The sequence below is a fragment of the Streptomyces herbicida genome (assembly GCF_032656585.1).
GTDB classification, from domain to species: Bacteria; Actinomycetota; Actinomycetes; order Streptomycetales; family Streptomycetaceae; genus Streptomyces; species Streptomyces herbicida.
Genome location: NZ_JAUYWJ010000003.1, coordinates 226,123 through 574,023 on the forward strand (window position 1 = coordinate 226,123; position 347,901 = coordinate 574,023).

A 347,901-nucleotide genomic window follows, 5' to 3' on the forward strand; every position below is an offset into this window, starting at 1 on the left:
ACACCGTCTCCGTGCGCCGCCGCAGCCCGAGCTCGATGGCCGTGGCGACCTCCTCCGGCGTGGTGGACATCGGCGCCTCCTCGAGACCGGCCGTCATCCTGGAGCGTACGAAGCCGGGGCGTACGACCATGACGTGGACCCCGGTGCCGTGCAGCGCGTCGCCGAGGCCCTGGGTGAAGGCGTCGAGGCCGGCCTTGCTGGAGCCGTAGATGAAGTTCGAGCGGCGGGCGCGCTCACCGGCGACCGAGGACAGCACCACCAGGGAGCCGTGCCCTTGGGACTGGAGGGCCCGCGCGCACACCAGACCCGCCGACACCGCGCCCGTGTAGTTGGTCTGGGCGACGCGCACGGCGCTCATCGGTTCCCGCTCGTCGCGCGCCTGGTCGCCGAGGATCCCGAAGGCGAGCAGCACCATGTCGATGTCGCCCTCGGCGAAGACCTTGCCGAGCACGGTCTCGTGGGACTCGGGGTCGAGCGCGTCGAAGGCGACGGCGCGGACGTTCGCCCCCTGGGAGCGCAGGCCCTCGGCGGCCTCCTCCAGGGCGGTCGAGGGGCGGCCCGCGAGCCACACCGTGCGGGTGCGGCGGGCGACGAGCCGGCGCACGGTGGCCAGGGCGATCTCGGACGTGCCGCCGAGGACGAGCACGGACTGGGGGATGCCGAAGGCGTCCTTCACGACAGCTCCTTGGGGGATCGGAACGGCTGGAGTGGGGCTCAGAGGCCGAGACGCCGGGCGAGGTCCGAGACGAAGAGACCGCCCGGGTCCAGTTCCGCGCGCAGGGCCCGGAAGTCGGCGAGCCGGGGATACATCGCGGCGAGCAGGTCCGGGCGCAGCCGGGAGTCCTTGGCGAGGTAGACGCGTCCGCCGGCCGCGGCGACCTCCTCGTCGAGCTCGTCGAGGAACGCGCCGAGGCCGGGCAGGGCGGCCGGGATGTCCAGGGCGAGAGTCCAACCGGGCACCGGAAAGGAGAGCCAGCCGGGGTCGGCGTCCCCGAAGCGCTTGAGGACGGCCAGGAAGGAGGGGCAGCGGCGCCCGGAGATACGGCGGACGATCCGGCGCAGGGCCTCCTCCTGGCCGTGTCCGACGACGAACTGGTACTGGACGAGGCCGCCGCGGCCGTAGATCCGGTTCCAGTGCGGCACTCCGTCCAGGGGGTGGAAGAAGGCGGAGATCCGCTGGAGTTCACCGCTGCGCGCGCGGGGCGCCTTCCGGTACCAGAGCTCGTTGAACAGTCCCACGGAGGTACGGCCGAGCAGCCCGTCCGGGACGAGGGCGGGGGCGGCCGGGAGCTGCCGGGGGCGGAAGGACAGCGGGCGGCGCCACGCGCGTGTGCCCTTGCGCAGGGCCTGCCGGGGCGCGTGGTCGCCGCGGGTGAGCACCGCGCGCCCGGTCGCCGCGCCGCGGGCCAGCAGGTCGATCCAGGCGACCGAGTAGCGGTAGCGGTGGTCGGTGGCCGTCAGACGGGTCATCAGGTCGTCGAGGTCGGTGGTGCGTTCGGTGTCGACCGCCATGTACGACGTCTCGACCGGCAGCAGCCGCATGGTGGCCGTGAGGATCACCCCGGTCAGGCCCATGCCGCCCGCGGTCGCGTCGAACAGAGGTGTGCCGCGGCCGACCGCGTGGATCTCGCCGTCGGCCGTGAGGAGTTCGAACGACAGCACGTGGCGGGAGAAGGAGCCGGAGACATGGTGGTTCTTGCCGTGGATGTCGGCGCCGATCGCCCCGCCGACCGTGACCTGACGGGTGCCCGGCGTCACCGGCACGAACCAGCCGAGCGGCAGCAGCACCTCCATCAGCCGGTGCAGGGAGACGCCCGCGTCGCACAGCACGGTGCCGCCGTCGGCGTCGATGGCGTGGATGCGGTCGAGACCCGTCATGTCGATGACGGACCCGCCGGCGTTCTGCGCGGCGTCCCCGTACGCCCGCCCCAGTCCCCGCGCGATGCCTCCCCGGGCCCCGCACTCCCGGACGGCGGCCACGGCCTCCTCGTAGCTCCGCGGGCGGATCAGCCGGGCGGCGGTGGGGGCGGTACGGCCCCAACCGGTGACGGACACCGTGTCTTCGGACATGGCGGTGACCGTATCGCCCTTATATGGGCGATTGGTTATGGAACATTACCCCCATCCCCGAAATGGGTGATTAATGGTATGTCGCACAATATGATCGTAGTGATGACGACGGTCGACGTGAACAGTGAGTCCACATGGACGACTTCGACGACCTGGACCACAGAATCCTTTCCGCACTGCATGCCTGCGGCACCCATCCGCGCGTCGCGTCCGCCGCACGCGGCCTGTCCCTCGCCGGCGAGCACGGCGCGCTGTGGCTCGGGACGGGACTCGTCGGAGCCGCCGTGGACGGCAACCGGCGCGGCTCCTGGTTGCGCGGCACGGCGCTCGTCGCGGGCGCGCACCTTGCCAGCATGGGCCTGAAGCGGCTCGTGCGCCGTGCGCGCCCCTCGCACGTCGAGCCCCTGGTGCGCACCGCGGGCCGGCACTCCTTCCCGAGCTCCCACGCCTCCTCCTCCGCTGCCGCCGCCGTCGCCTTCGGGGCGCTGGGGACCTACGGGATCGCGCCGCTCGCCGCCGCCATGTGTCTCTCCCGTCTGGTCGTCGGCGTCCACTACCCGACGGACGTGGCCGCCGGCGCGGCGCTGGGCACGCTCACGGCCCGGCTCGGAGCGCGCTGGATGAGGGGGCGCGCCCATGACTGAGACGGCGCCCCTCACGAACGGTGTGCCCGCCTCCCAGCCCGGGCCCGCCCCGGGTCCCGCGCACACCGGGCAATCCGCGCTCCTGGAGGAGCGCGCCCACCACGAGCCACCCGCACGCGTGCGCACGGTCACCCTCCTCACCGGCCTGCTGAAGACCACCCGCCCCAAGCAGTGGGTGAAGAACACCCTCGTGGTCGCCGCCCCGGCCGCCGCCGGGCAGCTCTTCTCCCGGCATGCCCTCGTCCAGGTCGGCCTGGTCTTCGTCCTGTTCACCGGCTGCGCCGCCGCCGTCTATCTGATCAACGACGCCCGCGACGCCGCGGCCGACCGCGCCCACCCCTCCAAGTGCCGCCGCCCGGTCGCCGCCGGACAGGTCCCGGTGCCCGTCGCGTACGCCGCCGGAGGCGCCCTGGCCGTCCTCGCGCCGGCCGCCGCGGCCTGGCTGACCTCACCCGTCGTCGCGGCCCTCCTGACGGCCTACATCGGCGTACAACTGGCGTACTGCGTCAGCCTCAAGCACGTCCTGGTGGTCGACCTCGTCGTCGTCACCACCGGCTTCCTGATGCGGGCGATGATCGGCGGGGTCGCGCTCGGCATCCCGCTGTCCCGCTGGTTCCTGATCACCACGGGCTTCGGGGCGCTGTTCATGGTGTCGGCCAAGCGCTACTCCGAAGCCCTGCAGATGGCCGGAAAAGCGGGCGCCACGCGTGCGTTGCTCACCGAGTACACCACCGGCTACCTCCGCTTCGTCTGGCAGCTCGCGGCCGGTGTCGCGGTCCTCGCCTACTGCATGTGGGCCCTGGAAGAGGGCGGTGTGCCGCACGCGAGCGTGCTGCCCTGGCGGCAGCTGTCGATGGTCGCCTTCATCCTCGCGATCCTCAGGTACGCCGTCTTCGCCGACCGCGGCACCGCGGGCGAGCCCGAGGACGTGGTCCTGCACGACCGGGCCCTGGCTCTGATCGGGTTGGCCTGGCTGGCGATGTACGGCCTGGCGGTGGCGAATTGGTGACCCGGGCGCAGCGGGCCGAGATGCTGGGTTTCGCCACCGTGGGGCTCCTCGCCTACGTCACCGACCTCGCCCTCTTCACCGGTCTGCGCGGCCCGGTCGCCCTGGACCCGCTCACCGCCAAGTCCCTGTCCTTCGTCGCGGGCTGCACGGTCGCGTACACCGGCAACGCGCTCGGCACGTACCGGCACACACAGCCGCAGGGCGTGCGCCCGTACGCCGTCTTCGTCGCCGTGAACATCGCGGGCGCCCTGGTCCAGCTCCTGTGCCTCGCCATCAGCCACTACGGCCTCGGCCTCACCTCGCAGCGCGCCGACACCGTCTCCGGGGCGGGAATCGGCATGGCGCTCGCCACTGTCCTGCGGTTCTGGGGTACTCGGACATTGGTGTTCCGCAACGAGGGCAGAGTCGGATCATGGACTGGCTGAAGAAACTTCCCGTAATCGGGCCGCTCGTCACGCGCCTGACGGCCACGCACGCGTGGCGGTCGTACGAGCGCCTGGACCGGGTGAAGTGGACCCGGCTGGCCGCCGCGATGACCTTCATCAGCTTCATCGCGCTGTTCCCGCTGCTGACCGTGGCCGCCACGATCGCCGCCGCCACCCTGAGCGAGTCGCAGCAGCGGGATCTCCAGAACAAGATCGCCGATCAGGTGCCGGGCATCTCCGACCAGCTCGACATCCACGCCCTGGTCCAGAACGCCGGCACGGTCGGACTCATCGCCGGCGCCTTTCTGCTGCTGACCGGCATCGGCTGGGTCGGCCAGATGCGCGACTGCCTGCGCGCGGTGTGGGAACTGCCGGACAGCGAGGAGAACCCCTTGCTGCGCAAGGCCAAGGACGCGGGGGTCCTGGTCGGCTTCGGCGGCGCGGTGCTGACCACCCTCGCCGTCTCCACCGTCGCCTCCGCCATGGTGGGCTGGATCAGCGACCAGCTCGGCATCGACCGCGCGAGCTGGGGCAGCGTCCTGCTGCGGACCGCCGCGTTCGCCGTCGCCGTCCTCGCCGACTTCCTGCTGCTGCTCTACGTCCTGACCCTGCTGCCCGGCGTCGAGCCGCCGCGCCGCCGCCTGCTCGTCGCGGCGCTGATCGGCGCGGTCGGCTTCGAGCTCCTGAAACTGCTGCTCAGCGGCTATATCCAGGGCGTCGCCACGAAGAGCATGTACGGCGCTTTCGGTGTCCCCGTGGCCCTGCTGCTGTGGATCAACTTCACCTCGAAGCTGGTCCTGTTCTCCGCCGCCTGGACGGCGACGGAGAGCGAGGAGACGGAGCTCACGGACGAGACGACCGGCGGCGCACCAGATCCGGCAGCGGCCACCGGCGGTTGACCAGGAACACCCCGCCCGCCAGCAGCGCCAGCAGGCCGGCGGTGATCGCCAGCGCGACGCCGACGCCGCTCCCGGAGGAGGCGCTCGCCACCGACTTCGAGGACGAACCGCCGCTCCCGGCACCGCCCGTCTCACCGGAGGAGGCCGTGGCGCCCGGCTTGGCGCTGGACTGCACGGCGCTCTTCGGGGCCACCAGCGCGCCCACCGGCGTGACCTTGCCGGCCGCTTTGAAGCCCCAGTCGAAGAGCTTGGCGGTCTCCTTGTAGACCTCGTTGTGCTCGTTCTTCTCCGGCTTCATGACGGTGACCAGCAGCACCCGGCCGTTGCGCTCGGCGACTCCGGTGAAGGTCGCGCCCGCGTTGGTGGTGTTGCCGTTCTTCACACCGGCGATGCCCTGGTAGACCGGGATGTCACTGTCTCCGCTGAGCAGCCGGTTGGTGTTCTGGATCTCGAAGGACTCGCGGACGGACTTGCCCTTCTTCTTGGTCGTCCCGCCCGGGAACGCCGCCCGCACGGTCGAGCAGTACTCGCGGAAGTCCTTCTTCTGCAGCCCCGAACGGGCGAACAGCGTCAGGTCGTACGCCGACGAGACCTGTCCCTTCGCGTCGTAGCCGTCGGGGCTGATCACGTGCGTGTCGAGCGCCTGCAGTTCCTCGGCGTGCGCCTGCATGTCCTGCACGGTCTGCTCGACGCCGCCGTTCATCGCGGACAGCACGTGCACGGCGTCGTTGCCGGAGCGCAGGAAGACGCCGAGCCACAGGTCGTGGACCGTGTAGGTCTCGTTCTCCTTTATCCCGACCATGCTGGAACCGGCGCCGATGCCCGCCATGTCGGACGGCACCACCTTGTGCTTCGTCGACTTGGGGAACCTCGGCAGGACCGTGTCGGCGAACAGCATCTTCAGGGTGCTCGCCGGGGGCAGTTGCCAGTGCGCGTTGTGCGCGGCGAGCACCTCGCCGGACTCGGCGTCGGCGACGATCCAGGAGCGCGCGGTGAGGTCCTTGGGCAGCACGGGGACGCCGTCGGCCAGGTTGACCTGGGTACCGGCCCGGCCGAGGCGGGCACCGCCGACCGACGACATGTGCGCCGGGGGAGTGGCGGACGGGCTCGTCGACGGGCTCGGGGCCGCGAGGGCGGCGGGCACGGTGAGCGAAAGGGACAGCAAGGTGGCGGAAGCGACCAGCAAGGATCGCTTGCCGGTCTTCTTGGGTGCGGGCACGGTCGAGAACGTACCTGCAGCGAGTCGCGAAGTCCCGCGCGCCCTCCCACCCCGGGCGCGGATCCGGACGGCCGGCGGCGATACTGGTGGCATGAAGCTCAGCCGCCCGGTCTCCTGGTTCCTGCTCGCCTTCGGGGTGTGGAGCTGGGTCATCTGGGTCACTTTCGTCAAGAATCTGATCAAGGACAGCAGCGGACTCGCGTTCGACGACGGCCACCCGACGGCCTACTTCTGGGTGCACCTGCTGCTGGCTGTCGTTTCCTTTGTATTGGGGACGGTCATCGGGGTCATCGGGTTGCGCGGACTGCGCGCACTGCGCCGGACGTCATAGCGGGGGATACGGCAGCTTGGTCATCGTCTTCGTCCTGGTCGCCCTGGCCGTCCTGGCCGTCGTGGCCGGGCTGCACCGGTACCTCTGGCGCCGTCTGGTCCGCGACACGACCCGCGGCGCGGGGCCGGCCCGCCGCGTGGGCACGGGTGTCTTCGTCGCCGGTCCGACGCTGATGATCACAGCGCTGGTGGCCGAGCGCTCCGGCGCCCCCTTCTGGCTCCAGCGCACCCTGGCCTGGCCCGGCTTCCTGTGGATGGCGCTGTGGCTCTACCTGATGCTGGCGGTGGTGGCCGGAGAGGCCGTACGGCCACTGCTGCGACGGCTCATGGAGAAGCGAGCACCCGCACGGGCACCCGCGGCCGAAGCACCGGAGCCCGAGACCGCGAGCGTCGCCGCGTCGGCCGAGGGCACGGCCCTCGGCGAGACGAACGCCCCTTCGGCGACCCCGCCCCAGGCCGCCGGGCCCGCCGCCGGGACCACTCCCGGGAGCTCCGCCCCCGAACCCTCCGACTTCACCCGCCGCCTCTTCGTCTCGCGCGTCGTGGGCGGAGCCGCCGCGACCGCCGCCGTCGCGACCGTCGGATACGGGACGTACGGCGTGCTGCGCGGCCCGAGCGTGAAGCACGTCACGGTCCCGCTGGCCAAACTCCCGCGGTCCGCGCACGGATTCAGGATCGCCGTCGTCAGCGACATCCACCTGGGCCCCGTCCTCGGCCGGGGCTTCGCGCAGAAGGTCGTCGACACGATCAACGCGACCCAGCCCGACCTGATCGCGGTCGTCGGCGATCTCGTCGACGGAAGCGTGAAGGACCTCGGCCCGGCGGCCGCCGAGCTGGCCCGGCTGAGCGCGCGGCACGGGGCGTACTTCGTCACCGGGAACCACGAGTACTTCTCCGGCGCCGAGCAGTGGGTCGAGGAGGTGCGGCGGCTCGGGCTGCACCCGCTGGAGAACGCCCGCACCGAACTGCCCGCCTTCGACCTGGCCGGCGTCAACGACCTGGCGGGGGAGAGCGAGGGCCGGGGCCCCGACTTCGCCAGGGCGCTCGGAGACCGCGACACCTCACGCGCCGTCGTCCTGCTGGCCCATCAGCCGGTCCAGATCCACGAGGCCGTGAAGCACCACGTGGACCTCCAGCTCTCCGGCCACACCCACGGCGGGCAGCTCTGGCCCGGCAACTTCGTCGCGGCCGCCGCCAACCCGACCGTCGCGGGCCTGGACCGCTACGGCGACACGCAGTTGTACGTGTCCCGGGGAGCGGGCGCCTGGGGGCCACCGACCCGGGTCGGCGCGCCGTCGGACATCACTGTGATCGAACTGGCGTCGAGGCAGGCATGACCCGCATGCGCGCGACGTGACTGTGAAGACGCTGTGAAATTCGCAGGAAACAAGCGCCCGGTAAGTTCTTTCTCATCTCGTCAGATTGTTCTTCCCCCGGTTGAAACACGTGTGATTAGGTGAGCCGCGCCACTAAGGGGAGTGGCATTTTGTGCTGGCCTTGGGTAGGGCCGGGCTGGGTCCTGGGGAGGGCACCACCATGCGATCTGTTCGCATGCGGATTCTCGCGACGCTTCTCGTGCTTGCGGCCGTGGGACTGGGCGGCTGGCAGCTGTTGCCGTCGCAGGGGAACGCCGGCAGAACCATCACGGTAGGCACCACGGACGCCGTCACATCGCTCGACCCGGCCGGTGCCTACGACGCCGGTTCCTGGGCCTTGTTCAGCAACGTCTTCCAGTCGTTGCTGACCTTCGAACCGGGCGGCGTCGAGCCGGTGCCCGACGCGGCGCAGAGCTGCGCATTCGTGGGGACCGGACTCCAGACGTATCAGTGCAGGCTGCGCGAGGGGCTCACGTTCCCGAGCGGGCGCGCGGTGACCGGCGAGGACGTGAAGTACTCCTTCGACCGGGTGAAGAAGATCAATTCCGATGTCGGCCCGGCGTCCCTGCTGTCCACGCTCGACTCGGTGAGCGCCGAAGGCAACACGGTCACCTTCCATCTGTCGTCGGCGGACGCCACCTTCCCGTTCAAGGTGGCCACCGGCGCCGGCTCGATCGTCGACCGGACCAGATACCCGGCCGACGCCCTGCGCAGGGGCGCCGAGGCGGACGGCACCGGCCCCTACACGCTGACCGGGTACACCAAGGACCGGCAGGCCGACCTCACGCCGAACACCCACTACAAGGGCGACATCGGCGGCACCGGCCGCCCCGTCCGGCTGCGCTACTACGCCGACTCGGCCAAGCTGAACAGCGCCTGGAAGGCCAAGGAGGTCAATGTCGCCACGCGGACGCTGCCGCCGGAGGTCCTGTCCCGGCTCTCGGCGAGCGACCCCGACCAGCGTGTCACGGAGTCCGACAGCTCCGAGACCCGCAACCTCTACCTCAACACCCGCGCGGGCTCCCCGCTGCACGAGGTGGCCGTCCGCCGGGCCATGGCCTGGCTGATCGACCGCGAGCAGCTGGCCGCCAAGGTGTACGACGGCACGGTAGACCCCCTGTACTCGCTGATCCCGACCGGCATCACCGGCCACACCACCTCGTTCTTCGACGACTACCCGAAGCAGAGCACCGCGAAGGCCAAGGCCCTGCTCATCGAGGCCGGCGTCAAGCTCCCGGTCCGTTTCACCTTCGGCTACGGCAAGGGACGCGGCGCGGGCGCGGAGGAGGCCGCGGAGCTGAAGCAGCAGCTGGAGGCCGGCGGCCTGTTCAAAGTGGACGTCCAGGGTTACGAGTGGACCGGCTTCCAGAAGCGCTGGGCGGCCGGCAAGCTCGACGCGTACGCGGTCGGCTGGGTCGCCGACTACCCGGACCCGGACACCTTCGCAGCCCCGCTGGTCGGCACCGGCTCCACCATGCACACCGGCTACAGCAACAAGCTGGTCGACAACCTCATCGTGAACAGCCAGACGTACGCCGATCGCAGCCTCGTCTCGCAGGACTTCCGCAACCTGCAGGCGGACGTGGCCGCCGACGTGCCGCTGATACCGCTGTGGCAGCGCAAGGAGTACGTCGTCAGCAGCGAGGACGTCGGCGGCGGCCAGTACCTCTCCGACGGCACCGGTGTGTTCCGGCTGTGGCGGCTGACCTGGATCTGACGCGATCCGGTCGCGTGCGCAGCAACATACGGCCGAACGGCGCGGAGCAGACACCTGAGGCGGCACCCTGTGACGGAGGTGCGCATGGGGTGAGGAGCAGATGTGCTGAGACGCAACTCCTTCCGGCTGCCCCGGCATCCGGCTTCCGTCGGACTCGCCCGGCACCGGGTCCGGGACCATCTGGCCGACTGGGGTCACGGTCCCGGTGACCCGGCGGTGCAGGACGCGGTGCTGCTGGTGTCCGAGCTGGCCACCAACGTCGTACGCCACGGCCCTCCCCCAAGCTCTTCGAGCCGGGGGGACCCCCACCTCGAGCGGGAGTTCGAGGTCGCGGTGACGGCGCTCGCGGACGGCTCCTGCCTGATAGAGGTCTCCGACGAGGGCCGCCTCGAGCCCCGGCTGCGGGTGGTGGGCGACCGGGCCGAGACGGGCCGCGGACTGCACCTCGTGGAGAGCATCGCGGCAGCCTGGGGGGTGTGGAGCCGGGGCAGACACGGCAAGACGGTGTGGGCGCTGGTGGTGGCCGACACCTGAAGCCGTGGACCCGGGCCGGGACCTACGGCCTCACGGTTCCCCGGTCACCCGGGTCGGCAGGGTCACCGTCACCGCCAGACCCTGCCCGGGAGCCGTCAGCACCGCGACCTCGCCACCGTGCGCCTGTACGACGCCCTGCACGATCGCCAGGCCCAGCCCGCTGCCCGCGCCGCCGCCCGCACGGAAGAAGCGGTCGAAGACCCGCGCCGCGTCCTCCTCGGCCAGCCCCGGACCCTCGTCCGCGACGCACACCCGGACGACCCCGTCCTCCCGCTCCACGCCCAGCCGCACCGGCACGTCGGCGGGCGTGTGGATGCGCACGTTGGCCACCAGATTGCCCAGCACCTGCCGCAGCCCCGACTCGTCCGCCCGCACCAGCAGGGAACCGTCGGCGGCCACGGTGACCGGACGGTCCGGCTGCTGCACCCGCAGGTCCTCGGCCGCGTCCCGCACCAGGCGGCTCAGGTCCACGTTCCGCAGGCGCAGTTCGGGCCGCTGGTCGAGGCGGGCGAGGGTGAGCAGCTCGTCGACCAGCCGCCCCATGCGGTCCGCCTCGGCGTTCACCCGGTCCCAGGCACGTCTGCGCTCGTCCGGCTCGGTCAGCATGCCCTTGTCGTAGAGCTGGAGGTAGCCGCGTATCGCCGACAGCGGGGTGCGCAGCTCGTGCGAGGCGTCGGCGACGAACCGGCGCAGCTGGGCCGCACTGCGCTCGCGCGTCCGGTACGCCGACTCCACCTGGTGCAGCATGGAGTTGAGCGCGACCCGCAGCTGCTCGACCTCCTGGGTCGGATGGTGGCTGGAGGGCACCCGCCGGGTGAGGTCGCCCTCGGCTATGGCCGACGAAGTTTCCACCATGTCCTCCAGGGGCCGCAGCCGCCGCCGGACGCTGAACATCGTCAGACAGCCCAGCAGCGCGAGCAGCAGGGTGCCGACGGCGAAGTCGAGCTTCAGGGCCTTGGCTATGCCCTTGTGCAGGGCGTCGGTGGAGGTGGCGAGCAGGATGTAGTGACCGTCCGCGAGCCGGATCGCCGTCACACGGTACGCGGCGCCGTGCACCGTGACATCGTGCGGGTCGGGGTCCGCTGCGAGGGCCCGCGGATCGTCCACCGCCTCCGCGAGGCCGCGCTGGGCGAGGGTGGGTTTGATGTCGAAGAGCGTCATGGCCTCGCCCCGGCCGTCGACCGCGGTGAAGATCGAGTCCGGGGCCGGCTGCTCGTCCGACCCGGTGGGCGCGATCCGGTCGCGGACCACGCCGAGCACGCTCAGCGAGTCGATCTGGCGCAGGGTGAGCCGCGAACCGCCCAGCGAGTCACGCATCTTGACCATCTCGGAGTCCACCTGGCCGACCAGATAGTGGCGCATCCCCATCAGGCTGACCGCGGTCGCCGCGATGATGCCGACGGCGAGCAGCGCGACGTTCGCCAGGGTCATCTTGCCGCGCAGGGAGTGGACCCCGTGGGGCCGTTGGAACCGGGGGAGCCTCATGCCAGCCCGTATCCGACACCCCGCCGGGTGGTGATCACCGGGGGCCCCAGGGTGTCCAGCTTGCGCCGCAGATAGCTGATGTAGGTCTCGACGACGGTCGACTCGGCCGGGGTGTGCTCGTACTGCCAGACGTGGCGCAGGAGTTGCTCCTTGGGCACGATCCGGCCGCCGTTGCGCACCAGGAACCGCAGCAGCGCGTACTCGGTGGGGGTCAGCTCGACCGTGCGGCCCGCGCGGTGCACCGAGTACGTCGTCTCGTCCAGCTCCAGGTCGCCGTAGCGCAGCGGCGGCTGCTGCGGGATGACGTCGGCCATGGGGGTGCCCCCTGCCCGGGCGGGGTCGAGAGCTCGGGGGAGGGTGCGGCGCAGCACGGCGGCGATCCGGGCGACGACCACGTCGATGTCGAACGGCTTGGTGATGTAGTCGTCGCCGAAGGCGAGGGCGCCGACTATCTCGGCGGGCGAGTCGCGCGCGGTGAGGAAGACGAGAGCCAGCTCGGGCTGCCGGGCGCGCAGCTCGCGCCCCAGGGCGCGGCCGTCCCCGTCCGGCAGCATGACGTCGAGCAGCGCGGCGTCGGGCCGGGTGCGCTCGGCGAGCGCGAGGGCCTCGCGGACGGTGCCCGCCGTCATCACCTCGAAGCGGTGGTAGCGCAGGGCGATGGCGAGGACGTCCGAGATGCTCGGCTCGTCCTCCACGACCAGCACGGTTCCTGGAGCCGTCATGCCCCAAGTATCCGTACGCCCACCGACAACGGGGGCCGGTCACAGCTTTGGAGTTCCTTGAGAGTCGAGCCGGTCCCATGTCCACACGCGAGTGGCGCCCCCGATCCTGTTGCCCAGGACCTGGGGGACCGACCGAACGAACCGGACGATCAAGGAGCTTTGAACGTGGAGGCATGGGCACGGTGGTGCTATCGGCACCGGCTGGCGGTCCTGTTGGTGTGGGTGGGGGCGCTGTTCGGCCTGGGATACTCGGCGTCGACGGCGGGGACGGACTACGCGAACGTCTTCTCTCTTCCCGACACGGACTCCAAGCGCGCGTACGACCTGATGGAGAAGGCGTTCCCGGACAGCTCGGGCGACACCGACACGGTGGTGTGGAAGGTCGACTCGGGCTCGGTGAAGGACCAGGACGTACGGTCCCGGATCCAGCCGGCGCTGGAGAAGATCGCGGGGATGAAGGGCGTCGGCGACGTCACCGGCCCCTACTCCGGCCCCCGCGGCGCGGCGCAGGTCAGCCGTGACGGACGGATCGCGTACGCACAGATCACGTTCACGGACCGGGCGAACGCCGTACCCAAGGACCTGGTCCAGGACGTCGTCGACACCGCACAGGCCGCCGAACGCGGCGGTCTCCAGGTGGAGCTCGGCGGCCAGGCGATCCAGCGGGTGCAGGAGCCGCCGACGGGCCTGGCGGAGATGGTCGGCATCGTGGCCGCCGCCGTAGTGCTGTTCCTGGCCTTCGGCTCGCTCTTCGCGATGCTGCTGCCGATCGGCGTGGCCGTCTTCGGCGTGGGCACGGGCCTTTTCTCCACCCAACTGCTCAGCCACGCCACCGACATCCCCGATCTGGCCCCGCTGCTCGCCACCCTGATCGGCCTCGGCGTCGGCATCGACTACGCGCTGTTCATCGTCACCCGGCACCGGCGCGGCATCCTGCGCGGCGTGGACCCCGAGCAGTCGGCGGTCACCGCCCTCAACACCTCCGGCCGCGCGGTGCTGTTCGCGGGCGGCACGGTGTGCATAGCGCTCGCCGGAATGCTGGTGACGAATCTGCGCTTCCTGGACGGCGTGGTGATAGGCACCTCCCTCACGGTGGTGCTGAGCGTCCTGGCGGCGACCACGCTCCTGCCGGCCCTGCTCGGCTTCCTCGGGCCCCGGGTGCTCAGCCGCCGTCAGCGCCGCCGGCTCGCCGCACAGGGCCCCGAGCAGGAGCGGGCGAGCGGACTCGCGGCGCGCTGGTCGGCGGGCGTCCAGAAGCGCCCGCGTACGATCGCCGCGCTCGCCGTGGTCCTCATGGCCGCGCTCGCCCTCCCGGTGCTGGCGCTGCGGCTCGGCGCGACGGACCAGGGCAACGACGACGCGTCGACGACCACGAGGAAGGCGTACGACCTGCTCGCGGAGGGCTTCGGCCCCGGCTTCAACGGCCCGCTGCAGGTGGTGACGTCCGGCGGCGACACGACGACCCTGGTGAAGGACCTCGAGGCGACGTCCGGGGTGGCCCGGGTGGCGCCGCTGCCGCCCGCGAAGGGCGTCACGGTCATCCAGGTGGTCCCGACGACCTCGCCCCAGTCGAAGCAGACGGACGAGCTGATCGACGTCCTGCGCGACCAGGTGATCCCGAAGGCGGGCGTGCAGGCGCACGTGGGCGGTGTGACGGCGGTGTCGAAGGACTTCGCGACGGTCACCGGCGACCGCCTCCCGCTCTTCATCGCGACCATCGTCGGCCTGGGCTTCCTGCTCCTCCTGATCGCCTTCCGCTCCCTGGTGGTGCCGCTGACCGCCGCGGTGATGAACCTGATCGCGGCGGCGGCCTCCTTCGGCGTCCTCGTCGCGATCTTCCAGTGGGGCTGGGGCCTGGATCTGCTCGGCCTCGGCAAGGAGGGCCCGATCAACGCCTTCCTGCCGGTCATCATGCTGTCCCTGCTCTTCGGCCTGTCGATGGACTACCAGGTGTTCCTGGTGAGCCGGATGCACGAGGAGTGGGTCCACACGAAGGACAACGCGCGCGCGGTGCGTGTCGGTCTGGCCGAGACCAGCCGCGTCATCAACTCCGCGGCACTGATCATGGTCTGCGTCTTCCTGGCGTTCGTCCTCAGCGGAGACTCGGGCGCGGCGACGGCGGGCGTGGGCCTTGCGGTCGCGGTGGCCCTGGACGCGTTCATCCTGCGTACGGCGCTGGTGCCGGCGGCGATGCATCTGCTGGGCGGCGCGAACTGGTGGCTGCCCGGGTGGCTGGAGAAGCGGCTGCCGCATCTGGCGGTGGAGCCGAAGGAGGAGGTCGGGGAACCGGCTGAACAGGAGAGCGGCCCCGCCTCGGTGGTCCACGGCTTCGTCCGCACGGCGGACGGCGGCCCCGTCGAGAACGCCGTGGTGACCCTGCTCTCGAAGGGCGGCCGCCAACTGGACCGGGTGACGTCCCTGGCCGACGGCTCGTACATCGTGTCGGTACCGGCGCCGGGATCCTATGTGCTGGCGGTGACGGCGGGCTCGCACGGCTCCCGGGCCAGGCATGTGGCGGTGGCGGACGGGCCGGTGGTGTTCGACGTGGAATTGGCGGAGGGGGAGGTGGACGCGGTCAATTAGCCTTCAGCTGACCGGCCTTGAGGATCCGGTCCACGTCGAGGGTGACCTTGGCGCCGACGGAGTCCGGAAGGGTGACGAGCTCGCCGGGGGCGTGTACGCGATGATGGGCGTACTCGTCCCCGGAAGGGCCGGTGCGGACGTGGAAGCACTGATGCTCGCGGTCGACGATGACGTAGGCGGGGATCTTTGCCTCCGCGTATACAGAGTCCTTGATGTGGAGGTCGGTCATCCAGTAGGCGGATGTGACTTCGAGGACGAGTGGCAGTAAGCGGCGTGGCATCGGCGGGCACGAGAAGAACCTTGCAGGTTGGGCCAGTGCCAGGGGTTCCAAACGAGCCGCTTCACCCGAAAGCGATCACTCCGCCCCGCCCCGCCGCCCCTTGCCCGCAGGGTCCGGCAGCGCCCGCGTCATCCCCGGCAGGAAGTCCGTGAACAGCTCGTGCACCTCGTGCACCAGCGGCCGCAGCACCCGGAACCGGGCCAGTGACACCCCTCGCGCGGTGAGCCGTGCCCCCCGCGCCGCCAGGCGGTAGCTGCGCTCGCGGCCCTCCGTGCGGTCGAAGATCCAGTACAGGACGAGCCCCATCTGGGAGAGCCACATCAGCTCGGGCAGGACCTCCCGCAGTTCCTCCGGCACCTTGGTCTTCGCCCCGCGCAGCACCTCCTTGTGGACGCTGATCGCCTCCACGCGCGCGTGCTCGCTCTCCGTGGAGAAGGGGCTGAGCGGGCTGTCCGGATCGGCGGCGTTCTTGAAGAACTGCACCGCGAACTCGTGGTACGGCCGCGCGACGTCCAGCCACGCCTTCAGCACGCCCGCGAGCCGCGCCTCCAGGTCGGTCTCCCGGGCCAGGACCTCCCGGACCGCCACCCGGTGCTCGGCGGCGATCCGGTCGTAGAAGCCCTGGATCAGGTGCTCCTTGCCCTCGAAGTAGTAGTACGCGTTGCCGACGGAGACCCCGGCCTCCTTGGCGATGGCCCGCATCGTCGTCTTGTCGTAGCCGCGCTCCTGGAACAGCCGCATCGCGGTCTCCAGGATCAGCGCGCGGGTCTGCTCGGACTTGCTGGGGGCGTCGGCCTCACCGGGCCGGCCGGACTCGTTCATCGCGGGCACACTCAGAGCCTAACGACTGGCGCAGGCACCGCCGTCGCACCCGGGAGGAGCGTACGTCCACCCCTGGCGGGGGTCGTACGACCAGCCGTCCTCCCGCCGGTAGACCTTCCCGCCCCACTGCGCGCTCCGCCACTTGGCCGCGGCCAGCACCGCGCCCTTGGCGAGACCGGTGCCGACCGTGGTGCTGAGCCGGTGGGCGAGCGGGCGGTACTCGCGCAGGGCCCACAGGACGACGATCCAGGCGGCGGCGCCCCGGTAGACCTGCCCGGCGTCCCCGACGACGGTGACCTCGTCGAGGGTGGCGCGGTGGTCGAGCCCGGGAAAGCGGCGCCGGGCCTCCTGCGACCCCGCGGGGACCAGCTCCAGCGGCACCAACTGCCGCTGCTTCACGAGCCAGTCGCGCACATGGGCGCACAGGGAGCAGTCGGCGTCGTACAGCACGGTGAGCCCGTGGACCGGGACGCGCGCGGCGCCCCGGTCTGCGGTGGCCGTCACGGCGCTCACACCCCGGTGCCCGGGGCGGCCCAGCCCTGCGGCGCGACGGGCGGCACCTGCTCCCGGTCCAGTACTCCGCGCCGCCGGATCCGGCTCAGCACGTACACATTGCCCAGGTGCATCACACCGAGCACGAGCAGCACCACGCCGAGCTTGGTCGACAGGGCCTCGAAGATGCCGCGGGTGTCCTCGATCGTCTCGTCACCGCTCAGGTACAGCGCCACGAACCCGAGGTTGACCAGGTAGAAGCCGACCACCAGGAGGTGGTTGACCGCGTCGGCGAGCTGCTCGTTCCCGTGCAGTACATCGGAGAGGAAGATCCGTCCGTTGCGGCTGAGCGTGCGGGCCACCCAGACGGTCAGCGCGATGCTGACGGCCAGGTAGATGACGTAGGCGATGACGGTGCGGTCCATGCCCCACCCCTTCTTGAACGCGTTCAAAACGCTGACAGGGATGACTGTAGACCTGTTTTTGAACGTGTTCAACTCAATGGCGGCGAGCCCCGCTTCAGGGGCGTCTGCCGAGCTCCGGGCGCTTGGAGTAGTCCGCGAACCCGAGGACGTTGCCCCAGGGGTCGGCGATCTCGACCGTCCATCCGGTCGCCACGGGGAAGGGTTCGTCGAGCAGGGCGACGCCGCGCTCGGTGAGCTTGCGTGCCGCGACACGCGCGTCCGGCACCTCCAGCCAGACACGCGGCGAGGGCCATGTGGGCTGCCGGTACCCCAGCTCCTCCTCGGCCCGCAGCAGAATCCCGGGTGTCTCGCCCCCGACCTTCAGCAGTGCGATCCCGCCCTCGTCGAACCGGAACGCGACACCGAACCCGGCGCGCTCGTAGAAGCCGACGGCCTCCCCGAGGTCCCCGACGGGGAGCAGTACGTTGTCGAACCCGAGCAGCTCGTACGACTCGTCATCTGACATGCCATCAGATTAGGTACGGCGCACCGGGCCCCCACGCGGACAGACCGCGGAGGTCACCCGCCCGGCGGTGTCGGAGAGGGGCGAGCTCGGTCCGGCCGGTGAAGCGACCGCCCACCTGCGCGGCGAGCCGACGCACCCGGTCCAGGGTGCGTTCTCCGCGCAGATGCGCGAGGACGCTGTGGTCGGGGGAGCGCTCGCACTGGTACCGGTCCCGGGAGCTCACCGACAGCGTGAGATACGCGTGCTTCTGGTAGATCTCCCCGAGACCCGCTTCCGGGCCCTCGGGCCAGGCGTTCAGGTCCCACCCACGGCCGCCGCGTCCTCGGCGCGCAGGGCTCGGACGTGTACGCCGTCCAACTGAGGCATCCGTCCCCTTGAAGTCCGAACCCGGGCTCGGCCCGGGAACGCGAGCGGGCCCCGTCCCGGTGTGAAACCGGAGACGGGGCCCACCTCGCCGTAGGGGAGCGGAGCTCAGAAGCGGCGCGTGATGAGCGCCTTCTTCACCTCGGCGATCGCCTTCGTGACCTCGATGCCGCGCGGGCAGGCGTCCGTGCAGTTGAAGGTCGTGCGGCAGCGCCACACGCCGTCACGGTCGTTGAGGATCTCCAGGCGCTGCTCGCCGGCCTCGTCACGCGAGTCGAAGATGAAGCGGTGCGCGTTGACGATGGCCGCCGGGCCGAAGTACTGGCCGTCGTTCCAGAAGACCGGGCAGGAGGACGTGCAGGCGGCGCAGAGGATGCACTTCGTCGTGTCGTCGAAGCGCTCGCGGTCCTCCGCCGACTGCAGCCGCTCGCGCGTCGGCTCGTTCGTGTCCTTCGTGATGAGGAAGGGCATCACGTCCCGGTACGCCTGGAAGAACGGCTCCATGTCCACGACCAGGTCCTTGAGGACCGTGAGGCCCTTGATGGGCTCGATCGTGATCGGCTTCTCGGGGTTGATGTCCTTGATCAGCGTCTTGCAGGCAAGACGGTTCTTGCCATTGATCCGCATCGCGTCCGAGCCGCAGATGCCGTGGGCGCAGGAACGACGGAAGGTCAGGGTGCCGTCGACGTCCCACTTGATCTTGTGCAGACCGTCGAGGACACGCTCCTTCGGGTCGATTTCCAGCTGGAAGTCTTCCCAGGCCGCCTCGGCCGAGACCTCCGGGTTGAACCGGCGGACCCGGAACGTGACCGTGATGTAGGGAGAGACCGGGGCCTCCGCCTCCACCTTGTCCAGAACAGGAGTTGCCATCAGTACTTACGCTCCATCGGCTGGTAGCGGGTCTGGACGACCGGCTTGTAGTCGAGACGGACGGACTCGGTGCCGTCGTCGCCCACCTCGCGGTACGCCATGGTGTGGCGCATGAAGTTGACGTCGTCGCGGTTCGGGTAGTCCTCGCGGTAGTGACCGCCGCGGGACTCCTTGCGGGCCAGGGCCGACACCGCCATGACCTCGGCCAGCTCGAGCAGGTTGCCCAGCTCGATCGCCTCCAGGAGGTCCGTGTTGAACCGCTTGCCCTTGTCCTGGATCGCCACGTTCTTGTAGCGCTCACGCAGCTCGGCGATCTTCTCGACCGCGGTCTTGATCGTCTGCTCGGTGCGGAACACCATGACGTTGGCGTCCATGGTCTCCTGCAGCTCGCGACGGATCTGGGCGACCCGCTCGTTGCCGGTGGAGTTGCGCAGCTGCTCGATCTGCTCGACGACGAAGGCCTCCGGGTTCTCCGGCAGCTCGACGTAGTCCGCCTTCTGGGAGTACTCGGCGGCGGCGATGCCCGCGCGGCGGCCGAACACGTTGATGTCCAGCAGGGAGTTCGTGCCGAGACGGTTGGCGCCGTGCACCGACACACAGGCGACCTCGCCGGCCGCGTACAGGCCCGGGACGACCGTGGTGTTGTCCGACAGGACCTCACCCTCGACGTTCGTCGGGATGCCGCCCATCGCGTAGTGCGCGGTCGGCTGGATCGGGATCGGGTCCGTGTACGGCTCGATGCCGAGGTAGGTGCGCGCGAACTCGGTGATGTCCGGGAGCTTGGCGTCCAGCTGCTCCGGCGGGAGGTGGGTGAGGTCGAGGTAGACGTGGTCGCCCTCGGGACCGCAGCCGCGGCCCTCGCGGATCTCCGTGTAGATGGAGCGGGACACGACGTCACGCGACGCCAGGTCCTTCATCACCGGCGCGTACTTCTCCATGAAGCGCTCACCGTCCTTGTTGCGGAGGATGCCGCCCTCACCACGGGCGCCCTCCGTCAGCAGGATGCCCATGCGCCAGATGCCGGTCGGGTGGAACTGGAAGAACTCCATGTCCTCCAGCGGCAGACCGCGGCGGTAGACGGCGGCCTGGCCGTCACCGGTCAGCGTGTGGGCGTTCGACGTCACCTTGAAGAACTTGCCCGTGCCGCCGGAGGCGTAGATGACCGCCTTCGCCTGGAAGACGTGGATCTCACCGGTGGCGAGCTCGTAGGCCACCACGCCGGCCGACTTCTTGACGCCGTCGACCTCGGTGATCAGCTGGTCCAGGACGTAGAACTCGTTGAAGAACTCCACGCCCTCCTTGACGCAGTTCTGGTACAGCGTCTGGAGGATCATGTGGCCGGTGCGGTCCGCGGCGTAGCAGGACCGGCGGACCGGCGCCTCGCCGTGGTTGCGGGAGTGTCCGCCGAAGCGGCGCTGGTCGATGGTGCCGTTCGGGGTGCGGTTGAACGGCAGGCCCATCTTCTCCAGGTCGAGGACGGCGTCGATGGCCTCCTTCGCCAGGATCTCGGCGGCGTCCTGGTCGACCAGGTAGTCACCGCCCTTGACCGTGTCGAAGGTGTGCCACTCCCAGTTGTCCTCCTCCACGTTGGCCAGCGCGGCGGCCATACCGCCCTGCGCGGCGCCCGTGTGGGAGCGGGTGGGGTAGAGCTTGGTCAGGACCGCGGTGCGGCTGCGCTTCGTCGACTCGATGGCCGCGCGCATGCCGGCGCCGCCGGCGCCGACGATGACGGTGTCGTACTTGTGGATCTTCATGATTCTCGCAGCCCCGTGCCTAGCGGATGTTCGGGTCGAAGGTGAAGATCACCAGCGTGCCCAGCAGGATGGTGAACACCGTGGCGGTGTAGAGCAGGCCCTTGAGCCACAGCCGGGTGTTCGCGCGCTCCGCGTAGTCGTTGATGACCGTGCGCAGGCCGTTGGCACCGTGCAGCATCGCGAGCCAGAGCATCAGGAGGTCCCAGACCTGCCAGAACGGGGACGCCCAGCGGCCGGCCACGAAGGCGAAGCCGATCTTGGAGACACCGCCGTCCAGTACGAGCTGGATCAGCAGGTGGCCGAGGACGAGGACGACCAGCACGATGCCGGACAGACGCATGAACAGCCAGGCGGCCATCTCGAAGTTGCCGCGGGTGGACCGCGGGGTCTTCTTGGTGCGCTTGCGCGGAGCCTCGATGAGCGGGGCCGGGTTGTCGACGTCGTACAGGGCGTCGCCCTCGACGGGGCCGATCCCGGACGCGGTGGTTTCAGTGGTGGACATCGGCGTCAGCTCCCGAACAGAACACGAGCGGCGTGGCCGAGGACCGGGTAGATCGCGCCGGCCATCAGGACGACCCAGACGACGACCACGGACCACAGCATCTGCTTCTGGTAGCGCGGACCCTTCGACCAGAAGTCGACGGCGATGACGCGCAGGCCGTTGAGCGCGTGGAAGAGAATGGCGGCCACCAGGCCGTACTCCAGCAGCGCGACGATCGGCGTCTTGTACGTGGCTACGACCTTGTCGTAGTCCTCGGGGGAGACACGGACGAGAGCGGTGTCCAGCACATGAACGAACAGGAAGAAGAAGATGAGGACGCCGGTGACTCGGTGAGCCACCCAGGACCACATTCCTTCCCGGCCGCGGTACAGCGTTCCAGCCGGCACGGAAGAACCCTCCGGGAGCGGGGACTAGGGCCGCGCCGGCTTCGGTTGTCGGTCGGGCCCGGCCGGGTACGGTCCACCGGCCCCCAGCATCGTAGCCACGTGCCGCCGCTCGTCTGACAGGGGGCCTACCTCGTGTGATCAAACTGGCACCGGACGGGCTATTGGCGGGGCGGCATCTGGGGTGGGGTGTCCTGTTATCTGCCGTGTGCCGAGCCGTCGTGGCTGGTCGTTCCCCCACGTTCTCGGCTTCGCTCGAACAAGGGGGACCCCCATCGTGGCGGAGCCGCAGGTCGATTCGGCGCCGCGCCCCTGAGGTGATGGACCAGACGTCCCCTTCCCAGGCGCCGGAGTTCGTCCGCCGCCACGACCCGCTCCTCCTCCCGATCGTTTGTCAATCGTGATCGGATTCCTTCGAGGATGCGGTCGAGGGTTTCCTCGGGCGGAGTGTCACCCAGATAGATGACGAACGCATGTCCGAATCGCGCCTCGTATGCGGCATGTGCGGCACTCAGTGCCGTATGTGCGGCGGAGTACGTGTCCTCGGGAAGGTCCGGCAACGACTCCCCGGCCAGCGCTTCCGAGAGGTCCGCGGGAGCGAGGTCGTACGCCGCCTCGTCCGCCGCGGCCAGGAGGGAGTCCAGGTCGGGGTAGGGGCGGTGGTCGGCGACCCGCCGTGCCCAGCGCAGGCTGTGCAGGCAGGCGAGGAGGACGGCGTGGGCCTCTTCGACGGGCGCGGTGTTGAAGCCCTCCAGGAGGTCGGCGCAGGTGGGGGTGCGGGTCTGCTCCGGGAGGTACGGGAGACGGTGCGCAGGCAGCGTGGGTCCTCGCGTCACATGTGTTTTGGCAGGGGATGCTGGGAAAGATGTGTCGCCACGTTACCGAGAGCGGTCAGGGTGTGTCCGAAGGATGCCCGAATTTCACTCGGACGGGAGAGTTTCGGAACATGCGGTGGACGCATCGCCATCCGGGGAGTCGTAGGTTGGCAAGGTGAGCCAGCACAGGCGCCGGGCGTCGGCGCAGCAGGTGAGACGGAGGCGGGCGTTGGCCGCCGCCGCCTTCGTCGGCACGGTGGCCCTCGGTACGGGGCTCGGGGTCTGGGCCTCCACGGGCGGGGGCGACGGCGGCGAACCCGCGGGGGCGGCGCGGAAGTCCTCGGGCACCACGGCGACGACCTCGGGCAAGGCCCCGGCCCCGGCCAGCCCGACGCCCACCCGCTCCTATCCCCTGTCCCAGCCGCCCCGCACGATCCCCGCCGTCCGCTCCCACACCCCCGCACACGGCCCCGGCTGGCGACCGGCGCGCGGTGAGCGTGTGGTGGTGGGTGATCCGGCGCTCGCCGACGAGGGGCGGCTCATAGCGGGCGAGCTGGGCCTCTCGTACGCGGGCGAGAAGAACGACGTACGCCCGGGGGACGTACGGCTGGCGCTCGGCGGCGACAAGGGCGGGAACCCGGAGTCGTACACCATGACCGTGCGCGGCGGGGGCGTGAACATAACCGGCCCCGCCGACGCGGGCGTCTTTTACGGCACCCGCACCCTCAAGCAGGAGGTCCACGGCGGCGGTACGGCCCCGGAGGGCGTCGTGCGCGACCAGCCGGCCAAGCCGCAGCGCGGGTTCATGCTGGACATCGCCCGCAAGCCGTACAGCGCGTCCTGGATCGAGGACCGGGTGCGTGAGCTCGGTGACCTGAAGTACAACCAGCTGGGACTGCACTTCTCCGACGACCAGGGGTTCCGGATCGAGTCCACGACCCACCCCGAGATCGTCTCCGCGGACCATCTGACCAAGGCCCAGGTCAAGCGGATAGTCGACCTCGCCGCCGGCCGGCACATCACCGTCGTGCCCGAGATCGACTCGCCGGGGCACCTCGGCGCCGTTCTCGCCGCCCATCCCGATCTGCAACTGCGCAACGCGCAGGGCGTCCCGACGCGCGGGGCGATCGACATATCCAAGGACGCGTCCGCGGCGATCGTCGACGACCTCCTCAAGGAGTACGCCGACGTGTTCCCCGGCGCCTACTGGCACCTCGGCGGCGACGAGTACCAGGCGCTCGTGGTCGCCGACCCGCAGGCCTCCTACCCGCAACTGGCCGCGGCCGCGCGCAAGGCGTACGGCTCCGGCGGGACCGTCGCCGACCTCACCACCGGCTGGCTGGGCGACCGCGCCGACACGGTCCGCGCCCACCGGCGGACGATCCGGGTCTGGAACGACGGCTTCTTCCGGGGCACGTCCGTCCAGCCCGCCAAGGACCTCCAGGTCGCCTACTGGACCGGCAAGGAGATCGGCGCCCGGCAGCCGGTCGAGTACCTGAGCGCGGGACGGCAGGTCCTCAACTACAACGACGAGTTCCTGTACTACGTCCTCGGGGAGCCGCAGACCTTCGTCTATCCCACGGGACAGCGGATCTACGAGCAGTGGAACCCGCGCGTGCTGCGCGGCACCACCGCCGTGCCCGCCCGGTACGACGGGCAGATACTCGGCGGGTCCTTCGCCGTGTGGAGCGACCGCGCGTACGCCCAGACGCAGGACCAGGTGGCCGCCGGCATCCGGATGCCGCTGCGGGCCACCGCCCAGAAGCTGTGGGACCCGGGCACACCCGCCCTGTCCTGGCCGGAGTTCAAGAAGCTGGCGGACCGGCTGGGCTGACGCCCAATCGAGTGGACGTACGAGTCTTTCGAACCGTATCTTCCGCATACCGCGCATGTGCCTCACGGGGAGAGCCGTGCCCGGATTCGCGACCACACCTCGGGGGACCAATGATCTGTTCGCGCTGCCGTCATTTCGCCGCCGTGCCCGGCGGAACCCTCTGCGCCCGGTGCGCGGGCGAGCCGCCCGCGCCGATGCCGCCGTACGCCGGAGCGCCCGGTGCCTGGCTGCGCTCGCCGGTGGTGCTCGGCCGGGCCGCCGCCGTGGCGCTGGGGCTCGTCATCGCCGCCGATCTGTTCGCGATCTGGGCGGACTTCCTGCAGCTCGACGTCGCGAGTGACCTCGTGGGCGGCGCGAGCGGCTCCGACGTGGTCCGGCGGGCCGACCGCGCCGACTCCCTCTACGGCGCGTCGGGCATCGTCCAGGGGGCCGCGCTGATCGGCAGCATCGTCGTCTTCCTGTGCTGGTTCTACCGGGTGCGGGTCAACGCCGAGGTGTTCGACGCGTCCGGGCACACCAAGTCGCGCGGCTGGGCCATCGGCGGCTGGTTCACCCCCGTGGTGAACCTGTGGTACCCGCGCCGGATCACCCTCGACATCTGGGATGCCAGCAGCCCGTGGGGCAAGCCCGCCTCGCATGCGCTGGTCAATGCCTGGTGGACGCTGTGGATCATCTCGCTCTTCGCCGACCGGGCCGCGTTGACCGGGTACCGCAGGGCCGAGGGCGCGGCGGAGCTGCGCGACGCCACCCGCACGATGCTGTTCTCCGACGCGATCGACATGACGGCGGCCGTGCTCGCCATCCTGGTCGTGCTGCGGCTGACCCGGATGCAGCACCACAAGGGGCTCGCGGGACCGGTGCCCGCCGCGGTCTGACATCCCCCGGCGCGCATTACCGCATACGGCTGCGAACCCTTGTACGGCTGTGGTGTATTCGGCGCGAGCCGAACCGTGCAGCGGTGGGGGGACGAGCAATGGGTCACTGGGGTTACTTCGTCGTCGGCCGCGCCGAGCGGCCGCTCGGCGAACTGGACGCGCTGTCCGGAGCCGAGGGCATGACCCGGCGGGCGTCCGCGCCCGGCGGCTGGCAGGTGTGGGAGTACGCGGGGGACGGCGGCGACATCGGGAACATGAACGCGCTGGCCGAAGAGACCTGCGCGCCCGCGCTCTTCGGGTACGTCATGGACAGCGCCTGTGCGGTCGTCGAGGCGGCCGCGCCGGAGAGCGGCGGCTGGACGACCTGTCTGGCACGGGCGGCGATGGCCGGGTACCTGGGCGCCGAGCGCGAGGGCCTCACCCTGGACGACTACTTCCTCGAACCCGCCGACGCCGCCGGACGCGCGGTCGCCTGGGCCGCCGAGGCCGGGCACACGGTCACCCCCGAGGCGCTGATCGAGGTGCTGACGGCCGACCCCGACCCCTTGGCCGAAAACCTTTTCTTCCGCCTTCTAGACCTGCTCGGCGTGGTGCCCCTGTGACACTACCGGCCCGTCGCACGCAGTAAGGGGAAGTGCGGGCTCCGTAAAGGTCGGCGCCCTGGCGAGGGAGGCGTGGATGAGCCTGGTGGAACTGATCGCACAGGCCGACGAACGCGGACTGGCTGCCAGCGGGTTGGCTTGTTTGGATCGGTGCGTCCCCCTGCTGGGCGGCGACGACGAGGTCCTTCGGCCGGTGTGGGCAAGCCTGACGGACGGCGGCGGCGACTGGGGCGAGTGCCTGGACAAGGCACGCGCCGCACTCGACTCGGCCGGCCCGGACGAGCCCGGCGAGGACGAGGCCGCGCTCCTCGCCCGCCGGATGCTGGCCGCCGCCCCGGCCGTGCGCGACGCCGCAGAGATACGGGTCTGGGCCGACGCCTGCTCGGTCGCCTCGCTCCAGATCCACCGCCTCCTCGACCCTGCCGAGGACGGTGCAGGCTCCGTCGACCAGCGCCGCGAGGGCCGTACGGACGGCATGTCGCCGCTGGTCGCCGCCGAACTGCGGCGCCAGGTCACCGTCCTGGAGCTGCTCGCCGAGCACGGCGCGGGCGGGCTGCGCCGGGCGCTGGAGGTGTCGGTCGAGGGACGGCGGGTGCTGCGCGCGGTCGTGTCACGGCGGGCGCGCGGCCGGGCCTGAGGCTCACCGCACCGCCCGCCTCACCGCACCACTCGCCTCACCGGACGAGCCACTTCACCACCGCTTCGCCGTAGTGCGCCGTCTGGGCGTAGAACGCCGTCAGATCCCGGTGCGCCGACTCGAAGGCGGCCCGGATCTGTGACTCCGTGTCGGCATCGGCATCGCGCGGCACGAGATCGTGCCGGGCCAGACGCCACAGCGACTCGAAGTCGATCGAGTCGAGGAATGCGGCGACCCGGTCCGCCTCCGCCGCGGTGAGCAGCAGGAACGGCGGCTGGGCGGGGTCGGGGTGACAGACGCGGTGGCCGCCGAGCACCACGTCGGTCTCCGGACCCTCCATGTCATGGCGCAGTGACGCGCCGACGTAGAGGAGGTCGTGGTCGAGATAGCGCTTGTCCAGCATCTCTTCACGGTGCCGGTCGAGCCGCACCCGCACCGTGTTCCAGTCGTCCTCGAACAGCCTGCGCAGCCAGTTGGCGCTGTTGCGCAGCGCCGGGGCCGGTATCGCGCGGAGATGGAAGTACGTGCTCATCACTGAATGGAGCGCACGGGAGGCCGCAAGCATCACTCCCAGGCAAACCCGAATTCTGAGCGAATCCTGTAGGCGTTGTGCGGGCGTGCTGCGCCGGTCCTGCACCGGTTGCGGAAACGGCCCGGATCCGGGTGACGAAAACACCGCTGACCTCGCTCTACCGAATGTGACTGTCGAGGATGTGAGAACACAGCAGGAGACCAGGCCGCATGCGGCGGCGAAGCCGGCGCGGTGGGCGGCCGACGCGGTGGCGACCATGCGTGAGGGCGCGCGGGTGCGGCTCGACTACTCGGCGCAGAGCCTGTGGCGCGTCGACCGGCTGATCGAGGACATCCGGCGCGAGGACGTGCCCTACGCCGCCGTGGAGAACGTGCTGCGCGGTCTGGGCGCGTACGCCGGTGAGGTGATCGTCCGGCAGACCGGCGCCGAGTGGTGGGCGACCGGCGGCGACCACTGGGTCCGTACGCCCGACGGCCGGCTCTGGGACCCCATCGCCGAGGCCCGCCGCTGCTTCGACGGGCACGGGTCGCTGCGACTGCTGTGCCGGGACGCGACGGCCGCGTCCGCACGGCTTTGAAGAACCGCATCCGCACGGCTCTCGTAAACAGACGGCCGGGGCCCCGCTGAGCGCGGGACCCCGGCCGATCGGTGAACAGCCTTACGGCGTCAGCGTCTGGCCCAGCCGGGCCCCCGCCGGGGTGCCCAGCACCGACCTGCTGAGGACGAGCGTCTGGGTGTAGCCGAGGCCCGTGCTGTTGCTCGGCAGGTACATCAGGATGCCGTCACCGGCGTCCTCGCCCTCCACACCGAACGTCAGATCGGCGCGGCCGTACCCGGACAGGTCCGTCAGGGACACCGACGAGCCGAACCGGTCGTCGGTCTCGGTGCTGCCGGGGACCCCCGAAGTGTCCTGCGAGACGAGGACCGCGCCGGAGCCGGTGAGACCGGAGGCGCTGCCCTTGACCAGGAACGCGGCTCCCGCGTTGGAGCGCTGCACGCCCGCGCGGGTGAGGTCCTCGCCGGGGGCGCCCGCGAGGACGTCCTGGTAGCCGTCGCCGTCGATGTCGCCGACCGAGACGGCGGTACCGAAGGCGTCACCGGACTCGTCCGTCTCCGGGACGCCCGTCGTGTCCTGGTGGACCACGGTCATGCCGGTGGTCGTGAAGCCCGTCGACGTGCCCGGGACCATCGTGACCTGGCCGCCCGCCTTGCCGCCGGACTCGCCCGCGACCGGCTGGCCGATGACGATGTCGTCGTAGCCGTTGCCGTTGACGTCTCCGGCCGCGATCGACCGGCCGCCCTTGACGGAGATGACCCCCGCCTTGGTCAGACCCGTCGCCGAGCCGGCGAACCGGACCACGCGCCCGATGCCGCCCGCGTCACGGTAGTTGAGGGCCACGTCGGCATAGCCGTCCCGGTTGAAGTCACCGGTCGCGGCGTCCAGGTAGGCCACCGAACCCGTGGCGGTGGTCACGGAGCCGGAGGTGGTGGCGCCACCGGTCAGCCGGACGTTCCAGTTGCCGCCCTTGCCGGTGCCGGCCGAGAACACGTCCGCCTTGCCGTCGCCGTTGAAGTCGCCGACCGTGACCGTGGAGCCGAGCTTGGCGCCCGCCGCCGTGACACCCGACGTGGTGTATGTGAAACCGGAGTTGAGACCGGGCCCGTACAGCACCGTCACCGCGCCCCGGTCCGCGTTGCCGCTGGTGTCGTCCTCGCCGGGCGCGCCGATCGCGAGGTCGGCGTAGCCGTCGCCGTTGACGTCGCCCCAGGAGGTCGAGGTGCCGAAGGCGTCGCCGGTCTCGGAGGAGCCGGGGACACCCGGGCTGTTCTGGGTGAGCGTCACCTTCGACGCCTTGACCGGCCCGTCCACGCCGCCCGGTACTACGGTCACCGAGTTCGCCTTGGGAGTGCCGGCGACCAGGTCGGTGATGCCGTCCCGGTTGTAGTCCGAGGTGCGCAGGGCGTGCGAGACACCCGGCGTCTTGGCCAGTGCGGCGATCAGGGGGAGCTTCTTGTAGAGGTTGTCGCCGGGGCAGGCCGTGGAGTTGGTGTCCCGGTGGCCGAAGACGCGGGGCAGGGTGATGGACGTGCCCTTCGCGACCTTGTTGCCGTCGACGCCCGCGGCGCTGCCGGAGGTCAGCGTCACCTTGCCGGTCGGGTCGACCCCGTACATCCCGAACTTCCAGGCCACGATGCGTGCGATCGAGTCGAGCGCGGCTCGGGACGGCTGCGCGCTCATGTAGTTGCCGATGTACGAGATGCCGACCGTGTTCGTGTTGAACCCGATGTCGTGCGCGCCGATCACCGGCAGATCGGCGCCGCCGCTGCGGCCCTCGAAGATCTGGCCGCAGCGGTCCACGACGAAGTTGTAGCCGACGTCGAAGTAGCCGCGGGCGAAGTGCTCCTGCTGGATGGTCCGCATACGGGCGCGGGACTCGGCGCAGGACAGCTTGTTGTCGCTGTCGACGCCCGTGTGGTGGATCACGGCGGCCTTGATCTCGGTGCCGTACTCGGGTGTGCCGTTGTAGTCGGTGGAGGCGCCCCACTCCTCCTGCGTGATGATCGGCGGCTTCGCGACCGTGGAGGGGCGCGGGGCCGGGACCGTGCTGGACGGGGACGGCGAGGCGGACGAAGAGCCGGACGCGGAGGCGGAGTCGGACACGGAGGCCGACGGCGAGTCGGAAGGCGAGCCGGACGGAGAGTCCGTCGGGACCGGCGGGTCGCTCGGCGTGACCGTCTCGGCCGGGGAGTCCGTCGGCAGCGGAGAGTCCGTCGGCGCCGGGGTGTCAGTCGGTGCCGCGGAGTCCGTCGCCGGTGCGGTGGTCTCCTCCGCGAACGCCGCGGGCTCCGTGGCGCCCTTCGGGTCGGTGCCCGGGTCGAGCAGCCTGACGTCCATGCCGGCCGGCTGGCCGCCCGCCTCGGTGCCGTCGGCGTTCACCAGGCGCACCTGGACGCCGTCGGAGTCACCGGTCCACAGCGAGGCCGTACCGCCGCGCACTGCACCGGCGGCCCGCTGTGCCTCCACTCCGTCGGCCTGGAACGGATCGTCCGCCAGCCGCTGCCAGCTGGACCACTTGCCGGTCTCCACGTCCCGGGTGCGCACCTCGGGCCTGCCCTTGGCGTTCGCGTGGGCGTCGTCCCAGGTCAGCAGCAGCGCGCTGAACCGGTCGGTGCCCTGTCGGCCCAGGCCCTTGCGGCCCGCGCCGCGGCTCTCCAGCTTGACCGTGTGCACGGACGCCCTGCGGCCCGCGCCCTTGCCGTCGCTCTGCGCGCCGGGATCCGCGATCGCATAGGTCACGGCTCCCGCGCCGCCCAGGGCCACGGCTCCGAGTGTCAGCCACGCCCTCCGCTTGAGACTGAGCGGTCTGTACGCACGCGTCCTGCGAGGACTCAACTACCCCACCCCTAGAAATGACCACGATGACACCACCTGTCACACAGGCGGTACTTGTAAAGCGCAAAGAAAGGTCCGGACGTCACCCGAGGGGCCGGCCCACGGCGGCGGCCGCCTGTTGCGGCCTCGGTGAGCCGACCTCGGCCTGGCAGGTGGCGCGCCCGAACTTCCCGTAGGCGGAGGCGGTCTGGACGTGCTTGCCGCGTACGGCGAGCGAGCAGCTGGCCCGCCCGCCCTTCTCGCCGAGCGTGATCGAGACCAGCGGCGACCGCCCGAGCGGCACCTCCACGGTCTTCTTCCACGGCAGCGCGACGGCACGGTCGACGGTGGCCGACCCGGCCTCGCTGCGGCCCTGGTAGGCGATGTCGGCAGTGCCGTCGCCGGTCACCTCGTACGTCACGGCGGCGGTCGGGACATGCGGCTCGGCCGGCTTGTCCGCCGTGTCGAGCACGCCGTACAGCACGAGCCCGCCGCAGGCGGCGATCAGGATCCCGGCGACGGTGAGAGAGCGCCAGTCCCTGGTCGATTCCGTATCGGTTGATGCCATGGGCGCGGTTTATAGCTCATGCGGCGAACCGCTTTCCAGTGGGCGGAAGAATCGGGCGAATCGCCGGAGGGAAATCCCGGGATCCGCCCCAACGTGGGGTCAAGTATCCGTTTTGCCTTGGCAATTGACAGCTCGTCATCCGAGTGATTAAAACTCCGCTCGCCACACAGGAAGAGCACAGAGAGGAGTGGTCGAGGGCGCCTGACCGGCGCACTTCCGCGTGGCACGGCTCGACACAGTCTCCGGCCGGAATTCTCCGGACCGGAAGTTCGGCGTGCCCGCATTCGCCCCGCGCATGCGCGCACAAGGGCGTCGGTGAAAACGCGGGTGCGCCACCAAAGAAAGGGCACTGGACGTGAAAGTCCGATATGGGAGATTGCTCTCCTGCCTTGTCGTGTCGGCGGTGGCGACTACCGCGCTGCCGCAGATCGCCTATGCCGTAACCGAGTCCGATTCCGGATCGGGCGGCCACGACAAGGGCATCGTCGACACCGTCAAGGGCTGGTTCGCAGACGACGACCACCACCTCGACAAGCCGCCGTCACACGACGAGCTGGGCATAGCCGACCGGCAGAAGCTGCCGAAGGGCAAGAGGGCCCCGAAGGCCAGGCGGGTCAAGGAGCTGAAGGGCAAGCGGACTTCGACGGCGCGGTTCTGGCAGCTCTCCGACGGCCGCGTCCAGGCGGAACTGTCGGCCGTGCCGACGTCGTACCGCTCCGGCGACGGCAAGAAGGCGGCCTGGAAGCCGATCGACACGGCGGTCCACGCGACGGACGCCAAGGGTTTCGCGTTCGCCAACACGACCAACGAGGGCCGCAGCTGGTTCGGTTCGGACACGGACAAGCTGGTGCGCTTCCGGTCGCCGGACGGCCGTACGGTCACCCTGGGCCTCGAGGGCGCGGGCGGCAGGCTGAAGCCCGTGGCCAAGGGCTCGACGGTCACGTACAAGGACACCGCGCACGGCGCGGACCTGGAGTACGGCGTCGGTCCCGGCCGGGTGAAGGAAAACATCACCCTGGCCGAACGCCCCGCCGGTCCGGTGAAGTTCACGTTCACGCTGAACACCGACGGGCTTGTCCCGCGCGCCCGCAAGGACGGCTCGATCGCGCTGTACGGCGCACTGCCGAACACCCCGGCGATGGTCATCCCGGCGCCGTACATGACGGACGCCAGGAAGGCGGACAAGTCCGTCTTCGGCAAGACGTACAGCACGAGGGTCACGCAGAAGCTCACGAAGGACGGCAAGTCCTGGAAGCTGACCGTGACACCGGACGCGAAGTGGCTGGCGGCGAAGGACCGCCAGTACCCGGTGGTGATCGACCCGACGATCACGATCGCGCCGTCGCCGACCGACTCGCAGGACACGATGGTCCTGCAGGAGGCGCCGACGACGAACTACAACACCTCGTGGAAGCTGTCCGTCGGCCGCACGGCCACCGGCACGGCCCGCTCCCTGATCAAGTTCCCGTTGAGCGAGATCCCCTCGGGCACGAAGCTCGACTCGGCGCGTCTGGAGATGTACTTCGACAACGCGCACGACGGCGGCGGCACGAAGGTGCCGGTCGAGGTGCACCGGGCGACCGGAGCCTGGGACGAGACGACGGCGAACTGGAACAACACCAGTTCGTACGTCGGTGAGCTGTCCGGCACCAGCTACACGGTGGACGACGGCGACCCGGGCACCACGGCGGCCACCGGCTCCTGGCCCACGTCCGGGTCGACGCTGACGCAGTACGCGATCGGCAACGACTACCGGTACAACAAGGACACGGTGGCCGGGGACACCTACACCTGGCAGCCGAACATCAAGGACGCGGGCACCTACCAGGTCGACGTGCACTACGTCGCGGCCGCCGACCGGGCCACCAACGCCCCGTATTCGGTGACGTCCAAGACCGGTACCACCACCTACACGGTGAACCAGCAGTCCGGCACCAACGGTGTCTGGGCCCCGCTGGCGGGTGGCGCGCAGATCGACTTCGCGTCCGGTACGGCGGGCAAGGTCGTCCTGGGCGACGGCCCGGCCTCCGCGACCACGGCCGTGCTCGCGGACGCGGTCCGCTTCACCAACCCGGCGGTGATCAACAAGGACATCGGCGAGTACAGCCAGTGGCACAAGTTCCCGGTGACCGACACGGTCCAGCAGTGGCTGGACGGCACCTCGGTCAACAACGGGTTCATCCTCAAGGCCGCCGACGAGTCGGCGACCGGCCCGATGGGCGGCCCGCGCTACGAGGCCGGCGACGGCGACTACGGCGGCGAGACCTCCACGATCCCGCGGCTGACGGTGACCTACGGAAAGGTCGGCACCACCCTCAACTCGCCGACGGTCGTCCACTCCACGGGCCCCGAGCTGAGCTGGAAGGCCTACTCGAACACCACCGGCGACCCGAACCTGGACATCGCCGAGTACCAGCTGCACCGCTCCACGCAGCAGGCGTTCACCCCGTCCGCGGCCACGCTCGTCGCCCCGATCGACAAGTCGGCGACGGCATACACGGACACCACCGCGACTCCGACCCCGGACTCCTCCTCGGTGGAGATCGGAAGGTCGTACTACTACCAGCTCGCGGTGAAGACGAAGGACGGCCAGCTCCTCGGCTCACCCACGCGCATCGTCGGTGTCCCCAAGGCGGGCCGCACGATGCGGCTGGTCCAGGGCACCGCGGGTGGCGTCACGGACACCACCCTGTCCTCCGCGACGCCGACCACCAACCTGGACACCATCAGCCGGGACGGCGTGGGCCAGAAGTGGCTGAGCGTGGGCAACAACACGCCCACGAACACCACCGAGAAGACCCGCGCGGTCATGAAGTTCCCGACCAGCGCGATCCCCACCACCGCCACGGTGCTGGAGTCCCGCATGTTCCTGTGGGGCGCGGAGACCACCACCAAGACCAACGGTGCGATCTACGAACTCCACGGCCTGAACAAGGACTTCACCGAAACGCAGGCCACCTGGAACAACGCGAACTCGACCACGGCGTGGACGACGGCGGGCGGCGACTACTCGGGGACCGTCTCCGACACGGTCGGCACCGTCTCGGACGTCGGCCGCCACTGGTGGGACGCGACCTCCCTCACCCAGGGCTGGACCCGCACCCCGTCCTCCAACCACGGTGCCCTGATCAAGCTGAAGGACGAGACCTCCACGGGCCCGCAGGAACAGACGATGTTCCTGGCCTCGGAGGCCGCCGACCCGCAGATCGGCCCGCTGCTGCGCGTCATCTACGTCGACTCCACCACGGACGACACGTACTACGCGCCGCAGACCCCGGCCCGCATGACCCCCAACTCCACCTACACGGTGGCCTTCACGGTCACCAACACCACGTCGAGCGCGTGGGCGAGCGGCGAGCGGGTGCTGTCGTACACCTGGCAGCTCCCCGACGGCACGGACGCGACGACGGGCGGCAACCAGCTGTCCACCGCGATCCCGCCGCTGTCCCCGGGTCAGTCGACGACGATCCAGGCGCAGGTCAAGACGCCGATCAACTCGGACTCGGGCAGCAAGCGGACCAAGTACGTACTCGGCTGGGACGTCAAGAAGGTCTCCGACGGCAGCTGGCTGTCGGCCGGCACGGGCGGCATTCCGCCGCTGAAGCAGAACGTGGCGGTGGAGGACCCCACCTCCGACGCGCTGGGCCTGGAGAAGTTCTACAGCTACACCGGCAAGAACACGGGCGCCGGTTCCACGGTGATGAACAACCTCGCCTCCGGCAACACCGTGTGGTCGTACAACGCGTTCAGCAACCCGGGCCGTGGCCTGACCACGTTCGCGCGGTTCGCGTACAACTCGCTGGACACCGACAACACGACAGGTGGCGCGGGCGCGGGCTGGTCGGCCCAGGTCGGCGGGCCCATCCGGCTCGGCGCGGCACTGGACTTCCACCCGAACCCGGTGCAGAACGCGACGGAGATCCGCCTCCCCGACGGTGACGGCACCACACACGTCTTCACCAAGCAGGCCGACGGCAGCTGGAAGGCCCCCGCGGGCGTCCACTACCGCATCACGGCCAAGGCGGGCCTGGACTGCACCCCGGACAAGGACCCGGTGCCGGACGCCTGGACGCTGCTGCGCCCGGACGGCACGCGGTTCTACTTCGGCTGCGACGGCTATCTGACGTCTGTCGTCGACAAGAACGGCAACACCCAGACGTACACCTACGAGCAGCACAAGACCCAGGGCAAGGCGGCGAAGTTCCTCGCCTACATCACCGACCCGGCGGGCCGGCAGTCCCTGACGCTCGACTACTACAAGAGGGGCGACGCGTCGTACGACTACATCGACGGCACGGGCGCCAAGGTCACCGGCACCAGCCTGACCGACCCGGACATCTACGACCACGTGAAGTCCATCACGGACATCTCGGGCCGCAAGGTCTCCTTCTACTACACGGTCGAGGGCCTGCTCGGCCGGTTCACCGACGGCGACGGCTCGTCCCAGCCCAAGGTGTTCAAGTTCACCTACGACGCCCTCCAGGGCAACAAGAACGTCAAGCTGGTGACGGCCACGGACCCGCGCGGCCACGACACCAAGCTGGCGTACTACGAGCCGAAGGCGGGTGACGACCCGAAATACCACTGGTGGACGAAGACGATCACCGACCGCCTGAACGGTGACACCGGATTCGCCTACGCGGCCGACACCGTGAACACCAACTTCACGGACACCACGGTCACGGACGCCGAGACGCACGCCACGAAGTACGTGACGGACGACTTCGGCCGGCCGGTCCAGACGACCAACGCCAAGTCCCAGACATCGAAGATGAGCTGGGACGCCGACAACAACGTCACGTACGTGGAGGAGGACAACGGCGCCAAGACCGCGTACTGCTACGACCAGAAGACGGGCTACCCGCTCTGGCAGCGCGACGCGGAGAACAACAAGGCGGGTGTGCCCGACCAGACGGCCACCTGTGTCGCGGACACCACCAAGTGGCCTGCGAACGCCTCGAAGTACGAGTACCAGACCCGTGCCGACGGCTTCTCGGCGGACCTGTTCCGCAAGACGTCACCTGAAGGCCGCGCCTGGCAGTTCGGGTACGACAGCTTCGGAAACGTAAAGACGGTCACGGACCCCAAGGGTGTCGCGACCACGACGGTTCCGGACGACTACACCACCAAGTACGACTACGACGCCTACGGTGAGCTGACCAAGGCGACGGACGCCAACGGCAACCCGACGACGTACAGCGGCTTCGGGCCGACCGGTTACCCGAACACGATCACGGACGCGAAGTCCTTCGCGACGACGTTCGTCTACGACGAGCGGGGCCAGGTAACCCAGGTCACCGACGCCAACAGCAAGGTGACCACGCAGACGTACGACACGTTCGGGCGTCCGCTGGTCAAGACCGTGCCCAAGGACACGGGCGTGGTGATCACGACGCCGGCCCCGGTGTACGACGAGAACGACAACGTCACCAAGTCAACGGCGCCGAGCGGCGCAGTGTCGACGGCGGTGTACGACAACGCGGACCAGGTCTCCTCGGCCACGGTGCCGGCGAACAACCTGATTGACCCGCGCACCACGACGTACACCTACGACAAGGTCGGCAACCTGAAGACGACGACCGAGCCCAAGGGCACGGCGACGACGACGGATTCGACCGACTACGTCACGACGAACAACTACGACGAGATCTACCAGCTCACGTCCGTGGTCAACGCGAACAGTGACAAGGTCTCGTACGAGTACGACAACGTCGGCAACGTCACCAAGGTCATCGATCCCAAAAAGAACGCGACGGCCGACCCGACCGACTACACCACCAGGTCCGAGTACGACCTGGACCACCGGGTAACGGTCGTCACGGACACGGCCGGCAAGACCAAGAAGAAGGGCTACGACAAGGACGGCCTGGTCACCTCGGCCACGGACGCCGAGAACAACACGACCACGATCACCTACGACGAGCGCGGCAAGCAGACCGAGGTCAAGGTCCCGCACGACGGCACGTCGACCATCACGTACCGCACGACGAAGTACGAGTACGACCAGGTCGGCAACACCACCAAGGTGCTCACGCCGCGGGCGACGGCGGCCGGTTCCACCGACGCCCTCACTGTCCGCACGTCGTACGACGAGCTGAACCGCCCGGTCAAGCAGTACCAGCCGTACGACCCGGCGGACTCCCGCTACAACGACCCGAACGTCTACACGGAGACGACGTACGACAAGGTGGGCCAGGTCGCCAAGACCTCCCTGCCGCCGTCGGACGGCGAGACGGTCCGCAACGACACCACCTACAGCTACTTCGACAACGGCTGGGTGAGGTCGTCCACGGACCCGTGGGACATCACGACGGCCTACGAGTACAACGACCTGGGTCAGCAGACCAAGCGGACCCTGACGTCGGCGGGCGGTTCCTCGAACCGCACGATGACGTGGTCGTTCTACCCCGACGGCTCGTTGAAGTCCCGCTCGGACGACGGTGTCCCGGCGGGCAAGTCGGTCGTCCTGGCGGACAACTCCGACACCCAGAACACCTCAAAGACCGGCACCTGGACCAAGGGAGACATCACCGGTCAGCAGGGCTACAACCACGAGACCCACGCAGCCGGCACCGGCACGGACGCCTACACGTGGACGCTCAACATCCCCAAGGACGGCACGTACGCCGCGTACGTGAAGTTCCCGAAGGTGACGGGCGCCGCGACGACGGCGAAGTACACGGTGACCTACGACGGCGGGACGGCCGACAAGACGATCGACCAGAACGCCACCGCCAACCAGGGCACCTGGGTCTCACTGGGCTCCTTCGCCTTCAAGCAGGGCAACGCGGCAAAGCTGCAGCTGTTCCAGAACAGCGGCGGTACGGTCGTGGCGGACGCCGTCAAGCTCGTCCGTGACACCACCGGCGACCCGGCCGACACGGAGAAGGACAACTTCGCCTACTCCTACGACCTCAACGGCAACCTCACCCAGATCGACGACAGCTCGTCGACGGCGAAGATCGACTCGTACGCGATCACCTACACGGGCCTCAACCAGCTCCAGAGGGTGAGCGAGTCGCTGGCCGGCGTGGAGAAGAAGGCCACGTCGTACACATACGACGCGAACGGCCTGACGGACACGATCACGCACCCGGACCAGTTCTCCAAGTACACGTACGACCTGCGTGACTTGGTGAAGACGGTCTCGGTCGGCAAGTCCGCCACGGACGCCTCGCCGAAGGTGACGTCGTACACGTACACCGACCGTGGCCAGAAGCTCCAGGAGACCAAGGCCAACGGCAACACGGTCGACTACACGTACTACCTGGACGCCGCGCTGAAGACGTCGACGGAGAAGAAGCCCAACGGCACCCTCGTCGACTCGCACACCTACGCCTACGACCCCAACGGCAACAAGTCGCAGGACGTGGCGAAGAAGATGAACGCCGACAACCACTCGGCGTACCTCGACTCCACCACGGACTACACCTACGACCCCGCCGACCGGCTGAAGCAGGCGGTGAAGACCGGCAACGGCGCAGGTACGGACACGTACGTCCACGACAACAACGCCAATGTCATCAGCCAGACGGTCAAGGGCACGACGACCACGTACGACTACGACCGGAACCGCTTGCTGAGCGCCACGGTCGGTAGTGCCACCGCCAAGTACAACTACGACCCGTTCGGCCGCCAGGATTCGGTGACGTCAGCGGCGGACGGAAAGATCATCTCCCGCAGCGTGTACGACGGCTTCGACCACGTCGTGGAGTCCCAGAAGATGGACGACACGGGTGCGATGAAGTCGACCACATACACCTTCGACCCGATGGACCGCACCACCTCGGAGACCGCCAACGGCAAGACAACGGACTTCGAGTACCTGGGTCTGTCGAACGAGGTCCTGGACGAGAAGGTCGCCGGCACGCTGACAAAGTCGTACCAGTACAGCCCATGGGGCCAACGCCTGTCGCAGGTCAAGCACAACAGCGACGGCACGACCGAGGACGGCTACTACGGCTACAACGGTCACAGCGATGTCGAGACGCTGACTGACGACAACGGCGACACGAAGGCGACGTACGGCTACACGGCTTACGGCTCCGACGACACGTCCGAGTTCACCGGCATCGACAAGCCCGATGCCGCGGACCCGACCAAGGAGGCGTACAACCCCTACCGGTTCAATGCCAAGCGCTGGGACGCCCAGTCCGGCACGTACGACATGGGCTTCCGTAACTACAGCCCAGGCCTGAACAGGTTCACCTCCCGGGACATGTACAACGGGGCGCTGGCCGACATGCATCTCGGCACCGACCCCTACACCAGCAATCGGTACGCGTTCGGCGGCGGCAATCCGACGAGCTTCATCGAACTCGACGGGCACATGCCCGCCCCAGACCCCGGTGGGACCTGTGCCTCCTGCGGTCAGGACGCTTCGAAGCTCTTCAACCCGAACGACTTCTGTGGGTCGTGCCACTTCGATCAATACGATGGTGGACACGACACCGCGATCATGTTCGTTGCGATGTACCTGGCCGAGTTCCAGCCGATGGGTGGAGGCGAGGTAAGCATGGACCTGAGCGCCTCCGGTGGTCCCCGGGACGACCTGAACACGATCGCCGGAGGTTCGGCCAAAAAGCCGGGCAAGGGAGTCGGTTATGCCGATCTCCTGTACTGGACCGACGACGCGGTCTACGTCTGGGATGCCAAGCATGCCGGCGGAGACGCGGAGCGGCGGGGTAAGAAGGATGTCGAAAACAAGGTCAAGTATCTGCAGGAACAGCTCAAGGCATCCGGTGACAAGCGTGTAGCGAAGGTCGGATTCGACTTCCCGCCGGGAGTAGTTCCGAACTATGCGAAGCCGAATGAAATGGTCAAGGTCTGGCCGTCGCAGATCTCTCCGGGCGTAATTGCCTACGAGACTGATGAAGACGAGCGCAAGCGTACTGGGGACGAGAGCGCAGGGCATTCCTTCGTCGACATCCTGTCAGGCGTGGGCCTTGGCCTCACGGCCACCGCGCTTTCGGTCGGGACCGTGGCGGAGGACGTGGGCACCGGCGGTCTAGGCGTTGCGGACGACGTGCCGAGCTTCGCAGCCGCGGGAGCGATGTTCAAAGAGGCGTATGCCTTGATTGCCTGATCACGGCCGGTCGGCCGGACGTGCCGGGTCCGTCCGTCCGACCGGCCTCCGCAAGGAGTGCGCGGAGGGCCGCACGGTGAAAGGAATTCCATGCTGTGCATGGCTGCCGTGCGGCCCTGCCGTACCCTGGTTTCCTAAGTCGTCAATTCGTGGGCATATGCGGCCAGGCCGTCGAGGATCTCGTCAGCGGTCTTGGTGCACACGAAGGATCTGTTGCGAAATTTCCGTACGGATGGCTACCTGTCCGCATCGGTCGATCTCGACGACACACGGCACGCCGGTGTCGGAGGGGGTCCTGGCAGCGCCGGGCATCCCGCGTTAAGAGACGGGCCGTCTCGTCGTCAGTGCCATCCAGTAAATTCTGTCCGTTCGGCCCGACAGGCGGGCCGTCGAAATGGAGGTCTCGTCGCGGTGAGCATCCACCTACACCTTCGCGCTGTTGCGGAGTCCGAGATCCGGGACGATCACACCTGGCTTGCGGCGTTCATGTCCGAGGCTTGGGACAACCACCCCGACGAGTACGCGGCAGGTATCGCCGACTCGATCGAGAAGGTCTTCAACTCCGTCAATGACCTCTATGCCGCAGCCGATGTCCTCCATGCAGACGTCGACAAGCCCTGGGCGCTGCCGATTTACGGCGGCCGCCCCGTGGCACACAGCGCTGACGCCGACCCCTCCAACCCGCCCCTGATGATTCTGGAGCCGCCTGGGGTGTCGCAGGCCGCAGATTTTCTCGCGACTGTTTCTTTCGACGAGCTTTGGGGCATTGCCGGTGCCAAGTTCGGCGGCTGGATCGGGGAAGAGGCTCAGGTCAGGCAGGAGTTCCTGGACATTCACCGGGACCTCCAAGGGTTCTATGGGCGGGCGGCTTCAGCAGGCCACGCCGTAGTCAAAGCGGTGTGGGCTTGAGACGTGGTCACGTGTCGGTTACAGCCATTCGCTGGTTCGCTGTACATGTGCAGCGAACCAGCGGACGAACTGGATCGCGGGATGGCCGTTCTTGAGGACGGATTTACTGCGAAACTATGGTGAGGTATTCGACCGCAAGATCGAGTCCGGGACGCTCCTCAGCCGCGCCGAGGAATGGCGTCCGTTGAATGTGCTGCAGGAGTGCGCGGCGATGGTCGCCGCCGACTCCGACCTGGAGATGGTTCAGGTGGCCCGGGTTTCTCCGCGAAGCCCGGACGCGGTGCTGGAGTACCGGCATGCCTGGTCAGTTGCGCAGGGCCGGGGTGACGGCGACCGACAGCCAGATCACGCTCAAGAGCTTCACCGAGAAGTGGGAGTTGGACCGAGCGCACGGGTATCGGTTCACGTCACACCGGTACGCATTCACGTTTCGTGTGCCCTTTCGGGGTAGGGACATCACGGTGAGTCAGGAGGTGCGGGCCGACAACCGTGGGGTGTTCGGCGGGAGTGTGGCTTTGCCGTCCGGCGTGAAGTGAAGTGCCTCTCCGCGGCGGCACTGACAGTGGGACCGACTGTCGTACCGGGTGAGCGGTTCGCGTGGAGAGTCCGGTTCGTCTTCTCGGTCGCCTCCGCGATCACCGCTGCTGTATAACCAGCCCTCGTTCCGGCCGGCCGCCGTTTCTCGGCCCGTGCCTTTCCTGCCCGCTGCCCATCGAAGGGTTTCTTCGTGCTGCCCTCTTCGCGTTCCCGTGCCCGTACCTGCTTCGTCGCCGCGCCGGCCGTCGCCGGTGTTCTGCTGATGGCGTCGGCCTGTGGAGGCTCGGGTGGGGAGGGGGGAGACGCGAAGGGCGGCGCCGGGTCCGACAGCGTCGCGGTCGGGGCGTCGGACGGGACGGGGGCGCCGGGCCCCTCCTCGTCGGCATCGGCATCGGCATCGGCATCGGCATCGTCCTCGCCGTCGACGTCCGCGTCGGCTTCCGCGAAGGCCAAGGACAGGGGAAAGGGCAAGGACGACGCCTCGGCCTCGCCGAGTGCAGCCCCGGGTACGGCCTCCACCCCCGGGGCCACCACCCCCCGGGCCACCACCGCGCCGCCCGCCGCCCACGCCGCCCCGAACTTCCCCGTCCCCGCCTCCCCGGGCGACGCCACCCAGCTCATCACGGTGAAGGCGAGCGGCTCCTACGCCACCGTCACCGCCTGGGCCAAGGGGGCCTCGGGCTGGAAGGAGCAGTTCAGCACGAGTGCCGGCCGGGTCGGCTCCAACGGCGTCACCGACGGAGCGACGCGGCGGCAGGGGACGTACACCACGCCCTCCGGGACGTACGCCATCACCGAGGGCTTCGGTGTCGAGGCGGGCGGGACGAGCATGCCGTACCACGTCGTCAACAGCTCCGACTGGTGGGTGGAGGACCCCCAGTCCAAGTTCTACAACTCGATGCACAGTGCGGCGGGCGCCGACTTTCCGCTCACCGAGTCCGGTGACAGGGGCAGCGAGCATCTGATCAACTACCCCACCCAGTACGCCAAGGCGCTCGTCATCAACTACAACCGGTGGCCCGCCACGCCCGGCCGCGGCGCCGGGATCTTCCTGCACGTCAACGGGAGGGGCGCGACGGCCGGCTGTGTGTCCGTGCCGCGCACCACGATGGACCGGATCATGGCCTGGATCCGGCCCGGCGCCCACCCGCGCATCGCCATCGGCTGACCACGGCGCGGCACACCGCGTTCGCGGCCGCGTCACGGCGCCGGGATCCGGCGGCCCGCCCGCGGGTTCGAGCAGCGGCGTGTCTCATTCGACACCCTCCGGGAGCCGAGCCCCGACGGTGGCGAATGCGTTCCGTTCACGGCTTGCGGCGGTGAACGATGAAGCGAAAGGTTGTACTCCCGCTGCGACTTCCTTGTGTGGTGATCGACACGTCCACTGCGCGTGATGTTCCTGACGCTGCTTCCGCTATGTGAAGCGGGGGAATCGGTTCCGTGTTCTCCCTCATCGAGCGAACGGGGAACGGTCTCATGGGCGAAGTGGACATGCGCGTGCCGTGCGCGGACGAATTGCGGGCGTACACGGCGGCCTTCGTCTCGCGCGTGACCGCCCGCAACCGGCTGCCGCTGGACTACTCCGAGCGCAGCCTGCGGGTCGTCGACTTCCTGATCGACGGGCTGCGGAAGGGCGGGGCCGACCGGGAGCAGGCGCAGGAGACGCTCTTCGGGCTCGGGGCGTACGTCGGTGAGGTGCTCGTTCGCCGGGCGGGGGCGGTGTGGGTGGACTTCGACGAGGGCCAGCACGCCTACTTCGGGCAGCCCGTCGGCGTGCGCATGCCGGACGGGCGGGTCTGGAACCCCCTCGGAAAGGTCCTCAACCGCTTCGAGGCGGGCGCTCCCGAGGAGTCCCTCCAGCTCTTCTATCTGAAGCTGCATGGGAGGGCACGGAGAGCGGCGACGGCCTGACAACCTTGTCCCTACGGTTGTGAACGTGCTCGTGGACGCCGTGGTGGTCGTGTCGGTCGCGCTGGGCCTCGTACTCGCTCCGTGTGTCGTGGCCCGGCACGACCGAGCCGACGGCGCGAGGGCCGGCCGATCCGTGTCGCCGTTCGTCGCGTGGACGGTGGTGACCGGAGTCGTCTACGTCAACCAGGTGCTGTTCACCGTGTACGTGCTGCGCGTCCACGGCGGCGACCCGTCCTTCATCTCCCGGTACCTGCCGGCCGGGTGGTTCGACCTGGCCTCCGCGAATCCGGTGCTTCGGCGGCTGGCGTTCGGCTTCCCCGCCCCGTCGCTGCTCGCGCCGTCCGTCCTGCGCGTCCAGGCCTTCCTCGAACTTCCCTTTGTTCTACTGGCGTTCGCGACGGTCGTGCGGTGGCTCGACGCCGATCTGTGGCGGCGGATCGCCCGGTCCGCGCTGCTGCCGCTGGCGTCGGTGTCGTACACCGTCGTGTTCTGCCTGGTGGAGTGGGATCTGCGGAATCCGTACACGGTGGACGACATCGTGGTGCGGGGTGTCTCGGCGATCGTCACGCCGTACGTCCTCGCCCGTCTCGCGGCACGCGACACGGGTGCCTCACGCACCCCGGCCTCCGTGCCCGGACTGCTGGTGTTCATCGGCTCGTTGGGGACACTCGGGGTGCTCGTCCTCGTCGTGTACGACACCGCGCTGCTCTACAACCTGGGGCGGCTGGGCGATCGCTTGACGGTGACGGTGGCGGCGGTCGGCGTGCTGATCGTGCTCCGCCGGGTCGCAGCCCGGCTCGCCGAGCCGTCGGCACCCGGGCCCACGCTGACCTTCGTACGTCATACCCTCGGCCACTGGCTCGCGCTGTTCTTCCTCCCCGCGCTGACGGTGCGTTACGGCGTCATGTTCGGGACACCGCAACTGGCCGCGGCAACTGCTCTGTTGCCGGTCGTGACCGCCGTCGTCCTCGCCCGGCGGGACGCGGCGGTCGAGGCGTGGCGGCTCGGAGCCGCCGTCCTCGGAGCCGCCGCCGGGGCCTGCGCGGCCGCGTGGGCGACCCCCGAGTCGTACTACGAAGCCACCCTCCTGTCGGCGACAGCCGCGTTCCTGGTGACGGGCGTCGTGGTCGGCGGCTTGGTCGACGACAGGACCTAGTCCGCCGTAACTCCCCAGTAGCCGATCTGTGCCGGCTGTCCGTCGACGTAGAGCACCGTGCATCTGCCGTGCACCCGGTCGGGGAAGTCGAGCCGGTCGGAGTCCAGGGCATCCGTCCAATCCTCGTGGGTGGGGCGGCCGTCGGGGGCCCAGGCCCGGACCTCCTCATCCGTCAGCGGGCGCATGAAGGGGCCGTCCTCGGGGTCCTCGGGGTCTATGAGCAGGGGGAAGTCCAGGACCGAGTACGTGCCACCGGTGAAGATGTACTCGTGCCAGGCCGGGTCCCGCCACAGCTCCTCGATCGTCCGGCCGGGGAAGCCGTGGTCGTCCTGCGCCAGTTCCGCGTCCTGGGCCTGCCGGAACGCCGCCGCCAGGTCACGCTGATACGGGCCCGTGTCCCGCCAGCAGTCGCCGCCCATGCCGATGCCTCCCGCTCCAAGATCTTCCGTCAGTGGGGCAGCAGCGTAGGAGACACCACTGACACCGGCCGGGACCAGGGAGACGGCCGGTACCTGTGACAGATCTGTGAGCGTCGGCGCTGAGAAACGTGGGACGTGGGACACGCCTGTCGTGTCCCACGGCACGGATTCGCTGCTGGCGCGAACACGAGCGCGAGCTCGGTACGGACGAGGACGGTTCTTGGGCCAGGGAGGGGAACCCCGCCGCGGTCAGGCGTACGACGGGGAGCTGGGCGCGGCCGTCGCGCGGGCCCAGGAGGGCGACGAGACAGCCTTCACGGTCGTGTACCGGCGGGTGCAGCCCGGTCTGCTCGGCTATCTGCGCGGTCTGGTCGGCGACGACGCCGAGGACGTGGCATCGGACGCCTGGCTGGAGATCGCCCGGGACCTGGGCAGGTTCAAGGGCGACGGGGCCGGCTTCCGCGGCTGGAGCGCGACGATCGCCCGGCACCGGGCGCTCGACCATCTGCGCCGCCAGCGGGTACGGCCCCGGGCGACGGCGCTGGAACAGGACGTACTGGAGCTGCCCGGCCGGCACAGCACTCATGAGCAGGCGCTGGAGGCCATCTCGACCGAGGGCGCGCTGAGCCTGCTGCGCGAACTGCCGCGCGACCAGGCCGAGGCCGTCCTGCTGCGTGTGGTCGTCGGCCTCGACGGCCCGGCGGCGGCACGGGTCCTGGGCAAGCGCCCGGGTGCCGTGCGCACCGCCGCGTACCGGGGGCTGAAGCGGCTGGCCCGGCGGCTCGGCGCCGGGGACGAGGTGGAAGGTGTGACGGAAGACGGCTCTCGAACGCTGGGGGAGTCGACATGAACGGAAGCGGCGGCGGACCGCCGGACAGGGATGGATGCGGACATGGGTGAACGGCAGAACGGCGGCGGGCTCTCCGGCCGTCGGCGCGTGCACCCGGACGGCGCCGCCCCTCGTGGGACGTTCGATTCCGAGAGCCTGGAGGTGCTCCTCGGTGCCGCCCTGCGGGCGGGCGCCGTCGACCCCGAGGCCGAGCAGCGTGCCACGGCCGCCTTCCGGGCCGCCCGCGACGCCGGGGCGCACCGGGCGGAGGCCCGGCGCCGGGACGACTGGCGGCCCCGTGAGCGCGGGCGCGGACGGCGCTCGGTGAAGACCACGGTGGCGATGGCGCTGGCGAGCCTCACCCTGGGCGGTGTCGCGGTCGCGGCCATCGGCACGGTCACCTCCTCCCACCGGGGGAACGTCGACGGGCACCACCCCGCACCGGCGACCGGCACCACGGACGGGCCCGCCGTCCGGCCGTCCCGCACCTCGCCCGCGCCCTCCGGCCCGGCGACGCACGACCGTCCGGACACCGCCAAGGACACCCTTGCCCACTGCCGTGCCTATGAGCAGGTCACGGGGCATGGCAAGGCGCTGGATTCGACGGCCTGGCAGCGGCTCGTGCAGGCCGCGGGCGGCGAGAAGAACGTCGCGGCGTACTGCGCCGGGCAGTTGGCGCGGGCGGACGACAAGAAGGCGAACCAGCCCGACAAGTCCGGCAAGGCCGACAAGAGCGACAAGGGTGACGAGTCGGGCGGTGCCGCGAAAAGCAGCCCGAACCCGAACTCCACCAAGAAGAAGTGATTCCCGTCAGGGAGAAGTGATTCGGCTCACCCCGGATTTGACCGTGAGTGGCCGGATTTGTGCTGCCGAGGCAACGACCGGGGCCGCCACCCCCCACAGGAGAGGCCCCGGCCGTCGCGCGGCACGAGCCGCGCGGCGGCCCGTACTTCCTACAGCGCCATGAGTGCGTTTTCTGTCACACCTCGGTGCGTCACGAGTTAGTTGCATCTTGTACGGACGTGGACGAGGAGCGGTTTCAGGTCGTAACGTGCCTTTCGCGTCGAGCGCAGATGCATGACCAATGCAACGATCGGCGGACTCGAAGCCGCGACCATCTACTGAGGAACCACGGGTGCTGGGGGACGACGCGGAGCTGACCGCCGCGGTGCGTGCGGCACAGGACGGGGACGAGACCGCTTTCCGGACTGTGTACCGCGCGGTGCATCCGCGGCTGCTCGGTTACGTACGGACGCTGGTCGGCGATCCGGACGCCGAGGACGTGACGTCCGAGGCCTGGCTGCAGATAGCCCGTGACCTGGAGCGGTTCAGCGGGGACGCGGACCGGTTCCGCGGCTGGGCGGCCCGTATCGCCCGCAACCGCGCGCTGGACCACATACGGATGCGCGGCCGCCGCCCCGCGATCGGCGGCGACGAGACCGAACTCACCGGCCGGGCAGCGGAGTCCGACACCGCGGGCGAGGCCATCGAGGCCCTGGCCACCGGCAGCACCCTCTCCCTCATCGCGCGGCTCCCGCAGGACCAGGCCGAAGCGGTCGTCCTGCGTGTGGTCGTGGGGCTTGACGCCAAGACCGCGGCCGAGACGCTCGGCAAGCGCGCGGGCGCCGTACGCACGGCCGCACACCGCGGGTTGAAGCGGCTCGCGGAGCTCCTCGGGGAGGATCCGGAATCGGCCGGAGTGCTCGACGCACTGCCCGCCCAGCGAGAACCGCGCCGCCGTGCGGTGACGTCCGCCACTGTGACGCATACGCGAGCGCGGACGCAGAAGGACATGTGATGGCCGACGAGCAGTACAAGTGGCTGAACCGGGAAACGGCGGAACATCTGCTGCGCGGTGAGTCGCTCGAAGCCGTCGACGCCGCCGCCCGCGAGCAGGCCGAAAGACTCGCCAAGGCCCTCGGCGCACTCTCCCCCGACACCACCCCGGCCGACGCCGAACTCCCAGGTGAGGAAGCCGCGTTGGCCGCCTTCCGCAAGGCGCGCGAGGCCACGGCCGCCGAGGAGCTCGCCGTCGGCCACGGCGATGAGTCCGCCGTGCGGCGCACCGGCCGCTCCTCGGACGTCGGACTGGTCCGCATCGGCAGCCCGTCCCGCGCCGCCCGCCGCCCGCGCTGGGCCCGCCCCGCACGCCTGGGGCTCGCCGCCGTGCTGGCCGTGGGCATGGTCGGCGGGGTCGCCGTGGCCGCCGGAACCGGAGCCCTGCCGACGCCCTTCGGTGACGAGAAGCCCGGGCCCGGAGCCTCGGTCTCGGCCGCCGTGACCCCCGACCGCCCGGCCGGCTCCCCCTCGCGGGACAACGTGCAGGGCGGTACGTCGGGTACGCCGACGCCCAGCGACACGGCGGGCGGGTACCCGAGCGCCGGCTCCTCGCGCGACGCGGCGGGCAAGGACGGCGGGGACGGCAGGAGCACGGACGAGCGCGGCACCCCCGGCACCGCCGACGGGACCGGCACCTGGGGGCGCAGTGTGGCCGAGGCCTGCCGCGACATCCGGGACGGCAAGACCCTGGGCTCGGACCGCAGGCGCGCCCTGGAGGGGGCGGCGGGCGGCTCCGCGCGCGTGTGGAAGTACTGCAGGGCCGTCCTGGAGGCCGCCGCCGACGCCGCCGGCCAGGACGACGAGGGCAAGGGCGACGACGGCGACGGCCGTGGCGACCGCGGGGACCAGGGCGACCGGGACGGACGCGACGGGCGCGGCCGCCATCACCACGGCGGCGGCAACGACCACCACCAGGACGGCGGAGTCGGCCTGCCCGCCCCGACGGCCTTCGCCCCGCAGCGGCCCACCGGGCCCGACCGGACACCCCTCCCGTCGCCGAGCCCTACCTACAGCGCCCTCTGACCTTTCCCTGCGTACAGCGCTCCTGACCTCTCCCTGCATCTATGACCTGCGCTTTTATAACTCGCAGAAGTTTTTCCGCGCGGGGTGTGACGTTTTCGGCAACTCGCACGCAGTACTGAGTGAGCCGACTGGTCATCGGCCGTCGCACAGAGCCGGGGTTCCCCCCGTACTCACGGCTCGTGCACCTGGCGCGGGCGGGACACGTTCCCCCGGTCCCGCCCGCGCCCCAAAGCCCCTGGTCTCACCAGTAGACGACGACCTTGTCGCCGGTCCGCACCTGCCCGAAGAGACTTGCGATCGCCGCCTCGTCCCGCACATTGACGCAGCCGTGCGAGCCGCCCGCGTAACCGCGCGCCGCGAAGTCGTACGAGAAGTGCACCGCCTGGCCGCCGCTGAAGAACATCGCGTAGGGCATGGGGGAGTGATAGAGCGTCGACACATGGTGGCGCGACTTCCAGTAGATGTGGAACACGCCCTCGCGGGTCGGGGTGTACTGCGCGCCGAAGCGCACCGACATGGTCGACACCGTCCGGCCGTCCACCATCCAGCGCAATGTGCGGCTCGTCTTGCTGATGCAGAGCACCCGTCCGGTCAGGCAGCGCGGGTCGGGCGCGGCGGCCGGCTGACCGCCCATCAGATACAGCTCCCAGGTGCCCGGCTCGTGCGTCATCCCCATCAGCCGCTGCCAGGTGACGATGTCCGTCCTCCCGGTCTGCGGCAGCCCGCGCTTGCCCTGGAAGCCCCTGACCGCCTTCTCCGTCAGATCGTCGTAGGTCCCCGTCGGCCCGTCGAAGAGCCAGGCGACCTGGCGGAGGCGGGCCTGCAGCTCGCGCACGGCCGTGCCGCTGTCGCCGCGGGACCACAGCACACGGGCGGGCTGCGGGGCGGGCCGGTTCCCGGCCGGAGTGGTGGTCGGACTGGGACTGGAGCGGGGGGTGGGGTCGGCCGGCAGCCGGATGTGCACCGGCGACCGCTGCTTGCCGTCCGCGTCCGGGACCTGCACGGTGCAGCCGCACAGTGCGGCGAGCGCGGCGGCCGAGGTGAGTGCGGCGGTTGTTCTTCCGAGGCTCCCCATGCCGGAAATGCTTCCCAGCGTGACCGCCGACGAACTACGGGGCATCGTAAGGAGTGACGAACGTAATGCGGAGGCACACACCATGGCGCGTGAGTCGGAGTCCGGACTGCCCATCGAACCCGTCTACGGTCCGCGGGACCTCGCGGGCCGGGACCCCGCGGAGACCCTGGGCGAGCCGGGTGCTTACCCCTTCACCCGCGGCGTGTACCCGACGATGTACACGGGCCGCCCCTGGACGATGCGCCAGTACGCCGGTTTCGGCACGGCGACAGAGTCCAACGCCCGCTACAAGCAGCTGATCGCGCACGGCACGACCGGCCTGTCCGTCGCCTTCGACCTGCCCACCCAGATGGGCCACGACTCGGACGCGCCGCTCGCCCACGGCGAGGTCGGCAAGGTCGGTGTGGCCATCGACTCCGTCGACGACATGCGGGTGCTGTTCGGCGGAATCCCGCTGGACAAGGTGTCGACGTCGATGACGATCAACGCCCCGGCCGCTCTGCTGCTGCTCCTGTACCAGCTGGTGGCGGAGGAGCAGGGCGTGCCGGCTGACCGGCTCACGGGCACGATCCAGAACGACGTCCTGAAGGAGTACATCGCGCGCGGGACGTACATCTTCCCGCCCAAGCCGTCCCTGCGGCTGATCGCGGACATCTTCAAGTACTGCCGGGCCGAGATCCCGAAGTGGAACACCATCTCGATCTCCGGCTACCACATGGCGGAGGCGGGCGCGTCCCCCGCGCAGGAGATCGCCTTCACGCTCGCCGACGGCATCGAATACGTCCGTACGGCGGTATCGGCGGGCATGGACGTCGACGACTTCGCCCCCCGGCTGTCGTTCTTCTTCGTCGCCCGGACCACGATCCTGGAGGAGGTCGCCAAGTTCCGCGCGGCCCGCCGGATCTGGGCGCGGGTGATGCGGGAGGAGTTCGGCGCGAAGGACCCGAAGTCCTGGATGCTGCGCTTCCACACCCAGACGGCGGGCGTCCAGCTCACGGCGCAGCAGCCCGAGGTGAACCTGGTGCGGGTGGCGGTCCAGGCCCTGGCCGCGGTGCTCGGCGGCACCCAGTCCCTGCACACCAACTCCTTCGACGAGGCGATCGCGCTGCCCACGGACAAGAGCGCGCGTCTCGCCCTGCGCACCCAGCAGGTCCTGGCCCACGAGACCGACGTGACCGCGACGGTGGACCCGTTCGCCGGTTCGTACGCCGTCGAGCGGATGACGGACGACGTGGAGGCGGCGGCGCTGGACCTGATGCGCAGGGTCGAGGACCTCGGCGGCGCGGTCGCGGCGATCGAGCACGGCTTCCAGAAGGAGGAGATCGAGCGCAACGCGTACCGCATCGCCCAGGAGACCGACGCGGGCGAACGGGTCGTGGTCGGCGTCAACCGCTTCCAGCTGGACGAGGAGGAGCCCTACGAACCCCTCCGCGTGGACCCGGCCATCGAGGCCCAGCAGGCGGAGCGGCTGGCGAGGCTGCGCGCCGAACGGGACCAGGGGGCGGTGGACTCGGCGCTGGTGGCGCTGAAGAAGGCGGCCGAGGGGGAGGACAACGTCCTGTACCCGATGAGGGCGGCGCTGCGGGCGCGGGCCACGGTGGGCGAGGTGTGCAACGCGCTGCGGGAGGTCTGGGGGACTTACGTGCCGTCGGATGCGTTCTGAGCTGGGCGATTACTCCGTATGAGTGATCATGGGCGGAGGTGGCACGTCCCCGGTTACGCTCGTGAAGAGTGGGCCCCGAAAAGGAGGACGCCATGGCCGTACTGCAGCAGGAGCTGACCCTGGGCGAGGCTGCCGACCAGCTTGCCCGTGCACTGCCTGGCCACCGCGTGGAGATTCTCCAGGGGAGGCTCACCGTGACACCGCCGCCGGATGGTTCGCACGCCCTGTCGCTGACGAAACTGGGCAGGGCTTTCGACCGGGCGGGGCTCGTTGAGGCGGGGTACGAGTACGTCCAGGGCGTCGGCCTCTGGTTGCCTACGTTGCCCGAAGACTTCGCGGTCCCTGACTTCTCCGTCGTCGACCCGGACTTCCGCGACGCCCATGTCACGAGGAACTACTACGCACCGAACGTCTTCCGCATGGTCGTGGAAGTGACGTCCTCGAACTGGTCCGACGACCTCGGTCCCAAGGTCGAGTGCTATGCGCAGGCCGGCCTTCCGGTCTACCTCATCGCCGACCGCAAACACGACGAGGTCCTGCTGTACACGGACCCGGCCGACGGCAAGTACCCCGACCCCACCCGCTACAAGCGAGGCCAGACCGTCCCCGTCCCGGAGCCCGTCGGCATCACCCTCGACCTCTCCGTGGACACCCTCCTCGACGGCGACGACTGACGTCCCGCCCCCCGAACCCCGGAATCGGAGTGTCGTACCCCCGTGCGACACTCCTTGCCATGTTCGGCGTCATCCACCTCCCCACCTACCTGGCAGGACTCGTCCTCATCGTGCTCCTCCCCGGGCCCAACTCCCTGTACGTCCTCTCCGTCGCCGCCCGGCGCGGCATCCGGGCGGGCTACACCGCGGCGGCCGGGGTCTGGTGCGGGGACACCGTGCTGATGACGCTGTCGGCCGCCGGGGTCGCCTCGTTGCTCCAGGCGAACGCCGTGCTGTTCGGGATCGTGAAGTACGCGGGGGCCGGCTATCTGACCTGGCTGGCGATCGGCATGCTGCGGGCCGCCCGGCGGATGTGGCGGACCCGGTGGGAGAAGGCCGTGCAGGACAAGGCGCCCTCCGCGGTCACCGATGAGCGGCCCTTCCGGCGTGCGTTCGTCGTCAGCCTCTTCAACCCCAAGGCGATCCTGTTCTTCGTCGCCTTCTTCGTGCAGTTCGTCGATCCGGGCTACGCCTATCCGGCCCTGTCCTTCGTCGTCCTCGGCGCCTTCGCCCAGCTGGCCAGCTTCCTCTATCTCAGCGCGCTGATATTCAGCGGCACGAAGCTGGCGGACGCCTTCCGGCGCCGCAAGCGGCTGTCCGCGACGGCCACGTCGGCGGCGGGGGCGCTGTTCCTCGGGTTCGCGGTGAAGCTGTCGCTGGCGAGCTCATAGGCCGCGGCCTAGAGGGTCGTGCCGTACCGCGCCAGGTATTCCTCCAGCCCCGTCGCCGAGTTGCCCGCCCAGCCGACGTAACCGTCCGGGCGGATGAGGAACAGGCCGGTTCCGTACGGTTCGGGGGCCGGGCCCCGAACCGTACGCACACCGTGGCCCAGCTCGGGTGCGTCCGGGCCGAGCAGTGTCCAGTGGGGTCCGCGGAAGGCGTCGAAAAGCCGTACGGCACCCACCGTTCCGTCCGGGGCGCGGTCACCGGCCCGTACGCCGGTCGCGGCCGCCCGCGTCTCCACCGTCAGTGAAGACGCGCGGTAGCCCAGCCCCAGCTGCCGTGTCGCCTTCCCACGCCGGGCCTCGTCGTGGTGGATGGCGGTCGAAAGGCCGAGTACGTGCGCGGCGATCGGACGGCGCTCCTCCTCGTAGGCGTCGAGGAGGGACTCCGGGGCGCCGCTCCCCAGCACCGCGCCCAGCTTCCAGCCCAGGTTGTAGGCGTCCTGGACGCTGGTGTTCAGGCCCTGGCCGCCGGCCGGGGAGTGGACGTGTGCCGCGTCCCCGGCCAGGAACACCCGGCCCGCGCGGAAGCGGTCCGCGAGTGCCGCCCGGGGGCGGAAGTCCGAGGACCAGCGCACTTCCGTCACGTCCTCGGGGGCGAGGTGGGTGCGCTCGGCGACCACCTTCCGGATGCCCTCCAGGGAGAGGTCCAGATCGGTGCCGTCGGGGAACTGGGCGACCAGCTGGAAGTCCTCCGTACCGGCGAGCGGACAGATCGCCACGAAGCCCGAGCCTTCCGAGCGGGGCGGGAAGACGTGCCAGTGGTCCCTGCTCAGGCCGGTGATCCGTACGTCCGCCACCAGGATCGGATCCGGGTCCACCGTCTCGCCCGTCATGCCGATGCCGAGCGCCCGGCGCACGTCCGAGCGGCCGCCGTCGGCGGCGACGGCGTACCGGGCGCGGACGGCGGGACCGGTCGCGAAGTGCGCGGTCACCCCGGTCCCGTCCTGCTCCAGTGCGACGACCTCCCGGCCGAAGGCCACCGCCCCGCCGAGCTCCGTCAGCCGTGCGAACAGGATCTCCTGGGTGCGCCACTGCGGCACCATCCACGGCGCGGTGAACCGCGAGCCCTCCTCGCCGTCCTCCGCCGGGTCGAACATCCGGTGCTCGCCCCTCTGCGTCCCGTCCTGCCAGATCATCCCGACCGGGTACGCGCCACCCACCGCCAGGAACTCGTCCAGGACGCCGAGGTCCTCGAAGATCTCCAGCGTGCGGGGCTGCAGCCCCTTGCCGCGCGAGCCGGGGGCGAGCCCCTCGCCCCGCTCCACCACCAGGGCGTCCACCCCGCGCCGGGCGAGGTCGATGCCGAGCGCGAGGCCGGTCGGGCCGGCGCCGACGATCAGCACATCCGTCCTGTGCACAGCCGTGCCCATGCGCATGCCCATGTCCACCCATCTCCTTAACGATGTTAAGTGCCGGGACGAGAGTGCCCTTAACACTGTTAAGCTGTCAACCGTGAACACCGAACGCCGGGCCCCCCTCGACCGCAAGCGGGTCGCCGACACCGCCCTGAGGCTGCTGAACGAGGTCGGTCTGGAGGGGCTGACCCTGCGCGCCATCGCCAAGGAGCTGGACGTCAAGGCGCCCGCCCTGTACTGGCACTTCAAGGACAAACAGGCGCTGCTCGACGAGATGGCGACCGAGATGTACCGGCGCATGGTCGAGGACGCGCCGCCCATCGAGGGCAGCACCTGGCAGGAGCGCCTGCGGACGTCCGGCCACGGCCTGCGCACCGCGCTGCTGGGCTACCGGGACGGCGCCAAGGTCTTCAGCGGGTCACGCTTCACCGGCACGCTGCACGCCGTTGAGATGGAGGCGACCCTGCGCCTGTTCACCGAGGCCGGGTTCACCCTCGCCCAGGCGGTCCGCGCGACCGCCACCACGTACATGTACACGCTGGGCTTCGTCACCGAGGAGCAGGGCGTCAAGCCGCTCCCGGACGAGCGGCGCGAGGGCTACGACGTGAACGACCGCGCCCGCCTGCTGGCCGACTTCCCCCTGTCGGCCGCGGCGGGCGCGGAGATCTTCGAGGACCATGACCGGCACTTCGAAGAGGGGCTGGAACTGGTGATCGCGGGCATCGGGTCCCGCTATGGAATCCGGTGAGTCACGGCCGCCCGGCCGGGATCAGAAGACCTCCATCCCGTACCAGGCCAGCGCCTCGTTGACCGGCTGGTAGTAGCTGTAGCAGGCGCTGTCGTTGGACCCGGACAGCAGACCCAGGGCGGCGTCGCCGTCGAACAGCGGTCCGCCGCTGTCACCGTGGTTGCGGCAGATCCCCGCCACGTCCATACCGGTGACCGTCATGCCGTCGCTGTAGTTGATCGTCTGGTTCTTCATGCCCACCAGGTTGCAGTCGAACTTGCTCCGGTATCCGGAGGCGCAGACGCTCTCGTAGAGCCTGCTGTCGCGCGAGTAGGAGATGTCCTGGGCCGCGCCGTCCTTGGCCTCGACGTTCCCGTAGTACGTCACGCTGCCGTTGTACGCCCGAATCAGGCCGAAGTCGTTTCCGTCTGCGACGTTGTGCCCCGTGGTGTACCCGATGTAGGTGCCGTCCGCCTTCCTCCAGTCGGTCCCCGAGGTGTTGGTGCAGTGTCCGGCGGTGAGGATCGCCTTGTAGTTCGGGTCCGACTTCTTCCGCACGGTGAAGCCGTACGAGCACGAGACGACACCGTTCTCGATGTAGTCGCCGCCGTTGATCGCGCCCGCGGTGCGCTCGGTCCTGCCGCTGATGCGGATCACCTCCGCGGCCTTGCCGAAGGGTGCGAGGTACCGCTTCAGCGCCGCGACGTCCCGTCGGCTGACCGTGCTGTCGGCGCGGACCACCACCCGGTTGGAGGGGACGTCGACGCCCCACATCGTTCCCGGCGTTCTGAAGTGGGTGTCGAGGCGGTTCTTGATCGACTCCAGGTGGGCGGTGCCGTAGGTCACCCGTCTCGGTATGGCGCCGGCGTCCTTGACCGCGGCCGCGGACTTCGCGTCGGTCACGGTGACGACGAACCGTCGCTGGACGCGGTCCAGATAGACACCGGCGGTGTGGGACCGGCCCAGGCGGTCGGCGAGCTGCTGCGCCGCCCCGCCGCTCGGACCGCCGGCCACGGCCACGTCGTGCACCGGACGGGCGCTCTGCGCCGGGGAGGGCTCCGGCTGGGCGGCCGCGTTCGGTGCCACGGCCAGTGCGCTGCCGACGAGTGAGACGGTGATCAAGGTCTTCGTGCTGAGCGGGAATTTCCTGAACACGGCTTTCAGGTCCTCCGGTCAGATGTGCGTCGATTTTTTGTTCGACACAGCGGAGGACCGAGTGCATCAGCCGGATACGGCTTTCAGGTGGCGGAACGCTTAATTCACTTTCCGTCTGCAATGTCATGCCGTGTTCACCTGGAAGTCGTCGTGCTGTCGTGTCCGGGCGAAGGAGCCGTCCCAGGATCGCGGAGATATTTCCGAAGCGAGCACGGGTGTGCACACGTGGCCAACGAACCGACCCTGTCCGTCATCGTCCCCTGCTACAACATCGAGACCTATGTCGCCGACACGGTGACCAGCCTCGTCAACAACGCAAGGGACGACTTCGAGTTCCTCTTCGTCGAGGACCGGTCCACCAAGGACCGGACCTATGAGGCACTGCTGGCACTGACGAAGAAACTGAAGAACAGCAGGGTGATACGGCACGAACAAAACGGTGGACTGGCCACCGCGCGCAACACCGGAATCGACGCGGCCGAGGGCCGCTACCTCACCTTCCTCGACGGCGACGACTGGCTCGCCCCGGGCTATCTGGCCGACCTGGTCGACTGCATCGAACGCTTCGACGTCGACTTCGTCCGCACCGACCACGTCCAGGTCACCGGCGTCGAGCGAGCCGTCCACCGGGCCCCGGAGGGGCGCCGGCACACCCGGCTCGACCCGCGGTCCTCGATCCTGCCCGTCGACGACACGACGATGGTCGACTACCCGTACGCCTGGGCCGGCATCTACCACCGTCGGCTGCTCGACCGCGGCATGCTGCGCTTCCACGACGGGCTGCGCACCGCCGAGGACCGCCCCTGGATCTGGGAGCTGCACCGCAGGGCGGACTCCTATGTCGCCGCCAGCCTGCGCGGCGTCTTCTACCGCCGGGGCGTGTCGAGCTCGCTGACCCAGATCGGCGACGTCCGCCAGCTGGACTTCTTCCGCTCCTTCGACCTCGTGCTCAGCGAGCTCGCCGACGACCCCGAGGCGGACCGGCTGCGCAAGAAGGCGCTGCGCAACTACTGCGTGGTCATCGCCCACCAGCTCCTCGACCGGGGCAGGTTCGAGCGCAGTGTCGCCGCCAAGCTGCGGCAGCTGGCCGCAGAGGCCCTGGGCCGGATGACCGAGGAGGAGCTCAACGAGGCCCTCGTCGGCATGGGCGAGGAACGAGTGCACATACTGCGGCGCATCCGCGGCGGCATGAAGGGAGTCGCGGCATGAGCGGCACGCAACTGAGCACGAGCACGACGAAGACCACCGGCGGCACGACCCAGATCTTCTTCTCGGCCACGCAGTACGCGGCCGCCACCGTCACCGCCGCCATCCGCGCCGGGCTCTTCGGCCCCCGCGCCGCCCACCGGCGCATCCTCGTCGTCAGCAACACCGCCGCCGTACCCGAGGTCGGCACGCCGCTGGACCGGATGGCCGGCTTCGAGAAGCTGCGCCCCGAGTTCGACGAGGTGCGCTCGTGGAACGAGTTCATCTCCCCGCACCACCCGGCCGGCTGGTCCCCGCGCGCCCAGGACGCCCTCCTGTGGGAGAAGGCCGTACGCCTCGCCTGGGACCTAGGCGACGAGCCCGTCGAGATCGCCTGCGAGTCCATCCAGGCCAACCCCTCCCGCGCGGTCGCCGAGATCTTCGCCGACAGCCCGATCCACGTCTACGCGGACGGCCTGATGAGCTACGGCCCCACCCGCAACCGGATCCCGCACGGCATGAGCAGCCGCATCGCCCGCGTCCTCCACCTGGACCTGATACCCGGGCTGCGTCCCATGCTCCTGGCCGAGTACGGCGTCGAACCCCAGCCCGTGCCGGGCGAGGCCATCGTCGACGTCCTCGCCCAGATCGGCGAGGAGGGCGCCCAGATCCTCGCCGACCGCATCCCGGACGAGGGGCGCCCCACCGCCGTGCTCCTCGGCCAGTACCTCTCCGCCATCGACCTCATCACGCAGGACGAGGAGGAGGAGCTCCACGTCCGCATGCTGCGTGCCGCCGCGCGGGCGGGGCACCAGAGCGTGCTGTTCAAGCCCCACCCCAGCGCGCCCGCCGTGTACGGCAGGTCGCTGGAGGAGGCGGCCGAGCAGCTCGGGGTACGGCTCAGCGTCCTGAGCGAACCCGTGCTCGCCGAGACCGTCTTCGCGCATCTGAAGCCGGAGCTGGTCATCGGCTGCTTCTCCACCGCGCTGATGACCGCCGCCGCCTTCTACGGCATCCCCGTCGCCCGCGTCGGCACGGAGCTGCTCCTCGAACGCATCACGCCGTACGAGAACAGCAACCGCGTCCCCCTCACCATCATCGACGCGGCCCTCCCCGACGCCGAGCGCGCCACCCTCGGCGCCCCGCTCGAACTCGCGTCCCTGAGCGCCGAGCTGGGCCCGCTGGTGCGCACCGTGGGCTACTGCATGCAGTCCCGCAAGCACCCGGGCCTGCACGAGGAGGCGGCCGCCTGGCTGACCGCCCACCTCGCCGAGCACCCGCAGTACTTCAAGAAGCGCCGCCTGACCCGCCTCCGCCTGCCCGGTGGCAGCCCCATCAGGGCCGAGTCCCTGCGCCGCCACCCGGCGGTGCGGCGGGCCGTACGGCAGATACGGGCACGCCAGAGCTGACGCATGCGGGACCCGGAGGCCGGTGGACATCAACTTCCCACCGGCCTTCGGCCGTTCACCGCACCGCGAGGACCCGCGGCCCGTGCGTCGCCAGCGCCCGCTTCAGCCGGGGCCCGAACGGCCGCTCCACCCAGCGGTGGATCAGCCAGGCCAGGCCCAGCAGTACGGCCAGCGTGACCGCGAGCGTGGGCCACGGACCCAGCCCCAGACCCCGGTGCAGGACGCGGATGACGAACCAGCCCAGGTGCTCGTGGATCAGGTAGAAGGGGTACGTCAGGGCCCCGGCCACCGTCAGCCAGCGCCAGTTCGCCCAGTGCGTCCAGCCCAGTGCCACCGCGGCCACGGCGGCGAAGGCGAGCGTGACGACGAGCAGGATGACGTACGGATCGCGGTGGAAGGCGCCGCCCTGCGCGCCGGGGTGCCACAGCCCGGTCGTCGAGTAGCGCTGGCCCAGCAGCCAGGAGGCGGTGACTATGCCCCACAGGAGCAGATCGCTGCCGTAGCGGTGGATGAGATACAGGGCGAGGCCGCCGATGAAGAAGGGGGCGTGGTCGCGCATCACCAGCTCGTCGGTGAGCGGGTTGTGGGCGACCCGCGCGAACACTCCGGCCAGGGTCCACAGGCAGCAGAAGAGCACCACCCGGCGATAGGTGACCCCGCGCCAGATCACGAACAGGGCGAACAGCGCGTAGAAGCGCACCTCGACCCAGAGCGTCCAGCACACGCCCAGGACCCGCGGCACGCCCATCGGCTGCTGGAGCATGGTCAGATTGACCAGGAACTCGTCGAGCCGCAGGGGGTGGACGACCACCGGCAGCAGCAGGGACGCGCCGGTGATCAGGAACAGCGCGGCCCAGTAGGCCGGGTACAGCCGTGCGACCCGGGAGCGGAAGAACTGCCCCAGGGTGCGGCCCCAGCTGCTCATGCAGATCACGAATCCGCTGATGACGAAGAAGAACTGGACGCCGAGACAGCCGTAGGTGGCCGCCTGGGAGAGCGCGGGGAACAGGCGCGCGGGGGACTCGTGCCAGGAACCGGCGACCGGACCGCCCTTCCCGGCGAAGTGGTAGAGGCAGACCATCAGCGCGGCCATCAGCCGCAGGCCGTCGAGGGAGCGCAGCCGGTTGCCGGGTCTGCGCGGGGTGCGAGGGACAGGGGTCGGGCGGGTCGGGGCCAGGGTGGGGTTGGGCGCGTTCATCCGGGGCTTTCTTACGGGGAGGTGGGGATGTGTCGCGATGTGGGGTCGCGAGGCGTCGGACGTCTACCCGGAGGTGCGCACTTCACGCAGACGCCCCCGGCCCGATGAGAGGCACGGGGGCGGGGCGGCGGTGGGCCGGTTCAGCGCTTGGCACTCTGCCGCAGCGCCCTGGCCCGGCGGGCCAGACGGCGCACGGTCGCGTTGCGCGGGATGAAGGACAGCTGGGCGGGTACGGCGCCCGGCAGGGCCAGCGAGGTGAGCCGGCGGCGCTTGAAGTACCGCCAGGTATGCGGGTTGAGGTGCCGGGACAGATAGCGCTCGGCGTCCTCGCGCAGCCGCGGGTAGATCTTGGGCTGCATGGCGAACCCGACCGCCTTGAGCAGCGCGGCCAGCTCGTCCACCCGCTCCGGCGACGGCATCGACCAGTCGGTCACCGCCTTGCGGTCGCCCAGCTCGGGCAGCAGCGCGTCGACGATGGTGACCGGCACGCGGTTGCTGTTCTGGTACGGCGCCAGACGGGTCAGGACGGCCTCGGTGCCGATGCGGGCGACGGGCAGGCCGTACAGCCCGGCCGCGGTGAACAGGGCGGTGGAGAAGCAGCCGACGACCAGGGCGGGACGCATCAGCTGGAACGCCACCTCGGCGAGCACCGGCCGGTCCAGCACGGTGAGCTCGGCGCCGAGCCGGGCCGCCTCGTCCTCCAGGAGCCGGGTCCAGCGGGCGGGTGCGACGGGATGCGGCTTGAAGACCAGCCTGCGATGACCGAGCGCCACGGCGCCGCGCACCATCTTCAGATGCAGTTCCTCCTCCTCGGCGTCGCCGAGGATCTCCAGCGCCGAGAGGTACTGGCCGAGCAGCAGGGCGGGCCGCGGGTCGCCGGTGCCGGGCAGGGCCGCCTCCCCGTCGGCGAGCTCCTCGAGCACCTTGAGGAACGCCTCCGCCGGCACCAGCTCCGGCCGCACGTCGAACTCGGTGAGCAGCAGCGGGGTCAGCCCGGGGACGAGGTCGAGGTGCAGCAGGCGGCCGATACGGGTGCCGACCAGCGGATCGATCTTGTCGCGGGTGGGGCCATAGCTTATGAGGCCGTCCGCGTAGACATCGACGGGAGCGCCGGTGAACAGCTGGCACAGCGCGAGCGACGGGTTGACCTGCACGGACTCCACGGTCAGCCGGATCTCGTCGTCGCCGAGACCCCACAGCAGCCGTACGTACCGCTCCCACATGGGGATGTCGTCGGCGCGCGGGCTCCAGCCGCTCGGGTGGAACGGGGCGATGGTGTCGTTCCAGGACAGCACCGCGTCGAAGCGCTCACGCACCCGGGCGAAGCCCGGCATCGCGTCGACCGGGGGCGTGGTCTCCGGGTTGGAAGCGTTGTTGGTGACGAGCAGCAGCCGCCGGTCGGCCGGCTCGAACAGTCCGGCGTCCAGGGCCGCGGCCAGGGTCGCGGCTCCGTACAGCGTCGACGCGCAGAAAATGTGGGTGGTACGGCGCATCAGGCGGCCACCGTCCGGGCGGTCGACGGCCGTCGGCGCAGCCGCCGCAGCCTGCTCGCCCGCTGCGGGTCCATCGAGTCCATTACCTCCGCCAGCACGTCCTGCGGCAGTCGTTTCAGGGCTGCTGAGCTGAGAGAACGCAATTTTCGAGCCACGGCGGGTTCGAACCTCTCGATCGATCCGAGATGATGGGCCATGATTGCGCAATAGGTGCGCACTGCTTTCGGCAGCAGCTTATCGGCCTCGGGATCGAGCGAGGTTTCCTCGATTACCTGGTCGAACGCGCGAATGAAATCGAGCTGTCGCACGTCACCGATTTGAGTGAGCGAGGAGGCGACACCGCGACGGTAGTACACGCCGAGCAGGCCCACCGCGGCGAAGGATTCCGCCTCCCGGTGCAGCTTCCAGATCCAGGGCCGGTCCTCCGCCGTGCGCAGCCCGTGGGTGAAGTGCAGCAGTCCGCGGTCGATCAGCCGGCGGTGGTAGATGCCCGCCCAGGCGTACGCGTAGTCGACGGAGGTGGACCGGTCGGCGGGCAGGATCGCCCTGCGCGGGTCCATCACGACACCCCGGCGGCCGTGCGGCACACGGTGGATCGCGCGGGCCCTGGCCGTGCACTGCACATGGTCGGTGCGCACGAAATCGCAGCCCAGCCCCTCGATGGCGGCGACCAGCTGCGGATAGTAGCCCGGGGCGAGCCAGTCGTCGCCGTCCAGGAACGTCAGGTACTCGCCGCGCGCCCGGTCGATCCCGGTGTTGCGCGCGGTGGCCAGCCCTCCGTTCTGCTCATGTCTGACCAGCACGGCGCCGGGCAGCTCCCGCTCCGCGCGTTCGAGGATGTCCGGCGTCCCGTCGCGCGAGCAGTCGTCGACGAGAATGAATTCGAAGTCCTCACGCACGTTCGCACGCAGGCTCTTCAGCGTGTCCGGCGCGTATTGCTGGACGTTGTAGAACGGCACGATGACCGAGAGCTTCACCACCCGGTTGACGTTAGAGGGCGGCCCGTCATTCGTTCTGGCCGTCTCCTTGATGTCAGGTGAACTGCTGGTGGCGAAGCTGTGAACCGGGCTGTTTTGCTGTGCCTTCCTGGCCCGATTCGCCATTCGTCGATGTGCTGTTAACCGTTTGTTGCATTCGGGTTGGGCGGGACCTAGGAATGGCTTCCTAGCGTCTTCGGCGTGCCAGCAAGTGCAACGAACTCCCTGAGGGTCGCCGTTCTCGCGGATTCCGACACCCGGTGGAAATGGGGCGCGCTCACCGCGCAACGCTCCATTCCCGGTGAATCGGACATCCGGCTCGACGGCTATCTCCTGCGGGGCCGTGCCACCCCGACCGCACGCCAGCTGAAGGAAGTAGGCGTCCATGCGGACTCGCTCAGCGAGGTGACCGCCGTGGAATTCCTGCGCGCGATGCGTGAGGAGTCGTACGACGTCCTCGTCCTCGCCCTCGTCGGCGGCGCCGTACAGGCGATGCTGCACGGTCTGCGGCGGGTCTGGGACGGTGCCGCGAAGCGTCCCCTCGTCGTCACCGGCTATGTCGGTGTCGTCTACGAGAAGCTCGCGGACGGGCTGCTCCTGCGCCACGGCGCGGACCTCGTCCTCGCCAACTCCCGCCAGGACGCGGACCGGTTCCGGGCCGTGTACGAGGGAGTGGGCGCCGACGCCTCCTCGGTGACCGAGGTCGCCCTGCCGTTCCTCGGCGGGGAGCCCTACACCGGTGAACACGACCCGTACACCGTCGTGTTCGCGGCCCAGCCCTCGGTCCCCGAGAACCGCAAGGACCGTACGTACCTGCTGAACCGGCTGATCGAGCACGCCCGCAAGCACCCCGAGCGCGAGGTGCTGCTGAAGCTGCGCTCCAAGCCGGGCGAGCACACCACGCACATCGAGGAGCTTCCCTACCAGAAGCTGGCGCAGGGCCAGGACCTGCCCGCCAACTTCCGCCTGGTGTACGGGCACATGGGCGAGGTCCTCGACCGCACCGACCTGCTCGTCACGGTCAGCTCGACGGCCGCGCTGGAGGCCCTGCACCGCCGCATCCCCACCGTGGTCCTCACCGACCTCGGCGTCCGCGAGGTGCTCGGCAACCACCACTTCGTCGGCTCCGGCTGCCTCGCCTCCTGGGACCAGCTCGACGCCGGCCACCGGCCGGCGCCCGACGAGGAGTGGGTCGCCCGGCAGGGCGTCGCCGCAGACGGCTCGTACGGCACCGCCTTCGACCCGGCGCGCGAGCGCATCGCCGGGCTGCTCGGCCGGCCCGGCGGCCTGCCGCCCCTGAACCCCTACTACACGACCGAGACCGCGCCCGGCTATCTGCCGGGGATTCTCGCCCGCCACCACCTCGGCCCCGACGGCTCCCCGCTGCCCGGGGCGCCCGCCGCCGACAAGGCGCCGGGACCGGTCCGCCAGATCGTGCGCCGTGCGGCGCGCGGTGCCTACCGCCACGGCGTCCAGCGGGTGGCACCCGTGATCCGACGAATGGGAGAGCTGTGAGCGACCGGATCCCGCGTCAAGGAGAAGAGCACATGTCCAACCCCGAAGCGGGGCACGGCGCAGACGTATGCCGGGTCCTCGCGGTGATCCCCGCGCGTGGCGGCTCCAAGGGCGTGCCCGCGAAGAACCTCGCCCCCGTCGGCGGCGTCCCGCTGGTCGCCCGCGCCGTGCGCGAGTGCCGGGCCTCCCGCCTGGTGACGGATGTCGTCGTCTCCACCGACGACCAGGCCATCGCCGCCGCGGCCCGCCAGGCCGGTGCCGAGGTCGTGCTGCGCCCCGCCGCCATCGCCGGCGACACCGCCACCTCCGAGGCCGCCGTGCTGCACGCCATGGACGCCCACGAGGCGCTGCACGGCTCGCCGGTGGACGTGGTCCTCCTCGTCCAGTGCACCAGCCCCTTCCTGATCCGCGAGGACGTGGACGGGGTCGCGGCGGCCGTCGTCGAGAACGGTGCGGACACCGCGGTCACCGTGGCGCCCTTCCACGGCTTCATCTGGCGGGACGCGGGCGACGACCCCAAGGTCGTCGAGCCCGACCGCGCCGACGAGCTGGGCGGCGCCACCAAGGTCGCCAACTCCACGGCCACCGACGGCGGCTACGGGGTCAACCACGACAAGTCCTTCCGCCCGCGCCGCCAGGACCGCCCCCAGGACCTGCTGGAGACCGGCGCCGCCTACGCCATGGAGGCCCAGGGCTTCCGTGAGCACAATCACCGCTTCTTCGGCCGCACGGAGCTGGTCCGCACGGACCCGGCCCGGGTGCTGGAGATCGACGACCCGCACGACCTCGCGCGGGCCCGGGCCCTGGCCCCCCTCTTCGACGCGGACCTCCCCGGTTCGCTGCCGACCGCCGACGACATCGACGCGGTCGTACTCGACTTCGACGGCACCCAGACCGACGACAGGGTGCTGATCGACTCCGACGGACGGGAGTTCGTCTCCGTGCACCGCGGGGACGGACTCGGCATCGCGGCGCTGCGCAAGAGCGGCCTGAAGATGCTGATCCTGTCCACGGAACAGAACCCGGTCGTCGCCGCCCGGGCCCGGAAGCTGCAGATCCCGGTGCTCCACGGCATCGACCGGAAGGACCTCGCACTCAAGCAGTGGTGCGAGGAGCAGGGCATCGCGCCCGAGCGCGTGCTCTACGTCGGCAACGACGTCAATGACCTCCCGTGCTTCGCCCTCGTGGGCTGGCCCGTGGCGGTCGCGAGCGCCCACGACGTCGTGCGCGGCGCCGCACGCGCGGTCACCACCGTCCCCGGTGGCGACGGCGCCATCCGAGAGATCGCCAGCTGGATCCTCGGCCCCTCTCTCGATTCCCTCACCAAGTAAGGACACCCCCTGTCATGAGCAACTCCCGCATCCGCCAGTTCGGTTCCCGCACCGCCGGCCCCGGCCACCCCGTCTACGTCTGCGGTGAGATCGGCATCAACCACAACGGTGAGCTGGAGAACGCCTTCAAGCTGATCGACGTGGCCGCCGAGGCCGGCTGCGACGCCGTCAAGTTCCAGAAGCGCACCCCGGAGATCTGCACCCCGCGCGACCAGTGGGACATCGAGCGCGACACCCCCTGGGGCCGGATGACCTACATCGACTACCGCCACCGCGTGGAGTTCGGTGAGGACGAGTACCGTCAGATCGACGAGTACTGCAAGGAGAAGGGCATCGACTGGTTCGCGTCCCCGTGGGACACCGAGGCGGTCGCCTTCCTGGAGAAGTTCGACGTCCCGGCGCACAAGGTGGCCTCCGCCTCCCTGACCGACGACGAGCTGCTGCGCGCCCTGCGCGCCACCGGCCGCACGGTCATCCTCTCCACCGGCATGTCGACCCCGAAGCAGATCCGCCACGCGGTCGAGGTCCTGGGCAGCGAAAACATCCTGCTCTGCCACGCCACCTCCACCTACCCGGCGAAGGCCGAGGAGCTCAACCTCCGCGTGATCAACACGCTGGAGAAGGAGTACCCGAACGTGCCGATCGGCTACTCCGGCCACGAGACCGGCCTGCAGACCACGCTGGCCGCCGTCGCCCTCGGCGCCACCTTCGTCGAGCGCCACATCACCCTTGACCGCGCCATGTGGGGCTCCGACCAGGCCGCCTCCGTGGAGCCGCAGGGCCTCACGCGCCTCGTCCGCGACATCCGCACCATCGAGGCCTCCCTCGGTGACGGCGTCAAGAAGGTCTACGACTCCGAGCTCGGCCCGATGAAGAAGCTGCGCCGTGTCGCCGGCGTCGTCGCCGAGGCGGAGATCGCGGCCGCGGCGGGCGAGCCGGTCGCGGTCTGAGCAACCCGAACACCGACAACGCCATACAACGCCTTACGACGGGACGGTCGTACGTCGATGAGCCCCCGCGCCGGGAACACCGGCACCCCCCATACTCTCGCTTTCGTGGAGAGCCCCGTTCAGCTGCTGAACGTGCTGGAGTGGGCGCACGTCCACGCCCTGCGAGGGGAGGGAGAGTCCGGCGCGGGGTCGCTGCCGTCCGTGCCGTCCCAGGTGAGGCGGTCCGCCGACGGCAGGCCGACGTCGGCGGGCGCGGAGCTCACCGTCGTCGTCCTGTCCCCGACCGACCCCATGACCCGGGGCCAGCTGCGCCGCATGGCCGATCTGGCCCGGGACGAGGGTTACCAGGTCCGCTGGGAGGAGGCGCGGGGCGGTACGACCGCGCCCTTCCACACGATCGGCGGGCTCGCCGGGGCACTGCGCCGGGCGGACCGCATCGTGATGGGAGACCCGTTCTCCCGCTATGTACAGCTGCTGCTGACGATCACCCGGGCCAAGGACCTGGTGGTGGTCGACGACGGCACGGCGACGATGGAGTTCGTCGCCCAGCTCGCCCGTGGCGAGCGTCTGGTCCGCTGGCACCGCAAGGGCGGCCGCCCCGGCCCGCGGGACCTCCTCTTCGCCCCCGTGTCGTCCTCGGCCCGGCGCCGGCTGACCCCCAGCGGCAAGCGCCGGGTGGAGGTCTTCTCCTCCATGCCGATGGAGGAGACCCCCGAGGGGGTCACGGTCACCGCGAACGACTTCGGCTGGACCCGGGCCCGCTTCGGCCCGCCGCGCATCACCAAGGGCGCGGACATGGTCGGCACGTCCCTGGTCGAGACCGGGGTCGTGGACGGGGACCGTTATCTGGAGGCGGTGCGGAGCCTGGCCAAGGCCCACGGGGCCCTGCGGTACTTCGCCCACCGCCGCGAGAGCGCGGAGAAGCTGCACCGGCTCGCCGCCGTTACGGGGCTGGAGATCGTCCGCCCCGACCTCCCGCTGGAGCTGATCGCCCGGCGCGGGCCGATCGGGCGGACGATCCTCAGCTTCCCGTCCACGGTCGTCCACACCCTGCCCCTCGCGCTCGTCGGTACGGGCGTGCGGGTCGCCGTGTGCGACATCGACCCGGCGTGGCTGACGGAGAACGCCTCGCCCCGGGCCCAGGGGTTCCTGTCGGGCGTGACGGGGACGGCCCGGGACGTACATCGACTGGCCGCGGTGAGCGCGGTCTAGCCCCGGTCCAGCTCCTGTCAGGCCCCGGTCCGGCTCCCGTCAGGCCCCAGTCCGGCCCCGGTCAGGCCCGGGGCGGGCCCTGGCGTCCGAGCCGGTCGGCCGGGGCCTTGCGGGCCAGGACGAAGCCGCGGGGGAGTTTCTCCTCGTCCAGCGGTTCGCGCACGGTCCGGGCGATCGGGTGGAGGCCGGCCTCGGCCAGCAGGTCGGCGACCGTGTCCGGAGTGCGCCAGTGGTAGTCGAGGCTGATCTCGTGGCCGAAGCGCTCCGTGAGGCGCAGGCCGTCGCCGTCGCCGTACTGGAAGGCCAGCAGGACGTGGCCGCCGGGGACGAGGGTGCGGTGGAACTCCGCGAAGGTCGCCGGCAGGTGCTCGTCGGGTACATGGATGATCGAGTAGAGGGCGGCGATTCCGCCGAGCGTCCCGTCCGGGAGGTCCAGGGACGTCAGCGAGCCCACGTGGAAACGCAGATGCGGGTGCGCCTCGCGGGCCAGGGCGGTCATCCGGGGGGAGATGTCGACCCCGAAGGTCTGCACCCCGAGGTCGTGCAGACGGGCGGTGACGTGGCCCGGGCCGCTGCCGAGGTCGGCGACGGGCGCGGGGGCGGCGGTCGTGGCCAGCTCGGCGAAGGCGGTGAGCACGGCCCGGTCCACGGGTCGGTCCGCGAGGTGGTCCGGGTAGCGGTCCGAGTACTCCTTGGCGATGGCGTCGTAGGAGGAGCGGGTGGCCTGGATGAAGTCCGGTTCCGTCACGTCGGCGCACGTTACCGGGGCGGCCGCGGGGCCGTCCTGCGCTTCTCCCGGTCCGGTGGGTGGACAGCTCCAGCCGTGCTCGGGCGGGGCGTGGTATCCGTGGAGGAAAGGGACGGGAAGGGTGCCGGGGTGCGGCCGGGGTCGCGCGCCGCGGATTTTCGTGATCGACTTGGCTTGAAGTCGGACGAGTTTACCCATCTCCGTCGATAGCTATGCGTCCGGTGGTCAGATTTTCTTCCCCTAACGGGTTGAACTTTTGTTGATCGAGGGTCAGTTGACCGTCCGGGCGTCCTACCCTTCAGAGGGTGAACCAATTGATGTCCCGAGAGTCCGAGGCCGATCTGCCCGGTGATGTGCTGCCCGGCGTGCTGAGCGAAGCGCTGTACGCCGAACTCGTGGCGTTCCGGCGCGACTTGCACATGCACCCCGAGCTGGGCAACCAGGAGTTCCGCACCACCGCCGCGATCAAGGAGCGGCTGGAGAAGGCCGGGCTCGCGCCCCGCGTCTTCGCCGTCGGAACCGGGCTCGTCTGTGACATCGGCGTGGCGGAGGCGGACGGCGACGACGGAGGCATCTTCGCCCTGCGGGCCGACATCGACGGTCTGCCCATCCCGGACACGAAGAGCGACTGCCCGTACCGCTCCACCGTGCCCGACCGGGCCCACGCCTGCGGACACGACGTGCACACGACCGTGGTGCTGGGGGCCGGGCTCGTCCTCGCCGAACTGCACCGGCAGGGCCGGCTGCCCCGGCCAGTGCGGCTGATCTTCCAGCCCGCCGAGGAGGTGCTGCCCGGCGGTGCCGCCGACATCATCGAGTGCGGGGTGCTGGACGGGGTGCGGCGCATCGTCGCCGTGCACTGCGATCCCCGGGTGGACGTGGGGAAGGTCGGCTTGCGGCACGGCGCCATCACCAGTGCCTGCGACCGGCTGGAGGTCGCGCTGGACGGGCCCGGCGGGCACACCGCCCGGCCGCATCTGAGCACCGACCTGGTCACCGCCGCCGCCCGTGTCGCCATCGACGTGCCCGCGCTCGTGGCCCGGCGCGTGGACAGCAGGAGCGGGCTCGCCGTGACCTGGGGCCGGATCGAGTCGGGGCACGCTCCGAACGTGATCCCGCAGCACGCGGAGCTCTCGGGCACCGTGCGCTGTCTGGACCTCGAGGCCTGGCGGCAGGCGCCCGACATCGTGCACGCGGCGATCGACGAGGTCGCGACCATGCACCGGGCGAAGTCGGAGATCAACTATGTGCGGGGTGTCCCGCCGGTGGTCAATGACCCCGTCGTGACCGAACTGCTGCGGGACGCGATGGTCGCGCGGCGCGGCCCGCAGTCGGTCGAGGGGACCGAGCAGAGCCTCGGCGGGGAGGACTTCTCCTGGTATCTGGAGCATGTGCCCGGAGCCCTGGCGCGGCTCGGTGTGCGCACCCCCGGCGAGCGCGCGGTGCGTGACCTGCACCAGGGCGACTTCGACGCCGACGAGTACGCCATCGTGGTCGGCGTGGAGCTGTTCACGGCCGCCGCCCTGCTCGACGCCGCACAGTAGGGGCCGGAGAGAGAAGGGGTGCCCTATTGGTACCTCTTCGCCCTCTTGTGTCACCCTGTTGTAACTGCCGGATCCCAGCTGTAACCCGGAGTCGGCACGAATCGATAACGGCCCGGAGAAACCCCGTTCCCCTCGCCTTCTACGCGCGTTACTGTGCGCCGAAATCGCCACCAGAGGCGGCACATGGGGAAGCGGGCCGGTGACGGTGCCGTGGGGATGAAGGGTGCTTGCTGTGCGTCTGAACTCTCGGAGGACCAGGTTCTCCCAAGCTGCGGTGACCGTCGCGGTCGTCGCCCTCGCGGCCGCCGGGTGCGGCAAGTCCAGCAGTGATTCCTCGAGCACGGCCGAGAACGGCAAGTACTCGGGCAAGGGCATAGGTCTCGCCTACGACATCGGCGGCAAGGGCGACCAGTCCTTCAACGACGCCGCCTACTCGGGCTTCCAGAAGGCCGAGACCGAGTTCAAGGTCGGCGGCCGGGACGTCGAGCCCAGCGACAACGAGACCGACGCGGACAAGGTGCAGCGCCTGGAGCAGCTGGCCAAGTCGGGCTACAACCCGATCATCGGTGTCGGCTTCGTCTACGCGCCGGCCGTCAAGGAGGTCGCGGCCAAGTACCCGAAGATCACCTTCGGCATCATCGACGACAACAGCAACACGTCGAAGAACGTCGCCGACATGGTGTTCCACGAGGAGCAGTCCTCCTACCTCGCGGGCGTCGCGGCCGCCAAGGCCACCAAGAAGAACCACATCGGCTTCATCGGTGGCGTGGACATCCCGCTGATCCACAAGTTCGAGGCGGGCTTCATCCAGGGTGCGCAGTCGGTCAACCCGAAGATCAAGATCGAGAAGCAGTACCTGACCCAGACGCCGCAGGAGGGTGGCTTCTCCAGCCCCGACAAGGGCGAGAACGCCGCGAACGGCCAGATCGACTCGGGCGCCGACGTGATCTACGCCGCCGCCGGTCTGTCCGGCCAGGGTGTCATCAAGGCCGCCGCCGAGCACAAGATCTGGGCCATCGGCGTGGACTCCGACCAGTACAAGCAGGACGCGCTGGCCAAGTACAAGGACTACATCCTCGGCTCCGCCCTCAAGAACGTCGGCGGTGCGGTGTACGACCTGGTCAAGTCCGTCGTCAACGGCAAGCCCCTGTCGGGCGAGGTCCGTGGCGACCTCAAGTCGGGCGGCGTGGGCTTCGCCGACTCCAACCCGAAGTACCAGGCGATGAAGGACGTCGTCGCCGCCGTGGACAAGGCGAAGCAGGACATCGTCGACGGCAAGGTCACCGTCAAGACGCAGTGAGCGTGACGCCGGTCTCCGACCGCTGATGAGGAAGCCCCGGGCCGTACGGCCCGGGGCTTCCTCATGACGTCCGTGAGCGCGCCGGACAGCGGGTGCTGCCCCACTTGCCGTAGACGCTGAACGTGCTGCCCGGACCGCGCGGTTAGCGGAGGCCCCTACGGGCGTCGCCACGCCCGCCACGGTGGCCGACGGGACGCCGCCGATGCCCGCCGTGGCCGCCGCAGGCTTGTTGAGTCTCATGACCCCCGGACGGCGTCCTCGATGCGGGCGGTCTCGGTTTCGTGGCCGAGGCGGCGCAGCAGGTGGCCGACGGAGGGGACCGTGGCGGAGGGTCGGCGTTGCCCTGGCCGGCGTTGTCCGGGGCCGAGCCGTGAACCGGCTCGAACATGGACGGGAACTCGCCGCCCGGGCCGATGTTGCCGGAGCCTGCGACGCCGCCGGAGACGGCCGCGGCGAGGTCGGCGCCCGCGGCACCTGCGAGAGCGGCGATGTCCTCTCCGGGCGATGCCCTCTCCGTACGAGGAGCACCATGGGAGAGATGCCTCGATGCCGTCGAAAAGATCATGCCTGGAAGGGATCTTGACCGCCGGACAGCGCGGGTACGTGACACCGGCGAAGTTGGCCGGAAAGTTCAAAACGGTCGGATAACACTCTGGCAAGGTGGGGTTCTCTCGCTGGTCTACGCGCGTTACGCTGCGGCGGAACCAGCGCCTGGTATGGGCGCTTGCACAAAGGAGTCACGTTCCATGCGCCGGGTGTCCCGTATCGCGATCGCAGGCGCCGCAACCGCGGCCCTCGCCGTCACCATGTCCGCTTGTGGCAGCAGCTCGACCAGCTCCTCTTCCGCCGAAGGCGCCAAGAGCAAGGGCATCGGTCTGGCCTACGACATCGGCGGCAAGGGCGACCAGTCCTTCAACGACGCCGCCTACGCCGGTTTCGAGAAGGCGCAGACGGAGTTCAAGATCGGCGGCCGGGACGTCGAGCCCAGCGACAACGAGACCGACGCGGACAAGGTGCAGCGCCTGGAGCAGCTGGCCAAGTCGGGCTACAACCCGATCGTCGGTGTCGGCTACGTGTACGCGCCGGCCGTCAAGGAGGTCGCGGCCAAGTATCCGAAGATCACCTTCGGCATCATCGACGACAACAGCATCACGTCGAAGAACGTCGCCGACATGGTGTTCCACGAGGAGCAGTCCTCCTACCTGGCCGGTGTCGCGGCCGCCAAGGCCACCAAGAAGAACCACATCGGCTTCATCGGTGGCGTGGACATCCCGCTGATCCACAAGTTCGAGGCGGGCTTCATCCAGGGTGCGCAGTCGGTCAACCCGAAGATCAAGATCGAGAAGCAGTACCTGACCCAGACGCCGCAGGAGGGTGGCTTCTCCAGCCCCGACAAGGGTGAGAACGCCGCCAAGGGCCAGATCGACTCGGGCGCCGACGTGATCTACGCCGCCGCGGGCCTGTCCGGCCAGGGTGTCATCAAGGCCGCCGCCGAGCACAAGATCTGGGCCATCGGCGTGGACTCCGACCAGTACAAGCAGGACGCGCTGGCGAAGTACAAGAACTACATCCTGACCTCGGCCCTCAAGAACGTCGAGGGTGCGGTGTACGACCTCACCAAGTCCGTCGTCGACAAGAAGCCCCTGTCGGGCGAGGTCCGTGGCGACCTCAAGTCGGGCGGCGTGGGCATCGCCGAGTCCAACCCGGCCTTCAAGAACAACGCGGGCATCCAGGCCGCGATCAAGAAGGCCGAAGCGGGCATCAAGAACGGCACCATCGTGGTGAAGACCTCCTGACGGGAGTGTCGTAGGCCTGTCGTAGGCATGGCCAAAAGAGCGCTGTAATGGCAGCGTTACGGCCACGGAACGGGGCACGGGAAGGATCGGTTCTGGCGTCACCCGCCAAGGCCGCCCGCGCCCCGTTCGCGCGGCAGAATGCTCGGAACGGATCGAGTCGGGTACGAAACGAGATCGGTCAGGTCCGGGCACTATTTAAAGCAGGGGCGCTACGCGCGTAGAGCGGCCCCTTTCCCGAGGAGAGTGCGCCATCGACGCGTCCAGCAGCCCTCCGCTCACCGCAGAGTCGACAGTCGCGGTCGAGCTGGCGGGGATCACCAAGCGATTCCCGGGTGTCGTTGCCAACCACGACATCCACCTGACTGTCCGAAAGGGCACCGTCCACGCCCTCGTCGGCGAGAACGGCGCCGGCAAGTCGACCCTGATGAAGATCCTCTACGGCATGCAGAAGCCGGACGAGGGCACCATCGCGGTCGCCGGCGAGCAGGTCACCTTCTCGTCGCCCGCCGACGCCATCGTCCGTGGCATCGGCATGGTCCACCAGCACTTCATGCTGGCCGACAACCTGACCGTCCTGGAGAACGTCGTGCTGGGCAGCGAGAAGCTGTACGGCATCGGCGGCGGCGCCCGCAAGAAGATCAAGGAGATCTCCGACCGCTACGGCCTCGGTGTCCGCCCCGACGTCCTCGTCGAGGACCTCGGCGTCGCCGACCGCCAGCGCGTCGAGATCCTCAAGGTCCTCTACCGCGGTGCCACGACCCTGATCCTCGACGAGCCGACCGCCGTGCTCGTCCCGCAGGAGGTCGACGCGCTCTTCGACAACCTGCGCGAGCTCAAGGCCGAGGGCCTCTCCGTCATCTTCATCTCGCACAAGCTGGGCGAGGTGCTCTCCGTGGCCGACGACATCACCGTCATCCGCCGCGGTACGACGGTCGGCACGGCGATCCCCTCCGAGACCACCTCGCGCCAGCTCGCCGAGATGATGGTCGGCAGCGAGCTGCCCACGCCGGAGACCGCCGAGTCGACGGTGACCGACCGGGCCGTCATCGAGGTCAGGGGACTCACCGTGTACGCCCGCGGCGGCGCCTCCCTCGGGGAGGCCGGCGCGCAGCCCGAGACCGCTACGGCCGGCTCGGCCGGCGCATCGGCGGGCGCCGACGTCCTCACCGAGGCCACCACCCCCGGCCAGGCCAAGCGCGTCCTCGACGACGTCACCTTCACCATCCACGCCGGTGAGGTCATGGGCATCGCCGGTGTCGAGGGCAACGGCCAGACCGAGCTCATCGACGCGCTGATCGGCCTGAAGCACGCCGACTCCGGCTCCATCCACTTCCTCGGCGAGGACATCACCCCCTGGCCCACCCGCAAGCGCCGTGAGTCGGGCGTCGGCTACATCCCCGAGGACCGCCACCGCCAGGGCCTGCTCCTCGAGGCCCCGCTGTGGGAGAACCGCATCCTCGGCCACGTCACCGAGCGGCCCAACGCCAAGGGCTTCTGGCTGGACCCCAAGGGCGCCCAGGCCGACACCCGCCGGATCGTCGAGGAGTTCGACGTCCGTACCCCCGGCATCGACGTCACCGCGGCCTCCCTCTCCGGCGGCAACCAGCAGAAGCTGATCGTCGGCCGCGAGATGAGCCACGACCCCAAGTTCCTGATCGCCGCCCACCCCACCCGCGGTGTGGACGTCGGCGCCCAGGCGCAGATCTGGGACCGCATCCGGGAGGCCCGCCGCGAGGGCCTGGCCGTGCTGCTGATCTCCGCCGACCTGGACGAGCTGATCGGCCTGTCGGACACCCTGCGCGTGATCTACGACGGCAGGCTGGTCGCGGATGCCGACCCCGCCACCATCACGCCGGAGGAGCTGGGCTCGGCCATGACGGGTGCCGCGTCCGGTCACCTGGAACACGTAGACACCGCCACAGAAGACGAGGCAGACGCCGGTCCGGAGGACGAGGCCCGATGAAGAAGTTCGACAAGGAGCGGATGCTCCTCGCGGTGGCCGGCCCGGTCATCGCGCTCGTCCTGGCGATCGTGCTGACCTCGGTCGTCCTGATCGCCTCGGGCAAGAACCCGGTCGAGCCGTACACGCTGATGCTGGAGCAGCTGCCGTACTCGGACGTCCAGGTTCTGATCATCAACCAGGCGTCGCTGTACTACATCGCAGCCATCGGTGTCGCCCTCGGCTTCCGGATGAACCTGTTCAACATCGGCGTCGACGGCCAGTACCGCCTCGCCGCGGTGATGACCGCCATCGTCGGCGCGCACCTCGCCCTGCCGGGCTTCCTGCAGGTCCCGGTGCTTCTGCTGGTCGCCATGTGCACCGGCGCCTTCTGGGCCGGCATCGCGGGCGTCCTGAAGGTCACCCGGGGTGTCAGCGAGGTCGTCGCGACGATCATGCTGAACGCGATCGCCACCAGTGTGATCGGCTACGTCACCCTCACCAGCGTGTGGGGCGTGCAGGTCGGCAACAACGCGACGACCGGCATCATGCACAAGTCCGGCTGGGTCCCCGGCATCAATCTGGGCTCCGACGTCGGTGAGATCTACGGCCTGGTCTTCCTCGCGGTCCTGCTGGGCGTCCTGTACTGGCTGGTCCTCAACCGCACCCGCTTCGGCTTCGACCTGCGCGCCACCGGCGCCTCCGAGACCGCCGCCGCGGCCTCCGGCGTCAGCGCCAAGCGCATGGTGCTGGTCTCCATGCTGATCTCCGGCGCGGTCGCGGGCCTGGCCGGTCTGCCGCTGCTGCTCGGCGAGAGCCACACCTACAGCCTGAGCTTCCCGACGGGCCTCGGCTTCACCGCCATCGGCATCGCCCTGCTAGGCCGCAACAACCCGGGCGGCATCGCGTTCGCCGCCCTCCTGTGGGCCTTCCTCGACAAGGCCTCGCCCGCCCTCGACTACGCGACTCCGGAGGCGTACCCGAAGGAGATCGCCACGATCATGCAGGGCCTGATCGTCTTCGCGGTCGTCATCTCGTACGAGTTCGTCCGCCAGTGGGGTCTGCGCCGTCAGCAGAGCCGGGTCGGCGCCGAGCTGGCCGCCGCCGCCCAGAACACCAAGAAGGAGGTGGCGGCCTGATGAGCACCGCGACCATCGCCAAGCCGCAGGCGAAGCAGCCCGCCCCGGGAAGCCGCCGTATCTCGCTCCCGGTACTCCTGCTGATCATCGCGGGTGTGCTGGTCCTGACCTCCGCCGTCCGTCTCATCACCGGCGCCGACGGCATCACCTCGACCGGCCAGATGTCCACCGCGCTGCGCCTCGCCGTGCCGATCGGCCTCGCCGGTCTCGGCGGCCTGTGGTCGGAGCGCTCGGGCGTCGTCAACATCGGCCTCGAGGGCATGATGATCCTCGGCACCTGGTTCGGCGCCTGGGCCGGCTACCAGTGGGGCCCGTGGGCCGGTGTCGTCCTCGGTATCGTCGGCGGTGCCCTCGGTGCCGTCCTGCACGCCATCGCCACGGTGACCTTCAACGTCAACCACATCGTCTCCGGTGTGGCCCTGAACATCCTGGCCCTCGGCACCACCCGCTATCTGTCGAAGTTCACCTTCGAGAACGCCCCGCAGGGCTCCTCCAAGCAGTCCCCGCCGATCGACTCGCTGGGCTCCTTCGACATCCCGGGCCTGTCCGACTGGCTGAACACGCTCAACGAGAAGCACTGGTTCGTGATCTCGGACATCGCCGGCCTGGTCGGCGGTCTGGTCACCGACCTGTCGCCGCTCACCGTCATCGCGGTCGCCCTCGTCCCGGTCACCTGGTGGGTGCTCTGGCGCACCGCCTTCGGTCTGCGGCTGCGCTCCTGCGGCGAGAACCCGGTGGCGGCCGAGTCCCTCGGCGTCAACGTCTACAAGTACAAGTACATCGCCGTGATCATCTCGGGCGCCTTCGCCGGCCTCGGCGGTGCGTTCCTGTCCATCGTGGCCTCGAACGTGTACCTGGACGGCCAGACGGCCGGCCGCGGCTACATCGGTCTCGCCGCGATGATCTTCGGTAACTGGATGCCGGGCGGCCTCGCCCTGGGCGCGGGGCTGTTCGGCTACACCGACAGCCTCAACCTGCGCGGCGGTACGGTGAACGTGCACGCACTGATCCTGCTGCTCGCGATCCTGCTGGTGTTCGGCGCGGCGTACCTGGCCTGGAAGAAGAGGTTCGTCCCAGCCGTCATCACCGTCGTGATCTCGGCGCTGATGTTCGTCTGGTACGCCACCACGAACGAGGTGCCGCGTCAGCTCGTCACGGCGACCCCGTACATCGTCACCCTGCTCGTGCTCTCGCTTTCCGCGCAGAGCCTGCGGATGCCGAAGGCGGACGGCCTGCCGTACCGGAAGGGGCAGGGCAAGTGACCACGGCCGCCGACTTCGACTGGGAGGCGCTGCGTGGGGAGGCCCGCGAGGCCATGTCCCACGCGTACGCCCCGTACTCCGGCTTCCCGGTCGGCGTCGCGGCCCTGGTCGACGACGGGCGCATCGTCACCGGCTGCAACGTCGAGAACGCCTCGTACGGCATCGGCCTGTGCGCCGAGTGCGGGCTGGTGTCCCAGCTCATGCGCACGGGCGGCGGCCGCCTGACGCACTTCACCTGCGTGGACGGTACGGGTGTGCTGCTCGTCCCGTGCGGCCGCTGCCGCCAGCTGCTCTACGAGTTCGGCGGGGCCGACCTGCTGGTGGACACCCCGGAGGGCGTCCTGCCGCTCTCCGCGATGCTCCCGCAGGCCTTCGGCCCGGACCATCTCAGCAAGTAACTCCACCGCGGCCCCTCCGAGCAGATCCGATCGGAGGGGCCGCGTGTTTCGCACCTCCCGGAAGGAACGCACGCCATGGCCATGGACGCCATCTCCGTCATCCGCACCAAGCGGGACCGCGGTGAGCTCAGCGACGAGCAGATCGACTGGGTCATCGACGCGTACACGCGCGGCGAGGTCGCCGACGAGCAGATGTCGTCGCTCGCGATGGCCATCCTGCTCAACGGCATGAACCGCCGTGAGATCGCCCGCTGGACGGCGGCCATGATCGCCTCCGGCGAGCGCATGGACTTCTCGTCCCTGTCCCGTCCGACCGCGGACAAGCACTCCACGGGCGGCGTCGGCGACAAGATCACGCTCCCGCTGGCCCCCCTCGTGGCCGCCTGTGGCGCGGCGGTCCCGCAGCTGTCGGGCCGGGGCCTCGGCCACACCGGCGGCACGCTGGACAAGCTGGAGTCGATCCCGGGCTGGCGGGCCCTGCTCTCCAACGAGGAGATGCTGCACGTCCTCGACACCACGGGCGCGGTCATCTGCGCGGCCGGCGATGGCCTCGCGCCCGCCGACAAGAAGCTGTACGCCCTGCGGGACGTCACCGGCACGGTCGAGGCGATCCCGCTGATCGCCTCCTCGATCATGTCGAAGAAGATCGCCGAGGGCACCGGCTCGCTGGTCCTGGACGTGAAGGTCGGCACGGGCGCCTTCATGCGGACGCTCGATGATGCCCGCGAACTGGCGTCCACGATGGTCGGCCTGGGCACCGACCACGGCGTGAAGACGGTCGCGCTCCTCACGGACATGTCCACCCCGCTCGGCCTCACGGCGGGCAACGCCCTGGAGGTCCGCGAGTCGGTCGAGGTCCTGGCGGGCGGCGGCCCGGCGGACGTGGTCGAGCTGACGATCGCGCTCGCCCGCGAGATGCTCGACGCCGCCGGCGTGAAGGACGCGGACCCGGCGAAGGCCCTGGCCGACGGCTCGGCGATGGACGTCTGGCGCCGCATGATCGCGGCCCAGGGCGGCGACCCCGACGCCACGCTGCCCACGTCGAAGGAACAGCACGTGGTCAAGGCCCCGTCCTCGGGCGTTCTCACCCGCCTCGACGCCTACGACATCGGCATCGCCGCCTGGCGCCTGGGCGCGGGCCGCGCCCGCAAGGAGGACCCGGTGCAGGCGGGCGCGGGCGTCGAGATGCACGCCAAGCCCGGCGACACGGTGACGGAGGGCCAGTCCCTCCTGACCCTGCACACCGACACCCCCGAGCGCTTCGACTACGCCCTGCAGGCGGTGGCGGGCTCGTACGACATCGCGGCGCCCGGCACGGAGTTCTCGGCGACCCCGGTGGTGCTGGAACGAATCGCCTGAACAGGGGATTTCCGTTTCGGGTGAACGGGACCGGCGGACCCTCGCCGGTCCCGTTCCACGCGTCCGGGTTCGGCGCCGCCGTCGACCTGCCCGAGCCCTTCGGTCTCACCTTGGACACCGGCGAGTTCCCAGCCAAGTAACCACGGCGGCCGATGAGTCAGCCCCGCCCGCCCGGTCTACAGCACGTGGACGCCAAGACACCCGCCGTACTCGAGCTGCCCGGACCCGTCGCACAGGACGAGGTGAGCGGGCTCTGTGACGACGTGCGGGCACTGCTGGAGGTCACCGGAGGCGGTGTCGTCGTATGTGATGTGGGCGGGCTCGGGCCACCCGGGCTCGGGGCCGTCGATCTGCTCGCCCGGCTGGAGCTGGCCGCGCGGCGGGCCGGGGGGCGGATACGGCTTCGGGATCCCGACCCGGCGCTACACGCCCTCCTCGATCTCGTCGGTCTCCGCTTCGAGGTGGAGGGGCAGGCCGAACAGCGGGAACCACCGCTTCGTGTCGAGGAAGAAGTGGAACCCGGTCAGTCGGCCGTCTGATATTTCCAGGACCTGGATGGACCAGGGGGTGAATCCCCCTGCCTCCGGGTCCGGCTTGTACTGGGCGAAGCCGGGCAGGCCGTTGACCTCGACCGGCAGCAGGCGGGAGCCGACGCAGGCGGAGCCCAGGGTCGTCATGAAGCCCGTGATGTCGTCGTGGCCGGTCAGCCACAGGTCGAACGGCGGCATCGTCATGACGGCGTCCTCGTGCAGCAGCGCCGTCAGCGCCGTCATGTCGTACCCCTCGAACGCCTTCACATAGCGCTCCAGGAGCTTCTGCTGCTCCTCGTCCAGCGGGTCGGACACCGCCGCCCCGGCACCCTTGTCCTCCCGCTCCGCGAGCGTCGCCCGCGCCCGCTGCAGCGCGCTGTTGACCGAGGCCACCGTGGTGCCCAGCAGCTCGGCGACCTCGCTCGCCCTCCAGGCCAGCACCTCGCGCAGGATCAGCACCGCCCGCTGCTTGGGCGGAAGGTGCTGCAGGGCCGCCATGAAGGCGAGCCGGATCGACTCCTTGGCGACGGCGGCCTCCGCCGGGTCGCCGACCGTGGGCAGCACACGCGCGTCCGGCACCGGCTCCAGCCAGGTGTTGTCCGGACGGGGGGAGAGGGCGGCCTGGGCCAGGGGCGTCGAGTCCGACAGATCCACCGGCCGCGCGCGCTTGTTGCCCGCCGTCAGCATGTCCAGGCAGACGTTCGTCGCGATCCGGTACAGCCAGGAGCGGAGGCTGGAGCGGCCCTCGAACTTGTCGTAGCTCCGCCAGGCCCGGACCAGGGTGTCCTGCACCGCGTCCTCGGCCTCGAAGGCGGAGCCGAGCATGCGGTAGCAGTAGCCGGTCAGCTCGGTGCGGTGCTTCTCCAGTGCGACGTCGAGGTCCGTCGTCGCCGTGCCGTTGCCCATCGTCCACCCACCCCTGTGGCCGTTCCTGTGACGCGCCTTTGCGCTCCCAGCACTTCGGAAGCTACCGCAGCCCACTGACAATGGCCCCCGGAGCGAAGGAAGCAGGTGCCCGAGGGCGCGTCGTCCGATCGCCACCGGCCGCAGCGTCGTGGTGAGTGATCCAGTGGGGCGGGGTGGTGAGGGGCTGACCAGTGCTGGGCGCGCCCCACTTCGGGGTGCAGGCCGGTTCGGCCACGACGACGGTGATGTCCTGTTGCGCGGCCATCACCGTCAGCCGGAACGCGGAGCGGACGGTTCAGTGCGCGGCGACGACTTCCCTGCGCGCCGCAACCCGCGCCGCCCGTGAGCCGAGCACCGTGATCGTCACGACGCCGAGCACCGCAAGGACACCGACGCCGACCGTCCCCGCCCAGCCGCTCGCGTGGAAGGCGATCGCGCCCACCGTGCTGCCGGTGCTGGAGCCGATGTAGTACGCGGACTGGTAGAGGGCGGCGGCCTGGGCGCGGCCGCGGGTGGCCGTCCTGCTGACCGCCGAGGACGCCACCGCGTGGCCCGCGAAGAAGCCCGCCGTGATCAGGACCAGGCCCAGCAGGACCAGCGGGAGCGAGTCGGCCAGGGACAGCAGCAGTCCCGTGGCCGTCGTGCCGGCGGCCAGATAGAGCGCGCCCCGGCGGCCCAGGCGGCCGACCAGTCGCCCCGCCGTCGACGCCGAGACCGTGCCGACCAGATACACCAGGAAGACAGAGCCGACGATGCCCTGCGGCAGCCCGAACGGCTCCTCCGTCAGGCGGTAGCCGATCACCGTGTACACACCGCCGAACACCGTCATGAACAGCGCGCCGATCGCATACAGCCGACGCAGCAGCGGGTCGGACAGATGGTCGCGGACCGTGCGGGCGAGGACGCGCGGGCGCAGCGAGCCCGCCTTGAAGTGCCGCGGAGCCGGCAGCAGCAGACGGAAGGCCACCGCGCAGCCGACCGCGATCGCGCCGATCACCGAGACGGCCACCCGCCAGCCCCACTCCTGCGCCACCCAGCCGGTGATGACCCGGCCGCTCATCCCGCCGACGCTGTTGCCCGCGACGAACAGCCCGATCGCCGTGATCAGGGCATTCGGCCGGACCTCCTCGGCCAGGTACGCCGTCGCCGACGCCGGCAGCCCGGCCAGCGCCGCGCCCTGGACCGCCCGCAGCACCACCAGCGCGCCGATCGAGGGCGCGAAGGGGACCAGCAGGCCGACGGACACCGCGACCGCCAGCGAGGCCGTCATGACCGTACGGCGGCCGAAGCGCTCCGACAGCGCGCTCATCGGCAGGACGAACAGCGCCAGACCGCCCGTCGCGGCGGCCACCGTCCAGCTCGCCTCGCTCGCCGCCACCCCGAACTCGCCGGAGATCAGCGGCAGCAGCGCCTGCGTGGAGTAGAGGAGCGCGAAGGTCGCGACACCGGCGAGGAAGAGGGCGAGGCTCATCCGGCGGTAGCCGGGGCCGCCCGGGGCCATACGGGAGTCGGGAGCGGAGACGGACGGGACGGCGCCCACGGCGGTGGACGCCCCGGTACTGGCGGGAGACATGCCTCGAAGCTACGTACGCCCCGACTCATCCGTCCAATGCATGGACTCGTCATAATCGTTCCCATGGTGCATCAGCAGAGGTCACAGCCCCGCCTGTCACCGTCCAGTGACACAGAAGACACGGCCGACATGGCGCGGCTGCTCGCCCCGCGCCTCGCCTACTTCGCCGCGGTCGCCCGCACCGAGCACGTCACCCGGGCCGCGCAGGAGACCCAGGTCCCGCAGTCGACCCTGTCCCGGGCCATGGTCCGCCTGGAGCGCGACCTCGGCGTCGACCTGTTCGCCCGCCGCGGCCGCACGGTCTCCCTCACCCCGGCCGGCCGCACCTTCCTCACCTCCGTCGAACGCGCCCTCGCGGAGATCGAGCGCGCGGCCGACGAGGTGCGCGCCGACGCGGACCCGGCCACCGGCAAGGTCGCCTTCGGCTTTCTGCACACCATGGGCGCCGAGACGGTCCCCGGCCTTCTCCACGCCTTCCGCGCCGACCATCCGCGCGTCCGTTTCAGCCTCGTCCAGAACTACGGCGAGGCGATGCTCGAAGGCCTGCGGGCGGGCGAACTCGACCTCTGTCTGACCTCCCCGGTCCCGGACGCCCCCGACCTGGTGGCCCGCCGCCTCGACGAGCAGAAGCTCCGTCTGGTCGTCCCCGCCGACCACCCCCTGTCCGGCCGCAGACGCATCCGCCTCGCCGAGGCCGCCGACGAAACCTTCGTCACCCTGGAGCCCGGCTACGGTCTGCGCCGCATCACCGACGACCTGTGCCGGGAGGCCGGCTTCAAGCCGAAGGTCGCCTTCGAGGGCGAGGAGGCGGAGACCCTGCGCGGTCTGGTCGCGGCAGGGCTCGGCGTCGCCCTGCTGCCCCCGCCGCCCTTCCCCCGCCCGGGGGTCGTGGAGCTCACGGTCACGGCGCCGCGGGCGGTACGGGAGATCGGCGTGGCATGGCTCGACGGCCATCCGGATACACCGCCGGTCGCCGCGTTCAAGAAGTTCCTGCTATCGAAGCGGGGGAATCTGCTCGCCTGAACGTCACGCCCGGTGCAGCGAACGCCCGAACCCCACCGCCAGCGGCATCCGCAGCCCCAGGGGCGGCGGAGCGGCCAGCGCGTCCTCCACCGGGCGGGAGAGCGGATGCCCGAACAGCGCACCCATCACGAAGTCCGAGGCGAGCGCGTGGACCTCGTCGCGGTACTGGTGCAACGCGTGTCCGTCCGCATGCACCTCGAACCGGCACACCTCCCGGTTCGCCTTCTTCGCCCGCGCCGCCAGCCGGAAGGACAGCTCGGGATCGGTCCGCTCGTCATTGGTGCCGTGCACGATCAGCACCCGGCGTCCCACGAGCTGCTTCACCGGCTCCGGCGCGGCCGCGACATCGTCCTCCGGCAGCCAGGGGGCGATCGCCACCACGGAGTTCACCGCCTCGTGCCCGCTCGCGCGCAGCGCCGCCCGGCCGCCCATCCCCACGCCCACCAGGCACACGGGGACGTCGCCGTAACGCCGCAGGACCTCGTCCACGGCCCAGGCCGCGTCCGCCGCCAGGTGCGCCTCGCTGCCGTTCCAGCCGCGATAGCGGTAGTGGACGACATGGGTGGCCAGCCCCTCGCCGCGCCCCGCGCGCGCGAGTGTCCTGCCCAGGGAGCGGACGGAGGCCGTCGCCCATACGGAGGACGGCCTTCTGGCCGAGACCTCCTCACCGCCGGGGAGCAGCAGCACCACCCCGCTGACCGCCGTCGGCTCCTGGCCGACTGCCTTTCCCAGCCTGGCCGTTCGCACCGGCGCCGATTGCTGTGCCATGACAGAACAGTGTCAGAAGCACGGGTGTACGCGACCCGTCCGTGGGGTCACCGTTACGTATCGACGAATTCGTACACCGAGCCGTCTACGCGCGTAGGCGTTAGAGTGCGGAAATGACGAGCCAGACTGCCCAGACTGGGACCATCCCGACGCCGGACCAGATCCGCCGGGCGCCCAAGGTTGTGCTGCACGATCATCTCGACGGCGGTCTCCGTCCCGGGACCATCGTCGAACTGGCCCGGGAAACGGGCTACTCCCAGCTCCCCGAGACCGATCCCGACAAGCTCGGCGTCTGGTTCCGAGACGCGGCCGACTCCGGCTCCCTGGAGCGGTACCTGGAGACCTTCTCGCACACCGTCGGTGTGATGCAGACCCGCGACGCGCTGATCCGGGTCGCCCGCGAGTGCGCCGAGGACCTCGCCGAGGACGGGGTCGTCTACGCCGAGGTGCGCTACGCGCCCGAACAGCACCTGGAGGGCGGGCTCGGCCTCGAAGAGGTCGTCGAGGCCGTCAACGAGGGCTTCCGGCAGGGCGAGCGGCTCGCCCGGGAGAGCGGCCACCGCATCCGGGTCGGCGCCCTGCTCACCGCCATGCGGCACGCGGCCCGCGCCCTGGAGATCGCGGAACTCGCCAACCGCTACCGCGACCTGGGCGTCGTCGGCTTCGACATCGCGGGAGCCGAGGCCGGCTACCCGCCCACCCGGCACCTCGACGCGTTCGAGTACCTCAAGCGCGAGAACAACCACTTCACCATCCACGCCGGTGAGGCCTTCGGACTGCCGTCCATCTGGCAGGCCCTCCAGTGGTGCGGCGCCGACCGGCTGGGGCACGGGGTGCGCATCATCGACGACATCCAGGTCCACGAGGACGGCTCGGTGAAGCTCGGGCGGCTCGCCTCGTACGTACGGGACAAGCGCATCCCGCTGGAGATGTGCCCGAGCTCCAACCTGCAGACCGGGGCCGCGGCCTCGTACGCCGAACACCCGATCGGGCTGCTGCGCCGGCTGCACTTCCGGGCCACCGTGAACACGGACAACCGTCTGATGTCCCACACCAGCATGAGCCGGGAATTCGAGCACCTCGTCGAAGCATTCGGTTACACGCTCGACGACATGCAGTGGTTCTCCGTCAATGCGATGAAATCAGCGTTCATTCCTTTCGATGAACGGCTGGCCATGATCAATGACGTCATCAAGCCCGGATATGCCGAGCTGAAATCCGAATGGCTGTTCCGGCAGACCGCTTCCACCAGCGGTTCTGTCGATTCCGAGGGCTGATCGAAGGCGGACGGGGTGCACGGAATGCGGACGGGCTTCACAATCCGTCCGCATTTCGGTGTTTGCGGCGGGCGGCCCGGCCTGTTTACGGTCGTGGACCGCTCAGAACGTTATTGATTCCCCGTCATCGCATTCAAGGACGCATTCACCATGAAGCAGTCTGCTGCCAAGACCCTCGGTGTCGCCGCCCTCGGTGCCGCCTTCGCTGCCGTAGGCGCCGGCGCGGCCAACGCGGCCCCGGCCGTCCCGGACGCCACCCAGGCCCTGGACGGCGTCACCAAGACGCTGCCGGCCGAGAACGTCGGCAAGGCACTGCCCGGTGCCGGTGAGGCGCTCACCCAGGGGCAGGCCGTGGTCGGCACGGGCCTGGCCGCCGCCCAGCCGGCCGCCGAGAAGGTGCTCGCCCAGGGCCCCACCGCGCCGGTCAAGGGTCTCCTCGGCGGTCTGCCGCTGCAGGGACTGCCCACGCACGGCCTGCCGGTGAACGGGATCCCGCTCGGCTGACCCGAATCCCCACACGCCGTTGGGGCGCCCCGGAGCTCCGGGGCGCCCCAACGGCGTGTGCGGGGCAGAAGGGGGCTCACCAGGCCGTCCGTGCCTTCTCCTCCGACGGGAACAGGATCCACAGCGCTATGTAGAGCAGGAACTGCGGGCCCGGCAGCAGGCAGGACACCAGGAAGATCACCCGCATCGTCGTCGCGGAGGTACCGAAGCGCCGTGCCAGCGCGGCGCAGACTCCGCCGATCATGCGGCCTTGGGTGGGGCGGGCGAGTGCAGACATGTCGCGCTCCTTTGATGGCTCGGTCGCCTGCGGGCGCCTTGTGCCGGTGTCGAGAGCCCGGTCGTGCTCGGCCCTTCGGGCCTCCGCGCTCCCCCAAGCTCTCAACTTCGTTCGAGCAGGGGGGACGCCCACGCCCTCTCGACACCGGCGCACCCCTTCGGTTCCCTCGCGGCCGGCGCGTTGGGAAAGGGGGCGTTGGTGGGCCCTGGCTGTTGGTCGGTGTGGGCCGGTTGGCTGCCCATCTGTCTGCAACGTTACGGAGCCCGAGCGGAATCGGCGTCGCTCTAGGGTGCGATGCCGACCCTGGGAATCGTCGGGGTGCGACCCTGAGGTGCCTCCTCCTGGGGGGCTGCCGTGTGGCTCGTCCGCTTGTCCCTGCGGCGGAGCCAGGAGCGGCCCGCCGGGACGACGGCGAGGTGGGCCAGTGCCACGCCCGCCGTGTTCAGCAGGAGCGAGTCGACGTCCACGACCCGGCCCGGCACGCCGGTCTGCAGCAGGGCGATGCCCAGGGAGATCAGGGCGCCCGCGGCCGCCGTACGGATCAGGGAGGCGAGCGGGGAGACGGTGAGCCTGCCGTGGGCCATCGGCAGCAGCACGCCCAGCGGCGCCAGCAGCCCCAGGCCCTCGCCGATCCGTCTGGCCGCCTCCGGCCAGCCCAGCGCCAGGTCGGCCCGGATGCCGGCGAGCGGGCGCAGATTGGCGGGCATCACCCAGGGGACGTCCAGCGGCCGCAACATGAGCCAGGCGACGAATGCGAGGTGTGCGACGAGGAGGACACCTCCCGTCGTACGGATGCGGATCGCGGCACTGCCGCCGATGGAGCCTTGACGCTGCACGCCCCCCAAGACGCGCCCGTGTGCACGATCGGTTCCGGATCCGTCACGCGTGCGTGCATGAGGCCTCCCACACACCAGGGGTTCGGCCGGCCGTCAGCCCGCCGTCACCTCGCTGGAGGGCGGCTCCGTGCTGCCCGGCCGGGACCGGACGTCGTCGGTGCACTCGTACCGTCGCAGCGGCTCGTTGCCCGGCCCGCCCAGGATCACCGAGCCGTCGCCCTCGGCCGCCGCCGAGTCCGAGAACGTGCAGACGATCTGGGCGAGGGCGTACGAAGTGAGCTCCTGCGGTGCCGTGCTCAGCCGCAGCGTGTCCTCGGGGTCCCTGGGGCGCGGGCCGCTCACGCTCATCCCGCCGTGGACGTACGTCGTGTACCCCGCGTCCCGCTCACTGGGCGAGGGCGACTCGGCGAGCTGGTCCAGCAGGCCCTGTGCCACGATCACCCGCCGCTTGGCGTCGGGCGTACCGTCCGGGACGCGCACCGACCGGTCCACGGTCACCAGCGACGCCCGGCACAGCAGGAAGACCTGCACGGGCACGCCCCGGGAGGACTGGGCCGACAGATCCGGCTCGGCCAGCGAGCACGGCACCCGCGAGGGCGCCGCGCCGAAGTCGGTCGGCACCTCGGTGGCCCGGATGCCGCACCCGGTGAGCACGGCGGCGAGGAGCGGGAGCGCCAGCAGGCGTCGAGCGTTCATGACGCCCCTTCCTTGGAACCGTCGGACGGGCCGCCCTTGTCGTCGTTCTCCTCGGTGAGCCGCGAGGCGTCCCTGGGCAGCCGCAGCGTGAACACCGCGCCGCCCTCGGGCGAGTTGGCGGCGGTGATCTCGCCGCCGTGGATATGGGCGTTCTCCAGGGCGATGGACAGGCCGAGGCCGCTGCCCTCGGAGCGCGGACGGGAGGCACTCGCCTTGTAGAAGCGGTCGAAGACGTGCGGCAGGACGTCCTCGGGGATGCCGGGGCCGTGGTCCCGTACGGCGATGACCAGCTCGTCGTCGGCGATGCGCACCGACACCCGCACGGGCGACCCGCCGTGCTTGAGCGCGTTGCCGATCAGGTTGGCGAGGATGACGTCCAGGCGCCGTGGGTCGAGGCGGGCGTGGATGCCGCGCTCGGCGTCCAGTTCCACCGCGTCCAGCCAGGCACGGGCGTCGATGCAGGCGGTGATCTGGTCGGCGATGTCGACGTCGTCCAGGACCAGCCGGGCGGTGCCCGCGTCGAAGCGGGTGACCTCCATCAGGTTCTCGACGAGGTCGTTCAGCCGCCGGGTCTCGCTCACCACCAGCCGTACGGCGGGCTCGATCATCGGGTCCATGCTCCCGGCCTCCGAGTCCAGCTCCTCCTCCAGCACCTCCGTGACGGCGGTGATGGCGGTGAGCGGCGTACGGAGTTCGTGGCTCATGTCGGCGACGAAGCGCCGGGACGCCTCGTCCCGAGCGGCCATGTCGTCGACCCGCTTCTCCAGCGCCTCGGCCGCGTTGTTGAACGTCCGCGACAGATCCGCGAGTTCGTCGGTGCCCGACACCCTGAGCCGGGTGTCGAGCTTGCCCTCGCCGAGCCGCCGGGCGGCCACCCCGAGCCGGTGGACCGGCTTGAGCACGGTCGTCGCGGCGGCCTGCGCGAGCAGCGCCGAGCCGATCAGCGCGAGCCCGGTGGCGATACCGAGCGACCAGGCGAGGGAGTTGAGGTCCTTCGCCTCCGGCTCCAGGGACTTCACCATGTAGCCGGTGGGACCGCCGCCGATCACCTTCGTGCCGGCCACCAGATACGGGGTGCCGCGCTCGACGATCCGCTGCCAGTACAGGTGGTACGGCGACTTGTTGCTGCCGGTCACCTCCTGCTGCTTGTTCACCGCGGCGCGCAGCGACTTGGGCACCTCCTCCAGCGCGAACCCGTTCAGGCCGCCGGAGTTGCCGTACACCGTGTTGCCGTTCGCGTCCTCGCCGACCAGCAGCACGCTGAAGCGCTGGCTGCTGTTGGCCATCTGGCCCGCGGTGCGCTGCAGTTCGTCCTGGGTGGGGTGCACGGGCAGCGCGCCCGCGCGGTTCTGCATCTCCTGCTGGAAGTCGCGCAGCACCGCGTCCTGGGTGCGGGTGAGCACGGCCTCCCGGTTGAGCCAGTAGGCGATGCCCGACGCCGACACGGCGGCCGTCAGCGCCACCAGCCCGAAGACCACGACCAGACGCAGCCGCAGACTGGTGAAGCGCAGCCGTGACACGGTTCCCTTGCGACCCGCGGCCCAGCCGCGGATACCCCCTTGCGCGTCCGTCACTGAGGAGTGTCCAGGCGGTAGCCGACACCACGCACGGTACGGATCAGCGTCGGGGACGACGGCACGTCCTCCACCTTGGCGCGCAGCCGCTGCACGCACGCGTCCACCAGCCGGGAGTCACCCAGGTAGTCGTGCTCCCACACCAGCCGCAGCAACTGCTGCCGGGACAGCGCCTGTCCGGGCCGCCGGCTCAGCTCCAGGAGCAGCCGCAGCTCGGTCGGTGTGAGCTGCAGGTCCTCGCCGTTCTTGGTCACGGTCATCGCCGAGCGGTCGATGACGAGGCTGCCGAAGGTCGCCGAGTCGCTCGACTCCCGTTCCCCGCGCCGCAGCACGGCCCGGATGCGGGCGTCCAGCACACGGCCCTGCACGGGCTTGACGACATAGTCGTCGGCGCCGGACTCCAGCCCGACCACCACGTCGATGTCGTCGCTGCGCGCGGTCAGCAGAATGATCGGCAGCTGGTCCGTGCGCCGGATACGCCGGCACACCTCGAACCCGTCGATGCCGGGCAGCATCACGTCCAGCACGATCAGATCCGGTCGCTGCTCACGCAGCAGTTTCAGTCCGTCCTCACCGGTGGCAGCGGTGGCCACACGGTGTCCCTGGCGCGTCAGTGAGAGCTCCAGGGCCGTGCGGATGGCGTCGTCGTCCTCGATCAGCAACAGGGAAGGCACGGGGCTCATTCTGGCCCATGGAGGGGCTTTCGTACGAGCTGTGGGGCCGGGAGCTGCCCGGAATCGCGCTACCGCCACCACCTGTGCACATTCCGTGATTCCCCTGTGGCCGACCCCTGTGACAGGTCTGTGACAGTCGGCGGACACGGCCATGAAGGTCCCCGGGCAAGCTTTTCGGCACAGGCAAGGAAGCAAGCCGAAGCAAGACCGAACACCGGAAGTCCACGACGGGGGGCGCGAGATGAACACGCTGCACAGCATGAGCACCAGCGCAGTGATCACGCGGCTGCACGACGTGAACCGGGGTTCCGAGAAGTCCGGTGCCGTGAGCGGGCGGGGGTGCGCTCGCGGCACCGGGCGTCAGCACACCACGTACATGTCGGTGGTTGACGCTCGCACGGGGGGAAGCAACACGGGGGTCACGGGGGCCCACGGGGGAACCGCGTACAGGGAGGACACGGGGGAGCGCCGCTCGCTGACGGAGGCGGAGTTCACCGCCTACGTCCAGGAGCGCCGCGCCTCCCTGTACGCGACCGCCTACCACCTGACCGGTGACCGCTTCGAGGCCGAGGACCTGCTGCAGAGCGCGCTGTTCTCGACCTACAAGGCGTGGGACCGGATCAGTGACAAGGCGGCGGTCGGCGGATACCTCCGCCGCACCATGACGAACCTGCACATCAGCGCCTGGCGGCGCCGCAAGCTCAACGAGTACCCGACCGAGGAACTGCCGGAGACGCCCGGTGACACGGACGCGATGCGCGGCACGGAACTGCGCGCGGTCCTGTGGCAGGCGCTGGCCCGGCTGCCCGAACTCCAGCGCACCATGCTGGTCCTCCGTTACTACGAGGGCCGCACGGACCCGGAGATCGCGGAGATCCTCGACATCAGTGTCGGCACGGTGAAGTCCAGCATCTGGCGGTCGCTCCGCCGGCTGCGCGAGGACGAGGTCCTCAGCTTCGGCCGCGACGAGGAGAACGCCTTCGGCGAGCTGGTCGCCTGAAGGTCGGAGCCCGCGGCCGGAGGCCGCTCATGGGCTCGACGGGGGAAACGGGGGTCCGGGGGGACTCACGGGGGAAGTACGGGGGAGCTCCACCACGGGGGACGCGGGGGAGCGCAGGAAAGCGGGACTGGAGGGCCGGGGGGTCCGTCCAGTCCCGTTTCCGTGTGTACGGCTCCTGCGCTCGGCTAGGCCGCCGTCTGCGCCGCCCGTACCTGACGGCCCGCCGCCGCGGCCGCCAGCCTGCCCAGTGCCTCGTCACGGTCGCAGGAGTGGGCGCCCAGCGACACCTGGCGGGCGACGATCGACCGCTCCGCGCGCATCAGCCGCCAGCCACGGCGCAGCAGGAACGGCACCGACTTGCGGCCCTCCTTCAGGTCCCGCAGGAAGCGGCGCCGGAAGGTGGTGAACGGCCCGCGGTTCAGACACAGGGCGTCGGCCAGGATGCCCAGCTCACCACAGCGCGCCACGATCTCGGCGGCGAAGATGCCCTCCGCGATGAACAGCGGGGTGCGGTCGATGCACAGCGACTCCTCGCCGGTCCGCGCGCTCAGCGAGATGTCGTACACCGGTACGGTCGTCGACCCCGTCGCGCACAGCCGGGCGATGGCCTCGACCGCGACGTCCGCGTCCCATGACAGCGGGTGGTCCCAGTCGATGTCCGAACTCCCCTCCACCAGCGGCAGCGTCGGGTCGTCGCCCTCCTTGTAGAAGTCGTCGAGGCGCAGCACGGGGAGCCCGGAACGGGCGGCGACGAGTGACTTGCCCGAGCCCGAGGGGCCGCACAGCAGCACGACACGGGCGGGAGACGGGGGATGAATGCTCACGGAACACCAGTTTGACGTATGGCGAGCCTCCTGCCGACCCCACGGGTCGGCTTTGGCGCGTGCGTCACACAACACTTCCCCTCGTGCCCGTGAGATCACCGTGCGCAGGGGGCGGATTCGGCAGCCGCGGTCGTGGCGCGTACGGCTCTGCTGCGGGTCGGCTTCGGGGAGTTCGTTGCGCCTCAATTGCTGCCGGTGTGGCGTGAATCGGCATGGGTCGGCTTTTGAGTGTGCCTCGCACCTCAACTACCCTTTGTGTCGACTCGATTACCTTGTGCACCGGAAGGCGGCACCAGAAATGGCCCGACACGCGTCCACCCACAACCCGACCGCGCGGCGCGCCCTGATCGCGCTCGCGACCGCCGGAGCGGCCCTGGGGGCGGGCGCGGCGACGGCGTCCGCCGCCGGCCCGCTCGTCGACATGCCGTCGCGGTCCACCTCGCTCGGCAGCGTCGACCCGGCGGCGGGCACGCAGAGCCTGACCGGCACGCTGGGCTACGCCCTCGGTCCGGTCGCCGGCCTCAAGCCGAACCCCCTCGCGGGCACCGGAGCCGACCCGCTCGACAACGGAGTCGGCACCCAGCTCGCCGACTTCAGGCCCATCACCTCCAAGGCCCTGACCGGGCCGGTGGCGCAGGCGCAGTCCCTCGGTGCGGTGCCCGTGGTGGGGCAGGCGGCGAAGCTGCTGGGCGGACTGGGCTGACGCCCGCCGTCACGAGGAGAGCCGCGCCGCCCCCGGACGGAGGGGCGGCGCGGCTCTCGGTCTGTGTCCGGGCTCAGTACGACGAGCCCGAGGCGCCCAGCGACCCGGTCGGGTGCCAGACGGTCTTCGTCTCCAGGAACGCCGTCATACGGTCGATGCCCGGCGTCGCCGAATAATCCACAGGCTGTGGACGAAGAACGCGCTTCAGGTTGTCGGCCGCCGCGATCTCCAGCTCCTTCGCCAGCACCTCGTCGGCGCCCGCGAGGTCGATCGCGTTGACGTCCTGGTGCGCGGCGAGGGGCGCCGCGATCTCCGCCGTACGGCCGGAGAGCACGTTGACGACACCGCCGGGCAGGTCGGAGGTGGCCAGCACCTCGCCCAGGGACAGCGCCGGAAGCGGGGACTTCTCGCTCGCGATCACGACCGCCGTGTTGCCGGTCGCGATCACCGGGGCGGTCACCGAGACCAGACCGAGGAAGGACGACTCCTGCGGCGCAAGTACGGCGACCACACCCGTCGGCTCGGGAGAGGAGAGGTTGAAGAACGGGCCCGCGACCGGGTTGCCGCCGCCCACGACCTGGGCGATCTTGTCGGTCCAGCCCGCGTACCAGACCCAGCGGTCGATCGCGGCGTCCACCTGGGCCGCGGCCTTGGACTTGGACAGACCCTCGCCGTCGGCGACCTCCCGGACGAACTGCTCCTTGCGGCCCTCCAGCATCTCCGCGACGCGGTAGAGGATCTGACCCCGGTTGTACGCCGTCGCGCCCGACCACGCCCCGAACGCCTTGCGCGCGGTGACCACCGCGTCACGGGCGTCCTTGCGCGACGCAAGCGGCGCGTTCGCCAGCCAGTTGCCCTTCGAGTCCGTCACCTCGTACACCCGGCCGCTCTCGGAACGCGGGAACTTCCCGCCGACGTACAGCTTGTAGGTCTTGAAGACGGAGAGTCGCTCAGTCTTTTCGGTCTTGTCAGACATCGAGGTACGCCTCCAGGCCGTGGCGGCCGCCCTCGCGGCCGAAGCCCGACTCCTTGTAGCCGCCGAAGGGCGAGGTCGGGTCGAACTTGTTGAACGTGTTGGACCAGACGACGCCCGCACGGAGCTTGCCGGCCACGGCGAGGATCCGCGAACCCTTCTCCGTCCAGATGCCCGCCGACAGGCCGTACTGCGTGTTGTTGGCCTTGGCCACGGCCTCGTCGGGCGTACGGAAGGTGAGGACCGACAGCACCGGGCCGAAGATCTCGTCGCGGGCGATGGTGTGCGCCTGGGTGACGTTCGTGAACAGCGTCGGGGCGAACCAGTAGCCGGAGGTCGGCAGTTCACAGGCTGGGGACCAGCGCTCGGCGCCCTCCGCCTCGCCCTGCTCGGCGAGCGAGGTGATGCGGGAGAGCTGCTCGGCGGAGTTGATCGCGCCGATGTCGGTGTTCTTGTCCAGCGGGTCGCCGAGGCGCAGCGTGGACAGGCGGCGCTTCAGGGACTCCAGCAGCTCGTCGTGGACCGACTCCTGGACGAGGAGACGGCTGCCCGCGCAGCACACCTGGCCCTGGTTGAAGAAGATGCCGGTCACGATGCCCTCGACGGCCTGGTCGATCGGGGCGTCGTCGAAGACGATGTTGGCGCCCTTGCCGCCCAGTTCGAGGGTGAGCTTCTTGCGGGTGCCGGCGACCGTGCGGGCGATCTCCTTGCCGACGGCCGTGGAGCCGGTGAAGGCGACCTTGTTGACGTCCGGGTGCGCGACGAGCGCGGCACCCGCGTCGCCGTAGCCCGGAAGGATGTTGACGACGCCCTTGGGCAGGCCCGCCTGGCGGCAGATGTCCGCGAAGAACAGCGCCGAGAGGGGGGTGGTCTCGGCCGGCTTGAGGACGACCGTGTTGCCGGTCGCCAGCGCCGGGGCGATCTTCCACGCCAGCATCAGGAGCGGGAAGTTCCAGGGGATGACCTGGCCGGCCACGCCCAGCGGCCGCGGGTTCGCCCCGCTGTGCCCATTTGTCGTCCTCCGGCCGAACCCGGCGTAGTCGAGCTTGTCCGCCCAGCCCGCGTAGTAGAAGAAGTGCGCGGCGACCAGGGGGAGGTCGGCGTCGCGGGTCTCCTTGATCGGCTTGCCGTTGTCCAGCGTCTCCAGGACGGCCAGCTCGCGGCTGCGCTCCTGGATGATCCGCGCGATGCGGAACAGGTACTTGGCGCGCTCGGAGCCGGGCAGCGCGGACCACTTCTCGAACGCCTTGCGGGCGGCCCTGACCGCGCGGTCGACGTCGGCCTCGCCGGCCTGGGCGACCTCGGAGAGAACCTCCTCGGTCGACGGGCTGACCGTCTTGAAGACCTTGCCGTCGGCGGCCTCGGTGAACTCGCCGTCGATGAACAGGCCGTACGAGGGCGCGATGTCGACGACCGAGCGGGACTCGGGTGCGGGTGCGTAATCGAAAGCCATGGGGGATCAGTCCACCGTCACGTAGTCGGGGCCGGAGTAGCGGCCGGTGGCCAGCTTCTGGCGCTGCATCAGCAGGTCGTTCAGCAGCGAGGAGGCGCCGAACCGGAACCAGTGGTTGTCCAGCCAGTCCTCGCCCGCGGTCTCGTTGACCAGGACCAGGAACTTGATGGCGTCCTTGGACGTGCGGATGCCGCCGGCGGGCTTCACGCCGACCTGGATGCCGGTCTGGGCGCGGAAGTCGCGGACGGCCTCCAGCATGAGGAGGGTGTTCGCGGGGGTCGCGTTGACGCCGACCTTGCCGGTCGAGGTCTTGATGAAGTCGGCCCCGGCCAGCATCCCGAGCCAGCTCGCCCGCCGGATGTTGTCGTACGTGGACAGCTCGCCGGTCTCGAAGATGACCTTCAGACGGGCGGACGTCCCGCAGGTCTCCTTCACGGCGACGATCTCGTCGTACACCTTCATGTAGTGGCCCGCGAGGAACGCCCCGCGGTCGATGACCATGTCGATCTCGTCGGCGCCCGCGGCGACGGCGTCTCGCACGTCGGCCAGCTTCACGTCCAGGGCGGCGCGGCCGGCCGGGAAGGCGGTGGCGACCGAGGCGACCTTGACGCCGGAACCGGCGACGGCCTCCTTGGCGACTGCCACCATGTCGGGGTAGACGCACACGGCCGCCGTCGTCGGGGTCGTACGGTCCGTCGGGTCGGGGTGGACCGCCTTGGCGCCGAGCGCCCGGACCTTGCCCGGGGTGTCCGCGCCTTCCAGCGTCGTCAGGTCGACCATCGAGATGGCGAGGTCGATGGCGTACGCCTTCGCGGTGGTTTTGATGGAGCGGGTGCCGAGGGAGGCGGCGCGCGCCTCCAGGCCCACCGCGTCGACGCCGGGCAGCCCATGGAGGAAGCGGCGCAGCGTGCTGTCGGACGCGGTGACGTCAGCGAGGGCAGCGGGTGCAGTAATGGGCATGGTCACCAGACGAGCATATCTACGCGCGTAGCGGCTGTATACCCCCGGATGCTCATCGCGTGCTCCGCGACCACGTATGAGCACCGTCGGCGGCGTCGGGCAGAATCGGGACCATGACGACCCCGGACCACCAGTCACCCGCGCCACAGCCTCCGGTGCCCGCCGCGAGGGACCGGATCTACCGCTCCCCCACGGGGATCGCGGGCGGTGTGATGCTGCTCGCCATCGTCCTGTGGCTCGGCATCGACGCGCTGACCAGGGGGCACGGCCACGCGCCCTGGCTGGCGCTGGCCACCCTGATCCTGCTGGTCCCGCTGGTGGTCGCCTTCACCCTGCGCCCGGCCGTGTTCGCCAACGAGGACCGGCTGCGCATCCGCAACCCCTTCCGCGTGATCACCCTGCCCTGGGGCGAGGTCGCCTCCCTGCGCTCCGGTTACTCCAACGAGGTCGTCGCCAAGTCCGGCACCAAGTACCAGCTCTGGGCCATCCCCGTCTCCCTCCGGGCCCGCAAGAAGGCCACGCGGCGCCAGGACCGGGCCGCCGCGGAGACACGTGGCGGCGGCAGACCGGGGGCGTCGGCGCGCGGCGGCCTCGGCTTCGGCGGGGCGCGGGACACCGCCGCACCGGGCGGGCAGACCCGCGCGCAGACCGACCAGGTCATGGACGACCTCCGTCAGCTCCTGGAGAGCCACGAGCAGGCGGAGACGGCACAGGGCGAGGTCACGGTCCGCTGGGCCTACGAGATCGCCGCGCCCGCGGTGGCCGGGGCGGTGCTGCTGGCGATCCTGCTGGCGGTGTGGTGAGCCGACCACCGGCTTGACGGTCTGGGACGGGGTACGGGACGGCCGCCGCCCGCTGTCGCCGCCGGGTGTCCTCTTCACGGTCGTCCGGACGGCCGCGCTCGTCCCGCTGCCGTATTCGGGAGGTGCCTGCCGTGAGCGCGGGTCCGGATCAGGGCGCGCTCGGCCACACCAGCAGCATGTATGCGCCGCAGTACGCCGAGACCGCCACCGCCGCCGTCAGCACCAGCGCACGGTGCCGCCGGGAGGCGCGGGACAGGTGCAGGGCGAGCGGCAGCAGCAGCGGGAAGGCGGGGAGCAGAAAGCGGGCGCGCGGGAAGTAGACACCGCCGCTGCCCAGGGCGATCGTCAGCAGGACACCGGTGAACACCAGCAGCGGCAACGGCTGCCGGTCCCACACCGACAGCGCGAACAACACGGCGGACACGAGCAGGGTCACGGTCACCATGATCAGGAACAGCTCGGGTGTGGAGTCCCGGCCGAACAGCTCCCGCAGCCGGCGCAGGGTCTCCCGGCCGCCGTCCAGCTCGTTGTGCCACAGCCGCTGTACGGCGAAATAACCGCCCCAGCGGCCCAGGCGCAGGCCCACCCAGCCGACGTACGCGCACCAGCCGAGCGGGGCGAGGAGGGCGCCCGCCAGCGCCCGGGCCGAGAAGCCGCGGCGCAGGGCGAGCAGCGCGGCGACGGCGACCGCGGCCGCCACCGCGATACCGGTCGGCCGGGTCAGTCCGGCCAGACAGGCACCCGCACCGGCCCACAGCCAGCGCCGGCCGAGCACCGCGTACAGCGTCCAGGCCGCGAACGCCGTGAACGGCGACTCGGTGTACCCCATCCACTGCACCAGTCCGACCGGAAACGCGGCCCACAGCGTGGTGAGCAGGATCCCTGCGTGGCGGCCGTGCAACCGCTCGCCCACCGCGAACACGCCCCAGGCCGCGAGGAAGGAGGCGGCGACGGCGATGCCCAGCCCGGTGCCGGCCCGGCTGCCGGGCGTGACGGCGGCGACGGCCTTCACCAGCAGCGGGTAGAGCGGGAAGAACGCGAGGTTGTTCGAGTCGTACGTGGTGCCCAGCACCCGTGTATACCCGTGGTCCGCGATCCCGAGGTACCAGCGGGCGTCCCACTGCGTCGCCAGCATGGGCCAGATGCCGTGGTGCCGGCGGTGCGCCCACAGGGCGAGGAACAGCATCCCCGTGAGCCGTACGGCGAGAAAGGCGCCGAGGGCGGGAGCCGCGAGCCGGAGACTGCGCACCACCCGCGGCGGGCCGGCGGTCGGGGTGGGGGGGCGCCGGCTGCCCGGGATGTGCCCGCGGGGGGCGGTGTCGGGGGCGGTGGAGGACACGGCGGCGGCTCCGGTGCTCGGCGGGCGGTACCGGTTCACCGTCCCCCGGGGGCGCGGCCGGGCGCGGAGCGCGCGTCAGCTGTCGCCGCTAAATCACCCGATGGGGTGCCCCCGGGCAGGGGCCCCTCATCGGGTGGAACGGGCGTGGCGTCAACGACCGCGGCTCAGATGCCGGCGGCCGCGGACAGGTCCCGCTTGATGGCGTCGAGCAGATCGGTCGCCCGGGCACGGGCGGCCGGCAGGTCCGCGGGCGCGGCGACCGGCACGACGACCTCCAGGTAGCACTTCAGCTTGGGCTCGGTGCCGCTGGGCCGGACGATGACGCGGGCGCCGTCGAGGGTGTAGCGCAGCCCGTCGGTGGGCGGCAGCGTCTCCGTGCCCTTGGTGAGGTCCTCGGCCCTGGTGATGACCAGACCGGCGAGCTCGGTCGGCGGCCGCTCACGGAGCCGGCGCATCGCGTCGGCGATGACCGACAGGTCCTGCACCCGGACCGAGAGCTGGTCGGTGGCGTGCAGGCCGTGCTCCACGGCGAGGTCGTCGAGCAGGTCGAGGAGCGTACGGCCCTCTTCCTTCAGCTCGGAGGCCAGTTCGGTGATCAGGAGCGCCGCGGTGATGCCGTCCTTGTCGCGGACGCCGTCCGGGTCGACGCAGTAGCCGAGGGCCTCCTCGTACCCGTAGCGCAGGCCCTCCGCCCGGGCGATCCACTTGAACCCGGTGAGCGTCTCCTCGTACGGCAGCCCGGCCTTCTCGGCGATCCGCCCGAGCAGCGAGGAGGAGACGATCGACTCGGCGAAGGTGCCGCGGGCGCCGCGCCGGACGAGGTGGGCACCGAGGAGGGAGCCGACCTCGTCGCCACGGAGCATGCGCCACTCGCCCGCGTCCCGGACGGCGACGGCGCAGCGGTCGGCGTCGGGGTCGTTGGCGATGACGAGGTCGGGCCCGGCCTCGCGGGCCCTGGCGAAGGAGAGGTCCATCGCCCCCGGCTCCTCCGGGTTGGGGAAGGCGACGGTCGGGAAGTCCGGGTCCGGCTCGGCCTGTTCGGCGACGAGGACGGGCGCGGGGAATCCGGCGCGGGCGAAGGCGGCGAGGAGCACGTCCTTGCCGACGCCGTGCATCGCCGTGTAGACGGTGCGGGCGGTGCGCGGGGAGCCCTCGGCGAGTACGGCGTCGGTGCGGGCGAGATAGGCCTCGAGGACCGAGTCGTCGAGGGTCTCCCAGCCGGCGTCCGGACGGGGGACGTCGTCCAGCGAGACGATCGCGTCGATCTCGGCGGCGATCCCGGCGTCGGCGGGCGGGACGATCTGCGATCCGTCGCCGAGGTAGACCTTGTAGCCGTTGTCGCGGGGCGGGTTGTGGCTGGCGGTGACCTCCACGCCGGCGACCGCGCCGAGGTGCCTTGTCGCGAAGGCGAGGACGGGTGTGGGGAGCGGGCGGGGGAGTACGGCGGCGCGCAGCCCGGCGCCCGTCATGACGGCGGCGGTGTCGCGGGCGAAGTCGGCGGACTTGTGCCGGGCGTCGTAGCCGATGACGACGAGGCCGTCGCCCTGGCCCTGCTTCTTCAGGTACGCGGCGAGACCCGCGGCCGCCCTGATGACGACGGACCGGTTCATCCGCATGGGCCCGGCGCCCAGTTCGCCTCTCAGGCCCGCGGTACCGAACTGGAGGGTGCCGCTGAAGCGCGCGGCGAGCTCGGTGACGTTCCCACCGCCGATCAGCTCGGCGAGTTCGTCACGGGTCTCCGCGTCGGGGTCCTCGGCAAGCCACGCCTTGGCCCGGGCGATGAGATCGTCGTGCACGTCGGGTCAACCTCTCATGTGTGTCGATGTCACGCCTGGGGCTCCGCCCCGAGACTCCCTTTGCCTGATCAACCGTCCGACCGGGTGGGCCGGGAGGCGAGGCGCAGGGGTGCAGGGACGGAGTCCCCGGCGGGGCCCAGGGCGGTGCTCCGGGGGAGGGGCACCTCTTGGCCTGCCGAGTCGGGTGGGTGGGCCAAGCCGGGGCTACAGCCGCCCGAGCACCTGTGCCAGCAGCGAGCCCATCCGCGCGGCGCTGTCCCGCCCGGCCTGCAGAACCTCCTCGTGGTTCAGCGGCTCGCCGGTCATCCCGGCCGCGAGGTTGGTGACCAGGGAGATGCCCAGGACCTCGGCCCCGGCCTCACGCGCCGCGATGGCCTCCAGCACGGTGGACATGCCCACCAGGTCCGCGCCGATCACCCGGGCCATTCGGATCTCGGCCGGCGTCTCGTAGTGCGGCCCGGGGAACTGCGCGTAGACGCCCTCCTCCAGGGTGGGGTCCACCTCCTTGCACAGCGCCCGCAGCCGCGGCGAGTACAGGTCCGTCAGGTCGACGAAGTTCGCCCCGACGATCGGCGAGGTCGCCGTGAGGTTGATGTGGTCGCTGATCAGCACGGGCTGACCGGGCCGCATGCCCTCGCGCAGACCGCCGCACCCGTTGGTCAGCACCACGGTCTTGCAGCCGGCGGCCACGGCCGTGCGCACGCCGTGCGCCACGGCGGCCACGCCCCGGCCCTCGTAGTAGTGCGTGCGGCCGAGGAAGACCAGCGCGCGCTTGTCACCGATGGAGTACGAGCGGACCTTGCCCCCGTGTCCCTCCACCGCCGGCGGCGGGAAGCCGGGCAGCTCGGTGACCTGGAACTCGGCGTCGGGAGCGCCCAGGGCGTCGACGGCCGGAGCCCAGCCGGAGCCCATCACGAGGGCGACGTCGTGGGTCTCGGCGCCCGTGAGCTCGCGCAGGCGCGCGGCGGCCGCGTCGGCGGCGGCATAGGGGTCGCCCTGGATGTCGTCCGGAAGAAGAGATGCGTTCACGCGGACGAGGGTAGCCGGTTCCGGCCTACGCGCGTAGATGACAGAGCTCACGGGATGGCGATCGTTGTCTTGTCGTTTCCAACAAAGGTTGGGACAAATGAGGCCCAAGGGGTGCTGGAGCCCCGACAGTCCCTAACAGGGGCGCTTGCGAAGCTCCATCACATAGTCGTGCGGCGCGCCGGCCGACTCCGCCGCGTCGGCGATCTCACCGAGGTAGCGGGCGGACGGCAGACCGCCCTCGTACCCGTTCAGGGCATACGCCCACGCCGACTCCTCCCCGTCCAGCGTGTGAACGCGCACCCGCACGCGACGGTAGATGCCGAGGCCCACGCCCTCCCAGCGGTCCAGGGACTCCTCGTCCATCTCGGCGATGTCGTACAGCCCGACGAAGACCTGGGACCCGGGCTCCTCGACGATCGTCGCGAGCGCGCCCTCCCAGCCGAGCTGCTCGCCCCCGAAGGTCAGCCGCCATCCGTTCAGCCAACCGGTGGCGCGCAGCGGTGAGTGCGGGGCGCGGCGGGTCATCAGCCGCGCGTCGAGATTGCCGGCGTACGCGGCGTAGAGCGACATGGATCGAGGGTACGGCAGCGGAAACTCCAGCCTCCCTTGCCCCGGACGTAACAGAACGCGCACCACTCACGCCCCCGGGGCAGTAGCACCTTGAAGCGTGCGGGACAATGGGGTACGTGACTCGGATCGTGATCATCGGTGGCGGACCCGGCGGATACGAAGCGGCGCTGGTGGCCGCGCAGCTCGGCGCGGAGGTGACCGTCGTCGACTGCGACGGTCTGGGCGGAGCGTCGGTACTGACCGACTGCGTGCCGTCGAAGACCCTTATCGCTACGGCCGAGGTGATGACCACCTTCGACTCGTCGTACGAGGAACTCGGCATCATCGTCGCCGACGACACCCCGCCGCTGGAGCAGGCGGCCCGGGTGGTCGGCGTGGACCTCGGCAAGGTCAACCGCCGTGTGAAGCGGCTCGCCCTCGCCCAGTCCCACGACATCACCGCCTCCGTCACCCGGGCCGGCGCCCGGGTGATGCGCGGCCGCGGCCGTCTGGAGGGCATGCAGGCCCTCGACGGCTCCCGCAAGGTCGTCGTCACCGCCGCCGACGGCACCGAGGAGACCCTCACCGCCGACGCCGTGCTCATCGCCACCGGCGGTCACCCGCGCGAGCTGCCCGACGCCCAGCCCGACGGCGAGCGCATCCTCAACTGGACCCAGGTCTACGACCTCACCGAGCTCCCCGAGGAGCTCATCGTGGTCGGCTCCGGTGTCACCGGCGCCGAGTTCGCGGGCGCCTACCAGGCACTCGGCTCCAAGGTCACCCTGGTCTCCTCCCGCGACCGCGTGCTGCCCGGCGAGGACCCGGACGCCGCCGCCGTCCTGGAGGACGTCTTCCGCCGCCGCGGCATGAACGTCATGGCTCGCTCCCGTGCCCAGTCCGCCAAGCGTGTCGGCGACAAGGTGGAGGTCACCCTCGCCGACGGCCGCGTGATCACCGGCTCGCACTGCCTCATGGCCGTCGGCGCCATCCCCAACAGCGCCGGGCTGGGACTGGAGGAGGCGGGCGTCAAGCTCCGCGACTCCGGCCACATCTGGACCGACAAGGTCTCCCGCACCACCGCCCCCGGCGTGTACGCGGCCGGTGACGTGACGGGCGTCTTCGCCCTCGCCTCCGTCGCCGCCATGCAGGGACGTATCGCCATGTACCACTTCCTGGGCGACGCGGTGACCCCGCTCAACCTCAAGACCGTCTCCTCCAACGTCTTCACCGACCCGGAGATCGCCACCGTCGGTTACACCCAGGCCGACGTCGACGGAGGCAAGATCGACGCGCGTGTCGTGAAACTTCCGCTGCTGCGCAACCCGCGCGCCAAGATGCAGGGCATCCGCGACGGCTTCGTGAAGATCTTCTGCCGTCCTGGCACCGGCATCGTGGTCGGCGGTGTCGTGGTCTCCCCGCGCGCCTCGGAACTGATCCACCCGATCTCGATCGCCGTCGACAACAATCTGACGGTCGAACAGATCGCGAACGCCTTCACCGTGTACCCCTCCCTTTCGGGGTCGATCGCCGAGGTGGCCCGCCAGCTCCACACCCGGAAGGCGACGGGCGAGGCCTGACGGCCGGAACCGACTCCCCGCTGTTCACGTGGAGTTGTCGAGCATGCGTACGGCATAGTCGGGGTGGGTAGGCCCTATACCACTTCCTACCCTGCCTTGCGAACAACTTCTGTTATTCGGCGCAAACTGCTGAAAGCAGACGGTCGTTGGGGTTACTGTCAGTTTCGTGTTCGCTGCAGAACGTCGCCAATTGATCCTCGAAATGGTGCGAGCGAATGGGGCCGTGTCGCTCCGTGAGCTCGCCCGCGTCGTCCAGACCTCCGAAGTGACCGTACGGCGGGACGTGCGCGCACTGGAGGCAGAAGGACTCCTCGACCGCCGGCACGGCGGTGCGGTATTGCCGGGCGGGTTCACGCGGGAGTCCGGCTTTCCGCAGAAGTCTCATCTCGCGACCGCCGAGAAGACGGCCATCGCCGATCTCGCCGCGGGTCTCGTCGAAGAGGGCGAGGCCATCGTGGTCGGGGCGGGGACCACCACCCAGGAACTGGCCCGCCGGCTCGCCCGGGTGCCCGGTCTGACCGTCGTCACCAACTCCCTGCTGGTGGCCCAGGCGCTGGCGCACGCCAACCGCGTGGAGGTCGTGATGACCGGCGGCACCCTGCGCGGCTCCAACTACGCCCTCGTCGGCTCCGGTGCCGAGCAGTCCCTCCAGGGACTCAGGGTCTCCAAGGCCTTCCTCTCCGGGAGCGGTCTGACCGCCGAGCGCGGGCTGTCCACGTCCAACATGCTGTCGGCGTCCGTCGACCGTGCGCTCGTCCAGGCCGCGGCGGAGGTCGTGGTCCTCGCCGACCACACCAAGCTCGGCACGGACACCATGTTCCAGACGGTGCCCACGGATGTGATCACCCGGCTGGTGACCGACGAGCCGCCCACCCATGACGACCGCGCGGCCACCGAACTCCAGGCCCTTGCCGACCAGGGGGTGCAGATCGCCGTGGCCGGGGCGTCGGGGAGCCCGGGGGGTGATCAGGTCCCGGCGCGTCACCAGCGTCGGGACGTGGCCCTGCCGGGGCCTCGGCGGGCCGCTGCGCTGCGTTCGGCCGCGGTGTTGGGGGAGCAGGCGGCGGGGGCCGAGCGTGCCCGTGTTGCGGATCTGCGGCGGCGTTGAGGGGCGCCTCTTCGCCGTGGGGTGCCTCTTGTTGCGCGGGTGCGGGTTGTCTGGGGCTGGTCGCGCCCACGCGGCGGAGCCGCACAATGTCACAGCCCCGCGCCCCTTGGGTCGGCTGCCCTTGCGGTGTTGAAAAGGGCGGCTGTATCCCTTCAGGCCCCGAGGCCCCGTAGCGTCAGCCTCAGCAAGCGGTCTGCCAAGTTCGGGTCTCCCGGCGACTCCTCCGCCGCCAGCGCTATGGCGTGGGTCAGTTGGAGGAGGTCGCCGATCGAGACGTCGGGGCGTACGGTGCCCGACTGCTGGGCGCGCGCCAGCAGTGCGCCACCTGCCTCGTGGATCGGGGTGCTGCAACGGGCCAGCGCGGAACCGGAGTCGGTGGACACCGACAGCAGGGCCCGTGCCAGGCCGCGGTACTCACCCGCGTGCGTGACCATCTCGCGCAGCCAGGTCACCAGCGCCGAGCACGGCTCGGGGGCGCTGAGCAGTTCGCGTGAGCGGGCGAGGAGCTCGCTCACCGCGTCCTCGAAGACCGCGCTCATCAACGCCTGCCGGTTCGGGAAGTGCCGGTACAGCGTGCCGATTCCCACGCCCGCCCGGCGGGCCACGTCCTCCAGCGACGCGTCCGTGCCGTGCTCGGCGAACGCGTCACGGGCCTCGGTGAGCAGCCGCTCGTAGTTGCGGCGGGCGTCGGCGCGCATGGCGCGCGGGGCCACGGGCGGCACCGCCGTGTCCCGGGCCCCTGCGGCCTCCCCCGCGGTCGTGCCCCCCATGCCTTCCACCTGCTTCCCTCGCGCCCCCCGACTGCTTCCAGAATGCCATCGAGGACATGCGAGCAGCCTCCCGCAAAGGTGTCGAAGCCGTACCTTCTTCACAAGGCGAGAGCGGCGCCGGGGCGTGTGATGGAGATCAGCGGTACGGACGCGCGGCGCGTGCTGACACTCGTACGAGACCTGGAAGAAGCAGGCTCCCTTGCGGAGTTGCAGGAGCGGGCGCTGCCCGGACTGCTTGAGCTGATCCCGGCGGACGCCGTCCGGTGATGGCGGGTCAGCGATGTCGCCGGGGAACGGCAGTGGCAGCGGACCCACTGCTGCAACCTGGACTTCCGCCCTTCCGGCATGCGGCGCCATCTGGTGGCCTCGGCGGGATGGGACCTGGCCGCGGTCGAGGTATCCATGCCGCTCAACGCCGTCGGCTACGCGGGCAGCCTGATGCCGATCACCGTCGGGTCGTTCCTGCTGATGGCCGTGGCCTTCGGCGGGCCGGGCCGGTGATCGTCCGGCACGGCACCGGCTAGACCCGAACGGGGTGGACCACCGTCTCGGGGGACGGGGAAAGCGAGACGCCCGGCGGACCGACCGCTTCGGTCCGCCGGGCGCCTCGACGCACGTACCCGGAGATCAGTCCTTGATCTCGCAGATCGCCGCGCCCGAGGTGATGGACGCGCCGACCTCGGCGCTCAGGCCCTTGATGGTGCCGGCCTTGTGCGCGTTCAGCGGCTGCTCCATCTTCATGGCCTCGAGGACGACGACCAGGTCGCCCTCCTTGACCTCCTGGCCCTCCTCGACCGCGATCTTGACGATCGTGCCCTGCATCGGGGAGGCGAGGGTGTCGCCGGAGGCGACCGGGCCCGACTTCTTGGCCGCGCGGCGCTTCGGCTTGGCGCCCGCCGCCAGACCCGTGCGGGCCAGGGTCATGCCGAGCGACGCGGGCAGCGAGACCTCGAGACGCTTGCCGCCGACCTCGACGACGACCGTCTCACGGCCGGTGTCCTCGTCCCCCTCGGTGTCGGCGGGGGCCGCGAACGGCTTGATCTCGTTGACGAACTCGGTCTCGATCCAGCGCGTGTGGACCTTGAACGGCTCCTGCGAGCCCTCCAGCTCCGGCGCGAACGCCGGGTCCCTGACCACCGCACGGTGGAACGGGATCGCCGTGGCCATGCCCTCGACCTGGAACTCCTCCAGCGCACGGGCGGCCCGCTCCAGAGCCTCCCCGCGGGTACGGCCGGTGACGATCAGCTTGGCGAGCAGCGAGTCCCAGGCCGGGCCGATCACCGCGCCGGACTCCACGCCCGCGTCCAGCCGCACCCCCGGACCCGACGGCGCGTCGAACCGGGTCACCGTGCCGGGCGCCGGCAGGAAGTTGCGCCCCGGGTCCTCGCCGTTGATCCGGAACTCGAACGAGTGCCCGCGCAGCTGCGGGTCGTCGTAGCCCAGCGCCTCACCGTCGGCGATGCGGAACATCTCGCGCACCAGGTCGATGCCGGCGACCTCCTCGGTCACCGGGTGCTCGACCTGCAGACGGGTGTTGACCTCCAGGAAGGAGATCGTGCCGTCGTTGCCGACCAGGAACTCCACCGTGCCGGCACCGACGTAGCCGGCCTCCTTCAGGATGGCCTTCGAGGACGAGTACAGCTCGGCGACCTGGGCCTCGGACAGGAACGGCGCCGGGGCCTCCTCGACCAGCTTCTGGTGGCGGCGCTGGAGCGAGCAGTCACGCGTCGACACGACGACCACGTTGCCGTGCTGGTCGGCCAGGCACTGGGTCTCCACGTGCCGCGGCTTGTCCAGGTAGCGCTCCACGAAGCACTCGCCGCGACCGAAGGCGGCGACCGCCTCGCGCACCGCGGACTCGTACAGCTCCGGCACCTCTTCGAGGGTCCGGGCGACCTTCAGACCACGGCCACCGCCACCGAAGGCGGCCTTGATGGCGATCGGCAGCCCGTGCTCCTCGGCGAAGGCGACGACCTCGTCGGCGCCGCTCACCGGGTCGGGCGTACCGGCGACCAGCGGGGCGCCGGCGCGCTGCGCGATGTGACGGGCCGCCACCTTGTCACCCAGATCGCGGATGGCCTGCGGCGGCGGGCCGATCCAGATCAGACCCGCGTCCAGGACCGCCTGCGCGAACTCCGCGTTCTCGGAGAGGAAGCCGTATCCGGGATGGATGGCGTCCGCGCCGGACTCACGGGCGGCGTTCAGGACCTTCGCGATGTCCAGGTAGCTGGTGGCCGGAGTGTCACCGCCCAGGGCGAACGCCTCATCCGCGGCGCGGACATGCAGAGCGTCCCGGTCCGGGTCGGCGTAGACGGCCACGCTCGCGATCCCGGCGTCCCGGCAGGCCCGGGCCACGCGGACAGCGATTTCGCCACGGTTGGCGATGAGCACCTTGCGCACGATTGAGGCTCCCTCCTTGAAACAAGCCGAGTTTAGGGACTGCCGACACGGCACTTCGACCCGTCCCCAATGGTGAGCTTGCCCACACGGAGCGTGATTCGAGGCTCGCTCGACCCGCGAAAGCCCTTGTCGCACCTCGGTACGCAGGACCCTTCCGGGAAACCCTAGCCCCGCCGTGTGGTCAAGGTCTCTGTGAGAGCGTGCCGCGGCCCACTCGGTTTCTTTGTCGAGTCCCTACGAATGGCCCAATGATTCTTTGCCCGTGACAGAACCCTTGTCCCCGGGTTTACCCGTTAGTAGCGTTCGCGATGTCTCGAACGTACTTCAGGTAACAGCAGCCGGACTCGGGCTGCGGTCGAAAGTGGGTGGGACCGGTGGTGCGCAGACCGGTGGCGTGGGTCGTGGCGGTCGTCCTCTTCGCCGAAGGGCTCGGCATCGCGGCACTCAACTGGTTCCTGGGGGTGGTCGTCGACCGGCAGGAGATGTCGCTGGCCGGCCTCGACCCGGACATGATGGCGAGTTCCTCGAAGATCGGCGGGGTGGTCTTCGGCCTCTACTTCGCGCTGTGCGCCCTGGTCGCCCTGCTCGTGGCGATACGCAACCGCGCCCCGGCCGGCTTCGGCCGCGTGCTGCTCATCAGCATCGCCGTGGTGCACGGGCTGCTGGGCGCGTTCACCTGGGGGCTGGTGGGCTGGAGCGCGTTCGTGTTCATGATGGTCGTCCTGGGGCTGATCGTGCTGCTCCTGATGACGTACGACCGTCAGGACGGCGCGGCGGAGACGGCGCCCGGCGGCGCTCCCCGGGGCGGCGACACGCCGGAGGCCAAGGGGGCCCCGGAGGGCGTGGAAGGCCCGCAGGAGCCGAAGGGCGAGCTCGAGGGGCCGAAGGGCGGGGGCGAGGCGGAGGAGCCGCAGGACGACGTCCCGGCCCTGGCCGCCCCCGGCACCCCCGCCGCTGAGGTCACTCCGCCGGCGCCCACAACTCCGTGATGCCGATGCCCAGTTCGGCCAGCAGCTGCCGGACGAGGGGCAGGCTGATCCCGATCACGTTGCCGTGGTCGCCGTCGATGCCCCTGATGAACGGGGCCGAGCGGCCGTCCAGGGTGAACGCCCCGGCGACGTAGAGCGGCTCTCCGGAGGCGACGTAGGCGGCGATCTCCGCGTCCGTCGGCTCGCCGAAGTGCACGACGGTGGACGCGGTCCCGGACGCGTACCGCTTGTTCGCCGTGTCCCAGATGCAGTGCCCCGTCTGGAGCGTCCCCGCGCGCCCCCGCATCGCCTTCCAGCGGGCGGTGGCCTCCTCGGCGTCCGCGGGCTTGCCCAGCGCCTGGCCGTCCAGCTCCAGCACCGAGTCGCAGCCGATCACCAGGGCGCCCAGCACCTCCGGCTTCGCCGCGACCACGGAGGCCTTCGCCTCGGCGAGGGCGAGCGCCAGCTCGGCGGGCGTGGGCGCGGTGATCGCGTCCTCGTCGACCCCACTGACGATCACCTCGGGTTCGAGCCCGGCCTGCCTGAGCAGTCCGAGCCGGGCGGGCGACTGAGAGGCGAGCACGACTCGCCTGCGCGGGTTGGCAGTCATGCGGTCAGGTTAGCGGGGTCGCTGCGCTAGGTCCTTTCCGGCGGATCATGCCGCAGACGCGGGGTCTGGCACGCCCTCCCCCAAGCTCTGCGAGCAGGGGGGACCCCCAGGCGTTGTCGTCAGTCGCCGACGCCCCCAAGCTCTCGGCTTCGCTCGAGCAGGGGGACCCCCATCGCGTCGACTCCTTCCTCCGCCTTGCAGCTGGACGCGCCAGACCCCACTCACCTGCGCCGATCGGATGCCGCTTCCTTGCTGCGACCTGATCCGCCGGACAGGCCCTAGCTCAGACCGATCACGATCATCCCGAGCAGCATGGCCAGGGCGAGGAGAAGGCCGAGCCGCCGCAGCATTTCCTGCATGTCGCGCAGTTCTTTGGGCGGCTCGTTCTCCGGATCTGACCACAGCATGCCACCAGCGTGGGGCTTGGCGGGGTCGGTCGGCCTGAGTACGGGTACTCAAATCGCCACCCCGCATTGCACCGACGTGCGCGGGGGCCGCGCCTACCCCGGCCAGTAGGTGCGGGTCCAGGACGCCGGGCCCGGCCGCGGGACGCGGTGGGCCGCGATGCGGGCGGGGTCCGACCAGGAGTCCCTCGGGCCGGGCGCGCCGGGCGGCGTTGCTGCTGCCGCCGCGGCGCGGGCGCGGACCACCGCCAGGGCGGCGGCCAGCTCCTCCGGGGTGGGGTTGCCTCGTACGACCTTGATGTTCATGACCGCTCCAAAGGTCAGCGGGGCCTAGAGGGGGATGTTGCCGTGCTTCTTCGGAGGCAGGGATTCCCGCTTGGTGCGCAGCTGACGCAGGCCGCGTACGACGTGGCGGCGGGTGTCCGACGGCATGATCACCGAGTCGACGTAGCCGCGCTCGGCCGCGATGTAGGGGTTGAGGAGGGTGTCCTCGTACTCCTGGATCAGCTGGGCACGGGTCGCCTCGCCGTTTCCGGAGGTCTCCGCCTCGGCGATGGTCCGCCGGTGCAGGATGTTGACCGCGCCCTGCGCGCCCATGACGGCGATCTGCGCGGTCGGCCAGGCCAGATTGATGTCGGCACCCAGGTGCTTGGAGCCCATGACGTCGTAGGCGCCGCCGAAGGCCTTGCGGGTGATGACCGTGATCAGCGGGACGGTCGCCTCCGCGTACGCGTAGATCAGCTTGGCGCCGCGCCGGATGATGCCGTCGTGCTCCTGGTCGACGCCGGGCAGGAAGCCGGGCACGTCCACGAACGTGAGGACCGGGATGTTGAAGGCGTCGCAGGTCCGCACGAAGCGGGCCGCCTTCTCGCTCGCCTGGATGTCCAGGCAGCCGGCGAACTGCATCGGCTGGTTGGCGACGATGCCGACGGGGTGCCCCTCCACCCGGCCGAAGCCGGTGAGGATGTTCGGTGCGAACAGCGGCTGCGTCTCGAAGAACTCGGCGTCGTCCAGGATGTGCTCGATCACCGTGTGCATGTCGTACGGCTGGTTCGCGCTGTCCGGGACGATGGTGTCCAGCTCACGGTCCTCGTCGGTGACGGCGAGGTCCGCCTCCTCCGGGAACACCGGGGGCTCGCTGAGGTTGTTGGACGGCAGGTACGACAGCAGCTGCTTGACGTACTCGATGGCGTCCTTCTCGTCGCCCGCCATGTGATGCGCCACGCCGGAGACCGAGTTGTGGGTGCGGGCGCCGCCCAGCTCCTCGAAGCCGACGTCCTCGCCGGTGACCGTCTTGATGACGTCCGGGCCGGTGATGAACATGTGCGAGGTCTGGTCGACCATGACCGTGAAGTCGGTGATGGCGGGGGAGTAGACCGCGCCGCCCGCGCAGGGGCCCACGACGAGGCTGATCTGCGGGATGACGCCCGAGGCGTGGGTGTTGCGGCGGAAGATCTCGCCGTAGGCGCCGAGTGAAGCCACGCCCTCCTGGATCCGGGCGCCGCCGGAGTCGTTGATGCCGATGACCGGGCAGCCGGTCTTCAGCGCGAAGTCCATGACCTTGACGATCTTCTGGCCGTACACCTCGCCGAGCGCGCCGCCGAAGACGGTGAAGTCCTGCGAGAAGACGGCGACGGGACGGCCGTCGACGGTCCCGTACCCGGTGACGACACCGTCGCCGTACGGGCGGTTCTTCTCCAGGCCGAAGTTGGTGGACCGGTGGCGCGCGAACTCGTCGAGCTCGACGAATGACCCTTCGTCAAGCAGCAGGTCGATCCGCTCACGGGCCGTCAACTTGCCCTTGGCGTGCTGCTTCTCGACGGCGCGTTCCGAGCCGGCGTGCGTCGCTTCCTGGATACGGCGCTGGAGGTCCGCCAGCTTGCCCGCGGTCGTGTGAATGTCGATCTCTTCCGGCTCGGACATCGGGATGCGGCTCCCTGCCTGCTCAAAAGGGGGGACGGTTACTCATCCGTAGCGTAGTGGGGTGCCTATCAATCGGCAGTGCGGCGTTTACCACACCTAGGGTGGCTTGCATGACGCCGCAAGATGCTTCAGACGCGAACGACAACCGGTGGTCCGACCTGGACCGCCCGCCCCTCAACACGGCCGCGCTGCTGCGAGGTCTGGTGCGGGAGGGCGGACTGTGGACCGGCGTGGAGGTGGTGCAGCGCATCGGCTCCACCAACAGCGAGCTGGTCGCCCGCGCGGAGGCCGGGAAGGCCACCGAGGGCGCGGTGCTCGTCGCCGAGGAGCAGACGGCGGGCCGGGGCCGCCTGGACCGCCAGTGGACGGCACCGCCCCGCTCCGGCCTGTTCTTCTCGGTGCTGCTCAACCCCGCCGAGGTGCCGGTGGCCCGCTGGGGCTGGCTGCCGCTGCTCACCGGCGTGGCCGTGGCGACGGGGCTTGCCCAGTCGGCGGGGGTGGACACCTCACTCAAATGGCCCAATGACCTCCTGGTGACCGTGGGTGACGAGGAGCGCAAGACCGGCGGGATCCTGGCGGAGCGGGCCGGGGACGCCGGCGTGGTCGTCGGCGTCGGCATCAACGTCTCGCTCCGCGCCGAGGAGCTCCCGGTGCCGCAGGCCGGTTCGCTGGCGCTGGCAGGGGCCGTGAGCACGGACCGGGATCCGCTGCTGCGGGCCGTGCTGCGGTCCCTGGAGGACTGGTACGGCCGCTGGCGCGAGGCGGGGGGTGACCCGGTCTCCAGCGGTCTCCAGGAGACGTACGCGGCGGGCTGCGCGACGCTGGGAAGGGTCGTGCGGGCCGAGCTCCCGGGCGACCGGTCGATCGTCGGCGAGGCCGTGGCGATCGACGGCGACGGCAGGCTGATCCTGGCCACGGAGAACGGCGTCCAGGAGCCGGTCGGGGCAGGAGACATCGTGCACCTGCGACCTGCGTGAGCACGGTGCGGCCCCCAGGGCGGCCCGGCACGGACGCCGGGTGGCACACCTGCGCCGGACACCTCACCGTCGGCCCCACCTGACGGAGTGAGCTGGCGCACACCTGCCGTAGAGTTGAGGCCGGTCGATACGTGACCGCGGCAGATCGGAAGGGCAGCAGGCGTGACCGTCGACGATTCGGGCTCCGGCGCGGGCGCGGACGGCCGGGTGGACCCTCCCCCGCACTCGACACCGCTCGAGCGGGAGGAACCCCACGCCGCCGACGCCGGCGAAGACCCGCTCGCCCTGCGCCTCGAAACGCTCATCCTGGGCGCGGAGCGCCGTTACACACCGTTCCAGGCGGCCCGCAGCGCCGGTGTCTCCATGGAGCTGGCCTCCCGCTTCTGGCGGGCCATGGGCTTCGCCGACATCGGGCAGGCCAAGGCCCTGACCGAGGCCGACGTGCTCGCCCTGCGCCGCCTCGCCGGTCTCGTCGAGGCGGGGCTGCTCAGCGAGGCGATGGCGGTGCAGGTGGCCCGGTCCACCGGGCAGACCACCGCCCGGCTGGCCGAGTGGCAGATCGACTCCTTCCTGGAGGGGCTGACCGAGCCGCCCGAGCCGGGCATGACGCGCACCGAGGTGACGTACCCGATCGTCGAGCTGCTGCTGCCCGAGCTGGAGGAGTTCCTGGTCTACGTCTGGCGCCGCCAGCTCGCCGCCTCGGCCGGCCGGGTCGTACAGGGGGCCGACGACGAGGAGATGGTCGACCGGCGGCTCGCCGTCGGCTTCGCCGACCTCGTCGGGTTCACACGGCTGACCCGCCGCATGGAGGAGGAGGAACTCGGCGAGCTCGTCGAGGCCTTCGAGACCACCGCCGCCGACCTGGTGGCCGCGCGCGGCGGCCGGCTCATCAAGACGCTGGGCGACGAAGTCCTCTACGCCGCCGACGACGCGGGCACCGCCGCCGACATCGCCCTGCGCCTGGTGGAGACCATGGCCAACGACGAGACGATGCCCGAGCTGCGCGTCGGCATGGCGTTCGGCACGGTGACGACCCGGATGGGCGATGTCTTCGGTACGACGGTGAACCTCGCCTCGCGGCTGACGTCGATAGCGCCACGCGACGCGGTCCTCGTCGACAGCGCCTTCGCCGAGGAGATCATCCGCACCGGCGAGGCCCCCGCCTCGGAGGCGGAGGCGGCCGAGGCCGCCGCCGCGGCGGAGAAGGAGGGCGAAGAGCCCCCCACCTACCGCTTCGCCCTCCAGCCGATGTGGCAACGCCCGGTCCGCGGCCTGGGCGTGGTCGAGCCGTGGCTGCTCACCCGTCGGGACGTTCCGCCGGCATCCGCGTGACCGCGGCGGGGCGCTCCGCGACCGCCCCCGCCCTCATCGCTCGTTCCGCGCCTCCTCGACGGGCCCCGGGTCGTGGCGCAGCAGCTCGGGCGAGACGTCGAAGGGGGCGCTCCACCAGTCGGGGACACAGCCGTCGGGACAGTGCTCGAACGTCCGGCATGTCGAGCACCACTCCCACAGCCGTCCGCGGCCCCTGAAGGACACCCCGCGGAAGACCTTCGCGCCGGTGTCCTCCAGCAAGTACGAGCGGTGCAGCGCACGGACACCACACACCGGACACGGGGTGTTGAGGTCCGGGCCGGTCCAGTCCTCGTTGAAGACGACCCGCCAGGCCCGGTGCTCCTCGGAGTCCGTCTCCCCGCCAGTCGCCCGGCTCGCTCATCTGCTGTGCAAGGCCGCTTCGATGTCCTCGAAGACGGCGACGTAATCATCCGCGACCTCTCGCACATCGGGCGATGAGTGTGTCGACGCCCGTCGCACCAGCGCCGCCAGCACGGCCCATGCCCGCATCGCCTCGAGCGCTTCGGCGAGCCGGCGGGAGGTGTCGTAGGCATCCTCGTCCGCGTCGTCGGCGTCGAGCAGGTCACGGACGAGGTCCGCGAGATGCTCGACGACGACTTCCTTCGGAGCCTGCATCGCCACGTCGCGGCCTGACCGCACCAGCGGTGGGACAGGCTCAGCGCCATGACCTCGCGCAGGATCGCGCCGTCGATGTAGTACGGGTCGCCGCGGAGAATCTCCAGCGCCTCCGCCCAGTGGTCACTGGTGCGGCCCAGTCCTTCCAGCAACAGCTGCTGCGGCGAGGCCGCGCCGGCGAGCAGGTCGACCTGCTCGCGGCGGAGCGCGGAAGCAGCTTCGCGGACTCGCTCCCAGCCGGCTGTCGTAGTACGTCCACTGCTGAGTGGTGGTAACACCCGGCACGCACCGGTGTCGATCCCGGCGGCCGGCGCCGCCCGGAAGGCCCAGCAGCAGGCCGCGGCACTGCGCGCCGCCCACCACCTGCCCAACCGGCCACCACTCCACCGACGTCAGACCGGCAGGGGGCATGGCCGGCCGGCGAAGAGATCATGAACGGATTGCGTGGTGGTTGCGTGCGGGCGGGGTCTGGTGCGCGCTGGGCTCCAGGCCGTCCACGCACAGCCCGATGACCGGCACGCACAGACCTCCGCCGTGACTCGGCTGCGGGGCCGGGGCGGTCGTGGGGTGGCTGGGTTCCGGTGTCGGTGTGGGGTCGGGACGCGGGGCGGCCGGGGGTGTCGTGGCCGGTGCCGGGGTGGTGTGCGCAGGCGTCGGGCCGTGCGTAGGGCCGTGCGTCGTCCGTGTGACGGCGGTCGGGATCGTCGTGGGGACGTCCGTCGGAAGGGGTGAGGCGGTGGGCGTGGCGCTCACCCCGCCCATGACGGAGGTCGCCGAGGGCGGAGCCGTCGGTGCGGTCCCCGCGGAGGCGGCCGGGTCCGCCGGCGACCGGTCGGTGCCGCCGCCCGGATCCAGCCGGGGTTCCGCCTCGGCGGTGCCCGGGCCGCCGACCCCGGAATCCGGAGATATGCGTACGAGGCTGATGACACCGGCGGCCAGGACGAGCCCTCCGGCAGCGAGCAGGGCCTTGCGCGGGCGGGGCCGGCGGTGGCGGCCGCGGCGGGGGACGGACACGGCGGTGGTCGCATCCGCGTCCCTGAACGTTTCCGCACACGCTCCCGCCGCTTCGGTGCGCTGTGTTCCCGTGCCGGTTGTTCCCGTGTCGGCTGTTCCTGTGCCGGTTGTTGCCATACCCGTTGTCCCTGTGTCCGCCATCGCGATCCCTCCCCGCTGCGCGCCCCCCGATGCGCCGTGGCGGAGCGCACGCTATGCGCTCCCGCGGGCGGTACGGCGGTAGTCGGCCGGGAAGTCACTCGAACGGGGACAACCGGGCCGGCTCTTTTCCCGGCCGGGGCCGGCTGCGATGATCGGGGCACAGGAAGTTAACCCGCGTTAACACGTCGACCGGAGGGTGTCATGAGCGAGGAGCGGTTCGGGGAGTTCGTGCTGGTGCGGCGACACGGGCAGGTCGCGGAGCTCGTGCTGGACCGGCCCAAGGCGATGAACGCCGTCTCCACCGAGATGGCCCGGTCCATCGGGAGCGCGTGCGCGGCGCTCGCCGCCGACAAGGACGCGCGGGTGGTCGTCCTGACGTCGACGCACGAGCGGGCGTTCTGCGTCGGGGCCGACCTGAAGGAGCGGAACTCCTTCACCGATGCGGACCTGGTGCGGCAGCGGCCGCTGACGCGGGGCGCGTACACCGGAGTGCTGGAGCTGCCGATGCCGGCGATCGCCGCGGTGCACGGCTTCGCGCTGGGCGGCGGCTTCGAGCTGGCGCTGTCCTGTGACCTGATCGTGGCCGACCGTACCGCCGTGGTGGGGCTGCCCGAGGTGTCCGTCGGGGTGATTCCGGGCGGCGGCGGTACGCAGCTGCTGCCGCGGCGGGTCGGGGCCGCGCGGGCGGCCGAGCTGATCTTCTCGGCGCGGCGTGTGGAGGCGGCCGAGGCGCACGAGCTCGGGCTGGTGGACCAGTTGGTCGACGAGGGCCGCGACCGGGAGGAGGCGCTGGCCCTGGCCGACCGGATCGCCGGCAACTCCCCGGTCGGTCTGCGCGCGGCAAAGCGGGCGCTGCGCCTCGGGCACGGGCTGGATCTGCGCACCGGCCTGGAGGTCGAGGACGCGGCCTGGCGTGCGGTGGCGTTCTCGGGCGACCGGGCGGAGGGCGTGGCGGCGTTCAACGAGAAGCGGAAGCCGCAGTGGCCGGGGGAGTGACCCTGCCCAGGCAGGGCTCGGGCGAGGTCAGGTCCTCCACCTGATCGCCTCACCGATGTCCCTGTTCGTCCAGAAAATCCCTAACCTGGAGTGATGGGTGAGGACGAGCGGCTCACGGCGGTCGTGGCGCTGGCGCAGGGGATGGCGGCGGCGCACACCCCGCGCGAGTCATGGCGCGCAGCGGCGCTCGGCGCGTGCCGTGCGCTCGACGGGAGCTTTGCCGCGTTGTCGGTGTGGGAGCGTGATCTCGGACGGCTGAAGGTCCTCGTGAACGTGGGGGAGCGGGCCTCGGACGAGGAGGAGTTCCCGGAGGCCGAGTCCTACCCGGTGCACCAGTTCCCCGAGATCACCGAGTTTCTGCACGAGCGGTGGGCGGGCGGCGGCGGGCCGAACGCCTGGGTGGAGACGGCCGAGGGTCCCGCCGCCGGGCGCCCCGGCTACTTCCACCAGCGCGTCGCCGCCCTGCGCCGCCGCGGCCGGGGCTGCTGTGTGGTCGCCCCGGTCGTGCTGCACGGCCGCGCCTGGGGCGAGCTGTATGTGGCCCGCCAGGTCGGTGTCCCCGTCTTCGGCCGGGGCGACGCCGACTTCGCCACCGTGCTGGCGGCCGTGGTCGCGGCCGGCATCGCACAGACCGAGCGGCTGGAGGAGGCCCGGCGGCTGGCGTACACGGATTCGCTCACCGGTCTCGCCAACCGGCGCGCCGTCGACGTACGCCTCGACGAGGCCATCGAACTGCACCGCAGGGAGGGGGTCGTGGTGAGCCTCGTCGTCTGCGATCTGAACGGGCTCAAACGTGTCAACGACACGCAGGGGCACGCGGTCGGGGACCGCCTCCTGGAGCGCTTCGGCTCGGTGCTGTCGCTGTGCGGCGCGATGCTGCCCGGGACTCTCGCGGCGCGCCTGGGCGGCGACGAGTTCTGTCTCCTCGCGATCGGCCCGCCCGCGGACGACGTGGTCAAGGCGGCGGACGAACTGTGCCGTCGCGCCGCGGAGTTGGAACTGGGCGAGGGGGTCGCGTGCGGGGTCGCCTCGACGGACGAGCCCATCGGGCCGGTCCGCTCCGCGCGCCGTCTCTTCCGGCTCGCGGACGCGGCCCAGTACCGGGCCAAGGCGGTCCGTGCCGAGAAGCCGGTCGTGGCCGGCCGCGAGGGCCCGGACGACCCGGTCGTACGGCTCGCGGACACCCCGCCCCCGGAGCGGGCCGAGCGGCGCGCCTTCCGTGGGCGCCGGCCGTGACGTGAACCGGGTAAGGGGCAACCCCGTTCCCCACTAGTGACATCGTCGCATTCAATGCGTACGCTCCTGAATATGGATATGCACACTGTGGTGGTGGGGACGTCCGGTCTCACGGCGTCCGACGTTCTCGCCGTGGCGCGCGGCGGCGCCCGGGTCGAGCTCTCCCCGGAGGCGGTGGCGGCCCTCGCGGCGGCCCGGGAGATCGTGGACGCGCTGGCGGCCAAGCCGGAACCGGTCTACGGCGTAAGCACCGGCTTCGGCGCCCTGGCGACCCGGCACATCAGCCAGGAACTGCGCGCCCAGCTGCAGCGCAACATCGTCCGCTCGCACGCCGCCGGCATGGGTCCGCGCGTCGAGCGGGAGGTCGTCCGAGCCCTGATGTTCCTGCGGCTCAAGACCGTCTGCTCGGGACACACGGGCGTGCGGCCCGAGGTCGCCCAGACCATGGCCGACGTGCTGAACGCGGGCATCACCCCGGTCGTGCACGAGTACGGCTCCCTCGGCTGCTCCGGCGACCTGGCCCCCCTCTCCCACTGCGCCCTCACGCTCATGGGCGAGGGCGACGCCGAGGGACCCGACGGGACCGTCCGCCCCGCCGGTGAACTCCTGGCCGAGCACGGCATCGCCCCCGTCGAGCTGCGCGAGAAGGAGGGCCTCGCCCTCCTCAACGGCACCGACGGCATGCTCGGCATGCTGTTCATGGCCCTCGACGACCTCGAGATGCTCTACAAGTCCGCCGACATCACCGCCGCCCTCAGCCTGGAGGCGCTGCTCGGCACGGACAAGGTGCTCGCCCCCGAGCTGCACGCCATCCGCCCGCACCCGGGCCAGGGCGCCTCCGCCGCCAACATGCTGGCCGTGCTCAAGGGTTCACAGCTCACCGGCCACCACCAGGACGACGCGCCCCGCGTCCAGGACGCGTACTCCGTGCGCTGCGCCCCGCAGGTCGCCGGCGCCGGCCGTGACACCCTCGCGCACGCCCGGCTGGTCGCCGAGCGCGAGCTGGCCTCCGCCGTCGACAACCCGGTCGTGCTGCCCGACGGCCGCGTCGAGTCCAACGGCAACTTCCACGGCGCCCCGGTCGCCTACGTCCTGGACTTCCTCGCCATCGCCGCCGCCGACCTCGGCTCCATCGCCGAGCGCCGCACCGACCGGCTGCTCGACAAGAACCGCAGCCACGGCCTGCCGCCGTTCCTCGCGGACGACGCGGGCGTCGACTCCGGGCTCATGATCGCCCAGTACACCCAGGCCGCCCTGGTCAGCGAGATGAAGCGGCTCGCCGTACCGGCCTCCGCGGACTCGATCCCGTCCTCCGCCATGCAGGAGGACCACGTCTCCATGGGCTGGTCGGCCGCGCGCAAGCTGCGCACCGCCGTCGACAACCTGACCCGGATCATCGCCGTCGAGCTCTACGCCGCCACCCGCGCCATCGAGCTGCGCGAGGGCCTCGCCCCGGCCCCGGCGTCGCAGTCCGTCATCGAGGCCGTACGGGCGGCCGGTGTCGAGGGCCCCGGTCCGGACCGGTTCCTGGCGCCCGACCTCGCGGCCGCCGACGCGTTCGTGCGGGGCGGCGGGCTCGTCGCCGCCGCGGAGAAGGTCACCGGACCGCTCCTGTAGGCACGGAACGAAGAGGGGCCCTGTCTTCGGACGGGCCCCTCTTGCGTCTCCTACGTCACTTGAGCTTGGCCGCCTGGGCCTTGATGACCACGGGCGGCACCGCGTAGGCCTTCTTGGACATCATCGCGCCGATGTTCATCGTGTAGTAGGTCACGAGGGTGTTCTTGTGGCGCACGACCTCGACGTGGACCGGAGCGGCGTCCCCGTCCTCCATGTCGGCGGTCGCGGCGAACGCCACCGACTCGTCGCCCGTGCCCGAGGACTTCTCCTCGGCGATCTTGGTGTACTTCTGCTTGTCGCTGCCCACGGTCGCGGTGAAGCCGCCCGAGCAGCCCTTGACCGCGTCGGAGACCGACTTCAGCGCCTTCTCGGCCCCGTCCCCGTCGTACGAGGCCAGGCCGAGGATGGTGACGTCCCGGTCCAGGGACTTGTTGATCGCGTCCTCGAACTTGCCGTCGGCCAGGTCGCCCATGGACGTCGCGTCGTCCGTGGGGTCCTTCTTGTCCTCCATGACCGTGCGGCCGGTCTGCGTCACCGCGCCGCCCGGCCCGCGGCCGCTCAGGGAGTCGAGAAGCGGCTCGCACTGGGCGGCGTCGGCCTTGGCCGTCTTCCTGACCGAGTCCGTCTTCGCGGGGGTGACCTTGTACCCGTCCACCTCGCCCTGAGCGAGGATCAGCTTCTTCAACTCCGCGGCGCTCAGCGCCTTCGTGGCCGGTTCCGACCCCTTGGCGTCCCCGGAGCCTCCGGAGTCCTTGGAACCCCCGTCGGAACAGCCCGTGACAAGGGCGAGCGACAGCACGCTCACTGCGGCGGTGGCGCACAGCCGCACGCCCGATGATCTCTTCATGATCGGACTATGAGACTTGAGTCAAAGAATCGTCAAGTAATTTAAAAACCCAAGCGTTCCCGGCGCACCGAATACACCACAAAACCCGCACCCACGGCGAGGAAGAGCGTTCCGCCGACGACATAGGGCGTGGTGTCCGGGCTTCCCGTGTCGGCCAGTTGGGTGCCGTCCGCCGCGTCCGCCGCGGTCTCCGTGGTCGCCTCCGACATCGCCCTGGCCTGCTGGGTGACCTGCGTCGCCGAAGTCTCCGCTCTCGCCGGGGCGTCCTGCGACGCATTGGCGGACGGGACGAACCACAGGGCGCCCAGCAGGGTCCCCGCGGCGGTGGCGGTCAGCAACGAGCGGCGAGCGGATGACACGGAATATCGATCCCCCTTGTGACGCTGGCGAATTGGCCGTGTGGGGCGATGTTAGTGAAAATCGCGGGTCACGGGAAAGTCACGGGAGGTTTCGGTCGTACGCTCCGGGCATGAGCACTCCAGAGACATCACGTTTTGTACGCCTTCGGGTGGAGCTGGTCCTCGAGATCGAGGACGCGGACGCCGTGACGAAGCGGGCGCTGCAGCGCCTCGCCGGTGACACCGAGATGCCGGACGAGGAGCGGACGCACGCCGAAGGGGCTGTGACGGAAGACACCGCCGAGGCCATCGCGTATCTCGTGGATCCGTTCGACCTGGTCAGTGAGGTGCCCGGGGTCGAGCTCCAGCAGGCCTCCTGGTCCAGCGAGCGGATCGAGTACGACCCCGACTCGCCGGACTGGGACCTCGACGACGATGATGTCGAGGAGGACGAGGAAGAGGGCATCGGCTGAGCGTTCTGGGGAATTCGTGACCCCGGGCGGCAACCGCCGTCCGGGGTTTCGTCGTCTCAGGGGGCGCACGAGCGGACTCCGCACCACCCCCGCCCCGGCGGACGTGGTGTGGCCCACACATCCGGTGTATGTGGAACGGGGCGAGTCGGCCGTAGCGTTGAAGGTTCTTGAGCCGGGGGCTCGGTGTTTCGCGGATTCGGCAACGATGGAGAAGCGTGTGATGACGGACAGTAAGCGGCGCAAGGGCCTGATGGCCGCGTCCGCACTGCTCGGCGGTGTTCTGGTGCTCACGGCCTGTTCCGGCGGCGACGACAAGGCCTCCGGCACCGGCGGCGACACCTCGCAGGCGAAGGCGGACGAGGCGGCAGCCAAGAAGTCCTCCGAGGCCCAGATCACGATCACGCCCAAGGACGGCTCGAACAACGCCTCCATCAACAACTCCGCCGCCGTCACGGTCAGCAAGGGCACGCTGACCAGCGTCAGCATGACCACCACCGACGGCAAGACCGTCGCCGGCGCGCTGTCCGCCGACAAGAAGAGCTGGAAGCCGACCGGTCAGCTGGAGCGTTCCACCAGCTACAAGGTCGCCGCCGAGGCCAAGGACGCCGCGGGCCTCGTCGCCCACGAGAACGCCTCGTTCACCACGGTCTCCCCGGCCAACAGCTTCATAGGCAACTTCACGCCGGAGGACGGCTCCACCGTCGGCGTGGGCATGCCCGTGTCGATCAACTTCGACAAGGCGATCACCAACAAGGCCGCGGTCCAGAAGGGCATCACGGTCACCTCCAGCAGCGGCCAGGAGGTCGTCGGCCACTGGTTCAACGCCAACCGCATCGACTTCCGCCCCGAGACGTACTGGAAGGAGAACTCCACCGTCACGCTGAAGCTCGCGCTCGACGGCGTCCAGGGTGCGAACGGCGTCTACGGCGTGCAGCAGAAGACGGTCACCTTCCACATCGGCCGCAACCAGGTCTCCTACGTCGACGCGCAGACCAAGCAGATGAAGGTCACGCAGGACGGCAAGACCATCAAGACCATCCCGATCTCCGCCGGTTCGCCCGAGAACAAGACGTATCAGGGCATCATGGTCATGTCGGAGAAGTTCAAGGAGACGCGCATGAACGGCGCGACCGTGGGCTTCACCGACGACGACGGCAAGGGCGAGTACGACATCAAGGACGTGCCGCACGCCATCCGCCTGACCAGCTCCGGCACCTTCCTGCACGGCAACTACTGGGGTGCGAAGTCCATCTTCGGCAGCGTCAACACCAGCCACGGCTGTGTGGGTCTGTCGGACACCAAGGGCGCGAACGACCCGAACACGCCCGCCGCGTGGATGTACAACAACTCGATCCTCGGTGACGTGGTCGTCGTCAAGAACACCGGCGACAAGACCGTGGCGCCGGACAACGGCTTCAACGGCTGGAACATGGACTGGGCGCAGTGGAAGGCCGGTTCGGCCGCCTGAGCACAGCCATCCCGCAGCTTGACCGATGCCGCCCCCGCCGAGGGGCGGCATCGGCGTTTCCGGGCCCTTCCTGGGCCTTTCCGGGCCCCTTCTGGGGTCGGCCACAGCCTTCTCATCGTTCTCTTATTGCGGCCTTATCGAGTCATCACGGTGCGTCCCTAGCTTGCGGGCCATGTTCTTCACCTACCTGAGGCGCGAACTGCGCCGCCGCAGAAAGGCGGCCCTCGTCGTCGCCTCCGGTCTCGCGCTGGGCATAGCGCTGGTCATCGTGGTCAACTCCGTGTCCAACGGCATGGGGAAGGCACAGGACAAGGTCCTCCAGTCGCTCTACGGCCTCGGTACGGACATGACCGTCACCAAGGCGGCGTCGGTGTCCACCGGGAACGCGCAGCGGCCGCGTTTCCAGTTCGACGCGCAGAACAACGGCGACTCCAAGTCGCAGAGCAGCGACCGGGTCATGGTGCAGGGCTTCACCACGCTCGCCTCCTCGACCGTCACCGAGGTCGCGGACCAGAAGGGCGTCTCCACCGCCGTCGGCGGACTGAGCCTCAACGTGGTGAAGGTCAGCGGACAGTTCACCCGCGGCCAGTTCCGGCAGAACCCGAACGCGGGCGGCAACCGGCAGGGCGGACCCGGCGGGGGCAACGGCCAGCCGCAGGGTGAGGTCCGGGGCGGCGGCGCCGACTTCGACATCAACCAGTACACGGTCTACGGCACCGACGTCACCAAGACGGTGCTCGGCCCGCTCACCTCGTCGAAGATCACCAGCGGCCGCACCTTCAGGACGACCGAGACGAACGCCAAGGTCGTCGTCGCCGACTCGGCCTACGCCAGGACGAAGAAGTACAAGGTCGGCTCCACGGTCACCATCAAGGGCGTCAAGTACAAGGTGATCGGCATCGCCACCGCCGACAGCGGTGACTCGGCGGCCAACCTCTACATCCCGCTCAAGCAGGCGCAGGCGCTGGCCGGCGAGAAGAACAAGATCACCACGGTCTACGTCAAGGCGACCGACTCGCAGCAGATCGACACCGTCAAGAGCGCCATCCAGAAGAACGTCTCCGGCACGACGGTCACCACCTCCGCCGACCTCGCCAAGACCGTATCCGGCTCGCTGTCCACCGCCTCCAGCCTGGCCGCCAACGTCGGCAAGTGGCTGTCCATCGCGGTGCTGGTCGCGGCCTTCCTGGTCGCCGGTCTGCTCACCTCCTCCGCGGTCTCCCGGCGCGTCCGTGAGTTCGGCACACTGAAGGCGCTGGGCTGGAAGTCGGGCCGGGTGACCCGGCAGGTGGTCGGCGAGGCCGTCGTCAACGGTCTGGCCGGCGGCGCCCTCGGCATCGCGCTCGGCCTGGCGGGCGCGTATGTCGTCACCGCGATCAGCCCCAGCCTGCAGGCCCAACTCGGTGGCGGCACGGGCGGCGGCTTCGGCGGCCCCGGCGGTGGCGGTCCCGGCGGCGGCTTCGCGGGCCCCGGCCGCCAGGCGGCAAAGACCCTGGAGGTCGCGCTCACGGCACCGGTCAGCGTGACGACGATCCTCCTCGCGGTGGGCCTGGCGGTGGCCGGCGGCCTGATCGCGGGAGCGTTCGGGGGCTGGCGGGCGTCGAGGCTGCGCCCGGCAGATGCATTGCGGCGCGTGGAGTAGCGGCCACTTGAAGGCACGGCTGAGCGATCCCACTCACGGGCGCGGGGCCGTATCGACATGCGGCTTCACCGCGCGGGCGCGAACGACCCCCACTCAGCCGCACCGAACGATGACGCGCACCACCCCAGGACCCTCCCAGGAGCCACCATGTACGACCTCAGAAACGTCAGCAAGCGCTACACCCGGGGCAAAGACACCATCCACGCCCTGGACGGCATAGACCTCACGATCGGCGACGGAGACAGACTCGTCATCCAGGGCCCCACCGGCGGCGGCAAGTCCACTCTCCTCCAGATGCTCGGCGGTCTCGACCGCCCCACTTCCGGCGAAGTCGTCCTCGACGGCACCGACCTGGCCAAGCTCCCCGAGGCCCGGCTGACCAAGGTCCGCAGCGAGAGCATCGGCTTCGTCTTCCAGTCCTTCAACCTGATCCCGACCCTCACCGCCCAGGAGAACGTCGAGACCGCCCTCGTACCGCTCGGCGTGAAGGTGAAGGACCGCCGCGAACAAGCAGCGGAGGCGCTGAAGTCGGTCGGACTCGGCGAACGCCTTGGCCACCTGCCCTCGGAGATGTCCGGAGGGCAGCAGCAACGCGTCGCCATCGCCCGCGCCCTGGTGAAGCAGCCCAAGGTGCTGCTCGCCGACGAACCGACCGGCAACCTCGACGAAGGCATGCGTGACGAGATCATGGAGGTTCTCGAGCGCATGTGGAAGGAGCTCGGGCTGACCTTCATCATGGTCACCCACGACTCCGCGATCGCGAAGAGGGCCCCGCGCCTGGCGACCATCCGCAAGGGGAAGATCACCGTGAAGGAGAACGCGGGCGCGTAGTCGACCGGACACGAGGCGTATAACACCGATCGCACGCGCTCAACTTCCCGATTTTGTAACGGTGTTCCACCCGGCGCGTAACAGTTCCGGGTAGCGCTTTCTCACCCTCCCCTCATCTATTGAGCCGTCAGATCACCCCCCGGCATACTGCGTTGTCCGGGGGGTTGACGTGCATGCGTACGGGACTGCCCCCGGCCGGGTGAACGGGGACTTCGCCAGCCCGGTACTCCATCTCCAGGGGGAGTTTTGCGCAGACAAGTGAAAAGAGCGGCTGCCGCAGGCGTGGCCACCGCAGCAGCCGTCGCCCTCGCCGCAGGCATGACCAGCCCGGCGTCGGCGAAGCCCGAGCAGCGCGCATCGGCCGCTGCCTCGTCGCTCACGTCCAAGCACCGCATCACCCTGATCACCGGCGACCGGGTCGCCGTCGACAGCAAGGGCCGGGTCGTCGGCCTGGAGAAGGCCAAGGGACGCGAACACATACCCTTCCAGCTCCGCAAGGTCGACGGACACACCCTCGTCATCCCCGCCGACGCGGCCAATCTGGTCGCCTCCGGCAAGCTGGACCAGCGGCTGTTCGACGTCACCGAACTGAACAAGGCCGCCACCCGCAAGTCCCTCAAGCACGGTCTGAAGGTCATCGTCGGCTACCGTGGCGCCGCCACCGCCGCCAAGGCCGATGTCCGTGACGCGGGCACGCTGCGTCGCAGCCTGAAGACCCTGAACGCGGACGCGGTGCAGACGCCGGCCAAGGAGACGCCCGAGCTCTGGGACGCGGTCACCAACGGCAGCAAGACCGCCTCCGGCATCGCGCACGTCTGGCTCGACGGGGTCCGCAAGGCCAGCCTCGACAAGTCCGTGCCGCAGATCGGCGCCCCCAAGGCATGGGCGGCCGGCTACACCGGCAAGGGCGTCAAGATCGCCGTCCTGGACACGGGTGTCGACACGACCCACCCGGACCTCAAGGACCAGGTGATCGAGTCCAAGAACTTCTCGGCCGCCGCGGACGCCACCGACCACTTCGGCCACGGCACGCACGTCGCGTCCATCGCGGCGGGCACCGGCGCCAAGTCGGGCGGCAAGTACAAGGGTGTCGCGCCCGACGCGAAGATCCTCAACGGCAAGGTCCTGGACGACACCGGCTCCGGTGACGACTCCGGCATCCTCGCCGGCATGGAGTGGGCGGCCCAGCAGGGCGCCTCCGTCATCAACCTCAGCCTGGGCGGCTATGACACGCCCGAGATCGACCCGCTCGAGGCCGAGGTCAACAAGCTCTCCACCGAGAAGGGTGTCCTGTTCGCGATCGCCGCGGGCAACGAGGGCCCCGAGTCGATCGGTTCGCCGGGCAGCGCGGACGCCGCGCTCACCGTCGGTGCCGTCGACAAGAGCGACAAGCTGGCCGACTTCTCCTCGACCGGCCCGCGCACCGGCGACGGCGCCATCAAGCCGGACGTGACCGCGCCCGGTGTCGACATCACCGCCGCCGCGGCCAAGGGCAGCGTCATCGACCAGGAGGTCGGTGAGAAGCCCGAGGGCTACCTGACCATCTCCGGTACGTCGATGGCCACCCCGCATGTCGCGGGCGCCGCCGCGATCCTGAAGCAGGAGCACCCCGACTGGGGCTACGCCGAGCTGAAGGGCGCCCTGACCGGCTCCGCCAAGGGCGGCAAGTACACGCCGTTCCAGCAGGGTTCGGGCCGCATCGCGGTCGACAAGGCGATCAAGCAGTCCGTGGTCGCCGACCCGGTCTCGGTGAGCTTCGGTGTGCAGCAGTGGCCGCACACCGACGACAAGCCGGTCACCAAGCAGCTGACGTACCGCAACCTGAGCACCAAGGACGTCACGCTCGACCTGGCCGCCACCGCCACCAACCCCAAGGGCCAGGCGGCTCCCGCGGGCTTCTTCAAGCTCGCCAAGACCAAGGTGACCGTCCCGGCGGGCGGCAAGGCCTCGGTCGACCTCACCGTCAACACCAAGCTGGGCGGCACCCTCGACGGCGCCTACTCCGCGTATGTGACCGCGACCGGCGGCGGCCAGACCGTCCGCACGGCCGCCGCGGTGCAGCGCGAGGTGGAGTCGTACGACGTCACGCTGAAGTTCATCGGGCGCGACGGCAACCCGGCCAAGTACTACGACGTCGACCTGGCGGGTGTCGCGGGCCTGGCAGGCGGCCGCGACCTCACGCCGTACGACCCCTCCGGCACGGTGAAGGTGCGCGCGCCCAAGGGCACGTACATCCTGAACTCGGCGCTGTTCGTGGACCCGGAGGACGGCACCAAGGGCATCGACTGGATCGCGCAGCCGAAGCTGACCGTCGGCAAGAGCCAGACGATCACCATCGACGCGCGCAAGGCCAAGCCGGTGGACATCACCGTCCCCGACGCGGCCGCCAAGTCGGCGTTCGCCTCCCCGGAGTTCGACGTCACGGTGGGCGACGGCTCGTACGGCTACGGCTGGTTCCTCGACACGTACGAGAACTTCCGCACCGCGGGTCTCGGCCCGCAGATCACCGACGGTTCCCTGTACCAGCAGTGGGACGGGCACTGGATCAAGGGTGACAACGAGCAGTACGACACCGTCGCCGGTACCCACGTCAAGCAGCTCGCCACCGGTTACACCAAGCACTACAAGGCGGGCGACCTGGCCACGGTGAAGGCCAACCTCGGTGCCGCCGCCAGCGGCAAGAAGGGCTCGGTCAACGCGGTCGGCTGGCTGCCGGAGAGCTCCGGTGGCTCCTCCATCGGCGTCCCGCAGGCGATCCCCAGCACCCGTACGCTGCACCTGTCCACTCAGAGCGGTGTGAAGTGGGGCATGGACTTCGAGCAGACCGCCGGGGTCGACTCGGACGGCTTCCCGATCACCGACGCGTACTACACGCTGGGTGCGGCGCAGACCTTCGCGGCCGGCAAGACCTACGAGAAGACCTTCAACACGGCGGTCTTCGGCCCGCACCTCAACGCGGACTACGGTCTGTTCCGGGACGGCAACGACATCTACGGCATGCTGCCGCTGTTCGCCGACGGCAACAAGCACGCCGGTTCGTCGGACTTCACCTCGGTGACCACCACCCTGTACCGCAACGGCACCAAGGTGGGCTCCACCAAGGACCCGATGTTCGGCGAGGAGCCCTTCAAGGTTCCCTCCGGCGACGCCGAGTACAAGCTGACCACCTCGGTCAAGCGCACGGTCAAGGTCGCGGCCGCCTCCACGCGGATCGACGCGAGCTGGACCTTCCACTCCAAGAAGCCGACCGGCAGCAGCATCGCCAAGCTCCCGGCCTCCACCCTCCGCTTCAACGCCAAGACCGGTCTGGACAGCCGCGTCGAGGCCGACAAGACGGTCACCTTCCCGGTCACCGTGGAGGGCGCGGCCGCGGGCAGCAACCTGAAGTCGCTGTCGGTGTACGTGTCGTACGACTACGGCCAGACCTGGAAGAAGGTCGAGGTCCGAGGCGGCAAGATCACCGTCAAGAACCCGGCCAAGGGCAAGGCCATCTCGTTCCACGCGAAGATCGCCGACAAGAAGGGCAACAAGTCGACGATCTCGATCTACAACGCCTACTACGGCAAGTGAGCCGTAATGGCTGAGTAGGCCGTGAGCGAACGGCCCGCCGGAAGTGCAGCTTCCGGTGGGCCGTCCGTGTTTGTGTGCACCCATGACGGCTCACACGGTCGAATACATCCGGTACCGCATTCCCGAGCAGCAGTCGGCGGAGTTCCTGGCCGCCTACACCCGCGCCGCGACGCACCTCGCGGCGGCACCGCAGTGCGTGGACTACGAGCTCACCCGCTGCGAGGAGGACCTGGAGCACTACGTCCTCCGGATCACCTGGAAGTCCACCGAGGACCATCTGGAGGGCTTCCGCAAGTCGGCCTCGTTCCCGCCGTTCTTCGCGGAGATCCGCCCGTACGTGGAGAACATCGAGGAGATGCGCCACTACGGGCCCACGCCGGTGCGGGGCACGGGCGCGGCGACCCCGACCCTCTACGACTGGGCGGGCGGCGAGGAGGCATTCTCCCGCCTGACCGAGGCCTTCTACGACAAGGTCCTCAAGGACGACCTCCTGGCACCGCTCTTCGCGGACCTGCCGGCCGAGCACGCCGCCCACGTCGCCCTCTGGCTCGGCGAGGTCTTCGGCGGGCCCGCCCGCTACTCCCAGACCCAGGGCGGCCACGGCCACATGGTCGCCAAACACTTCGGCCGCGACATCACCGAGGCCCAGCGCCGCCGCTGGGTCAACCTCATCCAGGACGCGGCGGACGAGGCGGGCCTGCCCACGGACGCGGAGTTCCGCTCGGCCTTCCTGGCCTACGTGGAGTGGGGCACACGACTGGCCCTCTACTTCTCCGGCCCCGACGCGAAGCCGCCGGCGGAGCAGCCGGTACCGAAGTGGAACTGGGGGGCCGCACCGCCGTACCAGGGGTGAGGGGATCCGTCAGGGGTTCAGACCGACGGTACGACCCTCGCCGCGTCCGTGCCCCAGCTGGCGAGCAGCCGCAGGGCCTCCGCCGACGGTGAGCCCGGGTCCGCGTGGTAGGTGATCAGGGACTGGTCACTGCCGTCCGTCATGCGGAACGACTCGAAGTTCAGCGACAGCTCGCCGACCAGTGGATGGTGCAGCCGCTTGACGCCATGGCTCTTCTCCTTGACGTCATGCGTCGCCCACAGGCGCCGGAAGTCCGGGCTCTTCACGGACAGCTCGCCGACCAGCGCCGACAGCCGGGGGTCGTCGGGATAGCAGCCGGCGTCCATCCGCAGCGCGCAGACGATGTCGATCGCCTTCTGCTCCCAGTCGACGAACAGCTCGTGGTACTCCGGCTTCAGGAACACCAGCCGAGCCCAGTTCCGCTCCGCCGCGGGCAGCTCTCCCCAGTCGCCGAAGAGGGCGGCGGCCATCCGGTTCCACGCCAGGATCTCCGAGCGCCTCCCGACGACATACGCCGGCACTCCGTCCAGCGCGTCCAGCAGCTGCCGCAGCGGCACCCGCACCTGCTGGGCGCGTGCCGACGCCTTCTTCTTGTGCTGCTTGCCCTTGGCGAGGTGGGTCAGATGCGCATGCTCGGCGTCGGACAGGCGCAGCGCCCGGGCGATCGAGTCCAACACCTCCACCGACACATTCCGCCCGTTGCCCTGCTCCAGCCGCGTGTAGTACGCCACGGACACCCCGGCCAGCTGCGCCAGCTCCTCGCGGCGCAGCCCGGGCACCCGGCGGTGCCGCCCGAAGTCCGGCAGCCCCACGTCCTCCGGCTTCAGCCGGGCCCGCCGGGTGCGCAGAAACTCGCTGAGCTCGGCGCGCCGGTCCAGGGAGTGGCCGGGGGCGGCAGTCTCGGGCTGTTGGTCCATACAGCCAGTATCGGACGCATTCCGTGGTCGTACGCCCAGGAACCTGACCCCGCCAGTGGTAGGCACGGCAGACGTACGCAAAGGTGTGGTCTGGGTGACCGCCGGGACGTGAGGCAGGCTGGAGCAGTGCCCGGCGGGAAGGCAGCCGGGCGCGTCACCCCTGCTAGGAGAACCACGCCATGACCACTGTTGCTGCGTACGCCGCGCCCGCCGCGAAGGCCCCGCTGGAGCGGACCACGATCGAGCGGCGCCCGGTCGGCGAGTTCGACGTCCTGATCGACATCAAGTTCGCCGGCATCTGTCACTCCGACATCCACCAGGCCCGTGAGGGCTGGGGCACGGCGATCTTCCCGATGGTGCCCGGCCACGAGATCGCCGGTGTCGTCTCCGAGGTCGGTTCCGGTGTCACGAAGTACCAGGTCGGCGACCGTGTGGGTGTCGGCTGCATGGTCGACTCCTGCCGCGAGTGCGACAACTGCAGGGCCGGTCTGCAGCAGTACTGCTCCAAGGGCGGCCCCGTCTGGACGTACAACGCCGTCGGCAAGGACGGCGAGCCCACCTACGGCGGCTACGCCGAGAAGATCGTCGTCGACGAGAGCTTTGTCGTCCGCATCCCCGACGGTCTCTCCCTGGACGTGGCCGCGCCGCTGCTCTGCGCCGGCATCACCACGTACTCCCCGCTGAGGCACTGGAACGCCGGCCCCGGCAAGAAGGTCGCCGTCGTGGGCCTCGGCGGCCTCGGCCACATGGGCGTCAAGATCGCGCACGCGCTCGGTGCGGAGGTCACCGTCCTGTCGCAGTCCCTGCGCAAGAAGGACGACGGCCTGAAGCTGGGCGCCGACCACTACTACGCCACCAGCGACCCGAAGACCTTCGAGGAGCTGAAGGGCACCTTCGACATCATCCTGAACACGGTCTCGGCGCCGCTCGACTTCGACGCCTACCTCTCGCTGCTGCGCACGGACGGCGCGATGGTGAACGTCGGCATCCCTGAGGAGCCGGTCCAGATCCTGCTGTCCTCGGTGTTCGGCAACCGCCGCAGCCTGAGCAGCTCCGGCATCGGCGGCATCCCGGAGACCCAGGAGATGCTCGACTTCTGCGCCGAGCACCACCTGGGCGCCGAGATCGAACTGATCGGCGCCGACAAGATCAATGAGGCGTACGAGCGGGTGGTGGCGAGCGACGTCCGCTACCGGTTCGTGATCGACACCGCGACGATCTGACGCGCCCTGCCCGGCCGCCGCCAGGGCCGGCCCCGACAGCGGGGCGGGCCCTGGCGCCGGCGTCGGCCGCCGCAGTCCCGTACGCCGTGGGTCACTAAGGTAAGGCTTGCCTTGGTTTGTTGCGGAGTATGTTGGCAGGAGGAGGTGGACACGATGACTGTGCAGCTGAACCACACCATCGTCGCCGCGCACGACAGCCACGCCTCGGCCGAGTTCCTCGCCGGCCTTCTGGGGCTCGAAGTGGGCCCGGACTACGGCCCGTTCGTGCCCGTCGGGATACCCAACGGCGTGACGCTGGACTACATGGACACCGCCGGCGCCATCACCCCGCAGCACTACGCCTTCCTGGTCTCCGAGGGCGACTTCGACGCGATCTTCGCCCGCATCGGGGAGGCGGGCCTCACCTACTGGGCGGACCCGTTCCACAGCCGTGCCGGCGAGATCAACACCAACGACGGCGGCCGCGGGGTGTACTTCGACGACCCCTCCGGCCACCGCATGGAGATCCTCACCCGGCCCTACGGAAGCGGGAGTTGAGTCAGCGCACGGGGAACGCCCCGCCGTCGCCGTAGGACCGTACGAGCACGTCCTCGCCGCCGCTGCCGTCCGCCGGCCGCACCACGTGGGCGCGCCCGAGCCCCGAGACCCGGGCGGCCCCGTCGTCGCCCACCTCGACGAGCGTGTTCTCGTCGATGGCGACTCCGTACGGGACGTACCCGCGGGCGACCGCCGCGACGAGCCTCGGCAGCGTCCCCCACTGCGCGGCGTGCACGTCCACCCCGAACGGCACGAGCCCGAGCCCCGGCCGTACACCGATCTCCTCCAGGTCCTCCGCGGAGTCCTCCGGACACACCGGAACCCCGTCCAGGAGCCACCCGCCGACCACGGTGTGCCGCGCGGCGACGGCGGCGCCCGCCGAGAACCCGGCGTACGGGACACCGCGCTCGGCGAGCGCGCGCGGCAGCGCTTCGAGACACCCCGCGAACGCCTCCTGATACGCGGGCGTCAGCCCGCCGCACACCAGCACCCCGTCGAGATCCGCCACTGCCTCCGGCCCGAACCGCCCGCCCAGAGGCACGAGCAGCGGTACGGGCGTGCAGTCCCCGGCCTTGCGCAACGCCCCCTCGTAACGGGCGAACTGCGCGTTGCCGTCGCCCTCGTCCAGGATCACGCACCCGATGCGCGGGGCGTCCCCGGCCGCCCCCAGGAACGGCTCGTAGACCTCCACGGTGTCCCATCCGCCGCCCATCAGAAACGTACGGCTGCCCATCCCTGTCCCTCCCGTGTGGTGAGGGCGAATGTACGAGGAGGGAGCGGCGGCCGTCGACCGGATAAAAGGGCGAGTCGTCAGCGGGGGAGCGCCTGTTCGGCCCAGATGGTCTTGCCCCGTTCGTTGTAGCGGGTTCCCCAGCCCTGCGTCAGCTGGGTGATCAGGTAGAGGCCGCGTCCGCCCTCGTCCGTCTCCTGGGCCCGCCTGACATGGGGAGAGGTGCTGCTGCCGTCCGACACCTCGCAGATCAGGTTGCGGTCGCGGATGAGCCGCAGGGTGATCGGCCCGCCGCCGTAGCGGATCGCGTTCGTCACCAGCTCACTGACGATCAGTTCGGTGGTGAACGCCTCCTCCTCCAGCCCCCACCGCGCCATCTGCCGCGCCGCCAGCTCCCTCGCCCGGCCGACCTGCTCGCCCCGCGCCTCTATCTCCCAGGCGACATGACGGTCCGCGGACAGCCCGACCGTCCGGGCCGCGAGGACGGCCACGTCGTCCTGATGGCGCGTCGGCAGCAGCTCGCGGATCAGCGTGTCGCAGACCTCCTGCGGGGTTGCCGACGACGGCGTACGGGAGAGGACGTCGCGCATGCGGCGCAGCCCGGTGTCGAGATCCCGCACCCGCGATTCCAGCAGGCCGTCGGTGTAGAGCACCAGCAGGTCACCGTCGCCCAGGGTGATCTCGCGCTGCTCGAACACGACACCGCCCAGCCCCAGCGACGGGCCGCCGGGCAGCTCGACGAAGTCGACGGCGCCCTCCGCCGACACCACCGCGGGCGGCGGATGACCCGCGCGGGCCAGCAGACAGCGGCGCGACACGGGGTCGTACACCACGTACAGGCAGGTCGCTCCCGCCGCCTGGGCCGCCTCGTCGCCGCGCTCGTCCAGGAAGCGGTTCATCTGGTCGTCCAGATGGGTGAGGAGCTCGGCGGGGGACAGATCGAGATCCGCGAGCGTGCGTACGGCGCTGCGCAGTCGTCCCATGGTCACGGCGGACTGCAGATCGTGTCCGACCACGTCGCCCACCACGAGCGCCACCCGGGCGCCGGACAGGGGGATCACGTCGAACCAGTCGCCACCCAGTCCCGTGTGCCCGCTCGCCGGCAGATAGCGGGACGCCGTCCGCAGGGAAGTCGGCGAGGGCAGCCGCTGGGGGAGCAGGCTGCGCTGGAGGGTCAGCGCCGTCGTCCGTTCCCGGTGGTACCGGCTGGCGTTGTCGGCGCACACCGCCGTGCGGGTCACGATCTCCTCGGCCAGCAGCACGTCGTCCGGTTCGAACGAGAGGGGGCTGCGGGAGCGCATGAAGACGGCGGCGCCCAGGGCGACACCGCGGGCGAACATGGGGACGAGCAGCCAGCAGTGGATCCCCGGCCCGCCGTCCGGCGACCGGCCGGGGCCGACGGCGGAGGGAACGGTGTGCAGCTGCTCCTGCGTCAGGAGGACGGATTCGCCTTTCGCCAGGGCGTCCAGGAACGGCGAGCCGGGGTCCGTCGCCCGCACGTCGGGGTCACCCACCTGCACCGTCCCGGCACCGTCCGGGCCCATGTCCTCGGCCGCGCCGATGCACGCGGCCCGGCGGAGCAACGGGGGATACGGCTGCCGGCCGCCGGCCGGCTCCCTGCCCGGGAAGAGTGAGTCCAGCAGGTCGACGTAGCAGATGTCGGCGAAGTCCGGCACCGCGACATCGGCCAGCTCCCGGGCGGTGCGCCACAGGTCCATGGTGGTGCCGATCCGGGTGGCGGCCTCGTTCGCCAGCACCAGCCGCTCGCGCGCTCTGACTCGCTGGGTCACGTCGGACACCACATGCGCCAGCGCGATCACCGTCCCCGACGCGTCCCTGAGGGGCAGGATCGACTCGGACCACACGTACTCGCCCGGCGAATTGGGCACGGGGCGGCCGATCACCTCGGTGTCGAGGAGCGCCTTGCCCGTCTTCAGCACCTGGCGCTGGCGGGCCTCCAGGGCGTCGAAGTCGATCAGACCGGGCGGAGCCATCTCCCGCATGGTGTGCCCGGCGTACTCGGTCCGCCGGAACACTCCGGCGCGTTGCTCCGTGAGGTTCTGGGCGACGAAACGCAGCTGTGTGTCGAAGACGTCAATGTGGAACGGGGAGTCGGTGAACAGCCCCTTCAGCAGGGCGCGCCCGAACTCGTAGGTGCGCAGCGCCTCCGGGCCGGCCGCCTGCACGAGCCACTGGCGTTCACCGTTCGCGGAGGTGAGGGGGCGGGCCCAGACCTCGGCCTCCACCGGCGTTCCGTCGCGCCGTCGCAGCACCAGGGTCCGCCGACGGTCGCCCATGTCCCAGTGCAGCATGATGTCCGCGACGTCGGCGGGGTCGTGGAGGAGCTCGTCCGCGCGACGGCCCAGCACCTCCTCCGCCGCGTGTCCCAGTATCGCGCGGGCTCCCGGCCCCCAGGCCGTCACCCGGCCGCGGGCGTCCAGCAGGGCGTCCGCCTCGCCTCCGGGCTCCGGGAACTCCCCGCCTCCGCGGAAGGTGATGTCACGCATCCCGCACCTCGTCGAGCACATCCGTGCCGGTGTGCCGGAAGAACGGATGTGAGTGTTTTGTGGATGTAAGCGTTTTACGGCACTTGCCCACATAGGTATTCCCGACGCCACGCGCGGCAACCGCCCCGATCGCTCGGCGTCGTGGGCCGATTCCGCTGCGCGACTGCGCGACTGTGCGGTGAGGACCTCAAAGGCGGCTGTACGTCTCGATGTCCTCGGTGAACTCCTCGATCGCCCGTGCGGTGAGCGTCGGCCGGGTGTCCGCGATGGCGGTCATGTAGTCCTCGGTGGTGGCCGGAGCGCCCCGGCGATGCGTGACCTCGCGTTCGAATGCCGTCTGCGCGCCCTTGCGGGCGGCGTATTCGATGTCGGCCGGGGTGAACAACTCGCTGGCCTCGACCAGCCGGGTGAGATCCACGGAGTCGGCGGCGGTCCGGAGATAGCGGGCCCAGATCGCGGCCCGGGCGGTGGGGTCCGGAGGGCCGATGGGGATGACGTAGTCGAACCGGCCCGGCCGCAGAAAAGCCGCGTCGAGGGACCGTACCGAGTTGGTGGCGCACGTCAGCATGCGTGTGTCGTGCTCACGGAAGACGGGGATCAGTTTGAGCAGCTCATTGGTCACCCCGTGGCCCGGATCGACGGCCTTGCCGGACCGGGCGCCGGCGATCTCCTCGACCTCGTCGATGAAGAGCAGCACCGAGTCCAGTTCCGCCAGGTCCGCGAACGCCTGGCGCAACGCCACGGCCAGTCCCTCGCTCGTGTCGGCGGCGAGCCGGGACGGGAAGAGTTCCACGAACGGCCAGCCGAGCCGGGAGGCCACCGCTTTGGCGAAGCTGGTCTTCCCCGTGCCGGGCGGACCGAACAGGATGACCGCCTTCGGCGGGGCGACGCCGAAGCGGTCGGCCAGCGCCGGCTCCGTCAGCGGAAGCACCACACGGCGTTCGACGACCTGCTTCTCCCGCTCCATGCCGGCCATGGCGTCCCAGAGCCCGTCGGGCAGCATCCGGCCGCCCAGCGCGGCCAGGACCTCGGCGTTGGCGGTGTCATCCGGCTCGATCTTCTCGTAGTAGGTCAGGTCGTCGCGGAACCGGTACCCGGAGTTCTCCAGCGCCTTCGTCCCGGCGGCCCCGGCGGGCAGCAGGGCGCTGATCCGCCGTACGCCGAGTGCCCGCAGGCGTCGTTCCAGCTCGGCGAGGAGGGCACTGCCGATGCCGCGCTCGCGCCAGCGGGAGGCGAGCGCCACCAGCAGGACCCAGCCTCGCGTACCGCCCGTCTGCGCCACGGCCATGCCGACCAGCTCGTCGCCGACCACCGCGACCACGGCCGTCTGACCGCTCTGTGCCGCGGCCATCACCTCGGAGACCGGAAACACGGGGTCCTCGTCGGCCGGCCGGCTCTGTTCCCAGATCCGGATCGCCTGGTCGAGATCGCTGTCGTGATAGTCACGCAGATGCCATGCGGGCATGGCCGTCACCTCACCCGGCCCGGGAGTGCCATTGTCTCCCTGAGGGCGTCACGCGACGAGCGGAGCGGGCGGCTCGTTCTCGGCGGTCCTCAGACGAGGTAGAGGTACTGCCGACCTGCGCGATGGAACCGTCGCGCGACCTGGATACCACCCGGGCCCACGCGAGCCCAGTTCGCCGGATGGCATTGCTGCAGTCCCACAGGTCGTACGGGCCGGCGGGGGATTTTGATTCGCATTGACGATGACGATGAATTGCCCCGCAGCGCCGTCCCAGTTGCAGTTCCAGCTCATGACGTTGGCATTGCGTGGGTCGGTGCCGGGCGCGACGAGACGGACGGCTGTGTCGTAGTAGTCCGGATCATGGAGATCCTGCACCTGCTGGGCCCTGATGTAGTTCGGGTTGCCGGCGTCACGCATGCGGTCTCTCCTTACCCCGGAATCAGCTCCGCGGTCCGCTCCCCGTTTCCGGAGATTCTGAGCACTTCCTGATGGAATTTCGAGTAGACCTGCGCCGCGCGGTCGAGGGCTCGCTCGATGTCCGTCGGCTCCATGTGCATGGCGTTCAACTGCCCCCGGTACAGGTACAGGAAGGTGTTGCACCCGATCTTCCCGAGGTCGACGCCGATTGGGCAGGGCACCCCTGTTCCGCCAAGAGCGGGGCGGAGCCGGACTCGGGGTTCTTTTCTGCGTCCATTGAGGCGATCACTCGACCGGTCTGCCGTCCTGATTCTCCAGTCTGCCTGTATAAGGGAGCGGTTCCCGCTGCAGTACACAGGAGATCCTGATGGTAGCCACCGCGCCGCTGCCCCCACCACGCGCAGAGATGCAGAGTGCGGAGGCGGTCGCGCCAGGAAGACACCGGATGCAGCCGCTGCTGTGGCCATTCGTTCTCACCTTCGGCGTGACCAGCTACGGTCTGACGGCTCCCGTGCTGGGGCGCGACGAACTGATCACCTGGGACGTGGTGACCCGCGACGCAGGACACATCCTTGTCACGCTGCACAATGTCGACGTCGTGCACGGCGCGTATTACCTGCTGATGCACCTGTGGGTGAGTCTCTTCGGTGACTCCGTCGTTTCCATGCGGCTTCCCTCGGTTTTGACCGCGTCCGGAGCCGCGTCCGTCCTGAGCCTGATCGGGAACCGGCTCTTCGGGTTGCGAGCCGGAATTCTCGCGGGAACTCTCTTCGCGCTCGTTCCGGCCGTGAGTCGCTACGCTCAGGAGGCACGCAGCTATGCCCTGGTGATCCTCCTCGCAGCACTCGCGACCCTCCTGCTGCTCAAGGTGCTCGACCACCCTCGCAGCCCCGGGCACTGGATCGCATACGCACTCACGCTGGTCGGCCTCGGACTGCTCCACGTGATCGCGTTGTCCCTCGTAGCAGCCCACGCCTGCCTGCTCGGGGCCCATGCGCGGCGTGACCGCTCCTTGTGGTGGAAGTCTGCCCTCGTCCTCCTGGCTGTCGTCGCCTTGCTCGCCCCGGTCGTCCTGCTCAGCCGGTCCCAGGCCGACATCCAGCTGGGCTGGATTCCGGTGCCCGACGGGTGGGCGCTCCTCTCCATCTGGCAGGACATCTTCGCCTCCGGGGCATGCGCCGGAGTGGTGATCGCGCTGGCCCTACTGGCTCGCTCGCCGCGCACGGCTGCGCTGCTCATGTGCGCCGTCTGGGGCGTCCTGCCCCCCGTGCTCGTGTGGCTCGCCTCCCAGGGCGACGTCTCCTACTTCCGCCCCGTGTACTTGCTGTTCACCGTCCCTGCCTGGGTCCTTCTCGCCGGCGCCGGCCTCAGCACCGCCTGTCGCTCCTGGAATGCAGCAGCGGCTCTCCTCGCGGTGCTGGCCGTCCTGAGCCTGTTCGACCAGAGACAAGTGCGACAGCCGTTCGACCACGACGGCCCCATCTTCCAGCTCCCCCTCGACTACAGGTCCGCGGCGGACCTGATCAGGAAGAACTACCGGCCCGGGGACGCCGTCGTCTACGACCGTGAGCACGCGTGGAAGGTCGACACCGGAGTCCAGTACTACCTGCCCCGCGGCCTCGAGATGCGCGACGTGTTCCTGCGGAGTGCTCCGCGGCAGATCAACCAGCTCTACGCGATCGACTGCTTCGTGCCGGACAGGTGCCTGAGGGGCGAGCAGCGCATCTGGCTCCTGGCCCACGGTGCCGACCAGAACCCGTTCAACGCCATCAACCAGGGCCAGGCCTCCGCGCTGCGGAACTGGTACGAGCCGTCCTGGAGCCGATCGTTGCCGGGGATGACCGTCACCCTGCTCGTACGCAACGACAAGCACTGGCCTTCTCCCCGGACCCGTGAAGGGGGCTGACCAGCCCACAGCGCGGCGCATCACGGGTGCCGCCAGGTACGCCACGGTCGGGTGATGGTCTCGCGGAAGGTGTCGGCTCCGCATCCGGCTCACGGTCCGGCGTCAGCGTCCGCGTCGCGTGACGGATCACGGATCGCACCGTCACAGACCCCGCACCGCCCGCAAGTTGGCCTGGTACTCCCCGACCCTGCGCCTTACCGGGTCGTGGACCGGCTCTCCGTACCGGGCACTCCAGGTGTCGGTGTTCGGCTCGACCGTGAGCAGCTCCTCGCGGCCCACGACCTGTACCGGCAGAAGGCGCTGTCAGACCGCGACGACAGCCTGGCCATGCAGTACCTCGTCAAGGACTGGACCTTCGACGGCAGACGCCGCTGCCTGGTACGGCCGTGGACCGGCCTCGGTCCGAGCGGCGGCGCCCCTTGGCCCGTCCGGGTGGACAACGGCGGGCGGGCGGACCGGGATCGAACGGATGATGCCCCCTCCAGCCGATCATGAGAGCCGGCGGGGCGAACAAGTCTCGGCCCTCTCATATCGCTTTCCGGGGTTGGTATATGAACCGCACGCGCAGACCGGTGACTCGCCTCCGGCTGACGGGCCGTCGGCTGCCGGGGTTCCTGACCGCATTGCTGACGGCCTGTCTGTTGCCCGTGGTGTCAGGAGCGTTGCCGCTGCTGTCGGCCTCGCCGGCCCACGCCGACGTGACGACCGTCTCGACCGACACGTTCCGTACCGGCTGGGACTCCAACGAGCCCGGTCTGTCGCCCTCCCAGGTGTCCAGCTCCGACTTCGGCCGGCAGTTCTCCACCGCCGTGGACGGCCAGGTCTACGCCCAGCCCCTGGTGGCCGGAAAGACCGTCGTCGCCGCCACCGAGAACGACAAGGCATACGGACTGGACTCGGCGACCGGAAAGATCAACTGGACGCGGGACTTCGGTGCGCCATGGCCGGCTTCGGCCATCGGCTGTGGTGACCTGACGCCCAACATCGGGGTGACCTCGACCCCCGTGTACGACCCGGCCACCAAGACCGTCTACCTCACCGCGAAGGTCAATGACGGTCCCGACACCAAGCATCCCAACTGGTACGTCCACGCCCTCGACGCGGCCACCGGCGCCGAGCGCAGCGGCTGGCCGGTGAAGGTGCAGGGCGCTCCGGTGAACGACCCCGGCCACCCGTTCAACGCGTACAGCGCCGCCCAGCGCCCCGGCCTGCTCCTGATGAACGGATCGGTCTACGCGGCCTTCGCCTCGTACTGCGACCTCGGCACCTACGTCGGCTATGTGCTGGGCGTCAACACCACGACCCGCGCGACCACGCTGTGGGCCACCGAGGACTCCGCCGCCAACGGCCAGGCCGGCATCTGGATGAGCGGCGGCGGCCTGGTCTCCGACGGGCCCGGCCGGATCCTCTTCACCACCGGCAACGGAGTCTCCCCGGCGCCCGGCCCCGGCTCCAAGCCTCCGGGCCAGCTCGCCGAGTCGGTGGTGCGGCTGGGCGTCAACAGCGACGGCACGATGTCCGCCCAGGACTTCTTCAGCCCCACCAACGCTCCGCAGCTCGACCAGAACGACACCGACCTCGGCTCGGGAGGCCCGGTCGCGCTGCCCGGCTCGCCCTTCGGCACCAGCCAGCATCCCCACCTCCTGGTGCAGATCGGCAAGGACGGCCGGCTCTTCCTGCTCGACCGGGACAGCCTCGGCGGCCGCAGCCAGGGGCCCGGCGGTACCGACGCGGTGCTCGGCAACTTCGGTCCGTACGAGGGCGTCTGGGGGCACCCGGCCGCGTACGGGGGCGAGGGCGGCTATGTGTACACGATCGGCAGCCACGGCCCGCTGCGGGCCTTCGCCTACGGGGTCACGGGCTCGGGACTGCCCGCGCTGTCCAGTGCGGGCGCGAGTACCGGCACCTTCGACTACACCACGGGCTCGCCGGTGGTCACCTCCACCGGCACCACACCCGGTTCCGCCCTCGTCTGGGCCGTCTACCCGGACGGCGGCAACAGCCAGCTGCGCGCCTATGATGCCGTGCCGGTGAACGGAACGATGAAGCTGCGCTGGTCCGGCCCGATCGGCGTCGCGTCCAAGTTCACCGTGCCCGCCACCGACGGCGGACGGGTCTACGTCGGCACGAAGGACGGCCATGTGCTCGCCTTCGGCCGCCCGTCGAACACCGCGCTGACCGGCAACCCGGTCGACTTCGGGAAGGTACAGGTGGGCAGTACCGGCAAGGCCACGGCCACCGTCACCGCGACGCGTGACGTGACCGTCACAGCGGTGTCCACGCCGTCGGGCAGCAGGTTCTCCGCCGCACCCACCGGCCTTCCGGCAACGCTGCACACCGGCGACACGTACTCGGTGCCGGTCTCGTTCTCACCGGCGACGTCCGGGGCGGACAGTTCGGTACTGAACTTCACCACCGATACCGGCACGACCGGACTCGGCCTGACCGGATACGGCGTCCAACCCGGCCTCAAGGCCGTCCCGGCCACGCTGGCCTTCGGCACGGTGGCCACCGGCACGTCCAAGACACTGGGTGTGAGCTTCACCAACACCGGTACCCAGGCCGAGACGATCTCGGCCACCAGTGCCCCGAGCGCCCCCTTCAGCGTCACCGGTCTGCCCGCGGCCGGCACCGTCGTCCAGCCCCAGCAGTCCGTCACCGTCCAGGTGAAGTACACCCCGACGGCCGCCGGGGACAACGCCGGGACACTTTCGGTCACCGGGCAGAACGGCACGGCGACCGTGAGCCTGACCGGCACGGCGGTGACCGGCCAGGCGCGGCTGACGGTCACGCCCACCTCCACCGACTTCGGGCAGGTACCGGTCGGGCAGTCGGTCACCAAGACCTTCGACATCAGCAACACGGGCAACATCCCGCTCACCATCACCAAGGCGGCACCGCCCACGGCTCCGTTCCAGGTCAGCAATCCGATCAGCGAGGGTCAGGTCATCGGCCCGGAGGACGTGGTGCACCAGTCCGTCACCTTCTCCCCGACGTCCGCCGGTGCCGTCACCGGCACCTACCTGCTCACCTCGGACGACGGCCGGGGCCCGCAGAACGAGACGCTCACCGGCACGGGAACCGTGGCCGGCACCGGGGTCACCGTCCCGGCGCCCGCGGCCGGCGGCTGGAAACTCAACGGATCCGCGCAGCTCTCCGGCAACGACCTCCAGCTCACCCAGGCCGCAAGCGACCAGGCGGGCTCCGCGGTCTTCCCCGTCCCGGTGGTGACCGACGGCCTCAAGGCGAAGTTCACGACCGTCATCGGCGGCGGGGGCGGCGCCGACGGCCTGACCTTCAGCCTCTTCGACCCGGCCAGGACCACCCCGAGCGCGCTCGGCGGCAAGGGCGGGGGCCTCGGCTGGTCGGGACAACCGGGCGTGGCGGTCACCTTCGACACGTACCGCAACGGGTCCGACCCGTCGTCGAACTTCGTCGGCATCGCCACCGCGGCGAGCGGCGACGACCTCACCTACGCGGCGACCACGTCCGCCGTGCCCAACCTGCGCTCGGGCACCCACGCCGTTTCCGTCTCCGTCACAGGAACCACCCTCACGGTCACCATGGACGGCACCCAACTGCTCCGGACCGCGGTGCCCTCGCTCGGCCCCACGGCGCTGCTGGGCTTCACCGGCGGCACCGGCGGGCTCACCGACATCCACACGGTGCGGGACGTGGGCATCACCGCCCCCTCGTACGCGGTGCCGCCGCCCGGCCCCAACGGCTGGACCTTCAATGGCTCGGCCGGGCTGTCCGGCACCGACCTGGTGCTCACCAAGACGGCCATGAACACCAAGGGGTCCGCCATCCAGGCCACCGCCGTACCGTCGGCGCGACTGCAGGCGCACTTCACCGCTTCGATCGGCGGCGGGAGCGGTGCCGACGGCCTGGCCTTCCTCCTGCTCGACGCCGCCAAGGCGCCCCCCACGGCGCTGGGCGCGGGTGGCGGCGGCCTCGGCTATGCGGGACTGCCGGGCATCGCCGTCGCCCTGGACACCTATCGCAACGGCAACGACCCTTCGGGCAACTTCGTCGGAGTGGCCGTCGGCGGAACCGGCGACAGCCTGCAGTACGCGGCCACCTCGACCGCGATTCCCGCCCTGCGGTCCGGTACCCACGCGGTCGACGTGAGCGTGACGGCCGCCGGGCACCTGCTGGTCAGCCTGGACGGCAAGCAGATCATCGACACCGCGGTGACCCTGCCCCAGAACGTACGGGTCGGGTTCAGCGGGGCCACCGGTGGATACACGGACAATCACACGGTCCTCAGCGGCGTCAAGATCGCCTACTGAGGCTCCGGTGGGCTGAGGAGAACACCATGCAGAGACCGATGACTCCCTTTCTGGCCGCCCTGGCCGTCGCGTCCTGCATGGCCGCGGCCCCGCAGCGGCACCCCGCGGCAGCGCCCACGCCCCCGCCGTTGACCGTCATGGTCGAGTACACGGGCACCCTGGGCCGCGTCCTCACGGCCCCGGACGGACGCACGCTCTACCGCTACGACCGTGAGGACGGCGGGACCGTCGCCTGTGTCGCGACCTGCACGGACACCCGTAGGCCATTTCTCACCCGACCCGGCACCGAACTCCGGCTGCCGCCCGGCATCGCCGGCAGGCTCGGCACGGTCTCCCGCCCCGACGGCGGCGATCAGGTCACGTACGACGGTTCGCCTCTCTACACCTACACCGCGGACGAGCAGCCGGTCGACACCAACGGAGAGACCCTCCACTGGCATGTGATCCAGCCGCGCAATGCCCGGGCGGCCTAGGTGTGTTGACCTTCGGGGGAGGGCGCGGCCCTCCCCCCGGCGGGACGTCACCGGTGAGCGAGCAGATTGCTGTTGATTTGCTCGAGGCTACCGGAGAGCAGTGATAGCAGGTCGCAGAAAATCTGTAGCCGGATTCGAGCGCATGAGTGCCCTGCCTGCTTCTGCCCTGTTCCGCCGCTCATCATCACGCTGGATGTAATGGCGGCAGGTATCGGCGATCTTGGCGTAGTCAGTGAAGGCCAGACCTGAGGCGAGCCGCGCTTCCTCTTCGGTGTCACAGCCGTGCTCGGACACCACGAACCTGCCGTTGGCCAACAAGTAGGAAACTCTTACGATCTCGAAGACCTTGGCCTCGTAGAAGTGAATGTTCAACACGATCTTCGCTCTGGCCAGCAGAGCATCGCGGGCTTCGCCATACACGCCAAACCGGGCAACGGCGTTGAACCCCTCCGAGGCGAGCTGCCGGATCGGAGCGAGGCGACGTTCGTTCAGCGAGCCGATGAACAGCACATCAATGTCCTCCTCGGCCATTGGTCGCATCCGCTCCAACTCGGCAACATGGCCAATGGGTACATGGCTGACGCCGTCCACACCCATGCGCTCGAGTTCGGCGACGTTACGCGCGCTGTAGTCCCAGATTGTGTGTTTTCGGAACAAGTCCAGCATCCCTTGTGTGATCCAAGGGGAACGATCGGAGACCTGCTCCAAGTTATATAGGATGGAATTCTCTGGCAGGATATCGGTTGGATTCGGGTGACGCCCTAGAAGGTTGGATCCAAAAATGATGTGCCTGCGACCGGGCAGTCGAAGATCGTGGGTCAGTACACTGTCATGGCCGAGCTGCAGCAATGCCAAATGAACGGTCGTGGCGACCTCTTTGAACGCTTCCCAATGCTGATACCCCGGTGGGCGAAGGACAGTTACCGCGAACCGCACAAACCTCTCCTTCAATCTTTGGCGTTGAGCAGGCATTGTCAACTCGGGTGAGCGCTGAAGATCCATTGATAGGCGGCCAGGCCCATCAGTTCGGCCTGATTCAGGTCTTCGAAGGTGAGCCTCCCGAGCTTGATTCTTTTGTTGGCCGGATTGGTGAAATCGACCATCGGTGCGTGCTGGGAGAGCATAGTGAATCCGCAACTGGCAATTGTGAAGTCGGCACGGATGAGGGCTTCTTCGATTGTCGACCGGGTGAAGAAGCGCAAGTGGGTGCGGTCCAGAATGCCCGCGTCGAGGTAATCCCACCGGCCATTGACCAGAGCCTGAACAATGTCCACGTTCTGAATGTTGGGTACGCTGACCACAATGGTGCCGCCAGGCTGGATGATGCGCCTGAGCTCCCGCAGCATCCGCCAGGGATCGGCGAGGTGCTCGAGGACGTCGGCGCAGACGATGCAGTCCACCGACTGGTCAGGCAAGGGGAGCGGGCCGGTTTCGACGTCCCCGACCAGCACAGCGTCCAACGAGCGGGCGGCCACGGCTGCCGCGTCGGAGTTCATCTCGATGCCGATGTAGTTGCAGTTCTGGCGTTGTTTGATGGCTGATCCCATGGCGCCGGCGGCGCAGCCGAGCTCGAGCACGTTGCGGGCGCTCTCCGGGACGACTTGGACGATCTCAGGGCGAGGGTGGGAGAAGTACTGCGAAGTGTCGGTACTGTCAACGGGAAGCGGTTCCGCCGGCCGCCACCGTTCCTCCGACGGTCCCAGTCGTGTAAGTAGCTCCGTTGTGGTCGGCATGGGCCGGTTTCACCTCGAGACGACGGTCAGTTGCATCGTCCGGTCCAGCTCGAGTTCCAAGGGAACTGGTGTCTTGTGATCCGGGCGGCCTGACTACAGTAATTGGAGCCCCACACTCGACCGTGAACCGTGCACGCGGTGTGTCGCCGCCCCAGGAGGCGAGAAAGTACTAAATAACCGCCGCATGCCTCTTCATTCTGCGATGAAATTATCATCGCAGACGCTGGCAGTAGCGACGGCACGCAGGGAATCGCCGCAGCGGTCGGCGCAAAGGTCATTCATGTGCCATGGGGAGATGGATTTTGCCGCTGCGCGTCATGCGAGCCTTGAAGCGTGTAAGGGCGTCAGCTGAGCAGTGTTGCCGGGCTGCCCCCGTTCGCCTCGTAGCCCGCCACCGCCAGGGCGCGGTAGACGGCGAACTCCGCGGCCGGGTCGGGGGAGAGGGACCAGGGGAGGGCGCCCACATGGCCGTCGACGTGTATCAGCTGGTTCATGGCCTCTGCCCAGCGCTCGGCGCGGACCAGGAAGAAGACCAGCAGATGGCGGACGTGCGCCGTCATCGGGTCGTCGGGGCGGGCGGCGTGCACCGCGTGGAGCGCGCCGTGGATGGCCTTGGTCACGACCTCGCTCTGGTAGAAGCTGCTGACCAGGTTCACCTCGGGGAGGTGCTCGAAGACCGCGAAGAGCGGCATCGCGGCGAGCAGGGAGCCCTGGGGTGCGCGCGCCGCGGCCGCCTCCGCGAAGGAGTACGCCAGCTCGCGCGAGCCGTGCCACTTCTCGCACCAGTAGTGCAGGGCCGCGAGATGGGCGCCCATGTGGGCCGGGTCCCGGTCCAGGATCTTCAGCCACAGCTTCTCGAACTCCGGCTGTGGGTACGCCAGTCCGCGTGCCACCGCCAGTTCGACGATGTGCGGAACCGGGTCGCCGGGAGCCAGCAGCGCGGCCTGTCCGCACGCGTCCCTGGCCTCCTCCATGATGATCCGGAATTCGTCCGTGCCCGGGGTCGAGGTGCGCCACGCCTGCTGTACCAGGAACTCCGCGTGCACGGCCGCGCCGCCCGCGTCCTTGGGCTGCTCGGCCCGCCACACCCGCAGCCACTGCCCGCCCGGAGTCTCATGGACCCCGCCGGGCCGCTGCTGCAGCTCCAGCGCCGCCGCGCCCGCGAAGGCCTGCACCCGCTGCCAGCGCAGCTCGCCCTCCGTCTCGGTGCCGGCCAGCAGCTGCGCGGCGGCCCGGTAGTCCTGGGTGCGTTGCACCAGGTCCAGGACGTCGAGCAGGTCCTGGTCGGGGCCGGGCATCCGGATGTCCAGCTCCTCCTCGCGTGCGAAGCCGTAGGTCGCCGGGTCCGCGGCGTCCGGGTGGTCCGGGTGGACACGCTCGATCATCCCGCGCCTGCGCCGCAGGACCGGGAGCAGTGCGAAGCTCAGCATGAGCAGCGCCATCAGGACCCAGAGAATCTCCATGGCTCAAGCGAACCAGACGCCGCCGACAATTGGCCAACCCGTCCGGCTCCGCCTGTGGAAAACCGTCCGGCCGGGCCGCCGCATGCACCGTCGCGTATGGGGAAAACCCTTGCTTCCAGCCGTGTGCGACCCGCTGTCCGGCAGCAGTGCCGCGGGCGCACTACCCTCGGTGCACATGAGCGACAGGCACATCAGTCAGCACTTCGAGACCCTCGCGATCCACGCGGGCAACACCGCCGATCCCCTCACCGGCGCGGTCGTCCCGCCGATCTACCAGGTCTCGACCTACAAGCAGGACGGCGTCGGCGGCCTGCGCGGTGGCTACGAGTACAGCCGTAGCGCCAACCCGACCAGGACCGCCCTGGAAGAGAACCTCGCCGCGCTGGAGGGCGGCCGTCGCGGCCTCGCGTTCGCGTCCGGTCTGGCGGCCGAGGACACCCTGTTGCGTACGCTGCTCAGCCCCGGCGACCACGTGGTCATCCCGAACGACGCGTACGGGGGAACGTTCCGCCTCTTCGCGAAGGTCGTGTCCCGGTGGGGCGTGGAATGGTCCGTCGCCGACACCAGCGATCCGGCAGCCGTACGGGCCGCCATCACCCCGAAGACCAAGGCCGTGTGGGTGGAGACGCCCTCCAACCCGCTGCTCGGCATCACCGACATCGCTGCCGTCGCTCAGATCGCCCATGACGCGGGGGCGAAGCTCGTCGTCGACAACACCTTCGCCACGCCCTACCTCCAGCAGCCGCTCTCGCTCGGCGCGGACGTCGTCGTGCACTCGCTCACCAAGTACATGGGCGGCCACTCGGACGTGGTCGGCGGTGCGCTGATCGTGTCCGACCAGGCGCTGGGCGAGGAACTGGCGTACCACCAGAACGCGATGGGCGCGGTCGCCGGGCCCTTCGACTCCTGGCTGGTGCTGCGCGGCACGAAGACGCTCGCGGTGCGCATGGACCGGCACAGCCAGAACGCCACGAAGATCGCCGACATGCTGAGCCGGCACGCGCGCGTGACGCGGGTCCTGTACCCCGGCATGCCGGAGCACCCCGGTCACGAGATCGCCGCCAAGCAGATGAAGGCGTTCGGCGGCATGGTCTCCTTCCAGGTCGAGGGTGGCGAGCAGGCGGCCGTCGAGGTGTGCAACCGCGCCAAGGTCTTCACCCTCGGGGAGTCCCTCGGCGGCGTCGAGTCCCTCATCGAGCACCCCGGCCGCATGACGCACGCGTCCGTGGCCGGTTCGGCCCTGGAGGTCCCGGCCGACCTCGTCCGCCTCTCCGTGGGCATCGAGAACGTCGACGACCTGCTCGAGGACCTGCAGCGGGCGCTGGGCTAGGGCCTGTCCCAGCAGCGGCGCCGGTTCACCAGCCGGTGATCGGTGGAGTCGTCTGGGAGGGCGGCTCCACCCAGGGCCGGGCCGTCACGGCCCACACGGTGAAGGCCACGGCCGCGGCGAACAGCATCAGCCACATGAGACGCCGGGCCACGGTCCTGCGGCGCAGCATGCGGCTCCCGCGCCGCACGACCTCCGCGTACAGCTCCGGCGGCACCGGGGGCGGCACCTGCTCCATGATCCGCCGCGCGGCGGCTTCGCGCTCTGGCCGGTTCACCTGTGCCTCCCGTCGTCCCGCCGCCTCACGACGGTGCCACCTTCGCGCCCATCACGGCCGGTGGCTGCCCCCGGCGCGGATGCAGCAGAGTGGCCGTCGCCCGGTCGCAGATCGCATGGACCCGTTCCGGCGGGAGTCCGAGCAGCGCCGCCACCTGCTCCTCGGCAACCCCCTCGTACAGCCGCAGGACGAGGATCAGGCGTTCCTGGGGGCTGAGGACGGCCAGTGCGCTTCTGGGATGCGGGCGGCCGCGGCCGAGCCCGCCGTACTGGTGCCAGGCCCCGCGTGCGAAGCGCGTGGCGAGGTACTGGCGGGCGCGGTCGTACGGGTCCTCGCCGCGCAGCCGGTCCCAGCACGCGTACGTGTGCGCGAGGGCCAGGGTGAGCAGCCGCCGCGCGCGCGGGTTGCCGTCCGGCGCCTCCGCGGTCAGCAGCGTGGCGGCATGCAGCAGCCGCCCTGCCGCGCCCGCGACGAATGCTTCGAACTCCCGGGCCCGGCGGGCGCTTTGGGACGCCTGCCGTTCTCGCACCGCGCCTCCCGCCTGAGGGGGCCCTGCCGGTACGGAATGCGGAACCGTGTACGACCAGGACCCGGTCTCATATGAGGCCAGCGGCGGCCCGGGGTCAAGAGCCCGGCGCTCAGGAGGCCGGCGGAGTCTCCGGTGCGGGCACGCCCGGGACGGCCATCCGCGTGGAGAGGGCGGTGTTGAAGCGCGTGAGGAGCGTGCAGAACGCCTCGCGCTCCTCCGGCGCCCAGTCGTGTGTCAGCTCGGCCATCAACTGACGCCTGGACGAACGAACTTCCTCCAGCCGGGACAGCCCGCGCGGGGACAGCTGGAGCACCACCGCCCGCCCGTCCTCGGGGTGCGAGGTGCGCTTGACGAGCCCGGTGTCGACCAGGGGGGCCACCTGCCGGGTGACGGTCGACGAGTCGATCCCCATGCTCGCGGCGAGCGCCTTGACGCCCATCGGTCCTTCCTTGTCGAGGCGGTTCAGCAGCAGGTACGCGGCGCGGTCCATGGAGTTGCGCACCTGTCCGACGCCACCGAGCCGGGTCTGTTCGGCACGGCGGGCGAAGACCGCCACCTCGTGCTGCAGCGTGTCGAGGAGACCGGTGTCACCGACGGTCGTCATGTCCATCGACATTTCAGGTGTTGTGGGCATGGCCGGGGGCTCGCTTCATGAAGAGTGCTGGGTTGGGGGACAGGGTACGCGGCCGGGGGGCGGGCCGTACCAGGGCTGCGCAATCCGGTCTCGGAGCTTGGTCACACCAGCTGTGCGCGACTGTGAACTGCGAGACTTGTGTCATGAGCTACAGCACGGCTGACTCCTTGCGGCCCGTCACCCTCGACGACGTGCGCGGCGCCCAGAAGATGCTCACGGGTGTGGCGCGGGTGACCGCGATGGAGGGCAGCAGGCATCTGTCGCAGCTGGTGGGCGCGCCGGTCCACCTCAAGTGCGAGAACCTCCAGCGGACGGGGTCCTTCAAGTTGAGGGGCGCCTACGTCCGTATCGCCGGCCTGCTGCCCGAGGAGCGCGCCGCCGGTGTTGTCGCCGCGAGCGCCGGGAACCATGCGCAGGGCGTGGCGCTGGCCTCCGCGCTGCTCGGCGTGCACGCCACCGTGTTCATGCCGCGGAGCGCCCCGCTGCCGAAGATCAGCGCGACCGGGGACTACGGCGCCGAGGTGCGGCTGCACGGTCAGGTGGTCGACGAGACGCTGGCCGCGGCACGGGAGTACGCGGAGGAGACGGGCGCCGTCTTCATCCATCCCTTCGACCATCCCGACATCATCGCGGGGCAGGGCACGGTCGGCCTGGAGATCCTGGAGCAGTGCCCGGAGGTGGGCACGATCGTCGTCGGTATCGGTGGCGGCGGGCTCGCGGCCGGTATCGCGGTCGCGGTGAAGACGCTGCGGCCGGACGTGCGGATCGTCGGCGTGCAGGCGGCGGGCGCGGCCGCGTACCCGCCCTCGCTCGCGGCGGGGCGGCCGGTGGTGATCGAGAACCCGGCGACGATGGCCGACGGCATCAAGGTGGGGTGTCCGGGCGACGTGCCGTTCGGGATCATCGCCGACCTGGTGGACGAGGTCCGCACGGTCACCGAGGACCAGCTGTCGGCCGCGCTGCTGCTGTGCCTGGAGCGGGCCAAGCTGGTCGTCGAACCGGCCGGCGCGAGTCCGGTCGCGGCGCTGCTGGCCGAACCCGGAGGCTTCCCCGGGCCCGTGGTCGCGGTGCTCTCCGGCGGGAACGTCGATCCGGTGCTGCTCCAGCGGGTGCTTCGCCACGGCATGGCCGCGCAGGGCCGCTACCTGGCCGTCCGGCTGCGGCTGACGGACCGGCCGGGCGCCCTCGCCACGCTTCTCGGGGTGTTGTCAGTGGTGGACGCTAACGTCCTCGACGTGAGCCATGTACGGACCGATCCACGGCTCGGGCTCACCGAGGCGGAGGTGGAGCTGCACCTGGAGACAAAGGGCCCGGCGCACTGCGCCGAGGTCGGCCAGGCCCTGCGCGAGGCGGGATACACGGTCATCGATTGAGGTCGGAGACCTCGCCGACACTTTTCCGTCACCTTGCTCGGGCAACGTCGAGCCCGTCACTCGTTCGGGCCATGACGAGAAAATTCCATTGAGTGACGCGATACATCGCGTTATGGTCTGTTGCGCAGCCACCCCCAGCCTTTTCGCCCCATCCCCAAAGACGTGGAGATTCATATGCCAGGCGCCATCTACGCCGAAGGCCTGGTGAAAACCTTCGGCGACGTAAGGGCACTGGACGGCGTCGACCTCGATGTCCCCGAGGGCACGGTCCTCGGCCTGCTCGGGCCGAACGGCGCCGGCAAGACGACGACCGTCCGATGCCTGACGACCCTGCTCCGCCCCGACAGCGGCAAGGCCGTGGTCGCGGGCGTGGACGTCCTCAAGCACCCCGACACCGTCCGCCGCTCCATAGGCCTGTCCGGTCAGTTCGCGGCGGTCGACGAATACCTCACCGGCCGCGAGAACCTGCAGATGGTCGGCCGGCTCTACCAGATGGGCGCGAAGGCGGCGAAGGCCCGCGCGGTGGAGCTGCTGGAGCAGTTCAACCTCACGGACGCCGCCGACCGCCCCACCAAGACCTACTCCGGAGGCATGCGCCGCCGGCTCGACCTCGCGGCCGCACTCGTGGTGTCGCCGCCCGTGATGTTCATGGACGAGCCGACGACGGGCCTCGACCCGCGCAACCGCCAGCAACTGTGGGACGTCATCAAGCAGCTGGTCTCCGGCGGTACGACCCTGCTGCTCACCACGCAGTACCTGGAAGAGGCCGACCACCTGGCCCACGACATTGCCGTCGTCGACCACGGCCGTGTCATCGCCCAGGGCACCTCCGACCAGCTCAAGGCCCGCACCGGCGGCGAGCGCGTCGAGGTCGTCGTGCACGACCGCGAGGACATCCCGACCGCCGCCGAGGTGCTGAGCGGCTTCGGCAAGGGCGACACCACGGTCGAGGAGCACACGCGCAAGCTGACCGTCCCCGTCACCGGCGGTGCCAAGCTGCTCGCCGAGGTCATCCGGGAACTGGACACGCGCGGCATCGAGATAGACGACATCGGACTGCGCCGCCCCACCCTCGACGACGTCTTCCTGTCCCTGACGGGACATGTGGCGGAGGAGAACGACGAGGGCAACGGTGCCTCGAAGAAGACCGGTGACCGGAAGAAGAACAAGGAGACCGCGAAGTGAGTGCCGTAACCGACGCGACGCCGGTCGCGGCCCCCCGCAACCCGTTCAGCCGGTCCCTCCGCGACTCGCTGATCGTCGCCCAGCGCAATCTGATCCGTATGTCCAGGATCCCGGAGATGGTCATCTTCGGGCTCATACAGCCGATCATGTTCGTGGTGCTGTTCACCTATGTGTTCGGCGGATCCATGAAGATCGGCACCAGCACCAACGCGGTCGACTACAAGAACTTCCTGATGGCGGGCATCTTCGCGCAGACCGTCACGTTCGCCACCGCCAGCTCCGGTGCCGGCATCGCCGACGACATGCACAAGGGCCTCATCGACCGTTTCCGCTCCCTGCCCATGGCACGCGGCGCGGTGCTGACCGGGCGCACGCTCGCCGACCTGGTCCAGACGGCGCTGACCCTGCTCGTCCTCGCCGTCGTCGCCCTGCTGGTCGGCTGGCGCACGAGCACGTTCGGGGACACCAATGCCGCGAGGATCTTCGGTGCCTTCGGCCTGCTGCTCCTGCTCGGATACGCGTTCACCTGGATCGGCGCACTGATCGGTCTGACCGTCCGCACCCCGGAGGCGGCCACCTCCGGCGGGCTGATCTGGCTCTTCCCGGTGACCTTCATATCCAACGCGTTCGTGGACACCAGCAATATGACCCCGTGGCTGCGCCACGTCGCGGAGTGGAACCCGTTCAGCGCCACGGTCCAGGCGTGCCGTGTGCTGTTCGCCAACCCCGGCCAGTCCCACTCGGACGCCTGGCCCATGCAGCACCCGGTCTGGGCCTCGCTGATCTACTCGATCCTGATCGTCGTCGTCTTCCGCACGCTGGCAGTCCGGAAGTACCGCTCGGCCACCGCATGACGAGGCCCCCGGCGTCTCGCGGACGCCGGGGGCTCGCCGGGAAACCGGCAGCCGGGATCAGCCCGAGTAGGGCTCGGCCTTGAGGATCCGCACCGAGGCCTTCTTGCCGTTCGGCAGTTCGTACTCCGCGTCCTCGCCGACCTTGTGGCCGATCACGCCGGAACCCAGCGGGGACTGCGGCGAGTACGTCTCGACATCGGCGCTCGCGTACTCGCGCGACGCGAGCAGGAACGTCATCGTGTCGTCCTCGTCGCCGTCGAAGGCGATCGTCACGACCATGCCGGGCGCCACGGCACCGTCCGCGGAGGTCGGAGCCTCGCCGACCTTGGCGTTCTCCAGAAGCTGGGTCAGCTGGCGCACACGGAGCTCCTGCTTGCCCTGCTCCTCCTTGGCCGCGTGGTACCCGCCGTTCTCGCGCAGGTCGCCCTCCTCGCGCGCGGCCGCGATCTTGGCGGCGATCTCCGTGCGCGCAGGACCAGACAGGTACTCCAGCTCGGCCTTGAGCTGGCTGTACGCCTCCTGGGTCAGCCAGGTGACGTTCTCGCTGGTCTGGGTCACAGGTGCTCCTCGTAGGTACTGGGAATACAAAGCATCGCCCTACCCAGAAGAATGTTCCTTCACGGATGGGCGAAACCACGAGCCTAACAATTCAACGGCTGAAGGGGGAGGACATAAGCCATCAGAATTACATCAACGCAGGTCAGCGCGGACGCGCCGGGGCGATGTCAGCCGGCGTGGCAGCCGAGCAGCTCGGCCGTCGTGCCCCGGGCCGTTGTACGGAGCGTCACGACCTTGTCGATGCGTGTGGCCGAACCGGTGAAGCGGAAGTCCGCCCGGCCGACCTCCGTGCCGTCCGCGCTCTGGGAGCGCAGTGTGCAGTAGCCGTCGACGCCGGCGTCCTTGTGGACCTCCAGATGCACCTCGACCGCACTGTCCGAAGCCTTGAAGGCGATCACCTGCGCGCTGATCTCGTTCTTTGCGACGTAGTGGTAGGCGAAATAGCCGACCAGTGCCAGCAGGACCGCGCCGAGCGCGATCCCGGTGATCTTGAGTCGGCGGTCGGAGCGCTCGTCCGAGGAACGGCCGTAGCGGCCCTCGGGCAGCCGCGTGCTCGCCGTACTCATGATCGTCCTCTCGGCAGGTCGGGACATACGCCCCGAAAAGGGACTCCGAGGCCGGACCCCGGAATTATTCGCCCCCCGATTCGGTCACTATAGAAGCGCCGATCGCACCCGAAGACACCCGGGCGCCGACTTACTGAGGATTGAGTCTTGACTGATCAGTTGCGACTGATGGCCGTTCATGCGCACCCCGACGACGAGTCGAGCAAGGGCGCGGCCACCATGGCGAAGTACGTGTCCGAGGGGGTGGACGTGCTGGTGGTGACCTGCACGGGCGGGGAGCGCGGCTCCATCCTCAATCCCAAGCTGCAGGGCGACAAGTACATCGAGGAGCACATCCACGAGGTACGCAAGAAGGAGATGGACGAGGCCCGCGAGATCCTCGGCGTCGGGCAGGAGTGGCTCGGCTTCGTGGACTCCGGCCTGCCCGAGGGAGACCCGCTGCCCCCGCTGCCCGAGGGCTGCTTCGCCCTGGAGGACGTCGACAAGGCGGCCGGCGAGCTGGTCAAGCAGATCCGCTCGTTCCGTCCCCAGGTGGTCACCACCTACGACGAGAACGGCGGCTACCCGCACCCCGACCACATCATGACCCACAAGATCTCCATGGTGGCGTTCGAGGGCGCGGCGGACACCGAGAAGTACCCGGAGTCCGAGTACGGCCCCGCCTACCAGCCGCTCAAGCTCTACTACAACCAGGGCTTCAACCGCCCCCGCACCGAGGCGCTGCACAAGGCGATGCTCGACCACGGCCTGGAGTCGCCCTACGGGGAGTGGCTCAAGCGCTGGAAGGAGTTCGAGCGCAAGGAGCGCACGCTCACCACGCACGTGCCCTGCGCCGACTTCTTCGAGATCCGCGACAAGGCGCTGATCGCCCACGCCACGCAGATCGACCCCGACGGCGGCTGGTTCCGGGTTCCGCTGGAGCTCCAGAAGGAGGTCTGGCCGACCGAGGAGTACGAGCTCGCGAAGTCTCTCGTCGATACCTCCCTCCCCGAGGCCGACCTCTTTGCGGGCATCCGCGACAATGCCTGACATGAGCGCGAGCCTGGCACTGACGCACCTCGTCCCCCTGGCCAAGGAGGTCGACGAGAACAAGGTCACCCCCGGCGTCCTCGGCTTCATCGTCTTCGCGGTGATGGCCCTGGCCGTGTGGGGCCTGATGAAGTCCATGAACAAGCACATGGGGAAGGTCGACTTCAAGGAGGCCCCGGACCCGAAGGCGGAGTCCGGGACCTCCGTGGCCGACCCGAAGGCGCAGCGGGGCTGACCCAGGGCGCGGGGCCGACCCAAGGCGCAGGGCCGACCGGTGTCACTGCCTGGCCGGCACCGGGACCCCCATGACCTCCCGGGCGTGCCGGTCCGGCACCATGCCGAGCCGCCACGCCTGCCAGCCCGCCTCGAGGTTCACGCCGCGCTCCAGCAGCAGCGCGTACGCCGCGGTGTACTCGTCCAGCTTCCTGTCGCGGGCCCGGTGCGCGGTGCGGGAGAGCTGGGCCAGCTCCTCCTGGGCGACGGCCGTGCCGACCTCCACGCCGCCGGGCGCGGCGTAGGGGAGCATGGTGCAGCGCAGGAAGCGGGCCCAGTCCTCGCCGCGGCGGTCGCCGTACCCGGTGAACAGGCCGATCGCCTCGTCGCACAGGGCGAGGGCCTGCTGGGTGCGGGCGTTGCCCGCGTCCACGACCGCCAGCTCCAGGCAGGTCCAGGCCTCGCCGTGGGCCACGCCGATGCGCTGGAAGTCGGCGCGGGCGTCGACGAGCAGCTGCCTGGCGAAACCCGAGTTCCGCAGCGAGCCCGTCTGCGCGGCGCGCTGGTCCCGGGTCACCCGGGCCGAGTGGTGGCGGGCGCAGGCCAGGCCGTAGACGTCGCGCATACGGGAGAACATCGTGCGGGAACGTTCCAGCTCGCGGACCGACAGATCCAGGTCGCCCGTCTCCTCCAGCGCCTGGCCCAGGTAGTAGACCGTCCAGGCCTCGCCGCGCACGTCCTCGTTGTCGCGGTGCCGGGCGGCCGCCCCACGCAGTCCGTCCACCGCCGGGGACGGGTCGCCGGCCACCAGCCGGGCACGGGCCAGCTGGGTCAGCGCCCAGGCCTCGCCGCGGGCGTCGCGGGTACGGCCGTAGCGTTCCAGGGCTGCCCGCAGCTCTTCCTCCGCACGCGGCACGTCCCCCGTCCGCAGCCCCAGCTGGCCCAGCTGGAAGTGGGCCCACGCCTCGCCGTGCACGGATCCGCCCTCGCGGTGCAGGACCAGGGACCTGCCGAGCAGGTCCAGCGCCTCCGGCAGCCGGCCGCGGTCGCGCTGGACCGCGGCCAGCGCGTGCATCGTCCAGGCGCGGTCCGTCGCCAGTTCGGGCGCCGCCTGCAGATCCAGGGCCTCCTGCAGCTTCGCCGCCGCCTCCGTGAGATTGCCCTGGTGGTGCAGCGTGATGCCGAGCGAGCACAGGGCACGGGCGGCGCCCGCGTCGTGATGCGCCTCCATGTAGAGATCGACGACGGAGGTCAGGGTGGTACGGGCCTTGTCCAGCTCGCCCAGCTGGCGGGCCGCGATGCCGGTGCGCCACTGCACCGAGCGCACCAGCAGGCCCTGGTCGACGGCCTGTGCCAGTTCGCTGATCTCGCCGAGGCGGTAGAGGTCGCCGCGCAGCAGGCAGTAGTCGCACAGCGCGCCGAGCAGGTTCAGTACGGCCGCCTGGTTCACGCCCTCCGCGTGGCGCAGGGCCGCCGTGATGAAGCTCGACTCGTCGTCCAGCCAGCGCAGCGCCTCGTCGAGGGAGGTGAAGCCGTGCGGGCTGAAGCGGTCCGAGCGGGTGGACACATTGCCGTCGACCAGACGCAGCACGGAGTCGGCGAGTTCCGCGTAGTTCACGATCAGGCGCTCCTGCGCGGCCGTACGCTCGGCAGGCTCCTCCTCGTCCAGGAGACGGGCCTGGGCGAAGGCGCGGACCAGATCGTGCAACCGGTAGCGGCTGCCGCGGACATGGTCGATCAGCCCCGCCTGCGCGAGCGCCACCAGATGGCGGGTCGCCTCCGCCTCGTCCGTGGCGAGCAGGGCGGCGGCCGCCGCCGCGCCGAGCGAGGCGCGGCCGGCGATGGCGAGTCTTCTCAGCAGCCGGCGCCCGGACTCGGACTGGTCGCTGTAGCGCAGCCACAGCGCGCGCTCGACCGGTTCCACCGGTCCGTACGCCGCCAGGTCCGTGGCCAGCCGGCGCGGTGAGCGCGGGCCCAGGGCCGAGCCGGCGATGCGCAGCGCCAGCGGCAGCCCGCCGCACAACTCCCTGATCCGGTCGGCCGATTCGGCGTCGTAGGGCCCGGACATCTCCTGCGCGGCCGCACCCAGCAGTTCCTCGGAGCCGGCCGCGTCCAGCGACTCGACCGGGAGGTGGTGCACCCAGGCCGAAAGGTCCGCGGGCAGGTCGAGAGCTTCCCGGGCGGTGACCAGGACCAGGCTGTCGGAGCGCTCGGGGACGAGCGTGCACACCTGCTCGGGGTCCGAGGCGTCGTCCAGCACGATCGTCACCGGAAGGCCCGTCAGATGCTGGTGGTACAGCTCGCTCAGTCGCTTGACCTGCTGGTCCGGGGAGGAGCGCTCGCGGAACAGGAGCTGTTCGCGGGGCGCGCCGAACCGGTTGAGCAGATGCAGCAGGGCGTCGCGGGTGGGCAGCGGCGGTTCGTCCCGGCTGTCACCGCGCAGATCGACGACGACGGCGCCGCGGAAGTGGTCCTTGAGGTCGTGTGTGGCGCGGACGGCGAGCGTGGTGCGGCCGGAGCCGGGCGTCCCGTGCAGTACGACCACGGTCGGCCGGGTCTCCGTGGCCGCCCTGGCCGCCTGCACCCACTGCCGGATCCGGGCCAGCTCCTGCCGCCGCCCCGCGAACGGCCCTTGCGGCTCCGGAAGTTGGCCGAACGACTGCTCCAGCACCGTACGCCTGCGAGCCGCCGCGCTCTTGTCCGAGCCGCGCAGCCGAGGGCCGGTCTTCTTCGGGCCGGTGGAGGCGCTGAGCACCCGCTGCTGGTCGAGGAACGGGCGGATGCCGCGCACCTCCAGTGCCGTCAGCCACTGCAGGCGCAACTGCTCGGGGCCGCCCGGCTGTCCGACGGCTCCGGCGCGGTGGTGGGCGGCGGGCAGATGGGAGCCCGCCACCTTCACGACGGTGGCGGCCGCGCCCACGACGCCCACGGCCACGCCCGCGCCCACCGCAGTGCCCGCGCCGGTGCCGAGGGAGAGGTCGGCCACGGTGGCGGCGACCGCGGCAACGGCCGCTATCAGCAGGGGAGTTCCGGCACCTTCGCGTGCGTAGCGCTGTCCGAAGGTCTGCCGTCCCGCATCGGCCTCGTCCAGGCGGCGTGTATAGGCCTCGTACTCCTCCGCCGCGGTCTGGGCCATGGCGTCCAGTGCGCCGCGCGCCCGTGACAGCAGTACCTGTCCGTCCACGCGCCCGCCCGAGCGCCGTACCTCCTCCTCCACGGCCCGGACCACCAGCCGCTCGGCCTCCGCCCGATGGCTGTCCCGCATGTCACGTCCCCCTCCGGCGGCAACTCCTTTGACTACGAGTGTCCTTCGGGGGAGGCGGGAGCGCGAGGGGGCGACGATCACTGACTCCACTTCCGTGACCCTGAGTCCACTCGATCGTTCTTGTTGGAGTCGCTCTGGTTGTCGAACGGGGGTCTTGTGGACGATCTTGTGGCGCACTGTGGGCCTGGGCTGAATCGCGTGACGTCCTATGCCCGTACGTCGGAGGATTTCCGCCAGCGGGACGGGCACGGGGTCCGTCATCAGTTGCGGATCAATGAACGAATCGCTCATGAGCACGGCTGTCAGGTGGTCGCCGTGTACACCGACAACGGATGCACCGCATCGAAGCCGGGAGTGGCGAGACCTGGGTTCGACCGTCTCCTCGGCGACCTGAAGCGTGGCGATGTGGCGGACGGGCGGGCGCTCGACGGGGTCGTCTGCGTCGCGACGACCGCCTGTATCGGCGCCCTGAGGATCTCGCCCGATTCTTCGCCGCGCTGACCAGTCGGCCTGGCCGTGTCTACGTCGATCAGCGAGGCGTCCGGGATCCCTACTCGCAGGACCGCGCCCGTTCGGCTGGCTCGGGGACAGGATCACGCTGCATCCCGAAGAGTCCACGCTGGTCGAGCAGACGATCAATGAACGCATCGGTGGAAAGGCTGCCCGCGCCATCGCTGGGACTACTCGCGGGTAGAGCCCCTGTGGCGTCTCCCGGATCACAGCCCATCGACCGCGGCGGTCGGCTGATGGGCGGCCTTTCTTGCGACGGTCTGGACCATGTGGGGCAGGATGGGGGTATGCCGAACCGATTGGCTCATGAGACGTCCCCGTACCTGCTCCAGCACGCTGACAATCCGGTCGACTGGTGGCCTTGGTCGGAAGAGGCATTCGAGGAAGCACGGCGGCGCGAGGTACCAGTGCTGCTCAGTGTCGGCTATTCGAGTTGTCACTGGTGCCATGTCCTCGCCAGTGAAAGCTTCGAGGACGATGTCACCGCCGCCTTCATGAATGAGCACTTCGTCAGCGTCAAGGTCGACCGCGAGGAACGCCCCGACGTCGACGCCGTCTACATGGAGGCCGTCCAGGCCGCGACCGGGCAGGGCGGCTGGCCCATGACCGTGTTTCTCACGCCGGACGCCGAACCCTTCTACTTCGGCACCTACTTCCCGCCCGCCCCCCGCCACGGCATGCCCTCCTTCCGGCAGGTGCTGGAAGGGGTCCGGCAGGCCTGGAGTGAGCGGCGCGACGAGGTCACCGAGGTCGCCGGGAAGATCGTGCGGGACCTGGCCGGACGCGAGATCGACTACCAGACCGCGCAGGTCCCCGGCGAGGAGGAGCTCGCCCGGGCACTCCTCGGGCTCACCCGCGAGTACGACCCGCAGCGCGGCGGATTCGGCGGCGCGCCGAAGTTCCCACCGTCCATGGTCGTCGAGTTCCTGCTGCGCCACCACGCGCGGACCGGCTCCGAGGGCGCGTTGCAGATGGCGCGGGACACCTGTGAGCGCATGGCGCGCGGCGGCATCTACGACCAGCTCGGCGGCGGCTTCGCCCGGTACTCCGTCGACCGCGACTGGGTCGTGCCGCACTTCGAGAAGATGCTCTACGACAACGCGCTCCTGTGCCGCGTGTACGCCCATCTGTGGCGGTCCACCGGCTCCGACCTCGCCCGCCGTGTCGCCCTGGAGACCGCCGACTTCATGGTCCGTGAACTCCGCACGAGCGAGGGCGGTTTCGCCTCGGCGCTCGACGCCGACAGCGACGACGGCACGGGCAGGCACGTCGAGGGCGCGTACTACGCCTGGACGCCCGACCAGCTCCGCGAGGCCCTCGGGGACGACGCCGAACTCGCCGCCCACTACTTCGGGGTGACGGAGGAGGGCACCTTCGAGGACGGGCAGTCGGTGCTGCAACTCCGGCAGGACGAGGGAGTGTTCGACGCCGCGAGGATCGCGTCCATCAGGGGGCGGCTGCTCGCCACGCGTGCCGAGCGTCCGGCCCCCGGCCGTGACGACAAGATCGTGGCGGCCTGGAACGGGCTGGCCGTCGCGGCGCTCGCCGAGACCGGCGCCTATTTCGACCGCCCCGACCTGGTCGAGGCCGCGGTCGGCGCCGCCGATCTCCTCGTACGGCTGCACCTGGACGACCACGCACACCTGGCCCGCACCAGCAAGGACGGCCGGATCGGTGCCAACTCCGGTGTGCTGGAGGACTACGCCGACGTCGCCGAGGGCTTCCTCGCGCTGGCATCCGTGACCGGGGAAGGCGTGTGGCTGGAGTTCGCCGGACTGCTCCTCGACCATGTGCTCACCCGCTTCACCGACCCGGACAGCGGCGCCCTGTTCGACACCGCCGCCGACGCCGAACGGCTCATCCGCCGGCCGCAGGACCCCACCGACAACGCCACCCCCTCCGGCTGGACCGCCGCCGCGGGAGCCCTGCTGAGCTACGCCGCCCAGACGGGTTCCGAGCCGCATCGCGCCGCGGCCGAAAGGGCGTTGGGCGCGGTGAAGGCGCTCGGGCCGCGCGTGCCGCGGTTCATCGGCTGGGGGCTCGCCGTCGCCGAGGCACTGCTCGACGGCCCGCGTGAGATCGCGGTCGTGGGTCCCGCGCTCGACGACCGGGCGACAAGGGCCCTGCACCGTACCGCACTCCTGGGTACCGCGCCCGGTGCGGTGGTCGCGTTCGGTTCACCGGAAAGCGACGAGTTCCCCCTCCTCGCCGACCGTCCGCTGATTGGCGGCGAGCCGGCCGCTTATGTCTGCCGTAACTTCGCCTGCGACGCCCCGACGACCGATCCGGAACGGCTGCGCACGGCGCTGAACAGCTGAAACGACATAGGCCCAACTGTCGTAAACGTGACTAGCGTTCGAATTGCTCACCGAGGGCGTGATTGTGAGGAAACACGCTCTTCACTGAAAAGGCCTGCGCGCTTCACAGAACACTCATAATCTCTCCATCGTGACGCGACGGGCGGGATGCCACGTCGCGCCGGGGGGATATGGGGATCTGGGGGGATCTTTTTGCTCACGTCTGTCTTCATTGCTGCCGTCTCGCTTGCGTTGTTCTGGATGGCGGCCTTCACCTTGTGGTGGCAGATGCACGCGTGGCGCACGCCCGAAGTGCTCGCCTCCACCCGGTTCAGCAGACCGGACGGGGACGAACATCTGTCGTTCTCGCTGTTGCTGCCGGCGCGGCACGAACAGGCCGTGCTCGACCACACCATCCAGCGGCTGCTGGAATCCACGCACACCGACTTCGAGATCATCGTGATCGTGGGGCACGACGACCCCGAGACCACGGCGGTGGCCAACGCGGCCGCCGAGCGCGACCCGCGTGTCCGTGTCGTCGTCGACACGCACGAGAAGAAGAACAAGCCCAAGGCCATGAACACGGCGCTGCCGCACTGCCGCGGCGACGTCGTCGGGGTCTTCGACGCCGAGGACCAGGTCCACCCGGAACTCCTGGCCCACGTCGACCACGCCTTCCGGACGACGGGGGCCGACGTGGTCCAGGGCGGCGTCCAGCTCATCAACTTCCACTCCAGCTGGTACAGCCTGCGCAACTGCCTGGAGTACTTCTTCTGGTTCCGCTCCCGGCTGCACCTGCACGCGCAGAAGGGGTTCATCCCGCTCGGCGGCAACACCGTCTTCGTCCGCACGGACGTGCTCAGGGAAGCCGACGGCTGGGACCCCAACTGCCTCGCCGAGGACTGCGACCTGGGCGTTCGCCTGTCCAGCGTCGGCAAGAAGGTCGTCGTCGCCTACGACTCCGACATGGTCACCCGCGAGGAGACGCCCGGCTCGCTGATGTCGCTGCTGAAGCAGCGCACCCGCTGGAACCAGGGCTTCCTGCAGGTCTACCGGAAGAAGGACTGGAAGCAGCTCCCGGGATTCGGGCAGCGGCTGCTCGCCCGGTACACGCTGATGACGCCGTTCCTGCAGGCCTTCTCCGGAGTCGTCATACCGCTCAACGCCGCCGTGGCGCTCTTCCTGGACGTCCCCGTCGGGGTCGCCTTCCTGACCTTCCTGCCCCTGGTCACCGCCGCCGTCACCTTCGTCTTCGAGGTGGTCGGGCTGCACGACTTCGGCAAGCAGTACGGCCTCCGTGTCCGCCTCGTCCACTACGTGAAGCTGATCGTGGGCGGCCCTTTCTACCAGGTCCTCCTCGCAGGGGCCGCGATCCGCGCCGTATGGCGTGAGCAGCGCGGCCGTAACGACTGGGAGTTGACCACCCACGTCGGCGCGCACCTCACCGCGGCCGAGACGACCCGAGAGGACGTTCCTGCGTGACCTCCACCCTTCCCGTGGTGACCGCTCCGAAGGTCCCCGCGCAGCGCCGACCTGTACCCAAGGAGCGTTCGACCGGTCGAACAACGCCGCCGAGCCGACTCCGCTCCTCCCGTTCCGACCTGCTCCTGTGCGGAGTGCTCCTCGTGGCGATCCTCGTCGTCCAGGGCTGGAACATCGCCGACTACCCGACCCTCAGCGACGACGAGGGCACCTATCTCGCCCAGGCCTGGGCCGTGCAGCAGGGCAAGGGCCTGGCCCACTACACCTACTGGTACGACCACCCGCCGCTGGGCTGGATCCAGATAGCACTGCTCACCTGGATCCCGTCCGCGGTCAGCCCGGGTTCGATGACCGTCGGCAGCATGCGCATCGCGATGCTGGTGATCAGCGCCGTCAGCGCGGTCCTCGTCTATGTCCTCGGGCGTCGCCTGTCGCTGCCCCGCTGGGCGGCCGGGCTCGGCATGGTGCTCTTCGGGCTGTCGCCGCTCGCCGTCGTGCTCCAGCGCGAGATCTTCCTCGACAACATCGCCGTGATGTGGCTGCTGCTGGCGTTCTGTCTCGCCGCCTCGCCCAGCCGGCACCTGTGGCACCACTTCGGTGCGGGACTCGCGGCCGCCGCGGGTGTGCTCACCAAGGAAACGATGCTCGTCGTCCTGCCCGCCCTGCTGCTCACCATGTGGCGCCACAGCCACCGCGACACCCGTAAGTTCGCCCTCACCGGAGCGATCACCGCCTGTGTCCTGGCCGGCTTCTCCTACCCCCTCTTCGCCCTCCTGAAGGGCGAGCTGCTGCCGGGCAGCGGCCACGTGTCACTCTGGGACGGCATCAAGTACCAGATGTCCAGGCCGGGTTCGGGCTTCATCCTCGACACGTCGTCCGGCTCGTACGGAGTGCTCCACTCCTGGCTGTACTACGACCGTGTGCTGCCCCTCGGCGGCCTGGCCGGGGCGCTGCTGCTCCTCGTCACCTGGCGCTGGTCGGTCACCGCCCGCGCCCTCGCCGGACCGGCGCTGACCGTGGCGATCCTGGCCCTGGTGGCGATGCGGCCCAACGGCTACCTGCCCGCCATGTACGTCATCGGTGCCCTGCCCTTCCTCGCGCTGGTGCTCGCCGGGGGCACCGCCTCCGTGGCCCACGCCGTGCTGCGCAGACGGCGGTCCGCGAACGAGAACCGGTATGTCACCGCGGGCCGGTACGCGCTCGCCGCCGTCCTCGCCGTCGCCGCCGGCGTCTATGTCGTACCGCACTGGTACGACGGCGACCGCACCGCCGTCACCGCCGACGCCAACGCCTCCTACCGGCAGGCCTCGAAGTGGCTCGGCAGCAAGGTGGGCGACCCGGGGCACACCCGGGTCCTCGTCGACGACGCGCTGTGGCTGGACCTGGTCCATCACGGCTACCAGCCCGGCCTTGGCGCCATCTGGTTCTACAAGGCCGACCTCGACCCGGCCGTGACGAAGACCATGCCGCACGGCTGGAAGGACATCGACTACGTGGTCGCCTCGCCGACGGTCCGGCGGGACGCCCGCGACCTGCCCAACGTCAAGGCCGCCATCCAGCACTCCACCCCGGTCGCCACCTTCGGAAGAGGACCCGACCGCATCGAGATCCGGAAGATCCAGACGGCAGCCGCGGGAGGCGAGCGATGAGCAGCCACGAGTACACGGTCCCCGGTGAGCTGGGCGATCCGGCCGTCCAGGGCGCCGAGGTGGCCGAGCCCGGTGCCGTCACCATCGTCGTACCGACCTTCAACGAGTCCGCGAACATCCGGCAGTTGCTGCACCAGATCACCGAGTCGGTGCCCGCCCGGCTGCCCTGCGAGGTCGTCTTCGTGGACGACTCCACCGACGACACGCCCGAGGTCATCCGGCAGGCCGCGCAGGACTGCCCGTTCCCGGTGACCGTGCTGCACCGCGAGGAGGCGGTCGGCGGACTCGGCGGGGCGGTGGTCGAGGGCCTGAAGGCGGCCGCCTCGGAGTGGATCGTCGTGATGGACGGCGACTGCCAGCATCCGCCGTCCCTGGTACCGGAGCTGATCGCCACCGGCGAGCGATCGAACGCCGGGCTCGTCGTCGCCTCCCGGTACATCAAGGGCGGCAGCCGGGCCGGGCTCGCCGGCAGCTACCGGGTGGCCGTCTCGCGCGGGGCGACCTGGCTGACCAAGTCCCTCTTCCCGCGCAAGCTGCACGGCATCAGCGACCCGATGAGCGGCTTCTTCGCCATCCGGCGCAGCGCGGTCACGGCGGAGGTACTCAAGCCCCTCGGCTACAAGATCCTGCTGGAGCTCGCCGTGCGGAGCCGGCCGCGTGCGGTCGCCGAGGTGCCGTTCGTCTTCCAGGACCGGTTCGCCGGCGAGTCCAAGTCGACCGCCCAGGAGGGCTTCCGCTTCCTGCGTCATCTGGTCGGCCTGCGCACCGCCTCACCGGTCGCCCGCATGGTCGCCTTCGGCCTGATCGGCGCCACCGGCTTCGTGCCCAACCTGGCCGGCCTGTGGGCACTGACCGTGCTGGGCATGCACTACGTCCCCGCCGAGATCCTCGCCAATCAGTTCGGCGTCGCCTGGAACTTCCTGCTCATCGAGCACCTCCTGTTCCGCGACCGGCGCGCGCACCGCCGCTGGTGGGACCGCGTCGGCCGGTTCGCGCTGCTCGCCAACGCCGACCTGGTGCTGCGTATCCCGTTGATCGCGCTGCTCGTCGACCGGTTCGGGATGGGCGCGCTGCCCGCCACCGCGCTCGCGCTGGTGACGACCTTCGTCCTGCGCTTCGTCGGTACCGAAGCGCTGGTCTACCTCCCGCGTCGCGGGAGGGCCCGCACCGCAGCAAGGAGAGCCGTGTGAACCTGCACCGAAGAAGGACGGCACTGGTCGGGGTCGGGGCCCTGACCGCCGGTCTTCTCCTCACCTCACCGCAGTCCGCCGAGGCCGCCAACCTCGTCAAGAACCCGGGCTTCGAGTCCGCCGGTACGGACGACATGCCGTACTGCTGGGAGAAGTCCGGCTGGGGCAACAACGACTTCAGCTTCGCCACCGTCTCCGACGCCCACTCCGGTTCCAAGGCCATGAAGGTCACGCTCACCCGGCGGGTGGACGGGGACCGCAAGGCGCTGATCACCGAGTCGACCCAGTGCGCGCCGGTGGTGACGGCCGGCAAGCAGTACGACCTGTCCCTCTGGTACAAGTCGACGACACCCGACACCGCCATCACGCTTTTCCGGCACGACACGACGGCGGGCTGGCAGTACTGGACCGACCTGAAGACCCTCGACATGGCGTCGGGCTACACCCAGGCCACCGTCCGCACCCCCGAGGTCCCGGCGGGCACCGACCGCATCACCTGGGGTGTGTCGGTGTACGGCACCGGCTCGGTGACCACCGACGACTACACCATGGAGCAGGTCCCCGACACGCTCCCGCCTCCGCAGTGCACGGGCACGAGCGACCAGTGCGCCAACGGAAGCTGGTCGGTGCTCCCGACGCAGAACCCGGTCCGCTCGATGCACTCCGTCGTCCTGAACAACGGCAAGGTGCTGCTCATCGCCGGCTCGGGCAACAACGAGGAGAACTTCAACGCGGGCTCGTTCACCAGCGCGGTGTACGACCCCGCGAACGGCACCTACAAGGTCATCCCCACGCCGAAGGACATGTTCTGCGCGGGGCACATCCAGCTCCAGGACGGGCGCGTGCTCGTCATGAGCGGCAACAAGGCGTACCCGGTCGCGGGCGGGCACGGCTACGAGGGCTTCAAGGACTCGTACATCTTCGACCCGAAGACCGAGACCTACAGCAAGACCAACGACCTCAACGACGGCCACTGGTACCCCTCGGCGACCGAGCTGGGCAATGGTGACGTCATCTCCTTCGGCGGTCTGCGCGAGGACTCGTCCGGTTCGGTGACCGCCGAGTACTGGTCGGACAAGGACCAGGCGTGGCAGCCGTTGTGGAAGGTCAACCAGACCTGGTCGTTCTGGGGCCTGTACCCGTCGATGGTCCTGATGCAGGACGGCCGCCTCTTCTACTCGGGCAGCCATGTCTTCGGCAACAACATCCCGGGCACCGGGTCGGCGATCTACGACTACAACGCCAACACGGTCACGCAGATCCCGGGCCTGCAGAAGAAGGACGAGCGCGACCAGTCGGCGAGCGTGCTGCTGCCCCCGGCGCAGGACCAGCGGGTGCTGACCATCGGCGGCGGCAACATCGACACCAACCCGGACGGCAACCGGCTCACCGACCTCATCGACCTCAAGCAGGCCAACCCGTCGTACGTCGCCGGGCCGCCGCTCCCGCAGGGCACGGTCGACCTCGGCAACGGCAAGGTCCCCGAGACCGGCGCCCAGGGCAAGATGTACGTCTCCGCGGTCCTGCTGCCCGACGGCAAGGTCCTGGAGACGGGCGGCGCCCTGCACAACCGGGCCAATCCGGTGTACGAGTCGTCGATCTACGACCCGGACGCCAACACCTTCGACCCGGTGGCCGCCGACCCCGAGGCCCGTGGCTACCACTCGTCGGCGTTCCTGCTGCCCGACGGCCGGGTGATGGCCACCGGTGACAACCCGGGCAACGGCAGCTGGAACCACAACGTGTCGATCTACACCCCGCCCTACCTCTACAAGGGCACCCGGCCCACGATCACCTCGGTGATCAACCAGGAGTGGAAGTACGGCGACACCCAGCGGATCACGGTGGACAGGCCCATCGCCAAGGCGGAGCTGATCCGCCCGGCCGCGGTCACCCACTCCTCCGACCCGAACCAGCGGTTCGTCGACCTGCCCCTCTCGGTGGACGGCAACAACGTCGACCTGAACGTGACGAGCAACCCCAACCTGGCACCGCCCGGCTGGTACATGCTGTTCGCGGTGGACGCCAACGGAGTGCCGTCGGTGGCCAAGTGGGTGCATCTGCAGGGCCCGGCCGCGCTCAGCGCCACCGCCGCCTCGGCGCACGTCCACTCCTTCGCCGACTCCCTCGAGGGCAAGGTCGCAGGGCCCGGCAAGAAGCGGTCGTCGCAGAAGGTCAGCACCACGATCTCCGGCTGCGACCGGCACTACGGGTCGGTCAACGTCTGTGTGCCGACCGTCTTCCCGCCGACGGTGAAGAGGACGACGGCCGCGCGCTGCAACTGGCTGAAGCAGAACCACTACGGCCGGCTCAAGGTCAACGGCAGGGACGATCCGCTCGGTCTCGACCGCAACCGGGACGGGGTCGCCTGCGGAAAGGCGGACGTCAGCGGCCGTAGCTGAGGATCACCAGGGCCAGCAGCGACTGGGCGCTCCACTGGAGCACCACGGCCGCGGCGCGTCCCTTGGTCCCGCGGCGTCGCGGCCACGCCAGGGCGAGCAGGCCCGCCGCGACGGCCGTGAGGAAAGTGCCGTACACGAGTGCCCCCGGGACCTGGGGGCACTCGTTGTACGTGATGCAGCGGGTGCCTCGCTCGGTGGCGGCCACGCCGATCGCGGAGAGGAAGACGGTGGGGATGAGCAGAGCCAGTCCCCACACCGACCACCGGGTGGTTAACCGGCCGGGAGCCGGTGCCTGCGGGCGCTTCGCTGTCGTCATGACCTCAGCCAACCGGTCCGGGCGGTCCCGGGTGATCGGCTCGCGTACTCAGCCCCGCTGGGTACGCATGCTCAGCGCCTGCTCCACGACTGCCTCCAGCTGGTCGTGGTGCGCGCCCTTCCAGTACGCGCGCCCGCATTCCCGGCACTGCGCGAAGACGTCGTACGACCGCTGCGTCCCGCCCTTCAACTGGTGCGCCACCTCGTCCTTGGTGGCCTCCTTCAGCAGCCCGTTGCACGCCGTGCAGCGCGTCCAGGGACGCAGTTCGGGCGCGAACCGGTCGAGGACGTCACGGAGTTGGTCTTCGGGGCGGGTGCTGTAGACATAGGCGCCCGCCCACAGTTCGCGGCGGCGCAGCAGGCCGCGGTCGCGGCTGAGCATGACCCGCTTCTCGGCGGCGGAGCGGGTGGCCAGCGCCGGGTCGCCGATGTCCGTGGACTCGTACGCCGTGTCCACGCCGAGCAGGCGCAGCCGGCGGGCGAGGGTGCCGAGGTGGACGTCGAGGAGGAAGCGCAGGGGAGCGCCGGGGACTCGCTGGGGCCGCTCGACCGCCCGTACGCTCACGGACTCGCCGGCCGTCGGAATGTGCGACACCGGCACCGGCCGGCCGTCCACGACCAGCGCGCCGACCTCGGTGAGCGGGACCCCGAGGGACTCGATGACATGGCCGAGGGTCGAGACGCCGTCGGTGGCGAGGGCGGTGCTGCCATGGCGGCGGCTGTTCGGGACGAACAGCCGGAGCTCGGGAGCTACTTCGACGTGGATCTCGGGTCCGTTCACCCCGTCAGGATGTCATGGGCGAGCGGCGTGGGCTCAGGGGTTTTCCCTGGGCAGGCCGTGCTCCAGGACGTCCAGGGTGCGGTCGACGAGGGCCGCGAAATCGTCCCGGTGACCGTTCGCGGCCCAGTACAGGGAGGTCTCCATCAGGCCGCCGACCAGGGACATCGCGTAGACCCGCACCTCCAGGCTCTCCGGGTCCCGGCCGGTGCGCTCGCCGATGGCCTGGCAGAGCATCCGGCCGGTGACCGACATGCTCTCCATCATCCGCGAGCGCACCGCGGGGACCTCGACCATCAGCCGGGTCCGCAGCCGGGTCACCCGGGCATCCTCCTCGACGCCGAGCTGGACGGCCCGGCGCATCACATACCGGACGGACTCCGTCCAGGGTTCCTCCGCGGGCCGCGCCCTCAGTTCGTCCAGGACGATCGGGTCGTACTCGTCCGTGAGGACGATGTCCTCCTTGGTCGGGAAGTACCGGAAGACGGTCGACGGCGACACCTCGGCGCGCTCGGCGATCTGATCGATCGTGGTGGCGTCGTACCCCTGCTCCTCGATCAGTTCATAGGTCGCGGTGCGGATCGCCTCGCGGGTCTTGATCTTCTTCCGCTCGCGGAGTCCCAGTCGGGAGCGGTCGGTGGGAGGAGAGGTACGTGCGGCCGTCATGGTGGTCATTCTCCGGCATCCGTGCCGGAGGCGGCCATGGCCCGGGCCTCCTCCCGCGGTGTGGCGCGCCTGCCCGGCGCGCTCGGCAGGAACGCGGCCGCCAGCAGTGCGGAGACCAGCGAGGCGATACCGCACACCAGCAGGACCAGGGTCATGCCGTGCACATATGCGGCGTTGGCGGAGGCGGCGAGATGGGCCGCGCTGTCGGGGCCCGCCTTCTCGGCGATCAGGTGCGCGGCGACCACGGAGTCGCCGGCGGTGTCGGCGGCCCGCGCGGGCAGCCCGGTGACGTCGAGCCGGTCGCGGAAGGCGCCCGCGAGCAGGCTGCCGAGCAGGGCGATGCCGATCGCGGAGCCGACCTGGCGCAGCGTCATCAGCAGGCCGGAGCCGCTGCCGGCGCGGTCGGCGGGCAGCGCGGCCAGGGCGCCGTCCATCGCCGGGACCACCGAGAAGCCGAAGCCGACACCCGCGACGGAAAGCCACAGCGCGGTGAAGCCGTAGCCCGAGTCGACCGTCGTACGGCTGCCGAGGAGCGCGGCGAAGGCGAGGACGACCAGGCCCGCGCTCACCACGGCGCGCGCGCCGAACCGCTCGACGACCGGCTGCGCGGCCTTCGCGGCGACCATCAGACCGCCCATCATCGGCAGCAGACGCACACCCGTGCCCAGGGCGTCATGGCCGAGGACGGCCTGGAGGTACGGCGGCAGGACGAACATCAGGCCGGAGAGCACGAACATCACCAGGGTCGCTGCGACCGTGTTGAGCAGAAAGCCGCGCTGGGCGAGCAGGGACATGTCGAGCATGGGTCGCACGGCCCGGCGCTCGCGCAGGACGAGTCCGGTGAGCAGCAGGACGGCTGCTGCGAAGAGACAGAGGACCAGTGTCCGGCCCCAGCCGCGGTCGGGAGCCTCGATGATCGCGTAGATGAGGGCGGCGAGCCCGGACGCGGTGAGCGCGGTGGAGACGGCGTCGACCTTGGGCGAGGCAGGGTCGCTGGTCTCGGGCAGCAGGAGGACGCAGGCCGCGACGCCGATGGCGACCATCGGGACGTTGACCAGGAACACCGAGCCCCACCAGAAGTGGTTCAGCAGGAAGCCGCCGATGATCGGGCCGAGGGGCAGACCGAGCGCCGAGGCGGCCGAGATGATCCCGACGGCCTTGGTGCGCTCGTCCGGCCCGAAGAGCGAGGGCAGCACGGACAGGGCGAGCGGCATGACCAGCGCCCCGCCGACGCCCATCACCGCGCGGGCGGTGACGACCCAGTTCACATCGCCGGCCAGGGTGCCGACGAGCGAGCCGGCCAGGAACACCAGGAGCCCGGCGATCAGCATCCGCCGCCGCCCGAACCGGTCGCCGAGCAGCCCCGCCGGGAGCATCAGCGCCGCGAAGACGACGACGTACGAGTCCGCCATCCACTGTTGTTCACCGGTGGTGGCGCCGAGCTGTTCCGCCATGGTCGGCAGCGCGACATTGAGGATCGTCATGTCGAAGCCGAGCACCAGCATGCTCGCGACCAGGGCCCCGAGGGCCCACCAGCGGCGGGGGTCGCGCCGCGCTTCCTCTGTGTGGATGACAGTAGCCATGAAATGAGAGTAGCTTTCAAAAATTAGTCACTGTCAATGGGGTGTCGGTGTCAGGCAATAGAAAATGGCCACGGCTCGCAAGCCGTGGCCACTGGAGAGGGGGTGCGGGGGTCTATGCGTGCTGGTACGCCACCAGGGAGATGCCGACGTAGTGGACGACGAAGGCGGCCAGCGTGAAGGAGTGGAACACCTCGTGGAAGCCGAACCAGCGCGGTGACGGGTTGGGGCGCTTGATCCCGTAGATCACGCCGCCCGCGCTGTACAGGAGGCCGCCCACGATCACCAGGACCAGGACGGCGATGCCGCCGGTGCGCATGAAGTCCGGCAGGAAGAAGACCGCCGCCCAGCCCATGGCGAGATAGCAGGGGGTGTAGAGCCAGCGCGGGGCGCCGACCCAGAAGACACGGAAGAAGATCCCGGCCGCGGCGGCCGCCCAGATGCCCCACAGCAGCCACTGCCCCTTGGCGCCCGGCAGCAGCAGCATCGTCAGCGGGGTGTAGGTGCCCGCGATGATCAGGAAGATATTGGCGTGATCGAGCCTGCGCAGGATGCCGTCCATCCGCGGGCTCCAGTTGCCCCGGTGGTACAGCGCGCTCACGCCGAACAGCAGACATGCCGTCAGGGCATAGATGCCGCAGGCCACGCGGCCGCGGGGGGAGTCGGCGAGGGCGGTGAGCACCAGCCCCGCGACGAGTACGGCAGGGAACATGCCGAGATGGAGCCAGCCCCGGAGCTTGGGCTTGACCGGGTGCGGCAGGGAGAGCGCGACGGGACCGCGGCCGGCGGCGGGCGGGTCCGTGGGCGCGTCGGGGGCGGACGCAGTCATGACCGGAATCGTACCTACGGAACCGTAAGTTACGGCCCACTCCGGCTCGATGGCGGGTCGATAGTGGCCATCCTCTCACGGGGTCGCGCCCTCGCGCCGCTGTCGCGTCCGGCCGCGACCGGCAAACCCGCGGTAACGCAAAAAGACCTTCAGGCGAACCCATCGTGCACGCAAAGAAACGCGGTAACCGTGGCCTTCCTCACGTCGCTCACCTGTGATGCGCTCTGGACATATGCGCACTACCATCGGATGATCAAATGAGTGCGGTCGGCACCGGATGAGCGGCTACGAAGCGTCCGGGCCGCGGCCCCCACGGGGCAGACAAGGACAAAATCCCTCATTTAGGAGCAATCGTGGCGCGCGACATCGCGGCTCCCCCCGTCATCCCCACCAACCACCAGGAACTGATCTCGTGGGTCAACGAGATCGCTGAACTGACCCAGCCGGACAACGTGGTCTGGTGTGACGGATCCGAGGCCGAGTACGAGCGACTCTGCGACGAGCTCGTCACCAGGGGCACCTTCAAGAAGCTGGACCCGGTCAAGCGCCCCCACTCCTACTACGCGGCCTCCGACCCGACCGACGTCGCACGCGTCGAGGACCGCACCTTCATCTGCTCCGAGAAGGAGGAGGACGCCGGCCCCACCAACCACTGGAAGGCGCCCGCGGAGATGCGGGAGATCTTCCAGGGGGAAAATGGCCTGTTCCGTGGCTCCATGCGGGGCCGCACGATGTACGTGGTCCCGTTCTGCATGGGCCCGCTGGGCTCGCCGCTCTCCGCGCTCGGCGTGGAGATCACGGACTCGGCGTACGTCGCCGTGTCGATGCGGACGATGACCCGCATGGGACAGCCGGTCCTGGAGGAACTCGGCGACGAGGGCTTCTTCGTCAAGGCCGTGCACACCCTCGGTGCCCCGCTGGAGCCGGGCCAGGAGGACGTCCCCTGGCCGTGCAACCAGACCAAGTACATCTCGCACTTCCCCGAGAGCCGCGAGATCTGGTCCTACGGCTCCGGCTACGGCGGCAACGCCCTGCTCGGCAAGAAGTGCTACGCGCTGCGCATCGCCTCCGTCATGGCCCGTGACGAGGGCTGGCTCGCCGAGCACATGCTGATCCTCAAGCTCACCCCGCCGCAGGGCGAGTCGAAGTACGTCGCCGCGGCCTTCCCGAGCGCCTGCGGCAAGACGAACCTCGCCATGCTGGAGCCGACGATCTCCGGCTGGACGGTCGAGACCATCGGCGACGACATCGCCTGGATGCGCTTCGGCCAGGACGGCCGCCTGTACGCGATCAACCCCGAGGCCGGTTTCTTCGGCGTCGCGCCCGGCACCGGTGAGCACACCAACGCCAACGCGATGAAGACCCTCTGGGGCAACGCCGTCTTCACCAACGTCGCCCTCACCGACGACAACGACATCTGGTGGGAGGGTATGACGGAGGAACTCCCGGCCCACCTGACCGACTGGAAGGGCAACGCCTGGACGCCGGCGTCCGAGACCCCGGCCGCCCACCCCAACGCCCGCTTCACGGTCCCCGCCTCCCAGTGCCCGATCATCGCGCCGGAGTGGGAGGACCCGAAGGGCGTGCCGATCTCGGCGATCCTGTTCGGCGGCCGCCGGGCCAGCGCGGTGCCGCTGGTGACGGAGTCCTTCGACTGGAACCACGGCGTGTTCCTGGGCGCCAACGTCGCCTCCGAGAAGACCGCCGCCGCCGAGGGCAAGGTCGGCGAGCTGCGCCGCGACCCCTTCGCGATGCTGCCCTTCTGCGGCTACAACATGGGCGACTACATGGCCCACTGGATCGACGTGGCCAAGGACAAGGACCAGTCCAAGCTGCCGAAGATCTACTACGTCAACTGGTTCCGCAAGAACGACGCGGGCAAGTTCGTCTGGCCGGGCTTCGGTGAGAACAGCCGCGTCCTGAAGTGGATCGTGGAGCGCCTCGACGGCAAGGCCGAGGGCGTGGAGAGCCCCATCGGCATCCTGCCGACCAAGGCGGCCCTCGACACCAACGGGCTCGAACTGGCCGACTCCGACCTGGACTTCCTCCTCACCGTGGACAAGGAGGTCTGGCGCGAGGAGGCGGCGCTGGTCCCCGAGCACCTCAACACCTTCGGCGACCACACCCCGAAGGAGCTGTGGGACGAGTACCGGGCGCTGGTGGAGCGCCTGGGCTGAGGCCCGCGCGAAAAGACTCCGCGGCCGGTCCTCGGATGCCCTGACCAGCGATCGTCACGGCCGGCCGCGGTGACAGCACCATGAAGAAGGGCCCCGGGGCCCGCACCGTACAACGGCGTACGGCGCGGGCCCCGGACCCGTTTTCGGGAGTCGGGGTCCTCTGGAGGCAGGGCGAGTCAGGGTCCTCTGAAGACCCACAGCCGCAGCAGCACGAAGCGGAGCGCCGTCGCTGCGGCATTGGCCACGATCAGTGCGCCGACCTCCACCTGCGTCTCGTCGGGCAGGGTCCGGTGCACCACGGCGAGGGCCCCGCTGCTCAGCGCGAGCCCGGCGAAGAAGGCCACCAGCCCCTGGAGTTGATGCCGGGCGGCGCCGTCCGTGCCGCGTACCCGGAAGGTGAACCGGCGGTTGGCGGCGGTGTTCGCCACGGCCGTGACCAGCAGCGCGACCAGGTTGGCGGACTGGGCGTCGAGCACCGGCCGCAGCGCCGTGTACAGGCCCAGATACGCGGCGGTGGACAGCACGCCGATGATCGCGAAAACCGGCAACTGCCGGGCGATCCCGGCCTCGGTCACATCGGCGGCGGTCTCGGTGGAGTTCGGCATCGATTACGGCACCCGGGGTTCGAGAACGTGTGTCTGACGCGCTGAAACAACCCCAGACAGTACCGTATGCGAGCAAATCGGGCGCATTTTTGCGCCGACCCGCTCGAGGATGGGCTGGCATCTCCGAATGATTGATGTGCTCCACGACCCCGCTGACCGGCTCGAGTCGGCCGTCGAGTTGTCGGTCGTGATTCCGATGTTCAACGAGGAAGAGGCATTGCCGGCGCTGGCGGGGCGGCTGCGGCCGGTGCTGGACGCCACGGGCGAGCTGTACGAGGTCGTCGCGGTGGACGACGGCTCCACGGACCGGACGGTGGAACTGCTGGAGGAGCTGCGGGCCGGCTGGCCGCAGCTGCGGATGGTACGGCTGCGCCGCAACAGTGGACACCAGGCCGCGCTCACCGCCGGCCTGCACCACGCCCGCGGCCGCTACGCCGCGAGCCTCGACGCCGATCTCCAGGACCCCCCGGAGAAGATCCCGGAGATGCTGGACCTGGCCCGCGCCCGGCACTTGGACATCGTCTACGGAGTACGCGCCAACCGCTCCACCGACACCGGTTTCAAGCGCAACACGGCCGGGGCGTACTACTGGCTCATGCGCCGCATGGTCGGCAACCACGTCCCCGCCCAGGCTGGCGACTTCCGCCTGCTGTCGCGCAACGTCCTCGACGCCCTGAAGGCCCTGCCCGACCAGCCGCAGGTGTACCGGCTCCTGGTGCCCTGGTTCGGCTTCCCCAGCGGAGAGGTCACCTACCACCGCGACGAACGCGTCGCCGGGCACACCAAGTACCCGCTTCGCAAGATGATCCTGCTGGCGGTCGACAGCATCATCAGCTTCTCCGTCGCCCCGCTGCGCCTGGCCACCTGGCTCGGCGCCCTCGCCTTCTTCGTCTGCCTGGGCACGCTCGTGTACACGCTGGCGGTGTACTCGGCGGGCAACACCGCCCCCGGCTGGGCCTCCCTGATCATCGCCGTGCTCTTCATCGGCGCCGTCCAGCTCATCTGCCTGGGCGTGCTCGGCGAGTACATCGGCCGTGTGTACTCCGCCGTCCAGCGGCGCCCGACCTACTTCGTCGCCGACGACACCGGTGCGGCGATCGCCTCCGCGCAGGGCATCTCCTGGCCGGGCCCGCGACGCGGCCACGGGACCCGACAGGACTTCCTCGGCGGCTAGGGCCTGCGGGAAAACCGTCCATAAGACTCGGTCCCCCCAAGGCGAGGGCCCGGCACGCTGACGAAGCGTGCCGGGCCCTCGCCTTGGAGGGACCTTCGAGTCCGCTATGTCCGGGCCGGCTCGGCCGTGGTGCTGTCGGCGACCGGCTGGCTGGGCACGGCCGGCGCTTCGGGCGCGCGGCGGAACTCCTGGACCGTCGTCCGGAGCACGATCACCAAGGCCAGCAGCATCAGCGCGCCGTGCGCGGGCATCGACAGATACGGAGCCACCTCCGGGGACATGATCGTCAGGTAGCTGCCGTACGAGGCGAGCTGCACCAGCACCGGTAGACACCAAAGCTGCCGGGGCAGTCGGAACGCGGCCATCACGGTGAGCACGTCCGCGGCGTAGAAATACCGCTCGTGCATCGAGGGCAGCAGGAACGGCACCACGATCGCGGAGCAGGTGGCCAGCAACATGATCCGGGTGTCCGTGAGTTCCGGCACGCGAAGGCCGGAGTCCGGCATGCCGTGCCGGCGGCGCCGCAGGGACCAGACCGCCAGCCCCATCAGGAGCGACACAAGCACCCCCGCGACCACAACGCCTGCGCTGCGCACGGGGTCGGTGTCACCGGGCACCGACACGAACTGGTACACGGACGGCGCGTTGACGGTCAGGAAGTGGTACCTGTCCGTCTGCTGGGCGTAGACCGTCAGCAGCCGCCCCGGGTCGGCGCCGATCATGAGGGCCGGGACGTCGAGTGCGAGGTACGCCGCGGGGACGGCGAGCAGGCACCGCCACGGCACCCGCCCCACCAGCACCAGTACGAGCAGGAAGGGGAAGAGGAAAACCGCCTGGAACTTGAACGCCAACGCGATCCCGAAGAACGTGTATGCCCACCACGGCCGGTGGCGCAGCGTGTGGTAGAGCCCACCGACCAGAAAGGCCGTGTAGACGGCGTCGCACTGCCCCCACCATGCGCTGTTGATGACGACGGTGGGCAGGAAGAGTACGATCGCGCCCGCGCCGAGGGCCGCCCAGCGGTGCGTGGGCCGGAACAGGCACACAATCCGGAAGGTGTAGTACGCCAGCGCCAGGTCGAACAGCATCGAGATCCACTTGATGCCCACCAGTGACGACAGCGGCAGGTACGTCAGCGCGGCCATCAGATAGAGGTAGGGGACGTTGTAGTCCGAGAAGCTGGGGTCGGCGAGGGCGTGGAACCCTCCGTGGCTCACGATGTGCCAGTACCAGGGTGCGAGAAAGGTGACGTAGTCGCCCGACTCGCGGGGCAACAGAAGCATACGGACCAAGAGGGCTACCGCCACCGTGGTGTATGCAGCCAGCGCCAGCATCGTCGAATCAGCGGTGTGCCGGCGGGGGGTCTCGGCGGCTGTGTCGAGCATTCCGGACTCCGTTCAGGTCGCGCTCGATCGCGCCGTGCGGACGGCATCCGGGCGCGACGGCGATCAGTATGTCCGAAACATTCCTTGTTGACGCGTAACAAACCGGCATTTATGGGCAATTCGCATAGGGTGCTGCCATGCGCGGAATTCTCCTGGCCGGGGGTACCGGCTCGCGACTGTGGCCACTGACCCGCTCGGTGTCGAAGCAACTGCTGCCGGTTTTCGACAAGCCGATGGTCTATTACCCGCTTTCCACACTGGTGATGGCCGGTGTGCGCGAGATCCTGATCATCACCACCCCCGAAGACCAGTACCAGTTCCGCCGCTTGCTCGGCGACGGCCGTCAACTCGGCCTGCGGCTGGAGTACATGGCGCAGGAGCGCCCGGAGGGAATCGCCCAGGCATTCCTCCTCGGGGCGGACTTCATCGGCGACGAGTCGGTGGCCCTGATCCTGGGCGACAACATCTTCTACGGGAGTGGCCTCGGCACGCGGCTGGCCCGCCACGACGACCTCAAGGGCGGGAGGGTATTCGCCTACCAGGTCGCCAACCCCTCGGCCTACGGCGTGGTGGAGTTCGACGAGTCGGGCCGGGCGCTGTCCATCGAGGAGAAACCGGCAAGGCCGAAGTCCCGTTACGCCGTGCCCGGTCTCTACTTCTACGACCATCACGTCGTGGAGATCGCCCGCGGTCTGCGGCCCAGCGCCCGGGGCGAGTTGGAGATCTCCGACCTCAACCGGGTCTATCTGGAGGCCGGGACGCTGCAGGTCACCCGGCTGGACCGCGGCACCGCGTGGCTGGACACCGGGACCTTCACTTCGATGATGCAGGCGTCGGAATTCGTCCGGGTGATCGAGGAGCGCCAGGGCTTCAAGGTCGGGTGCGTGGAGGAAGCGGTGTGGCGGGCCGGCCTGATCGACGACGACCGGCTCCGGGAACTGGCCCGGCCCCTGCTCAAGAGCGGATACGGCCACTACCTGCTGGGGCTGCTGGAGGACTACCGGCATGTCGTCGTGCCGCAAAGAGGCGGCGGAGCGCGCCACGAAGAACCGATGGGCCGTCCCTGAACGGAATGCGCGACGGAAAGGAGCATTCACTTGGAGCCACTGGGTATCGAAGGGGCCTGGGTGGACACGCCCAAGGTGTTCACGGACATCAGGGGCAGATTCCATGAGTGGTTCAAGGGGAAACAGTTCCGTGATTCCACGGGCCAAGCACTCCGACTCGAGCAGGCCAACTGCTCCCGTTCCGTTCTCGGCACTCTGCGCGGTGTCCACTACGCATCGGTCCCACCGGGCCAGGCCAAGTTCGTCACCTGTGTCAGCGGCGCCGTCCTCGATGTGGTGGTCGACATTCGCACCGGCTCTCCGAGCTTCGGGAAGTGGGAAGCGGTCAGGCTCGACGACACGACACACAGCTGCGTCTACATCTCGGAGGGGCTGGGCCACGCCTTCATGGCGCTGGAGGACAATTCCACCGTCGTCTACCTCTGTTCCGAGGGTTATGCACCGCAGCGCGAGTACGGGATCAACCCGCTCGACCCCGAGTTGGCCATCGCCTGGCCCGGGGAACTCGCCCCCCGCCTTTCCGGCAAGGACGCCGCCGCGCCGACGTTGGAGGAAGCCGGGCGACAAGGTCTGCTGCCTTCCTTCGAGGACTGCACCGGGTATCGCAGAGGGCTCGCCAAGGCAATCCGAGAGGAATGAACGCAGAAAGCAGGTCCATTGAGGCCGCACGGGTGATCCTCGCGCAAGTCGCGGGCGTGACCCGTGACCTTTCAATTGCCGCGAGTTTAAGAATGGATTTGTCCGTAGCCAGAGGCGACGTGACGCGCATGCGAAAAATGCGCACCGGGTGCGCGCGCTTGCGGTCTGACTCTCTCCCAGTTACTGAGGAAGGTTCTCTTGAACCGTAGAACGATCCGAAGTTCACGCCTGAGGTCCGCCACGCTGGTGTCCGCGGGCGCTCTCGCGGTGGCGCTCAACGTTGTGCCGAGCACGGTGGCCATCGCCGACGCCATCCAGAGGTCGGGCGTCGACACGACCGTCTCCCATGCGGTGCCCGCCGGCGGCAAGGGCCACAGCAGGGGTGACCGGGGCCCCCAGGGCCCCCAGGGCAAGCCCGGCAAGCCCGGCAAGCCGGGTCATGACGGCAAGCCCGGCAAGCGGGGTCCGCAGGGTGCGCAGGGTGCGCAGGGCGCTCAGGGTGCGCAGGGCGCGCAGGGTGCTCGGGGTCCGCAGGGTCCGCAGGGTCCGCAGGGTCCGCAGGGTGCGCAGGGTGCTCGGGGTGCCCAAGGTGCCCAGGGCGCGCAGGGTGCTCAGGGCGCGCAGGGTGCTCAGGGCGCGCAGGGCGCTCAGGGCGCGCAGGGCGCTCGGGGTCCGCAGGGACCGCAGGGACCGCAGGGTGCGCAGGGTGCGCAGGGTGCGCAGGGTGCGCAGGGCGCTCGGGGTCCGCAGGGACCGCAGGGACCGCAGGGTCCGCAGGGACCGCAGGGTCCGCAGGGCGCTCAGGGAGCCCAGGGTGCCCAGGGAGCGCAGGGTGCCCAGGGTGCTCGCGGTGCACAGGGCGCGCAGGGTGCTCAGGGTGCTCAGGGAGCCCAGGGAGCTCAGGGTGCTCAGGGTGCCCAGGGTGCTCGCGGTGCACAGGGCGCGCAGGGTGCTCAGGGAGCCCAGGGCGCTCAGGGTGCTCAGGGAGCCCAGGGTGCTCAGGGTGCCCAGGGTGCTCGGGGTCCGCAGGGTCCGCAGGGTGCTCAGGGTGCTCAGGGCGCGCAGGGTGCCCAGGGTGCCCAGGGTGCCCAGGGTGCTCAGGGCGCACAGGGTGCTCAGGGCGCACAGGGTGCTCAGGGTCCCGCGGGTATCAAGACGTACGTCCGGAGCAACTCCTTCAATCCCCCGGACCAGTCGGCGATTGCCACGTGCGACACCGGCGACATCGCCACCGGCGGCGGATACTTCTCGGAGGCCGGCGCCAACGTCTCGCTCAACAGGCCCATTCCCTTCACTTCAGGGAGCACCCCCATCGGATGGCAGGCCGGCAGCGCGCCTACCCCACCCGGTGCGCCGGAGCCCGCCCCGCCGAACGACACCTTCGTCTACGTGGTCTGCGCCGACATCACCCCGTAACTCCCACGCGAACGGCGGCAGTGCGCCAACAGCCGTCCGCTTCACCTGGGAACGAACGACGGTGCCCCGAGGCTTCGGCCTCGCGGGCACCGTCCGCGTTGTGTCCGCGCCCGCGACCGGCGTCTGAAGCCTTGGTGCCGGACCCCGGACAGCAAGAAAGACTCGGAGAACTATGCACATCCTTGTGACCGGCGGCGCTGGATTCATTGGCTCGGAATACGTCCGCCGGCATCTGAATTCGGACCCGACGGCGCGGATTACCGTCCTCGACAAACTCACCTATTCGGGGGTCGAGGCCAATCTGGCACCGGTGGCGGAACACTCGGGCTACACCTTCGTCCGGGGCGACATCTGCGACCCGGACGTGGTCGACCAGGTGATGGCGGGCCAGGACGCGGTGGTCCATTTCGCCGCCGAGTCGCACGTGGACCGCTCGATCGACGGGGCCGGTCCGTTCGTCCGCACCAACGTGATGGGCACGCAGGTGCTCCTGGACGCGGCCCACCGGCACGGTGTCGGCCGCTTCGTCCACGTCTCCACCGATGAGGTCTACGGCTCGATCAGCGAAGGCGCATGGACCGAGCGGTGGCCCCTGGCGCCGAACTCCCCGTACTCCGCGTCGAAAGCCGGCTCCGACCTGCTGGCTCTCGCCTACCACCGCACCCACGGCCTGGACGTCGTGATCACCCGGTGCTCCAACAACTACGGGCCGTACCAGTTCCCCGAGAAGGTCATCCCGCTCTTCATCACCAACCTCATCGACGGGAGGACGGTCCCCCTCTACGGAGACGGCCGCAACATCCGCGACTGGGTGCACGTCTTTGACCACTGCCGGGGCATCGACCTGGTCCTGCACGGCGGCAGGGCCGGGGAGGTCTACAACATCGGCGGCGGGACCGAGCTGAGCAACCACAAGCTCACCGGCCTGCTGCTGGACGCGGTCGGCGCGGGCTGGGACCGCGTCGAGTACGTGGCCGACCGCAAGGGCCACGACCTGCGCTACTCGCTGGACGACAGCAAGATCCGAGAACACCTCGGCTATGCCCCGCAGGTGTCCTTCACGGAGGGCCTGGCCACCACGGTCGCCTGGTACCGCGCACACCGCTCCTGGTGGGAGCCGCTCAAGGAGAGGGCCGCGCTGCGATGACCACGAGCTGGCTGGTGACCGGCGCACACGGGCTCCTCGGCCAGGACATGCTGGCCGAGCTCGCCGCCGATCCGGCCGCCACGGTGACGGGACTGGGCCGGGACAGGCTCGACATCACGGACCTGGCAGCCGTCCGCGCCGCCGTCGCCGGTCACCGAGTGGTCGTCAACTGCGCCGCGTGGACGGATGTCGACGGCGCCGAGCGGTCCGAGGCGGCGGCCACGGCCGTGAACGGCACGGGCGTCCGCCACCTCGCACGCGCCTGCGCGGACAGCGGCGCGCGCCTGCTCCACATTTCCACCGACTACGTGTTCCCGGGCGACGCCCGTCATCCGTACCCCGAAGACGCTCCGACGGGGCCCGTCAACGCGTACGGGCGAAGCAAACTGGCGGGGGAGCGGGCAGTCGTCGAACTGCTGCCCCGCGCCGGCTACGTCGTGCGCACCGCCTGGCTCTACGGCGCGCACGGCCCGAACTTCGTGGCCACCATGCTCGAACTCGCGGCCCGGCACGACACTTTGGACGTGGTGGCCGACCAGCACGGCCAGCCGACCTGGTCCCGGGCGCTCGCCCGCCGACTGGCCGCCCTCGGCCGTGCCGCGCTGACCGGACAGGCACCGGCCGGCATCTACCACGGCACGGCGGCCGACCGCACCACATGGTGCGGTCTGGCGCGTGAGACCTTCCGGCTCAGCGGCCTCGATCCCGAGCGGATCCGCCCGGTCGGGTCGGACAAGTTTCCGCGTCCGGCCGCCCGCCCGGTCTTCGGCGTGCTCGGCCACGGCAACTGGCTGCGGGCCGGCCTCGCCCCCCTCCCCCCGTGGGACGAGCAGTTGACGGCCGCCCTGAAGGAACCCGCGTTCGCCGACCTGGCCGCGGCGGCGCGCGCGAGCGTCCGCCACACGTAGAAGGCGCCCTGCGGAACCGGACGGTCCGCAGGGCGCCTTCCGGGGCGCCGGTCACTCACCGACCCACGGACCCCCGGAACCATTGCGGCACTTGGGAAAGAACCCCGGGATCGACCGCCACCGCATGACGGAACGCATCCTCGGCCTCGCCGTTGCGCTTCTGCTCCGCCAGGAGATAACCCAGTTGCAGATAGAGCGACGTGGCCTTCGGATCGGCGTTCGCGCCACGCTTCAAGATCTCGATGGCCCGGTCGGGATCGCTCGACTTCAGCAGATTCGCCTCGCTGGAGAGAGCGGACATGAATGACGGATCGGTCTCCAGAGCCTTCTCATAGGCTGCGAGGGCATCCGCCTTCCTGCCGCGCTGCTGCCCGAGGAGGCCGAGGCCGTACCAGGCGAACTTGTTTGTGGGGTCAATTTCCAGTACCTGCCGGTAGTCCCGGGCAGCCCCCACGGAATCCCGTTTGGTCATGCGCTCAAGTGCCGACCGCAACAGTGCGCCCGCCTGCGGGCTGTTCCGGGCCACGGACGCGGCCTTGGATTCCGACAGCACGGTCGACGGGGAGGGAAGCGCCCAGACGGTCACCCCGGTGGCGACCGTCGCCGTCACGGCGAGCCCTGCCCACAATCTCGTACGGTTCACGTGGTCACTTTTCGTGGAAGGTGGCGGACGGATGGAGTTGGCGTGTCTCAGGTCGTCGGCACCGACGTTACGAGGCGCCCCCGACGGTGCCGTCGTACGGCAGGCGCAGGGGGCATTCAGACCACTCGAATGCACGAGTCCTGAGAATGGTTGCGGCCCCGCCTCTTTGCTTGGCTTTCACCGGCTGGATTGGATGGGACCCGTGAAGTCAACGGTCTGTCTCAACATGATCGTCAAGGACGAGGCTCCGGTGATCCGGCGTTGTCTCGAATCCGTACGGCCCCTGATCGACACCTGGGTCATCGTGGACACCGGCTCGACCGACGGCACGCAGGACGTCATCCGCGACGTCTACAGCGACCTGCCCGGCGAACTGTACGAACGGCCCTGGAAAGGGTTCGACGGCAGCCGTACCGAGGCGATCGAACTCGCCCGTGCCCGCGCGGATTACCTGCTCTTCATGGACGCCGACGACATGATGGAGGCGGCGCCCGGCTCTCGCATGCCCGAGCTGACTCTCGACGCCTACCGGCTCAGCATCAGAAGCGGGCGCTACATGCACCGGCGCCGCGCCCTGGTCTCGACCCGGCTGCCGTGGCGGTACGTAGGTGTCCTGCACGAGTACCTCGACTGCGGTTCGCGGTACAGCCTCGGGAACCTGGAGGGCGCCACCATCGTCGTCATGGGCGGCGGGGGACGCAGCAGGGGGAAAAGCCTGCGGGAGAAGTACCTGGGCGATGTCGAGATCCTCCAGCAGGGTCTGATCAAGGAGCCCGGCAACGAGCGCTATGTGTTCTACCTGGCCCAGAGCTGGAGCAACGTGGGTGAGATCGAGAAGGCGATCGAAGCCTACGACCGCCGGGCGGGCATGGGCGGCTGGGACGAGGAGGTCTTCTGGGCCCGCCTGTTCGCCGCACAGTTGGCCGAGAAGCTGGAGCGGCCGCCGGCCGAGGTGATGGACCGCTACCTCGGTGCGCACGAGAGCCGTCCCACCCGCGCCGAAGCACTCGGTGAGCTCGCGCGCTGGTGCCGCCTCAACGGGCAGCGGTGGCCGCTCGCCCACCTGTTCGCGCGGCAGGCGGCACGCCTCCCGTATCCGAGGAACGACCACCTGTTCGTGGAGTCCGACTGGTACCACTGGCGCGCACTCGACGAACTGGGTGTGTCCGCCTACTGGGTGGGGGAGTACGAGGAATCGGAGGACTGCTGTGAACGCCTGCTGACAGGCGGCAAGTTGCCCGCCGAACATCGTGACCGCGTGCTCCAGAATCTGGAGCTCTCACGACGCCACCTGCGCTCGAAGCAACTCGCCGGGGCGAAGCAACGCGTCGGAGTCTGAAACGGTGTGAGTCCGGCCCACACGCGTCAAAGGCGCCCGGTGGACCCCCACGGTCCACCGGGCGCCTGCCGTTTCGCGCGACCTAGACCAGCAGCTTCCCGCCGCACCGCGCGGCGCCTTCCTTCATCGCGATGAGGTTGGCGACCACGTACGAGATGTCGTTCTTGGAGTGCCAGTCGCTCGGGAAGTAGGTGACCAGCCGTGAAGACTGGAACCTGGCCTCGAGGTCCGGCACGAAGGTGCGGTACTGGTTGTCGGTGTAGTACCAGAACGAGTTCTCGTTGTAGTAGGCGACGTGCGTCGGGTCCTGGTACGCGCCGCGGCCGTCGGAGCTGGGCGTCATGGTGAGGAGCATGCCGCCGGGCGCGAGCAGCCGGTACAGCTCGTTGATCAGCGGCACCTTGTTGGGCACGTACTCGAGGAAGTCCACTGCCCGCACCACCCCGACGGAGTCGTCGGGCAGGTCCAGCTTCTCGGGCAGGGTCGCGACGATGTCGACGCCATCGGCATTCCGCCGGTCCACGCCGACGTAGCCCGGCGGCTTCCGGTGGGCCGCGCCGAGGTCCAGCGCGAGCAGTCCGCGCCGGTAGGTCCACGCAAGGGCGTTGGCCTCGATGTATTTGTCGTACAGGGCCACCGTCTCGCGCTGGATGTGCGCGTTGATCTCCGGGTCGCTCTGGGTGTTCCCGGGGTGAACCCGCTGGAGGTAGAGGCAGCTGTTGATGTGATGGAAGTCGCCGAGGTGGAAGAGGCGGCACATCAGGTCCTGGTCGTCCAGAACCGTACGCTCGGCGTCGTACCCGCCGACCTTCTCGTAGCTCTTCCTGCGGAACGCGCGCACGTGGTTGGGCGCGTACCAGATGTAGGCGACGTTGTGCGGCGTCGGCGCCAGGGAGACGACCTGCAGCACCTTGCGGCCGTCGACGTCCACCTCCTCGTACTGCCAGCCGAACGTCTCGTCGAAGCGGCTGTCGTCCCGCTTCCCGTCCTCCGTGATCTGCGCGGTGTTGCTGTAGACGAAGACGGCCTCGGGGTTTTCGTCGAACACCTTGCCGAGCTCCGCCAGGCACGCCTTCGCCAGCAGGTCGTCGTGGTCGAGTTCCACGAGGATCTCGCCGCGCGCCAGTTCACAGGCCCTGCGCTTGGCGGCCCCCACCCCGTTGACGTCGTCCGCGATTTCGACGCGGACCCGGTCGTCGGGTCGTTCCGGCCGCCAGCGGGCGCCGTTGTTGAGCAGGACGATCCACTCCCAGTCCGGACAGGTCTGCGCCTGCAGGGACGCCAGGCACTCATCGAGGAAACGGGGCCGGTGGCTGGGGGTGAAGACGGAGAACCTCGGTGTCGCGGTCGACGTCATCTGTTGCTCCCTGCTTGGCTCGATCTCGGTGAGGGGGTTGAGGAATCAGGAATCACCGGAATTCCTCCGGTACTTCGGAACGCAGTGTGGGATCACTTGCGACCGCACGACGGAACTCGTCCGCTGCGTCTTTGTCACGTTTCTTCTGCGCCCAGATGCGACCGAGGTGCAGATGTGCCGTGGCTGCCTTGGGATTGCCGGCAATGACACGCTTCAGTAGTTTGCCGGCCTGGTCGGGATCGCTCGGCTCCAGCAGCAGCGCCTCGTTGAAGAGAGCCGACTCGAAGGCCGGATCGATCTTCAGGGCCTTGTCGTAGTCCGCACGGGCATCGGCCACCCTGTCGGCCTCATGCGCCATGACTCCCAGGTTGTACCAGGCGAACTTGTTCTGCGGGTCGAGCTCCAGGACGCGCCGGTAGGTACGGTCGGCCCTCTCGAGGTCGTGGTTCTCCTGCTGCGCAATGCCGGCCTGCAAGAGCATATCGGCGTCCTGGAGGTTCTGGTCCGCTGATGACGGCGCCTTGGAATCCGGCGGCGCCGCTGCCGAGTAGGAATGAATCGCCCACGACGTCACTCCGGTGGCAACTGCAGCCACACCGAAGAGCCCTGCCAACAATTGCCTATGTTTCACTTTGTCACATCTCGTGGAATAGTGAGGGACGATGGGGTCTCGGAATCCGAACCACCGTCATTTCCACCGACGTTACGAGGCAATGGTGTTGCGGCCGCCGTTTGGCGGGCACTTGGGGTGTGCAGTCCACCCGAATGTACGCGTCGCGCGCACAAAAAATGGCGCCCGGTCCGCGCGTCGCTGCGGGTGCACGCGGACCGGGGCCGTCGAGGGAACCCCGGGGGAGGGGTCAGTGGGCCGCGCTGAGTTCCTTCGGGTCGGCCAGTGCGGCGGTGTGCGCGTCCATGCGTTCAGCGGACAGGATCGCCGCCGCCGTATCGGCGCGGGAGGCCGCGACGACGAGGGCGCGACCGGCGAGGGTGTGGGCCCGCTCGTGCAGGGCCGTCGGCCGGGGGCCGGGCGCGGTGCCGGTTGCGCGAACCGGTGTACGCCCGCTCCGCAGCCGGGCCACCTGCTCGGCGAGCCGTTCGGCGGCCGTGTCCAAGTCGGCGGAGGGCGCGAGCGCCCGCAGTTCGTCCGTGACGGCGAGCAGGGCCGCGAGGTGTCCCGCGAGCTGGATGTCCAGCTCCTCCTCGCGCGACCGGTGGGGGAAGTCCGAGGTGGTGCCGGCCATCGTGCTGTGCACGGACCTGCGGGAAGGCCCGGTGCGGATCGGTTCGTACATGGGATGGCCTCCTGTGCTCTGACAGGAAGCCATCCTAGCTTAGATTTCGTCTAAAGTTGAGTCCGGTCACGGATTGCGGTCCAGCGGCTACGGCCGGCTGTATCCGTCTACGGCTGGCTGTATCCGTCCAGGAAGTTGCCGATCCGGGTCACCGCGTCGCGCAGGTCCCCGGTCGACGGCAGTGTCACCACGCGGAAGTGGTCCGGCTCCGGCCAGTTGAACCCGGTGCCCTGGACGACCATGATCTTCTCCCGGCGGAGGAGGTCGAGGACCATCCGGCGGTCGTCCTTGATCTTGAAGACCTGGGGGTCCAGGCGCGGGAAGAGGTACAGCGCGCCCTTCGGCCGTACGCACGTCACGCCCGGGATCTGGGTGAGCAGTTCGTAGGCGGTGTCCACCTGCTCCTTCAGTCGCCCGCCCGGCAGCACCAGGTCGTTGATCGACTGGCGGCCGCTCAGCGCGGCCACGACCCCGTGCTGACCCGGCATGTTCGCGCACAGACGCATGTTCGCCAGGATCGTCAGGCCCTCGATGTAGGAGTCGGCGTGCGCGCGCGGGCCGGAGATCGACATCCAGCCGACCCGGTAGCCGGCCACCCGGTACGCCTTCGACATGCCGTTGAAGGTCAGCGTCAGCAGGTCGGGGGCCACGGCCGCGGTCGGGGTGTGCGTCGCGCCGTCGTAGAGGATCTTGTCGTAGATCTCGTCCGAGCAGACCAGCAGGTTGTGGCGGCGGGCGATGTCCGTCAGGCCCTTGAGTACCGACTCGTCGTACACCGCGCCCGTCGGGTTGTTCGGGTTGATGATGACGATCGCCTTGGTGCGGTCGGTGACCTTGCGCTCGATGTCGGCGAGGTCGGGCATCCAGTCGGACTGCTCGTCGCAGCGGTAGTGGACCGCCGTACCGCCGGAGAGGGAGACGGCCGCCGTCCACAGGGGGTAGTCCGGGGCCGGTACGAGGACCTCGTCGCCGTCGTCCAGCAGGCCCTGCATCGCCATCACGATCAGCTCGGAGACGCCGTTGCCGATGAAGACGTGCTCGACGTCCGTCTCGATGCCGAGGGTCTGGTTGTGCATGACGACCGCGCGGCGGGCGGCCAGCAGGCCCTTCGCGTCGCCGTAGCCGTGTGCCGTGGAGACGTTGCGGAGGATGTCCTCCAGGATCTCGGGCGGGCACTCGAAGCCGAAGGCGGCGGGGTTGCCGGTGTTGAGCTTCAGGATGCGGTGACCGGCTGCCTCGAGGCGCATCGCCTCCTCGAGAACCGGCCCCCGGATCTCGTAACAGACGTTGGCGAGCTTCGTCGACTGGATCACCTGCATGTCCGTGAGCTTACGGCCCGGTAACGCCCCATGGGCCGTGTTTTCCACCACGTGAGACAGAGCGTTTTGGACTGTTATCGCCGGTAGCTGTCCCAGCTGCCCCTCGGGTACCTAGAATTCCCGGCCATGTCCAGCCATCCCCAGCACGGAAACGGGGCCGAGGGCGTGAACGACGCGAACGACGCGAACGGCACGCCCGAGGTGCACGGCGCCCACCCGGCGGGTCCCGCGGGCGGGGGGCCCGCAGTGGCGCCGAACGTCTACCACCCGCAGGCCGCGGCGGCGCCCGCGTACGACGCGTACGCCGATCCGGCGACCGCGCACGGCTGGCAGAACGCGTACGACGAGACACGCGAGCTGCCCCGGCTGACGGACGAGACGGCGCTCCTGCCGGCTCCCGTGCCGGCCGCCCCGGCGGTCGTGCCGACGGGCGCGCCGGAGGGCGTGCCGACGGGGCAGGGCCGTGCCGCTGCGCGGCGTGCGCGGAGCAGGCGGGGCGCCGCGTCGCGGCGCCGGATCGCGATGGCCGCCGGTGCCGTGGGTGCCGTCTCCCTCGCCGTGATCGCGGGGATGGCCGCCTTCTCGGGGTCCTCGTCGGGCGGGCCGCAGGGCCAGGGCGAGCGCAGCGGTTCGAGCACCAAGGAGGACTCCGGGACGCCCGCCGACCCGAAGTCGTCCGTCGCACCGTCCGCCACGGGCCCCTCGGACGGCGCGGCGCAGGCGCCCGCCGCCTCCGCGAGCGCGACCCCGAAGGTCTCGGCGAGCGACTCCGCGACCGGGGCGGCGAGCGGCGGCCCCTCGCCCGCGTCGTCCGCCTCCGCCCCGGTCACCGGCCGTCCGTCGGCGACCGCCTCTTCGGGTGGCGGCCAGGATGACCAGGGCGGCCAGGGTGACCGTCCCGGGCGCGGCCGGGGCCGAACCAAGTACCCCAAGTAGACGTCTTTTGAGGTGAGTTGAGTATGTGGTCCGCTCCCTGCGGACCGCATACAACTTCTTGCCGCCGTGTCGAGCGCCCCTCACAATGCACATGACAAGACGATAGGTGGCCGGAAGATCTCCGGTCGCTCACGTCTGCAGAGGGGACCCCCACATGAACAAGCCTCTCCTTGCCACGCTCGCCACCCTGGTGATCACCGGGGCGGGCATGGCCCCCGCGGCGGCCGCCACGGCGACGCAGAAGACGGCCACGGAGACGAAGAGCGCGGCACCCACGCTCAAGGCCGTCAACTTCGCCGGCACCGTCTCGCTCAGCAACTGCTCCGGCTCCGTCATCCGCTTCCCGGCCTCCGCGGACAGCGACCCGGCGCTGGTGATGACCAACGGCCACTGCCTGGAGACCGGCTTCCCGGAGCCCGGCGAGGTCATCGTCGACCAGGCCTCCAGCCGCAGCTTCGGTCTGCTCAACGCGTCGGCCACACGGGTCGGGACACTGCGCGCCAGCAAGGTCGCGTACTCGACGATGACCGACACGGACGTCACGATCTACCAGCTGACCCGGACGTACGCGCAGATCAAGAGCTCGTACGGGATCAACGCGCTGACGGTGCAGGACACGCACCCGACCGCCGGTACCGCCATCACCGTCGTCTCCGGCTACTGGAAGCGGACCTACGCCTGCAACGTCGACGGGTTCGTCTACCGCCTCAAGGAGGGCAGCTGGACCTGGAAGGACTCGGTCCGCTACACCTCCGCATGCAAGACCATCGGCGGCACCTCGGGGTCCCCGGTCATCGACAACGCCACCGGCAAGGTCGTCGCCGTCAACAACACCGGCAACGAGGACGGCGAGCGCTGCACCGACAACAACCCGTGCGAGGTCGACGCCGGCGGCAACGTGACCGTCCACTACGGCATCAACTACGCCCAGGAGACCTACAACATCCCGGCCTGCTTCACCACCGGCAACAAGCTGGACCTGAACGCCGGCGGCTGCACCCTGCCCAAGCCGTAGCGGGGAGCGGGGCGCGGGCGGTCACACCGGAGCCCGGCGGACCGCCCGCCCCGCCAGTACGTCCGTCCGGCGCCCGTCCTCGATCACGAACCGGCCGTCGACCAGGACGTGGAGGATGCCGGAGGGCAGCGCGCGCGGCTGCTCGAAGGTGGACCCCGCCGCGACCGTCTCCGGGTCGAACAGGACCAGGTCGGCGCGGTATCCCTCGCGGACCAGCCCGCGGTCCGGCAGGCGCAGCCGGGCCGCGGGCCGTGCGGTGAGACGGGCGACGCACTCCTCAAGGGACAGCACGCCCAGCTCCCGCACATACCGGCCGAGGTAGTGCGGGAAGGTGCCGTAGGCCCGGGGATGCGGCTTGGCCCCCTGGAGGATGCCGTCCGAGCCGCCGGTGTGCGTGCGGTGCCGCATGATCGCCCGGACGTTCTCCTCGTGGCCGACGTGGTGCAGGATCGTCGGACCCAGCCGGTCCTGGACCAGCAGCCGGCGCGCGGTCGTCCAGGGGGCCTCGCCGCGCAGCTGCGCCGACTCCTCGACCGTACGGCCGACGTACTCCCCGAGCGCCGGGTCGGCCACGCCCGAGATCTCGATCGTGTCCCAGTCCACGGGCACGCCGTGGCAGCCGTCCGCGCCGACGACCTCCAGGTGGTGCCGGATCCGCTCGGCGGCCGCCTCGTCGGTGAGCCGCCCGAGGACCGCCTCCGGGCCGCCCTCGCCCGCCCAGCTCGGCAGCAGCGCGGCGAGCGTCGTGCAGCCGGGGGTGTAGGGGTAGGTGTCGAGGCTGATGTCCGCCCCGGCCGCCAGGGCGTCGTCGAGCAGCGCGAGGAGCTCGGGCGCCCGGCCCTCGTTGACGCCGAAGTTCATGGTGGCGTGGGCCAGATGCAGCGGGCAGCCCGCCTGCCGGGCCAGCTCCACCATCTCCGCGTACGCCTCCAGGGCGCCCGCACCGTACGAGCGGTGGTGCGGGCAGTAGTAGCCGCCGTACGACGCCACCACCCGGCACAGCTCGGTCAGTTCGGTGTCCTTGGCGTACATGCCCGGCGTGTAGGTGAGCCCGGACGACATGCCGACCGCGCCCTGTTCCATGCCCTCCGCGACCAGCTGCCGCATCCGGTCGAGCTCCTCGGGCGTTGCCTCCCGGTCCTCCCAGCCGACAGCGAGCGCGCGGACCGTGCCCTGGGGGATGAGATAGGCCGCGTTCACGGCGATTCCGCGGTCGAGCCGGTCCAGGTACCCGCCCACCGACCGCCAGTCGAAGTCGACGTCCTCGCCGTACCCGTTCCAGCCGGTCACCGCCCGGCGTACCTCGTCGAGCGTACGGTCGTCGACCGGCGCGTACGACAGCCCGTCCTGACCGAGGACCTCCAGCGTCACGCCCTGCGCCGCCTTGGCGCTGTGGTCGGGATCGCGCAGCAGGGCGAGGTCGCTGTGGGCGTGCATGTCGATGAAGCCGGGGGAGAGGACCAGGCCCTCGGCTTCCAGCTCCCGCACCGCCCGGGGACGCTGACAGCCTGCGGCCGCCGCCTCCTTGACGATCGAGACGATACGGCCGCCGTCGATCACCACGTCGGCGCGGTACGAGGGCTCCCCGCTGCCGTCCACCACGTCCGCGTCCCGGACGACGAGCTGCTCCACGGGCAGTGACCTCCTAGAAGAACGTACGGATGTAGTCGACGACCGTCCCGTCCGCCTCGGCCACCGGGATCAGCTGCCACTTGTCGAAGGACGTGCAGGGGTGGGACAGGCCGATGCCCAGCCAGTCGCCGACCTCGACGTCCGCCTCCGGACCGGTGCGCAGCCACAGGTGCTGGTCGGACAGGGCGGTCACCTCGATCCCGGCCGCCGGGCGCTCGACGCCTTCCCTGCGTACCACCTGGGCGACGGGCAGGTCGAGGTCGTGGGCGGCATCCCGCTTGCCCGCGTTGACGAACGCCTCGGCCGCCGACGGGCGGGACACCACCTGCGCCCACAGCCGGAACGCCGGCTCCAGGGCACCCTCCTCGGGTACCCGGTTGAACGGGGTCTGCTTGCGGTAGTGCACGTCGTCGTGCGAAACATAGGCGCCCGAGCGCAGCAACTTCAGTACCGGCAGGGAGAGTTCGGGGATCCCGGCGAACACCTCGGCCACCGCGTCGAACCACTCGCTGCCGCCCGCGCTCACCACGATCTCGTCCGCCTCCGCGAACCGCCCCGCCCCGTCGAACTCCACGGCGATGCCGGTCAGCCGGCGCAGCCAGGCCCCCACCGACTCAACGGAGGCGCCGGGGACCTGGGCCTCGTATCCCGCCACGCCCACCAGGCGCAGCGCCCGCGCGTCCGCCACCGCGTCCGCGACCGCCGCGCACTCCGCGTCCGTGCGCACGCCGGTGCGGGCCCCCTCGCCCGCGCCCAGTTCGACGACGACGTCCACCGGGCGGGCGGCGTCGCGCAGCGCCGCGTCCATCAGTTCCACCCCGCGCACGGAGTCGACGTAGCAGATGAAGCGGAAGGACGGGTCGGCGTCGAGCTCGGCCGAGATCCAGCGCAGCGCCGCCGCGTCCACCAGCTCGTTGGCGAGGAACACCCGCTCGACGCCGAACGCCCGCGCTACCCGCACCTGGTGCGGCAGCGCGAGGGTGATGCCCCAGGCGCCGTGCTCGATCTGGCGCCGGAAGAGCTGCGGGGCCATGGAGGTCTTGCCGTGCGGGGCGAAGGCGAGACGGTGGCGGGCCGCGTACGTCTCCATGAGCCCCAGGTTGTGTTCCAGGCGCTCGGCGGACAGCGCGAGGACGGGCGTGGTGAAACCGTCGGTGAAGAGGTTGCGCCGCTCGGCCGCCAGCTCGCCGACGGTCAGGCCGTCCGCGTCCGGGGGAAGGCCTTTGAAGCGGTGGTCGACGCGTTCCTCGGCCAGGCGGGCGAGCGCTTCGGCGCTCATGGAGCCTCCCTCTCAGGATAGTTGCAACATATGCAACGTTCATTGCGTATGTCGCTCATCGGTGTCTAGCATCTCGCCGACAACCGGGTCAACGGAACCGCCGTCGCCCGTCCATCGACAGGAGTCGGGAGTCAGGAGTCATCATCCTGGACGCTACTGACGAGTCGGCCGTCGCCCCCGCCGTCGTGGACGTCGTCGCGCTCGGCGAGTCCATGGTCACGTTCCTGCCCACCCGCCCCGGCCGCCTCGCCGACGTCCCCGCCTTCGACCGCGCCATTGGCGGCGCCGAGTCCAACGTGGCCTGCGTCCTGGCCGCCGCCGGACATCCGGCGCGCTGGGTGAGCCGGGTCGGGGCGGACGGCTTCGGCGACCATCTCGTCGAGACGATCGCGGCCTACGGCGTCGATGTCGCGTCCGTACGGCGCGACCCAAAGCGGCCCACCGGCATCTACTTCCGCACGGCCGGCGACCGGGCGGCCGGCGACCACGAGGTGGCGTACTACCGCGCCGGATCGGCGGCCTCGGCGATGGCTCCGGGGAACGTGGACCTGGCGGCGGTGCGCGCGGCCCGCGTGCTGCACCTGACCGGCATCACGGCCGCCCTCTCCGCGGACTGCCTGGACCTGGTGCGGGCGCTGACCGCCCCCGCGGCCGGGCGGCCGCTGGTCTCCTTCGACGTCAACCACCGGCCGGGACTGTGGCGGGACGGTTCCGGGGCGCGGGTCCTCCTCGAACTGGCGCGCGAGGCCGACATCGTGTTCGTCGGCGAGGACGAGGCGGCTCAGCTGTGGGGCCTCCACGGCCCCGACGCCATCCGCACGGCCTTCCCCGACCCCACGGTGCTGGTCGTCAAACAGGGCGGTGCCGGAGCGACCGTCCACGACAAGGACACCGTTGCCTTCGTCCCCGCCCCCGGCGTCGACGTCGTGGCCGCCGTCGGCGCCGGCGACGCCTTCGCCGGGGGCTTCCTGTCCGCCACCCTGCGCGGCCTCCCCGTACGCGACCGCCTCCGGCACGGCCACCTCATGGCCGCCGCCGCGCTCACCGTCCCCGGCGACCTCGCCGTGCCCCCCTCCCGCGACCACGCCGACCGGCTCGCCGCCCTGGACGAGGGGTCGTGGGGGAGACTTCGACTCGGCCCCGGCTGGACGCAGGCCGATCGGGCCCCGGAGGAGGCAACAACCCCATGAGTCAGACCGTCGACCGCGCACTGAGCATCCTGCCGCTGCTCGCCGAGGGCCCCGCCGACCTCGGTCAGGTCGCCGACCGGCTCGGCGTGCACAAGTCCACCGCGCTGCGCCTGCTGCGCACCCTGCACGAGCACGGCCTCGTCTACCGCCAGTCCGACCAGCGCTACCGGCTCGGCGCCCGTCTCTTCGCCCTCGCCCAGGAGGCGATGGAGAACCTCGACATCCGCGAGATCGCCCACCCCCACCTCGTCCGCCTCAACGAGCAGTGCGGACACACCGTCCATCTCGCGGTGTACGAGGAGAACGAGGTGCTCTACATCGACAAGGTGGAGAGCCGCTACCCCGTGCGCATGTACTCGCGGATCGGCAAGACCGTCGCCGTCACCGTCGCGGCCGTGGCCAAGCTGCTGCTCGCCGATCTGCCCGAACCCGAGCGCCGCGCCGTCGCGGAGAGGCTCGAATACCCCCTCTACACGGCCCGTTCGACACCCAACGCCCCGGCCTACCTGCGGGAGTTGGAGAAGGTACGCGAACAGGGCTGGGCCACCGACCTCGGTGGCCACGAGGAGTCCGTCAACTGTGTCGCGGCCCCCGTCCGGGGCGCCGACGGCCGGGTGGTCGCCGCGATGTCGGTCTCCGCGCCGAACGTCGTCGTCACCGCCGACGAACTCCTCACGCTGCTCCCGCTGGTGCGCCGTACCGCGGACGCGATCAGCGGCGAGTACTCCGGTCGAACTCCGGCAAAGGGCCCCGTTTGACATCGTCCCCCGCCTGAAGCTGATGGCGGGGGGTTCCAGCGGTCGCCCGCCGGGTTCCTGTTTCACCGACGACCGCCCCGTCCGGGAGGACTCCCGTTGAGGTCCCACGCCGTTTCCACAGGCAGACGCCGCCGGCCAGGCGGCCAGGATGTTGCGTGCCGCGTTCACATCACGGTCAGGCACCGTGCCGCACTCGCACGTCCACACCGGTGCGCCCCGGCGGCGAACGGGCCTTCCCTGCCCTGCTCCGCCGGAGCTTCGTTTCCTCCCCGGCCCGAAGGCCGGGGTGCCCACGAAGGAGAGTCCCGATGACGGACAAGATCGCACTCACCCCGAAGACGCACAGCACCCCTCCGGCCAAGTTCTCGTTCGGTGTGCGCAAGGGCAACATCCTCCAGGTGGCCGGCCAGGTCGGTTTCCTCCCGGCCGAGGAGGGCAGGCCCCCGACGCCCGCCGGTCCCACCCTGCGCGAGCAGACCCTCCAGACCTTCGCCAACGTCAAGGCGGTCCTTCAGGAGGGCGGCGCGAGCTGGGACGACGTGATGATGATCCGCGTCTATCTGACGGACACGGCGCACTTCGCGGAGATGAACGAGATCTACAACTCCTATTTCGAGGAGCAGGGGCTCACGCAGGCTCCGGCTGCTCGTACGACGGTGTACGTCGGTCTCCCCGAGGGCCTGCTGATCGAGATCGACGCCCTGGCCGTACTGGGCTGATCGACCGGGACGCGAACCCGACGGCAGGGGCGGCCGGCGTCTTCGTACAGGCGTGGTCCGGGCAGTATGGGCCCTGTGACCGACGACCTCCTCGAAGAGCTGGCCGCCGAGCGAGATCAAGTGCTCGACGCGCTGTCCCAGTTGTCCTCGGACGACCCGGACGCGCCCGCCCTGTGCGGGTACGCGGGCGAGTTGAGCCACCGGCTGTACCTGCTGCGCGCCCGGGGCGACGACGGCGAGGAATTCGCCCTGGCCGTCGAGGCGTTCGAGCACGCCTTCCGCAAGCCCGGCACGGAGCCGGAGTGGTCGGCCTGGCGGATCCGGTTCGGGCATCTGCGGGCCGTGCAGTACGAGGAGCAGGGGGAGCGCCGGCTCCTCGACGAGGCCTGGGAGTCGCTGCGCGACGGGGTCGACGGGCTGCCGTCCGGCGACCCCGACTTCGGCAACGAGCGTGTGTGGGGCCGGTATCTGCTCGCCGTCTGCGCCAAGACGCGCTACCTCGCCGCCCCGGACCCGGACGCCCTCGACGAAGCCCTGCGCCGCCACGCCGACGCACTGGACGACGCGGAACCGGGCGGCGAGGAGGAGGCCGACCTGCGGGCCGCACTGGGCTTCCTCCATCTGCAACGAGCCCGGCGGTACGGCGACTTGGAGGCCGCCGCCGAGTCGGCCGCACACTACCGCGCCGTACTCGGCAGGGCCGCGCCCGCCGACCTCCCGCACATCCGCTACAGCATGGGCCTCGCCACGATGCTGCACGGCCGGGCCACCGTGGACCAGGAGGAATTGGAGACGGCCCGGGACGCCTTCGACACGGCCCTCACCGAGGCCCGCAGGGCGGGCGGCCCGGAGCCCGACTGGGCCTTCGAGGCCGAGGTCAACGCCATCTTCGTACGAGCCATGATCTGGTCCACCTGGAAGGACGTCGGGCACGCCCTCGCCGCCGAGGTCGAACTGCGCCGGTTGCTAGGCCGTCCTGGCGCCGAGGCCGAGTTGCTGCCCCAGTACCTCGACGCGTTCGGGCGGCTGCTGTACGAACGGGCCGCCGAGCGCGACGACGCCGAGGGCCGGGACCGCGGGATCGCGCTGGTACGGCGGGCCGTGACCGAGTGGGACCAGGACCGCGACGGTGAGATCGCGCCGGCCGCCATGTTCCTCGCTCTCTTCCAGCAGGCCCGCTACCAGGACGACCCGGACCCGCGCCGGGCCCAGGACGTCCTGGAGGCGGCCGGACGGCTCCTGAACGGACAGCACGGCAACCATGAACTGACGCAGTCGGCCCGCATGCTGGACGGCTGGGCCCGCTTCACCCTCGCCGAGCACGGTCTCCTCGGCCAGACCGGCGACGGCCTCCCGGAGGGCCTCGACGCCGACGCGTTCCGCGGGACCATCGACACGATGTTCGACGACCTGCGCGAGGGACGTGCCTTCCTCGACTTCGGCGAGGAGGAGTTCCTGCGCGGCATGGAACGGGACGTGACCGGCCGCAAACGCCGTATCGAGGGCTTCGAGAAGGCCCTCGCCCATCTGCGCGCCGCCGAGCCGGGCAGCGCGGGCAGGGCCCAGCTCGCCGCGATGATGCTGTGCAACCTCACCGTCGTCGACCCGGAGGGCACCTACATCACCGCCGAACACCGGCGGGAGCTGACCGAGGCGGTGCTCGAGCGCGCCGAACGGGACCCGGCCTGGCGCGGCCAGGCACACGTCGTCGCGGGCATGGCCCGGCTGCACGAGGAGACGACCGTCGGCTCCGGCGCGGGCCTCGACGAGGTGCTGGCCCACTTCGACCGGGCCCAGGAGGCCGGCGTCCCGGAGGCGGACGGCCACGGCGGCTACGGCCTCGCCATGGCCCGGCTCATGGCACAGACCCAGCGCGGCCAGACCGGCGGCGCCGCCGACGACATGGAGGCGGGCGCGCGGACCTGGCGCCGCCTGCGCGACAATCCCGCCCTGCCCGCGCACCTGCGCCGCATGATGGACCTGCAGCAGGCCGGCTTCGACGCGCACACCGCCGTCCAGCGCGGCGACCTGGCCGCCGCAGACCGGCACATCGCCGCGCTCACCGAGGGCCAGGCCGCCATGAGCGACGAGGACCCCTCCCGCATCGAGATCTACACCGCCCTGGAGAACGCCCGCGCCGCCCGCGACAACCTCGCCCGCACCCTCGGCGCCCCGCCCCTGCCGCCCCTCCCCGGCCGCCCCGGCGCGGCCGAACTGCGCCGCCAGGCCCGCCGGCTGCCCCGCGACCACCGCGCCTGGGTACTCGGCGACGCCGGCATCACCCGCTTCACCCGGGCCGGGGCCGCCCAGGACGGGCCCGGCATCGTGGAGGCGATCGGCCTGCTCAAGGAGGCCCACGAGCTGTCCGAGCCGGGCAGCGACAGCCGGCTGCGGTACGGCCACTGTCTCGGCATCGCCCACTGCGCCCTGTCCGGCCTGGAGTTCGACCGCGTCCGCCGCCGCGAACGGCTGGCCCGGGGCATCGAGTTCCTGGAGCACGGGTTCGCCGAGGCGGGCGGGCCCGAACACCGCCTGTACGCCGAGATCGGCCTCGCGCTCGCCCGTGCCCACCGCACCCGCGACGACCTCCACCGCCGCGACCGCGCCGGCGCCCGCACCCTCGGCCTGAAGTCGCTGCGCGGCCACGCCTGGGCCGCTCTGCTCCAGTCCGGCACCGACCACGCCGCCCTCGCGGCCGCGCACGCCACCCGCTCGGCGCTGGAGGTGGCCGGCTGGTGCCTCAAGGACGACCGCCCCGAGGAGGCGCTCCAGGCCCTCGACGCCTGCCGCGGCCTGGTCCTGCACGCCGCGCTGACCTCCACCGGCGTGCCCGGCCTCCTCACCACGGCGGGCCGGGCCGACCTCGCCGAGGAATGGCGGGCCACGGGCGCGGACGCCGCCGACCGGGCGACCGACCCGCTGACGGCCGTACGCGCACCCCTCGCCGTCCCCAGCACGCTGCGCCGCCGCGTCCTCACCGCGCTCACCGACACCGGGGCGGACGCCCCCCTGGCGGCCCGGCTCCTCGACCCGCCCGCCCCCGACGAGATCGCCGAGGCCCTGCGCGCCCTCGCCAAGGACGCTCTGGTCTACCTGGTCCCGTCTTCCGACGACGCGCCCGGCACCGCCCTGGTCGTCACCTCGAACGGCACCGTGCATGCCCTACCCCTGCCGACGCTCTCGGAGAACGCGGCGCCGCTGAAGGAGTACGCCCCCGCGGGCGCCCTCACCCGCGACCTGGGCCCGGTCCCCGGCTCCGCGTTCGCCGCGGCCCCGCCCTCCCTGCGGGTGCAGCTCGACCGCCTGTGCGGCTGGGCCTGGTACGCCGCCATGCGCCCGCTGCTGGAGGCCTTCGAGATGCCGCAGGGCCGGCTGCCCCGGCTCGTCCTCGTCCCCATGGGGACGCTCGGCCTGGTCCCCTGGCACGCCGCGTGGGAGGCGGGCGGGCCGCGCGGGCGCCAGTACGCCCTCCAGGCCGCGGAGATCTCGTACGCCGCCTCCGCCCGGCTCCTGTGCCAGGTCGCCGCCCGCCCCGCCACCGATCGCACCGGCGGGGCGCTGGTCGTCGGCAACCCCACCGGCGACCTCCACTACGCGGGCGAGGAGGCCGACGCCGTCCAGCGCGTCTTCTATCCCCGGGGCCGCTTCCTCGGGCGCCGCGGGACCGGCCCGGCGGACGGCACGGGCACCCCGGGCGAGGTGCTGGACTGGCTGCGCGAGGGCGCCGACGGGGGAGTGCTGCACCTCGCCTGCCACGCCTCCGTGGCCGCGAACGCCCGCCGCAGCTCGTATCTTTCCCTCAGCGACGGCCGGCTGGCGGCCGAGGAGATCACCGGCGCGGGTGCCGGGGACGGCGGCGGCCCGGCCCTCGTCCTCCTGGCGGCCTGCCGCAGTCATGTCTCCGGCCGGGGTCACAACGAGGCCTACAGCCTCGCCACCGCCTTCCTCGTCGCAGGCGCCCGCTCGGTCGTCGGCTCGCTGTGGCCGGTCCCCGACGAGGCGACCTCGGTGCTGATGTTCCTCACCCACCACTTCCTGCGCACCCACGCGGAACCCCCGGCGAAGGCGCTGCGCCGGGCCCAGCTGTGGATGCTCAACCCCGACCGCGAACTGCCCGCCGAACTCCCTGCGGTCCTGGCCGACCGCGCCCGCCGGATCGACCCGCACGACCTGAGTGCGTGGGCGGGGTTCACTCACCTGGGCCGCTGACCGGCCACGGCACCACTGTGCGCAGCGGGAGGGTGACGGCGGTCCAGCGGCCGGGTCCGCCCCCGGGGACCGGTCCCAGGTCGCGGACGCCGGAGGGGGTCCAGGGATCCCAGGCGGGCAGTTGGAACGGCAGCGTGTTCAACTCCCCTTCCGCGACGATCAGCTTGAGCCAGTCCCGTCCCTCGGCCCCGGGCACGGCCGGACGGCCGCGCGGCAGCGACAGCTGCACGGGCTCGCCGTCCAGCGCGTACCCCGTACGTCCGGGGCCTATGAAGTGCCCGGGATAGAGAAGGGAATGGCAGGCGTAGCTGTCGGTCAGGTCCAGGAGCAGACACCACAGCGTGCGGTCGGGGGAGCTGTTGTGCAGCCGGATCGAGACCCAGGGCGCCTGCCCGCCCGCGTAGGGACAGGTGATCTCCCCGGCGGCGTCCCGTGACAGTGGCTCAGGGGAGCCCCAGGGCGTGATCTCCACCCGCACCAGCCCGTCGAGCAGCGAGGGCCGCGGAGTCAGGTCGCGCAGCAGGTGCCAGCGGGTGAGGTGCGTCAGACAGTCCACGACCCGCCTCGCGTCCGCACCGCCGCCGTACGGCAGAGGCTCGCTGAACGCCGTGCCGTCGCGGCGCAGCACCCCGGCCGCACCGTCCCGTACCCGCACCCGGAAGTGCAGATCACCGGCAGCTTCCGGCCCGTCCACCAACCGCACCAAAGGCGCACCCGAGAGGGCCTCGGCCACCTCCCGTACGGCCGCGGCGGACCCGTCGACCGCCACCGTCCCCGGTGGCGACGCGACCGCCGCGAGCTCCACCGCATAGACCCGCTCCTGCTCCGGGACCCACCCGACGGGCGTGACGAGCGTCCGGGCCGCCCCCACCTCCCAGGCCCGCACGAGGGATCGGCCCGGCTCCTCGCCCACCAGCGCGAACTCAGTCCCCAGTGCCCCCGCACCGTGCACGCTGCCGCAGTCCACCTCCCAGCCGTCCGGCCCGTGGCTCAGCAGATGCGGACTCGGTGCCCTGCCCGCCCCGCCTGCCAGGAACGGCCGGTCCGCCGTGCCGCCCGGCAGATCCGGGTACAGCACCGGCCGCTGCCCGCTCCCGAGACGCTGCACACCCACCGCGGCCGTCGCCAGCAGTTCCCGGCAGGTGGCGTCGTCCCCGGCCGCGCGGGCCGCGCCGACCAGCGCACGCGTGAACGCACCCTGCCGCACCCCGTCGAACCAGCCCTCGAACGACTGCTGGTCGAGCCGGCACGCGGCCAGCAGCAGATGCCGGGGAGGCGTGCGGGAACCCTGCGTGTCACGCGCCCCCAAGTCCCAGGCGGGCAACGGCGGTGCATACCGCGCCGTCAGCTCCGCGTCCCGAGTGGCGCCCCCGGAATGGCAGCAGTCCAGCACCGCCACCACGTGCGCGCCCCCGGCCGCAACCATGTCGAGCAGCGCGCCCAGCCGCTTGTCCAGCAGCGGGCCGTCCACGCACACCAGGGCCTGATTGAGCCCCGTCGCCTCGATCAGCAGGTCGTGGCCGGTGGCCTCCTGCTGGGTGCCGTGCCCGGAGAACCACAGCAGCGCGGTGTCCCCGTCGCCCGCCGCGCCCAGGTGCCGTACGACCGCATCCGTCACCGCATCGACCGTCGCCTCGGCGTCCAACAGGACCATGACGTCGGCCCGTTCGTCCACGATGTCGGTCAACAGCCGGTGTGCCGCGGCAACGTCGTTGGCACAGCCGCCCAGCGGTGTCGCCACGGATTCCGGATAGTCGTCGACCCCGACCAGGAGCGCCTTGATCCTTCCCATGGGGCCGAGTGTGTCAATTACGCTTCGAACTCGCACTATTGACGTGACGTCACTAAACTTTGCTCCTGGTAACACCACCCATGACATCGGGGGACACATGGGGTACACCGAACGTCCGCGACGTATCGTGCGGCCCGCACTGGGCACGGAACAGTCGCACACGCCCGCCGCTCCGGCGCCCGGGATCACGCGCCGCGAGCTCTACCGGTCGCGCTCCGCACCACTGCTCGAGGCCGTGCGCCGGCTCGACGCGGGGCTCGACGAGCAGGCGAGCCGCTCGCTCACGGACTGGGTCCGGGAGCAGTACACGACGTCGTACGGCTCGGTGCCGCTCGGCTTCGTCGCCCGCTGCTATCTGGGCCCGCCGTACGTCGACCACCAGCTCGATCTGTTCCATGTCATCGTGCGGCACTTCGCCCCGGCCGAGCAGATGCCGGAGCCGTTCTCGGCGGCCCGGATGCTCGCCCGCTCGGGCGGCTACGCCTACGTCGAGGTGTACGCCGACGGCCTGATCCTGCCCGTACTGGACGACGGCACGGTCGTACGGCCCTGAGCCACCGCCGCCCGCACGGTCCACACCCCCAGACGCAGCACGCGAACGGAGTTCCCGCATGTCCGAGGTCGACCTCACCCTGCACCGCAAGGTGCAGGAAGTCAGCAACCTCGTCATCAGGCTCAGCGAACAGGTCGGTTCGGTGTCCGGCCAGGTCTCCACGGTCGAGTCCAACCAGCAGCAGACGCGTACCGAGCTCCAGCAGCTGCGGGACGAGTTCCTGGCCTTCGTGAGACAGGCCGAGTCCACGGCGAACGTGCAGCGCGCCGAGACCCGGATCGGGGTCATCGAGGACAAGATCGACCACGAGTTCGGCCATCACAAGACGGTCCGGCGCACCGCGGTCGGCATGCTCCAGGCCTTCGACGTCGGACTGGTCTCCGAGGAGAACGTCCGGATGGTCAGCGACCAACTGATGATCCAGACGCCCCGCTACTGGCTTGCGCCCGCCCTGGTCGCGCTCGCCTCCTGGTCGGCCGACGACCGGCAGCTGTGCGAGCGCGCCGTCGACGAGGCGTTCCGCCGCTCGCCCGACCGCACCTCGCTGTTCTTCGCGCTCGTCCTGCGCCGGCAGGGCCGGTCCCAGTCGGCGGTGCGCTGGCTGCGGCACTATCTGCTCGCCCAGGACCCGGCCGCCCTCGGGCGTGAGTTCGCCGTCATCCTGGAGGCCATTGCGCAGGGCGCCTTCGGACTCGTCGGCCGTGACCTGCTCGACCGCACCCTCGGCGAGTGGCGCGCCCAGCTGATGGACAGCGCGGACGCGCAGGCCCGGCAGATCAAGCGGTGGCGCGACGAGATCGACACGCTGCGCGCGCCGTCCGGCCCGGGCGAGTTCCCGCGGCTGGCAGCCGTCTCACCGCAGTGGGTCACGCTCGACGGCGTGCTGTCCGCCGCGCGCGGGCAGACGGCCCTCCTGGACAAGTACAAGGCCATCCTCGAGCGGGAGTTCGAGCCGTCCGAGCGCATCGAGGACGCCGTCGACGACATCCTCGACCGGCTGGTCTCCGAGTACGACAACGAGGAGCTGCCGCTCCGCCGCGACCTCGCCTTCAACCAGGCGGTCGTGGACCACGACGGCGACCTCGGCGCCGCCCGGAAGACGGCCGACGCGGACGCCGCCTCGTACGAGGAGACCCTCGACTACCTCACCGTGCAGACCACCGCGGCCCTCAACCCGCAGGCCATCGGCACCTCCCCGGCCACCCAGCGGCTCGCCGTGGCCGCCTGCCACGAGTGGTTCCAACAGGCGCACGCCGGTCACACCCGCGACTACCGGGCGGCCGTGCCGCAGGATGTGCAGGCCCAGTTCGGCACCGCGCACAGCATCGGCGCGCAGACCTTCCAGCTGCCGCCGTGGATCGGCTCGTTCACCCAGCCACTGGCCACCCTCGAGAAGGCGCTGAGCGACCACTGGGACCATTACACGGGCCCGTTCGTCGACGCGCTCGCCTACCCCTGGCTCAAGAAGGCCGCGCCGTTGATCGCGGTGGTCGCGGGCATCCTGCTGGTCTTCGCCGGTAAATTCCCCGGCTTCGCGTTCGGCGCCGCCGCGATCGTCGGCATCGTATGGGGCCTGGTCCTCCACAACGGCTCCCGGACCGCCAAGCGCAACCAGGACGCGGCTCGTGAGCTGCTGGCCCGCGCCAAGACCGAGTCGCTGCACCACCTGCGGGCCGCGTCCGCCGAGCTGACGGACTGGTACGAGAAGTTCCGGGCCGCCGACCAGGTCGAGTCCCGGGTCCGCGAGCTGATCGCCACACTGCCGACGGCGGGCGGCGGCGCCTCGCCGTTCGAGGGCCGCACCGTACGCAAGGAGTCCGACGCCAAGGAGTCCGTGGAGCCCGAGGAGGACACCGTCCGATGAGCAAGCCGCCCACCGCCCAGCCCGACCCCACCCCCCCGCCGCCGCAGGGACCGCCGGCCGACGCGCCGTGGGCGGCGACCGCCCCGCAGGGGGCGGCTCCGCCCTCACCGTGGGGTGCGGCCGCCGGGCAACCCGGCCGGACCCCCGCGGCCTCCCCGTGGGCCGCCTCCGCCGACGCCGCACGCGCCCAGAGCTCTCCCTGGGCCGCCCAGCGCCGTCCGCAGCAGGAGCGGGTCACCAGCAGGCTCCGGCGGGTCGTCGAGGAACTGCCCGACTGGGAGCCGCTGCCGCCCGGCGAGACCGTCGTGCGCCGGCCGGGCAGCACGTCGTGAGCGGCCTGTGGGGCGACGGCGGCGCCTACCAGGCCTGGGTCGGCTTCCTGCGCCGCTGGGCGGCCCTGGAACCCGCCGATCCGGCCGCCCTGCCCGCGCTCGTCCAGGAGCAGTACGACGCCGACACCTGGGTACGCCTCACCGAGCACCTCACGACCGCCCTGGACACCCGGCTCGTCAGCTGGGCCGAGTCCCTCGTCCGGGCCCTGGACCAGGCTCGGGACGAGTTCTCGTACGGCCGTGAACTCGCCCAGGCCCGCACCGGTCTGCACACGATCCGCGCCCTGGCGGCCCACCCGGGCCTGCCCGAGTCCCTGCGCACCCGGCTCACCGAGCTCGTCGACCGCCAGATCCCGCAGGTCCAGGCCCAGTTGGAGCAGAACCTGGACAACGAGACCCGGCGTGGAGCGGACCCCAGGACCGTCGAGCGCCGCCGCCGCACCCTGCGGGACAACGCGCTGACCGGAGCCCTCACCGTGCGGACGACCCAGGACGGCTGGGCGTACGACCCGGCGGCACCGCCCCGGCGGCGCATCGTCCCCGGGTGAGCGGCTCCGCCCTGCAGCCGCCCGCAATCCACCCTTCGAGAAGGCCCGAATGTCGAACTACGCCGAGAGCCTCAGCCACCTCGACAGCTATATCTCCGCCCGCGTCCCGGTCATCGCGATGCGCACCATCGAGCAGCAGCGCGCCCTGAGGCTGCTGCGGGAGGCGGCGACCCAGTCCCGGCGCAGCAGCATGCCGTTCTGGATCTACACCCGGGCCACCGGCCTGCGCGACCTGCGCACCAACGCGCCCGTGCAGGACGACCGTTCGCTCACCGGCGCCATGGACTTCGCCGCGGCCCAGTTCGGCAGCCGCGCCAATGCCACCGTCGTCTTCGTCGACCCCGACGAGCTGGAGTCGGACACCCCGGTCACCCGGCACTTCGCCGAGCTGGCGAGGCTCGCCGACAGCAACATGGGCAGCATCGTGCTGATCACGGACACGCCGATCTGGAGCGGCCTGCAGCGCCTCGGCATGAGCCTGCGTCTCGACCTGCCCGACTCCGAGGAGATGTACGGCATCCTCAGCGGCTTCCTCGGCGACCACCATGGCCACATCCCCATCGAGTGGACCGAGGAGGACGCCCGCCGTGCCGCGGAGTTCCTGAGCGGCGTCACCGAGGCGGAGTGCGTCAACCTGATGGCCACCATCGCCGCCAAGGGCTCCATCCGGCGCGACGACGTCCTCGGCCTCGCCCAGGCAAAGGACCGCATCTTCAGCGACCTCACCGGCCTGGAGCGGGTGCAGCTCAAGCAGAGCGACTACGCCATCGGCGGCCTGAGCGGTCTGCGCACCTGGCTGGAGCGCAAGCACGACATGATCTCCCGGGACCTCAGACACACCGCCCTGCGCCCGCCGCGCGGAGTGCTGCTGGTCGGCGTCCCGGGCTGCGGCAAGTCCCTGTCCGCCAAGGCCATCGCCCACGACTGGAAACTCCCCCTGTACCGGCTCGACATGGCCAGCATCCACGGCAAGTACCTCGGTGAGTCCGAGGGCCGCTTCCGGGAGGCGCTCGCCATGGCCGACCGGGTCGCGCCCTGTGTCCTGTGGATCGACGAGATCGAGAAGGGCCTGGCGGGCCGCGACGACATGTCCGGGGTGCCGCAGCGCATCATCGGCCAGTTCCTGTACTGGCTCCAGGAGTCCCAGTCCCGCGCCTTCGTCGTGGCCACCGCCAACGACATCCGCAGCCTGCCGCCCGAACTGCTGCGCAAGGGCCGCTTCGACGAGCTGTTCTTCGTCGACCTGCCCGACGCCCAGGACCGCAAGGAGATCATCCGCATCTACCACCAGCGCTATCTCCAGGCCGACCTCGACGACGACCGGCTGGACCGGCTCGTCGACCTCTCCGAGGGCTTCGCCGGCTCCGACATCGAGGCCGCGCTGCACGACGTGGGCGAGGAGGCGGTGCGCCGAGGGGGAGTGGGCCGGCTGAAGGACTCCTATGTGATGGACACCTTCGCCCAGGTGCGCCCGCTCAGCGTCAGCAATCCCGAGCAGATCGAGGAGATCCGTGCCTGGGGCCGCGAGCGTGCGGTGCCGGCCGGCCGGGCCGCGGTGACACCGGTGCCCGGCGACGGGGGACGGACGCGGCGGATCGTGTTCATGGACGAGTAGGGCCGAGGACGAGCAATCGGGGTGAACCCGGGTGAAGGGTGGGCTGGCTGGTTCCGGCACAGGTATGTCGTCCATACTGCCGCCGTGGAGCAGCGCATAGGATCGAGCAGCAAGCCCCTGGAGGGCGCCGGATTCGACCCGGCCTTCATTCCCGGGCTCACCTCACCCGAGTCAGCGGATCCGGAGGACGCCCCGCCGGAGACGTACGAGGCGAAAGCGGCCGGGGCGGCGGCGTCGGACGAGGACGTGGCACCGGCGGAGGCCGCCGCCGAGGAGGCCGCGGGCGCCGAGGCAGCGGACGACGCCGAGGCATCGGAGGAGTCCGAGGAGTCCGAGGAATCGGAGACCTCGGAGCGTCCCGTCTTCGAGGCCGCCGACCGTCGCGCCAAGATAGTGGCCGACCACAAGGGCGTCCGCCTCAGCCTCGACGAGGAGTCCTGCGAGTTCCGCTGGGACGAGATCGGCGCGGTCGAGACGGAGGCCCCCCGCTTCGGCAAGCGGTTCACCGTCACGGTGCACACTCCTGACCGCCGCTGGTACCCGATCGAGATCGAGGCGACGGCCAGGAGCCGCTTCAAGGAGTGGGAAGAGCAGTTGGACGCGGTGCTGGACGCCTACTTCGAGGACTGACCGGCTAACTGCAGTACTGGGCTTCCTTCCCGATCGACCGGTACATGCAGTCCGCGTTCTCCAGCAGCTGGAACACCGCGTCCCGGTTCCGGGAGGTCTCCCGCTCGATCACCTCGTCGGGCGGGTAGAACCCCCCGTTCCAGGCGGACGTCGGATACATCTCGAAGGTGTAGTCGAAGATCTTGTGCACACCCCAGAGGTAGTCGTCGATCGACCCGTCGGTGATGTACAGGTCGCTCGCCTGCTCCGGCGTGTACCCGTTGCTGGCGGCCATCTTCTGTCCCACGGCCTTGAACGCGGCGGCGTCGTCCGCGGTCATCCCGGTGTCCGTGTCGGAGTAGGTGTAGCCGTACGGCCACAGCACCAGCTCGCTGTACGTGTGGAAGTCGATGCCCGCCTTGATCTGCTGCTTCCCGCCGACGACCCGGCTGCGCACGAAGTCGGAGACGACCTTCACCTCGGGCGCCGACTCCGCCGCCGAGCCCCGGTAGGTCTCGGAGGACTTGGAGCCCGAGGACCCGCCGCAGCAGCCCCACTTGTAGTTCCAGTTGCGGTTGAGGTCGGTGCCGACGTACGACGAACCGCTGTTGGGCTGCCGGTTCTTGCGCCACGACCGGTAGGACCCGGTGGCGATGTCGTACTCGCCGCCGTCCGGGTTCAGGTCCGGCACGATCCAGATCTCGCGGCTGTTGACGATGTTGGTGACCCGTGAGTCGGTCCCGTACCCGGCTCCCAGTTCGCGCAGCAGGTACAGGGCCATCTCGACGGTCAGGTGCTCGCGGGCGTGCTGGTGGAAGGTGAAGAGCACCTCGGGTTCGTTCTCGTCCGTGGCCACGTTGTCGCTGACCTTGACGGCGACGATGTCCCGGCCCTGGTGCGACTTGCCGATCACCCGCTTGCTCATGATGCCGGGGTAGGCGGCGAGCCGCTGGTCGATCTCCGTGTTCATCTCGGCGTAGTTGTGGTACTTCGAGTCGGCCGAGGGGAAGTCGAACAGCCGCAGCTCGTCGGCGGGGCTCGACCGGTCGGGCGCGGCCCCCAACGGCGTGACGTCGTAGCCGAGTTGCGTCAGCTTGCGGATCTGGGCGGCGCGTCCGGAGACGACCACGGTCTCCTCGTCGGCCTCGTCCACGGTGACGCCGGTCTGCTGGATGGCCGTGCGGGTCACGGGGGTGGTGCCCTGGTGGATCTCGTACTGCCGGACGTCGTCGGCGGAGGGCGCCGCTTTGCGGGCGCTGTCGGCGACGGCGTGCGTGGCCGTCGCCGACACGGGCGCCGCGAGTGCGAGGGCCAGCAGGGCGCCGAGGGCGGCTGTCCTTCTGCTGCCGCGGGCGCCTGAGCCGCGTGTGCGAAGTCGCATGAATTCTCCTTGGATCTCCAGGAATTCCGGGGTCGCCGGATGTGGGGTGGAGCGGAGCGGGGGGTGCTTCAGTGCGACGTGCAAGGTGCGGATGCTGTGCGTGGGCTGTGCGGGTGGCGCTCATGGTGAAGCGTTGGCATGGCCAGGTCAAGGGCAGTTCAAGCGGAATCGGCCCAAAACCGGCCGGGCAGTGTACGCGCGCGAGGATTCCGCGGAGTGTCCCCGGCCAAAGAGCACTCGTTGGCGTGATGAGGGCGTGCGGACCCGTGCACCCCCGGGGAAGAGTGGGGAGTCCGGCCAAGAGGAGGGCTGGCTGATCATGGGCGGATCAGCGCCACGACGGGACTCTCGTCTGCCGGTCGAGACGACCAGCTTCGTCGACCGGCGGGACGAGCAGGCGCAGGGCCGTGAACTGCTGGCCAGGGCACGCCTGGTCACGCTCACCGGTCCCGGCGGCGTCGGCAAGACCCGCCTCGCCGGACGTATGGCGGCCCGCGTCGAACGCGCCTTCCCGGACGGTGTGCGCTACGTCCAGCTCTCCGGCCTGCACGACCCGGCGCTCGTCCCGCTCGCCGCCGCCGACGCGCTCGATCTGCACGACCACTCCCGCCGGCCCCCGCTGGACGCCCTGGTGGAACAGCTCCGCGACCGCCGGCTGCTCCTGGTCGTCGACAACTGCGAACACCTGTCGGCCGCCTGCGCCGAACTCGCCGCCGCCCTCCTGCACGGCACCACCGGCATCCGCATCCTCGCCACCAGCCGCCACCGCCTCGGCCTCACCGAGGAACACCTCATGGAGGTTCGGCCCCTGCCGGTCCCCGACCCCGACGGCGACCTGTCCGCCGCCGAGGCCCACCCGGCCCTGGCCCTGTTCGCCGACCGCGCCGCCGCCGTCGTCCCCGGCTTCCGCCTCACCCCCGGCAACCGCGCCGCCGTCGCCCGCCTCTGCGCCCGCCTCGACGGCCTCCCGCTCGCCATCGAACTCGCCGCCGTCCGTATGCGCGTCCTCGGCATCGAACAGCTCCTGGCCCGGCTCGACGACCGCTACCGCCTGCTCTCCGCCGGCAGCCCCGCCGTCCCGCCCCGCCACCAGACCCTGCGTGCCGCGGTCGACTGGAGCCACGAACTGTGCGACGCGCTCGAGCAGTTGGTGTGGGCGCGGCTGTCGGTGCTGGCCGGGAGCTTCGACCTGGAGACGGCGGAGGCGGTCTGTGCGGACGGCGAGCGGATCGTGTCGTACGACGTCCTCGAAGCCGTCGCCGGGCTCGTCGACAAGTCCGTGCTGGGCCGGGAGAGCGGGCCCGGCGGGGTGCGCTACCGGCTGCTGGACACCCTGCGCCACTACGGCCTCGACCAGCTGCGCGAGCACCCCGGCGAGGAGGCGGCCGCCCGGTGCCGCCAGCGGGACTGGATGCAGGAGCGGGCCGGCGGATACGAGCGACGCTGGTTCGGACCCGGCCAGCGGGAGATCGTGGCCCGGCTCCGCGCCGACCAGGACAATCTGCGCGCTGCCCTCGACTTCAGCCTCACCACACCGGGCGAGGAGCTCGCCGGGCTGCGCCTCGCGGGCACCCTGTGGTTCTACTGGCACGCCTGCGGAGCACCCCGCGAGGGCCGCTACTGGCTCGACCGCGCCCTCGACGCCGACCCCGGGCCGAGCCGGGAACGCGCCCGGGGCCTGTGGATCTCCGGTCTGCTGGCGGGCTGCCCCGAGGACCTCACCCGCGGACTGCGCCGCGCCGAGGAGGCCCGCGCCCTGGCCCAGGACCTCGGCGACCCGGCCGAGGTGGCCCACGCCGACTACGTCATCGGCGTCGTCCAGCTCTTCGCCGACGATCTGCACACCGCCCTGAGCCACTACGAGTCCACCGTCGCCCGCGGCCCGGTCCCCGGCCAGCACCTCAGCCTGCACGGCCTCGACCAGGTCGAACTCGCCTGTGCCCTGGCCCTGCTGGGGGAGGCGGACCGCGCAGTCGCCGTCTGCGAGGACGCCCTGCGACTGTGCGAGCGGCACGACGAGGAGTGGGTGCGCTCGTACGTGCTGCGCATCCTCGCCCTGGCGCACGCCGTGCGGAAGGACTGGCGGCGCGCCGAGCCGTACGCCTGCCAGGCCCTGCGCCTCAAGCTCGATGTGCACGACGTCATCGGCATCGGACTCACCCTCGACCTGCTGGCGCTTCTCGCGGCCGGGTCCGGGGCCGCCGAGCGCGCCGCCGTGCTGCTCGGCGGCGCCGACCGGGTCTGGTCCGACATCGACCGCGACCGCTGGGGCTCCGAGGCCCTCAATTCCGCCCGGCGCGACTGTGAGACACGGGTGCGCGCGGCGGTGGGGCAGCGGACGTACGAGCGGGCGTACGGCAGGGGCGCCGCGCTCGGCCTCGGCGAGATCGTGGCCTACGCGCTCCACGACCCCCAGGACGCCGGCGCGGGGCGGGAGCCGGCTCCGGCCCCGCGGCTGACCCGCCGGGAGGCCGAGGTCGCCCGGCTGGTCGCCGAGGGGCTGGCCAACCAGCAGATCGCCGACCGCCTGGTCATCGCCCGCCGCACGGCCGAGGGCCATGTGGAGCGCATCCTCAGCAAGCTCGGCTTCAGCAACCGCAGCCAGATCGCCGCCTGGGTGACGGCCCAGCGCTGATGACTCCCACCGTGAGGGACGTACAACAGATGGGGAACCCATGAGTGCAGATACGCATGCGCAAACCGGTCCGGGCCAGGGGGACTTCGACCACCGCATGGCCGTGTTCGGCTCGGACGACGAGTTCGTGGCGGCGGCGCTGCCCTTCCTCGCCGAGGGCCTGGCCGCCCCCGGCGAACCACCGCCCGTGGCCATCGTCGCCCCCGCCGGACTGGACCTCCTGCGGGACGCCCTGGGGTCCGACGCCGGGAAGGTCGGCTTCATCCCGCACACCGACTGGTACACCGGCTCCGCCGCCAATGCCGTGGCCCGGAGCGCCGGCTACCTCGCGGCGCACGCCGGGCCCGGCGGCCGCATCCACCTCCTGATGGAGCCGGACTGGGCGGGCCGCGCGGGCAGTTCGCCCCGGGAGACCGCCGAGTGGATCCGCTACGAGTCCCTGGCGAACCTCCTCTTCGCCCCCTTCTCCACGACGGCGATGTGCGCCTACGACACCCGTACCGCCGGCCTCGCCCTCGTCGAAGCGGCCCGCCGGGCCCACCCCGCCACCGGTGTCTACGAGGCCCCGCCCGCCCTGGTGCGTGAACTGGACGCCGTACCCCTGGCACCGCCCCCCGACGACGCGACCCCGCTGCCCGCCCCGACCGCCGAGGCCGTACGCGCGTGGTCGGCGAGGCGCGGACTCCCGGCCCCCGACGCCGAGTTGTTCGGCGCGGCGGTGACCGAGGCGGCGGCCGCGCTCGGCCCCGTCACCGGCACCGTGCTGTGGGGCCGCGCCCCGTCCTGCGTCTGCGAGCTGCGCCTGCCCCACCGCGTCGCCGACCCGCTCGCCGGCTTCGTACCGCCGCCCACCGGAGAGCTGGAGCCGGGGCAGGGCCTGTGGTTCACCCGCCAGGTCTGCGCCTACGTGGATGTGCGCGACCACGCCGAGGGCTCGACCGTCCGCATCCAGTACGCGTAGCGGTGGCGGATCCGGATACGCACGCATGTCCGCAACCATGCATACGCGGGTGCCGAGCGAACCGACGCAGGTACGGATTCGGGTATTCCTCCCCGTGTGAGCGGGTATGCGGGGAGGGCACCCTGGGAGCATGCTGCAACCTTCCGGAAGGAGCCTTCCGGACCCCGGCCCTCAGTACGCCGCGTATCCGCAGCCGCCCATACGGGCCGGCCATCTGAGCGTCGAGTACGACCCCGTGCCCTCGGCGGCCCGCGAGGCGCGCGCGGTGGTGCGCAGGCAGCTGGAGGAATGGGGGCTCGCGGAGCGGGACGAGGTCGGCGACGTGGCCGAGCTCCTGGTCAGCGAGCTGGCCACCAACGCCCTGCGGCACGCGGCGAGCCGTTTCCGGCTGACCCTCCTGGCCTCCCACGGCGTCCTGCGCTGCGAGGTCGCCGACACCGACCGCCGCGCGCCCGAGGTGCTCGACGCGGGCATCACGGAGAGCGGCCGGGGCATGACCCTGGTGGACGCCCTCGCCCGCCGCTGGGGCTGCCACCTCGACGGCGCGGGCAAAACGGTCTGGTTCGAACTCGGCACCTGCGACTGCGAAGGCTGCGACCGGCGACTGCCTTAGCCCCGGAAGAGCCCGGAGCCCCGGAGAGCCCGGAGCCCCGGCGGCTCGAGTGGCCGCCGGGGGTCCTTGTCCCACCGTCTTCGGGTCGCTGCTACGGAAGTGCGTGCACGTGCGGGGCCACCGAGTTCGACCACGCGTTGCCCGCGGACGCGTCCCAGTTCGTCGACCAGGTCATTGCGCCCCGCAGGTCGGGGTAGGTCTTCGACGGCTTGAAGCCGCCGCAGGCGGTGGCCTTGGTCAGGCAGTCCAGGGCGTTGTTCACCACGGTGGGGGAGACGTAGCCGCTGCCCGCCGCGCTCGTCGAAGCCGGGAGGCCGAGGCCGACCTGGGACGGGGACAGGCCGCCCTCCAGCTGGATGCAGGCCAGGGCGGTGAGGAAGTCCACGGAGCCCTGGGAGTAGACCTTGCCGTCGCAGCCGAGCATCGAACCGCTGTTGTAGTACTGCATGTTGACGACCGTGAGGATGTCCTTGAGGTTCAGGGCCGTCTGGAAGTAGGAGTTCGAGGTCGACTGCATGTCGATCGTCTGCGGGGCCATCGTCAGGATCAGGGACGAGCCCGCCTTCCCCGACAGCGCGCGCAGGGCCTGCGTCATGTACGTCGCGTTGAGGCCGTTCTCCAGGTCGATGTCGACGCCGTCGAAGCCGTACGTCTGCATCAGCGAATACACGGAGTTCGCGAAGTTCGCCGCCGACGTCGGGTCGTTCACCGACACCGTGCCGTTCTGGCCGCCGACCGAGACGATGACCTTCTTCCCGGCGGCCTGCTTCGCCCTGATGTCGGCCTTGAACTGGTCGACGGTGTAGCCGCCCAGCCCGGCCGAGTCCAGGTTGAAGGTCACGGCGCCCGGCGTCGACGTGGCGTCCGCGAAGGCAACCGCGATGATGTCGTACGACGAGGGCACGTCGGAGATCTTCTGGACCCTCGCTCCGTTGTTGAAGTTCTGCCAGTAGCCGGTCACCGCGTGCTTGGGCAGGGCGCCGCCGCCTCCGCCCCCGGTCGCCGCCGTCGTCCCCGTCACCGCCGCCGACTTCGGCGACTCACCCGCCGAGTTGGTCGCGGTGACCTGGAAGGAGTACGCCGTCGAGGCGGCCAGGCCCGTCACCGTCGCCGACGTGCCGGTCACCGCGGTCACCTTCGTACCGTCGCGGTAGACGTTGTAGCCCGTCGCGCCCGACACCGCGTTCCAGGACAGCGACACCGACGAGGAGGTCGTACCGGACACGGCCAGGCCGGCCGGTGCGCCCGGCACCGTCGGGGCCGGGTCGCCGCCTCCGCCGCCGTCGGGGCCGTACACCGACACGTCGTCGGCGTAGTACGCGGGCTGGCCGTACCAGCCGTGCGTGTACACCGTGACCGAGGTCGTCGACGCGCCCGTCGTGAACGAGGTCGACAGCTGTTTCCACGAGGTGGAGTCGGGGGTCCACGTCGACACGTCCGTCGTACCCGTACCGGTCACGCCCAGGTACGCATAGCCGCCCTGCAGCCAGGCGCTCAGCGTGTACGACGAGTTCGGCTTCACCGCCACCGTCTGGGAGCACTGGGCGTAGTCCTGCCCGGCCGGTGTCGCCTTCAGCGCGGCCGTGCCGGAGCGGACGGGGGAGGAGACCGTCGTACCGCTGCTCGCGGAGCAGGTCCAGTTGCTCAGGGCCGACTCGAAGCCGGCGTTCTTGACGTTGTTCACATCCGCTGCGGATGCCGGACCGCCGGACATCCCCGCCAGTGCCACGGCCGTGGCGAATGCTGCGACGGCCGACCAGGTTCGTGTGCGTCGTCTCTGTCTGGGCATGACAATAAGTTGGTCCAGACCAATCCAGCTGTCAATAGGTCCAGACCAAATGAGGCAACTGTCGAATGCTCAACCTGTCCTGGTTTGACGGGACTTGCGCACACACAGATCCCGGCCAGCTACCCAAACGCTGTTCTCCGGTCACGGAGGCGTGGATACAGTGCTGAGGTAGTCACGCAATGAAGTCGTCCCGGCGCATTGGAGTAACACCGGTGGGCCGACGGGTGTGAAGAGCGGGGAGCTGCGCGTGCCAACTGCCATTGCCGTGACCAGCGCCGACATGGCGCTGCCGCCGCAGGACGAACGGACCGTGCCCGCCGTCGTGCTGCGGGATCTCGACAAGCGGCCGCTGGAGCATGCGCTCGCCGAACTCCAGGGGCTCGTCGAGCAGCACGGGCATCTGATCGTCCTGTGCTCGCGGGCCGTACCGGCCACCGTGACACAGCGGCTGCACACCCTGCGGTCCCTGATGGAGAGCGACCGCATAGCCCTGTTCCGGCCCGAGCTGCCACCGCTCGGGATCGCCGTTCTGGCCCGTCAGTTGAGACAGCTCGCCTCCTGCGACCTCAGCCCCGGAGTCCTCGCCTCCGCGGGACGGCTGCTCACCCACTACCTCCACTCCGGCGCGGTCCTCGGCTCCGTGGCCAGGCTGGACCACGTTCCCGTGAGCCTGAAGGCGCACGCCAAGTCCTGGGTGCCCGGCAGCCAGTTCGCCGTCCTCGCCCATCCCGAGCCGCAGCTCGTCCGGATCGGACCCGGCGCCACCCTGGCCGGTCCCGAGTTCGCCACCTGGATGCTGGTCGCCAAGGGCCAGTTGCAGTCCGAGTGGACCGGCACCCTCGCCAAGGCCTGGAGCGCGCACGGGCTGCGCGAGACCCCGCTGCCCGCCGAGTCCGCCCACTGGTGGGGCACGGGCCGGGTCATCGAGTTCTGCAGCTACCTCGCCGACCTCTCCGTCCTCTACCAACTGGTCACCTCGGTGCGGCAGAACACCTGCCACTGGTGCGGCATCGACGTCATCGGGGACCGCTGTGTCTTCTGCTCGGCCACCCCGCCAGGCCATGAACCACCCGCTCCACGGGCCCTGGAGCAAAGAACGCCCGCCTGACCGGTCCGGCCCGCTCAGTCCCCTTCGATCCCGCTCGACCGATTCCCCCAATGAGGTTGCACGGTTCATGAACTCCCGTCAGCGCCGCGGCGTGATACTCCTGATCCTGTCGGTGCTCTGCGCGCTCGGCGCGTTCGCCGGCGTGCTCTCCGTCATCGACGACGTGAAGTCCAAGGTCGGCCCCGAGGTCACCGCGTACCGGCTGAGGTCCGACGTGGCGCCGTACACGACGCTGGACACGGGCCAGTTCGAGAAGATCAAGATGCCCAAGCGGTGGCTGTCGGCCAACGCGGTCACGAGCCTGCGCGAGATCGAGGGCAAGATCGCCGTGACCACCCTGCGCAAGGGCTCCCTGCTCCAGACGGACATGATCGTCGAACAGCCCGCGCTGCAGGCGGGCCAGCAGGAGGTCGCCATCATGATCGACGCGGCCACCGGAGTCGCCGGCAAGATCACCCCGGGCTCCCGGGTCAACGTCTACGCCACCTTCGAGGGCAAGAAGCAGGGCGACCCCGACCAGTCCAAGATCATCGTGACGAACGCCCGGGTACTCGACGTCGGCAAGCTCACCTCCCTGGAGCCCGACAACAAGAACCAGCAGCCCACCGACGCCGTCCCGATCACTTTCGCGCTGTCCACCATCGACGCCCAGCGCATCACCTACGCCGAGTCCTTCGCCCAGCGGGTCAGGCTCGCGCTGGTGGCACCCGGCAGCGAGACCACCGTCCCGGACAAGGACCGCACGTACGAACTCGCGACGGACAAGTGAGAGGCGGCCCGCATGCCCATCAGGATCCTCCCGGCCGTCTCGGACCCGGACGCGGTCCGCTCGCTCACCACCCTGCTCAGCCAGCTGCCCGACGCCGAACCGATCGCCCCGGTGGTGGACTCCACCCAGCTGATCGACACCCTCGCCCGCCTCGCCGCCGAGTCCGTCGACGAACTGCCCGAGGTCGTCGTGGTGCACGAGCGCATCGGCCCGGTCCCCGCACTGGAGCTGATCCGCGAAGTCGCCCTGCGCTTCCCGGCCGTCGGCGTCATCCTCGTCACCACGGACGTCAGTTCCGGGCTCTTCTCCGCGGCCATGGACTCCGGCGCCCGCGGCCTGGTCGGCCTCCCGCTCAGCTACGAGGAGCTGGCCAGCCGCGTCCAGGCCGTCGCCCAGTGGTCCAACGGCGTACGACGCCATCTCGGACACGGCGCCGACGTGTTCTCCGGCGTCGGCGGTACGGTCGTCACGGTCAGCGGGGCCAAGGGCGGCGTCGGTGCCACCCTCACGGCCATCCAGCTGGCCCTGGCCGCCCAGGCGTCCGGCCGGGCCACCGCCCTGATCGACATGGACCTCCAGGCCGGCGACGTCGCCTCCTTCCTCGACGTCCAGTTCCGCCGCTCGGTCGTCGACCTCGCAGCCATCACCGACATCTCGCCGCGCGTCCTCGCCGACGCCGTCTTCCGCCACGACACGGGCCTCGCCCTGCTGCTCGCCCCCGGCGACGGCGAACGAGGCGAGGAGGTCACCGACCGCGCCGCCCGCCAGATCGTCAGCGCCGTGCGCTCCCGCTACGAGGTCGTCGTCGTCGACTGCGGCGCCCAGCTCAGCGGGGCCAGCGCGGCCGCCGTCGAGATGGCCGACACGGCGCTTTTGGTGACCACCCCGGACGTGGTCGCGGTACGGGCCGCCAAGCGCACCGTGCGCATGTGGGACCGGCTGCAGATCCGCAAGGCCGAGGAGACCACGGTCGTCGTCAACCGCCACACCCGCGGTACGGAGATCCAGCCGCCGCTGGTGCAGCGCATCACCGGCACCGCGCTGGCCGGCACGGCCGTTCCCGCCAACTTCAAGGAACTCCAGAGCGCCGTGGACGCCGGACGCATCCACGAGCTCGACAGCAGGAGCACGGTGAAACAGGCCCTGTGGAGGCTCGCCGGGGAGCTGGGACTCGCGCGCGTGCCCGAAGGCTCCCACCGGGGCGGCCGGATGCGCGGGGACCGGGGGTCGGTGAGTCTGCGGCGCCGGAAGGAGTGAGGGGATGAGACGGCCACGCGGGGACGAGGGGCAGGTCAGCATCGAGTTCCTCGGCATGACGCCGCTGATCGTGCTGACATTGGTGCTGGTGTGGCAGTGCGTGTTGGTGGGGTACACCTTCACGCTCGCCGGGAATGCTGCGGACGAGGCGGTGCGGGCGGGGACGGCGGCGCCGCGGGGCGAACGCGCCGGCGCCTGCCGGGCCGCGGGGATGAAGCACCTGTCGGCGGCATGGAAGGGGGATGCCACGGTGAACTGCGGCGGGGTCGGCTATGTGACCGCCGACGTGTACCTCAAGGTCCCTGTCCTCTTCCCGGGCGCGATCGGTTTCCCGGTCACGGTGCACGGCCACGCCGGTGCCGTGGAGGAGGTGAAGGACTGAGATGCCGTACCTCCCCAGGCGGCGCGACAGCGGGCAGGTCGCCATCGAGTACCTCGGCTTCGTCCCGGTCCTGCTGATCGTCGGCCTGGCCGGCATCCAGATCGGGGCCGTCGCCTACGCGGCCGAGCAGGCGGGAACGGCGGCCCATGCGGGGGCGCGTGCCGCCTCCTTGCGGCAGGGCGTCGCGCAGGCCTGTGCGGACGCGGTCAGCGGTGGCCTCGACGTGCAGTGCGCCTCTTCGGAGGGGGGCGACACCGTCACCGTCACCGCCACGGTCCGCATCCCCAGGATCGTCTGGGACTTCGGCTCCGCCAGCAGGACCGCCACGATGCCGCTCGACCACTGACCCAGGAACGAGGAGCACCCCACCCATGAGCCTGCGGGCACGCATCAACTCCCCCGAGGAGCACGGCAGCCGGGGCGAGGACGGCCATCTGGTCGCCTCCTACCGGGCCAAGCTCCTGGAGGAGATCGACCTCGCGGAGATGAGCTCGCTGGCCGCCGCCGAGCGCCGGGCCAGGCTGGAGCGGGTGCTCGGGCACATCATCAGCCGCGAGGGCCCGGTCCTGTCGACGGTGGAGCGCGCGCAGCTGATCCGGCGGGTGGTCGACGAGGCGCTGGGCCTCGGCATCCTGGAACCGCTGCTCGAGGACGCGTCCATCACGGAGATCATGGTGAACGGCCCCGACGCGATCTTCGTCGAGCGCGGCGGCCGGGTCGAGCAGCTGCCGCTGCGCTTTGCTTCCCAGGACCAGCTGATGCAGACGATCGAGCGCATCGTCTCCACGGTCAACCGCCGCGTGGACGAGTCGAACCCGATGGTCGACGCCCGCCTCCCTTCGGGCGAGCGCGTCAACGTCATCATCCCGCCGCTGTCGCTCACCGGACCCACCCTCACCATCCGGCGCTTCCCGCGCTCCTACACCCTCCCGGAGCTGATCGAGTTCGGCTCCCTGGACGAGCACATGCTGTTCCTGCTCGCGGGCCTGGTGCAGGCGAAGTTCAACATCATCGTGTCCGGAGCCACCGGCACCGGGAAGACGACCCTGCTCAACGCCCTCTCCGGACTCATCCCGGCACACGAACGCATCATCACGATCGAGGACTCGGCCGAACTCCAGCTCCAGCAGTCGCACGTCGTCCGCCTGGAGTCACGGCCCCCGAACGTGGAGGGCAAGGGCCAGGTCACCATCCGCGACCTGGTCCGCAACTCCCTGCGCATGCGCCCCGACCGCATCGTCGTCGGCGAGGTCCGCGGTGGCGAGTCCCTGGACATGCTGCAGGCGATGTCGACCGGTCACGACGGCTCCCTCGCCACCGTGCACGCCAACAGCGCCGAGGACGCGCTGACCCGGCTGCAGACCCTGGCGTCCATGTCCGACGTCGAGGTCCCCTTCGTGGCGCTGCACGACCAGATCAACAGCGCCGTCGACGTCATCGTCCAGCTCACCCGCTTCGCCGACGGCGCCCGCCGCATCACCGAGATCGCACTGCTCGACAGCCACGGCGGCGAGCCCTACCGGCTGGCGACGGTGGCCCACTTCAACGCACAGCCCATGACCCCCGACGGCCGTGTCCACGGCGTCTTCCAGTACTTCCCCCTTCCGCGCCGCACCGCCGACCGCCTCTACATGGCGAGCCAGCCCATACCCCAGGCCTTCGGCGTCGCCCGGCACGCGGACCAGCTCGCCACCCGAGAAGCCAGGTAGGCAGGCCCTCATGGATCTCCACGACCTCGTCACCCTCACCACCGGTGTCACTCTGCTGACCTGCGTCCTGGCCGTGGTCGGCGTCCACACCTACGCCTCGGGCCGGGCACAGCGCGCCGCGCTCATCGACCGCCTCTCCTACACCGGCCGCGCCCCGGAGACCGGCCGCAGGCGCCGCTTCCGCAACCTCGACCGCCGGCTGCGGCGCACCGGGCCCGGCCGGAAGCTGGAACTGCGGCTGGCGGCCACCGGCCTGGACGTCACCCCGGGCGAGTTCTTCGCCTACATGCTCGCGACGGTCGCCGCCCTCTGGCTCATCGGCCAGGCCGCCCTGGCCCCCTTCTTCGGCCCGCTCGCCGGTCTGCTCGGCATCGGGGCGGCGTTCCAGTTCCTCAACTGGCAGCGGCAGAAGCGCATCGAGCGCTTCATCAACCAGCTCCCCGAACTGGCCCGCATCCTGGCCAACGCCACCCAGGCGGGCCTCGCCCTGCGCACCGCGATCGGCATGGCGGCGGAGGAGCTGGAGGCACCGGCGGGCGAGGAACTTGCCAAGGTCGCCAACCAGTTGTCGATCGGCCACTCCATGGACGACGCGCTCGGCGAACTCGCGGACCGCCTCCCGTCCCGCGAACTGGTGGTCCTGGTCACCACCCTCGTCCTGTCCAACAAGGCGGGCGGCCAGGTGGTCTCCGCCCTCCGCAACCTCACCGAGACGCTGGAGGAGCGCAAGGAGACCCGGCGCGAGATCCGCACCCAGCTCTCCCAGGTGACCATGACCTCCTACGCCGTACCCGTCCTCGGCATCGGCGCCCTGTTCCTCATGGACGGCGTCAAGGACGGCGCCCTGGAGCGCATGACCGGCTCACCGGTCGGCCAGGCCTGCGTGATCATCGCGTTCGGGCTGTACGCGATCGGCTTCGTCCTCATCCGCCGTATGAGCCGGATCGACGTCTGAGGGGGCTGACGGCATGGGAATCGGACTCCTTCTCGCACTGGCCATGGGCCTCAGCGTCTGGGGCGTCTTCGCCGGGATCCGCATGTACCGCGCGGACACCAAACTGCCCGGGGACCTGGCGGTGGCCCTGGAGGTGGGTGCCACCCGCACCGGCGCGGTGGACTCCCTCATCGACCGCATGGGCATGCGCTACGCGCCCACGGTCCTGCGCCTGATGGGCCCCAAACAGGTGGCCAAGTACCGCCGCAGGATCGACCTCGCGGGCAACCCCGGCGGCCTGACCATCGACCGCTACGCGGCCCGCAGGGCGGTGTACGGCGCACTCGGCGGCGTCGGCTTCCTGGTGATGCTGATGCGCGGCAACTACCTCGTCGCCCTGATCCTGCTCGCCTTCGGAGCGTTCTGGACGGAGGTCGGCATCTGGTCGGCGATCCGCATCCGCAGGGACGTGATCGAGCGGACGCTGCCCGACTTCCTGGACGTGCTCGCGGTGGTCGTCAGCGCGGGTCTCGGCTTCCGCCAGGCGCTGGACCGCGTGGCATCCCGGTACGAGGGCCCCTGGGCGGACGAACTCCGCATCACGCTGCGCCAGATGGACCTGGGCATGAGCCGCCGCCAGGCCTTCGCCGAACTGCGCCGCCGCAACGACTCCGAGCAGGTCGCGATGTTCGTGACGGCGTTGCAGCAGGGCGAGGAACTGGGCGCGCCGATCGTCGACACCCTCGTCGCCCTGGCCAAGGACATGCGCCGCACGGACGCCCAGAACGCCCGCCGCAAGGCCGCCCGGGCGGTCCCCAGGGCCACGCTGATGATCACCACGTTCATGGTCCCGGCCACCATGCTCCTCCTCGGCGCGGGCCTGCTGCTGGGCTCCGGCGTGGACTTCGGCTCGATCACCGGAAAGTAGGCGGGGCGGGTGACCGGCACGGCGATGGCGAGGGTGAGGGCGAGGGAACGCACGCGGCTGCGGTGGCGCCGCGCACGGCCGCCTGCGACCGTGATCGACGCTTCGTCCGCCGTGCGGCAGGCGCCGCTGGAGGTGTCGCTGGGGGCGCCGCTGGGGGCGTCACCGGAGGCGCAGGCCACGGCCGACGGGGCGCGCGGTCCTCTCCCCGACCCCGAGAAGATCCAGATCCGCGCACTCCAGGCGATGTGCCGTCAGGTCTTCGGCTTCCGCCTGGCGATGATCGCCCTGGCCGCCCCCGCCGCCCTCGTCAACGCCGCGCCCGGCCTGGGCGTCCGCCTGGTGGGTGCGGCCGTGGTCGTCACCTTCATGGTCTCGTACGTCCTGTTCCGCGACTGGGAGCGCTTCGGCCCGCTCCTCCTGCGCCACCCCTCGCTCCTCGCGGCGGACACCCTCTTCGGCTCCCTGCTCCTCGTCTCGGCGGGCCCGGACACCACCCTCGCCTACGTCAGCGTCTGCACCCCCCTGCTCGCCGGACTGGTCTACAGCTGGCGGGGCGCGGCCTGCTTCGCCTCGCTCCAGTCGCTGATCCTGCTGCTGGTCCACGCGACGCTGAAGGAGGCCCACCGGGCGGACGTCGCCGAGTCCCTCCTCCTGCCCGGCCTCTGCGTCATCGCGGGCGCGGTGGGCTCGACCCTGCGCGGTCTGATGCTCCGCTTCGGCGCCGCGACCCAGGCCCTGACCACGGTCCAGGCCCGGCTGGCGGTGGCGGAGGCGGTGAGCGCGGAACGGGCCCGCCTGGCCCGGGAGATGCACGACTCGGTGGCGAAGACCCTGTACGGCGTGGCACTGGCCGCCGACGGCCTGGCGGGCTCCGCGGCCGCGGGTGCGCGTATGGACCCGGCCCTGATCAGACAGCAGGCGGAACTGGTGTCCCGCTCGGCCCGCAGGGCGGCGGCCGAGGCCCGTGAACTCCTCACCGACCTGCGCCGCGAACACGACCCCGCGCACGGCGTGGACGTCCTCGCGGAACTGGCCGCCCGCACCGAGGACTTCGCGGCCCGCACGGGCCTGCCGGCCGCGTACCGCCGGACGGGCGACCACCCGCTGCCTCCGGTCCCGCCCGCGGTGGCCCGCCAGCTCCTGGCCATCGCCTCGGAAGCACTGGAGAACGCGAGTCGTCACGCTTCGCCTACGCGGGTGGAGGTGGAAGCGGGAGTCCACGAGGACGTGTTGCGCATGAGCATCCACGACGACGGCCGGGGCCTCCCAACCGGCACCACCCTCGAACAGCTCCGCCGCTCCGGCCACTTCGGCCTGACCGGCATGACCGAACGAGCGGCGTCCGTGGGCGCCCGCGTCCGGATAGGCACGGGCAAGGACGCCCGGGGCACGGAGGTCCTTCTGGAACTCCCCCTGGCCGCGCTGACGTTCCCGCCCCCCACCCCCCGACAGTCCCAAGACGCATGAGAGGAGGCACCCGATGCCAGGCAACTCCTTCGAGCACCTCCCACCGGCCACCCCGGCCGCACCGCTTCGGCTCGTGGTCGCCGACGACAACCCCGTGGTCCGCGCGGGCCTCACGGCCCTCCTCTCCGGCCGGGAGGACATCACCGTGGTCGCGGAGGCGGCGAACGGCCGGGAGGCGTGCGAGGCGGCCCTGCAACACCGCCCCGACGTCATCCTCCTGGACGTCCGGATGCCCGACGTGGACGGCATCTCGGCGCTTCCGTACCTCGTGCGGCTGGCGCCGGTCATGATGCTCACGTACAGCCACGAGCCGGAGATCGTCCAGGAGGCCGTACGCCTGGGAGCCGGGGGCTATTTGGTCCACGGCGAGTTCGGCGTGGAGCAACTGGTCAGGGCGGTGCGGGACATCGGCGAGGGCAGGCCGCACTTCACTCCGACGGCTGCCGGGGCGTTACTGGAGCAGCTTGGAGTGCGTGCAACTGCACATGCGGTGCGTGAAGTTCCGGACTTTCCAAGGGCTATTTCTTCCCGAAACCTTTCGCAACTGCAACCCGATATGGGACAGTCATTGAGGTCGCGGTTCCGGCTGAGTTCCAGGGAGGCGGAGATCATGGACCTCATCGCGTCCGGCATGAACAACCAGCAGATCGCCGCGACCTGCTTCATCAGCGAGAAGACGGTCAAGAACCACATCAACCGAATCTTCGCCAAGCTCCACAGCACCAGCCGCTCGCAGGCGGCGGCGAAGTGGTTGGGGGTGGCGTGAAGTGGGGATTTCTGATTGGGCCCGGGATTGGGTCCTGGGACCCTCCGGGGGGCGGGGGGACAGGGCGTACGGTGCCCGCGTCGGAAGCGAATCCGGAGGGGAACACCATGAGCAACTGGTTCAACACCACCGTCGCATACCTGCAGGCCCGCGCCGCCCGCAGCGACAGGGGCCAGACCGCGGTGGAGTACCTCGGCATCATCGCGGTGGTTGTGGCGATTGTGTTGGCGATCACGGGTACGAGCATCGGGCAGACGATCTACAACGCCATCACCGACAAGATCAGCGAGGTCACCGGCGGCTGACGCGTTCGCGCATAAACTGCGACGCAGGGCAGGCCTTCCCCATCTACATCACGGTGGTGGCGGGTCTGCTCTTTCTCGCGTTCGCCTACCTCGCGGTCGGCCAGGCCGCCGCGAATCGGAACGGCGCCCAGACGGCTGCGGACGCCTCCGCCTTGGCGGCGGCCCAGAACACGCGTGACCAACTCGCCGACCAGTGGAAGCTGAACGTGCTCGACCCGACCAAGTGGCAGGACATCTTCGAAGGCGTTGTGAACGTCGATCCCTCCTGCTGGCGGGCCTATCGACTGGCCGCCCAGAACGACGCCACGGTTGAGGACTGCACTCCCACGGGGCCACTGGGCTACAGCGTCCACGTCAAGACCTCCAAGGCCGTCGGCGACTCCGTGGTCCCCGGCACGGAGAACGTGCACTCGACTGCAACCGCCAAGGCCGTGATTGAACCGCTGTGCACGTTCCAACTGCCCGGAGAGAACGCGGGGGGCGACGCGCTGCCACAGCTCACCTGCAAGCACCGGAACTGGGACCTGAACCCGGACGACCTCACAGACCTCCCAGGACCGGAAGACCTCTTCGATGTCCACCTGGCCGACTGACAAGCGAACGACGAGTCAAGAAGGAATCAGTCATGAGCATTCGGTTCACTGCGAAGGCCCGCGGGGGGCTGGTCGCGCTGACGGTGGCGACCGGTCTGGCCCTCGGCGTGGCCGGATGCGGCGGCGGTGGCGGCGATGACAAGAAGCCGGAGCGTTCGGCGTCGGCCTCGAAAGCGGGAAGCTCCCGGCCGAGTGCTCAGGAAGGGCAATCGGACAAACCCCTGGCCGAGCTGAACGGACCGAAGGGCCTGATGCTCGACATTACATCGGCGGTTCGGGACGCCGGTGGCTTTGTCACGGTAAGCGGCAATCTGAAGAACGACAGCGCCAAGGCGCTCAACATCCCGGCACAGTTGAGCGGCAATGAGACTGAGATCATCAGGAATGGCCCCTCATTCGGTGGTGCCACGCTCGTGGACACGAAGGGGAAGAAGCGCTACTACGTCCTTCGCGACACCGACGGCCGCCCTCTCACCACAACAGGGGTTTCCAGCATCAAGTCCGGTGAGACCGTGCCGGTGTTCATGCAGTTCCCGGCGCCGCCCGCCGATACAGGGCAGGTGTCCTTTCAGCTGCCTATGTTCTCTCCTGCCGACATCACGATCTCTGGGTGAGGCCCCGTGACCACAAAACGCAGCCTCGTCCTCACCACCCTCGTCCTCGCCGCCAACCTCTGCGGGACCGCAACGGCCCACGCCGACGACACCACCCCCAGCGTCCCCCCAGGCACCGAGGCCTCCGCCTCCGCCCCCGTGAAAATCGACCCCACCGACCCCGATCTGAAGCTCCCCGAGGGCGCCACCCTCGCCGAGCCCAAGGTGCTGGACATCAAGTCGGTCGTCGAGGACCAGAGCGGGGACGAGCGCCGCGAAGACACCAACGCGGACGTGAAATTCGCGCTCCAGGCAGAGGTGCTGTTCAGCAAGGACAGCGCCAGGCTGAGCGGGGAGTCCAAGGCCCGCATCGACGCGATCGCCGAGGAGATCAAGAAGCAGAACGCGACCCAGGTCAGGGTGTTCGGCTTCACGGACAACCTCGGTTCCTCCGCCCACGGCGACGTACTGTCCCGGCAGCGCGCCAACGCCGTCCAAGCGGTCCTGGACGCCGACCTGAACGACTCGAACATCACCTTCGAGGTACGGGGTTACGGCGAGCAGTACCCCATCGCGGACAACTCCACGGAGGCCGGCCGGAAGAAGAACCGACGAGTGGAGGTCTCCTTCCCGCGCTCGGCGAGCTGACCCACTGGACCTACTTGACCCACTCGGCCTCCACGGCCACCCGCACTCCGACCCGCAACCCCCACCCGGCCATGACCCCCGCCTCCGCCTCCAGCACATGCCGCGACCGCAGGCGGGGCAGGCCGAGCCGGCCCGGCGGCATCGTGCGTACGGCGATCACCGTGAGGTGGCGGTCGAGATGGGCGACGTCGATGGGGATGCGCATCCGGAAGGTGTGCACGCCGTTGGCGGGGGACAGCAGCATCGCCCCGTCGACGGAGTCCCGGCCCAGCAATCCCTTCGTACGGGCGCGATACGACGTGGCGATCTCCAGCGGTACCGACACCTCCGCCGTGCCCTCGCCGTGCACGACCAGCCTTCCGTGCCCGTCCCGCCAGCGCGCCATGCCCGGACCACCCTCCGTCAACCCAACCGCACTGTAAACAAGTTGTCCCACCCGCAACGGCAGGTTAGGAAGGCTCCATGACCGGACTCGGCGCCGTTTTCCGCCCTCAACTGCCCCCCGAGAGGCTCAGGGCGGTGGCCCGGGTCGCGGACGAGGCGGGGCTCGAAGAGCTGTGGCTGTGGGAGGACTGCTTCCGGGAGGGCGGGCTCTCAACCGCGGCCGCCGCCCTCGCCTGGACCGAGCGGGTGCGGGTAGGCGTCGGTCTGCTGCCCGTGCCGCTGCGCAACGTCGCCGTCGCCGCGATGGAGGCCGCCGCGCTGCACCGGATGTTCCCGGGGCGCGCGATCCTCGGCGTCGGGCACGGCGTGCAGGACTGGATGGGGCAGGTCGGCGCGCGGGCCGCGTCCCCGCTGACCCTGCTCAGGGAGCATCTCGACGCGCTACGGGCCCTGTTGCGGGGCGAGCGGCTCACCGTGGACGGGCGGTACGTCAAGCTGGAGGACGTCGGGCTCGACTGGCCGCCGGAGGGCCCCGTCGCGGTGTTCGCCGGTGCCACCGGGCCACGCACGCTGCGCCTCGCCGGGGAGGCGGCCGACGGCACGATCCTCACCGCCGCCACCTCGCCGGACGGCGTACGGCGGGCGCGGCGGCTCATCGACGAGGGGCGCGGGTCCGCCGGCCGTACCGGCCGGCACGAGGTCGTCGTGCACCTCCTCACCGCCACCGGCGTCGGCGCCGCCGACCGCCTCCGTGCCGAACTGGTCGCCGAGGGGGTGGAGTCGGTCCCGGAACTGGGGGTCGCCGGAGACGCGGGAACCGTGGCCGAGGCCGTGCGGCGGCTCGCGGAGGCGGGAGCCGACACGGTGATCCTCCAGCCGACGGGAGACGAGCCGGACCCCGAGGGATTCGTACGGTTCACGGCCGGGGAGGTCCGGCCCCTCGTGCCGTGACGGAGCCGTGGAGGGGCCGTTGTCAGTGCCCCCTGCCAGACTCGGTCGGCATGAAGGAGACGGAGAAGACCGAGAAGACCGAGGCGGCCGAGAAGCCCCAGGTGCTCCTGCGTGAGGTGACGGAGGACGACCTCGAGGTGTTCCTCGCCCACGAGCACGATCCGGAGGCCGTCCGGCGGTCGAGATTCACGCCCCGGCCGCGGGCCGCCTTCCTGAAGCACTGGAGGGAGAGGGTCCTCGGCGATCCCACCGGCCTCGTGCGGACGGTTACCGTGGACGGGGAGGTCGCGGGGAACATCGTCGCCTGGTGGGAGGGCGAGGACCGCTACGTCGGCTACTGGCTCGGCCGCCCGTACTGGGCTCGCGGCATCGGCACCGAGGCCCTGGCCGCCTTCCTCCGGGAGGAGCGCACCCGGCCGCTGTACGCCGACCCGTTCTCCGGCAACACCGCCTCCGTCCGCCTCCTGGAGAAACACGGCTTCGAACACACCGGCACGATCCGGCACGGAGACGACGAACACCACCTGCTCGTGCTGCGGACGGCGGAGCAGACAAAGGGGACTGCTTCGGCGAACTCCTCATGAACCGCCGGGCAGACCTGGTCAGGCCGTACCCGTGACCCGTGGACGGTCTCCGGTGGTCCCGTCGATCAGCTCCCGCAGGATGTCCATGTGGCCCGCGTGCCGCGCCGTCTCCTCGATCATGTGGACGAGGACCCAGCGCAGGGACACCGAGTGGTCCCGCCATGCGGGCCGGCCGAGGTCGTCCAGGGACAGTTCGGCGACGACACGGTCGGCGGCGGCGCGGGCACGGCCGTAGAAGTCGGTGATCCGATCCGTCGTCTCGCCGGGGCCCACGGTCATGTCCTCGTCGGCGTACGGGTCGAACCACAGCGGTTCGACCTCGCCGCCGAACGTCTCCACGAACCAGCCGTACTCCACCGACGCCAGATGCTTCACCAGGCCGAGCAGATTGGTCCCGGACGGGGTCATCGGCCGACGCAGCTGTTCGTCGTCGAGTCCGTCGAGCTTCCACAGGACGGCGTCCCGGTGCCGTTGGAGACTCGCGTGCAGGGTGTCCTTCTCGCCGCCCGAGTAGGGCATGCCCGGAGTGTCTTTCTCAGGTGTCGTCATGCCGCGGGAAGCTAGCAGCGGGCGCTGACAACGCCCCGCGGACGGAGCGGTTGCAGAAATGGCCGGGAAACACCGTTCGAGACTTAGAGCAAATGGGGTGATCTGCGCATAAGTGAACGTGTTGATCTTGCTGCTCCCCGGAATGTCCACGGGGTTTCCACATTGTTATCGCGAGCAGGTCGCATCTACCTGACTCCTCACGTAAGTTCAGACCAAGGTAATTCGCGTGAGCAAAGCTGCGCGGGCGGCACCGCGCAGTGGAGGGGGCTGCGCGGTGCCGAAATGCACCCGCGGACACGTCAAGCGGTCGTTCGCGACCGGGGTAGCCCTTCGGGGGGACCGTGGACGACATGCCGAACAGCCCCTCAAGAGGCCTCAAGCCCTTTTGATCTCTGTGTACGTGCCCCGTTCGCCTGAGAATCCGCCGTGAATCGGCCAAGCGCGACCCCCGAACAACGGCTTCCATGCCCACCTGGGCGTCGCTGTGCGACTCCGGAGAGTAGTTGTGGCACGCCGATGCACGCATTAGCCCTTACAAAGGGTTATGGTGGAGACCCCCCCTCGGGCCGGTCCGTCTCCCCCCCACGGACCGGCCCGTTTTTCGTTCGGCTGCCGTGCGCCGCTCCAGGGACGGCAACTGTCCCGCCCGCCCGGGAAACCGCCCCCGTCCACAACCCTCGCCTACGGCCAAAGCCCCGCAGGGGTAGGCTTCGCCGGCAAGGGGACCGCACCAATGGAGGGGCTGACAATCACGTGAACCTGCGCGACAAACTGCGCGGCCTTCTGGTCAGGCTCTACGCACGCCGGGTGGAAGGCCACCTGGACCACGCTCAGGTGCCCAAGCACATCGGCGTCATCATGGACGGCAACCGCCGCTGGGCGAAGGCTGCGGGCTCCACCACGGTCCACGGTCACCGGGCCGGTGCCGAGAAGATCGAGGAGTTCCTCGGCTGGTGCAGCGAGACGGATGTCGAGGTCGTCACCCTGTGGCTGCTGTCCACGGACAACTTCGACCGCGCCAAGGAAGAACTCGTCCCGCTGCTGGGCATCATCGAAGACGTCGTCCGCACCCTCGCCGCCGATGGCCGCTGGCGTGTGCACCACGTGGGTACCCCGGACCTGCTGCCCTCGCAGATGCAGACCGCGCTGAAGGAGGCCGAGGAGGCCACCGCCAACGTCGACGGGATACTGGTCAACGTCGCCATCGGCTACGGCGGCCGCCAGGAGATCGCCGACGCCGTGCGCTCGATGATCACGGACGCCGCCGACAAGGGCACCTCCATGGAGGAGCTCGCCGAGTCCGTCGACGTCGACATGATCGGCCGCCACCTCTACACCGGCGACCAGCCGGACCCCGACCTGGTGATCCGTACCAGCGGTGAGCAGAGACTGTCCGGATTCATGCTGTGGCAGACGGCCCACTCCGAGTACTACTTCTGCGAGGTCTTCTGGCCGGCCTTCCGCAAGGTCGACTTCCTGCGCGCCCTGCGTGACTACGCGGCACGCCACCGCCGCTACGGCGGCTGACGTACACCACCCGGACGGTACACGTCCGGAGAGTCGCCCCCTGTACACCTGTTGGGGCGGAAGTTACGAGGAGTTCACCGGTGCGCTGTCCTATGCATTTGCATGGCAGTGCATGTTCGAGGGCATAAGCCAAGCAGGTCGACACCCGAACCACGGGTGTCGGATCTCAGCGGGCGGCGCGGAGCCGTCCGCCCGGGAGGCCCTTTGCACCAGCCCGACCGTGCGGTCTCAGCACGGAAGCAGCCACGGAGGGCCGGTTCTCGGCCCGCCGTGCGCGGGGGCCGTCGACCGGTCCAGCTCCATCTCGTCGCTCCCCGACCTCATCCGAGGGGGTACGTCCTTCCGTGGTGACCAGCACAAAGCGCCACAAGTCAGACCGGCGCACGTATGTTCTCGACACCAGCGTCCTGCTGGCCGACCCCAACGCCCTGACCCGTTTCGACGAGCACGAGGTCGTGCTCCCCATCGTCGTGGTCACGGAGCTGGAGGCCAAGCGGCACCATCCCGAACTCGGCTACTTCGCCCGGCAGGCCCTGCGCCTGCTCGACGACTACCGGGTGCGGTACGGCCGACTGGATGCCCCCATCCCGATCGGGGACCTCGGCGGAACGGTCCGTGTCGAGCTCAACCACTCGGACCCCAGCGTGCTGCCCACCGGCTACCGCCTGGGGGACAACGACTCCCGCATCCTCGCGGTGGCCCGCAATCTGCAGGCCGAGGGGTACGACGTCACCGTGGTGTCGAAGGACCTGCCGCTCAGGATCAAGGCGTCGTCCGTGGGGCTCCTCGCGGAGGAGTACCGCGCCGAACTCGCCATCACGGACTCCTCCGGCTGGACCGGAATGTCCGAACTGACCCTGTCCGGCGAGCAGGTGGACATCCTCTTCGAGGAAGGACACGTATATGTATCGGAGGCATCCGGTCTCCCGGTGCACACGGGTCTGACCATCCAGTCCGAGCGCGGTAAGGCGCTGGGCCGGGTGACGTCGGAGGGCAACGTCCGGCTGGTGCGCGGTGACCGGGAGGCGTTCGGTATCAAGGGCCGCAGCGCCGAGCAGCGGATCGCCCTCGATCTGCTCCTCGATCCGGACGTCGGCATCGTGTCGATGGGCGGCCGGGCCGGCACCGGAAAGTCGGCGCTGGCGCTGTGCGCGGGTCTGGAGGCGGTCCTGGAGCGCCGTCAGCACCAGAAGGTGATGGTCTTCCGTCCGCTGTACGCGGTCGGCGGGCAGGAGCTCGGCTATCTGCCGGGCTCCGAGGCCGAGAAGATGAGCCCCTGGGCGCAGGCGGTCTTCGACACCCTTTCGGCGGTCACCAGCCGCGAGGTCATCGAGGAGGTCACCGCACGCGGGATGCTGGAGGTCCTGCCGCTGACCCACATCCGTGGCCGCTCGCTGCACGACGCGTTTGTGATCGTGGACGAGGCGCAGTCGCTCGAACGGAATGTCCTTCTGACCGTTCTGTCCCGAATCGGCGCGAATTCACGAGTGGTTCTGACCCATGACGTGGCGCAGCGGGACAATCTGCGGGTCGGCCGATATGACGGTGTGGTCGCCGTCGTGGAGAAACTGAAGGGGCATCCGCTCTTCGCCCACGTCACTCTGACACGGTCCGAGAGGTCCCAGATCGCCGCACTTGTGACCGAAATGCTGGAGGACGGTCACATCTGACCCGACTGTCCAACTTGGACGGTTTACTCGGCAGTTGGCGCCGCCCGGCAAAGGCCCTGAGCCTAGCCGGGCGGCGCCGTCGTATGTGGCGGTTTCTTAAAATCCCCTGGGTCAAACGGGATGTGAGCTTTCACACGCACCTCGGAATTGCCACCCGGCGTTGTGTTACGGCAGAGTCTCACTCCTGTCAGGCCCCGCATACGACACATCTGTACCCCCAGCGGTACGGCACCACAGAAGCACCACAGCTAACTCCACAGCGACGTCGTATGCCGCCCGAGCACCACGCGGCGCTCCCGTGCAGGGAGTTCCCACCGGGCCCGCGCCTCCCGTGACCCCGCAGTTGGGAGGCCAGCGCCAGGGGCACGATTGCGTCCGCCAGGGTCACCGAAGCGGGCGATGCTGGAAGGAAACCGTGTGAGCCGGATTTCGGTCCGGGGATTCGCAGTGGCCTCCGCCACCGCGGTCACCGCAGTCGGAAGCGTCGTCGGAGTTGCCTCGGGCAGCGTCGCGCAGAACAGCAACGACGCCGAGCCGACGGCTGCCGACGCCACGCTCCTCGCGGACATACCCGCGGGTCAGCAGGCCCAGGTGCAGACCGCGTCCCTGACGCAGCAGGCCGACGCCCAGGCCATCCAGGCGGACGCGAGCGCCAAGAAGGACGCCGAGGAGGCGGCCCGCAAGGCAGCCGCCGAGACCGCCGTCGCCAAGAAGGTCGCCGCCGAGAAGGCCGAGAAGGAAGCCAAGGCCCGCGCGGAGGCGAAGAAGGCGGCCACCCGGTCGACCCGCGACTCCTCCAGCTTCCCCGTGCAGAGCTCGTACACCGTCGCGCAGATCCAGGCGATGGCGCGCCAGATGGTGGCGAGCGGCCAGTTCCAGTGCTTCAGCAACATCGTGGACCACGAGTCCAGCTGGAACTACCGTGCCGTCAACGCGTCCTCCGGTGCGTACGGCCTCTTCCAGGCACTGCCCGGCTCCAAGATGTCGTCCGTCGGCGCCGACTGGCAGACCAACCCGGCCACCCAGATCAAGTGGGGCCTCAACTACATGAACAGCCGGTACGGCAGCCCCTGTGAGGCGTGGTCGTTCTGGCAGGCGAACCACTGGTACTGAGCCGGTCGGTTCCCTCTCAACCTTGCGCAGCCCCTCCCCGTCCTAGGGGGAGGGGCTTTTGCCCTGTACGGTCGGACGCGAACGACTCCAGGGGGGAGTGGTGGCGAGCACCCGGGGACGCGGGGGAAAAGGACGGATCATGTCGCGAGTACCAGGGTGGCTCGGCCGACTCGGTGCCGGACTGACCGAAATGGGCGAGCGGTTGGACGAGCGGCGGGCCGAGGTGGAGAAGGAGAGCGCCGAGCCCGACCCGGTCGTCGCCGACACCGTGGTCGAACCGGCGCAGTCCGCCCCTCACCCGCCGGTGCCGGCCGGTCCCCGTCCCGACCCGGCCCAGGCCGTGCCGTGGGGCGTCAGGGTGGCCGCCGAGGCGGGCTGGCGGCTGCTCGTGCTCGCGGGCACGGTGTGGGTGCTGATGCGGGTCATCAGCGCCGTACAACTGGTCGTCTTCGCCTTCGTCATCGCGCTGCTGATCACCGCGCTGCTGCAGCCGACGGTGGCCCGGCTGCGGCGCCACGGGGTGCCGCGGGGTCCGGCCACCGCGCTCACCGCGATCCTCGGCTTCGTCGTGATGGGCCTGATCGGGTGGTTCGTGACCTGGCAGGTCATGGAGAACATCGACACCCTCTCCAACCAGATCCAGAACGGCATCGACGATCTGCGCAACTGGCTGCTGAAGAGCCCCTTCCACGTCACGGACAAGCAGATCAACCAGATCGCCAAGAACCTCCGTGAGGCGATCGGCGCCAACGCCGACCAGATAACGTCCGCGGGTCTGGAGGGCGTACAGGTCATCGTCGAGGCCCTGACCGGCATCCTGCTGGTGTTCTTCTCGACGCTGTTCCTGCTCTACGACGGCGAGCGGATCTGGGAGTGGACGCTGAAGCTGGTGCCCGCGGCGGCCCGCCCGGGCGTGGCCGGCGCCGGACCGCGCGCCTGGCGCACGCTGACCGCCTACGTCCGCGGCACGGTGCTGGTGGCCCTGATAGACGCCATCTTCATCGGCCTCGGCATCTACTTCCTGGACGTGCCCATGGCCGTCCCGCTGGCCGTGTTCATCTTCCTGTTCTCGTTCATCCCGCTGGTGGGCGCGGTGGCGTCCGGCGCGCTGGCGGTCGTCGTCGCGCTGGTGACGCAGGGCGTCTTCACGGCGGTCATGACCCTGCTGGTGGTCCTGGCGGTCCAGCAGATCGAGGGCCATGTCCTGCAGCCGTTCATCCTGGGCCGCGCGGTGCGGGTGCATCCGCTGGCGGTGGTGCTGTCGGTCGCGGCCGGCGGCATGGTCGCGGGCATCGGCGGCGCGGTGGTGGCCGTACCGCTGGTGGCGGTGACGAACACGGTGGTGGGCTATCTGCGGGCCTACGCACAGGAACAGGCACTTCTCGGCGCGGGTCAAGAGGATCCGGCGCGTCCGGAGGTCCAGGACGAGGCCGTCCGGGCCGGGGCGGGGTCTGCGGTCGCGGCCCCCAGGGACGCGCAGGAAAACACCGGGGGCCTCGCCCACCAGGAGTGAGCGAGGCCCCGGCGCGGCACGGCCGAATTACTCGGAGAGCACCGCTTCCGCCTCCAGAGTCACCCCGACCGCCTGGACGACCGAGGCGATCTTGAAGGACTCCTGGATGACCTCACGGTCGACGCCCGCCTTGCGCAGCACCTGCTCGTGCGAGTCGAGGCACAGGCCGCAGCCGTTGATCGCGGAGACCGCGAACGACCACAGCTCGAAGTCGACCTTGTCGACACCGGGATTGCCGATGACGTTCATCCGCAGACCCGCGCGCAGGCTGCCGTACTCGTGGTCGGACAGCAGGTGGCGGGTGCGGTAGAAGACGTTGTTCATCGCCATGACGGCGGCCGCTGCCTTCGCCGCGGTGTACGCCTCCGGCGACAGGTTCGCCTTTGCCTCGGGCTCCAGCTCGCGCAGGACGATGGGGGAGCGGGAGGCGATGGCGGTCGCCAGCACCGTGCCCCACAGCTGCTGTGCCGGCAGGTCCGAGTTGCCGATGACCGAGCCCAGGTTGAGCTTCAGGTCCTTGGCGTAGTCCGGTATGCGGGACTTGAGCGAGTCGAGGGACAACTCACTCACCGGCCAGCAGCGCGACCGGGTCCAGCGTCTCGTCGCCCTTGCTCCAGTTGCACGGGCAGAGCTCGTCCGTCTGGAGAGCGTCCAGGACCCGCAGGACCTCCTTGGGGTTACGGCCGACGGAACCGGCGGTCACCATGGAGAACTGGATCTCGTTGTTCTGGTCGACGATGAAGACGGCGCGCTTGGCGAAGCCGTCCTCGCCCTCGATGCCGAGGTCGCGCATGAGCTCGTGCTTCGAGTCCGCCATCATCGGGAACGGCAGGTCGCGCAGGTCGTCGTGGTCCTTGCGCCAGGCGTGGTGCACGAACTCGGAGTCACCGGAGAAGCCGAGCACCTGGGCGTCACGGTCGGCGAACTCGTCGTTCAGCTTGCCGAAGGCGGCGATCTCGGTCGGGCACACGAAGGTGAAGTCCTTGGGCCAGGCGAAGACGATCTTCCACTTGCCCTCGTAGGTCTTGTGGTTGATCGTCTCGAACTCCTGGCCCTTCTCCAGCGAGACGCAGGCGGTCAGTTCGAACTCGGGGAACTTGTCACCGACAGTGAGCACACGCTCTCCTTGCAGCGAGGAAACCCCCGGATCGCGGGTGTTTCCCATGGGTTGGACGTTGTCGATGTTGACACAGGGGTGATTGATACGGGAAATAGCTACACTCGGTCGTGTTGATCGGAGGTATCTATCAGTGACCGTGAGTAGCGGGAGGCGGCGCCAGCCCAGCCTGTCCCAGCTGCGGGCCTTTGCCGCCGTGGCCGAGCATCTGCACTTCCGGGACGCGGCCGCCGCCATCGGGATGAGCCAGCCCGCCCTGTCGGGCGCCGTCTCGGCCCTGGAGGAGACCCTCGGGGTCACCCTGCTCGAGCGTACGACCCGGAAGGTGCTGCTCTCGCCCGCCGGCGAGCGTCTCGCGGTACGGGCGAAGGCGGTGCTGGAGGAGGTCGGAGCGCTGCTGGAGGAGGCCGAGGCGGTCCGTGCGCCCTTCACGGGGGCGCTGCGGCTCGGGGTCATTCCGACCGTCGCCCCCTATCTGCTGCCGACCGTCCTGCGGCTCGTGCACGACCGGTACCCGGATCTCGATCTCCAGGTGCACGAGGAGCAGACCGCCAGCCTGCTCGACGGGCTGGCCGGCGGGCGCCTCGACCTGCTGCTGCTCGCCGTGCCCCTCGGCATGCCCGGCGTCGTCGAACTTCCGCTCTTCGACGAGGACTTCGTGCTCGTCACGCCGCTGGACCACTGGCTCGGCGGCCGTGAGGGGATCCCGCGCGAGGCCCTCAAGGAGCTCAATCTGCTGCTCCTGGACGAGGGGCACTGCCTGCGTGACCAGGCCCTCGACATCTGCCGCGAGGCGGGGCGGGAGGACGCTCCGGTCACCACCACCGCCGCGGGCCTGTCGACCCTCGTCCAGCTCGTCGCCGGCGGGCTCGGCTGCACCCTGCTCCCCCGTACCGCCCTCAAGGTCGAGACCACCCGCAGCAATCAGCTCCTGACCGGATACTTCGCCGAACCCGCCCCGAGCCGCCGTATCGCCCTCGTCATGCGCACCGGATCGGCCCGCGGCGCCGAGTACAAGGAGCTGACGGCAGCACTGCGCGAGGCCCTGCGGCCGCTGCCCGTACGGGTGCTCGACAACATCAACTGAGTTCGCTTCGCATTCGATCAAATGAGTGTCGAACAAGGCGTTTTGAGCAGCCGGACATGCCAACTTCCGTCAGCTGTAGACAGGTAGGAAATCCCCGGCAGAAATATGCCGCTGAACTGATACACATACTCCCTCGGTGCGACGCGTCAAGCGTCAGTGCGAAATGCCGATACGCCAAGGGGAGTGATGTCGGACGTTCGGGATTCCCTTGACCGGGCCGGCTACGGACGGCTCGCGCACGCCCTCACCGTGTGCGGGCGCGAGGGATTCACGGGAGAGCTGCGGGTACCGGGCAGCCCGGGTGGCGCGTTCCATCTGAGGGACGGACTCGTGGTCGCGGCCGAGAGCCCCGGCGCCCCCGCCCCCGAGGCGCTCCTGCTGCGCTCCGACCGCATCGACGGCGCGCAGTGGGCGGAACTGGTGCGCGAGTCCGGCGGGGCCCGCTGGCCGGCCGCCGGGCTGATCGCACACGGCTACGCGGGAGCCGCCCAGCTCAGGGTGGTCTGTGTCATGGCCCTGCACGACGCGGCCTTCGCCATCGTCGCCGGGCAGGTGGACGGCTGCGAGACCGCCACCGACACCGAGCCGCACGCCCCGGTCGCCGTCGGCGAGACACCCGCCCGGCTGCTCCAGGAGGCGGTGCGCAAACTGGCCGCCGTGGCCGCGCTGCCGTACCCCGTGCGGCCCGACCGGGAACGACCCCTGGCCGTGGCCCCGGCGGACCGCGCCCGCACCCCGCTGCAACAGGAGCTGCTCGTCCACGCCGACGGCCGCCGCACCGCCCGCGACCTGGCCTTCCGTACCGGTCGCGGGGTCTACACCGTCACGGTGGAGGTGGCGCGCATGCTCGGCGAAGGGCTGCTGGAGTGCGCCGCCCCGGCCGACCGGACACCCGTCCGGATGCCGATGGAGGCTCCGGTCGTACGACACCGGGAGCCGCCCCCACGCGCCCCGGACCCGGAGCCGCCCCCCGCCCCCATCGAACTGCCGCGCCGCGAGCCGGGCGCCAGCGGCATCACCGAAGCCCTCGCCCCGACCAAGAGCGGGACGAGCTGGAAAGGGTTCTTCCGGCTGCGGCACGGAACCGCCAAATGAAAAGGGCGTGTTGATGGCAGCAATGGTCGAATCCAGTCAGGAACGAGGGAGTTGAGCACATGAATCACGAAGCCCTGGCGCGGGAAATGCGCGGGCTGCGCGAAAGGGTCACCGGAATCACCGACACAGCACTGGCCGCCGCCGACGGAATGCTCATCGCGGCTGACACGGCGGACTCGATCGACCCGGAGGGCCTCGCCGCACTCGCGGCCGCCGGCCTCGGCCTGGCGCGCCGCACGGCCGAGGCCACCTCACGCGGAGTGCTGCGGCAGACGGTGACGTACGGCAGTCACGGCTGCGTCGCCTTCTACGCCGTGGGCGACACGGCCCTGATGGTCGTGCTGGGCGACGAGGGGATGGATGTGGACCGCCTGCACCGGGCGACCCACCCGGCCCTCGACCGGATCGGTTCGATCCTCATGGACAAGACACCAGAAGGAGTGTGAAGGGATGGCGACGAAGCGTATGACTCCGGGTTTCTCCGACCAGGTGATGAGTCTGGTCAAATCGCTCCGCAGTGATTCACCGGACTGCGTCGCGGCAGGTGTGGTCGACATGTCGACCGGGATGCTGCTCTCCTACGAGACGGTCGACAATCACCCGCCCGAGGTCCTGGACCTCCTGGCGGGCGCGACGCTCGACCTGTTCCAGGGACGGACGGTCGTGATGATCGAGGACATCTTCAAGGAGCGCCGCGGCCTCACCAATGACAGCCACTTCTTCCAGGAGATCCTGGTCAACAGCGAGAACCTCACCCACCTGTTCATCCGCATGAACGAGCAGCAGGACGTCGTGGCCGTGATCGTCTGCCGCAAGTCGGTCAACGTCGGCATGCTGTTCGCCCAGGCCCGGAGGGTGGTGCGGGAGCACAGCCTGTGACCGCACGGGGCGTGGGCCCCTCCCACCGGGAAGGGGCCCACGCGAAGAGGTGCGGCTACTCCGTGCGCAGCCCGTCCGGCCGCATCAGCCGCAGCAGCGGCGGCAGGCTGAGCAGCGTCACGGCGATGACGACGCCGGCACCCACGCCGGTCATCGACAGGACGCTCATCCAGTCCACGCGGACCGTGGTGCTCGTCATCTTCAGCAGGACCGCGCCCAGCGTCAGACCCACCGTGGACGCCAGCAGCAGGCCCAGCGCGATCGGGATCGCCGTCTGCCACAGCACCGACAGACCCAGGGTGCGGCGCCGGGTGCCGAAGGCGATCAGCGACGACAGCAGCTTCTTGCGCTCGCGCAGCTGCTCCAGCTGGGAGACCAGCAGGCTCGCGCCGATCAGCACCAGGACGCAGCTGGCTCCGACGAACAGGCCGGTACGGATGGACCGGAACTGCAACGACTGCTCACTGGACGCCAGGCTGAACACGTTCGCCAGCGGATCCAGCCGTGCGGCCGTGTTGCGCGCGTTCTCACGCGCGTCCGGCACCGACGGGTCCAGCATCACGAACACCTTCTGGTACAGACTGGGCGCCGCACCCTTGGGCAGCGCGCCCGAGGTGATCAGCAGGCCGCCGCGCGCGTAGCCGGTCGGATCCTCGCGCTGCTCCGCCGCCTTGATGCCGGAGGGCACCTTCCAGGCCATCGGGTGGCCCGGCGCGCCCTCGTACGACGGGTCGAAGTACACGGTGCTGCCCGTCTCGGCGAGCTTCTTCGTCTTGCTGTCGTAGTCGCTGCCGAGGATCCGGAAGATGTCGCCGTTCCGGCAGGACGCCAGCCGGGCCACCTCGCGCAGCTCCGCGCAGCTGCCGACGGCGACCTCCAGCTCGGCCTCGGGCTCCTTGGCCCGGTCCCCGACCGAGGTCAGCGAGATGGCCGACGCGCGGCGCACGCCCTTGGTCTGCGCCAGCTGCCGGCCGGCCTCGGCAGGCGAGGCGACGTGGCTCGTGGAGACCTCCATCTGAGCCCGGGTCAGGTCGTTGGCGGTCTGCTTGGTGTAGTCGCCCTCGACCCCGGAGAACAGCATCTGCAGCGCGATCGCCCCGGCCACCGCGACGGCGATGCCGTTGACCATGCGGGCGGCCGTACCGCTGCTCAACTGAAGCCTGCGGATGGCCAGTTGCCAGGAGACCGAGCCGGAGTTCAGCCGGGCCACCACGGCCTCGACGACCCACGGCAGCAGGGCGGTGATACCGACGAGGAGCAGTACCGTGCCGCCGATCACCAGCCACTCGTTGAAGTTCCCGTTGTCGTTGCCCTGGCCGATCATCGGGTAGAGCATCGCCAGACCGCCCAGCGGCAGCAGCAGCCGCCACCACAGCCGGCGCCGCGGCGGCTGCGCCGTACGGACCACGCCGAGCGGTTCGATGACCACCCCGCGCAGGGCGAACAGCGTCACCAGGACGGCCGCCGCGGGCACGGCGACGGCGACGAGCGCGACGAGCCCGGGCGACGGGTTGAGGTCGCTCGGGAACACGCTGATGTCCCGCACCCTCATCAGGGCCGCCAGCTGACGCCCGGCCAGGAAGAAGCCGGTGCCGAGGACGAGCCCGAGCAGTGCCCCGGCGAGCGCCTCGCCGGCGGCGATCCGGCGCGCCATCCGGCCGTCCGCGCCGACCAGCCTGAGCGCCGCGAGCCGGCGGTCCCGGCGCTCGCCGCCGAAGCGCACGGCCGCCGCGATGAACACGCCGACCGGCAGCAGCAGCACGGTGAAGACGATCAGGATGAGCAGCAGCAGGACCGGGTCCAGGGGCTCCTGAGTGTTCCCGGGGGAGGGCCCGAAGCGGTCGATGCGTTCGGCGTTGCCGCCGGACAGGTGGTTCTCGAGCCCCTGGGCGCCCGCGTAGTAGGCGAGTTCGCCGGGTCCGATCAGGCCGGACTGCCCGATGGTGCCGGTGATGCGGTAGGGGATGCGTTCGCGCAGCAGCTTGCCGGAGCCGGACTCGAGCAGTTTCTTCAGCGCGGGCGAGACGACCATCTCGCCCTTCGCCGGGAACTTCGCGAGGCCCGGCGGCAGCGGGGCCCGTGCGCCCTCGGGCTCCAGGAGCCTGCCGCGCACGTCGTCGCTGCGGAACGTCGTGTCGGTGCGGCCGACGACGAGCGTGTCGTCCGCCTTCGGTATCACCTTCCCGCTGTAGGTGAAGTCGTCCCGGGCGCTGCCGCGCCGGTCACGCTCGTTCAGCGCGTTCGGCACCGCCGTCGTGAGCAGCAGCAGCGCCACCCCGAGTCCGACGCCGACCGCGGTCAGCAGCGCCCGGACCCAGCCCTCACGTCCGCCGGTGAAGGCGAACCGGGCCCCCATGGCCAGATCCCTGGACCTCCCCCAGGCTCTCGGCTCCGCTCGAGCGGTCAGGTGCCCCCTCCGCGCACTCATATGGCGCGCTCCATGTCCCGGGACTTGCCGTCCCGCACCACGATCTCGCGGTCGGAGTAGGCGGCCACCCGCGCCTCGTGCGTGACCAGGACGACGGCGGCGTTGGTGGAGCGGGCCGCGTCCGTGAGCAGTTCCATCACGCGCTCGCCGTTGAGGGAGTCGAGCGCGCCGGTCGGCTCGTCGGCGAACAGCACCCGCGGCCCGGTCACCAGCGCCCGCGCCACCGCGACGCGCTGGCCCTGACCGCCGGACACCTCGCCGGGCCGCTTGCCCTTCAGGTCGTCGACCTCGAGCCGCTCCATCCAGCTCAGTGCCGCCCGCTCGGCCTCCTTGCGGGAGGTGCCGTTCAGCCGCAGTGGCAGGGCCACGTTCTCCACACAGGTCAACTCCGGTACGAGCTGTCCGAACTGGAACACGAACCCGAACTCGGACCGCCGAAGTGCGCTGCGCCGGGCGTCGTTCATCGTCGCGAGCTCCTGCCCGTTGTACGTGATCGAGCCCGAGTCCGGCGGCACGATCCCCGCGAGACAGTGCAGCAGCGTCGACTTGCCGGACCCGGAGGGGCCCATCACGGCGACGACCTCACCGGGGTGGATGGAGAACTCGGCGCCGTCGAGCGCGACGGTCGGCCCGTACGCCTTGCGCAGGTCCTGGGCGGTGAGCAGGGAACCGGGAGGAGGAGTCACTTGGCCACCGCCGCACGGAGCTTGTCGAGGCGCGCCGCGGTCAGTTCCAGCCAGCGCAGGTCCGCCTCCAGGTGGAACAGCGCGTGGTCGCAGATCAGCTGGTCCGCGAGGTCGCCCTTGCGCTTGCGGTCGGTCAGGATCCGCATGCTGCGCAGGTGCTCGGAGCGCTGGGTGTCGAGGATGCCGGCCGCGTTCCGGTGCGTGAGCAGCGCGAGGACGACCTTGGTGTAGAGGGTCGACTGGAGGTACTCCTCCGGCTTCTCCGGCGTCGCCAGCCACCGCTCGACGTCGGTGACCCCGGCGTCCGTGATCGCGTAGCGCTTGCGCTCGGGGCCTCCGCCCGCCTCGATCCCGTCGACTTCGACGAGTCCGTTCTTCAGCAGGCGGGACATCGTCGAGTAGACCTGGCCGTAGTGCAGCGGCCGGTCGTGACCGAACTTCTCGTCGAAGGCCCGCTTCAAGTCGTAGCCGTGGCGCGGGCCGGACTCCAGGAGCCCCAGAAGGGTGTGACCGATGGACATGGCAGCACTCTACATAGGGTGTATACGCAGTATGTATACGCGGAGTGTGTAGATCATGGCGGGGGGTACGGCCCCGCAGGTGGGGGCCGATTGTCACAGTTCTGCTACACGGCGGTCAGTCCGGCCCGGGGGGCCGTCCACGGCGGGGAATCGGGCCCGCGCCCTTCGGCAGCCGCCCGGCGTCCGCCAGGGCCTTGCGCAGCAGGAACTCGATCTGTGCGTTGGCCGACCGCAGCTCGTCCCCGGCCCACCGCGCCAGCGCCTCGTACACCGACGGGTCCAGCCGCAGCAGCACCTGCTTGCGCTGCTGCGGCCGACGCTGGGGGGCCGAACCCCCGGAGGGATCCGTCACTGGTAGAGGGTCCCCGTGTTCAGGACGGGCTGCGGCGCCCGGTCCCCGCACAGCACCACCATCAGATTGGAAACCATCGCCGCCTTACGCTCCTCGTCCAGCTCCACGATGTCCCGCTCGGCGATCCGGGCGAGCGCCGCCTCCACCATCCCGACCGCTCCGTCGACGATCTGCCGCCGGGCCGCGACCACCGCACCCGCCTGCTGCCGCTGGAGCATCGCGGAGGCGATCTCGGGAGCGTACGCGAGATGCGTGAAGCGCGACTCGATGATCCGCACGCCGGCCGCCTCCACGCGCGCGTGCAGCTCGGCCGCGAGCTTCTCGGTGATTTCCTCGGCGTTGCCGCGCAGTGAGAGCCCGTCCTCGTCGTGGGCGTCGTACGGGTACTCAATGGCTATGTGCCGCACCGCCGTCTCCGTTTGCGTGGCGACGAACTCGGTGTAGTCGTCCACCTCGAAGACGGCCTGGGCGGTGTCCTGGACCTTCCAGACCACGACCGCGGCGAGCTCGATCGGGTTGCCGTAGGCGTCGTTCACCTTGAGGACGGCGGTCTCGTGGTTGCGCACCCGGGTGGAGATCCGGGTCCGCGAGGTGAAGGGGTTCACCCAGCGCAGGCCGTCCTGCCGGATCGTCCCCCGGTACCGCCCGAAGAGCTGGACCACCCGCGCCTCGCCTGGCGCCACCGTGTTCAGTCCGCGCATCGCGATGACGGAGGCGAGGAAGACGAGCACGCCCGCTACGAGCAGTCCGGCCTTGGCGCCGGCCGCGGTGACCGTCGAGGAGGCGGTGATGAGGCCGAAGGTGACCAGCAGCCCGGTCAGCCCGAGCAGCAGCGCGAGCCCGCCGCCGATGCTGTGCGCGGTGAACTCCCGCACACGGGGGGCAGGCATCTCGGGTGCGTCGCGCAGGTCGTGCGTGTCGTGCGTGTCGTGTGTGGACATGGGTGGGTCCCCCGTTCGCGTGGCGCTGCCGTTCGTCTAGCACCGCTCTATCCAAGTGATATCACTTTATCGCGTCCTGGCAACCTCGAGCCCCGTTCGTACGTCGGTTCCCTTGGGATGGGGTGCTGATTGTCACGTCCGTAAAAGAGCGGATCGGGCGCCCTTTGTCATATAGAGCGGTGTTAGTTTTCTGAGCTGACCTGAGCCAAACACCTGTGTGACAGCCGAGACGGGGAGCAGACGTACTCATGGGACGAGCGGAAGAACGAAGAGCGCGTCAGCGCGGTGGCGGTGGCCACCGAGCGGCGCCCAAGCGCCGCTCGTCGGGTCACGCGGCCGGGTCCACCGGGCCGGGCAAGCCCGCCAAGGGCCGCATACGCAGATTGTTCACCTGGAAGAAGATCCTCGGCACGGTCTTCGGTTTCTGCCTCCTCGGCATCACCGGCTTCATCGTCCTGTACCTGATGGTGGACGTCCCCAGCGGCAATCCGCTCGCGCAGCAGCAGAGCAATGTCTACAAGTACAGCGACGGCACGATCCTGGCCCGGGACGGCAAGGTCAACCGTGAGATCGTCGATCTGACCAAGGTGCCCCGGAAGGTCCAGCTGACCTTCGTGGCCGCCGAGAACAAGAACTTCTACAACGACCCCGGCGTCGACCTGAAGGGCACCGCCCGCGGTCTGATCAACACCCTCTCCGGCAAGGGGAAGCAGGGTGGTTCGACGATCACTCAGCAGTATGTCAAGAACTACTACCTCAACCAGGACCAGACCGTCACGCGCAAGCTGAAGGAACTGGTCATCTCGTTGAAGGTGGAACGCCAGAAGACCAAGGACGACATCCTCGCGGGCTACATCAACACCAGCTACTACGGCCGTGGCGCCTACGGCATCCAGGCCGCCGCGCAGGCCTACTACCGGGTCGACGCCGAGAAGCTGAAGGTCGAGCAGGGCGCATATCTCGCCGCGCTGCTGCAGGCGCCGAGCCAGTACGACTGGGCGGCCGCGTCCGACACCGGCAAGCGGCTGGTGAAGGAGCGCTGGAACTACGTCCTGAACAACATGGTCGAGGAGGGCTGGCTGGACTCGGCCGAGCGCCAGTCCCTGAAGTTCCCCGTACCCAAGGACCCGAAGGGCACCCCGGGCCGGGAGGGCCAGAAGGGCTATCTGATCGACCTCGCCAACAAGCAGCTGGAACAGCAGCTGATGGAGGAAGAGGGCCTCACCCCGTCCCAGGCGGAGGCGAAGGTCGAGAACCAGGGCTGGACCATCACCCTGAACATCGACAAGAAGAAGCAGCAGGCGCTGGAGGATGCGGTCAAGACCCAGCTGACCGGCAAGCTCGACAAGAAGAAGCGCAAGGTGGACGGGAACGTCCAGGCGGGTGCCGTCTCGGTCGACCCCAGGACGGGCAAGATCGTCGCGTTGTACGGCGGTCAGGACTACTTCAAGCACTACTTCAGCAACGCGACCCGCCGGGACTACCAGCCCGCGTCGACGTTCAAGCCGGTGATCCTCGCCGCCGCGCTGGAGGACAAGGCCAAGACGCAGGACGGCAACGAGATCGCCGCGAACACGAAGTACGACGGCACCAGCCGCCGCCCGGTCGTGGACAACGGCGCCAAGGTCGGCTTCGCGCCGCCCAACGAGGACGACCAGAACTACGGCCCCATCACGGTCCAGAAGGCCATGAACCAGTCCGTCAACTCGGTCTTCGCGCAGATGGGCGTCGACGTGGGCATGGACAACGTGATGAGCACAGCCAAGGAGCTGGGCATGGACACCAAGGGCATGCAGGCGGTGCCCGCGCAGACGCTGGGCTCCATGGGCGCCAGCCCGCTGGAAATGGCCGGTATCTACGCCACCCTCGACAACCACGGCCAGAAGGTGACGCCGTCGATCGTCAAGTCGGCGGAGAAGAAGAACCGTTCAGTGAAGATGCCGAACCCGATCGGCAGCTCGGTGATCAGCCGCACCGCCGCCGACACGGTGACCTCGGTGCTGACCGGCGTGGTCGACGACGGTACGGCCAGCAAGTCGGTGGCGCGCAACTCGCTGCGCAACGGCCAGCAGGTGGCGGGCAAGACGGGTACCTCCGACGAGAACCGTTCCGCGTGGTTCACCGGCTACACCCCCGACCTGGTCACCTCGGTGGGCCTGTTCGGCGAGGACAAGAAGACCGGGAACCATGTCTCGCTGAGGGGCGCGACCGGGCTCCCGGTCCCTGGCCTCCGGGTCAACGGCGGCGGCTACCCGGCCCAGATCTGGGCCACATACACCTTCGGCGTCACGGAAAAGTCCAAGTTCGACCTGAACGCCACCCAGGGCGCCGCCGTCGAGCCGACCGACACGCCGACCTGGTCGTCGTCGCCGACCCAGACCCCGTCCCAGTCGCCGACCTCCCAGTCGCCGAGCCCGTCCGGCACGCCGACGCAGTCACCGACCCAGACCCCGACCACCCAGGCGCCGACCCAGACCCCGACGACCAGGCCGCCGACGACGACTCCGCCGGCCACACCGACGGGTGACGTCACGGACGACCCGCTCAACCCGGCCGACCAGCAGTGACGCCAGAGGGCGCCCGGACAGTCCGGGCGCCCTCTGCGCCGTGATGGCCTGAGGAGCTCGGTGACGGCCGCGAACCGGGCCTAACTCCGGTTCAGTTCGAACCAGACGACCTTTCCGGTGCTCAGCCGGGTCGCGCCCCACCGCCTGGCCAGTTTGTTGACCAGGTACAGTCCGCGCCCGCCCTCGTCCGTCGCCCGTGCCTGCCGCAGCCGCGGCAGCTGCGGCACGTCGTCGCCGACCTCGCAGCGCAGCACGTCGGTGCGCAGCAGCCGGAGGGTGACCGGACGGGACGCGTAGCGCACGGCGTTGGTGACGACCTCGCTGACCAGGAGTTCCACCGAGTCGCTGAGGTCCTCCAGACCCCAGCGGGCGAGCGCGCGCCGGGCCAGCCGGCGGGCCCGGCCGGGGGCCGCGTCCTCCGGCTCCAGGAACCAGTACGCCACGTCGCTCGGCGCGATCCCGTCGAAGCGGGCGGCGAGCAGCGCGATGTCGTCGTCCCGGTCGCCCGGACCGAGCATGTCGAGCACCTCGTCGCACAGGGCCTCGAGGGGCGGAGGGTGGTCGGGACCGGTCAGCTGGGCGGTCGCCGCCAGCTTCTCGCGCAGTTGCTCTATGCCGGTCCACACGTCCCGCAGCCGGGACTCGACGAGGCCGTCGGTGTACAGGAGCAGCGTGGCCCCGGCGGGCGCGTCCAGCTCCACGGCCTCGAAGTCGACCCCGCCCACGCCGATCGGCGCGCCCGGCGGCACCCGCAGCACCTCGGCCCTTCCGCCCAGGTGCAGCAGCACCGGCGGAGGATGGCCGGCGTTGGCGATGGTGATCCGGTGCGAGACCGGGTCGTACACCGCGTACAGGCAGGTCGCCATCCGGTCGCTGCCCAGGCGCTGGGCCTGTTCGTCGAGGTGGTGCAGCACCTCCTGCGGCGGCAGGTCGAGCCCGGCCAGGGTCTGCGCGGTGGTGCGCAGCTGGCCCATGATCGCGGCGGAGGTCATGGAGTGGCCCATGACGTCCCCGACGACCAGCGCGACCCGGCTGCCGGGCAGCGGGATGGCGTCGTACCAGTCGCCGCCGACCCGGGCGGTCTCGGCCGCGGGGAGGTAGCGGGAGGCCAGCCGGACGCCCGTCGGGCGCGGCAGGGTCTCCGGGAGCATGGTGCGCTGGAGCTCGTCGGCGATGTAGGCCTCACGGCCGTACAGCACCGCCTTGTCGATGCCCAGGGCGCTGTGCGTGGCCAGCTGGGCGGCGACCAGCAGGTCGTCGGCCTCGAAGGCCAGGCGCTCCGGGCGGCGCAGGAAGAGCGCGGCACCGATGACCCGGCGGCGGCCGCGCAGCGGGGCGAGGATCGCGTGCTGTCCGTCGGGGACGACCGACTCGCCGCTCTCGCCCAGGAGTTCGGGCAGCGCGGCGCGCGCGGCCGGCGCGTCCGCGAACACGGGACGTACCCCGCGCAGCACCTCGTTCAGCGCGCCGCCGGGCCGCACCTCGCACAGCTCGGCGGTCAGCGAGGACAGCTCCGACAGTCCTGTCGGCTCCGCCGGCTCGGGCTCCGGGGCCTGCACGGGCAGGAAGCCGCCCTCGGTGTCACGTTCCTCCGGAATCCGGTCCGTGCGGCGCAGCCGCAGCACGACCGGCCCGGTGGGCCGTTCGTCGCCCACCGGCAGCGGGTCGCGCAGATAGACGAGGATGGCGTCCGAGAAGGTCGGTACGGTCGCCCGGCACAGGCCCATCACGATCTCGTCGAGGTCGATGCCACGGGCGATCCGCCGGGTCGCGGCGCCCACGAACCGCAGCCGGTCCCCGTCCCGCCGCATCGGCATCGGCCGCCCGGGCGGCAGCCCCCGCCCGCTACGGCGGTCCTGGCCACCGGTGGCCCGCTCCTGCTCGGCGCCGGGCTGGGGCGGAATGCCCTCCGGCGTGGGACGCGGGCGGTGCGTGTCGGTCTCGGCGGCGGCCGGCTGCGAGTGCTCGGGACGATTGACTGGGGGCTCCTTCCCCTTGCCGCAGGGCGCGGTCGTACCGGGCGAAGAGGGCGTCTCGCCGGTGCGGGCCTGTGCGGGTAAGGCGGTGGCGCCGAGCGGCTTCGGGGAACGCAGGAGCGCCCCGCGGGGCTCCGCGGGGTCGACGCCCGGCTGGGGGCGGTCGTAGGAGGAGGTGGGGTGCTCCGTCACGCGTGTCGAATCCATCCGTCCGGGGCTGCGCGCCGCGCGCGCAGTTCGTCCCGCAGAAATCCCGATACCCGGAATACGTGCCCCGGGAACGGAATTCCCGCGTGGTCAGAGGTTGTTCCTGTGCAACCGGCGAACCTTCTGCGGCCCGTGCCGGTGTTGCCCTCGTACCCCTCGCTCACGTCCTGCCGCCCCTCGGTGACGTTCGGTCAAGCCCGGTGCATGTTCCGGGAGTTGCTGCTGCGCACCCTTGCGGAGGACGATCCTACGGTTGTGGACCGGGGGCGCATCAAGGGTCTCATGAGGACACATGCGCTGGCGTACGGTCCCAGTCCTCCGGAAGTGAAGGTACAGCCCAGGACGGATCCGGGCGCCAGTGCTGCCAGCCTTCCGAGAACGGCGGCCCCCAGGCGCGGATCACCTCCACCACGGTCCGCCCCGCCTCCCGCACCTGCCCGGCCAGCCGGGCGTCCATCAGTCCGTCCCGCTGGGCCTGCGCGAACTCGTCCTCGTCGCGCCAGTGCCAACTGCGGTCCGGGTGAACGGAGATGTCCAGAAAATGGTCCTCGGAGTCCACTCCGCCGTCCCAACGGGCCAGCGGCTGCTCAAGATTGACGTACCAGTTCTTGAAACGCCAGCCCGGCTCCCAGAACAGCCACACCGACCAGGGCTCACCGGGCCGGGCCAGCTTCAGCACCCCGGTGCCGAACCAGCGGCCGACCTCCACCGTGCGCGGCTTGGTGTACCGGGACTCCAGCGGCTCCACGTGCACCGGCGTACCGTCGGCGAGCACCGGCTTCATGCACTCGGTGCCTGGCGCCATCCACACGGCGAGCAGGTCCGCGTCGTCCCGGACGACGGTGACGGGGCGTGCGATGTGGAAGCGCCGGCCGGCATTCTCCCGGTACCGCCACAGGATGTGACTTCCGGGCGCCCAGTAGCCCGCCGAACCGCCCGCTTCCTCGCGCTCCATGCGTCTCACCGCTCCGCCGTCTGCCATGCACAGATATTAGGTGCCGTAGGCATACGACGCTGCGGTGCGCGTCACGGTTCTGGCCCGGCGGGGCGAATGGTCCGCCGGCGGTTACGCACGCGTCATACGCAGGACATCCAGCGCCTCGTCGAGCTGCTCCAGGGTGAGGTCGCCGCGCTCCACGTACCCGCCCTCCAGCACCACTTGGCGGATCGTCTTCCGGTCCGCCAGGGCCTTCTTGGCGACCTTCGCGGCTTCCTCGTACCCGATGTACTTGTTGAGCGGGGTGACCACGGAGAGTGACGACTCGGCGTACTCGCGGGCCCGTTCCCGGTTGGCGGTGATCCCGTCGACGGTCCGGTCGGCAAGCAGCCGCGAGACGTTGGCGAGCAGCCGGATCGACTCCAGCACGTTCTTCGCGATGACCGGAAGCATCACATTGAGCTCGAAGTTCCCGGAGGCGCCGGCCGTGGCGATGGTCACGTCGTTGCCGACGACCTGCGCGCAGACCATGAGCACGGCCTCCGGGATGACCGGGTTGACCTTGCCGGGCATGATCGAGGAGCCCGGCTGGAGGTCCGGGAGCTGGATCTCGGCGAGCCCGGTCCGCGGCCCCGACGCCATCCACCGCAGATCATTGGCGATCTTCGTGAGCCCGACGGCGATGGTCCGCAGCTGCCCGCTGGTCTCCACGATCCCGTCGCGTGCACCCTGCGCCTCGAAATGGTCGCGTGCCTCGGTGAGGGGCAGCCCGGTGGTGCGGGCCACCTCCTCGATCACGGCGGCGGAGAACCCGGGCGGGGTGTTGATCCCGGTCCCCACGGCCGTGCCGCCCAGCGGCAGCTCGGCCAGCCGCGGCAGGGAGGCGTTCAGCCGCTCGATCCCGTACCGCACCTGGGCGGCGTACCCGCCGAACTCCTGGCCCAGTGTCACGGGCGTCGCGTCCATCAGATGGGTCCGCCCCGACTTCACCACGTCACCGAACTCCTCGGCCTTGCGCTCCAGGGAGCCGGCGAGGTGCTCCAGGGCCGGGATCAGATCGCGGGTGACGGCGGCGGTGGCGGCGATGTGCAGGGAGGAGGGGAAGACGTCGTTGGACGACTGCGAGGCGTTGACGTGGTCGTTCGGATGCACGTCCCGGCCGAGCCGCTCGCTCGCCAGCGTGGCGATCACCTCGTTGGTGTTCATGTTGGACGAGGTGCCGGACCCCGTCTGGAACACGTCCACCGGGAAGTGCTCGTCCCACTTCCCCTCGGCCACCTCCGCGGCCGCGTCCTGGATCGCCTCGGCGACGTCCTTGTCGAGCACCCCGAGCCCGGCGTTCACCTTCGCCGCGGCCCCCTTGATCCGGGCGAGCGCCTCGATGTGGGCGCGCTCGATGCGGTGACCGGAGACGGGAAAGTTCTCGACGGCACGCTGGGTCTGCGCCCGCCACTTGGCGTCGAGGGGGACGCGGACCTCGCCCATGGAATCGTGCTCGATGCGGTATTCGCTCATGCCGCTTATAGCGACCGGGACGGCGCGGATGTTCCGACCTCTGGGCCACCCGGGTGGGCCAACTTCGACGGCTTCGGGGCCGGTCGGTACGCGAACTGCGGCAACTGCCCGTGCGGAGGCGCACGGTCGTTCAACTTGTTCGGCCTGCGGCACCGCTCGGCCCGTCGGGCGTTTGAGGACGAGGTCCGTCGGATCGCTGGGGCCGGGGCCCCGGAAGGGTTGAAGGGGTGGAGCCCCTGGGGATGGGTCGGGTAGGGGCGGCGGGGGCGAGAAGTGCCCCCGCCGCGCCCGGGGAACTACGCCAGCCCGGGGCCCCGCACCGGGATCGAAGTGAACGTCGGCGCCGGGGCGGGGTCCTGGAAGAAGTCGTTGCCCTTGTCGTCGACGACGATGAACGCCGGGAAGTCCTCGACCTCGATCTTCCAGACGGCCTCCATGCCGAGCTCCTCGTACTCGACGACCTCGACCTTCTTGATGCAGTCCTGGGCGAGCCGCGCGGCCGGGCCGCCGATCGAGCCGAGGTAGAAGCCGCCGTGCGTGCCGCACGCGTCCGTGACCTGCCTGCTGCGGTTGCCCTTGGCGAGCATCACCTTGGAGCCCCCCGCCGCCTGGAACTGCGCGACGTAGGAGTCCATGCGCCCGGCCGTGGTCGGACCGAAGGAGCCGGAGGCGTAGCCCTCGGGGGTCTTCGCCGGGCCGGCGTAGTACACCGGGTGGTCCTTCAGGTACTGCGGCATCTCCTCACCCGCGTCCAGCCGCTCCTTGATCTTGGCGTGCGCGATGTCACGCGCTACGACCAGCGGGCCGCTGAGGGACAGCCGGGTCTTGACCGGGTACTTGGTCAGCTCGGCCAGAATGTCGTCCATCGGCTGGTTGAGGTCGATGCGGACGACGTCACCGTCGGACTCGAGGTGCTCGTCCGTCGTCTCCGGCAGGAATCGCGCCGGGTCCGTTTCCAGCTGCTCCAGGAAGACACCCTCGGCGGTGATCTTCGCGATGGCCTGGCGGTCCGCCGAGCAGGACACGGCGATCGCCACCGGGCAGGACGCCCCGTGGCGGGGGAGACGCACCACACGGACGTCGTGGCAGAAGTACTTGCCGCCGAACTGCGCGCCGATACCGATCTTCTGCGTCAGCTCGAAGACCTTCTCCTCCAGCTCCTTGTCCCGGAAACCGTGGCCGAGCGGCGAACCCTCGGCCGGGATCTCGTCCAGGTAGTGCGCGGAGGCGTACTTCGCGGTCTTCAGGGCGTACTCGGCGGACGTACCGCCGACGACGATCGCCAGGTGGTACGGCGGACAGGCGGCCGTACCGAGCGAACGGATCTTCTCCTCCAGGAACTTCATCATGGAGGCCTCGTTCAGGACGGCCTTCGTCTCCTGGTACAGGAACGACTTGTTGGCGGAGCCGCCGCCCTTCGCCATGAACAGGAACTTGTACGCGCCGCCGTCGGTCGCGTACAGCTCGATCTGCGCCGGGAGGTTGGAGCCGGTGTTCTTCTCCTCCCACATGGTGAGCGGAGCCATCTGCGAGTAGCGCAGGTTCAGCTTGGTGTAGGCGTCGTAGATGCCGTGGGACAGTGCCTTCTCGTCCTCACCTTCGGTGAGGACGTTCTGGCCGCGCTTGCCCATGACGATCGCCGTGCCGGTGTCCTGGCACATGGGCAGCACACCGGCCGCCGCGATGTTCGCGTTCTTCAGCAGGTCCAGCGCGACGAACTTGTCGTTCGCCGACGCCTCAGGGTCGTCGATGATGCGGCGCAGCTGCGCGAGGTGGGCCGGGCGCAGATAGTGCTGGATGTCGTGGATGGCCTCCTCGGCCAGCTTGCGCAGCGCCTCCGGCTCCACCTTGAGGAACGTCCGCCCGTCGGCCTCGAAGGTGGAGACACCTTCGGAGGTCACCAGCCGGTACGGGGTGGCGTCCTCTCCCATGGGGAGCAGATCGGTGTACGCGAACTCAGGCATCTTCGCCCATTCCTCACTCGACAGGCAGCTTTTCCAGGCGGCTCGTCTCCGGGGCGCGCCTGTGGCCCGTCGGCGTCGACGGGCCTCACCAGCGTAGAACCTGCGGCAGACACGGAACCTGTGAGGTAAGGCTCAGTTCGCGACGCGCGGGGTTGTCCACACCCCTAGTCGCGATCTATCGCGTTTCGGTACGCTGCTGCCGTGGACCTTCAGAAGCACCCTCAGCAGGAGCGCACGGCGCCTCCCGTCGCCGAGCTGCGCGCCTCGGACGCCGACCGTGACCGCATCGCCGACATCCTGCGCGACGCCCTCGCCGAGGGGCGCCTGACCGCCGACGAGCACGCAGAGCGCGTGGAGGGGGTGCTGAACGCCAAGACGGTGGGCGAGCTGGAGGTCTTCATCCGGGACCTGCCCGCCGCCCACGAGCGTCCGGCGGCCCCGGCCTACACGCCCGTGCCGCCCCGCCCCGCGCCGGGCGCGATACCGGCCGAGGCGGACGCCAACGTTGTCGCCGTGTTCAGCAGTGCCATGCGCCGGGGGCGTTGGCGTGCCGGGCGCCGCTTGCACGCGTACGCGATCTTCGGCACCGTCGAGATCGACCTCAGCGAGGCGATCTTCGAGTACCAGCACGTCGTGATCAAGGCGGTCTCGGTCTTCGGCGACGTCCAGATCCGCGTGCCGGAGAATGTGTCGCTGCGTGGCACCGGCGGCGGCGTCCTCGGCAACTTCGAGGTCTCCCCGCTGGATTCGGTCGAGTCCGAGGCGCCTGTCGTCTACGTGGACGGGTGGGCCGTACTGGGCAATGTCGAGGCGCGGCCGAAGCGCGGCAAGCTCGTCGCGGACATCCTCGACCGTGTTCAGGACAAGGCCGACAGGACTTTGCGCAAACACCTCGATCGTTGACGGTTGTGAATCGGGCCGGAAACGGAACGAATCGGTCCTCCCGCGGACGGCGCACAGGGTCGTGAACAAGCCGCCGCGCGCCTGCGGTTCGGAACGCAGTGCATAGGCTCGCGTACAGCGGGTAGGGCTTGCAGCATCGTCTCTCGCTCGCGAAGCCGTCGTCAGGAGTAGACCGTGCTGCAACCGCCGCATTCGTCCCTGCAGGTAGCTGCCGTTCCGGCCCAGCGGGGGCCGGCGCAGGACAGGGACCAAGACGCACCCTGGCACACCGAGGCGGTGTGCCGGCGCGACGAGGCCGGCTTGTTCTTCGCACCTTCCAAGGAGCCCACGGCGGCGAGGCTGTCGCGAGAGGAGGCGGCCAAGCGGGTCTGCGCGCGCTGTCCGGTGATGGTCGAATGCCGTGAGCACGCACTGCTGCAGCCCGAGCCGTACGGCGTCTGGGGCGGCCTCACCGCGGCCGAACGCCGGGTGGTTCTGGCCCGGCGGCGCCGCCGCGACATGGAACTGAAGAAGGCCTCGCGGACGACGACCCGCATAGCGCAGGCGGGCTGAAACATGCAGAGGCGCCCCCTCCGCACCAGGGGGCGCCCCGTGTAAGCCTCGAGCGCGGTCTACTTCGCCCTGTCGAAGTTGATCGCGCTGTACGCACGCAGCTTGCTCAGCCGGTGCTCCGAGTCGATCCGGCGGACCGTGCCGGACTTCGACCGCATCACGATCGAGTCGGTCGTCGCGGTCTCCGACCGGTACCGCACACCCCGCAGCAGCTCACCGTCGGTGATGCCGGTGGCGACGAAGAAGACGTTGTCGCCGGAGACCAGGTCGTTCGTGGTGAGCACCCGGTCGAGGTCGTGTCCGGCGTCGATGGCCCGCTGCCGCTCCTCGTCGTCCTTCGGCCACAGCTTGCCCTGGATGGTGCCGCCGAGGCACTTCACGGCGCAGGCCGAGATGATGCCCTCGGGGGTGCCACCGATGCCCAGCAGCAGGTCCACGCCGGTGCCCTCGCGCAGCGCGTAGATCGAGCCGGCGACGTCGCCGTCCGAGATCAGCTTGATGCGCGCGCCGGCCTCCCGGACCTCCTTGATGATGCCCTCGTGCCGCGGCCGGTCGAGGATGACGACGGTGACGTCCTCGGGCGTGGACCGTTTGGCCTTGGCGATCCGGCGGATGTTGACGGACACGGGCGCGTCGATGTCGACGAAGTCGGCGGCCTCGGGCCCGGTGACGAGCTTGTCCATGTAGAAGACGGCGGACGGGTCGAACATCGTGCCGCGGTCGGCGGCGGCCAGCACCGCGATGGCGTTCGGCATGCCCTTGGCGGTCAGCGTGGTGCCGTCGATCGGGTCGACGGCGATGTCGCACTCGGGGCCGGTCCCGTCGCCGACGCGCTCTCCGTTGAAGAGCATCGGCGCTTCGTCCTTCTCGCCCTCGCCGATGACGACGACGCCGTTCATCGAGACGGTGGAGACGAGGGTCCGCATGGCGCGCACCGCAGCACCGTCGGCGCCGTTCTTGTCACCGCGCCCGACCCAGCGGCCGGCGGCCATGGCGGCGGCTTCGGTCACCCGGACGAGTTCCAGGGCGAGGTTGCGGTCGGGGGCCTCGGAGGGTACTTCCAGCTCGGAGGGCAGATGATGATTCTCGGTCATCGGAGCGCACCTTTCTGATACGACGACGGCCGGATGAGGGTTGCCCCACGACTCTATCGTTAGGCAGACAAAATGAGCAGGGCCCCCCACGGATGAGCGCGCCGGACACCTGCGACGATAGGGGGCGTGGCAGGTTCGAACGGCAAGCAGAAGACGGTCCGGGACATGATTCTCTCCCTGGGCCTCATCGGGATCGCGGCGGGCGTGATCTATCTCTTCATCCCGCACGACGACCACGCTCCCGACCTCAAGCGGGTGGACTACAGCGTGGAGCTCCTGACGGCGCGCCGCGCCGCGACCTACCCGGTGGCCGCGCCCGAGGGTCTGCCGGACGCCTGGAAGGCGACTTCCGTGCGCTTCCAGGGGGAGAACTTCGACCGCTGGCACCTCGGCTTCCAGAACCCCGACGGTGAGTACGTGCAGGTCGAGCAGTCGACTCAGAAGCGAGCCGACTTCATCGACGCGGCCAGCCAGGGGGCGAGCGCGACCAAGGTCACCGAGCGGATCGGCGACCGCACCTGGACGCGCTACACCGGCGGCCGCTACGACGCCCTCGTACTGGAGGGCACGCACGGCTCCACGACGGTGGTGGCGGGTACGGCGTCGTTTGCGCAGCTGACGAAGATGGCGCAGGCGCTGAAGATGGCGTGAGCGCCCGCGCGCACGACAGGGGCCCCGGTACCGCCGGGGGCCCCTGTCGTGCGCGGGATGCTCAGACCGTCGTGATGACGTCGTCGTACGCCAGTCGCGGCGAGCGCGGGAACCAGGCGTCCTCGCCCGGCCTGCCGATGTTGACGACCATCAGCGGAGTGTGGTCGGCGTCCAGGAACTCCTTCTGGACGCTGGCGAAGTCGAGACCGGTCATCGGGCCGGCGGCCAGGCCCGCGGCGCGGATGCCGATGATGAAGTACGCGGCCTGCAGGGCGGCGTTCATCGCGGCGGAACCCTCACGGGCCGGGCGCTCGCCGAAGAACACGTCCTTGGCCTGCGGGAAGTGCGGGAAGAGGGCCGGCAGCTCCTCGTGGAACTCGTTGTCCGCGGAGAGGATCGCGACCAGCGGGGCGGTGGCCGTCTTGGCCTGGTTGCCCTCGGCCATGTGCTGGACCAGGCGCTCGCGGGCCTCGGGGGAGCGGACCAGGGTGATGCGCAGCGGGCTCTGGTTGAAGGCGGTCGGGCCGAACTTCACGAGGTCGTAGATCGCCTGGACCTGCTCCTCGGTCACCGGCTCGTCGGTGAAGGTGTTCGCGGTGCGGGCCTCGCGGAACAGCAGGTCCTGGGCGGCGGGGTCAAGAACGAGAGACATGCGTGAACTTCCTCGAATGCGTGTCCGGTCCCGGAATGCCGGACCGGCTTACGCATCCGAACGTACGCCAATGAAGTTCAAGCTTCAACCAAAACCGGGGTGTGGTGATCCGCTTCACAGCTGACCAGCACAAACGGCTACTCGTCGGCCTCTTCCGCCGCGGCCGCCTCCTCCTCGGCAAGCGCCGCGTCCAGCCGCGCCCGCGCCCCCTCCAGCCAGCGCCGGCATACCTTGGCCAGCTCCTCGCCGCGCTCCCACAGGGCCAGGGACTCCTCCAGGGTCGTCCCTCCGGCCTCCAGTCGCCGTACGACCTCGATCAGCTCGTCGCGCGCCTGCTCGTAGCCGAGCGCCTCATCCACCTTGCCGGTCATCCACTCACCCTAAGAATCGACTCGTACGGAGAACTCACCCTCGGCGACCCGCGCCCGCAGCGCCTCGCCCCCGGCCACCTCGTCCGGGTCCCGCACCACATGACCGTCGGACTTCTGCAGCACCGCGTAACCGCGCTTCAGCGTCGCCGCGGGGGAGAGGGCCACCACGCGCGCGTGCGTGTGCGTCAGCTCGGAGTCGGCGCGGTCCAGGAGGTGCCCGAGGCAGCGCCGGGAGCGCTCGGTCAGCGACGCGATCTGGTCCGCCCGCTCGTCGACCATGCGGTGCGGATCCTCCATCGAGGGCCGGGCCAGCGCATGGGCCAGCCCGCGCTCCTCCCGCTCGATGAACGCCCCCACACACCGCCGCGCCCGGTCCCGCAGCAGGCGCACGCGCTCGAACTCCTCGCCCACGTCCGGCACGACCTTCTTGGCGGCGTCCGTCGGGGTCGAGGCGCGCAGGTCGGCGACATGGTCGAGCAGCGGGTTGTCCGGCTCGTGCCCGATGGCGGACACCACCGGCGTACGGCAGGCGGCCACCGCGCGGACGAGCTGCTCGTCGGAGAAGGGCAGCAGATCCTCGACGCTGCCGCCGCCGCGCGCGACGATGATCACGTCGACGTCCTCGAGCTCGTCGAGCTCCTTCACCGCCTGCACGACCTGCGGCACCGCGTGCACGCCCTGCACGGGAACGTTGCGCACCTCGAATCGCACGGCGGGCCAGCGGTGCCGGGCGTTCTCCAGCACGTCCCGCTCCGCGGCCGAGGCACGGCCGCAGACCAGGCCGATGAGCTGGGGGAGGAAGGGCAACGGCTTCTTGCGCTCGGGCGCGAAGAGCCCCTCCGCCGCGAGCGTCTTCTTCAGCTGCTCCAGCCGGGCCAGCAGCTCCCCGACCCCGACCGGTCTTATCTCGGCGGCCCGCAGCGACAGCTGCCCGCGCGGCGCGTACCACTCGGGCTTCGCGTGCACGACGACCCGGGCGCCCTCGCCCACGACGTCGGCGACGGCGTCGAACACCTGCCGATAGCAGGTGACGCTCACCGAGATGTCGTACGACGGATCGCGCAGCGTCAGGAACACCACGCCGGCACCCGGCCGCCGCGACAGCTGCGTGATCTGCCCCTCGACCCACACCGCCCCGAGCCGGTCGATCCAGCTCCCGATGAGCCGCGACACCTCACCGACGGGCAGCGGTGCGTCCGCGGACGTGTTGACAGCCATGCGCCCGAGGTTAACGGCCGCCACCGACATCCCGGCCCGATCTTCGGCCTCCGCATGCGGCCTTACGATGGTTCCCATGACTGCTTCGCCTGGCCGCCGTGTCCTGCTCGCCGCCCCACGTGGCTACTGCGCGGGTGTGGACCGCGCCGTGATCGCCGTCGAGAAGGCCCTGGAGCAGTACGGGGCCCCGATCTATGTCCGGCACGAGATCGTCCACAACAAGTACGTCGTGCAGACCCTCGAGAAGAAGGGCGCGATCTTCGTCGAGCAGACGGAGGAGGTCCCGCCCGGGAACATCGTCATGTTCTCCGCGCACGGGGTCGCCCCCGTGGTGCACGAGGAGGCCGAGCGCGGCCGCCTCGCCACCATCGACGCCACCTGCCCCCTGGTCACCAAGGTCCACAAGGAAGCCGTCCGCTTCGCCGACGAGGACTACGACATCCTCCTGATCGGGCACGAGGGCCACGAGGAGGTCATCGGCACCTCCGGCGAGGCCCCCGACCACATCCAGCTCGTCGACGGCCCCGGGGACGTCGCCAAGGTGGAGGTCCGCGACCCCTCCAAGGTCGTCTGGCTGTCGCAGACCACGCTCTCCGTCGACGAGACCATGGAGACCGTCGACGCCCTGAAGGACAAGTTCCCGCAGCTCATCTCCCCGCCGAGCGACGACATCTGCTACGCCACGCAGAACCGCCAGCTCGCCGTGAAGCAGATGGGCGCCGAGGCGGAGCTCGTGATCGTGGTCGGCTCCCGCAACTCCTCCAACTCCAAGAGGCTCGTGGAGGTCGCCAAGCTCGCCGGCGCCCGCGAGGCCTATCTGGTGGACTTCGCCGACGAGATCGACGAGGCCTGGCTGGAGGGCGTGACCACGGTCGGCGTCACCTCCGGCGCCTCCGTCCCGGAGGTCCTGGTGGAGCAGGTCCTGGAGTGGCTCGCCGAGCGCGGCTACGGGGACGTCGAGCTCGTCAGGGCGGCCGAGGAGTCCATCACCTTCTCGCTGCCCAAGGAACTCCGCCGCGACCTGCGCGAGGAGGCGGCGGCCCTGGTCGCCGAGCGCGGCGGATCGGGTACGTCGGACGTGTGACCGGCGGTCCGCCCGGGGCGTGACTGTCAGTCGTACGACGTAACGTAGAGCCATGCAGATCTTCGGCGTGGACATCGGCGGATCCGGGATCAAGGGCGCCCCTGTGGACCTGGAGCGGGGCGACCTCGCGGAGGAGCGCTTCAAGGTGCTCACTCCGCACCCGGCGACGCCCGACGGGGTGGCCGACGGAGTGAAGGAGGTCGTCGAGCACTTCGGCTGGACGGGCCCGGTCGGGCTCACCTTCCCGGGCGTGGTCACCGGCGGCGCCATGATCCGTACGGCCGCCAATGTGGACAGGAGCTGGATCGACACGGACGCGCGCGCCCTGTTCAGCGACCGCCTGGGCGGCCATGACGTCACGGTCGTCAACGACGCGGACGCGGCGGGCATCGCGGAGATGAACTTCGGCGCCGGCCGCGACCGCCGGGGCACGGTCATCCTGCTGACCTTCGGCACCGGCATCGGAAGCGCCGTGTTCGTCGACGGCGCCCTCGTCCCGAACACCGAACTGGGCCATCTCGAGCTGAACGGCCACGACGCGGAGAAGCGGGCCTCCAGCAAGGTCAAGGAGGACCACGACATGACGTGGGAGCACTGGGCCCGCCGGGTCCAGAAGTACCTCGCCCACGTCGAGATGCTGTTCTCCCCCGAGCTGTTCATCATCGGCGGCGGCGTCAGCCGCAAGTCCGACAAGTTCCTGCACCTCATCGAGGGCATCAAGGCGGAGATGGTCCCGGCGCAGCTGCAGAACAACGCGGGGATCGTGGGGGCGGCGATGCGGGCGGTCAAGCAGGGCTAGCGGGGGTTGCGCTCACGCCCGTCGCCGACGCCTGACCAGCCGGATCCTCCGTACGATCACGATGACACCGGCGACGAGCGTCCCCCCGTACAGCCACCCGGCCTGCGTGGCCAGTGCGGTCACCACGCCCATCAGTTCCCCGGCCGTCCCCCCGCTGCTGTTCGCGACGGGCAGCAGCCCCGCGGCGAAGGCGATCGGCACGACGACGGGCGCGATCATCAGATCGCTCCCGCGCACCCACAGCGCGGTCAGTACGCACACCGGCAGGAACAGCACGCCGTACACCGTCAGGGACGCCCCGAACAGCAGCTGGTCGAGGTAGCCCAGCAGGAACATCACCGCCCCGCAGAACAGCCCGCCCCCCAGCCCGGTGAGCCGGGGGTTCGACATTCGCCGCGAGGGCCGGGCCGGTCGTGCCGGACCGGGAGAGGGCCGTCGTACGCCCTCCGGACGGCGTCTCGCCTGGGGCGGCAATGGCGCTCGCGGGGTGCCGCGTCGCGGTCCGTGCTGCGGGGGTCGCGTCCTGTGTTGCTCCACTGGACCAACTTAGGTCTGTTTATGTGTCGAATCGCCCCTCAGACACGCCGATGGGCAGACCTTGGCCAACCGTTCGACGCGGCCGCCGGGGCCCCGCCGGGTACGCCGTAGACTGGTGGATCGGCCGGACTCCTGGCCCCCTGGCCCTCTCCACATACGGGAAGTCGCAACGTGTCGCTCACGATCGGAATCGTCGGTCTGCCGAATGTCGGCAAGTCGACCCTGTTCAACGCCCTGACCAAGAACGACGTGCTCGCGGCCAACTACCCGTTCGCCACGATCGAGCCCAACGTGGGTGTGGTCGGCGTCCCCGATGCGCGCCTCACCAAGTTGGCCGAGATCTTCGGCTCGCAGCGGATCCTCCCGGCCACCGTCGACTTCGTCGACATCGCCGGCATCGTGCGCGGCGCCTCGGAGGGCGAGGGCCTGGGCAACAAGTTCCTCGCGAACATCCGTGAGTCCGACGCGATCTGCCAGGTCATCCGCGCCTTCAAGGACGAGAACGTCGTCCACGTCGACGGCAAGGTCTCGCCGAAGGACGACATCGAGACGATCAACACCGAGCTGATCCTCGCGGACCTCCAGACGATCGAGAAGGTCCTGCCGCGCCTCCAGAAGGAGTCGCGCATCAAGAAGGACGTCGCGCCCAAGGTCAAGGCCGTCGAGGAGGCCAAGGAGATCCTGGAGAAGGGCGACACGCTCTTCGCCCACGGCATCGTCCAGGGCACCGAGCGCAATGAGCTCCTGCACGACCTGCACCTGCTGACCACCAAGCCGTTCCTGTACGTCTTCAACGTCGACGAGGACGAGCTGGTCGACGAGGACTTCAAGAACGAGCAGCGCGCCCTGGTCGCCCCCGCCGAGGCGATCTTCCTCAACGCCAAGCTGGAGGCGGACCTCGCCGAGCTCGACGAGGAGGACGCGCTGGAACTCCTGGAGTCGGTCGGCGCCGAGGAGCCCGGCCTCGCCACCCTCGCCCGCGTCGGCTTCAACACCCTCGGCCTGCAGACCTACCTCACGGCCGGCCCGAAGGAATCCCGCGCCTGGACCATCAAGAGGGGCGCCACCGCCCCCGAGGCCGCCGGTGTCATCCACACCGACTTCCAGAAGGGCTTCATCAAGGCCGAGGTCATCTCCTTCGCCGACCTGGTCGAAACCGGTTCGGTCGCCGAGGCCCGCGCCAAGGGCAGGGCGCGGATGGAGGGCAAGGAGTACGTGATGCAGGACGGGGATGTGGTGGAGTTCCGCTTCAACGTCTAGTCGATCCGGCAAAGGGCCGTCCGACCTGCGGTGGAGCGGGTCGGGCGGCCTTTGTGCGGCCGGCCGCCAGGAGAGAGGGGCAGGTCCGTCGAGGCGGTAGGGGCGGCCGCGGCCGGTCGATCAATGAACCGCCCAAGCCGTCGTACACCGCCAGCCTCCGCCCCCGTACCTGCTCGTCGGCCACGGGCGTGAAGTACTTCTTCAGCACGGCGGTCTTGATCCTGTCCCGATCGGCCGTCACCGGTTTCGCCGCCCGAGCCGCGTCCGTCACCAACAGGATCCGTTGCTGGGCAAGCATCGCAGCACGTATGTGCTCCGGGCTTGCCTCCACACCCTTCAGCGTCCCGGACTTCTCCCCGGCTCTGGGTGAGCCCCGTCGCATGACCGGGTGAGCCCGCGCCCGCCGAATGGCCCACCCCGCGTGGCTTCGCGCGGACGTGGGCCGCTCTTGCCGCTTACCGTCACCCGGGGAGCAACTCCCGATCTTGTTGCCGGGCGCCAAGGAGGCGGCAATGGTGTCGCGAGAGTCGTGGGCTCGCCGGTCAGGGCGAGGGTGCCGTCGCGCCGTCGGGGCCTGGGCGCTCGCGGTGGGGTGCGTCGCGGCAAGCTGCGTGCCCGCGGCGGCCGTGGCGGGTCCGGAAGGGGACGCGGCCCGGCAGTGCGCCACGACTCCCTTCCCTCCGTCGGAACCCACACCTCCGCCGATCCTGTCGGGCAGCGACGTGTGGAGCTTCGTCTCCGAGCCCGGTCTTCACCCGATGCGGGTCAGTGTCACCGCGCACCGGCCGGGGACGGCTCCCGGCGGGATCTTCGTCGGCCCGTTCAGCGCGGATCAGATGGTCGGCCAGACCGGGGCGCTCATCAACGACAACTCCGGTGATCCGGTCTGGTTCCGTCCGCTGCCCTCCACGAATCTGCAGAACGCCGACTTCAGGGTGCAGACCTATTACGACGGCCGCGGGGGCCGGGGGCGGCCGGTGTTGACCTGGTGGCAGGGCACCCTCGCGCTTCCCCCGGCGTATACGAACCTGCCGGCCGGTGCGCCGGAACCGGGCGGGTGCTACTACATCTACGACACCCACTACCGCCTGCTCAGGACGGTCCTCGCCCATCACGGCTACTACCCGGACGAGCACGAATTCACCCTGACCCGCAGGGGCACCGCACTGTTCATCGCCTCCAAGCCGGTGCCCATGGATCTCACGCCCTATGGCGGTCCGGAGAACGGGGCCATCGAGAACAGCGAGATCCAGGAGGTCGACCTCGCCACCGGCAGACTCCTCTACTCGTGGAACGCACTGGACCACCTCGACCCCGCCGATTCCGAGGAGGCGGCCTCGACCGCGTCGTCGTCCGGCGGAGTGTGGGACGCCTTCCACATCAACTCGGTCGACGAGGGTCCCGACGGCCGGCTGCTGATCTCGGCCCGGAACATGTGGGCGGTCTACGACGTCGCCAAGAAGTCCGGGAAGGTCCGCTATCAGATCGGGGGCAAGAAGAGCGACTTCACCTTCGGCCCCGACGCCGACTTCTACTGGCAGCACGACGCCCGGTTCCGGCCGGGAAACCGGATCAGCATGTTCGACGACGGCTGCTGCGATCTGCCCGACGGCTCCCCCGAGCAGCGGTCGCACGGCCTGATCCTCAACCTGGACTTCCGCGGCCGGACGGCGACCGTGGACCGGGCCTACTACCACCAGCCGCCGCTGGAGTCACCGACCCAGGGGAACACCCAGGCCCTCGCCAACGGCAACGAGTTCATCGGGTGGGGCCAGAGCCCGTACTACTCGGAGTACGCGGGCGCGGGGAACACCGAGGGCAGCGCCGCACGGAACCTGCTGTACGACGCGAAGCTGCCCGGCTCCGACATCTCCTACCGGGCGTTCCGGAACGAGTGGATCGGCACGCCGTACTACCCGCCGAGCGCCGCGGCACGCACCGACGGCGGGCACGGCGTCGTCTACGCCTCCTGGAACGGCTCGACCGAGACCAGGGCCTGGCAGGTGCTGGCCGGGCCTGCCGCCGACCGGTTGTCGGTCGTCGCCGGACATGTTCCTCGAGCCGGGTTCGAGACCGCCGTCAGCACGAACAGCCCCGGGCCGTACTTCCAGGTGAAGGCGCTGAACGCGCAGGGCAAGGTCCTTCGCGCCTCCCGCGTCGTGACTCTCTCGGGCGGGTGAGATGAGCAGGGTGTGGCTGATCACCGGCGCCAGCAGCGGGTTCGGGCGCGCCATCGCCGACGCGGCGCTCGCCGCGGGCGACACCGTGGTCGGTGCCGCCCGCAGGACGGAGGCGCTGGACGAGCCGGCCGCCGCGCACCCCGGCCGGCTGGAGCCGCTGCGCCTGGATGTGACCGACATCGCCGCGATCGGACCGGCCGTGCGGGACCTGGTGTCCCGGCACGGCCGGATCGACGTCCTCGTGAACAACGCGGGCCGCACCCATGTCGGCGCCCTCGAGGAGACCACCGACGCCGAGCTCCGTGCCCTCTTCGACCTGCATGTCTTCGGCCCGGCCGCGCTGGTGCGGGCGGTCCTGCCGCACATACGCGAGCGGCGGTCGGGCGCGATCGTGCAGATGAGCAGCATGGGCGGGCAGATGTCCTTCGCCGGCTTCTCGGCGTACAGCGGGACGAAGTTCGCCCTGGAGGGCATGTCCGAGGCGCTCGCGGACGAGGTGCGGGAGTTCGGCATCAAGGTGCTGATCGTGGAGCCGGGCGTCTTCCGGACCTCGATCTTCGGCAGGGGCAGGGCCGGCGCCAGCGCCGACAGCGGTGTCTACGCCAAGGTGACCGAGGCCCGTCGCTTCATCGAGGGCGGCGACGACACCCGGCCCGGCGACCCCGCCAAGGCCGCGGCGCTGATCATCGCCGCGCTCGATGCGGACGAGACCCCCCTGCATCTGCCCCTGGGCGCCGACTCGGTGACCGCCGTGCTCGGTCAGCTCGACACGGTACGCAGCGACATCGCCGCCTGGGAGCAGCGCACCCGGGCCACCGCCTTCGACGACTGACCGTCAGATTCCCCGCACGGACGCCACGGTGAACGGCGACTCGGGCACCCCGGGTCCCATCGGCCCGCCCTTGTCGAACTGCGAGCGCACGACCAGCAGCCGTCCCCGGTCGCGGACCAGTGTGGTCGGGATCTGCAGCGCGGGGTCGGTGAACCGCCGCTCCAGACGGGCCGAGGAGCCGTCCGGAGACAGCCGCCACCTGGTGATCGTGTCGACGGCGTTGTGCGCGGCCCACAGCGTGCCGTGCGCCAGCTCCAGACCGTCGCCGTGCGTCAGATCGCCGCCGTGCAGGGCGACTTGGCGTACGGCCCCGGTGGCGACGTCCACCCGGTAGAGCCCGCCGCCGGTCATGTCGACGGCGAACAGCCGGCGCCCGGCCGGGTCGGCCACGATGCCGTTGAGAGTGAAGGCGTCCGGGGAACCCGGGTCCTTGACGTAGCTCAGGTCGTAGGCCGGGGTCAGCGTCCCGCGCGGGCCGCGGGCCAGGTCGGCGGGGCTGACGCGGTAGATCACCGCACGGGTGCTGTCGGTGAGGTAGACCGTGCCGTCCGCGGTGACGGCCAGGTCGTTGACGAAGCGGGGCGCGTCGCCGGGCACCTCGAAGCGGGCGATCAGGGACCGGTCGCGCAGGTCGTAGACGTCGACCCCGGCGGTCGAGTCGGTGACCCACAGCCGTCCGGCCCGGTCGGCCTTGAGTCCGTTGGCGGTGGCGCGGCCGTCGGCGCCCGCGGGCAGGAACACCTCTGCGGTGCGCTCACCGCGAGCGGCGCGGTAGACGGCGCCGGTCGTGTACGAGCCGACGTATATGTCCCCGGTGCGAGGGTCGAGGGCGATCCCCTCGGGGTAGACGCGGTCGCCGGGCAGCGCGAAGGCGGCCGAGACACGGGGCGTGGTGGCCGCGTGTGCCGTGGGGGCGGCCGCGGCGACGGCCAGGGCGGCGGCGGTGGTGGTGAGGAATGTGCGGCGGTGCATCGAACGGGACACAGCGGTGCCTCTCGGTTCGGCTTCTCATAGAACAACGAACATGAACGTAGATTAGAACCCTAATTATCGTCAATGCATTAACGTCCCGCAGAGGGTGAATCGATGCATGGGGCGACTAGCATGCGCAGATGACGTCCATGCCCGCCTCCGAGCGCCTCGGCTCCCACCTCAAGCGGGCCGAACAGGCCCTCGCCGCGACCAAGGCCGCGGTCCTGAAACCGGCGGGCCTGACCGTCGCTCAGTACTCGGCGCTGCTCCACCTCGCCGGCAATCCCGGCATCAGCGCGGCGGCCCTCGCCCGGCTGTGCGGGGTCACCCCGCCGACCATGAACACGGTCCTGAAGAACCTCCAGGACCGTGCGCTGATCGAACGCACGCCGCACGAGTGGCACAGGAACGTGCTGGAGACGAGGCTCACGGACGAGGGCCGCGCCGTCATGAACGACGCGGACGCACGGGCCGTACGGGTGGAGCGGGCGCTGGCCGCGGAGTTCACCGACGAGGAGCGGACGGCGCTGACCGCTCTCCTCGCCCGTTGTGTCAGCGTCCTGGAGCGGGAACGCCCCTGATGCCCGGGGTGTTGAACGGCGCCGGATCCGTGACCCAGCCGGCCGCGAGCACGAGACGCGTCTCCCGGTGCACGGCGAGGAAGCCGAAGGGCCGGTCGAACGCCACCCGGACGACGGTGGTCTCGTAGCGGTACCGGGGAGGGCCGCTGCCCGCCACGGGCATCACGGCCGTCACCGCGGCGGCGCGGAACCCGAGGGCACCGAACTGGGCGACCGCCGACTGCCGGGCCGCCCCGACGGCCAGCGGAGAGCCGCTGATCCCCGGGAAGTGCCCCTGCCGGGTGTCCCGCGCCGCCGTGAGCCCGAACAGGCGGTGCAGGGCCAGCAGATCGTGGTCCGCCCGCACCTCGTACGCCACCGTCCTGATGTCCAGTGTCGTCGGCTCCGGGGTGAGGGAGGGCTGCCGCTCGACGCGGAGGCCCGGTCCCGCGTCCCCGTACGGGAGTCGGCCGCCCCCGACGGCCGGCAGCGCGCGCTCCAGGATGCCGACGCCCGCCCTCAGCACCTGCCCGGGGGCCATCCGCTCCTCGCCGAGCAGCAGATGGACGTCGATGCCGTTGTCGCCGGGCACCTTCAGGGAGGTGACGAAGCCTTCGGGTGTGCTCGTCAGGCCGACCCGGTCGGGCCGCACACTCCTGCGGTAGAGCCCGAGCAGCGTGCGGCCCTGCCACGGCCCGGCGCCCGGTCGCAGCGGCAGTTCCCTGAACGGGTGCGGCCAGTCCGTGCGCAGGGCGAGCGCGCCGGCGAGCACCATCCTGGCGTCCTGCGACAGCTCGACCGGCATCCGCTCGATCAGCCCGCCCGTCCGCTTGGCCGCCCAGGCGTCCAGCGCCTCCTGGGAGGCGGCGAGGTCGTGCGTGAGCACGCCGTGCGTCTGTGCGGGCAGCCCCGCACGCCATTCCTCCCGCAGCTCCAGCGTGCGGTCCGTCCACAGGCCGAGCGCGGAGTCCAGGCCGGGCATGGCGTCCATCGCGGCCAGCAACTCCCTTGCGGCGTAGGCCGCCTGCTCCGCCGGCATCCCGAGCGCCGCCGCGAGCTCGGACCGCGCCGGACCCGCCGCGCCGTCGGCGAGAAAGGCCAGCAGCGGCCACACCCCGGCGGCCGAGAACACCGTGCCCTTGTCCGAGGCCCCCGCCCACCGTGCGGTCAGTCCGTTCACCGCCCGCACGGTCGCATCCGTGACCCGCATTCCACCCCCGTCGGCAGCGCGCTTACCATGCGCCCAGTCGTACGTCAGTTCAGCGTCGCCGCTGCCCGACCCAGGAGCACGGTACCCGTGTCCATACCCCCGCCTCCCGGCCCCCACCAGCCCGAAGGGCAGTACCCGTCGTATCCGCAGGAGCCTTACGCGCGGGACCCGTACGCGCAGGGCCCGTACGCCCAGGGCCCGTACGGCGGACTGCCGTACCAGCCCTGGTCCCAGGGCTACAGCCCCTTCAACCAGCCGGCGCCCGTCAACGGGCTCGCCATCGCCGCCCTCGTGCTCGGCATCCTCTGTTTCCTGCCGGGCGTGGGACTGGTCCTCGGGATCGTCGCGCTGGTCCAGATCAGGAAGCGGGGCGAGCGCGGCAAGGGGCTGGCCATCGGTGGCTCCGTGCTGTCCGGGATCGGGCTCGCGCTGTGGGTGCTGGCGCTCGCCACCGGCGGGGCCTTTGACTTCTGGGAGGGCTTCAAGGAGGGCGCGCGGGGCGGCGCGAGCCTGTCGCTGGCCAAGGGCGAGTGCTTCAACGCGCCCGGCGGCTCGCTGTCCGGCGAGACGGAGGACGTCGACAAGGTGTCCTGCGACCGCGAGCACGACGGCGAGGTGTTCGCCTCCTTCAAGCTGAAGGGCCGCTCCTACCCGGGCGACGGCCCGGTCACCAAGGCCGCCGACGAGCGCTGCTACGGACTCCAGGACAGCTACGCGATGGACGGCTGGGCGGTCCCCTCCGACGTCGACGTCTACTACCTCACGCCCACCCGGGACAGCTGGAGCCTGGGCGACCGCGAGGTCACCTGTGTGTTCGGCAACACCACCGAGGGCAAGCACCTGACCGGCTCGCTGCGCAACGACGAGACCGTCCTCGACCCGGACCAGGTCGCCTATCTGAAGGCGGCTCACGTGCTCAACGCCGCGATGGAGAGCGCACCCGAAGCGGAGTACGTCGAGGACGACCTGCCCGGGCACAGGGCGTGGGCGGGCCGGGTCGAGGTCGCACTCGCCGCGCAGGCCGGGATGCTGCGCGGTCACCAGTGGCCGGCGGGCGCGAAGAAGCCGGTCGCCACGTTGGTCGTGGAGCTCGACAAGTCCCGCGCCGAGTGGGCGAAGGCCGCCGTGGCCGACGACGCCGACTCCTTCTACGCGCACTACGACAAGGGCTTCAAGCTGCTCGACCGGAACAGGACGGTCACCGCCCGCAAGGCTCTGGGCCTGGCCACGACCCCGCCGTCCTACGAAGACGACAGCGGCGGCTCCGACAGCGGGGGAGACGGCACGGGCATGGAGGTGTGATCGCGGCTATAGCGGGGAGAAAGTGCCTGCGTAAAGCCCTCCCGGGCCACAAGTCATCACATCGAGTGATTCTCTGGCCTTTGCTTGCATGGCACAACCCACGGTTGCCACGCTGTTGCTGTCTGTACAATCTGATGGGAGCGGCCAGTGACTTTCGGTGAGCAGCCGGCGTATCTGCGTGTCGCGGGTGATCTCCGCAAGAAGATCGTCGACGGTTCGCTGCCGCCCCACACCCGGCTCCCCTCCCAGGCGAGGATCCGCGAGGAGTACGGCGTCTCGGACACGGTCGCCCTCGAGGCCCGCAAGGTGCTGATGGCCGAGGGGCTGGTCGAGGGCCGTTCCGGCTCGGGGACGTATGTGCGCGAGCGGCCCGTGCCCCGGCGGGTGGCCCGCTCGGGGTTCCGCCCGGCCGGCGGCGCCACGCCGTTCCGGCAGGAGCAGTCCGACGCCGCCGCGCGCGGCACCTGGGAGTCCAGCAGCGAGCAGACCGAGGCGAGCGGCGCCATCGCAGACCGGCTCGGCATCCGGCCCGGCGACCGCGTGATGTGCACCAAGTACCTCTTCCGCGACGGTGGAGAGCCGATGATGCTCTCCACCTCCTGGGAGCCCCTCGCCGTCACCGGGCGCACGCCCGTGATGCTGCCCGAGGAGGGCCCGCTCGGCGGCATGGGCGTCGTGGAGCGGATGCGGGCCATCGACGTCGTCGTCGACAACGTCACCGAGGAGGTCGGCGCCCGTCCTGGCCTCGCCGAGGAACTGCACATCCTGGGCGGCGTGCCCGGTCATGTCGTCCTCGTCATCCAGCGCACGTACTACGCCTCCGGCCGCCCGGTGGAGACGGCGGACGTGGTCATCCCCGCCGACCGCTACCGGGCCGCGTACCACCTACCGGTGAAGTAGCGCACACCCTCGGGGCAGTTGCCCCCGTCACCCCATCGATCCGCGGGCTGTGCCGGGCCGTTGGAATCCGGCCGTTTTCGCAGGTGACCCCCGCTGTCCCCGGTATGCCGCCGACCGGACGCACCGGGGCGCCCGGACGGCGCATTCGTCATCGTGCGCCCCCGGGGTTCTGGCTGGTTGCGTACCTCTTTGTGAAAAGCCGTGTTCGCTGCGTAAAGGTTAGGCGTACGCTCGGGCATATGCGGATTGCGGTTTCCTTAGAGCGCGGGTCCATGGGGAGCGGAGGGGTGGGGCGCCATGAGTGAAGGGACGGTCGCTCTTCCCTGGCTCGTGATACGGCAGGACGACAACGGCAATCGCTACCGCGTGGGCAGGTACGCGACGCGGGCCGAGGCGCAGAAGATCGCCGACAGCCTCGACGACCGCGGACACAAGCAGCTCTACTGGGTCGAGCGCATCGCCCACAACGGAGACGGCGGCACGCGCAACTGACCCCGTCCGCGCTCCCGTAGGCTCCCGGCCATGACGGAACGGATCGTGGTGGTGGGAGCCGCCCTGTTCGACGACGCCCGCCTGCTCGCCGCGCGCCGCAGCGCACCCCCCGAGCTGGCCGGCCGCTGGGAGCTGCCCGGCGGCAAGGTCGAACCCGGCGAGAGTCCCGAGGCCGCCCTGGTGCGCGAGCTGCGCGAGGAACTCGGCGTCGAGGCCGAGGCCGTCGAGCGCGTCCCGGGGGAGTGGCCCCTGAAACCCCCGTACGTGCTGCAGGTGTGGACCGCCCGCCTGCGCCCCGGCTCCGCCGACCCCAAGCCCCTCGAGGGCCACGACGAACTGCGCTGGCTCGCCCCCGGTGAGATCTGGGCCGTGGACTGGCTCGACCAGGACGTCGCCGCCGTCCGGCAGCTCGAGAACCGCCTGGAACCGGGAGCGGGCTGAGAATCCCTACGCCGTTCGTGCCACACTGCGCCCCTCCGGGCGGTACTGCCCCCTGGATATCGGGTATGTGCCCATTAACCCCACGAAACCGGACATGGGTGGGCTCGCTTGCCTGGGAAGTGATCGGGCGTGATCGACACCGAAGGCGACTGTGCCGAATGGACCTTCCCCGCGGATCCCGGTGCCGTGCGCACCGCCCGCACGGCGGTCCGGGCCCAGTTGCTCGGCTGGGGGCTGGAAGCCCTTGCGGACATGACGGCGCTGCTGGTCAGCGAGTTGGTGACAAACTCGCTCCGGCACGCCACCGGCCCCATCGGCGTACGCCTCGTGCGCCCCTGCGGCCTCGGAGACACCCTCCTGGTGGAGGTCTCGGACCCGCTGCCGGATCCGCCGCACGAACGGGTCGCCCATCTCGAGGACGAGAGCGGCCGTGGCATCCAACTGGTCGCCAGTTCCTCGCGCCGCTGGGGAACACGGCCCGGCGACAACGGCAAGACGGTCTGGTTCGAGCTCGCGGTTCCGGGATGAACCGCGCGCCGCAGGCGTGGTGAACCGCGCGGCGCAGGCGTGGTGAACCGCGAGCCGCGGACGTGGTGAACCGGGCGCCAGGGGGGGCGAACCGGGCGCCCCGGGGGTGGTGAACCGGGCGCCCGGGGTGTACAGCTTCCCCTTCCGCCGTCCATGGAACGGCACAGGCCGGTGACCATTGCCGGAGTCTGTGATTCGAGGGTGTGTTCCCTGGTTAGAAGACTGGGAGTGTTGTCGCGGTCCGGTCCGAAAACCGCTTGGACCGACCTGTGATCGTGAACACCGTGTCGTGCGGCGCCGTAGTGCTGGATACTGCGGGCAGCCGCCTCCGGTGACCGGTGCCGGACGCGGTGAGCTGGAGGGGACGGTTCGCGTGAGCGAGATACCAGCGAAGGCCACGGAGTCCGAGGACCCGTCGGACGGCGCAAGGGCGGGGGGCGTGGATTCTGCCGCGGCTCCCGGGGACGCCATGTGGCAGGTCAGTCCGCCCGGCTCCATGTACGACTACATCAAGGTCGCGTCCTTCTCCATCGGACCCGGCGGGCTCGTCGACCAGTGGAGCCTGCGAGCCGAGCAGCTCTTCGGCATCACCGCCGAGCGTGCCGTCGGCATGGACCCCATCGAGGCCTTCATCGACCCCGATCTGCGCGCGCGGGGCCAGCGCAAGATGGCCGAGATCCTCGACGGGCGGGAGTGGACCGGGGTGGTCCCTTTCCGGCTGCCCGACACGGTGGACGGCGAGCGCGGGGAGGAAGGCCTCGCCGAGGTCTATGTCATGCCGACCCGGACCGCCGAGGGCGACCGGGCCGCCGTGTGCATCGTGGTCGACGTCCGCACTCTGCGCAGCATCGAAACCGACCTCGCCGCCTCGCAGGCCATTTTCGGTCAATCTCCCTTTGGCTTCCTGCTGATCGACACCGACCTGCGGGTCCGCCGCGCCAACATGCGGTTCGCCTCGATCTTCGGCGGTACGCCGGACGACCACCGGGGCAAGGGAGTTCACGACTACCTGCCGCGGGGCGAGGCCGAGCGGGTCGCCGCCACCCTGCGCCGGGTCCTGGAGAGCGGGAACTCCATCACGGACATGCACGTCACGGGCTTCGTGCCCGGTTCCGAGGAGCGCCGGCACTGGTCCATCAACCTCTATCGCGTGCACAGCGGCAGCGGCCGGCCCATCGGCATCGCCTGGCTGGGCACCGACATCACGGCTCGTCGTGCGGCGGCCCGCGAGGCGGCGGCCGCACGGCGAAATCTCGCCCTTCTCAACGAGGCGGGCGCCCGCATAGGCAACTCGCTGGACCTGGAGACGACGGCCCGCGAACTCCTCGACGTCGTCGTGCCCGGCTTCTGCGACCTCGCCACCGTCGACCTCTATCAGGGTCTCCTGGCCGGCGACGAGACCCCGCCAGGCCTGGCCGACGGCAGCGCGGAACTGCGCCGGGTCGCCTTCGCCAGCGCGGTCTCGGACGCGCCGTTCGTCGGCGGCGGCTCACCGGTCGCGGTCGGCGCGGTCCACCACTTCCCCTTCAACTCGCCCTGCGCGGACGCCCTGCGCACCGCCCGCCCACAGAACGTCCCCGCCGAGGAGGGCGGGCTCGTCCAGTCCACGCTGGCCGTCCCGATGGTCGCCCACGACACGGTCGTGGGGCTCGCCCAGTTCTCCCGGACGAAGGGCAGCGAGCCGTTCGGCGACCGTGACCGGGACCTCGCCGTGGAACTGGCCGCGCGGGCCGCCGTCTGTATCGACAACGCCCGCCTGTACCGCCGCGAGCACGAACGCGCGCTGATACTGCAACGGTCCCTGCTGCCCCCGGGCGACCCCGAGGCGTCCGGCCTGGAGATCGCCTGCCGCTACCTGCCCGGCAATGCGGCGACCGAGGTCGGCGGCGACTGGTTCGACGTGATCGAACTCCCCGGTCATCGCACCGCGTTGGTGGTGGGCGACGTCATGGGCCGCGGACTGCGCGCGGCGGTGGCGATGGGCGAACTCCGCACGGCCGTCCGCACGCTGGCGCTGCTCGACCTGGAACCTGCAGAGGTCCTCTCGGCGTTGGACGAGATCGCCCGCGGCCTCGGCACCCCCGGCGGCGTCCAGCAGGCGACCCGCGCGGCCCGCCAGCCCCGGGACGCGGACCTCTCCGAGGTCTATCTGGCGACCTGCGTGTACGCGGTGTACGACTCGGTGACCAGACGCTGCACGTTCGCCAACGCGGGCCATCTGCCGCCGGTGCTCGTGGAGCCGGGCGAGGCGGCGCTGATGCTGGACGTGCCGCCGGGCATGCCGCTCGGCGTGGGCGGCGAGCCGTTCGAGGAAGTGGAGGTCGAACTCCCCGAGGGCGCGCTGCTCGCCCTCTACACCGACGGACTGGTCGAATCCCGGGACCACCCCCTCGACGAGGGCCTCCAGGCCTTCGTGGGCGCGCTCACGGACCCGACCAGCCCGCTGGAGGACGTCTGCGACCACGTCCTCAACACCCTCGACACCCACCACGGCGAGGACGACATCGCCCTGCTGATGGCCCGCGTCCAGGGGCTGCCGGCCGACTCGGTCGGCGACTGGGCACTGCCGCGCGAGCCGCGCAGCGTGGGCCGCGCCCGTGAGTACGCCCGCGGCCAGCTCGTCAGCTGGGATCTGGGGCCCCTGGTCGACACCACGGAGCTGCTGGTCAGCGAGCTGGTGACCAACGCGCTGCGGTACGGCGAGGGCGAGATCAGACTCAGGCTCCTGCTGGACCGCACCCTGGTCTGCGAGGTCTGGGACTCCGGCCTGGTCCAGCCCCGCCGCCGACGTGCCCGCGACACCGACGAGGGCGGCCGCGGCCTCCAGCTCGTCGGTCTGCTGAGCGCCGCCTGGGGGTCCCGGCGCACACCTCGTGGCAAGACGGTCTGGTTCGAACTCCCGCTGCCCGACGGCGAGAACACCCTGACGGACCCCGCGGAGGCGTTGCTGAGCCTGTTCTGAGGACGGGCGGCGGCCGGGGCCCGCGAAAGTCCCAACCGGCAGTCCCAACAGGCCCTACTCCCGCGGGAGCCTGCGCCGGTCACGCGTGTCCGGGCCGCCGAAGCTCGCCGGCGGCCCTCCGTCGGGTTCCTCGCCGAGCAGGATGCCGCCGAGGACCGCCCCGGCCAGCCCGCTCGCTCGGTCGGCGGCGCCGTCGTACGGGTTGCCGTGTGCCCGTACGTCCCGCTCCGCCAGCTCACGGGCCTCCCGGGCGAGGCCGTCGGCGACGGCGTACTCGCCGGCCTCCGCGGCGAGCAGCCGCTCCGCCTCCGCCAGGCGCGTGCGGGCCTCGGCGCCCACCGCGGCGCGGTGCGTGGCGATGAAGTCCCCCGCGGCGGACGTGGCACTGCGGGCGGCCAGCAGGCCGGCCACGGGCACGACACCGGCGCGTCCCACCCCGAGCAGTCCGACGGCCCGCGTGATCCGCCGCAGGGCGTCCAGCGGGTCGTACGGGCCGCGGATCAGCTCCTCCCGTACGGCGGCCAGGGCCGCGTCGGCGTGGGCCAGGCGGGCCCGGAGCTCACCCTCGGGAAGGAGCGGGGGCCGCCTGCGCGCCTCGGCGACCTCCGCCTCCCCGCCGGTCAGCACGGCCGGCACCAGCCCCGCCGCCTCCGCCAGCTCCGCGGCCAGCCGCTCCACTCCGGACACGAGGATCTCCGCCTGGGCCACGGCCCCCTCGGCCGCGCGCAGTTCACGGGCGGCGCGCTCGCCCTCCCCGGAATCGGCCAGCTGACGGGCCCGGTTGAGGTGGGTCGTGGCGAACACGAGGCGGTCCTTGGCCTGTTCGACGTACCCGGTGACGGGCGCGGCGGCCGAGGGCGCATATCGCTCGCCCAGCTCGGCCGGCACGGCACCGGCGCCCTTCGTCCGTCCGGCCAGTGCCCGGAACCGACCCTCCGCGACCCCCAGCGCCTCATCCATCCCCCCTTCCAGTGACCGCAGTTGATCGAACCCGGCCGCCTCCGTGTCCAGCCGCCGTCCGGCCTCCGCGCACCGCCCCACGATCCCGACCAGCGCCTGCCGCCGGGCGGTCTGGTCCTCCGGAACCCCCTGCTCGTACCGCCGCCGTATCGCGAACGCGGCCGCCAGCTCGGTCTCCGCCGCCCGCAGGGCCGCCGCGAAGGGCTCCACCGCATCCACCGCCTCCGGCCCGAACCGCGCCTCGGCAAAGCCCAGTTCCTCCCGGCTCGTGCGCACGCTGTCGTCCGCCGCGACCAGCGAGGCCCGTGCCTGCCGCTCGAAGTCGCGGGTCGACGGCTCGGGCGGGTGCGCGGACACCAGGCCGGGCGTCGTACGGCTGCGGGCCCGCCGGGTGCGGCGCAGGTACCCGTACGCCGCCAGCACCACCGCCGCGGCCACGACGACGAGCGGCAGGACCAGGTCGGCGGGAGAGGTGCCGCCCTGCTCCGCGGCGGCGGTCACCCCGGCCACGGGAACCGGCTCTTCGGCTCTGATCGTCATCCCCGGCAACACCAGCCACACGACCCCGACCACACACCCCAGCAGGGCGTGCGCCACCCGCACGGCTATGTGCGACTTGGCATGCCTGGGCCGGCCACGGATCGAGGATGACGTCACATTTCGGAGCGTATGGGCAGGTAAGCGCCTCCGCGACCGCTGTGGATGCGCGTGGGGGACGACGGACAGGGGGTACGGGATGGACACGGCACCGATACGGCCCGCGGAAGGCGAGGTGCCGACGGCGGAAGGCCAGGACGCCGGTACGGGGGCCGGTCCCCGCGTCCGGCGTCGGGGGTGGGTCACGTGGGCACGGCGAGCCGTGCTCGGGGTGGTCCTCGCCGTCCTCGTGCCCCTTCTCGCCGTCGAGACCGCCCTGCGCGTGAACTACGCCGGTGACCCGGCCGACGGCACGTACACCAGGAACAAGGACGCCATCTGGCTGGGCCACGCCTGGGTCGACGGGCGCAAGGGCGACGCCGACGTCGAGGCCCTCGCCCGCCGGCTGCGCGACACCGGCATCCGGGATCTGTACGTCCACTCGGGTCCCCTGGAGCACGACGGGACCCTTCCCGAGTCCGACCATCCGAAGGCCCGTTGGCTGATCGCCGCCGTGCACCGGGAGCTTCCCGGCGTACGCGTCCAGGCCTGGCTCGGCGACAAGCTGGCCAGTGAGTCCCCGGACGGCCTGCGCCTGGAGCGAGCCGGCACCCGCGCGGCCGTCGTCCGCTCCACCCGGCAGATCCTCGCCACCGGCTTCGAGGGCGCCCACTTCGACCTGGAGCCCCTCCACTCCGGCGACCGCGACTACCTGTCCCTCCTGGACGACCTGCGCCGCGTCACCCGCGACAACAACGCCCTGCTCTCGGTCGCCGCCCACCAGATCGACCCGCTGCCCGCCTTCCACTCCTTCTGGGGCACGACCACCGGCCACCCCAAGTGGTGGTCGCAGGCGTACTTCGGCCAGGTGGCCCGCCGCGTCGACCAGATCGCCGTCATGTCGTACGACACCATGCAGCCGCTGCAGAGCCTGTACGGCGGCTATGTCGCCGAGCAGACCAGTCTCGCCCTCGAGGTCACCCCGGCCTCCACCGACCTCCTTATGGGCCTGCCCTTCTACCACGAGAACCGCTTCGGCCACTGGGCGCACGCCGAGACGGTCCCGGCCGCCGTACGCGGCGTACGTCTGGGCCTGTCCCGTACGGACGCGGACCGCTCGCGCTTCGGCGTCGCCCTGTACGTGGACTTCGCGGCCACGGAGGCCGACTGGAGCGCCTACAAGGAAGACTGGGTGCGGTGACCCGCGCACGACAGCAACCGACCGTTACCGCACTCGCCCCGCTCGCCCGGGCCGCCGTAGGCCCGGACCGTACCCTCGTGGCCGTCACCCGGCTGCGCGGCGGCTCCAGGAAGGGTGCTTACCGTCTCGCCTTCGACGACGCCACGACGGTGGTCGCCTACGTCTGGTCCCCGGACGAGGACTACTGGGACCAGCCGGACGGCGACCCCCGCGACCCGTTCTCGCACGCCTCCGCCCTCGACCTGTTCACCGCGTCGCACGCCCGTCTGTCAGCCCTCGGCGTCCGTACTCCCCGCCTGCTGCACACCGACCCGGAGGCGGACGCGGCCGTCGTCGAGGACATCCGGGGCGGCAGCCTGGAGGAGGCGCTCCGGCGCGACCCGGAGGCGGCCCGCCCGGTCCTGGAGCGGCTGGCCGGGGCGCTGGCGGCCATGGGCGACTGCACGGCGGCCGGCTTCGGCAAGGTGAACCTCGTCGACAACGGCGGCTCCTCGCACGGCGGTTCCTGCGAGCGGCTCGTCACCGACCGCGCGCTGGGCGACATCGCCGAGGCCGCCGTACGCGACCCGCGGATCGCCGCCGCCCGCCAGGCGCTGGAGGACTCCGTGCGCTCCCTGGCCGCCGAGGTCCGCCCGCGCGCCCGTCACTGCCTGATCCACGGCGAACTCGGCCCGGACCACGTCCTGGTGGACGCCGGCGGGAACCCGGTGCTCATCGACATCGAGGGCCTGATGTACTTCGACGCCGAGTGGGAGCACGTGTTCCTGCGGCTCCGCTTCGGCCCCGCGTACGACGTCCTCCGCGCCCCCGGTCTCGACGAGGCCCGCCTGCGCCTTTACCGGCTGGCCATGCACCTGAACCTCGTCGCGGGCCCGCTGCGCCTGCTCGACGGGGACTTCCCCGATACGGAATCCATACGCGGTATCGCGGAGTACAACGTGGTCCAGGCGCTGGCTCTGGTGGCACCATGACCGTCATGCACATGTACTTGGTCGTCGCGGCAGCGCTGGTCGTGACGCTGATGGCGGTGTTCGGCATCGCAGGCATCACGACCGGCTGGGTGGTGCCGTTCGGTCGGCGCCGCATCCTGCGGCCGAAGCTGTGGGGGTACAGCCAGCTGCTCGGGGCGGTCGGGATGTCCCTGTGGATGTTCCTGGGCGTGTTCCCCGAGAAAATGGATGTGATCCCGCTCATCGGCTGGTTCATGTTCATGGGGAGCCTGGGCATTCAGGTACTGGCCCAGCGCCCCGGCCGTACACCGCGACTGCCCCCTACGAAGTCCGCCTCCTGATCTTCGACCCCAGCCACACCAGCGGGTCGTACTTCCGGTCGACGGCCCGTTCCTTCAAGGGGATCAGCGCATTGTCCGTGATCTTGATCCCCTCGGGACACACCTCCGTGCAGCACTTGGTGATGTTGCAGTAGCCGAGGCCGTGTTCGTCCTGGGCCGTGCTCTTGCGGTCCAGGCCGGTCTCGGCCGCCGCGTCCAGCGGGTGCATGTCCAGTTCGGCCACCCGCATCAGGAAGCGCGGCCCGGCGAACGCCTTCTTGTTCTCCTCGTGGTCGCGCACCACATGGCAGGTGTTCTGGCACAGGAAGCACTCGATGCACTTGCGGAACTCCTGTGACCGGTCCACGTCCTCCTGCATCATCCGGTACTCGCCCGGACCGACGCCGGCCGGCGGCACGAACGACGGAACCTCCCTGGCCTTCTCGTAGTTGAAGCCGACGTCCGTCACCAGGTCGCGGATCACCGGGAAGGCGCGCAGGGGAGCGACCGTGATCGTCTCCTCGCGGGTGAAGACCGACATGCGCGTCATGCACATCAGCCGCGGCCGCCCGTTGATCTCCGCGGAGCACGAACCGCACTTGCCCGCCTTGCAGTTCCAGCGCACGGCCAGGTCCGGCGCCTGGGTGGCCTGGAGGCGGTGGATGATGTCGAGCACCACCTCGCCGTCGTTGACCTCGACCTCGAAGTCCTCCAGGCCGCCGCCCTCGACGTCGCCCCGCCACACCTTGAAGCGGGCCTCGTAGCTGCTCACTCGTAGAGCTCCTCTTCGGCGAGGTACTTGACCAGCTCCTCCTTCTCGAAGAGGGCGAGCAGGTCCGGGCGGATGGGTTCGGTGGTCTCGCGGGTGAGCTCGATCTGGCCCTGGACCGGGTCGGTCGCGGCCAGGCCGCCGGTCGGGTCTGCGAGCCCGCACAGCAGGTTGATACGGCGCCACCTGCGGTCCATCGTCGGGTGGTCCTCGCGGGTGTGCCCGCCGCGCGACTCCGTGCGCTCCAGGGCGGCCCGCGCCACGCACTCGCTGACCAGCAGCATGTTGCGCAGATCGAGGGAGAGGTGCCAGCCCGGGTTGAACTGGCGGTGACCCTCGACACCGGCCCGGCGGGCCCGTACCCGCAGGTCCGCGAGTTTCTCCAGGGCCTGGGCCATCTCGCCCTCGCGGCGGATGATGCCGACGAGGTCGTTCATGGTCTGCTGGAGTTCCTGGTGGAGGGTGTACGGGTTCTCCGGCGGGCGGCCCCGTTCGGGCTCCTCGCCCGGTACCGGTCCCTCCGCCGAGAACGGGCGCAGCGCCTCCGCGGCCGCCGCGTCGACCTGGACGTCGTCCACCGGGGGCCGTCCGTCCGCGAGCCCCGCCACGTACTCGGCCGCGTGCCAGCCCGCCCGGCGCCCGAACACCAGCAGGTCGGACAGCGAGTTGCCGCCGAGCCGGTTGGAGCCGTGCATACCGCCCGCGACCTCGCCGGCCGCGAACAGACCGGGCACCCCGCGCGCCGCCGCCGTGTCGGACTCGACCGCGATGCCGCCCATCACGTAGTGGCAGGTCGGCCCGACCTCCATCGCCTCCGCCGTGATGTCGACGTCGGCCAGCTCCTTGAACTGGTGGTACATCGACGGCAGCCGGCGCCGGATGACCTCGGCGGGCATACGCGTCGACACGTCGAGGAAGACCCCGCCGTGCGGGGAGCCGCGGCCCGCCTTCACCTCGGAGTTGATGGCACGGGCCACCTCGTCGCGGGGGAGCAGCTCAGGGGGACGCCGGTTGTTGTCCGGGTCGTCGTACCAGCGGTCGCCCTCCTCCTCGGACTCCGCGTACTTCTCCTTGAAGACGTCCGGGATGTAGTCGAACATGAACCGCTTGCCCTCGGAGTTCCTGAGCACCCCGCCGTCGCCGCGCACGGACTCCGTGACGAGGATGCCCTTCACCGACGGGGGCCAGACCATGCCCGTCGGGTGGAACTGCACGAACTCCATGTTCAGCAGCGGCGCCCCGGCGAGCAGCGCGAGGGCGTGCCCGTCGCCCGTGTACTCCCACGAGTTCGACGTGACCTTGAAGGACTTGCCGATGCCGCCCGTCGCGATCACCACGGCGGGCGCTTCGAGGACGAAGAAACGGCCGGATTCCCGCTCGTACGCGAAGACCCCGGACACGCGCCCGGCGGCGGAGCCGCTGATGGATGCGTCGTCCTTGAGGACCCGGGTGACCGTGCACTCCTGGAAGACCTTCAGCCGCGACTCGTAGTCGCCCGTCTCGCGATGGTCCTCCTGCTGGAGGGAGACGATCTTCTGCTGGAGGGTGCGGATCAGCTCCAGGCCCGTGCGGTCGCCGACGTGCGCGAGGCGCGGGTACTCGTGGCCGCCGAAGTTGCGCTGGGAGATCTTCCCGTCCTTCGTGCGGTCGAACAGCGCGCCCCAGGTCTCCAGCTCCCACACCCGGTCCGGGGCCTCCTGCGCATGCAGCTCGGCCATCCGCCACTGGTTGAGGAACTTTCCGCCGCGCATGGTGTCGCGGAAGTGGACCTGCCAGTTGTCGTGCACGTTGACGTTGGCCATCGCCGCGGCGATGCCGCCCTCGGCCATCACTGTGTGCGCCTTGCCGAACAGCGACTTGCAGATCACCGCCGTACGGGCGCCCCGCTCCCGGGCCTCGATCGCGGCGCGCAGCCCGGCACCGCCGGCACCGACCACGACGACGTCCCACTCCTGCCGGTCGACCACGGACATCAGAAGGCCCCACCCAATCTAGAAGAAGCGCGGATCGTCGAAGACACCGGACGCGATCAGATAGACGTAGAAGTCGGCGAGCGCCACGCTCACCAGCGACGCCCAGGCCAGCAGCATGTGGCGGGCGTTCAGCCGCCCGACGAACTGCCACGCCTTGTAGCGCACGGGATGCTTCGAGAAGTGCTTGAGCTTCCCGCCGACGATGTGCCGACAGGAGTGGCAGGAGATGGTGTACGCCCAGATCAGGGCGATGTTGACCAGGAAGACCAGGGTGCCCAGGCCCATGTGGCCCCAGCGGTAGTGCTCGTCGCGGAAGGACAGCACCGTGTCGTAGGTGAGCACTCCGGCGACCAGGAGGGCGGCGTAGAAGAAGTACCGGTGGATGTTCTGCAGGATCAGCGGGAAGCGGGTCTCACCGGTGTACTTCTTGTGCGGCTCGGCCACCGCGCAGGCCGGCGGGGAGGCCCAGAAGCTGCGGTAGTAGGCCTTGCGGTAGTAGTAGCAGGTCAGGCGGAAGCCCAGCGGAAAGATCAGGATGATGATCGCCGGGGAGATCGCCCACCAGCTGCCGAACAGATCGGCGTTCGGGCCCGCGTGCATGGTCCGGCAGTTCTCCGCCAGGCACGGCGAGTAGAAGGGTGAGACGTACGGCGCCGCGTAGTAGCGCGCATTGGCGAAGGCTCGCCAGGTCGAGTAGACGACAAAGGCGAACAGACCGGCCGCGGTGACGGCCGGGGCCAGCCACCAGCGGTCGGTCCGCAGATGCGGGGCGGCGATCGCGGCGCGCGTATCGGTGTGTACGCCGCCGCTGTTCATATGGGGTTCCGTACCAGTGGCCAACTCATGACTCCGGTCGGGTTCGGGTTGTGGGAGTGCCTGCGGGCACGCCCTGGGCGGCCTGCGGGCAGCGCTCCTAGGGGGCGTGCCGGTCGCGGGCGCCGAGACCCTCGTCGTCCGAGTCCGTCCACAGGCTGATGTCGTACGGCGTGTCGGAGATGGTCACGAGATCGGGGCGACGCGGCTGGCCGAGGCCGGGGGCGGCCTCGCGCAGCAGTGCCACGCTCTCGCGCAGGTGATCGGCGTCGGCGCGGACGCGGCGCATCTCCAGTCCGCCGCTCCCGAGCTGTTGCTCCAGGCGTCCGACGGACCGGAACAGGTCGTCGAGACAACGCTGGACTGACGTCAGGTCGTCGTGCACGGACATGACGTGACCTCACTTCCCGCGGACCTCGTGGTCCTAGGTGGCAACGTTCATGCGCCTGCGAGTGTTGCGCGTCACACCTGCAGATGTGAAGGCATGTGCAGCGATTGGCGGATTGCGCGCCTCCACCGCACGCCCGCATGCGCGCTCTGTATGCGCCGGGAGCGCGTGTTGCGCCGCACGGGTGGGCTTACGAGCCCCCGCCGCCGTGTCGCCCCCGACAGGCGAACCCTTTCCTCTTCAGTGGGGTCCGTACATCTGATCAGCACCAAAATACCGCCAAATGTGAACAGACCACACCCGTGTCACCGGGCTCCCCGGAGGTAGCAGATGTCCCACGACGGCGTCGCACTGCGCGCGGTCATGCGCTCGGTCGCCTTCCTCACCGCCGGCGCGCTCGCGGTAACCCTCCTCGTCGGCTGCAGCTCCGGGGACGACGAGGCGGGCCGTCCGCTGGCCGGGCAGGACATCGCACCCGCCGCCCGGAACCTGGTCGCCGAGGGCGGCACCCTGCGCTGGGCGGTGGACGCCGTCCCGGAGACCCTGAACACCTTCCAGGCCGACGCCGACGGGGGCACCACCCGGGTCGCGCAGGCCGTCCTGCCCTCGATGTTCCGTACCGACCAGAACGGGCGCCCGGTCCGCAACCCGGACTATCTGGAGTCCGCCAAGGTCATCGAGACCGAGCCGCGCCAGGTCGTCCTGTACAAGCTCAACCAGCAGGCCGTCTGGAGCGACGGCCGGGAGATCGGCGCGGCCGACTTCGCCGCCCAGTGGCGCGCGCTGTCCGGCAAGGACGCCGCCTACTGGACCGCCCACAACGCCGGCTACGACCGCATCGCCAAGATCGAACGCGGCGCCAACGACCTGGAGGTCCGGGTCACCTTCAGCCGCCCCTACGCCGACTGGAAGTCACTGTTCTCCCCGCTGTACCCGAAGGACGTCATGGGTACCCCGGACGCCTTCAACGACGGGGCGCGCCGCAAGCTGCAGATCAGCGCCGGGCCGTTCAAGGTCGCCAAGGTCGACACCGCCAAGAAGGACGTCGTCCTCACCCGCAGTCCGCGCTGGTGGGGTCGCCCCACCAAGCTGTCCGAGATCGTGCTGCACGCCGTGCCCCGCGACAAGCGGGCCGCCGCGCTGGCCGACGGCACCGTGGACCTGGCCGAGATCGACCCCGCCGAGGTCGAGCGCATCACCATCGCCGGCCGCGACGGGGGCACCGGCACGCCCCTGCAGGGCGCCGGGCGCATCTCCGCCAAGAAGCTGCGCTCCTGGGCTCTCGCCCACGGCCTCGACCCCGAGCAGGTCAAGGGCAGCCGGGAGAAGGTGAGCGAAGCCATCACGACGTACCGCCGCGAGCAGGACCAGCTGCGTGGCGTCGAGGTGCGCAAGTCGCTGGAACCGGCCTACACCCAGCTCGCCCTCAACGGCTCCGGGGGACCCCTTGCCGACGAGCGGGTCCGCCGTGCCGTCGCCCGCTCCCTGGACCGCACGGCGCTCGCCAAGATCGTCCTGACGCCGCTCGGCCTGCCCGCCGTCCCCGTCGGCAGCCACCTGGCCCTCGCCGGGCAGACCGACTACGCCGACAGCAGCGGCGCCCTGGGCGGCCAGGACACCAAGGAGGCGCAGGCGCTGCTCGCCAAGGCCGGATGGGTGCTCGGCGGGCCGGTCAAGGAGCAGAAGAAGTCCGAGAAGGCGGCCGGACCGAAGGGCAACCCCGCCGACCAGTCCAACGGCGGCGACGACGGCGTGTACATCGTCGGCGAGGACGACAAGGACCCCAGGGACCACAAGAACAAACACCGCGAGCCGACCGGTGACGAAGGCGGCAGACACCTCGCACAGGACGGCAGGCAGTACACGGACCGGCATCTGCAGCAGGGCGGCGCACCCGGTGCGTACGCCCCCAAGGGCACCGCAGCCCCGGCCGGAGCCGCCGCCGGGACGCTGGCCAAGGACGGCAAGGCGCTCACCCTCCGCTTCGTGATCCCCTCGGGTCCCGGCTCGGACGGCCTGCGCTCGGTCGCCGACCGGATCACGCAGATGCTGGAGAAGGTCGGCATCCGCACGGAGATCACCAGGGTCTCGGACGAGAGCTACTTCAGGGACCACATCGCCTCGGGCCAGTACGACCTGGCCCTCTACTCCTGGCCGTCCTCCGCCTACCCCGCCACCGACGCCCGCCCCGTCTACGCCAAGCCGGTCCCGGCCGCCGACGGCTCCCTGAGCGTCGAGCAGAACTACACCCGCGTCGGCACCGACCAGATCGACCAGCTCTTCGACGAGGCCGCCGCCACCCTCGACGAGGACGAGGCCAAGGACCTGATCCGCAAGGCCGACTCCCGCATCTGGGCGGCGGCCGGCTCGCTGCCCCTCTATCAGCGTCCCCAGCTCATCGGAGCCAGGAAGGGCCTGGTCAACGCGGGTGCCTTCGGTTTCCAGACACCGATCTACGAGGACATGGGCTTCCTGAAGAAGGGTGCGAAGGCATCCCCGAGCCCGTCGGCGAAGTAGGCCCTGTGCGGCCCTGCGGAAGCCGCCTCCCGCTGGGCCACGTAACATGGGGTGAGGCCGTGGCATGTCAAGCCCGGCAGGGCCCGCGTCACACGGACGTACACAGAGGGCCTTCCTCACACTCCGGGAGTACGTCGCAATATGGCCACGCGCCACGACATCCGCAACGTCGCCATCGTCGCCCACGTCGACCACGGCAAGACGACCATCGTCGACGGCATGCTGAAGCAGGCCGGTGCCTTCGCCGCCCACCAGCTCGAGCAGGTCGACGACCGAGTCATGGACTCGAACGACCTGGAGCGTGAGAAGGGCATCACGATCCTCGCCAAGAACACGGCGGTGAAGTACCACCCCAAGGACGGCGGCGAGCCGATCACCATCAACATCATCGACACCCCCGGCCACGCCGACTTCGGCGGCGAGGTCGAGCGCGGTCTGTCGATGGTCGACGGTGTCGTGCTGCTCGTCGACGCCTCCGAGGGTCCGCTGCCGCAGACCCGCTTCGTGCTGCGCAAGGCCCTCCAGCAGCGGCTGCCCGTCATCCTGTGCATCAACAAGACGGACCGCCCGGACTCCCGCATCGACGAGGTCGTCAACGAGACCTACGACCTCTTCCTCGACCTGGACGCGGACGAGGAGCAGATCGAGTTCCCGATCGTGTACGCGTGCGGCCGTGACGGCATCGCCTCGCTGACCAAGCCGGACAACGGTACGGTGCCGGCCGACTCCACCAGCCTGGAGCCGTTCTTCTCCACGATCCTGGAGCACATCCCGGCCCCGACCTACGACGAGGAAGCGCCGCTCCAGGCCCACGTCACCAACCTGGACGCCGACAACTTCCTCGGCCGTATCGCGCTGCTCCGCGTCGAGCAGGGCGAGCTGCGCAAGGGCCAGACCGTGGCCTGGATCAAGCGCGACGGCTCGATCAGCAACGTGCGCATCAGCGAGCTGATGATGACCGAGGCCCTCACCCGCAAGCCCGCCGAGAAGGCCGGCCCGGGTGACATCTGCGCCGTCGCCGGTATCCCGGACATCATGATCGGCGAGACTCTCGCGGACCCCGAGAACCCGGTCCCGCTCCCGCTGATCACGGTCGACGAGCCCGCGATCTCCATGACCATCGGCACCAACACCTCCCCGCTGGTCGGCCGCGGCGGCACCGGCAAGGGCGCCGACGCGAAGGCGGCCGTCAAGGACCGCAAGGTCACCGCCCGCCAGGTCAAGGACCGCCTCGACCGCGAGCTGATCGGTAACGTCTCCCTCCGTGTCCTGGAGACCGAGCGTCCGGACGCCTGGGAGGTCCAGGGCCGTGGTGAGCTGGCGCTCGCCATCCTGGTCGAGACCATGCGCCGGGAGGGCTACGAGCTCACCGTCGGCAAGCCCCAGGTCGTCACCAAGGACGTCGACGGCAAGGTCTATGAGCCGGTCGAGCGCATGACGATCGACGTGCCCGAGGAGCACATGGGTGCGGTCACGCAGCTCATGGGCGTCCGCAAGGGCCGTATGGACAACATGTCCAACCACGGCTCCGGCTGGGTGCGCATGGAGTTCGTGGTCCCCTCCCGCGGTCTGATCGGCTTCCGTACCGAGTTCCTGACCCAGACCCGCGGCACGGGCATCGGCCACTCCATCCACGAGGGCTTCGAGCCCTGGTTCGGCGCCCTGCAGACCCGTAACAACGGCTCCCTGGTCGCCGACCGCGCCGGTGCCGTCACCGCCTTCGCGATGACGAACCTGCAGGAGCGCGGTGTGCTCTTCGTCGAGCCGGGCACCGAGGTGTACGAGGGCATGATCGTCGGCGAGAACTCCCGTTCCGACGACATGGACGTCAACATCACCAAGGAGAAGAAGCTCACCAACATGCGGTCCTCGACGGCCGACGTGGCCGAGTCGATCGTGCCGCCGCGGAAGCTGTCGCTGGAGCAGTCGCTGGAGTTCTGCCGCGACGACGAGTGCGTCGAGGTCACCCCGGAGGCGGTCCGCATCCGCAAGGTGAACCTGGACGCCCGCGAGCGCGCACGCGCCGCGAGCCGCGCCAAGCACGGCTGACGCACAACGGACCCTCAGCCCGGCCCGGGTGTCCCCATGATGGGGACACCCGGGCTTTTTGCAACCCGTTTTCTGGTGGCTGATGTCCGTATTGCGGAGATCGCTGCCCGATACCCATGTAACACGTCCGTTTCGCGCCCTTCTTCGGTCGAACAGTTTGTCCAGATTTTGGAAGGTCTACGCGTGAGCTGTGACTGAATTGAGATTTAAGAACGGTGGTCGGTGGTCGGCCCATGGCAGATAGTTAGCCGCGTAGCGCTCGGGTCAATGGGTCTCGCGCTGTGGGGACAGCGCCGACTCACGAGCACCAGGGGGTGTCTGACCCTCCGTCAGGGGTGTCGGAGGACGAGGACGGTTACCCCCTCCCGTTGGTGAACACGTGATGTCATGAGGAGGAACCCCCATGCGTGGTCATTCCGGCCGTTCGTCCGGCGACCAGGTCTGAGAATCCCGCGACCGCTCAGTGCGGCCGCTCAACTACGCGCGTCCCACTGCGGATTCGCGTGGCTCGGAGTACCTGGACGCCTCTCACACCCACACTTGTGAAACGGACGAACAGTGACAAGTCCTATCGACATTGAGGGCGGCGGGACAACGGTGGCCGTCGGTGGCGACCCGGGGCCGCAGGCGCAGCCCGAAGCCGCCAAACTCGAAGGCCGGTCCCCCGGCCAGCTGATGTGGATCCGCTTCAAGCGCGATCGTACGGGCGTGATCTCGGCCTACGTCGTGGGTTTCTTCTTCCTGGTCGGGCTGCTCGCGCCGCTGATCGCCAAGCTGTACGGCAAGGATCCGTACACGGTGTACGCGGACGAACGCCCCGAACTCTTCGACAGCGCGGGTGTGCCCGTGCAGCCCAACGGCGGCATCAGCAGCGAGTTCTGGTTCGGCCTCGAACCCGGCAACGGCTACGACGTCTTCACCAAGCTCATCTACGGCATCCGCACCTCGCTGATGATCTCGGTCGCCGTCACGATCGCGGTCGTGCTGACCGGCATCGTGCTGGGCGTCGCGGCCGGCTATCTCGGCGGCAGGACCGACTTCTTCATCGGCCGGGTCATCGACTTCCTGCTCGCCTTCCCGGCGCAGCTGTTCTTCATCGCCAGCATGCCCGTCGTGGTCTCACTGTTCGTCAGCCCGCGCGACGAGACACCGACGTACGTGCGCGTGGTCGCGCTCATCCTCGTCCAGTGGTTCCTCGGCTGGATGAGCCTGGCCCGTATTCTGCGTGGCACCTCACTCGCCCTGCGTGAACGGGAGTTCATCGAAGCGGCCAAGGTGAGCGGGGCCTCGCCCTGGCGGATCATCCGCAAGGAGATCCTGCCTAACGTCGTCACACCGCTCCTGGTGCAGTCGACGTATCTGCTGCCCAGCTTTGTGACCGCCGAGGCCGGTCTCTCCTTCCTGGGCGTGGGCATCGTCGAACCGACGCCCGATTGGGGGCAGATGTTCTCCAAGGCGTCCACCGAACTGGTGATGCAGAACGACATCACCTACATGTTCTTCCCCGGCATCTCGATGATCATCTTCATCGTCGCGTTCAACCTGCTCGGGGATTCGGTCAGGGACGCCTTCGACCCCAAGACCGCTCGCTGACCGGGCACTTGCACATCTTCTCCACGGCAGTTCTTCCGCACTGGTGGCAGACGGGGCACCGGTGACACACAAGATGGGTGGGAAACTGAGTGATGAGTAGGGGCGGACGCCACGTCTACGGCGCACTCTCCGTGCTCGCGGCCGGAGCTCTTGTGCTCACCGGTTGCAGCAAGGGCGGCAGCGACAGCGGTGGCAACGACAAGAAGGACCAGGAGAACGCCAAGCGCCAGCAGGCGTCGATCAAGTTCGGCGGCACGGCGGACTCCACCGGCCCGGCGGCCGACGTACCCGGCGCCAAGCCCGGCGGCACCATGGAAGTACTGCAGCGCGACAGCTACGCACACCTCGACCCGGGCCAGATCTATGTGTCCGACGAGGGCTCCCTGGCCACGCTGCTCCACAGAGGCCTCACCGGCTACAAAGCGACCAGCAACGACGGCTCGAAGCACGAGGTCGTCGGTGACCTCGCCACCGACTCCGGTACCACCACGGACGGCGGCAAGACCTGGAAGTACACGCTGAAGGACGGCATCAAGTTCCAGGACGGCTCCCCGATCACCTCCAAGGACATCCGGCACACCATCGAGCGGCTCTTCGCGCCGTTCATCAACCAGGGCCCGACCTACCTCCAGCAGTGGCTCGCCGACTCCCCGGGCGCCGCCTACCGCAAGCTCCTCAAGGACGGCCCGTACAAGGGCAAGCACCTGCCCAGCAGCGTCCTCGAGACGCCGGACGACAAGACGATCGTCTTCCACTTCAAGACGCCCCACCCCGACCTGCCGTACGCGCTGGCCATGGCGGGCTACGCGGCGGTCTCCGAGAAGGGCGACACCAAGGAGAAGTACGACAAGGCACCGGTGGTCACCGGCCCGTACAAGATCCAGTCCTTCAAGTCCGGCAAGTCCATGGTCCTGGTCAAGAACACCAACTGGGACCCGAAGACGGACCCGATCCGCCACCAGTACGTGGACCAGTTCAACATCACCTTCAACCAGCAGTTCGAGACCTCCACCAAGGCGCTCCTCGCCGACAGCGGTGCCGACCAGACCGGCCTCAGCTTCAACAACCAGGTGGACGCGGGCAACCTGTCCAACGTCCTCAAGGACCCGAAGATGAAGGCCCGCACGGTCTCCGGCTACCAGCCGTACGTGGGCCAGATGAACATCAACATGAGCCACCCGGCGCTGAAGGACAAGACGATCCGCGAGGCGATCGCCTACGCCCTGCCGATCACCCCCTTCGTCCGTGCCTACGGCGGCACCGACGCCATGGAGGTCGCCGGCGGCCTGATCTCCCCGACCGTCAGCGGCTACGACGCGGCCTTCGACCCGTGGGGCAAGAAGAAGAAGCCCGCCGGTGACCCGGACAAGGCCCGCGAGCTGCTGAAGAAGGCCGGCAAGCTCAACATGAAGCTGACCTTCGGCTACATCAACACCCCCGAGGGCCAGCAGTACTCCACCGCCATGGCCGCGGGCCTGAAGAAGGCCGGCTTCAACGTCCAGCGCCAGGAGATCCCGGCCGAGACGTACTACGACCAGGTCTCCAAGCTGAACAACAACTACGACATCTTCCACACCGCGTGGGGTGCCGACTGGCCGTCCGCCTCTACCGTGCTCCCGCCGCTGTACGACGGCCGCGTGATCGCCGACGGCGCGCAGAACTACTCGCAGGTCAACGACCCCAAGGTAAACAGCGAGATCGACCGCATCAACCAGATCACCGACCCGGTGAAGTCCGCGGCCGAGTGGGAGAAGCTCGACCAGTACCTCGTCAAGGACGTCGTCAACGTCGTTCCGACGGCGTACTACAAGCAGACCCAGATCGCCGGTTCCAAGGTCGGCGGCCTTGTCTACGACGACGTGATCGGCGGCATCGACCCGCGTCGCCTCTACATCAAGTAACCGTCCCCGCCCGGTACCCGGTGCATCACCTCAGTGAGGGGGAGCACCGGGTACCGTCCGGCCCGCCGACGTCAGAGAGCTGCCCCTGTCATGCTGCGCTTCCTCGTCCGCCGGATCCTCGGTGCCATCGTCATTCTCTTCCTGCTGAGCATCGTCACGTTCTTGCTGTTCTTCGGGATGCCGCGCGACCCGGCGCTGCTGATGTGCGGCAAGACCTGTAACCCGGCCAGCCTCGCGAACATCCATCATGTGCTCGGCCTCGACAAGTCGATACCCGAGCAGTACTGGATCTTCCTGCACAACCTGGTGATGGGCAGCAACCAGTTCGCCCAGGGCCCCTGCCCCGCGCCCTGCTTCGGGTACTCGTACCACACCAACGAACCGGTGTGGGCCACGCTGATGGACCGGCTGCCCACCACCGTCTCGCTCACTCTCGGCGCGGCGTTCTGCTTCCTGCTCGTCGGTCTCGGCAGCGGCCTGCTCGCCGCCTGGCGGCGCGGCACGCTCATCGACAAGGCGGCCACGGCCGGGGCGATGGTGCTCAGTTCGATGCAGATCTACTTCCTCGGCCCGCTCGCCCTGGCGATCCTCGTCTACCAGACCCACTGGTTCGACAAACCCGCCTACAACAACTTCACCGCCGACCCGATCACCTGGTTCACGGGCCTGATCATCCCCTGGGTGGTTCTCTCCACGATCTTCGCCGCGCAGTACACCCGTATGGCGCGCTCGTCGATGATCGAACAGCTCCAGGAGGAACACGTACGCACCGCCCGCGCCAAGGGCATGTCCCGGCGGTACGTCTTCTTCCGCTACGCCTGGCGCGGCTCGCTGATCCCCATCGTCACCATCTTCGGCATCGACCTGGGATCCCTGCTCGGCGGCGCCATCATCACCGAGTACACCTTCAGCCTGCCGGGTCTCGGCCAACTGGCGGTGCTGTCCGTCTTCTTCAGTGACCTGCCGCTGCTGCTCGGCGTGATGCTGTTCTCCGCGACCATGATCCTTCTCTTCAACATCATCGTCGACGCCTGCTACGCCTACATCGACCCGCGCGTGCGGCTGGCCTAGGCCGTTTAGGAGCACTTTCGTGACCACTCTGACCAAGGAGGCCGGCGCTCCCGTCCCGGCCGGTGCGGGTCCCCTGTTGTCCGTGCGGGACCTGCACGTCAGCTTCAAGACCGAGGACGGCATCGTACGGGCCGTGGACGGACTCTCCTTCGACCTGGAACGCGGCAAGACCCTGGGCATCGTGGGGGAGTCTGGCTCGGGGAAGTCGGTGACGAACCTGACCATCCTGGGCCTGCACAACCCCATGTTCACCACCGTCGAGGGCGAAATCCTGCTGGACGGGCAGGAGTTGACCACCGCGCGGGAGTCGGAGCTGGAGAAACTGCGCGGCAACAAGGTCGCCATGATCTTCCAGGACCCGCTGACCGCGCTGTCCCCGTACTACACGGTGGGCCGCCAGATCGCCGAGCCGTTCATGAAGCACAACGGTGCCTCCAAGCGGGCCGCCTGGGACCGCGCGGTCGAGATGCTCGGCAAGGTGGGCATCCCGAATCCGAAGGAGCGGGCGAAGGACTACCCGCACCAGTTCTCCGGCGGTATGCGCCAGCGCGCGATGATCGCCATGGCGCTGGTGTGCGACCCCGACCTGCTGATCGCCGACGAGCCGACCACGGCCCTGGACGTGACGGTCCAGGCCCAGATCCTCGACCTCCTCAAGGATCTCCAGCAGGAGTTCGGCTCCGGGATCGTCTTCATCACCCACGACCTCGGCGTGATCGCCGACATGGCCGACGACATCATGGTGATGTACGCGGGCAGCGCGGTGGAGCGCGGCACCGTCGACGAGGTGCTGCGCTCGCCCCAGCACCCGTACACCTGGGGTCTGCTGAACTCGATGCCGCGACTGGACTCCGACCTGGCGGCCCCGCTGTCGCCCATCCCGGGCACCCCGCCCTCGCTGCTCACCCCGCCGTCCGGCTGCCGCTTCCACCCGCGCTGCACCTTCCAGGACCGGGTGCAGGGCGCCGGACGCTGTGTCAACGAACGCCCGCTGCTGGCGCCCGACCGGGCCTCCGCCTGTCATCTGACGGGCGAGCAGAAGCGGACCATCTTCATCGACGAGATCAAGCCCGCTCTGGGCTAGGGCCAGGAGGACACGGCATGAAAGAGGACCTCGTCCTCCCCGCTCCGCGCGAGTCGGCCGGCGGCGTGGAGGGAGAAGCGCTCCTTGAAGTCTCCGGGCTGACCAAGCACTTCCCGGTCAAGGGCGGTTTTCCGATCCGGCGTACGGTCGGCCATGTCCAGGCCGTCGACGGCATCGATCTGACCGTGCGGGTCGGCGAGAGCTTCGGCCTGGTGGGCGAGTCGGGCTGCGGCAAGTCGACGACGGGCCGGCTGATCACCCGGCTCCTGGAGCCGACGAGCGGGAGGATCGCGTACCGGGGCAAGGACATCAGCCACGCCTCGCGGGCGCAGTTGGCGCCCATCCGCTCCGAGATACAGATGATCTTCCAGGACCCCTACTCCTCGCTGAACCCGCGCCAGACGGTCGGCAGGATCATCTCCAACCCGATGGAGGTCAACGGGATCGCGCCGGAGGGCGGCCGGGAGAAGCGCGTTCGTGAGCTCCTGGAGATCGTGGGCCTCAACCCCGAGCACTACAACCGCTTCCCGCACGAGTTCTCCGGCGGTCAGCGCCAGCGCATCGGCGTGGCCCGCGCGTTGGCACTCGAACCGAAGCTGATCGTGGCGGACGAGCCGGTCTCGGCGCTGGACGTCTCCATTCAGGCGCAGGTGGTGAACCTCCTCCAGGAGGTCCAGCAGGAACTGGGCATCGCGTTCCTGTTCATCGCCCATGACCTCGCGGTGGTCCGCCACTTCTCGCAGCGTGTGGCGGTGATGTACCTCGGCAAGATCATCGAAGTGGGCGACCGCGACTCCATCTACACCCGTCCCCGTCACCCCTACACCCACGCGCTGCTGTCCGCGGTGCCCGAGGTGAACCTCACCGAAAGCGACTCGGCCGGGCGCGAGCGCATCCGACTGGCCGGCGACGTCCCGTCCCCCATCTCCCCGCCGTCCGGCTGCCGCTTCCGCACCCGCTGCTGGAAGGCCCAGGACAAGTGCGCGGCCGAGGAGCCCCCGCTGGTCCAGATCTCCGGCAACCTGACCGGCCACCTGACGGCGTGCCACTTCCCGGAGGAGCCGACCATCGAGGCCCGGGACGAGGACATCGTGCTGGACCCGGCACTGGCGGCGTTGGAGGAGGGCGACAGCTGACAGGACCGCTGGGCCCTGTCGTCATATTCCCGCCTGCCCTGCGACGCCATGCACGCTCCCCCAAGCTCTTCGAGCAGGGGGGACCCCCACTCGCCGCACCGGGCGCAGCCCCCAGTACATCCAGTACGAGGGCCTGTGCCCGGCACGCCGAGAGCACGCTCCCCCGCGCTCTCGGCTTCGCCCGAGCAGGGGGACCCCCATGACGCCGCAGGGCCGGCCCTCCGGCCGGACGACGGGGATTCGACGACAGGACCTAAGCCATCCGCTCCGCCACGGTGATGATCTCCGGGCTCGCGGGGGTCACCGGCCCCCGTTCCCAGTCGCCGTACTGTTCGACGACCTCGAGTCCGGCCTCCGCGAGGAAGCCGGAGAGGGAGCCGGGGTCCAGGAAGCGGAGTGTGGCCCGGCTGACCCGGGGCCGGGCCCAGCCGTCGCCCTCGTAGGTCTCGGTGAACGTCACCCGGCCCGCGACGGGACCGCCCTGGACCTCGTGCCACACGCGTACGGCCGTGCCGTCGGCGCCCGTGACCTCACGCACCCGGTCCGGCGTCCACGTCTCCCAGGCGCGGACGGCCGGGTTGCGGATCTCGAAGACGAACCGCCCGCCGTCCGCCAGGGCCGACCGCACGGCGCGCAGACAGAGACGCAACTCCTCGTCGTGCAGCAGCACTTGGAAGGCATGCCCGGTCATCACGACCAGTTCGAACTCGCCGTCCCACAGCCGCGTCCGCAGATCCCCGAGCACCCATTCCACGGCAGGGGCGTTCCGTCGTGCCTGTACGAGCATGGCGGCGGCCGGATCGAGGCCCATCAGCCGGCCGGGGTGGCCGTCCTCGTGTGCCCGCCTGAGCAACTGCCCTGTGCCGCAGCCGACGTCGAGCACGGACTCCGCGGCCTTCACCAGGCCGAGATAGAAGTCGTCAGCCGGCCCCCAGGGGTTGAGGTTGTCGTACAGGGCGGCAAGCGAAAGATCGGCGAACGAATGATCGACCACCGCGGCAGTTTGTCATACGTGAGTGAACCGTACGGCGGGATCCGCCGTCTTCTTGTCAGGTTCCGAACTCGGGGCAACGCCCTGTCGGCCCAGGGGAGTTGGCGGTACAGCGAAGGCCCGCGCCTGGGGAGGCACGGGCCTTCGTCCCCTGGAACAGGACGTTCATGGGCTCGGGTCAATGGGCCGGTGAAAGTCCGTTCCGCAGGCGACGGCTGACGGAAAGGGGTGTGTCAGGCCGCCGTCTCGGGGTCCTTGGAGAGGCGCTGCGCGGGAATCATGTCCGCCGTCTCCGGGTAGTGGCAGGCGGTCAGGTGGCCGGGCTTGTTGCCGTCGACCTGGACCAGCGGCGGGGCCTCCGTGGCGCACTTCTCCGTCGCCTTCCAGCAGCGGGTGCGGAAGCGGCAGCCGGAGGGCGGGTTGATCGGGGAGGGCACGTCACCGACGAGGCGGATGCGCTCGCGCGGGGTCTCGTCCACCGTGGCCTCGGGCACGGCGGAGAGCAGGGCCCGCGTGTAGGGGTGGCGCGGGTTGCCGTACAGGTCTTCGCGGTCGGCGATCTCGACGATCTTACCGAGGTACATGACCGCGACGCGATGCGAGAAGTGCCGGACGATCGCCAGGTCGTGGGCGATGAAGACGAACGCGATGCCCAGTTCCTTCTGGACCTTCTGCAGCAGGTTCACGACCTGCGCCTGGATGGAGACGTCCAGGGCCGAGACCGGCTCGTCCGCGACGATCAGCTTCGGCTCGAGGGCGAGCGCGCGGGCCACGCCGATGCGCTGGCGCTGGCCGCCCGAGAACTCGTGCGGGAAGCGGTTGTAGTGCTCGGGGTTGAGGCCGACGATGTCCAGCAGCTCACGGACGCGGTTCTCGCGGCCGCCGGCCGGGTTGATGCCGTTGATCTCCATCGGGCCGGAGATGATCTTGCCGACCGTCTGGCGCGGGTTCAGCGAGGCGTAGGGGTCCTGGAAGATCATCTGGATCTCGGAACGCACTGGCGCGAGCTGCCTGCGGTTGGCGTGCGTGATGTCCTGGCCGCGGTAGACGACCTTGCCGCCGGTCGGCTCCAGAAGCCGGGTGATGAGCCGGCCCGTGGTCGACTTGCCGCAGCCCGACTCGCCGACCAGACCCAGGCTCTCACCCTCGGCGACCTGGAAGTCGAGGCCGTCCACTGCCTGCACCGCGCCGATGGTCCGCCGGATCGGGAAGCCGCCCTTGATCGGGAAGTGCTTGGTCAGCCCGGAGACGTCCAGGAGGGGGTTTGTGTTGCTCATGGTCGTGAAGTCCCGTCTCGTGTCCGTCACTTGTGCCGGGATCCGGCGAAGTCGGCGAAGAATTCCTGGCGCTGCTCCAGCGTGAGGTGGCAGGCCGAGCCCCGGCCCTCCACCACTTCGAGTACCGGCCGCTCGCTGGAGCACCGCCCGCCCGCGACCTTCTCGGCGAAAGAGCACCGCGGGTGGAAGCGGCAGCCGGACGGCGGGTTGAGCAGCGAGGGCGGCGAGCCCGGAATCGGCGACAGCGGCACGTCCACCGGCCCGTCGAGGCTCGGCATGGAGTTGAGCAGACCGAGGGTGTAGGGGTGCTGCGGGGTGCTCAGCACCTCCTTCTTCGTACCACGCTCCACGCAGCGGCCGCCGTACATCACGAGCACGTCGTCCGCGATGTCGGCGATGACGCCCAGGTCGTGGGTGATGAAGATGATCGCGGTGCCGAACTCCTGCTGGAGGTCCTTGAGCAGGTCCATGATCTGGGCCTGCACGGTGACGTCGAGGGCGGTGGTCGGCTCGTCCGCGATCAGCAGCTCGGGGTCGCACACCAGCGCCATCGCGATCATCGCGCGCTGGCGCATACCGCCGGAGAACTGGTGCGGGTAGTCGTCGACGCGTACGTCCGGCTGGGGGATGCCGACTCGCTTCAGCATCTCGATCGCCCGAGCCCGGGCCTCCTTCTTGGAGGCGCCGGTGTGCTTGCGGTAGGTCTCGCCGATCTGCGTGCCGATGGTGTGGTACGGCGACAGCGAGGCCAGCGCGTCCTGGAAGATCATGGACATCTTGTTGCCGCGCAGCCGCTCCAGCTGCCGCTCGGGAGCGGTGAGCAGTTCCTGGCCGTCGAGCAGGATCTCGCCGTCGATCGCAGTCCGGTCGCGGTCGTGCAGACCCAGGATCGTCAGGTTGGTGACGGACTTGCCGGAGCCCGACTCGCCCACGATGCCGAGCGTCTGGCCCTTGGCAAGGTCGAAGCTGAGCCCGTCGACGGCCTTGACGATGCCGTCCTCGGTGGAGAAGTGGACCTTCAGGTCCTTGATGGAGAGGAACGGCTGCTGTTCGGTGCTCGTCACGGTGACGCTCCTGGGGGGTGATGCGGGGGGTCGGGGTGGGCGGAGGTCAGGCGAGCCGGATCCGCGGGTCGATGAGGGCGTAGACGGCGTCCACGATGATGTTGAAGAAGACGATCGCCGCCGACGCCACCAGGGTCACGCCGAGCAGCATCGGAAGGTCGTTGGCGTCCACCGCGGTGAGCGAGAGCCGGCCGATGCCCTGGAGGCTGAAGACGTACTCGGTGATGATGGCACCGCCGATCAGCGTGCCCATGTCGATGCCGAAGATCGTGACGATCGGGCCCATCGCACCACGCCAGGCGAAGCGGAAGAACACGGAGCGCCGGGACAGTCCCTTGGCCCGTGCGGTGCGCACGTAGTCCTCGCTGAGCTGCTCCACCAGCTGGGAGCGCGTCATACGGGTGTAGTTGGCGGTGAAGATGATGGACAGCACCAGCCACGGCAGCAGCAGCCCCGAGGCCCACTTGACCGGGTTGTCCGTGAACGGCGTGTACGACGGCTGGTCGAGGATGCCGAGCTGCTGCACCAGGAAGAACATGGCGATGTAGCCGACGAAGTAGATCTGCAGCGAGGAGCCGATCAGCGAGAAAGAGCTGGCGAGCTTGTCGGCCGCCTTGCCCTGCTTGACGGCGGCGATCATGCCGGTGCCGACGCCGATGATCAGGAAGAAGAACGAGGCGCCCAGCGCGAGCGAGATGGTCAGCGGCATGCGGTCCAGGATGGTGCCGAGGACCGGCTCGCGGTTGGTGAAGGAGAAGCCCAGGCAGGGCGCGTTGCAGTTGCCGAGACCGCCGTAGTCGCGGCCCAGGAAGAGGCCCTCCAGCCAGTGCCAGTACTGCACCGGCAGCGGGTCGGCCATGCCGAGGTTCTGCCGGACCTGCGCGAGCAGTTCCGGGGTGCATACCTTGCCGCACGCCATACGGGCCGGGTCACGCGGGAGCGCGTAGTAGAGCATGAAGGTGACGGCGCTGATGATCAGCAGAATGACAAGTGCGCCGATGACACGGCGGACTAGAAAACGGAACATGGCGTGACTTTCCGGACGGGGCGCCGTCGCCGGGATGTGGGGAGTGGATCGGAGGGGGAACCGGGGCGGCGGCGGTGGCCGCCGCCCCGAAGCGGGATCAGGCCTTCGCGTAGACCTTGCCCAGAGCGATGCAGGTGTTGCCGGAGTCCCAGATCACGCCGCCGACCTTGGAGCCGTAGAAGTAGTTGCGGATCGGGTTGTAGTCCGGAACCACCGCGGCGATCTGCATGATCTGCTCGTCGATGTCGCCCCACATCTTCGCGGCCTTCTTCTGGTCCGTCTCGGCCGTGGCGGCGGCGATCGCCTTGTTGATGCCCGTGTCGTTCAGCTGCGGCCAGTTGACACCGCCGTCGGCGATCTGGCTGCCGTCGAAGCAGGGCTGGATGACCGCGTAACCGGCCGGCCAGTCCGGGCCCCAGCCCGCGGCGAACAGGTCGTACTTGTTGTCCAGCTGGCCGATCTGGCTGTAGAAGGACGTCTTGTCGACCTGCTTGACGACCGGCTTGAAACCGGCCTTGGTCAGCGCGCTCTTGATCGCGACGGCCTGCTTGACGGAGTTGTCCGACTGCTGCATCGCGATGACGACGGTCTGACCCTCCTTGCCGGCCTCCTTGAGCAGGGCCTTGGCCTTGTCCGGGTCACCCATCGGCTTGGTCTTCTTGCCGTAGAGGTCGAAGTCCTTGTGGCCCGGGGTGAGCGGGCTGATGATCGTGGTCGCGGTCGCCGAGGAGAGCGAGCCACCACGGATCTGCTTCAGCTGCTGCGACGGCCACGCGTAGTTGAGCGCCTGACGGACCTTGACGTCCTTGACGCGCGTGGTGTTGATCGCGAAGTAGTAACAGGTGGTGTCGACCTGGGTCAGGACGCGCTTCTTGAGCGCCGGGTTCGTCATCACCTTCTGGAGGCGCTCGGGGGCGACCTCGTTGAGCACCGACAGCGTGAACTGGTCGTTGCCCTGGTCGGCGATGTAACGGTCCGTGGACGCCAGGTTCTGGAAGCCGAACTGGAACTCGACCTTGTCCGGGTAGGCGTTGCGGATCGGGTCCGTCTCGGCGACCCAGTGCTCGTTGCGGACCAGCGACGCCGACTTGCCGATGTCGCGGTTCGCGATCTTGTACGGGGCGCAGGAGAACGGGCGCTTGTCGTACTTCTCCTTGGTGTCGTGCTTCTTCGGCACGATGGAGAAGCCGCGCATCGCGAGCATGAAGTTGAAGTCGGCGTGGGCCTCCTTCAGCTTGAACGTGATGGTGTTGCCGTCCACCTCGATGGACTTGAGGTGCTTGCCCTCGTAGGGGCCCTTGTACTTGTCGCCGCCGAGCAGCCAGCTCTGCGGGTAACGCGGACCCTGGGTGACGAACTTGGCGAAGAGGCGCTCGAAGGTCCAGCGGACGTCCTCGATGGTGACGGCGGCGCCGTCCTCCCACTTCACGTTGTCCTTGAGCGTGAAGGACCAGGTCTTGCCGCCGTCCTTCACCGTGCCCGCGTCAGTGGCGAGGTCGCCGACGAGGGTGGTGGTGCCCTTGGAGTCGATCTTGTAGCCGGTCAGACCGCGCAGGAACAGGACCGAGCAGGCGCCCTCGTACGAGGAGTAGACCTGAGCGGGGTCCAGGTGGTCCCAGTCGATCTGCTCCAGCGTGTAGATCGTGCCGCCCTTGACCGCCCCCGGGACCTCGGGAGCCGGACCGGTGGAGTCGGCCTTGGTGCCGACATCGATGGTGGCTGCCTTGGCCTTGTCGACCGACGGAGCCTTGCTGGCACCGCTGCCGCCCGCGTTGCCGCTGCTGCACGCGCTCAGCACGGTGGTCGCGCCGGCCGCCACACCAGTGGCTATGAGGAAGTTTCTGCGGGAAAAGGACATGGCTTACCTGCCTAGGGGTGGATGGAGTGAGAGAGGAGGTGCAACCAGCCGGACGACGATGACCGGACCGGAGTGGGACTCAGCGCTTGGACTTCGGGTCGAGCGCGTCGCGGACCGAGTCGCCGAGAAGGTTGAAGGCGAGGACGAAGAGGATCATCGAAACGCCCGGGAAGATCATGAAGGTGATGTCGTCCGAGTAGAACTGCGCGCCGCGCCCGATCATCACGCCCCAGTCCGGGGTCGGATCGATCATGCCGACGCCCAGGAACGCGAGGCCCGCCTCGGCCGTGACGTAGGCCGGGAGCAGGAGGGTCGACTGGATGAGGATCGGCGTCCACAGGTTGGGCAGCAGTTCCTTGAAGATGATGCGGCGCGGCGATGCGCCGGTCACCTTGGCCGCCTCGACGAACTCCCGTTCACGCAGGCCGAGCACCTGGCCGCGCAGCAGTCGCGCGATGGAGGCCCAGCCGAAGGCGGAGAGGACGAGGATCAGGCAGGTGGCCCGCAGCCAGGCCGGGACATCCTCGTCGAAGGGGACGAACATGCCGTAGACGACCGGCATGAAGGCGATGAAGAACAGCGTGGACGGGAACGACAGCAGAATGTCGATGACCCGGCCGATGAAGTAGTCGGTCTTGCCGCCCAGGTAGCCGGCAGTGGTGCCGATCACCACGCCCAGCAGAGTGGTCAGCAGCGTGGCGGCGGTGGCGATCAGCAGCGAGGTCCGGATGCCGTAGATCAGGAACGTGAAGACGTCCCGACCGAGCTGGGGCTCGATCCCGAACCAGAAGTCGCCGGAGATGCCGCCGTTGGGCTTGACCGGGTAGGCGAAGTCGTTGAGCAGCCCAGGGGTCTCCTGACCGTACTGCTCGTACGGGTTCTTGCCGTAGAGCTTGGCGATCAGTGGCGCACCGATCGCGACGACGAAGAAGAAGATCACCACATAGGCGGATATGACGCCCGTACGGTCACGCTTGAACCGATTCCAGGCAAGCCGTCCCGGCGAGCGGCTCTCGTTGCCCTTCGGGGCCGATGAAGTGGTCGACTTCTCGACGCTCTCGTCGGTCACCTCAAGCGGGGCAGCCGCAGATGGAGTTGGGGGGGTCATGGTGCTCCTGGCCCAAGGGAGGGTCTGATGACTCCGCAGGGCGCTCCCCTACGGGCTACGCCGGACTTTTTCAACGCAATTCATTCAAGGTCAATAAATTCTCGGTCGCCTTGGTTGTCTATTTACCTTCTTTACTCGCGCTTGACCATTCCGTAGCTACGCGGGTAGCGCGCTGTAATCGTTCTGTGCTTTAGTTCGGACTAATTGGACTATTCGGGCAACGAGTTCGATATGCGGACGCCTGTGTGTCGAAATGCGTACATCGGCGGGGCGCAATCCAACGTTTCGGCATCGTTACGCAGAGATCCATTGCATTCGTCGCCCAAGATCGACGCGACCCCCCGGCGGGGCCTGCGTGCATCCGGATGACCTGTCCCCTGAAAGGCCCCCTCTCGAGTGGCGCACACATGCGATATGCAGCATTTGCGCTGATATTGACCGGTAATGGATCAGCGCTCTCGGAGGAGGCACGCCATGCGTGGAGCCAGGCACGCCGGATGGGCCGTCGGTGCGACGGCGGTGGCGCTCGTCGCGACGGCGTGCGGGGGCGGAGCCTGGAGCAGCACGGGAGGCGCGGTCCTCAGTTCCTCCTGGGGCGACCCGCAGAACCCTCTTGAACCGGCCAACACCAACGAGGTGCAGGGCGGCAAGGTCCTCGACATGATCTTCCGCGGTCTGAAGCGGTACGACCCGAAGACCGGCCAGGCCCAGAACATGCTCGCCGAGAAGATCGACACCCCGGACTCGCAGAACTTCACCGTCACGATCAAGGACGGCTGGACCTTCAGCAACGGCGAGAAGATCACCGCCAAGTCCTTCGTGGACGCCTGGAACTACGGTGCGAGCCTGAAGAACAACCAGAAGAACGCCTACTTCTTCGGCTACATCCAGGGGTACGACAAGGTCCACCCGGCCAACGGCTCACAGAGCGCCGACACGCTCTCCGGTCTGAAGGTCGTGAACGACAGGACCTTCACCGTCAAGCTGAACCAGAAGTTCTCCGGCTTCCCGGACACCCTGGGCTACGTGGCCTTCGCGCCGCTGCCCCAGTCGTTCTTCTCCGACCACGCGGCCTGGCTGGAGAAGCCGGTCGGCAACGGGCCGTACATGATCGGCTCGTACACCAGGGGCTTCCAGATGGCCCTGACGAAGTGGGACGGCTACCCCGGCGCCGACAAGGCGCAGAACGACGGTGTGACGCTCAAGGTGTACACGGACAGCGACACCGCCTACACCGATCTGCTGGCCGGAAACCTCGACCTCGTCGACGACGTCCCCGCCTCGCAGCTGAGGAACGTCAAGAAGGATCTCGGCAACCGCTACATCAACACCCCGGCCGGCATCATCCAGACCCTCGCCTTCCCGTACTACGACAAGGACTGGGACAAGGCCGGCTCAGCGAAGGTCCGCACGGGCCTGTCCATGGCGATCAACCGGAAGCAGATCACCGACACGATCTTCCAGAAGACCCGCACCCCGGCGAGCGACTGGACCTCGCCGGTCCTCGGCACGGAGGGCGGTTTCAAGGAAGGGCTGTGCGGGAGCGCCTGCGAGTACGACCCGGCCCGGGCCAAGAAGCTGATCCAGGAGGGCGGCGGACTCCCGGGCGGACAGCTCAAGATCACCTACAACGCCGACACCGGCTCGCACAGGATGTGGGTGGACGCCGTGTGCAACTCGATCAACAACGCGCTCGGCAACGACAAGGCCTGCGTGGGCAACCCGATCGGCACCTTCGCGGACTTCAGGAACCAGATCGGCCGGCACAAGATGACCGGCCCCTTCCGGGCCGGCTGGCAGATGGACTACCCGCTGATCCAGAACTTCCTGCAGCCGCTCTACTACACCAACGCATCCTCCAACGACGGCAAGTGGTCCGACGCACAGTTCGACAAGCTCGTCGACCGGGCCAACGCCGAGACCGACACCGCCAAGGCGGTCTCCACCTTCCAGCAGGCCGAAGAGGTCGTCCGGGACAACATGGCCGCCATCCCGCTCTGGTACCAGAACGGCAGCGCGGGCTACTCGGAGCGGCTGTCCAACGTCGCGCTGAACCCGTTCAGCGTCCCCGTCTACAACGAGATCAAGGTCGGCTGAGCCGCCATGGGGCGCTATGTCGTCCGGCGTCTGCTCCAGATGGTCCCGGTGTTCGTCGGGGCGACGCTGCTGATCTTCCTGATGGTGAACGTGATGGGCGACCCGATCGCGGGGCTGTGCGGCGAGCGCGCCTGTGACCCGGCGACGGCCGCCCAGCTGAAGAAGGAGTTCGGCCTCGACAAGCCCCTGTGGCAGCAATACCTGACCTACATGGGGAACATCTTCACCGGCGACTTCGGCACGGCGTTCAACGGCCAGCCCGTCACCGAGCTGATGGCGACCGCGTTCCCCGTCACGATCCGGCTGACGATCGTGGCGATCCTCTTCGAGATCGTCATCGGCATCACGCTGGGCGTCGTCACCGGACTGCACCGCGGCCGCCCCGTCGACACGGGTGTGCTCCTCGGCACCCTGGTCGTGATCTCCGTGCCGACCTTCGTCACCGGCCTACTGCTCCAGCTGCTGCTCGGCGTGCAGTGGCACTGGATCCAGCCGTCGGTCTCCCAGGAGGCCGCCTTCGGCGAGCTGATCGTGCCGGGCCTCGTCCTGGCCGCCGTCTCGCTCGCCTACGTCACCCGCCTGACCCGAACCTCCATCGCGGAGAACAAGCGGTCCGACTACGTCCGCACCGCCGTCGCCAAGGGCCTGCCCCGGCGCCGGGTCGTCACCCGGCATCTGCTGCGCAACTCGCTCATCCCCGTCGTCACCTTCATCGGTGCCGACATCGGGGCGCTGATGGGCGGCGCGATCGTCACCGAGCGGATCTTCAACATCCACGGCGTCGGCTACCAGCTGTACCAGGGCATCCTGCGGCAGAACACCCAGACGGTCGTCGGCTTCGTGACCGTCCTCGTGCTGGTCTTCCTGGTGGTCAACCTGCTCGTGGACCTGCTGTACGCCGTACTCGACCCGAGGATCCGCTATGCCTGAGCAGTTGCACGAGCCCGAACGCGCCATCGCGGGGACCGGAGCCGGCAGCGGGATGGACCTGGCGGCGAGCGAGGCCGAGACGCTGGAGAGGACTCCGGCGGGACCGCTGGGCACGGGGCCGCGCGCCAAGCCGCGCAGCCTGTGGTCCGACGCCTGGCGGGACCTGCGCCGCAACCCCGTCTTCATCGTCTCCGGGCTCGTCATCCTCTTCCTCGTCGTCATCTCCCTGTGGCCCTCGCTGATCGCCTCCGGCAGCCCCCTGCAGTGCAACCTCGCCAAGTCCCAGGAGGGCTCCCAGCCGGGCGCTCCCTTCGGGTACGACGGCCAGGGCTGCAACGTCTACACACGGACCGTCTACGGGGCCCGTACGTCCGTCACGGTCGGCGTCTGCGCCTCGCTCGGGGTCGCGCTCCTCGGGTCCGCCCTGGGCGGCCTCGCGGGATTCTTCGGCGGGGCCTGGGACTCCCTCCTGTCCCGCACGACCGACATCTTCTTCGCGATCCCCGTCGTCCTCGGCGGTCTCGTCCTCCTCTCCGTGGTGACAAGCAATACGGTCTGGCCGGTCATCGGGTTCATGGTGCTGCTCGGCTGGCCGCAGATCTCCCGTATCGCCCGCGGCTCCGTCATCACCGTCAAGCAGAACGACTACGTCCAGGCGGCCCGCGCCCTGGGCGCCTCAAACTCCCGCATCCTGCTGCGCCACATCGCGCCCAACGCGGTCGCCCCGGTGATCGTCGTGGCGACCATCGCGCTCGGCACCTACATCTCGCTGGAGGCGACCCTGTCGTATCTCGGCGTCGGCCTGAAGCCGCCCAGCGTCTCCTGGGGCATCGACATCTCCGCCGCCTCCCCCTACATCCGCAACGCCCCGCACGCGCTGCTGTGGCCCTCCGGGGCCCTGGCGATCACGGTCCTGGCCTTCATCATGCTCGGCGACGCGGTGCGCGACGCCCTCGACCCGAAGCTGAGGTGAGCCGCCGTGCTGCTCGAAGTGCGTGATCTGCACGTGGAGTTCCGGACCAGGGACGGGGTCGCCAAGGCCGTGAACGGCGTCGGCTACGGCGTGGACGCGGGTGAGACCCTCGCGGTGCTCGGTGAGTCGGGGTCGGGCAAATCGGTCTCGGCGCAGGCGATCATGGGCATTCTCGACATGCCGCCCGGCCGGATCACGGGCGGCGAGATCCTCTTCCGGGGCCAGGACCTGTTGAAGATGAAGGAGGAGGAGAGAAGAAGGATCCGCGGCACCGCAATGGCGATGATCTTCCAGGACGCCCTGTCGGCGCTGAACCCCGTGCTCTCCGTGGGCGAGCAGCTCGGCGAGATGTTCGTCGTGCACCGGGGCATGTCACGGAAGGACGCGCGGGCCAGGGCGGTCGAGCTGATGGACCGGGTGCGCATCCCGGGCGCCGCCCAGCGGGTGCGCGACTATCCCCACCAGTTCTCGGGCGGTATGCGCCAGCGCATCATGATCGCCATGGCGCTGGCCCTGGAGCCGGCGCTGATCATCGCCGACGAGCCCACCACCGCCCTCGACGTCACCGTCCAGGCCCAGGTCATGGATCTGCTCGCGGAGTTGCGGCGCGAGTACGACATGGGGCTGATCCTGATCACGCACGATCTCGGCGTGGTCGCCGACGTCGCCGACCGCATCGCCGTCATGTACGCGGGACGGATCGTAGAGTCGGCCCCGGTCCACGACATCTACAAGGCGCCCGCGCACCCGTACACGCGCGGCCTTCTCGACTCCATTCCGCGCCTGGACCAGAAGGGCCGGGAGCTCTACGCCATCAAGGGCCTGCCGCCGAACCTGATGGACATCCCGCCGGGCTGCGCCTTCCACCCGCGGTGCCCGATGGCGCGGGACGTGTGCCGCACGGACGAGCCCCCGCTGTACGAGGTCTCGGAGGAGCGCGGCAGCGCCTGCCACTTCTGGCGGGAGTGCCTCCATGACTGAGCCGATCCTGGAGGTCAGCGGCCTCGTCAAGCACTACCCGCTCACCCGGGGCATCCTCTTCAGGAAGCAGATCGGCTCGGTGAAGGCCGTGGACGGCGTCGACTTCACGCTCGGCCGGGGCGAAACCCTGGGCCTCGTGGGCGAGTCGGGCTGCGGCAAGTCGACGGTCGCCCGGATGCTGTGCAATCTGGAGCAGCCGACGGCGGGCTCGATCAGATTCAAGGGCGAGGACATCACCAGGCTCTCGGGCAAGGCCCTGAAGGCCGTGCGGCGCCACATCCAGATGGTCTTCCAGGACCCCTACACCTCGCTCAACCCCCGTATGACGGTGGGCGACATCATCGGGGAGCCGTACGAGATCCACCCCGAGGCGGCCCCGAAGGGCGAACGCCGCCGCAGGGTCCAGGAGCTGCTGGACGTGGTCGGCCTCAACCCCGAGTACATCAACCGCTATCCGCACCAGTTCTCGGGCGGCCAGCGCCAGCGCATCGGCATCGCACGCGGGCTGGCGCTGCGCCCCGACGTGATCGTCGCCGACGAGCCGGTGTCGGCGCTTGACGTCTCGATCCAGGCGCAGGTCGTCAACCTGCTGGACCGGCTCCAGACGGAGTTCGAGCTCTCCTACGTCTTCATCGCCCACGACCTCTCGATCGTGCGGCACATCTCGGACCGGGTGGGGGTGATGTACCTGGGCCGCATCGTGGAGATCGGCAGGGACGCCGAGATCTACGACCACCCCACGCACCCCTACACCCAGGCCCTGCTCTCCGCGGTCCCGGTCCCGGACCCCGAGGCCCGCGAACACCGCGAGCGCATCATCCTCACGGGCGATGTCCCGTCCCCCACGAACATCCCCTCCGGCTGCCGCTTCCGCACCCGCTGCTGGAAGGCCCAGGAGCGCTGCGCACTGGAGGTCCCGGCACTCGCCGTCCCCGCCGAGTTCCGCCGCACGACGGGCCCCGCGGCGCACGACTCGGCATGTCACTTCGCGGAGGAGAAGCAGGTGGTCCCCTTGGAGGAACACGGCAACGGGCCGGGATGACATGGTGCATCCCGGCCCGTTCACGGCACCCGCACGGCCGTACGCTGTTCAGCCTCGCGCGTCCGTATATCGGTACCGCTTCCGTGAAGTTGCCTGCGCGTTAACGCAGTTCACGGGTGTTTGCGCGGTTGTGCCAGCGAACGCTTGAGGAAGTCCACCTGGAGGAGGAGCAGATTCTCCGCGACCTGTTCCTGCGGGGTCATGTGCGTGACGCCGGACAGCGGCAGCACCTCGTGCGGGCGGCCGGCGGCCAGCAGGGCGGAGGACAGGCGCAGCGCGTGGGCCACCACCACGTTGTCGTCGGCCAGACCGTGCACGATCATCAGCGGGCGGTGCGGCTCGGCGGGGGCGGACAGGCCGTCGTCCGTGACCAGGGAGCTCTTCGCGTACGACGCCGGGTCCGTGGCCGGGTCGCCCAGATACCGCTCGGTGTAGTGGGTGTCGTACAGGCGCCAGTCGGTGACCGGAGCCCCCGCGATGCCCGCGTGGAAGACGTCCGGGCGGCGCAGCACGGCCAGGCCCGCCAGCCAGCCGCCGTAGGACCAGCCGCGGATCGCCACCCGGGACAGGTCCAGGGGATAGCGCTTCGCCAGGTCCTGGAGCGCCTCGATCTGGTCGTCCAGGGACACCGTGAAGTCACGGTGCACCGCCTTCTCCCAGGCGGGGGAGCGGCCGGGGGTGCCCCGGCCGTCGGCGACGACCACCGCGAAGCCCTGGTCGGCGAACCACTGCGAGGTCAGGTGCGCGTTGTGCGCGGCGACCACGCGCGGTCCGTGCGGACCGCCGTAGGGGTCCAGCAGAACCGGCAGGGGAGTGTCGGAGTGGTAGTCCTGCGGCATAAGCACGGCGCACGGGATTCGCCGTGCGCCCCCCTCGGTGAGCGTCACCCGCGGGGACATACCGGGATCTTCGGCGTACGACAGGACAGTCGCCGTCGGTTTTCCGTCACGCAGCACCTGGACACGGGCGCCCGGACGGTCCAGCGCGGCGGAGATCAGTACCGTCACGCCCCCGGCGCGCACCGCCGAGTGCACGCCGGGGTCCTGTGAGACGCGCTCCACGCCGAGTTCGTTCACCCGGTAGACGTGCACCTCGCCGATGCCGGGAGCCTCGGACTCCTCGCCGGCCGAGGCCGAGACCAGCACATCGTCGTCCGAGACGTCGAGCACCGCACGGATGTGCAACTGGGCTCCGGTCAGCGGGCGTTCGCCCACCGCGAGCACCCGCGCACCGCCCTCGTCGGCGATCCGCACGAGTTGTCCGGAGGGGCTCCAGCAGGGCACGCCAGGGAAAAGTTCCAGCCATGTTGGATCTTCTTCCGCATGCACCATCCGGGTCGCCCCCGACTCCGGGTCCACGGCCAGGAACAGCTGGCTGCGCTGGTCCCGCGCCTGTACCAGGACCAGCGGGGCACCCGCCTCTGACCAGTGCACATGCGCCAGATACGGATAGCGCGCCCGGTCCCAGGCAACCTCCGTGCGCGTCCCGTCGAGGCCGATCACGAACAGCCGTACGTCCGCGTTGGCGGTGCCCGCCGCCGGATACGCGACGTGTTGTGGCTCACGCTCCGGGTGGGCCGGATCCGCGATCCACCACCGCCCCACCAGCGCGTCGTCCGCGCGCGCCACGAGCAGCCGGTCCGACTCCGGGGCCCACCAGAAGCCCCGTGAACGCCCCATCTCTTCGGCCGCGATGAACTCGGCCAATCCATAGGTGACCCCGTCCGCGTCGGGCTCCGCCAGCGCCCGGTCCCCGTCGCCCTCCGCGCCCACCACTCGCAGGGCACCCCCGGCGACATACGCCACATGCCGTCCGTCGGGGGCGGGACGCGGGTCGATCACCGGCCCGGGGACCGTGAGTTCACGTGCCGTGCCGGCCCTCAGCTCCGCTGTGAAAAGCCGCCCTGACAAGGCGAAAGACGCCAATTCCAGGGCCGTGTCGGTGGCGTAGCCGACGATGCCGGCACCACCCTCGCGGCTGCGTTCGCGGCGCGCCCGCTCCTCGGGCGAGAGATGCTCCGAGGCGCCGCCCAGCAGCGCGCGCGGGTCGGCCGCCAGGCGCTCCCGGCCGTCCGTCACATCAAGAATCCACAGGGAGTTGGCCCGGTCCGTACCGGAGTGGGAACGCAGGAACGCGACACGGGAACCGTCGGGAGCCACGGTGAACGCACGCGGCGCGCCGAGCGTGAACCGCTGGGTGCGGGCGTGCCGTCGGGGGAAGGAGTCAGGCTCGGTCGTCATCCCCCGACCATATTGGCCATGCGCCCCCTTGTGCGGCCGTGCGCCGACCGATGCGCGAGTACGGATAGTTATGATCACTACCGCTGAGTGGGTATGACCCTGCTGGCTTCTGTATGGATTTGCTGTACCGATCTACAACCCCCATAGTCCGAACCCCCGCGTACCTGGGATCTTTGGAGGTGAGCCGCCGTGGCACTCTCGATTTCGGCGGTGGTGCTGCTGGCGATCATCGTCTTTCTGCTGATCAAGAAGTCAGGACTGAAGGGCGGCCACGCGGTCGTCTGCATCCTGCTCGGCTTCTACCTCGCCTCCTCGACCGTCGCTCCGACGATCAGCGAGCTGACGACGAACGTGGCGAGCATGATCGGCAGCATCAAGTTCTGACCCGGGGCGCCCGGCCCTGCGCGGCGCTGTCGGCGCCGCCTCGTAGGGTGGGGACATGACGGAACTGCCCGCCCGGCGTCTGCTGCTGGTGCACGCGCACCCGGACGACGAGTCGATCAACAACGGCGCGACCATGGCCAAGTACGCGGCCGGGGGAGCGCGGGTCACCCTGGTCACCTGCACCCTCGGGGAGCGGGGTGAGGTCATTCCGCCCGAGTTGGGGCATCTGTCCGGTGCCGCCCTGGGCGAGTACCGGCTGCGCGAGCTCCGGGGTGCCATGGGGGAGCTGGGCGTCGCCGACTTCCGGCTGCTCGGCGGCGCCGGACGGTACGCGGACTCCGGGATGATGGGGCTGCCCGACAACGACGACCCCGCCTGCTTCTGGCAGGCCGACCTCGACGAGGCCGCCGGGTACCTCGCGGAGGTGATCCTGGAGGTCCGCCCCCAGGTCCTGGTCACCTATGACGACAACGGCGGATACGGCCACCCCGACCACATCCAGGCCCACCGCGTCGCGATGAGAGCCGTGGAGCTGGCCGCCGACGCCGGCTGGCGCATCCCCAAGGTCTACTGGAACCGCGTCCCGCGCCGGGTCGCCGAGGACGCCTTCGCCCGCCTTCGGGACGATCTGCCCGGTCTCCCCTTCGCCAAGCCCGCCTCCGTCGACGACGTCCCGGGTGTGGTCGACGAGGAGCGCGTCACCACCGAGGTCGACGGCACCGCGTACGCCACCGCCAAGGCCGCCGCGATGCGCGCGCACGCCACCCAGATCGAGGTGGCCGAACCGTACTTCGCGCTCTCCAACGAACTGGCCCAGCCCGTCTTCGTCACGGAGTACTACGAGTTGGTGAGCGGAGAGCGCCCGCGGACCCGGGAGACCGACCTGTTCGCCGGGACCGGCGTCGAGGAGGCGTCATGAGCTCGGCAGGACGCGGCTCGATGCTCGCCCAGCCGCTGCAGCGCCCCTCCGCAGGGCGGATCGCCGCCCATGTGGGCCTGTTCGTGCTCGGAGCCCTGGTCGGCCTCGCCGGGGCGCTGGTGCAGGCCGGCTGGTTCCCCGGCGGGCTGCTGCTCGCCCTGGCGGGCGCGGCCGGGCTGTTCCTCGGCGGGGCGCGTGCCGCCGGCGGCCGCGCCGGGGCGGTCGCCCCCGCGGCCGGCTGGATCGTCACCGTCATCCTGCTCACCGCCGGCCGCCCCGAAGGGGACTTCCTGTTCGGTGCGGGGGGCGGCTCCTATCTGTTCCTGCTGGGCGGCATGGCCCTGGCTGTGATCTGCGCCACCCTTGGGGCGGGGCGGCAACCGGACGGCGATGCCGCCCGACTTGCCAAGTGACGTACCAATTCGCCATAGCGTGCGCGTGCGAGTCCGGTGTGGGTTTCCCCAGCGGTCACGGGATACGCGTCAGAAGTGGCCAGTATGGTGGTGCGCGCCGCCGAGCCGCCCGAGCAAGGTCGAAACGGGCGGTGGAGCCAACCGGGAGAACCTGCCTTGAGTCGTGAAACTGACAGTCCGTCCTCCGGGCCCAACGGGCGCGGCGGAGCCGCATACCCCTCGGGCACGCCGCCGTACGGGACCCCCAAGGTTTCCGGCGACGGTACGGGCGCGGACCGTTCGGCCGCGCAGCCGGAGGAGCGAAAGACCGAGACCACGCTGACGACGCGCATCCGGATCAACATCCCCGGATCGCGGCCCATTCCGCCGGTCGTCGTGCGCACGCCCGTCGCGGACACCGAGGCCCCCGACGACGACACCGGCGCGGCCGCCGAGGCGCAGCCGGCGCCCGCCCCGAAGTCCGCCGGCAGCGTCGAGCCTTCCGGTGAGCCCGCGGTGGCGGCCGAGGAGAAGACCAGTGACTGGTTCGCGCCCCGCAAGTCGGGCGCGGGCAAGGGCGGTCCGGCCGGCGGCGGCACGAACGGCGCCGGAATCCCCGGCGGTTCCGCGACCGGTGCGACCGCTTCGGGCACGGGCACGGCCGCCCCCGGCGGCGCGGGTGCGGCCAAGGGCGCGCGTCCGGGTGGCGCGGGCACCTCCGGTGCCGCGCGGCCGGGCGCCGGACGCCCCGGCGGTGTGGTCGGCTCCATGAGCGTGCCGGGCGGCTCCCGTCCCGGCGGTACGAACGGCGCGGGGCTCCCCGGCGCCACCGGCGGACCCGTGGCCCCCGGGCACGGCGGCGGCACCGGCTCCTTCGACGTGACCGAGGCGCTGGCCGCGGGCCCGCTGGGCAACGGCTCCCGTCCCGGCTCGGGCGGCGACGAGCCGCGCCGCGACGACCTGCCGTACTTCGCGGAGAGCGGCCCCGGCGGCCAGAACGGCTTCGGCGGTGCCAATGGCCAGGGCGTCGGCCCGGCCGGCCCTGACGGCTTCAGCGGTCCGAACGGCCTCGGCGTACCGCAGGGCCCCGCGGGCCCGACCGGCGGTCCGGTCACCGGTGACGGCCCGATGGTGCCGCCGGTCACCGGCGGACCCGGCGACCTCGGCATGGCGCCCGGCGAGTCCTTCACCGGCCCCGGCACCGTCGGCGGCCCCCGCCACCGGACCCCCGGCGCCGGTCCCGCCGCGAACCGTGGCCCCGGCGGCGGTCTGAGCGACGACACCGCGATCCTCACCCCGCAGAAGCCGGCCCCCGAACCGGGGATGCCCGGCTATGGCTCCCCGGCGGACAACGTCTCCGGACACACCGTGACCAGCGGCATCCCGGTCGTCCCGCCCACGGCGGCCTCGCCGTTCGGGCCGGGCGCCGCCACCGACGGGGCCGTGTCGCACACGCCCCCGAAGCTGCCCGAGCCGGTCTCGCCGAACGTCCCGCAGAGCAGGCCCAAGAAAAAGAAGGGCCGCAGCAAGCCGGCCCTGCTCGGCGGGCTCGTGGTCGTCGCCGGCATCGGTGTGTACGGCGCCGGACTGCTGATGAACCACTCCGACGTGCCCAAGGGCACCACCGTGCTCGGTGTGGACATCGGCGGCGGCACCCGCGACGACGCCGTCAAGAAGCTGGACGAGGCGTTCGGCGACCGGGTGAACAAGCCGCTGAAGCTGTCGGTGGGCGGCAAGACGGTCTCGCTCACGCCGGACAAGGCGGGGCTCCAGTTCGACACCACCGCCACCGTCAGCGCGGCCGCGACGAGCGACTACAACCCCGTCTCCGTGATCGGCTCCCTCTTCGGGCAGAAGCGGGTCGTGGAGCCGGTCATGCCGGTCGACGAGGAGAAGCTCCAGGTCGCCCTGAAGGACGCCGGTGGCGGCTCCGGCTCGGTCACCGAGGGCACGATCAAGTTCCAGTCCGGCAAGGCCGTCGCCGTCTACGGCAAGGCGGGCAAGGGCATCGACGCCGCCGGTTCGACGCAGGCGGTCGAGGAGGCCTACCGGTCGATGGTGGAAGCCGGCACGGCCACCCCGGTCACGGTGCCGACGACCACCCAGCAGCCGACGGTCTCCAACGCCGAGGTCGACCGCGAGATGAAGGCGTTCGCGGAGCCGGCGATGTCCGCCAAGGTCACCGTGCAGACGGACGCCGCGCACTCGGTCCCGATGAGCCCGCAGAACTCGCTGTGGAAGTTCCTCCGGGTGCAGGCGACACCCGACGGCAAGCTCACCGACTCCCCGGACCTGAATGCCCTGAAGCAGCTGTACGGTCAGGCGTTCGACGGGGTGCTCATCACCCGGGCCAACGGCAAGAAGACGGCCGTCACGCCCCAGGACGTGTACGGCGCCCTCCGCCAGGCACTGACGAGCAGGACCAACCGGATCGCGGTCATCGACACCACCCCGAACTAGTCCGGCCCGAAGAGGGGCGTCCGGTGTTCACCGGGCGCCCCTCCCGCATGTCACGGCGTCGGTATGACATCTGTCATCCGGCACTCAGGACCCCCGACACTGCCCGGCACCCGGCCCCCACGGCCACCATGGTCGCCATGACAACGACAGCGGTGACCACCGGCGCCCCGGTGGTCGGGTTCGACCAGGTGAGCAAGACCTACGGGAACGTGCGGGCGGTGGACGGGCTGTCGCTCACGCTGCACCCGGGGGAGACCGTCGCCCTCCTCGGTCCTAACGGCGCCGGCAAGTCCACCACCCTCGATCTGCTGCTCGGCCTCAAGCAGGCCGACGGCGGCACGGTGAGCGTCTTCGGCACGAGCCCGCGGGAGGCGATCGTCGCCGGGCGGGTCGGCGCCATGCTGCAGAGCGGCGGCCTGATGGACGAGGTCACGGTCACCGAACTGGTCAGGCTCGCCTGCGCTCTGCACCCGAGGCCGTACAAGGTCACCGATGTACTGGCCCGCGCCGGCATCTCCCAGATCGCCGACCGCAAGGTCAACAAGCTCTCCGGCGGCCAGGCCCAGCGCGTCCGCTTCGCCCTCGCCACCGCCGGCGACAGCGACCTGATCGTCCTGGACGAGCCGACCACCGGCATGGACGTCTCCGCCCGCCAGGCCTTCTGGGCCACCATGCGCGAACAGGCCGACCAGGGCCGTACGGTCCTCTTCGCCACCCACTACCTCGAAGAGGCCGACGCCATCGCGGACCGCGTCCTCGTCCTGCATCGCGGCCGGCTCCTCGCCGACGGCACCGCCGCCGAGATCAAGGCCAAGGCGGGTGCCCGCAGGGTCTCCTTCGACCTGGAGGGCGAGATCGACGAGTCGGCCCTGCGCGGGCTGCCCTTCCTGGCCTCGGTCAGCGTCTCCGGCCAGACCGTCCGCATCCAGTCCACCGACGCCGACGCCACGGTCCACGCCCTGTACGGCCTCGGTGTCTACCCCCGCAATCTCGAAGTCGCCGGGCTCGGCCTGGAGCAGGCGTTCGTCGCCATCACGGAGGCCGAGGAGGCCAAGCAGTCGTGAACTCACTCATCAAGCTGGAACTCGCCCGCGCCCTGCGCAACCGCAAGTTCCTGTTCTTCTCGGTGATCTACCCCTCCGCGCTGTTTCTGCTCATCGCGGGCAACGCCGACAGCAAGACCAAGATCGACGGCACCGGGCTCACCCTGCCGACGTACATGATGGTCTCCATGGCCTCCTTCGGCGCCCTGACCGCCGTCCTGATGGGCAACAGCGAGCGCATCGCCAAGGAGCGCGAGAGCGGCTGGGTACGGCAGCTGCGGCTGACCACCCTGCCGGGGCGCGGATACGTCCTCGCCAAGACCGCGAGCGCGGCCGTCGTCAGCCTTCCCTCCATCGTCATCGTCTTCGTCGTCGCCGCGGCCGTGAAGGACGTCCGGCTGGACGCCTGGCAGTGGCTCGCCCTCACCGGCGCCATCTGGGCCGGCAGCCTGGTCTTCGCCGCGCTCGGCGTCGCCATCGGCTACCTCGCCAGCGGGGACGCGGTCCGCCCGATCACGATGATCACCTACTTCGGCCTCTCGATGCTCGGCGGTCTGTGGATGCCCACCACGACCTTCCCGCAGTGGCTCCAGGACATCGCCAAGTGGCTGCCCACGCACGCGTACGCTGCCCTGGGGCGGTCGATCGAGCAGAGCCAGACCCCGCACGCCCAGGACATCGCCATCCTCGCCGTCTTCTTCGTCCTCTTCGCGGGAGGCGCGGCCTGGCTGTACCGGAAGGACACGCTGAAGGCGTGAGCGCCATGACGGAAGACCCGCTGACCGAGGAAGCCCGCCGGGAGCAGCTGATCCCCCTGGGACAGTCCCCCCGCAGCCGGCGCGACCTGTTCCTGCGCAAGATGCTGTGGATCGGCGTCTGGCTGGTCTTCCTCAGCGCCCCGGTCCACGACCTCGTCTCCGGGAAGCACACCACCACGGGCACCGTGGGCGGGTGGCTGGGCCTGGCGGTCTTCGTCGGGGTCTATCTGACCCTGGTCTTCCGGGACATGGGCAGCCCGGCCACCCCGGGGCGGGTCGGCGTCCTGATCGCCGTCCTCGGCGTCCTCGCGACCCTGCTGTCCTTCATGCTCGGCGCGCCCTGGCTCGCCCTGTACTGCTACGTCTCCGTCGCCTGCGGGGCGACCCTCCCCCTGCGGGCCGCCTGCTGGGCGATCCCGGGGACGGCGGGCGTGCTGCTGCTGGTCGGCCTGCACGTCGGCGAGCAGCACGCCCTGGACCTGCTGATCCTGGTGATCCTTATCGGGTTCGCCATGACCGGCGTCGTCCAACTCGTCCGTACCACCATCGAGTTGCGCAAGGCCCGCGCCACCGTCGCCCAACTGGCCGCCAACGAGGAGCGGCTGCGCCTGGCCCGGGACCTGCACGACCTGCTCGGCCACTCGCTCTCCCTCATCACGCTGAAGAGCGAACTGGCCGGGCGGATGCTCCCCGACCACCCCGACAAGGCGGCGCAGCAGGTCGCCGACATCGAACAGGTCAGCCGCCAGGCCCTGGTCGACGTGCGCGAGGCCGTCACCGGCTACCGGCGCCCCCGGCTGGCCGCCGAACTCGCCGGTGCCCAGGTCGCCCTGACCGCCGCCGGGGTCACCGCCGAGGTGCCCGCCGAGCCGGCCCTGAACGGCGTGCCCGAGGACGGCGAGTCCGCTCTCGCCTGGGCGCTGCGCGAGGCGGTCACCAACGTCGTACGGCACAGCGGCGCCGGACGCTGCACGGTGGAGCTCCTCAGACGCCAGACCCTGGACGGCCTCGTCCTCGAACTCTCCGTCGAGGACGACGGATCGGGAGGCTCGGGCAAGGGGCCCGGCAATGGCTTGACCGGTCTGACCGAGCGGCTGGAGAAGGTCGGCGGCACGCTCGAGGCGGGCCGGGTCAGGCATGGGTTCCGGCTGGTCGCCCGTGTGCCCACGGCCACCGGGGTGGACGTAGTATCCGGGGCATGAGCAGCACGATCAAGGTTCTCCTCGCCGAGGACCAGTCGATGGTCCGCGAGGCGCTGGCAGCCCTGCTCGGCCTCGAGGACGACATCGAGGTCGTCGCCCAGGTCTCGCGCGGCGACGAGGTGCTGGCGGCCGCCCGGCAGCACGGTGTGGACGTCGCCCTGCTCGACATCGAGATGCCCGGCTGCACGGGCATCGAGGCCGCGGCCCGGCTCCACAAGGAACTTCCCGCGGTCAAGCTGGTCGTGCTCACCACCTTCGGCCGCCCCGGCTATCTGCGCAGCGCCATGGAAGCGGGCGCCGACGCCTTCCTGGTCAAGGACGCCCCGGCCGCCCAACTCGCCGAGGCCGTCCGCAAGGTGCTGGCCGGCGAGCGGGTCATCGATCCCACGCTCGCCGCGGCCGCTCTGGCCGAGGGCGCCAACCCCCTCACCGACCGCGAACGCGAGGTCCTGCGCGCCGCGGCCGACGGCTCCACCAACGCCGAACTGGCGGCCGCCCTGCACCTGTCCCAGGGCACGGTCCGCAACTACCTCTCGACGGCGATCCAGAAGCTGGCTGTGCGGAACAGGGCGGAGGCGGTACGGACAGCGCGGGAGAAGGGCTGGCTGTAGCCCGCCGGGACAGGTCCTGGGGGGTGTCGTTTGGATCAGGCCGGCTATGACGGACGGTGCGGGTTCGCGGACCCGAGCGGGGTCATGGGGGCCCCTGCTCGAGCGCAGTCGAGAGCTTGGGGGAGTGCGTGCCAGACCCCGCGACGCCGGGATGATCCAAACGGCACCCCCTAGTTGAGCATGGACCGCGCCGTGTGCGCCTGACGCCGTACCCGCTGCGCGGTCGGTTCGTCCACCTCGGCCACCACCTCGGCGTACGCCTCCAGCTCCGCCGCCCCGGCGAGGAACTCGCCCCGCTGTACGAGGAGTTGCGCCCGCTCGTACCGCAACCGCGCCGGATGCGAAGGCAGCAGCAGGGACAGCTCCACCGCCCACAGCGCCACGTCCGACCGCTCCGGCCGGGCCGCGGCCCACGCCCGGATGTTGTTCAGGATCCGCAGGACGACCTCCAGCGGATCCGCGGGTACCAGCATGCCCGGATCCAGCGGAGCCCCCGTCGCCCCGACGACGAGCAGCTCGGCGTCCGTCCCCGTGAGCACCCGGCCCCCGTCGAAGGGATCGGCGAGCACCTGCTCCTCGGCCGCCCCGAACCCGACCACGAAGTGTCCCGGCAGCGCGACCCCGTACACCGGGGCGCCCGCCCGTCGCGCCACCTCCATCCACACCACCGACAGCAGGATCGGCAGCCCGCGCCGCCGCCGCAGCACCTCGTGCAGCAGCGAGGACTCCAGACGGTGGTAGTCCGCGGCCGAGCCGCGGAATTCGCAGCGGACGCCGAGCAGGTGGTGCAGCGCCGTCGCCCAGGCCAGGGGCCCGCCGGGCCGGAACGGCAGCTGTCCCGCCAGCCGGTCCAGCTCCATCTGCGCGGCGTCCATGCCCGCCTCGTCCAGCGAGCCGTCCGCCTCCGCGCCGAGCAGCAGACACAGCGCCGAGAGGTCGGGCCGCTCGGACCGGGCCTCCTCGGCGAACCGGTGCCGCAGCTCGGCCGACCGCTCCGGCGATGGGGGGTAAGGGGGACGCATAGCAGGCTCGTGCCCTTTCACGGTGATCCGTACCACCAACCGGCGGTGATCCGTATTACCGGCCGGCGCCGGAGGCACCCGGCTCGCGGTAGTGGTGATACGCGTGATGCGCCGCGAAGCCCATTTCGGCGTACAGCGCTCGAGCCGCCTCGTTGTTCTCCTCGACCTGCAGCCAGGCGGCCGAGGCACCCTCGGCCAGGGCCTGGCGGGCGAGCGCGGCCATCACGGCGCTGCCCAGGCCGCGTCTGCGCTGCTCAGGGGCCACTTCGACAGCCGCGAAGCCGGCCCACCGTCCGTCCACGACACACCGTCCGATCGCGGCCGGAGCACCCCCGCCCTCACCCGGGACGGTCGCGAACCACACCGACGGCCCACTGCCCAGCACCTTCAGGGCCACCTCGCTCACCCCCTTGCGCCGATACCGGGCCAGCCAAGTCTCGTCCGCCTGCCGGGACAGCACCACCTGGGCACCCTCTTCCCGGTCGGCCACCGGCGCCAGTGCGCCGATCCACAGTTCGGCGGTCACCTCGCGCACCCAGCCGCGCCGCTCCAGCTCCGCGCACAGCAGTTCCTGCGTGCCCTCGGCGCCGGTCGCGGTCTGGATGTACGCGGGCAGGCCGCGCTCGCCGTACCAGCGTCGTACGGCCTCCAGCGCCGCGTCGAGCGGAAGGCCGGGGTCGCCGAGCGGCAGCACGCTGTTGGCCCGCCGCGTGAAGCCCACCCGTCGCCCGGCCACCGCCCCCCACGGACGCTCCCCCAGAGCTGAACGCCTGGGGGGACCCCCATCGCGCGGAACCTCCTGCACTGCGGCCCGCAGCTCCCACTCGCCCAGCCGCTCGCTCTCCACCGGCCGCCAGGCCCGCGAGACGACATGCGCGAGCTCCTCGTAGGAGGCGGCGGGGCCCCGCCGACGCGCCGGGGCGGCCGGTACGACTTTGCCCGCGACCAGCGAGGATTCCAGAATCCGGACGGCCTCCCCGTTCTTGCGGGTGATCAGCAGCACACCCTTGTCCCATGATGTGAGAACACCCACCGTGTCGGTGAACTTCTCACCCCGTGTTCCAGGTTCGCTCAAGCGCCGTACGGAGACTCGTTTACCCACGTCAGCAGCGGTGATACGGACCTCGAGTCGCCCGGCGGCAGAGATTTCCACAGGTCGGTTCACCCCTCCTGTTCGGATCATGCCCAAGAACGGAGATACTAGGGGCGGGCATCGACGACGCCGCGCTCCCGCGCGCCAGGCGGCGGAGCCTACGGAGGCCCGCCAGCGCCCAATCGAGGAGGAACGACAGCGTGACCTACGTCATCGCGCAGCCTTGTGTCGACGTGAAGGACAAGGCGTGCATCGAAGAGTGCCCGGTCGACTGCATCTACGAGGGCCAGCGGTCCTTGTACATCCACCCGGACGAATGCGTCGACTGTGGTGCCTGTGAGCCGGTCTGCCCGGTCGAGGCGATCTTCTACGAGGACGACACTCCGGAGGAGTGGAAGGACTACTACAAGGCCAACGTCGAGTTCTTCGACGAGCTCGGCTCTCCCGGTGGCGCCAGCAAGCTGGGCCTGATCGAGCGCGACCACCCCCTCATCGCCGCGCTGCCGCCGCAGGCCGAGTAATCCGCAGGCGGCCGAGCAGCCCGCAGCGCGCCGCCTCGGTCCCGTACGGCCCGATCGCCTTGATCACCGCCGTACGGGACCGAGGCGTTTGCCGTACCGACGAAAGTGAGCCAGAACATCGTGTCCGCAGTCTCCGACCGTCTGCCCACCTTTCCCTGGGACAAGCTGGAGCCGTACAAGAAGACGGCCGCGGCCCACCCGGAGGGCATCGTCGACCTGTCCGTCGGCACCCCGGTCGACCCGGTCCCCGAGCTGATCCAGAAGGCCCTGATCGCCGCCGCCGACTCACCGGGCTACCCGACCGTCTGGGGCACGCCGGCACTGCGCGACGCGATCACGGGCTGGCTGGAGCGCCGCCTGGGCGCCCGGGAGGTCACCCACCGCCATGTCCTGCCGATCGTCGGCTCCAAGGAACTGGTGGCCTGGCTCCCCACCCAGCTGGGCCTCGGCCCCGGCGACCGGGTCGCGTACCCCCGTCTGGCCTACCCGACCTACGAGGTCGGCGCCCGCCTGGCCCGCGCCGAGTACGAGGTCTACGACGACCCGGCCGAGCTCGACCCCACGAACCTGAAGCTCCTCTGGCTGAACTCGCCGTCCAACCCCACGGGCCGGGTGCTGGGCAAGGACGAGCTCACCCGGATCGTCGCCTGGGCCCGCGAACACGGCGTCCTGCTGTTCTCCGACGAGTGCTACATCGAGCTGGGCTGGGAGGCCGACCCGGTCTCGGTCCTGCACCCGGACGTCAACGGCGGCTCTTACGAGGGCATCGTCTCGGTCCACTCGCTCTCCAAGCGGTCCAACCTGGCGGGCTACCGCGCGGCCTTCCTGGCCGGCGACCCGGCCGTCCTGGGCCCCCTCCTGGAGATCCGCAAGCACGGCGGAATGATGACCTCGGCGCCCACGCAGGCGGCGGTCGTCGCGGCCCTGTCCGACGACACCCACGTCCGCGAGCAGCGCGAACGCTACGCCGCCCGCCGCACGGCCCTGCGCGACGCCCTGCTGGCCCACGGCTTCCGCATCGAGCACAGCGAGGCCAGCCTGTACCTGTGGGCCACCCGGGACGAGTCCTGCTGGGACACGGTGGCCCGGCTGGCCGAGCGGGGCATCCTGGTCGCCCCCGGCGACTTCTACGGCACGGCGGGCGAGAAGTTCGTCCGCGTGGCCCTGACGGCGACGGACGAGCGCGTGGCGGCCGCGGTGGCGCGGCTGGCGAGCTAGCTCGGCCCGGAAAGCACGGCGCGAAGGGGCCCAGGGAAGTCTCCCTGGGCCCCTTCGCGCCGTCGACGCCGACGTGCCTAGCCGAGCGGCAGGCTGCTCACCGGCAGCGTGGACGTCGGCAGCCCGCCCTTGGTGAGGGAGTCCGTGGGCAGCCCGCCCTTGGTCGCGGTCCCGGCCGTGGCGCCGAGGACGTCCCCGGCGGATCCGGCCGCCCTTCCCGCGGCCTTCTGTGCGGCGGGCGCCACCTTCTTCACGGCCTTGCCGCCGGTCTTGCCCGCGGCCGGCACCGCCTGCTTGACCGCCTGGCCGCCCGCGTCGCCCGCGAGACCGGTGACGTGCTGCGTGGCACCGTCGGCCGTGTTGCCGACCTGCGACCCGTCCAGGGCGGTCAGGCCGCCGAGGTTCGGGGTGGCCGGCAGATCGGCGGCAGCGCTCGCGGAGCCGGCCGCACCGACCCCGGCGGCCGCTCCCGCTGCGACGAGCAGCGCGGCACGGGCGATCCGGCGGGTCAGGGGGAGGGACATGATGCTCCATTCGACGGGAGAGAACGTTGAAGTGTCCGACCGTGTCCGGCAGTTGATCTCCGGGCTCGGACGCAGTGACTACCGCTCGAAGCCCACGAAGGTTGCGGAGCCCAAAGGTAAAGAGTTGGCAACGCATCGCATTATCTGTTGTGGATAAAAACGGGCAAAAGTCACCCGCCGTACGGCTTCGCAGAATCCTTACGGCCCTTTGTTTCCAAGGGCCTTTGCGACCAGGAGAGTGACCGCACGAAAACCTGCGCACACCGCCGCGGCACCACCCGCCGGGTGACCCCCGCGAGTGAACCCCCGTACTACTGCCCGGTCACGATCCGAACGGACCCCGCCGACTTCTCCGCACCCGCGGTCCCCGTCGTACCGGCCGCGCGCCACTGGCTGTCCGTGCTCCCGGCGGACCACACCCGCCCCGCGTACGAGACCCGTGCGATGTGCAGCGCCGAGGAGTTGGCCACCGCCCAGTGGGCCAGCTGCCAGCCGCGCTCCCGCTCGGTCCGCCCGGTCCGGTCGGACTTCGAGCCGTCGGGCACCGGCACGGTCACGGTCCTGCCGTGCGCCTGGGTGGTCATGGTCGGGGACGGATCGGCCGGGGCCGCAGTGCTCACCTCGGCGCCGGCCACCTGGAGCGCGTCGCGCCCGAAGTCCCGTACCAGCGCGGCCCGTACGGCGTCCGGACCGGTCGCCGCCGCCTCGGCGGAGGTGCCCGTCGCGGGGCGTCCCTGGCAGGTCAGCGTGGCCGCCGACTGCCCGGTCAGGGCCGCGGCGAGCAGCTTGGCGTCCGGCTCGTGCTTGGCGTACGCCTCCGGGAAGCCGCTGCGCTGTACCCGCTGCGCGGCCACCGTGAGCGGGAGTTCCGTGTAGTCGGGCACCTTGGCCAGGTGCTCGTAGAAGATGCCCGCCGAGTAGGCCGGGTCCATGATCTGCTTCTCGGTGCCCCAGCCCTGCGAGGGCCGCTGCTGGAACAGGCCCAGCGAGTCCCGGTCGCCGTGCTCGATGTTGCGCAGCCCCGACTCCTGCAGCGAGGTCGCCAGCGCGATGGTCACGGCACGCTCGGGCATGCCGCGCCCGGTACCGACGGCGGCGATCGTCGCCGCGTTCACCGCCTGCTCGGGCGTGAACTCGTACGGGGTCTCGCCGCCTTCGGCCGAGATCACCTTGCAGCCCGGGGCTCCCGTGCCACCCGTGACGTACTGCACCACGAGATAGCCCGCGACGGCCAGCAGGACGACGAAGGCCGCGCCGAAGCGGAAGAGGCGGCCACGACGCTTGGGAGTAGTGGGGGACGGCTCTGGCACCCGTACAAGGTACTGGAGGCCTCCTGGGCCCGGGCGGCGGGTGGGGCGTCGGTGCGGTCCGGTCGGGCCGGGGGAGCGTTAGGGTCGTCACCATGGCCGACACGCTTGACCTCACGCTGGATGCCGCCGCGCTCACCGCGCAGCTGGTCGACTTCCCCTCGGAGAGCGGCACGGAGAAGCCCCTCGCCGACGCGATCGAGGCCGCCCTGCGTGCCCTGCCGCATCTGACCGTCGACCGGTACGGCAACAACGTCGTCGCCAGGACGCAGCTGGGCCGGGCGCAGCGGGTGATCCTGGCCGGCCACATCGACACGGTCCCGATCGCCGACAACGTCCCCTCGCGCCTCGACGCGGACGGCGTCCTGTGGGGCTGCGGCACCTGCGACATGAAGTCCGGCGTGGCCGTCCAGCTGCGCATCGCGGCCACCGTCCCCGCCCCGAACCGCGACCTGACCTTCGTCTTCTACGACAACGAGGAGGTCGCCGCCGACCTGAACGGCCTCAAGCACGTGGCCGAGGCGCACCCCGACTGGCTGGCGGGCGACTTCGCGGTGCTGCTGGAGCCCTCCGACGGCCAGGTCGAGGGCGGCTGCCAGGGCACCCTGCGGGTGCTGCTGAGGACGAAGGGCGAGCGGGCCCACTCGGCTCGCGGCTGGATGGGCTCCAACGCGATCCACGCGGCGGCCCCGATCCTGGCCCGTCTGGCGTCCTACGAACCGCGCTACCCGGTGATCGACGGCCTGGAGTACCGCGAGGGCCTGAACGCGGTGCGCGTCTCCGGCGGGGTGGCGGGCAACGTCATCCCCGACGAGTGCGTGGTGGCGGTCAACTTCCGCTATGCCCCGGACCGCTCCGAGGAGGAGGCGATCGCGCACGTGCACGAGGTCTTCGCGGACTGCGGCGTGGAGGAGTTCGTGGTGGACGACCACAGCGGCGGGGCGCTGCCCGGACTGTCCCACCCGGCCGCGGCGGCCTTCATCGAGGCGGTCGGGGGCACCCCGCAGCCGAAGTACGGCTGGACGGACGTCTCCCGTTTCTCCGCCCTGGGCATCCCGGCGGTCAACTACGGTCCCGGAAACCCTCACTTGGCGCACAAGAGGGACGAAAGGGTCGAAATCGCCAAGATCCTGGCGGGTGAAGAGCGCCTGCGAGCGTGGCTGACGAGCTGAGGCGTACGAAGGGCGTGGGCCCGGCGCTTCATTGCGGACATGCTCACGTCCCCCGTGCGTAACCCGGCTGGATCTACTCTGGCGTGGAAACACCTGCACGCGGAGGGAGCGCACATGGCTACTGGCAACCCCGAGGGCAAGAAGCAGCCACCGGAGGAGCAGCGCCTGGGGCCGGTCCTCCGGCGGCGGGGTCAGGTCACCGCGAGCACGACGGACCAGCGCCTGCTGGACGCGGGCGGCCCGTCCGACTGGGTCCACACGGACCCCTGGCGGGTCCTGCGGATCCAGTCGGAGTTCATCGAGGGCTTCGGCACCCTGGCCGAACTCCCGCCCGCGATCAGCGTGTTCGGCTCGGCGCGCACTCCGGTGGACTCGTCGGAGTACGACGCCGGTGTGCGGCTCGGCCGCGGGCTGGTGGAGGCCGGCTGGGCGGTGATCACCGGTGGCGGTCCCGGCGCGATGGAGGCGGCCAACAAGGGCGCCTGCGAGGCGGGCGGCACCTCGGTCGGCCTCGGCATCGAGCTGCCCTTCGAGCAGGGCCTCAACCCCTATGTCGACATCGGCCTCAACTTCCGGTACTTCTTCGTCCGGAAGATGATGTTCGTGAAGTACGCGCAGGGCTTCGTGGTGCTTCCCGGCGGCCTCGGCACCCTGGACGAACTCTTCGAGGCCCTCACCCTCGTGCAGACCCAGAAGGTCACGCGCTTCCCCATCGTCCTCTTCGGCAGCGAGTACTGGGGCGGACTGGTCACCTGGCTGAGAAGCACCGTGATCACCCAGGGCAAGGCCTCCGAGAAGGACCTGCTCCTCTTCCACGTCACGGACGACGTGGAGGAGGCGGTGGCACTGGTGTCGAAGGAGGCGGCGCGTTAGGTGCGGGCTCGAGGTGAAGTGTAATCTGGGTGTACAGTAGATTAATGTCTGCTACGTATCCCATCGCTGAGGCGAGGGGCAAGCTCGGCGAGCTTGCCCGCCGGGCTGCCCAGCATGAGCACATCACCTTGACAGACCGTGGCATCCCGACCGCCGTGCTCGTCTCTCCGGCGGAACTCGAAGACCTCGAGGATGCTCTGGCACTGGCCCGCCTCGAGCGTGACCGCGCTATGGGGCGCACCGAAGTCCCTGTCCCCCATGCCGAGGCTCGGCGGATACTCCTCGAAGCCGCGGGGAGGAGTACGGAGTGACCTGGGAGGTCCAGTGGGAGCCGGTGGCGCTCGACGAAGCCACCGGTTTCCTCAAGGACGACCCCCAGGGAGTGGACACCCTCCTTCAGGCGACCGACCAACTCGCCGAGGACCCCCGGCCTGAAGGTTCCAGGGCCTGGGGTACCCACCACCGCCGTCTCCACCGCGGCCCTTGGCGCATCCCGTACCGCGTCGACCCGGAGGCGCGGACCCTTCACATCGAACACATCGGGCGCGCGCTCGAGTGAGCGGCAGTGGGGCGTCAGCCCGGGCGGGGAGCGCCTACGCCAACCCCCTGCGCGCGACCGCCGGCGGGCGGTGGCCCGCGATCGACGCCACCATGTCCAGGACCTGCTTCGTCTCGGCCACCTCGTGCACCCGGTACACCTGAGCCCCGAGCCACGCGGACACCGCGGTCGTCGCCAGGGTCCCCAACACCCGCTCCTTCACGGGACGGTCCAACGTCTCCCCGACGAAGTCCTTGTTGGACAGCGACACCAGCACCGGCCACCCCGTGGCCACCATCTCGTCCAGCCGCCGGGTCGCCTCGAGACTGTGCCGCGTGTTCTTCCCGAAGTCGTGACCGGGATCGATCATCACCGACTCACGGGGCACGCCCAGCGCCACCGCACGTTCGGCCAGGCCCACGGTCACCCGGAGAATGTCGGCCACGACGTCGTCGTACGTCACCCGGTGCGGCCGGGTCCGCGGCTCCGCGCCGCCCGCATGCGTGCACACCAGCCCCACCCCGTACCGCGCCGCGACCTGAGCCAGCCCCGGATCGACCCCGCCCCAGGCGTCGTTCAGCAGGTCCGCCCCGGCCTCGCACACGGCCTCCCCGACCTCGGCCCGCCAGGTGTCCACACTGATGATCACGTCGGGGAACCGCCGCCGTACCTCGGCCACGAAGCCGACCGTCCGCCGCGCCTCCTCCTCGGCGGTCACCTCGTCCCCGGGCCCGGCTTTCACTCCGCCGATGTCGATGATCGCGGCTCCTTCGGCCACCGCCTGCTCCACGCGCGCGAGCGCCGGCTCGTCACGGAAGGTCGCCCCCTGGTCGTAGAAGGAGTCGGGGGTCCGGTTCACGATCGCCATGATCACCGGCTCGTGCGGCTCGAATTCCCGCCTGCCCAGCCTGAGCATCGCCTGTGACCTCTTCCAGTGAGTCCTGCTCGTGTCCCGCCCCGCGCCCGCCTGTGACCCTAACTGTCAGACTCGCATGGCACGATCGGAGCGAGAGACTTTCGAGACCGAGTACTACAGAGCGTGGGGACCCAGCGATGGTTATGTTCTTGTTCCTGGTCGTCGCGCTCGCCGTCGTGGTCGCCGCGGTGACACTCGCCGTGGTGGGCGGCGGCGAGGGCGCCACCGGCCCCCTGCCCGAGGTCGCGCCCGAGCGCCTCGAAGACTCGCTGCCCCCGGACCGCCCCGTCGGCCGCGCGGACGTGGAGAGCCTCCGCTTCCCGCTCGCCCCCCGCGGCTACCGCATGGCGGACGTGGACGACGCCCTCGGCCGCCTCGGCGCCGAACTCGCCGAGCGGGACGCCCGAATCGCCGACCTGGAGTCCGCGCTCGCCGGTGCCCAGGCCGCCGCGCACGTCCGGCTGGACAAGCCCGCGCAGGAGGACCAGCGGTGAGCGACGGCACCGCCGTGGCCGGCCCCGACGGCGCGCTGCGCTGCCCCTGGGCGCTGTCCACCGACGACTATGTGACGTACCACGACGAGGAGTGGGGCCGCCCCGTCCACGGCGACGACGCCCTCTACGAGCGCCTCAGTCTGGAGGCCTTCCAGTCGGGCCTGTCGTGGATCACGATCCTGCGCCGCCGCCCCGGCTTCCGGGCCGCCTTCGCCGACTTCAGGATCGAGAAGGTCGCGGTCTTCACGGACGACGACCGCGAACGCCTCCTGGTGGACCCCGGCATCATCCGCAATCGCGCCAAGGTCGACGCCACCCTCGCCAACGCGCGCGTGCTCGCGCAGTGGTCCCCGGGTGAGCTGGACAGCCTGATCTGGTCCCACGCCCCCGACCCGGCCGACCGCCCGGCTCCGAAGTCCCTCTCCGACATCCCCGCGGTCACCCCTGAGTCCACGGCCCTGTCCAAGGCCCTCAAGAAGCGGGGCCTGCGCTTCATAGGCCCGACGACGGCGTACGCGCTGATGCAGGCGTGCGGACTGGTCAACGACCACCTGGAAAGCTGCGCAAGCCGGAACAGCTCGTCCGGCGGTTGAGGGCGAGGCCGTTGCCGCTCAGGCGGAGGCGGGGGTCCGCGGACTGCGGCCCCCGGCACCCGCCCGTCTCGGCCGGCCGCCGTCCGTCACCGGCCCAGATACTTCGGCTTCTCCTTGTTCACGAACGCCTGCACCGCGATGGCGTGGTCCTCGGACCTGCCCGCACGGGTCTGCAGCTCGTCCTCCTTGTCCAGCGTCTCGTCCAGGGAGTGCGTGAGCCCGAAGGCGACCGACGCCTTGAGCGCCGCGTAGGCCACCGTCGGCCCGTCGGCCAGTTTCCGGGCGACCTCCTCGGCCTCGGTCCGCAGCTCGGCGGCCGGCACGAGCCGGTTGGCGATGCCGAGCTCGTACGCGTCCTGCGCGCTGATGTTGCGCGGGAAGAGCAGCAGGTCCGCGGCGCGCGCGGCGCCCACGACCCGCGGCAGCGTCCAGGAGATCCCGGAGTCGGCGGTCAGCGCCACCCCGGCGAACGACGTGTTGAAGGCCGCGGTGTCCGCCACCACCCGGTAGTCCGCCGCCAGCGCGAAGCCGAAGCCCGCCCCGGCCGCGACCCCGTTCACCGCCGCGACCACCGGCTTCGCGGCCCCCGCGAGGGCCCGCACGATCGGGTTGTAGTGCTCCTTCACCGTGGTCATCGTCTGCCCGGCCCCCGTCTCGCGGTCGGCCGCCAGCAGCCCGATGTGCTCCTTGAGGTCCTGGCCCACGCAGAACGCCCGGTCCCCGGCTGCGGTGAGCAGGATCGCCCGCACAGACCCGTCGCCCGCCGCCTCCTGTGCCGCGTCCCTCAGGGCGACCTTGGCCGCGATGTTCAGCGCGTTCATCGCCTCGGGGCGGTTCAGCGTGATCGTCGCGAGCCCGTCGGTCACCTCGTAGAGCACGGTGTCGGCCATGGCGCATCCCCTCTGCTGTGGCGGCTCTGACGTACCGCTCGGTACGCCGATGTCTGAAGGACAGCATGGCGGAGAACACCGTCCACCGGCCGGACCCGACGTGTGACCTGCGTCAAAGAAATCCGCCACGGTTTTCGTCGGCAGATGTCCGTGCGGTGGCGCAGTATCGCAGTCACATCGCCGAATTGAGTGGTTTTGCTCGCGCGCGTTGCCCAAGCGATGCCGACTGATGTTGGTCATCGGGTCCTGAGATGCGGGATAATGGCTTGGAAGCAATGTGTTCGATGCCGGTGTCGCGTGTCCCACACGGATGGCGCGTGCCCTCCAGGGCCGTCGGCAGACGATGAGCTGGTTTCAGGAAGGGGAACGAGCATGGCGGCCATGAAGCCGCGGACGGGCGATGGCCCGCTCGAGGTGACCAAGGAGGGGCGGGGCATCGTCATGCGCGTTCCGCTCGAAGGCGGCGGTCGGCTCGTCGTCGAGCTGACCCCTGACGAGGCCGAGGCGCTCGGCGACGCCCTCAAGAAGGTCGTCGTCTGACGCGCAAGCGACCACACCCTTTCAGCTGCCCCGGCGCCATAAGCGGTGCCGGGGCGGTTCCTTTCCCGGGCGTACGTCCCTCAACCGCACATACCGTCGGGCGCGCGGTCAGCGCTTGACGGCGCACAGCAGGCCGTCGCCCACCGGCAGCAGCGAGGGCACCAGTTCCTGGCTCTCCCGCACCGTCCGCAGCAGCTCGCGCAGCCGCAGCACCTCCGTGGGCTGCGGCCCCGAGTCCACCGTCCGGCCGTTGCCGAAGACGCCCTCGAAGACCACCACACCACCCGGCCGCAGCAGCCGCAACGATTCAGCGAGGTAGTCGAGGTACTCCAGGCGGTCGCCGTCGCAGAAGACGAGGTCGTAGCCGGCGTCCGCGAGCCGGGGCAGTACGTCCAGGGCGCGGCCCGGAATGAAGCGGGCCCGGTTGCTGGCGAAGCCGCAGGCGCGGAAGGCCTGCCGGGCGAACTGCTGGTGCTCCGGCTCGGGGTCCACGGTGGTCAGCACGCCGTCCGGCCGCATGCCGTGCAGCAGATGGATCCCCGACACCCCGCAGCCGGTGCCGATCTCCGCGACCGCCTTGGCGTCCACGGTGGCGGCGAGCAACCGCAGCGCGGCGCCCGTGCCGGGCGCCACCGAGCGCAGGCCCGCCTCCCGGGCCCGATCACGGGCCCAGCGAAGCGCGTCGTCCTCGGCGACAAAGGCGTCGGCGAACGCCCAGCTCGTCTGCCGGTTGCCGGTAATGACCCTCTCCTGTCCCCGTGGTTGCCTGGGCGTGACTGTATCCGTTGCCCCCGGGAACCCGCAGATGGGACCGGGCGTTTAAAGGGATGAGCGAGTGGTGGGGGGACCCGACGGGGGGTAAGGGATGGTTCAGGACGCCGAGCAAGTGCTGACGCAGCCGTATGAGCCGTATCAGCCCAGATCAAATTCTCGTAAAACCGCTTATCCGGAGCTAACGGGCGAGGTGGCTATGGTAGGGGCTCCACTGGACACCACCAGAGCCGACAGGGGAGGTGCGGCTGAGCCCGTGGATCGGGGAGGAGTGCTACGGCGCTTTCTCGGATCAGCAGGCAGGCCGAAATCCGTGAACGACACCGCTGCTGACCCCAGCCAAGCCGCTGGTTCCGCCGCCGGCCTTGCCCAGACCGCGACGTTCTCCACCGACGCGGACGCTCAGGCATGGACTCCGCCCACGTGGGAGGAGATCGTCAGCACGCACAGCGGCCGGGTCTACCGTCTGGCCTACCGCCTCACGGGCAACCAGCACGACGCCGAGGACCTCACCCAGGAGGTCTTCGTCCGTGTCTTCCGCTCCCTGTCGACCTACACGCCGGGCACCTTCGAGGGCTGGCTGCACCGCATCACCACGAACCTGTTCCTGGACATGGTCCGGCGCAAGCAGCGCATCCGCTTCGACTCCCTGGGCGAGGACGCGGCAGAGCGTCTGCCCAGCAAGGAGCCGACCCCGCAGCAGGTGTTCAACGACGCCCACTTCGACGCGGACGTCCAGCAGGCCCTCGACACCCTCGCGCCCGAGTTCCGCGCCGCGGTCGTCCTGTGCGACATCGAAGGACTGTCGTACGAGGAGATCGCCGCGACCCTCGGCGTGAAGCTGGGCACGGTCCGCTCCCGGATCCACCGCGGCCGCTCACAGCTGCGCAAGGCCCTCGCCCACCGCTCCCCGGAGGCCCGGGCCGCCGAGCGGCGCTCGTTCGTGGCCCGCGTGCCCGCACTGGGGGGAGGGGGCGCGCCCGCGTGAGTGGATCACGGCCCAAACCTGCCGAGGCACGCCTCGCAGAGCAGCACCTGGGAGACCGGCTCTCCGCCCTCGTGGACGGGGAACTCGGTCATGAGTCGCGCGACCGCGTCCTGGCCCACCTGGCCACTTGCGCCAAGTGCAAGGCGGAGGCGGACGCCCAGCGCCGGCTGAAGAACGTTTTCGCGGAGGCTGCCCCGCCGCCGCCGTCCGAGAGCTTCCTGGCCCGTCTCCAGGGACTCCCCGCGGGCGGCGACGATGACGACAGCGGGTCGCCGCTGGGCGGCACGGGCCTGTCCGGGCGCACCTCCGACACCGGGGTCTTCGGAGTGAGACGCCCCGACCGGTTCGAGTTCGGCTACGTCCCCGCCACCCACCCCGCACCCTCCGCCGCCGACCGCGGCTTCCGCATCCACCCCGTCGGCCGCCCCGACGCCGACCGGTCCGCCTCGCGCGGGCTGCGGTTCGCGTTCGTCGCGGCCGGGGCGGTGTCCCTGGCCGCGGTCGCGCTGGGCGGCGTGACCACGGGCATCCCGGGCGACACGGCGGCGGACGCCCGCGGTGGCTCCGGCAGCGGCAGCAATGTCACCCCGGCCCGCACCCAGGGCGGCGGACCCGCGTCGGCGCCCGACACCCAGCGCCGCCGTTCGGTCGGACCATTGCTCGCCCAGGGCACGCTGCTCGGGGAGACTCCCGTGGTACCGACCTCGATGTCCGCGCCTCTCGTGCCCGGGGTGCCGTCCCCCGCCGCCGGGCAGGGCCAGGACACCATGCACAAGCTGACCGCGCCCGTCGTGGCCGGCGCGGCCGCCATGTCCCCGTTGATACATCCACTCGGCACGACCCCGCCGGTCGCCCTGACCTCGTGGTCCTCGGCCCCCGAGGTCACCGGCCCCGGCATGCTCGCCGCACCCGTCCCCGACACCACCTCCGCTCCCACTCCCTCCTCCTCGTCCCGCACGGCCCCCTGACCGGCCTCTGCGCGCCGTCCCTCGAACCTGGTTGAATCCGGTGAGGGCCGTGCCCGCGGCGGAGTTTCCGGGCGCGGAGTCGACGTTCCGCGGCCAGCTGTGGGGAGAGCATGAACGAGGGGAAACCGACGAAGCCCGCCAAGGCGAAGTGGTGGAGTCGGCCTCGGCCGCAGGTTCCGGAGGCCGGGGACGCCACGGCCGCGGTTCCGGTGCCGGACGACAGCGAGGGCGACTTCGAACTGGCCCGCCCGGCGCCTCCCGCCGACGGCGACTTCGAGCTCGAGGCGCCCTCGTCTCGGGGTGCCGGGCCGGCCGTGCGGGACGCGGGTTCTCCCGGGCAGGGCGTAGTGGAGCGAGTCGACACACCGCCCGCGCTCGACGCCCAGCCCTCGGCCGAGCCCGCCTCGACTGCGCCCGAGCCCGGCACTCCCGCCGTACCGTCCGCCACCGACCGCCCCAGACCCCTGCACGACCCCGACCCGTACAGCACGCCGCCGTACGGCGAGCCGGGCCCCTGGGCACTCGCTCCGCCGGTCCAGCACCCGGCGACCGCACCGGTGCACGGCACGGAGATGCCCACGTCCGGCCCCGCGCCGGTGCCGCCGCACGCGGCACCGGTGCCTGCCCCGGCGGCCTCCGTGCCCCACGACGCGCCGCTCCCGTCCCCCGCGGCGCAGTCCGGCACCCCGCATCCGGACCCCTGGCACCGCTACGACCCCTGGTCCGCCCAGGCCTCCGCCCACGCCCCTCTCCAGCAGAACGGCGCCGCGGTCCCCACCGAGCAGCAGCGCCGCAAGCGGGCCAGGCGGGCCCTGGTCGGCGGGGCCCTGGTGCTCGCTCTCGTCTCCGGGGGCGTCGGCGGGGCCGTGGGGGCCTATCTGGAGCGCAACGGCGGTGTGGGGGGCATCCAGCTGCCTCAGTCGGGCGAGGTGCCGGCCGGGCGGGCGCCGGACAGCGTGGCCGGGATCGCCGCCCGTGCGCTGCCCAGCGTGGTCACTCTGCATGTGACCGGCACCAACGAGCAGGACACCGGCACGGGCTTCGTGCTCGACGCGCACGGCCACATCCTCACCAACAACCATGTCGTCGAGCCCGCCGCGTCGGGCGGCGAGATATCGGTGACCTTCAGCAGCGGGGACACCGCCAAGGCCAGGATCGTCGGCCGGGACACCGGCTACGACCTTGCCGTCGTGCAGGTGACCGGTGTGCACGGGCTCAAGCCCCTGCCGCTCGGCAACTCCGACAACGTCCGGGTCGGCGACCCCGTCGTCGCCATCGGCGCCCCCTTCGACCTCGCCAACACGGTCACCTCCGGCATCATCAGCGCCAAGGAGCGGCCCATCACGGCCGGCGGGGAGAACGAGGACGGGAGCGACGTGTCCTACGTCGACGCCCTGCAGACCGACGCGCCCATCAACCCCGGCAACTCGGGCGGACCCCTCCTCGACTCGCAGGCCCATGTCATCGGCATCAACTCCGCCATACGGTCCGCCGACAGCGGCTCGGACTCGGCAGACGGCCAGGCCGGCTCCATCGGCCTCGGCTTCGCCATCCCGGTCAACCAGGCCGGGCGGGTCGCCGAGGAACTGATCAACAAGGGGAAGGCGACCCACCCGGTCATCGGGATCACCCTCGACATGGGCTACACGGGCGACGGCGCCCGTATCGGCACCAAGGGCGCCAAGGGCTCAGCCGCGGTCACCACGGGCGGCCCCGGCGACCGGGCCGGACTCCGCTCGGGCGATGTCATCACCGAGGTGGATGGCCGGCCCGTCCACACCGGGGAGGAACTGATCGTGAAGACCCGGGCCCACCGCCCCGGCGACCGGCTGCGGCTGACCGTCGAGCGCGACGGCACGCACAGGTCGGTCTCGCTGGTGCTCGGATCGTCCGACCGCCACTGACAGAAACCTCACAGGTGAAGCCCGGCACATGGCCCCACAAGGCAAACAACGCCAAAAACCGGTGCGCTACACGCACTCGGACACCTCGGGACGGTACCGGTCGGACAGGTACGCCGGGTACCGTGGACCCGGCCCGGACCACGGAACACCAGTGACACAGACCGCCGAGGGCCGAGGACCGAGGACATCGCAAGGAGCTTCAGGTGTTCAATGACATAGGACCGCTCGAGCTGATCACGATCGTCGTGCTCGCCGTGCTCGTCTTCGGTCCGGACAAGCTCCCGAAGGTCATCCAGGACGTCATGCGTACGGTCCGGAAGATCCGAGAGTTCTCGGAGAGCGCCAAGCACGACATCCGCGCCGAGCTGGGCCCGGAGTTCAAGGACTTCGAGTTCGAGGACCTCAACCCCAAGACGTTCATCCGCAAGCAGCTGGACAACGACGAACTGGGGCTGAAGGAGATCCGCAACGGCTTCGACCTGAAGAAGGAGATGGCCGAGGTCACGGACGCGGTTCACAGCCGCGACACGGACTCCTCGTCCTCCTCGTCCTCGTCGTCCGCGTCCGGTGGCCGAATCGACATGACGAAGAAGCCCGAAGACCCCGCCAAGGACGAGCGCCCGCCCTTCGACGCGGACGCCACCTGACCGTCGTACGCCCGTGAACTGCGCGTCCCGGTGCGCCCCCGCGCCGGGACGTGACGCGTTTCATACCGCGCATGCGCCCCGTGCGGCGTGAACCGGCCGCGCGTACGACCCACGCGGCGGGCGGTTTCCCTGCTGCTCGTGGCGGTGTGGCTATGCTGCCGAGTTGTTGTGCGGACCGGACGAGTACGCCCGAAGGGGGGCGGGCCACCCCGGTCCGACGAGAGCGAGGAGGCGTCCGGGCACATGGAGACGACAAGTCGGGCAGTCGCGCAGGCTCCGGATGCGGAGGGTGGCCGGCAGGTCCCCTACGCCCGGCGTACGGTCGACGGCTACCTGCTGGCGCCCTTCCCGTGGTACGGCCTCGACGAGGCCTTCACGGGGCCGCGCTGGCTGATGCAGGTCGGTACGGCGGCCGACGGCGCCGTCGAGCACGGTTCGATCGGGCACGGGGACGAGCCCTCCGTGAAGAACGAGTACGCGGTCGGCTCCGCGACGGAGCCCCGGGAGAAGTTCGCCGTCGTGGTGACCGTCGCGGCGAACCCCTCCCGGCGCAGCGCGGACGGCACGGGCTTCCTGGAGGCCACCACGGTCTCTTCGGCGGCCTGGCTGGCCGGGGTGGGGCTCCTGTCCTTCACCTGGCCCGGCCAGATGGATCACAGCCTCCGTGACGACTGGCTGGAGCAGCAGACCGAGACGGCGTGGGTCCTCGCGGACGACCTCACCGGCCCGGACTGGTCGACCCTGTCCTTGCCGGTCGACGGCGTGCCGACTCCCTTCCACTACCGGGAGTCCGAATTCGGCTGGGTGCTCGCCGGGTCGACGCAGGAGGGGGTGCACGTGGGGGCGTACGGGAGAGGCATGAGCGCGTACGGCCTCGGCTTCGCCGTGATCAAGGACATCTCGGCGTACGCCTAGCCGACAGGGCCCAGCGAAAAGGGGCGCCGCAGCTTTGCGGCGCCCCTCGTCACAGGGCTGGAGAAGACCCTAGAACTTGTTCTTCGGGGTGATCCCCAGCGACAGCCCGGAAAGGCCGCGCTGGCGTCCGCCGAGCTTGCCCGCGATCGCCCGCAGTGCCGCGCCCGCCGCGGAGTCGGGGTCGGTCAGGACGACCGGCTTGCCCTCGTCGCCGCCCTCGCGCAGGCGGACGTCGATCGGGATGTTGCCGAGGACGGGGACGGTCGTGCCCGTGGTGCGGGACAGGCCGTCGGCCACCAGTTGGCCGCCGCCCGTGCCGAAGACGTCGACCATCTCGCCGCAGTGCGGGCAGGGCAGGCCGGACATGTTCTCGACCACACCGACGATCTTCTGGTGGGTCTGGACGGCGATGGAGCCGGCGCGCTCGGCGACCTCCGCGGCGGCCTGCTGCGGGGTCGTCACGACCAGGATCTCCGCGTTCGGGATCAGCTGGGCGACCGAGATGGCGATGTCGCCCGTGCCGGGCGGCAGGTCGAGCAGCAGCACGTCCAGGTCGCCCCAGTACACGTCGGCCAGGAACTGCTGGAGCGCGCGGTGGAGCATCGGACCGCGCCAGACGACCGGGGCGTTGCCCGGGGTGAACATGCCGATCGAGATGACCTTCACACCGTTCGCGGACGGCGGCATGATCATGTTCTCGACCTGGGTCGGACGGCCGTCCGCGCCCAGCATGCGCGGCACGCTGTGGCCGTAGATGTCGGCGTCGACCACGCCCACCTTCAGGCCGTCCGCGGCCATCGCCGCCGCCAGGTTCACCGTCACCGAGGACTTGCCGACGCCGCCCTTGCCGGAGGCGACCGCGTACACCCGGGTCAGGTTGCCCGGCTTGGCGAAGGGGACCTCGCGCTCGGCCTGGCCGCCGCGCAGGGCGCTGGCCAGCTCCTTGCGCTGCTCGTCGCTCATGACGTCCAGCGTGACGTCGACGCGGGTGACGCCCTCGACCCGGGAGACCGCGTCCGTCACGCGCTGCGTGATCGTCTCGCGCATCGGGCAGCCGGAGACCGTCAGGTACACGGTGACCGCGACCGCCCCGTCCGCTCCGATCTCCACCGACTTGACCATCCCCAGTTCGGTGATGGGGCGGTTGATCTCGGGGTCGTTCACCGTCGCCAGTGCCTCGCGCACCGCGTCTTCCGTAGCCATAAGGACGATGGTACGGCGATCCGAGGGGCGTCCGGGTAGTCCCTCAGCGGTCTTCTGCGTCACGCCCCGCCGACCGGTCTGTCCGTTCTGCCGGGAATACGGGGTGCCCGTCGTGGTGCCGCCGCTGCTCCAGGTCCTTGATGACGTCCTGCAGCTCGGAGCGGATCCAGTCGCGGGTCGCCACCTCGCCCAGGCCCATGCGCAGGGCGGCGATCTCCCGGGTGAGGTATTCGGTGTCCGCGATGGACCGCTCGTTCTGCTTGCGGTCCTGTTCGAGGTTGACGCGGTCGCGGTCGTCCTGCCGGTTCTGCGCGAGCAGGATCAGCGGGGCCGCGTAAGAGGCCTGGAGGGACAGCATCAGGGTCAGGAAGATGAAGGGGTAGTTGTCGAAGCGCAGGGCAGCAGGCGCGGTGATGTTCCACAGCACCCACAGCACGATGACGACCGTCATCCAGACGATGAAGCGTCCGGTGCCCAGGAAGCGCGCGATCTTCTCCGACAGCCGTCCGAAGGCCTCCGGGTCCCACTCGGGCATGATCCGGCGCCGCGGCGGCCGCGGCTGGTCGAGCCGGGGCGTGCGCGGCCGGGTGGCGGCGGTGGCGCCGACCGGGGTGCGCTCGCGGGCGGCGCTCTCGCGCTCAGGAACCATGCGCACTCGCCCCCTGGTCCGCTCCCGTTCCCTGGTCCGCTCCCGTTCCCTCTTCGGTCTCCTCGTCCAGGTGGAACTCCGTCTCGCGCCAGTCGTCGGGGAGCATGTGGTCCAGTACGTCGTCCACGGTCACCGCGCCGAGCAGTGACCCGGACTCGTCGACCACGGGCGCCGCCACCATGTCGTACGTGGCGAAGAACCCGGCGATGATCGGCAGGGTGGCCTCGGGGTCGAGCGTCTGCAGGTCGTCGTCGACCAGGGAGCTGACCAGGGTGTACGGCGGGTCGCGCAGCAGGCGCTGGAAGTGGACCGTGCCCAGGTACTTGCCGGTCGGTGTCTCGTCGGGCGGGCGGCAGACGTAGACCTGGGCGGCGAGGGCGGGGGACAGGTCCGGGTTGCGCACGCGGGCGAGTGCGTCGGCGACGGTCGCGTCCGGGCGCAGCACGATGGGCTCGGTGGTCATGAGGCCACCGGCGGTGTGTTCCTCGTACGACATCAGGCGCCGCATGTCGGCCGCGTCGGAGGGCTGCATCAGGCTCAGCAGCCGTTCCTTGTCGGCCTCCGGGAGCTCGGACAGCAGGTCGGCCGCGTCGTCCGGGTCCATGGCCTCGAGGACGTCCGCGGCGCGCTCCTCCTTCAGCTTGCCGAGGATCTCGATCTGGTCGTCCTCGGGGAGCTCCTCGAGGACATCGGCGAGGCGGTCGTCGTCGAGGGCGGCGGCGACCTCGGCGCGCCGCTTGGGGGAGAGGTGGTGCAGGACGTTGGCGAGGTCGGCGGGGCGCAGCTGCTCGAAGGTGGCGAGCAGGCTCTCGGCGCCCTGCCCGTGCTCCTCGAGGGAGAACCCGGTGACGGCGGACCACTCGACGGTGAGCGTCTCCCCCTTGGCGCGCCGGAAGGCGCTGCCCTTCTTCCCCTTGCGGACGAAGACCCGGTCGACCTCCCAGTCCCGGCGGGCCGGCAGCTGCTGCACGGACACGTCCAGGACGGTGACCTCCTCGTCGGTTTCGACGAGCTTGACGCGCCGGTCGAGCAGTTCTCCGAAGACGAGCCGCTCGGTGGGCCGGCGCTCGAAGCGGCGGACGTTGAGCACGCCGGTGGCGATGACCTCGCCGGACTCGATACTGGTCACCCGGGTCATGGGCAGGAAGATGCGGCGCCGGGTGGTCAGTTCCACGACCAGCCCGAGCAGCCGCGGGGGACGTCGTCCGACCCGGAGGATGACCACCAGGTCGCGCACGCGGCCCACCAGGTCTCCGTTCGGATCGAAGACGGGGACACCGGCGAGATGCGAGACGAAGATCCGGGGGGCGCCGGCTGCCATGACTGTGCTCCCTTTACGTACAGGAGTGCTGTGGATCGCGTTCCTTTCCCGAATTGCCCGCTCGGTGGGCTTCAGGCTAGCCCGTCCTGATCGGGCACGCCCTGGTGAGCGGTCCGGACGGACTGGCTCCGCCTGGCGGTGCGGCCCCGGGTACGCTGCGGTACGCCGCTCAGGACCCGTCAGAAAGGCAGCCCCACCTGTGACTGCGATTTCCCAGGGCCGTATCCGCCGCGCCGTGCTCGTGAGCGCGACGTGCGCACTGGTGATGACGGGAACGGCGGCGCTCGCGGCGTGCAACGAGGATCCGGACGCGGGCACCAACGGGGTGGGCAAGCTGTCCGCGGCGAAGATCCAGAGCAAGACCAAGGCGGCCGCGGATTCCGTGGACACGGTGCGGCTGTCCGGAACGGTCGTCACCCGCGGGCACACGTACCGGCTCGACATGCGCCTGAAGTCGCAGGGCGGCATCGGGTCGGTCACCTCGGAGGGGACGACCTTCCATGTCCTGCGGATCGGTTCGCAGCTGTATCTGAAGGCCGACGCGGACTTCTGGCGCCACGCGGACGACGCCGGCGGCAAGGGCGGGGACACGGCGGCCGCGGACAAGCTCGACGGCAAGTACGTGAAGGTGCCGCAGGGCGATCCCGCGTACAAGAAGTTCAGCGGCTTCACGGACAAGACCGTCCTCCTCGACGGCCTGCTGACCCTGCACGGCGCGCTGGCCACGGACGGGCACCGCGAACAGTCGGGCACCCGCACCATCCGCATCACCGGCGACAAGGGCTCCGGCGGCACGCTGGACGTCTCCCTGGAGGGCAAGCCGTACCCACTCCGCCTGGTCCGGGGCGGCGGCGCGGGGACACTCAGCTTCTCCGACTGGGGCAAGGACTTCGCTGTGACCCAACCCCCGAAGAACGAGACCGTCGACTACGGGAAGCAGCTTCCAACCTCGTAGGGCGGCAGGACCGGCACCGACCAAGTCGCACGACGACGGCGCTGCTTGAGCTTGCGCCGCTTTGTCAGGAGCTGCGGCTGGGGTCTGGGGTTCGCGTCGCTCATCAAGGCGGCGTGGAGGCCGAATGGGATCGGCGGGCGGCGCGCCGGACAGCACACCGGCATTCACGGGCCCGGGGGTTTGTCGGCGTCTTGGCCGCGGCGACGTTACTTCCGCTCGCGCCGCATTGTGACGAGCCGTGGGAGTGCGGCGGCGATCAGGCGGCGGGCGGTGGCCGGGGAGGGCGGGGGACCCGGGCCGGGCGGGCCTCGGGTAGCGGCGCCGCGGAGCCTGCGGGGTCCGGGGCGGGATGCCGTTGGGGAGCGCCGTTGTCGATCCCGCGGGCGCCGGGCGGTGCGTGCGGTGCTTGGGCCGAGGGGTGGTCGTCGCGTCGCCGCGGTGGCATTGCGAGCTCGCGTCGCTCACCGAGGCGGGCGCGGGAGGACGACGGGGACAGGTCGGCGGGCCAGGCAGCACACCGGCCTTCACACTCGGCGGTTGGCCGTCGCGTTGGTGCGGCGGTGCCAGTGCTTGCTTCGCTCTGCCGAGCCGCGAGCGGCCGGTAGGTACCGGTAGGTATCGGTCGCCGTCAGGCACAGCACCGGCGCTCACGGCCCGGCGGCGGAGTTACTTGCGCTTGCGTCGCTTTGTGAGGAGGCGGGGGAGTGCCGCGGGGATCGGGTGGCGGGTGGTGGCCGGGGACGACAGGGGGGCCTGGGCCAGGTTGGTGTCGGGGAGAGGGGTCGTGGAGCCCGTCGGGGTAAGGCGCAGCACCCGGCACTCGCGGGCCCAGCGGGCGGTCATCGCCTCGCCGTCCGGTGCGTTCAGGCGCTTGCCCTTGAGCTCGGCCACCGCGGCCTCCCACTCGGCGGAGCCGGACGGCAGCTCGGACACGGACGCCGTCCAGGAGACGAGCCGGCCGCCCTTGTCCTTGCTGCGCACGGTCACCTCGGCGGAGCCCCCGTCGGCCAGCCCGGGCAGCGGCTGCTCCCCGGGACCGTCACCGACCAGGCACACCGCACCCTCGTGCCACACGTGCCAGAGCGCACGGGCGGCCGGGGCGCCGGTGCCCTTGACCCAGATGAGGCCGGACTTCTTCGTGGCCTCCTCGACGAGGGCCTGGTCGAGCAGCTCGCTTGTCATGCGCTCAGCCTATCCGCGCGCCCCGCCGCCGCGGCCGCCCTCACAGCCAGCCGTTGCGCTTCAGCGTCCGGTGGATGCCCAGACACAGGACCACCGTGATGCCCATGATCACCGGGTAGCCGTACTTCCAGTGCAGCTCGGGCATGTACTTGAAGTTCATGCCGTACACCCCGCACACCATCGTCGGCACGGCGATGATCGCCGCCCAGGCCGTGATCTTGCGCATGTCCTCGTTCTGCGCGACCGAGGCCTGCGCGAGGTTGGCCTGGAGGATGGAGTTGAGAAGCTCGTCGAAGCCCAGCACCTGCTCCTGGACGCGGGCGAGGTGGTCGGCGACGTCCCGGAAGTACTTCTGGATGTCCGGGTCGACCAACCGCATCGGGCGCTCGCTCAGCAGCTGCATCGGCCGCAGGAGCGGCGAGACCGCGCGCTTGAACTCCAGCACCTCACGCTTGAGCTGGTAGATCCGCGCCGAGTCCACACCACGCGACACCCCGCCCTTGCGGCCGGGCGAGAAGACCTCGGTCTCCACCTCGTCGATGTCGTCCTGCACCGCGTCCGCGACCGCGATGTAGCCGTCGACGACGTGGTCGGCGATGGCGTGCAGCACGGCCGAGGGACCCTTGGCGAGCAACTCGGGGTCGTCCTCGAGGCGGTGGCGCAGCGCCCGCAGCGAGCCCTGCCCGCCGTGCCGGACGGTGATGAAGAAGTCCCGGCCGGTGAAGCACATGACCTCACCGGTCTCCACGACCTCGCTGTTGGCGGTCAGCCGGTCGTGCTCGACGTAGTGGATGGTCTTGAAGACGGTGAAGAGGGAGTCGTCATAGCGCTCCAGCTTCGGGCGCTGGTGCGCCTGCACCGCGTCCTCGACGGCCAGCGGGTGCAGCCCGAACTCGCTCGCGATACCGGCGAATTCCGCCTCGGTCGGCTCGTGCAGACCGATCCACACGAACCCGCCGTCACGGCGCACCAGCCGCATCGCCTCCTGCGGGGTCATCGGCTTGGCGCTCTCGATCCGGGCGCCGTCGCGGTAGACCGCGCAGTCGACGACGGCCGAGGGCGTCGAGGGGTCGCGAGTGGTGTCGTACGCGCCCGTGTCCATTCGCAGGCTGCTCTTGCGCAGCGAGGGACGGGAGGGACGGACCACGGCACGCAGGTCGCGGATCATCGACATGGCAGGCTCCTTCGCAACGAGCAGCGAGGCGCGCAAGGGCCGCTGCGGCGGGTGGAACTGCCCGGAATGGGGACGTCCGTGCTGCGTGATGTTTGGCACGTCCACAAAGCGGGGAGCACCGCTCCGTCGCGGTGGCGGGCTTCGCTGCTGATTCGGCTACTGATACAGGTCAGACAGATCAGGCAAAACGAAACGAAGTGCTCTTCCGTACGACGACTGGAACGCGCACGCATGCGAGAGGCGGCAGCCAGGCAGACGAGCCGAAGCAGCTAGTTCAACGGCAGGAAGAGCGGGTGGTACTGCACGGTCGACTTCGGTCCATCGCAGCCCCACCTCCTCCGGCCGGTCCCTCGTGAGGGAGTCTCGTCGGCGTCGGGACCCGATCGCGACGCTTCTGCGTGCTGTCCCGAACCACCGGCTCAGAGTATCAGCCGCCCATAGTGTCAAGGCGCGGCTTTGCCCGGTACTGACGAGTTCTATGCTCACCGCATGGTTGATGTTCTTCCTCTTGTCGAGGCGCGGTTGAGCACCACGTTCGGAGAACCGGACGCGCGCGCCGCGGTCACCTTTCTCGGTACGGACCGCCTCGAGGTGCTCCGTTTCCAGGAGGGCGACATCGTCCGCTACGCCACGCTCGGCATGTCCGCGCACCCCATGACGGATCCCACGGCAATGCTCGCCGACCCGGTCAAGGGACCCCGCGCCGAGCTGGTCCTGTCCGTCCGCGCCAGCCTCGCCGACACCGACAAGGTGCTCCGCCCGCTTGCCGTCCTCGGTGCGTCCCCGCAGGTGGAGGGCGTGGTCGTGGCTCCGGGTGCCTCCCTCGACGTGGGCGAACCCCTGTGGCCCGGAGCGCCGTTCACCTCGGTCCTGGTCGGTGAGCCGGGCGGGCTGGTCGAGGATCTGGAACTCGACGAGCCGATGGATCCCGTACGGTTCCTGCCGCTGCTCCCGATGACCCCGAACGAGGCCGCCTGGAAGCGCGTGCACGGCGCCCAGGCGCTGCAGGAGCGCTGGCTCGCGAGCGGAACGGATCTGCGGGATCCCGCCCGCCGATCCGTCCCGCTCGACTGACGCCGGACCTCGCGAGAGTGACCGATCTCACCAACGCAAGTCCGGAATCGGTCAGTTGGCAAAGTCCGTGACGCCGTCCTCGGTCGCGTGCGCGGTCGCCGGCTTCCCGGCCTCGTTCGTGAGGGCCTCGCGTCGTACGAGCACGACGAGCGCGCCCAGCACCGCGGCGACCGCCGCGACCACGAACGGGATGTGCGCGTCGGTCCACTCCTCGATCTTCGGCGCGAAACATGGCGCCGCGGCGGCCGCGAACCACCGCACGAAGTTGTGGCCCGCGCTCGCCACGGGGCGCGGCGCGTCCGACACGCCCAGGGCCAGTTCGGTGTAGACCGTGTTGTTCACGCCGATGCAGGCGCCGGACATGGATCGTGATCAGCGAGAAGACGGCGAGCAGCGCGCCCCGGGCGAAGAACACGGCCCCCGAGTGGTAGGGGGTCATGTTCAGCACGAACGGGGTGAAGGCCGGCACGGTGAAGAACGTGTAGTTGTAGAAGAACGCCGAGTCGGCCGGAGGCGAGTCCGCCGTGGCCCAGTGCCCTGATCGGATCCGGGACGGAGCTCTTGCGTGCGGGGACCGCTCGGGCTGCCGCAGGATGCCGCCCGCACCCGCGTCGAAGGCGTCCATGTTCTCTCCCATCCCGAGGGTCGCGACGAGGAGATGATTGCTATGCGCGCCCGGTAAATTAGCTCAACTAACTAATGAAAGATACATCTTGTTTCGTGTGGTGACCGGTTCCGTCCGGACGGGTGATCGTCCTTGACGTGGGGGAGCGGGGGTAGGACCGTGGGGCCCTATGAGGGGCGAACCCAGTTGCCCGAAGTGTGGTGGCCGGGTCAGGGCTCCCGGACTCTTCGCCGATTCGTGGCAGTGCGATGTGCACGGGACCGTGCATCCGGTGCAGCCCGTGATCCCGCCCAGCGTCGAGGCCCTCGGCGTGGTGGTGCACCGCACCCAGGTGCCGGTCTGGATGCCGTGGCCGCTGCCGGTGGGATGGCTGTTCACAGGCGTGGCCTGCGCGGGTGACGACCGCAGTGGCGGCCGGGCGACCGCGGTGGCCTGCTCGGGGCCCGGCCCGCTCGGCGGCATGGGCGAGATGATCCTGGTCGCCGAGGAGTTGGGGGTCGGTCTGGGTGCGCGCTACGCGGGCATCGACGGCCCGGACCCGGGGCCGTACATGAACGTCGAGAAGCCACCCCAGGCCAAGGTTCTGGCCGCCGGCCGTCCGACTCCGCTCTGGCATGTCACCGGCTCCCCGGACGACCGCGCCGTGTTCGCCGGCGAGGCGCGCGGGCTGTGGCTGTGGGCGGTGGTCTGGCCCGAGCAGACCGGTCTGCTGATGTACGACGAGCTGGTGCTGACCGATCTGCGGGATGCGGGCGCGGAGCTGGACCTGGTGCCGTGCGGTGCGCTGTCGCCGCGGCTGCTGCAACCCTGAGCGTTGCCTGTAGGGGGCGTATGGCGGGTGCGGGTGTGACAGGGCACCCTTGGACCCCGGCTATCCTTAGGTGTCCCCTTCCGTCCCGTCACCGCTTGGAGTGTCCGCGTCGTGCGCATCGATCTGCACTGCCACTCCACGGCCTCCGACGGCACGGACACCCCGGCCGAGCTCGTGCGCAAGGCCGCGGCGGCCGGTCTGGACGTCGTTGCGCTGACCGACCACGACACCACCCGCGGATACGCCGAGGCCCTCGCGGCGGTGCCGGCGGGGCTCACCCTCGTCACCGGCGCCGAACTCTCCTGCCGTGTCGACGGCGTCTCCATGCACATGCTGGCCTACCTCTTCGACCCCGAGGAGCCCGATCTGCTCGCCGAGCGCGAACTGGTCCGGGACGACCGGGTGCCGCGGGCCAAGGTCATGATCGCCAAGCTGAACGAGCTGGGCGTGCCGGTCACCTGGGAGCAGGTCTCACGGATCGCCGGCAACGGCTCCGTCGGGCGTCCGCATGTCGCCTCCGCGCTCGTCGAGCTCGGTGTCGTACCGACGGTGAGCGACGCGTTCACACCGCAGTGGCTGGCCGACGGCGGCCGGGCCTTCGTGGAGAAGCACGAGACCGACCCCTTCGAGGCGATCCGGCTCATCAAGGGTGCGGGCGGCGTCGCCGTCTTCGCGCACCCGGCCGCCGCCAAGCGCGGCCGCACGGTTCCCGAGCCCAGGATCGCGGAGCTGGCCGCGGCCGGTCTGGACGGCATCGAGGTCGACCACATGGACCACGACGCCGACGCCCGGACGCGTCTGCGCGGGCTCGCCGCCGACCTGGGGCTCCTGGTCACGGGGTCCTCGGACTACCACGGCAGTCGCAAGACCGTGGCGCTGGGCGAGTACACGACGGACCCCGAGGTGTACGGGGAGATCACGCGACGAGCCACCGGGGCGTTCCCGGTGCCGGGGACCGGCGGAGCCTGAGGCCCACCTCCTCACGCCCACCTTCACCCTCTTCACCGGCAAGGCTTGCTCACCCATGTTCGACGTCGCCGTCTTCGGTTCCCTCTTCCTCACCCTTTTTGTGATCATGGATCCCCCCGGGATCACCCCGATCTTCCTTGCGCTGACCGCCGGACGCCCCGGCAAGGTGCAGAAGCGGATGGCCTTCCAGGCCGTCTGCGTGGCCGGCGGTGTGATCACCGTCTTCGGGCTGCTCGGCCACCAGATCCTGAACTATCTGCATGTCTCCGTCCCGGCGCTGATGATCGCGGGCGGGCTGCTGCTTCTGCTCATCGCGCTGGACCTGCTCACCGGCAAGACGGACGAGCCCAAGCAGACCAAGGACGTCAACGTCGCGCTCGTACCGCTGGGCATGCCGCTGCTGGCCGGCCCGGGTGCGATCGTCTCCGTCATCCTGGCCGTGCAGAAGGCGGACAGCGTGGCCATGCAGATGTCGGTGTGGTCGGCGATCCTCGCGATACATGTCGTGCTGTGGCTGGTGATGCGCTACTCGCTGCTGATCATCCGGGTCATCAAGGACGGTGGCGTGGTCCTGGTGACGCGCCTCGCGGGCATGATGCTCTCCGCCATCGCCGTGCAGCAGATCATCAACGGGATGACACAGGTGATCAAGGGCGCGTGAGCCCCGGGCGCGCAGAGCCCGCATATGCGCAGAGCCCCCGTACGGCGTCGGTGCCGTACGGGGGCTCTGAAGCTTCAGCGGTGATCCGCGTCTGTTACGAGGCCGTGGTCTCGGCCGGTCGGATCCACAGGCGCTGGCCGATGGCGGCGGCCTGCTGGACGATCCGGTTGACGGAGGCGGCGTCCACAACGGTGCTGTCCACGGTCGTCCCGTCGACCTCGTCGAGTCGCATGATTTCGAAGCGCATGGCCTCTCCCTTCGTCTTGCTGTTCCGTCGTAGTCAACGGGCTGCGTGTTACAAACATTCCCTACGCTAATGAAATTTTTCGAACGGCTAATTACCAACTGGTAAGAGGGTGTCGCGAGACTGACCGGGACCGGTTGTGTTCGCAGCGTGACCGCCAGGACAATGGAGGCGATGAATGACGACCTCGCGGCCCTGCAGGCCCGCATCGACCGCACGAACGAGCTGCTGCAGCGCATGCTCGCCGAAGTGGCGAAGACGCCCTCGACCCATGCGATCTTCGTCGACGCGGGGTATCTGTACGCGGCCACGGGCCGACTGGTGGCCGGGACCGAGGACCGGCGCGCCTTCGACCTCGACGCCGAGGGCCTGATCGAGGCGCTCATCGACCGCGCCCGCACGATCTTCGCGGACAGCAGACTGCTGCGCGTCTACTGGTACGACGGCGCCCGGCGCCGCATCCACACGGCCGAGCAGCAGTCCATCGCCGAACTCCCGGACGTCAAGGTCCGCCTCGGCAACCTCAACGCCAACAACCAGCAGAAGGGCGTCGACTCGCTGATCCGCACCGATCTGGAGTCGCTCGCCCGCCACCGCGCCATCAGCGACGCGGCACTCATCGGCGGCGACGAGGACCTGGTGTCGGCGGTGGAGGCCGCGCAGGGTTACGGCGCGCGCGTCCATCTCTGGGGCATCGAGGCCCCGGAGGGCCGCAACCAGGCGGAGCCCCTGCTCTGGGAGGTCGACAGCCAGCGCACCTTCGACCTCGAGTTCTTCAAGCCGTACGTCTCCCGGCGCACCGCGCCCGCGTACGAGGCCACGGCCAACCGGCCGACCCGCGAGGACGTCCGCTTCGTCGGCGCCCAGATCGCCGCCAAGTGGCTGTCCGCCCGCGGCCGCGAGGCCCTCGTCGAGCTGCTGCCGGGCCACCCCTATCTACCCGGCTCCGTCGACCAGGACCTCCTCGTCGAGGCCGAGGGTCTGCTCCAGTACTCCCTGCGCGGCCAGGCGGACCTGCGCCGCGCGCTGCGGGACGGCTTCTGGGAGCACCTGCAGACGCAGTACTAGCCGTCCTGAACTAGCCGTCCTGACTAGCCCTCCTGTGCGACCCGGTCCCAGAAACCGGCGATCGCACGGGCGGTGGCGAGCGGCTGGTCGGTGTTGGGCGAGTGCTCCGCGCCCTCGACGACCGTCCGCCGGGCCCCGAGCCGTACTGCCATCTCGTCGAGGAGCGTCACCGGCCAGGTGTCGTCCAGCGCGCCCGACAGGACATGGAACGGCAGTGGTACGGCGGCGAGTTCGGCGACTCGGTCCGGCTCGGTGCACAACTGACGCCCCGTGGACAGGAGTTGGGCGGGCTTGTTGCCCAGCCAGCGGCGCCGCAGGTCCTCCCGGTCGTCGAGGCCGCCGTCGAGCTCGCCGGTCTCCGTCTCCTCCGGCGCCTCCATCGCCTGTATCGCGTCCCACACTTCGGCCATCGGCATCACGGCGAGGGCATCGCGCAGGAGCTTTACGCGCTGCTGCTGGGAGATGGAGATCTGCGCCGGCCCGGAGGCCATCAGGGTGAGCGACAGAAAGGGGGTGTGGTCGATGAGCACGGCGGCGCGCGAGATCTGCCCGCCGAGCGAGTGCCCCAGCAGATGCACGGGCGTGCCGAGCGCCTCCGCCTGGGCCAGCACGTCGCGTGCCAACTCTTCCTGCGCGTAGACCGATTCGTCGTGCTCCGGGCCGTCGGACTCGTACTGTCCGCGCCCGTCCACGGCGACGGTGCGGTACCCGCGCTCGGCCAGCGGCACATGCAGCGGGTTGAAGTCCTCCTTGCTTCCGGTGAAGCCGGGCAGCAGCAGCGCGACGCCCCTGGGCTCGACACCGGCGGCCACGGGAGCGTCGACGACGGCGAACTCACCTCGCGCGGTGCGCAGCAAGTACGCGCGGGCGCCGGTGGGCGGGACGAAGGTGGGAGGCCTGCTCATGAGCAGAGGCTATCGGGCGCCCGCCCGCCGCGGTGGGGCAGGGACGCCAACGGCCCGGTCCCACACGAGGTGGGCCGGGCCGTCAGGGTGTTTCTCGGGTAGCTGCCCGGTTGCCGGATCAGGCCTCCGGGGCCTCCACGGCCGCCGCGGCCTTGCGGGTCCGGCGCGCCCTGGGCTTCGCCTCGGCCGGGTCGCCGGTGGCTTCGGCGGTGGCGGCGGCCTTGCGGGTGCGGCGCGGCTTGGCCGCCGGCTCCTCGGTGGCCTGCGCCGGAATCCCGGCGCTCACCGCGGCGGCGGCCTTGCGGGTGCGGCGCACGGCTGCCTTGGCCTCCACACCGTCGACCACGTCCACGGCTGCCGTCGCCTTCCGGGTGCGGCGCGGCTTGGCCTCGGCCTCGACGGCCTCCGGCGCTTCCACGGCGGCCGTGGTGGCCTTGCGGGTGCGGCGGGGCTTGGCCTCGGTGCCTTCGGCCGTGTCCACGGCGGTTTCGGCGGTGGCGGCGGCCTTGCGGGTGCGGCGCGGCTTGGGCTCCGT

At 70.2% G+C, this 347,901-nt stretch carries 318 protein-coding genes and 6 pseudogenes (1 of these 324 only partly in view); 187 read left to right on the forward strand and 137 right to left on the reverse strand.

All coding sequences use genetic code 11. From position 1 onward, the window contains the following. Both Q8A52_RS08090 and Q8A52_RS08095 read right to left on the reverse strand, forming a co-directional pair. Positions 1 to 676, reverse strand: the 5' portion of a protein-coding gene (locus Q8A52_RS08090) for a decaprenylphospho-beta-D-erythro-pentofuranosid-2-ulose 2-reductase (protein ID WP_316747571.1). Its footprint begins 80 nt before the window's first position; 676 of the gene's 756 nt are visible here — the first part of the coding sequence; its start codon is at positions 674 to 676; its stop codon lies off the left edge, out of view. 38 nt (positions 677 to 714) lie between these two features. Further along, positions 715 to 2,070, reverse strand: coding sequence for an FAD-binding oxidoreductase (locus tag Q8A52_RS08095; RefSeq protein ID WP_316747573.1), 1,356 nt, complete (start codon positions 2,068 to 2,070; stop codon positions 715 to 717). A gap of 134 nt (positions 2,071 to 2,204) precedes the next feature. Here Q8A52_RS08095 and Q8A52_RS08100 point away from each other — a divergent pair, with 134 nt between their 5' ends. The 4 genes from Q8A52_RS08100 to Q8A52_RS08115 are packed head-to-tail and all read left to right on the forward strand — an operon-like array spanning position 2,205 to position 5,047. Continuing rightward, positions 2,205 to 2,714, forward strand: a complete 510-nt coding sequence (locus Q8A52_RS08100; RefSeq protein WP_316747575.1) for a phosphatase PAP2 family protein — start codon at positions 2,205 to 2,207, stop codon at positions 2,712 to 2,714. Next, positions 2,707 to 3,723 carry a decaprenyl-phosphate phosphoribosyltransferase gene (locus Q8A52_RS08105; protein WP_316747577.1) on the forward strand — a complete coding sequence of 339 codons (1,017 nt, stop codon included), beginning with the start codon at positions 2,707 to 2,709 and terminating at the stop codon, positions 3,721 to 3,723. The genes Q8A52_RS08100 and Q8A52_RS08105 overlap by 8 nt, the downstream gene beginning before the upstream one ends. A gap of 20 nt (positions 3,724 to 3,743) precedes the next feature. Then, on the forward strand, positions 3,744 to 4,148 hold the full coding sequence (locus tag Q8A52_RS08110; RefSeq protein WP_316748715.1) for a GtrA family protein: 405 nt from the start codon (positions 3,744 to 3,746) through the stop codon (positions 4,146 to 4,148). Further along, positions 4,136 to 5,047, forward strand: a complete 912-nt coding sequence (locus Q8A52_RS08115) for a YihY/virulence factor BrkB family protein (RefSeq protein ID WP_316747579.1) — start codon at positions 4,136 to 4,138, stop codon at positions 5,045 to 5,047. The genes Q8A52_RS08110 and Q8A52_RS08115 overlap by 13 nt, the downstream gene beginning before the upstream one ends. Here the strand turns inward: Q8A52_RS08115 and Q8A52_RS08120 are convergent. Continuing rightward, the gene (locus Q8A52_RS08120; protein WP_316747582.1) at positions 4,992 to 6,266 is read right to left on the reverse strand and encodes a D-alanyl-D-alanine carboxypeptidase family protein; all 1,275 of its coding nucleotides are present in this window, start codon (positions 6,264 to 6,266) and stop codon (positions 4,992 to 4,994) included. The genes Q8A52_RS08115 and Q8A52_RS08120 overlap by 56 nt on opposite strands. Before the next feature lie 91 nt (positions 6,267 to 6,357). On the opposite strand from Q8A52_RS08120, the gene Q8A52_RS08125 reads away from it, so the two are divergent. The 4 genes from Q8A52_RS08125 to Q8A52_RS08140 all read left to right on the forward strand — a co-directional run bounded on the left by Q8A52_RS08125 (position 6,358) and on the right by Q8A52_RS08140 (position 10,223). After that, positions 6,358 to 6,597: an SCO4848 family membrane protein gene (locus Q8A52_RS08125; protein WP_316747584.1), complete on the forward strand. Its 240-nt coding sequence runs from the start codon at positions 6,358 to 6,360 to the stop codon at positions 6,595 to 6,597. Positions 6,598 to 6,613: 16 nt separating this feature from the next. Further along, the gene (locus Q8A52_RS08130) at positions 6,614 to 7,933 is read left to right on the forward strand and encodes a metallophosphoesterase (protein WP_316747585.1); all 1,320 of its coding nucleotides are present in this window, start codon (positions 6,614 to 6,616) and stop codon (positions 7,931 to 7,933) included. A gap of 199 nt (positions 7,934 to 8,132) precedes the next feature. Next, positions 8,133 to 9,689 carry an ABC transporter substrate-binding protein gene (locus Q8A52_RS08135; RefSeq protein WP_316747587.1) on the forward strand — a complete coding sequence of 519 codons (1,557 nt, stop codon included), beginning with the start codon at positions 8,133 to 8,135 and terminating at the stop codon, positions 9,687 to 9,689. A 102-nt stretch (positions 9,690 to 9,791) separates the two neighbouring features. After that, positions 9,792 to 10,223 (forward strand): ATP-binding protein, encoded by a 432-nt coding sequence (locus tag Q8A52_RS08140; RefSeq protein WP_316747589.1) that lies wholly within the window; start codon positions 9,792 to 9,794, stop codon positions 10,221 to 10,223. A gap of 30 nt (positions 10,224 to 10,253) precedes the next feature. Here the strand turns inward: Q8A52_RS08140 and Q8A52_RS08145 are convergent, their stop codons facing one another. Together Q8A52_RS08145 and Q8A52_RS08150 are read right to left on the reverse strand one after the other, a co-directional pair. Then, complete coding sequence (locus Q8A52_RS08145) at positions 10,254 to 11,708, reverse strand: sensor histidine kinase (RefSeq protein ID WP_316747591.1); 1,455 nt, start codon at positions 11,706 to 11,708, stop codon at positions 10,254 to 10,256. Continuing rightward, on the reverse strand, positions 11,705 to 12,430 hold the full coding sequence (locus tag Q8A52_RS08150; protein ID WP_316747593.1) for a response regulator transcription factor: 726 nt from the start codon (positions 12,428 to 12,430) through the stop codon (positions 11,705 to 11,707). Before Q8A52_RS08150 ends, Q8A52_RS08145 begins: the two co-directional genes overlap by 4 nt. A gap of 165 nt (positions 12,431 to 12,595) precedes the next feature. Between Q8A52_RS08150 and Q8A52_RS08155 the strand changes: the two genes are divergently transcribed. Then, the gene (locus tag Q8A52_RS08155) at positions 12,596 to 15,013 is read left to right on the forward strand and encodes an MMPL family transporter (protein WP_316747595.1); all 2,418 of its coding nucleotides are present in this window, start codon (positions 12,596 to 12,598) and stop codon (positions 15,011 to 15,013) included. Here the strand turns inward: Q8A52_RS08155 and Q8A52_RS08160 are convergent. The 11 genes and pseudogenes from Q8A52_RS08160 to Q8A52_RS08210 all read right to left on the reverse strand — a co-directional run. Further along, a pseudogene (locus Q8A52_RS08160) lies at positions 15,006 to 15,272 on the reverse strand (Uma2 family endonuclease); the annotation flags it as partial. The gene Q8A52_RS08155 and the pseudogene Q8A52_RS08160 sit on opposite strands and share 8 nt — an antisense overlap. A gap of 96 nt (positions 15,273 to 15,368) precedes the next feature. Then, positions 15,369 to 16,115, reverse strand: a complete 747-nt coding sequence (locus Q8A52_RS08165) for a TetR/AcrR family transcriptional regulator (RefSeq protein WP_316748717.1) — start codon at positions 16,113 to 16,115, stop codon at positions 15,369 to 15,371. Positions 16,116 to 16,133: 18 nt separating this feature from the next. Next, positions 16,134 to 16,628: a thiol-disulfide oxidoreductase DCC family protein gene (locus Q8A52_RS08170; RefSeq protein ID WP_316747597.1), complete on the reverse strand. Its 495-nt coding sequence runs from the start codon at positions 16,626 to 16,628 to the stop codon at positions 16,134 to 16,136. Continuing rightward, positions 16,625 to 17,032 carry a hypothetical protein gene (locus Q8A52_RS08175; protein ID WP_316747599.1) on the reverse strand — a complete coding sequence of 136 codons (408 nt, stop codon included), beginning with the start codon at positions 17,030 to 17,032 and terminating at the stop codon, positions 16,625 to 16,627. The genes Q8A52_RS08170 and Q8A52_RS08175 overlap by 4 nt, the downstream gene beginning before the upstream one ends. 94 nt (positions 17,033 to 17,126) lie before the next feature. After that, positions 17,127 to 17,537 carry a VOC family protein gene (locus Q8A52_RS08180; protein ID WP_316747602.1) on the reverse strand — a complete coding sequence of 137 codons (411 nt, stop codon included), beginning with the start codon at positions 17,535 to 17,537 and terminating at the stop codon, positions 17,127 to 17,129. A 4-nt stretch (positions 17,538 to 17,541) separates the two neighbouring features. Continuing rightward, entirely contained in the window at positions 17,542 to 17,760 is a 219-nt protein-coding gene (locus tag Q8A52_RS08185; RefSeq protein ID WP_316747604.1) for a hypothetical protein, read from the reverse strand. Positions 17,761 to 18,008: 248 nt separating this feature from the next. Next, positions 18,009 to 18,770, reverse strand: a complete 762-nt coding sequence (locus Q8A52_RS08190; RefSeq protein WP_316747606.1) for a succinate dehydrogenase iron-sulfur subunit — start codon at positions 18,768 to 18,770, stop codon at positions 18,009 to 18,011. Further along, positions 18,770 to 20,524 carry a succinate dehydrogenase flavoprotein subunit gene (gene sdhA / locus Q8A52_RS08195; protein WP_316747608.1) on the reverse strand — a complete coding sequence of 585 codons (1,755 nt, stop codon included), beginning with the start codon at positions 20,522 to 20,524 and terminating at the stop codon, positions 18,770 to 18,772. The genes Q8A52_RS08190 and sdhA overlap by 1 nt, the downstream gene beginning before the upstream one ends. A gap of 19 nt (positions 20,525 to 20,543) precedes the next feature. Further along, positions 20,544 to 21,026: a succinate dehydrogenase hydrophobic membrane anchor subunit gene (locus Q8A52_RS08200; RefSeq protein WP_316747610.1), complete on the reverse strand. Its 483-nt coding sequence runs from the start codon at positions 21,024 to 21,026 to the stop codon at positions 20,544 to 20,546. 5 nt (positions 21,027 to 21,031) lie between these two features. Then, positions 21,032 to 21,412 (reverse strand): succinate dehydrogenase, cytochrome b556 subunit, encoded by a 381-nt coding sequence (gene sdhC, locus Q8A52_RS08205; RefSeq protein WP_316747612.1) that lies wholly within the window; start codon positions 21,410 to 21,412, stop codon positions 21,032 to 21,034. A gap of 194 nt (positions 21,413 to 21,606) precedes the next feature. Then, positions 21,607 to 22,245 carry a 2-oxo-4-hydroxy-4-carboxy-5-ureidoimidazoline decarboxylase gene (locus Q8A52_RS08210; protein ID WP_316747614.1) on the reverse strand — a complete coding sequence of 213 codons (639 nt, stop codon included), beginning with the start codon at positions 22,243 to 22,245 and terminating at the stop codon, positions 21,607 to 21,609. Positions 22,246 to 22,453: 208 nt separating this feature from the next. Here Q8A52_RS08210 and Q8A52_RS08215 point away from each other — a divergent pair, with 208 nt between their 5' ends. The 4 genes from Q8A52_RS08215 (at position 22,454) to Q8A52_RS08230 (ending at position 26,172) form a co-directional block, all read left to right on the forward strand. After that, positions 22,454 to 24,058 (forward strand): beta-N-acetylhexosaminidase, encoded by a 1,605-nt coding sequence (locus Q8A52_RS08215; protein ID WP_408649165.1) that lies wholly within the window; start codon positions 22,454 to 22,456, stop codon positions 24,056 to 24,058. A gap of 143 nt (positions 24,059 to 24,201) precedes the next feature. Beyond that, positions 24,202 to 24,933, forward strand: a complete 732-nt coding sequence (locus Q8A52_RS08220; RefSeq protein WP_408649156.1) for a DUF4328 domain-containing protein — start codon at positions 24,202 to 24,204, stop codon at positions 24,931 to 24,933. Between the two features lie 98 nt (positions 24,934 to 25,031). Further along, positions 25,032 to 25,535: a hypothetical protein gene (locus tag Q8A52_RS08225; RefSeq protein WP_316747616.1), complete on the forward strand. Its 504-nt coding sequence runs from the start codon at positions 25,032 to 25,034 to the stop codon at positions 25,533 to 25,535. 76 nt (positions 25,536 to 25,611) lie between these two features. Then, positions 25,612 to 26,172, forward strand: coding sequence for a hypothetical protein (locus Q8A52_RS08230; RefSeq protein WP_316747618.1), 561 nt, complete (start codon positions 25,612 to 25,614; stop codon positions 26,170 to 26,172). 37 nt (positions 26,173 to 26,209) lie between these two features. Here Q8A52_RS08230 and Q8A52_RS08235 read toward each other — a convergent pair whose 3' ends face one another. Further along, positions 26,210 to 26,704 carry a DUF1877 family protein gene (locus Q8A52_RS08235; RefSeq protein ID WP_316747620.1) on the reverse strand — a complete coding sequence of 165 codons (495 nt, stop codon included), beginning with the start codon at positions 26,702 to 26,704 and terminating at the stop codon, positions 26,210 to 26,212. 181 nt (positions 26,705 to 26,885) lie between these two features. Here Q8A52_RS08235 and Q8A52_RS08240 point away from each other — a divergent pair, with 181 nt between their 5' ends. After that, a complete protein-coding gene (locus Q8A52_RS08240) occupies positions 26,886 to 27,281 on the forward strand; it encodes a hypothetical protein (protein ID WP_316747621.1) in 396 nt (131 codons plus the stop codon). 81 nt (positions 27,282 to 27,362) lie between these two features. On the opposite strand, the gene Q8A52_RS08245 is transcribed toward Q8A52_RS08240, so the two are convergent. Then, entirely contained in the window at positions 27,363 to 30,026 is a 2,664-nt protein-coding gene (locus tag Q8A52_RS08245; RefSeq protein ID WP_316747624.1) for an FG-GAP-like repeat-containing protein, read from the reverse strand. Between the two features lie 154 nt (positions 30,027 to 30,180). Beyond that, entirely contained in the window at positions 30,181 to 30,645 is a 465-nt protein-coding gene (locus tag Q8A52_RS08250) for a hypothetical protein (protein WP_316747625.1), read from the reverse strand. 1,366 nt (positions 30,646 to 32,011) lie between these two features. Between Q8A52_RS08250 and Q8A52_RS08255 the strand changes: the two genes are divergently transcribed. The 5 genes from Q8A52_RS08255 to Q8A52_RS08275 all read left to right on the forward strand — a co-directional run bounded on the left by Q8A52_RS08255 (position 32,012) and on the right by Q8A52_RS08275 (position 44,243). After that, the gene (locus tag Q8A52_RS08255; protein ID WP_316748721.1) at positions 32,012 to 39,730 is read left to right on the forward strand and encodes a golvesin C-terminal-like domain-containing protein; all 7,719 of its coding nucleotides are present in this window, start codon (positions 32,012 to 32,014) and stop codon (positions 39,728 to 39,730) included. 411 nt (positions 39,731 to 40,141) lie between these two features. After that, complete coding sequence (locus Q8A52_RS08260) at positions 40,142 to 40,639, forward strand: DUF1877 family protein (RefSeq protein WP_316747627.1); 498 nt, start codon at positions 40,142 to 40,144, stop codon at positions 40,637 to 40,639. 727 nt (positions 40,640 to 41,366) lie between these two features. Continuing rightward, complete coding sequence (locus Q8A52_RS08265) at positions 41,367 to 42,344, forward strand: L,D-transpeptidase family protein (RefSeq protein WP_408649157.1); 978 nt, start codon at positions 41,367 to 41,369, stop codon at positions 42,342 to 42,344. A gap of 308 nt (positions 42,345 to 42,652) precedes the next feature. Further along, positions 42,653 to 43,087, forward strand: coding sequence for a hypothetical protein (locus Q8A52_RS08270; RefSeq protein WP_316747629.1), 435 nt, complete (start codon positions 42,653 to 42,655; stop codon positions 43,085 to 43,087). Between the two features lie 25 nt (positions 43,088 to 43,112). Next, on the forward strand, positions 43,113 to 44,243 hold the full coding sequence (locus Q8A52_RS08275) for a hypothetical protein (protein ID WP_316747631.1): 1,131 nt from the start codon (positions 43,113 to 43,115) through the stop codon (positions 44,241 to 44,243). On the opposite strand, the gene Q8A52_RS08280 is transcribed toward Q8A52_RS08275, so the two are convergent. Then, the gene (locus Q8A52_RS08280) at positions 44,240 to 44,662 is read right to left on the reverse strand and encodes a hypothetical protein (RefSeq protein WP_316747633.1); all 423 of its coding nucleotides are present in this window, start codon (positions 44,660 to 44,662) and stop codon (positions 44,240 to 44,242) included. The two genes, Q8A52_RS08275 and Q8A52_RS08280, sit on opposite strands and share 4 nt — an antisense overlap. Positions 44,663 to 44,882: 220 nt before the next feature. Here Q8A52_RS08280 and Q8A52_RS08285 point away from each other — a divergent pair, with 220 nt between their 5' ends. From Q8A52_RS08285 to Q8A52_RS08300, 4 genes are all read left to right on the forward strand, one after another. Further along, positions 44,883 to 45,512 (forward strand): RNA polymerase sigma factor, encoded by a 630-nt coding sequence (locus Q8A52_RS08285; protein WP_316747634.1) that lies wholly within the window; start codon positions 44,883 to 44,885, stop codon positions 45,510 to 45,512. Positions 45,513 to 45,554: 42 nt separating this feature from the next. After that, positions 45,555 to 46,295 carry a hypothetical protein gene (locus Q8A52_RS08290; RefSeq protein WP_316747636.1) on the forward strand — a complete coding sequence of 247 codons (741 nt, stop codon included), beginning with the start codon at positions 45,555 to 45,557 and terminating at the stop codon, positions 46,293 to 46,295. A gap of 331 nt (positions 46,296 to 46,626) precedes the next feature. Further along, positions 46,627 to 47,289, forward strand: coding sequence for an RNA polymerase sigma factor (locus Q8A52_RS08295; RefSeq protein WP_316747638.1), 663 nt, complete (start codon positions 46,627 to 46,629; stop codon positions 47,287 to 47,289). Continuing rightward, on the forward strand, positions 47,289 to 48,353 hold the full coding sequence (locus tag Q8A52_RS08300; protein ID WP_316747640.1) for a hypothetical protein: 1,065 nt from the start codon (positions 47,289 to 47,291) through the stop codon (positions 48,351 to 48,353). Before Q8A52_RS08295 ends, Q8A52_RS08300 begins: the two co-directional genes overlap by 1 nt. A gap of 241 nt (positions 48,354 to 48,594) precedes the next feature. Here Q8A52_RS08300 and Q8A52_RS08305 read toward each other — a convergent pair whose 3' ends face one another. Continuing rightward, positions 48,595 to 49,428, reverse strand: coding sequence for a L,D-transpeptidase family protein (locus tag Q8A52_RS08305; RefSeq protein ID WP_316747642.1), 834 nt, complete (start codon positions 49,426 to 49,428; stop codon positions 48,595 to 48,597). Between the two features lie 82 nt (positions 49,429 to 49,510). Here Q8A52_RS08305 and Q8A52_RS08310 point away from each other — a divergent pair, with 82 nt between their 5' ends. From Q8A52_RS08310 to leuE, 3 genes are all read left to right on the forward strand, one after another. Next, entirely contained in the window at positions 49,511 to 51,091 is a 1,581-nt protein-coding gene (locus Q8A52_RS08310; RefSeq protein ID WP_316747644.1) for an acyl-CoA mutase large subunit family protein, read from the forward strand. A gap of 92 nt (positions 51,092 to 51,183) precedes the next feature. Further along, positions 51,184 to 51,765, forward strand: coding sequence for a Uma2 family endonuclease (locus Q8A52_RS08315; protein WP_316747646.1), 582 nt, complete (start codon positions 51,184 to 51,186; stop codon positions 51,763 to 51,765). Between the two features lie 59 nt (positions 51,766 to 51,824). Continuing rightward, positions 51,825 to 52,475, forward strand: a complete 651-nt coding sequence (leuE, locus tag Q8A52_RS08320; protein ID WP_316747648.1) for a leucine efflux protein LeuE — start codon at positions 51,825 to 51,827, stop codon at positions 52,473 to 52,475. A gap of 8 nt (positions 52,476 to 52,483) precedes the next feature. Here the strand turns inward: leuE and Q8A52_RS08325 are convergent, their stop codons facing one another. After that, complete coding sequence (locus Q8A52_RS08325) at positions 52,484 to 53,911, reverse strand: FAD-dependent monooxygenase (protein ID WP_316747650.1); 1,428 nt, start codon at positions 53,909 to 53,911, stop codon at positions 52,484 to 52,486. Positions 53,912 to 53,981: 70 nt separating this feature from the next. Between Q8A52_RS08325 and Q8A52_RS08330 the strand changes: the two genes are divergently transcribed. Continuing rightward, positions 53,982 to 54,632, forward strand: coding sequence for a TetR/AcrR family transcriptional regulator C-terminal domain-containing protein (locus Q8A52_RS08330; protein WP_316747652.1), 651 nt, complete (start codon positions 53,982 to 53,984; stop codon positions 54,630 to 54,632). 21 nt (positions 54,633 to 54,653) lie between these two features. On the opposite strand, the gene Q8A52_RS08335 is transcribed toward Q8A52_RS08330, so the two are convergent. Next, positions 54,654 to 55,766 carry a S1 family peptidase gene (locus Q8A52_RS08335; RefSeq protein ID WP_316747654.1) on the reverse strand — a complete coding sequence of 371 codons (1,113 nt, stop codon included), beginning with the start codon at positions 55,764 to 55,766 and terminating at the stop codon, positions 54,654 to 54,656. A 225-nt stretch (positions 55,767 to 55,991) separates the two neighbouring features. Between Q8A52_RS08335 and Q8A52_RS08340 the strand changes: the two genes are divergently transcribed. Both Q8A52_RS08340 and Q8A52_RS08345 read left to right on the forward strand, forming a co-directional pair. Further along, on the forward strand, positions 55,992 to 56,975 hold the full coding sequence (locus Q8A52_RS08340) for a glycosyltransferase family 2 protein (RefSeq protein ID WP_316747656.1): 984 nt from the start codon (positions 55,992 to 55,994) through the stop codon (positions 56,973 to 56,975). Beyond that, positions 56,972 to 58,360, forward strand: coding sequence for a polysialyltransferase family glycosyltransferase (locus Q8A52_RS08345; RefSeq protein ID WP_316747658.1), 1,389 nt, complete (start codon positions 56,972 to 56,974; stop codon positions 58,358 to 58,360). The genes Q8A52_RS08340 and Q8A52_RS08345 overlap by 4 nt, the downstream gene beginning before the upstream one ends. Before the next feature lie 55 nt (positions 58,361 to 58,415). On the opposite strand, the gene Q8A52_RS08350 is transcribed toward Q8A52_RS08345, so the two are convergent. The 3 genes from Q8A52_RS08350 to Q8A52_RS08360 form a co-directional block, all read right to left on the reverse strand. Next, a complete protein-coding gene (locus Q8A52_RS08350) occupies positions 58,416 to 59,558 on the reverse strand; it encodes an acyltransferase family protein (RefSeq protein ID WP_316747660.1) in 1,143 nt (380 codons plus the stop codon). A gap of 140 nt (positions 59,559 to 59,698) precedes the next feature. Continuing rightward, positions 59,699 to 61,051, reverse strand: coding sequence for a polysialyltransferase family glycosyltransferase (locus tag Q8A52_RS08355; RefSeq protein WP_316747662.1), 1,353 nt, complete (start codon positions 61,049 to 61,051; stop codon positions 59,699 to 59,701). Further along, complete coding sequence (locus Q8A52_RS08360; protein ID WP_316747664.1) at positions 61,051 to 62,031, reverse strand: glycosyltransferase family 2 protein; 981 nt, start codon at positions 62,029 to 62,031, stop codon at positions 61,051 to 61,053. Before Q8A52_RS08360 ends, Q8A52_RS08355 begins: the two co-directional genes overlap by 1 nt. Before the next feature lie 198 nt (positions 62,032 to 62,229). Here Q8A52_RS08360 and Q8A52_RS08365 point away from each other — a divergent pair, with 198 nt between their 5' ends. From Q8A52_RS08365 to Q8A52_RS08380, 4 genes are read left to right on the forward strand one after another with little or no spacing between them, the layout of a single operon-like run. Further along, positions 62,230 to 63,543, forward strand: a complete 1,314-nt coding sequence (locus tag Q8A52_RS08365) for a DUF6716 putative glycosyltransferase (protein WP_316747666.1) — start codon at positions 62,230 to 62,232, stop codon at positions 63,541 to 63,543. Between the two features lie 32 nt (positions 63,544 to 63,575). After that, a complete protein-coding gene (locus Q8A52_RS08370; protein WP_316747668.1) occupies positions 63,576 to 64,874 on the forward strand; it encodes an N-acylneuraminate cytidylyltransferase in 1,299 nt (432 codons plus the stop codon). 14 nt (positions 64,875 to 64,888) lie between these two features. After that, on the forward strand, positions 64,889 to 65,824 hold the full coding sequence (locus tag Q8A52_RS08375; RefSeq protein WP_316747669.1) for an N-acetylneuraminate synthase family protein: 936 nt from the start codon (positions 64,889 to 64,891) through the stop codon (positions 65,822 to 65,824). Positions 65,825 to 65,881: 57 nt separating this feature from the next. After that, positions 65,882 to 67,036, forward strand: coding sequence for a hypothetical protein (locus Q8A52_RS08380; RefSeq protein ID WP_316747670.1), 1,155 nt, complete (start codon positions 65,882 to 65,884; stop codon positions 67,034 to 67,036). Positions 67,037 to 67,097: 61 nt separating this feature from the next. Here Q8A52_RS08380 and Q8A52_RS08385 read toward each other — a convergent pair whose 3' ends face one another. Further along, positions 67,098 to 67,784, reverse strand: coding sequence for a class I SAM-dependent DNA methyltransferase (locus tag Q8A52_RS08385; RefSeq protein ID WP_316747671.1), 687 nt, complete (start codon positions 67,782 to 67,784; stop codon positions 67,098 to 67,100). Positions 67,785 to 68,101: 317 nt separating this feature from the next. On the opposite strand from Q8A52_RS08385, the gene Q8A52_RS08390 reads away from it, so the two are divergent. Next, positions 68,102 to 69,328 (forward strand): amidohydrolase, encoded by a 1,227-nt coding sequence (locus Q8A52_RS08390; protein WP_316747672.1) that lies wholly within the window; start codon positions 68,102 to 68,104, stop codon positions 69,326 to 69,328. A 274-nt stretch (positions 69,329 to 69,602) separates the two neighbouring features. Continuing rightward, a complete protein-coding gene (locus tag Q8A52_RS08395) occupies positions 69,603 to 70,628 on the forward strand; it encodes a BMP family lipoprotein (protein WP_316747674.1) in 1,026 nt (341 codons plus the stop codon). A 171-nt stretch (positions 70,629 to 70,799) separates the two neighbouring features. Here the strand turns inward: Q8A52_RS08395 and Q8A52_RS08400 are convergent. Next, positions 70,800 to 71,109, reverse strand: a pseudogene (locus tag Q8A52_RS08400) (isocitrate/isopropylmalate family dehydrogenase); the annotation flags it as partial. A 265-nt stretch (positions 71,110 to 71,374) separates the two neighbouring features. On the opposite strand from Q8A52_RS08400, the gene Q8A52_RS08405 reads away from it, so the two are divergent. The 7 genes from Q8A52_RS08405 (at position 71,375) to Q8A52_RS08435 (ending at position 79,060) form a co-directional block, all read left to right on the forward strand. After that, positions 71,375 to 72,424 carry a BMP family lipoprotein gene (locus Q8A52_RS08405; RefSeq protein WP_316747676.1) on the forward strand — a complete coding sequence of 350 codons (1,050 nt, stop codon included), beginning with the start codon at positions 71,375 to 71,377 and terminating at the stop codon, positions 72,422 to 72,424. Positions 72,425 to 72,674: 250 nt separating this feature from the next. Beyond that, positions 72,675 to 74,387: an ABC transporter ATP-binding protein gene (locus Q8A52_RS08410; RefSeq protein ID WP_316748725.1), complete on the forward strand. Its 1,713-nt coding sequence runs from the start codon at positions 72,675 to 72,677 to the stop codon at positions 74,385 to 74,387. Next, on the forward strand, positions 74,384 to 75,502 hold the full coding sequence (locus tag Q8A52_RS08415; protein WP_316747678.1) for an ABC transporter permease: 1,119 nt from the start codon (positions 74,384 to 74,386) through the stop codon (positions 75,500 to 75,502). Before Q8A52_RS08410 ends, Q8A52_RS08415 begins: the two co-directional genes overlap by 4 nt. Beyond that, on the forward strand, positions 75,502 to 76,764 hold the full coding sequence (locus Q8A52_RS08420) for an ABC transporter permease (RefSeq protein ID WP_316747680.1): 1,263 nt from the start codon (positions 75,502 to 75,504) through the stop codon (positions 76,762 to 76,764). The genes Q8A52_RS08415 and Q8A52_RS08420 overlap by 1 nt, the downstream gene beginning before the upstream one ends. After that, positions 76,761 to 77,162 (forward strand): cytidine deaminase, encoded by a 402-nt coding sequence (locus Q8A52_RS08425; protein WP_316747683.1) that lies wholly within the window; start codon positions 76,761 to 76,763, stop codon positions 77,160 to 77,162. Before Q8A52_RS08420 ends, Q8A52_RS08425 begins: the two co-directional genes overlap by 4 nt. Positions 77,163 to 77,237: 75 nt before the next feature. Further along, positions 77,238 to 78,521: a thymidine phosphorylase gene (locus Q8A52_RS08430; RefSeq protein WP_316747685.1), complete on the forward strand. Its 1,284-nt coding sequence runs from the start codon at positions 77,238 to 77,240 to the stop codon at positions 78,519 to 78,521. A gap of 152 nt (positions 78,522 to 78,673) precedes the next feature. Continuing rightward, complete coding sequence (locus Q8A52_RS08435; RefSeq protein ID WP_316747687.1) at positions 78,674 to 79,060, forward strand: STAS domain-containing protein; 387 nt, start codon at positions 78,674 to 78,676, stop codon at positions 79,058 to 79,060. Here the strand turns inward: Q8A52_RS08435 and Q8A52_RS08440 are convergent. Next, entirely contained in the window at positions 78,944 to 79,957 is a 1,014-nt protein-coding gene (locus tag Q8A52_RS08440; RefSeq protein WP_316747690.1) for a sigma-70 family RNA polymerase sigma factor, read from the reverse strand. The two genes, Q8A52_RS08435 and Q8A52_RS08440, sit on opposite strands and share 117 nt — an antisense overlap. 295 nt (positions 79,958 to 80,252) lie before the next feature. Next, the gene (locus Q8A52_RS08445) at positions 80,253 to 81,530 is read right to left on the reverse strand and encodes an MFS transporter (protein ID WP_316747691.1); all 1,278 of its coding nucleotides are present in this window, start codon (positions 81,528 to 81,530) and stop codon (positions 80,253 to 80,255) included. 63 nt (positions 81,531 to 81,593) lie between these two features. On the opposite strand from Q8A52_RS08445, the gene Q8A52_RS08450 reads away from it, so the two are divergent. Beyond that, positions 81,594 to 82,553 carry a LysR family transcriptional regulator gene (locus Q8A52_RS08450; RefSeq protein ID WP_316747693.1) on the forward strand — a complete coding sequence of 320 codons (960 nt, stop codon included), beginning with the start codon at positions 81,594 to 81,596 and terminating at the stop codon, positions 82,551 to 82,553. A gap of 3 nt (positions 82,554 to 82,556) precedes the next feature. Here Q8A52_RS08450 and Q8A52_RS08455 read toward each other — a convergent pair whose 3' ends face one another. Beyond that, entirely contained in the window at positions 82,557 to 83,321 is a 765-nt protein-coding gene (locus tag Q8A52_RS08455) for an alpha/beta hydrolase (RefSeq protein ID WP_316747695.1), read from the reverse strand. Positions 83,322 to 83,434: 113 nt separating this feature from the next. Here Q8A52_RS08455 and Q8A52_RS08460 point away from each other — a divergent pair, with 113 nt between their 5' ends. Then, positions 83,435 to 84,598 carry an adenosine deaminase gene (locus Q8A52_RS08460; protein WP_316747696.1) on the forward strand — a complete coding sequence of 388 codons (1,164 nt, stop codon included), beginning with the start codon at positions 83,435 to 83,437 and terminating at the stop codon, positions 84,596 to 84,598. Between the two features lie 150 nt (positions 84,599 to 84,748). Beyond that, positions 84,749 to 85,102: an ATP-binding protein gene (locus tag Q8A52_RS08465; protein WP_316747698.1), complete on the forward strand. Its 354-nt coding sequence runs from the start codon at positions 84,749 to 84,751 to the stop codon at positions 85,100 to 85,102. A gap of 76 nt (positions 85,103 to 85,178) precedes the next feature. Here the strand turns inward: Q8A52_RS08465 and Q8A52_RS08470 are convergent, their stop codons facing one another. From Q8A52_RS08470 to afsQ1, 5 genes are all read right to left on the reverse strand, one after another. Continuing rightward, positions 85,179 to 85,379, reverse strand: a complete 201-nt coding sequence (locus Q8A52_RS08470; protein WP_316747700.1) for a PspC domain-containing protein — start codon at positions 85,377 to 85,379, stop codon at positions 85,179 to 85,181. A gap of 284 nt (positions 85,380 to 85,663) precedes the next feature. Then, entirely contained in the window at positions 85,664 to 86,215 is a 552-nt protein-coding gene (locus tag Q8A52_RS08475; RefSeq protein ID WP_316747702.1) for a VanZ family protein, read from the reverse strand. Between the two features lie 93 nt (positions 86,216 to 86,308). After that, positions 86,309 to 86,911, reverse strand: coding sequence for a hypothetical protein (locus Q8A52_RS08480; protein WP_316747704.1), 603 nt, complete (start codon positions 86,909 to 86,911; stop codon positions 86,309 to 86,311). Further along, positions 86,908 to 88,485, reverse strand: a complete 1,578-nt coding sequence (locus Q8A52_RS08485) for a HAMP domain-containing sensor histidine kinase (RefSeq protein WP_316747706.1) — start codon at positions 88,483 to 88,485, stop codon at positions 86,908 to 86,910. Before Q8A52_RS08485 ends, Q8A52_RS08480 begins: the two co-directional genes overlap by 4 nt. Next, positions 88,482 to 89,159: a two-component system response regulator AfsQ1 gene (gene afsQ1 / locus Q8A52_RS08490; RefSeq protein WP_263211969.1), complete on the reverse strand. Its 678-nt coding sequence runs from the start codon at positions 89,157 to 89,159 to the stop codon at positions 88,482 to 88,484. Before afsQ1 ends, Q8A52_RS08485 begins: the two co-directional genes overlap by 4 nt. A gap of 241 nt (positions 89,160 to 89,400) precedes the next feature. Here afsQ1 and Q8A52_RS08495 point away from each other — a divergent pair, with 241 nt between their 5' ends. Then, positions 89,401 to 90,159, forward strand: a complete 759-nt coding sequence (locus tag Q8A52_RS08495; RefSeq protein ID WP_316747711.1) for a SigE family RNA polymerase sigma factor — start codon at positions 89,401 to 89,403, stop codon at positions 90,157 to 90,159. Positions 90,160 to 90,344: 185 nt separating this feature from the next. Here Q8A52_RS08495 and Q8A52_RS08500 read toward each other — a convergent pair whose 3' ends face one another. Beyond that, positions 90,345 to 90,983 (reverse strand): uridine kinase family protein, encoded by a 639-nt coding sequence (locus Q8A52_RS08500; RefSeq protein WP_316747714.1) that lies wholly within the window; start codon positions 90,981 to 90,983, stop codon positions 90,345 to 90,347. 298 nt (positions 90,984 to 91,281) lie between these two features. Here Q8A52_RS08500 and Q8A52_RS08505 point away from each other — a divergent pair, with 298 nt between their 5' ends. Continuing rightward, positions 91,282 to 91,686 (forward strand): hypothetical protein, encoded by a 405-nt coding sequence (locus tag Q8A52_RS08505; protein ID WP_316747716.1) that lies wholly within the window; start codon positions 91,282 to 91,284, stop codon positions 91,684 to 91,686. A 73-nt stretch (positions 91,687 to 91,759) separates the two neighbouring features. On the opposite strand, the gene Q8A52_RS08510 is transcribed toward Q8A52_RS08505, so the two are convergent. From Q8A52_RS08510 to deoC, 3 genes are read right to left on the reverse strand one after another with little or no spacing between them, the layout of a single operon-like run. Next, positions 91,760 to 92,662 carry an aldehyde dehydrogenase family protein gene (locus Q8A52_RS08510; protein WP_316747718.1) on the reverse strand — a complete coding sequence of 301 codons (903 nt, stop codon included), beginning with the start codon at positions 92,660 to 92,662 and terminating at the stop codon, positions 91,760 to 91,762. Further along, positions 92,655 to 94,112 carry an aldehyde dehydrogenase family protein gene (locus tag Q8A52_RS08515; protein WP_316747721.1) on the reverse strand — a complete coding sequence of 486 codons (1,458 nt, stop codon included), beginning with the start codon at positions 94,110 to 94,112 and terminating at the stop codon, positions 92,655 to 92,657. Before Q8A52_RS08515 ends, Q8A52_RS08510 begins: the two co-directional genes overlap by 8 nt. Positions 94,113 to 94,118: 6 nt before the next feature. Beyond that, positions 94,119 to 95,072 carry a deoxyribose-phosphate aldolase gene (gene deoC / locus Q8A52_RS08520; protein WP_316748726.1) on the reverse strand — a complete coding sequence of 318 codons (954 nt, stop codon included), beginning with the start codon at positions 95,070 to 95,072 and terminating at the stop codon, positions 94,119 to 94,121. Positions 95,073 to 95,185: 113 nt separating this feature from the next. Between deoC and Q8A52_RS08525 the strand changes: the two genes are divergently transcribed. Beyond that, positions 95,186 to 95,875, forward strand: a complete 690-nt coding sequence (locus tag Q8A52_RS08525) for a PH domain-containing protein (RefSeq protein WP_316747723.1) — start codon at positions 95,186 to 95,188, stop codon at positions 95,873 to 95,875. A gap of 148 nt (positions 95,876 to 96,023) precedes the next feature. Here Q8A52_RS08525 and Q8A52_RS08530 read toward each other — a convergent pair whose 3' ends face one another. From Q8A52_RS08530 to Q8A52_RS08545, 4 genes are all read right to left on the reverse strand, one after another. After that, entirely contained in the window at positions 96,024 to 97,214 is a 1,191-nt protein-coding gene (locus Q8A52_RS08530) for a hypothetical protein (RefSeq protein WP_316747725.1), read from the reverse strand. A gap of 164 nt (positions 97,215 to 97,378) precedes the next feature. Beyond that, positions 97,379 to 99,010, reverse strand: a complete 1,632-nt coding sequence (locus Q8A52_RS08535) for a phospho-sugar mutase (RefSeq protein WP_316747727.1) — start codon at positions 99,008 to 99,010, stop codon at positions 97,379 to 97,381. A 204-nt stretch (positions 99,011 to 99,214) separates the two neighbouring features. Then, a complete protein-coding gene (locus tag Q8A52_RS08540; protein ID WP_316747730.1) occupies positions 99,215 to 100,039 on the reverse strand; it encodes a purine-nucleoside phosphorylase in 825 nt (274 codons plus the stop codon). Positions 100,040 to 100,171: 132 nt separating this feature from the next. Next, positions 100,172 to 100,609 (reverse strand): gamma-glutamylcyclotransferase, encoded by a 438-nt coding sequence (locus Q8A52_RS08545; RefSeq protein WP_316747732.1) that lies wholly within the window; start codon positions 100,607 to 100,609, stop codon positions 100,172 to 100,174. 107 nt (positions 100,610 to 100,716) lie between these two features. Between Q8A52_RS08545 and Q8A52_RS08550 the strand changes: the two genes are divergently transcribed. Together Q8A52_RS08550 and Q8A52_RS08555 are read left to right on the forward strand one after the other, a co-directional pair. Then, positions 100,717 to 102,165, forward strand: coding sequence for an NAD(P)H-quinone dehydrogenase (locus tag Q8A52_RS08550; protein ID WP_316747734.1), 1,449 nt, complete (start codon positions 100,717 to 100,719; stop codon positions 102,163 to 102,165). Positions 102,166 to 102,331: 166 nt separating this feature from the next. Next, positions 102,332 to 103,273 carry a DeoR/GlpR family DNA-binding transcription regulator gene (locus Q8A52_RS08555; RefSeq protein ID WP_316747736.1) on the forward strand — a complete coding sequence of 314 codons (942 nt, stop codon included), beginning with the start codon at positions 102,332 to 102,334 and terminating at the stop codon, positions 103,271 to 103,273. A gap of 152 nt (positions 103,274 to 103,425) precedes the next feature. On the opposite strand, the gene Q8A52_RS08560 is transcribed toward Q8A52_RS08555, so the two are convergent. Continuing rightward, on the reverse strand, positions 103,426 to 103,971 hold the full coding sequence (locus Q8A52_RS08560; protein WP_316748728.1) for a TetR/AcrR family transcriptional regulator: 546 nt from the start codon (positions 103,969 to 103,971) through the stop codon (positions 103,426 to 103,428). A 201-nt stretch (positions 103,972 to 104,172) separates the two neighbouring features. Here Q8A52_RS08560 and Q8A52_RS08565 point away from each other — a divergent pair, with 201 nt between their 5' ends. Both Q8A52_RS08565 and Q8A52_RS08570 read left to right on the forward strand, forming a co-directional pair. Further along, the gene (locus tag Q8A52_RS08565) at positions 104,173 to 104,310 is read left to right on the forward strand and encodes a hypothetical protein (protein ID WP_316747738.1); all 138 of its coding nucleotides are present in this window, start codon (positions 104,173 to 104,175) and stop codon (positions 104,308 to 104,310) included. A 78-nt stretch (positions 104,311 to 104,388) separates the two neighbouring features. After that, entirely contained in the window at positions 104,389 to 104,544 is a 156-nt protein-coding gene (locus Q8A52_RS08570) for a hypothetical protein (protein ID WP_316747740.1), read from the forward strand. Between the two features lie 126 nt (positions 104,545 to 104,670). Here the strand turns inward: Q8A52_RS08570 and Q8A52_RS08575 are convergent, their stop codons facing one another. Continuing rightward, on the reverse strand, positions 104,671 to 106,443 hold the full coding sequence (locus Q8A52_RS08575; protein ID WP_316747742.1) for an acetyl/propionyl/methylcrotonyl-CoA carboxylase subunit alpha: 1,773 nt from the start codon (positions 106,441 to 106,443) through the stop codon (positions 104,671 to 104,673). 374 nt (positions 106,444 to 106,817) lie between these two features. On the opposite strand from Q8A52_RS08575, the gene Q8A52_RS08580 reads away from it, so the two are divergent. Next, positions 106,818 to 107,432 carry a hypothetical protein gene (locus Q8A52_RS08580; RefSeq protein WP_316747744.1) on the forward strand — a complete coding sequence of 205 codons (615 nt, stop codon included), beginning with the start codon at positions 106,818 to 106,820 and terminating at the stop codon, positions 107,430 to 107,432. Here the strand turns inward: Q8A52_RS08580 and Q8A52_RS08585 are convergent. From Q8A52_RS08585 to Q8A52_RS08600, 4 genes are all read right to left on the reverse strand, one after another. Next, entirely contained in the window at positions 107,404 to 108,021 is a 618-nt protein-coding gene (locus Q8A52_RS08585) for a Maf family protein (RefSeq protein ID WP_316747747.1), read from the reverse strand. The genes Q8A52_RS08580 and Q8A52_RS08585 overlap by 29 nt on opposite strands. A 278-nt stretch (positions 108,022 to 108,299) precedes the next feature. Continuing rightward, complete coding sequence (mmpB, locus tag Q8A52_RS08590; protein ID WP_316747750.1) at positions 108,300 to 108,428, reverse strand: morphogenic membrane protein MmpB; 129 nt, start codon at positions 108,426 to 108,428, stop codon at positions 108,300 to 108,302. Between the two features lie 93 nt (positions 108,429 to 108,521). Continuing rightward, positions 108,522 to 108,731 carry an acyl-CoA carboxylase epsilon subunit gene (locus tag Q8A52_RS08595; protein ID WP_316747752.1) on the reverse strand — a complete coding sequence of 70 codons (210 nt, stop codon included), beginning with the start codon at positions 108,729 to 108,731 and terminating at the stop codon, positions 108,522 to 108,524. A 24-nt stretch (positions 108,732 to 108,755) separates the two neighbouring features. Then, positions 108,756 to 110,348 carry an acyl-CoA carboxylase subunit beta gene (locus Q8A52_RS08600; RefSeq protein WP_316747754.1) on the reverse strand — a complete coding sequence of 531 codons (1,593 nt, stop codon included), beginning with the start codon at positions 110,346 to 110,348 and terminating at the stop codon, positions 108,756 to 108,758. 110 nt (positions 110,349 to 110,458) lie between these two features. Between Q8A52_RS08600 and Q8A52_RS08605 the strand changes: the two genes are divergently transcribed. Together Q8A52_RS08605 and Q8A52_RS08610 are read left to right on the forward strand one after the other, a co-directional pair. Further along, entirely contained in the window at positions 110,459 to 111,325 is an 867-nt protein-coding gene (locus Q8A52_RS08605; protein WP_316747756.1) for a biotin--[acetyl-CoA-carboxylase] ligase, read from the forward strand. A gap of 162 nt (positions 111,326 to 111,487) precedes the next feature. After that, entirely contained in the window at positions 111,488 to 112,657 is a 1,170-nt protein-coding gene (locus Q8A52_RS08610) for an adenylate/guanylate cyclase domain-containing protein (protein ID WP_316747758.1), read from the forward strand. Positions 112,658 to 112,690: 33 nt separating this feature from the next. Here Q8A52_RS08610 and Q8A52_RS08615 read toward each other — a convergent pair whose 3' ends face one another. The 3 genes from Q8A52_RS08615 to Q8A52_RS08625 form a co-directional block, all read right to left on the reverse strand. Continuing rightward, the gene (locus tag Q8A52_RS08615) at positions 112,691 to 112,930 is read right to left on the reverse strand and encodes a hypothetical protein (RefSeq protein ID WP_316747760.1); all 240 of its coding nucleotides are present in this window, start codon (positions 112,928 to 112,930) and stop codon (positions 112,691 to 112,693) included. Positions 112,931 to 113,035: 105 nt separating this feature from the next. Further along, positions 113,036 to 113,293, reverse strand: coding sequence for a hypothetical protein (locus Q8A52_RS08620; RefSeq protein ID WP_316747762.1), 258 nt, complete (start codon positions 113,291 to 113,293; stop codon positions 113,036 to 113,038). A gap of 429 nt (positions 113,294 to 113,722) precedes the next feature. Then, positions 113,723 to 114,307, reverse strand: coding sequence for a hypothetical protein (locus Q8A52_RS08625; protein WP_316747764.1), 585 nt, complete (start codon positions 114,305 to 114,307; stop codon positions 113,723 to 113,725). A 342-nt stretch (positions 114,308 to 114,649) separates the two neighbouring features. Here Q8A52_RS08625 and Q8A52_RS08630 point away from each other — a divergent pair, with 342 nt between their 5' ends. From Q8A52_RS08630 to hutH, 3 genes are all read left to right on the forward strand, one after another. After that, on the forward strand, positions 114,650 to 115,444 hold the full coding sequence (locus tag Q8A52_RS08630; protein ID WP_316747766.1) for an enoyl-CoA hydratase/isomerase family protein: 795 nt from the start codon (positions 114,650 to 114,652) through the stop codon (positions 115,442 to 115,444). A gap of 93 nt (positions 115,445 to 115,537) precedes the next feature. Next, positions 115,538 to 116,680 carry a GGDEF domain-containing protein gene (locus Q8A52_RS08635; RefSeq protein WP_316747769.1) on the forward strand — a complete coding sequence of 381 codons (1,143 nt, stop codon included), beginning with the start codon at positions 115,538 to 115,540 and terminating at the stop codon, positions 116,678 to 116,680. 78 nt (positions 116,681 to 116,758) lie between these two features. Beyond that, positions 116,759 to 118,297, forward strand: a complete 1,539-nt coding sequence (hutH, locus tag Q8A52_RS08640) for a histidine ammonia-lyase (protein WP_316748730.1) — start codon at positions 116,759 to 116,761, stop codon at positions 118,295 to 118,297. Between the two features lie 55 nt (positions 118,298 to 118,352). On the opposite strand, the gene Q8A52_RS08645 is transcribed toward hutH, so the two are convergent. Beyond that, positions 118,353 to 119,144 carry a hypothetical protein gene (locus tag Q8A52_RS08645; protein ID WP_316747770.1) on the reverse strand — a complete coding sequence of 264 codons (792 nt, stop codon included), beginning with the start codon at positions 119,142 to 119,144 and terminating at the stop codon, positions 118,353 to 118,355. 41 nt (positions 119,145 to 119,185) lie between these two features. Continuing rightward, on the reverse strand, positions 119,186 to 119,503 hold the full coding sequence (locus tag Q8A52_RS08650) for an LAETG motif-containing sortase-dependent surface protein (RefSeq protein ID WP_316747772.1): 318 nt from the start codon (positions 119,501 to 119,503) through the stop codon (positions 119,186 to 119,188). Between the two features lie 110 nt (positions 119,504 to 119,613). On the opposite strand from Q8A52_RS08650, the gene Q8A52_RS08655 reads away from it, so the two are divergent. The 6 genes from Q8A52_RS08655 (at position 119,614) to Q8A52_RS08680 (ending at position 128,319) form a co-directional block, all read left to right on the forward strand. Continuing rightward, complete coding sequence (locus Q8A52_RS08655; protein ID WP_316747774.1) at positions 119,614 to 119,955, forward strand: hypothetical protein; 342 nt, start codon at positions 119,614 to 119,616, stop codon at positions 119,953 to 119,955. A gap of 220 nt (positions 119,956 to 120,175) precedes the next feature. Beyond that, positions 120,176 to 121,423, forward strand: coding sequence for a L,D-transpeptidase (locus Q8A52_RS08660; RefSeq protein ID WP_316747776.1), 1,248 nt, complete (start codon positions 120,176 to 120,178; stop codon positions 121,421 to 121,423). A 172-nt stretch (positions 121,424 to 121,595) separates the two neighbouring features. Continuing rightward, a complete protein-coding gene (locus Q8A52_RS08665; RefSeq protein ID WP_316747778.1) occupies positions 121,596 to 123,065 on the forward strand; it encodes an ABC transporter permease in 1,470 nt (489 codons plus the stop codon). A gap of 147 nt (positions 123,066 to 123,212) precedes the next feature. Beyond that, on the forward strand, positions 123,213 to 123,896 hold the full coding sequence (locus tag Q8A52_RS08670) for an ABC transporter ATP-binding protein (protein WP_316747780.1): 684 nt from the start codon (positions 123,213 to 123,215) through the stop codon (positions 123,894 to 123,896). Between the two features lie 258 nt (positions 123,897 to 124,154). Then, on the forward strand, positions 124,155 to 127,466 hold the full coding sequence (locus tag Q8A52_RS08675; RefSeq protein ID WP_316747782.1) for a S8 family serine peptidase: 3,312 nt from the start codon (positions 124,155 to 124,157) through the stop codon (positions 127,464 to 127,466). Between the two features lie 82 nt (positions 127,467 to 127,548). Then, positions 127,549 to 128,319, forward strand: coding sequence for a group II truncated hemoglobin (locus Q8A52_RS08680; protein ID WP_316747784.1), 771 nt, complete (start codon positions 127,549 to 127,551; stop codon positions 128,317 to 128,319). A gap of 17 nt (positions 128,320 to 128,336) precedes the next feature. Here Q8A52_RS08680 and Q8A52_RS08685 read toward each other — a convergent pair whose 3' ends face one another. Beyond that, positions 128,337 to 129,236 (reverse strand): helix-turn-helix domain-containing protein, encoded by a 900-nt coding sequence (locus Q8A52_RS08685; protein WP_316747787.1) that lies wholly within the window; start codon positions 129,234 to 129,236, stop codon positions 128,337 to 128,339. 179 nt (positions 129,237 to 129,415) lie between these two features. On the opposite strand from Q8A52_RS08685, the gene Q8A52_RS08690 reads away from it, so the two are divergent. Both Q8A52_RS08690 and Q8A52_RS08695 read left to right on the forward strand, forming a co-directional pair. Continuing rightward, positions 129,416 to 130,459 (forward strand): NAD(P)-dependent alcohol dehydrogenase, encoded by a 1,044-nt coding sequence (locus tag Q8A52_RS08690; RefSeq protein WP_316747788.1) that lies wholly within the window; start codon positions 129,416 to 129,418, stop codon positions 130,457 to 130,459. A gap of 153 nt (positions 130,460 to 130,612) precedes the next feature. Continuing rightward, complete coding sequence (locus Q8A52_RS08695) at positions 130,613 to 130,996, forward strand: VOC family protein (protein WP_316747790.1); 384 nt, start codon at positions 130,613 to 130,615, stop codon at positions 130,994 to 130,996. Between the two features lies 1 nt (position 130,997). Here Q8A52_RS08695 and Q8A52_RS08700 read toward each other — a convergent pair whose 3' ends face one another. The 5 genes from Q8A52_RS08700 to Q8A52_RS08720 all read right to left on the reverse strand — a co-directional run bounded on the left by Q8A52_RS08700 (position 130,998) and on the right by Q8A52_RS08720 (position 136,336). Continuing rightward, on the reverse strand, positions 130,998 to 131,729 hold the full coding sequence (locus tag Q8A52_RS08700) for a Type 1 glutamine amidotransferase-like domain-containing protein (RefSeq protein ID WP_316747792.1): 732 nt from the start codon (positions 131,727 to 131,729) through the stop codon (positions 130,998 to 131,000). A gap of 77 nt (positions 131,730 to 131,806) precedes the next feature. Next, positions 131,807 to 134,233 carry a SpoIIE family protein phosphatase gene (locus tag Q8A52_RS08705; protein ID WP_316747794.1) on the reverse strand — a complete coding sequence of 809 codons (2,427 nt, stop codon included), beginning with the start codon at positions 134,231 to 134,233 and terminating at the stop codon, positions 131,807 to 131,809. 187 nt (positions 134,234 to 134,420) lie between these two features. Further along, on the reverse strand, positions 134,421 to 135,698 hold the full coding sequence (locus Q8A52_RS08710) for an ATP-binding protein (RefSeq protein ID WP_316747796.1): 1,278 nt from the start codon (positions 135,696 to 135,698) through the stop codon (positions 134,421 to 134,423). A gap of 48 nt (positions 135,699 to 135,746) precedes the next feature. Next, positions 135,747 to 136,115, reverse strand: coding sequence for a hypothetical protein (locus Q8A52_RS08715; RefSeq protein ID WP_316747798.1), 369 nt, complete (start codon positions 136,113 to 136,115; stop codon positions 135,747 to 135,749). Between the two features lie 11 nt (positions 136,116 to 136,126). Continuing rightward, entirely contained in the window at positions 136,127 to 136,336 is a 210-nt protein-coding gene (locus Q8A52_RS08720; RefSeq protein WP_316747800.1) for a hypothetical protein, read from the reverse strand. Positions 136,337 to 136,482: 146 nt separating this feature from the next. Between Q8A52_RS08720 and Q8A52_RS08725 the strand changes: the two genes are divergently transcribed. From Q8A52_RS08725 to Q8A52_RS08740, 4 genes are all read left to right on the forward strand, one after another. Continuing rightward, on the forward strand, positions 136,483 to 138,021 hold the full coding sequence (locus tag Q8A52_RS08725; protein ID WP_316747802.1) for a glycosyltransferase family 39 protein: 1,539 nt from the start codon (positions 136,483 to 136,485) through the stop codon (positions 138,019 to 138,021). A 204-nt stretch (positions 138,022 to 138,225) separates the two neighbouring features. Then, the gene (locus Q8A52_RS08730) at positions 138,226 to 138,516 is read left to right on the forward strand and encodes a hypothetical protein (RefSeq protein WP_316747804.1); all 291 of its coding nucleotides are present in this window, start codon (positions 138,226 to 138,228) and stop codon (positions 138,514 to 138,516) included. Positions 138,517 to 138,593: 77 nt separating this feature from the next. Next, positions 138,594 to 142,313, forward strand: coding sequence for a choice-of-anchor D domain-containing protein (locus Q8A52_RS08735; protein ID WP_316747806.1), 3,720 nt, complete (start codon positions 138,594 to 138,596; stop codon positions 142,311 to 142,313). Between the two features lie 26 nt (positions 142,314 to 142,339). Then, complete coding sequence (locus Q8A52_RS08740) at positions 142,340 to 142,786, forward strand: COG4315 family predicted lipoprotein (RefSeq protein WP_316747808.1); 447 nt, start codon at positions 142,340 to 142,342, stop codon at positions 142,784 to 142,786. 87 nt (positions 142,787 to 142,873) lie between these two features. Here the strand turns inward: Q8A52_RS08740 and Q8A52_RS08745 are convergent, their stop codons facing one another. The 3 genes from Q8A52_RS08745 to Q8A52_RS08755 all read right to left on the reverse strand — a co-directional run bounded on the left by Q8A52_RS08745 (position 142,874) and on the right by Q8A52_RS08755 (position 145,982). Continuing rightward, positions 142,874 to 143,722 carry a CgeB family protein gene (locus Q8A52_RS08745; RefSeq protein ID WP_316747810.1) on the reverse strand — a complete coding sequence of 283 codons (849 nt, stop codon included), beginning with the start codon at positions 143,720 to 143,722 and terminating at the stop codon, positions 142,874 to 142,876. A gap of 38 nt (positions 143,723 to 143,760) precedes the next feature. After that, a complete protein-coding gene (locus Q8A52_RS08750; protein WP_316747812.1) occupies positions 143,761 to 144,519 on the reverse strand; it encodes a class I SAM-dependent methyltransferase in 759 nt (252 codons plus the stop codon). Positions 144,520 to 144,863: 344 nt separating this feature from the next. Beyond that, on the reverse strand, positions 144,864 to 145,982 hold the full coding sequence (locus Q8A52_RS08755) for a hypothetical protein (RefSeq protein ID WP_316747814.1): 1,119 nt from the start codon (positions 145,980 to 145,982) through the stop codon (positions 144,864 to 144,866). A 175-nt stretch (positions 145,983 to 146,157) separates the two neighbouring features. Here Q8A52_RS08755 and Q8A52_RS08760 point away from each other — a divergent pair, with 175 nt between their 5' ends. Next, the gene (locus Q8A52_RS08760; RefSeq protein WP_316747816.1) at positions 146,158 to 147,312 is read left to right on the forward strand and encodes a cystathionine gamma-synthase; all 1,155 of its coding nucleotides are present in this window, start codon (positions 146,158 to 146,160) and stop codon (positions 147,310 to 147,312) included. 25 nt (positions 147,313 to 147,337) lie between these two features. On the opposite strand, the gene Q8A52_RS08765 is transcribed toward Q8A52_RS08760, so the two are convergent. The 3 genes from Q8A52_RS08765 to Q8A52_RS08775 form a co-directional block, all read right to left on the reverse strand. Further along, entirely contained in the window at positions 147,338 to 147,586 is a 249-nt protein-coding gene (locus Q8A52_RS08765; protein ID WP_316747819.1) for a hypothetical protein, read from the reverse strand. A 25-nt stretch (positions 147,587 to 147,611) separates the two neighbouring features. Beyond that, on the reverse strand, positions 147,612 to 148,115 hold the full coding sequence (locus Q8A52_RS08770) for a sigma factor-like helix-turn-helix DNA-binding protein (RefSeq protein ID WP_316747821.1): 504 nt from the start codon (positions 148,113 to 148,115) through the stop codon (positions 147,612 to 147,614). A gap of 109 nt (positions 148,116 to 148,224) precedes the next feature. After that, positions 148,225 to 148,731 carry a MarR family winged helix-turn-helix transcriptional regulator gene (locus Q8A52_RS08775; protein WP_316747823.1) on the reverse strand — a complete coding sequence of 169 codons (507 nt, stop codon included), beginning with the start codon at positions 148,729 to 148,731 and terminating at the stop codon, positions 148,225 to 148,227. Positions 148,732 to 148,892: 161 nt separating this feature from the next. Here Q8A52_RS08775 and ilvA point away from each other — a divergent pair, with 161 nt between their 5' ends. The 3 genes from ilvA (at position 148,893) to Q8A52_RS08790 (ending at position 152,161) form a co-directional block, all read left to right on the forward strand. After that, positions 148,893 to 150,122, forward strand: a complete 1,230-nt coding sequence (gene ilvA, locus Q8A52_RS08780) for a threonine ammonia-lyase (protein ID WP_316747825.1) — start codon at positions 148,893 to 148,895, stop codon at positions 150,120 to 150,122. A 174-nt stretch (positions 150,123 to 150,296) separates the two neighbouring features. Beyond that, positions 150,297 to 151,307: an ATP-binding cassette domain-containing protein gene (locus Q8A52_RS08785; protein ID WP_316747828.1), complete on the forward strand. Its 1,011-nt coding sequence runs from the start codon at positions 150,297 to 150,299 to the stop codon at positions 151,305 to 151,307. After that, positions 151,304 to 152,161: an ABC transporter permease gene (locus tag Q8A52_RS08790; protein ID WP_316747830.1), complete on the forward strand. Its 858-nt coding sequence runs from the start codon at positions 151,304 to 151,306 to the stop codon at positions 152,159 to 152,161. The genes Q8A52_RS08785 and Q8A52_RS08790 overlap by 4 nt, the downstream gene beginning before the upstream one ends. 57 nt (positions 152,162 to 152,218) lie before the next feature. Here Q8A52_RS08790 and greA read toward each other — a convergent pair whose 3' ends face one another. Continuing rightward, positions 152,219 to 152,719 (reverse strand): transcription elongation factor GreA, encoded by a 501-nt coding sequence (greA, locus tag Q8A52_RS08795; RefSeq protein WP_316747832.1) that lies wholly within the window; start codon positions 152,717 to 152,719, stop codon positions 152,219 to 152,221. A gap of 167 nt (positions 152,720 to 152,886) precedes the next feature. After that, a complete protein-coding gene (locus Q8A52_RS08800; RefSeq protein ID WP_316747835.1) occupies positions 152,887 to 153,285 on the reverse strand; it encodes a DUF4307 domain-containing protein in 399 nt (132 codons plus the stop codon). A 147-nt stretch (positions 153,286 to 153,432) separates the two neighbouring features. Here Q8A52_RS08800 and mca point away from each other — a divergent pair, with 147 nt between their 5' ends. Further along, on the forward strand, positions 153,433 to 154,314 hold the full coding sequence (gene mca, locus Q8A52_RS08805) for a mycothiol conjugate amidase Mca (RefSeq protein ID WP_316747836.1): 882 nt from the start codon (positions 153,433 to 153,435) through the stop codon (positions 154,312 to 154,314). Between the two features lies 1 nt (position 154,315). Beyond that, a complete protein-coding gene (locus tag Q8A52_RS08810) occupies positions 154,316 to 154,549 on the forward strand; it encodes a hypothetical protein (RefSeq protein WP_316747837.1) in 234 nt (77 codons plus the stop codon). Between the two features lie 42 nt (positions 154,550 to 154,591). On the opposite strand, the gene Q8A52_RS08815 is transcribed toward Q8A52_RS08810, so the two are convergent. After that, the gene (locus Q8A52_RS08815; protein WP_316747838.1) at positions 154,592 to 157,792 is read right to left on the reverse strand and encodes a tetratricopeptide repeat protein; all 3,201 of its coding nucleotides are present in this window, start codon (positions 157,790 to 157,792) and stop codon (positions 154,592 to 154,594) included. A 156-nt stretch (positions 157,793 to 157,948) separates the two neighbouring features. On the opposite strand from Q8A52_RS08815, the gene Q8A52_RS08820 reads away from it, so the two are divergent. The 6 genes from Q8A52_RS08820 (at position 157,949) to Q8A52_RS08845 (ending at position 167,322) form a co-directional block, all read left to right on the forward strand. Next, the gene (locus Q8A52_RS08820; protein WP_316747841.1) at positions 157,949 to 158,293 is read left to right on the forward strand and encodes a recombinase family protein; all 345 of its coding nucleotides are present in this window, start codon (positions 157,949 to 157,951) and stop codon (positions 158,291 to 158,293) included. Positions 158,294 to 158,589: 296 nt separating this feature from the next. Beyond that, the gene (locus Q8A52_RS08825) at positions 158,590 to 160,620 is read left to right on the forward strand and encodes a thioredoxin domain-containing protein (RefSeq protein ID WP_316747843.1); all 2,031 of its coding nucleotides are present in this window, start codon (positions 158,590 to 158,592) and stop codon (positions 160,618 to 160,620) included. A gap of 192 nt (positions 160,621 to 160,812) precedes the next feature. Beyond that, positions 160,813 to 162,081: a glycosyltransferase gene (locus Q8A52_RS08830; RefSeq protein ID WP_316747846.1), complete on the forward strand. Its 1,269-nt coding sequence runs from the start codon at positions 160,813 to 160,815 to the stop codon at positions 162,079 to 162,081. Continuing rightward, positions 162,078 to 163,730, forward strand: coding sequence for an ArnT family glycosyltransferase (locus Q8A52_RS08835; RefSeq protein ID WP_316747847.1), 1,653 nt, complete (start codon positions 162,078 to 162,080; stop codon positions 163,728 to 163,730). Before Q8A52_RS08830 ends, Q8A52_RS08835 begins: the two co-directional genes overlap by 4 nt. Further along, the gene (locus Q8A52_RS08840) at positions 163,727 to 164,920 is read left to right on the forward strand and encodes a glycosyltransferase family 2 protein (RefSeq protein ID WP_316747850.1); all 1,194 of its coding nucleotides are present in this window, start codon (positions 163,727 to 163,729) and stop codon (positions 164,918 to 164,920) included. Before Q8A52_RS08835 ends, Q8A52_RS08840 begins: the two co-directional genes overlap by 4 nt. Next, positions 164,917 to 167,322, forward strand: coding sequence for a galactose oxidase-like domain-containing protein (locus Q8A52_RS08845; protein WP_316747851.1), 2,406 nt, complete (start codon positions 164,917 to 164,919; stop codon positions 167,320 to 167,322). Before Q8A52_RS08840 ends, Q8A52_RS08845 begins: the two co-directional genes overlap by 4 nt. On the opposite strand, the gene Q8A52_RS08850 is transcribed toward Q8A52_RS08845, so the two are convergent. The 5 genes from Q8A52_RS08850 to trhA form a co-directional block, all read right to left on the reverse strand. Then, positions 167,306 to 167,638, reverse strand: a complete 333-nt coding sequence (locus Q8A52_RS08850) for a hypothetical protein (RefSeq protein ID WP_316747853.1) — start codon at positions 167,636 to 167,638, stop codon at positions 167,306 to 167,308. The genes Q8A52_RS08845 and Q8A52_RS08850 overlap by 17 nt on opposite strands. Positions 167,639 to 167,686: 48 nt before the next feature. Beyond that, positions 167,687 to 168,418 (reverse strand): Mut7-C RNAse domain-containing protein, encoded by a 732-nt coding sequence (locus Q8A52_RS08855; protein ID WP_316747855.1) that lies wholly within the window; start codon positions 168,416 to 168,418, stop codon positions 167,687 to 167,689. 33 nt (positions 168,419 to 168,451) lie between these two features. Then, complete coding sequence (locus Q8A52_RS08860) at positions 168,452 to 169,081, reverse strand: TetR/AcrR family transcriptional regulator (RefSeq protein WP_456300738.1); 630 nt, start codon at positions 169,079 to 169,081, stop codon at positions 168,452 to 168,454. A gap of 5 nt (positions 169,082 to 169,086) precedes the next feature. After that, the gene (locus Q8A52_RS08865; protein ID WP_316747859.1) at positions 169,087 to 170,664 is read right to left on the reverse strand and encodes an MFS transporter; all 1,578 of its coding nucleotides are present in this window, start codon (positions 170,662 to 170,664) and stop codon (positions 169,087 to 169,089) included. Between the two features lie 112 nt (positions 170,665 to 170,776). Then, positions 170,777 to 171,490: a PAQR family membrane homeostasis protein TrhA gene (gene trhA / locus Q8A52_RS08870; protein ID WP_316747861.1), complete on the reverse strand. Its 714-nt coding sequence runs from the start codon at positions 171,488 to 171,490 to the stop codon at positions 170,777 to 170,779. Positions 171,491 to 171,843: 353 nt separating this feature from the next. On the opposite strand from trhA, the gene Q8A52_RS08875 reads away from it, so the two are divergent. Continuing rightward, positions 171,844 to 173,667 (forward strand): phosphoenolpyruvate carboxykinase (GTP), encoded by a 1,824-nt coding sequence (locus tag Q8A52_RS08875; protein WP_316747863.1) that lies wholly within the window; start codon positions 171,844 to 171,846, stop codon positions 173,665 to 173,667. 176 nt (positions 173,668 to 173,843) lie between these two features. Here the strand turns inward: Q8A52_RS08875 and Q8A52_RS08880 are convergent, their stop codons facing one another. After that, positions 173,844 to 174,272: a GtrA family protein gene (locus Q8A52_RS08880; protein WP_316747865.1), complete on the reverse strand. Its 429-nt coding sequence runs from the start codon at positions 174,270 to 174,272 to the stop codon at positions 173,844 to 173,846. Positions 174,273 to 174,399: 127 nt separating this feature from the next. Between Q8A52_RS08880 and Q8A52_RS08885 the strand changes: the two genes are divergently transcribed. Further along, a complete protein-coding gene (locus Q8A52_RS08885; protein ID WP_316747867.1) occupies positions 174,400 to 175,446 on the forward strand; it encodes a glycosyltransferase family 2 protein in 1,047 nt (348 codons plus the stop codon). A gap of 104 nt (positions 175,447 to 175,550) precedes the next feature. Here Q8A52_RS08885 and Q8A52_RS08890 read toward each other — a convergent pair whose 3' ends face one another. Further along, positions 175,551 to 176,831: a glycosyltransferase 87 family protein gene (locus Q8A52_RS08890; protein ID WP_316747869.1), complete on the reverse strand. Its 1,281-nt coding sequence runs from the start codon at positions 176,829 to 176,831 to the stop codon at positions 175,551 to 175,553. Between the two features lie 137 nt (positions 176,832 to 176,968). On the opposite strand from Q8A52_RS08890, the gene rfbA reads away from it, so the two are divergent. Together rfbA and Q8A52_RS08900 are read left to right on the forward strand one after the other, a co-directional pair. Then, entirely contained in the window at positions 176,969 to 177,898 is a 930-nt protein-coding gene (gene rfbA / locus Q8A52_RS08895; RefSeq protein ID WP_316747871.1) for a glucose-1-phosphate thymidylyltransferase RfbA, read from the forward strand. A gap of 30 nt (positions 177,899 to 177,928) precedes the next feature. Continuing rightward, positions 177,929 to 178,537 carry a dTDP-4-dehydrorhamnose 3,5-epimerase family protein gene (locus Q8A52_RS08900; RefSeq protein ID WP_316747873.1) on the forward strand — a complete coding sequence of 203 codons (609 nt, stop codon included), beginning with the start codon at positions 177,929 to 177,931 and terminating at the stop codon, positions 178,535 to 178,537. A gap of 222 nt (positions 178,538 to 178,759) precedes the next feature. Here the strand turns inward: Q8A52_RS08900 and Q8A52_RS08905 are convergent, their stop codons facing one another. Next, the gene (locus Q8A52_RS08905; RefSeq protein WP_316747875.1) at positions 178,760 to 179,125 is read right to left on the reverse strand and encodes a hypothetical protein; all 366 of its coding nucleotides are present in this window, start codon (positions 179,123 to 179,125) and stop codon (positions 178,760 to 178,762) included. A 1,000-nt stretch (positions 179,126 to 180,125) separates the two neighbouring features. Between Q8A52_RS08905 and rfbB the strand changes: the two genes are divergently transcribed. Continuing rightward, entirely contained in the window at positions 180,126 to 181,100 is a 975-nt protein-coding gene (gene rfbB / locus Q8A52_RS08910; protein WP_316747877.1) for a dTDP-glucose 4,6-dehydratase, read from the forward strand. Beyond that, entirely contained in the window at positions 181,097 to 182,008 is a 912-nt protein-coding gene (gene rfbD / locus Q8A52_RS08915; protein ID WP_316747879.1) for a dTDP-4-dehydrorhamnose reductase, read from the forward strand. Before rfbB ends, rfbD begins: the two co-directional genes overlap by 4 nt. A gap of 55 nt (positions 182,009 to 182,063) precedes the next feature. On the opposite strand, the gene Q8A52_RS08920 is transcribed toward rfbD, so the two are convergent. Further along, on the reverse strand, positions 182,064 to 182,618 hold the full coding sequence (locus Q8A52_RS08920) for a tetratricopeptide repeat protein (RefSeq protein WP_316747882.1): 555 nt from the start codon (positions 182,616 to 182,618) through the stop codon (positions 182,064 to 182,066). A gap of 235 nt (positions 182,619 to 182,853) precedes the next feature. On the opposite strand from Q8A52_RS08920, the gene Q8A52_RS08925 reads away from it, so the two are divergent. Continuing rightward, a complete protein-coding gene (locus Q8A52_RS08925) occupies positions 182,854 to 183,990 on the forward strand; it encodes a tetratricopeptide repeat-containing glycosyltransferase (RefSeq protein WP_316747884.1) in 1,137 nt (378 codons plus the stop codon). 82 nt (positions 183,991 to 184,072) lie between these two features. On the opposite strand, the gene Q8A52_RS08930 is transcribed toward Q8A52_RS08925, so the two are convergent. The 4 genes from Q8A52_RS08930 to Q8A52_RS08945 all read right to left on the reverse strand — a co-directional run bounded on the left by Q8A52_RS08930 (position 184,073) and on the right by Q8A52_RS08945 (position 187,961). Further along, positions 184,073 to 185,347, reverse strand: coding sequence for a glycosyltransferase (locus tag Q8A52_RS08930; protein WP_316747886.1), 1,275 nt, complete (start codon positions 185,345 to 185,347; stop codon positions 184,073 to 184,075). 52 nt (positions 185,348 to 185,399) lie between these two features. Then, positions 185,400 to 185,942 carry a tetratricopeptide repeat protein gene (locus Q8A52_RS08935; protein WP_316747888.1) on the reverse strand — a complete coding sequence of 181 codons (543 nt, stop codon included), beginning with the start codon at positions 185,940 to 185,942 and terminating at the stop codon, positions 185,400 to 185,402. Positions 185,943 to 186,207: 265 nt separating this feature from the next. Then, complete coding sequence (locus Q8A52_RS08940) at positions 186,208 to 186,642, reverse strand: SCO4983 family protein (protein WP_316747890.1); 435 nt, start codon at positions 186,640 to 186,642, stop codon at positions 186,208 to 186,210. Positions 186,643 to 186,749: 107 nt separating this feature from the next. Continuing rightward, positions 186,750 to 187,961, reverse strand: a complete 1,212-nt coding sequence (locus Q8A52_RS08945; RefSeq protein ID WP_316747893.1) for a pyridoxal phosphate-dependent aminotransferase — start codon at positions 187,959 to 187,961, stop codon at positions 186,750 to 186,752. A gap of 126 nt (positions 187,962 to 188,087) precedes the next feature. On the opposite strand from Q8A52_RS08945, the gene Q8A52_RS08950 reads away from it, so the two are divergent. Together Q8A52_RS08950 and Q8A52_RS08955 are read left to right on the forward strand one after the other, a co-directional pair. Beyond that, on the forward strand, positions 188,088 to 188,897 hold the full coding sequence (locus Q8A52_RS08950) for a hypothetical protein (RefSeq protein WP_316747895.1): 810 nt from the start codon (positions 188,088 to 188,090) through the stop codon (positions 188,895 to 188,897). A gap of 154 nt (positions 188,898 to 189,051) precedes the next feature. Further along, positions 189,052 to 189,912 carry a S1 family peptidase gene (locus Q8A52_RS08955; protein WP_316747897.1) on the forward strand — a complete coding sequence of 287 codons (861 nt, stop codon included), beginning with the start codon at positions 189,052 to 189,054 and terminating at the stop codon, positions 189,910 to 189,912. Positions 189,913 to 189,933: 21 nt separating this feature from the next. Here Q8A52_RS08955 and Q8A52_RS08960 read toward each other — a convergent pair whose 3' ends face one another. Continuing rightward, the gene (locus Q8A52_RS08960) at positions 189,934 to 191,544 is read right to left on the reverse strand and encodes an N-acyl-D-amino-acid deacylase family protein (RefSeq protein WP_316747899.1); all 1,611 of its coding nucleotides are present in this window, start codon (positions 191,542 to 191,544) and stop codon (positions 189,934 to 189,936) included. A 13-nt stretch (positions 191,545 to 191,557) separates the two neighbouring features. Next, positions 191,558 to 192,823 (reverse strand): alanine racemase, encoded by a 1,266-nt coding sequence (locus Q8A52_RS08965; RefSeq protein WP_316747901.1) that lies wholly within the window; start codon positions 192,821 to 192,823, stop codon positions 191,558 to 191,560. A gap of 185 nt (positions 192,824 to 193,008) precedes the next feature. Between Q8A52_RS08965 and Q8A52_RS08970 the strand changes: the two genes are divergently transcribed. Both Q8A52_RS08970 and Q8A52_RS08975 read left to right on the forward strand, forming a co-directional pair. Continuing rightward, the gene (locus Q8A52_RS08970) at positions 193,009 to 194,013 is read left to right on the forward strand and encodes a sugar kinase (protein ID WP_316747903.1); all 1,005 of its coding nucleotides are present in this window, start codon (positions 193,009 to 193,011) and stop codon (positions 194,011 to 194,013) included. Further along, complete coding sequence (locus Q8A52_RS08975; RefSeq protein WP_316747905.1) at positions 194,010 to 194,771, forward strand: IclR family transcriptional regulator; 762 nt, start codon at positions 194,010 to 194,012, stop codon at positions 194,769 to 194,771. The genes Q8A52_RS08970 and Q8A52_RS08975 overlap by 4 nt, the downstream gene beginning before the upstream one ends. Here the strand turns inward: Q8A52_RS08975 and Q8A52_RS08980 are convergent. Continuing rightward, positions 194,725 to 194,975: pseudogene (locus Q8A52_RS08980) on the reverse strand (hypothetical protein); the annotation flags it as partial. The gene Q8A52_RS08975 and the pseudogene Q8A52_RS08980 overlap by 47 nt on opposite strands. A gap of 104 nt (positions 194,976 to 195,079) precedes the next feature. Here Q8A52_RS08980 and Q8A52_RS08985 point away from each other — a divergent pair. After that, positions 195,080 to 195,490, forward strand: coding sequence for a RidA family protein (locus Q8A52_RS08985; protein WP_316747907.1), 411 nt, complete (start codon positions 195,080 to 195,082; stop codon positions 195,488 to 195,490). A 66-nt stretch (positions 195,491 to 195,556) separates the two neighbouring features. After that, the gene (locus Q8A52_RS08990) at positions 195,557 to 199,699 is read left to right on the forward strand and encodes a CHAT domain-containing protein (protein WP_408649180.1); all 4,143 of its coding nucleotides are present in this window, start codon (positions 195,557 to 195,559) and stop codon (positions 199,697 to 199,699) included. Here Q8A52_RS08990 and Q8A52_RS08995 read toward each other — a convergent pair. After that, on the reverse strand, positions 199,680 to 201,491 hold the full coding sequence (locus tag Q8A52_RS08995; RefSeq protein ID WP_316747911.1) for a caspase family protein: 1,812 nt from the start codon (positions 201,489 to 201,491) through the stop codon (positions 199,680 to 199,682). The genes Q8A52_RS08990 and Q8A52_RS08995 overlap by 20 nt on opposite strands. 97 nt (positions 201,492 to 201,588) lie before the next feature. On the opposite strand from Q8A52_RS08995, the gene Q8A52_RS09000 reads away from it, so the two are divergent. The 6 genes from Q8A52_RS09000 to Q8A52_RS09025 all read left to right on the forward strand — a co-directional run bounded on the left by Q8A52_RS09000 (position 201,589) and on the right by Q8A52_RS09025 (position 207,033). After that, positions 201,589 to 202,044 carry a hypothetical protein gene (locus Q8A52_RS09000; RefSeq protein WP_316747913.1) on the forward strand — a complete coding sequence of 152 codons (456 nt, stop codon included), beginning with the start codon at positions 201,589 to 201,591 and terminating at the stop codon, positions 202,042 to 202,044. A gap of 58 nt (positions 202,045 to 202,102) precedes the next feature. Continuing rightward, complete coding sequence (locus Q8A52_RS09005) at positions 202,103 to 203,908, forward strand: hypothetical protein (protein ID WP_316747915.1); 1,806 nt, start codon at positions 202,103 to 202,105, stop codon at positions 203,906 to 203,908. Further along, complete coding sequence (locus Q8A52_RS09010) at positions 203,905 to 204,240, forward strand: hypothetical protein (RefSeq protein ID WP_316747916.1); 336 nt, start codon at positions 203,905 to 203,907, stop codon at positions 204,238 to 204,240. Before Q8A52_RS09005 ends, Q8A52_RS09010 begins: the two co-directional genes overlap by 4 nt. Then, complete coding sequence (locus tag Q8A52_RS09015) at positions 204,237 to 204,788, forward strand: hypothetical protein (protein ID WP_316747918.1); 552 nt, start codon at positions 204,237 to 204,239, stop codon at positions 204,786 to 204,788. The genes Q8A52_RS09010 and Q8A52_RS09015 overlap by 4 nt, the downstream gene beginning before the upstream one ends. 49 nt (positions 204,789 to 204,837) lie before the next feature. Next, positions 204,838 to 206,403, forward strand: a complete 1,566-nt coding sequence (locus Q8A52_RS09020; protein WP_316747920.1) for an AAA family ATPase — start codon at positions 204,838 to 204,840, stop codon at positions 206,401 to 206,403. Between the two features lie 84 nt (positions 206,404 to 206,487). Continuing rightward, positions 206,488 to 207,033 carry a hypothetical protein gene (locus Q8A52_RS09025; RefSeq protein ID WP_316747921.1) on the forward strand — a complete coding sequence of 182 codons (546 nt, stop codon included), beginning with the start codon at positions 206,488 to 206,490 and terminating at the stop codon, positions 207,031 to 207,033. A gap of 4 nt (positions 207,034 to 207,037) precedes the next feature. On the opposite strand, the gene Q8A52_RS09030 is transcribed toward Q8A52_RS09025, so the two are convergent. Continuing rightward, the gene (locus Q8A52_RS09030; protein ID WP_316747923.1) at positions 207,038 to 208,393 is read right to left on the reverse strand and encodes a M14 family metallopeptidase; all 1,356 of its coding nucleotides are present in this window, start codon (positions 208,391 to 208,393) and stop codon (positions 207,038 to 207,040) included. Between the two features lie 319 nt (positions 208,394 to 208,712). Between Q8A52_RS09030 and Q8A52_RS09035 the strand changes: the two genes are divergently transcribed. The 3 genes from Q8A52_RS09035 to Q8A52_RS09045 all read left to right on the forward strand — a co-directional run bounded on the left by Q8A52_RS09035 (position 208,713) and on the right by Q8A52_RS09045 (position 212,602). After that, positions 208,713 to 211,028: an ATP-binding protein gene (locus Q8A52_RS09035; RefSeq protein WP_316747925.1), complete on the forward strand. Its 2,316-nt coding sequence runs from the start codon at positions 208,713 to 208,715 to the stop codon at positions 211,026 to 211,028. 40 nt (positions 211,029 to 211,068) lie between these two features. Then, the gene (locus Q8A52_RS09040; protein ID WP_316747927.1) at positions 211,069 to 211,989 is read left to right on the forward strand and encodes an MEDS domain-containing protein; all 921 of its coding nucleotides are present in this window, start codon (positions 211,069 to 211,071) and stop codon (positions 211,987 to 211,989) included. 130 nt (positions 211,990 to 212,119) lie between these two features. Further along, on the forward strand, positions 212,120 to 212,602 hold the full coding sequence (locus Q8A52_RS09045; protein ID WP_316747929.1) for an ATP-binding protein: 483 nt from the start codon (positions 212,120 to 212,122) through the stop codon (positions 212,600 to 212,602). Positions 212,603 to 212,693: 91 nt separating this feature from the next. Here the strand turns inward: Q8A52_RS09045 and Q8A52_RS09050 are convergent, their stop codons facing one another. Beyond that, on the reverse strand, positions 212,694 to 214,391 hold the full coding sequence (locus tag Q8A52_RS09050) for a chitinase (protein WP_316747931.1): 1,698 nt from the start codon (positions 214,389 to 214,391) through the stop codon (positions 212,694 to 212,696). 280 nt (positions 214,392 to 214,671) lie between these two features. Here Q8A52_RS09050 and Q8A52_RS09055 point away from each other — a divergent pair, with 280 nt between their 5' ends. From Q8A52_RS09055 to Q8A52_RS09120, 14 genes are all read left to right on the forward strand, one after another. After that, on the forward strand, positions 214,672 to 215,499 hold the full coding sequence (locus tag Q8A52_RS09055) for a hypothetical protein (RefSeq protein ID WP_316748732.1): 828 nt from the start codon (positions 214,672 to 214,674) through the stop codon (positions 215,497 to 215,499). A gap of 67 nt (positions 215,500 to 215,566) precedes the next feature. Continuing rightward, complete coding sequence (gene cpaB, locus Q8A52_RS09060; protein WP_316747933.1) at positions 215,567 to 216,268, forward strand: Flp pilus assembly protein CpaB; 702 nt, start codon at positions 215,567 to 215,569, stop codon at positions 216,266 to 216,268. Between the two features lie 12 nt (positions 216,269 to 216,280). After that, positions 216,281 to 217,525, forward strand: coding sequence for an AAA family ATPase (locus Q8A52_RS09065; RefSeq protein ID WP_316747935.1), 1,245 nt, complete (start codon positions 216,281 to 216,283; stop codon positions 217,523 to 217,525). Between the two features lie 4 nt (positions 217,526 to 217,529). Then, positions 217,530 to 217,907 (forward strand): TadE/TadG family type IV pilus assembly protein, encoded by a 378-nt coding sequence (locus Q8A52_RS09070; protein WP_316747937.1) that lies wholly within the window; start codon positions 217,530 to 217,532, stop codon positions 217,905 to 217,907. A 1-nt stretch (position 217,908) separates the two neighbouring features. Next, a complete protein-coding gene (locus tag Q8A52_RS09075) occupies positions 217,909 to 218,253 on the forward strand; it encodes a TadE/TadG family type IV pilus assembly protein (RefSeq protein WP_316747939.1) in 345 nt (114 codons plus the stop codon). 25 nt (positions 218,254 to 218,278) lie between these two features. Continuing rightward, positions 218,279 to 219,616 carry a CpaF family protein gene (locus Q8A52_RS09080; protein WP_316747942.1) on the forward strand — a complete coding sequence of 446 codons (1,338 nt, stop codon included), beginning with the start codon at positions 218,279 to 218,281 and terminating at the stop codon, positions 219,614 to 219,616. Positions 219,617 to 219,626: 10 nt separating this feature from the next. Continuing rightward, positions 219,627 to 220,571, forward strand: a complete 945-nt coding sequence (locus Q8A52_RS09085) for a type II secretion system F family protein (protein WP_316747944.1) — start codon at positions 219,627 to 219,629, stop codon at positions 220,569 to 220,571. 19 nt (positions 220,572 to 220,590) lie between these two features. Beyond that, on the forward strand, positions 220,591 to 221,478 hold the full coding sequence (locus Q8A52_RS09090; RefSeq protein WP_316748734.1) for a DUF5936 domain-containing protein: 888 nt from the start codon (positions 220,591 to 220,593) through the stop codon (positions 221,476 to 221,478). Between the two features lie 24 nt (positions 221,479 to 221,502). Next, on the forward strand, positions 221,503 to 222,945 hold the full coding sequence (locus Q8A52_RS09095) for a sensor histidine kinase (protein WP_408649166.1): 1,443 nt from the start codon (positions 221,503 to 221,505) through the stop codon (positions 222,943 to 222,945). 13 nt (positions 222,946 to 222,958) lie between these two features. After that, the gene (locus tag Q8A52_RS09100; protein WP_316747946.1) at positions 222,959 to 223,711 is read left to right on the forward strand and encodes a response regulator transcription factor; all 753 of its coding nucleotides are present in this window, start codon (positions 222,959 to 222,961) and stop codon (positions 223,709 to 223,711) included. A gap of 107 nt (positions 223,712 to 223,818) precedes the next feature. Further along, positions 223,819 to 224,016, forward strand: a complete 198-nt coding sequence (locus Q8A52_RS09105; RefSeq protein ID WP_316747948.1) for a Flp family type IVb pilin — start codon at positions 223,819 to 223,821, stop codon at positions 224,014 to 224,016. Continuing rightward, entirely contained in the window at positions 224,013 to 224,609 is a 597-nt protein-coding gene (locus Q8A52_RS09110; RefSeq protein ID WP_316748739.1) for a pilus assembly protein TadG-related protein, read from the forward strand. Before Q8A52_RS09105 ends, Q8A52_RS09110 begins: the two co-directional genes overlap by 4 nt. A 32-nt stretch (positions 224,610 to 224,641) precedes the next feature. Beyond that, complete coding sequence (locus Q8A52_RS09115) at positions 224,642 to 225,223, forward strand: hypothetical protein (RefSeq protein WP_316747950.1); 582 nt, start codon at positions 224,642 to 224,644, stop codon at positions 225,221 to 225,223. Between the two features lie 6 nt (positions 225,224 to 225,229). Beyond that, on the forward strand, positions 225,230 to 225,850 hold the full coding sequence (locus Q8A52_RS09120; protein WP_316747953.1) for an OmpA family protein: 621 nt from the start codon (positions 225,230 to 225,232) through the stop codon (positions 225,848 to 225,850). Between the two features lie 10 nt (positions 225,851 to 225,860). On the opposite strand, the gene Q8A52_RS09125 is transcribed toward Q8A52_RS09120, so the two are convergent. Further along, a complete protein-coding gene (locus tag Q8A52_RS09125) occupies positions 225,861 to 226,235 on the reverse strand; it encodes a DUF192 domain-containing protein (RefSeq protein WP_316747954.1) in 375 nt (124 codons plus the stop codon). 77 nt (positions 226,236 to 226,312) lie between these two features. On the opposite strand from Q8A52_RS09125, the gene Q8A52_RS09130 reads away from it, so the two are divergent. Together Q8A52_RS09130 and Q8A52_RS09135 are read left to right on the forward strand one after the other, a co-directional pair. Beyond that, complete coding sequence (locus Q8A52_RS09130) at positions 226,313 to 227,185, forward strand: LLM class flavin-dependent oxidoreductase (RefSeq protein ID WP_316747956.1); 873 nt, start codon at positions 226,313 to 226,315, stop codon at positions 227,183 to 227,185. A 50-nt stretch (positions 227,186 to 227,235) separates the two neighbouring features. Then, positions 227,236 to 227,769, forward strand: a complete 534-nt coding sequence (locus Q8A52_RS09135) for a GNAT family N-acetyltransferase (RefSeq protein ID WP_316747958.1) — start codon at positions 227,236 to 227,238, stop codon at positions 227,767 to 227,769. Between the two features lie 18 nt (positions 227,770 to 227,787). On the opposite strand, the gene Q8A52_RS09140 is transcribed toward Q8A52_RS09135, so the two are convergent. Next, positions 227,788 to 228,318, reverse strand: coding sequence for a DinB family protein (locus tag Q8A52_RS09140; protein WP_316747960.1), 531 nt, complete (start codon positions 228,316 to 228,318; stop codon positions 227,788 to 227,790). Between the two features lie 753 nt (positions 228,319 to 229,071). Between Q8A52_RS09140 and Q8A52_RS09145 the strand changes: the two genes are divergently transcribed. From Q8A52_RS09145 to Q8A52_RS09160, 4 genes are all read left to right on the forward strand, one after another. Then, entirely contained in the window at positions 229,072 to 229,845 is a 774-nt protein-coding gene (locus Q8A52_RS09145) for an isoprenyl transferase (RefSeq protein ID WP_316747962.1), read from the forward strand. A gap of 344 nt (positions 229,846 to 230,189) precedes the next feature. Beyond that, positions 230,190 to 231,515 carry a PhoH family protein gene (locus Q8A52_RS09150; RefSeq protein ID WP_316747964.1) on the forward strand — a complete coding sequence of 442 codons (1,326 nt, stop codon included), beginning with the start codon at positions 230,190 to 230,192 and terminating at the stop codon, positions 231,513 to 231,515. A gap of 417 nt (positions 231,516 to 231,932) precedes the next feature. After that, positions 231,933 to 232,628, forward strand: a complete 696-nt coding sequence (locus tag Q8A52_RS09155; RefSeq protein ID WP_316747966.1) for an aggregation-promoting factor C-terminal-like domain-containing protein — start codon at positions 231,933 to 231,935, stop codon at positions 232,626 to 232,628. A 139-nt stretch (positions 232,629 to 232,767) separates the two neighbouring features. Further along, positions 232,768 to 234,141 carry an AI-2E family transporter gene (locus Q8A52_RS09160; protein WP_316747969.1) on the forward strand — a complete coding sequence of 458 codons (1,374 nt, stop codon included), beginning with the start codon at positions 232,768 to 232,770 and terminating at the stop codon, positions 234,139 to 234,141. A gap of 27 nt (positions 234,142 to 234,168) precedes the next feature. Here Q8A52_RS09160 and Q8A52_RS09165 read toward each other — a convergent pair whose 3' ends face one another. Further along, positions 234,169 to 234,702 carry an alkyl hydroperoxide reductase gene (locus Q8A52_RS09165; protein WP_316748741.1) on the reverse strand — a complete coding sequence of 178 codons (534 nt, stop codon included), beginning with the start codon at positions 234,700 to 234,702 and terminating at the stop codon, positions 234,169 to 234,171. Position 234,703: 1 nt separating this feature from the next. Next, positions 234,704 to 235,258, reverse strand: coding sequence for a peroxiredoxin (locus Q8A52_RS09170; RefSeq protein ID WP_316747970.1), 555 nt, complete (start codon positions 235,256 to 235,258; stop codon positions 234,704 to 234,706). Positions 235,259 to 235,391: 133 nt separating this feature from the next. On the opposite strand from Q8A52_RS09170, the gene Q8A52_RS09175 reads away from it, so the two are divergent. The 4 genes from Q8A52_RS09175 to Q8A52_RS09190 all read left to right on the forward strand — a co-directional run bounded on the left by Q8A52_RS09175 (position 235,392) and on the right by Q8A52_RS09190 (position 238,319). Then, on the forward strand, positions 235,392 to 236,345 hold the full coding sequence (locus tag Q8A52_RS09175; RefSeq protein ID WP_316747971.1) for a LysR substrate-binding domain-containing protein: 954 nt from the start codon (positions 235,392 to 235,394) through the stop codon (positions 236,343 to 236,345). Positions 236,346 to 236,531: 186 nt separating this feature from the next. Then, on the forward strand, positions 236,532 to 237,440 hold the full coding sequence (locus Q8A52_RS09180) for a MarR family transcriptional regulator (protein WP_316747972.1): 909 nt from the start codon (positions 236,532 to 236,534) through the stop codon (positions 237,438 to 237,440). Between the two features lie 59 nt (positions 237,441 to 237,499). Then, on the forward strand, positions 237,500 to 237,886 hold the full coding sequence (locus Q8A52_RS09185; protein ID WP_316747973.1) for a roadblock/LC7 domain-containing protein: 387 nt from the start codon (positions 237,500 to 237,502) through the stop codon (positions 237,884 to 237,886). A 4-nt stretch (positions 237,887 to 237,890) separates the two neighbouring features. Continuing rightward, positions 237,891 to 238,319 carry a hypothetical protein gene (locus Q8A52_RS09190; protein WP_316747975.1) on the forward strand — a complete coding sequence of 143 codons (429 nt, stop codon included), beginning with the start codon at positions 237,891 to 237,893 and terminating at the stop codon, positions 238,317 to 238,319. Between the two features lie 55 nt (positions 238,320 to 238,374). On the opposite strand, the gene Q8A52_RS09195 is transcribed toward Q8A52_RS09190, so the two are convergent. The 5 genes from Q8A52_RS09195 to Q8A52_RS09215 form a co-directional block, all read right to left on the reverse strand. Then, positions 238,375 to 240,675 (reverse strand): ABC transporter permease, encoded by a 2,301-nt coding sequence (locus Q8A52_RS09195; protein ID WP_316747977.1) that lies wholly within the window; start codon positions 240,673 to 240,675, stop codon positions 238,375 to 238,377. A gap of 68 nt (positions 240,676 to 240,743) precedes the next feature. Then, a complete protein-coding gene (locus Q8A52_RS09200; RefSeq protein ID WP_316747978.1) occupies positions 240,744 to 241,433 on the reverse strand; it encodes an ABC transporter ATP-binding protein in 690 nt (229 codons plus the stop codon). Beyond that, positions 241,430 to 241,954: a PadR family transcriptional regulator gene (locus tag Q8A52_RS09205; protein ID WP_316747979.1), complete on the reverse strand. Its 525-nt coding sequence runs from the start codon at positions 241,952 to 241,954 to the stop codon at positions 241,430 to 241,432. The genes Q8A52_RS09200 and Q8A52_RS09205 overlap by 4 nt, the downstream gene beginning before the upstream one ends. 115 nt (positions 241,955 to 242,069) lie before the next feature. Continuing rightward, positions 242,070 to 242,357 (reverse strand): hypothetical protein, encoded by a 288-nt coding sequence (locus Q8A52_RS09210; protein ID WP_316747980.1) that lies wholly within the window; start codon positions 242,355 to 242,357, stop codon positions 242,070 to 242,072. Continuing rightward, a complete protein-coding gene (locus tag Q8A52_RS09215) occupies positions 242,303 to 243,247 on the reverse strand; it encodes an SPFH domain-containing protein (RefSeq protein ID WP_316747981.1) in 945 nt (314 codons plus the stop codon). Before Q8A52_RS09215 ends, Q8A52_RS09210 begins: the two co-directional genes overlap by 55 nt. A gap of 248 nt (positions 243,248 to 243,495) precedes the next feature. Here Q8A52_RS09215 and Q8A52_RS09220 point away from each other — a divergent pair, with 248 nt between their 5' ends. Beyond that, positions 243,496 to 245,814 carry a transglycosylase domain-containing protein gene (locus Q8A52_RS09220; protein ID WP_316747982.1) on the forward strand — a complete coding sequence of 773 codons (2,319 nt, stop codon included), beginning with the start codon at positions 243,496 to 243,498 and terminating at the stop codon, positions 245,812 to 245,814. 80 nt (positions 245,815 to 245,894) lie between these two features. Here Q8A52_RS09220 and Q8A52_RS09225 read toward each other — a convergent pair whose 3' ends face one another. From Q8A52_RS09225 to Q8A52_RS09240, 4 genes are all read right to left on the reverse strand, one after another. After that, positions 245,895 to 247,997, reverse strand: coding sequence for a SpoIIE family protein phosphatase (locus Q8A52_RS09225; RefSeq protein ID WP_316747984.1), 2,103 nt, complete (start codon positions 247,995 to 247,997; stop codon positions 245,895 to 245,897). Positions 247,998 to 248,277: 280 nt separating this feature from the next. Continuing rightward, positions 248,278 to 248,979, reverse strand: coding sequence for a cytidylyl-2-hydroxypropylphosphonate hydrolase (gene fomD / locus Q8A52_RS09230; RefSeq protein ID WP_316747986.1), 702 nt, complete (start codon positions 248,977 to 248,979; stop codon positions 248,278 to 248,280). Positions 248,980 to 249,063: 84 nt separating this feature from the next. Next, positions 249,064 to 250,449: a class II fumarate hydratase gene (locus Q8A52_RS09235; protein WP_316747988.1), complete on the reverse strand. Its 1,386-nt coding sequence runs from the start codon at positions 250,447 to 250,449 to the stop codon at positions 249,064 to 249,066. Positions 250,450 to 250,745: 296 nt separating this feature from the next. After that, on the reverse strand, positions 250,746 to 252,413 hold the full coding sequence (locus Q8A52_RS09240; RefSeq protein WP_316747990.1) for a fumarate hydratase: 1,668 nt from the start codon (positions 252,411 to 252,413) through the stop codon (positions 250,746 to 250,748). A gap of 201 nt (positions 252,414 to 252,614) precedes the next feature. Between Q8A52_RS09240 and Q8A52_RS09245 the strand changes: the two genes are divergently transcribed. Together Q8A52_RS09245 and Q8A52_RS09250 are read left to right on the forward strand one after the other, a co-directional pair. Next, positions 252,615 to 253,316: a DUF1707 SHOCT-like domain-containing protein gene (locus Q8A52_RS09245; RefSeq protein WP_316747992.1), complete on the forward strand. Its 702-nt coding sequence runs from the start codon at positions 252,615 to 252,617 to the stop codon at positions 253,314 to 253,316. A gap of 174 nt (positions 253,317 to 253,490) precedes the next feature. Next, positions 253,491 to 253,868, forward strand: a complete 378-nt coding sequence (locus Q8A52_RS09250; RefSeq protein WP_316747995.1) for a WhiB family transcriptional regulator — start codon at positions 253,491 to 253,493, stop codon at positions 253,866 to 253,868. A 59-nt stretch (positions 253,869 to 253,927) separates the two neighbouring features. Here Q8A52_RS09250 and glpX read toward each other — a convergent pair whose 3' ends face one another. Then, positions 253,928 to 254,962 carry a class II fructose-bisphosphatase gene (glpX, locus tag Q8A52_RS09255; RefSeq protein ID WP_316747997.1) on the reverse strand — a complete coding sequence of 345 codons (1,035 nt, stop codon included), beginning with the start codon at positions 254,960 to 254,962 and terminating at the stop codon, positions 253,928 to 253,930. Between the two features lie 126 nt (positions 254,963 to 255,088). Between glpX and Q8A52_RS09260 the strand changes: the two genes are divergently transcribed. After that, complete coding sequence (locus tag Q8A52_RS09260) at positions 255,089 to 255,613, forward strand: DUF4245 domain-containing protein (RefSeq protein ID WP_316747999.1); 525 nt, start codon at positions 255,089 to 255,091, stop codon at positions 255,611 to 255,613. 61 nt (positions 255,614 to 255,674) lie between these two features. On the opposite strand, the gene Q8A52_RS09265 is transcribed toward Q8A52_RS09260, so the two are convergent. The 3 genes from Q8A52_RS09265 to xseA all read right to left on the reverse strand — a co-directional run bounded on the left by Q8A52_RS09265 (position 255,675) and on the right by xseA (position 257,854). Further along, positions 255,675 to 256,265 (reverse strand): malonic semialdehyde reductase, encoded by a 591-nt coding sequence (locus tag Q8A52_RS09265; RefSeq protein WP_316748001.1) that lies wholly within the window; start codon positions 256,263 to 256,265, stop codon positions 255,675 to 255,677. A 137-nt stretch (positions 256,266 to 256,402) separates the two neighbouring features. Then, positions 256,403 to 256,636, reverse strand: coding sequence for an exodeoxyribonuclease VII small subunit (locus tag Q8A52_RS09270; protein ID WP_316748002.1), 234 nt, complete (start codon positions 256,634 to 256,636; stop codon positions 256,403 to 256,405). A 9-nt stretch (positions 256,637 to 256,645) separates the two neighbouring features. After that, complete coding sequence (xseA, locus tag Q8A52_RS09275; RefSeq protein ID WP_316748003.1) at positions 256,646 to 257,854, reverse strand: exodeoxyribonuclease VII large subunit; 1,209 nt, start codon at positions 257,852 to 257,854, stop codon at positions 256,646 to 256,648. A 76-nt stretch (positions 257,855 to 257,930) separates the two neighbouring features. On the opposite strand from xseA, the gene Q8A52_RS09280 reads away from it, so the two are divergent. After that, a complete protein-coding gene (locus Q8A52_RS09280; protein WP_316748005.1) occupies positions 257,931 to 258,938 on the forward strand; it encodes a 4-hydroxy-3-methylbut-2-enyl diphosphate reductase in 1,008 nt (335 codons plus the stop codon). A gap of 52 nt (positions 258,939 to 258,990) precedes the next feature. Beyond that, complete coding sequence (gene ppgK, locus Q8A52_RS09285) at positions 258,991 to 259,737, forward strand: polyphosphate--glucose phosphotransferase (RefSeq protein ID WP_316748007.1); 747 nt, start codon at positions 258,991 to 258,993, stop codon at positions 259,735 to 259,737. A 12-nt stretch (positions 259,738 to 259,749) separates the two neighbouring features. On the opposite strand, the gene Q8A52_RS09290 is transcribed toward ppgK, so the two are convergent. Beyond that, positions 259,750 to 260,274, reverse strand: a complete 525-nt coding sequence (locus tag Q8A52_RS09290) for a DUF6542 domain-containing protein (protein ID WP_316748009.1) — start codon at positions 260,272 to 260,274, stop codon at positions 259,750 to 259,752. 171 nt (positions 260,275 to 260,445) lie between these two features. Here Q8A52_RS09290 and ychF point away from each other — a divergent pair, with 171 nt between their 5' ends. From ychF to Q8A52_RS09305, 3 genes are all read left to right on the forward strand, one after another. Next, positions 260,446 to 261,534: a redox-regulated ATPase YchF gene (gene ychF, locus Q8A52_RS09295; protein ID WP_316748011.1), complete on the forward strand. Its 1,089-nt coding sequence runs from the start codon at positions 260,446 to 260,448 to the stop codon at positions 261,532 to 261,534. A 758-nt stretch (positions 261,535 to 262,292) separates the two neighbouring features. Then, the gene (locus Q8A52_RS09300; RefSeq protein ID WP_316748013.1) at positions 262,293 to 263,714 is read left to right on the forward strand and encodes an arylsulfotransferase family protein; all 1,422 of its coding nucleotides are present in this window, start codon (positions 262,293 to 262,295) and stop codon (positions 263,712 to 263,714) included. Position 263,715: 1 nt separating this feature from the next. Further along, the gene (locus tag Q8A52_RS09305) at positions 263,716 to 264,546 is read left to right on the forward strand and encodes an oxidoreductase (protein ID WP_316748015.1); all 831 of its coding nucleotides are present in this window, start codon (positions 263,716 to 263,718) and stop codon (positions 264,544 to 264,546) included. Between the two features lie 3 nt (positions 264,547 to 264,549). Here Q8A52_RS09305 and Q8A52_RS09310 read toward each other — a convergent pair whose 3' ends face one another. Then, positions 264,550 to 265,518, reverse strand: a complete 969-nt coding sequence (locus Q8A52_RS09310) for an SMP-30/gluconolactonase/LRE family protein (RefSeq protein ID WP_316748017.1) — start codon at positions 265,516 to 265,518, stop codon at positions 264,550 to 264,552. A 140-nt stretch (positions 265,519 to 265,658) separates the two neighbouring features. On the opposite strand from Q8A52_RS09310, the gene Q8A52_RS09315 reads away from it, so the two are divergent. Beyond that, positions 265,659 to 266,099, forward strand: coding sequence for a MarR family winged helix-turn-helix transcriptional regulator (locus Q8A52_RS09315; protein ID WP_316748018.1), 441 nt, complete (start codon positions 265,659 to 265,661; stop codon positions 266,097 to 266,099). On the opposite strand, the gene Q8A52_RS09320 is transcribed toward Q8A52_RS09315, so the two are convergent. Continuing rightward, complete coding sequence (locus tag Q8A52_RS09320; RefSeq protein ID WP_316748020.1) at positions 266,071 to 267,288, reverse strand: serpin family protein; 1,218 nt, start codon at positions 267,286 to 267,288, stop codon at positions 266,071 to 266,073. The two genes, Q8A52_RS09315 and Q8A52_RS09320, sit on opposite strands and share 29 nt — an antisense overlap. Positions 267,289 to 267,375: 87 nt before the next feature. On the opposite strand from Q8A52_RS09320, the gene Q8A52_RS09325 reads away from it, so the two are divergent. From Q8A52_RS09325 to Q8A52_RS09350, 6 genes and pseudogenes are all read left to right on the forward strand, one after another. Further along, positions 267,376 to 268,590, forward strand: coding sequence for a DUF4190 domain-containing protein (locus Q8A52_RS09325; RefSeq protein ID WP_316748022.1), 1,215 nt, complete (start codon positions 267,376 to 267,378; stop codon positions 268,588 to 268,590). Positions 268,591 to 268,737: 147 nt separating this feature from the next. Then, positions 268,738 to 269,490 (forward strand): GntR family transcriptional regulator, encoded by a 753-nt coding sequence (locus tag Q8A52_RS09330; RefSeq protein ID WP_316748023.1) that lies wholly within the window; start codon positions 268,738 to 268,740, stop codon positions 269,488 to 269,490. A gap of 297 nt (positions 269,491 to 269,787) precedes the next feature. Continuing rightward, entirely contained in the window at positions 269,788 to 269,982 is a 195-nt protein-coding gene (locus Q8A52_RS09335) for an SPOR domain-containing protein (protein ID WP_316748025.1), read from the forward strand. A gap of 30 nt (positions 269,983 to 270,012) precedes the next feature. Continuing rightward, on the forward strand, positions 270,013 to 270,423 hold the full coding sequence (locus tag Q8A52_RS09340) for a (deoxy)nucleoside triphosphate pyrophosphohydrolase (RefSeq protein ID WP_316748027.1): 411 nt from the start codon (positions 270,013 to 270,015) through the stop codon (positions 270,421 to 270,423). A gap of 98 nt (positions 270,424 to 270,521) precedes the next feature. Then, positions 270,522 to 270,951, forward strand: a pseudogene (locus tag Q8A52_RS09345) (ATP-binding protein). Between the two features lie 373 nt (positions 270,952 to 271,324). Then, on the forward strand, positions 271,325 to 273,913 hold the full coding sequence (locus tag Q8A52_RS09350; protein WP_316748029.1) for a SpoIIE family protein phosphatase: 2,589 nt from the start codon (positions 271,325 to 271,327) through the stop codon (positions 273,911 to 273,913). A 54-nt stretch (positions 273,914 to 273,967) separates the two neighbouring features. On the opposite strand, the gene Q8A52_RS09355 is transcribed toward Q8A52_RS09350, so the two are convergent. Continuing rightward, on the reverse strand, positions 273,968 to 275,413 hold the full coding sequence (locus Q8A52_RS09355; protein WP_408649167.1) for a hypothetical protein: 1,446 nt from the start codon (positions 275,411 to 275,413) through the stop codon (positions 273,968 to 273,970). Positions 275,414 to 275,609: 196 nt separating this feature from the next. Between Q8A52_RS09355 and Q8A52_RS09360 the strand changes: the two genes are divergently transcribed. From Q8A52_RS09360 to Q8A52_RS09370, 3 genes are read left to right on the forward strand one after another with little or no spacing between them, the layout of a single operon-like run. Then, positions 275,610 to 276,710: a glycoside hydrolase family 18 protein gene (locus Q8A52_RS09360; RefSeq protein ID WP_316748033.1), complete on the forward strand. Its 1,101-nt coding sequence runs from the start codon at positions 275,610 to 275,612 to the stop codon at positions 276,708 to 276,710. After that, positions 276,707 to 277,681 carry a phosphotransferase gene (locus tag Q8A52_RS09365; RefSeq protein WP_316748035.1) on the forward strand — a complete coding sequence of 325 codons (975 nt, stop codon included), beginning with the start codon at positions 276,707 to 276,709 and terminating at the stop codon, positions 277,679 to 277,681. Before Q8A52_RS09360 ends, Q8A52_RS09365 begins: the two co-directional genes overlap by 4 nt. 5 nt (positions 277,682 to 277,686) lie before the next feature. After that, positions 277,687 to 278,001, forward strand: coding sequence for a hypothetical protein (locus Q8A52_RS09370; protein WP_316748037.1), 315 nt, complete (start codon positions 277,687 to 277,689; stop codon positions 277,999 to 278,001). Here the strand turns inward: Q8A52_RS09370 and Q8A52_RS09375 are convergent. The 4 genes from Q8A52_RS09375 to Q8A52_RS09390 all read right to left on the reverse strand — a co-directional run bounded on the left by Q8A52_RS09375 (position 277,982) and on the right by Q8A52_RS09390 (position 281,926). Next, on the reverse strand, positions 277,982 to 278,752 hold the full coding sequence (locus tag Q8A52_RS09375; protein WP_316748039.1) for a succinate dehydrogenase/fumarate reductase iron-sulfur subunit: 771 nt from the start codon (positions 278,750 to 278,752) through the stop codon (positions 277,982 to 277,984). The two genes, Q8A52_RS09370 and Q8A52_RS09375, sit on opposite strands and share 20 nt — an antisense overlap. After that, the gene (locus tag Q8A52_RS09380; RefSeq protein ID WP_316748041.1) at positions 278,749 to 280,722 is read right to left on the reverse strand and encodes a fumarate reductase/succinate dehydrogenase flavoprotein subunit; all 1,974 of its coding nucleotides are present in this window, start codon (positions 280,720 to 280,722) and stop codon (positions 278,749 to 278,751) included. The genes Q8A52_RS09375 and Q8A52_RS09380 overlap by 4 nt, the downstream gene beginning before the upstream one ends. 18 nt (positions 280,723 to 280,740) lie before the next feature. Next, entirely contained in the window at positions 280,741 to 281,562 is an 822-nt protein-coding gene (locus tag Q8A52_RS09385; protein ID WP_316748043.1) for a hypothetical protein, read from the reverse strand. Positions 281,563 to 281,635: 73 nt separating this feature from the next. Continuing rightward, positions 281,636 to 281,926 (reverse strand): hypothetical protein, encoded by a 291-nt coding sequence (locus tag Q8A52_RS09390; protein ID WP_316748045.1) that lies wholly within the window; start codon positions 281,924 to 281,926, stop codon positions 281,636 to 281,638. 327 nt (positions 281,927 to 282,253) lie between these two features. Between Q8A52_RS09390 and Q8A52_RS09395 the strand changes: the two genes are divergently transcribed. The 7 genes from Q8A52_RS09395 (at position 282,254) to Q8A52_RS09425 (ending at position 293,274) form a co-directional block, all read left to right on the forward strand. After that, positions 282,254 to 284,440, forward strand: a complete 2,187-nt coding sequence (locus tag Q8A52_RS09395) for an ABC transporter family substrate-binding protein (RefSeq protein WP_316748047.1) — start codon at positions 282,254 to 282,256, stop codon at positions 284,438 to 284,440. Between the two features lie 141 nt (positions 284,441 to 284,581). Next, positions 284,582 to 286,489: a translational GTPase TypA gene (gene typA, locus Q8A52_RS09400; protein ID WP_316748049.1), complete on the forward strand. Its 1,908-nt coding sequence runs from the start codon at positions 284,582 to 284,584 to the stop codon at positions 286,487 to 286,489. A gap of 558 nt (positions 286,490 to 287,047) precedes the next feature. Continuing rightward, positions 287,048 to 288,082, forward strand: coding sequence for an ABC transporter permease (locus tag Q8A52_RS09405; protein WP_316748051.1), 1,035 nt, complete (start codon positions 287,048 to 287,050; stop codon positions 288,080 to 288,082). Between the two features lie 92 nt (positions 288,083 to 288,174). Beyond that, positions 288,175 to 289,983, forward strand: a complete 1,809-nt coding sequence (locus Q8A52_RS09410) for an ABC transporter substrate-binding protein (protein ID WP_316748053.1) — start codon at positions 288,175 to 288,177, stop codon at positions 289,981 to 289,983. A gap of 90 nt (positions 289,984 to 290,073) precedes the next feature. Continuing rightward, positions 290,074 to 291,054, forward strand: coding sequence for an ABC transporter permease (locus Q8A52_RS09415; RefSeq protein WP_316748055.1), 981 nt, complete (start codon positions 290,074 to 290,076; stop codon positions 291,052 to 291,054). A gap of 19 nt (positions 291,055 to 291,073) precedes the next feature. Beyond that, positions 291,074 to 292,138, forward strand: coding sequence for an ABC transporter ATP-binding protein (locus tag Q8A52_RS09420; protein WP_316748057.1), 1,065 nt, complete (start codon positions 291,074 to 291,076; stop codon positions 292,136 to 292,138). A gap of 17 nt (positions 292,139 to 292,155) precedes the next feature. Next, positions 292,156 to 293,274 carry an ABC transporter ATP-binding protein gene (locus tag Q8A52_RS09425; protein WP_316748058.1) on the forward strand — a complete coding sequence of 373 codons (1,119 nt, stop codon included), beginning with the start codon at positions 292,156 to 292,158 and terminating at the stop codon, positions 293,272 to 293,274. Between the two features lie 253 nt (positions 293,275 to 293,527). On the opposite strand, the gene Q8A52_RS09430 is transcribed toward Q8A52_RS09425, so the two are convergent. The 6 genes from Q8A52_RS09430 to Q8A52_RS09455 all read right to left on the reverse strand — a co-directional run bounded on the left by Q8A52_RS09430 (position 293,528) and on the right by Q8A52_RS09455 (position 300,599). After that, complete coding sequence (locus Q8A52_RS09430) at positions 293,528 to 294,268, reverse strand: class I SAM-dependent methyltransferase (RefSeq protein ID WP_316748060.1); 741 nt, start codon at positions 294,266 to 294,268, stop codon at positions 293,528 to 293,530. A gap of 230 nt (positions 294,269 to 294,498) precedes the next feature. Then, the gene (locus Q8A52_RS09435) at positions 294,499 to 295,542 is read right to left on the reverse strand and encodes an ABC transporter ATP-binding protein (RefSeq protein ID WP_316748062.1); all 1,044 of its coding nucleotides are present in this window, start codon (positions 295,540 to 295,542) and stop codon (positions 294,499 to 294,501) included. Between the two features lie 26 nt (positions 295,543 to 295,568). Further along, complete coding sequence (locus Q8A52_RS09440) at positions 295,569 to 296,606, reverse strand: ABC transporter ATP-binding protein (RefSeq protein ID WP_316748064.1); 1,038 nt, start codon at positions 296,604 to 296,606, stop codon at positions 295,569 to 295,571. 46 nt (positions 296,607 to 296,652) lie between these two features. Further along, positions 296,653 to 297,633 carry an ABC transporter permease gene (locus Q8A52_RS09445; RefSeq protein ID WP_316748066.1) on the reverse strand — a complete coding sequence of 327 codons (981 nt, stop codon included), beginning with the start codon at positions 297,631 to 297,633 and terminating at the stop codon, positions 296,653 to 296,655. A 97-nt stretch (positions 297,634 to 297,730) separates the two neighbouring features. Then, positions 297,731 to 299,491: an ABC transporter substrate-binding protein gene (locus Q8A52_RS09450; RefSeq protein WP_316748068.1), complete on the reverse strand. Its 1,761-nt coding sequence runs from the start codon at positions 299,489 to 299,491 to the stop codon at positions 297,731 to 297,733. A gap of 79 nt (positions 299,492 to 299,570) precedes the next feature. Then, complete coding sequence (locus Q8A52_RS09455) at positions 299,571 to 300,599, reverse strand: ABC transporter permease (RefSeq protein WP_408649159.1); 1,029 nt, start codon at positions 300,597 to 300,599, stop codon at positions 299,571 to 299,573. Positions 300,600 to 301,073: 474 nt separating this feature from the next. On the opposite strand from Q8A52_RS09455, the gene Q8A52_RS09460 reads away from it, so the two are divergent. Genes Q8A52_RS09460 through Q8A52_RS09480 form a run of 5 tightly spaced genes read left to right on the forward strand, consistent with a single transcriptional unit; the run spans position 301,074 to position 306,622 of the window. Next, positions 301,074 to 302,696 (forward strand): peptide ABC transporter substrate-binding protein, encoded by a 1,623-nt coding sequence (locus Q8A52_RS09460; RefSeq protein WP_316748072.1) that lies wholly within the window; start codon positions 301,074 to 301,076, stop codon positions 302,694 to 302,696. Positions 302,697 to 302,702: 6 nt separating this feature from the next. Continuing rightward, positions 302,703 to 303,626, forward strand: a complete 924-nt coding sequence (locus tag Q8A52_RS09465; RefSeq protein ID WP_316748074.1) for an ABC transporter permease — start codon at positions 302,703 to 302,705, stop codon at positions 303,624 to 303,626. Beyond that, a complete protein-coding gene (locus Q8A52_RS09470) occupies positions 303,619 to 304,599 on the forward strand; it encodes an ABC transporter permease (protein WP_316748076.1) in 981 nt (326 codons plus the stop codon). The genes Q8A52_RS09465 and Q8A52_RS09470 overlap by 8 nt, the downstream gene beginning before the upstream one ends. A 6-nt stretch (positions 304,600 to 304,605) precedes the next feature. Next, entirely contained in the window at positions 304,606 to 305,580 is a 975-nt protein-coding gene (locus Q8A52_RS09475; protein WP_316748077.1) for an ABC transporter ATP-binding protein, read from the forward strand. Then, positions 305,573 to 306,622 carry an ABC transporter ATP-binding protein gene (locus Q8A52_RS09480; protein ID WP_316748079.1) on the forward strand — a complete coding sequence of 350 codons (1,050 nt, stop codon included), beginning with the start codon at positions 305,573 to 305,575 and terminating at the stop codon, positions 306,620 to 306,622. Before Q8A52_RS09475 ends, Q8A52_RS09480 begins: the two co-directional genes overlap by 8 nt. A 110-nt stretch (positions 306,623 to 306,732) precedes the next feature. Here the strand turns inward: Q8A52_RS09480 and Q8A52_RS09485 are convergent, their stop codons facing one another. After that, positions 306,733 to 308,862 (reverse strand): S9 family peptidase, encoded by a 2,130-nt coding sequence (locus Q8A52_RS09485; protein ID WP_316748081.1) that lies wholly within the window; start codon positions 308,860 to 308,862, stop codon positions 306,733 to 306,735. 189 nt (positions 308,863 to 309,051) lie between these two features. Here Q8A52_RS09485 and Q8A52_RS09490 point away from each other — a divergent pair, with 189 nt between their 5' ends. From Q8A52_RS09490 to Q8A52_RS09525, 8 genes are all read left to right on the forward strand, one after another. Next, a complete protein-coding gene (locus Q8A52_RS09490; protein ID WP_030649813.1) occupies positions 309,052 to 309,246 on the forward strand; it encodes a hypothetical protein in 195 nt (64 codons plus the stop codon). A gap of 55 nt (positions 309,247 to 309,301) precedes the next feature. Further along, the gene (gene mshB / locus Q8A52_RS09495; protein ID WP_316748089.1) at positions 309,302 to 310,165 is read left to right on the forward strand and encodes an N-acetyl-1-D-myo-inositol-2-amino-2-deoxy-alpha-D-glucopyranoside deacetylase; all 864 of its coding nucleotides are present in this window, start codon (positions 309,302 to 309,304) and stop codon (positions 310,163 to 310,165) included. Continuing rightward, a complete protein-coding gene (locus Q8A52_RS09500; RefSeq protein ID WP_316748091.1) occupies positions 310,162 to 310,578 on the forward strand; it encodes a DUF6113 family protein in 417 nt (138 codons plus the stop codon). Before mshB ends, Q8A52_RS09500 begins: the two co-directional genes overlap by 4 nt. 156 nt (positions 310,579 to 310,734) lie before the next feature. After that, a complete protein-coding gene (locus tag Q8A52_RS09505) occupies positions 310,735 to 313,017 on the forward strand; it encodes a hypothetical protein (protein ID WP_316748093.1) in 2,283 nt (760 codons plus the stop codon). A gap of 137 nt (positions 313,018 to 313,154) precedes the next feature. Continuing rightward, entirely contained in the window at positions 313,155 to 314,081 is a 927-nt protein-coding gene (locus Q8A52_RS09510; RefSeq protein WP_316748095.1) for an ABC transporter ATP-binding protein, read from the forward strand. Beyond that, a complete protein-coding gene (locus Q8A52_RS09515; protein ID WP_316748096.1) occupies positions 314,078 to 314,818 on the forward strand; it encodes an ABC transporter permease in 741 nt (246 codons plus the stop codon). The genes Q8A52_RS09510 and Q8A52_RS09515 overlap by 4 nt, the downstream gene beginning before the upstream one ends. 5 nt (positions 314,819 to 314,823) lie before the next feature. After that, positions 314,824 to 316,020 carry a sensor histidine kinase gene (locus Q8A52_RS09520; RefSeq protein WP_316748743.1) on the forward strand — a complete coding sequence of 399 codons (1,197 nt, stop codon included), beginning with the start codon at positions 314,824 to 314,826 and terminating at the stop codon, positions 316,018 to 316,020. Then, entirely contained in the window at positions 316,017 to 316,631 is a 615-nt protein-coding gene (locus Q8A52_RS09525; RefSeq protein WP_316748098.1) for a response regulator transcription factor, read from the forward strand. The genes Q8A52_RS09520 and Q8A52_RS09525 overlap by 4 nt, the downstream gene beginning before the upstream one ends. Before the next feature lie 170 nt (positions 316,632 to 316,801). On the opposite strand, the gene Q8A52_RS09530 is transcribed toward Q8A52_RS09525, so the two are convergent. Both Q8A52_RS09530 and Q8A52_RS09535 read right to left on the reverse strand, forming a co-directional pair. Next, positions 316,802 to 317,653: a transglutaminase-like domain-containing protein gene (locus Q8A52_RS09530; RefSeq protein WP_316748100.1), complete on the reverse strand. Its 852-nt coding sequence runs from the start codon at positions 317,651 to 317,653 to the stop codon at positions 316,802 to 316,804. A 55-nt stretch (positions 317,654 to 317,708) separates the two neighbouring features. Next, a complete protein-coding gene (locus tag Q8A52_RS09535; protein ID WP_316748102.1) occupies positions 317,709 to 318,806 on the reverse strand; it encodes a GNAT family N-acetyltransferase in 1,098 nt (365 codons plus the stop codon). Between the two features lie 140 nt (positions 318,807 to 318,946). Between Q8A52_RS09535 and fdxA the strand changes: the two genes are divergently transcribed. Both fdxA and Q8A52_RS09545 read left to right on the forward strand, forming a co-directional pair. Then, positions 318,947 to 319,267, forward strand: coding sequence for a ferredoxin (fdxA, locus tag Q8A52_RS09540; RefSeq protein WP_263212261.1), 321 nt, complete (start codon positions 318,947 to 318,949; stop codon positions 319,265 to 319,267). 120 nt (positions 319,268 to 319,387) lie between these two features. Next, the gene (locus Q8A52_RS09545) at positions 319,388 to 320,485 is read left to right on the forward strand and encodes a bifunctional succinyldiaminopimelate transaminase/glutamate-prephenate aminotransferase (RefSeq protein WP_316748106.1); all 1,098 of its coding nucleotides are present in this window, start codon (positions 319,388 to 319,390) and stop codon (positions 320,483 to 320,485) included. Positions 320,486 to 320,562: 77 nt separating this feature from the next. Here Q8A52_RS09545 and Q8A52_RS09550 read toward each other — a convergent pair whose 3' ends face one another. Further along, positions 320,563 to 321,009, reverse strand: coding sequence for an ATP-binding protein (locus Q8A52_RS09550; RefSeq protein WP_316748108.1), 447 nt, complete (start codon positions 321,007 to 321,009; stop codon positions 320,563 to 320,565). Positions 321,010 to 321,320: 311 nt separating this feature from the next. Next, positions 321,321 to 322,319, reverse strand: coding sequence for a heavy metal transporter (locus Q8A52_RS09555; RefSeq protein WP_316748110.1), 999 nt, complete (start codon positions 322,317 to 322,319; stop codon positions 321,321 to 321,323). Between the two features lie 92 nt (positions 322,320 to 322,411). On the opposite strand from Q8A52_RS09555, the gene dapE reads away from it, so the two are divergent. The 4 genes from dapE to Q8A52_RS09575 all read left to right on the forward strand — a co-directional run bounded on the left by dapE (position 322,412) and on the right by Q8A52_RS09575 (position 324,920). Further along, complete coding sequence (gene dapE / locus Q8A52_RS09560; RefSeq protein ID WP_316748112.1) at positions 322,412 to 323,488, forward strand: succinyl-diaminopimelate desuccinylase; 1,077 nt, start codon at positions 322,412 to 322,414, stop codon at positions 323,486 to 323,488. Positions 323,489 to 323,602: 114 nt separating this feature from the next. After that, a complete protein-coding gene (locus tag Q8A52_RS09565) occupies positions 323,603 to 324,361 on the forward strand; it encodes an LOG family protein (RefSeq protein ID WP_316748114.1) in 759 nt (252 codons plus the stop codon). A gap of 44 nt (positions 324,362 to 324,405) precedes the next feature. Next, positions 324,406 to 324,672: a type II toxin-antitoxin system prevent-host-death family antitoxin gene (locus Q8A52_RS09570; protein ID WP_316748116.1), complete on the forward strand. Its 267-nt coding sequence runs from the start codon at positions 324,406 to 324,408 to the stop codon at positions 324,670 to 324,672. After that, positions 324,669 to 324,920, forward strand: a complete 252-nt coding sequence (locus Q8A52_RS09575) for a type II toxin-antitoxin system RelE family toxin (protein ID WP_316748118.1) — start codon at positions 324,669 to 324,671, stop codon at positions 324,918 to 324,920. Before Q8A52_RS09570 ends, Q8A52_RS09575 begins: the two co-directional genes overlap by 4 nt. Before the next feature lie 34 nt (positions 324,921 to 324,954). Here Q8A52_RS09575 and folP read toward each other — a convergent pair whose 3' ends face one another. Then, positions 324,955 to 325,815 (reverse strand): dihydropteroate synthase, encoded by an 861-nt coding sequence (gene folP / locus Q8A52_RS09580; RefSeq protein WP_316748120.1) that lies wholly within the window; start codon positions 325,813 to 325,815, stop codon positions 324,955 to 324,957. A 137-nt stretch (positions 325,816 to 325,952) separates the two neighbouring features. On the opposite strand from folP, the gene Q8A52_RS09585 reads away from it, so the two are divergent. Next, on the forward strand, positions 325,953 to 326,309 hold the full coding sequence (locus Q8A52_RS09585) for a DivIVA domain-containing protein (protein WP_316748122.1): 357 nt from the start codon (positions 325,953 to 325,955) through the stop codon (positions 326,307 to 326,309). Next, on the forward strand, positions 326,306 to 326,902 hold the full coding sequence (locus Q8A52_RS09590) for a DNA-3-methyladenine glycosylase I (protein WP_316748124.1): 597 nt from the start codon (positions 326,306 to 326,308) through the stop codon (positions 326,900 to 326,902). The genes Q8A52_RS09585 and Q8A52_RS09590 overlap by 4 nt, the downstream gene beginning before the upstream one ends. A gap of 86 nt (positions 326,903 to 326,988) precedes the next feature. Here the strand turns inward: Q8A52_RS09590 and chcB are convergent, their stop codons facing one another. Further along, positions 326,989 to 327,792, reverse strand: coding sequence for a 2-cyclohexenylcarbonyl CoA isomerase (gene chcB, locus Q8A52_RS09595; protein WP_316748125.1), 804 nt, complete (start codon positions 327,790 to 327,792; stop codon positions 326,989 to 326,991). A 372-nt stretch (positions 327,793 to 328,164) separates the two neighbouring features. Here chcB and Q8A52_RS09600 point away from each other — a divergent pair, with 372 nt between their 5' ends. Next, the gene (locus tag Q8A52_RS09600) at positions 328,165 to 328,332 is read left to right on the forward strand and encodes a DUF3117 domain-containing protein (protein WP_018544333.1); all 168 of its coding nucleotides are present in this window, start codon (positions 328,165 to 328,167) and stop codon (positions 328,330 to 328,332) included. A gap of 108 nt (positions 328,333 to 328,440) precedes the next feature. Here Q8A52_RS09600 and Q8A52_RS09605 read toward each other — a convergent pair whose 3' ends face one another. Beyond that, the gene (locus Q8A52_RS09605) at positions 328,441 to 329,139 is read right to left on the reverse strand and encodes an O-methyltransferase (RefSeq protein ID WP_316748745.1); all 699 of its coding nucleotides are present in this window, start codon (positions 329,137 to 329,139) and stop codon (positions 328,441 to 328,443) included. 235 nt (positions 329,140 to 329,374) lie between these two features. Between Q8A52_RS09605 and sigE the strand changes: the two genes are divergently transcribed. From sigE to Q8A52_RS09630, 5 genes are all read left to right on the forward strand, one after another. Next, positions 329,375 to 330,091 carry an RNA polymerase sigma factor SigE gene (gene sigE / locus Q8A52_RS09610; RefSeq protein WP_316748747.1) on the forward strand — a complete coding sequence of 239 codons (717 nt, stop codon included), beginning with the start codon at positions 329,375 to 329,377 and terminating at the stop codon, positions 330,089 to 330,091. Then, complete coding sequence (locus Q8A52_RS09615; protein ID WP_316748147.1) at positions 330,088 to 331,059, forward strand: anti-sigma factor family protein; 972 nt, start codon at positions 330,088 to 330,090, stop codon at positions 331,057 to 331,059. The genes sigE and Q8A52_RS09615 overlap by 4 nt, the downstream gene beginning before the upstream one ends. A 110-nt stretch (positions 331,060 to 331,169) precedes the next feature. Continuing rightward, entirely contained in the window at positions 331,170 to 332,963 is a 1,794-nt protein-coding gene (locus Q8A52_RS09620; RefSeq protein WP_316748149.1) for a trypsin-like peptidase domain-containing protein, read from the forward strand. A 203-nt stretch (positions 332,964 to 333,166) separates the two neighbouring features. Continuing rightward, positions 333,167 to 333,610 carry a sec-independent translocase gene (locus tag Q8A52_RS09625; protein ID WP_316748151.1) on the forward strand — a complete coding sequence of 148 codons (444 nt, stop codon included), beginning with the start codon at positions 333,167 to 333,169 and terminating at the stop codon, positions 333,608 to 333,610. Between the two features lie 243 nt (positions 333,611 to 333,853). Then, complete coding sequence (locus tag Q8A52_RS09630; protein ID WP_316748153.1) at positions 333,854 to 334,525, forward strand: hypothetical protein; 672 nt, start codon at positions 333,854 to 333,856, stop codon at positions 334,523 to 334,525. A gap of 69 nt (positions 334,526 to 334,594) precedes the next feature. On the opposite strand, the gene Q8A52_RS09635 is transcribed toward Q8A52_RS09630, so the two are convergent. From Q8A52_RS09635 to Q8A52_RS09645, 3 genes are read right to left on the reverse strand one after another with little or no spacing between them, the layout of a single operon-like run. Next, positions 334,595 to 335,728 (reverse strand): Mrp/NBP35 family ATP-binding protein, encoded by a 1,134-nt coding sequence (locus Q8A52_RS09635; protein ID WP_316748154.1) that lies wholly within the window; start codon positions 335,726 to 335,728, stop codon positions 334,595 to 334,597. A gap of 43 nt (positions 335,729 to 335,771) precedes the next feature. After that, the gene (locus Q8A52_RS09640; protein ID WP_316748156.1) at positions 335,772 to 336,377 is read right to left on the reverse strand and encodes a DUF1003 domain-containing protein; all 606 of its coding nucleotides are present in this window, start codon (positions 336,375 to 336,377) and stop codon (positions 335,772 to 335,774) included. After that, positions 336,367 to 337,698 (reverse strand): magnesium transporter MgtE N-terminal domain-containing protein, encoded by a 1,332-nt coding sequence (locus Q8A52_RS09645; RefSeq protein ID WP_316748158.1) that lies wholly within the window; start codon positions 337,696 to 337,698, stop codon positions 336,367 to 336,369. The genes Q8A52_RS09640 and Q8A52_RS09645 overlap by 11 nt, the downstream gene beginning before the upstream one ends. A gap of 199 nt (positions 337,699 to 337,897) precedes the next feature. Between Q8A52_RS09645 and Q8A52_RS09650 the strand changes: the two genes are divergently transcribed. Beyond that, positions 337,898 to 338,653: a hypothetical protein gene (locus tag Q8A52_RS09650; RefSeq protein ID WP_316748160.1), complete on the forward strand. Its 756-nt coding sequence runs from the start codon at positions 337,898 to 337,900 to the stop codon at positions 338,651 to 338,653. Positions 338,654 to 339,319: 666 nt separating this feature from the next. Here the strand turns inward: Q8A52_RS09650 and Q8A52_RS09655 are convergent. Both Q8A52_RS09655 and Q8A52_RS09660 read right to left on the reverse strand, forming a co-directional pair. After that, positions 339,320 to 339,835 carry a hypothetical protein gene (locus tag Q8A52_RS09655; RefSeq protein WP_316748162.1) on the reverse strand — a complete coding sequence of 172 codons (516 nt, stop codon included), beginning with the start codon at positions 339,833 to 339,835 and terminating at the stop codon, positions 339,320 to 339,322. A 40-nt stretch (positions 339,836 to 339,875) separates the two neighbouring features. Beyond that, entirely contained in the window at positions 339,876 to 341,009 is a 1,134-nt protein-coding gene (locus Q8A52_RS09660) for a magnesium and cobalt transport protein CorA (protein ID WP_316748164.1), read from the reverse strand. A 489-nt stretch (positions 341,010 to 341,498) separates the two neighbouring features. Between Q8A52_RS09660 and Q8A52_RS09665 the strand changes: the two genes are divergently transcribed. Further along, positions 341,499 to 342,083 (forward strand): suppressor of fused domain protein, encoded by a 585-nt coding sequence (locus Q8A52_RS09665; RefSeq protein WP_316748166.1) that lies wholly within the window; start codon positions 341,499 to 341,501, stop codon positions 342,081 to 342,083. 51 nt (positions 342,084 to 342,134) lie between these two features. Here the strand turns inward: Q8A52_RS09665 and Q8A52_RS09670 are convergent. Then, positions 342,135 to 342,655, reverse strand: a pseudogene (locus Q8A52_RS09670) (MFS transporter); the annotation flags it as partial. 222 nt (positions 342,656 to 342,877) lie between these two features. Here Q8A52_RS09670 and Q8A52_RS09675 point away from each other — a divergent pair. From Q8A52_RS09675 to Q8A52_RS09685, 3 genes are all read left to right on the forward strand, one after another. Then, a complete protein-coding gene (locus Q8A52_RS09675; protein WP_316748169.1) occupies positions 342,878 to 343,519 on the forward strand; it encodes a DUF6758 family protein in 642 nt (213 codons plus the stop codon). A gap of 111 nt (positions 343,520 to 343,630) precedes the next feature. Beyond that, entirely contained in the window at positions 343,631 to 344,488 is an 858-nt protein-coding gene (locus Q8A52_RS09680) for a PHP domain-containing protein (RefSeq protein WP_316748170.1), read from the forward strand. A gap of 55 nt (positions 344,489 to 344,543) precedes the next feature. Then, a complete protein-coding gene (locus Q8A52_RS09685; RefSeq protein WP_316748172.1) occupies positions 344,544 to 345,149 on the forward strand; it encodes a MarC family protein in 606 nt (201 codons plus the stop codon). 94 nt (positions 345,150 to 345,243) lie between these two features. Here Q8A52_RS09685 and Q8A52_RS09690 read toward each other — a convergent pair whose 3' ends face one another. After that, positions 345,244 to 345,396 carry a hypothetical protein gene (locus Q8A52_RS09690; protein WP_184968404.1) on the reverse strand — a complete coding sequence of 51 codons (153 nt, stop codon included), beginning with the start codon at positions 345,394 to 345,396 and terminating at the stop codon, positions 345,244 to 345,246. Between the two features lie 171 nt (positions 345,397 to 345,567). Between Q8A52_RS09690 and Q8A52_RS09695 the strand changes: the two genes are divergently transcribed. Next, a complete protein-coding gene (locus Q8A52_RS09695) occupies positions 345,568 to 346,461 on the forward strand; it encodes an NYN domain-containing protein (RefSeq protein WP_316748178.1) in 894 nt (297 codons plus the stop codon). A gap of 23 nt (positions 346,462 to 346,484) precedes the next feature. Here Q8A52_RS09695 and Q8A52_RS09700 read toward each other — a convergent pair whose 3' ends face one another. Together Q8A52_RS09700 and Q8A52_RS09705 are read right to left on the reverse strand one after the other, a co-directional pair. Next, complete coding sequence (locus tag Q8A52_RS09700) at positions 346,485 to 347,366, reverse strand: alpha/beta fold hydrolase (RefSeq protein ID WP_316748180.1); 882 nt, start codon at positions 347,364 to 347,366, stop codon at positions 346,485 to 346,487. Between the two features lie 118 nt (positions 347,367 to 347,484). Continuing rightward, positions 347,485 to 347,901, reverse strand: a pseudogene (locus Q8A52_RS09705) (DEAD/DEAH box helicase); the annotation flags it as partial.

Excerpts from the sequence above, each read along its gene's own strand:
- Q8A52_RS08095 (WP_316747573.1), bottom strand. The coding sequence starts at position 2,070 with ATGTCCGAAGACACGGTGTCCGTCACCGGTTGGGGCCGTACCGCCCCC.
- Q8A52_RS08100 (WP_316747575.1), top strand. The coding sequence starts at position 2,205 with ATGGACGACTTCGACGACCTGGACCACAGAATCCTTTCCGCACTGCAT.
- Q8A52_RS08105 (WP_316747577.1), top strand. The coding sequence starts at position 2,707 with ATGACTGAGACGGCGCCCCTCACGAACGGTGTGCCCGCCTCCCAGCCC.
- Q8A52_RS08110 (WP_316748715.1), top strand. The coding sequence starts at position 3,744 with ATGCTGGGTTTCGCCACCGTGGGGCTCCTCGCCTACGTCACCGACCTC.
- Q8A52_RS08115 (WP_316747579.1), top strand. The coding sequence starts at position 4,136 with ATGGACTGGCTGAAGAAACTTCCCGTAATCGGGCCGCTCGTCACGCGC.
- Q8A52_RS08125 (WP_316747584.1), top strand. The coding sequence starts at position 6,358 with ATGAAGCTCAGCCGCCCGGTCTCCTGGTTCCTGCTCGCCTTCGGGGTG.
- Q8A52_RS08135 (WP_316747587.1), top strand. The coding sequence starts at position 8,133 with ATGCGATCTGTTCGCATGCGGATTCTCGCGACGCTTCTCGTGCTTGCG.
- Q8A52_RS08145 (WP_316747591.1), bottom strand. The coding sequence starts at position 11,708 with ATGAGGCTCCCCCGGTTCCAACGGCCCCACGGGGTCCACTCCCTGCGC.
- Q8A52_RS08150 (WP_316747593.1), bottom strand. The coding sequence starts at position 12,430 with ATGACGGCTCCAGGAACCGTGCTGGTCGTGGAGGACGAGCCGAGCATC.
- Q8A52_RS08165 (WP_316748717.1), bottom strand. The coding sequence starts at position 16,115 with ATGAACGAGTCCGGCCGGCCCGGTGAGGCCGACGCCCCCAGCAAGTCC.
- Q8A52_RS08175 (WP_316747599.1), bottom strand. The coding sequence starts at position 17,032 with ATGGACCGCACCGTCATCGCCTACGTCATCTACCTGGCCGTCAGCATC.
- Q8A52_RS08180 (WP_316747602.1), bottom strand. The coding sequence starts at position 17,537 with ATGTCAGATGACGAGTCGTACGAGCTGCTCGGGTTCGACAACGTACTG.
- Q8A52_RS08190 (WP_316747606.1), bottom strand. The coding sequence starts at position 18,770 with ATGGCAACTCCTGTTCTGGACAAGGTGGAGGCGGAGGCCCCGGTCTCT.
- sdhA (WP_316747608.1), bottom strand. The coding sequence starts at position 20,524 with ATGAAGATCCACAAGTACGACACCGTCATCGTCGGCGCCGGCGGCGCC.
- Q8A52_RS08200 (WP_316747610.1), bottom strand. The coding sequence starts at position 21,026 with ATGTCCACCACTGAAACCACCGCGTCCGGGATCGGCCCCGTCGAGGGC.
- Q8A52_RS08225 (WP_316747616.1), top strand. The coding sequence starts at position 25,032 with ATGGGTCACTGGGGTTACTTCGTCGTCGGCCGCGCCGAGCGGCCGCTC.
- Q8A52_RS08230 (WP_316747618.1), top strand. The coding sequence starts at position 25,612 with ATGAGCCTGGTGGAACTGATCGCACAGGCCGACGAACGCGGACTGGCT.
- Q8A52_RS08235 (WP_316747620.1), bottom strand. The coding sequence starts at position 26,704 with ATGAGCACGTACTTCCATCTCCGCGCGATACCGGCCCCGGCGCTGCGC.
- Q8A52_RS08250 (WP_316747625.1), bottom strand. The coding sequence starts at position 30,645 with ATGGCATCAACCGATACGGAATCGACCAGGGACTGGCGCTCTCTCACC.
- Q8A52_RS08255 (WP_316748721.1), top strand. The coding sequence starts at position 32,012 with ATGGTCCTGCAGGAGGCGCCGACGACGAACTACAACACCTCGTGGAAG.
- Q8A52_RS08270 (WP_316747629.1), top strand. The coding sequence starts at position 42,653 with ATGGGCGAAGTGGACATGCGCGTGCCGTGCGCGGACGAATTGCGGGCG.
- Q8A52_RS08280 (WP_316747633.1), bottom strand. The coding sequence starts at position 44,662 with ATGGGCGGCGACTGCTGGCGGGACACGGGCCCGTATCAGCGTGACCTG.
- Q8A52_RS08290 (WP_316747636.1), top strand. The coding sequence starts at position 45,555 with ATGGGTGAACGGCAGAACGGCGGCGGGCTCTCCGGCCGTCGGCGCGTG.
- Q8A52_RS08300 (WP_316747640.1), top strand. The coding sequence starts at position 47,289 with ATGGCCGACGAGCAGTACAAGTGGCTGAACCGGGAAACGGCGGAACAT.
- Q8A52_RS08305 (WP_316747642.1), bottom strand. The coding sequence starts at position 49,428 with ATGGGGAGCCTCGGAAGAACAACCGCCGCACTCACCTCGGCCGCCGCG.
- Q8A52_RS08310 (WP_316747644.1), top strand. The coding sequence starts at position 49,511 with ATGGCGCGTGAGTCGGAGTCCGGACTGCCCATCGAACCCGTCTACGGT.
- Q8A52_RS08315 (WP_316747646.1), top strand. The coding sequence starts at position 51,184 with ATGGCCGTACTGCAGCAGGAGCTGACCCTGGGCGAGGCTGCCGACCAG.
- leuE (WP_316747648.1), top strand. The coding sequence starts at position 51,825 with ATGTTCGGCGTCATCCACCTCCCCACCTACCTGGCAGGACTCGTCCTC.
- Q8A52_RS08325 (WP_316747650.1), bottom strand. The coding sequence starts at position 53,911 with ATGGGCATGCGCATGGGCACGGCTGTGCACAGGACGGATGTGCTGATC.
- Q8A52_RS08345 (WP_316747658.1), top strand. The coding sequence starts at position 56,972 with ATGAGCGGCACGCAACTGAGCACGAGCACGACGAAGACCACCGGCGGC.
- Q8A52_RS08350 (WP_316747660.1), bottom strand. The coding sequence starts at position 59,558 with ATGAACGCGCCCAACCCCACCCTGGCCCCGACCCGCCCGACCCCTGTC.
- Q8A52_RS08355 (WP_316747662.1), bottom strand. The coding sequence starts at position 61,051 with ATGCGCCGTACCACCCACATTTTCTGCGCGTCGACGCTGTACGGAGCC.
- Q8A52_RS08370 (WP_316747668.1), top strand. The coding sequence starts at position 63,576 with ATGTCCAACCCCGAAGCGGGGCACGGCGCAGACGTATGCCGGGTCCTC.
- Q8A52_RS08375 (WP_316747669.1), top strand. The coding sequence starts at position 64,889 with ATGAGCAACTCCCGCATCCGCCAGTTCGGTTCCCGCACCGCCGGCCCC.
- Q8A52_RS08380 (WP_316747670.1), top strand. The coding sequence starts at position 65,882 with ATGAGCCCCCGCGCCGGGAACACCGGCACCCCCCATACTCTCGCTTTC.
- Q8A52_RS08390 (WP_316747672.1), top strand. The coding sequence starts at position 68,102 with ATGTCCCGAGAGTCCGAGGCCGATCTGCCCGGTGATGTGCTGCCCGGC.
- Q8A52_RS08405 (WP_316747676.1), top strand. The coding sequence starts at position 71,375 with ATGCGCCGGGTGTCCCGTATCGCGATCGCAGGCGCCGCAACCGCGGCC.
- Q8A52_RS08415 (WP_316747678.1), top strand. The coding sequence starts at position 74,384 with ATGAAGAAGTTCGACAAGGAGCGGATGCTCCTCGCGGTGGCCGGCCCG.
- Q8A52_RS08420 (WP_316747680.1), top strand. The coding sequence starts at position 75,502 with ATGAGCACCGCGACCATCGCCAAGCCGCAGGCGAAGCAGCCCGCCCCG.
- Q8A52_RS08430 (WP_316747685.1), top strand. The coding sequence starts at position 77,238 with ATGGCCATGGACGCCATCTCCGTCATCCGCACCAAGCGGGACCGCGGT.
- Q8A52_RS08435 (WP_316747687.1), top strand. The coding sequence starts at position 78,674 with ATGAGTCAGCCCCGCCCGCCCGGTCTACAGCACGTGGACGCCAAGACA.
- Q8A52_RS08440 (WP_316747690.1), bottom strand. The coding sequence starts at position 79,957 with ATGGGCAACGGCACGGCGACGACGGACCTCGACGTCGCACTGGAGAAG.
- Q8A52_RS08445 (WP_316747691.1), bottom strand. The coding sequence starts at position 81,530 with ATGTCTCCCGCCAGTACCGGGGCGTCCACCGCCGTGGGCGCCGTCCCG.
- Q8A52_RS08450 (WP_316747693.1), top strand. The coding sequence starts at position 81,594 with ATGGTGCATCAGCAGAGGTCACAGCCCCGCCTGTCACCGTCCAGTGAC.
- Q8A52_RS08455 (WP_316747695.1), bottom strand. The coding sequence starts at position 83,321 with ATGGCACAGCAATCGGCGCCGGTGCGAACGGCCAGGCTGGGAAAGGCA.
- Q8A52_RS08460 (WP_316747696.1), top strand. The coding sequence starts at position 83,435 with ATGACGAGCCAGACTGCCCAGACTGGGACCATCCCGACGCCGGACCAG.
- Q8A52_RS08465 (WP_316747698.1), top strand. The coding sequence starts at position 84,749 with ATGAAGCAGTCTGCTGCCAAGACCCTCGGTGTCGCCGCCCTCGGTGCC.
- Q8A52_RS08470 (WP_316747700.1), bottom strand. The coding sequence starts at position 85,379 with ATGTCTGCACTCGCCCGCCCCACCCAAGGCCGCATGATCGGCGGAGTC.
- Q8A52_RS08480 (WP_316747704.1), bottom strand. The coding sequence starts at position 86,911 with ATGAACGCTCGACGCCTGCTGGCGCTCCCGCTCCTCGCCGCCGTGCTC.
- Q8A52_RS08495 (WP_316747711.1), top strand. The coding sequence starts at position 89,401 with ATGAACACGCTGCACAGCATGAGCACCAGCGCAGTGATCACGCGGCTG.
- Q8A52_RS08505 (WP_316747716.1), top strand. The coding sequence starts at position 91,282 with ATGGCCCGACACGCGTCCACCCACAACCCGACCGCGCGGCGCGCCCTG.
- Q8A52_RS08510 (WP_316747718.1), bottom strand. The coding sequence starts at position 92,662 with ATGTCTGACAAGACCGAAAAGACTGAGCGACTCTCCGTCTTCAAGACC.
- Q8A52_RS08515 (WP_316747721.1), bottom strand. The coding sequence starts at position 94,112 with ATGGCTTTCGATTACGCACCCGCACCCGAGTCCCGCTCGGTCGTCGAC.
- deoC (WP_316748726.1), bottom strand. The coding sequence starts at position 95,072 with ATGCCCATTACTGCACCCGCTGCCCTCGCTGACGTCACCGCGTCCGAC.
- Q8A52_RS08525 (WP_316747723.1), top strand. The coding sequence starts at position 95,186 with ATGACGACCCCGGACCACCAGTCACCCGCGCCACAGCCTCCGGTGCCC.
- Q8A52_RS08545 (WP_316747732.1), bottom strand. The coding sequence starts at position 100,609 with ATGTCGCTCTACGCCGCGTACGCCGGCAATCTCGACGCGCGGCTGATG.
- Q8A52_RS08550 (WP_316747734.1), top strand. The coding sequence starts at position 100,717 with ATGGGGTACGTGACTCGGATCGTGATCATCGGTGGCGGACCCGGCGGA.
- Q8A52_RS08560 (WP_316748728.1), bottom strand. The coding sequence starts at position 103,971 with ATGCGCGCCGACGCCCGCCGCAACTACGAGCGGCTGCTCACCGAGGCC.
- Q8A52_RS08565 (WP_316747738.1), top strand. The coding sequence starts at position 104,173 with ATGGAGATCAGCGGTACGGACGCGCGGCGCGTGCTGACACTCGTACGA.
- Q8A52_RS08570 (WP_316747740.1), top strand. The coding sequence starts at position 104,389 with ATGCGGCGCCATCTGGTGGCCTCGGCGGGATGGGACCTGGCCGCGGTC.
- Q8A52_RS08585 (WP_316747747.1), bottom strand. The coding sequence starts at position 108,021 with ATGACTGCCAACCCGCGCAGGCGAGTCGTGCTCGCCTCTCAGTCGCCC.
- mmpB (WP_316747750.1), bottom strand. The coding sequence starts at position 108,428 with ATGCTGTGGTCAGATCCGGAGAACGAGCCGCCCAAAGAACTGCGCGAC.
- Q8A52_RS08595 (WP_316747752.1), bottom strand. The coding sequence starts at position 108,731 with ATGAACATCAAGGTCGTACGAGGCAACCCCACCCCGGAGGAGCTGGCC.
- Q8A52_RS08600 (WP_316747754.1), bottom strand. The coding sequence starts at position 110,348 with ATGTCCGAGCCGGAAGAGATCGACATTCACACGACCGCGGGCAAGCTG.
- Q8A52_RS08605 (WP_316747756.1), top strand. The coding sequence starts at position 110,459 with ATGACGCCGCAAGATGCTTCAGACGCGAACGACAACCGGTGGTCCGAC.
- Q8A52_RS08620 (WP_316747762.1), bottom strand. The coding sequence starts at position 113,293 with ATGCAGGCTCCGAAGGAAGTCGTCGTCGAGCATCTCGCGGACCTCGTC.
- Q8A52_RS08630 (WP_316747766.1), top strand. The coding sequence starts at position 114,650 with ATGAGCGAGGAGCGGTTCGGGGAGTTCGTGCTGGTGCGGCGACACGGG.
- Q8A52_RS08635 (WP_316747769.1), top strand. The coding sequence starts at position 115,538 with ATGGGTGAGGACGAGCGGCTCACGGCGGTCGTGGCGCTGGCGCAGGGG.
- hutH (WP_316748730.1), top strand. The coding sequence starts at position 116,759 with ATGCACACTGTGGTGGTGGGGACGTCCGGTCTCACGGCGTCCGACGTT.
- Q8A52_RS08645 (WP_316747770.1), bottom strand. The coding sequence starts at position 119,144 with ATGAAGAGATCATCGGGCGTGCGGCTGTGCGCCACCGCCGCAGTGAGC.
- Q8A52_RS08655 (WP_316747774.1), top strand. The coding sequence starts at position 119,614 with ATGAGCACTCCAGAGACATCACGTTTTGTACGCCTTCGGGTGGAGCTG.
- Q8A52_RS08660 (WP_316747776.1), top strand. The coding sequence starts at position 120,176 with ATGACGGACAGTAAGCGGCGCAAGGGCCTGATGGCCGCGTCCGCACTG.
- Q8A52_RS08665 (WP_316747778.1), top strand. The coding sequence starts at position 121,596 with ATGTTCTTCACCTACCTGAGGCGCGAACTGCGCCGCCGCAGAAAGGCG.
- Q8A52_RS08670 (WP_316747780.1), top strand. The coding sequence starts at position 123,213 with ATGTACGACCTCAGAAACGTCAGCAAGCGCTACACCCGGGGCAAAGAC.
- Q8A52_RS08680 (WP_316747784.1), top strand. The coding sequence starts at position 127,549 with ATGACGGCTCACACGGTCGAATACATCCGGTACCGCATTCCCGAGCAG.
- Q8A52_RS08685 (WP_316747787.1), bottom strand. The coding sequence starts at position 129,236 with ATGGACCAACAGCCCGAGACTGCCGCCCCCGGCCACTCCCTGGACCGG.
- Q8A52_RS08690 (WP_316747788.1), top strand. The coding sequence starts at position 129,416 with ATGACCACTGTTGCTGCGTACGCCGCGCCCGCCGCGAAGGCCCCGCTG.
- Q8A52_RS08695 (WP_316747790.1), top strand. The coding sequence starts at position 130,613 with ATGACTGTGCAGCTGAACCACACCATCGTCGCCGCGCACGACAGCCAC.
- Q8A52_RS08700 (WP_316747792.1), bottom strand. The coding sequence starts at position 131,729 with ATGGGCAGCCGTACGTTTCTGATGGGCGGCGGATGGGACACCGTGGAG.
- Q8A52_RS08705 (WP_316747794.1), bottom strand. The coding sequence starts at position 134,233 with ATGCGTGACATCACCTTCCGCGGAGGCGGGGAGTTCCCGGAGCCCGGA.
- Q8A52_RS08710 (WP_316747796.1), bottom strand. The coding sequence starts at position 135,698 with ATGCCCGCATGGCATCTGCGTGACTATCACGACAGCGATCTCGACCAG.
- Q8A52_RS08715 (WP_316747798.1), bottom strand. The coding sequence starts at position 136,115 with ATGCGTGACGCCGGCAACCCGAACTACATCAGGGCCCAGCAGGTGCAG.
- Q8A52_RS08725 (WP_316747802.1), top strand. The coding sequence starts at position 136,483 with ATGGTAGCCACCGCGCCGCTGCCCCCACCACGCGCAGAGATGCAGAGT.
- Q8A52_RS08740 (WP_316747808.1), top strand. The coding sequence starts at position 142,340 with ATGCAGAGACCGATGACTCCCTTTCTGGCCGCCCTGGCCGTCGCGTCC.
- Q8A52_RS08750 (WP_316747812.1), bottom strand. The coding sequence starts at position 144,519 with ATGCCGACCACAACGGAGCTACTTACACGACTGGGACCGTCGGAGGAA.
- Q8A52_RS08755 (WP_316747814.1), bottom strand. The coding sequence starts at position 145,982 with ATGGAGATTCTCTGGGTCCTGATGGCGCTGCTCATGCTGAGCTTCGCA.
- Q8A52_RS08760 (WP_316747816.1), top strand. The coding sequence starts at position 146,158 with ATGAGCGACAGGCACATCAGTCAGCACTTCGAGACCCTCGCGATCCAC.
- Q8A52_RS08775 (WP_316747823.1), bottom strand. The coding sequence starts at position 148,731 with ATGTCGATGGACATGACGACCGTCGGTGACACCGGTCTCCTCGACACG.
- ilvA (WP_316747825.1), top strand. The coding sequence starts at position 148,893 with ATGAGCTACAGCACGGCTGACTCCTTGCGGCCCGTCACCCTCGACGAC.
- Q8A52_RS08785 (WP_316747828.1), top strand. The coding sequence starts at position 150,297 with ATGCCAGGCGCCATCTACGCCGAAGGCCTGGTGAAAACCTTCGGCGAC.
- Q8A52_RS08800 (WP_316747835.1), bottom strand. The coding sequence starts at position 153,285 with ATGAGTACGGCGAGCACGCGGCTGCCCGAGGGCCGCTACGGCCGTTCC.
- Q8A52_RS08810 (WP_316747837.1), top strand. The coding sequence starts at position 154,316 with ATGAGCGCGAGCCTGGCACTGACGCACCTCGTCCCCCTGGCCAAGGAG.
- Q8A52_RS08815 (WP_316747838.1), bottom strand. The coding sequence starts at position 157,792 with ATGCGGGACAGCCATCGGGCGGAGGCCGAGCGGCTGGTGGTCCGGGCC.
- Q8A52_RS08825 (WP_316747843.1), top strand. The coding sequence starts at position 158,590 with ATGCCGAACCGATTGGCTCATGAGACGTCCCCGTACCTGCTCCAGCAC.
- Q8A52_RS08840 (WP_316747850.1), top strand. The coding sequence starts at position 163,727 with ATGAGCAGCCACGAGTACACGGTCCCCGGTGAGCTGGGCGATCCGGCC.
- Q8A52_RS08850 (WP_316747853.1), bottom strand. The coding sequence starts at position 167,638 with ATGACGACAGCGAAGCGCCCGCAGGCACCGGCTCCCGGCCGGTTAACC.
- Q8A52_RS08860 (WP_456300738.1), bottom strand. The coding sequence starts at position 169,081 with ATGACGGCCGCACGTACCTCTCCTCCCACCGACCGCTCCCGACTGGGA.
- Q8A52_RS08865 (WP_316747859.1), bottom strand. The coding sequence starts at position 170,664 with ATGGCTACTGTCATCCACACAGAGGAAGCGCGGCGCGACCCCCGCCGC.
- trhA (WP_316747861.1), bottom strand. The coding sequence starts at position 171,490 with ATGACTGCGTCCGCCCCCGACGCGCCCACGGACCCGCCCGCCGCCGGC.
- Q8A52_RS08880 (WP_316747865.1), bottom strand. The coding sequence starts at position 174,272 with ATGCCGAACTCCACCGAGACCGCCGCCGATGTGACCGAGGCCGGGATC.
- Q8A52_RS08885 (WP_316747867.1), top strand. The coding sequence starts at position 174,400 with ATGATTGATGTGCTCCACGACCCCGCTGACCGGCTCGAGTCGGCCGTC.
- Q8A52_RS08890 (WP_316747869.1), bottom strand. The coding sequence starts at position 176,831 with ATGCTCGACACAGCCGCCGAGACCCCCCGCCGGCACACCGCTGATTCG.
- rfbA (WP_316747871.1), top strand. The coding sequence starts at position 176,969 with ATGCGCGGAATTCTCCTGGCCGGGGGTACCGGCTCGCGACTGTGGCCA.
- rfbB (WP_316747877.1), top strand. The coding sequence starts at position 180,126 with ATGCACATCCTTGTGACCGGCGGCGCTGGATTCATTGGCTCGGAATAC.
- rfbD (WP_316747879.1), top strand. The coding sequence starts at position 181,097 with ATGACCACGAGCTGGCTGGTGACCGGCGCACACGGGCTCCTCGGCCAG.
- Q8A52_RS08930 (WP_316747886.1), bottom strand. The coding sequence starts at position 185,347 with ATGACGTCGACCGCGACACCGAGGTTCTCCGTCTTCACCCCCAGCCAC.
- Q8A52_RS08940 (WP_316747890.1), bottom strand. The coding sequence starts at position 186,642 with ATGTACGAACCGATCCGCACCGGGCCTTCCCGCAGGTCCGTGCACAGC.
- Q8A52_RS08945 (WP_316747893.1), bottom strand. The coding sequence starts at position 187,961 with ATGCAGGTGATCCAGTCGACGAAGCTCGCCAACGTCTGTTACGAGATC.
- Q8A52_RS08950 (WP_316747895.1), top strand. The coding sequence starts at position 188,088 with ATGTCCAGCCATCCCCAGCACGGAAACGGGGCCGAGGGCGTGAACGAC.
- Q8A52_RS08955 (WP_316747897.1), top strand. The coding sequence starts at position 189,052 with ATGAACAAGCCTCTCCTTGCCACGCTCGCCACCCTGGTGATCACCGGG.
- Q8A52_RS08965 (WP_316747901.1), bottom strand. The coding sequence starts at position 192,823 with ATGAGCGCCGAAGCGCTCGCCCGCCTGGCCGAGGAACGCGTCGACCAC.
- Q8A52_RS08975 (WP_316747905.1), top strand. The coding sequence starts at position 194,010 with ATGAGTCAGACCGTCGACCGCGCACTGAGCATCCTGCCGCTGCTCGCC.
- Q8A52_RS08985 (WP_316747907.1), top strand. The coding sequence starts at position 195,080 with ATGACGGACAAGATCGCACTCACCCCGAAGACGCACAGCACCCCTCCG.
- Q8A52_RS08990 (WP_408649180.1), top strand. The coding sequence starts at position 195,557 with ATGGGCCCTGTGACCGACGACCTCCTCGAAGAGCTGGCCGCCGAGCGA.
- Q8A52_RS08995 (WP_316747911.1), bottom strand. The coding sequence starts at position 201,491 with ATGGGAAGGATCAAGGCGCTCCTGGTCGGGGTCGACGACTATCCGGAA.
- Q8A52_RS09000 (WP_316747913.1), top strand. The coding sequence starts at position 201,589 with ATGGGGTACACCGAACGTCCGCGACGTATCGTGCGGCCCGCACTGGGC.
- Q8A52_RS09005 (WP_316747915.1), top strand. The coding sequence starts at position 202,103 with ATGTCCGAGGTCGACCTCACCCTGCACCGCAAGGTGCAGGAAGTCAGC.
- Q8A52_RS09010 (WP_316747916.1), top strand. The coding sequence starts at position 203,905 with ATGAGCAAGCCGCCCACCGCCCAGCCCGACCCCACCCCCCCGCCGCCG.
- Q8A52_RS09020 (WP_316747920.1), top strand. The coding sequence starts at position 204,838 with ATGTCGAACTACGCCGAGAGCCTCAGCCACCTCGACAGCTATATCTCC.
- Q8A52_RS09030 (WP_316747923.1), bottom strand. The coding sequence starts at position 208,393 with ATGCGACTTCGCACACGCGGCTCAGGCGCCCGCGGCAGCAGAAGGACA.
- Q8A52_RS09035 (WP_316747925.1), top strand. The coding sequence starts at position 208,713 with ATGGGCGGATCAGCGCCACGACGGGACTCTCGTCTGCCGGTCGAGACG.
- Q8A52_RS09040 (WP_316747927.1), top strand. The coding sequence starts at position 211,069 with ATGAGTGCAGATACGCATGCGCAAACCGGTCCGGGCCAGGGGGACTTC.
- Q8A52_RS09045 (WP_316747929.1), top strand. The coding sequence starts at position 212,120 with ATGCTGCAACCTTCCGGAAGGAGCCTTCCGGACCCCGGCCCTCAGTAC.
- Q8A52_RS09050 (WP_316747931.1), bottom strand. The coding sequence starts at position 214,391 with ATGCCCAGACAGAGACGACGCACACGAACCTGGTCGGCCGTCGCAGCA.
- Q8A52_RS09055 (WP_316748732.1), top strand. The coding sequence starts at position 214,672 with ATGGCGCTGCCGCCGCAGGACGAACGGACCGTGCCCGCCGTCGTGCTG.
- cpaB (WP_316747933.1), top strand. The coding sequence starts at position 215,567 with ATGAACTCCCGTCAGCGCCGCGGCGTGATACTCCTGATCCTGTCGGTG.
- Q8A52_RS09065 (WP_316747935.1), top strand. The coding sequence starts at position 216,281 with ATGCCCATCAGGATCCTCCCGGCCGTCTCGGACCCGGACGCGGTCCGC.
- Q8A52_RS09070 (WP_316747937.1), top strand. The coding sequence starts at position 217,530 with ATGAGACGGCCACGCGGGGACGAGGGGCAGGTCAGCATCGAGTTCCTC.
- Q8A52_RS09075 (WP_316747939.1), top strand. The coding sequence starts at position 217,909 with ATGCCGTACCTCCCCAGGCGGCGCGACAGCGGGCAGGTCGCCATCGAG.
- Q8A52_RS09080 (WP_316747942.1), top strand. The coding sequence starts at position 218,279 with ATGAGCCTGCGGGCACGCATCAACTCCCCCGAGGAGCACGGCAGCCGG.
- Q8A52_RS09085 (WP_316747944.1), top strand. The coding sequence starts at position 219,627 with ATGGATCTCCACGACCTCGTCACCCTCACCACCGGTGTCACTCTGCTG.
- Q8A52_RS09095 (WP_408649166.1), top strand. The coding sequence starts at position 221,503 with ATGGCGAGGGTGAGGGCGAGGGAACGCACGCGGCTGCGGTGGCGCCGC.
- Q8A52_RS09100 (WP_316747946.1), top strand. The coding sequence starts at position 222,959 with ATGCCAGGCAACTCCTTCGAGCACCTCCCACCGGCCACCCCGGCCGCA.
- Q8A52_RS09105 (WP_316747948.1), top strand. The coding sequence starts at position 223,819 with ATGAGCAACTGGTTCAACACCACCGTCGCATACCTGCAGGCCCGCGCC.
- Q8A52_RS09115 (WP_316747950.1), top strand. The coding sequence starts at position 224,642 with ATGAGCATTCGGTTCACTGCGAAGGCCCGCGGGGGGCTGGTCGCGCTG.
- Q8A52_RS09125 (WP_316747954.1), bottom strand. The coding sequence starts at position 226,235 with ATGGCGCGCTGGCGGGACGGGCACGGAAGGCTGGTCGTGCACGGCGAG.
- Q8A52_RS09130 (WP_316747956.1), top strand. The coding sequence starts at position 226,313 with ATGACCGGACTCGGCGCCGTTTTCCGCCCTCAACTGCCCCCCGAGAGG.
- Q8A52_RS09135 (WP_316747958.1), top strand. The coding sequence starts at position 227,236 with ATGAAGGAGACGGAGAAGACCGAGAAGACCGAGGCGGCCGAGAAGCCC.
- Q8A52_RS09140 (WP_316747960.1), bottom strand. The coding sequence starts at position 228,318 with ATGACGACACCTGAGAAAGACACTCCGGGCATGCCCTACTCGGGCGGC.
- Q8A52_RS09160 (WP_316747969.1), top strand. The coding sequence starts at position 232,768 with ATGTCGCGAGTACCAGGGTGGCTCGGCCGACTCGGTGCCGGACTGACC.
- Q8A52_RS09180 (WP_316747972.1), top strand. The coding sequence starts at position 236,532 with ATGTCGGACGTTCGGGATTCCCTTGACCGGGCCGGCTACGGACGGCTC.
- Q8A52_RS09185 (WP_316747973.1), top strand. The coding sequence starts at position 237,500 with ATGAATCACGAAGCCCTGGCGCGGGAAATGCGCGGGCTGCGCGAAAGG.
- Q8A52_RS09190 (WP_316747975.1), top strand. The coding sequence starts at position 237,891 with ATGGCGACGAAGCGTATGACTCCGGGTTTCTCCGACCAGGTGATGAGT.
- Q8A52_RS09195 (WP_316747977.1), bottom strand. The coding sequence starts at position 240,675 with ATGGGGGCCCGGTTCGCCTTCACCGGCGGACGTGAGGGCTGGGTCCGG.
- Q8A52_RS09205 (WP_316747979.1), bottom strand. The coding sequence starts at position 241,954 with ATGTCCATCGGTCACACCCTTCTGGGGCTCCTGGAGTCCGGCCCGCGC.
- Q8A52_RS09215 (WP_316747981.1), bottom strand. The coding sequence starts at position 243,247 with ATGTCCACACACGACACGCACGACACGCACGACCTGCGCGACGCACCC.
- Q8A52_RS09220 (WP_316747982.1), top strand. The coding sequence starts at position 243,496 with ATGGGACGAGCGGAAGAACGAAGAGCGCGTCAGCGCGGTGGCGGTGGC.
- Q8A52_RS09225 (WP_316747984.1), bottom strand. The coding sequence starts at position 247,997 with ATGGATTCGACACGCGTGACGGAGCACCCCACCTCCTCCTACGACCGC.
- fomD (WP_316747986.1), bottom strand. The coding sequence starts at position 248,979 with ATGGCAGACGGCGGAGCGGTGAGACGCATGGAGCGCGAGGAAGCGGGC.
- Q8A52_RS09235 (WP_316747988.1), bottom strand. The coding sequence starts at position 250,449 with ATGAGCGAATACCGCATCGAGCACGATTCCATGGGCGAGGTCCGCGTC.
- Q8A52_RS09240 (WP_316747990.1), bottom strand. The coding sequence starts at position 252,413 with ATGCCTGAGTTCGCGTACACCGATCTGCTCCCCATGGGAGAGGACGCC.
- glpX (WP_316747997.1), bottom strand. The coding sequence starts at position 254,962 with ATGACCGAGAATCATCATCTGCCCTCCGAGCTGGAAGTACCCTCCGAG.
- Q8A52_RS09265 (WP_316748001.1), bottom strand. The coding sequence starts at position 256,265 with ATGTCTCTCGTTCTTGACCCCGCCGCCCAGGACCTGCTGTTCCGCGAG.
- Q8A52_RS09270 (WP_316748002.1), bottom strand. The coding sequence starts at position 256,636 with ATGACCGGCAAGGTGGATGAGGCGCTCGGCTACGAGCAGGCGCGCGAC.
- xseA (WP_316748003.1), bottom strand. The coding sequence starts at position 257,854 with ATGGCTGTCAACACGTCCGCGGACGCACCGCTGCCCGTCGGTGAGGTG.
- Q8A52_RS09280 (WP_316748005.1), top strand. The coding sequence starts at position 257,931 with ATGACTGCTTCGCCTGGCCGCCGTGTCCTGCTCGCCGCCCCACGTGGC.
- ppgK (WP_316748007.1), top strand. The coding sequence starts at position 258,991 with ATGCAGATCTTCGGCGTGGACATCGGCGGATCCGGGATCAAGGGCGCC.
- Q8A52_RS09300 (WP_316748013.1), top strand. The coding sequence starts at position 262,293 with ATGCGGGTCAGTGTCACCGCGCACCGGCCGGGGACGGCTCCCGGCGGG.
- Q8A52_RS09305 (WP_316748015.1), top strand. The coding sequence starts at position 263,716 with ATGAGCAGGGTGTGGCTGATCACCGGCGCCAGCAGCGGGTTCGGGCGC.
- Q8A52_RS09310 (WP_316748017.1), bottom strand. The coding sequence starts at position 265,518 with ATGCACCGCCGCACATTCCTCACCACCACCGCCGCCGCCCTGGCCGTC.
- Q8A52_RS09315 (WP_316748018.1), top strand. The coding sequence starts at position 265,659 with ATGACGTCCATGCCCGCCTCCGAGCGCCTCGGCTCCCACCTCAAGCGG.
- Q8A52_RS09320 (WP_316748020.1), bottom strand. The coding sequence starts at position 267,288 with ATGCGGGTCACGGATGCGACCGTGCGGGCGGTGAACGGACTGACCGCA.
- Q8A52_RS09335 (WP_316748025.1), top strand. The coding sequence starts at position 269,788 with ATGAGTGAAGGGACGGTCGCTCTTCCCTGGCTCGTGATACGGCAGGAC.
- Q8A52_RS09340 (WP_316748027.1), top strand. The coding sequence starts at position 270,013 with ATGACGGAACGGATCGTGGTGGTGGGAGCCGCCCTGTTCGACGACGCC.
- Q8A52_RS09355 (WP_408649167.1), bottom strand. The coding sequence starts at position 275,413 with ATGACGATCAGAGCCGAAGAGCCGGTTCCCGTGGCCGGGGTGACCGCC.
- Q8A52_RS09360 (WP_316748033.1), top strand. The coding sequence starts at position 275,610 with ATGGACACGGCACCGATACGGCCCGCGGAAGGCGAGGTGCCGACGGCG.
- Q8A52_RS09370 (WP_316748037.1), top strand. The coding sequence starts at position 277,687 with ATGCACATGTACTTGGTCGTCGCGGCAGCGCTGGTCGTGACGCTGATG.
- Q8A52_RS09380 (WP_316748041.1), bottom strand. The coding sequence starts at position 280,722 with ATGTCCGTGGTCGACCGGCAGGAGTGGGACGTCGTCGTGGTCGGTGCC.
- Q8A52_RS09390 (WP_316748045.1), bottom strand. The coding sequence starts at position 281,926 with ATGTCCGTGCACGACGACCTGACGTCAGTCCAGCGTTGTCTCGACGAC.
- Q8A52_RS09395 (WP_316748047.1), top strand. The coding sequence starts at position 282,254 with ATGTCCCACGACGGCGTCGCACTGCGCGCGGTCATGCGCTCGGTCGCC.
- typA (WP_316748049.1), top strand. The coding sequence starts at position 284,582 with ATGGCCACGCGCCACGACATCCGCAACGTCGCCATCGTCGCCCACGTC.
- Q8A52_RS09410 (WP_316748053.1), top strand. The coding sequence starts at position 288,175 with ATGAGTAGGGGCGGACGCCACGTCTACGGCGCACTCTCCGTGCTCGCG.
- Q8A52_RS09415 (WP_316748055.1), top strand. The coding sequence starts at position 290,074 with ATGCTGCGCTTCCTCGTCCGCCGGATCCTCGGTGCCATCGTCATTCTC.
- Q8A52_RS09425 (WP_316748058.1), top strand. The coding sequence starts at position 292,156 with ATGAAAGAGGACCTCGTCCTCCCCGCTCCGCGCGAGTCGGCCGGCGGC.
- Q8A52_RS09435 (WP_316748062.1), bottom strand. The coding sequence starts at position 295,542 with ATGAGCAACACAAACCCCCTCCTGGACGTCTCCGGGCTGACCAAGCAC.
- Q8A52_RS09445 (WP_316748066.1), bottom strand. The coding sequence starts at position 297,633 with ATGTTCCGTTTTCTAGTCCGCCGTGTCATCGGCGCACTTGTCATTCTG.
- Q8A52_RS09450 (WP_316748068.1), bottom strand. The coding sequence starts at position 299,491 with ATGTCCTTTTCCCGCAGAAACTTCCTCATAGCCACTGGTGTGGCGGCC.
- Q8A52_RS09455 (WP_408649159.1), bottom strand. The coding sequence starts at position 300,599 with ATGACCCCCCCAACTCCATCTGCGGCTGCCCCGCTTGAGGTGACCGAC.
- Q8A52_RS09460 (WP_316748072.1), top strand. The coding sequence starts at position 301,074 with ATGCGTGGAGCCAGGCACGCCGGATGGGCCGTCGGTGCGACGGCGGTG.
- Q8A52_RS09465 (WP_316748074.1), top strand. The coding sequence starts at position 302,703 with ATGGGGCGCTATGTCGTCCGGCGTCTGCTCCAGATGGTCCCGGTGTTC.
- Q8A52_RS09470 (WP_316748076.1), top strand. The coding sequence starts at position 303,619 with ATGCCTGAGCAGTTGCACGAGCCCGAACGCGCCATCGCGGGGACCGGA.
- Q8A52_RS09480 (WP_316748079.1), top strand. The coding sequence starts at position 305,573 with ATGACTGAGCCGATCCTGGAGGTCAGCGGCCTCGTCAAGCACTACCCG.
- Q8A52_RS09485 (WP_316748081.1), bottom strand. The coding sequence starts at position 308,862 with ATGACGACCGAGCCTGACTCCTTCCCCCGACGGCACGCCCGCACCCAG.
- mshB (WP_316748089.1), top strand. The coding sequence starts at position 309,302 with ATGACGGAACTGCCCGCCCGGCGTCTGCTGCTGGTGCACGCGCACCCG.
- Q8A52_RS09500 (WP_316748091.1), top strand. The coding sequence starts at position 310,162 with ATGAGCTCGGCAGGACGCGGCTCGATGCTCGCCCAGCCGCTGCAGCGC.
- Q8A52_RS09510 (WP_316748095.1), top strand. The coding sequence starts at position 313,155 with ATGACAACGACAGCGGTGACCACCGGCGCCCCGGTGGTCGGGTTCGAC.
- Q8A52_RS09520 (WP_316748743.1), top strand. The coding sequence starts at position 314,824 with ATGACGGAAGACCCGCTGACCGAGGAAGCCCGCCGGGAGCAGCTGATC.
- Q8A52_RS09525 (WP_316748098.1), top strand. The coding sequence starts at position 316,017 with ATGAGCAGCACGATCAAGGTTCTCCTCGCCGAGGACCAGTCGATGGTC.
- Q8A52_RS09530 (WP_316748100.1), bottom strand. The coding sequence starts at position 317,653 with ATGCGTCCCCCTTACCCCCCATCGCCGGAGCGGTCGGCCGAGCTGCGG.
- Q8A52_RS09550 (WP_316748108.1), bottom strand. The coding sequence starts at position 321,009 with ATGTCCCTCCCCCTGACCCGCCGGATCGCCCGTGCCGCGCTGCTCGTC.
- dapE (WP_316748112.1), top strand. The coding sequence starts at position 322,412 with ATGGCCGACACGCTTGACCTCACGCTGGATGCCGCCGCGCTCACCGCG.
- Q8A52_RS09565 (WP_316748114.1), top strand. The coding sequence starts at position 323,603 with ATGGCTACTGGCAACCCCGAGGGCAAGAAGCAGCCACCGGAGGAGCAG.
- Q8A52_RS09570 (WP_316748116.1), top strand. The coding sequence starts at position 324,406 with ATGTCTGCTACGTATCCCATCGCTGAGGCGAGGGGCAAGCTCGGCGAG.
- folP (WP_316748120.1), bottom strand. The coding sequence starts at position 325,815 with ATGCTCAGGCTGGGCAGGCGGGAATTCGAGCCGCACGAGCCGGTGATC.
- Q8A52_RS09585 (WP_316748122.1), top strand. The coding sequence starts at position 325,953 with ATGGTTATGTTCTTGTTCCTGGTCGTCGCGCTCGCCGTCGTGGTCGCC.
- chcB (WP_316748125.1), bottom strand. The coding sequence starts at position 327,792 with ATGGCCGACACCGTGCTCTACGAGGTGACCGACGGGCTCGCGACGATC.
- Q8A52_RS09600 (WP_018544333.1), top strand. The coding sequence starts at position 328,165 with ATGGCGGCCATGAAGCCGCGGACGGGCGATGGCCCGCTCGAGGTGACC.
- Q8A52_RS09620 (WP_316748149.1), top strand. The coding sequence starts at position 331,170 with ATGAACGAGGGGAAACCGACGAAGCCCGCCAAGGCGAAGTGGTGGAGT.
- Q8A52_RS09630 (WP_316748153.1), top strand. The coding sequence starts at position 333,854 with ATGGAGACGACAAGTCGGGCAGTCGCGCAGGCTCCGGATGCGGAGGGT.
- Q8A52_RS09635 (WP_316748154.1), bottom strand. The coding sequence starts at position 335,728 with ATGGCTACGGAAGACGCGGTGCGCGAGGCACTGGCGACGGTGAACGAC.
- Q8A52_RS09640 (WP_316748156.1), bottom strand. The coding sequence starts at position 336,377 with ATGGTTCCTGAGCGCGAGAGCGCCGCCCGCGAGCGCACCCCGGTCGGC.
- Q8A52_RS09645 (WP_316748158.1), bottom strand. The coding sequence starts at position 337,698 with ATGGCAGCCGGCGCCCCCCGGATCTTCGTCTCGCATCTCGCCGGTGTC.
- Q8A52_RS09655 (WP_316748162.1), bottom strand. The coding sequence starts at position 339,835 with ATGACAAGCGAGCTGCTCGACCAGGCCCTCGTCGAGGAGGCCACGAAG.
- Q8A52_RS09660 (WP_316748164.1), bottom strand. The coding sequence starts at position 341,009 with ATGTCGATGATCCGCGACCTGCGTGCCGTGGTCCGTCCCTCCCGTCCC.
- Q8A52_RS09665 (WP_316748166.1), top strand. The coding sequence starts at position 341,499 with ATGGTTGATGTTCTTCCTCTTGTCGAGGCGCGGTTGAGCACCACGTTC.
- Q8A52_RS09675 (WP_316748169.1), top strand. The coding sequence starts at position 342,878 with ATGAGGGGCGAACCCAGTTGCCCGAAGTGTGGTGGCCGGGTCAGGGCT.
- Q8A52_RS09685 (WP_316748172.1), top strand. The coding sequence starts at position 344,544 with ATGTTCGACGTCGCCGTCTTCGGTTCCCTCTTCCTCACCCTTTTTGTG.
- Q8A52_RS09690 (WP_184968404.1), bottom strand. The coding sequence starts at position 345,396 with ATGCGCTTCGAAATCATGCGACTCGACGAGGTCGACGGGACGACCGTG.
- Q8A52_RS09695 (WP_316748178.1), top strand. The coding sequence starts at position 345,568 with ATGAATGACGACCTCGCGGCCCTGCAGGCCCGCATCGACCGCACGAAC.
- Q8A52_RS09700 (WP_316748180.1), bottom strand. The coding sequence starts at position 347,366 with ATGAGCAGGCCTCCCACCTTCGTCCCGCCCACCGGCGCCCGCGCGTAC.